At 69.9% G+C, this 454,424-nt stretch carries 386 protein-coding genes, 10 tRNA genes, 3 rRNA genes and 5 pseudogenes (1 of these 404 running past the window's edge); 232 read left to right on the top strand and 172 right to left on the bottom strand.

All coding sequences use genetic code 11. The annotated features are described in order from the left end of the window. The first annotated feature begins 231 nt into the window (after positions 1–231). The 5 genes from I3V78_RS30020 (at position 232) to I3V78_RS30005 (ending at position 3,131) form a co-directional block, all read left to right on the top strand. Positions 232–561, top strand: a complete 330-nt coding sequence (locus I3V78_RS30020) for a hypothetical protein (protein ID WP_204492708.1) — start codon at positions 232–234, stop codon at positions 559–561. Between the two features lie 372 nt (positions 562–933). After that, complete coding sequence (locus I3V78_RS39540; protein WP_239576749.1) at positions 934–1,053, top strand: DUF6310 domain-containing protein; 120 nt, start codon at positions 934–936, stop codon at positions 1,051–1,053. A 1-nt stretch (position 1,054) separates the two neighbouring features. Further along, positions 1,055–1,810, top strand: coding sequence for a DUF5953 family protein (locus tag I3V78_RS30015; protein ID WP_338023781.1), 756 nt, complete (start codon positions 1,055–1,057; stop codon positions 1,808–1,810). Between the two features lie 571 nt (positions 1,811–2,381). Continuing rightward, complete coding sequence (locus I3V78_RS30010) at positions 2,382–2,753, top strand: hypothetical protein (RefSeq protein ID WP_204492703.1); 372 nt, start codon at positions 2,382–2,384, stop codon at positions 2,751–2,753. A gap of 102 nt (positions 2,754–2,855) precedes the next feature. After that, a complete protein-coding gene (locus tag I3V78_RS30005; RefSeq protein ID WP_204492701.1) occupies positions 2,856–3,131 on the top strand; it encodes a hypothetical protein in 276 nt (91 codons plus the stop codon). Positions 3,132–3,179: 48 nt separating this feature from the next. On the opposite strand, the gene I3V78_RS30000 is transcribed toward I3V78_RS30005, so the two are convergent. Continuing rightward, complete coding sequence (locus I3V78_RS30000) at positions 3,180–4,415, bottom strand: DUF1990 family protein (RefSeq protein WP_204492699.1); 1,236 nt, start codon at positions 4,413–4,415, stop codon at positions 3,180–3,182. Then, the gene (locus I3V78_RS29995) at positions 4,412–5,062 is read right to left on the bottom strand and encodes a DUF1990 family protein (RefSeq protein ID WP_239576745.1); all 651 of its coding nucleotides are present in this window, start codon (positions 5,060–5,062) and stop codon (positions 4,412–4,414) included. Before I3V78_RS29995 ends, I3V78_RS30000 begins: the two co-directional genes overlap by 4 nt. A gap of 68 nt (positions 5,063–5,130) precedes the next feature. Here I3V78_RS29995 and I3V78_RS29990 point away from each other — a divergent pair, with 68 nt between their 5' ends. Both I3V78_RS29990 and I3V78_RS29985 read left to right on the top strand, forming a co-directional pair. Beyond that, positions 5,131–5,433 carry a hypothetical protein gene (locus tag I3V78_RS29990; protein WP_204492696.1) on the top strand — a complete coding sequence of 101 codons (303 nt, stop codon included), beginning with the start codon at positions 5,131–5,133 and terminating at the stop codon, positions 5,431–5,433. Positions 5,434–5,532: 99 nt separating this feature from the next. Next, a complete protein-coding gene (locus I3V78_RS29985) occupies positions 5,533–6,948 on the top strand; it encodes a protein-disulfide reductase DsbD family protein (protein WP_204492693.1) in 1,416 nt (471 codons plus the stop codon). Here the strand turns inward: I3V78_RS29985 and I3V78_RS29980 are convergent, their stop codons facing one another. From I3V78_RS29980 to I3V78_RS29960, 5 genes are all read right to left on the bottom strand, one after another. Continuing rightward, positions 6,949–9,180: a S41 family peptidase gene (locus tag I3V78_RS29980; protein ID WP_204492690.1), complete on the bottom strand. Its 2,232-nt coding sequence runs from the start codon at positions 9,178–9,180 to the stop codon at positions 6,949–6,951. It abuts the gene before it with no gap. 356 nt (positions 9,181–9,536) lie between these two features. Then, positions 9,537–10,091, bottom strand: a complete 555-nt coding sequence (locus I3V78_RS29975) for a DUF2378 family protein (protein WP_204492688.1) — start codon at positions 10,089–10,091, stop codon at positions 9,537–9,539. Further along, complete coding sequence (locus I3V78_RS29970; RefSeq protein WP_204492686.1) at positions 10,088–10,702, bottom strand: tRNA-uridine aminocarboxypropyltransferase; 615 nt, start codon at positions 10,700–10,702, stop codon at positions 10,088–10,090. Before I3V78_RS29970 ends, I3V78_RS29975 begins: the two co-directional genes overlap by 4 nt. Continuing rightward, the gene (locus I3V78_RS29965; protein ID WP_204492684.1) at positions 10,699–11,244 is read right to left on the bottom strand and encodes a hypothetical protein; all 546 of its coding nucleotides are present in this window, start codon (positions 11,242–11,244) and stop codon (positions 10,699–10,701) included. The genes I3V78_RS29970 and I3V78_RS29965 overlap by 4 nt, the downstream gene beginning before the upstream one ends. A 110-nt stretch (positions 11,245–11,354) precedes the next feature. Next, positions 11,355–12,224 (bottom strand): EamA family transporter, encoded by an 870-nt coding sequence (locus I3V78_RS29960; RefSeq protein WP_204492681.1) that lies wholly within the window; start codon positions 12,222–12,224, stop codon positions 11,355–11,357. A gap of 269 nt (positions 12,225–12,493) precedes the next feature. Between I3V78_RS29960 and I3V78_RS29955 the strand changes: the two genes are divergently transcribed. Further along, entirely contained in the window at positions 12,494–12,907 is a 414-nt protein-coding gene (locus tag I3V78_RS29955) for a hypothetical protein (protein ID WP_239576741.1), read from the top strand. Positions 12,908–12,970: 63 nt separating this feature from the next. Further along, positions 12,971–13,801 carry a hypothetical protein gene (locus I3V78_RS29950; RefSeq protein WP_204492679.1) on the top strand — a complete coding sequence of 277 codons (831 nt, stop codon included), beginning with the start codon at positions 12,971–12,973 and terminating at the stop codon, positions 13,799–13,801. Here I3V78_RS29950 and I3V78_RS29945 read toward each other — a convergent pair. Beyond that, complete coding sequence (locus tag I3V78_RS29945) at positions 13,798–14,145, bottom strand: hypothetical protein (protein WP_204492677.1); 348 nt, start codon at positions 14,143–14,145, stop codon at positions 13,798–13,800. The genes I3V78_RS29950 and I3V78_RS29945 overlap by 4 nt on opposite strands. 130 nt (positions 14,146–14,275) lie before the next feature. Between I3V78_RS29945 and I3V78_RS29940 the strand changes: the two genes are divergently transcribed. After that, a complete protein-coding gene (locus tag I3V78_RS29940) occupies positions 14,276–14,884 on the top strand; it encodes a DUF488 domain-containing protein (RefSeq protein ID WP_204492675.1) in 609 nt (202 codons plus the stop codon). Here I3V78_RS29940 and I3V78_RS29935 read toward each other — a convergent pair. From I3V78_RS29935 to I3V78_RS29910, 6 genes are all read right to left on the bottom strand, one after another. Continuing rightward, on the bottom strand, positions 14,871–15,389 hold the full coding sequence (locus I3V78_RS29935; protein WP_204492673.1) for a bactofilin family protein: 519 nt from the start codon (positions 15,387–15,389) through the stop codon (positions 14,871–14,873). The two genes, I3V78_RS29940 and I3V78_RS29935, sit on opposite strands and share 14 nt — an antisense overlap. Before the next feature lie 136 nt (positions 15,390–15,525). Further along, on the bottom strand, positions 15,526–16,401 hold the full coding sequence (locus I3V78_RS29930) for a DUF4424 family protein (RefSeq protein WP_239576739.1): 876 nt from the start codon (positions 16,399–16,401) through the stop codon (positions 15,526–15,528). 48 nt (positions 16,402–16,449) lie between these two features. Next, positions 16,450–17,799 carry a hypothetical protein gene (locus I3V78_RS29925; protein ID WP_204492671.1) on the bottom strand — a complete coding sequence of 450 codons (1,350 nt, stop codon included), beginning with the start codon at positions 17,797–17,799 and terminating at the stop codon, positions 16,450–16,452. A gap of 94 nt (positions 17,800–17,893) precedes the next feature. Then, complete coding sequence (locus I3V78_RS29920; protein WP_204492669.1) at positions 17,894–18,631, bottom strand: glutathione S-transferase family protein; 738 nt, start codon at positions 18,629–18,631, stop codon at positions 17,894–17,896. Between the two features lie 15 nt (positions 18,632–18,646). Further along, positions 18,647–24,601 (bottom strand): ELWxxDGT repeat protein, encoded by a 5,955-nt coding sequence (locus tag I3V78_RS29915; RefSeq protein WP_204492667.1) that lies wholly within the window; start codon positions 24,599–24,601, stop codon positions 18,647–18,649. A 145-nt stretch (positions 24,602–24,746) separates the two neighbouring features. Further along, a complete protein-coding gene (locus I3V78_RS29910; protein ID WP_204492665.1) occupies positions 24,747–30,710 on the bottom strand; it encodes an ELWxxDGT repeat protein in 5,964 nt (1,987 codons plus the stop codon). Positions 30,711–30,867: 157 nt separating this feature from the next. On the opposite strand from I3V78_RS29910, the gene I3V78_RS29905 reads away from it, so the two are divergent. Further along, complete coding sequence (locus I3V78_RS29905; protein ID WP_204492663.1) at positions 30,868–32,022, top strand: hypothetical protein; 1,155 nt, start codon at positions 30,868–30,870, stop codon at positions 32,020–32,022. Positions 32,023–32,032: 10 nt separating this feature from the next. Here the strand turns inward: I3V78_RS29905 and I3V78_RS29900 are convergent, their stop codons facing one another. The 3 genes from I3V78_RS29900 to I3V78_RS29890 are packed head-to-tail and all read right to left on the bottom strand — an operon-like array spanning position 32,033 to position 35,457. Then, positions 32,033–32,695 (bottom strand): hypothetical protein, encoded by a 663-nt coding sequence (locus I3V78_RS29900; protein WP_204492661.1) that lies wholly within the window; start codon positions 32,693–32,695, stop codon positions 32,033–32,035. Between the two features lie 24 nt (positions 32,696–32,719). Next, positions 32,720–34,339, bottom strand: a complete 1,620-nt coding sequence (gene rtcR / locus I3V78_RS29895; protein WP_204492659.1) for an RNA repair transcriptional activator RtcR — start codon at positions 34,337–34,339, stop codon at positions 32,720–32,722. A gap of 44 nt (positions 34,340–34,383) precedes the next feature. Next, on the bottom strand, positions 34,384–35,457 hold the full coding sequence (locus tag I3V78_RS29890) for a TolB-like translocation protein (RefSeq protein ID WP_204492657.1): 1,074 nt from the start codon (positions 35,455–35,457) through the stop codon (positions 34,384–34,386). 266 nt (positions 35,458–35,723) lie between these two features. Here I3V78_RS29890 and I3V78_RS29885 point away from each other — a divergent pair, with 266 nt between their 5' ends. The 3 genes from I3V78_RS29885 (at position 35,724) to I3V78_RS29875 (ending at position 38,393) form a co-directional block, all read left to right on the top strand. Next, complete coding sequence (locus I3V78_RS29885) at positions 35,724–36,974, top strand: RtcB family protein (protein ID WP_204492654.1); 1,251 nt, start codon at positions 35,724–35,726, stop codon at positions 36,972–36,974. Positions 36,975–37,140: 166 nt separating this feature from the next. Then, a complete protein-coding gene (gene rtcA, locus I3V78_RS29880; protein ID WP_204492652.1) occupies positions 37,141–38,160 on the top strand; it encodes an RNA 3'-terminal phosphate cyclase in 1,020 nt (339 codons plus the stop codon). Further along, positions 38,157–38,393, top strand: coding sequence for a hypothetical protein (locus tag I3V78_RS29875; protein WP_204492650.1), 237 nt, complete (start codon positions 38,157–38,159; stop codon positions 38,391–38,393). The genes rtcA and I3V78_RS29875 overlap by 4 nt, the downstream gene beginning before the upstream one ends. Positions 38,394–38,399: 6 nt before the next feature. Here I3V78_RS29875 and I3V78_RS29870 read toward each other — a convergent pair whose 3' ends face one another. Beyond that, on the bottom strand, positions 38,400–39,089 hold the full coding sequence (locus tag I3V78_RS29870) for a hypothetical protein (protein ID WP_204492647.1): 690 nt from the start codon (positions 39,087–39,089) through the stop codon (positions 38,400–38,402). A gap of 217 nt (positions 39,090–39,306) precedes the next feature. On the opposite strand from I3V78_RS29870, the gene I3V78_RS29865 reads away from it, so the two are divergent. The 4 genes from I3V78_RS29865 to ruvA all read left to right on the top strand — a co-directional run bounded on the left by I3V78_RS29865 (position 39,307) and on the right by ruvA (position 42,542). Continuing rightward, a complete protein-coding gene (locus I3V78_RS29865) occupies positions 39,307–40,443 on the top strand; it encodes a response regulator (RefSeq protein WP_204492645.1) in 1,137 nt (378 codons plus the stop codon). 78 nt (positions 40,444–40,521) lie between these two features. Next, complete coding sequence (locus I3V78_RS29860; RefSeq protein WP_204492643.1) at positions 40,522–41,271, top strand: YebC/PmpR family DNA-binding transcriptional regulator; 750 nt, start codon at positions 40,522–40,524, stop codon at positions 41,269–41,271. A gap of 90 nt (positions 41,272–41,361) precedes the next feature. After that, positions 41,362–41,934, top strand: coding sequence for a crossover junction endodeoxyribonuclease RuvC (ruvC, locus tag I3V78_RS29855; RefSeq protein ID WP_204492641.1), 573 nt, complete (start codon positions 41,362–41,364; stop codon positions 41,932–41,934). Further along, positions 41,931–42,542, top strand: coding sequence for a Holliday junction branch migration protein RuvA (ruvA, locus tag I3V78_RS29850; RefSeq protein WP_204492639.1), 612 nt, complete (start codon positions 41,931–41,933; stop codon positions 42,540–42,542). The genes ruvC and ruvA overlap by 4 nt, the downstream gene beginning before the upstream one ends. Positions 42,543–42,554: 12 nt before the next feature. On the opposite strand, the gene I3V78_RS29845 is transcribed toward ruvA, so the two are convergent. Next, positions 42,555–43,202, bottom strand: coding sequence for a TraR/DksA family transcriptional regulator (locus tag I3V78_RS29845; protein WP_204492636.1), 648 nt, complete (start codon positions 43,200–43,202; stop codon positions 42,555–42,557). A 235-nt stretch (positions 43,203–43,437) separates the two neighbouring features. On the opposite strand from I3V78_RS29845, the gene I3V78_RS29840 reads away from it, so the two are divergent. The 4 genes from I3V78_RS29840 to I3V78_RS29825 all read left to right on the top strand — a co-directional run bounded on the left by I3V78_RS29840 (position 43,438) and on the right by I3V78_RS29825 (position 47,175). Continuing rightward, a complete protein-coding gene (locus tag I3V78_RS29840; RefSeq protein WP_204492634.1) occupies positions 43,438–45,711 on the top strand; it encodes a hypothetical protein in 2,274 nt (757 codons plus the stop codon). A gap of 33 nt (positions 45,712–45,744) precedes the next feature. Further along, positions 45,745–45,996, top strand: a complete 252-nt coding sequence (locus I3V78_RS29835; RefSeq protein WP_204492632.1) for a DUF7660 family protein — start codon at positions 45,745–45,747, stop codon at positions 45,994–45,996. A 75-nt stretch (positions 45,997–46,071) separates the two neighbouring features. Then, positions 46,072–46,614 (top strand): hypothetical protein, encoded by a 543-nt coding sequence (locus I3V78_RS29830; protein ID WP_204492627.1) that lies wholly within the window; start codon positions 46,072–46,074, stop codon positions 46,612–46,614. Between the two features lie 9 nt (positions 46,615–46,623). Beyond that, positions 46,624–47,175 carry a hypothetical protein gene (locus tag I3V78_RS29825; RefSeq protein WP_204492626.1) on the top strand — a complete coding sequence of 184 codons (552 nt, stop codon included), beginning with the start codon at positions 46,624–46,626 and terminating at the stop codon, positions 47,173–47,175. A 17-nt stretch (positions 47,176–47,192) separates the two neighbouring features. Here I3V78_RS29825 and I3V78_RS29820 read toward each other — a convergent pair whose 3' ends face one another. Next, positions 47,193–48,266 (bottom strand): MBL fold metallo-hydrolase, encoded by a 1,074-nt coding sequence (locus tag I3V78_RS29820; RefSeq protein ID WP_204492624.1) that lies wholly within the window; start codon positions 48,264–48,266, stop codon positions 47,193–47,195. A gap of 183 nt (positions 48,267–48,449) precedes the next feature. Here I3V78_RS29820 and ruvB point away from each other — a divergent pair, with 183 nt between their 5' ends. From ruvB to I3V78_RS29785, 7 genes are all read left to right on the top strand, one after another. Next, positions 48,450–49,481, top strand: a complete 1,032-nt coding sequence (gene ruvB / locus I3V78_RS29815; RefSeq protein ID WP_204492621.1) for a Holliday junction branch migration DNA helicase RuvB — start codon at positions 48,450–48,452, stop codon at positions 49,479–49,481. Between the two features lie 170 nt (positions 49,482–49,651). Then, positions 49,652–50,968 carry a hypothetical protein gene (locus I3V78_RS29810; RefSeq protein WP_239578574.1) on the top strand — a complete coding sequence of 439 codons (1,317 nt, stop codon included), beginning with the start codon at positions 49,652–49,654 and terminating at the stop codon, positions 50,966–50,968. Between the two features lie 408 nt (positions 50,969–51,376). Further along, positions 51,377–52,306: a UDP-3-O-acyl-N-acetylglucosamine deacetylase gene (gene lpxC, locus I3V78_RS29805; protein WP_239576737.1), complete on the top strand. Its 930-nt coding sequence runs from the start codon at positions 51,377–51,379 to the stop codon at positions 52,304–52,306. Between the two features lie 60 nt (positions 52,307–52,366). Beyond that, positions 52,367–53,449 carry a thioredoxin domain-containing protein gene (locus I3V78_RS29800; RefSeq protein ID WP_420840437.1) on the top strand — a complete coding sequence of 361 codons (1,083 nt, stop codon included), beginning with the start codon at positions 52,367–52,369 and terminating at the stop codon, positions 53,447–53,449. 17 nt (positions 53,450–53,466) lie between these two features. Next, positions 53,467–54,747: a DUF4388 domain-containing protein gene (locus I3V78_RS29795; protein ID WP_204492613.1), complete on the top strand. Its 1,281-nt coding sequence runs from the start codon at positions 53,467–53,469 to the stop codon at positions 54,745–54,747. Then, positions 54,744–55,469 carry an orotidine-5'-phosphate decarboxylase gene (pyrF, locus tag I3V78_RS29790; RefSeq protein ID WP_204492611.1) on the top strand — a complete coding sequence of 242 codons (726 nt, stop codon included), beginning with the start codon at positions 54,744–54,746 and terminating at the stop codon, positions 55,467–55,469. The genes I3V78_RS29795 and pyrF overlap by 4 nt, the downstream gene beginning before the upstream one ends. Positions 55,470–55,563: 94 nt before the next feature. Beyond that, entirely contained in the window at positions 55,564–56,163 is a 600-nt protein-coding gene (locus tag I3V78_RS29785; protein ID WP_204492609.1) for a hypothetical protein, read from the top strand. Between the two features lie 25 nt (positions 56,164–56,188). Here the strand turns inward: I3V78_RS29785 and I3V78_RS29780 are convergent, their stop codons facing one another. Continuing rightward, on the bottom strand, positions 56,189–57,808 hold the full coding sequence (locus tag I3V78_RS29780) for a leucyl aminopeptidase (RefSeq protein WP_204492607.1): 1,620 nt from the start codon (positions 57,806–57,808) through the stop codon (positions 56,189–56,191). A gap of 126 nt (positions 57,809–57,934) precedes the next feature. Between I3V78_RS29780 and I3V78_RS29775 the strand changes: the two genes are divergently transcribed. The 3 genes from I3V78_RS29775 (at position 57,935) to I3V78_RS29765 (ending at position 60,136) form a co-directional block, all read left to right on the top strand. Continuing rightward, positions 57,935–58,828: a zinc dependent phospholipase C family protein gene (locus I3V78_RS29775; protein WP_204492605.1), complete on the top strand. Its 894-nt coding sequence runs from the start codon at positions 57,935–57,937 to the stop codon at positions 58,826–58,828. 145 nt (positions 58,829–58,973) lie between these two features. Then, complete coding sequence (locus I3V78_RS29770; protein WP_204492603.1) at positions 58,974–59,747, top strand: sulfite exporter TauE/SafE family protein; 774 nt, start codon at positions 58,974–58,976, stop codon at positions 59,745–59,747. Continuing rightward, positions 59,729–60,136, top strand: a complete 408-nt coding sequence (locus I3V78_RS29765; protein WP_420840436.1) for a hypothetical protein — start codon at positions 59,729–59,731, stop codon at positions 60,134–60,136. The genes I3V78_RS29770 and I3V78_RS29765 overlap by 19 nt, the downstream gene beginning before the upstream one ends. A 22-nt stretch (positions 60,137–60,158) precedes the next feature. Here I3V78_RS29765 and I3V78_RS29760 read toward each other — a convergent pair whose 3' ends face one another. Together I3V78_RS29760 and I3V78_RS29755 are read right to left on the bottom strand one after the other, a co-directional pair. Beyond that, positions 60,159–61,034, bottom strand: coding sequence for a tetratricopeptide repeat protein (locus I3V78_RS29760; RefSeq protein WP_204492601.1), 876 nt, complete (start codon positions 61,032–61,034; stop codon positions 60,159–60,161). Positions 61,035–61,045: 11 nt separating this feature from the next. Next, positions 61,046–62,587, bottom strand: coding sequence for a helix-turn-helix domain-containing protein (locus I3V78_RS29755; RefSeq protein ID WP_204492598.1), 1,542 nt, complete (start codon positions 62,585–62,587; stop codon positions 61,046–61,048). A gap of 426 nt (positions 62,588–63,013) precedes the next feature. Between I3V78_RS29755 and I3V78_RS29750 the strand changes: the two genes are divergently transcribed. From I3V78_RS29750 to I3V78_RS29740, 3 genes are all read left to right on the top strand, one after another. Further along, entirely contained in the window at positions 63,014–63,280 is a 267-nt protein-coding gene (locus I3V78_RS29750; RefSeq protein WP_204492596.1) for a hypothetical protein, read from the top strand. 68 nt (positions 63,281–63,348) lie between these two features. Beyond that, the gene (gene bufB, locus I3V78_RS29745; RefSeq protein WP_204492594.1) at positions 63,349–64,197 is read left to right on the top strand and encodes an MNIO family bufferin maturase; all 849 of its coding nucleotides are present in this window, start codon (positions 63,349–63,351) and stop codon (positions 64,195–64,197) included. Next, positions 64,194–64,910 (top strand): HvfC/BufC N-terminal domain-containing protein, encoded by a 717-nt coding sequence (locus I3V78_RS29740; protein ID WP_204492592.1) that lies wholly within the window; start codon positions 64,194–64,196, stop codon positions 64,908–64,910. Before bufB ends, I3V78_RS29740 begins: the two co-directional genes overlap by 4 nt. Before the next feature lie 13 nt (positions 64,911–64,923). On the opposite strand, the gene I3V78_RS29735 is transcribed toward I3V78_RS29740, so the two are convergent. Beyond that, complete coding sequence (locus I3V78_RS29735; protein WP_204492589.1) at positions 64,924–67,377, bottom strand: TolB-like translocation protein; 2,454 nt, start codon at positions 67,375–67,377, stop codon at positions 64,924–64,926. A 215-nt stretch (positions 67,378–67,592) separates the two neighbouring features. Here I3V78_RS29735 and serC point away from each other — a divergent pair, with 215 nt between their 5' ends. The 4 genes from serC to I3V78_RS29715 all read left to right on the top strand — a co-directional run bounded on the left by serC (position 67,593) and on the right by I3V78_RS29715 (position 71,907). After that, positions 67,593–68,681, top strand: coding sequence for a 3-phosphoserine/phosphohydroxythreonine transaminase (gene serC, locus I3V78_RS29730; protein WP_204492587.1), 1,089 nt, complete (start codon positions 67,593–67,595; stop codon positions 68,679–68,681). Between the two features lie 36 nt (positions 68,682–68,717). After that, entirely contained in the window at positions 68,718–69,278 is a 561-nt protein-coding gene (locus I3V78_RS29725) for a chalcone isomerase family protein (protein WP_204492585.1), read from the top strand. Between the two features lie 118 nt (positions 69,279–69,396). Beyond that, positions 69,397–71,490 (top strand): M13 family metallopeptidase, encoded by a 2,094-nt coding sequence (locus tag I3V78_RS29720; RefSeq protein WP_204492582.1) that lies wholly within the window; start codon positions 69,397–69,399, stop codon positions 71,488–71,490. A gap of 60 nt (positions 71,491–71,550) precedes the next feature. Beyond that, on the top strand, positions 71,551–71,907 hold the full coding sequence (locus tag I3V78_RS29715; RefSeq protein WP_204492580.1) for a DUF952 domain-containing protein: 357 nt from the start codon (positions 71,551–71,553) through the stop codon (positions 71,905–71,907). A gap of 3 nt (positions 71,908–71,910) precedes the next feature. Here the strand turns inward: I3V78_RS29715 and I3V78_RS29710 are convergent, their stop codons facing one another. Beyond that, complete coding sequence (locus tag I3V78_RS29710) at positions 71,911–72,948, bottom strand: PA0069 family radical SAM protein (RefSeq protein WP_204492578.1); 1,038 nt, start codon at positions 72,946–72,948, stop codon at positions 71,911–71,913. 98 nt (positions 72,949–73,046) lie between these two features. Between I3V78_RS29710 and I3V78_RS29705 the strand changes: the two genes are divergently transcribed. The 7 genes from I3V78_RS29705 to I3V78_RS29675 all read left to right on the top strand — a co-directional run bounded on the left by I3V78_RS29705 (position 73,047) and on the right by I3V78_RS29675 (position 89,281). Then, on the top strand, positions 73,047–76,424 hold the full coding sequence (locus I3V78_RS29705; RefSeq protein ID WP_204492575.1) for a serine/threonine-protein kinase: 3,378 nt from the start codon (positions 73,047–73,049) through the stop codon (positions 76,422–76,424). A gap of 23 nt (positions 76,425–76,447) precedes the next feature. After that, positions 76,448–77,254: a sigma-70 family RNA polymerase sigma factor gene (locus tag I3V78_RS29700; protein ID WP_204492573.1), complete on the top strand. Its 807-nt coding sequence runs from the start codon at positions 76,448–76,450 to the stop codon at positions 77,252–77,254. 11 nt (positions 77,255–77,265) lie between these two features. Then, the gene (locus I3V78_RS29695; protein WP_204492571.1) at positions 77,266–78,111 is read left to right on the top strand and encodes a serine/threonine-protein kinase; all 846 of its coding nucleotides are present in this window, start codon (positions 77,266–77,268) and stop codon (positions 78,109–78,111) included. A 79-nt stretch (positions 78,112–78,190) separates the two neighbouring features. Beyond that, positions 78,191–79,996: an SAVED domain-containing protein gene (locus tag I3V78_RS29690; RefSeq protein ID WP_204492569.1), complete on the top strand. Its 1,806-nt coding sequence runs from the start codon at positions 78,191–78,193 to the stop codon at positions 79,994–79,996. A 67-nt stretch (positions 79,997–80,063) separates the two neighbouring features. Further along, the gene (locus tag I3V78_RS29685) at positions 80,064–81,212 is read left to right on the top strand and encodes a 50S ribosomal protein L11 methyltransferase (protein WP_204492567.1); all 1,149 of its coding nucleotides are present in this window, start codon (positions 80,064–80,066) and stop codon (positions 81,210–81,212) included. Between the two features lie 143 nt (positions 81,213–81,355). Then, a complete protein-coding gene (locus I3V78_RS29680; RefSeq protein ID WP_204492565.1) occupies positions 81,356–82,582 on the top strand; it encodes a GON domain-containing protein in 1,227 nt (408 codons plus the stop codon). 87 nt (positions 82,583–82,669) lie between these two features. Next, entirely contained in the window at positions 82,670–89,281 is a 6,612-nt protein-coding gene (locus I3V78_RS29675; RefSeq protein WP_204492563.1) for an NHL domain-containing protein, read from the top strand. A 19-nt stretch (positions 89,282–89,300) separates the two neighbouring features. On the opposite strand, the gene I3V78_RS29670 is transcribed toward I3V78_RS29675, so the two are convergent. Next, positions 89,301–90,197: an ADP-ribosylglycohydrolase family protein gene (locus I3V78_RS29670; protein ID WP_204492561.1), complete on the bottom strand. Its 897-nt coding sequence runs from the start codon at positions 90,195–90,197 to the stop codon at positions 89,301–89,303. Between the two features lie 63 nt (positions 90,198–90,260). Here I3V78_RS29670 and I3V78_RS29665 point away from each other — a divergent pair, with 63 nt between their 5' ends. Continuing rightward, positions 90,261–91,613, top strand: coding sequence for a tail fiber domain-containing protein (locus I3V78_RS29665; protein WP_204492559.1), 1,353 nt, complete (start codon positions 90,261–90,263; stop codon positions 91,611–91,613). A 680-nt stretch (positions 91,614–92,293) separates the two neighbouring features. Continuing rightward, entirely contained in the window at positions 92,294–92,623 is a 330-nt protein-coding gene (locus I3V78_RS29660) for a hypothetical protein (RefSeq protein WP_204492557.1), read from the top strand. A gap of 112 nt (positions 92,624–92,735) precedes the next feature. On the opposite strand, the gene I3V78_RS29655 is transcribed toward I3V78_RS29660, so the two are convergent. From I3V78_RS29655 to prfA, 6 genes are all read right to left on the bottom strand, one after another. Beyond that, a tRNA-Gly gene (locus tag I3V78_RS29655) sits at positions 92,736–92,808 on the bottom strand. Positions 92,809–92,879: 71 nt separating this feature from the next. Beyond that, positions 92,880–94,778 (bottom strand): ABC transporter substrate-binding protein, encoded by a 1,899-nt coding sequence (locus I3V78_RS29650; RefSeq protein WP_204492555.1) that lies wholly within the window; start codon positions 94,776–94,778, stop codon positions 92,880–92,882. 169 nt (positions 94,779–94,947) lie between these two features. Further along, entirely contained in the window at positions 94,948–95,340 is a 393-nt protein-coding gene (locus I3V78_RS29645; protein WP_204496843.1) for a zf-TFIIB domain-containing protein, read from the bottom strand. Between the two features lie 167 nt (positions 95,341–95,507). Next, positions 95,508–96,773: a UDP-N-acetylglucosamine 1-carboxyvinyltransferase gene (gene murA, locus I3V78_RS29640; protein WP_204492553.1), complete on the bottom strand. Its 1,266-nt coding sequence runs from the start codon at positions 96,771–96,773 to the stop codon at positions 95,508–95,510. Between the two features lie 10 nt (positions 96,774–96,783). After that, complete coding sequence (prmC, locus tag I3V78_RS29635) at positions 96,784–97,665, bottom strand: peptide chain release factor N(5)-glutamine methyltransferase (protein ID WP_204492550.1); 882 nt, start codon at positions 97,663–97,665, stop codon at positions 96,784–96,786. Then, positions 97,662–98,753: a peptide chain release factor 1 gene (prfA, locus tag I3V78_RS29630; RefSeq protein WP_204492548.1), complete on the bottom strand. Its 1,092-nt coding sequence runs from the start codon at positions 98,751–98,753 to the stop codon at positions 97,662–97,664. Before prfA ends, prmC begins: the two co-directional genes overlap by 4 nt. Before the next feature lie 472 nt (positions 98,754–99,225). Here prfA and I3V78_RS29625 point away from each other — a divergent pair, with 472 nt between their 5' ends. From I3V78_RS29625 to smc, 3 genes are all read left to right on the top strand, one after another. After that, positions 99,226–100,041 (top strand): tetratricopeptide repeat protein, encoded by an 816-nt coding sequence (locus tag I3V78_RS29625; RefSeq protein WP_204496842.1) that lies wholly within the window; start codon positions 99,226–99,228, stop codon positions 100,039–100,041. A gap of 16 nt (positions 100,042–100,057) precedes the next feature. Next, positions 100,058–101,398, top strand: a complete 1,341-nt coding sequence (locus tag I3V78_RS29620; RefSeq protein ID WP_204492545.1) for a hemolysin family protein — start codon at positions 100,058–100,060, stop codon at positions 101,396–101,398. Positions 101,399–101,682: 284 nt separating this feature from the next. Next, positions 101,683–105,282 (top strand): chromosome segregation protein SMC, encoded by a 3,600-nt coding sequence (gene smc, locus I3V78_RS29615; protein ID WP_204492543.1) that lies wholly within the window; start codon positions 101,683–101,685, stop codon positions 105,280–105,282. 112 nt (positions 105,283–105,394) lie between these two features. Here smc and I3V78_RS29610 read toward each other — a convergent pair whose 3' ends face one another. From I3V78_RS29610 to groES, 6 genes are all read right to left on the bottom strand, one after another. Then, complete coding sequence (locus tag I3V78_RS29610; RefSeq protein ID WP_204492541.1) at positions 105,395–106,609, bottom strand: hypothetical protein; 1,215 nt, start codon at positions 106,607–106,609, stop codon at positions 105,395–105,397. A 37-nt stretch (positions 106,610–106,646) separates the two neighbouring features. Beyond that, a complete protein-coding gene (locus I3V78_RS29605) occupies positions 106,647–108,026 on the bottom strand; it encodes a sigma 54-interacting transcriptional regulator (RefSeq protein WP_204492538.1) in 1,380 nt (459 codons plus the stop codon). 106 nt (positions 108,027–108,132) lie between these two features. Further along, on the bottom strand, positions 108,133–108,339 hold the full coding sequence (locus tag I3V78_RS29600; RefSeq protein WP_204496973.1) for a hypothetical protein: 207 nt from the start codon (positions 108,337–108,339) through the stop codon (positions 108,133–108,135). A gap of 98 nt (positions 108,340–108,437) precedes the next feature. After that, positions 108,438–108,695 carry a glutaredoxin 3 gene (gene grxC / locus I3V78_RS29595; protein WP_204492535.1) on the bottom strand — a complete coding sequence of 86 codons (258 nt, stop codon included), beginning with the start codon at positions 108,693–108,695 and terminating at the stop codon, positions 108,438–108,440. 165 nt (positions 108,696–108,860) lie between these two features. Continuing rightward, entirely contained in the window at positions 108,861–110,516 is a 1,656-nt protein-coding gene (groL, locus tag I3V78_RS29590; RefSeq protein WP_204492533.1) for a chaperonin GroEL, read from the bottom strand. A 60-nt stretch (positions 110,517–110,576) separates the two neighbouring features. After that, positions 110,577–110,867 carry a co-chaperone GroES gene (groES, locus tag I3V78_RS29585; RefSeq protein ID WP_204492530.1) on the bottom strand — a complete coding sequence of 97 codons (291 nt, stop codon included), beginning with the start codon at positions 110,865–110,867 and terminating at the stop codon, positions 110,577–110,579. 407 nt (positions 110,868–111,274) lie between these two features. On the opposite strand from groES, the gene I3V78_RS29580 reads away from it, so the two are divergent. From I3V78_RS29580 to I3V78_RS29570, 3 genes are read left to right on the top strand one after another with little or no spacing between them, the layout of a single operon-like run. Next, positions 111,275–111,868, top strand: coding sequence for a hypothetical protein (locus tag I3V78_RS29580; RefSeq protein ID WP_204492528.1), 594 nt, complete (start codon positions 111,275–111,277; stop codon positions 111,866–111,868). A 16-nt stretch (positions 111,869–111,884) separates the two neighbouring features. Then, positions 111,885–112,526 (top strand): hypothetical protein, encoded by a 642-nt coding sequence (locus tag I3V78_RS29575; protein WP_204492525.1) that lies wholly within the window; start codon positions 111,885–111,887, stop codon positions 112,524–112,526. A gap of 33 nt (positions 112,527–112,559) precedes the next feature. After that, positions 112,560–113,042 carry an NUDIX hydrolase gene (locus tag I3V78_RS29570; RefSeq protein WP_204492522.1) on the top strand — a complete coding sequence of 161 codons (483 nt, stop codon included), beginning with the start codon at positions 112,560–112,562 and terminating at the stop codon, positions 113,040–113,042. Between the two features lie 49 nt (positions 113,043–113,091). Here I3V78_RS29570 and rpoZ read toward each other — a convergent pair whose 3' ends face one another. Continuing rightward, positions 113,092–113,334: a DNA-directed RNA polymerase subunit omega gene (gene rpoZ, locus I3V78_RS29565; RefSeq protein ID WP_204492520.1), complete on the bottom strand. Its 243-nt coding sequence runs from the start codon at positions 113,332–113,334 to the stop codon at positions 113,092–113,094. 220 nt (positions 113,335–113,554) lie between these two features. Here rpoZ and I3V78_RS29560 point away from each other — a divergent pair, with 220 nt between their 5' ends. After that, positions 113,555–114,874, top strand: coding sequence for a sensor histidine kinase (locus I3V78_RS29560; protein ID WP_338023780.1), 1,320 nt, complete (start codon positions 113,555–113,557; stop codon positions 114,872–114,874). Between the two features lie 105 nt (positions 114,875–114,979). After that, positions 114,980–116,386, top strand: coding sequence for a sugar porter family MFS transporter (locus I3V78_RS29555; protein WP_204492517.1), 1,407 nt, complete (start codon positions 114,980–114,982; stop codon positions 116,384–116,386). Positions 116,387–116,396: 10 nt separating this feature from the next. On the opposite strand, the gene I3V78_RS29550 is transcribed toward I3V78_RS29555, so the two are convergent. Genes I3V78_RS29550 through I3V78_RS29530 form a run of 5 tightly spaced genes read right to left on the bottom strand, consistent with a single transcriptional unit; the run spans position 116,397 to position 121,270 of the window. Then, the gene (locus I3V78_RS29550; protein WP_204492515.1) at positions 116,397–117,359 is read right to left on the bottom strand and encodes a hypothetical protein; all 963 of its coding nucleotides are present in this window, start codon (positions 117,357–117,359) and stop codon (positions 116,397–116,399) included. A gap of 12 nt (positions 117,360–117,371) precedes the next feature. Then, a complete protein-coding gene (locus I3V78_RS29545) occupies positions 117,372–118,970 on the bottom strand; it encodes a caspase family protein (RefSeq protein ID WP_204492513.1) in 1,599 nt (532 codons plus the stop codon). After that, positions 118,967–119,719 (bottom strand): ACP synthase, encoded by a 753-nt coding sequence (locus I3V78_RS29540; RefSeq protein ID WP_204492510.1) that lies wholly within the window; start codon positions 119,717–119,719, stop codon positions 118,967–118,969. Before I3V78_RS29540 ends, I3V78_RS29545 begins: the two co-directional genes overlap by 4 nt. Continuing rightward, positions 119,716–120,255, bottom strand: coding sequence for an RNA polymerase sigma factor (locus I3V78_RS29535; RefSeq protein ID WP_338023779.1), 540 nt, complete (start codon positions 120,253–120,255; stop codon positions 119,716–119,718). The genes I3V78_RS29540 and I3V78_RS29535 overlap by 4 nt, the downstream gene beginning before the upstream one ends. Before the next feature lie 34 nt (positions 120,256–120,289). Beyond that, positions 120,290–121,270 carry a hypothetical protein gene (locus tag I3V78_RS29530; protein WP_204492507.1) on the bottom strand — a complete coding sequence of 327 codons (981 nt, stop codon included), beginning with the start codon at positions 121,268–121,270 and terminating at the stop codon, positions 120,290–120,292. A 212-nt stretch (positions 121,271–121,482) separates the two neighbouring features. On the opposite strand from I3V78_RS29530, the gene I3V78_RS29525 reads away from it, so the two are divergent. Next, the gene (locus I3V78_RS29525; protein WP_239576733.1) at positions 121,483–122,346 is read left to right on the top strand and encodes a nucleotidyltransferase family protein; all 864 of its coding nucleotides are present in this window, start codon (positions 121,483–121,485) and stop codon (positions 122,344–122,346) included. Here the strand turns inward: I3V78_RS29525 and I3V78_RS29520 are convergent. The 4 genes from I3V78_RS29520 to I3V78_RS29505 are packed head-to-tail and all read right to left on the bottom strand — an operon-like array spanning position 122,343 to position 126,938. Further along, the gene (locus tag I3V78_RS29520; RefSeq protein ID WP_204492505.1) at positions 122,343–123,812 is read right to left on the bottom strand and encodes a DUF4340 domain-containing protein; all 1,470 of its coding nucleotides are present in this window, start codon (positions 123,810–123,812) and stop codon (positions 122,343–122,345) included. The genes I3V78_RS29525 and I3V78_RS29520 overlap by 4 nt on opposite strands. Then, complete coding sequence (locus tag I3V78_RS29515) at positions 123,809–125,392, bottom strand: GldG family protein (RefSeq protein WP_204492503.1); 1,584 nt, start codon at positions 125,390–125,392, stop codon at positions 123,809–123,811. Before I3V78_RS29515 ends, I3V78_RS29520 begins: the two co-directional genes overlap by 4 nt. Then, on the bottom strand, positions 125,389–126,180 hold the full coding sequence (locus I3V78_RS29510; RefSeq protein WP_204492501.1) for an ABC transporter permease: 792 nt from the start codon (positions 126,178–126,180) through the stop codon (positions 125,389–125,391). Before I3V78_RS29510 ends, I3V78_RS29515 begins: the two co-directional genes overlap by 4 nt. A gap of 32 nt (positions 126,181–126,212) precedes the next feature. Continuing rightward, positions 126,213–126,938, bottom strand: coding sequence for an ABC transporter ATP-binding protein (locus I3V78_RS29505; protein WP_204496838.1), 726 nt, complete (start codon positions 126,936–126,938; stop codon positions 126,213–126,215). Positions 126,939–127,084: 146 nt separating this feature from the next. On the opposite strand from I3V78_RS29505, the gene I3V78_RS29500 reads away from it, so the two are divergent. Further along, positions 127,085–128,281 carry an aspartate kinase gene (locus tag I3V78_RS29500; RefSeq protein ID WP_204492499.1) on the top strand — a complete coding sequence of 399 codons (1,197 nt, stop codon included), beginning with the start codon at positions 127,085–127,087 and terminating at the stop codon, positions 128,279–128,281. 102 nt (positions 128,282–128,383) lie between these two features. Beyond that, positions 128,384–130,906, top strand: a complete 2,523-nt coding sequence (locus tag I3V78_RS29495) for a N,N-dimethylformamidase beta subunit family domain-containing protein (protein ID WP_204492497.1) — start codon at positions 128,384–128,386, stop codon at positions 130,904–130,906. A 59-nt stretch (positions 130,907–130,965) separates the two neighbouring features. Here I3V78_RS29495 and I3V78_RS29490 read toward each other — a convergent pair whose 3' ends face one another. Continuing rightward, a complete protein-coding gene (locus I3V78_RS29490) occupies positions 130,966–131,910 on the bottom strand; it encodes an ATP-binding protein (RefSeq protein ID WP_204492495.1) in 945 nt (314 codons plus the stop codon). Positions 131,911–131,953: 43 nt separating this feature from the next. Next, positions 131,954–132,598: a hypothetical protein gene (locus tag I3V78_RS29485; protein ID WP_204492493.1), complete on the bottom strand. Its 645-nt coding sequence runs from the start codon at positions 132,596–132,598 to the stop codon at positions 131,954–131,956. 283 nt (positions 132,599–132,881) lie between these two features. Here I3V78_RS29485 and I3V78_RS29480 point away from each other — a divergent pair, with 283 nt between their 5' ends. The 11 genes from I3V78_RS29480 (at position 132,882) to I3V78_RS29430 (ending at position 160,443) form a co-directional block, all read left to right on the top strand. Beyond that, entirely contained in the window at positions 132,882–136,463 is a 3,582-nt protein-coding gene (locus I3V78_RS29480; RefSeq protein ID WP_204492491.1) for a tetratricopeptide repeat protein, read from the top strand. Then, positions 136,463–137,884 (top strand): adventurous gliding motility TPR repeat lipoprotein GltE, encoded by a 1,422-nt coding sequence (gltE, locus tag I3V78_RS29475; RefSeq protein WP_204492478.1) that lies wholly within the window; start codon positions 136,463–136,465, stop codon positions 137,882–137,884. Before I3V78_RS29480 ends, gltE begins: the two co-directional genes overlap by 1 nt. 99 nt (positions 137,885–137,983) lie before the next feature. Next, positions 137,984–138,259: an adventurous gliding motility protein CglF gene (gene cglF / locus I3V78_RS29470; protein WP_204496837.1), complete on the top strand. Its 276-nt coding sequence runs from the start codon at positions 137,984–137,986 to the stop codon at positions 138,257–138,259. Positions 138,260–138,332: 73 nt separating this feature from the next. Next, entirely contained in the window at positions 138,333–140,261 is a 1,929-nt protein-coding gene (gltG, locus tag I3V78_RS29465; protein WP_204492476.1) for an adventurous gliding motility protein GltG, read from the top strand. Positions 140,262–140,370: 109 nt separating this feature from the next. Further along, a complete protein-coding gene (cglE, locus tag I3V78_RS29460) occupies positions 140,371–140,985 on the top strand; it encodes an adventurous gliding motility protein CglE (RefSeq protein WP_204492473.1) in 615 nt (204 codons plus the stop codon). Between the two features lie 177 nt (positions 140,986–141,162). Continuing rightward, on the top strand, positions 141,163–142,857 hold the full coding sequence (locus I3V78_RS29455) for a tetratricopeptide repeat protein (protein WP_338023778.1): 1,695 nt from the start codon (positions 141,163–141,165) through the stop codon (positions 142,855–142,857). A gap of 100 nt (positions 142,858–142,957) precedes the next feature. Next, entirely contained in the window at positions 142,958–155,227 is a 12,270-nt protein-coding gene (locus I3V78_RS29450) for a tetratricopeptide repeat protein (protein ID WP_204492469.1), read from the top strand. A gap of 154 nt (positions 155,228–155,381) precedes the next feature. After that, complete coding sequence (gene gltJ / locus I3V78_RS29445; protein ID WP_204492467.1) at positions 155,382–157,406, top strand: adventurous gliding motility protein GltJ; 2,025 nt, start codon at positions 155,382–155,384, stop codon at positions 157,404–157,406. A gap of 223 nt (positions 157,407–157,629) precedes the next feature. Beyond that, on the top strand, positions 157,630–158,553 hold the full coding sequence (locus I3V78_RS29440; RefSeq protein WP_204492465.1) for a hypothetical protein: 924 nt from the start codon (positions 157,630–157,632) through the stop codon (positions 158,551–158,553). Positions 158,554–158,745: 192 nt separating this feature from the next. Then, a complete protein-coding gene (locus tag I3V78_RS29435; protein WP_204492463.1) occupies positions 158,746–159,234 on the top strand; it encodes a toxin-antitoxin system YwqK family antitoxin in 489 nt (162 codons plus the stop codon). A 108-nt stretch (positions 159,235–159,342) separates the two neighbouring features. Next, the gene (locus I3V78_RS29430) at positions 159,343–160,443 is read left to right on the top strand and encodes a TIGR04552 family protein (protein ID WP_420840435.1); all 1,101 of its coding nucleotides are present in this window, start codon (positions 159,343–159,345) and stop codon (positions 160,441–160,443) included. Between the two features lie 88 nt (positions 160,444–160,531). On the opposite strand, the gene I3V78_RS29425 is transcribed toward I3V78_RS29430, so the two are convergent. The 5 genes from I3V78_RS29425 to ffh all read right to left on the bottom strand — a co-directional run bounded on the left by I3V78_RS29425 (position 160,532) and on the right by ffh (position 166,414). Then, a protein-coding gene (locus tag I3V78_RS29425) for an IS3 family transposase (RefSeq protein WP_204492460.1) occupies positions 160,532–161,703 on the bottom strand; the annotation gives its coding sequence in 2 pieces (ribosomal slippage) (positions 160,532–161,448 and positions 161,448–161,703; 1,173 coding nt in all). Positions 161,704–161,792: 89 nt separating this feature from the next. Continuing rightward, on the bottom strand, positions 161,793–162,302 hold the full coding sequence (locus tag I3V78_RS29420) for a helix-turn-helix domain-containing protein (RefSeq protein ID WP_204492458.1): 510 nt from the start codon (positions 162,300–162,302) through the stop codon (positions 161,793–161,795). A 17-nt stretch (positions 162,303–162,319) separates the two neighbouring features. Beyond that, positions 162,320–162,505 (bottom strand): transposase, encoded by a 186-nt coding sequence (locus I3V78_RS29415; protein WP_204492456.1) that lies wholly within the window; start codon positions 162,503–162,505, stop codon positions 162,320–162,322. A gap of 78 nt (positions 162,506–162,583) precedes the next feature. Then, positions 162,584–164,539, bottom strand: coding sequence for an Ig-like domain-containing protein (locus I3V78_RS29410; RefSeq protein ID WP_204492454.1), 1,956 nt, complete (start codon positions 164,537–164,539; stop codon positions 162,584–162,586). A gap of 246 nt (positions 164,540–164,785) precedes the next feature. Continuing rightward, positions 164,786–166,414: a signal recognition particle protein gene (gene ffh, locus I3V78_RS29405; RefSeq protein WP_204492452.1), complete on the bottom strand. Its 1,629-nt coding sequence runs from the start codon at positions 166,412–166,414 to the stop codon at positions 164,786–164,788. 300 nt (positions 166,415–166,714) lie between these two features. Between ffh and I3V78_RS29400 the strand changes: the two genes are divergently transcribed. Then, positions 166,715–166,800 (top strand) — tRNA-Leu (locus tag I3V78_RS29400). A 429-nt stretch (positions 166,801–167,229) separates the two neighbouring features. On the opposite strand, the gene I3V78_RS29395 is transcribed toward I3V78_RS29400, so the two are convergent. Further along, positions 167,230–167,308, bottom strand: a tRNA-Arg gene (locus I3V78_RS29395). 89 nt (positions 167,309–167,397) lie between these two features. Between I3V78_RS29395 and I3V78_RS29390 the strand changes: the two genes are divergently transcribed. Beyond that, positions 167,398–167,613: a helix-turn-helix domain-containing protein gene (locus tag I3V78_RS29390; RefSeq protein WP_338023777.1), complete on the top strand. Its 216-nt coding sequence runs from the start codon at positions 167,398–167,400 to the stop codon at positions 167,611–167,613. A 357-nt stretch (positions 167,614–167,970) separates the two neighbouring features. Here I3V78_RS29390 and I3V78_RS29385 read toward each other — a convergent pair whose 3' ends face one another. Then, entirely contained in the window at positions 167,971–168,537 is a 567-nt protein-coding gene (locus I3V78_RS29385) for a hypothetical protein (protein ID WP_204492450.1), read from the bottom strand. 129 nt (positions 168,538–168,666) lie between these two features. Between I3V78_RS29385 and I3V78_RS40240 the strand changes: the two genes are divergently transcribed. Beyond that, a complete protein-coding gene (locus I3V78_RS40240; RefSeq protein ID WP_204492448.1) occupies positions 168,667–168,966 on the top strand; it encodes a helix-turn-helix domain-containing protein in 300 nt (99 codons plus the stop codon). Positions 168,967–169,073: 107 nt separating this feature from the next. Here the strand turns inward: I3V78_RS40240 and I3V78_RS29375 are convergent, their stop codons facing one another. Continuing rightward, complete coding sequence (locus I3V78_RS29375) at positions 169,074–170,240, bottom strand: hypothetical protein (protein WP_204492445.1); 1,167 nt, start codon at positions 170,238–170,240, stop codon at positions 169,074–169,076. A 1,066-nt stretch (positions 170,241–171,306) separates the two neighbouring features. Here I3V78_RS29375 and I3V78_RS29370 point away from each other — a divergent pair. From I3V78_RS29370 to I3V78_RS40390, 7 genes and pseudogenes are all read left to right on the top strand, one after another. Beyond that, a complete protein-coding gene (locus tag I3V78_RS29370) occupies positions 171,307–171,837 on the top strand; it encodes a hypothetical protein (RefSeq protein ID WP_204492443.1) in 531 nt (176 codons plus the stop codon). A gap of 52 nt (positions 171,838–171,889) precedes the next feature. Next, positions 171,890–172,123, top strand: a complete 234-nt coding sequence (locus I3V78_RS29365) for a helix-turn-helix domain-containing protein (protein WP_204492441.1) — start codon at positions 171,890–171,892, stop codon at positions 172,121–172,123. Positions 172,124–172,524: 401 nt separating this feature from the next. Beyond that, on the top strand, positions 172,525–173,205 hold the full coding sequence (locus I3V78_RS29360) for a hypothetical protein (protein ID WP_204492438.1): 681 nt from the start codon (positions 172,525–172,527) through the stop codon (positions 173,203–173,205). A 185-nt stretch (positions 173,206–173,390) separates the two neighbouring features. Continuing rightward, positions 173,391–174,590, top strand: coding sequence for a DUF3987 domain-containing protein (locus I3V78_RS29355; RefSeq protein WP_204492436.1), 1,200 nt, complete (start codon positions 173,391–173,393; stop codon positions 174,588–174,590). Further along, entirely contained in the window at positions 174,587–174,808 is a 222-nt protein-coding gene (locus I3V78_RS29350) for a helix-turn-helix domain-containing protein (protein WP_204492425.1), read from the top strand. Before I3V78_RS29355 ends, I3V78_RS29350 begins: the two co-directional genes overlap by 4 nt. Positions 174,809–174,857: 49 nt before the next feature. Beyond that, a complete protein-coding gene (locus I3V78_RS29345; protein WP_204492421.1) occupies positions 174,858–175,037 on the top strand; it encodes a hypothetical protein in 180 nt (59 codons plus the stop codon). 2 nt (positions 175,038–175,039) lie between these two features. Continuing rightward, positions 175,040–176,098, top strand: a pseudogene (locus tag I3V78_RS40390) (tyrosine-type recombinase/integrase); the annotation flags it as partial. A 302-nt stretch (positions 176,099–176,400) separates the two neighbouring features. Here the strand turns inward: I3V78_RS40390 and I3V78_RS29330 are convergent. The 4 genes and pseudogenes from I3V78_RS29330 to I3V78_RS29315 all read right to left on the bottom strand — a co-directional run bounded on the left by I3V78_RS29330 (position 176,401) and on the right by I3V78_RS29315 (position 179,325). Further along, positions 176,401–176,473: transfer RNA gene (locus I3V78_RS29330), tRNA-Ser, on the bottom strand. Between the two features lie 181 nt (positions 176,474–176,654). Beyond that, a pseudogene (locus tag I3V78_RS40385) lies at positions 176,655–177,431 on the bottom strand (tyrosine-type recombinase/integrase); the annotation flags it as partial. A gap of 389 nt (positions 177,432–177,820) precedes the next feature. Further along, on the bottom strand, positions 177,821–178,021 hold the full coding sequence (locus I3V78_RS29320; protein ID WP_204492413.1) for a helix-turn-helix domain-containing protein: 201 nt from the start codon (positions 178,019–178,021) through the stop codon (positions 177,821–177,823). Between the two features lie 521 nt (positions 178,022–178,542). Then, a complete protein-coding gene (locus I3V78_RS29315) occupies positions 178,543–179,325 on the bottom strand; it encodes a hypothetical protein (RefSeq protein ID WP_204492410.1) in 783 nt (260 codons plus the stop codon). Positions 179,326–179,535: 210 nt separating this feature from the next. Between I3V78_RS29315 and I3V78_RS29310 the strand changes: the two genes are divergently transcribed. Then, the gene (locus tag I3V78_RS29310) at positions 179,536–180,462 is read left to right on the top strand and encodes a hypothetical protein (RefSeq protein WP_239576722.1); all 927 of its coding nucleotides are present in this window, start codon (positions 179,536–179,538) and stop codon (positions 180,460–180,462) included. Then, a complete protein-coding gene (locus tag I3V78_RS29305; RefSeq protein WP_204492407.1) occupies positions 180,459–180,743 on the top strand; it encodes a hypothetical protein in 285 nt (94 codons plus the stop codon). The genes I3V78_RS29310 and I3V78_RS29305 overlap by 4 nt, the downstream gene beginning before the upstream one ends. Before the next feature lie 4 nt (positions 180,744–180,747). Here I3V78_RS29305 and I3V78_RS29300 read toward each other — a convergent pair whose 3' ends face one another. Continuing rightward, positions 180,748–183,192: a fibronectin type III domain-containing protein gene (locus tag I3V78_RS29300; protein WP_204492404.1), complete on the bottom strand. Its 2,445-nt coding sequence runs from the start codon at positions 183,190–183,192 to the stop codon at positions 180,748–180,750. A 48-nt stretch (positions 183,193–183,240) separates the two neighbouring features. Between I3V78_RS29300 and I3V78_RS29295 the strand changes: the two genes are divergently transcribed. Further along, a complete protein-coding gene (locus tag I3V78_RS29295) occupies positions 183,241–184,068 on the top strand; it encodes a toll/interleukin-1 receptor domain-containing protein (protein WP_204492402.1) in 828 nt (275 codons plus the stop codon). 47 nt (positions 184,069–184,115) lie between these two features. Here the strand turns inward: I3V78_RS29295 and I3V78_RS29290 are convergent, their stop codons facing one another. The 3 genes from I3V78_RS29290 to I3V78_RS29280 are packed head-to-tail and all read right to left on the bottom strand — an operon-like array spanning position 184,116 to position 187,925. Continuing rightward, the gene (locus I3V78_RS29290; RefSeq protein ID WP_204492399.1) at positions 184,116–184,931 is read right to left on the bottom strand and encodes a hypothetical protein; all 816 of its coding nucleotides are present in this window, start codon (positions 184,929–184,931) and stop codon (positions 184,116–184,118) included. Next, the gene (locus tag I3V78_RS29285) at positions 184,928–187,558 is read right to left on the bottom strand and encodes a hypothetical protein (protein WP_204492397.1); all 2,631 of its coding nucleotides are present in this window, start codon (positions 187,556–187,558) and stop codon (positions 184,928–184,930) included. Before I3V78_RS29285 ends, I3V78_RS29290 begins: the two co-directional genes overlap by 4 nt. Positions 187,559–187,583: 25 nt before the next feature. Further along, complete coding sequence (locus tag I3V78_RS29280) at positions 187,584–187,925, bottom strand: hypothetical protein (protein WP_204492394.1); 342 nt, start codon at positions 187,923–187,925, stop codon at positions 187,584–187,586. A 294-nt stretch (positions 187,926–188,219) separates the two neighbouring features. Here I3V78_RS29280 and I3V78_RS40380 point away from each other — a divergent pair, with 294 nt between their 5' ends. Further along, positions 188,220–188,708, top strand: coding sequence for a helix-turn-helix domain-containing protein (locus I3V78_RS40380; RefSeq protein ID WP_204484413.1), 489 nt, complete (start codon positions 188,220–188,222; stop codon positions 188,706–188,708). Then, positions 188,654–189,184, top strand: a complete 531-nt coding sequence (locus tag I3V78_RS29270; RefSeq protein ID WP_204484412.1) for an IS630 family transposase — start codon at positions 188,654–188,656, stop codon at positions 189,182–189,184. The genes I3V78_RS40380 and I3V78_RS29270 overlap by 55 nt, the downstream gene beginning before the upstream one ends. A 389-nt stretch (positions 189,185–189,573) precedes the next feature. Here I3V78_RS29270 and I3V78_RS29265 read toward each other — a convergent pair whose 3' ends face one another. The 9 genes from I3V78_RS29265 to I3V78_RS29225 form a co-directional block, all read right to left on the bottom strand. Next, positions 189,574–189,789, bottom strand: a complete 216-nt coding sequence (locus I3V78_RS29265) for a hypothetical protein (RefSeq protein ID WP_204492392.1) — start codon at positions 189,787–189,789, stop codon at positions 189,574–189,576. A gap of 26 nt (positions 189,790–189,815) precedes the next feature. Continuing rightward, entirely contained in the window at positions 189,816–190,190 is a 375-nt protein-coding gene (locus I3V78_RS29260; RefSeq protein ID WP_204492390.1) for a hypothetical protein, read from the bottom strand. 35 nt (positions 190,191–190,225) lie between these two features. Further along, a complete protein-coding gene (locus I3V78_RS29255; RefSeq protein ID WP_204492388.1) occupies positions 190,226–190,660 on the bottom strand; it encodes a hypothetical protein in 435 nt (144 codons plus the stop codon). Beyond that, positions 190,657–191,094 carry a hypothetical protein gene (locus I3V78_RS29250; RefSeq protein ID WP_239576720.1) on the bottom strand — a complete coding sequence of 146 codons (438 nt, stop codon included), beginning with the start codon at positions 191,092–191,094 and terminating at the stop codon, positions 190,657–190,659. The genes I3V78_RS29255 and I3V78_RS29250 overlap by 4 nt, the downstream gene beginning before the upstream one ends. Before the next feature lie 25 nt (positions 191,095–191,119). Next, positions 191,120–191,542 (bottom strand): hypothetical protein, encoded by a 423-nt coding sequence (locus I3V78_RS29245; protein WP_204492386.1) that lies wholly within the window; start codon positions 191,540–191,542, stop codon positions 191,120–191,122. Then, entirely contained in the window at positions 191,539–191,868 is a 330-nt protein-coding gene (locus I3V78_RS29240; protein ID WP_204492383.1) for a hypothetical protein, read from the bottom strand. Before I3V78_RS29240 ends, I3V78_RS29245 begins: the two co-directional genes overlap by 4 nt. After that, positions 191,865–192,536, bottom strand: coding sequence for a hypothetical protein (locus I3V78_RS29235; RefSeq protein WP_204492381.1), 672 nt, complete (start codon positions 192,534–192,536; stop codon positions 191,865–191,867). The genes I3V78_RS29240 and I3V78_RS29235 overlap by 4 nt, the downstream gene beginning before the upstream one ends. Before the next feature lie 90 nt (positions 192,537–192,626). After that, positions 192,627–193,064 (bottom strand): hypothetical protein, encoded by a 438-nt coding sequence (locus tag I3V78_RS29230; protein WP_204492379.1) that lies wholly within the window; start codon positions 193,062–193,064, stop codon positions 192,627–192,629. 37 nt (positions 193,065–193,101) lie between these two features. After that, positions 193,102–193,392: a hypothetical protein gene (locus I3V78_RS29225; protein ID WP_204492376.1), complete on the bottom strand. Its 291-nt coding sequence runs from the start codon at positions 193,390–193,392 to the stop codon at positions 193,102–193,104. A gap of 46 nt (positions 193,393–193,438) precedes the next feature. Between I3V78_RS29225 and I3V78_RS40375 the strand changes: the two are divergent. Together I3V78_RS40375 and I3V78_RS29215 are read left to right on the top strand one after the other, a co-directional pair. Next, a pseudogene (locus I3V78_RS40375) lies at positions 193,439–193,585 on the top strand (helix-turn-helix domain-containing protein); the annotation flags it as partial. A 217-nt stretch (positions 193,586–193,802) separates the two neighbouring features. Further along, positions 193,803–194,399 (top strand): annotated as a pseudogene (locus I3V78_RS29215) (IS630 family transposase); the annotation flags it as partial. Here the strand turns inward: I3V78_RS29215 and I3V78_RS29210 are convergent. The 7 genes from I3V78_RS29210 to I3V78_RS29180 form a co-directional block, all read right to left on the bottom strand. After that, entirely contained in the window at positions 194,365–195,234 is an 870-nt protein-coding gene (locus I3V78_RS29210) for a phage major capsid protein (RefSeq protein WP_204492374.1), read from the bottom strand. The pseudogene I3V78_RS29215 and the gene I3V78_RS29210 sit on opposite strands and share 35 nt — an antisense overlap. A gap of 65 nt (positions 195,235–195,299) precedes the next feature. Beyond that, positions 195,300–196,118 carry an HK97 family phage prohead protease gene (locus I3V78_RS29205; protein WP_204492372.1) on the bottom strand — a complete coding sequence of 273 codons (819 nt, stop codon included), beginning with the start codon at positions 196,116–196,118 and terminating at the stop codon, positions 195,300–195,302. Positions 196,119–196,138: 20 nt separating this feature from the next. Then, the gene (locus I3V78_RS29200; RefSeq protein WP_204492370.1) at positions 196,139–197,503 is read right to left on the bottom strand and encodes a phage portal protein; all 1,365 of its coding nucleotides are present in this window, start codon (positions 197,501–197,503) and stop codon (positions 196,139–196,141) included. Positions 197,504–197,524: 21 nt separating this feature from the next. Next, complete coding sequence (locus I3V78_RS29195) at positions 197,525–199,060, bottom strand: terminase large subunit domain-containing protein (RefSeq protein ID WP_204492367.1); 1,536 nt, start codon at positions 199,058–199,060, stop codon at positions 197,525–197,527. Positions 199,061–199,062: 2 nt separating this feature from the next. Beyond that, positions 199,063–199,698 carry a hypothetical protein gene (locus I3V78_RS29190; protein WP_204492365.1) on the bottom strand — a complete coding sequence of 212 codons (636 nt, stop codon included), beginning with the start codon at positions 199,696–199,698 and terminating at the stop codon, positions 199,063–199,065. 44 nt (positions 199,699–199,742) lie between these two features. Beyond that, complete coding sequence (locus I3V78_RS29185; RefSeq protein WP_204492363.1) at positions 199,743–200,723, bottom strand: hypothetical protein; 981 nt, start codon at positions 200,721–200,723, stop codon at positions 199,743–199,745. 303 nt (positions 200,724–201,026) lie between these two features. Further along, entirely contained in the window at positions 201,027–201,605 is a 579-nt protein-coding gene (locus I3V78_RS29180; protein ID WP_204492361.1) for a sce7726 family protein, read from the bottom strand. A gap of 35 nt (positions 201,606–201,640) precedes the next feature. Here I3V78_RS29180 and I3V78_RS29175 point away from each other — a divergent pair, with 35 nt between their 5' ends. The 3 genes from I3V78_RS29175 (at position 201,641) to I3V78_RS29165 (ending at position 202,839) form a co-directional block, all read left to right on the top strand. Continuing rightward, positions 201,641–201,952, top strand: a complete 312-nt coding sequence (locus tag I3V78_RS29175; RefSeq protein ID WP_239576718.1) for a hypothetical protein — start codon at positions 201,641–201,643, stop codon at positions 201,950–201,952. Positions 201,953–201,998: 46 nt separating this feature from the next. Then, positions 201,999–202,211, top strand: coding sequence for a hypothetical protein (locus I3V78_RS29170; protein ID WP_204492359.1), 213 nt, complete (start codon positions 201,999–202,001; stop codon positions 202,209–202,211). A 67-nt stretch (positions 202,212–202,278) separates the two neighbouring features. Further along, a complete protein-coding gene (locus I3V78_RS29165; protein ID WP_239576716.1) occupies positions 202,279–202,839 on the top strand; it encodes a hypothetical protein in 561 nt (186 codons plus the stop codon). A gap of 78 nt (positions 202,840–202,917) precedes the next feature. On the opposite strand, the gene I3V78_RS29160 is transcribed toward I3V78_RS29165, so the two are convergent. The 27 genes from I3V78_RS29160 to I3V78_RS29030 all read right to left on the bottom strand — a co-directional run bounded on the left by I3V78_RS29160 (position 202,918) and on the right by I3V78_RS29030 (position 226,831). Beyond that, entirely contained in the window at positions 202,918–203,598 is a 681-nt protein-coding gene (locus I3V78_RS29160; protein WP_204492354.1) for a hypothetical protein, read from the bottom strand. A 125-nt stretch (positions 203,599–203,723) separates the two neighbouring features. Continuing rightward, positions 203,724–205,502: an amidohydrolase gene (locus I3V78_RS29155; protein WP_204492351.1), complete on the bottom strand. Its 1,779-nt coding sequence runs from the start codon at positions 205,500–205,502 to the stop codon at positions 203,724–203,726. Positions 205,503–205,568: 66 nt separating this feature from the next. After that, complete coding sequence (locus I3V78_RS29150) at positions 205,569–206,030, bottom strand: DnaJ-like cysteine-rich domain-containing protein (protein ID WP_204492349.1); 462 nt, start codon at positions 206,028–206,030, stop codon at positions 205,569–205,571. A 7-nt stretch (positions 206,031–206,037) separates the two neighbouring features. After that, positions 206,038–206,241, bottom strand: a complete 204-nt coding sequence (locus tag I3V78_RS29145; protein WP_204492347.1) for a hypothetical protein — start codon at positions 206,239–206,241, stop codon at positions 206,038–206,040. Positions 206,242–207,265: 1,024 nt separating this feature from the next. Then, positions 207,266–207,709 carry a hypothetical protein gene (locus I3V78_RS29140; protein WP_204492345.1) on the bottom strand — a complete coding sequence of 148 codons (444 nt, stop codon included), beginning with the start codon at positions 207,707–207,709 and terminating at the stop codon, positions 207,266–207,268. Beyond that, complete coding sequence (locus I3V78_RS29135; protein ID WP_204492343.1) at positions 207,706–208,083, bottom strand: VRR-NUC domain-containing protein; 378 nt, start codon at positions 208,081–208,083, stop codon at positions 207,706–207,708. The genes I3V78_RS29140 and I3V78_RS29135 overlap by 4 nt, the downstream gene beginning before the upstream one ends. Positions 208,084–208,243: 160 nt before the next feature. Beyond that, entirely contained in the window at positions 208,244–209,485 is a 1,242-nt protein-coding gene (locus tag I3V78_RS29130; protein ID WP_204492341.1) for a DnaA N-terminal domain-containing protein, read from the bottom strand. Then, positions 209,482–210,453: a hypothetical protein gene (locus tag I3V78_RS29125; protein WP_204492338.1), complete on the bottom strand. Its 972-nt coding sequence runs from the start codon at positions 210,451–210,453 to the stop codon at positions 209,482–209,484. Before I3V78_RS29125 ends, I3V78_RS29130 begins: the two co-directional genes overlap by 4 nt. After that, the gene (locus I3V78_RS29120; protein ID WP_204492336.1) at positions 210,450–212,468 is read right to left on the bottom strand and encodes a DUF6884 domain-containing protein; all 2,019 of its coding nucleotides are present in this window, start codon (positions 212,466–212,468) and stop codon (positions 210,450–210,452) included. The genes I3V78_RS29125 and I3V78_RS29120 overlap by 4 nt, the downstream gene beginning before the upstream one ends. Next, positions 212,465–212,869, bottom strand: coding sequence for a hypothetical protein (locus I3V78_RS29115; protein ID WP_204492334.1), 405 nt, complete (start codon positions 212,867–212,869; stop codon positions 212,465–212,467). Before I3V78_RS29115 ends, I3V78_RS29120 begins: the two co-directional genes overlap by 4 nt. Further along, entirely contained in the window at positions 212,862–213,572 is a 711-nt protein-coding gene (locus tag I3V78_RS29110; RefSeq protein WP_204492331.1) for a hypothetical protein, read from the bottom strand. Before I3V78_RS29110 ends, I3V78_RS29115 begins: the two co-directional genes overlap by 8 nt. Further along, positions 213,569–213,763 carry a hypothetical protein gene (locus I3V78_RS29105; RefSeq protein ID WP_204492329.1) on the bottom strand — a complete coding sequence of 65 codons (195 nt, stop codon included), beginning with the start codon at positions 213,761–213,763 and terminating at the stop codon, positions 213,569–213,571. The genes I3V78_RS29110 and I3V78_RS29105 overlap by 4 nt, the downstream gene beginning before the upstream one ends. Before the next feature lie 324 nt (positions 213,764–214,087). Next, positions 214,088–214,161: transfer RNA gene (locus tag I3V78_RS29100), tRNA-Arg, on the bottom strand. A 210-nt stretch (positions 214,162–214,371) separates the two neighbouring features. Further along, positions 214,372–214,740 carry a response regulator gene (locus I3V78_RS29095; RefSeq protein WP_204492326.1) on the bottom strand — a complete coding sequence of 123 codons (369 nt, stop codon included), beginning with the start codon at positions 214,738–214,740 and terminating at the stop codon, positions 214,372–214,374. 108 nt (positions 214,741–214,848) lie between these two features. Continuing rightward, positions 214,849–215,682, bottom strand: coding sequence for a metallophosphoesterase family protein (locus tag I3V78_RS29090; RefSeq protein ID WP_204492324.1), 834 nt, complete (start codon positions 215,680–215,682; stop codon positions 214,849–214,851). Between the two features lie 86 nt (positions 215,683–215,768). Beyond that, positions 215,769–217,007, bottom strand: coding sequence for a glycosyltransferase (locus I3V78_RS29085; protein WP_204492322.1), 1,239 nt, complete (start codon positions 217,005–217,007; stop codon positions 215,769–215,771). 132 nt (positions 217,008–217,139) lie between these two features. Next, positions 217,140–217,832: a phosphate signaling complex protein PhoU gene (gene phoU, locus I3V78_RS29080; RefSeq protein ID WP_204492319.1), complete on the bottom strand. Its 693-nt coding sequence runs from the start codon at positions 217,830–217,832 to the stop codon at positions 217,140–217,142. A 20-nt stretch (positions 217,833–217,852) separates the two neighbouring features. After that, a complete protein-coding gene (gene pstB, locus I3V78_RS29075; protein ID WP_204496831.1) occupies positions 217,853–218,596 on the bottom strand; it encodes a phosphate ABC transporter ATP-binding protein PstB in 744 nt (247 codons plus the stop codon). A gap of 48 nt (positions 218,597–218,644) precedes the next feature. Then, positions 218,645–219,556, bottom strand: coding sequence for a phosphate ABC transporter permease PstA (gene pstA / locus I3V78_RS29070; RefSeq protein WP_204492317.1), 912 nt, complete (start codon positions 219,554–219,556; stop codon positions 218,645–218,647). Then, positions 219,553–220,551, bottom strand: a complete 999-nt coding sequence (pstC, locus tag I3V78_RS29065) for a phosphate ABC transporter permease subunit PstC (RefSeq protein ID WP_239576714.1) — start codon at positions 220,549–220,551, stop codon at positions 219,553–219,555. Before pstC ends, pstA begins: the two co-directional genes overlap by 4 nt. A gap of 63 nt (positions 220,552–220,614) precedes the next feature. Next, positions 220,615–221,436, bottom strand: coding sequence for a phosphate ABC transporter substrate-binding protein (locus I3V78_RS29060; protein WP_204492312.1), 822 nt, complete (start codon positions 221,434–221,436; stop codon positions 220,615–220,617). Positions 221,437–221,530: 94 nt separating this feature from the next. Next, the gene (locus I3V78_RS29055) at positions 221,531–222,220 is read right to left on the bottom strand and encodes a response regulator (protein ID WP_204492310.1); all 690 of its coding nucleotides are present in this window, start codon (positions 222,218–222,220) and stop codon (positions 221,531–221,533) included. Positions 222,221–222,295: 75 nt separating this feature from the next. After that, positions 222,296–223,240, bottom strand: a complete 945-nt coding sequence (locus tag I3V78_RS29050) for a metallophosphoesterase family protein (protein WP_204492307.1) — start codon at positions 223,238–223,240, stop codon at positions 222,296–222,298. A 12-nt stretch (positions 223,241–223,252) separates the two neighbouring features. Beyond that, positions 223,253–224,614, bottom strand: a complete 1,362-nt coding sequence (locus tag I3V78_RS29045) for a sensor histidine kinase (RefSeq protein WP_204492305.1) — start codon at positions 224,612–224,614, stop codon at positions 223,253–223,255. Positions 224,615–224,617: 3 nt separating this feature from the next. Further along, a complete protein-coding gene (locus I3V78_RS29040) occupies positions 224,618–225,298 on the bottom strand; it encodes a winged helix-turn-helix domain-containing protein (protein ID WP_204492302.1) in 681 nt (226 codons plus the stop codon). A gap of 130 nt (positions 225,299–225,428) precedes the next feature. Then, positions 225,429–225,932: a hypothetical protein gene (locus I3V78_RS29035; RefSeq protein ID WP_204492300.1), complete on the bottom strand. Its 504-nt coding sequence runs from the start codon at positions 225,930–225,932 to the stop codon at positions 225,429–225,431. Next, on the bottom strand, positions 225,929–226,831 hold the full coding sequence (locus I3V78_RS29030) for a tetratricopeptide repeat protein (RefSeq protein WP_204492298.1): 903 nt from the start codon (positions 226,829–226,831) through the stop codon (positions 225,929–225,931). The genes I3V78_RS29035 and I3V78_RS29030 overlap by 4 nt, the downstream gene beginning before the upstream one ends. Positions 226,832–226,996: 165 nt before the next feature. Between I3V78_RS29030 and I3V78_RS29025 the strand changes: the two genes are divergently transcribed. After that, positions 226,997–227,578, top strand: coding sequence for a YceD family protein (locus I3V78_RS29025; protein WP_204496830.1), 582 nt, complete (start codon positions 226,997–226,999; stop codon positions 227,576–227,578). Between the two features lie 130 nt (positions 227,579–227,708). Here I3V78_RS29025 and rpmF read toward each other — a convergent pair whose 3' ends face one another. Beyond that, positions 227,709–227,897, bottom strand: a complete 189-nt coding sequence (gene rpmF, locus I3V78_RS29020; protein WP_204492296.1) for a 50S ribosomal protein L32 — start codon at positions 227,895–227,897, stop codon at positions 227,709–227,711. A 212-nt stretch (positions 227,898–228,109) separates the two neighbouring features. On the opposite strand from rpmF, the gene plsX reads away from it, so the two are divergent. The 9 genes from plsX to ribD all read left to right on the top strand — a co-directional run bounded on the left by plsX (position 228,110) and on the right by ribD (position 236,142). Then, entirely contained in the window at positions 228,110–229,165 is a 1,056-nt protein-coding gene (gene plsX, locus I3V78_RS29015; RefSeq protein ID WP_204492294.1) for a phosphate acyltransferase PlsX, read from the top strand. A 112-nt stretch (positions 229,166–229,277) separates the two neighbouring features. Beyond that, positions 229,278–230,213: an ACP S-malonyltransferase gene (fabD, locus tag I3V78_RS29010; protein WP_204492292.1), complete on the top strand. Its 936-nt coding sequence runs from the start codon at positions 229,278–229,280 to the stop codon at positions 230,211–230,213. A gap of 1 nt (position 230,214) precedes the next feature. Further along, positions 230,215–230,961 carry a 3-oxoacyl-[acyl-carrier-protein] reductase gene (gene fabG / locus I3V78_RS29005; protein ID WP_204492290.1) on the top strand — a complete coding sequence of 249 codons (747 nt, stop codon included), beginning with the start codon at positions 230,215–230,217 and terminating at the stop codon, positions 230,959–230,961. A 104-nt stretch (positions 230,962–231,065) separates the two neighbouring features. After that, complete coding sequence (gene acpP, locus I3V78_RS29000; protein ID WP_204492287.1) at positions 231,066–231,308, top strand: acyl carrier protein; 243 nt, start codon at positions 231,066–231,068, stop codon at positions 231,306–231,308. 78 nt (positions 231,309–231,386) lie between these two features. Continuing rightward, complete coding sequence (fabF, locus tag I3V78_RS28995; protein ID WP_204492285.1) at positions 231,387–232,643, top strand: beta-ketoacyl-ACP synthase II; 1,257 nt, start codon at positions 231,387–231,389, stop codon at positions 232,641–232,643. 60 nt (positions 232,644–232,703) lie between these two features. Continuing rightward, the gene (gene rpiB / locus I3V78_RS28990) at positions 232,704–233,153 is read left to right on the top strand and encodes a ribose 5-phosphate isomerase B (protein WP_204492283.1); all 450 of its coding nucleotides are present in this window, start codon (positions 232,704–232,706) and stop codon (positions 233,151–233,153) included. Between the two features lie 33 nt (positions 233,154–233,186). Then, positions 233,187–234,443 (top strand): serine hydroxymethyltransferase, encoded by a 1,257-nt coding sequence (locus I3V78_RS28985; RefSeq protein WP_204492280.1) that lies wholly within the window; start codon positions 233,187–233,189, stop codon positions 234,441–234,443. Positions 234,444–234,462: 19 nt separating this feature from the next. After that, positions 234,463–234,960 (top strand): transcriptional regulator NrdR, encoded by a 498-nt coding sequence (gene nrdR, locus I3V78_RS28980; RefSeq protein ID WP_204492278.1) that lies wholly within the window; start codon positions 234,463–234,465, stop codon positions 234,958–234,960. Between the two features lie 6 nt (positions 234,961–234,966). Continuing rightward, the gene (ribD, locus tag I3V78_RS28975) at positions 234,967–236,142 is read left to right on the top strand and encodes a bifunctional diaminohydroxyphosphoribosylaminopyrimidine deaminase/5-amino-6-(5-phosphoribosylamino)uracil reductase RibD (RefSeq protein WP_204492276.1); all 1,176 of its coding nucleotides are present in this window, start codon (positions 234,967–234,969) and stop codon (positions 236,140–236,142) included. A 5-nt stretch (positions 236,143–236,147) separates the two neighbouring features. Here the strand turns inward: ribD and I3V78_RS28970 are convergent, their stop codons facing one another. After that, positions 236,148–236,642 carry a PilZ domain-containing protein gene (locus I3V78_RS28970; protein ID WP_204492274.1) on the bottom strand — a complete coding sequence of 165 codons (495 nt, stop codon included), beginning with the start codon at positions 236,640–236,642 and terminating at the stop codon, positions 236,148–236,150. 156 nt (positions 236,643–236,798) lie between these two features. On the opposite strand from I3V78_RS28970, the gene I3V78_RS28965 reads away from it, so the two are divergent. The 13 genes from I3V78_RS28965 to I3V78_RS28905 all read left to right on the top strand — a co-directional run bounded on the left by I3V78_RS28965 (position 236,799) and on the right by I3V78_RS28905 (position 248,687). Next, a complete protein-coding gene (locus I3V78_RS28965; RefSeq protein WP_204492271.1) occupies positions 236,799–237,443 on the top strand; it encodes a riboflavin synthase in 645 nt (214 codons plus the stop codon). A gap of 39 nt (positions 237,444–237,482) precedes the next feature. Then, complete coding sequence (gene ribB / locus I3V78_RS28960) at positions 237,483–238,682, top strand: 3,4-dihydroxy-2-butanone-4-phosphate synthase (RefSeq protein WP_204492268.1); 1,200 nt, start codon at positions 237,483–237,485, stop codon at positions 238,680–238,682. Between the two features lie 66 nt (positions 238,683–238,748). Next, complete coding sequence (ribH, locus tag I3V78_RS28955) at positions 238,749–239,237, top strand: 6,7-dimethyl-8-ribityllumazine synthase (RefSeq protein ID WP_204492266.1); 489 nt, start codon at positions 238,749–238,751, stop codon at positions 239,235–239,237. Positions 239,238–239,239: 2 nt separating this feature from the next. Beyond that, a complete protein-coding gene (gene nusB, locus I3V78_RS28950; RefSeq protein WP_204492264.1) occupies positions 239,240–239,662 on the top strand; it encodes a transcription antitermination factor NusB in 423 nt (140 codons plus the stop codon). Next, entirely contained in the window at positions 239,659–240,147 is a 489-nt protein-coding gene (locus I3V78_RS28945) for a M17 family peptidase N-terminal domain-containing protein (protein WP_204492261.1), read from the top strand. The genes nusB and I3V78_RS28945 overlap by 4 nt, the downstream gene beginning before the upstream one ends. A gap of 52 nt (positions 240,148–240,199) precedes the next feature. Further along, positions 240,200–240,574, top strand: a complete 375-nt coding sequence (locus I3V78_RS28940) for a response regulator (RefSeq protein ID WP_204492259.1) — start codon at positions 240,200–240,202, stop codon at positions 240,572–240,574. Then, a complete protein-coding gene (locus I3V78_RS28935) occupies positions 240,571–242,832 on the top strand; it encodes a chemotaxis protein CheW (protein ID WP_204492257.1) in 2,262 nt (753 codons plus the stop codon). Before I3V78_RS28940 ends, I3V78_RS28935 begins: the two co-directional genes overlap by 4 nt. Positions 242,833–242,865: 33 nt before the next feature. After that, positions 242,866–243,429 (top strand): chemotaxis protein CheW, encoded by a 564-nt coding sequence (locus I3V78_RS28930; protein WP_204492254.1) that lies wholly within the window; start codon positions 242,866–242,868, stop codon positions 243,427–243,429. Then, positions 243,426–243,989 carry a chemotaxis protein CheW gene (locus tag I3V78_RS28925; protein WP_204492252.1) on the top strand — a complete coding sequence of 188 codons (564 nt, stop codon included), beginning with the start codon at positions 243,426–243,428 and terminating at the stop codon, positions 243,987–243,989. The genes I3V78_RS28930 and I3V78_RS28925 overlap by 4 nt, the downstream gene beginning before the upstream one ends. Next, a complete protein-coding gene (locus tag I3V78_RS28920) occupies positions 243,986–245,962 on the top strand; it encodes a HEAT repeat domain-containing protein (protein WP_204492250.1) in 1,977 nt (658 codons plus the stop codon). The genes I3V78_RS28925 and I3V78_RS28920 overlap by 4 nt, the downstream gene beginning before the upstream one ends. A 22-nt stretch (positions 245,963–245,984) precedes the next feature. After that, positions 245,985–246,851 (top strand): CheR family methyltransferase, encoded by an 867-nt coding sequence (locus I3V78_RS28915; RefSeq protein ID WP_420840434.1) that lies wholly within the window; start codon positions 245,985–245,987, stop codon positions 246,849–246,851. Next, a complete protein-coding gene (gene cheB, locus I3V78_RS28910) occupies positions 246,839–247,879 on the top strand; it encodes a chemotaxis-specific protein-glutamate methyltransferase CheB (protein WP_204492247.1) in 1,041 nt (346 codons plus the stop codon). Before I3V78_RS28915 ends, cheB begins: the two co-directional genes overlap by 13 nt. A gap of 1 nt (position 247,880) precedes the next feature. Then, the gene (locus tag I3V78_RS28905; protein WP_204492245.1) at positions 247,881–248,687 is read left to right on the top strand and encodes a hypothetical protein; all 807 of its coding nucleotides are present in this window, start codon (positions 247,881–247,883) and stop codon (positions 248,685–248,687) included. 256 nt (positions 248,688–248,943) lie between these two features. Here I3V78_RS28905 and I3V78_RS28900 read toward each other — a convergent pair whose 3' ends face one another. Next, entirely contained in the window at positions 248,944–249,789 is an 846-nt protein-coding gene (locus I3V78_RS28900; RefSeq protein ID WP_204492243.1) for an Fpg/Nei family DNA glycosylase, read from the bottom strand. Between the two features lie 139 nt (positions 249,790–249,928). Between I3V78_RS28900 and I3V78_RS28895 the strand changes: the two genes are divergently transcribed. The 3 genes from I3V78_RS28895 (at position 249,929) to lptE (ending at position 253,496) form a co-directional block, all read left to right on the top strand. Then, entirely contained in the window at positions 249,929–250,312 is a 384-nt protein-coding gene (locus I3V78_RS28895; RefSeq protein WP_204492240.1) for a response regulator, read from the top strand. A 43-nt stretch (positions 250,313–250,355) separates the two neighbouring features. Next, on the top strand, positions 250,356–252,854 hold the full coding sequence (gene leuS, locus I3V78_RS28890; protein ID WP_204492238.1) for a leucine--tRNA ligase: 2,499 nt from the start codon (positions 250,356–250,358) through the stop codon (positions 252,852–252,854). Positions 252,855–252,938: 84 nt separating this feature from the next. Continuing rightward, a complete protein-coding gene (lptE, locus tag I3V78_RS28885; protein WP_204492236.1) occupies positions 252,939–253,496 on the top strand; it encodes an LPS assembly lipoprotein LptE in 558 nt (185 codons plus the stop codon). A gap of 12 nt (positions 253,497–253,508) precedes the next feature. Here the strand turns inward: lptE and rpsT are convergent, their stop codons facing one another. Continuing rightward, positions 253,509–253,787 (bottom strand): 30S ribosomal protein S20, encoded by a 279-nt coding sequence (rpsT, locus tag I3V78_RS28880; protein ID WP_204492234.1) that lies wholly within the window; start codon positions 253,785–253,787, stop codon positions 253,509–253,511. Between the two features lie 101 nt (positions 253,788–253,888). After that, entirely contained in the window at positions 253,889–255,067 is a 1,179-nt protein-coding gene (gene mazG, locus I3V78_RS28875) for a nucleoside triphosphate pyrophosphohydrolase (RefSeq protein ID WP_204492232.1), read from the bottom strand. A 105-nt stretch (positions 255,068–255,172) separates the two neighbouring features. On the opposite strand from mazG, the gene I3V78_RS28870 reads away from it, so the two are divergent. The 19 genes from I3V78_RS28870 to I3V78_RS28780 all read left to right on the top strand — a co-directional run bounded on the left by I3V78_RS28870 (position 255,173) and on the right by I3V78_RS28780 (position 278,464). Then, positions 255,173–257,344, top strand: a complete 2,172-nt coding sequence (locus tag I3V78_RS28870; protein WP_204492230.1) for a tetratricopeptide repeat protein — start codon at positions 255,173–255,175, stop codon at positions 257,342–257,344. 12 nt (positions 257,345–257,356) lie between these two features. Beyond that, positions 257,357–258,550 carry a DUF4388 domain-containing protein gene (locus I3V78_RS28865; protein WP_204492228.1) on the top strand — a complete coding sequence of 398 codons (1,194 nt, stop codon included), beginning with the start codon at positions 257,357–257,359 and terminating at the stop codon, positions 258,548–258,550. A gap of 96 nt (positions 258,551–258,646) precedes the next feature. Continuing rightward, complete coding sequence (locus tag I3V78_RS28860) at positions 258,647–259,720, top strand: PhoH family protein (RefSeq protein WP_204492226.1); 1,074 nt, start codon at positions 258,647–258,649, stop codon at positions 259,718–259,720. 99 nt (positions 259,721–259,819) lie between these two features. Then, positions 259,820–262,345, top strand: a complete 2,526-nt coding sequence (locus I3V78_RS28855; RefSeq protein ID WP_204492224.1) for an HD family phosphohydrolase — start codon at positions 259,820–259,822, stop codon at positions 262,343–262,345. Positions 262,346–262,362: 17 nt separating this feature from the next. After that, positions 262,363–263,220 carry an rRNA maturation RNase YbeY gene (gene ybeY, locus I3V78_RS28850; protein WP_204492222.1) on the top strand — a complete coding sequence of 286 codons (858 nt, stop codon included), beginning with the start codon at positions 262,363–262,365 and terminating at the stop codon, positions 263,218–263,220. 113 nt (positions 263,221–263,333) lie between these two features. Further along, positions 263,334–264,644 (top strand): Lnb N-terminal periplasmic domain-containing protein, encoded by a 1,311-nt coding sequence (locus I3V78_RS28845; RefSeq protein ID WP_204492220.1) that lies wholly within the window; start codon positions 263,334–263,336, stop codon positions 264,642–264,644. Positions 264,645–264,668: 24 nt separating this feature from the next. Next, a protein-coding gene (gene prfB, locus I3V78_RS28840; RefSeq protein ID WP_239576689.1) for a peptide chain release factor 2 occupies positions 264,669–265,788 on the top strand; the annotation gives its coding sequence in 2 pieces (ribosomal slippage) (positions 264,669–264,737 and positions 264,739–265,788; 1,119 coding nt in all). Between the two features lie 116 nt (positions 265,789–265,904). Continuing rightward, a complete protein-coding gene (locus tag I3V78_RS28835) occupies positions 265,905–266,471 on the top strand; it encodes a sigma-70 family RNA polymerase sigma factor (protein WP_204496828.1) in 567 nt (188 codons plus the stop codon). 26 nt (positions 266,472–266,497) lie between these two features. Further along, entirely contained in the window at positions 266,498–266,851 is a 354-nt protein-coding gene (locus tag I3V78_RS28830) for an anti-sigma factor family protein (RefSeq protein ID WP_204492218.1), read from the top strand. A gap of 78 nt (positions 266,852–266,929) precedes the next feature. Further along, a complete protein-coding gene (gene lysS, locus I3V78_RS28825; RefSeq protein ID WP_204492216.1) occupies positions 266,930–268,474 on the top strand; it encodes a lysine--tRNA ligase in 1,545 nt (514 codons plus the stop codon). Positions 268,475–268,487: 13 nt separating this feature from the next. Next, positions 268,488–270,854, top strand: a complete 2,367-nt coding sequence (locus tag I3V78_RS28820; protein WP_204492214.1) for an FtsX-like permease family protein — start codon at positions 268,488–268,490, stop codon at positions 270,852–270,854. Between the two features lie 5 nt (positions 270,855–270,859). Continuing rightward, positions 270,860–271,534 (top strand): ABC transporter ATP-binding protein, encoded by a 675-nt coding sequence (locus tag I3V78_RS28815; RefSeq protein WP_204492212.1) that lies wholly within the window; start codon positions 270,860–270,862, stop codon positions 271,532–271,534. Between the two features lie 154 nt (positions 271,535–271,688). Continuing rightward, a complete protein-coding gene (gene bamA, locus I3V78_RS28810) occupies positions 271,689–274,046 on the top strand; it encodes an outer membrane protein assembly factor BamA (RefSeq protein WP_204492210.1) in 2,358 nt (785 codons plus the stop codon). A 107-nt stretch (positions 274,047–274,153) separates the two neighbouring features. Next, positions 274,154–274,708, top strand: coding sequence for an OmpH/Skp family outer membrane protein (locus I3V78_RS28805; RefSeq protein WP_204492208.1), 555 nt, complete (start codon positions 274,154–274,156; stop codon positions 274,706–274,708). 10 nt (positions 274,709–274,718) lie between these two features. Then, the gene (gene lpxD, locus I3V78_RS28800) at positions 274,719–275,780 is read left to right on the top strand and encodes a UDP-3-O-(3-hydroxymyristoyl)glucosamine N-acyltransferase (RefSeq protein ID WP_204492205.1); all 1,062 of its coding nucleotides are present in this window, start codon (positions 274,719–274,721) and stop codon (positions 275,778–275,780) included. Beyond that, the gene (fabZ, locus tag I3V78_RS28795) at positions 275,780–276,253 is read left to right on the top strand and encodes a 3-hydroxyacyl-ACP dehydratase FabZ (protein WP_204496827.1); all 474 of its coding nucleotides are present in this window, start codon (positions 275,780–275,782) and stop codon (positions 276,251–276,253) included. Before lpxD ends, fabZ begins: the two co-directional genes overlap by 1 nt. 9 nt (positions 276,254–276,262) lie before the next feature. Continuing rightward, positions 276,263–277,039, top strand: coding sequence for an acyl-ACP--UDP-N-acetylglucosamine O-acyltransferase (gene lpxA, locus I3V78_RS28790; RefSeq protein ID WP_204492203.1), 777 nt, complete (start codon positions 276,263–276,265; stop codon positions 277,037–277,039). Positions 277,040–277,050: 11 nt separating this feature from the next. Further along, entirely contained in the window at positions 277,051–277,854 is an 804-nt protein-coding gene (locus I3V78_RS28785) for a UDP-2,3-diacylglucosamine diphosphatase LpxI domain-containing protein (protein ID WP_204492201.1), read from the top strand. A gap of 157 nt (positions 277,855–278,011) precedes the next feature. Continuing rightward, positions 278,012–278,464: a hypothetical protein gene (locus I3V78_RS28780; RefSeq protein WP_204492199.1), complete on the top strand. Its 453-nt coding sequence runs from the start codon at positions 278,012–278,014 to the stop codon at positions 278,462–278,464. A 26-nt stretch (positions 278,465–278,490) separates the two neighbouring features. Here I3V78_RS28780 and I3V78_RS28775 read toward each other — a convergent pair. Together I3V78_RS28775 and I3V78_RS28770 are read right to left on the bottom strand one after the other, a co-directional pair. Then, positions 278,491–279,117: pseudogene (locus tag I3V78_RS28775) on the bottom strand (MarC family protein); the annotation flags it as partial. 9 nt (positions 279,118–279,126) lie between these two features. Beyond that, a complete protein-coding gene (locus I3V78_RS28770; protein ID WP_204492194.1) occupies positions 279,127–279,831 on the bottom strand; it encodes a polyprenol monophosphomannose synthase in 705 nt (234 codons plus the stop codon). Positions 279,832–280,031: 200 nt separating this feature from the next. Between I3V78_RS28770 and I3V78_RS28765 the strand changes: the two genes are divergently transcribed. The 4 genes from I3V78_RS28765 (at position 280,032) to I3V78_RS28750 (ending at position 285,928) form a co-directional block, all read left to right on the top strand. Further along, positions 280,032–281,279, top strand: a complete 1,248-nt coding sequence (locus I3V78_RS28765) for a cytochrome P450 (RefSeq protein ID WP_204492192.1) — start codon at positions 280,032–280,034, stop codon at positions 281,277–281,279. Between the two features lie 213 nt (positions 281,280–281,492). Then, on the top strand, positions 281,493–283,379 hold the full coding sequence (locus tag I3V78_RS28760; protein WP_204492190.1) for a methyl-accepting chemotaxis protein: 1,887 nt from the start codon (positions 281,493–281,495) through the stop codon (positions 283,377–283,379). Between the two features lie 83 nt (positions 283,380–283,462). After that, a complete protein-coding gene (locus I3V78_RS28755) occupies positions 283,463–284,365 on the top strand; it encodes a UbiA family prenyltransferase (protein WP_338023855.1) in 903 nt (300 codons plus the stop codon). A gap of 171 nt (positions 284,366–284,536) precedes the next feature. Further along, on the top strand, positions 284,537–285,928 hold the full coding sequence (locus tag I3V78_RS28750; RefSeq protein ID WP_204492185.1) for a cytochrome P450: 1,392 nt from the start codon (positions 284,537–284,539) through the stop codon (positions 285,926–285,928). Between the two features lie 24 nt (positions 285,929–285,952). On the opposite strand, the gene lpxB is transcribed toward I3V78_RS28750, so the two are convergent. Beyond that, on the bottom strand, positions 285,953–287,122 hold the full coding sequence (lpxB, locus tag I3V78_RS28745) for a lipid-A-disaccharide synthase (protein WP_204492182.1): 1,170 nt from the start codon (positions 287,120–287,122) through the stop codon (positions 285,953–285,955). A gap of 159 nt (positions 287,123–287,281) precedes the next feature. Between lpxB and I3V78_RS28740 the strand changes: the two genes are divergently transcribed. Genes I3V78_RS28740 through I3V78_RS40370 form a run of 9 tightly spaced genes read left to right on the top strand, consistent with a single transcriptional unit; the run spans position 287,282 to position 297,241 of the window. Next, positions 287,282–289,165 (top strand): DUF4388 domain-containing protein, encoded by a 1,884-nt coding sequence (locus I3V78_RS28740; protein WP_204492180.1) that lies wholly within the window; start codon positions 287,282–287,284, stop codon positions 289,163–289,165. After that, positions 289,165–290,943, top strand: a complete 1,779-nt coding sequence (locus tag I3V78_RS28735; RefSeq protein WP_204492178.1) for an ABC transporter ATP-binding protein — start codon at positions 289,165–289,167, stop codon at positions 290,941–290,943. Before I3V78_RS28740 ends, I3V78_RS28735 begins: the two co-directional genes overlap by 1 nt. Continuing rightward, positions 290,940–292,115 carry a PHP domain-containing protein gene (locus tag I3V78_RS28730; RefSeq protein WP_204492175.1) on the top strand — a complete coding sequence of 392 codons (1,176 nt, stop codon included), beginning with the start codon at positions 290,940–290,942 and terminating at the stop codon, positions 292,113–292,115. Before I3V78_RS28735 ends, I3V78_RS28730 begins: the two co-directional genes overlap by 4 nt. A 31-nt stretch (positions 292,116–292,146) precedes the next feature. Further along, on the top strand, positions 292,147–293,415 hold the full coding sequence (locus tag I3V78_RS28725; protein WP_204492173.1) for a 3-deoxy-D-manno-octulosonic acid transferase: 1,269 nt from the start codon (positions 292,147–292,149) through the stop codon (positions 293,413–293,415). Beyond that, on the top strand, positions 293,412–294,434 hold the full coding sequence (locus tag I3V78_RS28720) for a glycosyltransferase (RefSeq protein ID WP_204492171.1): 1,023 nt from the start codon (positions 293,412–293,414) through the stop codon (positions 294,432–294,434). Before I3V78_RS28725 ends, I3V78_RS28720 begins: the two co-directional genes overlap by 4 nt. Further along, positions 294,431–295,483 (top strand): tetraacyldisaccharide 4'-kinase, encoded by a 1,053-nt coding sequence (gene lpxK, locus I3V78_RS28715; protein ID WP_338023775.1) that lies wholly within the window; start codon positions 294,431–294,433, stop codon positions 295,481–295,483. The genes I3V78_RS28720 and lpxK overlap by 4 nt, the downstream gene beginning before the upstream one ends. 49 nt (positions 295,484–295,532) lie before the next feature. Next, a complete protein-coding gene (locus tag I3V78_RS28710) occupies positions 295,533–296,546 on the top strand; it encodes a bifunctional heptose 7-phosphate kinase/heptose 1-phosphate adenyltransferase (RefSeq protein WP_204492169.1) in 1,014 nt (337 codons plus the stop codon). Further along, positions 296,543–297,037: an adenylyltransferase/cytidyltransferase family protein gene (locus tag I3V78_RS28705; RefSeq protein ID WP_204492166.1), complete on the top strand. Its 495-nt coding sequence runs from the start codon at positions 296,543–296,545 to the stop codon at positions 297,035–297,037. Before I3V78_RS28710 ends, I3V78_RS28705 begins: the two co-directional genes overlap by 4 nt. Positions 297,038–297,040: 3 nt before the next feature. After that, positions 297,041–297,241 carry a Trm112 family protein gene (locus I3V78_RS40370; RefSeq protein ID WP_420840432.1) on the top strand — a complete coding sequence of 67 codons (201 nt, stop codon included), beginning with the start codon at positions 297,041–297,043 and terminating at the stop codon, positions 297,239–297,241. On the opposite strand, the gene I3V78_RS28700 is transcribed toward I3V78_RS40370, so the two are convergent. Beyond that, positions 297,230–298,330: a glycosyltransferase family 9 protein gene (locus I3V78_RS28700; protein WP_204492164.1), complete on the bottom strand. Its 1,101-nt coding sequence runs from the start codon at positions 298,328–298,330 to the stop codon at positions 297,230–297,232. The genes I3V78_RS40370 and I3V78_RS28700 overlap by 12 nt on opposite strands. 76 nt (positions 298,331–298,406) lie before the next feature. Here I3V78_RS28700 and I3V78_RS28695 point away from each other — a divergent pair, with 76 nt between their 5' ends. The 13 genes from I3V78_RS28695 (at position 298,407) to I3V78_RS28635 (ending at position 310,043) form a co-directional block, all read left to right on the top strand. Continuing rightward, the gene (locus I3V78_RS28695) at positions 298,407–299,285 is read left to right on the top strand and encodes a YicC/YloC family endoribonuclease (RefSeq protein WP_204492161.1); all 879 of its coding nucleotides are present in this window, start codon (positions 298,407–298,409) and stop codon (positions 299,283–299,285) included. Further along, entirely contained in the window at positions 299,282–299,914 is a 633-nt protein-coding gene (gene gmk, locus I3V78_RS28690; protein WP_204492159.1) for a guanylate kinase, read from the top strand. The genes I3V78_RS28695 and gmk overlap by 4 nt, the downstream gene beginning before the upstream one ends. A gap of 886 nt (positions 299,915–300,800) precedes the next feature. After that, positions 300,801–302,336: ribosomal RNA gene (locus I3V78_RS28685) — 16S ribosomal RNA — on the top strand. A gap of 181 nt (positions 302,337–302,517) precedes the next feature. After that, positions 302,518–302,594: transfer RNA gene (locus I3V78_RS28680), tRNA-Ile, on the top strand. A gap of 69 nt (positions 302,595–302,663) precedes the next feature. Continuing rightward, positions 302,664–302,736 (top strand) — tRNA-Ala (locus I3V78_RS28675). A gap of 251 nt (positions 302,737–302,987) precedes the next feature. Beyond that, positions 302,988–305,954: ribosomal RNA gene (locus I3V78_RS28670) — 23S ribosomal RNA — on the top strand. 178 nt (positions 305,955–306,132) lie between these two features. Next, positions 306,133–306,249 (top strand): 5S ribosomal RNA (rrf, locus tag I3V78_RS28665). Together the 16S, 23S and 5S rRNA genes with 4 tRNA genes alongside form the textbook arrangement of a ribosomal RNA operon. A 201-nt stretch (positions 306,250–306,450) precedes the next feature. Beyond that, positions 306,451–306,523 (top strand) — tRNA-Lys (locus I3V78_RS28660). Positions 306,524–306,528: 5 nt separating this feature from the next. Further along, positions 306,529–306,601, top strand: a tRNA-Glu gene (locus tag I3V78_RS28655). Positions 306,602–306,694: 93 nt separating this feature from the next. Next, the gene (greB, locus tag I3V78_RS28650) at positions 306,695–307,255 is read left to right on the top strand and encodes a transcription elongation factor GreB (protein WP_204492157.1); all 561 of its coding nucleotides are present in this window, start codon (positions 306,695–306,697) and stop codon (positions 307,253–307,255) included. A 286-nt stretch (positions 307,256–307,541) separates the two neighbouring features. Continuing rightward, positions 307,542–308,861 (top strand): PhoH family protein, encoded by a 1,320-nt coding sequence (locus I3V78_RS28645; RefSeq protein ID WP_204492155.1) that lies wholly within the window; start codon positions 307,542–307,544, stop codon positions 308,859–308,861. A 27-nt stretch (positions 308,862–308,888) separates the two neighbouring features. Further along, positions 308,889–309,203, top strand: coding sequence for an HP0495 family protein (locus I3V78_RS28640; RefSeq protein WP_204492153.1), 315 nt, complete (start codon positions 308,889–308,891; stop codon positions 309,201–309,203). Between the two features lie 81 nt (positions 309,204–309,284). Next, entirely contained in the window at positions 309,285–310,043 is a 759-nt protein-coding gene (locus I3V78_RS28635; protein WP_204492151.1) for an SAM-dependent methyltransferase, read from the top strand. Positions 310,044–310,113: 70 nt separating this feature from the next. Here the strand turns inward: I3V78_RS28635 and I3V78_RS28630 are convergent, their stop codons facing one another. Then, positions 310,114–311,202: a diacylglycerol/lipid kinase family protein gene (locus tag I3V78_RS28630; RefSeq protein ID WP_204492148.1), complete on the bottom strand. Its 1,089-nt coding sequence runs from the start codon at positions 311,200–311,202 to the stop codon at positions 310,114–310,116. Between the two features lie 357 nt (positions 311,203–311,559). On the opposite strand from I3V78_RS28630, the gene dnaK reads away from it, so the two are divergent. The 4 genes from dnaK (at position 311,560) to I3V78_RS28610 (ending at position 319,050) form a co-directional block, all read left to right on the top strand. After that, entirely contained in the window at positions 311,560–313,473 is a 1,914-nt protein-coding gene (gene dnaK / locus I3V78_RS28625; protein WP_204492145.1) for a molecular chaperone DnaK, read from the top strand. 167 nt (positions 313,474–313,640) lie between these two features. Then, positions 313,641–316,166 (top strand): AAA family ATPase, encoded by a 2,526-nt coding sequence (locus I3V78_RS28620; RefSeq protein WP_420840461.1) that lies wholly within the window; start codon positions 313,641–313,643, stop codon positions 316,164–316,166. Positions 316,167–316,180: 14 nt separating this feature from the next. Continuing rightward, positions 316,181–318,475, top strand: a complete 2,295-nt coding sequence (locus I3V78_RS28615) for a vWA domain-containing protein (RefSeq protein WP_204492141.1) — start codon at positions 316,181–316,183, stop codon at positions 318,473–318,475. Between the two features lie 14 nt (positions 318,476–318,489). Then, positions 318,490–319,050: a hypothetical protein gene (locus I3V78_RS28610; protein WP_204492139.1), complete on the top strand. Its 561-nt coding sequence runs from the start codon at positions 318,490–318,492 to the stop codon at positions 319,048–319,050. A gap of 33 nt (positions 319,051–319,083) precedes the next feature. Here I3V78_RS28610 and dhaL read toward each other — a convergent pair whose 3' ends face one another. Together dhaL and I3V78_RS28600 are read right to left on the bottom strand one after the other, a co-directional pair. Beyond that, entirely contained in the window at positions 319,084–320,778 is a 1,695-nt protein-coding gene (dhaL, locus tag I3V78_RS28605; RefSeq protein WP_204492137.1) for a dihydroxyacetone kinase subunit DhaL, read from the bottom strand. Further along, complete coding sequence (locus tag I3V78_RS28600) at positions 320,759–322,021, bottom strand: FAD-dependent oxidoreductase (RefSeq protein WP_204492135.1); 1,263 nt, start codon at positions 322,019–322,021, stop codon at positions 320,759–320,761. The genes dhaL and I3V78_RS28600 overlap by 20 nt, the downstream gene beginning before the upstream one ends. Before the next feature lie 429 nt (positions 322,022–322,450). Here I3V78_RS28600 and I3V78_RS40235 point away from each other — a divergent pair, with 429 nt between their 5' ends. Continuing rightward, positions 322,451–323,794, top strand: a complete 1,344-nt coding sequence (locus I3V78_RS40235) for a Tox-REase-5 domain-containing protein (protein ID WP_204492132.1) — start codon at positions 322,451–322,453, stop codon at positions 323,792–323,794. A 12-nt stretch (positions 323,795–323,806) separates the two neighbouring features. Beyond that, the gene (locus I3V78_RS28590) at positions 323,807–324,541 is read left to right on the top strand and encodes an Imm52 family immunity protein (protein ID WP_204492130.1); all 735 of its coding nucleotides are present in this window, start codon (positions 323,807–323,809) and stop codon (positions 324,539–324,541) included. Positions 324,542–324,550: 9 nt separating this feature from the next. Here I3V78_RS28590 and I3V78_RS28585 read toward each other — a convergent pair whose 3' ends face one another. The 3 genes from I3V78_RS28585 to I3V78_RS28575 all read right to left on the bottom strand — a co-directional run bounded on the left by I3V78_RS28585 (position 324,551) and on the right by I3V78_RS28575 (position 328,212). Then, a complete protein-coding gene (locus I3V78_RS28585) occupies positions 324,551–325,438 on the bottom strand; it encodes a DUF2381 family protein (protein WP_204492127.1) in 888 nt (295 codons plus the stop codon). A 39-nt stretch (positions 325,439–325,477) separates the two neighbouring features. Next, positions 325,478–327,220: a serine/threonine protein kinase gene (locus tag I3V78_RS28580; RefSeq protein ID WP_204492125.1), complete on the bottom strand. Its 1,743-nt coding sequence runs from the start codon at positions 327,218–327,220 to the stop codon at positions 325,478–325,480. 110 nt (positions 327,221–327,330) lie between these two features. After that, positions 327,331–328,212 carry a DNA integrity scanning protein DisA nucleotide-binding domain protein gene (locus tag I3V78_RS28575; RefSeq protein WP_204492122.1) on the bottom strand — a complete coding sequence of 294 codons (882 nt, stop codon included), beginning with the start codon at positions 328,210–328,212 and terminating at the stop codon, positions 327,331–327,333. Positions 328,213–328,344: 132 nt separating this feature from the next. On the opposite strand from I3V78_RS28575, the gene I3V78_RS28570 reads away from it, so the two are divergent. After that, positions 328,345–328,707, top strand: a complete 363-nt coding sequence (locus I3V78_RS28570) for a TraR/DksA C4-type zinc finger protein (protein WP_204492120.1) — start codon at positions 328,345–328,347, stop codon at positions 328,705–328,707. A 70-nt stretch (positions 328,708–328,777) separates the two neighbouring features. Here I3V78_RS28570 and I3V78_RS28565 read toward each other — a convergent pair whose 3' ends face one another. Then, the gene (locus I3V78_RS28565; protein WP_204492118.1) at positions 328,778–329,533 is read right to left on the bottom strand and encodes an FHA domain-containing protein; all 756 of its coding nucleotides are present in this window, start codon (positions 329,531–329,533) and stop codon (positions 328,778–328,780) included. A gap of 142 nt (positions 329,534–329,675) precedes the next feature. Between I3V78_RS28565 and I3V78_RS28560 the strand changes: the two genes are divergently transcribed. Then, the gene (locus I3V78_RS28560; RefSeq protein ID WP_239576685.1) at positions 329,676–331,478 is read left to right on the top strand and encodes a serine/threonine-protein kinase; all 1,803 of its coding nucleotides are present in this window, start codon (positions 329,676–329,678) and stop codon (positions 331,476–331,478) included. Between the two features lie 28 nt (positions 331,479–331,506). Here I3V78_RS28560 and I3V78_RS40005 read toward each other — a convergent pair whose 3' ends face one another. Beyond that, the gene (locus I3V78_RS40005) at positions 331,507–332,529 is read right to left on the bottom strand and encodes an FHA domain-containing protein (protein ID WP_204492114.1); all 1,023 of its coding nucleotides are present in this window, start codon (positions 332,527–332,529) and stop codon (positions 331,507–331,509) included. Positions 332,530–332,648: 119 nt separating this feature from the next. Here I3V78_RS40005 and I3V78_RS28550 point away from each other — a divergent pair, with 119 nt between their 5' ends. Then, the gene (locus I3V78_RS28550; protein ID WP_204492112.1) at positions 332,649–334,865 is read left to right on the top strand and encodes a RelA/SpoT family protein; all 2,217 of its coding nucleotides are present in this window, start codon (positions 332,649–332,651) and stop codon (positions 334,863–334,865) included. A gap of 66 nt (positions 334,866–334,931) precedes the next feature. After that, positions 334,932–336,134, top strand: coding sequence for a cytochrome P450 (locus I3V78_RS28545; RefSeq protein WP_204492110.1), 1,203 nt, complete (start codon positions 334,932–334,934; stop codon positions 336,132–336,134). On the opposite strand, the gene I3V78_RS28540 is transcribed toward I3V78_RS28545, so the two are convergent. The 4 genes from I3V78_RS28540 to I3V78_RS28525 form a co-directional block, all read right to left on the bottom strand. Next, on the bottom strand, positions 336,131–338,347 hold the full coding sequence (locus I3V78_RS28540) for a hypothetical protein (RefSeq protein ID WP_204492108.1): 2,217 nt from the start codon (positions 338,345–338,347) through the stop codon (positions 336,131–336,133). The genes I3V78_RS28545 and I3V78_RS28540 overlap by 4 nt on opposite strands. Beyond that, positions 338,344–339,102 carry a DUF3142 domain-containing protein gene (locus I3V78_RS28535; protein ID WP_204492106.1) on the bottom strand — a complete coding sequence of 253 codons (759 nt, stop codon included), beginning with the start codon at positions 339,100–339,102 and terminating at the stop codon, positions 338,344–338,346. Before I3V78_RS28535 ends, I3V78_RS28540 begins: the two co-directional genes overlap by 4 nt. A 63-nt stretch (positions 339,103–339,165) precedes the next feature. After that, positions 339,166–339,876 carry a hypothetical protein gene (locus I3V78_RS28530; RefSeq protein WP_204492104.1) on the bottom strand — a complete coding sequence of 237 codons (711 nt, stop codon included), beginning with the start codon at positions 339,874–339,876 and terminating at the stop codon, positions 339,166–339,168. Beyond that, entirely contained in the window at positions 339,876–340,649 is a 774-nt protein-coding gene (locus I3V78_RS28525) for a hypothetical protein (protein WP_204492102.1), read from the bottom strand. Before I3V78_RS28525 ends, I3V78_RS28530 begins: the two co-directional genes overlap by 1 nt. Positions 340,650–340,867: 218 nt before the next feature. Between I3V78_RS28525 and I3V78_RS28520 the strand changes: the two genes are divergently transcribed. Further along, a complete protein-coding gene (locus I3V78_RS28520; RefSeq protein WP_204492100.1) occupies positions 340,868–341,254 on the top strand; it encodes a RidA family protein in 387 nt (128 codons plus the stop codon). 85 nt (positions 341,255–341,339) lie between these two features. On the opposite strand, the gene I3V78_RS28515 is transcribed toward I3V78_RS28520, so the two are convergent. After that, on the bottom strand, positions 341,340–343,313 hold the full coding sequence (locus tag I3V78_RS28515) for a DsbA family protein (protein ID WP_204492098.1): 1,974 nt from the start codon (positions 343,311–343,313) through the stop codon (positions 341,340–341,342). A gap of 223 nt (positions 343,314–343,536) precedes the next feature. On the opposite strand from I3V78_RS28515, the gene I3V78_RS28510 reads away from it, so the two are divergent. After that, positions 343,537–343,770 (top strand): sulfurtransferase TusA family protein, encoded by a 234-nt coding sequence (locus I3V78_RS28510; protein WP_204492096.1) that lies wholly within the window; start codon positions 343,537–343,539, stop codon positions 343,768–343,770. A gap of 92 nt (positions 343,771–343,862) precedes the next feature. Here the strand turns inward: I3V78_RS28510 and I3V78_RS28505 are convergent, their stop codons facing one another. Together I3V78_RS28505 and I3V78_RS28500 are read right to left on the bottom strand one after the other, a co-directional pair. Beyond that, complete coding sequence (locus I3V78_RS28505; protein ID WP_204492094.1) at positions 343,863–344,774, bottom strand: ATP-binding cassette domain-containing protein; 912 nt, start codon at positions 344,772–344,774, stop codon at positions 343,863–343,865. Next, entirely contained in the window at positions 344,771–345,559 is a 789-nt protein-coding gene (locus I3V78_RS28500) for an ABC transporter permease (protein WP_239576683.1), read from the bottom strand. Before I3V78_RS28500 ends, I3V78_RS28505 begins: the two co-directional genes overlap by 4 nt. A gap of 151 nt (positions 345,560–345,710) precedes the next feature. Here I3V78_RS28500 and I3V78_RS28495 point away from each other — a divergent pair, with 151 nt between their 5' ends. Next, the gene (locus I3V78_RS28495) at positions 345,711–347,198 is read left to right on the top strand and encodes a penicillin-binding transpeptidase domain-containing protein (RefSeq protein WP_204492091.1); all 1,488 of its coding nucleotides are present in this window, start codon (positions 345,711–345,713) and stop codon (positions 347,196–347,198) included. Here the strand turns inward: I3V78_RS28495 and I3V78_RS28490 are convergent. Beyond that, entirely contained in the window at positions 347,195–348,364 is a 1,170-nt protein-coding gene (locus I3V78_RS28490) for a DUF4388 domain-containing protein (RefSeq protein WP_204492089.1), read from the bottom strand. The two genes, I3V78_RS28495 and I3V78_RS28490, sit on opposite strands and share 4 nt — an antisense overlap. 23 nt (positions 348,365–348,387) lie before the next feature. On the opposite strand from I3V78_RS28490, the gene I3V78_RS28485 reads away from it, so the two are divergent. From I3V78_RS28485 to I3V78_RS28470, 4 genes are all read left to right on the top strand, one after another. Next, positions 348,388–348,651 carry a glutaredoxin family protein gene (locus I3V78_RS28485; protein WP_204492087.1) on the top strand — a complete coding sequence of 88 codons (264 nt, stop codon included), beginning with the start codon at positions 348,388–348,390 and terminating at the stop codon, positions 348,649–348,651. A gap of 152 nt (positions 348,652–348,803) precedes the next feature. After that, positions 348,804–349,748 (top strand): diguanylate cyclase domain-containing protein, encoded by a 945-nt coding sequence (locus tag I3V78_RS28480; RefSeq protein ID WP_204492086.1) that lies wholly within the window; start codon positions 348,804–348,806, stop codon positions 349,746–349,748. Positions 349,749–349,820: 72 nt separating this feature from the next. Beyond that, positions 349,821–351,455: a sigma-54-dependent transcriptional regulator gene (locus tag I3V78_RS28475; RefSeq protein ID WP_204492077.1), complete on the top strand. Its 1,635-nt coding sequence runs from the start codon at positions 349,821–349,823 to the stop codon at positions 351,453–351,455. A 234-nt stretch (positions 351,456–351,689) separates the two neighbouring features. Next, positions 351,690–354,965, top strand: coding sequence for a glycoside hydrolase family 3 protein (locus I3V78_RS28470; protein ID WP_204492074.1), 3,276 nt, complete (start codon positions 351,690–351,692; stop codon positions 354,963–354,965). Between the two features lie 64 nt (positions 354,966–355,029). Here I3V78_RS28470 and I3V78_RS28465 read toward each other — a convergent pair whose 3' ends face one another. Beyond that, the gene (locus tag I3V78_RS28465; protein WP_204492072.1) at positions 355,030–356,043 is read right to left on the bottom strand and encodes a zinc-dependent alcohol dehydrogenase family protein; all 1,014 of its coding nucleotides are present in this window, start codon (positions 356,041–356,043) and stop codon (positions 355,030–355,032) included. 203 nt (positions 356,044–356,246) lie between these two features. Here I3V78_RS28465 and xylB point away from each other — a divergent pair, with 203 nt between their 5' ends. Both xylB and I3V78_RS28455 read left to right on the top strand, forming a co-directional pair. After that, positions 356,247–357,701 carry a xylulokinase gene (gene xylB / locus I3V78_RS28460; protein WP_204492069.1) on the top strand — a complete coding sequence of 485 codons (1,455 nt, stop codon included), beginning with the start codon at positions 356,247–356,249 and terminating at the stop codon, positions 357,699–357,701. Positions 357,702–357,806: 105 nt separating this feature from the next. Further along, positions 357,807–357,995 carry a hypothetical protein gene (locus I3V78_RS28455; RefSeq protein WP_204492067.1) on the top strand — a complete coding sequence of 63 codons (189 nt, stop codon included), beginning with the start codon at positions 357,807–357,809 and terminating at the stop codon, positions 357,993–357,995. Between the two features lie 13 nt (positions 357,996–358,008). Here I3V78_RS28455 and I3V78_RS28450 read toward each other — a convergent pair whose 3' ends face one another. Next, complete coding sequence (locus I3V78_RS28450; RefSeq protein WP_204492065.1) at positions 358,009–359,661, bottom strand: mechanosensitive ion channel family protein; 1,653 nt, start codon at positions 359,659–359,661, stop codon at positions 358,009–358,011. A 1,078-nt stretch (positions 359,662–360,739) separates the two neighbouring features. Between I3V78_RS28450 and I3V78_RS28445 the strand changes: the two genes are divergently transcribed. Continuing rightward, the gene (locus I3V78_RS28445; RefSeq protein ID WP_204492062.1) at positions 360,740–361,258 is read left to right on the top strand and encodes a hypothetical protein; all 519 of its coding nucleotides are present in this window, start codon (positions 360,740–360,742) and stop codon (positions 361,256–361,258) included. 25 nt (positions 361,259–361,283) lie between these two features. Here I3V78_RS28445 and I3V78_RS28440 read toward each other — a convergent pair whose 3' ends face one another. Further along, positions 361,284–362,438 (bottom strand): epoxide hydrolase family protein, encoded by a 1,155-nt coding sequence (locus I3V78_RS28440; protein WP_204492060.1) that lies wholly within the window; start codon positions 362,436–362,438, stop codon positions 361,284–361,286. 104 nt (positions 362,439–362,542) lie between these two features. Between I3V78_RS28440 and I3V78_RS28435 the strand changes: the two genes are divergently transcribed. The 3 genes from I3V78_RS28435 to I3V78_RS28425 all read left to right on the top strand — a co-directional run bounded on the left by I3V78_RS28435 (position 362,543) and on the right by I3V78_RS28425 (position 364,887). Then, the gene (locus I3V78_RS28435) at positions 362,543–363,220 is read left to right on the top strand and encodes a TetR/AcrR family transcriptional regulator (protein ID WP_275583510.1); all 678 of its coding nucleotides are present in this window, start codon (positions 362,543–362,545) and stop codon (positions 363,218–363,220) included. 180 nt (positions 363,221–363,400) lie between these two features. Then, a complete protein-coding gene (locus I3V78_RS28430) occupies positions 363,401–364,243 on the top strand; it encodes an alpha/beta hydrolase (RefSeq protein WP_204492056.1) in 843 nt (280 codons plus the stop codon). Beyond that, positions 364,240–364,887, top strand: coding sequence for a hypothetical protein (locus I3V78_RS28425; RefSeq protein WP_204492053.1), 648 nt, complete (start codon positions 364,240–364,242; stop codon positions 364,885–364,887). Before I3V78_RS28430 ends, I3V78_RS28425 begins: the two co-directional genes overlap by 4 nt. A gap of 158 nt (positions 364,888–365,045) precedes the next feature. On the opposite strand, the gene I3V78_RS28420 is transcribed toward I3V78_RS28425, so the two are convergent. The 8 genes from I3V78_RS28420 to I3V78_RS40000 all read right to left on the bottom strand — a co-directional run bounded on the left by I3V78_RS28420 (position 365,046) and on the right by I3V78_RS40000 (position 375,031). Further along, positions 365,046–366,014 (bottom strand): carbohydrate kinase family protein, encoded by a 969-nt coding sequence (locus tag I3V78_RS28420; RefSeq protein ID WP_204492051.1) that lies wholly within the window; start codon positions 366,012–366,014, stop codon positions 365,046–365,048. Between the two features lie 3 nt (positions 366,015–366,017). Continuing rightward, positions 366,018–367,517, bottom strand: a complete 1,500-nt coding sequence (locus I3V78_RS28415) for a mannitol dehydrogenase family protein (RefSeq protein WP_204492049.1) — start codon at positions 367,515–367,517, stop codon at positions 366,018–366,020. Positions 367,518–367,535: 18 nt separating this feature from the next. Beyond that, a complete protein-coding gene (locus tag I3V78_RS28410; protein ID WP_204492047.1) occupies positions 367,536–368,618 on the bottom strand; it encodes an ABC transporter ATP-binding protein in 1,083 nt (360 codons plus the stop codon). 30 nt (positions 368,619–368,648) lie between these two features. Beyond that, positions 368,649–369,482, bottom strand: a complete 834-nt coding sequence (locus I3V78_RS28405) for a carbohydrate ABC transporter permease (RefSeq protein WP_204492045.1) — start codon at positions 369,480–369,482, stop codon at positions 368,649–368,651. A gap of 12 nt (positions 369,483–369,494) precedes the next feature. Continuing rightward, positions 369,495–370,376 (bottom strand): carbohydrate ABC transporter permease, encoded by an 882-nt coding sequence (locus I3V78_RS28400; protein ID WP_204492043.1) that lies wholly within the window; start codon positions 370,374–370,376, stop codon positions 369,495–369,497. 55 nt (positions 370,377–370,431) lie between these two features. Beyond that, a complete protein-coding gene (locus tag I3V78_RS28395; protein ID WP_204492041.1) occupies positions 370,432–371,754 on the bottom strand; it encodes an ABC transporter substrate-binding protein in 1,323 nt (440 codons plus the stop codon). A gap of 151 nt (positions 371,755–371,905) precedes the next feature. Then, complete coding sequence (locus tag I3V78_RS28390; RefSeq protein ID WP_204492038.1) at positions 371,906–373,708, bottom strand: DEAD/DEAH box helicase; 1,803 nt, start codon at positions 373,706–373,708, stop codon at positions 371,906–371,908. Positions 373,709–373,744: 36 nt separating this feature from the next. After that, entirely contained in the window at positions 373,745–375,031 is a 1,287-nt protein-coding gene (locus I3V78_RS40000; protein WP_338023772.1) for a sensor histidine kinase, read from the bottom strand. 135 nt (positions 375,032–375,166) lie between these two features. Here I3V78_RS40000 and I3V78_RS28380 point away from each other — a divergent pair, with 135 nt between their 5' ends. From I3V78_RS28380 to I3V78_RS28350, 7 genes are all read left to right on the top strand, one after another. Next, a complete protein-coding gene (locus I3V78_RS28380) occupies positions 375,167–375,988 on the top strand; it encodes an NAD-dependent epimerase/dehydratase family protein (protein WP_204492034.1) in 822 nt (273 codons plus the stop codon). A 192-nt stretch (positions 375,989–376,180) separates the two neighbouring features. Then, the gene (locus tag I3V78_RS28375) at positions 376,181–376,768 is read left to right on the top strand and encodes a tetratricopeptide repeat protein (RefSeq protein ID WP_204492032.1); all 588 of its coding nucleotides are present in this window, start codon (positions 376,181–376,183) and stop codon (positions 376,766–376,768) included. A gap of 92 nt (positions 376,769–376,860) precedes the next feature. Further along, complete coding sequence (locus tag I3V78_RS28370) at positions 376,861–377,412, top strand: sigma-70 family RNA polymerase sigma factor (protein ID WP_204492030.1); 552 nt, start codon at positions 376,861–376,863, stop codon at positions 377,410–377,412. Then, a complete protein-coding gene (locus tag I3V78_RS28365) occupies positions 377,409–377,969 on the top strand; it encodes a hypothetical protein (protein ID WP_204492027.1) in 561 nt (186 codons plus the stop codon). Before I3V78_RS28370 ends, I3V78_RS28365 begins: the two co-directional genes overlap by 4 nt. A 24-nt stretch (positions 377,970–377,993) precedes the next feature. Further along, positions 377,994–378,557, top strand: a complete 564-nt coding sequence (locus tag I3V78_RS28360; protein WP_204492025.1) for a periplasmic heavy metal sensor — start codon at positions 377,994–377,996, stop codon at positions 378,555–378,557. A 77-nt stretch (positions 378,558–378,634) separates the two neighbouring features. After that, positions 378,635–380,095: an amino acid permease gene (locus I3V78_RS28355; protein ID WP_204492023.1), complete on the top strand. Its 1,461-nt coding sequence runs from the start codon at positions 378,635–378,637 to the stop codon at positions 380,093–380,095. Between the two features lie 78 nt (positions 380,096–380,173). Continuing rightward, positions 380,174–380,782: a hypothetical protein gene (locus I3V78_RS28350; RefSeq protein WP_204492017.1), complete on the top strand. Its 609-nt coding sequence runs from the start codon at positions 380,174–380,176 to the stop codon at positions 380,780–380,782. 21 nt (positions 380,783–380,803) lie between these two features. Here I3V78_RS28350 and I3V78_RS28345 read toward each other — a convergent pair whose 3' ends face one another. Next, entirely contained in the window at positions 380,804–381,238 is a 435-nt protein-coding gene (locus tag I3V78_RS28345) for an EVE domain-containing protein (RefSeq protein WP_204492015.1), read from the bottom strand. 26 nt (positions 381,239–381,264) lie between these two features. Here I3V78_RS28345 and I3V78_RS28340 point away from each other — a divergent pair, with 26 nt between their 5' ends. Beyond that, positions 381,265–382,758, top strand: coding sequence for an amidase (locus I3V78_RS28340; RefSeq protein WP_204492013.1), 1,494 nt, complete (start codon positions 381,265–381,267; stop codon positions 382,756–382,758). Here I3V78_RS28340 and I3V78_RS28335 read toward each other — a convergent pair. Both I3V78_RS28335 and I3V78_RS28330 read right to left on the bottom strand, forming a co-directional pair. Then, the gene (locus I3V78_RS28335) at positions 382,747–383,427 is read right to left on the bottom strand and encodes a spermidine synthase family protein (protein WP_204492011.1); all 681 of its coding nucleotides are present in this window, start codon (positions 383,425–383,427) and stop codon (positions 382,747–382,749) included. The two genes, I3V78_RS28340 and I3V78_RS28335, sit on opposite strands and share 12 nt — an antisense overlap. 74 nt (positions 383,428–383,501) lie before the next feature. Continuing rightward, a complete protein-coding gene (locus I3V78_RS28330; protein ID WP_204492009.1) occupies positions 383,502–384,389 on the bottom strand; it encodes an RNA polymerase factor sigma-32 in 888 nt (295 codons plus the stop codon). 416 nt (positions 384,390–384,805) lie between these two features. On the opposite strand from I3V78_RS28330, the gene I3V78_RS28325 reads away from it, so the two are divergent. The 4 genes from I3V78_RS28325 (at position 384,806) to I3V78_RS28310 (ending at position 390,415) form a co-directional block, all read left to right on the top strand. After that, complete coding sequence (locus tag I3V78_RS28325; RefSeq protein WP_204492007.1) at positions 384,806–386,380, top strand: ATP-binding protein; 1,575 nt, start codon at positions 384,806–384,808, stop codon at positions 386,378–386,380. Between the two features lie 81 nt (positions 386,381–386,461). Beyond that, positions 386,462–386,902 carry a DUF6918 family protein gene (locus I3V78_RS28320; protein ID WP_204492005.1) on the top strand — a complete coding sequence of 147 codons (441 nt, stop codon included), beginning with the start codon at positions 386,462–386,464 and terminating at the stop codon, positions 386,900–386,902. 129 nt (positions 386,903–387,031) lie between these two features. Further along, positions 387,032–389,677, top strand: a complete 2,646-nt coding sequence (locus I3V78_RS28315; protein WP_204492003.1) for a hypothetical protein — start codon at positions 387,032–387,034, stop codon at positions 389,675–389,677. A gap of 156 nt (positions 389,678–389,833) precedes the next feature. After that, a complete protein-coding gene (locus I3V78_RS28310) occupies positions 389,834–390,415 on the top strand; it encodes a type 1 glutamine amidotransferase domain-containing protein (RefSeq protein ID WP_204492001.1) in 582 nt (193 codons plus the stop codon). 158 nt (positions 390,416–390,573) lie between these two features. Here the strand turns inward: I3V78_RS28310 and I3V78_RS28305 are convergent, their stop codons facing one another. Continuing rightward, a complete protein-coding gene (locus tag I3V78_RS28305) occupies positions 390,574–390,768 on the bottom strand; it encodes a hypothetical protein (RefSeq protein ID WP_204491999.1) in 195 nt (64 codons plus the stop codon). Positions 390,769–391,121: 353 nt separating this feature from the next. On the opposite strand from I3V78_RS28305, the gene I3V78_RS28300 reads away from it, so the two are divergent. From I3V78_RS28300 to I3V78_RS28260, 9 genes are all read left to right on the top strand, one after another. Next, positions 391,122–391,700, top strand: a complete 579-nt coding sequence (locus I3V78_RS28300; protein WP_204491997.1) for a polysaccharide biosynthesis/export family protein — start codon at positions 391,122–391,124, stop codon at positions 391,698–391,700. A 93-nt stretch (positions 391,701–391,793) separates the two neighbouring features. Then, entirely contained in the window at positions 391,794–392,969 is a 1,176-nt protein-coding gene (locus I3V78_RS28295) for a hypothetical protein (RefSeq protein WP_239576674.1), read from the top strand. 23 nt (positions 392,970–392,992) lie between these two features. After that, positions 392,993–394,414 (top strand): GumC family protein, encoded by a 1,422-nt coding sequence (locus tag I3V78_RS28290; RefSeq protein WP_204491992.1) that lies wholly within the window; start codon positions 392,993–392,995, stop codon positions 394,412–394,414. A 42-nt stretch (positions 394,415–394,456) separates the two neighbouring features. Then, positions 394,457–395,194 (top strand): CpsD/CapB family tyrosine-protein kinase, encoded by a 738-nt coding sequence (locus I3V78_RS28285; protein WP_204491990.1) that lies wholly within the window; start codon positions 394,457–394,459, stop codon positions 395,192–395,194. Positions 395,195–395,415: 221 nt separating this feature from the next. Further along, positions 395,416–396,693, top strand: a complete 1,278-nt coding sequence (locus I3V78_RS28280) for a sugar transferase (protein ID WP_420840460.1) — start codon at positions 395,416–395,418, stop codon at positions 396,691–396,693. Positions 396,694–396,825: 132 nt separating this feature from the next. Next, a complete protein-coding gene (locus I3V78_RS28275) occupies positions 396,826–397,851 on the top strand; it encodes a gluconeogenesis factor YvcK family protein (RefSeq protein WP_239578508.1) in 1,026 nt (341 codons plus the stop codon). Between the two features lie 144 nt (positions 397,852–397,995). Further along, a complete protein-coding gene (locus I3V78_RS28270) occupies positions 397,996–399,114 on the top strand; it encodes a GNAT family N-acetyltransferase (RefSeq protein WP_204491983.1) in 1,119 nt (372 codons plus the stop codon). After that, positions 399,102–400,274, top strand: a complete 1,173-nt coding sequence (locus tag I3V78_RS28265; RefSeq protein ID WP_204491981.1) for a DegT/DnrJ/EryC1/StrS family aminotransferase — start codon at positions 399,102–399,104, stop codon at positions 400,272–400,274. The genes I3V78_RS28270 and I3V78_RS28265 overlap by 13 nt, the downstream gene beginning before the upstream one ends. A gap of 68 nt (positions 400,275–400,342) precedes the next feature. Beyond that, the gene (locus tag I3V78_RS28260) at positions 400,343–401,554 is read left to right on the top strand and encodes a GNAT family N-acetyltransferase (RefSeq protein ID WP_204491978.1); all 1,212 of its coding nucleotides are present in this window, start codon (positions 400,343–400,345) and stop codon (positions 401,552–401,554) included. 57 nt (positions 401,555–401,611) lie between these two features. Here I3V78_RS28260 and I3V78_RS28255 read toward each other — a convergent pair whose 3' ends face one another. Together I3V78_RS28255 and I3V78_RS28250 are read right to left on the bottom strand one after the other, a co-directional pair. Continuing rightward, entirely contained in the window at positions 401,612–402,037 is a 426-nt protein-coding gene (locus I3V78_RS28255; RefSeq protein ID WP_204491975.1) for an ester cyclase, read from the bottom strand. A gap of 37 nt (positions 402,038–402,074) precedes the next feature. Next, positions 402,075–402,809, bottom strand: coding sequence for an SDR family NAD(P)-dependent oxidoreductase (locus I3V78_RS28250; protein WP_204491973.1), 735 nt, complete (start codon positions 402,807–402,809; stop codon positions 402,075–402,077). Positions 402,810–402,949: 140 nt separating this feature from the next. On the opposite strand from I3V78_RS28250, the gene I3V78_RS28245 reads away from it, so the two are divergent. The 4 genes from I3V78_RS28245 to I3V78_RS28230 are packed head-to-tail and all read left to right on the top strand — an operon-like array spanning position 402,950 to position 407,819. Continuing rightward, complete coding sequence (locus I3V78_RS28245; RefSeq protein ID WP_204491971.1) at positions 402,950–403,888, top strand: AraC family transcriptional regulator; 939 nt, start codon at positions 402,950–402,952, stop codon at positions 403,886–403,888. Positions 403,889–403,916: 28 nt separating this feature from the next. Continuing rightward, positions 403,917–405,326 carry an NADase-type glycan-binding domain-containing protein gene (locus I3V78_RS28240; RefSeq protein ID WP_204491969.1) on the top strand — a complete coding sequence of 470 codons (1,410 nt, stop codon included), beginning with the start codon at positions 403,917–403,919 and terminating at the stop codon, positions 405,324–405,326. 49 nt (positions 405,327–405,375) lie between these two features. Next, positions 405,376–406,800: an NADase-type glycan-binding domain-containing protein gene (locus I3V78_RS28235; protein WP_204491967.1), complete on the top strand. Its 1,425-nt coding sequence runs from the start codon at positions 405,376–405,378 to the stop codon at positions 406,798–406,800. A gap of 35 nt (positions 406,801–406,835) precedes the next feature. After that, entirely contained in the window at positions 406,836–407,819 is a 984-nt protein-coding gene (locus I3V78_RS28230; RefSeq protein ID WP_204491964.1) for a hypothetical protein, read from the top strand. Positions 407,820–407,829: 10 nt separating this feature from the next. Here the strand turns inward: I3V78_RS28230 and I3V78_RS28225 are convergent, their stop codons facing one another. The 5 genes from I3V78_RS28225 to I3V78_RS28205 form a co-directional block, all read right to left on the bottom strand. Next, positions 407,830–409,677 (bottom strand): fibronectin type III domain-containing protein, encoded by a 1,848-nt coding sequence (locus I3V78_RS28225; RefSeq protein ID WP_204491962.1) that lies wholly within the window; start codon positions 409,675–409,677, stop codon positions 407,830–407,832. A gap of 73 nt (positions 409,678–409,750) precedes the next feature. Further along, on the bottom strand, positions 409,751–410,860 hold the full coding sequence (locus tag I3V78_RS28220; RefSeq protein WP_204491960.1) for a serine hydrolase: 1,110 nt from the start codon (positions 410,858–410,860) through the stop codon (positions 409,751–409,753). 10 nt (positions 410,861–410,870) lie between these two features. Next, positions 410,871–411,800: a tetratricopeptide repeat protein gene (locus I3V78_RS28215; protein WP_204491958.1), complete on the bottom strand. Its 930-nt coding sequence runs from the start codon at positions 411,798–411,800 to the stop codon at positions 410,871–410,873. After that, the gene (locus I3V78_RS28210) at positions 411,797–412,285 is read right to left on the bottom strand and encodes a cytochrome c-type biogenesis protein (RefSeq protein WP_204491956.1); all 489 of its coding nucleotides are present in this window, start codon (positions 412,283–412,285) and stop codon (positions 411,797–411,799) included. The genes I3V78_RS28215 and I3V78_RS28210 overlap by 4 nt, the downstream gene beginning before the upstream one ends. 87 nt (positions 412,286–412,372) lie before the next feature. Continuing rightward, entirely contained in the window at positions 412,373–412,786 is a 414-nt protein-coding gene (locus I3V78_RS28205) for a helix-turn-helix transcriptional regulator (protein WP_204491953.1), read from the bottom strand. A gap of 297 nt (positions 412,787–413,083) precedes the next feature. Here I3V78_RS28205 and I3V78_RS28200 point away from each other — a divergent pair, with 297 nt between their 5' ends. From I3V78_RS28200 to I3V78_RS28170, 7 genes are all read left to right on the top strand, one after another. Next, the gene (locus I3V78_RS28200; RefSeq protein ID WP_204491950.1) at positions 413,084–414,238 is read left to right on the top strand and encodes a serine/threonine-protein kinase; all 1,155 of its coding nucleotides are present in this window, start codon (positions 413,084–413,086) and stop codon (positions 414,236–414,238) included. A gap of 78 nt (positions 414,239–414,316) precedes the next feature. After that, the gene (locus I3V78_RS28195) at positions 414,317–414,724 is read left to right on the top strand and encodes a (deoxy)nucleoside triphosphate pyrophosphohydrolase (RefSeq protein WP_204491946.1); all 408 of its coding nucleotides are present in this window, start codon (positions 414,317–414,319) and stop codon (positions 414,722–414,724) included. 1 nt (position 414,725) lies between these two features. Next, positions 414,726–415,673, top strand: coding sequence for a hypothetical protein (locus I3V78_RS28190; RefSeq protein ID WP_204491944.1), 948 nt, complete (start codon positions 414,726–414,728; stop codon positions 415,671–415,673). 208 nt (positions 415,674–415,881) lie between these two features. Beyond that, positions 415,882–418,014: an ATP-dependent zinc metalloprotease FtsH gene (gene ftsH, locus I3V78_RS28185; RefSeq protein WP_204491942.1), complete on the top strand. Its 2,133-nt coding sequence runs from the start codon at positions 415,882–415,884 to the stop codon at positions 418,012–418,014. Positions 418,015–418,144: 130 nt separating this feature from the next. Continuing rightward, a complete protein-coding gene (locus I3V78_RS28180) occupies positions 418,145–418,390 on the top strand; it encodes an RNA polymerase sigma factor region1.1 domain-containing protein (RefSeq protein ID WP_204491940.1) in 246 nt (81 codons plus the stop codon). A gap of 76 nt (positions 418,391–418,466) precedes the next feature. Beyond that, positions 418,467–419,054, top strand: coding sequence for a nucleotide exchange factor GrpE (locus tag I3V78_RS28175; RefSeq protein WP_204491938.1), 588 nt, complete (start codon positions 418,467–418,469; stop codon positions 419,052–419,054). A gap of 114 nt (positions 419,055–419,168) precedes the next feature. Continuing rightward, positions 419,169–420,617: a trypsin-like peptidase domain-containing protein gene (locus I3V78_RS28170; RefSeq protein ID WP_204491936.1), complete on the top strand. Its 1,449-nt coding sequence runs from the start codon at positions 419,169–419,171 to the stop codon at positions 420,615–420,617. A gap of 35 nt (positions 420,618–420,652) precedes the next feature. Here the strand turns inward: I3V78_RS28170 and I3V78_RS28165 are convergent, their stop codons facing one another. After that, positions 420,653–421,282, bottom strand: coding sequence for a DUF6066 family protein (locus I3V78_RS28165; RefSeq protein WP_204491934.1), 630 nt, complete (start codon positions 421,280–421,282; stop codon positions 420,653–420,655). A gap of 174 nt (positions 421,283–421,456) precedes the next feature. On the opposite strand from I3V78_RS28165, the gene I3V78_RS28160 reads away from it, so the two are divergent. Continuing rightward, positions 421,457–421,819, top strand: a complete 363-nt coding sequence (locus I3V78_RS28160) for a PilZ domain-containing protein (protein ID WP_204491931.1) — start codon at positions 421,457–421,459, stop codon at positions 421,817–421,819. Between the two features lie 142 nt (positions 421,820–421,961). Here the strand turns inward: I3V78_RS28160 and I3V78_RS28155 are convergent, their stop codons facing one another. Then, the gene (locus I3V78_RS28155) at positions 421,962–423,512 is read right to left on the bottom strand and encodes a Glu/Leu/Phe/Val family dehydrogenase (protein WP_204491928.1); all 1,551 of its coding nucleotides are present in this window, start codon (positions 423,510–423,512) and stop codon (positions 421,962–421,964) included. A gap of 327 nt (positions 423,513–423,839) precedes the next feature. Between I3V78_RS28155 and I3V78_RS28150 the strand changes: the two genes are divergently transcribed. The 3 genes from I3V78_RS28150 to I3V78_RS28140 all read left to right on the top strand — a co-directional run bounded on the left by I3V78_RS28150 (position 423,840) and on the right by I3V78_RS28140 (position 425,886). Next, positions 423,840–423,915, top strand: a tRNA-Thr gene (locus I3V78_RS28150). An 84-nt stretch (positions 423,916–423,999) separates the two neighbouring features. Continuing rightward, on the top strand, positions 424,000–425,310 hold the full coding sequence (locus tag I3V78_RS28145) for an AHH domain-containing protein (RefSeq protein WP_204491925.1): 1,311 nt from the start codon (positions 424,000–424,002) through the stop codon (positions 425,308–425,310). Positions 425,311–425,319: 9 nt separating this feature from the next. Beyond that, the gene (locus I3V78_RS28140; RefSeq protein WP_204491923.1) at positions 425,320–425,886 is read left to right on the top strand and encodes an imm11 family protein; all 567 of its coding nucleotides are present in this window, start codon (positions 425,320–425,322) and stop codon (positions 425,884–425,886) included. 58 nt (positions 425,887–425,944) lie between these two features. On the opposite strand, the gene I3V78_RS28135 is transcribed toward I3V78_RS28140, so the two are convergent. After that, a complete protein-coding gene (locus tag I3V78_RS28135) occupies positions 425,945–426,415 on the bottom strand; it encodes an NUDIX hydrolase (RefSeq protein WP_204491921.1) in 471 nt (156 codons plus the stop codon). 589 nt (positions 426,416–427,004) lie between these two features. Here I3V78_RS28135 and I3V78_RS28130 point away from each other — a divergent pair. After that, positions 427,005–428,324 carry a tetratricopeptide repeat protein gene (locus I3V78_RS28130; RefSeq protein ID WP_204491919.1) on the top strand — a complete coding sequence of 440 codons (1,320 nt, stop codon included), beginning with the start codon at positions 427,005–427,007 and terminating at the stop codon, positions 428,322–428,324. 30 nt (positions 428,325–428,354) lie between these two features. Here the strand turns inward: I3V78_RS28130 and I3V78_RS28125 are convergent, their stop codons facing one another. Further along, a complete protein-coding gene (locus tag I3V78_RS28125) occupies positions 428,355–428,825 on the bottom strand; it encodes an NUDIX hydrolase (protein WP_204491917.1) in 471 nt (156 codons plus the stop codon). A gap of 431 nt (positions 428,826–429,256) precedes the next feature. Here I3V78_RS28125 and I3V78_RS28120 point away from each other — a divergent pair, with 431 nt between their 5' ends. Further along, positions 429,257–429,943 (top strand): Coq4 family protein, encoded by a 687-nt coding sequence (locus I3V78_RS28120; RefSeq protein WP_204491915.1) that lies wholly within the window; start codon positions 429,257–429,259, stop codon positions 429,941–429,943. On the opposite strand, the gene I3V78_RS28115 is transcribed toward I3V78_RS28120, so the two are convergent. The 5 genes from I3V78_RS28115 to I3V78_RS28095 all read right to left on the bottom strand — a co-directional run bounded on the left by I3V78_RS28115 (position 429,940) and on the right by I3V78_RS28095 (position 436,321). Further along, entirely contained in the window at positions 429,940–430,932 is a 993-nt protein-coding gene (locus I3V78_RS28115; RefSeq protein WP_204491913.1) for an alpha/beta hydrolase, read from the bottom strand. The genes I3V78_RS28120 and I3V78_RS28115 overlap by 4 nt on opposite strands. Further along, positions 430,929–431,882 (bottom strand): alpha/beta hydrolase, encoded by a 954-nt coding sequence (locus I3V78_RS28110; protein ID WP_204491911.1) that lies wholly within the window; start codon positions 431,880–431,882, stop codon positions 430,929–430,931. The genes I3V78_RS28115 and I3V78_RS28110 overlap by 4 nt, the downstream gene beginning before the upstream one ends. A gap of 30 nt (positions 431,883–431,912) precedes the next feature. Further along, on the bottom strand, positions 431,913–432,575 hold the full coding sequence (locus tag I3V78_RS28105) for a TetR family transcriptional regulator (RefSeq protein ID WP_204491909.1): 663 nt from the start codon (positions 432,573–432,575) through the stop codon (positions 431,913–431,915). 65 nt (positions 432,576–432,640) lie between these two features. Continuing rightward, entirely contained in the window at positions 432,641–435,829 is a 3,189-nt protein-coding gene (locus I3V78_RS28100) for a bifunctional cytochrome P450/NADPH--P450 reductase (RefSeq protein WP_204491907.1), read from the bottom strand. Positions 435,830–435,967: 138 nt separating this feature from the next. Further along, the gene (locus tag I3V78_RS28095; protein ID WP_204491905.1) at positions 435,968–436,321 is read right to left on the bottom strand and encodes a hypothetical protein; all 354 of its coding nucleotides are present in this window, start codon (positions 436,319–436,321) and stop codon (positions 435,968–435,970) included. Positions 436,322–436,476: 155 nt separating this feature from the next. Between I3V78_RS28095 and I3V78_RS28090 the strand changes: the two genes are divergently transcribed. After that, positions 436,477–438,009 carry an anthrax toxin-like adenylyl cyclase domain-containing protein gene (locus I3V78_RS28090; protein WP_204491903.1) on the top strand — a complete coding sequence of 511 codons (1,533 nt, stop codon included), beginning with the start codon at positions 436,477–436,479 and terminating at the stop codon, positions 438,007–438,009. A 7-nt stretch (positions 438,010–438,016) separates the two neighbouring features. On the opposite strand, the gene I3V78_RS28085 is transcribed toward I3V78_RS28090, so the two are convergent. The 4 genes from I3V78_RS28085 to I3V78_RS28070 all read right to left on the bottom strand — a co-directional run bounded on the left by I3V78_RS28085 (position 438,017) and on the right by I3V78_RS28070 (position 442,501). Next, on the bottom strand, positions 438,017–440,065 hold the full coding sequence (locus I3V78_RS28085; protein WP_239576668.1) for an ATP-binding protein: 2,049 nt from the start codon (positions 440,063–440,065) through the stop codon (positions 438,017–438,019). A gap of 60 nt (positions 440,066–440,125) precedes the next feature. Then, complete coding sequence (locus I3V78_RS28080) at positions 440,126–440,605, bottom strand: hypothetical protein (protein WP_204491899.1); 480 nt, start codon at positions 440,603–440,605, stop codon at positions 440,126–440,128. A gap of 202 nt (positions 440,606–440,807) precedes the next feature. Then, a complete protein-coding gene (locus I3V78_RS28075; RefSeq protein WP_204491897.1) occupies positions 440,808–441,503 on the bottom strand; it encodes a pirin family protein in 696 nt (231 codons plus the stop codon). Between the two features lie 116 nt (positions 441,504–441,619). Beyond that, positions 441,620–442,501: a LysR family transcriptional regulator gene (locus I3V78_RS28070; RefSeq protein WP_204491894.1), complete on the bottom strand. Its 882-nt coding sequence runs from the start codon at positions 442,499–442,501 to the stop codon at positions 441,620–441,622. Between the two features lie 216 nt (positions 442,502–442,717). Between I3V78_RS28070 and I3V78_RS28065 the strand changes: the two genes are divergently transcribed. From I3V78_RS28065 to I3V78_RS28050, 4 genes are all read left to right on the top strand, one after another. Then, the gene (locus I3V78_RS28065) at positions 442,718–443,887 is read left to right on the top strand and encodes a protoglobin domain-containing protein (RefSeq protein WP_204491892.1); all 1,170 of its coding nucleotides are present in this window, start codon (positions 442,718–442,720) and stop codon (positions 443,885–443,887) included. Then, positions 443,884–444,591 (top strand): response regulator, encoded by a 708-nt coding sequence (locus I3V78_RS28060; RefSeq protein WP_204491890.1) that lies wholly within the window; start codon positions 443,884–443,886, stop codon positions 444,589–444,591. The genes I3V78_RS28065 and I3V78_RS28060 overlap by 4 nt, the downstream gene beginning before the upstream one ends. An 11-nt stretch (positions 444,592–444,602) precedes the next feature. Continuing rightward, positions 444,603–445,712: an ATP-binding protein gene (locus tag I3V78_RS28055; protein ID WP_204491888.1), complete on the top strand. Its 1,110-nt coding sequence runs from the start codon at positions 444,603–444,605 to the stop codon at positions 445,710–445,712. A gap of 217 nt (positions 445,713–445,929) precedes the next feature. Continuing rightward, positions 445,930–446,313: a DUF4870 domain-containing protein gene (locus I3V78_RS28050; protein ID WP_204491886.1), complete on the top strand. Its 384-nt coding sequence runs from the start codon at positions 445,930–445,932 to the stop codon at positions 446,311–446,313. 22 nt (positions 446,314–446,335) lie between these two features. Here the strand turns inward: I3V78_RS28050 and moaA are convergent, their stop codons facing one another. The 3 genes from moaA to thiO all read right to left on the bottom strand — a co-directional run bounded on the left by moaA (position 446,336) and on the right by thiO (position 449,959). Further along, the gene (gene moaA, locus I3V78_RS28045) at positions 446,336–447,331 is read right to left on the bottom strand and encodes a GTP 3',8-cyclase MoaA (protein ID WP_204491884.1); all 996 of its coding nucleotides are present in this window, start codon (positions 447,329–447,331) and stop codon (positions 446,336–446,338) included. An 83-nt stretch (positions 447,332–447,414) separates the two neighbouring features. After that, on the bottom strand, positions 447,415–448,710 hold the full coding sequence (locus I3V78_RS28040) for an HD domain-containing phosphohydrolase (RefSeq protein WP_204491882.1): 1,296 nt from the start codon (positions 448,708–448,710) through the stop codon (positions 447,415–447,417). Between the two features lie 139 nt (positions 448,711–448,849). Further along, positions 448,850–449,959: a glycine oxidase ThiO gene (gene thiO / locus I3V78_RS28035; protein ID WP_204491880.1), complete on the bottom strand. Its 1,110-nt coding sequence runs from the start codon at positions 449,957–449,959 to the stop codon at positions 448,850–448,852. Positions 449,960–450,242: 283 nt separating this feature from the next. Here thiO and hisG point away from each other — a divergent pair, with 283 nt between their 5' ends. The 5 genes in view from hisG to I3V78_RS28010 are tightly spaced (each overlapping or abutting the next) and all read left to right on the top strand, a layout consistent with a single transcriptional unit that may run on beyond the window. Then, positions 450,243–451,097, top strand: coding sequence for an ATP phosphoribosyltransferase (hisG, locus tag I3V78_RS28030; protein ID WP_204491878.1), 855 nt, complete (start codon positions 450,243–450,245; stop codon positions 451,095–451,097). Next, entirely contained in the window at positions 451,094–452,395 is a 1,302-nt protein-coding gene (gene hisD, locus I3V78_RS28025) for a histidinol dehydrogenase (RefSeq protein WP_204491877.1), read from the top strand. The genes hisG and hisD overlap by 4 nt, the downstream gene beginning before the upstream one ends. Further along, positions 452,392–453,429 (top strand): pyridoxal phosphate-dependent aminotransferase, encoded by a 1,038-nt coding sequence (locus tag I3V78_RS28020; RefSeq protein ID WP_204491876.1) that lies wholly within the window; start codon positions 452,392–452,394, stop codon positions 453,427–453,429. The genes hisD and I3V78_RS28020 overlap by 4 nt, the downstream gene beginning before the upstream one ends. After that, positions 453,426–454,019, top strand: a complete 594-nt coding sequence (gene hisH / locus I3V78_RS28015) for an imidazole glycerol phosphate synthase subunit HisH (RefSeq protein ID WP_204491874.1) — start codon at positions 453,426–453,428, stop codon at positions 454,017–454,019. Before I3V78_RS28020 ends, hisH begins: the two co-directional genes overlap by 4 nt. Next, on the top strand, positions 454,016–454,424 hold the 5' portion of the coding sequence (locus I3V78_RS28010; RefSeq protein WP_204491872.1) for a 1-(5-phosphoribosyl)-5-[(5-phosphoribosylamino)methylideneamino]imidazole-4-carboxamide isomerase. Its footprint extends 305 nt past the window's final position; only the first 409 of its 714 coding nucleotides appear in the window; it begins with the start codon at positions 454,016–454,018; the stop codon falls past the right edge of the window. Before hisH ends, I3V78_RS28010 begins: the two co-directional genes overlap by 4 nt.

The raw sequence follows: 454,424 nt of genomic DNA, 5'->3' as shown, positions 1-454,424 counted from the left end.
AAGAAACGGCGGCAATGGGCCCGGATCTTCATTGGTGCCAGGCATCACGGATTCCGCAGGCTGAAAATCCTCCTTTTTTCCATCGCGTGCGCACGGAGTACGGGCAGTACGATTCCCCTCCTCGTGGCTTTGCGTGTGGTGTCGCGACTCAATCCCCGTCGAGAGCGGAAGGCTTGGTCGACGTGGGACGTCCCCGCCACGTGGCCCCCACGTGCGCTGGGGGTTCTGGCCGTGGGCATCGCTCTGTGGGGCCTGCTCGCGCCGCATCCCAAGCCCATCCGCATGGATGCTGCACCGGAGCGGCCCGAGTTCGAGTCCATCGCCACCGACTGGCTGTCGCGTGACGGCGGCACCATCGCGGTGCCCATGCCGCCCAAGCGCCTAGAGAAACAGCAGGCATCTCCCTGTCTTCCGGCGTCGACAGGTGACGAGGAGATCAACGGAGGGTGCTGGAGCCGCATGGAGCGGCGTCCTCCGTGTGGCCAGTTCTACGAACACCAGGGGCGCTGCTACGTCCCCGTGCGAGAATCCCCCAGGCCGCCGACATCGGTCGATCCTTAGCCGGGACCTCGGTCCGCCCCGGGCCTTGGGGGCGGACCGTGCCACGTTCAGCACCGCGAGGCGAACAGCTTGCCGCCGATCGCGGCCGCGGAGGTGTCACCATAAAGTTCGCCCTCACGTTGGGCGGGCCGTGGCGGCGGCGCAGCCAAGGGCACGCTGGCGCGGATGTGGCTGCGGCAGAAGGTGGAGGTCGCGCGGGTGGCTCACGCGCGGTGGACGATGGTCCCGCGGGCGGAGACGCCGCTGCTCGAGCGGCAGACGCTGGCATCGCGGCGTCGCCCGAGTTCATCCGACTGGTGCTGGCGCGACAACTGCCGCCGGTGGCGGCGGCCTTCCAGCACAAGATGGGCGAGGTGCACGTGATAGAGGTGGATGGGCCATGGGCTTGGTGCCTGTGGTTACCAACTCGTGGTGGGGATCCGTCATGCCTCGCACCGAGAAGCATTGCTCAAAGAAGATGCCACCTTGAAGGTCGTTGTGACAGGGTGCTGAAATGCCAAGCGCGAGCGACCAGTTGGTCATGACTGTTTTCACGACCCCCCTTGAAAGAGGTGATGGTCGCCCTCTGGCCGTGGTCCAGGCCATGGAGCACTCCTTCCCTGGGCTTCACCTGGTCTGGGATGTTACCGAGGACGGACAACTCCTGAAATTGCCACGGCGCGAGCAATGGTTTTCCGAGGCGGTCGCGCGTGGCGATTTTCCGCTCGTCTGCAATGGTGACGAGTCTTACCCGGTGATGGTTTACGGAATCCCAAGAGACGCTGTTTCTCCGGCGGGTCAGTCCGCGCTGAGCATCCATGGGAAATTGCCATTGGAATCACAAGCCATTCGGGCGGCGGTGGGCACGTTGGAGGGGGTGGGTGAAGCCGCTCGCGGCTGGTGGGGAGACATGAGCCCCAGTGCCGTGGTGCTCATGGTCGCGGAGCAAGTCTGGCATCCGTTCTCCGCGCCCCATACGCCGCCGCTTGGACTTCCCCTGCTCAAGCCCCCGGACGAATTCGACTCCCCCTTGATTCCGTACCGCCTGGGATGGGTGAACTACTGGTCGGCCGCCACCGCCCAACTCCTGGGGTTTCCCGACCTCTCGCGAGACGGGCTACTGCTCGCGCGCTCGCGGCGCACGGCCTCGGGCGGCTGGGTGGTGCCCCTCACGGAAGAGCCCCTGGACCTGGACAACCCCCGGCATCTGGACGCGCTCCGTCTCGCCTATGTGCGCTTTCCAGCCATCAGGGGTCGTTCCTGTCCTTGAGCGGACCGCGCCGCGGTCCGACGGGTGCTGGCGCACTCCCATGTCGGCTGGAACAGCGCGTCTGGGGCTGACAGGATTCACTTGGAGTGTCAACTATTGGGAGGAGCAGGTCCGTCCGCACCACCTCCGAGGCCATTGGGCCTAGGGTGATGTGTTGGCTGCCAGTCGGATGGCGTGTCCACTGGAGCGTGTTCACCCCACGGGAGGCGTACCCCGCATGAAGCTCAAGATGGTGCTCGTGTTTTTGTCTGGCGTTCTGATGACGGGTTGTGCGGGCGGAGAGGCGCCCACGGCCGAACCGGCGGAGGTCGTCGGAGAAGCCACGCAGGGGCTCTGCTCGTCCAACTGCCAGTGCCAGCCCGGGAACATATGCAGCGCGGGGCGCTGTGTTGGGGTTCTCGTCCCAGGTCCTCCCGCCCCCAATGCCTGTACCGCGGATTGTCATTGCAAGGATGTTCCCGGCACGTACTGCTCGGCGCAAGAGGGGAGTGGTGCCGTTGGGAACTGCACGAAGCCGCAGATCATCCTCATCAATGACAGAGGCTTTCCGGCGTGTGGCTCCAATGGCAGCGTGGCCCACCCGAGCCCGGGTGCGTTCCTCCGCGTGATGATCTCCGGCAAGCCGGGGGCCAGCGTGGTGAAGTACAACCGTCACGCCTCGTGTGGTCCGGCGGCCATCTGGTGGAAGGACACGGGCATCAGCGGGTCCGTGATTCCGGCCAGTGGCACCCTGACCTTCTCCTACCCGACGAGCGCCCCCATGGCCTGCGACACGCCGAACCTGGGCGGCTGGGAGAACTACGTCGTCGTGGGCGGGCTGACGAGCGACGTGACGCGGTTCTCCTTCTACAACTCCTCCTGCGGCGGGGGCCTCGCGACCTGCACCGCCGCCTACAACTACTGCCCGCCCACGGGCGCGTGCAACGGACTGGGTTGTCCGTAGGGCCCGGGGCGGACCGCGCCGCGCTCAGCGCAGCGAGGCGAACAGCCCGCCGCCGAGCGCGGCATCCGCGGCGGCCTCCATGCGGAAAGTGGGTGCCCCAGGATGAATGATTCAAGGTTATACAAGCTGATCAATGTCTTCCGTCGCATCAGTGCCGAGAAAGCGATTGTCTATCGCTGCTTCGAACTGATTCCGGAAGGTGGTTTTGTCGTTCAAAGCGCCGACTGGATCCGGCTGCCCGTGGACTCGGACGCGATGCGCCAGCATGAGCGACAGCTCTGGGAGTTCTTTTGTGAGGAGGCTCCAGAGCAGCGCTCTGGACCGTCTGCTTCCATCGAGGAGGCAATCGCCGCGTTCGATGCTGAATTTGGCAACTGACGTCCTCCCGAGGCCCCGTCGCTGGATGGACGGCGGGGCCTCGCGGGTTCAGCGCAGCGAGGCGAAGAGCTTACCGCCCATCGCGGCGGCCGCGGCGTCCTCGATGAGGCCCGCCACCACGTTGGGCACGCCCAGGCGGCGCGTGGCGAAGCGGCGCAGGGTGTAGAAGCCCAGCGTCGCGACCACCGCCGCCGTGGCGCCCACCACCGCGCGGGTCGGCGACAGCTTGCGGCCCGGCGCCGCCACCGCCGCGCCCGTCAGCGCGCCCGACAGCACCCGGCCCAGCAGCGCCGGCGGCGCGATGCGCGCGGGAATCCACGGCGTCTTGTCCGCCACGAGCTCGCCCGCGGCCAGCACGCCCAGCACCGCCGCCGTCTTCTTCCACGGCACCCGCTCGCCCCAGCCTCCGGGCACCGCCTTGGGCTCCACCGAGTACTGGTAGGCGAGCACCGCCGGCGCGCTCATGCTCCGCATGCCCGCGAGCACCCCGAAGCCCACCGTCGTCAGCCAGTCCTGGCCCCGCTCGCTCTCCGCCTCGTGCTCCACCTTCGCCAGCGCCCGGCTCATGCCGCGCTGCGAGTGGAACTGCACCGGCAGCCGGCTCACCTCCAGCGGCGTGTCCTGCATCGTCTCGCCCGAGGGGTGCGCCGCCAGGTGGCCCTTGGCGAGCAGCTCGCGCAGGCGCAGGTGCGCCAGGTGGTGCCAGGCGCGCTGGTAGCGGCGGCCCATCACCTCGAAGCCCACCGCGCTCCACCAGTTGGGGAACTCGCCCTCGCGCCACGTGGCCCGGATGTGGAAGCGCAGCTCACCCGTGCGGTGGTCCTTGCTCAACAGGAACCACTCCCGGCCCGACTCCACGTGCCCGGCGAGCGTGTCGATGCTGAAGCCGTAGGCCGTGTGGGTCTCGTCCTGCTCGGAGCGCACGGCCCGCACGCGCACCGGACACAGGTAGCGCAGGAAGCGCAGCGGGCGCAGCTCCAACAGCATGGGGCGGCCGAGCAGGGGCATGGCGCTGTCGAAGTGGCCACGCACGATGCGCGGATCGGAGAAGCCCAGCTCCGTCACCGCGTGCTTGAGCAGCGCGAAGCCGTCCTCCCCCTTGGGCGGGCCCGGCTTGTCCACGCCGATGACGGCCTGGGACTCCACCACGCTCCAGCCGTTCTCGGCCGTCATGCCCTTCTCCTCGCCCTCGAAGTTGAGGGGGAGGGTGGTGGCCCGGCCCAGTCGGGACAGCAGCTCCGGGTCCGACCAGCCCGACTTCCAACGCCACTCGACGTTCGTCATGCCTCGTCTCCACGCGCGAGATAGGTGGGTCCCTGGATGTCGTCCGCGTCCTCGTGCGCCTTCTCCATCACGGTGGTCTCCGCGTGGATGAAGCCGATGACGCCCTCGCCACACGTGAGCGCCACGTTGTTGACGAAGTCGGTCCAGGTGTTCGTCTGCATGGCCTCGCCGCCGCTGTAGAACCCCAGGTAGATGATCCCCGAGCCGGAGCGCGCCCGGCTTCGGATGTGGAAGATGACGTCGCCCTCGTCATTCCGGTAGGCGCCAAAGGTGATGCGGCCCGCCTCGGGGTGTCCCGGCAGGGTGGCGATGGTGAAGCTCTGGGCGTCCCGGTGGATGATGCGCACCCGACACTCGCCCGCGCCCCGGATGTCCACCTTCAGCTCCTCGCCGACCTCCAGCGGCCCGTCTCCCCCGCCCAGCCGCTCGAAGACGACCAGCGCCTCGGGGGGGAACTCGGGGAAGCGCGCGGACACGAACTCCATCACCTCCTCGGGGGTGTACCGGCTGCGCTCGATGAGGGCCCAGTAGTCCCGCTGCAGCAGGGGGCCGGCCCCGTCCGTCGCGCACTGCAATCCGTCTTGGAGCCGCTCGTTCGCCTGCACGCCCTCCATCCCCACCTCCCCGTCCACGTTGACGGAGCACATATTGCTCACCGGCGCCCGGGGGCGCACGGAGCCCAGGCGGCTCCGCCAGACGGGTGGGGAGGGTGGGAATGACCGTGAACGTGAGGCAGGACGTCAATCCGGCGAGCCAGAAGTCGAAGCAGGACTACCGGGCCGCCACGGTGATGCGCGCGGAGCACACGGAGAGCTCGCTGACGCTGCTGCTCGAGCAGCAGGCGGCCAAGGTGCCCTCCGACGTGTTCCTCTTCGCGAGCTTCTGCTGCATGGCCTTCTCGCTGGGCGCGGAGCTCACCGGCCGCGAGCGCGCCGCCCGGTTCACCGGCATGTGGGTGGCGCCGCTGCTCATCATGGGCGTGTACACGAAGATGGTGAAGACGTTCGGCGCGCGCTGAGGCGCGGGAGGGCCACCAGCCGGGGGAGCGTGCCGCGTGGCGCGTTCCTCCCGGCCCGGGCCTGGGTATAAAGGGGCTCCTGGCGGTCGAAGGAGCCTCATGGACACGAAGAAGAAGGTGGGCCTCGCGGCGGTGATGGCCCTGGGCGTGGCGGTCATTCCCTGGCTGGTGCCCACCGGGCCGAGCGCGGGGCTGGACGCGGCGCGCTTCCTGGAGTCGGGCAGTCTGGCGCTGGGCGCGGCGGTGGTGTTCGCCGGCGGCCTGCTCACCGCGATGACGCCGTGCGTCTATCCGCTCATCCCCATCACCGTGTCCGTCTTCGGCGCGCGGCAGGCGGAGGGCCGGGGCAAGGCGCTGCTGCTGACGAGCGCCTACATCGTCGGCATGGGCGTGGTGTTCAGCGCCCTGGGCGTGCTGGCGGCCAAGACGGGCCAGGCCTTCGGCTCGCTCTTGGGCAGTCCCGTGGTGGTGACGGGGCTCGCGGTGTTCCTCCTGGCGCTGGCGTGCTCCATGTTCGGCGCCTTCGAGCTGGCGCTGCCGAGCGCCGTGCAGGAGCGGCTCACCACGGTGGGTGGCTCGGGCGTGACGGGCGCCTTCCTCATGGGCAGCGTGTCCGGCTTCCTCGCGGCGCCGTGCACCGGGCCCGTGCTCACGGGGCTGCTCGCCTTCGTGGCCAAGTCGCAGAGCACCGGGCTCGGCGCGGCGCTGCTCTTCGTCTACGCGCTGGGCATCGGCGTGCCCTTCTTCCTCATTGGCGTCTTCACCGTGCGCCTGCCGCGCAGCGGGGTGTGGATGGAGTGGGTGAAGAGCGTGCTGGGCATCGTCCTGGTGGCGCTCGCCTTCAATTACCTCAAGGACGCGTTCCCGGCGGTGGGCGGGGCGCTCAAGGGCGTGCTCGCGCAGGTGGGCCAGACGCCGGGCACCGTCCTGGCCGCGGGGCTCGCGGGCCTGGGCGTGGTGCTGGGCGCCATCCACCTGTCCTTCAAGGAGGGGCCCCGGGACTTCACCTTCAAGACCTTCGGGGTGTCGCTGGTGGTGCTGGCGCTCGTCCTGCGCGGTGGGGCCCTGGACGAGAAGGGCGCGGGCGAGCTCTGGGTGAAGCTCGGGTGGGCCGAGCCGGCCCGGGCGCCCACGTTCGCCTGGAGCGCGGTGCTGCCCGCGCACGGCCAGGAGTTCTCCCCCGAGGCCTTCGAGCAGTTGCTCGTGCGCGCCCGGAGCGAGGGCAAGCCGGTGATGATCGACTTCTTCGCGGACTGGTGCGCGGCCTGCAAGGAGCTGGACCGGGAGACGTACCCGGCCGGGGAGGTCATCTCCGAGTCCGAGCGCTTCCTCAACGTGAAGGTGGACGCCACGCGGGCGAGCGACGCCCTGGACGCGCTGATGGAGCGCTTCGAGGTGGAGGGCCTGCCCACGGTGGCGTTCGTCTCGTCCAAGGGCGAGAGCCTGCGCGCGCCGCGGGTGACGGGCTTTCTCAAGGCCCGTCCCTTCGTGGAGGAGATGAAGAAGGTCGACTAGCTAGCGGGGCGCGCCCACCGGGCCGCCCTTGCCCTTGAGCCAGCCGTAGGCCTGCTCCAGGACCTCGTCCTTGCCCGCGCGCAGGCCCGCCAGCGTGGGCCGCGCGTAGAGCTGGGGCTTGAGGCCCACGCGCTGCAACTGCCGGCCGTCCGCGTGCCGCACGTCCTCGCCGGAGAAGCGCAGGGAGATGCCGCCGGGCAGCACCAGGTCCGTCACGCCGCCGGTGGCGCCCGCGCTGGGCGCGCCGACGAACGTGGTGCCGTTGGCGACCTCCAGGAACAGGCCCGTGTCCTCCGCCGCGCCGAGGGTGCGCTCGTCGATGAGCAGCACGGTGCGGCCGCGGTAGGGCGCCGCGCCGGCAGGGGGCAGCTCCTCGGAGAACTTGTAGCGGCCCGTGTGGTCCGCGGACACGAGGTTGCGCTCGAGCACCGCGCCGTGGCGCGCCTTGCGCGTGGTGAGGAAGGGCGTCAGGGCCCAGCGCGTGCCCGGGGAGGCGCCGCGCAGGTCGAGCACCAGCGCCCGGGTGTTCTTCATCTTCTCGAACAGGGCGGCCACCTCGGTGGGCCGCAGCCGCGTCAAGTCCACGTAGCCCATGTTGTCCGGGCCCATCCGCCACGCCTCGCCCGAGGGGGACTCCCGGCGCGGGCCCCGGGTGAAGCGCACCTGCTTGAGCTGGCCGTCCGCGTCGCGCACGCCCACCGTGGCCTGGGAGCCGTCCGGGCCCGACAGCGCCTGGGTCCACAGCCGCTGGCGCAGCGCCGTGCCCTGCGAGGCCGTGACGTAGGGCTTGAGGGCCTCCAGGCGCTGGGCGAGGGGCTGGCCGTCGAGCGTCTCGACGATCTGGCCCCGCTTGAGGCCCGAGGCGGCCTCGGCGTCGCCCACGCGCACCACCACCGGCTTGCCCTCCAGCTCCAGCACCTCGAAGGGCGCGGGGCTGCCGGAGATGCCGCGCCGCTCCAGCTCCGGGTGTCCCGCGAGGGTGACCTGGCCGTCCTGCAGGCGCGTGCTCAGCTCGGCCACGGCGAGCGCGTACTGCGCGGCGTCCTGGGCGCCCGCGAAGCGCGGCACGGCGGCGCGCAGGGCATCGTCCCAGTCGCCGTCCATCAGGTGCTTGTAGGGGTAGAACAGCTCGATGGCGTTCCACAGCCGGAAGAGCGCGAGCAGGCGGTACTCGCGCGTGGGGTACGTCATGTCCGGGTAGGCGTTGTCCGTGCGCCAGCGGCCCGGGGGCAGCTCCACCTCGCGCACCTTCACCTTGCGCACGGGCTTGCGCGCCAGCTCCAGCGCCTTCTGCAGCGTGTCGTCCTTGCCCTCGCTCCGGGCGCGCCGGGGCAGCACGGCGTCGGCGCGCAGCGGCACGCCCAGCTCGCTCAGGCGCACGCTGGCCACCAGCCCCGCGCCCAGCTCCACCCGCGTCGTCTCGGCGCTCGCGCCGTCATCCAGCCGGCCCTCGGTGAGCACCTGCGCCAGGCCCTGCGCCTTCATCGTCAGCACGCGCGCGTCCACGGGCGAGCGGTCGTCCAGCACGAAGAGGATGGGCCGGGGCTTGCCCTGTCCCTGGGGCGGCACCACCTCGCCCGAGGTGGTGAGCAGCGCGCTCGTGTAGCGGCCGTCGGCGGGCAGGGTGTGCGCGCGGTGGCCCGAGTGGAACACCGAGCGCGAGCCGGGCACCTGCAGGGGCTGGGTCAGGAGCAGCGGCAGCACGCCGCCGAGCGCCTGGGCCATGCGCTCGGGGGCGCGGGCGTCCAGGCCCCGGGCCCGCAGGTCCACGAGCACGGCCTTGGCGCGCGCCAGCTCGCTCCGGGGCGTCTCGGTCCACGGCGCGCCCAGGTCCAGCAGGAGCACGTCCTTGGCGGCCCAGCGCGCGGCCTGCTCGCGGCCCGCGCCAGAGGCTCCCGTGTCCTCGGCCGGAGCGGCCTCCTCCGGACGGAGCACGCGCGTGGCGGGATCCTTGAGCGTCTCCAACAGCTCCTGCACCGCGCGGGCGTAGGCGTCGGCGTCCCCGGCGGCCTCCACCTGGGGCAGGGCGGCCACGAGCGCCGCGTCCCAGTCGATGTCCCGGGAGGCCAGGGCCGGGTGGCGGTACTTCACCTGACCCCAGAGCCGGGCCAGGTGGGCCAGGCGCTCCTCGGCGGAGGGCAGGGCCGGGGCGGGAGCGGCGGGCGCCGCCGAGGCCGTCCAGGCCACGAGGCCCAGGGTTAGGAAACCACGGAAGGACAGGGTGCGCGGCATGGCGGGCACGCTAGCGCAGCCGCCCCGGTCCCCGAAGGGCGGAGTGGAGGCGGGGCCGCACGGAGGGTGACAGCGGGGGTGACGCACCTCACAGGAATCGAGTGAAGGGCTTCACAGCGCGGCGGCGGGGGGCCGTGAGAGGGTGCGTTCCAGAACAAAGGAAGGCCGTTCCGGACGAGGGGGCTCGTGCGGTGGCGACCCGCTCCCGGGTGTGGTGGACCACGTGCGTGGCCCCTCCGCCTCCGGGTTCCCGTGTGCCGGGGGGCAGGCGGGATTCTACGAGGCCCGCTTCCCGTCGCCGCGAGGCACCGGGAGGCGGGCCTCGCTCTTTGCGGGCCCCGGTCCTCGCCGGGGCGCTACTCCGACCAGGACACCAGGAAGGTGGCGCCCGGCTCCTGCCCGCCGCTGTCCATCAGCGTCACGCTCAGCCCCCGCACGCCAATGCCCTCCAGGGCCTCGGTGAGCAGTCCCCGGAAGAAGCCCGTGTTCGTCGCGTGGTTGAACCACAGCGCGTAGCGGTTGGGGCCCAGCGGGGTCAGGCGGGTCTCGGTGTAGTTGTTCGCGCTGCGGAAGTTGCGACTCATGCGGTCGAGCGCCCGGTGGGGCCCGATGACCCGCGTGATGGAGAACACCGCCTTGCCCATCAGCGTCTGCCGGTAGGCGACCATGAAGGCCCGGCCCACCGCGAAGGCGGCCTCCTCCCGGGAGAGCCCGGGCCACAGCTGCTGGCCGATGAAGTCGAGCACCCGGATGTACACCGCCACCGGGAAGGCGGGCTCGAGCCGGCGCGGGTTGACCCCGAGCGCCATCAGCCCCGCCACGTGCTCGGGCAGCAGGGGCTGGCCCAGCACCCGCAGCAGCGACTCCATGGTGTAGTCGAAGACGATCCACTCGCGGGGCGCGTCGCTCACGGCGTGTCTCCGTCGTCCTCGACCTCGGGCACGGTGCCCACGCCCCGGCTGGCCAGCACCCGGTCGATCATCACCTCGTGCAGGGCGCGCAGCGGGCGCGCCACGGCCTCGCCCTCCAGCAGGCCGAGCGCCCCCGCGATGGCCTCCACGGTGGACATGCCGTAGGGGTGGGGCGGCTGGCGCAGGCGCCGCGAGTCGGGCGCGGGCGGGGGCAGCCGGATGCCTGGCAGGCGCAGGAGCCCGGGGATGCGCTGGTACATGCGCCGCGCCTGGGCCCAACTGCCATCGAGCAGCAGCAGCCGCTCGGGTGGGGGCGCGTCCGGCGCGGGGAGCGGGGCCTCGGGAAAGACGATCCACGTCCGGGGCGTGGCGAGTGACTCCGGCACGAAGTCCCCGCCCGGCGCGCCGTACGTCACGATGCGGCAGCGCTCGAGCATGAGCTCCGCCAGCCGCGCCGTGTTGGTGGACTTGTGGGTCTCCTTGTTGTGGCGGACGATCACCACCTCGGTGCGCGTGTGCACGCGAGACACCTCGGCGCACAGGCACAACGCGAGCGGCATGTAGCAGTCCCGGCAGCGGCCCGCGAAATCCGCGGGCGTCCGGGATCTCATCGCCGCTGGCGATAGCGCTGCATGAACTCGCGCGCCTCGCGCAGCTTCGTCTCCACGAAGCGATCCTCCGCGTCCATCTCCTCGTCCGTGTCCAGGGCGAGCTGGAAGAGCGCGGAGAGGTGCGCGGGGTTGATGTCCAGCCACTCGGCGGTGCGATCCAGCACGTTGCGGCGCTGGCCGGAGAACGTCTCGGGGTTCTCCTCGGGCATGCAGCGGCACACCCGCGCGGTGTCGCTCGCCACGTCCACGTAGAGCCCGAGCACCTCGGTGTCCAGCTCGGTGGAGATGGCGGCCGCGGCCTCGGTCACGTGCGCGGCGAGCGCGAGCGCGGCGGAGCGCTCGGTCATGGAGCGCACCAGGTAGACGCGCCAGCCCGCCTCGCCGAGCGTCCCGGCCGCCTCGAGCGGCGCGAGCTCCGCCGGGGGAGCCGAGATGCGCGTGAGCACGCGGCGCACGGGTGCCTCGATGTGCTCGAGCTGCGCGCTCGAGGTCGGGCAGAAGAAGACGACGCGGTACTCACGGCTGTCGACGGAGGGTTCCATACGGGTACAGCGTTTCCGTGGCGCGAACGCGTGGGGTGGAAGGGAAAAGAGGACCACTCCCCTGGCCCCGAGCGCAAGCGGGGATTTGAGGGAGGGCGTCCATTTGTGGGTCAGCCCGCTTCGGGCGCCAGGGGCGCGGGGCGTGGGGACCCGCGCGCCTCACTGGCCACCCAGACCCCGGCCACGAGCACCAGCACCCCTCCGAGCAGCCCCGGGGCCCCCAGGCGCTCCCCGAAGACGAGCCAGCCCACGAGCGCCGCCGTCAGGGGCTCCAGGTAGGTGAGCGCCGCGGCCGAGGCGGCGGGCACCTGGCGCAGTCCGGCGGTGAACACCGAATTGCCCACGAGTCCACACAGCAGGGCGCCCCCGCCTACCCACAGCACGCGCGCGTCGAGCGCCGGGGGCAGCACGTCGTGTCCGAACGCCAACAGCAGCACCCCGGCGGACAGGGGCGCGTGCAGGGCGCTGATGGCCAGGGGCGAGAACGCGCGGCCCGCCTCCTTGATGGCCAGCACGTTGGCCATGAAGAACAGGGCGCTGGCGCCCCCGAGCAGGGCCGTGCGCGGGTCGGAGAAGCCACCCGGGGCCGCCCCCAACAGCAGCGCGAGCCCGGCGAGCGTGAGCGGCGCGCCCACCACGGCCCGCATCGAGCGCCGCTCCCCGATGAGCACCGGCGCCGCGAGCGCGATGAACAGCGGCGCCAGGTAGTGCGTGAGCACGGCCACGGCCACGGGACCGCGCTGGATGGCGGCGAAGAAGAGCGCGGCGTTCGCGGCGTCACACACCGCGAGCACCCCGAGCGCCACCGTGGCGCGCCGATCCCGGAACGCCTCGCGGCGCAGCACGAAGGGCGCGGGCAGCGCCATGAAGAGCATGGAGAGCCAGGCACTCTGGGGACCCGACAGCCCGGCGGGCCGCAGGAACAGGGACCAGCACCCCCAGAGCGCGGCTCCCGCCGCGACCATCACGAACGACTTCACGAAGGACTCCTGACGCGGCCCGTCATGACGAGGAGCGGGCGCGACGCGGGCCACAGTAACGGAGTGGGCGGGGGAATGCGGGAGAAGACGACGGGCCAGCGCCGCTCGTTCCGGGACCGCTGGAGGGCGGACGAGCGGGAAGGCGTCCGCCCCGGGAAGGCCCGCGCTACAGTCCGGGCATGGTGGGTGGTCGGACGCGCGGACATCAAGGGCGAGCACGTGAGTGGTGGCGAGGGCTCGCCTGGGCGCCCTGCCTGGGCTTTCTCGGCATGTGGGCCACGAGCCACCACTTCTATACCTCCGTGGGCCTGGACACGGACCGGCGCGCGGAGCCCGCGAACCTCGAGGCCCATGTGCGGCTGCGCTGGCCCGGCAATGGCTCCTTCCTGCTCGGCGCGGACCAGTACCGGCTGCCGCCCGAGCGGCCGTTGGAGCTCCTCGACCCGGGAGCCGCGCTCTTCCAGGCCCCCCGGCGCCCGGTGCCGCGCTCGCGCTGGAACGACTGGGGCTTCTGGCTCATCCAGGAGGAGTACCCGCCCATGCGCCTGCCGGTGAGCAGCCCGGAGAAGGCGGCGGCCTCGTGGGTGGGCGTGCCGGGCTGGTTGCCGGTGCTGCTCACGGGGGCCTGGCCCGCGCTGGCCACGTGGCGCGCGCGGCGGCGGGCCTCGGGCCCGCGGTCCTGACACACGTCACATTCCAGGCGCGGTGCGTCCTGCTCGCTGAACGCCTTCACCTGGAGCGAGACGATGCCCGTACACCCCCACCTGGCCGCCGCGGTGGCCTTCACCTGGCTCGGACTGCTGTTCGCGGGGTCCGCTCACGCGGGCACCCGTGCCCCGCCCACCACCACGGACACCGGACAGGTGTGGGACCTGGTGACGGAGTTCATGTTCAACACGGGCCATGCCTTCCAGTCCGGAGGCTCCGACCAGGTCCTCCAGGAAGACTTCCTGGTGCCCGCGCCCGTCAACGCCTTCTACTACCTCAAGCAGCGGGACCGGACGGTGTGGGAGCGCTACCGCATCTCCGCGGACAAGATCGCGCTCGAACGGGACACGTCCGCCCCGCCGGGCTCTCCGGGCGACTCCTACGATGCCTCGCCCTACGGCGCCCTGTACTACCCGCGCGTGTGGAAGGTCGGTCAGGAGCTCCCCTTCAACGCCACGGCGAGGTACTTCGACAAGAGCACCTGTCGCTACAAGGACGCCATCCCCTGGGCGCACGGACGGCACTTCCTGCGCTACCAGGGCCCCATCAACGTGGGCGGGAGCCTGTCCGTCATCGACGTCGTGATCATCGACCGCTACCACTGGCTCTCCGATGACCGCAACCGGCCGGAGTTCTTCAACCCGGTGGAGGCGGAGCGCTTCTGGTACGCGCGGGGCCGGGGATGGATCCGCTGGGATCACTTCAAGGACCGCACGGTCGGGCAGTGGAACAGCTCGGATCCGGCCGTCATGCTCAAGCTCGGCAAGGAGCTGGAACCCCACAACGTGCAACGGGTCTGGTTCAAGGACAACAGCCCCGCCAACGATGGCAAGACCCCCCAGGCGGTCTGCCCCAACGGGGTCCGCTAGTAGGGGTAGGGGGCGCGGTCGCGCTCCAGGATCGCCGCGTCGATGCCCCACGTGGCGAGCACGGCCTCGACCTGCGCCTCCGAGTGCACGATCTCCTCGCGCTCGTTCGTCAGCGTGCCCGTGAGCTCGTGCCCCGCCTCCACCGACGCGCGCGGGGCCTCGCAGCCCCGGATGGCGAAGCGCGTCTTGCCGACCCCGGAGGCCCCGCACTTGCCCACGCGCCGCATGTCCACGAAGGGGTGCACGCCCACCCAGGCCACGTACTCCGCGGACGAGGCGGGAACCTCGGCGCACACCACCAGGCCCTTCCTCAAGAGCCGCAGCGCCTCCGCGCTCAACCCCATGTGCACGCCTCCTGGCAGGTCCGGAAAAGGGGATATACGCCGCCGCGCGCCCGCCGCCCAGCGGCCAGGCGGGCACCGCGCCCTGTCCTCGTCCCAGCGCCATGCCCAGCTTCCCCCGGGGAGCCCGACCATGCACAAGGGACGCACGGAACAGCCGAAACGGCGCGCGCCGGGGTGGGGCCAGGCGCGCATCTACACGGTGGGCCACTCCACGCGCTCGGCGGAGGAACTGGTGGGCCTGCTCCAGGCGCACGGCATCCAGACCCTGGTGGACATCCGCACGGTGCCCCGCTCGCGCACCCATCCCCAGTTCAACCGGGACACGCTGCCCCGGACCCTCGCGGCGGCGGACATCCGGTACGTGCACCTCGCGGCGCTCGGAGGGCTGCGACGCGCGCGTGCGGACTCTCCCAATGGCGCGTGGCGCAACGCCAGCTTCCGGGGCTACGCGGACCACATGCTCACGGACGCGTTCGCTCAGGGCCTCGAGGAACTGCGGGCGCTCACCCCGGACGGGCCCCTGGCGCTCATGTGCGCCGAGGCGGTGCGTTGGCGGTGCCACCGTTCGCTCGTGGCGGATGCGCTGTACGCCCGAGGCGTGCAGGTGCTGCACATCACCCGCCGCACCCGGGCCGAGCCGCACACGCTCACGCCCTTCGCCCAACTGCAGGGCCGACAGGTGCTCTACCCGCCGCAGGAGGCCGCCCCGGCGGAGGCGTCCGCGCTCAGTCCGCGGTGATGCGCAGCTTGCAGTGGGCGAAGCCCTTGCCCGAGAAGAGCTGGCCCATGAACAGCTGGACGGGATCCTTGCCGTTGATCTGCAGGGACAGCTCGTTCTTGTCCCCGAGGAGCTGCGCCCCCGGCGCGGCGTGGACCTGTCCACCCAGGGCGGACACTTCTCCCTCGAGGATGGCGCCCTCGGCGACCCGGACATCGCCGCCGAGCGCCACCACCTTGCCGGTGATCCGCGCGCCCTTCTCCACGGTGACGTTGCCGCGCATGGCCACCACGTCCTTCACCGTGGCCCCGGCGCGCACCACCACGTTGCCGTCCAGCGCCACCGCGTCATGGGTGTGCTGGTCTCCCTCGACGATCAACTTCACGCCCCGGGACACCAGGTCCCCCTTCTTGACGCTGATGGAACAGGTGGAGTCTTGCAGCGCGGCCTCTCCCTGCTCCTCCGCCAGGGCGGGCGTGGCGAGCAGGAGGACCGCGAGGAAGGAATGCACGAGAGACGACGACATGGAGGCGACCCCTGGAGCGAGAGCATCCGCATGACCGCGCGGTCTCTCCTCTACGGACCGCCTTCCGATCGATTGCGTCAGCGCGAGCGCCGTGGCGCGAGGCACGCGTGGGTTTCAGCGCCTCGTTTTCCCCGCATTACCGAAAGAGGATCATCTGGAGATCCCGATCGGGGCGGAAGTCCTTCCGGGTGAGCTCGAAGCGCACGGGGCTCGTCTTCTTCAGGCCGTCGATGCAGGTGGAGAGCACGTCGGTGGGCGAGGACTTCTCCAGCGTCAGGTGGAACTCCCCGATGGGCCCCGCCCAGTTGTTGGCCGTGACCAGCACGTAGGACAGCCACTGGAGCCGCCCGCCGGAGGCCTGCCCTTCCGGATCGGCCGCCGCGTTGCGCGCCAGCGTCTTGTCGAGCGCCTTCACGGTGGTGGCATCGATGCAGAACTTCTCGCGCAGCCGCTTGTTCTTGTAGGTGTCGCGGTCCCACCCGAGATCGCCTCCCACGGACGGCGTGTAGGAGATCTCCACCTCGAGCCCCTTGCCGGGAGGAAACTCCTGCTCCCAGAGCTCCACGTGCTGCTCGCGGGCGGTGAAGCCCGGCGTGGGCGAGTCCTCGTCGCTCTCGCGCCGGGCCTGCTCCGCGTGGACGAGGGCCTCGGCCTGGGCCTTGTCGCGCTTCTTTCCCTGGACCGTGTAGGTCGTCTCGCGCCGCGTCTCCTGGCGCTTGCCGCCGATGGTGAGCGTGAACGCCCCGACCTCGGACACGTCCGTGTCCACCATCAAGTCCGTGTCGGGGAAGGGAAAGGCGACCAGGGTCTTGATGGGCTGGGGCGTCAGGTTCTCGAAGGTGTAGCGCACCCGGATGCGCTCGGCCGAGACGAAAAGCTCCTCGCGCGCCATGCGGATCTTCTCGGACTTGAGCAGCTTGAGCCCCTCGTTGGAGAAGCTCGCGGTGGAGCTGTTGGCGGAGGCGGACAGCGGGGCGAGGCACAACACGGCCAGCGACAGCAGACGTTTCATGGACAAGGCTCCGGAGGCGGGGGCGACAGCATAGACCCGCCCGGAGCGCTACCCGATGCGGCCGATGGTGGCCCCGCGCTCGTAGACGGTGATGGGACCGTCCTCGGAGACGTTGAGGGCCACGCCCCGGAAGCTCGCCCGCCACGCCGCGAGCGCCCGGGCCCCGGGCATGCTGGGCTCGCGCAGCCCGAGCCGGGCGATCTCCTTGGGGCTGGAGATCATGCACGCGATGTCCAGCACGCTGCCGTCCTTGTCGAGCACCACGGCGCCATCCGTGGCCGCCGCGGCGGTGATGACCTGGCGCTGCGCCCAGACGGAGATGTTCTGTCCCCGCAGGCTGCGCCGCAGGTGCGAGTTGGCCGCCAGCGCGTGGCCATGGTCCGGGATGAAGTCCGTCAAGTCCTCGCGCGAGTCGAGCAGGCAGAAGAGCGCGCCCGTGCGCTCGAAGGACAGATCGATGGCGGCCCGGAGCACGCCGATGACCACGTCCTCGCGAAAGCGCACCGACAGCCGCTCGTGCAGCGCCTCGTAGTCCAGCACCCGCCAGTGGCCGTGGCTCTTCTGGAACACCGAGCCCTTGCCACTGAGGATGAAGAGATCGTTCTGCGGCGAGGCCACCAGCGCCACGTCATGCGCGGAGTGGCCCAGCACCGCCTGCACGGGCACCAGCGTCTCGTGGGGGGCATAGCGCAGCGCGGCGTCGTTGCGGTCCACCTCGGCGAGCGAGATGAAGCCGATGATGCTGCCGGAGTGCATGCTGCCGAGCAGCGCCACGCGGCGCCCGTCCACCACGGTGCGGATCCACTTCTCGCGCAAGAGCGCGTTCTCGATGGAGATGCCGCTGGGCAGGGGGATGAACTTGTTCTGCAGCTTCTGCACGAGCTTGGGCGCCTTGCGCGCGACGATGAGGCAGTGGCGCACGGCGCGGCCCTCGTAGGTGAGGGCCATGGAGTCCTCCACGGCGCGGATCCAGTTGGACATCTGGCGCGGCCGGTAGTTGAGGAAGCGCGCCACGGCGCGGCGCAGGCGCGTCTGCTCGAGCGAGGCCCAGTGCTCGTTGAGGTGCAGGGCGTCGGAGACGTGGTTCAGGTCGTCGTTGAAGACGCGGCAGAAGGCGCGCGCGAAGTGGCTGTCGCTCGTGCGCACCGGGCGCCACAGATCGATGAGCAGGCCGGCCTGGGGCGTGGGTTGATCGAAGTAGAGCAGCGCCGCGAGCCGGGTCTCGTCCAGCGGCACCACCTTGGGCTTGAGGGCCGCGCGCGGGCCCATCGCCTCGACCTGCATGGCGAGCTCCGCCGCCGACAGCGAGGTCGTGGTGCTGCCCGGAAAAATGGCCTTGAAGGCGTTGGCCAGCGAGGCGAGTGCGTCGACGATGACCAGGGGCCTGCGCGTCCTCATCCCGGGGACATCCTATATCCCGGGCATGCCCGTCCAGTTCCCGGTGCGCCGGGGTCGCTCCTCCGGCCGCTGGGGGCGTGGTGCGGTGCGTTGTTCACGCCCCTCGCGTGGCCGCGTCTACCCGGTCCACGTACCGGGAAAGCCGGGAGCGCGCGGAGACCTGATCGCGCTGCCAGGGGGTGAGCGGTTGGCGGAGGCTGTGGAGCTGGGCGAACAGGCCCAGGTCCGCGACCGAGAAGGCGCCAAGCCAGAAGCCCTCCTCGGGGGCGCGGGCCTCCAGGGCGTCGAGCTGCTGTTGGAAGCGCCGCCAGCAGGCGTCCGGGCCCGCGCGCCAGACATCCCGCGCCACGAGCGCGGCGAGCACGTTCTTGCGGATCCTTCCCCCGATGAGGCCGCGCAGCGGCGGGGGGATGCTGGCGAGGATGTTGTCGCGCAGCAGCGGCCAGTTGTGCGTGTCGGCCCAGCGCGCGGCGATGAGGAAGCCGGCGAGCGACGTGTCGGCGTACTCCTCCCACACCAGCGCCTCTCCCTTGAGCCGCGCGTCCGGGGGGTCGAGGAAGGGACGCCCCGCGAGCGATTCGAGCCGCGCGAGGATGTCCGTGGAGTCGCCCACCGCCTCGTGCTCGCCCACGAGGAGCACGGGCACCTGGCCGGTCGAGAAGTGCTTCTTGAAGCTGCCGGGCATGCCGTGGCGCCGCTCGTAAGGCAGGCCCAGGTACTTCAGCGCGCGGTGCGCCTTCAGGCAGAACGGCGAGACGCTCTCCAGGCCCGGGATGCCGGAGTCTGCAAGCTCGCACAGCACGAGCCGGGGAAGCGAAGGGGAGGTCGTCATGGCGGGCCTTTCAGTTCAATCCTCCCGCGACGTCAAGCCACGGCCTCGTGAACGGGGCGCACGGCGCCCGGACAGGAGACCCAGTCCGAGCAACGCGAGCAGCCCCGAGGCGTCCCCGCTAGTGCCACAGCCACAGCCCGCGGGCGGCTCTGTCTCCAGGCGTGACACTTCCACCACGAGCGTCACCTCGGCGCTGCCGCCCTCGTCGTCGGACACCTGGAGTTCGATGGAGGCCTCGCCCACTTCCTGCGCGGTGGGCACCCAGGTGAAGAGGCCCTCGGGGGTCACCGCGCCCGGACCGCTGAGCTTGGTCCAGGTGAGCGGATCCGCCTCGCCCGCGACGTCGCTGGCGGCCAGTTGCAGGCTCAGGCTTTCGCCCACCTGGATGAACTGGCGCTCGGGAGCCGTGGTGGTCGGAGGCACGTTGGTGACCGTCAGGGTGGCTTGCTTCCAGGTCTCGCCGCCGTCTTCGTCACGCACGGTGAGCACCACGGTGAAGGCGCCGTCGTCCCGGAAGGCATGGCGCACGGTGGAGCCAAGCGCCGGGGGGGAGCCATCGCCGAAGTCCCAGGTGTAGGTCAGGGTGTCGGCGTCGCCCGCGGGATCCTCCGCGAGGGCGGACAGCTTGACCTCCTGGGCCTCGAGGACGCGCTCATACAGGAAAAGAGACGTCACCACGGGAGGGGCGTTGCGCACGGTGAGGACCACGGACGCCTGGCGCGTGCCGTCGGCGTCCGTGGCACTCACGCGCACGGTGTACACGCCGTTGTCGGGGAAGGCATGTCGCGGGGCGGGCTCGGTGGACGTAGTGCCATCGCCGAAGTCCCAGGAGAAGACAGGCGTGGCGCTGGCATCGGCGAGCGTGGCCGAGAAGGCGACGGGACTGCCCTCCAGGGGAGACAGGTCACTCACGGAGACGGTGAGTGCGGTGGCCAGGACGCGCAGGGACACGGTGGCCGGAGGCGAGTCGAGCTGCCCGTCCTTCACCCGGAAGGTGAAGAAGTCCGTGCCCGCGAAGCCCGGGGCGGGGGTGTACGTCAGCGCGGGCGGCGTGCCTTGGAGGCCGCCATGCTCCGGAGCCGTCACGACCACGTAGGTGAGCGTGTCGCCATCGATATCGGAGCCGGACAGGGTGAGGGAGATGGACTGGCCTTCGCCCGTGGTGGCGCTGAGGGCGTGCGCCACGGGGGCATCGTTGACGGGAGTGACGGTGAGGCGCACGGTGGCGGTGGCCTCGGCCTGGCCGTCCGAGACGGCGAAGGTGAAGCGGTCGGCGCCGTGGAAGTCGGGGGCGGGGACGTAGGTGAGGGCGGGCGGCGTGCCCTCCAGCGAGCCGTGGGCGGGCGGCGTCCCGACGGAGAAGGTGAGGGCGTCGTCATCGGCATCCTGGGCGGTGAGCGTCACGGCCAGGCGCCCGTCTTCTTCGACGGACAATTCCTGGGCATCCGCCACGGGAGCGCGGTTGAAAACAGTGGTGAGGTGCACGGGCGCGGAGGGGTCGCTGTCCTCGCCCTGTACGCGCTGCACGGCGGTGAGGGTGTGAGGCCCGTAGGAGAGCGAGACGTCCAGGAGGAAGGTGCCGCTGGTGTCAGCGTCGAGCTGGGCGAGAACCTCGGCGCCATCGCGCAAGGTGACGCGCGCCCGGGGCAGGGCGGTGCCGCGCACCTCGACGGTGTTGCCCACGGTGGCGCCATCCAGGGGCTGGGAGAGGACGGGCGGGGCGGGGATGACGGTGAAGGCGGCGGTGCGCGCCAGGCTGGTAGCGCCCCCCCTCTCCTGCCGCAGGGCGATGCTGTGCGGCCCGTAGGCGAGGGTGACGCTCAGTCGGAACGTCCGGGCCGCATCCGCCGAGGTGCTGCCCAGGGCCACGCCCGCCTGCTCCGCGAAGACTCGCGCTCCGGCGAGGGCCGTGCCTTGCAGCAACACCTGGGGTCCCAGCACGCGGGCGTTGGCGGCGGGCGAGGAGAGCACGGGGGCGGCGGGTCGCACGGACACGTTGCGCGGGCCCGTGGCGTCACTGGTGGCGCCACCCGCCTTCTGCACGAAGGAGAGGCTGTGCGTACCAGGCTCCAGCTCCACCTCGCCCGAGAAATCCCCGGAAGCGCCCACCGCGAAGGAGGCGAGCACCATCCTGGCCTCCCGCACCTGCACCTGAGCCCCCGGCGCGCCCGTGCCGGTGACGGCCACCGTGGGGCCGTCGAAGGTGGCGCCTTCGGTGGGTGAGGACACCTGGGGGGCGGCGGGCCGCACCTCGAAGGAGACGGGTGCGGAGGCGGGACTCGTCTGGCCGCCCTCCACCTGCACCGCCGTCAACTGGTGCGGGCCATAGGCCAGGGCGAGGTCACCCACGAAGGTGCCGCCACTCGCCACGGGGAAGGTGCCCACGACGGCGCCGGCCTCGAGCACCTGGGCGGTGGCACCCGGAGCGCCCGTGCCCTCCACTCGCACGGTGGGGCCCACGAGCGAAGTGCCCGAGGTGGGGCGGGTCAAGACAGGGGCCGACGGCCGACGGGTGACGGTGCGCACGACGTCGTCACTGGTGCCACCGGACGTGGTCTGGGTGAAGCGCAACACGTGCACGCCATGGCCCAGGGCGAGCGACCCAGCGAAGTTTCCCACCTCGTCGATAGCAAGCGTCGCGAGGACCGCCGTGCCCTCGCGCACGGTGAGGGTGGCGTCGGGCAGACCGCGGACGAGCAGGGGGACGCTGGGGTTCGTCGTGACGAGTCCGTCCTCGGGATGGGAGAGGCTCGGCGGTGGCGGGCGGACGAACACGGTGCGCGGACCCGTGGGCGTGGAGGTGAAGCCGTTGAGGGTCTGGACGAAGCGCAGCGAGTAGACACGCGACTCCAGCGCCAGCCCACCACTGAAGGCACCGTCCGTGTTCGTGGCGAGGCTTCGCAGGACGGTGGTTCCCTCCAGGACGTGCACCTCGGCGCCCGCCAGGGCCGTGCCGGAGATGAGCACGGGCGCGAGCGAGGACGTCCCGTCGACAGGCGCGGTGACCGTGGGCGGGGGCGGTAGGACGCTCACGGTGAAGCCACACTGGGCCGTATTGCCCGCGTCATCCGTGGCCGTCACGGTGACGCGCGTGTCGCCCAGCGGGAAGAGGGCGCCGGAGGCCACCGAGTAGGTGAGCCGGGGCGAGGCGGTCTGGTCATCCGTGGCGGTGGCGGGCGGGTAGGTGACAGTCGCCCCGGCGGCGCTCGTGGCCAGCGCGTCTTGCTGAGCGGGACACGTCACCGTGGGCGGGACGCTGTCACCGCCCACCGCCCACAACTCCCGGCCGTGCGCCAACGAGGCCGCGGAGAAGAACACCGCGCCTCTCGCCTGGGTGAGGTACAGGGGCTCCGAGCCAGTCGGACCCGGGAAGATGTCCTGGACGAGCACGGTGCCCGCGGCCGTGCCATCGCTCATCCACAACTCCCGGCCCGTCGTGCCGTCGTCGGCCGAGAAGTAGAGCGTGCTTCCGCTATTCATCAGGGAGGTCGGTGCCGAGCCGCGCGTGCCCGGGAAGATGTCCTTGACGAGCAGGGCGCCCGCGGCCGTGCCATCGCTCTTCCACAGCTCCTGTCCATTCGCCTCGCTCCAGGCCGAGAAGTAGAGCGTGCCCTGGGCGTTCGTCAGGCGGCTCGGGTTCGAGCCCAAAGCGCCCGGGACGATGTCCTGGACGAGCACGGTACCCGCGGCGGTGCCATCGCTCTTCCACAGCTCCTGGCCATTCGTGCCGTCCGTGGCGCTGAGATAGAGCGTGCCATCGAGGTTCGTCAGGCCGTTCGGGAATGAGCCGCGCGTGCCCGGGAAGATGTCCTTGACGAGCACGGTGCCCGCGGCCGTGCCATCGCTCTTCCACAACTCCTGGCCATTCGTGTCGTCCGTGGCGACGAAGAAGAGCGTGCCGTTGATGTTTGTCAGCAGCTGCGGAGACCCGTCGTTCGCGCCCGGGAGGAGGTCCTTGACGAGGACCGTGCCGGCGGTGGTGCCATCGCTCTTCCACAGCTCGGTGCCACGCTGGCCATCGTTGGCCGAGAAGAAGAGGGTGCCGTTGGCGTTCGTCAGGTTGCTCGGGCTCGAGGGGCCCGAGCCTGGGAGGATGTCCTTGACGAGCACGGTGCCCGCGGCCGTGCCATCGCTCTTCCAGAGCTCCTGGCCATTCGTGCCGTTCGATGCGACGAAGAAGAGGGTGCCGTTGACGTTCGTCAGGTTGCTCGGGTTCGAGCTGTTCACGCCCGGGAAGATGTCCTTGACGAGCCGGGTGCCCGCGGCCGTGCCATCGCTCTTCCACAACTCCCGGCCATTCGTGCCTTCCGAGGCGGAGAAGAAGAGGGTGCCGTTGACGTTCGTCAGCTCGAGCGGGTTCGGGCTGGGCGCGCCCGGGTCGAGGTAATGCACGACGGTCCCCGCGGTCGTACCGTCGCTCTTCCACAGTTCCGCGCGACCACTGTCATCGCGGGCCGCGAAGTAAAGCATGCCATTGACGTTCGTCAGTCGGCTCGGGAGCGCGTCTTCCGTATTCGTGTTGATGTCCCGGATCATCACCAGACCCGAGGGCGTTCCGTCGCTCTTCCACAGCTCGGTGCCCTTCCCGTCGACATTGATGCTGAACCAGGCCGTGCCGTTGACGTCCGTCAGGTACAGCGGTCCGGAGCCGATGGGCGAGAGCGCCTTGAAGAGGATCGTGCCGGCGGCGGTGCCGTCGCTCTTCCACAACTCCCACCTGGAGGCGGTCCGGATCGTGAAATAGAGCGTGCCGTTGACGTTCTTCAACTCCTCGGGTGTGGACGAGCCCGAGCCCATGACGATGTCCTGGACGAGCACGGTGCCGGCGGTGGTGCCATCGCTCTTCCACAACTCCCGGCCATTCACGCCGTCCTCGGCCGAGAAGTAGAGCATGCCGTTGACGTGCGTCAGGAACTCCGGGCTCGCGCCGGCCCCTCCTGGGCGGATGTCCTTGACGCGGACGGTGCCCGCGGCGGTGCCGTCGCTCTTCCACAGCTCCCTGTTCGTCGAGTCGTCCGAGGCGCTGAAGTAGAGCGTGCCCTGGACGTTCGTCAGGCCCCTCGGGTTCCCGTTGAATGAGCCTGGAAAGATGTCCTGGACGAGGACGGTGCCGGCGGCGGTGCCGTCGCTCTTCCACAACTCCATGCCATGCACGCCGTCCTCGGCCGAGAAGTAGAGCATGCCGTTGACGTTCGTCAGGGAATGCGAGTTCGAATAGTTCGCGCTTGGGTTGATGTCCTTGACGAGGACGGTGCCCGCGGCCGTGCCATCGCTCTTCCACAACCCCTGGCCATTCACGTCGTCAAGGGCCGAGAAGAAGAGGGTGCCGTTGACATTCGTCAGGGAGCTCGGACTCGAGTGCACCTGGCCTGGGAAGATGTCCTTGAGGAGGACGGTGCCAGCGGCGGTGCCGTCACTCTTCCACACCTCATAGCCATGGGTGCCGTTGGTGGCCGAGAAGAAGAGGGTGCCGTTGACGTCCGTCAGTTGGTTGGGATCCGAGCCATCCGCGCCGGGGAAGATGTCCTGGACGAGGACGGTGCCGGCGGCGGTGCCATCGCTCTTCCACAGCTCATGGCCATGGATGCCGTTGGTGGCCGAGAAGTAGAGCGTGCCGTTGACGTTGATCAGGTTCCTGGGGGCCGAGTCGCCCGGGCCCGGATGGATGTCCTTGAGGAGGACGGTGCCGGCGGCGGTGCCATCGCTCTTCCACAGTTCGCTGCCCGTCATGCCGTCCGAGGCGCTGAAATAGACGGTGCCCTGGATGTTGGTCAGCTCCCGCGGATTCGCCGAGGCGGTGCGCGGGTTGATGTCCTTCACCAGCCGGGCGCTCGCGCTCACCAGTCCCGCGCGGGACGACCCGGCCACTTCCCGAGACACGGAAGGCATGGTCTCGACGGGGGGCACGGGCTCGGGCCGCGAGCACGCCACCACCGCCAACACCACCACCGCATAACGCAGCCACCGCATGGTCCCCCCTCGGGATACCGCTCGCGGAAGTCCACGATGTGTGGAACTTTCCGCTTCGGTTGTGTCGAGGGGGGGGTACCATGCGGCCCGTCGGGAGCGCAAACCGCCTGCTCCCGCCCGGGACGCGACGAGGGCGCGGGGCCTGTCAGCCGTGTCGAGGCGTCGCGCCCGGACGGGGCGCACGGCGCCTGGTGAGGGCACCGAGTCCGAGCAGGACGGCGAACAGCCCCGAGGCTTCACCACTGGCCCCACAGCCACAACCCGCGGGCGGCTCGGCGTTCGGGCCTGACACCTCCACCACCAGCGTCACCTCGGCGCTGCCCCCGTCGTCATCGGACACCTGGAGCTCAATGGAGGCCTCGCCCACTTCCTGCGTTGAGGGCACCCAGGTGAAGAGCCCTTCGGGCGTCACCGCGCCGGGCCCGCTGAGCTTCGTCCAGGTGAGCGGGTCTGCCTCGCCCGCGACATCGCTCGCGGCCAGCTGGAGGCTCAGGCTCTCTCCCACGCGGACGAACTGGCGCTCGGGAGGGGTGGCGGTCGGAGGCACGTTGGCGACGAAGAGCGTGGCCTGTTGCTGGGTTTCACCGCCGTCCTCGTCACGCACGGTGAGCACCACGGTGAAGGTCCCGTCGTCCCGGAAGGCATGGCGCACGGTGGTGCCCTGGACCACGGGCGAGCCATCGCCGAAGTCCCAGGCGTACGTCAGGGTGTCGGCGCTGCCAGCGGGGTCCTCGGCCATGGCCGACAACTCCACCTCCTGCGCTTCGACGACGCCCTCGGGCAGCGTGAGGGCTGTCACCACGGGCGGAGCGTTGCGCACGGTGAGGAGGACGGACGCCTGGCGCGTGCCGTCGGCGTCCGTGGCGCTCACGCGCACGGTGTACGGGCCGTCGTCGGGGAAGGCATGGCGCGGAGCGGGCTCGCGGGACGTGGTGCCGTCCCCGAAGTCCCAGGCGAAGGAGGGTGTGGCGCGGGCATCGGCCAGAGCCGCCGAGAAGGCGACGGGGCTGCCCTCCAGCGGAGACAGGTCGCTCACGGACACGGACAGGGTGGTGGCCAGGATGCGAATGGATACAGAGGCCGGAGGGGAGTCGAGCTGACCGTCGTTCACGCGGAAGGTGAAGGCGTCCATGCCCGCGAAGCCCGGGGCGGGGGTGTACGTCAGCGCGGGCGGGGTGCCCTGAAGGCTTCCGTGCGCCGGGCCCGTCACCACCGCATAGGAGAGCGCGTCGCCATCGATGTCGCTGCCGGACAGGGTGAGGGAGACGGGCTGGCCCTCGCCCGTGGTGGCCGAAAGGGCGTAGGCCACGGGGGCGTCATTGACGGGGGTGACGGTGAGGCGAACGGTGGCGGTGGCCTCCGCCTGGCCGTCGGAGACGGCGAAGGTGAAGCGGTCGGCGCCGTGGAAGTCGGGCGCGGGCACGTAGGTGAGGGCAGGCGGGGTGCCCTCCAGGGTGCCGTGGGCCGGAGGCGTCTGGACGCTGAAGGTGAGGGCGTCGTCGTCGGCGTCGCTGGCGGTGAGCGTCACGGCCAGGCGCCCGTCTTCCTCGACTGACAACTCCTGGGCGTCGGCCACGGGAGCGCGGTTGAAGACGGAGGTGAGGTGCGCGGGCGCGGAGGCCTCACTGTCCTCGCCCTGCACACGCTGCACGGCGGTGAGGGTGTGGGGGCCATAGGCGAGGGTGACGTCGAGCAGGAAGGCGCCGTCGGCGTCCGCGTCGAGCTGGGCGAGCACCTGGGTGCCATCGCGCAGGGTGACGTGCGCCAAGGGCAGGGCGGTGCCGCGCACCTCGACGCTGCTGCCCACGGTGGCGCCCTCCTGGGGCTGGGAGAGGACGGGTGGGGCGGGAATGACGGTGAAGGCGGCGGTGCGCGCCGGACCGGTGACACCGCCGGCTTCCTGCTGGAGCGAGAGGCTGTGCGGCCCGTAGGCCAGCGTGACGCTCAGCTGGAAGGCCCCGGAGGCCTCCGCCGAGGTGCCGCCCAGGGACACGCCGGCCTCCTCGGCGAGGACACGCGCTCCGGCCAGGGCGGTGCCCTGCAGCACCACCTGGGGCCCTGGCACGCGGGCGTTGGCCGCGGGAGCGGAGAGCACGGGGGCGGCGGGCCGCACGGAGATATTCCGGGGGCCCGTGACGTCACTGGTGGTGCCACCCGCCTTCTGCACGAAGGAGAGGCTGTGCGTGCCGGGCGCCAACTCCACCTCGCCCGTGAAGCCGCCGGAGGCGTCCACCGCGAAGGAGGCGAGCACCGTGCCCGCCTCCCGCACCTCCACCTGGGCGCCCAACACGCCCGAGCCCGAGACGGCCACCGTGGGACCGTCGAAGGTGGTGCCATCGGCGGGCGAGGACACACTGGGGGCAGCGGGTCGCACCTCGAAGGAGACGGGCGCGGAGGCGGGGCTCGTCTGGCCCCCAGCCACCTGCACCGCCGTCAACTGGTGCGGGCCATAGGCCAGGGGGATGTCACCCGCGAAGGTGCCGCCACTCGTCACGGAGAAGCTGCCCACGACAGCGCCGTCCTCGAGCACCCGGGCCGTGGCACCCGGAGCGCCCGTGCCCTCCACGCGCACGGTGGAGCCCACGAGCGAAGCGCCCGAGGTGGGGCGGGTCAGGACAGGGGCCGGCGGCTGGCGGGTGACGGTGCGCACGACCTCGTCACTGGTGCCACCGGACGTGGTCTGGGTGAAGCGCAGCACGTGCACGCCAGGGTCCAGGGCGAGCGAACCGGCGAAGTTTCCCGCCTCGTCGAGCGCAAGCGTCGCGAGGACCGTTGGGCCCTCGCGCACGGTGAGGCTGGCATCGGGCAGACCGCGGACGAGCAGGGGGACGTCGGGGTGGGTCGTGACGAGTCCGTCCGAGGGATGGGAGAGGCTCGGCGGCGGCGGGCGGACGAACACGGTGCGCGGGCCCGTGGGCGTGGAGGTGAAGCCGTTGAGGATCTGGACGAAGCGCAGGGAGTAGACACGTGACTCCGGCGCCATCCCGCCACTGAAAGTACCGTCCGTGCTCGTGGCGAGGATTTTCAGGACGGTGGTGCCCTCCAGGACGTGCACCTCGGCGCCCGCCAGGGCCGTGCCGGACACGAGGACAGGTGGAAGCGAAGACGTCCCGTCGACAGGCGCGGTGACCGTGGGCGGGGGCGGCAGGACGCTGACGGTGAAGGCGCACTGGGCCGTGTTGCCCGCGTCGTCCGTGGCCGTCACGGTGACGCGTGTGTCGCCCAACGGGAAGAGGGCGCCGGAGGCCAGCGAGTAGGCGAGCCGGGGCGAGTCCGTCTGATCATCCGTGGCGGTGGCGGGCGGGTAGGTGACATTCGCGCCGGCCGGGCTCGTGGCCAGCGCGTCCTGCGCGGCGGGGCACGTCACGGTGGGCGGCAGCAGGTCGCCGCTCAGCACCCACAGCTCTGTGTCATGGGCCGGCGTACGGGCGGTGAAGAACACCGAGGCCCCGGCCTGGGTGAGGTACTGGGGCCCCGAGCCGATCGAGCCCGGGGAGATGTCCTGGACGAGGACGGTGCCCCCGGTCGTACCATCGCTCCGCCACAACTCCCGGCCGGTCGTGCCGTCGTCGGCCGAGAAGTAGAGCGTGCCGTTGACGTTCGCCATGTCTCGAGGATTCGAGCCGCTCGAGCCGGGGAAGAGGTCCTTGACGAGGACGGTGCCTTCGGCCGTGCCATCGCTCTTCCACAACTCCACACCACTCGTGCCGTTGGTGGCCGAGAAGTAGAGCGTGCCGTTGACGTTCGTCAGGTTTTGGGGATTCGAGCCGCTCGAGCCGGGGAAGAGGTCCTGGACGAGGACGGTGCCTTCGGCCGTGCCATCGCTCTTCCACAACTCCACGCCACTCGTGCCGTTGGTGGCCGAGAAGTAGAGCGTGCCGTTGACGTTCGTCAGATTTCCAGGACCCGAGCCGCTCGAGCCGGGGAAGAGGTCCTGGACGAGGACGGTGCCGGCGGCGGTGCCATCGCTCTTCCACAACTCCATGCCACTCGTGCCGTTGGTGGCCGAGAAGTAGAGCGTGCCGTTGACGTTCGTCAGATTTCCAGGACCCGAGCCGCTCGAGCCAGGGAAGAGGTCCTTGACGAGGACGGTGCCAGCGGCGGTGCCATCGCTCTTCCACAATTCCTCGCCACTCGTGCCGTTGGTGGCCGAGAGGTAGAGCGTGCCGTTGACGTTCGTCAGGGAGCCCGTGATCGACAAGACCCCCGAGCCGGTGGCCGTGCCCTGGACAAGCACAGTGCCGGCGGTGGTGCCATCGCTCTTCCACAATCTGTCTTGGTAGCTGCTCTCGCTGTTGGAGGCCGTGAAATACAGCGTACCGTTGACGTTCGTTAGTTTGCCGGGAAACGCGTTGCTCGAGCCAGGGTTGATATCCTTGACGAGGCGGGTGCCAGCGGCGGTGCCGTCGCTCTTCCACAACTCGGAGCCATTCACACCATCCGTGGCCGCGAAGTAGAGTGTGCCGTTGACGTTCGTCAAGGCGTGGAGATTCGAATTGCCGCCCGAGCTGGGGTTGATGTCCTTGACGAGGCGGGTGCCAGCGGCGGTGCCGTCGCTCTTCCACAACTCGGAGCCATTCACACCATCCGTGGCCGAGAAGTAGAGCGTGCCGTTGACGTTCGTCAGGAGGTAGGGATTCGAACCCTGCGTCTTCGTGTTGATGTCCCGGGTCAGCACCGTGCCAGTGGCCGTGCCGTCGCTCTTCCACAACTCATGGCCATACAGACCGTCATTGGCGCTGAAGTAAGGCGTGCCGTTGACGTCCGTCAGGGCCACGAGTTCGGTGTCGCTCGGGCTCGACTGGCGCTGGAGCGCCTTGACGAGGACGGTGCCGGTGGGGGTTCCGTCGCTCTTCCACAACCCCCACTCGGAGGGGCTCTGGGCTGTGAAATAGAGCGTGTTGTTGATGCTCCTCAACTCCCGTGGGCGGGAGGAGGGCCAGCCTGGATGGATGTCCTTGAAGAGGACGGTGCCGGCGGCGGTGCCGTCGCTCTTCCACAGCTCATCGCCGTTCTCGCCGTCCGTGGTGAAGTAGAGTGTGCCGTTGACGTTCGTCAGATTCGCGAGGTCCACGCCAGGCCAGACCGTATCGATGGTCTTGACGAGAACGGTGCCGACGGTGGTGCCGTCGCTCTTCCACAAGTCCTGGCGAGCGTATCCTGCGGAGGCCGAGAAATAGAGCGTGCCGTTGACGTTCGTCAGGTTGCTGGGAAACAAGGAATTCGGTTCCTTGACGAGGACCGTGCCGGCGGTGGTGCCATCGCTCTTCCACAACTGATTGTTACGACCGCCGAGATTGGCCACGAAGAAGAGCGTGCCATTGACGTTCGTCAGTCGACTGGGAGCCGAGCTGGCCGAGCCCTCGCGGATGTCCTTGACGAGGACGGTGCCGGCGGCGGTGCCGTCGCTCTTCCACAGCTCCCGGTCATTGAAGAAGCTGCCCTCGGCCACGAAGAAGAGCGTGCCATTGACGTTCGTCAGGTACTCGGGCCTCGCGCTGGCCGAGCCCGGGGAGATGTCCTTGACGAGGACGGTGCCTTTGGCGGTGCCGTCACTCTTCCACAGCTCCGTGCCCGTCGCGCTGTTATAGAAAGTGAAATAGAGCGTGTCGCCGACAGCCGTCAGGAGGTAGGGGCTCGAGGTCTGCGGGCCCGCCACCATGTTCATGACGGGGACGGTGCCGGCGGCGGTGCCGTCGCTCTTCCACAGCACCGGGCGCGCCGTGCTGTTGTCCGTGGCGCGGAAGAAGAGGGTGCCGTTGACGTTCGTCAGTTCTTCCGGAGTCGAGTCGCCCGGACCTGGATGGATGTCCTTGACGAGGACGGTGCCGGCGGCGGTGCCGTCGCTCTTCCACAGTTCGACCCCGCTCAAGCCGTCCGTGGCCCTGAAGAAGACCGTGCCGTTGACGTTCGCCAGCCCCTGCGGGTTCGCCGCGTAGGTGGTCTCGTTGATGTCCTTCAAGAGCCGGGCGCTCACTCCCGCCAACCCGGCGCGGGAGGACCCGGTCGTCGGAGGCTCGGACGGAGGGGGGGACGCGGCGGGCGTTGACTCACGCCCCGTGCACGCCACCACCGCCAGCAGCACCACCCCGTAACGCAGCCACCGCATCGCTTCCCCCCTTTGGGCCACCCGTCGCGCGGATTCACGACGCGTGAATCTTTCCGCCCGGGCTGTGACGCGGAGGTACCACGGCGCTCGTCGGGAGGGCAATCCGCTCCTCCTCGGGCCCTGTTAGCCTCGGGGCCTCTTCTGGGTGGGAGTTCACGTGACGGAGATCGAGAGCCTGACGGCCCTGGCGCAGCACCTGTCGGCAGGCAAGAGCCTCGCCAACGTCATCCTCCAGGGCCTGGAGCTCCAGGAGCAGGGCGAGGCGCTGCTGCGCTCGGACCTCACGGGTAGCGTCTTCCTCGGCTGCCACCTGGACCCGCGCACGTTGCAGACCGTCATCGAGCGGGGCGCCATGGTGTTCCCGCCGTTCTCGGGCCTGCCGTACTCGCCCTACCGGGGGGCGCTCTACACGCCGGAGGAGCTGTACGCGGGGTTCGATCCCGCCCACCCGGAGAGCTACGCGGACACGCCGGACGCGCGCGTCTACGCGCACTGGAACTCGCGTGGGGGGGCCAACCCGCCCTCCATCCTGGAGACCCTGGCGCAGCGGCTCCATGACCACGCCATCACGGACGCGCTGGAGGAGGTGCTCGTCCACCAGGGCCAGCCGCGCCGGGTGGTGGCCATCATGGGCGGCCACTCCATGCTGCGCGGCCAGCCGGACTACCGCGCGGTGGCGGAGCTGGCGCGGGCCCTGGCGCGCCTGGGCTTCTTCCTGGTGAGCGGCGGCGGCCCCGGGGCCATGGAGGCCACGCACGTGGGCGTGTGGTTCGCCGGGCGGAGCGACGCGGAGCTGGACGCGGCGCTCGAGGTGCTGGCCCTCGCGCCGGGCTACAAGCACCCCGAGTGGCTGGCGCGGGCCTTCGAGGTGCGCGCCACCTGGCCGCTGCTCGACGAACACCGCGAGCTGAGCGACAGCCTGGGCATTCCCACCTGGCTCTATGGCCACGAGCCGCCCAACCCCTTCGCCACGCGCATCGCCAAGTACTTCGCCAACAGCGTGCGCGAGGAGGGCCTGCTCACCATCGCCAAGGGGGGCGTCGTCTACTCCCCGGGCAGCGCGGGCACCGTGCAGGAGGTCTTCCAGGACGCGTGCCAGAACCACTACAACACCGTGGGTGTCATCAGCCCGATGATCTTCCTGGGCCGCGACTTCTGGACGACGACGCGCCCCGTCTACCCGCTGCTCGCGCACCTGGCCCAGGGCCACGAGTACGCGCGGCACCTGCTGCTCACCGACTCCCAGGAGGAGATCATCCAGGCGCTGGTGCGCTTCAACCAGGAGCTGGACGCCCGGCGCGGGGTGGGTTGAGCCCCGGCGCTCAGCGGCGGCCGTCGAAGGGCACGCCCAGGTGCTCGCTGATGCGCAGGCCAAGCCACTCGGCGTCGAACTCGGTGGCCAGGTTGTCCGCGAGGCTCAGCAGCCGACCCTCCTGGGTCTTGAGGCAGACGGCGTGGCGGGTCTCGCGGAAGTGCCGCGCGACCTGCTGCTCGTAGGTCCGGCTGGACAGGCTGCGCACGGTGCGCGTGTCCACGGCCACCGAGCGCGGCAGGGGCAGGGGCTTGGTGACGAGCGACAGCTCCTGGCCCCGGATCTCCACCCACGTGGTGTTGAGGGCGTGGGCGAGCGCCACGTAGGTGATGAGCGCTAGCACTCCGCCCACGATGAACACGAGCGGGGGCTGGACCAGGAGCTTCGCGGTCTCGGGCGAGCGGATGGCGATCAGCGGCAGGAACGCCAGGAACCCGAGCGGCACCAGGAGCGGGGTGAGCGAGAAGTGGCTCCAGCCGATGCACAGGGCTCCCTTCTCCTCGCGCACGACGAAGGCCGAGGAGGTGTGGGGCGTCTTGGACGGGGCCGCGCCCCCGGCCTGGGCCCGGGCCTTGAACATCTGCGCGGTGCCACACGCGCGGCAGGTGACCAGGGAGAAGCCCGGGGTGGGGTCCGGCAGGGGCGCGGCGCACTTCTCACAGGGCAGCGACATGCGGGGAGTATCGGCGCGCGGCGCTCAGGACGCCAGGAGGTCCGCCCAGCTCAGGTCGAACCGGGCGAGGTACTTGCGCAGCCGGTCCGCGTCATTGACGCTCTTCTTCTGGGCGCGCGACTGGGCGAAGAGCAGCCGCCCCGCGTCCGAGAGCGAGCGCGCCTCACGGCACACGGCGAGCACCTCCGCGAGCTGGGCCCGATCGAAGCGATCCAGGGCCTCGGCCCGCTCGGCGCCCAGCACCTCGGCCACGACATCCGCGCCCGCCCGCGCGGGCCCCGCGTCCGAGCTCCAGTTGGCGCGCAGCCGCTCGCACTCCTCGTCCACGCCCTCGCGGGTGATGCGGCCGCCGGGGGCGAGCGTGGCCATGCGCAGCACCGCCGCGTTGAGATCCCGGAAGTTGCCGCTCCACTTCGCCGCGGCGGAGGTGGCGAAGCGCAGGAAGTGCTCCTGAGCCTCCTTGTTCATCGTCACCCGCGTGTCCAGGGCCTGCGAGGCCTGGTCCAGCTCGTAGAGCAGGTTGGGGAGGATGTCCTCGGGCCGCTCGCGCAGGGGCGGCAGCCGGAAGGTCCACAGGTTGATGCGCGCGAGCAGATCCTCCCGGAACCGGCCGCGCTCCACCTCGGCGAGCAGGTCGCGGTTGGTGCCCGCGAGCAGCTGGAAGTCGCTCTCCACCTCCTTGTCCGCGCCCACCGGCAGGAAGCGCTTGTCCTCGAGCGCCCGCAGCAACATGGCCTGCTCGTCCGCGCCCAGCTCGCCAATCTCATCGAGGAACAGCAGGCCCCCGTGGGCCTGCCGCAGCAGGCCCGGCCGGTCCGCCGCCGCTCCGGTGAAGGCGCCCTTCACGTGGCCGAACAGCGCGGACATGGCCCCGTCGCCCCGCAGGGTGGCGCAGTTGACGTCCACCAGGGGCCCGCTCACGTGCCGCCGGGTCTTCTTGAGCTGGTAGATGCGCTTGGCGAGCTGGGACTTGCCCGCGCCCGTGGGGCCCATGAGCAGCAGGGGCGCGCGCGAGCGGGTGGCCACCTCTTCAATCCGCTCGATGAGCCGGTTGAAGGCGGCGTTGCGGGTGTCGATGCCCGCCTTGAGGAAGGACAGGCCCTCGCGCTGCTCCTGCTGGAAGCGGCCCGCCAGGGTGTCGTAGCGCGACAGATCCAGATCGATGAGGGCGTGGGTGCCACCGCCCCCCATGTCCCGGCCTCCCGCCGAGGGCGACGTCTGCACGAGCCGGGCGGGGATGTGGCGGCTCTCCACCAGGAGGAAGAGGGAAATCTGGGTGATGTGCGTGCCCGTGGTGATGTGGACGAGGTAGTCCTCCTGCTCGGGCTGGAAGGGGTAGGCCTTGGCGTAGTCGAGCAGCGCGCCGTACACCTCCTCCAGGTTCCACGGGTCGCGGATGGCCACCGCGGTGGGCCGCACCAGCGTCTCCGGGGACACCAGGGCGATGTCCTCTTTCACCTGCCGGGCCAGCTCCGCCTGGGCCGGAGGGTGGAGCAGCTCCAGGCGGTGGACCACCAGGTCCTCCTGCTGGCACAGCCCCACCGTGGGCCGCCACCGGTCCCAGCGCCGGGGACCCTTGCCCGTGTCGAGCGTGGTCCCCAGCATCCCCAGTACCACCGTCTCGCGTGCCCGTTTCTTCGCCATGCGGAGCGGAGTTTATACGCCAGGCGCGCGGGGGACGCGGGGCGCTACTTCGCGATCCGCCAGACGGAGCCGGAGCCGCGCCAGTACACGCCGTTCGCGTCCACGGAGAGGATCTCGGGCGTGCGCGTCAGGGCGGACGAGGACACGGTGGTCAGCACCTGCGAGCCGCCCCCGTTCTTGCACGTCGCCGTCAGGGCCGAGCCGTTGAACCAGTAGTAGCGCTCCGCATCGACGGTGATGGACAGGTTGGTCGCGGTGCTCGCGAGCCTGGTGACGGCGCCGCTGCTCTTGGCCGCCTTGTAGAGGCCGCCCGTGCGATCGGCGAAGTAGAGGTCCGTGGCGTCCGAGGTGAGCGACACGATGCTGCCTGGCAGGCTGACGAAGCTCGTGGGCGTCGCCACGTTCTGCTTCGGGGCCTTCCAGATGATGGACAGGCCCTTCGCCACGTTGTCGGCCACGATGTAGAGGTGCGTGTCGTCCACGTGCACGCTCCGGCCCGCCACGTTCGCGATGGAGCGGGTGGCTTGGGTCCAGGCGCCTCCCGTGAGCGGCTGCGACCAGACGCTCTCGTCGCTGAGATCCAGCGCGTAGAGCTTCGTCGCGTCCACGGCGGGGATGGAGGTGGAGCGGGACGTGTTGAAGCCCGGCACCGAGACGATGCGTCCGTCGGGCATGATCTCGTTGAAGTGGCTGAACTGCGAGTTGCTCGGGTTCCGGAAGAGGGCGTAGGCGGAGGTCCCGTTCGTCAGGAACGTGGGCGGGTACCAGAGCCGCTGGGCGAGCAGGACGCCCGAGTTGGCCTGTGGGGTGGCCTGGCCGAAGTAGCTGTAGTTGGCCTCGTAGTTGATGGCTCCGGCGTAGTACACGGACTGGCCAAACGGGAGGACGGGCCGGTCGAGGCCCGCGCCCTGCGCGAGCTGGACCGGGGTGCAGGCGCCGTTGCACAGCGGGGTGCAGCTCGCCAGCGCCTGCGTGCTCGTGCCCGGCTCCAACGCAACGTCCGAGGGCTCCGCGCCCTCGCTCCCGGCGCCACAGCCGCCGAGGACGGCCGCCAGGAGCAGCGCCGGCACCGAACGCACCTGGGTGAACCGCTCGAATCCGTTCTCGTGCCTCGTCATGGGTCTCTCCCGAAACGTGAATTGATGGTTTTACGGGTCTACCCTGTTGTTGGGCCCCCAATAAGTCAAGGCGTGGATTCCAGGAAAATCGATGGGTTATGCATCCATCTTCTCCGTCTTCGCCCTCCGGATAGGGATTTATTCCCAGGGATAGGAAAGGGAACCCGGGCCTGGCGTGTCCCGAGGGAAGGGGGTCTGGCACGGCTCCTGCTCTACCTCCTCACGTGCCCGGCGAGACCGGGCGGACATCCTCGAAGGAGCAGGCCATGCAGACGACGACGACGACGACCCCGCGCGATTACGAAGTCCTGACGAACGAGACCGGCGGCGTGCCCATCAAGTCGTGGACGGTGGGGGTGCCGTTCGAGGACGAGGCCAAGAAGCAGCTCCGGGCGATGGCGGGCCTGCCCTTCGTGCACAAGTGGGTGGCGGCGATGCCGGACGTGCACCGGGGCTTCGGGGCCACGGTGGGCAGCGTGGTGGCGACCTCGGGCGCGGTGATTCCCGCCGCGGTGGGCGTGGACATCGGCTGCGGGATGATCGCGGTGCGCACCACGCTGCGCGCCGAGCAGCTGCCGGACTCGCTCGCCGGGGTGCGCTCGGCCATCGAGCGCGCGGTGCCGCACGGCCGCACGGACAACGGGGGCCGCAATGACCGGGGTGCCTGGCGCGAGGCGCCTCGGGCCCACCAGGAGGCCTGGGCCCAGCTCAAGCCCCGCTACGACGCCATCCTGGAGAAGCACCCCCGCCTGGGCCGCGGCCCGGACCTGGGTCACCTGGGAACGCTCGGCACCGGCAACCACTTCATCGAGCTGTGCCTGGATGAGGCCGGCCAGGTGTGGCTGATGCTGCACAGCGGCTCGCGCGGGGTGGGCAACCGCATCGGCAGCCACTTCATCGAGCTGGCCAAGGAGGAGATGAGCCGCTTCTTCATCCACCTGCCGGAGAAGGACCTCGCGTACCTGCCCGAGGGCTCCACGCACTTCCACGACTACCTGCGCGCGGTGAGCTGGGCGCAGGACTACGCGGCCACCAACCGCGAGCTGATGATGCGCTCGGCGGTGGAGGCGCTCCAGGCGAGCGGTGAGCTGCCGGCGTTCTCGCTCACCGACGCGGCGGTGAACTGCCACCACAACTACGTGGCGCGCGAGCACCACTACGGCAAGGACGTGCTGGTGACGCGCAAGGGCGCGGTGCGGGCGCGCCGGGACGACCTGGGCATCATCCCCGGCAGCATGGGGGCGCGCTCCTACATCGTCCGGGGAAAGGGAAACCCCGAGTCCTTCCACTCGTGCAGCCACGGCGCCGGCCGGGTGATGTCGCGCGAGGCCGCCAAGCGGCACTTCTCCCTGGAGGACCACGCCCGGGCGACGGAGGGGATCGAGTGCCGCAAGGACGCGGACGTCATCGACGAGACGCCCGGGGCCTACAAGTCCATCGACGCGGTGATGGCGGCGCAGGCGGGGCTGGTCGACATCGTCCACACCCTGCGCCAGGTGGTGTGCGTGAAGGGCTGAGCGCCGCGTCATGAGGCTTGCGTCATGAACCCACCTCGAGCCCGGGAGGCCGCCATGAGGGGATAGATCCACCGAGACGCCCGCTCCCTCCGCTGACTCCGGTCAGTAGGATGAGGGAGTGGGCGTCGCTACGTGCGGGCAAGGGTAGAGCAGGGAGGGAGAGGTCATGATTCGCATCGATGGATCGAAGGGCGAGGGCGGCGGGCAGGTGCTGCGCACGTCGTTGGCGCTGTCGCTGGTGACGGGCGCGCCGTTCCAGATGGAGAACATCCGCGCGGGGCGCGCCAAGCCGGGGCTGCTGCGCCAGCACCTCACGTCGGTGAAGGCGGCGGCCGAGGTGGGCGGCGCGGAGGTGGAGGGCGCCGAGCTGGGTTCGCGGGCGCTGACGTTCCGGCCCCGAGCCGTGAAACCGGGGGACTACCACTTCGCGGTGGGCACGGCGGGCAGCGCCACGCTGGTGCTGCAGACGGTGCTGCCGGCGCTCCTGAGCGCGGGCGCGCCGTCCTCGCTGGTGCTGGAGGGCGGGACGCACAACCCGGCGGCGCCGCCGTTCGACTTCCTCGCCCAGGCGTACCTGCCGCTCGTGCGCCGGATGGGGCCCTCGGTGGAGGCCACGCTGGAGCGGCCGGGCTTCTTCCCCGCGGGAGGCGGGAAGTTCCGGGTGGACGTGCGGCCCGCGCCCCTCCAGCCGCTGCACTTGCTGGAGCGGGGCAAGGTGGTGCGGCGCATGGCCACGGCGCTCATCGCCCAGGTGCCCTTCGAGGTGGCGCAGCGCGAGCTGACCACGGTGGGGCGGGTGCTCGGGTGGGCGGCGGAGGAGCGGCGGGTGGAGGAGGTGAAGCGGCCCATTGGCCCCGGCAACGCGCTGGCCCTGGCGGTGGAGAGCGAGCACGTCACCGAGGTGTTCACGGCGTTTGGCGAGCGGGGCGTGCGGGCGGAGGCGGTCGCCGAGGCAGTGGTGGAGGAGGCGCGGGCCTACCTGGAGGCCGAGGTTCCCGTGGGACAGCACCTGGCGGATCAGCTCCTGCTCTTGCTCGCGCTGGCGGGAGGCGGCGCGTTCCGGACGCTGCCGCTGGAGGGGCACGCGCTCACGCAGATCGAGACGTTCCGGCACTTCATCGACGTCCCGGTGACGGTCCGGGAGGTCTCGCCCCGGGTGCGGGAAGTGGTGGTGGGCCGGGGATGAGCGACGTCAGCGAGGCGGAGTTGAACGACGCGGTGCACCGCGCGAGCGAGGAGCTGAGGCTGGCCTCGTATTACGAGGCGTGTGTCCGGCCCCTCGTGCGCAATCCCGAGGGGCACTGGCCCCGCTGCTGCGGCGGCGGGTGCGAGCCCTGTGCCCAGCTGCTCAACCGCGTGGCGGCGCGCACCCTGGAGCTGCTCGGCACGCCCCGGGTGAGCCCGCTGCCGGAGGCGTGACGGGCCTCAGAAGAGGCGCAGGCCCAGGCCCAGCCGCACGCCGTAGCCCAGCTGGGTCTCCGTGATGCGGCTCGCGCCGTGGAACACGTCCACGCCGAGCTGGCCCAGCAGGGAGAGCGTCAGGTCCTCTCCGATGTAGACCTCGGCGCCCACGCCGCCCAGGGGCTTCACGCGCCAGTAGCTGCTCGTGCTCAGGCCCTGATCATAGGCGACCTCCACCTGACCCAGCGCCGTCACCGTCTCCGTCACGGAGTAGGTGGCCACGAGCGCGGGGTTGACCCGCAGGAACCACCCGCGCACGTTGCGCGTGTCGAAGTAGCGGCTGCCCGGGTTGCCCGTCACGCCCAGGCCCAGCTCCGGCGCCAGCGTCCAGTCCCCGCTCGTCCAGACCCGCACGCGGCTCGTCACCTCGGCCGTCGTCGACAGGCGCAGGTAGTCGAAGCGCGCCCGGGCGCCCATCTCCCAGCCCGGCAGGAGTCCCTGACGGTACGCCACGCCCAGTTCCGGCACGCCCACCCACGCGGACACCGCCGAGCCCCCCTCCGGCAGGGTCGCGGGGGCCAGCATCGCGCCCACTTCCCGGGGCCCGGCCTCCATCCGCGTCTCCTGGGCCGCCACGACCCCCGGAGTCATCGCCACGACCGGGGCCATCGCCAGCCACGGCCCCACCCACCACGTCCGCATCGTTCGCGTCATAGGGCCGCGCACTCTGGCGCGGGGCTTCGCCCCCGTCGAGCGCTTCTTCCGGAAAAGCCCTGCTGGATATCCAACAAATCCGGGCGGTTGCCCTGGTTGCGGTACATACTTCCCGGGCTTCACACGGCATGCTCCTGTTTCCTGCTAATCTCGTATTCTGAGAGCACGGGTGAGTGCCCGGCGCGGTCCCGGTATTTTCCTGATACAGGAGTATTCCATGGTCTCCAGCACGACCCTCGCCACCGTCCTCGAGCCGGCTCCGTCGTGTGCCTCCGCGGACGTGAGTCCCCGGCGGCGCTCGTGCCGGACGCGTCCGCGGGTGTTGCTCGTCGAGGCCCGGCCCGAGCAGCGGGACGTGCTCGCCCAGGCGCTGGTGGGCGCGGGCTTCGAGGTGCTGGCCGCCGCGGCGATCGAGCCCGTGCTGGAGGCGCTGGGTCCGGGCGGCGCGCTGCCGCACCTGCTCTTCGTCCCCGCCGAGTCCGCCGAGGGAGGCATGGACGGCCTGGCCCTGTGCGAGCGGCTGCGCGCCGAGCCCCGGACGGAGCACCTGCCGGTGTACCTGCTGGCGGCCCAGGACTCGCCGACCCTGCGCGAGCGCGCGGACGCGGTGCGCGCGGACGACGTGCTGGTGCAGCCCCTGCCGCCGCGCGTCGTGGTGTCGCTGGCGCGGCTCAAGGCGGGCCGGGGCGCGTTCGCCTCCGCCTACGAGGCCCACACGGTGCGCCTGCCGCTGGCCGAGGCCGTCCATGCGCTGCTGCATGGGGTGCGCGAGGGCCGGGTGGAGCTGCGCGACAACGCGGGCTGGCTCACCTTCCGCCAGGGCCACGTGGTGGACGCGTCCTTCGAGGGCGAGCGCGGCATGGTCGCCATCCGCCGCCTGCTCTTCTTCGGCTCGGGGGCCTACGCGGTGGCCTTCGGCGAGGAGCTCGCGCCGGGCAAGCTGCTGCTCAACGCGCGCATCTACGACTCGCTGCTCCTGGCCGCCGCCGAGCGCTTCCAGGCGCTGTGCGCGCTGGGCATCCCCCTGTCCGCCCGGCTGACGGTGGACTTCAAGCGGCTGGCGGACGTGGTGCGCTCGCTGCCGGAGGACGTGGGCCAGGTCATCCGCCTGTGTGACGGGCACCGCACCGTGTACACGGCGCTCCTGGAGTGCGGCCTGTCCGAGGTCACCACCCTGGAGGTGCTCACGTGCCTGTATGCCCAGGGGGTGCTGGTGCCGGCCACGTTCATCGCCGAGCGCGAGCGCGTGCCCCAGCAGGTGCCGCGCTTCTTCGAGCCGGTGCTCGATGCGGCGGACGAAGAGGCGGACGACGAGGCCCCCTTCGAGGACACCTTCGCGGCCACGGGCAGCTAGGCCCCCGTTCGGCGGGTTTGACTCCGCCGGGCCGCTGGGCGAGAAGGCGCGGGCACTGACTCCCAGGAGGGCCCCCGCATGTCCGGTCATAACCGTTGGTCCAAGCTCAAGCGGGCCAACGCCATCATGGGCAAGACCAAGGGCAAGCTGTACTCCAAGCTCATCAAGGAGATGACGGTCGCGGCCCGCCTGGGCGGCGGCAGTCCGGAGGGCAATGCCCGGCTGCGCGTGGCCATCGCCGCGGCGCGCGAGGCCAACATGCCCAACGACAACATCCAGCGCGCCATCAAGAAGGGCACCGGCGAGCTGGAGGGCGAGAGCTACGAGGAGATCGTCTACGAGGGCTACGGCCCCGGCGGCGTGGCGCTGCTCGTGGAGTGCCTCACCGACAACCGCAACCGCTCCGCCGCCGACGTGCGCTCCATGCTGGGCAAGGAGGGCGGCAACATGGGCGCGGAGGGCTCGGTGAACTGGATGTTCCACAAGAAGGGCGTCATCACCGTGAAGCCGGGCCCCTCCGAGGACCAGGTGATGGCGGCGGCCCTGGACGCGGGGGCCGAGGACGTCATCGACCAGGGGGCGGACGGCTTCGAGGTGCGCTCGGCGCCGGTGGATCTGCACACGGTGGCCTCGGCCCTGGAGGCCGCGGGGCTCACGCTCGGCGAGCAGAAGTGGACCTACCTCCCCCAGAACACGGTGCGCCTGGAGGGCGACAACGCCCGGAAGATGCTCAAGCTCATGGAGCTGCTCGAGGACAACGACGACGTGCAGAACGTCTACGCCAACTTCGAGATCGACGACGCCCTCCTGGAGTCGCTCTCCGGGTGAGGGGCGCGGGGGGGGCCCGTCGACACGGCAGGGCCCGCCGCGTTATAGGGCTGGGCTGAACCCCTGTTCCGTTGCACCTGGAGAGGCAGCTTGCGCGTCCTCGGTATCGATCCTGGCAGTCGCTTCATGGGCTATGGCGTGGTGGAGGATCAGCGCGGCAAGCTCGTGCACGTGGGCCACGGCCTCATCCGGGTGGACGCCGAGGCGGCGCTGGAGTGGCGGCTCAAGGAGCTGCATGAAGCGCTCCTCGACGCGCTCAAGCGCTACCGGCCGGACGCGGTGGCGGTGGAAGGCGTGTTCACCTTCCGCAATGCCCGCAGCGCCCTGGTGCTCGGCCATGCCCGGGGCGTGGCGCTGCTGGCGGCGGCCCAGGTGGGGCTCACCGTGTACGAGTACGCCCCCACCAAGGTGAAGCGCTCGGTGGGCGCGGGCGGCTCGGCGGACAAGGACGCGGTGGCGCGCATGGTGCGCACCTTCCTGGAGCTGGAGGAGCTGGAGCGCGCGGACGTGAGCGACGCGCTCGCGGTGGCGCTCTGCCACCTCAACCATGGCCGGGCCGCGGTGCCCGCTGGGGGCCGGAGCGTGAAGGCCCGGAGCAAGACGGCGCGCTCGCGGCTCGCGGACAAGCTCACGCCGTCATACCGGCGGCCGGAGGCGGGATGATTTCCTCACTGCGTGGCACCGTCCAGGAGAAGAGCCTCGAGGAGGCCACGCTCGACGTGGGCGGCGTGGGCTACCGCGTCTTCTTCTCCACCCTGACGCTCGGGCGCCTGCCCGCCGAGGGCGAGTCCGTGCAGGTGCGCATCCGCACCGTGGTGCGCGAGGACGCCTTCGAGCTGTTCGGCTTCCTCACCCGCACCGAGGAGGAGCTCTTCCTGATGCTCAACTCCGTGTCCCACGTGGGCCCGCGGCTGGCGCTGGCGGTGCTCTCCGGCATGGAGGTGCCCGAGCTGGTGGCGGCCCTGGGCCGGGGCGAGGTGGCGCGCCTCACCAAGATTCACGGCGTGGGCAAGAAGACCGCCGAGCGGCTGGTGCTGGAGCTCAAGGAGAAGGTGAAGACGCTGCACCTGGAGCAGGTGGCCACGCAGATGAAGCCGGAGGCGCCGGCCTCGAAGAACCTGGCCGACCTCATCTCCGCGCTCGTCAACCTGGGCTACAAGGCCCCCCAGGCGGAGAAGGCGGCGGCGTCCGCCAGCGAGCGCCTGGGCGAGGAGGCCGCCTTCCAGGCGCTCTTCCGCGAGGCGCTCAAGATGCTGCGCGCCACGCCCTGAGCGCCCGCGCGCTCAGAAGTGCGTGACGCGCACCTCGGGCTCGGGCTGATCGTCCGGCACGCCCTCGCGCTTGCGCTGGCACGCCGCGCAGCACTCCGCCCACGGCACGAGCTGCAGGCGCTCCAGGGGGATGGCGGCCTTGCAGTCCTCGCACCGCCCGTAGGCGGCGGGCGTCGTGTCGAGCTTGGTGAGGGCGGCGTGCACGCGCGGCAGCAGCGCGTCGTTGCGCTCCTCGCCGGACTCGGCCGCCTCCTGGAGCTGCTCGCGCTGCTCGTCGTCGATGGCCGACCACACCCAGTCCGGCGGCTTCTTCCCGGAGAGCATGTAGTGCAGCACGTGCAGCTGGTGCTCGGCCTCGCGGCGCTGGGCGTCGCGGCGCAGTGCCTGCAGCTTCGGGTTCTCCATCAGTCGCGACAGGCGCTTCTGCACGTCGCGCCGCATGCCCGCGTCCTGGGTGATGACCTCGATGTACGCCTCGGGGGTGACGCCGAGGGGCTCGCACACGTGCTGCAGGACGCGCTCGAAGATGGGCTCGATGCCCGCCGTGGCGGCGGTGGCGAGCCAGTTCGTGGCGGAATGCAGCGCGTCAAGCGACGCCAGGACGGACTGGTGGATGTCCTTCCACTGCGGCGAAGGGCCTTCTGGAGATCCGGTCGTCATGCCTGGGGCCATATAACCACAAGGGCTCCGGAAGCCACACGGCCGCGTGGGCCCGGGGCCTGTCTCCTCGCCTGCCCGAGGACCGCGCCATGTCGGTCCACCTCTGACCCGTTCTGGCGCGGGCGGGTGCCCCATTCCGGGCCCGTGCCCCTCCTGGGCCGGGGCGGGGCGGGCGGCATGGGCTTCGCAATGGAGGGGAGCACGTTCCTCCCCCCCCACCCCCCGGAGCCCGGCCGTGCCTCCCTCGAACGCCAGCAGCGACGCCATCCAGCGCATCTCCCTGAAGAACCGCGAGTACGCCTACATCGAGGACGCCAACCGAGGCGTGGTGCTGGTGGAGATCGGCCCCCGGGTGCTCACCCTGGAGGCGCACCTCACCCTGGTGATGAAGAGCCGCATGGTGGAGCTGGGCACGGGCAGCTGGTGTGTGGTGCGCAACCCCGTGGTGCGCGCCGAGGGCCGGGTGGCGCTGGATGACTTCGGCCAGGCGCGCATCGCCGTGGGCGACCGCGAGGTGCGGGTGGGCCCCCAGGTCTTCCCCCTCTACCCGGGCGAGGAGCTGGAGGGGGAGATCGTCCCCGAGTACGTGCTGGGCACCAACGAGGCGCTGCGCCTGCGGGCGCTCACGGCCTTCCAGGAGGAGGGGGCCTCGGCGGGGGCGCGCCGCCGCGAGGCGGGCGACGAGTGGCTGATGCGGGGCCCGGGCCGCTACGTGCCCAACGCGGCGGTGGTGGTCGTCTCGGACGAGAAGGCCCGGGTGCTCAAGGAGACCGAGTACTGCGTCGTGCTCAACCCGGTGGACCGCGCCACCGGCCGCATCCAGGAGGGCCGCCGCAAGGTGATTTCCGGGCCCGACGTGTTCTTCCTCGAGCCCGGCGAGGAGCTGGAGGGGGAGGTGCGCCGCAAGCACGTCCTCTCGGAGATGCAGGGGCTCAAGCTCCAGGCACTGGATGACCTGGCCGAGCCGGAGGAGGGCGGGGTGCCCCGCGAGCGCAAGGCGGGCGACACGTGGATCGTCCGGGGCCCGCGCACCTACGTGCCCAGCGAGAAGGTGCTCATCCTCAAGGAGATTGTCGCGCTGTCGCTCGGCCAGGGCGAGGGCCTGTACGTGCGCGACCTGCGCTCGGGCAAGGTGTCGCTCGTGCAGGGCCCCTGCCAGTTCATGCCCGAGGCCCACCAGGAGCTGCACGAGAAGCGCCTGTCCGCCGAGGCCGAGGCGCTCTTGGGCCTGGCGCCGCCCGCGCTCGTGGCGGTGCCAGGCGAGGGAAAGGCGCCCCGGGCCCCGTCCGCCGGGGAGCGGGTGGACCGCACGCGCGCCATCGTGCTGCGCATCGAGGACAACGCGGCGGTGCTCATCAACGACTTCGAGACGAACCACGCGCGGGTGGAGTTCGGCCCCGCCAAGGTGATGCTGCGCCCGTACGAGGACGTGACGGTGCTGGACCTGTCTGGCAGCACGCCCAAGAAGCCCCGGCAGCTCAAGGTGCTGATGCTGCGGCTGGGCCCGGACTTCGCCACGGACCTGTTCGAGGTGGCCACGCGCGACCATGCGCGGCTGCGCATCAAGCTGTCCTACAAGTGGCAGTTCGACGTGGCGGAGGACTCGGAGAAGGACAAGGCCATCTTCCGGGTGAACGACTTCATCGGCTACGTCTGCGAGAACCTCGCCTCGCGCATCCGTCAGGTGGCCGCGGAGAACGACTTCGAGACGTTCCACAAGACGGCGAGCGTGCTCATCCGCCGCGCCATCTTCGGCATGGACGAGGGGGGCCGGCCGCGCAAGGACCGGCTCTTCGCGGAGAACCAGCTGCGCATCATCGACATCGACATCAAGGACATCGCGCCGGTGGACGACAAGACGGCGCTCAAGCTGCGCGAGGCCATCGACACGAACATCCAGATTCAACTGGATGCCTCGCGTCAGGAGGCGCAGGCGGCCGCCGAGCTCAAGCGCATCCGCAGCGAGGAGGAGAAGCAGCTCGCGGACATCTCCAGCCATCGCAAGGCGGAGGCCGAGCGCCAGTCGCTCATCGAGCTGCAGAACCGCAACAACCAGCTGGCCACGCTGAGCCGGGCCAAGGTGGAGGCCGAGGCTCAGCTGGAGAAGGCGCGCGTGGAGAGCGAGGAGGCGCTGGCGCGCGCGGAGGCCGAGGCCCGGTCCTCGCGCATCCGCACCGAGGCGGAATTGGAGCGCGAGCGCAAGATGACGGAGATGACGATGGAGCGGCAGAAGCGGCTCAATGACCTGGAGGTCGAGCGGCAGGCGCGGCTCGCCGAGGTGGAGGCGTCGCAGTTCCGCCAGCGGGTGGAGGCGCTCGGGGGCGGGGAGAACTTCGTCAAGATGGTGGCCGCCCAGGCCCAGGCGGCCGTGGTGGGCGGGCTGGACAAGGTGGTGTTCCTGCCCAGCGGCTCCAACCTCAACCTCTTCGACTCCATGCAGGGCCTGCTCGGGCCGGGCGGTGCGACGGTGCGTCCGGGACCGGGAGGTGGCACGGGCGGCGGCCATTGACCGCACGGCGGTGTCGGGGGCATGAACGCACGCATGCGCCCTGTCGATCCCCGCGACGTTCAGAGCCGAGAAGACCTCGCCCGCTTCGTGCGCGGCCTCGCCCAGGCGCTCGAGCAGCACCCCGAGGCGTGGGAGAACGCGACGCTTCCCCGCTTCCTGGAGGCGATGAGCGCCTGGATCGAGGACATGGACGGCTATTACCAGAACCAGGGGGCAGCCGTTCCCACTCGGCCCGAGTGGCGGACGTTCGCGGAGATCCTCTCGGCGGCGCGGGTCTACGAGTAACTCACCCCGCGCGGGGCGCGTCAGACCTCCTGGCCGTCGAGTACGCTGGCGCCCCCCTTCACGCAGGAGCCCCGCATGAGCGATTCCACGACGGACGGGCCTGGAGCGCTCCCGGTCTTGCGACCGTTGAATGTTCCCTGGATGCTGTCGCCCTCGGGTCCGGGATTGAAGGCGACGTGTGTCGAGGAGCCGTGGGCCTGTCAGGTCACGGCCTACGCGCTCTTCGGTCCGTTGGCCGGGACGTATTTGAAGGACGAGAACACCGAGGACCCGGGCTACCATCTCATCCGGGTCGAGTTCGTTCGGAGCGGGTGGTCTCGGTTCTCCCCGATCTTCGCGGAGCGCGACCCCATCCAGCGGGCCCAATACGATTGGAGTCAGGTTCCGTTCCGCGGTCCCGTGGACATGACAACGGATTGGAGGGGCGAATACAACCGAGCCTGGCTGTCGAACGGCGCCTGCCCCGATTCCGGAGCGTATGAGGTTCTGGGGTCCCCTTGGGCCCAGGAGCCGCGGGTGGCCCGCTTCGGCTTGAGGCATTTCATCCTGGTCGGGCACGATGCGTATGTCGAAGTGCTGGCGATGGATTGGAAATGGTCGCTGGCCCCTCGGGAATGAGGTCTCGAAATGCAAGACAGCGTGAAGGTGTCCGTGGAAGAGCTCCGGGCCCTCTTGGCGGAGGCGCAACTCGAGGGCCTGGTCGTCACGGGGTTCGTGGACGATGGAAGCGGTTTTTCGGGGGACGTCAAACCACTGCGTCGATTCGCTCAATTCCATCCCATGTGGGATGAGGTCTACCTCGAGCTGGGTCGGGTGCTGCTGCGCCTCAAGGTCGTCGACGGCTACTCGGGTCTCCAGATGGAGCGGGTGGCTCGGATGGAGAGCGCTTTCGAGGTCGACCCCGATGATGTCTTTGGGGCGATGTCCCTATTGAGGACGTTGTTGCCGAGCGGGAGGGAGTCCGCCCGGGTCGAGCAGATAGACTATTACGTGGACCCGGCGGGCGCGGGGAGGGCGGGGAAGGTGGCGGCGCTGGGCCTGGCGCTGGACAAGGGGGAGTACCTGTTCTTCGACCCGCAGGACCCCGCCAATGGCATCCATGTCGGCAACGTCCAGTCGCGGGACCTCTGGCTCGCATGGACCGAGCAGCGTTACGTGCCCGGGTCCTGTGCCGTGTAGCCGAGGCGCACCGGGCCTCACGCCGCGTGGCGGGAGGCGGCGGCCGGGGTGAAGGCGCCAGACGTGGGCGGGGGCAGGGTGAGCGTGGGGGCCAGGCCCGGCGCCATCACCGCGCGGGTGAGCAGCGAGGAGGGGTGCACGTTCACGAAGCCTCCGTCCGCCCGCGCGCGGCCCGCGAACACCTTCTCCACGATCATCGACGAGTACTGCTCCAGGGAGTTCTCGCGCGTGTTGCCGTTGAGCACCACCTCCCAGCCCATCTGCTCGGCGAAGGTGCGCACCCCCGGGATGGTGGACTGCAGGGGGGTGTAGCTCTCGGTGGCGACCCCGTTCTCGCTCATGACGAACACCTCGTCGGCGGTGGCCACCGCGAGCGACATGTTGCCCGGGCTGTGGCCCGGCGTGGACAGCAGCGCCACGCCCTGGCCGAGCCAGGTGTCCCCCGACAGCAATTCCACCCGCTCCGGAGGCACGCCCCCGGTGCCCTCGGGCACGTACCAGACGCGCTCCAGGGGATGGGGGCAGCGCACGGCGTCCCACTCGGCGCGCTGCACCAGGAGCCGCGCCCGGGGGAAGTAGGCCGGCTGGCCGTCCCCTCCGAGCCAGCGCCGGACGTCCTGGGCCTTCAGGTGATCGAAGGCGAGGTAGTCCACGTCCTCGGGCGTGAGGCCCAGGGCCTCCAGGTGCGCCTGCACGGTGCCGTGCCGCCGCGTCATCACCTGGGTGGTGACGAAGGTGCCGTACTTCTCGCGCAGCGCCTTGAAAAAGGGTGCCTCGTGGCCGCGCTCGTAGTCGCTCGGGTTGAAGAGCAGCACGCGCTCGGTGCCCTCCTGCTGGAAGCGCACCACCTGCATCCGGTGCCGCACCATGACGTAGGGCGCGGGCGAGCGCGCCGCGCCGCTGAAGGCGAACACGGTGGGGTAGGGGAAGGAGACGAGGTCACACGTGGCCAGGGCGGTGGCGGCGCCCTCGGACGTGAAGGCCTCGCGTGCCCGCTGGGCCGCCTGGCGCAGGGCGCGCAGCCGGGGCCCGGCCGCCTGCTCGGCACGCGCCTCGGAGAGGAAGGGGAGGGGTCGGAAGGACGCGGTCATGGTTCCTTCCTTTCGCATGGCCTCGGGAGGCCCCGCGAGGGCCCTCGCGCCGCCGGGTTCACTGGTAGACGGGGTTTTCCCGGGGCCGCGTCGGGGCGGCGGCGAGGGCGCCTCCCGGCTATGTGAGAGAGACCGCGACGGCGGGGTTGTTCTGGTAGGGTGGGGAAAGAGGATTCACGGCACATGGCGAAGCGGAAGACGGACGACGCGCTCTCGGGAGAGGCGCTCAACGACGAGGGCCGGGTCGAGGCCTCGCTCCGCCCACGCTCCTTCGACGAGTACGTGGGGCAGAGCGCCGTGGTGGACAAGCTGCGGGTGTACGTCCAGGCGGCGCGCAGCCGCGGGGAGGCGCTCGACCACTGCCTCTTCTCCGGGCCCCCGGGTCTGGGCAAGACGTCGCTCGCCTACCTCATGGCGACGGAGCTCGGCGTGGGCATCCACGTGACGAGCGGTCCCGCGCTCGAGCGCAAGGGGGACCTGGCCGGGCTGCTCACCAACCTCAACGAGCGCGACATCCTCTTCATCGACGAGGTGCACCGGCTCAACGCCGCCATCGAGGAGTACCTTTATCCGGCGATGGAGGACTTCCGGCTGGACATCACCATCGACACGGGCCCCGCCGCCCGGGCGATGAAGATCGATCTGCCGCCCTTCACCCTCATCGGCGCCACCACGCGCACGGGCCTGCTCACCTCGCCCCTGCGCGACCGCTTCCAGATCCAGGAGCGGCTCGAGTACTACGAGCCCAAGCACCTGGAGATGATCCTCAACCGCTCGGCGCGCATCCTCGGCGTGAAGCTGGACAAGGAAGGCGCGCGGGAGATCTCCACCCGCTCGCGCGGCACGCCCCGTATCGCCAACCGGCTCCTGCGCCGCCTGCGTGACTTCGCCCAGGTGGAGGGGGATGGCACCATCACCCGGGAGCTGTCCGCCCAGGCGCTCACCCGGCTGGGCGTGGATGCCTCGGGCCTGGACGCCATGGACCGGAAGATCCTCCTGGCCATCCTGGAGAAGTTCGGGGGGGGCCCGGTGGGCGTGGAGACGATCGCCGCGAGCGTGGGCGAGCAGCGCGATACCATCGAGGACGTGTACGAGCCCTATCTGCTGCAAGAAGGCTTCCTCCAGCGCACGCCGCGCGGCCGCACGGCCACGCATCGCGCGTACACCTACTTCAACAAGAAGGCGCCCGAATCGGCGCAGGGGTCCCTCTGGTGAGTTCCGCGCCCGCTGCATCCTCCCCCCGTGCCTCGCGCGTCCCGCGTGACTTCTACGAGGCCCTGGTGCGTGCCTCGCAAGGCAGCCAGGCCGGCTTCCTCTCCGAGCGCGAGCGCTGGCTGCGGGCCCTGTCGGTGGACGCCCGCGAGGAGCTGCTCTTCGAGTTCGAGATGCTCCTGCGGGGCATGGAGCGCTACGTCCACCAGCAGGACAACGGCGTCACGGCCGAGTCGCACGAGCAGCCGCTCGTCACGCGCGACTTCCGCGAGGAGCTCAAGGACATCCGCGCCACGCTCAGCCAGAGCATCCGCCTGGCGCGCCACCTGTTGGACCCGGACTCGGACCAGAAGCTGCAGTTTCGCCGCTACGTGGAGACGCAGCTCGCGGACGACCGGGGCCTGCGCTCGCGCATCGAGGGCGAGCGGCAGCAGGAGACGCCCCAGGAGAGCCTCTTCGTCCTGCGCCAGTCCTTCGAGTCGCTGCGCAACCTCATCGACCACCTGTTGCAGCTGCCCGTCTGTGGCCTGAGCCTCTTCACCGACGTGGGCAACCTGGTCCTGCGCGAGATCGTCCTCAACCGCTACTTCCGGCCCTGCCGCCTCACGGAGTTCCGGCTGGAGTACGACCGGGTGCGCTCGGCGCGGCTCCTGGCGCTGCTGGCCACGGTGCCCGCGGAGACCCGGCCGCTGTTCACCACGGTGTACCTGGGCCTGTTCCGGCTGCTGCACTGCCTGGCCTACGTGAGCCAGGATACCCAGGGCCCCATTCCCCGGCGGGTGCGCGTGCTGCTGGCGCTCGTGCGCAGCGAGTCGCTCAGCCTCGCGGGCTACTTGAAGAACGAGCTGGCGCCGCGCGCCGGCCCCAAGCCCCTGCAGGCGGCGTGTCTGCGCGCCGCCCGGGACATCGCCCGCGAGACGGAGCGCGTCGCCCGGGAGATCCTCGTGGAGCTGGACCGGGACCGGGCCGCCGCCGCCCGGGCCTCCTATGCCTTCACCCAGCTCCTGCGCAACCAGGTGGTGGCGCTCACCGAGGCGCTCTCCCCGGGCTCCATGGTGGGCGAGGCCCCGTTCGAGCAACTCGTGTCCACCACCGAGTGCGCGAGCCGCCTGCGCAAGGACCTGTGGGTCTTCTCCCAGCTGTGCCGCGCGGCGGAAGGGCACCTGCGCAACGACGACGTGCCGGCCTCCGAGTCGGCCATCTCCAGCATCGTGGCCTTCCTGGGCTACTTCCAGGACGGCAGCTACCAGCTCTTGCGCTACGTGGACTACGAGGCCTTCGATCGCTTCTCGGCGCTGCTCACCGAGCTGCCCTGGCCGCCCGAGGGCCCCGCGGTGCGCACCCGCCTCATCGCGGACCTCAAGGGCTTCTCCCAGACGCTGGAGCACACCTTCGCCGCGGTGAGCCGGCGCGCCCAGCTCCAGGGCTTTCATTTCGACCGGATCGAGGCCGAGGCCCTGCGCGACCGGTTCCTCTCCACGGCGCAGTGAGTCACACCCCGTGAAGTCCTCGGGGTGTCCGATGGTGGGCACCGCAAGCGCCCCGGATGCCTCGGGTGCGTGCGCCCATCGTTTGATTCCGGGCAGCCGCTTGGGCTATGCGGGGGCCCCCATGACGCGCCGGGCCGGGCGGGCATGGGGAAAAAGTCCTGACACGCATGTCACGGTGTTGGAACTTCTGCACAGCGGATCGAGGGGGAGCAGGGCACCGGAAGTCGCGGTGCGCCTGGAGGGCAAGCGGACACGTCCAATGATTCCAACCCCTTGTCGCCGCGAGGCGCCGCCGGGGGTCTCCGGGGGAGGAGACGGGATCCATGGCGTACGACTTGCAACGATGCGCGGCGCGTCAGATGGGCAGTGAACAGAGCAGCACCCGCATCGAAGAGGCGACATCCAACCATGCCTTCCAGTTCCTTCAACCAGCGCACGCTCCTTCAGCCCGTCCACTGCCAGGGGGTGGGTCTCCACTCGGGTGCCCCGGTGAACCTGTCCCTCCTGCCGGCGCCGGCCAACCACGGCATCGCCTTCGTGCGCACGGACACGCCCCGGCCCGTGGTGCTGCCGGCGCTGTCGGAGTACGTGGTGGACACGTCGCTGGCCACCACGCTGGGCCGTGACGGGGTGAAGGTGAGCACGGTGGAGCACCTGATGTCGGCGCTGGCCGGCATGGGGCTGGACAACGTGCGCGTGGAGCTGGACGGGCCCGAGGTGCCCATCATGGACGGCAGCGCCGCGCCCTTCGCCACGCTCATCGCCGAGGCGGGCCTGCGCGAGCAGGAGGAGCCGCGCCGTGTCCTGGTGATGAAGAAGACGGTGACGGTGGCGGACGGGGACAAGGAGGCGAGCCTGTCGCCCGCCAAGGGCTTTCGCATCTCGTGCACGGTGGACTTCAAGCACCCGCTCATCACCGAGCAGTCCTTCGAACTGGAGTTCTCCGACCGGTGCTTCGCCCGGGAGATCTCCCGCGCGCGCACGTTCTGCTTCCGCCGGGACGTGGAGATGATGCAGAAGATGGGCCTGGCGCGGGGCGGCTCGCTGGACAACGCCATCGTGGTGGACGACTTCTCCATCCTCAACCCGGACGGCCTGCGCTTCGCCGACGAGTTCGTGCGCCACAAGATCCTGGACGCCATCGGGGACATCTCCCTGTTCGGCCGCCCCGTGGTGGGCCACCTCAAGGCCTTCAAGACGGGCCACGCGCTCAACCAGAAGCTCGTCAAGGCGGTACTGGCCGACCCGAGCGCCTACGAGATCGTCCCCCTGCGCAAGCACGTGGACGTGTTGGAGCTGCGCCTGCCGGAGCTCGGTCTCGAGCCGCTGGTGGCCTGAGTTCGCGTCCAAGAAATTTCTTTGCGAGTCCGGGGTTTTCTCGACTAAGGACCCCAACCCATGCCCATGCGCACCTCTTCCACGTTCCTGGCCGCGGTTCTCGCGGCTTCCCTCGTCTCCGGCTGCAACAAGGAGAAGACCCCGGCGGCCGCCGCCACCGCGTCTTCGCCCACCTCCTCGACGGAGCCCTCCGCCGACACGGTGGTGGCCACCTTCGGTGACGGCCAGAAGATCACCTTCGGCGAGCTCAACGATCGCCTGAAGGATCCGCTCGCCAACCTGGAGAAGCAGAAGTACCAGACGCGCAAGCAGGGTCTGGACGGCTTCGTGGTGGAGAAGCTCGTGAAGGCCGAGGCCGACAAGCGCCAGCTCACCGAGGAGGCCCTGGTCAAGGCCGAGGTGGACGACAAGATCCCCCAGCCGCCCGAGGAGGAGATCAAGAAGCTGTACGAGGAGGCCAAGGAGCGGCTGCCCCCGGGCACCACCTACGAGCAGGTCAAGCCGCAGATCGTCGACTTCCTGTCCGGCTCCAAGAAGCAGGAGCGGGCGCGGGAGTACTTCGGTGAGCTGAAGAAGAACGCGAACGTGCAGATCACCCTGCCCGAGCCGCCCCGCCCGCCGGTGGAGCGCAAGCAGGTGGCCGCCACCGGTCCCGCCAAGGGCCCGGACAGCGCGCCCGTCACCATCGTGGAGTTCAGCGACTTCCAGTGCCCCTTCTGCAGCCGCGCCATCAAGACGGTGGACGAGGTCATGAAGGCCTACCCGGACAAGATCAAGCTGGTCTTCCGCCAGTTCCCCCTGGAGTTCCACAAGGAGGCCCCCAAGGCGTCCGAGGCCGCGCTGTGCGCGGGGGACCAGGGCAAGTTCTGGGAGTACCACGACACGCTCTTCGCCAATCAGTCCGCGCTGCAGGTGCCCCAGCTCAAGGGCCACGCCAAGACGCTGGGCCTGGATCAGGCGAAGTTCGACAAGTGCCTGGATGACGGCGCCAAGGCCGAGCAGGTGAAGGCCGACATGGCGGATGGCCAGAAGGTGGGCGTCAACGGCACGCCGGCCTTCTTCATCAACGGCATCCTCCTGTCGGGCGCGCAGCCCTTCGACGAGTTCAAGAGCGTCATCGACGCCGAGCTGGCCAAGAAGTAGGGAAGGCGGTCGCTCACGTGGCGGTGCGCCCCAAGGCGACGCTTCGTCTGGGACGGGATGGGGAGCCGGGCGTGCTCGAGTTGGAGCGCCCGCTCACCGCCAGTCTCACCCCCGGCCAACCCCTCGTGGCGCATTTCCATTCGCCCGAGGGAGTGGTGCTGTTGCGCGAGCCCACCAGCGTGGGCGGCTTCTTCGCGGGAAGTCTGCGCTCCATTTCGGTCGAGGAAGTCCTCGGCCACGTGCACTCGGGCATCCGCAGTGGCCAGCTCGTGATGCAGCACGGCCCGGTGCAGCGCACCGTGACCTTCCGCGACGGCCAGCCCACCTTCGCCGTGTCCAGCGTGCACCACGAGCGGCTGGGCTCGGTGGTGGTGCAGCTCGGCCTGGTGACGCCCGAGCAGCTGCACCACGCGCTCGGCAAGGTGACGCCCTCGTTGCGCATCGGCGCGGTGCTCACGCGCGAGGGCTTCCTGTCCGAGGCCAACCTCTACAGCGCCATGACGTACCTGGTGCGCGAGGTGATGCTCAACCTCTTCGAGATGTCCGAGGGCAGCTTCCTCTTCGTCGAGTGCGCCCCCCCGGCGGGCGACGCGGTGAAGATCCAGGAGCGCACACGCGACCTCATCCTCCAGGGGCTCAAGCGCGGCGAGGCCGTGGCGCGTCTGCGCCGGCGCTTTCCGGACGACTTGACGGTGGTGGCCGGCGCCGAGCCGCCCCCGCCCGGCGAGGAGGCCCTGTTCGCCCAGGCCGCGGCGGGCAGCGCGCTGGGCGTGCTGCGCTCCTTCTGGGAGGGAAGCCTCTTCTCCTTCCTCACCTGGGTGGACGAGCGCCTGCGCGATGGCTCGCTCGTCGTCCAGCCCAAGTCCGCGGTGCCCGCCGTGGCGCCCGTGCCCCTCGTGCCGCGCCGGCCCTCGGGCTCCTTCGCCGTGGTGCCCCCGCCGGTGGTCGCGCCGCTGGGACCGGAGGATCGCTTCAACGCGCTCCTGGCGCAGATCCACACGGCCATCCGCCTGGCGGGCGCCAACCCGGTCCTGCTCCAGGGCTTCCTCGAGTCCCCCCAGCCGGGACTGGAGACGGCCTACGAGGGCGTGAAGCTCGGCGACGACGGCCGGCTGGACGTGGCGCGCATCCGCCAGAACGTCTCCAGCGGCGGCGAGGCGCTCGCGCGCGCCATGACGCTCGAGGCGCTGGACGCGTTCGTGTCCTACGCGCTGTTCTCCGCGCGCAACGTGCTGCCGGGCGAGATGGCCGAGCGGCTGTCCCGCGCCTACCGCGACCTTCAGGAGGGCCTGTCATGACGGAGGCTTCCCCCGCCCGGGAGCGCCTGGCGCTCGCCGCGGACCTGCCCCTGGAGGACGGGCTGCGGCTGTACGCGCGCGTGGCGCCCGACGTCGGCTACGCGAAGGTGGGCCTGTCGCTCTTCGTGGAGCATGGCCCTCCCGCCGTGGCCGCCTTCCAGCGGCTCGGCGCGCGCATCTTCCTGGACCTCAAGCTGCACGACATCCCCAACACCGTGGAGCTCGCCGCCGCGCGGGCCGGGGCGCTGGGGGTGTCCCTGCTCACCGTGCACGCCGCGGGTGGCGAGCCCATGCTGCGCGCCGCGGTGAAGGGCGCGCGCGCGGGGGCCCACGCCCAGGGGCACGCACCGCCGCGCATCCTCGCGGTGACGGTCCTCACCTCGATGTCCGCCGAGGACGTGGCCGACGTGGGGCTGACGGGCGCGCCCGAGGAGGCCGCCCTGCGCCTGGCGCGGCTGGCCCTGCGCGCGGGCGTGGACGGGCTGGTGTGCTCGCCCCGGGAGGCCGCAGCCTTCCGCCGCGAGTTCGGCCCCTCGCCCTTCCTGTGCACCCCGGGCATCCGTCCGGCGGGTGCCTCCCAGGGCGACCAGACGCGCGCCGAGACACCGGCCTACGCGGTGCGCGCCGGCGCGGATCTGCTCGTGGTGGGCCGCCCCATCCACACCGCCGCCCAGCCCGAGGACGCCGCGCGCGCCATCGCCGCGGAAGTGTCCTCCGCCTGATACTTGGGGCCCGCCCGCCCGCCGCCGCCCTGGCCGGGGCTTGCGTTCATTCCCAGTTTGTCTCCACGGGGCCATCCGGCCCGGGGAGATGCTCATGGACGCAAGGCGGTTGTTGGGGTGGGGCCTGGTGGCGCTCTGCACGGCGTGTAGCGGAGCGAAGCAGGCGGTGCGGGAGCCGTCCAACCCGGGCACGGGCGGCTCTGGCCTCGCGACCCAGGGGCCGGGCGCGTCCGCTTCCCAACGCTACGTGGATGAGACGCTGGGCTTCGAGCTGACGCAGCCGGGCGGTGACTGGCTGCTCGACGAGACGGATGAGCAGACGCCCGAGGGGCTCGCCATTCCCGTGGTGCTGCGCCACCGCACCAGCGGCGCGCAGATGGTGCTGCAGGTGGCGCCCGCGGTGGCCTCGCCCGTGCAGTTCGCCGAGCGGCTGACGATGGGCCTGCGCAGCCAGCCGGGCTTCACCACCAGCGATCCCGAGCCCGAGCCCCTGTCCGACAGCGCCGTGGGGTTCCACTTCACCGTGGGCGAGAACGTGCGCGGGCGCGTGGTGGTGCGCGATGGCAGCGCGGGCCACGTCTTCATGATGCTCGCCACCTGGCCCTCGGCCGCGCCGGCCGACGTGCCCGAGACGGTGGAGGCCCTCTTCCAGAGCGTCCACCCGCTGCCGGTGGCCACCCCCGGGCAGATCTGACGCCCGGAGGAGGACCCCTGGGCGCCTAGCCCTTGGCCCGCGTGCCGCGCGAGGCCTTGGGCGCCTTGGCGGCCTTGGGCGTCTCGGCGGGCGCAGGAGCGGGCACGGGGGCCTCGGGAGCCGTGTCCGTGCCGGCCTGGGCGCCGCGGCGCTGCACGAACTCCACCAGCGTGCGCACGCCCACGCCCGTGGGGCCCTTGCCGTTGTAGCCGCGCTCCTTGGGGCTGATGGACGGGCCGGCGATGTCCAGGTGCACCCAGGGCGTCTCGCCCACGAACTCCTTGAGGAAGAGCGCGGCGTTGGTGGCGCCCGCCCAGCGCTCGCCCGAGTTCTTCATGTCGGCGATCTCCGAGCGCAGCGCGTCCTTCTGCAGTTCGGTCACCGGCAGGCGCCACATCTCCTCGCCGGCGGCGCGCGCGGACTCCAGCACCTCGTTCACCGTGGCGTCATGGTCGCCGAAGGCGCCCACGATGTAGTTGCCCAGGGCGACGACACACGCACCGGTGAGCGTGGCCAGGTCGATGAGCACCGCGGGCTTCTGCTCGTTGGCCCAGGTGATGACGTCGCCGAGCACCAGGCGGCCCTCGGCGTCCGTGTTCGTCACCTCCACCGTCTTGCCCAGGCGCGACACGATGACGTCGCTCGGGCGGTAGGACGTGCCCGAGGGCATGTTCTCGCACGCGCCGATGAAGGCGTGCACCGGGAAGGGCGGCTTGAGGGCGGCGATGACCTTCATGGCGCCGAGCACCGCGGCCGAGCCCGCCATGTCCGTCTTCATGTCCACCATGGAGTCGGTCGGCTTGAGCGACAGGCCGCCCGAGTCGAAGGTGATGGCCTTGCCCACGAGCGCCACGGGGGGCAGCTTCGCCTGCTTGGCGTTCTTGGGCGTGTAGACCACGTGGATGAGCTGCGGCTCGTTGGCGCTGCCCTGGGCCACCGCGAGGAACATGCCCATGCGCAGCTTCTCGATCTCCTTGCGCCCGCTCACGCTCACCTTGAGCCCGCTCGCGCGGCCCATCTCCTGGGCGGCCTGGGCCAGGCGCACGGGGTTGACCACGTTGGGCGGCTCGTTGACCAGGTCACGCGCCCAGTTGGTGGCCTCGGCCACGCGCTGAGCGAGCGCGAGCGCCTGCTCGAGCGCCGCGGTCTTCTCGCCCGCCAGGTGCAGCTTCACCGCGGTGAGCTTCGGCGCGTTCTTCTCCTCGCGCGCCGAGGACTTGTAGCGATCGAAGCGGTAGACGCCCAGCTCCAGGCCCTCCACCACGGCGCGCACGGCCCCCGTGCCCTCCACGCCTCCGGGCACGGCGAACACGAGCGAGCGCGCCTTGAGGCGCTGGGCCGTCTTGGCGGCGCGGCCCGCGGTGAGCCGGAGCACCTCGGGCGTGTAGCGCGCGCGCGTGCCCAGGCCGAGCAGGAGCACCCGCTCCGCCTCGAGCTTGCCGAGCGTGTGCATGACGAAGGTCTGCTCGGCCTTGCCCTTGAAGCCCTCCTGCGTGGCGGCGGCGAGCAGCCGCGCGTCCAGGGCCGTGTGCACGCCGGCGATCGCGGCGGACGGGGTGTCCCCGCTCTCGCCTTCGAAGAGGGGAATCACGAGCAGCTCACCGCTGGCGCGGGCCAGCTCGCCGGAGACGAAGCTGAAGTTCATGGGGAAGGGGGACTCCTGGTAGAGGGGAGAAGGGCGTGGGACTGTAGCGCCGCGAATGTTTCAGGCAAGAACGGTCGAGCACTCCCCTCGTTGCATCGTCTCCTTCCGCTGACTAGGTCCCACCCCATGCCTTCGCTGCTGTTGCACCTCACGGCCATCGAACGGCTCGCCGCCAACCCGGGCCCCCTGCCCGAGGACTTCGTGCGCGCGCTGTCCGAGGACCTGGCCTACGCGCGCTTCGGCGCCGCCCTGCCGGACCTGCCCCTGTGCGAGGGGCTCTTCGGTGGGCTCGCCGCGAGCGTGTCCGGACGGGACTGGCCCCTCTACGCGCGGCTCTTCCACGAGCGCGCCCCGGTGGCCCTGGGCCTCAAGATGGCGGAGCTCGTCGCCTCCGGCGCCCTGGTGGGCACCGAGGCCGGGCTCGCGCTGCTCGCGGGCTACTTCACCCACCTGTCCCTGGACCGGGCGCTCCATCCGCAGGTGGACCGGCTGGTGCTGCGCCACCGGCGCCAGGGCGAGCACGCGCTCGTGGCCCACCGGCAGATCGAGTGGACCCAGACGCTCTTCTACCTGCGGGAGCTGCACGGCGTGGACCTGATGGGCAGCCCCCGGCTGCGCTCGCGCTTCCAGGTGACCAAGAGCGCGGGGCTGCCGCTCAAGGGCATCGGCCGCGGCATCTACGAGCTGGTGCGGCTGGCCTCGCAGGACACCTTCCAGCAGGCGCCCTCCAAGGCCGAGGTGGACGGGTGGGTGCGGGGCCTGTACCGCGCGGGGCTCTACCTCTCCAGCCCCATGGGCCGCATGCGCGCCTTGCCCGCCTGGTCGCAGCTGAGCTTCCAGGAGCTGTACCGCAACGACACGTTCGATTTCGCACACGACGTGGAGCGCGCCGTGGACCAGACGCGCGGCGTGCTGCGGCGGCTGCTCGCGTACATGGCGCGCGGCATCTTCACCCCGCGTGCCCGCGCGCGCTTCCTCGAGGAGTTCCCCGAGGGGAACATCGGTGTGAGCGCGGCGTGAGCGCGGCGTGAGCACGGACCCGCCGTGCATTCGTCCCTAGGGACGATGCCTCCCGGAGGGAAGGGCAGACGGCCGATCGAGCCACGGGGGGGTGGGGGAATGCGTCTATGCGATCGTCAAGGGGGCCCCTATCCTCCTCGTGGGTATGACGCTTCTCCTCTTGATAGCCGCCGGTGTCCTCGCGGGGACGATGGGTGCCCTCCTCGGGGTGGGGGGTGGTGTCATCCTGGTGCCCACCCTGGTGCTCGGCTTCGGCGTGCCGCTGGAGGACGCGGTGCCCGCGAGCCTCATGTGCGTGGTGGCCAGCTCCTGCGGAGCGTCGGCGAGCTACCTGGAGCGGCGCCTGAGTGACGTGCGGCTGGGGCTGACCCTGGAGCTCGCCACGGTGACGGGGGCCATCGTGGGCGGCCTGGTGGCCACGCTGGTGGCGCCGGCCTGGGTGGCCTTCGTGTTCGGCCTCTTCGCCCTCTATGTGTCGGCGCAGATGTTGCTCGCGCGCGGGACGCGGGAGCAGCGGCTCGAGGACTACGTGCCCACCAACTATCCCCTGGGCATCTCCGGCTCCTTCGTGGCCGGCAGCCTCTCGGCGCTCCTGGGCGTGGGTGGAGGCCCCCTCAAGGTGCCGCTGATGAGCTACGGCATGGGGGTGCCCTTCAAGGTGGCCAGCGCCACGAGCAATCTGATGATCGGCGTGACGGGAGCGGCGAGCGTGGCCGCCTACGCGTGGCGGGGCCACGTGAAGCTCGCGCTGGTGGCGCCCCTGGTGGTGGGGGTGCTCGCGGGGGCCTCGGTGGGCAGCCGGTTGATGCCCCGGATTCCCACCGCGGTGTTGCGGCGACTGTTCGCCGGGGTGCTGCTCATCGTGGCGGCGCAGATGTTGTGGAAGGGCGCGGAGGGGCTATGGCCGATGTCCAGATGAGCACGCGGGAGCCGAGGCCGGTGGCCATTCCCGTCTCCATGGAAGTCCCGCGGGAGGCGGTCCCGGCCCGGGCCCTGTCTCCCGCCACCGAGCGCGCCGAGGCCGGTGAGGTGTGGATCGCCCGGCTCTTGCGCGGGGGCGCGCTGTGCAGCGGCCTGCTGTTCCTCGTGTCCATCGGGCTGGAGTTCCTGCCGGAGACCGAGTCCGTGCACGTCCTCATCGACGTGCTGCGCAAGGGCGCGGCGTGCGCGCTGCTGGTGACGCCGGTGGTGCGGCTGGTGGTGGCGGGCACGACCCTGGGGATGCGCGGCGAGTGGCGCTACGCGCTCTACGCCGCGGGGGTGCTGGGCCTCCTGGCGATGGCGGTGGGCTCGGGCCTGCACGCCTGAGCCCGGCGACGGCGCGGGAGGGCTACACCCCGCGCGAGTCGAAGTGGGCGAGCACCTTGCGCGCCCGCGCCACGTCGTCCGCCCGGCCCTGGTGCTCGAACAGGGGGATGACCGTCTCGAGCTCCTCGCGCGCCATCTTCCAGTCCTGCACGAAGGTGCACGCGATGCTCAAGTCCCAGCGCGCCCGGGACTCGTAGGCATGGTCGTGCAGCTGCGCGTACAGGTCCGCCGCCGCGCGCAGGTGGGGCCGCGCCGCCTCGTGGTTGCCGAGCAGGCCCTCGGCCTCGCCGAGCAGCAGCCGGCAGAGCGCGAGCGGCTCCATCTCCACCTCCGCTTCCTTCTCCATCACGACGAGCGCCTCGGCGAAGCGCTTGCGCGCCGCCTCGTAGTCGCCCGTCTCCATGCGGATGTCGCCGATGTCCAGGAGCAGCCGGGCGATGCGCGGCCCGTTCTTGGCCTGCCGGTAGAGCAGCAGCGCCTCCTGGTACTTCTCCTCGGCGCCCTTGGGCTGGCCGAGCGAGCGCAGGGACTCGCCGATGGCCGCGCGGCACAGGGCCTCGTTCTCCTGATCCTTCAGCTCGTTGAAGAGGAAGGCCGCCCGGGCGATGTGCTCGATGGCGCCGCGGTGATCCTCGAAGTGGGCGCGCGCGACCCCGAGGCCGAAGAGCACCTGGGCCTGGCCGTCCTTGTCCGCGGCCGACTGGAAGCAGCCCAGGGCCTCCTCGTAGTGGCGACGGCTCTCGGCGTGCTCCTCCAGCATGCCGTGCAGCTCGGCGAGCTGCAGCAGCCCCTTGCCGATCTCCCCCGGATCACTGGTGATGCGCGTGACGGCGAGCGCGTTGCGCTGTTGCTGGATGGCTTCGAGGATGTGGGCGCGTTCGGTGTCGTTGGGACTCATGGCGGGGCGGCTCAGTTCTCCTCGCCCTTGTTACGGCGCCGCAGCGTCTTGTCCAGCGATTCCGCCCGCCCGGCCTCGTGCACGAGCAGGGGCGAGAAGAAGCAGTCCTTCTTGGTGTACTCGTCGATGGAGAAGGCGAAGCGGTAGCTGGCGGCCGCGCGCTGGTTGCAGTCGGTGCGCTCGCAGAAGCGGCAGGAGATGCCGCTGGGGACCGCGTCCTTGCGCAGGTCCGTGGTGGGCAGGCCATACGCCAGGTACTTGGCGTTCTCCGCGTGGGTGCCCAGGCCGATGGAGTAGGCCGAGCCGCGCACGATGGAGCCCTCGATGGGCTGCAGCTGCACCTTGGCGAAGCAGAAGTACGAGGTGCCGTCCGGCATCATCGAGTACTGCCGGGTGAGCTGCGAGGGGTTGAGGAAGGCCAGGTGCACGGCCCACTTGCCGCACGAGCCGCCGCCCGAGGCGAACTTGATGCCCGTGCCGCTGTAGCGCTTGGAGATGTTGCCCGCGATGTCCGAGCGCAGGAAGTGGAAGGGCAGGCCCCGGCGCTTGGGGTCCGACAGGTTGCACAGCCGGTGGGCCACCGTCTCGTACGTGGTGCCGAAGAGGTTGGACAGGAGCTCCACGTCGTAGCGCGTGCGCTCCACTTCCTTGAAGAAGTCCCCGTAGGGCAGCATCAGCGCGCCGGCGAAGTAGTTGGCCAGGTGCACCTTGATGAGCCGCAGCGTCTCGGCGTGCCGCGTGCGCGCCGCGCCGACGATGCGCTCCACCAGCTTCTCCTTGTCCAGCATGAGCAGGCCAATGGAGGCGGCGAGCTGGAACTTGAGCGGCTGCTCCGTCAGGTCCGGCGAGAGCGTGAGCTCCTGACTCCCCGCGTCCAGGCGGCGCACCACCGAGGAGCCACTGGGCGCGGACTCCAGGCGCATCCGGTAGCCGAAGCGTTCCTCCAACAGCGGCAACAGCTGGGGGCTGGACACCAGCCGCCCGAGCTTGAAGTCGCGCCGCATCGACTCGGCCTGCTCCTCCAGCTCCGGGAAGTAGTTGTGGTGGGCCTCCAGGAAGTCACTCACCTCGTCGAAGGGCGAGTAGTCGAAGCGGGGCCCGGCCGAGTTGCCCGGCGGCGCCGAGTTCATCCGCGCGCTCTCCTCCACGTTGAGCTGCGCGAGCACGTTCTCCAACTGCGTGCGCGTGTTCTTGTAGAGGTTGAAGAGCGCCGCCACGGTGCCCGCGAGCTTCGGCTCCGCCGACAGGCTCTGCAGCGACTCCGAGTCGATGTCCAGGCTCTTGAGCAGCGGCTCGTCCAGCAGCTTCGCGAGCGCCTCGTCCACCCGGCCCTCGCCCAGGGTGGACATGAACTGCTCGGGATCCTGGTCGAAGTAGCGCAGCGCCTTCCACAACAGCGGGAAGGGCATGACCCGTTTGCCCTTCTCGATGAGGTTCAGGTACGCCGGGGACACTCCCAGATCCTTGGCCGCGTCCGTCTGCTTGATGTTGCGCGCGAGCCGCAGGCCCCGGAGTTTCAGACCCACATTGGCGTTCAGTGCGTTCTCGTTCATCGCTGCGTCCTGGGCGGGACCCCGCGTCAACCGCCGGTTACCCTCCGCCTCCGTCCACTGTGCGGTCGCATTTACCGATTTGCAATAAACGTTTTCAGCCGCGATCACCCCTGTCCGGGATCCGACGTTACCGACCGGTCTTCCCGGCTTCCTCCCGGGATGGATGCCTAAGTGCTCGATTCTCCAAGAGGGAGAGGGCCTCCCACGCGCCTTGGACGGGAGGCCAGGGGGCTGTCAAATTTTACCTGAGGGGTTTACCGGGGGCCGGGTTTGACACCGCGCGGCATGACCCGGGCCGGGCGCCTCCCACGGGGGCCGGTCGAGCGGGGGCTGTAACCCCGGGGGTTCAGGTGGCGTATGAGTGCCGGAGCGGACCCTTCGCCTGTCGCGAAGGCCCTGCCGCCCCTGCCCGAAAGGCCCCGTCTCATGAACGTGAAGACCCTGACCGCGCTCGTTGGCTCCCTCTCCCTCGGCTCGCTGGCCACCGGCTGCGCGACCACCAAGCCCGCCGCGGCGCCCATGGAGCAGGGCACCCCCGCCGCGATGGAGCAGGCCGCCCCCATGGCCCCCATGGAGCACGGCGCCAGCGCGGCTCCCGCCCAGGGGGCCGCGGCCCCCGCCGCCGAGAAGGCGGCCGAGCACGGCTGTGGCGGCGGCGGTTGCGGCTCCAGCGGCTGCGGCGGCAAGAAGTAGTCCACTCTCGGGCGGCGGGCAGCTTCCCCCCGGTCCGCCGCCCGGAGTCCTTCCCCAGGAGAAAGGGCATGCCGGTGAGTGGTGGACAGCGCTGGAGGATGAAGCCGCTGGGGGTGGGCATCGGCCTGCGCCGCGAGTTCTACACGCTCCTGCCGGAGACGCGCCGGGCGCTCGACTGGGTGGAGATCATCCCCGAGAACTTCCTCACCCTGGGCGGCCGACCCCAGGCCACCCTGGACGCCTGCCGCGAGCGCTGGCCCGTGCTGCCCCACGGCGTGGCGCTCAACGTCGGCGGGCCGGATCCCCTGGACGAGGACTACCTCGTCGGCCTCCAGTCCCTGGTGGAGCGCGTGGACGCGCCGTTCTTCTCGGATCACCTCTGCTACGCGCGGTTGGGCGGCGCGTACCTCTACGATCTGCTGCCCTTGCCCTTCAGCGAGGAGGCGGTGGAGCACGTGGTGCCCCGGGTGCGGGAAGTCCAGGCGCGCGTGGGCCGCCCCTTCCTGCTGGAGAACCCGAGCTACTACGCGCACATGCCCGGCGGCACCCTGGCGGAGGCGGACTTCCTGCGGCACGTGGTGGAGCAGGCGGACTGTGGCCTGCTGCTGGACGTGAACAACGTGTACGTGAACGCGTGCAACCACGGGTATGACCCGCGCGCCTTCGTGGACGCGCTGCCGCTCGAGCGCGTGGGGCAGCTCCACCTGGCCGGCCACGAGCGCCTGCCGGAGGTGCTGCTCGACACGCACGGCGCGCCCGTCTGCGACGAGGTGTGGTCGCTGTACCAGTACGTGCTCGAGCGCACGGGCCCCGTGTCCACGCTCATCGAGTGGGATGCGCACATCCCCTCGCTGGACGCGGTGCTGGACGAGGCGGATCGGGCGCGCGCGCTGATGGCGCGGGTGGGGGCGCGATGAAGCCCGGCCTGCGCGGCTTCTTCGACACCATGGAGGCCTACTTCACGGACCCCGCGCCCGAGGCCCTGGAGCGCCTGTACGCGGCCCACCCGGGTTGGGACGCGCCGCGCGCGCGGGTGGCGCTCTATGGCCAGATGGTGCGCCACCATGGGGACGCCACGCTCGACAAGCTCTTCCCACGGGTGCGCGGGAGCGTGGACGCACAGACCTGGGCGGAGCTGGTGCGCGACTACGCGGCGTCGCGGCCCGCCCGGCCCTTCGAGATGAACCAGGTGGGCGCGGGCTTCCCGGACTTCGTCGCGGACGCGGCCCGGACGCGCACGCTCCCGGACTTCCTGCCCGCGCTGGCGCGCTTCGAGTGGACGGACTTCGCGGTGTACCTGTCCCGGGAGGCCGTCCCGGCGCGCGTGGAGCGGCTGACGGTGAACCCCACGCTGGCGGTGCTGGAGCATCCCTTCCAGCTGTGCGCCTGGCTGCGGCGGGGCGGCGACGCGCGGCCCGCGCCGGGCGCCGAGGTGGCGCTGCTCTGGCGGCACCCGGTGCGGCTGGTGACGATGTACCTGGCGGCGGACGACCGGGCGCTGCTGGTGCTCAAGATGGCCCTGGAGGGGCTCACGCCGGAGCAGGTGGCGGCGGCCACGGGCGTGGACGTGTCACACATCCACGCCGCCGTGGAGGAACGGGCGGCCGAGGGCCTCGTGCTCCGGCCCTGAGCCGCCCGGCGCTTCAGTTCAGCTGCACGCGGCACACCTTGCCCGTGGGCAGGTTGTTGCAGACGAAGCCCGCGCAGCAGGGGGTGCCGTTGCCGCACGGCTGATCCCGGTTGGAGCACTGAGGACGGCACGAGCAGTTGTCGCCCGAGCAGTCACCGCCCGTGGTGTCATCCAGGCAGAGCAGGCCATCGCAGCAGGGCGCCACGGTGGAGCACTTGTCGAACGCGGGGGCGCACTGGGGCACGGGCTGGCACGCGCACGCGCCCGCGATGTCGCACGGCAGGGGCGGATCCCGGTTGAGCTGCACGCACTGCAGACCGTTGCAGCACGTGGAGCCGCTCGAGTTGCAGCCCTCGTTCTCCGTGGAGCAGCCGTTGCTCACGAGGTACTGGGCCCACTGGGCGATGTGGTTGGACGTGGTGATGTCCTGGAAGGGCAGGGCGAAGGCCACGTACGAGCCGTCCTCGCCGGCGAGCACCTTGTCCGGGTCCACCGCGGCCATCCACAGGAGCGTGCTCTTGTCGGCCTCGGACGCGCCGCTGGCCTCGGGCGTCTTGCGCAGGCCGTAGTTGCGCGAGGACGAGAACGTCATCCACATGAGCCGGCTGCGGGCCCCGGTGTTGCCCTGGGTCACGAAGGGGCTCCACTTGGGGTAGCTGTTGGTGAGGTTCTTGAGGAAGGCGCCCGCGCCGTCCTTGTCATCCGTGGGCCCGGGCTTGTTGGCGTTCTTGAGCTCCACCAGCGCGGCGTTGGCCTCCAGCTTCGCGGCCCAGAGCGTGGCGGACGGATCCGTGTCGCCGTTGCAGTACTGGCTCGTGTCGCTGTTCTGGGGGCAGGTGGACTCGTTGAACACGAGGAACGAGTTGTCCGGGGCGATGGCCGGGTAGTAGCGGTGCTTGGCGTAGGCGTTGGAGGCGGTGAGCGGCACGGACGGCGCCACCGTGAGGGGCGCGCTCCAGCCCGCGCCCTCGGCCTTCACCAGGTGGATGGCGCCCGTGAACGTGCGCCGGTTCTGCGAGGGGAAGCCCGTGTAGCCCACCGCCGTGTAGGCGATCGACTTGCCGTCGGCGCTCCAGTCCGGGTGGGTGGCGGGGTGCTCGTAGGTGCCCGTGTTGTCGATCTGGCTCTCGTACGCGCCGGTGTCGCCGTTGAACAGCTGCAGGCCGAAGCGCGTGGCGTTGTCACCGCTGTAGACGCCCACGAACTTGCTGCCGTCCGGGTTCCACGACTCGAAGGCGCTCTGGTACTTCGAGGACAGGGCGATGCCCGCCGCGCTGCCCGTGCCCGCGTCGGGCGCGTAGCTGGCCAGGTCCTTGATGAGCGCCACCTGGCCCTCGTTGTAGCCATCCTCCAGGTTGCCCTGCTCCACGGCGGCCACCATCTTCTTGCCGTTGCGGCTCAGCGAGTGGCAGCCCACGCAGCCCACGCCGCTCGAGTTGATGTTGTTCTTGGTGAGCATGGACGTGGCGCTCTGAGGCCCGGTGCCCGCGAAGTCGTAGCGCATCACGCCCACCTGGTCCGGCCGGGTGGTCCAGTAGTAGAGCGCGCCCTTGATCTCCGCCCGGGCGAACTGCAGCGAGATGGGATCCGCCACGCCCACCGACGTGCCCGCGTCATCCGTGGCGCGCAGCGCGAGCGTCACCAGCTGGCCGCCGCGGTTGCTCTCCGCGAGGAACTTCCACACCGTGGCGTCCGGCGTGTAGATGCAGCCCCGGCTGATGCCGGCGGGCAGCGTGACACCCGAGGGCAGGTAGCAGCGCAGGTACACGCGCACGTCGGTGATGTCGTTGATGAAGCGCAGCTCGAACAGGGTGTTGGTGGTGGGGCCGGGGGTGAAGTGGACCTCCAGCTGCCCGAGGTTCGGCGGCACCATGACCTTGTCGCTCGGGTAGACGATCGCGGGCTTGCGCGCGGCATCCACCGTGCCGCCAAAGCGCGTGTCCGGGTTGACGGGCACGCTCGCGGAGCCCGGGTTGGAGTCCGTGGCCTTCTGGTTGAGCTGCACGCGCACGTCGGTGGACACGGACGCGGTGTCCACCCGGGCGTGCACGTTGCTCGTGCCGCCCACGGTGGTGCTGGAGGTGAAGGTGGCGCCGGAGAAGGTGCCCAGCCGGGGGTCCTCGACCCGGAAGAAGGCCTGGGACGTCAGGTCCTCGGTGTGCCCGTCGGTGTAGAGGCCGACCACGGAGAACTTCTGCACGGCCGCCGTGCTGCCCGAGATGGTGAGGATCGGGCTGGGCGGGGAGAGGGTGAGCGATTTGAGCGCCACGCCCGCGTCGGCGCCGCCATCGGAGCCGCCACCGCCATTGGAGCCGCCGCCGTCGCCGCCCGTGCCCGCGTCGTTGCCCGCGTTGCCGCCCGTGCCGCTGTCGATCTGTCCCGGGGTCGGGGTCTCACCGCCGCAGGTACAGCCCGACAGCGTGGCCACGGCCAACAGGAATCCAAATAACCAGGTCTTCGTCCTCATGGCGCGCAGCGTAGCGCCATTCAGTGTCCATGGCCCGGGGGTCGGAGGGCTCCGTTCAATGCCCTTCGTTGGGGCGCGAGGATTTTCCCGGATTGGCCCCGGGACGGACGCCCAGGGGCCGGGTGGGCCGCAGGCTCCCACACGCTTCGTGCTTCCCCCGCGCACACGTTCGGCGCAATCTCCGGCCCGTCCGTTCTTCCAGAGGAGACGTCCCCATGCGCGTCATCAACTTCAACGCGGGTCCCGCGGGATTGCCCCTGCCCGCGCTCGAGCGGGCCCGCGACGAGCTGCTCGATTTCCAGGGCTCCGGCATGTCCATCATGGAGCACAGCCACCGGGGCAAGCAGTACGACGCGGTCCACGAGGAGACGATCGCGCTGCTCACCCGGCTGCTGGGCATCCCCGACACCCACCAGGTGCTCTTCCTCACCGGTGGCGCCTCGCAACAATTCGCCCAGGTGCCCCTGAACTTCCTGCGCCCCGGCGAGAGCGCGGACTACCTCATGACGGGCGTGTGGAGCGAGAAGGCGCTCGACGAGGCGAAGCTCCTGGGCCAGGCGCGCATCGCCGCCACCACGGTGCAGCCGGACAAGAAGTACACGCGCGTGCCCCGCCAGGACGAGCTCCAGCTCGACCCGTGCGCCGCCTACGTCCACATCACGAGCAACAACACCATCTACGGCACCCAGTGGCACGCCTGGCCCGACGTGGGCGACGTGCCGCTCGTGGCGGACATGAGCTCGGACTTCCTGTGGAAGCCCCTGGACGTGAGCCGCTTCGCCTTCATCTACGCGGGCGCCCAGAAGAACCTGGGCCCCTCGGGCGTGCTCATCGCCGTGGTGCGCAAGGACTTCATCGCCCGCGGCCGCCAGGACATCTCGAAGATCTTCCGCTACAGCCTGCACGCGGAGAACAATTCGCTCTACAACACGCCCCCCACGCTCGCCATCTACCTGTGCCGCAACGTGCTCGCGTGGGCCGAGGAGCTGGGCGGCCTGCCCGCGCTGGAGCGGCGCAACCGGGAGAAGGGCGAGCTGCTCTACGGCGCGCTGGACCGGATGTCCGGCTTCTACCGGGCTCCCGTGGAACGCGCGTCCCGTTCCTACATGAACGTGGTCTTCCACCTGCCCACGCCCGAGCTGGACGACGCCTTCGTGGCGGCCACGACGCGCTCCGGCATGGTGGGGCTCAAGGGGCACCGCAGCGCGGGCGGCATCCGCGCGTCGCTCTATAACGCGGTGTCCCCAGACGACGTGCGCGCGCTCGTGTCCTTCATGGAGGAGTTCGCTCGGAAGAACGGCTAGGGTGGCCCCGTCGTTCTCGCCACCTCGGAGGGGTCCATGAAGAACACCGTGTCGTGCGCCGTCCTGCTGCTGTCCCTGCTCGCGCTGCCCGCCACCGCCAAGGAGATCGCCGGGGTGAACTACCCCGAGACGGCCTCCGTGAGCGGTCAGGAGCTCAAGCTCAATGGCGTGGGCCTGCGCAAGAAGGCCATCTTCAAGGTGTACACCGTGGGCCTCTACCTGCAGACGCCCTCGCAGGACGCCGCCACGGTCATCTCCTCGGATCAGATCAAGCGCGTGCGCATGTCCATGAAGCGCGACCTCAAGAAGGAGCAGATCTCCGAGGCCATCGTGGACGGCTTCAAGAAGAACGCGGGCGCCAGTCTGGCCAAGCTCCAGCAGCGGCTGGACACGTTCGCCGCCGCCATCCCCGACCTCAAGGAGGGCCAGGAGCTGGTGATCACCTATACGCCGGGCAAGGGCACCACCGTCACGAGCAGCTCCGGACAGGAGCTGGCCGTGGAGGGCAAGGACTTCGCGGACGCGCTCTTCTCCGTGTGGCTGGGCAAGGATCCCGTGGACTCCGGCCTCAAGAACGGAATGCTGGGCCGCGAGTAGTCGCTGTCGTGTCGTGACGCAGTCCCCGCGCGTGGGTCGTCCCGTCAGCCGGGCGCCCGCGCGCGTGTCTTTGACCCCTCGGCTTCACCCCTCGAATTCACCCCTTGGAGATGACTGGATGAGAAAGGCATTGCTCGCCGCTTGCTGCCTCGTGGTGTCCGCGTGCAAGACGGCCACGCCCGGGCCCTCGCAGACCGAGCCCCAGACGCCCCCCGCGCCTCCCGCGCCCGCCCAGGCCCTGCCCATGCCGGCGGGCCTGGACGCCTCGGCGATGAACGAGCAGGTCAACCCCTGCGACGACTTCTACGAGTACGCGTGCGGCACCTGGCTCAAGACGACGGAGATCCCCGCGGACCGGCCCCGCTGGTCGCGCGGCTTCGACGACATCATGGCGCGCAACGAGGACATCCTGCGCGACATCCTGGAGAAGACCGCCGCGGGCAAGGCCCCCGAGGGCACGCCCTACGCCCAGAAGCTCGGCGACTTCTACGGCGCCTGCATGGACGAGGCGAAGCTGGAGGCCTCGCTGCCCGTGCTCAAGGCGGAGCTGGCGAAGCTCACGGGCGCCAAGGACGCCAAGGCGCTGGCCCAGCAGGTGGGCCAGATGCACGCCCGCTCCGTCTTTCCCTTCTTCCGCTTCGGCTCCAACAACGATCTCAAGGACGCCAGCCAGGTGGTGGGCGAGGTGGACCAGGGCGGCCTGACGCTGCCGGACCGCGACTACTACCTCAACGGGGACGACAAATCGAAGGCCCTGCGCGCCGCGGCGCTCGAGCACACGAAGAACATGTTCGTGCTGCTCGGCGAGTCGCCCGAGGCCGCCGCCAAGAGCGCCGCCACGGTGATGGAGGTGGAGACGGCGCTGGCCAAGGCCTCGCAGTCGCGCGTGGAGCGCCGCGAGCCCAAGAACCTCTACCACCGCCTGGAGCGCAAGGGCCTCAAGGCCGAGACGCCCGCCTTCCCCTGGGACGTGTACTTCACCGCCGCGGGCGCCAAGGACGTGCAGGCCCTCAACGTCACCCACCCCGCCTTCTTCAAGGAGGTGGAGCGCCTGGTGAAGACCACGCCCCCGGCCACGTGGAAGACGTACCTGACGTGGCACTACGTCCTGGGCAACATCCCCGCCCTGCCCAAGGCCTTCCAGGACGAGCGCTTCCGCTTCTCGCAGACGCTCACCGGCGTGAAGCAGGACACGGTGCGCTGGAAGAAGTGCGTGCGCTACACCAACGCGGGCCTGGGCGAGGCGCTCGCGCAGCCCTTCATCACGCGCACCTTCGGCGCGGACGGCAAGGCCACCACCCAGCAGATGGTGGTGGAGCTGGAGAAGTCCTTCGAGCGCGACCTGGACACGCTCGCCTGGATGGACGCGGCCACCAAGGAGCAGGCCCTGGTGAAGCTGCACAAGATCGTCAACAAGATTGGCTACCCGGACCAGTGGCGCAACTACGACGGCGTCCAGGTGGACCGCGGCTCGTTCCTCACCTCGTGGGCGGGCCTCAACACCTTCGAGCAGGCGCGTCAGCTCGCCAAGATTGGCAAGCCCGTGGACAAGGCCGAGTGGCTGATGTCGCCCCCCACGGTGAACGCCTACTACAACCCGCCCTTCAACGAGATCGTCTTCCCGGCGGGCATCCTCCAGGCGCCCTTCTTCGACCGCTCGGCCACGGCGCCGGTGAACTTCGGCGCCATGGGCATGGTGGTGGGGCATGAAATCACCCACGGCTTCGACGACGAGGGCCGCCAGTACGACGCGGACGGCAACCTGCGCGACTGGTGGACCCCGGCCTCGGACCAGGCCTTCCGCGAGCGCGTGGCGTGCGTGAAGACCCAGTACGACAACTACACGGCGGTGGATGACCTCAAGCTCAACGGCGCGCTGACGCTTGGTGAGAACGTGGCGGACCTGGGCGGCTTGAAGCTCGCGCACTCGGCCATGGAGGAGTGGCTGCGCAAGAACCCCGAGGAGGCCCGGCGCGCGGGCGGTGCGCGCTTCACGCCCAGCCAGCAGCTCTTCCTGGGCTACGCGCAGTCCTGGTGCTCGAAGACCCGCGACGAGTTCGCCCGGCAGCTCGTGATGGTGGACCCGCACGCGCCGCCGCGCTGGCGGGTGAACGGCCCGCTCGGCAACCTGTCCGAGTTCCAGAAGGCCTTCCAGTGCAAGGCGGACGCGAAGATGGTGCGTCCCAAGGCCGAGCGCTGCGAGGTCTGGTAGTCGTCTTCCGCTTCCCGCTCCGGCTCCTCCTGGGGCGGGAAGTGCGCTAGGCAGGGGGGCATGAACGCCCCCATCTACACCCTCGTGCGTGGCGCCGACTGGCGGGCCGCCCAGACCGTCGGCATCTACTGCGGCTCCCACGACGACACGCGCGACGGCTTCCTGCACCTGTCCACGGCCGAGCAGGTGCGTGGCAGCGCCCGCAAGCACCGCGCGGGCGAGCGCGACCTGTGGCTCGTCGCCGTGGACCCGGCGGCCCTGGGCGAGGCGCTGCGCTGGGAGCCCTCCGCGGGGGGCCGCCGCCCGGGCCTCTTCCCGCACCTGTACGGCATGCTGCCCATGTCGGCCGTGCTGTCGGCGGTGGCCCTGCCGCTCGGCGAGGACGGCGCGCACGTCTTCCCGGCGGACGTGCCCTGAGCCTCAGAAGAAGCTGAGCTGGGTGCCGGCCTTCATGGGGCGGCGAAAGGGGCTCGGGCCCGCGTCCGTCTCCTCCAGGGGCATGGACGTCTTGAGCCCGAGCCGGCGCGCGGTGGTGGAGAAGAGCCGGTGGATCGTCTCGGCGTAGAGCCCCTCGCCGCGCATGCGCACCTGGAAGCGCGAGTCGTTGAGCTCGCCGCCCCGCGTCTCCCGGATGCGGTGCAGGACCCGCTCGGCGCGCAGGGGGAGCTTCTCGCGCAGGCGCTGCTCGAAGACGGCCTGCACGGGGCCGGGCAGGCGCAGCAGGGTGGAGAAGGCGCGGGTGGCGCCCGCCTCGCGCGCGGCGGTGAGCACACGCACCATGTCCTCGTCGTTGAGGCCGGGGATGATGGGCGAGACGGCCACGCCCACGTCGATGCCGGCCCGGGCCAGGCGCTCGAGGGTGAGCAGACGCCGGCGGGGCGAGGCCACGGAGGGCTCCATGGCGTGCGCCACGTGCGCGTCGTGGAAGGGCAGGGTGATGCAGACGGTGAGCCGGGTGTGCGCGGCGAGCGTCTGGAGCACGTCCAGGTCGCGCTCGATGAGGGGGCCCTTGGTGATGATGCCCACGGGGTTGCGGTACTCGGCGCAGACCTCCAGGCACGCGCGGGTGAGGCGCAGGCTGGCCTCCAGGGGCTGGTAGCAGTCGGTGATGCCGCTGAAGGCGACCGTCTCGCCCTTCCAGCTCTTGCGCTCGAAGGCCTCGCGCAGGAGTTCCGCGGCGCGCGGCTTGACGACGAGCTTCGTCTCGAAGTCCGTGCCCGCGCCGAAGCCGAGGTACTCGTGGTAGGGGCGCGCGTAGCAGTAGGCGCAGGCGTGCAGGCAGCCGCGGTACGGGTTGACGCTCCAGGAGAAGCCCACGTCCGGGCTGTCGTTGCGCCCGAGCACCTCGCGGCTGTGGTCCTCGTGGACCTCCAGCTTCGTGGGCGGAATCTCCTCCAGGTACTCCACGGCGGTGGTGTCCCAGGGGTTGGGCGGATTGGAGACGGGCCGGGGCTTCACCCTCCCAGACTGGGTCTGAAAGGACGTTCAGTCAAGGGGCCTCCGGGTGGGGTGGGCTTGGCGCCCGCCCGGAGAAGGGGGGAGCATGGTCGCCATCCATGGATCAGCCGACCCCCACCCGCCGCATCGGGCCCTATCGCGTCTCGCACCTGCTGGGCCGCGGCGGCATGGCCGAGGTCTTCGCGGCGGAGCACGAGCTGCTGAAGCGGCCCGTGGCCCTCAAGCTGCTGCGCCCCGAGGCGGCGCGCGAGGAGCAGGTCGTCGCCCGCTTCCTGCAGGAGGGCCGCACGCTGGCCCGGCTCGACCATCCCGGCGTGGTCCATGTCCACGACTGCGAGCAGCTGGAGGGAACGGTCTTCCTGGCCATGGAGCTGCTGGAGGGCCTCACGCTGCGCGAGTGGATGCGGCAACGGGCGGGCCCCGCGCCCCTGGCGGAGGCGCTCGCCCTGGCCCGGCAGATCGCCGCCACCATGGTGGACGTGCATGCCCGGAACATCGTCCACCGTGACCTGAAGCCGGAGAACGTCTTCCTGTGCGCGCAGCGGGACGCGCCCGCCCCGGGCCCGCGCGTCAAGATCCTGGACTTCGGCCTCGCCAAGCTTCCGCCCCTGCCGGACGACGCCCTGGGGGCCACGCAGATCCACACCCACGAGTCGGCCTTCCTGGGCACCTACCTCTACATGGCGCCCGAGCAACTGCGCAGCGCGGCCTCGGTGGAGGGCCCGGCGGATGTCTACGCCCTGGGGGTCGTGCTCTTCGAGCTGCTCACGGGCCGCCCGCCCTTCGTGTCGCCCAAGCCCATCGAGGTCATCACCGCGCACCTGGAGAAGGAGCCGCCCTCCGCGCTGAGGTTCGTGCCCACCCTTCCAGGCGAGCTGGGCGCCTTCGTCACGGCCATGCTGGCCAAGGAGCCCTCGGCGCGTCCGACGATGCGGCGCTGCGCCGACATGCTGGGCCGCGCGTGGCGGGACGGTCCGGGCACCTGTCCCGTCCCGGGCCTCGCGCCCTTCACCGAGACCCAGGCGGAGCTGTTCTTCGGTCGGGAGGCGGACCTCCAGACCCTGCTCGGGCTGCTCGACGAGGCCTGGGCGGGAGGGCGGCGGTGGGTCCAGCTCGAAGGGCCCAGCGGCGTGGGCAAGTCGTCCCTGCTTCAGGCGGGCGTGCTGCCCCGGCTCCAGCAGGACGCGCGCTGGTGGGTGGTCCGGGTGCGGCCCGGACAGGAGCCCCTGCGCGCCCTGGCCCAGGCGCTCGATGTCCTCCTGCCAGTGCCGGGTGGGGGCGCGCCCCCGGGCGCCCTCGAGAAGGCGCTGCGCGCGGATCCCCAGGCCCTGCGCGCGTTCGTCACCGAGCACCTCGCGCCGGAGCACCGTCTGCTGTTGGTGATCGATCCCCTGGAGGAACTCCTCACGCCCGGCGCGGACGAGGGCGCGGCACTGGGTGCGCTGCTCGCCGAGGCCCTGGCCGACCCCGACTGCCCCTTGCGGCTGCTCACCAGTGTGCGGGGCGACTTCGTGGACCGGATCAGCCAGGTGCCCGCGCTCGCGCGCCACCTCCAGCACGCGGCGCGCTACCTGCTGTTGCCCATGGAGGAGGCCGCCCTGACCCAGGTCGTCCGGGGCATGGCCCGGGGCGCGGGGTTGCGCCTGGGGGAGGGGCTGGCGGAGCGCATGGTGCACGATGCGCGCGACGAGACCGGACGCTTGCCCCTGCTGAGCCACGCCCTGCGCGGACTCTGGGAGGCGAGCCAGGGGGAGCCCTTGACGCTCGACCTCTATGACCGGCTCGGGGGAGTGGGCGGCGCGCTGACCCGACAGGCCGAGGAGCTGTTGAAGGGCCTGGGCCAGGACCAGGAGCGGGCCAAGTGGCTCCTCCTGTCGCTGGTGCGGATCGGCCGGGGCATGCCCGACACCCGCCGACCGCGCACGCGGGGGGAGGTGCTCGCGGCCGCGGGCGGCGATTCCTCGGCGGAGCAGGTGCTGCTGCGGCTGTCGGGGATGGCGTCGGGAGAAAACCCCGCGGGCCCGACGGGCATGCGACTGGTGCTCCTGTCGGAGGGCACCGAGCCCGCGCAGCCCCGCGTGGACCTGGTCCACGAGATGTTGCTGCACGAGGTGCCCGTCATCGCCCGATGGATTGGCGAGGAGCGCGCCCAGCTCCAGCGCCTGGAGGATCTCGAGGTCGAGGCCCAGCTCTGGCGGGACACGGGCTTCCCGGTGGATGCGCTGCGCACGGGGACCTTGCTCAAGCACTACCAGGACGCGCACCAGTCAGGTCCTTCGCAGGGGCCCACGCGGCATCGGCTGAGTGCCCTGGCGGCGCGCTACCTCCAGGAAGGCGCGCGCGAGGACCGGCGGCGCATGCGCCAGAAGCGGTGGCTCAATCTGGGCGCGGTGCTGGCGGTGCTGGCCATCCTCTTCTACGCGGTCCGCGCCGAGCAGGCGCGGCAACACACGACGGCGATTCTGAGGACGTACATCGGGACGTTGGACGACCTCGTTGGCAGCGTGGATTGGAGACTCAGTTGGATTGCCCACACGCTGCCCGTGCGCCAGGAGATGCTGAAGGAGAGTGAACGGGCGCTGTTCTCCCTGCCTCCCGAGGAGCGCGATGCGCCCGAGGCCCGCCTCGTTGGAATCAAGCTCCTTCAGCGTCAGGCGGACGTCGCCCTGCATGATGAGACGCTCGAGCGTTCCGGTCGGTACTTGGAGGACGCCCACGCACGGCTGGCGGCCTGGGGTGCTTCGCGGAATGGAGATGCGAAGTTCACCGAACTCCTGGCGCTCAATTATTCGAAGCGCGGCAAGGTCGAGCTGGCACGAGGAGACCCGGAGAAGGCCTGGGTGGATTTCAACGAGGCCGTGCGCTTGATGCCGATTCCCGGCGACTCGGAGTCGGATGAGGACGCCCGGAGGACCCGCGCCGTGAGCCTTCAGGAACGGGCGGACGCGGGCCTGCTCAAGCGCGACCTTCCGGCCGCCGCGCGGGACCTGGACGAGGCCATCATGCTCCACGCACGCAACGAGAGCGCCTATGACCATGCCCTCCTCGCGCTCGCGCACAGTGCACGGGGGGGCATCGCCCATCACTTGGCGAAGGCCGACGACGCGACAGCGCATTTCACCAAGGCGCTTGGTTTCGCGCGGAGCAGTCAAGAGGAGCGGCACGATCAGTACGGAGACTGGGTCCTGGCCCGGGTGCTCGTCGACTCCGCTGCCTTTCAGGAAGTCAATGGCGCTCCAGAAGAGGCCCGGAATCACTACACGGAGGCCCAGACCTTGGGACGTTCCTTGCGAGAGGGCGAGCCCCCCAGCAAGCGCTTCGCGCTCGTGTGGCTCGACGCCATGGCGGGTCTGGAGCGAATGGAGCACATGCCCTCGTCCAAGGCGCGACTGCACGATGAGCGGTGTGAGGTGGCGCGCGAATTCCGGAACCGGGATCGCGATGATGTAAGGTTCCGGGCGCCGGAGTGCGGGTGAACTCCACAGGGGGACGATTGAACATGGGTGAAGCCGCCGCCAAGAAGCCGTCCATCGAGGAGCTGTTGCGCCAGGTGCGCGATGGGCAACCAGGCGCTTGGGAGGAGCTGTTTCAACGGAGCGTGCCAGCGCTCGAGCAATGGGCGTCGCACCAGATGGGACGGTCCCCTCCGGCTGGTACCCGCAAATCGGATCTCGTTCAGGAAACAGCGCTGCGTGCCTTCCAGCGCTTCCCCTCCTTCGACGGAGAGACCGAGGAGTCGTGGTTCGCCTGGCTCAAGAAGATTCAGCGGAGACGCCTCATGGATATCTCGCGCGAGGCCCACAGCCAGAAGCGAAGCGAGGATGCCACGGAGTCCCTGGAGGAACTCGATTCCCATCAACTGGCCGCCGTCCAGCGAAGCCCGAGTCAGTTCGCATCCCAGCAGGAGGAGTGTCGACAACTGCTGGGGTATGTCTACGGCCTGCCCAAGGAGCAACGGAAGGTCGTCTTTCTCTATTATCTGGACGATCTGTCCGATGCGGAGATCGCGCAACACATGGGCAAGAGTCAGGATGCGGTGAGCTCCCTCCGCCAGCGAGCTGTGCGCGCCATCCGGGATCGCAGGTCTGGCAACCCCGAGAAGCAGTCGCCGGGAATCAGCCAGGACGCCATCATCCAGAACGCCGCGGATGCGGCCCTGCTCCTCTACATGCGCAAACAGCAGCAGGGTGAGCAGGTGGACGTGGAGGCTTTCGTGGCGGACCATCCCCAGTGCGCCGAGGAATTGCGGAGCCTGCTGTCTTGCATCCAGGCGCTGTACATGCTCAAGCCCACCGGCTCGAAGTAGAGGCACTTGGAATGCTGTCGAAGGGAACACAGGTCGGGGAGTACCGCCTGCTGCGCTTCGTCGCGGAGGGGCTGACCGGCACCGTCTACGAAGGACGCAGGGCGTCCGATGGCGCCTCCGTGGCCATCAAGGTCCTGCACCCGACGTGGTGCATCGACCCCGAGGTCATGGCGCGCTTCCTCAACGAGGCCCGGATGCTCCAGGGGCTCGCGCATCCGCATCTGGTGAAGGGTCTCTCCTCGGGGGAGCTCCCCGAGGGCCCACCCTACATGGTGTTGGAGTGGCATCCGGAGGACCTCGCCCGCGCGCTCGCCCGCGTGGGAGGCCGGCTGTCTTGCCTGGAGAGTGTCCAGGTCGTCGGGCAGCTGGCCGAGGTGCTCTCCCTGCTCCATGCGAAGGGGATCATCCATCGGGACTTGAAGCCCGAGAACGTGCTCGTGGCTCGCCGGGTGCCGGGTGATTGGAGCGTGCGGCTCGCGGACCTTGGACTCGCCAAGCGGCTCCCTTCGGCGGGACCCGAGGGGCTGCCCATCTCCACGGCGGGTGGCACGATGCTCGGCACCGCGGACTACCGGCCCCCGGAGCAGTGGTTCGATGCGAAGACGGTGGGACCGTCGGCGGACGTCTACTCCCTGGGCGTCCTGTGGTTTCAGCTGCTGACGGGCCAACTGCCTTTCCAGTCGAGCGGTCAGCAGGGATTGATGATCCTTCACGTCCGAGGCGAACCGCCCCTGGCGCTGCTCGAGGGTCGTGCGTCCGACGCCGTACGGACGATGATGGCGCGGATGCTGGCGAAGGATGCCGAGGACCGGCCCGCCCTGGCGGAAGTGCTCGGGCTGCTCACCCCCGGAACCTGAAAAAAGCGCACGGCCCGCGATGGATTCGCCCGGCGATTCCGTCTTCCCGTGTGGAGGCGGAAAACACCACCGGATGCCCATGGACATCGACATTCCCATCAACGTGAGGACCCGAGCCCTCATCCTGCGCTACGAGCACGACAGGCCCATCACGGAGGACGCCGCGCGCGACGCCCTGAAGCAGCGAGGCGTGGAAGGTGACCGGGATGTCGTGGCGGTCGTGCTGCATCCGTTCGAGCCCCACACGCGCATCCGGACGCGGCCCGAGCAGGACTGGTCCGCGGCCTTCGACGAGAACGAGCGCTTCGCCGAGGCCTTGTCGAGGAAGGAGCGGGAGCTGGGGGTGGATCTGGACATCCACCTCTTCGGGTGCGCCCCCCTGATGCTGATGCTGCACCTGGCGTCCTGCCTGCCGCGCCGGCCGCTGTACGTGTATCAACAGCGGATCACGGATGGCACCTGGCTGCTGGGCTATGACCGCTCGCTGTCCTCCGCGCAGACGCCGTTCTTCGCGCTGGAGGGGCTGCCCACGTCACGTCAGGGAGGCCGGGGCAAGGTGGCCCTCATCGTCGAGGTGACCCAGTCCATCCGGGATGTGGCGCTCGCCGAGTTCCAGGCCCGCCATCCCTCGGAGCTGCTCGCCACCGTGGTCCTGCGGCCCGCGCGGGGAGGCCCGAGCCCCCAGGCCGTCCAGAGCCTCCAGGATGCGTCCGAGGCCGCCGAGCAGTTCCGCTCCGTGATGGACACCCTGCACAAGCACCTGGAGGGCGTGGAGTCCGTGCTGCTCGCCATGGATGGACCCGCCAGCCTGGCCGCCGCGCTGGGCTCGGTCATCAACACGAACACGCAGCATCCCGTGGTGCTCCACCACTTCAACCCCGAGCAGCGCAAGTACCTCGCCGTCCGCCGCATCCATCCGCCGCGGCGGGTCGCGTCGACACCGGGCTCGCCCTCGTCCGAGCAGTTCGCCGAGGCCGGAGAGCTGCTCAAGCGGGTGCGTACCATCCACGCGCAGCTGTGTGATTGGCTCAAGCGTCCCAAACAGAAGTCCCTGCGCCAGAAGCTGGAGCAGACGTCCCTGCTCCAGAGCGACATCGACACGGTTCCCGCGCGCCAGAATGCCCCGCTCTTCCGGCACCTCAACGGCAGCTGGACGTTCCACGTCAACCTGTTGCTGGGATACCGGCAGTTGCAGGAGCGCTTGCGCTCGCCCGAGGACTGGGAGGAGTGCGTCCGGTTGTTGCTCGTCCACGAGGCGTTCCATGTCGCCCAGCAGGGCGCCACCTCCTATGACTACCAGGGCAGCGGCCGGACAGGGTTCGTGCTCGAGGCGCTGGACTTCGACGCGGATGCGCTCGCCGTCGAGGCGGCGCTCGCCTGGCGAACAGACCATCGGCCGGGAAGGGCGCGGGGCCGGACGCGGACCCAGGACATGGAAGACATCGCCTGGAACGTGCTGGAGAGTTTTCGGGTCTTCGAGCCCGAGCGTCCCATGCGGATGCTGTCCGAGCGCCGGCTGCGGCGCTACCTCATCTGGCTCTTCCATGCGTGTCGGCTCGGCACGCTCCCGCTGCGCGACGCCGAGCCGGGGGCGCTCAAGCGCGTGGTCATCGAGATCGCCGGACTGCCGACGGGACTGGACCCTCACGAGGACTATCCCCAACCGGGTGTCCGTCTGGACGGGCAGGAGAAGAACGAGTCCCTGGTCCTCGCGCTCTACTTCGAGGCCCGGTTCGCCCGCATGCAAAACCCCGGGTGGGTGCGCGAGCTGCTGAGCTGCCTCGCCCAATGGGAGCAGCATCCCCGAGAAGAAATCCGCAAGCGACTGACCGTGCTGTTCGAGCGGTTCTTCAACCAGCACCGGGAGCTCGTCGCTCGTCCCTGACGGGGTCTCGCGACGTGGCGGGGGCGGCTGGTAGGGTTCGTCGCAACCCCCACCAGGAGACCCCTCCGTGCCCTTCTACCAGCTCCGGGAAGACGTCATCCCCCTGCTCTTGGCGCTCGCCTCACCCATGGAGCCCGAGGAGTTGATCCGCTCGGTGGCCCAGAGCTCCGGACTGCCCGAGGCCGTGCTGCGCGAGCGCTTCGCGGCCATCCGCGAGTCGGGGATTCTGTCGGCCTCGCAGGAGGTGTCCGAACAGGCCTCGGTGCTGTTCCTGGACTTCGCGACCCTGGGCAGCCAGCGCAACATGCTGCGCGACCGGGCGCGCAACGACGCGTTCCTGCGCGCCATCCGCAAGGTGGTCCAGCCCGGGGACACGGTGGTGGACGTCGGCACGGGCACGGGGCTGCTCGCCATGGCGGCCGCGGCCAGTGGCGCCGAGCGCGTCTTCGCCATCGAGCGCTCCGCGATCGTCCACACGGCGCGCTCGCTCATCGAGGCCAATGGCCTGGCGGACCGGATCGAGCTGTTCCACGGGGACGCGGCGGACTTCTCCGCGGACATCCAGGCGGACGTCATCGTCTCGGAGTGGATTGGCCACTTCCTCATCGTGGAGAACATGTACCCGGCGTTCTCGGCGGTGCGCGACCGGGTGCTCAAGCCCGGCGGCCGGACCATTCCCTCGGCGGGCAGGCTCTTCCTGGCGCCCATCGAGGACTCGGCGCTCTACCAGTACGAGGGTCCGGGCTTCTGGGAGCAGCCCATCGGGGGCTTTGACTACAGCCAGGTGAAGGCGCAGGAGCTGGGCAACCTGAAGATGCGGATCGACCGGGTCCGGCGCGAGAGCTACCTGACGGAGCCCGTGCTCCTGCGGCACATCGACTGCACGAAGGAGTCGGTGGGGTCCTTCTACTTCGAGTCGAGCGTGGAGTTCCGCATGGACCGGGACGCGGTGGTGCACGGTCTGGCGGGCCACTTCGAGCTGGAACTGGCGCCCGGGGAGGTGCTCGACACGTCCCCGTTCTCCATCCACACGCACTGGCACCAGACGTGGTTTCCCATCGACGCGCTTCCCGTGAAGCGGGGGGACACGCTCCAGGTGACGTTCTCCTCGTCGCCCGGCTCGCACGTGCCCTCGATGAACCTGAGCGTGCGGCGTCTGTCCACCGAGGGCGAGGGGCCCACCCGGAGCTACGCGTACGGCACCGGCCTGCTGTGACCGCCGGCGCCGCGCACGCCATTGTCCGCTGCGCGCTTTCCTGACTATTCTGGAGGTGACGGAATTTTCTCCTCCGGGCACACGCCCGGGGTGGGAAGGTACCGCCGCGACGTCGTCTCCCCCGAACAGGAAAGGGTCGTCCCATGAAGCGCTTGGCATCGCTCGCATCCCTCGCGGCAGTCTCCCTGACGTGTCTGCTCAGTGCCTCCGCGCGAGCGGATGCCCGGATGGCGTGGTACTGGCCCAATGGGAAGCTGGCGGTCATCCTGACGTTCGACAACGCGGGGTTCCGCTCGAAGTCCGAGCTCTTCATGCAGGACGGCAAGCTCGCGGTCACCTCCATCTATACGACCACGAGCCAGGGAGGCCGCAATTGCCGCTACGGCTCGTTTCCGTCCAATGGCAAGTACAGCTGCCTTATCGGGGATGTCAGTCATTACGGTGTGAATCCCACGGTCTTCCCGACGCGGGTGGCGGCCTGGGGCGAGCATGGGGAGCAGCGGGATTATGACTATGACGGCCGCAGGTGGTCGTGGTTCGCGCGGGGGTACAACAACGACAACGAGTATCCCAACATCAGTGTCCAGGTCGTCCTCTCCCAGGACATGAGCGTCCCGGGGCCGGGACAGTTCTTCGTCCTGCAGGGCAACGGCGCGTTCAAGGACCTGTTCGATCCGGCGGGCAAGCCGTACTGGCTGACCAGCCCCAGTGGCAGCTTGAGGCTCATGCACTTCGTGGACGTGACCCAGGGGTCGTGGCTGGATGTGACTCCGGCGAGCTGCCTGGAGTACAAGCTCACGCATCCTCCCGCGCAGGACGGGACGTATACGCTGTACGTGAAGGGCAATGCCGCCCAGCCCTGGACGGCCTACTGCCACAACATGTCCGGTGGCCCCACGGACTACCTGCCGCTGCCCTCCACGGGCGCGTCGAGCAACTTCTCCCAGTACACCGCACGGTCCGACCGCCCGGGGGACACGAACGTGCGGACCGTCTACACCAAGGTCCGCATCGATCCCGCGACACTGCGGGTGAACACCGCGGACCAGACCTTCGCCACGTCCACGGGAGTGCTCTCGCACGGCGACCCCGTCACCTCCATGACCTACGGCTCGGCCATGAACTGCGACTTCGGCAACACGGGCCTGGGCAACGTCGACCTGAGGGGCACGGCCTTCGTCATGGCGCCCAACCAGTTCGCCGCGGCGGGTTACGCCGCCTCCGGTGAGGCGACCTACAGCGCGAACAACCAGGTGGTGGACCTGTGGAACCGGGGCGCGTGCGGGTGGATGTCCGCCGTGGGCGCCGACCACCCCTACAACACGCGGGGCTCACCGTTGCAGCTCCAGTACCGCGCGCCGGGCACCTGATTCCCTTGTTTCCGGCCCAACGTCTGTCGAACGAGGCCGTCGGTGGGGTCACCGTCGACGGTAGGCTCGTGCGCCTGGGGGGCGCACATGTCTTCGTTGACCATTCGTGTGGTGGCGCTGTGGATGCTGCTGGGGATGGGGGCATGTGACAGCGCCGCCCCGGTACCGGCCTCGCTCGTGGCCACACAGACACAACCCTTGGAGGTGCTGCCGGGGCAGGGGTTCGATGTCCTGGTACGACTGACCAACACGTCCTCCGTACCGGTGGACGACGTGCGAGTGGGGGAGGCTTTCCAGGGAACGCAGCCGCCTTCCGCCGAGGAGCGGGTGGGTGCCCTGGCGGTGGGGGAAGAGCGCACCGTGACCTTCCACCTGGCGGCGCCGGTCGCGGCGCCGCGGGGGGAATCCGAGTCGCTCGCCTCCTACCACCAACGTCTGGAGGACCTGGAGCGGCAGCCGCTCGTATCGCGAGGGGAGGTTCATTTCGCCGAGACCCCGGGAGTTCAGGCCAAGCCCCTCTCGTTGTCCTCGGACGGTCGCGTGGTACTGCCGCGTCTCTCCCTGCGCCTGGAAGGCCCCGTGGTGGCACTGCCGGGAGAGGCGATCACCTATACCGTGACGGTCACCAACGGGGGGTTGGCGGGGACCGCCTCGGGAAGTCTCCAGGTGGTGTTGTCCGACGCCACGCGGGTGGAGGTGGCCTTGGACGCGATGGCGCCGGGCGCCACCTGGAACAAGGCGGTGACCTGGACGCCGCCTCCACTTCCCGTGAGGCAGCGGGGTGAAACCGTCTCGGCGTACGCCGCGCGCCTGCGGGCGCTCGAGGGGCAGGCCCAGCGGACCCAGGTGGCGCTGTCCTGGCGGGATGGCCAGGGAAATGCCTACGGCTCGCTGGTCCAGGAGTCCGTCGCCGCCCTGCATGTGGACGTGCCGCCCTTCGACCTTCCGCCCGCCCCCGAGGAGCGCGCGCCCGCGCTGTCCCCGTTCGCGGTGACGCCCTTCGTGGACGCCGTGTCCTTCCTCTACTCGGGAGAGGACCCCATCCAGGTGGGCGTGGCCCCCGGCACCCTGGTGCCCCATCGCTTGGCGGTGCTGCGCGGCAAGGTGCGCTCACGTCAGGGCTACCCGCTGGAGGAGGTGCGCGTCTCCGTGCTCGACCATCCGGAGTATGGCCACACCCTCACACGGGAGGATGGCCTCTTCGACCTGGCCGTGAATGGCGGAGGCCTCCTCACCGTGAGGTACGAGGCCGAGGGACTGCTGCCGTCTCAGCGCCAGCTCCACGTCCCTTGGGGAGATTTCGCCTGGCTGCCGGACGTGGTGCTCGTCCCGTTGGACCCCCAGGGCACGCCCGTGGACTTCAGCGGCACGAGCACCACCCACCAGGTGGCGCGAGGCAGCCCGGTCACGGACGCGGATGGCACCCGGCAGGCCACGCTCCTCTTCGCCCCGGGCACCCAGGCCCTGGCCGTCCTGGCCAATGGGGACGAGGTGCCCCTCTATTCGGCCACGGTGCGCGCCACCGAGTACACGGTGGGCGAGGAGGGGCCCGCCTCCATGCCGGCGCATCTGCCTCCCACCAGCGGGTACACCTACGCGGTGGAGCTGTCCCTGGACGAGGCCCTGGCGCTGGACAGCCAGGAGGTGCGCTTCACCCAGCCCGTGGCCTCCTACGTGGACAACTTCCTGGGCTTCCCCGTGGGCGGCACCGTGCCCTCGGGCTATTACGATCGGCGGCGAGGGGTCTGGCTGCCCTCGACCAACGGCCGCATCCTCCAGGTGCACGGCGTCCTCGAGGGTGTGGCGCAACTGGATGTCACGGGAGACGGCGTGCCGGACAGCGCCGCGGTGCTGGCCACGCTGGGCATCTCCGAGGCCGAGCAGCGGCAGTTGGCCAGCCTCTACCCGGTGGGCAAGAGCCTGTGGCGCGTCCCCGTGAGCCACTTCACTCCGTGGGATTACAACTGGCCCTATGGGCCTCCCCCGGGGGCGCGGCCTCCGACGAACGCGCCGCCCCAGGCGGGTCCCGAGAACAAGCCGGATTGCCAGAAGGGCAGCGTCATTGATTGTCAGAACCAGGCATTGGGCGAGTCACTGCCGCTCACGGGGACGTCCTCGCGCCTGCACTACCGGAGTGACCGGGTGCGGGGGCAAGACAAGAACACCCTGCGCATTCCTGTCAGTGGTGCCTCGGTGCCGCCCTCGCTCGAGGGAATCGTCGTCGAGGTGAATGTCGCGGGCAGAGCCTTCACTTACGAGCTGCCCGCCGCGCCTCACCAGACGCTCTCGTTCACATGGGATGGGAAGGATGCCTACGGCCGAAAGGTGCAAGGTGAGGCGGTCGTTACGGGCAGGACGGGTTATCGCTACCCGCTCGTCTATTTGAAGCCCGCCGAGTTCCCCGATTCCTTCGCGCAACTGGGTTCGGAGCCCGTCACTTCCAACCGAGAGCGGAGGGAGATGACCTCCTGGCAGTCGTGGCGCTCTCGGGTGGGTGGATGGAGCGAGTCGCCTGAAGACCTGGGGGGCTGGCGACTGTCCGTGCACCACCAGTGGGATCCCCACGGCGGCCGGATCCTTTTCGGCCATGGGGAGACAAGCTCAGGGTCGCTCACCGCGGGCAACATCTTCACCGTGGCGGGTACGGGCGTCCTCGCCTATTCACTCGACTCATTGTCAGCAACGCAGACCCATGTGGGCCAACCCGTGGGGGTCGCCGTCGGGCCAGATGGGGCCTTCTATCTCGTGGAACTCTATTCCCACCGCGTCCGGCGGGTGAGTCCAGACGGCAGCATCAAAACCGTGGCGGGTATTGTCGGCTTGCCGGGACTGAACGGCAACGAGGGGGAGCTTGGCAACTCGATGTACCTCGACAGCCCATCCGCTGTCGCCGTGGGCCCGGACGGCAGCCTGTATATCGCGGATAGGAAAAATCAACGCATCCGGCGCGTGCGCCCGAATGGCACCATGATCACCGTGGCGGGCTCGGGGATACCGGGTCATGGCACCTTTGGCGGCGATGGGGGGCCGGCCACCCAGGCCTACTTCAGCTCTCCGGAGAGTGTCGCCGTGGCACCCGACGGCAGTCTGTACATCGCGGATGTCTTCAACCAGCGCATCCGGCGCGTGGACCCGAAGGGCCGTATTTCCACCGTGGCGGGCACGGGGACGTCGGGCTTTGGCGGCGATGGCGGACCGGCCGCCCTGGCGCGTTTCAATTACCCAAGGGGGGTCGCCGTGGGCCCGGACGGGAGCGTGTACATCGCGGATACGGGCAACCAACGCATTCGGCGTGTGGGCCCGGAGGGCACCGTGACCACCGTGGCGGGCTCGGGGACACCGGGTACGGGCGGTTTTGACGGCGATGGGGGGCCGGCCACCCTGGCTCGTTTCCTGTACCCGCAGGATGTCGCCGTGGGCCCGGACGGCAGTCTGTATATCGCGGATGACTTCAACCAACGCATTCGGCGCGTGGACCCGGAAGGCCTCATCACCACCGTGGCGGGCTCGGGGACACCGGGCACGGGCGGTTTTGGCGGTGATGGAGGGCCAGCCACCCTGGCTCGTTTCAATGGCACATCCCGCATCGCCGTCGGGCCAGACGGCACTCTGTACATCGCGGATAGGAACAACCACCGTGTTCGCGCCGTGCGCCCCGCGCCATTGAGCGCCTCTTCTGTCGGCGGCATCTCCATCCTCTCCGAGGCCGGCGGTGAGGTGTACGTCTTCGGGTCTGGGGGCCGGCACCTTCGCACCGTGAATGCACTGACGGGGGCGCTCCACTACCAGTTCGACTACAGCACGGACGGTCGGCTCACCTCGGTGACGGATGGAGACGGACTGGTCACCCGGATCGAGCGGGACACCTCGGGCAAGCCCCTGGCGATCATCGCCCCTCATGGCCAGCGCACCCGCCTGACATGGGATGTCCAGGGCTACCTCTCCTCCCTGACGAACCCGGCGGGAGAGCGCGTGGAACTCGAGCACTCCACCCATGGGCTGCTCACCTCGATGCGGGATGCCCGAGGCGGCTTGCACCAGTACACCTATGACGCTCGGGGAAGGCTGGCGCGGGACACCCAGCCCACGGGGGGCTACAAGCACCTGTCGCGAACGGATGCCGAGGATGGCTACTCGGTCGCCGTCTCCACCGCCTTGGGGACCACCACCCGCTACCAGGTGCGGGAACTGGCGGGAGGAGGGCAGCAGCGCACCACCACGGCGCCGGATGGCACGGTCACATCGAGCCTGCGGACGGCGGACGGAAGCACCACGACCACCCTGGCGCCGGATGGCACCCGCACCACGGAAGTGCTGGGCCCGGACGCACGCTTCGGGATGCAGGTGCCCCTGCGCTCCTCCGTTCAGGTGACGCTGCCGGGGGGCCTCACCTCCAGCTCCACCCACGGCAATGTGGCCACCTACGTCCAGGGGGATGTCACGAAGGGGCTCGAGACCGTGGTGGACACGCGCAGCCAGAATGGACGCACGCAGACGGCCACGTACGCGGTCGCGAGCCGCACCCTCAGGACCCGGAGCCCCAGTGGGCGCCTAGCCACCTCCGTCTTGGATGCGCGGGGAAGACTGGTCCGGCAGGAGGTCGTGGGCGTGCTGCCCCTGGAGTACAGCTATGACGCCGAGGGACGTCCCTGGAAGGTGACGCAAGGCGAGCGCACGGAAACCTATACTTACGACGCCGCGGGCTACCTGGCGACGGTGGAGGACGTCCTCGGGCGCACCACGGACTTCAGCTACAACGGGGCGGGTCGCCTCACCGCCGAGCGGCTCCCAGGAGGCCGCACCGTGGGGCTCGCGTCCGATGCCCACGGCAATCTCACCCGGATGGTTCCCCCCGGGCGCTCCGCCCATGACTTCCGCTACACCCCGGCCGACACCGTGGACAGCGACACCCCGCCTCCGCTCTCCTCCGCGCCCCTGTCTCCCACGCGGTATGCCTACAACGGGGACGGGGCCCTCACGTCCATCTCCCTGCCAGACGGTGCTTCCGTGCAACTGGCCAGGGACGGCGCGGGCCGGGTGGACGCGCTCACCACGCCCCGGACCACGGTGGATTTTGTGTATGACGCCCAGGGCCATCTCGCGGCCCTCACGGACAGCGCGGGTCCTAGCCTGGCGTATGCCTATGACGGGCCCTTGGTGAAGAGCGTGGCGTGGAGTGGCGAGGTCCAGGGCGGCGTGAGCTACACCTATACCCCCGACTTCTCCCTCCAGGCGCTCGAGGTGCAGGGGCAGTCCTTCGCCTATGCGTATGATTTGGATGGCCTGCTCATCTCCGCGGGCGCGCTCTCCCTGGGGCGCGGGCAAGACACCGGGTTGCTGTCCACGACCACCCTGGACCAGGTGAGGACCGAGCAGCAGTACAATGCCCATGGCGAGGTGCGAGCGCTGTCCGCTGTCTGGGGAAGCACCCCCCTCTACAGCCTCATCCTGGACCGGGACGTCGCCGGGCGGATCACCTCCAAGACGGAAGCCACGTCAGGCGTGACCCGCGTGTGGGGGTACGCCTATGACCTGGCCGGGCGTCTCCACGCCGTGACGTTGGACGGAGCGCCCTATTCCGCCTACGGCTACGACCTCAATGGCAACCGCACCTCGCTCACCCAGGGGGGCGCTACCCTCACCGCCACCTATGACGCCCAGGAGCGACTCCAGACGCAGGGGGCCGCCACCTACGCCTTTGGCCTCAACGGCGACTTGCAACAGCGCTCGCGCTCGTCCGAGGCCGCCCCCACCCAGTACGTCTACGATGCCCTGGGGGCGCTCACCCACGTGCAGCTGCCCGACGGCACCCAAGTGGACTATGTGCTGGACGCCTCCAGTCGCAGGGTGGGCAAGCGTCTCGGCGGCACCTTGGTCCAGGGCTTTCTCTATGACGGGCCCGTGCGTGTGGTGGCCGAGCTGGATGGCGCGGGCGCCGTCGTCTCCCGCTTCGTCTACGCCAGCCAGCGCCATGTCCCCGACTACATGCTCAAGGATGGTGTCACCTACCGCCTCCTCACCGACCAGCTGGGCAGCATCCGTCTGGTCGTCAATGCCTCCACGGGTGTTGTCGAGCAGTCCCTGGAGTATGGCCCTTTTGGCGAGGTGCTGTCCGATTCCAATCCAGGCTTCCAGCCCTTCGGCTTCGCGGGCGGCCTCTATGACAGCCACAGTGGGCTCACCCGTTTCGGGGTCCGCGATTACGACGCGGAGGCGGGCCGCTGGACGGCGCGAGATCCCCTGCGCTTCGCGGGGGGGCAGCTCAACCTGTATCAATACGCGATGGGCGACCCGGTCAACCGCGTCGATCCGACGGGTTTCATCTCCATCGGGTTCTCCGGGTACGACGGAGTGGGTGGGGGGTTCGAGCTGGCCTGGGTTCCCGGCCAGGGGTTCTCCGCCTGCGGCCAGGTGGGCTTCGGGGCGGGCTTGGGTTTCGAGTTCAAGCCGTTCGGGGGCTTGGCCGATCCTGGGGTCTCGGTCAAGGCGGAGATCACCAACGCGGCGCTGGGGTCGAAGATGAAGGTGAGCGCCGAGGTCTCGCTGGGGCCGTGTGGTCCCTCCTTCAAGGGAGAGGGGGGCGTGGGGTTTGGGCCCGCCTTCGTGTCCTTCTTCGATGGCCAGGTCTCGATCGAACCCATCGATCTCGGCGCGAAGTCCGAGGCCTCCATCAACGCCAAGGCGTGCGTGCGTTTCTGAGCCCGCGCTCGCGCCGTGCCTATCGGCGGGGGAGGGGCTCGCGAGCGGTGAGCCATGCGGGGGGAATGGACTCGCGGCCCGCGCTCAGCGCGACGAGCCCGCCCACGATGGCGCAGGTGGTGTCCCGGTCGCCCTTGCCCGCCACGGTGCTCCAGAGGGCCTCGGGGTATTCCCCGAGGTGGCGGGCCGCGCTCCAGACACAGAAGGGCACCGTGTCCTGGGCGAGCACGCGCTGGCCGCTGCCCAGGGCGCGCGCCGCGGAGGTGGGGGTGGCCTCCAGGGGCCACTGGCGGGCCTTCTCCAGGCCCGCGCGTGTCTCCCCGGGCGGGGTGTACGCGAGCACCACGTCGAAGAGTTCCGGGGCGGGCATGCGCGCCTCCCGCCAGCGGTGGGCCCAGGCGGCCGCCACGGCGACGGCGATGGCGCCCGCCTGTCCCTCGGGGTGGAAGTGCGTCACCTCGGCGGACAGCCGGGCCTCGCTCACGCAGCGCTCGAAGTCATCGGCGAACCAGGCGCCGAGCGGGGCGGCGCGCATGGCGGCGCCGTTGCCCATGGAGCCGGTGCCGCCGAACACCTCGGAGGAGACGTCCCGCCAGGGCATGCCCAGGTGGATTTTCTGGAGGATGTCGTGCGCGGTGGCGCCATAGCCCCGGCGCGGGTGGGCGCGGTAGCGGGCGCCGAAGAGCCGCGCCAGCCGCTCGGGCTCGATGTGTCCGTGCTCCTCCAGCACCTGGACGAGCGCGAGGGCCATCTCCGTGTCGTCGGTGTAGGCCCACGGCGCGGCGGGCAACTGGCGCCGGGCCACGTCCTCCTCGGCGAGGGCCGGGGCCTGGAGGAAGCGCTCGCCGAAGGCGTCGCCCACGGACAGCCCCTCCAGGGACAGCAGGGCCCGCGTCAGAGGGGGGTTCTGGCTCATCGGATTTACTCCTCGCGAGTCCTTTGCCAGGGTGGCCCTCTCTTTTGACAGGGAGTGAAGGGCATGTCGATTCGAGGAGCCGTGGTGGCCTGGAGTGGTGTCGCGATCGTGGGTCTGTGCGGGTGTGACCCCGCCACCCCGCCCCCGAGCGGCGTGCAGGTGGGCACCGGGCTCTCGCTCGATGGCGAGGCGGTGCGGGTCGTCTACGGGGACGGTCCGGGCACGTCCGTGGAGGGCAACGATGCCCGGTTGGCCCAGGCGCTCCAGAAGGGGACGACGCCTCAGGACGCATCGTTCGCGGTGCGGGGGACGGGGCAGGTGCAGGGCCGGTTGACGGCGAACACGGACGTGGTGCTCGACGCGACGGCGAGTGCCCAGGAGCCGGTGCCGCTGCTGAGCGTGCGCAACACCACGGACAAGCCCGCCTGGGCGGGCTTTCCGCTGTTCTCGGTGGACTCGGCGGGCGGACTGGTGGCGGCCGGCGAGCTGGGCAACGGCACGCTGCCCGTGACGGGCAAGGGCTACCGGCTCATGTGGTACCCCTCCAAGGCGAGCTTCCGCGCGGGCTACACCGAGACGCAGTGGGACGAGGCCAACATCGGCTTTTTGTCCTGGGCGGGTGGCAACCTGACGAAGGCCAGCGCTTTGGGCTCGTTCGCCTACGGGGACCAGTGCGAGGCGGAGGGGACGGTGGCGGTCTGCCTGGGCTCGGTCAGCAAGGCCTCCGGCACGGCGTCGTTGAGCGTGGGCGCCTCGAACGTGGCGAGCGGCTTCACGTCGGTGGCGCTGGGGTACACCAATGTGGCCAGTGGACAGGGCTCGGTGGCCTTGGGGTATCGCGTCTCGGCGAACGCGAACTACTCGTTCGCGCTGGGACATCGGGCGGACTCGGGCGGCCACTCGGGCGCGTTCATCTGGGGAGATCAGTCGACCACCAGCACGGTGACGAACACCGCGGCCAACCAGTTCATGGTGCGCGCGGCGGGTGGAGTGCGGTTGCGCACCAGCGCCACGCTGAGCACCGGGTGTGATCTGCCCGCGGGCTCGGGCGTCTTCTCCTGCACGTCCGACCGGGACAGCAAGGAGGACTTCCGGAGCGTGGACGGGGAGCAGGTGCTGGCCCGGGTGCTCGCGCTGCCCGTGCGCAGCTGGCAGTACAAGTCGGAGCAGCGGGGGGTGCGGCACGTGGGGCCGGTGGCCCAGGACTTCCGCGCGGCGTTCGGCCTGGGGCCCGACGAGCGCAGCATCGGCCTGCTCGACATCGACGGGGTGAACATGGTGGCCATCCAGGCCCTGGCGCGCCGCACGGAGGAGCTGAAGGCCAAGAGCGCGGAGGTGGACGCGCTCAAGACGGAGATGTCCGAGCTCAAGCGCTCGCTGGCCCGGCTGGAAGCGGCGGTGCTCGCGAAGCCCTGACGGGGGCGGCTCCAGCCGGAAAAGATGAAGGGCCTGGAGTCACCGGGGGAGTTCCCCAGAGATTCCAGGCCCTTCGTTCAGAGCGGCGGAAGGGATTCGAACCCTCGACCCCGAGCTTGGGAAGCGCGCGTACTCGCAAGTCGAACCCCGAGTAGGTTGAGGCCCGTGCTCCCTTTCCTCCTGGTCCTCTTGCTGGCACATGCGCCCTGCTCACCAACGGATGGCACTGCGATATGCGGGTGTAAGCAGGGCTCACCAACGGCCTGCGAGGCCCTGCGCGTGGCCGACCCAGGGAAGGCAGCGGAGATTGAGCAGGCCGCTGCGAAGGCCAAGCCCTCGCCCACACCGCCTCATGCGCAGCAAGGCCAGGCGGCACAGCCAACTGCTCCGGTTTCGGTCCGGGGCATTGAGGACTTGCTGCGACCCGGAGGACGGCTCATCGGTTCCGAAGGCTCCAGTCCCAAGATCAGAGTCATCAAGGGAGGTCTCCGCGAGGCGGAGAAGTTGTTCGAGCAACTCTCAGGCGGTGGGACGCGCGTCACCGGTACATCCTACCCGGGCCAGCTGGTACGCCTTCCGAATGGAGGCACGGTGGGCTTGCGTCCCTCGTCGACATCAGGCCCACCGACCCTTGACGTCACCGTTCAAGGGCTCGGCATTCGAGAGATCAAGTTCCTTCCATGAGCGACCAGCGGACGGTGGAGGACATGCAGCGAGGGTGGGCCAGAGACGCGATGACCAGCGACCTGGGCCTGTGGTGGCTGGCCGCGGACATCCGCGAATGGCGGCTTGGCGCAACGGAGGATGAGGTGCGCCAGGAAACGCTGAGCGCCTTGCGTCCCTTGCTGGCCAGTGGGACGCTCCGGGCTGTCCATCTTCTGCCAGGGGGCGCATTTGCTCCCTGGGCGGGAACAGCGGAGGAACAGCTCGCGCGGATGGATGCGGAGTGGAGGGGACTTGGGCGCCGCCCCGACCTGGGCGACATCGTGTGGCTTATCGGAGCACGGTAGCCTGCCCCAACGGCATCCCGTCCGCGTCCTTGGAGACGCCACTCGCCCGGGTTGGCAAAGAAGAAGGGCCTGGAGTCACCGGGGATTTCCCCAGCGATTCCAGGCCCTTCAGAGCGGCGGAAGGGATTCGAACCCTCGACCCCGAGCTTGGGAAGCTCGTGCTCTACCAACTGAGCTACCACCGCGTGGCAAGCAGGGCGGAAAGTAGGGGGCCCGCCCGTGCTTGTCAACGAGCAAATCGCTCGACCCCCCGTGGCTAGTCTCCCTCCTCGACGGTGAGCTGGTAGGAGTCCTGGAAGTTGGCCTCGCGGTTCTTCGCGTCCCGGACCTCCAGGATGTAGACGGCGGGCTCGGCGCTGTAGCGGATGACCTCGGGCTGGTCGCCCTTGGCGCGGTCCGCCGTCTGCACGAGCGACAGCTTGCCGTCCTCACCCAGGCGGTGCAGGTACAGGCCCACGTCCACCTTGAGGATGCCCAGCAGCGTGGCCTTGAGCGGCGTGCGCACGGGCTGCTCGGACAGGTCCAGCCGGTAGTAGTCCACGTCCTTGAGCGGGTAGACGGTGCCGCGCACCGCCCGGCCCAGGGTCAGCTCCGTGGCGCGCTCCGGGGTGTTGTTGGGCTCGCGCTCCTGGCTGCCGTCATCCGGCACGGTGGTGATGGTGAGGCGGTAGGGCTGCTCGGCGTTCTCGTAGTCGCGCACCCACTTGCCGTCCACCTTGCGCGCCGCGCCCTGCACGCGGAAGTAGCACGCGCCCCCACAGGCCACGTTGTTGAGGCGCTCGGGCTCCTTGATGGCGCCGTCGTTGGCCCGCTGGAGCACGACCTCCTTCTGGTTCTCGCCCTCGGGCGGCTGGATGACGGACAGCTCCAGGTCCATGCGCTCCACGCCGGACAGCTCCACCCGGGCGAGCACCGGCTCGGTCGTCTTGAGGACGAAGTTGTCCACGTCCCCCTTGGGCGACAGGAAGCCTTCCTTGTAGCCCGCGAGCGGCAGGGGCGTGGCCTTGTAGAGCTCATCGTTGGGCTCGAGTTCCGCGTTGGCGCCGGCCTCCTCCTGCGTCACCGTGAGCGTGTAGGCCTTCTCCGGGTTGAAGCCGCGCCGGGCGTCCTTGCCGGTGCCGGACCAGCCGCTCTTGACGACGAGGTACACCACCCGATCGCTCGCCCGGACCCCGACGTTGCGCAGCGACAGGGGCTCGCCCTCGTTGCCCTTGGTGGTGAACAGGGGCGCCTCGGCGGCGGTGAGCACGGACAGCTCGGGGCGCACGCCTTCAATGCCCGTCAGGTCGATCTTCAGCGCCACCATGGCGGGCTCCGCGGGCACGGCGGCGGGCGCGGGGACGGGCGTGCGCGCGGGCACGGGGATGGGCACGTCCAGAGGCGCGGTGTTGTCCACGACGGGCGACTCGGGGGAGGGCTCGGTCGTGCCGGGCTCGGAGGGCGGAGGGCTCTCGGCGGCCGCGCCGGAGTCGGGCCCGGCGGGTGTCGGCTCGGGGGCGGGCGGGGGCGGCGCAGTGTCCGGCGGGGCGGGGGAGGGCGCGGCGGCGACCTCGGGCAGCTCCAGCCGGTACCAGTCCTCGTCGCCCGCGTGGCCGATGAAGCCCGCCACGGTCTGCCCGAGCTGCAGGGGGGTGGCGTCCACGGCCCGGTCATTGGGCTCGCGCTCCACGCCGTCCTCGGGTGAGTGGTAGCGCACCTCGAGCGTGTAGGCGCCGCCGGTGCCCTTGCGCGCCGAGGCCACGCGCACCCAGCGCTCGCGCTCGACGTAGAGGTTGGGGAAGCGCTCGGGCTTGCCCACGCCGGCGCTGTTGAGGCTGGCGCTGCGCACGCCGGGGGCGTCGTACACCTCGAGCAGCACGTCCCCGCCGGGAATGCCGGAGACGCTCACGTCCGCCACGCGGGGGCTGGCCGGGGCCAGGCGGTACCAGTCCTCGTCCGGCTTGGAGGGATCCGCGCCGAGGCTGGCGCTCACCGTCGCGTCGTTGGCGAGGGTGAGGGCCTGTTCGGGCCGCTCGTTGGGCTCCTTCTCGCTGAGCTGCTCGGGTCCGGTGACCACGGGCCCCGCATCGGGGGTCACCGGCTCCTGCTCGTCCGAGCAACCCTTCGGGCAGCCCGACAACAGCAGGCACAGCCATACCCCACCCAGACGTCGCATCGCGTTCCCTCGTGGCATTGGGGTGCCTACTCAATCCCCTGGCCCCCGGGTGTCAAGGTTCGCCAACAAGCGACCGGACGCTTTCATCCCGGAAGGGTGGGCGAGCGGGGACGGAGCGCGGTGCCGGTCCCCGCCTGGGCAGGAGGACCGGGGCGTCTGTCGGGGCGGCTCAGCCGGCGGCGGATTTCTTCTTGCCGCTGAAGTGACGGAAGAAGTGGATGATCTGCTGCTCGGCCTTCTTGGCGTCCGTCGCGTCGGCGAATTCGTGTTCCAGGAAGATGCCTCCGCACGACTCGCAGGTGTCGTAGCTCAGCTTGTGCTGACGATCGCCACCATCGACGCGGATGAGATCCACCTGGCAGTCGGGGCAGTGGCCGGTGAGCGCGTCCGCGTCGACCTTGCCTCCCTGTCCCTCGATTCCGGTGAGGTTGTTGTGGAGGAGAATCCGGTTGAGGTCCGCGACGTCAATCCAGAGTCCGCCGCAATCACCACATTCTCGGAAATTTTCGCCGTGGTCCCCTTCGAGATCGGTCATCTCGACGCTGCAGCCGGGGCAATTCATGGGGGTTTTCATTCTCCTGTTGGGGGGAGGCGAGCTCCCGTGGGGTGACGGCCGGAGGGCGGCGTGCCCGCCGGACGTCCAGGGAATGATAGGTCGCAAGATTTTTCAGATGCAACCCAGCCGCTGCATTGTGTTCAAGCGAGCAACCCCCCACCCCCCGGGGAGGCTCAGGCCTTGACGCGCTGGATGTCGGCCCCCAGGCCCCGCAGCTTCTGCTCCAGGCGCTCGTAGCCGCGATCCAGGTGGTAGATGCGCTGGACCTCGCTCTTGCCCTCGGCGCGCAGGCCCGCGAGCACGAGCGAGGCGCTGGCGCGCAGGTCGGTGGCCATGACGGGCGCGCCGGACAGGGTGCGCACGCCCTTGACCACCGCGGTGTGCCCCTCGATGGTGATGTCCGCCCCCATGCGGTGCAGCTCCGGCACGTGCATGAAGCGGTTCTCGAAGATGCGCTCGGAGATGACCGCGGTGCCCTCGGCCACGGTCATCAGGGCCATGAGCTGCGCCTGCATGTCCGTGGGGAAGCCCGGGTGCTCGGTCGTCTTGACGTCCACCGAGTGGAGGACCCGGGGGGCCTTCACCCGGATGCTCCGGGCCTCGGGGGAGACCGTGCAGCCGGTCTCGCGCAGCTTGAGGATGACGGCCTCCAGGTGCTCGGGGACCACGTGCGTGACGAGCACGTCACCGCCGGTGATGGCGGCGGCGACCATGAGCGTACCCGCCTCGATGCGGTCCGGCAGGATGGCGTGCTCCACGGGCTTGAGCGCCTCCACGCCCTCGATGGTGATGACGGAGGTGCCCGCGCCCTCGATGCGCGCGCCCATCTTGTTGAGCACCCGGGCGAGCTCCTCCACCTCGGGCTCGCGCGCGCAGTTCTCCAGCACGCTGCGGCCGCGCGCCAGGGCCGCGGCCATCATCACGTTCTCCGTGCCCGTCACGGTGATGACGTCGAAGTTGACGGTGCCGCCGGTGAGCCGCTTGGCCGTGGCCTCCACGTAGCCCTCGGTCAGGTGGATGTCGGCCCCCAGGGCCTTGAGCCCCTTGAGGTGCTGGTCGATGGGCCGCGCGCCGATGGCGCAGCCGCCCGGCATGGACACGCGCGCCCGGCCGAAGCGGGCCACCAGGGGCCCGAGCACCAGCACCGAGGCGCGCATCGTCTTGACCAGGTCGTAGGGCGCCTCGGGGTGGATGGGCCCGTGGACCTCCACCTCGCACACGTCCGCCTGCTCGCCGGTCAGCCGCGCCGTGCCGCAGCCCATGGTGCCGAGCACCTTGAGCATGGTCTTCACGTCGGCCAGGTCCGGCACGTTGCGGTAGACGCTCTTGCCATCCGCCAGCAGCGCCGAGGCGAGGATGGGGAGCGCGGCGTTCTTCGCGCCCGACACGGCCACCTCGCCCTCCAGCCGGGGGCCACCCTTCACGATGATCTTGTCCATCTGTCCTGTCTCACCCCTGTGGCCGCGCGGCCACGGGCTGTGTCCCGAAAGCGAGGCGCTCGCGCCGCTCCAAGTCCTTCTCCACCCGCGCGTTCTCGTAGCCCGCGGCCTGGAGCAGGGCCTGGACGGCCGCGCCCTGTGTCTCACCAATCTCCAATGCAAGCAGCCCGCCAGGGGCGAGCACCCGCCGGGCCCCGGTGATGACCTGGCGCAGCAGCCCGAGGCCATCCGGGCCGCCGTCCAGGGCCATGCGCGGCTCGCGCCGCACCTCGGCGGACAGGCCGGGAATCTCCCCCGTGGCGATGTACGGGGGGTTGGACACCACGACCTGGAAGAGGGCGTCCGGGGGCAGGGGGGTATAGAGGCTGCCCTCGAGGATGCGCACCCGCTCGGCCACGCCCAGCGCCTGGGCGTTCTCGCGCGCCATCGCGCAGGCGTCCGGGGACAGGTCCGTGGCCGTCACCGTGGCCTGGGGCCGCTCGGCCGCGAGGCTGATGGCGATGCAGCCCGAGCCCGTGCACACGTCCAGGGCGGCGCCGGGCGCGTCCTTGGGCAGGGCGTGCAGGGCGGCCTCCACGAGCAGCTCCGTCTCCGGGCGGGGGATGAGCACCCGCGCGTCCACCTTGAAGGGGCGGTTGTAGAACTCGCGCATGCCGGTGATGTACTGGGTGGGCTCGCCCGCGGTGCGCCGGGCGATGAGGGCGCGAAAGGCGGCGAGCTCCTCCTTCTCCAGCGGCCGGTCCAGGTCCACGTACAGCCGCACCCGGCTCACCTTGAGCACGTGGGCGAGCAGCATCTCGGTGGTGAGCCGCGGCGCGTCCACGCCCTTTTTCTCGAAGTGCTGGGTCGTCCAGGTGAGGACCCGGCGGATGGTCCAGATCTCCTCGCTCATGCGCCGAGCGAGCCCTTGCCTTCACCCGTCTGCTGCTTGAGGGCCTCGGCCTGGTAGTACGTCCGGCAGGCCGTCATGACGTCCTCGACGCCGCCGGACATGATGCCCGGCAGGTTGTGCACCGTGAGGCCGATGCGGTGATCCGTGAGCCGATCCTGGGGGAAGTTGTAGGTGCGGATCTTCTCCGAGCGGTCGCCCGTGCCCACCTGGCCGCGGCGCATGGAGTCGCGCTCGTTGCGGATGCGCTCCTGCTCGATCTCGTAGAGCTTGGCGCGCAGCATGCGCTCGGCCATGGCGCGGTTCTTCCCCTGGCTCTTCTCCTGCTGGCACTTGACCACGATGCCCGAGGGCTTGTGGATGAGGCGCACCGCGGAGTCCGTGGTGTTCACGCTCTGGCCGCCCGAGCCCGTCGAGCGCATCACCTGCATCTCGATGTCCGCCGGGTTGAGCTTGATGTCCACGTCCTCGGCCTCGGGCATCACCGACACGGTGATGGTGGAGGTGTGGATGCGGCCCTGGGCCTCGGTGGCCGGCACGCGCTGCACCCGGTGCACGCCGGACTCGTACTTCATGGCGCTGTAGATGCCGTCGCCCGAGAGGGTGATGCTCACGTCCTTGATGCCCCCGGCGCCCCCGGGGCTCATGTCCAGGATGTCCGCCTTCCAGCCCTTGCGGTCCGCGTAGCGCAGGTACATCTGCATGACTTCCTCGGCGAACAGGCCGGCCTCGTCGCCGCCCGCGCCCGCGCGGATCTCCAGGATGACGTTCTTCTCGTCGTTGGGATCCTTGGGCAGGAGCAGCAGCTTGAGGGCCTGCTCCTGCTCGTCGCGCTGCGTCTTGAGCCCCGGCAGGGCCTCGCGCGCGTAGGCCTTCTCGTCCGGGTCCGGGCTGGACAGCCAGGCCTCGACCTCCTTGAGGTCGTCGAGCACCTTGCGGTAGGCGCGGAAGGTCTCCACCAGCTTCTCCAGGCCCGCGCGCTCCTTGGACACCTTGAGCAGCTTCGCCGAGTCGGCGATGACGTCCGGGTTGGCCAGATCGGCGGTCAGGCGCTCGAACCGGCGCTCCACGTCTTCAAGTTTATCGATCATCGGTGAGGGCTCGGGGGTAGGGCTGGGCGTTCTGCCCCGTTGTCCGGCCCCTGGCAAGGCCGGACGGGGTCGAGAAATTCCGTGGACTTCCGGGGGGGGAGCGTGAAAAAAGGGCGGTTCGCTGCCGCCAGTGCGGCCCACTTCCGCCTCAATGGAGTACCAGAAGATGCCTGCTCAGAAGGGAAACCGCAGCAAGAAGAAGCTGTCCAACCGCGCTGGTTCGAAGAAGGCCGCCCTCAAGCGGCGTCGGGCGCGCGAGCGTCGCAAGTAGGAAGTCCCACGCCTCCTCCTCCGCTTGGAGGGGGAGGAGGCGAGCAGCCCCCGTTGTTCCCAGCAGCCGCGCTGTTCCCGCTGGCCCTCCGGGTGCGGACCCGTTAGCAACCCCTGGATGGAACCCACCGGGCGCTCGCCGGGTGGGATGGCCCTTTCTTGCGCCCTGAAACAGGCGGCGCATACAGTGACATCGCGTTCAATGGCCCGGGAAAAGGACAACATCGCTCTCTCCGACGAGCACAACTCGCGTGGCATCGAGTTGGCCGATCGCGGGTGGCTCGACGAGGCCATCAAGGAGTTCAAGAAGGCGATCGAGCTCGATCCCGACTCCGCGCACGCCCACGACAACCTCGCCACCGTCTACGCGGAGAAGAAGCTCTTCCGTGAGGCACTGGGCGAGTACCTCACCGCGCTCCGCCTGGAGCCGGACAGCCCCACGGCGCACTACAACCTCGCCTGTTTCCTCTCCACGCACGCGCCCGAGATGGCGGTGACCGAGTACCGCGAGGCCATCGAGCTGGATCCGGAGTACCCGGACGCCCACCTGAACCTGGGCCTCACGTACGCGGACCAGGGTCGGCTCGAGGAGGCCATGCGCGAGCTGCAGACGGCCATTGAGCTGCAGCCCCAGGACGCCTTCCCCCGGCACGAGCTCGCCGCGCTGCTGATGGACGAGGGCGACTACCGCTCGGCCATCACCCAGCTCAAGGAAGTGGTGCGGCTGGAGGCGGACAACTTCGAGGCCCATCTGGACCTGGGCATCTGCTACGCCCAGAAGGGCTTCTACGCCGAGGCCGAGCGCTCGTACGAGAAGGCCCGGGCGATCAACGCCGAGGATCTGCTGCTCAACTACAACCTGGCCGCCCTCTATGCCTTGTGGGGCCGCCGGGCCGATGCGTTGACCTTCCTGCAGAAGGCCGTGACGGCGGACCGACAGAAGGTCCAGGGCTGGCTCGCCACGGATACGATGTTCGACTCGTTGAAGAGCGACCCCGGGTTCGAGGCGCTCTTCTGAGCCCCTGAGCCCCCCTATGGAATGGGTTTTTCTCGGACTGGCGCTCCTGCTGGTCCTGGCCAATGGCTTCTTCGTGGCGACCGAGTTCGCCATCGTGAAGATCCGTCCCACGCGCCTGCAAGCGATGGTGGACGACGGTCGGCCTGGCGCCGGCAACGCCCAGAAGATGGTGGACAAGCTGGACGCGTACCTGTCCGCCACCCAGTTCGGCATCACCTTGGCGTCGCTGGGGCTCGGCTGGCTGGGCGAGCCGGCGTTCGCGCACCTGCTGGAGCCCGTGCTCGCGCGCGTGGTGCCCGAGGCCGCGGGGCCCGCGGTGGCGCACACGGTGTCGGTGGCCATCGCCTTCGCCATCATCACCTTCCTGCACATCGTGCTGGGGGAGCTCGCCCCCAAGAGCCTCGCCATCCAGCGCGCCGAGGCCACCACGCTCGCCGTGGCGCTGCCCATGCGCCTGTTCTACATCCTGTTCTACCCGGCCATCTGGGTGCTCAACGCGCTGGCCGGCTGGGTGCTCAAGGCCTTCGGCATGCACACGGCGCACGAGTCCCAGGACGCGCACAACGAGGACGAGCTGCGCGTCATCCTGCACTCCTCGGCCCAGGCGGGCGCCATCACCACCGCGCGCGCCGAGCTGCTCGAGCGCTCGCTGGAGATGGCCCAGAAGTCGGCGCGCCAGGTCATGGTGCCGCGCAATCAGGTGAAGTTCCTCGACATGGAGGAGCCCCTGGACAAGTGCGTGGCGGACGCGCGCGCCGCCGGCCACACGTGGCTGCCGGTGTGCCGCGGCAACATGGACGAGGTGGAGGGGGTGGTGAACGTCAAGGACCTCTTCTTCCTGCTCTCGCGCGGCGAATTGCGCAGCCTCTCCCAGGTGCAGCGGCCCGTGCTCTACGTCCCCGAGCACGTGACGCTCGAGCAGCTGCTCAACGAGTTCCGCCGTCGGCGGCGCCAGACGGCGCTCGTGGTGGACGAGCACGGCGGCACCTCGGGCCTGGTCACCATCGCGGACGTGGTGGCGGAGATCGTCGGCGACGTGGCGGAGCTGGGTCGGCGCGTGGACGAGGTGCGCTCGCTGCCCGGTGGCCGCTTCGAGCTGCCCGGCACCGCCCAGCTCGATGACCTGGAGGACCGCCTGGACGTCTCGTTCGAGATCGACGACGAGGACGTCGAGGTGACCACCATCGCCGGCTACATCATGGCCAGGCTCGGTCGCATCCCCGAGAAGGGCGACCTGCTCAAGCTGGACATGTGGCGCATCCAGGTGGAGGAGGTCGAGGGGCCGCGCGTCGTGCGCGTGACCGTGGAGCCCCAGGCCGGCCCCAAGCCGCCCGTGGCCGCCGCCTCGGACGCCTGAGTCCCTGGCCGCCCTCCGGGCGCGCGTGTCCCCCCTCGCAGGCCCGACGCCTCGGGGGGACCCGGCCCGCATGTCAGACCCCTCTGCTACAGCTCGCATCACGCCGGTAGGGCCCACTGCTGGCGGACGATTTCTTGCCTGCCCGCCAGGGTTGTCGGGGGGTCGTGCTTGATCGCTCGAAATCGAGCGTGCTACTCGTGACCAATCGCTCCGGAGCCGATTTTTCGGCCTCGGAGCCACTTTCGTACTCCGCCGCTCGACCTTCTCGGGAGCCCGTCGAACCCATGCGAATCAAGCGCCTGGACATCACCGGATTCAAGTCGTTCATGGATCGCAGCGTCTTCACCTTCGATGAGGGCGTCACGGGCATCGTCGGCCCCAACGGCTGTGGCAAGTCGAACGTGGTGGACTCCATCCGCTGGGTGATGGGCGAGCAGAGCGCCAAGAACCTGCGCGGCCGCGGCATGGAGGACGTCATCTTCAACGGCTCGGAGTCCAAGCCGCCCTTGTCCATGGCCGAGGTGTCGCTCACCTTCCACGTGGACGACACGGACACGATGCCCGCGCACCTGGGCGGCATCCCCGAGGTGACGGTCACCCGCCGGCTCTTCCGCAACGGCGAGTCCGAGTACCTCATCAACAAGACGACGTGCCGTCTGCTCGACATCACCGAGCTGTTCCTCGGCACGGGCGTGGGCACCAAGGCCTACTCCATCATCGAGCAGGGCCGCGTGGGCCTCATCGTGTCCAGCAAGCCCGAGGACCGGCGCCACCTCATCGAGGAGGCCGCGGGCGTCACCAAGTACAAGTCGCGCCGCAAGGCCGCCGAGCGCAAGCTGGAGGCCACCCAGGCCAACCTCCTGCGCGTCACGGACGTGACGGGCGAGCTGGAGCGCCGCCTGGAGAGCCTGTCGCGCCAGGCCAAGAAGGCCGAGAAGTACAAGAAGCTCAAGGGGCGCATGCGCGAGATCGAGCTGCACTCGGCCTCGCACCGCTACCTGGGCCTGCACGCCGAGTCCAAGCAGCTGCAGGAGCGCCTGGGCAGCGTGAGCGGCGAGGAGCGCGAGGGCCTGGACCGGATGCGCGCCCTGGAGGAGGCCATCGCCCAGCGCCGCGCGGACCTGGAGACCGGGGCCCAGACGCTGCAGAAGCTCTCCGCCGACGTGCACACCCTGGAGAGCGCCGTGCAGCGCTCCGAGCAGGACCTGGCCTACTGGCGCAAGGACCTGGAGGAGACGAGCGCGCGGGTGGGGCAGTCCGAGGTGGAGCTCGCCGCGCTCAAGGCCCGCCAGGCCGAGGTGGCCGAGACCATGGCCTCGCGCGAGGTGGAGCTGAGCACCATCGCCGGCTCGTGGAAGGAGGACGAGGTCGCCATGAAGGTGGCCCAGGAGGAGCTGCGCCGCGCGGGCCAGCTCCAGGGCGAGGTGTCCCTGCGACTCGAGCAGGAGCGCGCCGCGCTCGTCACCGTGGCCAGCCGCCTGGCCAACCACGAGAGCAACCTCGTCAACCTCGCGCGCCAGAAGACGGACCTGGAGGCCCGGCGCGCCCGCGCCCGCGCCGAGGTGGAGACCCTGCGCGCCCAGGAGGGCCAGCTCGAGGAGGCGCGCCAGAGCGTCGCCCGCCGCCTGGAGGGCAGCCGCCACCTGTCCCTGGAGATCGCCGAGCGCCGGGGTCAGGAGGAAGAGGCCCTGCGCACCACGCGCCAGGCCTTCACCGAGAACGAGGTCCAGGTCATCGGCCTGCGCGAGGAGCTGAGCGACAAGCGCAGCCGGCTCGCGTCGCTGGAGTCCCTGCAGAAGGATTACGAGGGCTTTGACCGGGGCGTGCGCGCGGTGATGGTGCGCGCGGGCGAGGAGGCGCGCACCCAGGGCATCTTCGGCCTCGTGGCGGACGTGCTGTCCACCACGCCGCGCTACGAGCGCGCGGTGGAGGCGGTGCTCGGCGAGCGCCTGCAGCACGTGGTGGTGGAGAGCCGCGCCAAGGGCGTGGAGCTCGTGGAGTACCTCAAGGACGCGGCCGAGGGCCGGGGCAGCTTCCTGCCCGTGCCCACCCCCGAGCGCGTCCCAGGCGAGGTCCAGCCGGACCTGTCACGCCCGGGCATGCTCGCGCGCGCCCTGGACGAGGTGACGTGCGAGGAGGCCCTGCGCCCCGTGATGCGGCTGCTGCTCGGCGACGTGGTCGTCGTGGAGGACCTGGCCACGGCGCGCGCCTGCGCCGAGTCCGAGGGCGCCGCGTGGACGCTCGTCACGCTGGAGGGCGAGGTGTTCCGCCCGGACGGCACCATCACCGGCGGCGAGCGCGAGGGCGTGGCCGTGGGCGCCCTGCAGAAGAAGCGGGAGATCGCCGAGCTGGCCATCGAGGTGGCCCGGGTGGAGGAGCGCTACAACGAGATCCTCACCCGGCACTACACCCTGCAGAAGCAGATGGGGGACACCGAGGACGTGCTCCGGGGCCTGGCCAAGAACCAGCACGCCGAGGAGCTGAGCCTCGCCCACCAGGAGAAGGACCTGCACAAGGCGAGCGAGGACCTGGCGCGGGTGCGCGACCGGCTCCGGTCGCTGGACGCGGACGAGTCCCAGCTCGTGCACATGTACGAGGGGCTCGCCCACGAGGAGGAGAACAGCCGGGGCGAGGTGGCCCACGGCCAGGCGGACCGCGAGGCGCGCGAGGAGCGCGTCAAGCAGCTGCTCGGGGAGCTGGAGTCCCTCAAGCAGCGCGCGGAGACGGCCTCGTCCAACCTCATGGGCCTCAAGGTGAAGGTGGCCGCGGGCGGCGAGCGCGGGGACTCGGCGCGCAAGGAGCTCGAGAGCCTGCTCGCCCAGAAGGAGGAGATGGCCAGCCGGGTGCGCAAGCTCGAGTCCACGGTGCGTGACGGGGCCGCGCGCGTGGCGGAGTTCAACCGCCGCATCGACGAGACCGAGGCCACGCGCGCGCAGAAGGCCGAGGAGCTGTTCGGCGCCGCCCAGGGCCTGGAGGGCCGGCGCTCGGGCCACGCCACCGCCTCGGGCGAGGTGCGCGAGCAGGAGAACGCCCTGCGCGAGCTGCGCACCACGCTGGATGCGCTCACCCAGGGCCTGTCGCAGATGACGCTGCGCGAGCGGGAGATCGTCCTGGAGCTGGAGCACCTGGTGTCCGGCGTGCGCGAGCGCCACGGCCTGGAGCTGGCCGACGAGGTGCACCACTACCACCTGCTGCCCTCGCTCAGCGAGGAGGCGGAGCAGGAGCTCAAGGAGCTGCGCGCCCAGGTGGAGAAGATGGGGGAGATCAACCTCACCGCCATCGACGAGCACGCGGACCTCACCGAGCGCTCGGCCTTCCTGCTCGCGCAGAAGAAGGACCTGACCGACTCCATCGAGAAGCTGCACGAGGCCATCCGGCGCATCGACGCGTCGAGCCGGGACCGCTTCAAGCAGACGTTCGACGTCGTCAACGAGAAGTTCCAGGCCATCTTCCCGCGGCTGTTCGGCGGAGGCCGGGCGAGCCTCGTGCTCACCCAGGAGGGGCCGGGCGGGGAGCCGGGCGTGGAGATCGTCGCCCAGCCGCCGGGCAAGAAGCTGCAGAGCATGAACCTGCTGTCCGGCGGCGAGAAGGCGCTCACCGCCGTGGCGCTCATCTTCGCCATCTTCCTCATCAAACCCACGCCCTTCTGCCTCCTGGACGAGGTCGATGCCCCGCTGGATGAGGGCAACGTGGGCCGCTACAACGACATGGTGAAGGAGATGAGCAAGCAGTCGCAGTTCATCCTCATCACCCACAACAAGCGCACCATGGAAGTGGCGGACACCCTCTACGGCGTGACCATGGAGGAGCCCGGCATCTCCAAGCTGGTGAGCGTGCGGCTGCGCGAGGCCACCGCGGCCAACGACAACTCCAGCGTCGCTTGAGCCAGGCCGGGGGAGGGGGCTTTCCCCTCCCTCGCGCAGGCCCGGACATGAAGAAGGCGCGGGGCCCGGAGACTCGGGCGCCGCGCCTTCGGTGCTTCAGGGGGCCGGGCGACTACTTCTTCTTCTTGGGCGCGGCTTCCTGGGTCTCACGCGGGCAGGCGCCCTGGTCCGCGGCGAGGCGCTGCTTGGCGGTGTCCAGGTCCTGCTGGGTGGCGGCGATGATCTCCCGCGTCTTGGCCTCCAGCTCGCCCCAGGCCGCGTCCTTGGCCTTGAGCTCGGTGGCGAGGTCCACGGTGGTCTGATCCACCTGGCGCTGGGACTCGATGGAGTCCACCCACTGCTGGGAGGTGTTCACGAGCGTCTTGCACTTGGCCTTGAGCTCGTCGATGAGCTTCCAGTCCTTGGTGCTCTGGTACTTGGCGACGATGGCGTCATAGGCCTCGGCGGCGTTGGCGCGGTTGCCGAAGGCGATGGCGGCGTCGGCCGAGCGCTGGTTGCGCACCAGGTCCAACTGCAGCAGCCGCAGCTCGGGGGACAGGTCCGCGGCGGGCTCGGTGGCGTGCGAGTTGAAGTGCACGAAGCGGTAGGGGAACTTCAGCTCGTCCACCTCGAGCGTCGAGGGCACCGCGGCCATCTTGCCCTTGAGGCACGTGGCGAGCGCGTCGCCCTCGGGGGTGCCGGCGGGATCGAAGGCGATGTCGGCGGCGGTGGCCTGGCCCTTCTTGAGGTCCAGGTTGGCGCGCAGGGTGGGCGGGGCCTTGTTCTCGTAGCCCGCGTAGCACTCGCACCACTCGTCCTGGGCGAGCCGCACGTTGCCCGAGTAGTCCGAGCCCGGGTTGAGGCCGAAGCGCACGCTGGGGCTGTTGCCCACCTCGTGCACGAAGGTGCTCTCGGACTCCACCGGCGCGGCGCCCTTGGCCAGCGCGGTGAGCGGCACGCGCGCGTCCACGATCTTCTGCACGCAGGCGATGCCCTCGGGGGTGAGGTTGTCCCCGGAGATGGCGTGCGAGCCGCCCTGATCGTTCACGGTCGTCTTCACGACCAGGCGCGTGTTCTCCGCCGGGCCCCGGTTCTTCGGGTCCACCAGGCACTCCATCACCTGGGGGCGCGAGGCGAGCAGGCCGCCCACGAGGATGCCCTGGTTGGCGGGCTGGGACAGGGCGGGCGCCTGCGTCTTGCACACCGCCACGTCGAAGGGCGACTGGTTGGTGATGCGCAGCCGCTCCTCCTTGGAGACGGCGGGGGTACCATTCTTCGCTTGCTGCTGGCCGGCGCAGCCCGCGACCGCGGCGGCGACGAGGGAGGTGAGGGCGATACGGCTCATCATGGGAGAGGCTCTCCGTTGGGGAAGGACAGCGGGGCCCTCATTTATCAAGTCCCTCGGCGTTCTTGAGATCCTTCAAGCGCAGGCCGTTCTTCTTCAACAGACGGTAGAGACTTTGCATGGACAGGCCGGTGTGCTGCTCGGCCGTCTTCATGTCGAAGTTGGACACGCGCATGACCTCGGCGAAGTAGAGGCGCTCGAAGTCGGCCACCACGCGGTCCTTGGCCTCGTGGTAGGGCATGTTCGTCACCAGGGCGGCCACGCTGGTGGTGGGCTGCTGGCCCTCGGCGCGGCCCTTGTTCTGGGCCATGAAGTCCAGCCAGCTCGCGTTGCCCGTCTCCTGCATGAGGGCGCCGCGCTCGAGAACGTTGCGCAGCTCGCGCACGTTGCCCGGCCAGTCATAGCCCTCGAAGAGGGCGAGCGTCTGGGGGGTCAGCTCGAAGGAGGACTTGATGCCGCGCAGGAGCGACTGGGCCAGCACGGGGATGTCCTCGCGCCGGGTGCGCAGGGGCGGCAGGCGCACGCGCGCCACGGCCAGCCGGAAGTAGAGGTCCGCCCGGAAGCGGCCCTGGCGCACGTCCTCCTCGAGGTTCCGGTGCGTGGAGGCGATGACCCGCACGTCCACGGAGATGGGAGCGCCGGTGAGCGAGGGCACCTCGCGCGACTCGAGCACCCGAAGCAGTTTGGGCTGCAGGGACAGGGGCAGCTCGCCCACCTCGTCGAGGAAGAGGGTGCCGCCCTGGGCCGCCTCGAAGACGCCCTTGGCCCCGCCGTCCTGCTCCGCGCGCAGGCCGCCGAACAGCTCGCGCTCGGCCTTCTCCTCGGTGATGAGGTTGCAGTCCACGACCTTGAAGGGGCCGTGGCGGCGCATGGAGTGCTGGTGCACGGCGCGCGCGGCCAGCTCCTTGCCGGTGCCCGTCTCGCCCTCCAGGAGCAGGTTCATGTCCTCGCGGGCGATGCCCCGCAGCTGCGCGAACACGACCCGCGTCTTCTCCGCGGAGCCCACCAGCGCGCCGAAGGCATCGGCGCCGCCGGACACCTCCACCTCGGTGGCGCGCGCGGCCTGCTTGATGACGAGCTTGGTCTTGCCCAGCAGCACCTTGTCGCCGGACTGCAGGAGCACCTGCATCACCTGGTGGCCGTCCAGGAAGGTGCCGTTGCGGCTGCCCATGTCCCGGAGGAGCACGCCCTGGGAGGTGCGCTCCAGCTCCACGTGGCGGCGGCTCACGGTGGGATCCGTGAGCACCAGGTCACTCGCGGAGTCGGAGCCCACGCGCAAGAGCGCGTCCTGGGTGGTGACCTTCTTGCCCTTGTCGGGCCCGCTCACCACTTCCACCGTCCACTCACGCACCTGGATGCGAGTCGGAAGGCCTTCCCCGACCTGCACGGTCAACGTGGCCTCGGACTTGTCGTTGATCATCGGCTTGGAGCCTCCCGCCCGGAGGGGGGCGGTCCACTCCGCCCCCCCGTCCCCGGAGTTCCCTGTTTACGGGGGCGCTCCCAAGGGAGCAAGCCTTTGTCTCGCGCTAGTAGTTGCCGGGTGCATCGCTGGACGGGAAGGACTCCTTGGACTGCTCGTCCACGAGATCGTCGTCCTCGTTACCGCCGGACTTCACCTGCGCGTTCGTCATGGGCCCGGGCGAGGGGCGCCGGCCCTCCTCGGGGCCCGCGTTCTTCTGGAGGATGTCCTGCTCGTCCTGCGCACCGGATGCCCGTGGGTTCTGCTTCGCCATCATCCACCTCCCTGGTGTGAACTTCTCGTGGGGAGAAGTTGGGCACGCGGCGGACGACGGGCCCGGCGGGCGGAGATGCCCGCCTGCTCTCCGGGCACTCAGCCCTGGAGCATGGGCTCCAGGCGCTTCTCCTGATCCAGGCGGGCCAGGTCCGTGTAGCCGCCCACGTGGGTGTCGCCGATGAAGATCTGCGGCACGGTGCGCTGGCCGCCACTGAGCTCCACCAGCTTCTCGCGGGCCGTGTCGTCGCCCGTCACGTCGATCTCCTGGTACGACACGCCCTTGCGCTTGAGCAGATCCTTGGCCCGGACGCAGTAGCCACAGTAGGTGGTGGTGTAAATCTTCACGGGTTTCACGCGGTCCTCCTCCGCCTTGGGTAGGGTCTTCTGTCCCAAGGGTAATGGTGGGGGAGGGGGTTCGCCACGCGGCCTGGGGGCGGTCCCCCCAAAGCGAACGGCCCCTGGCTCCCGTGAGGGAACCAGGGGCCGAGGGGCCGGGCCGGACCGCGCCCGGGGCGCGGGCTACATGCCCATGCCGCCCATGCCGCCCATGCCGCCCATACCGCCCATGCCGCCGCCACCACCGCCGGCGGCCTCCTTCTCCTCCTTGGGACGCTCGGCCACCATCGCCTCGGTGGTGAGCATCAGGGAGGCGACCGACGCCGCGTTCTGCAGCGCGGTGCGGCTCACCTTGGCCGGGTCGATCACGCCCGCGGCCAGCAGGTCCTCGTAGACGCTCGTGGCGGCGTTGAAGCCGTAGGAGCCCGAGCCTTCCTTGACCTTGTTCACGATGACGCTGCCCTCGAGGCCGCCGTTGGCGACGATCTGGCGCAGCGGCTCCTCGACGGCGCGGCGGATGATGTCCACGCCGAACTTCTCACCGGCCTCGACCTTGAGGCCGTCGAGCACCTTGGAGCAGCGCAGCAGGGCCACGCCACCGCCAGGGACCACGCCCTCCTCGACGGCCGCGCGGGTCGCGTTGAGCGCGTCCTCCACGCGGGCCTTCTTCTCCTTCATCTCCGTCTCGGTCGCGGCGCCCACGTTGATGACGGCCACGCCGCCCACGAGCTTGGCCAGACGCTCCTGGAGCTTCTCGCGATCGTAGTCGCTCGAGGTCTCCTCGACCTGGGCGCGGATCTGCTTCACGCGCGCCTCGATCTCGTTCTGCTGACCGGCACCGTCGACGATGGTGGTGTTGTCCTTGTCGATGGTGATGCGCTTGGCGCGGCCCAGATCCTGGAGGGTCAGGGTGTCCAGCTTGATGCCCAGGTCCTCGGCGATCATCTTGCCGCCCGTCAGGGTGGCGATGTCCTCGAGCATGGCCTTGCGGCGGTCACCGAAGCCCGGCGCCTTCACGGCCGCCACGTTGAGCACGCCGCGGATCTTGTTCACCACGAGCGTGGCCAGCGCCTCGCCCTCGATGTCCTCGGCGATGATGAGCAGGGGCTTGCCCGCGCGAGCGACCTGCTCGAGGATGGGCAGCAGGTCCTTCATCGAGGAGATCTTCTTCTCGTTGATGAGGATGAGGACGTCGTTGAGGACGACCTCCATGCGCTCCGGGTCCGTCACGAAGTAGGGCGAGAGGTAGCCGCGGTCGAACTGCATGCCCTCGACCACGTCCAGGTTGGTGTCGAGGCCCTTGGCCTCCTCCACCGTGATGACGCCCTCCTTGCCGACCTTCTCCATCGCATCGGCGATGATCTGACCGATGGTGGTGTCGCCGTTGGCGGAGATGGTGCCGACCTGGGCGATCTCCTTCTTGTCCTTGGTGGGCTTGGACAGGTTCTTCAGCTCGGCGGTGATGGCCGCCACGGCCTTGTCGATGCCGCGCTTGATGTCCATGGGGTTGTGGCCCGCGGCCACCAGCTTCGCGCCCTCGCGGAAGATGGCCTGCGCGAGCACGGTGGCCGTCGTGGTGCCGTCACCGGCCACGTCGGAGGTCTTGGAGGCGACCTCCTTGACCATCTGCGCGCCCATGTTCTCGAACTTGTTCTCCAGCTCGATCTCCTTGGCCACCGTCACACCGTCCTTGGTGATGGTGGGGGAGCCGAACGACTTCTCGATCACCACGTTGCGGCCCTTGGGCCCGAGGGTGACCTTGACCGCGTCGGCCAGGATGTTCACGCCGCGCAGGATGGCTTCGCGCGCGCGGACGTCGAAAAGAATGTCCTTCGCCATGTTGGTTATGTCCTTCGAAAGGGGTGGGGGAAAAGCAGCGGGGAGACGTGCGGCGCGGAACTACTTCTCGATCACGCCGAGCACATCCTCCTCACGCAGGATGAGGTGATCCTCGCCGTCCAGCTTGATCTCCGTGCCGGCGTACTTGCTGAACAGGATGGTGTCGCCCGCCTTGATGTCCATGGCGCGCACCGTGCCGTTCTCCAGGATCTTGCCGTTGCCCACGGCGATGACCGTGCCCTCGAGCGGCTTCTCCTTGGCGGTGTCGGGGATGAACAGACCGCCCTTGGTCTTGTTCTCCTCGGCCACGCGCTTGATGATCAGACGATCCTGCAGGGGACGAATCTTCATGGTCGGTCTCCTCGATGACAGGGCGGCCCGTGCTCGGCACGGCCACCCGGGGTGGGGTGGGGCTGGGGGCCCCGGGGGCGCTTAGCACTCGCACCGCATGAGTGCCAACCGCCAGGCGCGCGGGATAATAACCAGGGACTTCGACCCGTCAAGCGAGCCTGAAGCGGGGGCGCGAAATGACGCAACCCCTCGCCACCATTCAGGATTTCGGTTCTGTCCAGGAATGCACACCCCAGGACGGCCGCCTCCGTGCCCGGGGGCTTTCTGGCAATCGAAGGGGCCGAGTGCCAGCGTAAGCCCTTGGAATGACTGGATGCCGCTTTGCGGCATGGCCCCGGAAAGGCTTACCCTTGCCCTTGGGTCCCCCGCGCCGGATTCCTCGACGGGGACTGGGAGGAACTTCGTCCATGAGTCAACTGGTGACGTCCCCTTCGTTGAAGGAGTTCTTCAAGAGCCTCCTGGAGGAGACGATCCGGCGGCGGCAGGTCTCGGTGGGGCAGACGACCGAGTTCTACCTGGTGAACCTGCTGGCGGAGTTCGCCTCGTCCGACAAGCTCTTCTCCAAGGGGGATGACGGGCGGGCCGAGCAGGAGCCGCTGGCGGTGCTCTACCACCGGGCGCTCCAGCAGCAGCGCGACGAGCGCATCCGCACCCTGCGGCGCCTGGGGGACGTGTCGCTCTACCAGGCGGGCTTCTTCTCGGACGCGCTGCGCGAGCGCCCCGTGGGGCCGGACTACTACATCCAGATGGGGGGGGCGGCGTACGGGCAGATCGCGGAGCTGGCGCCCGGCGCGGGCGTGGCCTCCGTGTACCGGGAGCTGAGCGCGCGCTTCCGGGCCCTGGTGGAGGTGCTGGCGGAGATCGCCGCGCGGGGCCTGGTGCGCAACGGCCCCGCGGGCGCGCTCAAGGTGTACGAGCGCTGGACCCGCACGGGCGATGACACGCTGCAGCGCATCCTGGTGGACGCGGGGCTGGTGCCGGTCAAGGGGTGGGCGAACTGAGCCGGGGGCGCGACCCATGATCGCCCGCGTTCAGGCCCACCTGGAGGCCATCTACGGTTTCACCTGCGAGGCGCGCGCCGAGGGGTTCCTGGTGGACCCCGACGCGGCACGGCTCTTGGGCGCCTCGGGCACGGTCGACGAGGAGCTGCTCGTGCGCGAGGGCGACGGCGAGGTGGAGCTCGCCCTGTACCTGGCGCCCGCGCTGCTCTCGCGCCTGCGGCCCTACGAAGACGCCCCCCTCCACAGCCTCCTGGAGGGCGAACTGAATGGCTTCTGTCAGCTCGCCGAGGGGGTCTCGCACTTCGTCTACATGGTGCAGACGGCCCTGCATGAGCGCACCGTCTCCCTGCTGGAGCTGGAGGCGCAGGCGGAGGTGGACAAGTTCGCCCTCTGTCTGCTGCAGCGCTGGGGGACGGGGGTGGAGGGCTGGGCGCGGGAGTTGTTCGGCCGGCTCTTCGAGCGCGTGTCCTACCGGGCCCGGCTGACGGAGGCCGAGCGGTGGCGCTACCAGGAGGCCAACCGGCTGTCGCGCAATTTCTGCTCGCGGCTGATGGGGCACATCGCGGGACGGCGGCTGGAGCGGCTCTTGTCGGAGCTGCGTTACGCCTACCGATTGGGCGCGGAAGCCAAGCTGCGCCACTTCGCTCAAGTCTCCTGACCGCGCGGCGTGCGCATCGGTTACGGTGGGCGCATGCCCCGAGAGGCCTCCGCTGGAGGAATCGTCGTCCGAGAACAAGGAGGTGAGCTGGAGGTGGCCGTCATCCGCCCCCACGGCCGCTCCTTGTGGGCCTTGCCCAAGGGGCACGTGGATCCCGGCGAGTCACCGGATCAGACCGCCACGCGCGAGGTGTGGGAGGAGACGGGGCTGCGCGCCACGCTCGTGGCACCGCTGGGGGAGATCCGCTACGTCTACCAGTTCCGGGGCCAGCGCATCTTCAAGCGCGTGCACTTCTTCCTCTTCCGCTACCTCTCCGGCGTGCTGGGGGACATCCAGCACGAGGGCCAGCGCGTCGAGGTGGACGAGGCCCGGTGGGTGCCGCTCGTGCGGGCCTCGGGGCTGCTGGGCTACAAGGGCGAGAAGGCCATCGCCGCGCGCGCGGCCCGGATGCTGTTGCGCACGGGCGGCGGGGACGTGCTGGGCTCCGACGTGAAGGCGGAAGAGCCGGGCGAGTGACGGCACGGGCCGCCCGGGGGGCCGGCCCGCGACCCGCCCGGCGCGCGACTCAGAACTCCTTGGGATCCTTGGCGGCGTACTTGCCGGTGAGCGCCTCGCGCACGTCCCGGTCGAACTTCACGCGGCCCGTGGCCACCTCGCGCAGCGAGAGCACCGGCGGCTTGTTCTTGGAGATGTCGATGATGGGGCGGGCGCCGGCCATGAGCTGACGGGCGCGCTTGGCCGCCAGCAGCACGAGCGCGAAGCGGTTGTCGACCAGGGGGAGGCAGTCTTCGACTGTGACGCGAGCCATGGTTCAGAAATCCTATCGCGGAAGAACGCGGGGAAAGGAACCCAACGTAAAGAGACCCCTGTGTTGAGTCAAGGAAGGACGTCCTCCCAGGTCAAGCGGGAGACCCGGCGCTTGCCCTCCGTGTGCTACTCTTCCCCTTATTCCAAGGACTTCCCAGAAACGGCTGATCCCCGACCGCATGATCAACTCCCCGCTCCGTCCTTCTGGAAAACACCCCCCCGTGCCCGGAGCCCATCGGTCCCATTTCTTCTGGAACAACCAGTCCATGCTGGCGCTCACCGCGCTGCTGCTCGGCTCGGTGGTGGTGGATCTGCTCTACCTGGGCCGGATCAACGGCCGGGCGCTGCTCTACCGGGCGACGGTGCTGGGCTGCCTGCTGGTCATGCGCGAGGTGCACGCGCGGCCCTCCACGCCGCTGGGGCGCGGGACGCAGTACGTGTCGCTCGTGCTCAGCAGCATGTGCATCGTGGGCCTGGTGCACGAGATGGGCGGGCTGGACAGCCCCTTCGTCATCCTGCTGCCCATCATGCCGATGAGCATCGCCCTGTTGTTCGGGCAGAACCGCCGCGCCACCTTCATCAGCAGCGCCATGGGGCTGCTGGGCACCGGCGTGCTCGTGCTGCTGTGGCACCGGCCCCTGCCCGAGGCGAGCACTTGGTTGATGCTCATGCTGGGGGTGGGGGTGCTGGCGGACGTGCTCTGCCGTCAGGCGCTCTACGTGCACCAGGCCGAGCAGCAGATGCGGCTCGAGCGCGCGCGGCGCGAGACGCTGGAGGCCCTGGCCCAGAGCGAGCACCGGCGCGCGCAGTCGGAGAAGCTGGCCATCGTGGGCCGACTGGCGTCGGGGGTGGCACACGAGGTGAGCAACCCCCTGGCCTACGTGGGCTCCAACGTGGACTTCGTGCGCGAGGAGCTCCTGGCCGCCGCCTCCCTGGACCGCGAGGCCCTGGCCGAGGTTCTCTCCGAGACGCGCGTGGGCGTGCAGCACATCCAGCAGATCGTCGCGGACCTCAAGGGCTTCTCCCGGATGGACACGAACGAGACGGCCGAGTGTGCCCTGGCGGACGTGGTGGCCGACGCCATGAAGCTCGCGTCGCTCAAGCTGCGGCACGTGGCGCTCTTGCGCACGGACGTGCCCGTGGATCTGCCGCACGTGGTGGCGGTGCGGCAGCGGCTGGTGCAGGTGGTGCTCAACCTGCTCGTCAACGCGGCGGACGTGCTGGAGTCGCGGGGCGGGCAGGCGGGGGAGATCTGGGTGACGGGCCGGATCGAGGGCGCCAACGTGGTGCTGCTCGTGGAGGACAACGGCCCGGGCTTCGCCCCCCACGTCCTGCCCCGGCTCTTCGAGGCCTTCTTCACCACCAAGGGGCCGGAGCGGGGCACCGGGCTGGGGCTCAACCTGTCGCGCGAGCTGGTGGAGCAGTTCGGCGGGGCCCTCACGGCGAGCAACCGGCCCGAGGGCGGGGCCCGCCTGCGCATCACCCTGCCCATCCCCGAGGAGCTCCTGTCCTCGCGGGTGGCGGTGATGGGCTCGGCCTGAGCGCGAGGTTTCAGCGGCGAACATCCCGGCGCGAAGGGGGGATGACGCGGCGCCCGGCGTGCGGATGTTGGATCCGCGAGTGGGCCCGTTGACCGGGAGGCGTGGATGGAGCGGGTGCGCGCAGGCGCGGCGGTGGCCGAGGAAGGCTCGGTCCCCAAGGTCGTTCTCATCTCCTCGGTGGCGGCCCTGGGCGGCTTCCTGTTCGGTTTCGACACCTCCGTCATCAACGGCACGGTGGGGGCCCTGGCCGCGGTGTTCCAGGCGGGCGACACCGCCATCGGCCTGGCGGTGTCCTCGGCGCTGCTCGGCTCGGCGGTGGGCGCGTTCGTCGGAGGACAGCTCGCCGACCGGCTGGGCCGCATCCGGGTGATGGTGGTGGCCTCGGTGCTCTTCGCCGTGAGCACCGTGGGCTCGGGCCTGGCCTTCGGGCTCGTGGACCTGAGCCTGTGGCGACTGGTGGGCGGCATCGCGGTGGGCATCGCCAGCGTCATCGCGCCGGCGTACATCGCGGAGATCGCGCCAGCGCACCTCCGGGGGCGGCTCGGCTCCCTGCAGCAACTGGCGATCGTGACGGGCATCTTCTCCGCGCTGCTCGTGGACTACTTCATCGCCACCTCGGCCGGCTCCGCGGAGAACCCCTACTGGCTCGGCCTGTCCGCCTGGCGCTGGATGCTCCTGTCCGAGCTGCCCATCGCCGTGCTCTACGGCGTGGGGGCGCTCATGATTCCCGAGTCGCCGCGCTACCTCGTGGCCAAGCGGCGCGACGACAAGGCGCTGTCCGTGCTGCGCACCATCATCGGCCGGGGCGCGGAGGCGAAGATGGGGGAGATCCGCCGCACGATCTCCACCGAGGAGCGCAGCCGGTTCGCGGACCTGCGCGGGCGCCTGGGCCTGCTGCCCATCGTGTGGGCGGGCATCGCGCTGTCGGTGTTCCAGCAGTTCGTGGGCATCAACGTCATCTTCTACTACTCGAGCATCCTCTGGCAGGCGGTGGGCTTCTCGGAGAAGGACTCGCTGGCCATCACCGTCATCACCAGCGTCACCAACATCGTCACCACCTTCATCGCCATCGCCACCGTGGACCGCTTCGGGCGCAAGCCCCTGCTCATCGTGGGCTCGGTGGGCATGGCGCTCACGCTCGGCACGCTGGCGTTCGTGTTCGGCACGGCCCCGGTGGATGCCTCGGGCACGCCCCTGCTGCAAGGCCACTCGAACGTGATCGCCCTGGTGGCCGCCAACGTCTACGTCTTCTGCTTCGGCCTGTCGTGGGGGCCGGTGGTGTGGGTGCTGCTCGGGGAGATGTTCAACAACCGCATCCGCGCCCGGGCCCTGTCGCTCGCCGGCTGCGCGCAGTGGGTGGCCAACTTCGTCGTCTCGGCGACCTTCCCGAGCCTGCGCACGGTGAGCCTGGGGCTCGCCTACGGGCTGTACACCGCGGCCGCGGTGGCCTCGCTCTTCTTCGTGATCTTCTTCGTGCGCGAGACGAAGAACAAGGAGCTCGAGGACATGTGAGCGCACGGGCTCAGCGCGCGAGCAGGGACACGTCCGGACAGGCGCTGGGGTGGCCCACCTCGCTGTCCGCCTCCCAGCCGCGCTGGAAGTAGGTGATGCCGAAGCGGGTGTCCCAGCACTCCACCTGGGTGACGTCGAGCGCCGGGGGGATGTCACCGCCCGTGGCCACGGCGCGCGCCACCCCGTCACCGGCCTGCGTCCACCGGCTGAGGACGGACAGGTCCGCGCGCTGGTTGCCCGGCAGCACGGCGGTGTCCTCGAGCAGGAAGGTCATCTCCCCGAAGCCCTCGCGCGCCTCGCGGTAGGTGTAGCGCAGGGCCGCGCGCCCCAGGCCCGTCGGCACGAAGTCCATCTGCACCCGCAGGGGCGGCTCGCGCGTCTGGTAGGCCACGTCCAGCCGCCGGTAGCTCGCGAGGCCGCCCAGGTCGAAGCCATGGGCGCGCGCCAGGGCGACCTGGAGGCTCACCGTGCCCGTGCCCTCGCGCAGCCCGCCCTGCGCCTCGAAGGTGCCCTCCACGAAGGACCACCAGCCCTCCTCGCCCTGGCCCCGGGGCTTGTACTGGAGCTGGTACGTGAAGAAGCCCTCCCGCCGTGTCATGACGAAGCGCACCTGGTGGCCGGTGTGCTCCCGGTCCTCCACCGGCCCCCAGATGCGCAGGTCCGGCTCGCGCGTCGTGGGCGTCTGGGCGCGGATGCGCTCGAGCCTCGTGAGCAACCCCTCGAGCGCCGCGTTGAACCGCTCCGAGGCCTCATGGGTCTGCGCGTAGAGGCCCGAGGGGTCTCCCACGGCGATGGGCTTGTCCGCGAGGGGGCGCGCGGTCAGGGCCTGCCCCGTGGCCTGGCGCCGGGGCAGCTTGGACATGAGCTGCGTGCGCGCGGGCAGGGCGTTGAGGAACTCGAGGTCGTCGTTGGAGAAGTTGCCGCCACACGCGGTGGCGAGCAGGCCCAGCAGTCCCAGTGCGCAGGTTCGCATCACGCGCTCCCGTCAGAGTCGGTAGGTCACGAGCGCGCCCAGCTCCCAGTAGCCCAGGGAGCGACGCGCGTCGACGGTGTAGAGGAGGTAATGGCCGCGGGCGCGAGCGGTCAGCTCGACGTGGTCCGTGAGCCGCCAGCGCGCGCCCGCCACCACGCCCGGGGTGAACACCGCGTAGTACTGCGTGGGCAGGTCCGGGTCGTCGAAGGTCCGGTTCACGACGAGGTAGGCCAGGCGCGCGCCCAGAAACGGGCTCCACCGCCCCCGAGGCCACTCGGCCACGAGCGAGGTGCCCGCGGTCAGCAGGGTGTAGCGATAGGCCGGTCCCGAGAGGGTGGGCAGGTTCAGCGTGGCCCGGCGCGTGCCCATGGACACGTCCAGGTCCCAGCGCCAGTCCTCGCGGAAGTAGTGGAACAGGCCGCCTTCCAGTCCGACGAGGGGCGTGGCCAGGAAGAGGTTCTCGCGCGCGGGGGCGTCGAAGACGGAGTGGTAGCCGGCGTTGACGCCGAGCGTCCAGTAGGTGCGCCGGGGCCGGGGCAGGGGCGGCACGCCCTTGACGGGATCGTCCGAGAAGGGCGCGTCGCGCAGCCGGGACTCGTCGAGCACGGTGGTGTCCCCGCGCCGCACCTCGATCTGGCCCACCCGCAGCCGATCCGACAGCCGCCGCTTCACCGCGTAGGCGCCCGGGGCCAGCGCGAGGCGGCGCTCGGTACCCGCGGCCTTGTCCACCTCGGCCACCACCAGCCCCGCGCCATTCACGAAGTAGTAGGGGCCCGGAGGCGCGGACGCCGGGACGAGCAGCCCCTCGTCGCGGCCCCGCAGGTCCGTGAGCACCACGTCGCCGTTGCCGGACAGGTCGTAGCTGAACGTGGGGTGCTGGGGCCCGGCGCCGCTGTCCGCCGTGTCCGCCACCGTGCGCGCGTAGGCATGGGAGTAGGCCTCGAAGAGCGTCACCTGCCCGTCGCCCGAGCGATCCGCGTCCCCCATGAGCCCGCTGAGCAGGTGGTGGGTGAAGTAGCTGCCCCCGAGCAGATCCGACTCCTGCGAGTCCTCGTCCGCCGCGCTGGAGGTGAGCAGCACCAGCCCCCGCGCCTCGCGTCCCGCGCCCGCGTCGATGCTGAAGGCCGGGGCCCGGCGGGCGCCCTTGGCGCGCGTGATGCGGCCGGAGCGGCACGCATCCAGGATGGCGATGCGCACGTCCGCGGGCGCGGCCGCCAGCCGGTGCTTGAGCGTGTCGAGCCCCAGCGTCTGGGTGCCCATGCGCAGCGTGTCGTCCTTCGCGTGCCCCGAGTAGTAGACGAGCAGCTCGGTGCGCTCGCCCCGGGCCCGCGCCGCGGCCGACTCCCGCTCCAACTGGGCGAGCGCGCGCAGGAAGTCCTCCGGCCCGGCGTCCAGCAGCAGCCGCGCGTCCCCGAGCGCCACGCCGCCGAGCCGCACGAGCAGCGCGTGCAGCTTGCGCGCGTCCTCGGTCGCGAAGCGCAAGGGGCGGGTGTCCGCGCCCCCCTCGTCATTGCCCGCCACCAGGGCGAAGCGGCGCAGGGGCGCGGCCTGGGCGCTCCCGCACGCCAGCCACAGCGCCAGGCACCACCCGGCCCAACCCCCGCGGCTCATGGCTTGCGCAGCAGCCAGTGGATCTCCTCGCCTTCCAGGCCGAGCGGCGTCATGTCGGACACCTTGCCGCCCGCGCGCTCCCAGGCGGTGCGCGCCGCTTCTCGCACGGCCTCCACCCTCAGGGGGCGGTCGCTCAGCAGCACCATCACCCGCTCCTGTCCCTTGCCGGTGAACTCCAGGCTCTCGGGCAACCAGTGCCGCTCCGTGCCGGGCTTCACCGGCAGGCTCCGCTCCTCCTCGGCGTACAAGGTGGAGACCTCGCCCGTGTCATCCACCGACACCGCCAGCACGTACTGGTGGGGCCCGGCCACGTACCCCAGGCGCGCGCGCTCGCCGGGCAGCAGCGGCTCCAGCTCCCCGGGCGGCACCGAGCGCTGGGGCCCGCCGCCCCCGATGCGCAAGTCCGCCGAGGCCCCGCCGCCCTTGAGCCGGTTGCCGCCCTCGGGCTCGAGCAGGGGCCGCACGACCACCGCGAGCAGCACCGTGGCCGCCACCGCCACGAGGAAGCCGTTGACGCGCGGCTGCGCGGGCGTGTGGCGCGGGTCGCGCTGGGCGCCGAGCACCCCCGCCTCGAAGCGCTCGAAGGGCACCTGCGCCTCGAAGCGCGTCTGTTCCTCTTCCAGTCGCTGGAGCACCTGCGCGCACGGGGAGCAGGTCGTCAGGTGGGCCTGGATCTGCCGCGCCTCCGTGCCGGAGAACTCCCCGGCGCGCAGTCGCCTCAACGTCCATTCCGTCTGATGCGCGCTCATGAGACCCTCAGCTCCTCGTTCGTCAGGGCGGCGAAGCCCTCCAGGCGCTTGCGCACCGTGGGGACCGAGCGGCCCACCAGCGCGGCCACCTCTTCCAGCGTCATGTCATCCACCCAGTAGTGCACCACCGCCGCCTGGGTCTCCAGGTCCACGCGCGAGAGCAGCGAGCGCACCAGTTCCCGGGTCTCCATCTCCTGCTCACCCCCGGCGCCCTCGGGCCGGGCCCGCGCGTCGCGCTCGAACCAGCGCCGCCAGGGGGCCCGCTCGGCGCGCAAGAGGTTGAGGCAGTGGTGGGTGGTGATCTTCATCAACCACGCCAGGGTGGTGCCCTCCTGGCGCGGCAGGTCCGACTGCTGCAGGACGCGCGCGAACACCTCCTGCATCGCGTCCTCGGCCTTCGTGGCGTCCTTGAGCAGGTAGCGGCAGCGGCCGTACACGCCGCCGCCGTACGCCGTGTACAGCTCGCGCAGGAAGACGCGCCGGTCCTTCTGGCCGCCAGCGATGACCTTCAGGGCGGATGGGGTCGAGCCTGCCACGCACTCCTCTTCTCTCCCGGAGGGAGCGGAGAGCTTACAACGCCGAATAGACGGCGGGCGTGAAGACGCAGTCGGTGGCCTCGACGCCGTAGCGCGGCTGGGCCTCGAGGCTGAAGAACAGGTAGGCGCTGTTGAAGCCCGTGTTCCAGCACTCGTTGAGGGTGGCCTCGGCCGCCAGGTCCCCGCCCGACAGCTTGACGTCCGAGCGGCCAGCGCCCGTCTCCTGCCAGCGGCTCTTGATGGTGATGTCCTCCAGCAGCTGGGACGAGCCCGCCGGCTTGTACAGGTCGCGCTGCATCTTGAAGTCGAACTCGCCCCCCTGGCCGGGCACGGCGCGGTAGCGGTAGTCGGCCTCGCGGCTCTTGTTGCCCTGGCCCAGGCGGAACTGCGCGTTCACGGTGACGGCGCTGGTGCTGTCCGGGCGCGCGTACTGCACGCTCAGGGCGCCCTCTCCGGACTCGCTCTCGCCCAGGTTCTTCAGGCGGTCCGAGTCGACCACCAGCTCGCCCTGGCCAAAGCCCTTGGTCACCTCACCGGCCTCGTCCAGCACGGGGGTGTGCGTGCCGGTGAGCACGTCGGCGAAGGCCGAGTCCGCCGCCTGCTTGTTCTTGCCCGCGAGCACGTAGGCGTAGGTGTTCTCGCCCGTCTTCTTCACCGTGAGCCGCCAGGCGTTGCGCGCCAGCGCCTCGGTGTAGGGGCCCCACACCGCGGTGTCGTCGGTGAGGCTCGTGGGGGTGTGCTCCGTCACCCGGCCGATGAGCGCCAGGATGGCCACGGTGTTGCCGTTGACGAACGCCGTGGTGGTGCGCGTGAGCTGGTACAGCTCACTCGTCTTGTCGCGCTCGAGCCCCTGGACGGCCTCGTCCGCCCGGAGCGCCTGACCCTTCTGCTGGGGCTCACCCACCTCCACCTGCTCCCGAGTGGGCAGGGCGGAGCGGAACTCGGTCGCCGCGTCCATGCGGCCACAGCCCGTGAGCACCAGCGCGGCCATCAACAGCTTCGTGTGCGTCGTCATGTGTCATCCCCTCGCGAGGGGCCCCGCGGCCTCATGGCCGCCGTGAGCCCTTCCATCTGGAGGGACACCGCTGGGCGCGAAAACAGAAAGCGCCCCCTCACGAAAAGCAAAACCCCAGGAGTTCCAGGGTCTTGGCCAGGACGGTTGGCTGCCCTCCAGGCGGATTGGACCGCTTTTGAGGCACCTATAAGTCCCGTTCCTACCTTCCCTCCATGGAAACGGAAAAGCGAGACTCCAATCATCCGGGGGAGATGGGCATCGACGCCTCGCTGGCCGAGCGACAGCGTCACCCCGAGGAACTCAACACGCGGGGCCGTGCCATCGAGGTGCTGCTCGACGCCGGCGTCCCCTTCCTGGTCGGAGGCGCCTACGCGTACTCCACCTATACGGGCATCTACCGGGACACGAAGGACCTGGACCTGTTCCCCCGCAAGCACGACGCCCAGCACGCGCTCCGGGTGCTGGAGAAGGACGGCTGGCGCACCGAGCGCACCGACGAGGCGTGGCTCTACAAGGCCTGGCGGGGCGACTACTTCGTGGACTTCATCTTCTCCTCGGGCAACGGCGTGGCCACGGTGGATGACGAGTGGTTCGAGCACGCGCGGCGCGCCCCGGTGTTCGGCCACGAGTGCCTGGTGTCCCCGGCCGAGGAGACCATCTGGTCCAAGGCCTTCGTCACCGAGCGCGAGCGCTATGACGGCGCGGACATCAACCACCTCATCCTCAAGATGGGGCACGGCATGGACTGGGCGCGGCTCCTGCGCCGCTTCGACCGGTACTGGGAAGTGCTGCTCAGCCACCTGATGATGTTCCGCTTCGCCTACCCGTGCGAGCGTGACCTCGTGCCCACCTGGCTCATGACGGAGCTCATGTCGCGCACGCTCGACACGCTCAAGGAAGGCAACTGGGACGAGCGCCTGTGCCGCGGCACGCTCATCTCCAAGGTCAACTACATCGTGGACATCAACCACTGGGGCTACCGCGACGGCCGCTCCTGGGACGAGAAGCAGCGCGGCATGGGCGAGGCGCCGGGCCGGGGCTGCGGGCTCGGCGATCCGTTCGGCAACGAGCCCTAGCCGCCCCCAGGCGCGGCGCCCTGGGACGTCTGGGCCATCAGGGCCTCGAGGGACAGGGGCAGGGCGTCGATGCTCGCCTTGTCCACCTCCAGAATGTCGCCCGAGGTGCCCTGGGCCCAGAGCCGCTGGGGCATGCCGGTGACGGGGGCGCCAACCCACAGGCGGGCGAGCTGCTGGCCCCCGGGGTCCAGCAGCGTCACGCTGACGGACTTCGGGGTGAGGCCGTAGCGCGCCAGGTTCTTGGGGTGGGCCTCCGCCACGCGCTGCGCCTCGAGCTTGCGCAGCGCGCCCAACAGGGACACCACGGCGAACTGCTTGGCGCGACCGGGCAGGGGTGACACCACCTCCCACTGCCCCGCGTCCGCGGCCAGCTGCAGGAGCACGGGCGGCACATCGCCCTCGGGCTGGATGACGATGCGGTCGATGCTACCGGAGGGCAGGGAGAGCACCTGCCGGGTCTTGAGGTCCGCGGGCTTCAGGTCGATGACGTTGAACAGGGACGAGTCCACCTGGGCGAGCATGGGCTCCCCGTGGCCTTCCCACAGCGCGTACACCCGGGGACCCCCGTCCACGACGAGGCTGGCGACGCGCGCGCGCATGGGCGCGCCCAGGGTGGGCACGAAGGCCAGCTCCGCCAGGGGCTTCTTCAAGGCCTCGCGCACGCGCGTCTCCAGCGCCGCGTCCGGGAAGCCGAGCGCCTGGCGCGCGCGGAGGTCCGACACCAGCTCGCGCACCCGCTCCGTGTCCGCGGGCATCGTCACCGGCCGCGTCAGCTCCCAGGGCTGGTCGGAGGCGTGCCGCTCCAGGGTGTAGCGGTTGTCGCGAACCTTGATCTCGACGCGCAGCAGGGCGCGCTCCTCCACCGGGAAGATCAGGCGGTCGCGCCACTCGTCCAGGCCCTTGAAGAGCGCCAGGCGCAGCGCGCCGTGAGCCTGGTACACGCGCGGGTCGCCCTCGCGCCGCACGTAGATGGAGCCATCGAAGGTGTTGTCCTTGCCCAACTGAAGCGTGAGCGTGGTCGGGCCCGAGGCCTCGCCCTCCCGGAGCCGGATGCGGGCGGTGGCCACGGGCGGCTGGAGGCCGTAGCGCACCAGGTCCTCCTCGGTGGGGGCCGTCTCCAGGATGCTCTTGAACTTCGTCACGCTCAGCTCGCGCGCCAGGGTCTCCACCAGCGGCTGGTCCGCCGCGGACGAAATGGGCTCGGTGATGCGCCAGCCCTCCTCCTGCCGCTCCAGCGCCAGCTTGCCCCGAGGGGTGTCCAGGGCGATGGCCATGACGAGGGGTGGAGGGGCCTCGGCGGCGACGGTGCCCGCGTCCTGGCGGCCGAGCAGCGCGGGGGGCTCCTCGGGCGGGGGCGGCGGCGGCGCGGTGGGGGTCTTGTCCCCGACGAAGGCGTAGAAGCCCAGGGCGACGGCCACCGCCACGGTGGCCAGCAGGGTGACGACATTCTTCTGGGTGGCGTTCACTGGTTGCGCCTCGTGAGCCAGATGGCCAGCCCCACGCACAGCAGCGAGAGGGGTAGCACGTCGGCCGAGATGAAGCGGAGGCGGGCGATCAACTCCGCGTCCAGGGGAATGGTGGAATAGGCCCGATCCGGGGGCCGGATGCTGATCTTGTTGTCCTGGTGGGTGAGCCATCCAAAGACGTTCATCACCAGGTTGCGGTTGCCCTCGTGGCCCCAGTTGGAGTCGAACAGCACCTCGGAGTCACCCACCACGACCACCCGGGCCTGGTCGTCGCTCCGGCGCGGATTCATGGAGACGTCGCGGGTGCTGGCGATGACCAGGGGGATGTTGCCCCGGCGCTCGCTCGCGTCGGGGTAGGGCTTGTCGTCGGGGTTCGTCTCCACCCAGCCAAAGGGCGAGGTGAGCACCACGGGCACGGGCTTCACGTCCGCCGCCTCGCCCTCGGTGTTCGTGGCGAGCCCTCGCGCCGTGGGCAGTTGGATGTTGAGCTGACGCTGGCGCAGGGGCCGGGCGATCTCGTGGTCTCCGAAGAAGAGCGACACCACGACGTAGGGGTTGCCGCCGTTGAACTGGCCGTCGGCGATGACGCCCGGCTCCACCCGCACGCCGTAGCGCGCCAGCAGCGCCGCCAGCTCCGGACCCGGGTCGCCATAGGCCTCGGCGAAGTAGAGCAGCCGACCCCCTTCGTTCAGGTAGGCGGCCAGCGAGTCCACCTCGGGCGCGCCGAAGGGGGCCTTGGGCCCGGCGATGACCACCAGCGCGCTGTTGGCGGGCACGCGCGTGCCGCCCCCGAGGTTCAGCGCCCGCGTGGAGTAGCCCTCCAGCGTGAGCTGCTGCTTCATCCGCGCCAGGCTCACCGTCCGCCCGGCCTGGCCGGGGCGCGGAACCGTCTGATCCAGCGACCACTCGCCATGGCCCACGGTGAAGTACACGTGCTGCTCGCGGCTGGCGCCCAGCCGCAGGATGGCGCTGGTGAGCTCCTGCTCGCTCACGACGTTGAGCCGGGTGTGGGACTGCTGCTCGCCCTCTCCCCGCGTGAGCACCACCTGCATCTGGCCGTCGCTCAGCTCGTACTTCGCCGCCAGGTCCGGATAGCGCCGGGGATCCCGGAACGCGTAGTCGAATTTGTCGGGCGCCTCGGCGTGGTAGCGCTCGAAGGTGGTGCGCAGGGCCTCGTAGGCGGTGTGCTCCGGCGGGATGAAGGCGAGCACCTGGACGGGCTCGGTGAGCTGGGCGAGCGTGCCGCGCGTCAGGGCCGACAGGGTGAAGACCTGGCGCTCGGTGAGATCCCAGCGCCGGTTCTTCTGGTGGGCCAGGTAGTTGAGCGCCACCAGGATGCCCAGCACCGCGAGCACCAGGAGCGTGGACTGGATGAAGAAGAAGCTCGAGCGGCGCGAGGCGAACTGGCCCAGGCGCCGGTAGTTCGTGGCGAAGGACACCGCCACGAGCACCGCGCCCACGCCCGCCTTGATGCCGGCCACGGTGGGCGAGCCCGAGGTGAAGAAGAAGGTGAAGGGACTGGAGAGCAGCAGCACCAGCCCGAAGACGCCGAGGATCCGCCCCAGGTTGGCCGCGTTCATGCCCACCGCCGGGACTCCACCGCGCGGTGGCAGAGCAGCAAGGAGAAGACGATGACGGACAGGAAGAACACGGGCGTCTGCAGGTCCAGCACGCCGCCGAGCATCCCGGACAACTGCGTGGAGAAGGACAGGTAGCCGAGCACGGAGCGCAGGGGCTCCTCGGTGCTCTGGGCGAGCCCGCGCAGCATCATCCACGGCAGGAGCACGGCGAAGGTGACCAGGGCGGCCACCATCTGGCTCTGGGTGAGCGCGGAGATGAACAGCCCGACGGCCATGCAGGTGGCGCCCCACAAGAGCAGGCCGGCATAGCCGAGCAGCACCGTGCCCCACTCCAGCGCCCCGGACTCCCCCGTGCCCAGCCACGCGAGCGTCAGGGGGAAGAGCAGCGTGAGCCCGAGCGTGGCGGTGGTGATGCCCAGGCCGCCCAGGTACTTGCCGAGGACGATCTCCACGGGCCGGATGGGCGAGGCCATGAGCAGCTCGAACGTCTTGTTGCGCCGCTCCTCGGCGAACAGCCGCATGGACAGGAAGGGCACCACGAAGAGGGTGATCATCAGCGCGCTGTTCCAGAACGGCACCATCACCCCGTCGGTGAGGTTGCGGAACATGGGGGGCACCTGCTGCCAGCTCGTCTGGCGCGCCTGGACCTGGGCGCGCTGGAAGTCGGCCAGGCCGCTCATGAAGAAGAACGCCGCCAGGGCCTGCATCGCCGTGAAGACGGCATAGGCCCAGGGCGTGGTGAAGTAGATGGACAGCTCCTTGCGGGCGATCGCCAGGGCGGTGCGCATGGGGGGCCTCCGGAAGGGAAGGGACGCGGCGCTCAGGCCGCCGTCAGCTTGATGAAGATCTGCTCCAGGGACACGTTCTCCGCCTTGCCACCATGCGCGCGCACGAGCCGCGCCGGCGTGTCATGGGCCACCACGCGCCCCTGGTGGAGGATGAGCACCTTCTCGCACGTCATCGTCACCTCGGGCAGCAGGTGGGTGGAGAGGATGACGGTGTGCTTGCCCGCGAGCCCCTTGATGAGGGCGCGCATGTCGGCGCGCTGCGTGGGATCCAACCCCTCGGTGGGCTCGTCGAGGATGAGCACCGGCGGCGCGCCGAGCAGGGCCTGGGCGATGCCCACGCGCTGCTGGTAGCCCTTGGACAGGTTCTGGATGACCCGGCCCAGGACGTCGGACACGCCCGTGAGGCCCGCCACCCGCTCCACCTCGGCGCCCAGCCCCTTGCCGGGCAATTGCTTGAGCCGCGCCACGAAGCGCAGGTAGCCCACCACCGTCATCTCCGGGTACAGGGGCGGCGTCTCCGGCAGGTAGCCGATGCGGCGCTTGACCTCCAGGGGCTGCTCGAAGACATCGAAGCCCGCCACCCGCGCCGTGCCCTCGGACGGCGGCATCACCCCGGTGAGGATGCGCATGGTGGTGGACTTGCCCGCGCCGTTGGGTCCGAGGAATCCGAGGATTTCTCCCTCGGCCACGGAGAAGTCCAGGTGCTCCACGGCGATGCGCTCCCGGTAGCGCTTGGTGAGCTGGCGCACCTCGATCATCGGTCGCATGGGGCGCTCCGGAGGGGCGGGGGAGGGTGGAGATGGCGGGCCTTGTGCATGGGGGGCTTCCGGTGTGTCTTGCCAGACACACCAGCAGGTTACCCGCGACCATCGCGGGGTCCTAGGAACAAAGCAGAGGGTGGTTCATGCCAATCGTGGTGCAGAAATACGGCGGCTCCTCGGTCGCGGACGTGGAGAAGATCCGCCGGGTGGCCGGCCGGGTGAAGGCGACGCGGGACCAGGGCTACCAGGTGGTGGTGGTGGTCTCGGCCATGGGGGACACCACGGACGAGCTCCTGGCGCTGGCCAAGAAGGTGTCGGCGGACCCGCCGCGGCGCGAGCTGGACATGCTGCTCACCTGTGGCGAGCGCATCTCCATGGCGCTCTTGTCCATGGCGCTGCAGGAGATGGGCGTGGGGGCCATCAGCTTCACGGGCAGTCAGAGTGGCATCATCACCACGGACACCCACGCCCAGGCGCGCATCGTGGAGGTGCGGCCCCACCGCATCGAGGAGGAGCTCGGGCGCGGCCAGGTGGTGATCGTCGCCGGCTACCAGGGCGTGTCCTCCAAGCGCGAGGTGACGACGCTCGGCCGGGGAGGCTCGGACACCACGGCGGTGGCGCTGGCGGCGGCGCTGGGGGCCGAGTCGTGTGAGATCTACTCGGACGTGGATGGCATCTTCAGCGCGGACCCGCGGGTGGTGCCCGAGGCGCGCAAGCTGGAGTCGCTCTCGTACGACGAGATGCAGGAGCTCGCGGGCGCGGGCGCCAAGGTGCTCAACGCCCAGGCGGTGGAGTTCGCCAAGGCCAAGGGCATCGTCATCCAGGCGCGCACGGCGCACGCCCCGGGCAGCGGCACGGCGGTGCACGGGCGGGGCTCGCCCACGGACCCGCGCGTGCGGGGCGTGACGGCCGAGGCGGAGATGGTGGTGCTCGCGGTGGCCCTGGAGTCCGGACGCATGGCCGCGCTGCTCGAGTTCCTCGACGCGCGCGGCGCGCGGGGCCGCGCCCTGGCGTTCGACGGGCTGCTCGGCCGCGAGGGGCGGGCCTTCATCGCGCTGCCCTCGCAGGACGTGCACGGCCCGGAGGCGCTCCAGCGTGAATTGGGCGAGCGCTTCGGCCAGGCGGTGACGTGGTGTGGGGACGTGGGGGCGGTGACGGCGGTGGGGGCCGGCCTCAACGCGGACTGGAGCCACCTGCGCCGGGCGCTGGGCGTGGCCGAGTCCCTGGGCGCCCGGGTGCACGCGGTGCACACCTCGCCCTTGCAGCTCACGCTGCTGGTGGACAAGCAACACTTGAAGTCCCTCACGTCCGGGTTGCACCGGGACTTCCTCGGAACGTGATCGCCCCGATGTGTCCACGTGCCTACTCAATCCGGGGCACGACACTTCCCTGGTGGGGGGTCGTGCTTACCGTGGGAGCCCCAAGGGGAACGGGAGACAGGCATGGGACACGGTCGGAACAACTTCGGGATGTCGGTGGCCCTGGGCGTGCTCATGGGTCTGGCGGGAGGCTGCAAGGAGAACGCCGCCTCTCGCAATGAGCCGGTTCAGGACGCACCGCTGCAGACCCCGGATGCGGGGGTTCCGGGGCGTCCGGACGGACCGCCTCCGCTGCCCGGGCCGGGCGAGACCGATCCCGACAAGCCGCCGCACGACGCCGAGCTCATCCGCAAGGAGAACGCGAAGCCGGGCTCGCGGGCGTGGAAGGTGACCAAGGGCGCCAACAACAACGAGATCGAGGGCTACGCGCTCGTGGCCACGGTGTCGCCCGGGGAGCGGGTGCCCGTCGCGGTGTCGGTGAAGGACGGGCCGCGCAAGTTCTCCTACGAGGTCTACCGCCTGGGCTACTACGGCGGCATGGGAGGCCGCGAGGTGATGCGGGCCGGCCCGGTGCAGGCCGTGCCCCAGACGCCGTGTCTGCCCCAGCGCCCCACGGGCCTGGTGAGCTGCACGTGGAAGCCCACGCTGGAGATCGCCACGGACGACAAGTGGGTGCCCGGCGTGTACGTGGTGAAGCTCGTGCGCGAGGACAACTTCCAGCGCTACGTGCCCTTCTTCGTGAGGGATCCGTTCCCCGCCTCGGACGTGACGGTGCTCATCCCCACGCTCAACTGGCAGGCGTACAACGCCTGGGGCGGCACGAGCCTCTATGACGACAAGCCGGGCATCACCGGCACGGGCCGCGCCTTCCAGGCCTCGTTCGATCGGCCCTACTACCGCAACTTCGGCGCGGGCCACCTGATGGACGACGAGCATGGGCTCATCATGTGGATGGAGGCCCAGGGCCTGGACGTGACGTACGTGACCAACGAGGAGCTGGACCGCAGCGGCGCGGCGCTCGAGCACGCCAAGGTGCTGGTGATGTCGGGCCACGACGAGTACTGGACGGGCACCCTGCGCGACCGCGCGGACAAGGCCCAGGCCGAGGGCCGCTCCATCATCAACCTCGGGGCCAACCAGGCCTACTGGCAGGTGCGTCTGGAGCCCGCCGCGGATGGCCGCAAGGACCGCGTCGTCACCTGCTACAAGGGCGACAAGCGCGATCCGGTGGGGCTCAAGAGCCAGGAGCTGACGACGAAGTTCCGCTCCCTGCCCACGGGCCGGCCGGAGAACGAGCTGTTGGGCGTGATGTTCTCCTCGCGCTGGCACCAGTTCGCCCACCCGGTGGTCGTCACCAAGGCGGAGCACTGGGCCTACGAGGGCACGGGCCTGAAGAACGGCGACCTCATCTGGCGCGCCAACGGCTACGAGCAGGACCAGGTGGTGCAGAACGGCAAGTCGCCCGCGGGCCTGGAGGTGCTGGCCGAGTCGCCCGCGCTGTCGCTGCAGGGGGCCTTCGGCTTCGGGCAGATGGTGGTGTTCCGCAAGGGCAACGCGTGGGTGTTCTCCGCGGGCGGCATCGACTTCGTGCACGTGCTGGGCGTCACCGAGGCGGGGGATGATCGGGCCGCGCGCATCGTGGCCAACGTGCTCTACCGGGCACTGGGCCGTGCGGTGCCCGAGGACCTGGTGCGCATGAACCCGCCGCGGCTGCCCGAGGCGCGGGGCCCCTTCGCGCAGAACGTGCGCACGGTGGCCGGACAGGCCGGCAAGCGCGGCGACCAGGACGGGGCGCCGGGCCAGGGCCTGCTGGCGGCGCCCGTGGCGGTGGCGGTGCTGCCCGGCGGTGGCTGGGCGGTGGCGGACGCGCTGGCCAACAAGATCAAGCGCGTGGATCCCGACGGGACCATCTCCACGCTGTCGCAGACGCGGCTCAACGGCCCGCTGGGGATCGCCGCGGACGCGCAGGGCAACGTCTACGTCGCCGACTCGGACAACTACTGCATCCGCCGCGTCACCCCGGACGGCACCACGACCATCTTCGCCGGGGCGGAGATGCAGGCGGGCATGATGGATGGGGACGCCGCCCAGGCGCGCTTCAACCAGCCCTCGGGCCTCTTCGTCACGCCGCGCAACGAGCTGCTGGTGGCGGATCTGGGCAACGGCGTCATCCGCCGCATCGACCTCGCCGCGCCGGGCAACCCCGTGACCACGCTGCAGTCCAACCTGTGGATGTACCGCCCCTCGGCCGTGGCGGAGGGGCCGGACGGCACGGTGTACGTGGTGGAGACGGGCATGATGCGGGTGCTGGCGCTCAAGGACGGCACGGTGCGCGTGCTGGCCGGCTCGCCGCCGGGAGGCTTCGCGGATGCCCAGGGCGAGGGGGCGCGCATGCTGCCGTACGTGGGACTCGCGGTGATGCCGGACGGTCAGGTGGCCTTCTCGGATCCGGGCAACTACCGCGTGCGCCGCATCGCCCCCAACGGCGACGTGACGACGCTCGCGGGCTCGGGCTTGTTCGGCGCGCGGGACGGCCGCGGAGACGTGGCGGACCTGGTGGTGCCTGGCGGCCTCGCGGTGGGTCCGGACGGCACGCTCTACGTGGCGGACTCGGGCAACGCGACCCTGCGCGCCATCACCCCGTGAGGCGGTGACGGGCATCGGGCCCTCGCTTCCCTCGACGGGAGGCGGGGGCCCGCGCCGTTTCAGCGCCCCATGCCACGCGGGCCGCCGCCGGGCCCCGGGCGCATGTCCGCCTCCTGGATGAGCCGGCGCCGGTCGGGCGTGTCCTTGGGCATCTCCACGAAGGCGCACATCTCGCACAGGCGGCTGTAGATGCGCTCGCCCACGCGCTCGCGCAAAAGCTCCGTCTCGCGCGCCGCGCTCTTGGAGTCCTCGGTGGAGCGGTAGCCCGTGGGGGCCGCGGAGCGGGCGGCGCGGCGCTCGGGCTCCAGCGAGTAGTTGGTCGCGAAGAGCGTGGTGCGCCCCGCGTTGTAGCGCCGGGCGATGAGCTCATCGAGCGTCTCCATCTCGAACTGGCTGCCGCGCCCCTTGCCCATCTCGTCGATGGCGAGCACGGTCACGTCCGACAGGGGGCCGATGATCTCCCCGCCGCTCTTGCCCTCCTGGAATCCGCGCCGGATGGTGGCGTAGAGCAGGGAGATCTCCACGTAGCGCGCCTCGAGCCCCACCTCGAGCACCAGGTGCTTGAGCGTGGCGGCCAGCAGGTGTGTCTTGCCGGTGCCCACCGGGCCGCTGAGCATGAAGCCCTTGTTGAGCCCCGCCTTGTCGTAGTGGTGGGCGAAGTGCATGGCGAGGTTGCGCGCGCGGTCCTGGGCCTCGTTGGCGGCGCGGTAGTTCTCGAAGCTCGCGTGCGAGGTGACGCCGGGCAGGCCGATCTCGTTGAAGCGCGCCACGCGCCGGGCGCGGTGCTGGCACACGCACGGCACCAGCACCTCGTAGCGCTTGGGCCCCACCCGGGCGCTGAAGGCCTGCTCGCGCACCTCGTAGGCATAGCCGCGCCCGTCACACAGCGGGCAGAGCGCCGAGCACGTGCACACCCGCGCATGGGCCCGGTCCCCCTGCCGCTCGATGACGTAGGTCCGCCCTTCGCATACGCCACAGACCGTGCCGCTCACCTTGGTGACCATGCCCTGCGCCATAGCAGAGCCGCCCGACGCGCGTCAGCCCCCCTCAGGTGTCCCCGAGGCCCAACCGCCGCCGCACCGCCATGAGCAACCGGAAGCGGCGCGAGAGCCGCCGCGCGTGCGCGGACATGAACCCCGCGTCCGAGTCGGCTCCGCTCGCCGTCCGCCACAGGGCGCGCCGCTCCGGGAAGGGCAGGGCACGCAGCAGCACCAGGCTCACCAGCGTCTCCTGCGCCCGCATGTGCTCGAAGTCCTGGGGCACCTCGCGCGCCAGCAGGGCACGCAGTCCCTGGAGGCGGGGCGCCAGCGCGGGCTCGGCCTCGGCGAGCTGGGCCAGGGCGGCCGTCCACTGCGCGTGCCGCAGCTCCTCGAAGGTGCGCCGGGCGGGGCGCCGGGCGCCTTCTCCCGCGCCGGCCGCGCGCTCGCGGTAGCGTTTGATCTCCGCCTCCACCTGTCGGCGGCAGGCGCGCAGGCTGCGCAGCACGGGCTCGCCCGGCCGCGCGTCCCACAGCGCCTTCTCCGCCGAGCGGCTGATCCCCCGCGCCACCACTTCGAAGGGCACCCCCGCCGCGGCCCAGGCCGTCACCAGTTCCGTGTCCAGCGCGGACAGCATCAGGCCGCTTCCGCGCAGGGCCAGGAAGTAGTCATGCACCAGCTCTTCGAAGCTGGCGCTCTCGGGCAACAGACTCATGGGGTCGTGCTTCTTCCTGGGGAGGCGGACGGCCGGCCGGATGGCCTGCTTCCCCCTTACCAGGGCGGTCCGACATGGCAAGGCCACGTCCTGTTCCGCACAGTGCTTCTGGAATCTTTCTCCAAGGGAACCAGGCGAGCCGTCGTGCCCTTCGGGGGCTGTTGACCCGCTCTGGCGCACCGCGCATAGTGCCGGGCTTCGTAGACGGAAATTCCCGAAGAGTCCCGGACACTTGCCAAGCAGGCAAGGCAGACCTCCGGGAACCCCCCCGCAGAGGAAATCCATGCGCCGTAAGCTTCTGCTCAGTCTCCTGCTCCTGGCGTCCTCGGTCGAGGCCCAGGAAAAGAAAACCCCGCGCGACGCCAAGCTCGTCAAGAAGAGCTCCACGGCCATCGTGGACAAGTCGCTGGCGGGTGACATCAGCCGCAAGAAGGAGAAGCAGGACAACGCGCCCGCGCTTCAATACGACCAGTTCCGACTGGGCGTGGAAGGGCAGGTGGCCTCCAAGCGCCGCGAGCAGATCGAGTCGCTCAAGAAGATCATCTCCCTGTCGGCGGACCCCAGGGAGCAGCCCGCGCTGCTCTTCCGCCTGGGCGAGCTCTACATGGAGGAGTCGAAGTACTACTTCTTCGACGCCAACCGGAAGGATGACGATCTCATCGTCGCGATGAACGCCGGGGACGCCGCGGGCCAGACGCGCGCCAAGGCGGCCAAGGCGGAGCTGCTCCAGCGCTCCAAGCAGTACGGCAAGCTCGCGCAGGATCAGTACACGAAGATCGTCAAGGACTACCCGGACTTCGAGCGCTCGGACGAGGTCCTCTTCTTCCTGGGCACCAGCCTCATGGAGGACGGCCAGGACCGCAAGGCGCTGGTGGTCCTCAAGCGCCTCATCGACAAGCACCCCAAGTCCAAGTACGTCCCGGACACCCACTTCGCCTTCGGCGAGTACTACTTCAACAACTCCAAGGGCCGGCCCGCGGAGCTGGAGAAGGCGCTCGCGTCCTACAAGAAGGCCGCCGAGTTCACCGACAGCCAGGTGTACGCGTTCGCGCTCTACAAGCAGGCCTGGTGCCACTTCAACCTCACCGACTACACGTCCGCCAAGGACAAGTGGAAGGCGGTGGTGCTCTTCGGCGAGCTCGCGGGCTCGCAGGCCGTGGCCAAGGATCCCAACGCCCCGGTGAACAAGAAGGGCAACTCGCTGGTGCGCGAGGCGCGCCAGGACTACGTGCGCGCCTATGCCCGCGAGGGTGACGTGATGCTCGCGCGCGAGGACTTCTCCAAGGTCGCCACCAACCCGGACGACCGCTTCGCGATGATGAAGAGCCTGGCCAACCTCTACTACGCGGACGGCAAGGACCGCGAGGCGGCCATCACCTACAACGCCCTCATCAAGGAGAAGCCCCTGTCGCCCGAGGCGCCGGGCTTCCAGGGCCGCATCGTCGACATCGTGCTCCGCATGGGCAACAAGGACCGCACCGTCACCCAGGTGCGCCGGCTCGTGAAGATCATGAAGGAGGTCGAAGGCTCCGGGATGATCAAGGAGGAGAAGGATCAGAAGGCGCTCGCGGAGGCCAAGGATCTGGCCGAGCGCACCCTGTCCAACCTCGCGGTCACCTGGCACAACGAGGCGAAGAAGACGCGCGAGGAGGCCACGTTCGGCTACGCCGACATGATCTACTCGGACTACCTCACGCTCTTCCCGGACAGCCCCAAGGCGTACGACCTGCGCTTCTTCTGGGCGGAACTGCTCAACGACAACCTGCAGAAGTACGACAAGGCCGCGGCCAACTACACCCTCGTCACCCTGCAGGACGTGAAGCTGCTGGAGGCCAAGGACGAGCAGGGCAACCCCACGCCCGGCAAGCCCGGCAAGTGGCTCAACAACGCCGCCTACAACGCCATCCTCGCCTATGACGAGATGGTCAAGGACGGCGAGAGCAAGGGCCTCTACAAGGACGACGTCAGCAAGGACATCCGCAAGAAGGGCACCATCCCCCCGGGCAAGAAGGACCTCCTGGAGGCGTGCGAGCGCTACCTCAAGTACGTGCCCAAGGGTGACAAGCGGGTGGAGATCGCCTTCAAGGCGGCCAACATCTACTACCGCCACAACCACTTCGACGAGGCGGTGGGCCGCTTCAGCGAGATCGCGCTCACCTCGCCCGACTACAAGTTCGAGACCGGCGAGCGCGCGGGCGAGGTGGCCGCCAACCTGGTGCTCGACTCGTACAACCTGCTCGAGGACTGGTCGAAGGTGAACGAGTGGGCCCGGCGCTTCTACAACACGGAGAAGCTCGCCACGCCCAAGTTCCGCGAGGAGCTCTCCAAGGTCATCGAGCAGTCGGCGTTCAAGCTCGTGAGCCAGCTGGAGGCCAAGAACCAGTTCGCCAAGGCGGCCGATGCCTACCTGTCCTTCGTGGCGGACTTCCCGCAGACGGAGATCGCCGACGTGGCGCTCTTCAACGCGTCGGTGGACTACTACAAGGCCAAGATGCTGGATAAGGCCATCCAGGTGCGCCAGGGCATCATCGAGCGCTACCCCACCTCGCGCTTCGTGCCCGAGTGCATCTACAACAACGCCGAGGCGCTCGAGGCCATCGGTGACTTCCGCGAGTCCGGGGACGTGTACGAGCAGTACGTGCGCGGCTACGAGGCGAGCAAGAGCGGCGCCCCCGTGGCGCGCGCCGCGGCCAAGAAGGGCAAGGGCGCGGTGGTGTCGGACAAGCCGGGCGCTCCCCAGAAGTGGGAGGAGTCCAAGGCGCAGGTGGCGCTGTTCAACGCGGCCACCTACCGCGAGGGCCTGGGCGACTACAAGGCGGCGCTGGCGCTGCGCGAGCGCTACCTGACGCTCTGGCCCAAGGCCAAGGACGCCGAGGACATCTCCCTGTCCATCGTGGACCTGCACGTGGCCACGGGCAACTACACCAAGGCGCTCAACCTCTTGGAGGAGTACGAGCGGCAGAACATGCGCAGCCCGAGCAAGATGCTCATGGCCGAGGGCCGCATCGTCGACATCTACGAGAACAAGATGAAGCGTCAGGGCGACACCAACCGCCTCTACGCCCGCATCCTCGACTACTACGAGAAGCTGCCCAAGCGCCTGCAGCAGGGCCTGGACAAGTCGGCGCTGGCCCCGGTGGCGCGCGCGCAGTACCGCAGCGTGGAGCCGGACTTCCAGCACTACTCCCGGCTCAAGCTGTCCTGGGGTCGGCCGGCCAGCCCCGACAAGCTCAAGGCCTCCATCGCGGAGAAGAACGCCTCGCGCGAGGTCGTGGAGAAGAAGTACGTGCAGACGGTGTCGCTCGGCGCCGCCGACTCGGGCATCTGCGCCCTGCACCGCATCGGCCTCATCTACGACAACTTCGCCGACCGGATGATCAACGTCCCCATGCCCCCGGGCATCGACGAGGAGACGGAGGGCGCGCTGCGCGAGGAGTTCGGCAACCAGGCCCTGCCCATCAAGGAGACGGCCGCCAACACGCTGGCCACCGCAGTGGCCAAGAGCCACGAGCTCGGCGTGTACAACGACTGCTTCAAGGAGAGCCTCAAGCTCCTGCGCACCACCTACCGGCCCGAGCAGTTCCCGACCATGGTGGAGGAGAAGGCGCCGCTCACCAAGGGCCTCGACCTGGCCATCGGTGGGGACATGCTCGCCGCCATCCAGGACGTGCCGCCGCCGGTGGTCGAGGCGAACGCCACGGAACAGAACCAGAAGCAGGAGGCGGTCGAGGACGTGTCTGACCTCGCCAAGCGCCTGCAGCAGCAGACGGCGACCCAGATCAACGGCCCGGCCGCGCCCACCAAGGAGGGCACGCCCAAGACCAAGGCCGGCACGGACGAGCAGGAACCCGAGGACTTCCTCTAATGAATCGCTCCCCCATGATGCGCCCCCTCCTCCTGGCCGCCTGCGCGGCGCTGCTCACCACGGGTTGTGCCGGCACCCAGGCCGCCACCAAGCCCGAGGACACCACCAAGTCGCTCAAGTCCAACGAGCCGCAGTCCATCTCCAACCGCGCCAAGCTCCTCTTCGAGGACGCGCTGGGCGCGTACGAGGCCCAGAAGAAGGCGGGCGCCGTCGACTACCCGTCGCTCGAGCGCAAGTTCAAGGCCGCCCTGAGCGCGGACGCGGGTCTGGCCGAGGCCGAGTACAACCTGGGCGTGCTCGCCGAGCGGCAGGGCAAGGCCTCGGAGGCCATCGCCCACTACCAGGCGGCGCTCAAGACCAAGCCGTCCCTGCGTCAGGCGTCGGAAAACCTGGCGGTCATGGCGCAGAACGCCGGCGACGTGGCCGGCGCCGTGTCGCTCTACCAGGGCATCCTGAAGCTCTACCCGGATGACGCCAACAGCCGCGCGCGGCTCGCGGAGATCTACCGGCAGACGGGCGACCACGACAAGGCGATGGAGTTCGCCCGCGCGGCGCTCATGCGCGAGCCCCAGTCCGTCACCGCCTACAAGGTGATGATGCGCAGCTACGTGGAGCGCCGTCAGCTGGCCATGGCCAAGCTCGTGGCCCTGCGCGCGCTGAAGATCGACCAGAACGATCCCGAGCTGCACCACACCATCGGCCTCATCCTCTTGCAGGAGGACAAGAAGGACGACGCGCGCCTGGAGTTCAAGCGCGCGGTGGAGGTGCGCGCCGACTACGTGCCCTCGCACGTGGCGCTCGCCCAGCTCGCCCTGGAGGTGGAGAACTACGCCGGCGCCGAGGAGCACCTGCGCCGCATCCTCCAGGCCAACAGCAAGAACGCCGCGGCCCACCTCGACCTGGGCGTGGCCCTCAAGGGCCAGGGCCAGTACGACAAGGCCATGCAGGAGTACGACGAGGCGGAGAAGCTCGACCCGAACCTGGCCGCCGTCTACTTCAACCGCGCCGTGCTGCTGCACCGCAACAAGGGCGTGCCCGAGCGCGCCGTGGAGCTCTACCGCAAGTACGTGGCGCTCTCCGGTGGCGAGGTGGCGCTGTCCGCCGAGCACCCGATCTTCGCCCTGCAGCGCGAGGCGGAGTCCGTGCTCCAGGCCCAGCGCGACGCCGTGCTCCAGGAGGAGCAGGCCAAGAAGCTCGAGGAGCTGCAGAAGCAGCAGCAGGAGCTCATGAAGGCCGAGGAGGCCAAGCAGGGGGTGGTCACCAACGCCGCGGGCACCGATGCCCCGGCCCCCACCCAGCCGGCGGCGGGCGTGAAGCCCGCGGCCACGCCCGCTCCCGCTCCCACGCCGGCCCCGGCGAATGCCCCGCAGAAGACAAATCCGCCCGCGGCGGATCCGAACGAGCCCGACGATATCTTCTAGTCGTCGCTCGCGCGGTGCCTGTGGCGGCGAGGGGGGAATTGATGCGAACCTTGATGCTGTATGCGGCCCGCCCCTGAGGCGGGCCGCCCGGAGATCCAGATGCGCAAGCTCCTGATGTTGTGTGGAATGTTGACCGTGATGCCGGCCCTGGCCCAGGAGGGTGGGGGCACGTCGGGCGGCTCGTCCGGCGGGGGTGGCAAGGCCGCCAAGGGTGGTCCCCAGACCATCGACTTCGAGGACGACACCATCGAGGGCGACCTCACCAAGCCGGACGGCGAGTACGTCGAGGCGCGCAAGAAGGTCGACCACTCCAACCTCATCCGCATCCGCGAGGACTTCGAGGACAAGGTGATGCAGTCCGTGGGCGAGCTCTGAATTCCACTCGCCGGGAACCCATCGCCGTCCACGTTGTCCAAGCCTCCGTCATCTTCCAATTTGGGGAACTGAAATGCCCGTGCCTTTGACACTCAAGGTCTTCAAGGGTGACACGCTCGTCACCTCCAAGGACTTCGAGCGCGACATCATCAAGATCGGCCGTCTCGCCTCGGCGCACCTGTGCCTGGAGGACGACAAGGTCAGCCGCATCCACTCCGTCATCGAGGTGGCCTCCGACGGCAGCCTGTCCATCATCGACATGGGCAGCGTCGAGGGCACCTACGTCAACGGCAAGCGCGTCAACAAGGGACAGCTGTCGTTCGGCGACGAGATCAAGGTGGGTGGCACCGTCATCCGCCTGGAGGACACCACGGCCATCGCCGCGGCGAACCTGTCCGTGGCCGCGGCGAGCACCTCGCCCACGCCGTCGCCCGCCGCGACGCCCGCGCCCGCGGTGGCCGCGAGCCTCGCCCAGGCGGCCATCTCTCCGGCCAAGGCCGCCACGCCCGCGCCGGTGGTGATCCAGCCGGCGCCCGTGGCCGCCGCGCCCGTGGCCGCCGTCGTGGCCCCCAAGGCCGCCGTCAAGCCGGCCGCCGTGGTGGAGGCGCCCGTCGAGGCGGCCGGGCCCCGGGTGCGCCGCGTGCCGCGCAAGGGCAGCGGCCCGACGGGCCTGGGCGTGCACTTCCTGTGGGGTGACCAGCGCGTGGGCGACTTCTTCCTCGCCCCGGGCCAGAAGCGCACCTTCTCCGTGGGCAGCGCCAAGGGCGTCGACTTCATCATGGGCGACTCCAAGCTGGGCGGAGAGCGCTTCGAGGTGGTGCGCACGGACGGCCAGTCCTTCACGGTGCTCTTCAGCGCGAAGATGAAGGGCGAGCTCGTGCGCAAGGGCGAGACGCACGACCTCAAGGAGATCATCGAGTCGGGCAAGGCCAGCCACGAGGGCGAGGCCTACGCGCTCACGCTCAAGGACGAGGACCTGCTGTCGGTGGACCTGGGCGGCGTGACGCTCGAGGCCTGCCTCGAGTCCGTGCCGAAGAAGGCCCTGGCCCCCATGGGCGAGTCGGTGGACTTCTCCGTCATCAACATCTTCCTGGTGCTCTTCTTCCTCGCGTCCATGTTCGTCATCAGCGCGAGCAACCTGGCCGCGGCGGGCGAGCAGTTCACCGACGAGCTGGCGGGCAACAACGCGCGCCTGGCCAAGCTCATCGTCAAGCCGCCCGACACGCAGAAGAACAAGTTCCTCGAGAAGCTCAACCAGCAGAAGGCCGAGAAGCAGGCGGAGAAGGCCAAGGCCAAGAAGGAAGACACCCAGCAGGCCAAGAAGGAAGTCGTCAAGCCCACGCCCGCCAACGCCACCAAGGCGGACAAGAAGGCCGAGGCGAAGAACATGGCGGCCAAGATCTTCGGCGGCAAGGGGGGCGCCGCGAGCCTGTTCGCCGGCGGTGGCATCGGCGGTGACCTCAAGGGCGCCATGGGCAACATGTTCGGCGCCAAGACGGGCGGCGTGAGCAACGGCCTGGTGGGCATGGGCCTGCGGGGCGGTGGCGGTGGTGGCGGCGGTGGTGACGTCGTCGGCATCGGCAGCGTGGGCACCAAGGGCCGCGCGGGTGGCGTGAGCGGCTACGGCAGCGGCATGGGCAGCCTGGGCGGCACCAAGCAGAGCGTGGAAGTGGGCATCGCGTCCGAGGAGGCCACGGTGAGCGGCTCGCTCGACAAGGAGCTCATCCGCCAGGTCATCCAGCGCAACCGCGGGCAGATCCGCTTCTGCTACGAGAGCCTGCTCAACCGCTTCCCGAAGCTGGGCGGCAAGGTGGCCATCCGCTTCACCATCGCCAGTGAGGGCAACGTGGTGACCTCGTCGGTGGCCCAGTCCACGGCGGGCAACTCGGAGCTGGAGCAGTGCGTGGCCGGCCGCGTGCGCACCTGGTCGTTCCCCAAGCCCAAGGGCGGCGGCTCGGTGGCCGTGACCTACCCGTTCATCTTCAAGGCCGCGGGCGAGTAGTCCTCCCTCGCGCTGGAAACATCCAGGTGGGCGGTTCCGTTCATCCGGAGCCGCCCACTTGCTTTTGGCGCTGGCGTCTGGAGGCCCATGGGCTAACTTCGGCCCCCGAATGAAAGCCCTCCGCCCCGCCGTCATTTGCGCCGCCCTGGCCGTTCCCGCGCTGGCTCATGCGCAGGCCGCCGGTGACAGGCCCGCCGACAACTACCAGGAAATCGAGCGTGGTCTCTATTTCTCGGTGTTCGGTGGCCCGTCCTTCATCGTCAATCCGCCCGCGACTTCCGGTCCGCGGCCCTTCACCGCCGGGCAGATGGCCGCGGTGGAAGTCGGCGTGGACCTGGGAGAGCGGCTGTCGCTCGGCCTGTTCGTCCAGGGCTCCTCCAACCGCGTGGGCTCGGAGTACACGGGCAACTCGGGAGGTTCCGCCTCGGGTGATTTCTCCACGCTCGTACCGGGAGTCGTGGCGCGGGCGCACCTGGTGGGCTTCGCCGATGCCCAGGACGTCAAGCGCACCTGGTTCTACGTGCGCGGCGGCGCGGGATACGCCCTGTTCTCGCCGAAGCAACTCCTGCCCGACCCCGACATTCTGGTGTTCCTGGGTCCGGGAGTGGAGTACTACACGCGCCTCCGTCACTTCTCGATTGGTGTCGAGGTGACGGGCAGCTTTCTGGTCAAGTCTCAGTCTTTCGGGTTCGCGCTGACGCCGAACCTTCGCTACGCGTTCTAGCAGGAGAATCACGTGCCTCAGGAGAATGGAAGCGGTGGACCTCGCGGTGGACGGGGCCCGGGTGCTGGACCCGGTCAGGGTCCTCGCCGGGATGGTCCGGGTGGAGGTTTCGGAGGGCGTGACGGAGGCCGGGGTGAGGGCCGCGGGGGTCGTGGTCGGGACCGGGCCGAGGGCCCCGTGGGTCCCGGGCAGCGCGTCATCGCGGAGCTGAGCACCCTGGAGAAGGCCCTGGGCAAGGCGGACCTCTCCGGCCAGAAGCAGCCGCTCGAGGCCATCGTGCGCTCGCTGCGCGCGCTGCGGGTGAAGTCGCTCGACGAGCTGGAGCTCAACGTCAAGGGTCGGCTCATGACCACGCTGCTGCGCGTGCAGCGGCAGACCCGTCCGGCTCAGCCGGAGGCGCCCTCCGAGGCGGCTCCGGCCGAGGCGCCCGCCGAGGCTCCGGCGGTCGAGGCCGCTCCGGCGGCCGAGGGCGCGGAGGCCCCCGCCGCGAGCGAGACGCCGGCACCGGCGGCCCCCGCGGTGGACCCCGCGAAGGAGAAGTTCCAGGCCTACGGCGACGTGCTCCACCTGGTCGGTCGCGCCTGGCGCGCCGCGGGAGATGCGGAGCGTTCCTCGGCGGCGTTCGGACTGAGTGGCCGCGCCGCCGAGCCCGAGCGCGAGGAGGCCGCCGCGCGTCCCGCGGCCGAGCGTCCCGAGGGTGAGCGCCGGGAGCGTCGCGATCGTCCCGAGGGCGAGCGTCGGGAGCGTCGCGATCGTCCCGAGGGTGAGCGCCGGGAGCGTCGCGATCGTCCCGAGGGTGAGCGTCGCGACCGTCCCGAGGGCGAGCGCCGGGAGCGGCGGGAGCGCCCCGAGGGCGAGCGGCGTCCGATGCCCGAGCTGACGGGCGACTGGCAGGAGCAGGCCAAGCAGCTCGAGGGCATGGGCCGCACCCGCGACGCGGCGCGCATGCACGAGCGCAACAACTCCTTCGTCGAGGCCACGCGCTTGTTCGAGGCGGGTGGCAAGACCCAGGACGCGCTGCGCACGGCGCTGGCCGGCAAGGACAACGAGGCCGCTCGTCGCCTCACGTCCGCGGTGCCCGCCGAGCAGTTGACCCAGGTGCTGGAGAAGGCGGGTGCCTACGAACTGCTGATGGAGATCTACATCGGCAAGGGCGACTTCGAGAACGTCGCGCGTCTGTACGAGCGGGCCCGTCAGTTCGATCAGGCGGCGCTCGCCTATGAGCGCGCGGGCAAGCTGGCGCTGGCCCGCAAGGCGTACGAGCGCTCGCGCGACTTCGCCGCCGCCAACCGCATCCGGGACCTCGAGGTAAAGGCCCTGGTGGAGCGCGGGGATCGGCTCGGCGCCGCCACGCTGCTCGTGTCCGCCGGCCGCCGTCAGGACGCCGCGGAAGTGCTCGGCGCGCTGCCGGCGCCCAAGGCCTTCCACTTCCTGCAGCGGCTCAAGCTGGACGAGGAGGCCAAGGCGCTCGCGCAGAAGGAACTGGCGCGCGCCGAGTCGGAGAACAAGCCGGCGGGCCGTGCCCGGTGGCTGGAGCTGCTCGGCGAGTCCGCCACCGCGGCGGCGCTCTACGAGGAGATCGGTCGCAAGGAGAAGGCCCTGGGTCTGTACGAGCAGATCGGCCACCTGCCCAAGGCCGCGGCCCTCGCCGAGGAGCTGCAGCTGCGCGACCGCGCCATCGAGCTGTACACCAAGCTCGGCGACACCGCGGGCGTGGAGCGCTCCCAGTCCCTGCCCGCCACGCCTCCCGCCAAGCGGCCGGCGGATGCGGCCGCCGCGGCCGAGGAAGCCGAGGAGTCGGCGACGGGCGAAACGGCCACCGCTGGACAGAGCTCGTCCGCTTCTGGCCCTGACGGGCAAGAAAGCCAATAAATCTCGACAGTTGGCGGGATTTACGCGATTGCGAGGGGCGGGGAGCGGGCGATAAAGTGCCGCTCTCCCGCCCCTTTCTTTTTCGCGAGGCTTTCTCTTCATGGATCTGTCGAACCTCCGCCGACCCGCCGAGCGTGGTGTCTCCGACCGGCCTTTCGCCGAGGTAGAGGCCTCGCTCGAGAAGGCGGGCCGCGTCGAGGATCTCATCCGGCTCTACGAGGGACATGCCCGCGAGACGTCGGGTGCCGAGGCGGCGCGTGTGCTCGTGCGCGCGGGCCAGCTCGCGCAGGAGCGTCTGCGCAATCCCACGCGCTCCGAGGAGCTGCTGCGCCACGCGCTGTTGCTCGCCGAGGATCCGCGTCCCGCGCTGTTGGGCCTCAAGGCCGTGCACGAGTCGCGTCAGGACACGCACGCGCTCGTCGACGTGTTGGAGCGGCTGGGCGCGCTGAGCCAGGGCGAGGAGGCGTCGGCCTTCTTCCAGCAGGCGGCGACGCTGCACGAGCAGAAGCTCTTCCGGCGGGATCGTGCCGTGCTGTGCCTGCAGCGCGCGGTGCGCGCGAGCCCGGATCGGGCCACCTTCAAGCGGGCCCGTCAGCTGCTCCTCGTGGAGGAGCGCTTCCAGCCCATCTTCGAGCTGCTCGAGCGCGAGCGCACCACGCTCGGGGGCGACGGGATGGCGGAGGAGTACGCCGCGTTCTGCGAGCGCCTGGTGGAGGATCCCACCGAGCACGCGCTCGCCGAGCGCGCGCTCGCCGTGCTGCGGCAGCTCGAGCCGACCAACGCGCGGGCGGAGAAGGTCACCCAGACGCTGCAGCGCTTCGAGCAATCGTGGCGTGACCGGGCCCGCACGCTGCGTGGCATGTCGCTCGAGGAGCGGGATCGCAAGAGCGCGGCGCGCCTGTCCTTGCTGGTGGCCAAGCTGCACGCGTGGTTCGAGCCGGACTCGATGGAGAAGGTGGAGGAGGCGCTCGAGCGCTGCTTCCTGCTGTGGCCGGGAATGCCCGATGCCCTCAACCTCATCGAGCGGCTCGCCGAGCGCAAGGGCGACTTCGGTCCCGCCCAGGAGTGGCTGGAGGGATTGGCGGGCGAGGCGCGTGAGCGGACCGCCCAGGCGGAGTTGTGGCTGCGGCTGGGCACCCTGCGCCTGACGCGGCTCAACGATCCCGCCGGTGCGCTCGCCGCCTTCGAGAAGGCCACGAGCGTGGATCCGTCGCGCGCGGACGTGGCGAGCCTCGGCGCGGAGTTGCTCCTGGAGCAGGATCGCGCCGAGGACGCGCTCGTCATGCTGGAGCGCTCCCTGGGCTCGGTGAAGGACCGGACCACGCAGGTGTCCTTGCGTCTGCGGCTGGCGGACCTCTGCCTGCAACTGCGCAACGGGCCCGCCATGCGCGCCCACCTGGAGACGGTGCTCAAGCTGGAGCCCTTCAACGCCCAGGCGGCCTTCCTGCTGGCCCGGCTGCTGGCGGAACAGGAAGAGCTCTCCACGCTCGAGCCGCTGCTGGATCTGGCGATGCTCGCGCCGCGCTCGCGCGCCGAGCGCGTGGCGCTGTGCGAGACGCTGGCCTCGTTGTACGAGGAGGCGGACAACGCGCAGGGGGCCTTCGAGGTGCTCGCGCGCGCCCTGGCGCTGGAGCCCACCCGTCCGCTGCTGCTCGAGTCGGTGATGGAGAACGCCAGCAAGGCGAAGGCGGAGCCCGCGCTGGCGACGGCGCTGCGGCGGGCGGCCCTGGTGGCGCTGCCTCCCGAGGCGGCCATCCCGCTCTGGCGGCACCTCGCCCAGCTGCTGCAAGGACCCCTGGCGGATCCCGCGGGCGCCGAGGCCGCTTGGAAGGAAGTGCTCGCGCGCGCCCCGGGTGACAGCGCGGCCCAGGAGGCGGTGCGCACGCTGCGCGCCGCCGCGGCCCTCTCGGCGGATCCCAAGGCGCGCCTGGAGGCCGAGATCGTGCGGCGCGAGGCCGAGGGCGCGACGCCCGCGGAGCTGGAATCCATGGTGCGCGACCTGGTGAAGTTCGCGCCGGATGATCCCTCCAGCCTGCGGCGACTGCAGGCGGTGTGCGCGGCGGTGTCGAAGGTGGAGGAGGCCGCGGAGCTCGCGGGCCGGCTCTCCAAGCTGGCGGAGACGCAGGTGGAGCGCAGCGACTGGGCGGCGCGTCAGGCGCGGCTCTTCGCCGAGCGCCTGAACCGTTCCGATGAGGCCGCGACCCTCTTCCTCCAGCTGCTCGCCGACAACGTGTCCACGGGCGTGGTGCTCGGAGGACTCGAGCGGCTCATGGCGGCCAAGGTGCGCACGGCGGAGATCGCCGAGGCGCTCGCCCGGTATTACGGCCGGCAGGGAGACCCCCAGCGTCAAGCCGCCGCGCTGCTGCAGCAGCTCGAGGTCACCTCCGAGCCGGTGGCGCGCCAGCGCCTGTTCGCGCAGATCGCCAACCTCCAGGAGAAGCAGCTCGTCGATGGCCGCTCGGCGTTCGACCTGCGCGTCCGGGCCCTGCGGGAGCTGCCCACGGACGAGGTGAACCGCGTGGAGCTGGCGCGGCTGGCCCATGAGCTGTCCGTGCACGCCGAGCTGGTGCGCGTGCTGCGCACCCTGGCTGGCGAGACGGAAGCCCCGGCGCTCGCCGTGCAACTGCTGTCCGAGACGGCGAAGCTGGCCGAGGAGTCCAAGGCCCTCCCGGAGGCGATTGGCGCGCTGGAGGCGGCGCTGCAGCGCGTGCCCGAGTCGTCCGAGGTGCTCGGTCGGCTCATCGCCCTGTATGGCAAGGCGGGTCGCGCGGCGGAGGCGGACGCCCTGCTGCGCAAGCGCATCCTCACGGCCACGCGCGCGGAGAAGATCGACCTGCTGATGCAGTTGGTGGATCTCAACGCGGGCCTCGGCCGCCCGCTGCAGGCCGCCGAGGCGTTGCAGACGGCCATCCAGTCCGGCGCGGACGAGGTGCGCCACCTGCCCCTGCTCGCCGAGCTGTACGAGAAGGCGGACCGCAGGCCCGAGTGGGGCGAGGTGCTCGCGCGGCAGATCGCGCTCGCGGAGGACGCGGGCGATCTCGACCGCGTGGCGCGCCTGACGCTCAAGCGCTCGCAGGTGCTCCAGGACTCCACGGGAGACCGTACGGACGTGGTGCGCCGCTTCTCGGACATCCTCCGGCAGCGCCCCTCGGACGTGGAGGCGCGTGCCGAGCTGGAGGGCATGCTGGGTACCGGGGCCGCGCGGGAGGAAGCCGCCCGTGCGCTCATCCCCGCGTACGAGGCCACCAAGGATCACCGCAAGCTCGTCACCGCGCTGGACGTGCTCGCCGAGGTGGCGCGTGACGACTCCGCGCGTGTGCTGGCGCTGCGCCAGACCGCGCAGGTGTACCTGACCCAGCTGCGCCAGCCCGAGCTGGCCTTCGCCTCGTTGGCGCGCGCCCTGCGCCTGGCTCCGGGAGACGCCGCGCTGCGCGCCGCCGCGCGTCAGGCGGCCGAGGACGCCGACTCGCTGGACTCCTACGCGGAGATCCTCATCGAGCTGTCCGAGGAAGGGGACTCGGACACCATCCGCGTGGGTCTGCTGCGCGAGCTGGCCGAGGTCCAGGAGAAGAAGCTCGATGATCGCGCCGCGGCCCTGAAGTCGCTCCGGGCCCTGCTGCTGCTCGAGCCGGGCAGCCTCGACTGCCTGCGCGCCTTGCAGCGCCTGCACCGCGCGGGCGAGGAGTGGGCCGCGCTCGCCGAGGTGCTCGAGAAGCTCGCCGCCGCCGCGTCCGAGCCGTCCGAGCAACTCGCGCACCTGCGCGAGGCCGCCCTGCTGCACGAGTCCAAGCTGTCCGACTCGGAGAGCGCCGCCAATGCCTGGCGCGCCATCGCCGAGCGGGATCCGCTCCAGCGCGAGGCCGCCGTCGCCCTGGACCGGCTCTACACCGAGCTGGGCCGTCCCAAGGATCTGGCCTGGGCGCTCGGCCTGCGCCGCACGCAGGAAGGGCAGAGCCCCCAGGGCCGCGAGGTCTCCTTCCGCTTGGCGGAGCTCTTGCGCTCGTCGCTGGGTGACCCGAACGCCTCGCTCCAGCTCTACCAGGGCATCCTCGCGGAGGATCCCGGCCACCCGGGTGCCCGCGCGGCGCTCGAGGAGTGGGTGAGGGCGGCGGTGCCCATGAGCGTGGGCGCGCTGGAGGTGCTGGATCCCGTGCTCGCGCGGCTGGGCGACCATGCCCGGCGCGTGGCGCTGCGGGAGACGCGTCTGGAGTCCGCGCTCATCGCCGAGAAGGCACAGCTCACCGCGGACATCCGCCGCATCTACGAGCAGGACATGCACCAGCCGTCGCTCGCCTTCATGGCGGCGGTGAAGGCCTTCTCGCAGGGCGTGGAGCGCGAGAAGCTCCAGCCGGAGCTGGAGCGGCTGGCGCGCGAGACGGGCTCGCACGAGATGTTGGCCGAGCTGTACGAGGAGGCCGGGTTGGACCTGCCTCGGGGCGACTCGACGGCGCTCAACCTGCTGCGGCGCGCCGCCGAGCTGCGCGAGCAGATGGGCCAGACGGAGGAGGCCACGAGTGTCTGGAAGCGCGTCCTCGAGGATGCGCCCCAGGATCGTCAGGCGCTCGAGATGCTCTCGCGGCTGTACGAGCGCGGCCAGAACGCCAAGAGCCTGTCGGAGGTCTACGCCGCCCAGTCGGCGCTGGCCACGGCGCCCGAGGAGCGGCGCGCCCTGCTGGTGAAGGCGGGCGAGGCCCATGCCGCCGCGGGCGATGACGCCAAGGCCATCGAGACGTGGCGCTCGGCGCTGGCCATCCGCAAGGCCGAGGACGGCCTGCTCGCGCTGGACAAGCTGTTCTCCCGGACGAAGCGGCCGCTGGAGCAGGCGGACGTGTTGGATCAGCTCGCGGAGCTGGCCACGGACAACGAGGCGCGCCGGGGCTTCATCCTGCGCCGGGCCCAGTTGCTGGAGAAGGAGGGCAGTCACGCCGAGGCCCTGAGCGCCTACCGCGCCCTGATGGGCCTGGCCCCGGGCGACCCGCAGGCCGTCGCCGGACTGGAGCGCATGCTCCAGCTCGATGCCCAGCGCGTGGAGGCGGCCCGTCTGCTGGAGCCCGTCCACCGGGGCCTCAACGACACGCGCAAGCTGGTGGAGGTGCTGGAGATCCTCCTGCCAGGCACGCAGCCGGCGCTGCGCCTGGAGCGGGTGCAGGAGATCGCCACCCTGCGCGAGGCCCTGGGCCAGACGTCGCTCGCCTTCGCCGCGCGGCTGCGCGCCTTCAACGAGGCGCCGCAGGGCGAGGGCGTGTGCGATGACCTGGAGCGGCTCGCGGCCGACTCGGGCTCGTTCGAGGAAGTCGCGGCGGCCTACGAGGATCAGCTCGACCGGGGCAGCACCGAGCCCCTGGCGGGAGACCTGTGGCGGCGGCTCGCGGCCATCTACGACGGGCGGCTCAAGCGCTACGACCTGGCGGTGCGCGCGCTGGAGGAGGTCAGTCGTCGCGACCCGAAGAACAAGCAGGTGTTGGAGTCCATCTCGCGTGTGCATCGCCGCACGGGCGCGCACCGGGAGCTGGCGCTGGTGATGCGCCGGCAGGTGGCGGCGGAGCCGTCGCTGCCCGCGCAGGTGAACCTGCTCTTCGAGCTGGCGCACCTGGCCGAGGAGACGCTCTCCGACAAGGCGCTCGCGGCGCAGACGTACCGCGACGTGCTGGAGCGCCGCCCCGAGGACGCCAATGCCCTCAAGCTGCTCGGCCGCGTGCTGACGCAGATGGAGCGCTGGCCGGAGCTCGCCCAGCACATCGAGCGGGAGATCCAGCTGACCGACGCGCGCAACGCCCTCGAGGAGGGGAGTGATCTGCGCGTGCGCCTGGGTCGGCTCAAGTTCAGCCGCCTGGACGATCCGCGCGGCGCGCTGGAGCTGTACCAGGACGTGCTGCGCCGCCGGGCGGGCCACGCCGGAGCGGTGGGGGCCCTGGAGGAGATGGCGCGCTCGGACAGCCCGCTGCGCGGTCAGGCCGCCGTGGCGCTCGAGCCGGTGTTCGCGGCGGTGGGTGACCACCTCAAGCAGGTGCAGATGTTGGAGTCGCGCGTCTCCGCCGAGCCCGTGCCGCAGGAGCGCTCGGTGCTGCTGCGCCGCATCGCGGAGATGTACGCGGGACCGCTGGAGAACGCGGAGATGGCCTTCCTGTCGGCCACCCGCTCCCTGCGCGAGATGCCGGACGACGCGCGCACGCTGGAGTTGTGCCTCCAGCTCATGGACAAGGCGGGGGCCGCGGAGGAGTTCGCGGCGGTGCTCTCCGAGATCGCGCCTCGCGCGGGAGACGCGGCGCGCGCCGAGCTGTACCGCGCGCTGGCCCGGCTGCAGGCGCGCCTGGGTGAGGACGACGAGTCCCTGGCCTCGTGGCGCAAGGTGCTGACGCTCAGCCCCACGGACACCGAGGCGCTCGACAGCGTGGTGCGCCTGGTGTCCGAGCAGGGCACGCCCCAGGAACTGCTGGAGGTGCTGCGCCGTCAGCTCGCGAGCGCCGAGGAGCCGGCGCGCCGGGCCTCGGTGCTGCTGCAGATCGCCGTGCTGCAGGAGGCGGAGCTCCAGGATGGCCTGGGCGCGTTGGCCACCCTGCGGCGCCTGCTGGACGTGAAGCCGGATGACGCCGCGGCGCTCACCCGGATGGACGGCCTGTGCCAGAAGCTGGAGCGCTGGCCGGAGCTGGCGGACGTGCTTGCCCGCCGCATCGCGCTGGTGACGCCGGAGGAGGGCCTGGAGCTGAAGTTCCGCCTCGCGGTGGTGCGCGAGACGAAGCTGCTCGACAAGGCGGGCGCGCTGGCGCTCTACGGCGCGGTGCTCTCCGTGCAGCCCAACCACGCCGACACGGTGGGCCGCCTGGAGGCGCTGGTGCAGCGCGAGCCGCAGAACCTGCTCGCGGTGGAGACGCTGCTGCGCGCCTTCCGGGCGAGCGGGGACGTGGCGCGGCTCGCCTCGCTCATCGAGACGCGCGTCGGCGTGTCCCCGGACGCGCACGAGCGCAAGACGCTGCTCGGCGAGCTGGCCACGCTGCGCGAGAGCCAGGGGGAGCCGGAGCTCACCTTCCTCGCGCTCTTCCGCTCCTTCAAGGAGGACCCGAACGACCGCGAGCTGCGCGCGCGCCTGGAGAACGCCACGGACGCGGCGGGCTCCTACGACGAGCTGGTCGTGGCCTACGAGGAGGCCTTGCCGCGCGTGGCCGAGGTGCGCGACGCGGCGGAGATGTGCCTCAAGCTGGGCTATCTCTTCGAGTCGCGCCTGCGCGAGCCCGAGCGCGCCATCATCTACTACGAGCGCGCGCGCACGCTGGACCCCTCGTCGCAGACCCGGTCGCTGGTGGCGCTGGACCGGCTGTACATCACGCTGGAGGCCTGGGAGGAGCTGGCGCCAGTGCTGGAGGCGCTCGCCGCCACGGCGGAGCAGACCGCCGACAAGGTGGGCTTCCTCTTCCGCCTGGGGCAGCTCGCCCAGGAGAAGCTCCAGAGCATGGACCGCGCGGCGTCCGCCTTCGAGCAGGTGCTGGCGCTGGACGCCTCGCACCTCGCGTCGGCGCGGCTGCTCGAGGGCCTCTATGACGCGGCCGGAGCCCAGGACAAGCTGTACAACATCCTGAAGCTGCAGTCCGAGCGCGTCACGGGCCCGGAGCGCGAGCGCGTCCTCATGCGCATGGCGCAGGTGTCCTCCGAGGGGCTGGGCCAACTGGACGGCGCCATCGACCTGTACCGCGAGCTGCTGGCGAAGAACGCGCGCAACGAGCAGGCGTTCACCTCGCTGGAGGCCTTGTACGAGCGGGCGGGGCGGCACGAGGAGCTGCGGACGCTCCTGGCGGAGCGGCTGGCGCAGACGTTGGACCCGCGCGAGGTCGTGCGGCTCAACGAGCGCCTGGGCCAGGTGCTCTACCGCCTGCTCAAGCAGCCCGAGACGGCGGTGGGCCACCTCAAGGCGGCGCTCGAGCGCGATCCCCGCCACCGGGGCGTGCTGGACACGCTGCGCGAGCTGTACGAGGAGACGGGGCCCGCCGAGGAGCTGGTGGGCATCCTGCGGCGGCTCGTGCCGTTGCAGGAGTCGGCCGAGGGCGTGAAGGCGCTGCGCCTGCGTCTGGCCGAGGTGCTCTCCGGCGTGGGTCGCCGCGAGGAGGCGCTGGACGCGGCCCGCCGCGCGCTGGAAGTGGAGCCCCACGCGGTGGCGGACCTGGAGCGGGTCCACGCGCTCTTCGTGTCCCTGCGGGCCTACAACGACGCCGTCCGCGCGCTCGAGCTCAAGGTGCAGGTGCACCTGCAGGCCGAGGAGCGCGACCTGGCGGTGGCCACGTGGTTCGCCGTGGCGGACCTGTGGTCGGGCGCGGGCAACAAGCCGGAGCTCGCCGCGGGCGCGCTGGAGAAGGTGCTGGAGCTGGACCCCGCCCACCGGGACGCGTACGGGCGCGTGTGCGAGCTCTACCGGACGAACAACGACTGGCGGGCCTACGCGCAGGTGGTGGACCGCTACCTGCCGCACCTCGTCACGGAAGAGGAGAAGCTGGCCACCCTCAAGGAACTGGCGCGCGTGCAGGAAGAGCGCCTGGGCCAGAAGGACGTGGCCTTCCTGGCGCTCTGCCGGGCGCTGCAGCTCGACGCCTCGGACGACACGCTGCGCGAGGAGGTGGAGCGACTCGCCGACGAGACGGGCTCCCACGAGGAGCTGGCCGCCGTCTACGAGGAGGTGGCGGATGCCCTGCCGCGAGGTCCCCTGGCCGAGCGCATGTACGCCACGCTGGCGCGCGTCCACGACCTGAAGCTGGACGATGCCCAGGCGGCGGAGTCCTCGCTGCGGAAGATCCTGGAGTTCGATCCGACGAACGTCACCGCGCTCGATGGCCTGGCGGGGATGTTCCAGCGCCGGGGCCGTTCGCGCGAGTACGTGGTGGCCCTCGAGCAGAAGATCGAGGCCGCGGACTCCATCGAGACGCGCAAGTCCATCCTCCGGGAGATCGCCCGCGTCCATGACGAGCAGGGTGACCCCGACGAGTCCGCGAGCGCGCTGCTGCGGGCCCTGGATTTGGAGCCGGACGCGGAGACGTTGGGCGTGCTCACCGCGCTCTACCGTCGCCAGAAGGCCTGGAAGGACGTGGCCTCCACGCTGATGCGCGCGCGCGACCTGGCGGCCACCGTCGAGGAGCGGGCCCGCATCCAGCTCGACGTCGCGAGCGTCTACGAGCGCGACATCGGAGACGACGAGCCCGCGGTGGCCGCCTACCGGCAGGCGCTCGAGTTCGAGCCCTACAACCTCCAGGCCCTGGAGTCGTTGGAGCGGCTGCACACGCGGTTGGATCAACCGGCGGAGTTGCTGGCCATCTACGAGCGCATGCTCGAGGTCATCACCGACTACCGCGAGCGCGTGCGGGTGCTGTTCCGCTCGGCGAGCATCTGGGAGGACACCTACCAGAACCCGGCCAACGCGGACGCCTTCATCGAGGGCGTGCTCGCCATCGACCCGCAGAACCTCCAGGCCATCAAGACCCTCATCCGCCTGCGTCGGGACCAGGGCCGGTGGGAGGACCTGGTGGTCGCCTACGAGCGGCAGCTCCAGCTGGCCACGTCCACGCAGGAGCAGGCCGAGCTGTACGTGGAGATCGGCAACGTCTACCACCAGCAGCTCAAGCAGGTGGACCGGGCGGTCAACACGTACCACTACGCGCTGAGCATGGATCCGGGCTGCCGTCCCGCGCTGCACGCGCTGGGCAACCTCTACGAGCGCAGCGGCAACTGGCCCTACGCGCTGGACGTCCTACAGCAGGAGGCGCAGCTCGCGGGGCACACCCCCGAGGCGGTGGAGCTGTACTACCGCATGGGCCGCATGCACGAGGACATGCTGATGGACTCGGGCAGCGCGCGTACGGCCTACCAGAGCGCCATCGCGATCGACCCGGGCCACCTGGCCAGCATCCGGGCCCTCAAGGGCATCCAGGAGCAGGAGAAGGACTGGGGCGGCTACGAGCAGACCCTCTTGCAGGAGGCGCAGCAGACCGAGGACGCCGAGGCCAAGGCCAAGGCCCTGCTCGAGGTGGCGCGCTACAACGCCGAGACCAAGGGCGACCCCGAGACGGCCACGCACTACTACGAGGAGACGCTGCGCTACGCCCCGGACAGCCTGGAGGCCGCCCAGCCCTTGTCGGAGGTCTACAGCGCGCGCGAGGACTGGCTCGCGTGCGAGCGCATGCTCGACATCGTGGTGCGCCGCATGGCCGAGCGCGCCATCGCGGAGAAGGACACGGCGCTGGCCGCGGAGCTGTGCCGTCAGCTCTACCGCCTGGGCTACGTGGCGGACAAGCTGGGCAACCGCGGCAAGGCGCTCGATTCGTACAAGAAGGCCTACGATCTCGACGCGACCTACCTGCCGGTGCTCGAGGGCTACGGCCACCTGCTCGTGCAGCACGCCAAGCGCTACGAGGACGCGCTGCGCATCTTCCAGACGATCCTCATCCACCACCGCGAGGAGCTCACCGACATGGAGGTGGTGGAGGTCTACTGGCAGCTGGGTGACATCCACGCCAAGCTGAACCAGACGGACCGCGCGCAGAACCACTTCGAGAAGGCGCTCTCGGTGGACTCCAACCACGAGGCCTCCCTGCGCGCACTGGTGACGCTCATGGATGCCTCGGGCCGGTGGGAGCGCGCGGGTGACCTGCGCCAGCAGCTCGCCCAGGTGTTGGAGGGCGAGGCCAAGGCGAAGGTGCTCCTGGATCTCGGTCAGCTCGCGCGCGAGAAGCTCAAGGACCCGTACCAGGCGATCGACGCGTACTCCGGCGCGCTCAAGCTGGTTCCGGAGTCGCTCGAGGTGCTGGACGCGCTCTATGTGCTGCTGCGCGAGACGCGCCAGAGCCAGAAGGCCGCGGACATGCTGCAGCGCATGCTGCGGCTGCCCGCGCTGGCGTCCGAGCCGAACAAGGCCCGGCGGGTGTGGTTCGCGCTCGGCGAGCTGCGTCGGGACGAGCTGCGGGACGTGGACGGCGCGGCGGAGGCCTTCAACACGGCGCTGGACCTGGATCACCGATTCATCGAGGCCTTCAGCGCGCTCGAGGCGATGCTGGGTGGTGCGGGCCAGTGGCGCGCGCTGGAGGAGAACTACGCGAAGATGATCGGGCGCATGCCGAAGACGCCCGACACGCACGGGGCGCGCATGGGGCTGTGGCGCGCGCTGGGTGACCTCTACCGCCAGGTGCTCAAGAACCAGGAGAACGCGGTGGCGGCCTACGGGCTCGTCGCCAAGGGCCTGCCCGATGATGCCTCCGTGCAGGAGACCTACGCCGAGCTGGCGGCGGCCTCCCCGGGCAAGGAGGACGAGGCCATCGCGGCGCTGCGCCGGGCCCTGCCGCACACCACGGACACGCACAAGGTCTGCTCCCAGTTGGTGCGGCTGTTCGCGCGGCGCAAGGACTACGACGGCGCGTGGATGGCCGCCCAAGCCGTGTCGGGCCTGCTCGGCGAGGCGGGGGAGGACGAGAAGGAGATCCTCTCGCGGCTCGGTCCCTACGCGAAGCTCAAGGAGGTGGCCCAGCGGGCACTGCCGGATCGCATGTGGCAGTCGCACCTGCTGCATCCCCGGCTGCGCGGGCCCTTCACCGAGCTGATGGGCCTGCTCTTCGAGCAGATCGGCCACCTGTACGCGGTGCCCTTCACGAACTACCAGATCATCCCCAAGAAGCACCGGATCGATCTGCCGAGCTCGCAGGAGTACCACGTGCAGCACTACCGCTACGTGGCGCGGCTCTTCGGAATGGACGCGGTGGAGCTGTACTCGCCGCACCTGGTGGCCCGACGCGAGAACATGGCCAAGCGCTCCAACGAGCCGACGCCAGACCCCCGGCTCCACGTGGAGGTGCTGCAGACGCATCCGGCGTGCATTCGCGCCGGCGGCCGCTTCTTCGCCGAACAGGGCCAGAAGGAGGCGTACTACATGCTGGGCCGCGCGTTCGCGCTCGCACGCCCGGAACTGGCGTGGAGCCAGCGCCTGGCCCCGGAGCGGCTCGAGGCGGTGGTCCAGGCGGCGCTCAGCCTGGTGGTGCCCAACCTGCGCCTCACGGTGGACCCCCGCGGGGTGGACGCCGAGCGGCGCGTGCTGGAGAAGGGCTTCAGCGAGCAGGGTCGCGCGGCGCTGGCCAAGGTGGCACGCGTCTACGTGCCGGTGGCCACACCCGCGGATGTCCGCCAGTACTTCGACCACGTGGAGCTGACGGCGGCGCGCGCGGGCCTCCTGGCCGCGGGCGAGTGCGAACCGGTCAAGCGCATGGTGCTGGAGGAGACCGGCTCGGCCTTCCGGGTGACGCCCAAGGCGAAGCTCAAGGAACTGCTCGTCTTCGCGACCTCCGAGGAATTGCGCGAGCTGCGTGTCGCGATAGGTACGGATGTGGAGGTGCAGGTGCGGAAGTAGCCAGGAGATGTGCAGTGAGCGTGAGATCCCCTTCGGAGTTCACGCGTTGAAAGAGCGACCGGGCGGGCAAGAGCGGTGTCCTTGACCCCCCCGGACGCCACCTCTACGATTCCAACGGATTTTCTCTCGTTATTCCTGAGACTTGCGGGGAACGATGCGTTTCGTCTGCGACAGCTGCCGCGCGCAGTACTCCATTAGCGACGACAAGGTGGGCGCCAAGGGCGTCAAGGTTCGTTGCAAGAAGTGCGGCCATAACATTGTGGTTCGCTCCGCTGGCTCGGCGGCGGCGAAGGATGAGGGGTCGGCCCACGAGGCCTCGGCCTCGAACGGCTCGTCCTCGGGCGCCCAGGATCAGAAGGACGGCTTCGGTCTTCCGGCGAGCCTGGGGACGCCTCCCGAAGGAGGCATCTTCGGGGGCGTCGAGGACGACGAGATTGGCGCCGTGTTCGACCAGGTGCTCAACTCGGGCTCCCACAAGCTCCCCGCGGGCGAGGTGGGCGATGCGGATGTCGCCGCGGTGTCGGACGCGAGCGATGCGGTGCGCAAGCTCGCCGAGGCCGAGGCGAGCAGCACCAAGCCCGCCGTCTCTCACGAGTGGTTCGTCGCCATCGACGAGAAGCAGGTGGGCCCGCTCACCATGGAGAAGGTGAAGGACCACTGGGAGAAGGGCGAGGTGGGTCCGGACAGCCTGTGCTGGCGCGCGGGCTTCAGCGACTGGATTCCGCTCTCCGAGGCCACGGAGCTCGCCTCGGTGCTCGCGCCGCGACCGACGCGTCCGGTCATCGTGGAGCCCACGCCGGTGGCGGCGTCGTCGTCCGCGTCCTCGGGCCCGGTGGAATCCGCGTTCAGCGCGGGCGCCTCCTCGCGCGCCGCTCGGGCCGAGACCCCGGCCCCCGTGGCGCCCTCGGCACAGGACTCGGGCTGGAAGCCCTCGGCGGCGAGTGTGCTCGCCTCGCTGGTGAAGGAGGAGAACGAGGCCCTGTCCAAGCCCGCCGCCAAGGCCGCGGCCGAGGAGAAGGCCGTGCCCGCCTCGTCGGGCCTGCTGGACGTGCCGCCCCCCGACGCGGCCGTGACCAAGAGCCCGTTGCTGCCGGACGCGCCCGCGCCGGCGCCGTACATGCCCGCCCCCGCGCCGGGCTATGCGCCCGCGCCCCAGGGCTACCCTCAGCCCATGCCGCAGCAGTACGCGCCGCCTCCGGCCTACGCACCGCCTCCGGCCTACCCGGGCTACCCGCCCCCGGCGGCGCCCAAGCAAGGCGGCAAGACGGGCATGGTGATTGGCATCGCCGCCGGGGCCCTGTTGATGTTGGGGGGTGTGGGCTTCTTCCTGGCGTCCCGTCCGTCGGAGCCGCCCGCGGCGCCCCAGCCCGTGGCCCAGGCCCAGGCTCCCGCCGCCGTGAAGCCCGCCGAGCCGGCTCCGACGCCCCCGGCCACGGCGGTGGCCGCCGCGCCGACGCCCCCGGCGGAGACGACGCCTCCTCCCACCGCCGCCACGCCCACGACGACGCCTCCCGCCGTGGCGGCCGCGGGCACGCCCGCGGCGACGCCTCCCGCGGCGACGCCTCCGCCCGCCGCCGAGCCGACGAAGCCCGCGGAGGAGCCCAAGACGGCGCCCGCGCAGGTGGCGCGTGCCGAGATTCCGGACCGCACGGGGACCAAGCGAGGCACGTCCACGAGCCGTGGCGCGTCCGCGCCCTCGCGCGGCTCGAGCAACGACGATGCCGAGGAGATCACGGCGCGTGCCAAGCCCGCGGCGAAGAGCAGCGGGGGTGGGAACGCGGATGACGAGTTCGACGAGCTCTTTGGCACGAAGAAGGCCAGTGCCACGAGCAGCGCCTCGGCGAAGGGCCGCACGGCCTACATCCCGCCCGAGCCGGGTGAAGGCGGCGCGACGATCGACAAGCTGGGTCAGTCGGACATCATGCAGGTGGTGCTCAACAACAAGCCCGCCATCGTGAAGTGCGTGGGAGAGCAGAAGAAGAAGGACCCGGGCTTGAGCGGCAAGCTGGTGATGCGTTGGACGATCCAGCCCAATGGCAAGACGAAGAACGTGTCCTGTCAGACGGGGGAGTTCCGGTCGACCTACATGGCGACCTGCATCTCGGGGCTCATCAAGGGGTGGAACTTCCCGAAGCACAAGGTTCAGGGAGAGCCCATCGATTTCCCGTTCACGTTCTGACAGCATCTTCGAGAGGAACAGTCACATACGGTACACATCTCTCGTATGGCTGTTCCTCTTGAAGCGAATGAATCTCCCTCTGAAAAGAGCGTCGAGGAGAGGTGTCGACAGTCGTTGACACGCCTGGAGTCGCGGGACTAAGCCCCGCGCTGCAGGACGAGGAGGGCCTTGAGGGCCGGCAGCCCGCCTCGATGCGACGTATTCCTTCAGGAGGAAGCCGAGAATGCAGCTTCGGAAGATGATGTTGATGTTCGCCGCGCTGAGCGCCGCGAGCCTGATGATGGCGTGTGATGGTGGCCGCACGAGCCTGGCGTGCTCGTCGGATGGGGATTGCATCGAGGGTGAGATCTGTCACCCCCAGGCTCAGGTCTGTGTGCAGACGTGTACGACCAACCTGGACTGCCCGACCTCCGCGAAGCGGTGCGAGGCGCTGAGCGGCACGGGAACGCCCCTGATCTGCAAGTGCGACACGACGCCGCTGTGCCAGGGCGACACGCGGGTGTCGGACGCCTCGACCCTGTCGTGCTCCACCTCGTACAGCGTCTGCACGGATGGCACCACGCCGGCCCCCGCGGGTTGCACGTCGGATGCGCAGTGCGCCGCGAACCAGACCTGCAACACGGCGACGAAGACCTGCGAGAACCGCCCCGCCGAGACCACCTGCTCGGGCAGCGGTCAGACCACTTGCAGCTACGGCCAGTACTGCAGCAGCAGCAAGTGCGCTCCGGCCCCCGTTGCCGAGGCGAGCTGCGAGAACTTCTCGACGGGTCGTCCTGCGTGGAGCAGCGCGTCCAGCTCGGGCCCCGTGATCTACTCCGTGGAGAGCACGGGCTACGAGGTGAACTCCAACAAGTGCGCTGGCGCAACCAATCCGGACGCCTTCCTTGTTCGCGTTCGTGCGTACCGGACTGATGCGGATTGGCCTTCGACGCGCGCTGGGCTGGCTCAGTTCTTCTACGTGAACACGGCCGCTCGGCAGTTCGATATTCTGAACGAGGGATTGCTGCTGAATTTCACTCGCACTTCGGGGAACTTGAAGGACGCTTACTTCGACACGTATCTGTGCCGTCCTTCTGGTTCGACCACTATCCAGGCGGGCTACTTCTTCACGGGTGGCAATCCCGTGTGCCAGCAGCTGCGGCGATAGCTTCGTGCGGTTGATTTATACTGCTTGGGGTTGAACGTTTTGCGGAGCCTCACCCTTTAGAGGGTGGGGCTTTTCATTTTGTGAGCAACGGGTTTCGTGTTGCGCTCCGCTGAGGTAAATGAATAGAGCGTTTTCGATCGCGTCTATTAATTAGCGGAGAGAGCATTGCCGCTCAGTCGAAAGGAACGCGTCATGTCGCTTAAGAAGTGGACCGGAGTTGTTGGTGTGTTCGCGGCGATGGTTGTTGCGCCGACTTCGTTCGCCAAGGATTCCACCGATTTGAACTGCCCCAGTGGAACGCGGCAAGAGCGGAAGGCCAACAAGAAGCTGGGCGATATGGCCGCGTGCATCAAAGCGGATGTGAAAGAGTTCACTCCGCATGGGACGACGGTCTATTTCCATCCCAATGGGATGAAGCAGGCGGAAGGCCTGTCGGAGAATGGTCTCCGCATGGGCCTGTGGACCTTCTTCGATGAAAAGGGCCAGAAGACGGGGACCGCCAACTTCAAGCGCAGTAACTTCCATGGAGAGGTTACTGAGTTGTTCGCTAGCGGAACGGTCAAGAAGGTGGAGCAGTACGCGGACGGACTTCGCCAGGGCATGGTCAAGGAGTTCTCCGCCGACGGTCGTCTGGTGAAGCAGACCGAGTACCGCGACAATCGGGAAGTGGCTGCGAAGTAGACTGTACCCCGAGCTGTCTTCGTGAACGGCCGTCACCCAAGGGGGTGGCGGCCTTTCTTTTGGGGGTTCCCCTTCCCACGGGGTTACCGCTCGGCTAGAAACGCGGGCGTGAAGTCCGACCCAGCTATTCGACAACTGCCCGACATCCCCGTGTGTTCCGTTGCGGACATGGGTCTCCGTGAGCTTGAGCGCATTCGACTCATCCTCCGTGGAGGCTCTGTCATCGACTGGCGTCGGATGCACTTCCAGGGGCGAGACGAAGTCGATCGTTTTCTACAGCTGTGTCAAATCGACACGAATCGCGTCGAAGATGAACAATGGGCGCGAAAAGTTCTTGCTGATGCCGTTGAGTATTTAAGAAAGACGTTTGATTATCGTGTTGCGGATGTTGTCGCGGAGCCAAACGAGATTCATGACTTGTTTTTGTTTGCCTCTGGCGTGAAAGGTTTGCCTCGGTACCGCCGCATCGCGTGTATCGTCTTAAAGGTGATGCACGTTATTCAGCATATAGAGGGAAGGGATTTGCTTCACCGTTTGTCTTTTTCAGAAGTAGAGTTGTCCAGATTGGTGTTGGCCAAGGTTCTTCGGGTTGCGAATTTGATTCAGGAAAAGGGTTTGCCTGTGGTTGAGTTCGCGCACTCAATCAAGACGCAGGATTCCCTAATTACGAAATTGTTGGCGAAAAAGGAAACGGTTGCGGCGCAGATTTATGACCGAACGCGCTTTCGCATTATTACAAAGACGAGAGAAGATGTTCTTCCCGTCCTGTACTTCCTGACGCAACATCTTTTCCCGTTCAATTTTGTTGTTCCTGGTCAAACCGAAAACACATTGCTGCCCTTCAGGTTGATTTTGGAAGGCAATCCTCATTTGAGGCAATTTGCGTCGCAGTTGCAGTTGGACCCTGACTATGAGGACCGAGAAGATCGCGGTCGTAATTTATATTCAGGGAATACTTACCGTGCATTGAATTTCATTGTTGATGTGCCTCTCCGGATGGATGCGTATCTCCCTCGCCCAGAGGAGGATTCACGCGAGCGAAAGAACCGAATCGTTTTTACGCTTGTTGAATTCCAGATAATGGATGAAGAGACTGCTTTGCAGAATGAGCAAGGAGACAATGCTCATAAACTATACAAGCATCGCCAAAGGCGGCGTGTTCTTCGTCGTCTCTCAAGAGGACTTGTTGTTCCCAGGCGACAAGGTTGAGACTCGTTTGGGCTTGTGCATTTGTCGTGTGGGTTTGCTCGGCTGGCGTGGCTCTCCTGAGCTTGGCCCGCTGACGTGGACAGTGAGGTTATGCTGCCAACTTCTGCGGTAAGGCCGCAAGCTCAAAAGCCACAGGACTGACATAGCCCAGGGTCGAGTGGCGACGCTGCCGGTTGTAGAAGGCCTCGATGTACTCGAAGAGGGCCAGCCGGGCCTGCGCGCGCGTGGTGAAGTCCGTGGTGTAGACGAGCTCTTGCTTCAGGGTGCTGAAGAAACTCTCCACCACGGCGTTGTCCCAGCAATTGCCCTTGCGCGACATGCTGCACTCAATGCCCCGTGTCGCCAGGGCACGTCTGTAGTCCTCGCTGGCGTACTGACTGCCCCGGTCCGAGTGGTGCACCAGCCCGCGTGGGGGCTGACGGCCCTCGAGCGCCATATCCAGGGCGGCCAGCACCAGGTGCCGCTCGATGGCATCGCTCATGGACCAGCCCACCACCCTGCGCGAAAACAGGTCGAGCACCACCGCCAGGTACAGCCATCCCTCGCGCGTGCCGACGTACGTGATGTCTGTTGCCCAGGTGGTGTTGGGTTGCGCCGGAGAGAAGTCCCGCGCGAGCACATTGGGCGCCACGGGCTGGTGGTGGCGCGAGTCCGTGGTGACCACGTAGCGCCGCCGCCTGCGTGCGGCCAGGCCCTGCTCGCGCATGAGCCGCACCACGCGCTTGCGGCTCACCCGCTGGCCGCGGGCTCGCAGCTCCGCATGCACTCGCGGGCTGCCGTACGTGCGGCGACTGGCGTGGTGCACCCGGGTGACTTCCTCGGACAGTGCACGGTCCGACGCCCGCCGCGCGGACTCCGGGCGCCCTCGCCACGCATAGTAGCCCGAGCGCGACACCCCCAACTGCTGGCTCATGAACTTCACGGGGAAGTGGGCCTTCTGCGCGTCCATCAGCTCGAACTGCACGTCGAGCCCTCCTTCGCGAAGAAGGCCGCCGCTTTTTTTAGGAAGTCACGCTCCATCGTCAGCTGGCGCACCTCCTTGCGCAGCCGTGCGAATTCCTCCCGCTCGGCCGTGGTGAGCGCGCCCGCCGGGCCCTTGCCCTCGTCCACCTCCGCCTGCCTCACCCAGTTGCGCAGGGCCGAATCCGTCAGGTCCAAGTCCCTGGCCACTTGAGGCACGCTCTTGCCGCCCTCGCGCACCAGTCGGACCGCCTCGGCCTTGAACTCCTCGTTGAAGCTGCGCCTCTTCCTTCGTTCCATGGACACTACCTCCCGTGTAGCCGACTTACGAGGTATGTCCACAAAAGCGGGCCAGTCCCAGAAGCCGCACTCGTCCAGGAAGTAGAGGTCTAACCTTCCCTCGCGGGCTTTTTTTCCATGCGCTTGAGGCGCGCTCGCGCCCGAGTGACGGCAGCGGGCTGTTGTTTGTGGGCCAGGCTCAGCTGGGTACGCCGCCAGCTGGCGCCCATGGCCGCGAGGTAGCGGCGCACCTGACGCACGCCGAGACGGAGGCTATGCTCCTGCAGGGCGTGAGACAACTGGCTGGCGCTCCAGGTGCGTGGCTGCTGCAGCAGCAGGTGCAGTGCCTGGTGCACGCGCTGCTGGTGCTCGAAGTCAGGCGCTGGCCCAGGCAAAGTCTTGAAGAGGGCCTGCTCGCCGCGCTCACGCCAGCCCTTGAGCAGTCGGCGCACTGTCTTGTCACTGACGCCCAGGTGGCGTGCGATGTGCGGTGCACTCCAGCCCTCGGCGGCAAGCAGGACCATCTGGACCCGGTCGCGCTCGTCGGCATCCACATCCGAGGAGCGGCTGATGTCCCGCAGCCGCTCACGCACCGAATCGTCCACCCTCAGCGGTTCCATGCTGGGGTGGACATTATCTATGTCCGGGTGCTTAGGCGGGCCAGCGAGTCCCACGTGATGTTGACCTTGAGGACGAAGATGATGCCGCGCAGCGCGAGCCGGTCCTCCTTCCAGGGCCGTCCGCCCTTGGGTTGCGGAGGATGGACGGGCAGCAAGTCCTTCACGCGGACCGACAAGGTGTCTGGCAGCAGTTCTCGGGCCATACCCTCAAGGTGGTTACGCCCGGGTTACTCCGCAATTTAAGTTAGACTCTCTACCATGCGGGAGATCATAAAAGCGGATCAGTCCTGTATGGCGGTTTTGTTTTGTCTGCTGAGTCGAAGTTCGCTTCCTGTAAATGTGGAGCCATTGTGTGTACTCTCAAACCATGAAATCATTGGCCGATTGTGCGAATCTACTAATAGGTCTGCGCGATTGCTGTGTTTGAGGGTGAGGCGATTTTGAGGAGAAGATGTAGTGCGCCACTTTTCATTCCACGCACTGATTAGTAGATTTTTCTTGAGTTCGCCGTTCTCTTGCCATTCCTGCTCTTGCCAAGTTACGAATGGCATGGCGTGTGACGACGAACGGATCTTGGAGTGGCTGGCGAAAGTGCGGCCAGGATATTGGCTCAGTGGAGTGCCGACTCTGCTCCACGTCTGCGCACCAGCCATCTGGAATACATGAATGTCTGTCGGACCGTCTTTTTGGGACGGTTCGGTCCAGGAGAGATACGTTGTACTGTTGAGGTCATTGGTCGACAGAGAGCAGTCAGTGGACTCTGAGTACGCCGGGTTCGCGGTCAATCCCCCTGGATTCGGAGGCGTCGAATCCAGCCGGGGAGGGGGAGTCGCGAAGGCCCATGAGCCAGACACCAGCGACATCACGTGAATTCGTGATTCCTCGCCTTGGGGTGCTGTCTGTTCCTGGAAGCAGATGATGGGCTGACCCTCGGCGGTCAGGGTCAGCGCTGGACTCGCTCCATTCGTCGCACCCGGGTACGCCTTCACCGTGCCTGTTGCGTTGCCCACACCCATAAAGGGTCCACCCTGAGATGACTTCCACACGTGGATCGTCGAGTACCCCTCGACGGTCTTCTCCTCCCATGCGACGTAGAGTTCTTCTTGACGCGCGGCGATGGTCGGTTTGATCGCGGGCGTTGGCACCGGCTTGGAGCGGGTGTCGGTTTCCGCGGACAACGCCCCGTTCCCAACCGTTTGCCACGTCGTTCCCGTCCAACGCTTCACGTAGATGTTTTCGTTGAAGCCGTCGGACTCGTGCCAGGCGACGACAGGGTGTCCATCTCCCATGAGCGCGAGTTCCGGGTGGTACGCCGAGCCCGTGAAGGTTCCATTGAGCGCTCCCCCCAAGGATTCGAAGCCCTGCCCATTCCATCTGGAGGCGAAGATCGCCGTTCGGCCTCCCGGTGTCAGTTCCTCGCTCCACGCCACGATGGGGTTGTCATTCAAGTCGAGGACCATCGCGGGATCCTTCAACCCCGTGCCCTCCGTGGGCACCGCCTGAAGGGCATCGCTGAGGACGTACCACTCGGGAACCTCGAAGCTCCATGGCGTGCCGGGCAACATCAGGGCGTTGCCCGCCAGGTCGGTGATGCCTCGGCTCAGCCCGATCGAAAACCTCGCGGGCAAGTCGGGCGTCTCCTTGGGCGTGATCGTCAGCTCCTTGCCGTCCGCGGACAGCGTAAGGGTCTTGTCTGCCAGCACGCCCGCGACCGCGAGGCTCACCGTGGTGTCACCGAGCGTCTCCGCTCGTACGGGCTTGGTGAAGGTCACCCGGATGGGCTGACTGGAATCCACGTTGGCGGCGTTGTGGGCGGGCGTGCGCGTGGCCACCTGGAGGTGGGTTCGATCCACGACCACGACCACGGGCGAACTGGTGAAGGCCTTGGTCCCGCGCAGGGCGCGTGCCGTGAGGCTGTAGTCCCGCTCCGCCTCATGGGTCGTGTCCCAGGTGTACTTCCAGGGCGGCGTGAGCGTCGTCAGGCGCTCCCCGTCCTTGAGCAGTTGGACCGTGTCCGCGACCCCTCCTCGAACCTCCACCGTCAGCGTGACCGCGGTGCTCGTGTAGGCCCTGTCCACCGGCTCCGTGATGGAGACGCGCAAGTCAGCCAGGGGCGTTCCCGCGTCCGGTGGGCTGTTCTCCTCCGGGATTTCAGGCACGGGCTCGGGTTCGATGTCGGGGACGTTGATGCAGGCGAACGTCCACCCGACGAGGAACAGCGGAAGAATGCGTTTCATGGTTGGCATGCGGCGGGGTGAGTGCAGGGTCCATTCCAGCACGCACCGCTGAGCTTACCCGCACGCAACTGCCCAGGATGACTCGCGGCGTTCAACCCCCACGCCCGCGGTCCTCGTCCAGGCGCCCGTCACCCGTCTCGTGGTCTGGATTCCCCCCCCCAAACAACCGCGCCGCTCCAGGAAGCGCCTCACGAGGCTTCCGAGCGGCGCGGTGGAACATCCACTCCCTGGGTGTTCGCGTCCCGGCTACTTCTTCTTCCGGTTCTTCTTCTTGTTTTCCTTCTCGCGCTTGCGGCGCTCCTTGATGGCGTCCTTGTTCTCCGGCTTCGCGGCGGAGGGCGGGGCGTAGCCCATCATGCGGGCCTTCGCCATCGCCGCCTGGCCCATGGGCGCGGTGTAGCCCGGCGCGATCTGCGGCAGTTGCATGCCCCCCATCCCCGCCATGGCCCGCTCCATCGCCTTCGGGTCCTTTCCGAAGACGCTCGACAGGTCCATGTTCTTGAGCTGCGCGAGCTGGCCCATCTGCTTGAAGCCCGGAATCCGTCCCAGCAGGCCCGGGTTCTGGCCAATCGTCCCCATCACCTGCTGCATCATCCCGAACTTCTGCAGCAGGTCCCGCACCTCCTCGGGCTTGCGACCGCTGCCCTTGGCGATGCGCTTCACCCGGCTGTCATTGATGAGCTGCGGGCGCAGCCGCTCCTGCGCGGTCATCGAGTCGTACATGGACTCGATCTTCGTCAGCTCCGTCTCATCCGGGTTGAGCTGCTCGGTCATCTCCCCGAAGAGGGGGAACTTCTCCAGGAGATCCTTCAGCGGGCCCATGCGCCGCACCATCCGGATCTGCTCCACGAAGTCCTTCATCGTGAAGTTGCCCGACAGGAGCTTCTGCGCGTCCTCGGCCGCCTTCTTCTCGTCGACGACCTGCTCGAAGTCCTTCATCAGGCCAACGATGTCGCCAAAACCGAGGATCCGGCTCGCCAGGCCATCCGGGCGGAACTCCTCGAGCTTGTCCATCGACTCGCCCATGCCGAGGAACTTGATGGGCTTGCCCGTCACCTCCTTGATCGACAGCGCCGCGCCACCGCGCGCATCACCGTCGAGCTTCGTGAGGATGAAGCCGTCCAGGCTCAGGCGCCGATCGAACTCGGCCGCCGTGCGCACCGCGTCCTGGCCGATCATCGCGTCGCAGACCAGCAGGATGTTGTCCGGCCGCACGTTGCCCTTGATGGCCTCGAGCTCCGTCATCAGGGCCTCGTCGATGGCCAGGCGGCCCGCGGTGTCGATGAGCACCACGTCGCACTTCTGCTCGCGCGCGGCGGCATACCCACGCTTCGCCAGCTCCGGGGGCGACACGTTGGGCTCGTGATACACCGGGACATTCAGCCGCTCGCCCAACACCTTGAGCTGGTCCACCGCCGCCGGCCGGTAGATGTCCGCCGCCACCAGGAGGGGCTTGCGGCCCTCCTTGAGCAGCTTGCTGGCCAGCTTGCCCGTGGTCGTCGTCTTGCCCGAGCCCTGCAGGCCCACCATCATGATGCCGCTGAGTTGGTCTCTCGGCTTGAGCTGCAGCGACGTGTCCACCGGGCCCATCAGGGCCTCGAGTTCGTCGTGACAGATCTTCACGAAGTGGTCGCCCGCGGAGACGCGACGCTTGTTGCCCGTCTTGTCCGTGATGGTCGTCTGCACCACCTCGCCCACGGCCTTCTCGCGCACCCGGGAGACGAACTTCTTCACGACATCGAAGGCCACGTCGGCCTCGAGCAGGGAGACGCGGATGTCGCGCAGCGACTCGTCCACCATCTCGGCGGTGATCTCACTCTTGCCCGCGAGGCGGTTCTTGGCGGCGCGGAAGCCCTTGGTGACGGTTTCGAGCATGGCGGTCGCTATATAACAGCGGCGTCCCGGACGGGATGCCCATGTGCGCCTTCCTCCGTCCACTGGATGAATTCTCGGATTTCCGCGCTCCGTTTGGGTGCGTTCTCCCCCGGTGGGCAGGTCGGCCCGAGGCGTTCCCTCGCGGCTGTCCGGGCCGCTCGCGAGTCGCTTGGGGGGAAGGGTCCTGGGTCACGCCCCCTCCGCCTCCAGGCCTGGCGTATCGTTTCGCGCATCCCCCTTTTTCGCTGCCTGGGGATCGTGTTGAAGTGAGCCCGCCAGCCGGGGCTGTGTGGCGCCTGTGCACGAGTGGCGAAACTGGCAGACGCAGCGGACTTAAAATCCGCTGGCCCGAAGGGGCCGTCCGGGTTCGATCCCCGGCTCGTGCAATTTCCAAGCGCTTGAACCCACGGAGGCACCTCGCGCCTGGCATTGGCCACGCCGCGTGCGTGGCGCATTCCATGGCGCGACGCGTGTGGTCCTGTCTTGCGAAGGGGACCTTCATTGGCGATGGGCGCGGACAATCAGCACGAGGCCGTTGTCGATGCCGTGCATGCGCCGAATTCCGTTTGAGAAGGGCTCTCCGCGCGTCGTGATGCGGCGTTCTTTCGCCGGAGGTGCTCGCTTGCCATGGAGGTTCCCCGCTTGCCGTGAGGACCTGGCGGACGGGTGATGGGAGTGGGGCGCTCACTTCGCACGGAGGGCGCACGTGCACAGGCGGTTCCGATGGTGCCCGCCACACGACGAGGACAATGAAAAACAAAAGCCCGGAACCAGCGGGGAGTTCTCCCCAACGGTTCCGGGCTCTTGCCTGTGTGCGCGATGCTGGAGTCGAACCAGCGGCCTTTGGCTTCGGAGGCGAAGGGGGAAGCCGTCCAGCCGTTACCAGTCCTTCGCAACCCCTTGGAATCATTGGGGGTGAGGGCTCGTCCTCCGTCCAATCGTCCCATCCGGTCGCAGGGGGTCGCAAGCCGTTTGCTGCACCCGTGCTGCAAGCCCCGGCCCTCACCCGGCTCCGCGCCCTGCCGGGAGCGCCGGGGCGCCTGCTCACCGTGCGCGAGGTGGCGGAGTGGTTGGGCCTCAGCACCGCGACCGTCTACCGGCTCTGCGAGCGGGGCGAGCTGGCGCACGTGCGGGTCAGCAACGCGATCCGCGTCCCCTTGGAGTCCCTGGACACGTTCCTTGCCCGGGGGCAGCGCTGAGGGGCAGGGCCGTGGTTCCTGGTTCCCTCCTTAATATAGGGGAACCGGGACCACCTCCCTGGCCCACGCCACGACCGGCGCGGGTGGCTTCGGCGTGGCTGCTGCGGAGCATGAGGGCAGGTGGTGATAGGTGGTCTAAAGTGGTCGCTTGTCGGCGCTGCATGAAGCGACCTCACCACTTCCGGTGGAGCTTTATTGCTGACCCTCATTAAATTTATTCTTGGGGTGGATGCCGGTTGCTGGCCGAGGCGAGGGGGCGAGGGGTGGGTGCTGACGCCGTGCGGAGCCGCTGCCAGGGTGCTGCGGGTGGTTCCCGGTTCCCGTCCCTATAGGGGGAACCGGAACCGGTCCTCTGGACTACGGTGAGACTGGAGCGGTCGCCCGCTGCTCGTCCCCTTGGGCGTTCGGGGTCTCGCCAACCGGCCCGGCCGCTTTCTTCGCCCCAGAGTGCTTCGGCGTCTTCGCCTTTCGTCCCTTCGGGCTCTTCTGGCCCTTCTGCCGCGTGGCCTCGTGGCCCACCGCTGCTCGCCCCTTCTTCTCCTCCGGCTCAACCCTCCAGGTGGATGGCCGGGCGAAGACCAGCGGTCTCCCTCGGGCCTTCCACGGGAACAGGATGATGTCCCCGACACCCTCGGCCAGCGTCTCGGGGAGGTCGGTCTCGTTGTGCGGCCCCCAGAGGTGCACCGGGTCCTCTTCACCACGGACCACCCGGCGCAGTTGCTTGAGGCGTCCTCCCACGAGCGAGAGGATGGAGAAGACGCACACGGGTGCATCCTTCTCCGATGCCTCGTCCATGAACCCTTGGCGGGCCTGGTAGTCCGCGAGCATCTCCGCGCCTCGGATCGCGTCCGCGAGGGTCAACAGTTCGAGGTCCAGGCTGACCGCCATCGGGTCGGGGCTCCTGGCTTCGGTCTCTTCGGGCATGTAGGCCGTCCTTTCGTAGGTTGGGGCCTACTTCCATGGTAGCCCATAAGCTACGTAGCTCAAGAACTACCTGCGTCATGTAGTTCATAAGCTGTGTAGCTCAAGAGCGACCCTGGATAAGCCGACCTCGTGCCCACCACAGGGAAGACGTCCACGAAGCGAGGTCGTTCAGAGGTCTGGACCCGAGGCCCGACGGCCCGAGCCATCAAGCGGGAGCTGCGCCGCGTCGGGGTTCGACTGCGCGAACTTCGGCAAGAGCGCGGGCTGACTCAGGAGCAGGCCGCCGAGGCCATCGGGGTGCACCCAAAGCACGTGATCAAGATGGAGCAGGGGAACGCGAACTTCACCATGGCCACCCTGGTGGCCGCTGCCGTGGCCTACAAGGTTCCTTTAAGGGACTTGTTTCCCGAGGAAGAAAAAGCTGATTGAGAAGGCCACGTCAGCAGGAAAGCAGGAAGAATACCCGCATAGGCGCCGAGGATAGCATTAAGCAGCCTCAAAAAGACTCCGAACAAGGCAGACTCGGAGGTACCTTCTCAGCCATCTTTATCCGAGCGAACAGACAAACCAAGCTCCTCACTTTTCACTTCGAGCTTGTTTAGTAGTGCGATGGCATCTGCGCGAGGCTCCAGTCGGAAGATTGAGTCATTTCCGCCAAGCGCTCTACGTGCGGCTTCAAGTGATGCCTCAGTCGGAAACCAAGACAGGACCAGGCGTGAGGTCGACGTAAGCCCATCTTCGGCATTTGCACTCTTCATGAAGTAAAGAGCCATGCCAGGGCTTTCTTCGACAGACTTTGCTTGATCTTTCAGAAGCGCAAATATCTCAGCATAGAAGAGCGCACGAGCACGCAGTCTTGAGTGGGGACTGTATATTCCGCTCAAATTTGCCTTCATGAGTTCAATGCCTTCTGAGAGGTCCCTCATGACGGCTGAATTTCCTAGCTTCTTAGGCTTTATCTGCGGCAGCTCGCAGTGCCAGAGAAGATCTCTTAGTGTTTCGGCAGCCTGCAATCGAAATTCAAGCGGGTATGACCGAACATCGAAGTAAACCTCCCCACTCCGGCTGCGCTCCGGCTCAGGAAACTTCCCGAGAATGTCCTGTGCCATTGCGAGCATGTCTTGATGTGCTTCCCGACGCATGCTTTTGCTGTGTATGCCAATGAATGCTAAGAGCATCTTGATGCGCTCAGGATGCTGAACACTCCAGCCTGCCATTTGGGACAACAGCAAGGTAGCAAGGCCAGTCATGCACATGAGGCCAAACTCCTCCAATCGCGTGGCGCGTGGCCCCCGCAGCGCCGAAGGATAAAGAATCGCAGGCGCAAGACCCGCGCTCATCCAGCAGAGACAACTCCAGGCGATTGTTACCAAACGCCTGAGGGATAGAGATTTTTCATAGGAGTGTCCCCGATCACCAGTTTTCCAGCTGGCAACGCGAAGGGCGAACCCACCCAGGTAAAATACCGTCCCCGTAACGATGCCGATGGCACCTACTTGAGGCCGAAATACACCCCCCCATGCAAGTCCGCATACAACGCACATGCCCGAGCCAATCAGCCAGTATGCAAGCCATGCATTGCTGTCTTTAGCGCGAACAGAGGCAGAAGGCTCTTCATCATTAGAGTCAGAAAGGGCTTTTTCGTCAGGACTGAGCGTCTCTTCGGCGTTGGGGTCAAAGGGCTCTTTGCCGCTTGGTTGCATAGCTTGAGCTTACAGCGGATCACATCGAAAGGAAGGGGCTGCCAAAGTGCTGACCTTCCACTCCGCAAAGGCTCCTTGAGTTACATCGCCTACTAATTGTTCTTGCTGCGGCTATGCAGCCATCTAGTGGGTATAATCGAGCCTCCAGCGCCAAGGCTGAGAGAGGTAAGTGCCCGTGAACACAAGAGAAAATCAGCAAGCACCGCCCCTCCCTCCCCCCCGTGGGCGGCGTCGGCGACTGGCGAGCCTCGGGAACGTGAAGACTGGGCTTGCTGACTGCATTCGCGCCTTGGAGGACGGCACTATGGACGCGGGAAAGGCCCGGGCGCTCATCTACGCCTATTCGGTGCTCGCGGGCATCATCCAGGGGACCGAACTGGAGGAGCGCCTCGCCAAGCTCGAAGCCTCAGCTCGGCGAGAAGGTCCTTCACATCCAGGGGCACTGTCTTGCGCGCGGTAAATCTGCGCTCCCGAATCGAGGCCCTGGAGCGGCGAGCTAGCCAGGACAAGTCCTCCCTGTCCGTTCTGGACCTGTACGAGGATGACGACGATGCTGCGGCACAGCGTTGGCTCAACGAGCGCGAGGCAAGGGGCTCCCATGCTGTCGTGGTCGTGCTCCGGCTGTGCAGACCGCGACCTCCCCAACGGCCGCCACCTTGGAATTCTGCCCTCGTCATTCAATCGCGGTGACGGGGCGCCACATGCGCGCAGTCGTCCATGGGCATCGACCGCATGGATGGAGGGGGGGGGGGGGACTTGGCTAGGCTCTCGCCCTCACGCTAGGTCAGTAAGAGTAGGGCGGCACCGCTGCGAACGACCCGCCCTTGTGCCCAGAGCGCGGATGGAGCCCGCACAAGTGCCCAAGAAAACACCGAAGAGCGGTTCTCCCTCCACGTCCAAAACTCGTTCAAAGGCCCGGGGTACCCGAGCGAAGCCGGTCCAGCGTGGTCGCGGCCTTACCAGTGCTGCTCCGAGCCAGAGTTCAAGTGCGATCCAACGACTGCGCGCACCCTCATCAACGCCACCTCCATTCTCCTTTGGGGGCGCTCCGGATTTGAGTGAAGCGATGCGTATGCAACTGGCGATGGCTGAGTTACTGAAGGCGCCTCAGGATCCTGAGCAGGTAGCACGCCAGCAGAAGAAGTGGGCAGACCTGAGGGCGGAAGAAGCACGGCAACAAGAGGAACAGCTCTCACATGCTCTCGGCCAGCTTAATCCAGAGTCGAGGCGCATATTCGAGGGGATATCACCCAAGCTTCGCGATACGCATGACCATCGGATGCTTTTCGCCAGCATCCTTCTTCAGACCGAAGGTTTCGCGCTAGAGCCACGCAGCAAGGTGCTGGTCGCTGCGGTGTCGAGCGATAGCTCTGAGGTCGCGAACGCATTGTTATCGCTCGGTCGCCGTTTCAACACGGGACAGCAGAAAGATGAACCCCGTTGGGCGCGCGCAAAACAGGCGTGGCTCAACGCGCATAGGCGCGGCAGGGCACACCGGGCCGTAAAGGACGCCATGGAGGCCAGTGGCTTCGGGCAGAGCGCGGTGTACGCGCGAGCGAAGCGTGGGAACTGGAAGGCGGAATTGGAGAAGCGCTGATTCTTTCCACGACCGCTCGTGGAACAAGCCGCCGGAGTGCACCGTCACTCCCATGCTCATGCACATGCGGAAGCGCAGTGTCCCTGGCCTCGGAGAGCGCATCATTGCGCTCCGAAAAAGCCGTGGCCTTTCTCAACAGGTGCTCGCGACCAGGGCGGGCATTTCCATCCCCCGGCTCCGGGATGCCGAGCGCTTCGGCGCCGCCACGACCGAAACGCTCACCCTCCTGGCCCAAGCGCTGGCCACGGACGTGGATTCGCTCCTTGGTCGCAAGGGGGGCGCATGAGTGGCGCGATCTCGGAGTGGATGGCATGCGTGAGGGCTCGGGGGGTGAGGCATGTCGCGCGTTCCCTCGGGCTCCTGCTACGGGGACGCAATGGTCTGTCTCCGTGCCCGGCGTGTTCGGCGGCAACACGGCACCCGGGCCGACGCGATAAGCGCGGGGCCATTGGGGTCCGACCCGACGATTCCGGCTGGGAGTGCTTCGAGTGCGGAGAGAAGGGCGATGCCCTCCATCTCGTGTCCTGGTGCATCTCGGGCAAGCGACGGGCGACAGGTCCGGAGTGGGGTGAACTCCACCGCGCATGCGCCGAGCGTGGCCTCTGCTCGCCCGATCCCACGAACACGCCCCTCGGTCCGCAGGTGCGGGCTTGGGCACCTCCGCGCCTCCGAGAAGAAGTGCGGCCCATGCGCGCCAACGCGGCCGAGGTTGCGGAGGTCTGGAACTCCGCGCGGCGGGTGGTGGAGGACGCGGAGGTGAGCGCCTGGCTCGCCTCTCGTGGGCTCAACGCGGGCGATGTGGATGATCGGGGCCTTGCCCGAGTTCTCCCCGAAGGCGCCCTCCTGCCGCGCTGGGCCCGCTTCATGGGTCAGGCGTGGAGTCAGAGCGGCCATCGGCTCGTCGTGCCTCTGTGGAGCGACATGGGCGCCCTGGCCAGTCTGCACGCGCGGAGCGTGAGGCCGGATGTTCAGCCCGCCCACAAGGCCGCGAGCCCTGCGGGAGCGGAGGTGCGCGGTCTCGTAATGGCCGATGCCCTCGGCCTGCGCATGCTTGAAAGGGGGGCCTTGGCGGACGGAATACCCGCTTCGGAACTGGTCGCTCGAAACGGCCTGTGGGTGATGGAAGGGCTTCCAGACTTCCTCACGCGAGCCACGGACTACAGCGACGCGGACGAAGCCGCGCCCGCCGTGCTCAGCGTCCTGTCGGGAAGTTGGTCGCCCGCCATCGCGGCACGAGTCCCCGACGGCACCACCGTGGCCATCGAGACCCACCAGGACGCGGCGGGGGACAGGTATGCACGGACCATTGCCGCCAGCCTCACCGGACGGTGCAGGTTGAAGCGCGACAACACGGGGAGGGCTGAGTGATGGGCGGCATGGACGCGAACGCCCGTAGACGTGCCGGTCAACGGCCCCCGGCCCTCGCGACGATTCCCGACCTCGCGGCAGGTGCCGCGGCACCACCCTCAGCCACGGGCCCGGGGCGGGAGGAGCCTCCACCCGCGCCTCTGTCGCTGGAATCACCCGCGCTTCACGGTCTGGCTGGCGACCTCGTGCGGACCATCGAGCCGCACACGGAAGCCGATCCCGCCGCCATCCTGATTCAGTTCCTGGTGGCCGCAGGCAACGCCATGTGCCGCTCACCGTTCTTCAAGGTCGAGGCGACCCGGCATCACGCCAACCTGTTCGCGGCCATCGTCGGCCAGAGTGCCAAGGCGAGGAAGGGCACTTCCTGGTCATGGGTGGAACGAGTCCTGAACACCTCGGAGCCGGGGTGGGGTCCCCGTCTTCAAAAGGGCCTCAGCACCGGAGAGGGGCTCATCCATGCCGTTCGCGATGGGGACTCCGACGATCAGGGGGTTTCCGACAAGCGCTTGATGATGGTGGAGACGGAGTTCGCTTCGGCGCTTCGCAGGATGAACCGAGAGGGGAACAGCCTCTCCGCAGTCCTCCGCGAGGCGTGGGATTCTGGCTCGCTCCAGGTCCTCACCAAGGGTGCGCCTCAGCGCGCCACCGAGGCCCATGTGTCCGTCGTGGCGCACATCACGATTCCGGAACTGCGCGCGTTGCTCTCGGCCACGGACATGGCCAACGGCCTCGCGAACCGGTTCCTCTGGGTGTTCGCGCGTCGCTCCAAGCTCCTGCCCGAGGGCGGGAACCTCGACGATGGTTCGCTTTCTTCGCTTTCTTCGCGCCTCGCTCAGGTCCAGATGTGGGCCCGCGACGTGGAGGAGGTCAGGAGGTCGGAAGCGGCCCGGACGCTCTGGCATGAGGTCTACGAGTCGCTGTCCAGCGACAAGCCCGGACTATTCGGTCAGGCCACTTCGCGAGCGGAGGCGCAAGTCGTCCGGCTGTCCCTGCTCTACGCGCTGCTCGACAGATCGAAGGTCATCGAGGAGGCGCACCTCTCCGCCGCGTTGGCGCTCATGGAATACGCGAGCAGCAGCGCGCGCCACATCTTCGGCGGGGCGCGGCAGGACCCACGCGCGAACCGCATTCTTGCGGCCCTGCGAGAGTGCCCCGAGGGCGTTTCCCGGTCGGAGCTGATGAAGCTCTTCACCGGGCATGTGACGAGCGCGGAACTCGGCAGAGCGTTGGACGACCTCTCCAGCGCGGGCGTTGCTTACAAGCAAGTGAAACCCACTGGCGGGCGTCCCTCGGAGCGGTGGTTCTTCGGCACCGCCGAGGCGAAGAAAGAGAAGGAAGCGAAGAATCCACCGGCTTCGGCCAGCACCATGGAGCATGAGTCATGAGCAGCAACCCAGCACCCCTCTGGACGGTGCAGGACGTCGCGCGCTTCCTCCAGGTGAGCCGCTCTTGGGTCTACCAGAAGACGGCGGCGGGCGAGTTGCCGTGCCTGCATGTCGGGGGGCTCTTGCGCTTCGAGCCGGAGGCCGTGCGCGCGTGGGTGAAGGGCGAGCGTCCCCCCGCATCCCGGCTCCTGACGTTCCCCCAGAAGTCCACCCGCTAGGGTGTGTTGCCACTTGTGTTACACTGACCCCATGAAGAGAGATTCCACCTTGAATCTGAGGTTGCCGGTCACGGTGAAGGAGGCGCTCGCGCGGGCAGCGACGAAGGACCTCCGCTCATCCTCCGGCATGGCGGTTCACATCCTGGCCGAGTGGCTGACGGCCCGGGGCTACCTCACGACCACCGAGCCCGCGTCCGCGAAGCCGACGCGCCAGAAGGGGAAGCGATAGCCATGGCGAGCGTCTATGAGAAGGCGGGCAAGTGGTATCTGCGGTTCAAGGACGCGGGGGGGCGGTGGCGCGACAAGGTGACCCAGGCGCGCACGAAGACGGAGGCCCGGCGGATCGCGGCGGAGCTTGAGCAGAAGGCCGAGCGGCAACGGCTCGGCTTGGAGGCGCCACTGCCCGAGGACGGCGGCGGGACACTCGCGGAGTTGCTGCGCTGGTGGCTCGACACCTGCTCGGTCAACTCTCCCTCCCATGCGAGCAACTTGAGCCAGGTCTCGCGCCACCTGCTCCCCTCCAGCCTCGCCGCGCTTCCCCTCACGGCGGTGACGGCGCCCCGGCTGCGGGCGTTCTTGAAGGAGAAGGAGCAGGAGCTTTCTCCGCAGACGATCAACCACCTGCGGGGGTTCGTCAGCCGTGCGTTCAATGAGGCGCGCGCGGTCGGACGCTACAGCGGACCCAACCCCGTCGCGGACGTGAAGAAGCGCACCGTCCCGCGCCGCATCGGTGACTTCCTGCGCATGGAGGAAGTGCCGCGCCTGTTCGACGCGCTGCCCGAGCGTTGGCGCCCTCTCTTCGCCACCGCCCTCTATACGGGGCTGCGCAAGGGAGAGCTGCTGGCCATGCGGAAGACGGACGTGGACGTGCCGAGCCGGTTGCTCACCGTGGGCCGGTCATGGCAGCGCGACACGACCAAGGGGGGCCACGCGGACGTCATCCCCATCGCCACCGAACTGGTGCCCTTCCTGGAGGAGGCGATCCGCCGCTCGCCCTCGGCGCTGGTGTTCCCTTCCGAGGACGGTTCCATGATGCGCCGGGACGTGGCCTTGGAGGACGTGCTGCGCCGGGCCTTGGGGCGCGCGGGCGTCGTGACGGGCTACCGCCACGTCTGCCGCCGGAAGGGTTGCGGGGACGCGGAGATGGCGCCAGACGCCGAGCCCCGGCAGTGCCCACGGTGCGGCATGCGGCTCTGGCCCTCGCCCCAGGTGCGGCCCATCCGGTTCCATGATCTGCGGCACACGACCGCGACGCTGCTCCTACGGGCGGGCGTTCCGCTGGTCGGGGTGCAGAAGCTCCTCCGACATCGCGACCCGCGCATCACCAGCGAGGTCTACGGTCACCTGACGCCGGACTATCTCCGCACGGAGGTGGACAGCCTCCAGTTCGGGCTACGAGCCCAACCGCTCATCCCGCCGAGCGTCGAGGCGGAGGCCGCCACCGGGAAGGTCTTGAGGGGGAGCGCCGTGCGGCAAGGAGTGGCCGCGAACGGCTTTGCTGCATCCTTGCTGCAAGGCGAGTCCGGGGAAAGCGAAGGGCCCGGAACTGATGGGGGTTTTCCCCAACGATTCCGGGCCCTTGCCTGTGTGCGCGATGCTGGAGTCGAACCAGCGGCCTTTGGCTTCGGAGGCCGACTCCTACGTCTACCCGGCTTTCCCCTCGTTTCCCCTCGTTTCCCCTCATGTGTCCTGCTCCCTCTGTACTCCTGGTTAAGACGTTCTCGCCCGTGCCCGGTCTTCCCCGGGCTTGCCCGTCCGTCACTTGCAACTGGCTGATAAGACTGGGGGGCGCCCCGAAGCGGACCTGGTCCGCGAGCTGGAGAAGGTTCGTCTCCAGCACGTGGCTGTAGCGCTGCTCGGTCACCCGGACGTCCTGGTGCCCGAGCACCTCCTGGACGAAGCGGATGTTCCCGGTCTGGGCGTAGGCCCATGTGCCGAAGGTGGAGCGCAGGTCCTTGAAGCTCAAAGAAAGTGGCACCGCAGTGGGCCACAGCAGCGCGGAGCACGTCGGGCAGGACGCCCGGGCGCTTCCGGCGCGCCGTTCCACGTGGCCACACCCCCGGCGGGTCCCCCGGGTGACGCAGCGGTGGTCGAACCCCTCCACCAAGCCCGCCTGCTTGAGGGCCGTCTTCATGATGCGGTGGAAGGCGACCCACTTCTTCTGCTGGGCCCCGCGGGGGTCCGGGAAGACGAAGGCGCTCCGGGCCTCGCGCGCCAGCTCCTGCACGAGGGGCACCAGCCAGGCGGGCAGCGGAATCACCCGGGTGCGCCCGCCCTTGGTGGTGTCGTTGTCGTTGCTGCGCGCCACATGTAGGCAACGGCGCACAAGGTCCACGTCCTCCCAGCGCAGCGCCAGGAGCTCCCCCTTGCGCAGCCCCGTCCCCACCGCCACGGTGAAAACGGCCCGGTGCTGCTCCGGCACCGCCGCGAGCAGGCGCGGCACGTCCTCCTGCTGGAGGAACTTCGGCCGACGCCGGGGGATGGACACCCGGCCCAGCTTCGCCGCGGGGTTCTCCCCCGTGACGAGCTTCAGCTCCTCTATAAGGAAGGTGTAGCTGCCCTGGACCGCGATGCGCAGGTGCTCGCGCGTCTGCGGCGCGGCGGTGCTGTTGGCGGCGAGCATCCGCTTCACGTCCGCCGGCGTCATGGCCCGGCACGGCAGTTCGCCCAGGTGGGGGAGGATCCTCAACCGGAAGCGCGACTCCAGGTGGGGCTTGCTGCGGTACTCGGGCGGCAGGGACTCCAGGTACAGCGCCACCGCCTCCCGGTAGGGCATGTCCTCCTTCACCTTCGCGTCCAGCCCCAGGCGTACGCGCTCCGCGGCCCGCTCGAGCTCCGCCGCGAGCTTCTCCGCCTCGGCCTGAGTGCAGGCGGCGGACTTCTTCTGCCGCTGTCGGCCGTGATCGTCCTTGTAGCCCACGTACCAGACGCCGTACTGGCCCCGGTAGCGAACGAGGCTCGCCCCCGCTTTCTGGGTGCGCGTGCTGGGGCGGAAGAAGGCGAAGGCCATGGCTACCCCCGACCCCCGCGCGCCTGCGCCTCGCGCCACTCGGCCAGTCGCGCCGGACTGAACCGAAGCGCTCCGCCCACCTTAAAGGAGGGGACCGTGCCCTCGGCGGCCTTCCGGTAGAGCGTCTTCGGCTTGATGCCGAGGAAGCGCGAGGCCTCGTCGACCGTCCATGCCGCATCCGTCGTGACGTCCACGTCCATCATGGTGTCTTCACCCAAGGTGTAGTGCCGGACGCCCTGCGTCCGTGCTCTCGTGTCCAGCGTCCTATTCACTCCGCCGCCGCCCGCACTTCGACCGCCGCGCTACCAACCTTCGTGCCACCGTCTCCACGGTGGACGGTGCGTCAGGCGCATCCGAATGAGCGGACTGGCGTCCACGTCCGGGTCGACGGCTCCACGCGGAGCGGTAGAGGGGGAGGGTGCTCCAGCGCGCGAGGCGCGAGCAGCCGGTGACACGGTGACGAGAACTTCGCGATCAAGCCCCAGGCGCATCTGTTCCACCCCAAAAAAACAGACGCCTCAGCATGAGGGGCTTGTAAAACTCATGCGAGGCGTCCGCGGCCGACCACCAGGGCAGTCCGTAGTGGCGGGCACACGTCGGCCGACGCGATGACACGTCAGCGAATTTTGGGGTGCGCTTCGTGCCTGACAAGCCCGGCAAGCACGGCGCGGTACGTCAGCGGTGACTCTACGCACTGGGTGTGCGCACGGTCAAGCCCGCGCGACTACGGCATGATTGATGCGGGCGGCGGTGCTGCCGGGATGGCGGGCAGGTAGCAGCGCCCGTCGCGCTCGTACGCCTCGTCGGGGCAAGGGGCGTTGACGTGGAGGCGCACCCAGCAGCCGTTCGCGTGCTCCTCCTCGATCGTCGTCTTGCACGGCGGCTTCTTCTGCACCTTGAAGGGCTTCGTGGGCATCGGCCGCGTGAGCGCGAACGGCTCGAAGTCCACGAGTCCGGTGAGCGCGCCGCCCGTCAGGTCCCCTGAGCCATCCCAGCCCGCGTCGTGCCGCGCCAGGGCGAGCTCGCGCTCCGCCACGGGCGTCAGCGGCGGGCCGGAGTTTCCCGCGAAGAGAATTAGCCCCGTGAAGGCGGCGGCGAGGGCCGCGCCGAACACCCGGTGCAGGTGGCTCACCGGCCGTCGCGGGACACGCCGGGGCGAGCGCAGGTGGCGCAGGGTCTCCGGGCGCTTCCTCGTGTGGATGACCGCCTCCAGCAAGTCGTCCAACATGTACTCGAGCTCCTCTCCTGCCGCCTCCGCGTTGGCCGCCTCGGGGGCGGACTTCACCTCGAGCGCGAGGTAGGCGGGCGACACGGACGAGAAGAGATGGAGCTCCCAGTCGGCGAGGGGATCGTCCTCCGCCGAGCGCTCCGTGGGCTTCACCACCAGCGCAGGTGCTCCCGTGAGGGTGTTGCGCGCGCGGTAGACGCGGCCCAGATCGCCCGTGTTCCGATACCTCTGCTCGAGCTTGTACGGCCCGAGTTGGTTTCCCCGTTGGCTGCTGGACATGGCGCGGCCCTCCCGCGCCGGGTTGTACCACGGCGTGTCCTGACGCCAGCCGACGGCCGTTATTCACGCGCCCCTCGCTCGGACCGCCATGCCGCAGGCCCATGCGTCGGAGAATGGACACAGCGGCGAAGTCGCGGCGTGGTGGAGCCCATGCCGTGCGCCGCCCGCCCTTCGTCGACGTCCCGCGCTCCCTCCTCACGCACCTCCCACTTGCAGCGGACGCCCACCGCGCCTGGCGGGCAGCCCGCGCAGCAGGCCTTCACCTTCCTCGCCGACCTGCCCGCGCGCGCCCGCCGCCGCGAGAGGCGTGCACACCAGCCGCACCTGCGCGAGCGCACCGCCCCCACCACCGGCCGCGCGCAGCTGGTGCTGCCCTTCACCCGGGCCCCGCGCGGCACCTGGCTCACCCCCGAGGTGGCCGAGTCCTTCGAGCGCGCACTGCGTGAGGCGCGGGGCACCACACGGGGCAGCCCGCGCCAGCGCGCGGCGGAGGGGGAGCTCCTCCGCCTGCTGCACCCGCTACTCGAGCAGGAGGCGCGCCGCGCGTGGGGCACCCACGAGCGCACCTTCCTCTCGCGCGCGGACTTGCTGCAGGAGGCGCTGCTGCGCGCCCAGCGTCTCTGGGAGGGCTTCACCCCGGGCCAGGGAGGCCCGGGCCGCACGCTGTACCCGGCCTACGTGCAGCGCGCGGTGCGCCAGCACCTGGGCAACGTGCTCGCCGAGGGGCGGCTCGTGGGGCCCACCCAGTGGGGCCGCAAGCTCGCCGCCCGCGCGCGCCGGCGCGTGGAGTCCGAGGGCCTCGCCTACGAGGAAGCGCTACGGGTGGAGGGGGCGGACGGGGCCACCGCGCTGGCCCTCTCCCTGGGGGCCACGCGCGTGGAGGAGTCCGAGGCCGAGCGCCTCGCCGACGAGAGCGACGAGTCCCTGGGGCGGGTGCACCTGGGCGCGGCCGCCACCGCGCTCCTCGCGCGCCTGCCCGAGCGCCAGCGCCTGGCGGTGGCCGTGCCCCTGGGTCTGGGCGGGCTGGCCCTGGGAGACGTCCGGCTCGCCCAACGCCTCCAGTGCTCGCTGCCCGAGCTGCAGGCCGCGCGCGCCGCGGGGCTCGCCGCCCTGCGCGCCGAGCTGGAGGCGGCGTGATTCTGACGGCGAAGAGGGCGGGCACCTGCCGGGCCTGCGGCGGACTCGTGCGCAAGGGGGAGGAAGCGGACTTCTCCGCCGAGCAGGGCCTCTCCCACCCCGAGCCCCAGTGCGCCCGCGCGCCGCCGCGCTTCCGCCCCAACTCCCGGGCGACCCGGTGCGCGTGCGGCACGTGGGTGCGCGCCCAGGAGGGCCGCCTGCGCCTCGTGGAGGACGGGGGCGCGAGTGGGGGCGGCAAGGACTGGGCGGTGGACTGCCCCGCCTGTGCCGCCCGGGCGTGAAGCCTCACGCGAGCGGGTAGCGCACGCCGTCGAGCACCACGTAGGCGTTGTCCACGGTGATGACGAAGGCCGCGTCCGTGCCCACTGAGTGCACCGAGACGGTGGCCCGGCCCGTGGGGCCCGCCGCCGCGACGAAGCGGGCAGGGTCCGCCGGCGAGGTGTAGCCCGCGGGCGCCACGCCCGGCAGGCGGAAGGCCTCGGTGCCGGGCTGGCCGTCATAGAGGCTGCCCTGGAGCTCCAGCTCGCCCAGGGCATTCACCCGCCAGCGCACCGGGCGCACGGGATTGGGCTTCCAGTTGCCGAGGTAGTCGCTCACGTTGCCGCCGCCGCCAAGGGAGGGGTGGCGCAGGCGCTGCCAGGGGACGGCGAGGGACACGCCCGGCACCGCGGACACCGAGTCGAACCAGACGAAGGCGTCGGGGTAGTTGCCGGCGGCGCGCACCGACAGGCGGGCCACGCGCGCTCCCGCGGGCACGGTGAGGTAGTTGCCCAGCGTCGTCCAGGTGTTGGCCTGGAGGTAGTCTCCCCAGACGGTGACGGGCTCGCCCACGGGGGTGAGCTGCCTGTCGAGCCACACCACCTGCAGCTCGGCGTAGGCCTGCACCTGGCTGTAGGCATGGGCCTTGAGCGCGAGGCGCTCGCCGGGCCGGGCCACGAAGGCCTGCAGGCCCAGACGCGTGCCGCTCGCGCGCAGGCGCACGCACCGGGTGCCCGCGAAGGCCGTGGAGGTGTCCACTACCGCGTCCACGCCCCAGGTGCCCTGGAGCATGTAGCTGCCGTCCGGCGGGCCCGCCGGGTCCGCCTGGGCCTCGAAGTCCCCATTGAGGGGCAGAGCGCCGTAGGACACGAGCGTCGCCAGCGCGCCCGGGGAGAGGTAGCTCGGGGAGAGGGCCACCTCCGGAGAGGCCGCGCCCCGGTTGCCCGCGGCGTCCCGGGCCACCATGCGCACGTAGTAGGTGCGGCCCGGGGTGAGGCCCTGCAGCTCGAAGCGCGTGCGCGCCCCCACCTCCTTGAGCGTGGAGGAGGGGTAGCTCGTGTCCGGGGCGAAGCCCGAGGTGGTGCTCACGTGCACCTCGTACTCGGCCGTGTCCGCGCCGCCGGTGGCCGGGGCGACGGAGACGGCGAGTCCCTGGGGCAGGGCGCTCGCGGACACCACCGTGGGCGGGCGCGGCCCGGTGTACGGCGCGGCCGGCGCCTGGCCCGGACGGCCCGTCTCCAGCTGCAGCCACTGCCGCGGCGCGAGGGAGGGCTTGCCGCGCACCACCACCTTCGTCGTCGCCTTGTCCCGGGTGAAGGTGTGCGTGAGCGCCACCACCGCGCCCGTCTGGGTGCTGCTCCACTGCACGCCGTTGGGCGCGAGGGCCACCACGTCGCCGAGCTCCAGGCCCGGGTGGCACGCCACCTCGAAGGAGAGCCCCAGCGGCGGCTGGCCCAAGTCGCTCATGGCCGACTCGAGCAGGCGCACCATCTCCGGTTCGGTGTCGATGTTGTCCGTCGCCGCCAGGACAATCTCCATCCACCGGCGCCCGTAGGCCTGGAGCGAGGCGGTGCCCGCGTCCCGATCCACCCGCTTGAGCTTCGGCTGCCCGGCGGCGTCCCTGTCGAGCGAGTCGTAGAAGTAGCCCGTCACCGCGTTGCGCACCTCGTCCATGGGCATTTCCACGTCCGGCAGGGCGCGGTAGTCCTCGGCGAGGAAGTGCCACACGGGCTCGGTGGCCTCGCGCTGGGGCGCGGCGAAGGTGAGGGCGAAGGCCTGGGCCACCGGGCTCCAGCGGTAGCGCACGTCCGCGCCGAGCTGGCCCGCGAGCGCGCGCAGGGCCTCGAGCACTGGCTCCTTCTTCTGCAGGTAGCGGCCCACCGCCCACTCGGGGTCCACCGGCGTGTAGAGGCCGAAGGCGCCCTGGCCGTTGTCGGAGAGAATTTGCTGCATGACGGCCTGCACGGGCGTGCCGGCGTCGGAGGAGTAGGGCCGCTCCACCTCGATGAAACAGTCCTGGAGCAGGCCCGAGTAGTCCCGCGCGCCGAACTCCAGCGTCTCCCCCGCGTCCGTGGGCGTGTCCACCCGCCCGCGGAAGAGCTCCTGCCAGTCCACCGCATGGGGTTGCTGGCCCAGCGGAGCGAGGGCCACCTCCAGCACCACCAGGCGCCCGGTGCGCACGAGCGGCTCGTACGCGCCGCCGAGGTTGTTGAGGGGGCTCTCGGCCATGAGCGGCGCGAGGGAGGCGAGCAGCACCTGGCGCTTGAGGCGCACGCGCAACTGGGCCACCGGCGCGTCCTGGGAGTCGTCGAGCGTGGCCTCCTCGAGGAAGTCCGTGGCGCGCTCGCCCACGGGCAGCGCGCCCAAGTCCCACCACCGGTTGCCCGGGCCGAACAGCAGCACCCGGTGCCACGTGGAATACCCGGCCCGACAAGAGAGGGCCGCCCGCTCCGCTTCCGTAAGGGTTCGCATGCCCTCGGAGAAGTGACGGGGCCATATTTGGCGATACAATGAGCGACCATGACCACCAAAAAACGACTTTGGGTGACTTACGCTTGGGCGGATAACCGCGATCAGGATGTGGACTACATCATAAGCGAGCTTGAGAAGTCTGGAGAGCTTGAGGTTCACTTCGACCGAAGGCAGCTTCCTGCGGGACAGCGAATATGGGACAACATTGCGTCTGAAATCGTTAACCCAGAACGAAGTGACGCATATGCGGTCGTTGTGACAGCAGACAGCCTTACAAGCAACCCATGTCAGGAGGAGCTCAACTACGCCTTGGATCGCGCGCTCAGTACTCGCGGGGTGGCGTTTCCGTTAATAGCGCTCATTCACAAGATAGAGCCGCGGCAGATGCCCGCCAAGCTAACTACTCGCCTCGGCGTGATGTTGAGGGATCCTAATTGGGTTAAGCAGGTTGTTGCAGCTGTCAATGGGCAGGCCTACCAAGTGGATCTCGGAAATCTCGGTCCACTGAAGATGCGGGTACACCGATCTCCGCCTGGTGAGAAATACGTTTTTGCTCTCGAAATCCAACCTCGTCTTGAGACGATCAATATCTGGCGTGCTTGCGTGAATGAGGCCGAAAAAGATCGACTCAAATTATTTAGTGTTAGGCCCCCAAACTCAGCGTTCGGTGCATCCGCGATGTTCGCTGTAGTCGATGACATAATCGGCACCACTCTAGGTCCGATGAGGACAGTGGGATGTGACGGCAGTCCGCTCGACCATGCTCATAGCCTGTACTTGTATTTCGACTCGCTACCGAGTGCTTTGTACTTTAGCCGAGATGGGCAGCGCCTGGATCCGATCGACCTGTCATCCGTCAAGGGTTTGGTGCCATAATAGGTACAGGGGATTGACGCTGAAGCAGCGCACACGCCACTGCTGCTTCATGGTGAGGATGGTGAGCGATTGAGGGTGAAGTCGAAGGACTCCCACCACGCGCCGGGCCCGGCCACCACCCGTTGCAGTCCGCCCGCCTGTCCCTGCACCTCGGCCGCTCCCCCGGGCACCGCCGCGCCCGAGGCGAGCACGTAGGGCAGGGGAGGCCAGCGGGTGGCTTGGTGGAAGCCGTACGCCTGGGCCACCCACGCGTCCGATAGGAAGTAGGGGAGGAGCACCACCTCGTCCCAGTCCTGGTGGGTGTCCGTGCCCGCGGTAAGCACCAGCGCCCCGCCCTCCACATAGGCCTGCTGGCCGTAGCCGAACTGCGGCCCCACGCCGTTGAACCAGACGGCGCCGTCCGAGCGCCACGTGCGGTGCTCCCAGTACCCCGTGTCGGTGTCGCTCGGGTGCGCCCATGCGAGCACCGTCCACTCGCTGCCCGAGCACACCCCCGGCCACAACACCTGGTAGTCCTCGCGCACCCGGAGCGCGCCGCCACCCCAGCGGCCCGGCACGCGCCCGCCCACCGCCGGCGTTACCTGGGTGCTGGGCACCGCGCCCCGCGAGCTCCACAGGTACGAGGTGGCCGTGAGGGTGGAGTCGAAGGCGAGCACGTGCCCCTCTCCCTCCACGAGGCCGCGCACCTGACGCGCGTCCGCCTGGGAGAGCCACCCGGTGGCGCACGTCAGGTCCCACGCGGCAGCGCGCACGCCCGAGCGTACTCCGAGGCCCGGGCCCCGCTCCAGCGCGCCCGCGCGCACCGGCTCCGCGTTGGCCTGGGTGAGGGGGAACTCGAAGCCGTTGAGCAGGAGCAGGCTCATGAGCCGAACCCCAGGCCGCCGAAGCCCCGGCCGAGGCGGAGCGCCGCCTCTCGCTTCTGGCGCTTGGCCTGCTCCAGCCACGCCTCCATGTCCCCGGACAGGACGAACTGGATGAAGTTCTGGCTCTGGGTGGGCGCGGGCGCCGCCGGCGCCTGCTGCACGGGGCTCGGCGCCGGAGCCGCAGGGCCCTGCTGCACGGGTATGGGGGGCCCGCTCGCGCCCGCTTGAGGATCCTGCGCGAGGTAGCGTCGCTGGGCAATCCGCCAGGCCGGCGGCACGTTGGTGAGGGCCTCGGTGGCGTTCTGCAGGGCCTGGGTGTTCTTGAGCTGCTCCGCCGTGGCGTTGGCCTTGGCCTGAGCCTCCTCCATGGACATGTCCCGGAGCTTCGCCATGCTGTCGGCGAGTTCGTCCACCGGCGCTTTCGCGGACTCCATGCTGTCCGCCCAGTCATTGAGGAAGTCGAGCGGCTTGCCACCGAGGATCTCGATGTTCCCCAGCTTTCGGAACACCCACTGCACCGCGGAGACGATGCCGTTCCACGCCTTTCCCAGGCCCCACACCACGCCCATGATGGCGAGGGATACCCCCTTGAGTGCATACCAAATGCCCTTCATCAGAGGCCACAGGACTACCTCGGCGATCGCCGTGACGACACGCGCCAGCGCCTCGAACACCGGCGCCAACGCGCTCAACGCATCACCGAGAAGAATTAACGCTGGAGCAAGGGGTTGCACGAGCGCCACAACGACACCCAGGACTGGCGTCAACACGCTCATTAGTCCGCCCAAGATCGACGCCACGGCTCCAACAATGCCTTGAAGCGGATCCAGAACAGCCCCAACGACATTGGCGGCTTGTTGGAGCGCAGTGGTCACCATGCCCATCAGCGTGGCAAATCCCTCCGATTTAATGAGCATGTCACCAAGAGCTGCCGCAATACCTCCAAGAGTGCTCCCTGTGGCTGCGACACCGTTCGCAAAGACATCGATGCTGTCCTTGATCGCCCCCATTGCGGCAGTCGCCCGATGAACCAATTCCGCTCGCGCTGCTTGCGTCGCTTCTTCAAGAGCCTTGGCGTACGCCTCAGACATGTCTCGGAGTGCGCGTTGGATCGGCGTTACCTCTTGGCGTCCCAACTCCCGGACTTTCTGAAAGTCACTGTAGTCATGTCCACCGGCGAGCTCGGGGTCTTTCTCAAGCCTGGGGACTTCCCCGACCTCGTCCGGATCACCCAATATCTTGCCGAGCCAATTCTTGAGAGCGGTAGCCCACTCGGCAGCGCCCAGCGTCTTGGTGAGATCGGCGGCCATCATCTTCGTTCCATCCCAGGCCTTGCCAATGCCGAACTCAAGCCCCTCCTTCAGCGCACCCACTCCGCTTTTTCCAGACTCGACAACAGCGTTGCTCATTTCGGCGAGCTTCTCGACGGATTCATCCATCCCCCGTCGTGCCGCATCGGTCGTGGCGGCGAGCGTCTTGGAGACGAACTTGGCAATGCCTGTGGCGGTTAGATTCTGGACCGCTGCGAGGTGGTCAGCGAGTGTGTCCTTGCCCGCGACACGGGCGGCAGCTTCGGCGACCGCCGCGATGCGCCGCATCTTTTCCGCGATAACCTCGAACAACACTGTAGCCATTCCAAGGGCGAAGTCTCTGAATGAATCGAACATCGCCACAAAGACGTCCCGAATGGTTTTGGCCACCTTGATGGTGTGGTCGACGAACCATCCAAGCGCCGAGGCGAGCTTGAGTCTGAGCATTTCGGCCCATTCGACAATGGCGACACCAAGCTGCTCAACGGCCGATTTGAGGCCCGTGGAAGCGTCGTTCCATGCGCCGTAGATCGAGCCCGCCAAAAGGACAAGAGCACCGACGGCGGCTGCAACCGCGAGGACGGGGACAAGGAGCGCCGTCAGGGTTGGCACCATTCCCCGAAACGCCTTGAGCAGGTCAGAAGCCATCCCTGGGAGCTGGCGGATTTGGCTCTTGAGCGCAGCCAGTCCTGACGAAATTCCATGGACATGGGTTCCGACAGGCACGCGCATGAAGGCGCCGAACCGGGCGAGCGCCGCGCCCATACTCTTGGTGACGTCTGCGAGCCTATCCACCACACCGGGCCCCATCGCACGCGTGAGTTTCGTGAGGACGACTACCCCCTCCGCCAGCGCCTTCCCGACGAGCAGGGCACGACTCATCGCCATCCCGACCGCGCCAACAATCGCGGCGTGTCGCACGAAGGCGACGACACTGGCGCGGGTTTCAGTCGAGAGCCCGCGCCACGTGGCCGTAAGCGTTCGGACGCCTCGCGTGAGTTCCCTGACGAGAGGCAGGAAAGCCGTCCCCACGTCCCGAGAAAGTTGAAGGATGCTCCGCTTTAACTCGTCATTGGCCTTCTGGGCCACCTCACTCGTCTCCGCCGCGCCAGCCACGGCGGCGGCGGCGACACCAGCGACGGCGAGGAGGTTCTCCGAGAAACCGGAGACCGCATCGGCGGCCGCCTGCATCGACTTGGCGATCCCGTCCGCTGCTTTTTCGACATCCTTCAAGAGCCTGTCCATGCTCTTGGAGAACTCGCCCAGTGAGGCGCTCACTGCGACGAAGACATCACCGACCTTCAGGGCCCCTGACATGCATCAGACAAGGGGCGCCATTCAGCTAGCGCCACATCGTCTGCGCCCCAAGTCGACCCCGAGCGGTGTCGAACTCATAGAGGATGTAGAAGGTCTTTCCAGGTTGGATCGTGAGAGGGATCTTCCCCAGGAAGTGCCACATCCCCATGTGCATTGCGCCGAACTCCAGGAGCGCCTCCTGGCCGGGGCGTGCGACCAGGGCTCCTTTGAAGTTGCGCGTCGAGAGTCCTTGCACGCGCTCCTCGTCAATGGCTGCAACGGTTTCGTCCGATTCGGGCATGATCACCTCGACGCGAAAGATGGCGTCGGCGTGGTTGTTGACGATGACCAGGTCCGCCGTCTGGACGGGTACTGCCCGCGCTTGCATGATCCTCTGGGCCGCCGCAGCCTCCTCCTCGGCCTTCGCAGCTTCCGCAGCGGCAGCGGCCGACGTTCGTGCCTCCTCCTCTCTGCGAGCCGCCTCGACCTTCGCCTCGGCGGCCTTGCGAGCCGCCTCGGCCTTCTCCTCGGCCTCACGTTGGCGCGCGTCGGATCCAGCGGCCCAGGCCGTCTGTGCGACCGAGCACTGGTGGGAGCGGACATATCCGTATGTGGCTGACCCGGCGGCAGCTAACCCAAGGCTCGATTGACATGACCTCAGAAGTCATGTCCAACTGAGGGGATGAGCGTCGGTCAGGCCACCCCGGAGAAGCTGAGGCAGGCGATTGTTCGGGCCTTCCACGAGGAGGACATGAGCTACGCGCGCATCGCCCACCTGCTGGGCGTAGCGCAAGCCACGGTCAGCCGAGTCCTTCGGCTGCATCGGGAGACGGGCGACGTCACGCCCCGGCCGCGAGGGGGTGGCAATTTCTCGCCTCTGCGAGGGGCGGTGGCCGAGCAACTCAAGCGCTTGGTGCGCGAGCGCCCGGGGGCCACCGTGCGGGAGTTGCTCCGCGAGCTGAAGGCGCGCACGGGCGTCGTCACCAGCCGCCCCTCGCTTCAGCGCGCCCTGCACCGGCTGGGTTTCTCACACAAAAAAAGTCCCTCGTCGCCACCGAGCGTGACGCGCCCCCCAACCTCTGGCGTCGTAGGATTATCGCCGCCCTGCTGTGCCTCGTGGATGCCCGTCGACTCGTCTTCCTGGACGAGTCCTTCTGCAACACCTGCATGACGCGCGAGTACGGCTGGGCCCCCGTGGGTGAGCGCGCCGTGGGTCTGCGTCCGGGCGGCTGGTGGACGAGCCTGACCCTGATAGGTGCCATCCGCCTGGACAGCCGCCCCAAGCTGATGACGCACCGCGGAGCCGTCAACGGTGCTGTCTTCCTGAGCTTCGTGCGTGAGCGGCTCTGCCCGTGGCTCAGGCCCGGAGACATCGTGCTGATGGACAACCTGGGCGCCCACAAGGTGCGGGGCGTACGCCAGGCCATCGCGGCCGTGGGCGCCTGCGTGGTGTACCTGCCCACCTACAGCCCTGACTTCAACCCCATCGAGCTGTGGTGGGCGGACCTCAAGCGGCATCTGCGCCGCCTTGAGCCTCGCGCTTTGGCTGACCTGCGCCAGACCGTGCGGCGGCTTCGCGCCTCAACTTCCCTCGCGAAGCTCTCCGCCTGGTTCCGCCACTGCCTTTCCTTCCCTCAGCTCAACTGATCTCGGCGTTAACGAGCCCAGGGAGAGCCCCAGAACCGCCTGTGCGGCGGTGTCTCGTTCTTTGGCTGTTGATGCCGTGTTCGCGTCAACGACCGCGAACGTGGCGGCAGCAGCCAGCACGCCCGTCAGCACGGTGTCGACGACGGCGGGCGTGCGGTTGGGCTCACACCGTGGATCCCGTCCCTGGCGCCATCCCTGGGCGGGGCCGGTTGTCTTGTAGAATGAGCACCCCGGCGTGAGCGCCAGGACGAGGAGTGCGGAGAGGACGGGACGGGGCGTCATGGCCGGGAGGCTGCCATGCCCCGCGCCGGCCCCGCCAGCGCGCCGCGCTGCACCAGGTGCGACACCGGGCCCTCGGAGGGATTGACTCCCAGGGCCCCGTGTGGCCGTCACCGCCGCGGTTTGAGCGAGTAGGAGACGACACGCTCCCGGGTGGCGCTGCTGCCCCCACCCAGGCGCGGCGCCGAGCCCGGTGGTGTCCGGGGCGCGGCGGCCTCCACGGCCTCATTCTCCAGCTGCGCGTCGGCGGCGAGGAGGTAGAGGTACTCCAGGGGCTGGGCGAAGGCCTCGGCTTCCGTCCACCCGAGCTGGCGGGCGATCCGCACCCTCAAGGCGAGGAGCGGATCGCCCGTCAGTTTCCCTTGGCCTGCTCCAGGCCCTTGCTGGGGGCGAGCGCGGCCATGCAGTGCTCGGAGACGTCGGCGCAGCCGGGCCAGTCGAGCACCTCCTCCGGGGTGAAGAGGGAGGTGACGGCGTTGGGGAGGAACACCGTCGCGGCCACCAGCTCGGCGCGGAAGCGCACGGCGGCCACGGGGTTGTCCGCCTCGCCCTTGGCCAGGTTGAGGCCCGCCTCGCGCGCCTGCGTGAGGAGCCGCTCGAGCACGCGGTCCGGCGGCCGGCGGATGACGAGCTCCACGGGGCCGCCCTCTGCCTCCACGGAGACGCGCTTGTACTCGGGCCAGGTGCGCTGCTGGAGGCGCTGCTTGATTTCGTCGACGTTGGACATGGTTGCCTTTCAGGTGCGGCGTGGGGGGGGAAGCGTCAGATGAGCCAGAAGCCGTTGACACCCAGCTCAACGCTGATGGATCGGAGCGCCCCGGCCTCGCGGGTGGCGGGGAAGGAGCCGAGCACGGCCTCGTAACCGATGCCCTGGGCGCCGGTGGCGGCCTCGGCGTCCTCGATGCAGTGGATGAACACCGGCTTCCGCTCGAGGTAGCGCTGCCTGAGCAGGGCGATGATCGGGCTGTCGCGCTCGAGGTCCATCTCCAAGGTGCCCTTCATCGTCCGGAAGCCCGGCGAGTACTGGGTGAGTCCCTGGGGGTTGTTCAGGTACTTGAGCTCGCGCAGCTCCGTTGTGTCCGGGACGTCGAACTTCTTGAGCGTGGCGGGCTTGTTGGCGTCCGACAGGGCCTCGGCCTTGGTGCCGGTGATGTGGATGGCGTCGAGGTGGGCCTCGACGAAGTCAGGGGTGCTCATGGGCGGTGTCCTTTCGGGGTGAGAGAAGCGATGGCCCCCATGAGCGCCTTGCCCACGGGCTTCTTGAGCTCGGCGCGCACGCCCTTGGTGGCGCGGCGCAGGAAGTCCGGGGGCGCGAGCAGCGCCGCGCCCCAGTGGAAGCCCTGGTGGATGGCGCCGGCGGCGGGGTGCGCGTAGCCGCACGTCCAGGTGGTGCTCTTCTTCTCGGGGTTGTGCAGGGGCCCGGAGAGGAAGGCGGTGTCCGCCAGGTCCACCGGGTCGTCCGGCGCACCGCCGCGGGGCACGAGGAAGAGGGAGATGTCGAGAATGCGCCGGGTGGCCGCGTGCAGCGGCGTGTCCATGGCCTTGAGCGCCACCTCGGGGTTGTCGCGCAGCAAGAGCAGGAGGCGCTTGTCCACCTCCACCTTCACCTTGAAGCGCGCGCCGCGTCCCATGCCCGGGAGAAGGGGCGCGGGGCGGCTACGCGCGGGAGAGGTACTGGACGTCCACGGTGAGGCTCCACCGGGGGCGCCCGTCTTCGTCCTCGCCGAGGAAGGTGGGCGCGCCGTCCCGGGCGTCCACGTGCACGTAGCCCTCGGGGTGCCTGTCGAAGAGCGCCTCCCAGGCGGCCTGGGCCCGCGTGCGGCCCTCCACGTAGGCGTTGGGCCCGCGCGCCTGGCGCACCAGCACCGTGACGAGGCCGCGGTGGAGCGCGGTGCCCGCGCGGGCAAGGTACTTCTCCGGCTGCTCGGCCGTGGACTCGCGGCAGGCGATGAAGCTGTCCGGGGCGCTGGCCGGGAAGGGCCCGGCGTAGAGCGTGGGCGAGCCGTCCGCGAGGCTGCCCAGCCCGGCGGCCTCCAGGAGGCGCGCCACGTCCACCTCCACGTCCTTGAGGCGGCTCACACCACCACCTCGGAGTGGTCGAACTCCCCCGTCTCCAGGCCCTTGCGCTCGTAGGCGTTGAGCGCGCGGCGACTGGCCCCGTAGTCCTCGGGCGAGTTGCCCGGCAGCCAGAACAAGTCCTTGGGCGTGAGGCGCGCGGTAGTCCAGAGCGTGCCCTCGCACACCTGCTGCTTGCCCTCGGCCGTGCGCACCAGGCGCGCGCCGGGCTCCCACCGGCAGGGGTGCGCCTCCGGCTCGCCGTACGCCTCGCGGCGGCCGTTGTCCGCCATGCCCTGGAAGCGCCGCACGTGGAACGTCTCGCGCATGTCCTCGCCGAAGAGACTCACGGGCCCCTCCGGAGGAGCTTGTAGTAGGGCCGGGCGAGCAGCTGGGCCAGCTCGGGCACCGCGGGGCGCTGGGCCGCCCAGCTCACCGAGCCGCCGCCCAGGGAGCGGGAGACGACGTTGGGGTCTCTCCCCGCCGCCGAGCGCAGGGCGGTGAGCACCACCAGCGTCGCCTCCTCCAGGACGGGGGGCACGTCGCTCACCCAGGTCCTGGTGGCGTCCACCTCCAGGGCCAGGGCCAGGGCCACCTGGCCGGGGGTGAGCCAGCCCGCGTCGAAGGTGACTTCCACCTCCCCGGTGTCCCGCGCGGAGAGGGGCACGGGGGCCACGCTACCTCCCCAGTCCCCGGTGAAGGGCCAGCGACCCCGACGCCGGGTGATGCGCCCCGCGCGAGGGGACTCGAGGAAGTACTCCTCCGGGGGCACCTCGACACCCTGGACGGTGACGCGGGAGACGCGCCGCACGGCCCCGGCGCGCAGCTGCAGGCAGCGCCCGCCCTCGCTGGGCACCGTCTCCACCACACCCTCGCGCAGGTGGGCCGGGTAGCCGAGCCAGTCGGCCAGTGCCTGGCTTGCGGCGGCGAGCTGCGCGGGCAACTCCGCGTCCGTGGGGGACACCCGGAGGCGGGTGGCCGCCCGGGCGAGGGTGGTGAAGTCGAGCGCCGTGGGCATGGGGTACCTCAAACAAGGAGGCAAAACGAGAACCGGGGAGGGGCCCGGGGCGCGGGCCACCTCCCCGGGGTGTAGTGCGGGCGGGGCGTGTCAGGCGGGCAGGGTGGAGAAGCCCGCGAGCACCACCGCGGCGGCCACGTCCTGGGTGGGCGTGGTGCCGCCGGTGAGCTCGGCCACCACCTTCACGCGCAGCAGGGCGTGGCCGCTGGGCAGGCGCGTCAGGTCCACATTCCTGCGCGCGCTCTTCTTGTCTCCGTCCACGAACACCGCACTGCCGTCCACCGCCACCCAGGAGGGCGAGGTTCCGGTGGGCGCGGACTCGAGGGAGGCCGTGCACTTCTGCGCGGTGGGCGCGCCAGTGGCGGTGCCGGTGCTCGCGGTGAGGACACAGCTCTTCGCGCCCACCGCGTTGAAGCTGTCACCGTAGGTGGTGCCGGCGGACAGGCGCGCGGGCGGGTAGCCCAGCGCCTTGCCGTCCAGGGTGGTGGTGCGCAGGTGGGCGCCAGCGTCGACGAAACTCGGGTGCATGTGGTGCTCCTGTCTGGGGTTGAGGCGCGACCGCGTGTCAGTTGAGGGTGACGTTGTTGGAGTAGGCCAGCGCGGTGTCGTGCCGGAGCTTCCAGTCGATGTAGGTGATCGCCTTGATGGTGGTGACGTCCTCCGCGAAGCGCGGCTGGCTCAACTCCAGAAGGATGTTCTTTCCGCCCTTGAGGTCCATGCCGAAGTAGATCTGGTTGGCGAGCCCGAAGACGAGGTGGTTGTCACCGAAGGCCTCGGTGATGAACACGGGCTTGCCGTTGAGTTTGCCCTGCTCCAACTGGTCGCGGTAGACGAAGCCGCCCGAGTCGAACGTCACAGCGGGAATCGAATGAGCTGAGGCGCCCAGGGGTTGATCGGGAGCGATGGGAACGACAGCACTCTCGATGGACTTGAGGCAACGGGTGGTTGAGGCCTTCCAGCAAGGAGAGGGGACGTCCAAGCAATTGGCACGTCGCTTCGGAGTGGGTAGGGCCACGGTCCAACGCTGGATGCGTCTCACTCGTGAGACGGGAAGCCCTGCTCCGCGGCCGCACGGGGGTGGGCAAACCCACCTAATAGGCGATGGGGAGCTGAGCGCTTTTCGTCGCCTGGTCGATGAACAACCCGACCGGACCCGAGCCGAGATGGCGCGAGCGTGGACGGAGCGCACAGGCGTGCGAGTGAGCGTGGCAACCATCGGCCGGACGCTGACGCGATTGGGCTACACGCTCAAAAAAAGTCCGCTACCCGACCGAACGCGAACGACCCGACGTCCAAGCCCAACGAGAGGCCTTTCACCAACGACAACCCGAGCTTCCGACTCCCAAGGTGTTGAGCATCGACGAGGCGGGCTGCACCATCGACATGATGCGCGAACGAGCCTGGGCCCCGACGGGACAACGCGTGGCGCAAGCTGTCCCTCGCAATCGAGGCACCGTGCTGAGCATGATTGGCGCGCTCAGTCTCGATGGGCTGGAAACCGTCATGATGAATGAGGGAGCCACGACTGGGGATGTCTTCCTCCATTTCGTCAGCCATTATCTCCTGACGATGCTGCGGCCTGGAGACATCGTCTTGTTGGACAGAGCGGGGGCGCACTTTCGAAAGGAAGCCATCGCCCTCATTGAGCAGCATGGAGGCCAGGTGCTCTACCTGCCTCCGTATTCACCCGACCTCAACCCCATTGAATTCGCATGGTCCAAGCTCAAGGGATTGCTCCGGACGGCAGAAGCGCGCACCGTCACAGCACTTCGTCAGGCGGTCGAGGACGCCATGCTGCTCATTTCTGCCTCGGATGCGGCCCAATGGTTCAAAGCCTGTGGCTTTCAGCCTCAAGCCACGTGATCTCCGCTGTCAGTCCCTTGAGCGCCATCTCCACGCCGCTGGAGAACGTCCAGAAGGGCTTGTTGCCCTCCAACGACAGGTTGCTGGACTTCACGCGGTGCTCGAAGCTGTCGAGGAAGCGGATGACGTTGTTGCGGTTGGCGTTGGTGATGGCCACGCCATCCACCTTGTTGGCCGTCTTCACCTGGTGCAGGAGCCCCAGGGGGTTGGGGCCCGTGCCGTCGCCAAGCAGGCCCGCCTGGTCCGAGGCAACCCCCATGGCGGCGAACAGATCGTCCGAGAGGATGCCTGCGCTGTCGATGTCCGGATTGCGGAGCAAGTCATTGCTCGGCTCGTAGAGCCCCATGAGCTTATGAGAGCCGAGCACGACGGCGCTCGTCTTCACCTCGCTCACCGTGGGCGCCTGCGCCTCCGACACGAATTGGGCCACGGCGCCACCGTTGAGGCGGCCGATCGTGAGTCGTCCGACGTACGTCTGGGTCCGGGCGCCCGCACGCAGGAGCGCAGTGGCGGGCCGGAGGAACTCGATGATCTCCGAGCTGTACTCCTCACGCAGGAGGGAGCCGCCCTGGCCGTACACGCCCTCGTAGGCGCTGGCGGACTTCTTCACCCAGGCCTTCTCGCTGTCGCTCGCCTGGATGCCCAAGAGGGGGTGGTTCATGTACAGGCTCTTCAGCCGCAAGCCGATGGCCGTGCGCATGTCGATCTTGCCCGCCGCCCCCTTGCCGGAGACGTCGGCGGGGGCGGTTTGGGTGCGGAGGGCGCGGTCGGCCGCGACGGCTTTCTGCACACTCGCGTCGACGAGCTTCTGCAGGGCCTTGGGGACTTTCGACATGGTGTACTCCAGGGGAGGGGCGCAGGGGAGGCGCCAGGGGTGTCTGTCGTTGAAAAGGGGTGTGGCTACTTCCGCGGCTTCGCCTTCGGGGTCGGGGGGGCGAGGAAGTTCTTCAGCTCCTCCATGTCCTCGTCGCTGAGCTGCACGTCGTCCTCGTCGTCCCCCTCGCTCTTCTCTTCCTCGTCCACCGGCTCCTCGGGCTCACCGTCCTCGGACTGGGCGGTGTCGCCCGCGAGCGCGGACTGGAGCGCGGCGAGTTGCTCCAGGACGGGCACCATCGCCTCGGTGACGGTGGCGCGAATCGCCTCCAAGTCCTCGGGCGCGAGGCCCTTGGAGCTCGTCTCCTCGACGGGCGTCTCCTCGGGAGCGGCTTCGTTCTTCTGCTTGGGCTTCGGCTGCTGGTTGGCTTTCACGCGGTAGGCCTCGGGGTTGGCGGGGATGTTGACGATCGACACCTCCAGCAGTTCCACCTCCGCGTAGTCGAGCCCGCCCTCGGCGTTGAACTCGAACTCCTTGAAGCGGAAGCGGATGCTGCAGGTGCGCAGGGTGCCGGCCTTCACCTTGGCCGCCACCGTCTTCGACAGCTCGTCGAGCTCGTCGAAGGTGGGCTCCATGAACCACTCGTCCCCCTCGCGGTAGACCTTGCACGTGCCGATCGCCGGGACGCGGTCGTCGTGGTTCCAGAGGAGGACGGGGTTCTTCTCGAAGTTCTCCGTCTTGACGGCTTCTGGCGGCACGCGGTCGTTGTGTCGGTCGAGCACCGCGGTGCTGATGCGGAAGACAGGCGTCCCGCTGCTGCCCTCGCTCTTCTTCACGAGGTGGCCGAGGGACTTGAAGCACGCGTCCTCGGGGGGCGCGGGGCGAGCGGCGGCGGAGCGAGTCATGCCGGAGGAGAAGTGGCGGCTCACGCCGCCTTGGCGGGCCCGCGCGGGGGCGGGGGATTCTTCGGCGCCTGGGGCTTGTCCTGCACCGGCATCGCGCCCGGCAGGGGACGGGGGCGGCGGCCGTTGAGCGACGGGTCCGGCGCGAAGCCCGCCAGGGCGCGCACCTCGTTCCAGGTGAAGCCCTCGTTGGGCGAGCACGTCACCACCGCCAGCGTGCGCTCCCAGCTCTGCGGCCTCGGGTCCTCGTACTCGAGCAGCGCGTCGGGGTCGATGCGCGGCACCACGTGCAGCTGGTAATGGTTGCGCTGAAACTCCAGGCGCGGAAGCACGGCGTACTCCGCGAGCGTGTACTTGGCCTCCTCGCTCGTGGAGCGGTTGGCGCTCGTCAGGTCGCCGAGCAGCTCGGGGGACACGTTGAAGCACTGCCGCACGAAGTCGCGCAGGCCCTTCTCCGTCTCGTCCATCTGCAGCGCGCGGAAGTCCTGCTGAATCTGGCTGAGCGACACCTTGCCGTTGACGAACCAGACGCGCCCGGCGGCCTCGGGCCGGTTGAACTTCTCCTGGTACTCGGACTCGATCTCCTCCGCCCTGTCGTCCCCGGCGCCCCCCTCGTCAATGCCCACCACCGCGGCGGGCAGGCCTCCGCGGAGGAAGGTGGCCTTGCGCGCCACCTGCAGGGCCTCGGCCGTGTCGAGCTCGTCCCCCATGGCGAGGCCTCGGCCGACGCCCCGGCCATAGGGGTTCTCCGGATCCAACCGCTTGAGCCACACAATCTCCGAGGGCAGGACGCTGGTGGCGGCGCGGTTGTAGGTGACGACGTAGTGGGTGCCCGTGTCGGTGGGCGTCTGGTGCACGCAGTGCGGGGGCAACACCTCGTAGCCCGCGACGCGCCGCTCGTCGTCCAGGGTGCGGCGCAGGTACAGGAACGTCTCGCCCACCAGGTCCAGGTGCACCTGCTGCAGCTTGCGCAGGTCGCGGCCGGTGAAAAGGGGGTGGGGGCTGTCCAGGAAGTTGAGCAGCTCGTGCTGGTGGAGTTCCACCAGGTCCCCCCGCTCCACGCCCCGGGCGAGCGCCTTGTGCCGGGAGAGGCGTCCGTCCCGCGTCCGCTCGAGCGCGCCCACGGCCTTGAGGGAGCGGGCGAGGCCCTTGCCCTTGCTGGTGACGGGGAGGAGCACCCGCCAGCGGGGCGTGGCCGTGGCCTCGGCCACCGTGTCCACCACCGCCTGCAGCCACGCGTTCTCCCGGTAGGCGGCGAGCACCTGGCGCGAGCCGCTCCGCGGGGAGAAGGGCAGGAGAGGCAGGGTGTGCACGAGGGGGCGCCCCGCGGAGGGGCCGAGGAGCAGGCCCGTGAGGGCGGCCTTGAAGCGCGAGCGGAGGGAGGCCATGCCCGGGGAGAAGGGGTGCGGCTACTCGTCGTCCTCGGCGTCCGTGTCCTCCTCCGCCTGGGCCGGGCGCCCGGCGACGCCGGCGTTCTGCCGCTTCGGGCACACGTAGAGGAACACCGGCCACGCGAAGGCGTCCGCCCGGTCATCCCGCCCGTGGCCGCCGTCCTGGCCGGTGAACTTGCCCAGCTGCTCCTCGAGCTTGTGGTGCTTGCCCACCATGTGGATGAGCCCCACCTCGGCCATTGCCGTGACGGGCGCCGCGCGCTCGGCCTTGGACTGCATGGCGCGCTGGCCCTTCACCCGCACCTTGGCGTCCACCGTGCGGATGGTCTGCTTGACCATGGAGCCGCCGGTGTTCGTCTCCGCGAAGATGAAAGTCTTCCGCGGCGGCGCCAGGTGCTTCCAGCGGTGCACGGCCTCCACGGCCACCTTCGCCCAGGCCGAGGCCTCCGGGGCCTGGAGGGACAAGTCCTGCAGGACGTAGGAGTGCAGCAGGCCGTCCGCCTCCTCGCGGATGCCCTCCACCACCACGCCGTGCAAGTCGCTGCCCTTCTTCTCGCCGGTGGCGGGGTCGACGCTCACCACCACCTTGTCGAAGAGCGCCTTGCCCTCCCGCGGAGCAATGGCCTCCACCGAGGGCACGCGCGAGGCATTCCAGTCCACCTTGCGGTAGAGGCAGGCGTCGAGCGCGAAGAAGAGCTCGCCGAGGAACTCCCGGCGGCCCTCGGTGGTGTGCTGCACCCGGCGCGCGTAGGCGAGGTACTTGCCGTCCAGGTTGGCCGCGTTGTCGAAGGTGCTGCTGCGCGCGAGCACCAGGCCGTCCCGGTCCGCCAGAATCTCCCGGAAGAGCTGGGTGGGCTGGGGCGTGGTGGTGATGATGAGGCGCGCGGGCAGGCCGAGCGCGCGCATGCGCGGCGTCTGGATTCGCGCCACGCGCCGGCATTCCGCGTACACCTCCAGCGGGGACTTCTTCCAGGCCACCACCTCGTCCGCCCAGACGAGCGAGACGTTGTACCCGCGCAACTTGTCCGGGTTCTGCGCGGGGACGTAGAAGGCCTTGGCTCCGTTGGGGAAGTCGAGCGTGCGCTTGCTGCGCCGGTGCACCGGGCGGAACCAGGGCGGCGCGAGCGAGAGGATGCCGCTGGGCCCCTCCAACTGCGTCTTGCGAATCTCCGAGTCGGTGGGGCCGACGATGAGGATGCGGGCCTCGGGGTCCGCCATCGCCTCCTCGAGGACGGCCACGCTGCCGGCGTACGTCTTGCCGGCGCCGCGCCCGCCCAGGAGGAACCAAGTGCGCCAGACGCCCGCGGGCGGCGTCTGCACCGGGCGGCGCCAGAGCGTGGGGTCGTAGTGCCAGGCGAGCACCTCGGCCTGCGTGGCCCGCAGGTGCTCGGTGATGGAGGGGCTCGCCGCGAGCCGCCCCGCGCGGCCGAGCTGCGCGCGGAACTTGCGCACGGCGAGCTCGGAGAGCGAATAGCGGCCGTGCGTCTCCGGGCGGATGATGGTGAGCCCGGCCAGGAGGTTGTCGCCCGCCTCCTGGACGGCGGCCGAGGCCACCACTACCCGGCCCCCGGCGCGGCCCCGTCAGGGCTCGGCGCGGGCTCCTCGGTGGGTGGGGGCACCTGGCTCTTGTCGTCCTCCTCGAGGAAGCGCAGGAGCTTCTCGTGGATTGCCTTGGCGGCGGCCTCGGGAGACACGAGCTCGAAGGCGGGGCCGAGCGCGTGGCCCTGGGCCTGGGCGGCGGGCTCGCGCGGCACGGTGAATTGCTTGGGCGCGGTGACGCCCATGAGCCAGGTGATGAATCTCGGGTTGGCGTGCCGGTCCACCACCGTGCGCTCGCCCAGTTCGATGAGGTGGCTGTAGCGGTGCGCCCACGCCTCCTCGCACGCGAAGAGCAGCTCGGTGTAGAGGCTCGTCTTGCGGCGCTCCACGGCGTCCCGGCCCCGGCTCAGCCACTTGCCCAGGCAGGCCTCGGTGGTGCCCGCCTTCGCCGCGGCGATGCGCTGCACCCCGGTGCGCGCGAGCACCCGGGCGATGATGGGGATCATCGCCCGGGTGAGGGAGGTGCGCGGGCCGCGCGCGCCAGGCCGGGGATGGTAGCCCGCCAGTGGATCCGGCAGCTCGGGCGCGTCCTCCCCAGGCCCGTCCGAGGGCTCGCCTCCAAACGCTGGCGGAAGTCCCTTGGGCCGGGCCATGCCCGGAGAGAAGGGGTGCTACCGCCTCCTCCCCGGTGCGCGCATCAGCGCTCGGAGGCGGGCAGGGCGAGCGCCTTCACGCGCTCGTGCAGCGCCTTGGCCGTGGTCGTGACGAGCGCGGCCACCTCGCCCTGGCCGTCCTGCTGGGCCTTGGCCAAGTCCTTCGCCGCCGCGGAGATCTGGCTGATGCCCATGAGGAAGGGATCGATGTGGCACTCCTCGCTGTCGTCCACCGAGGAGGCGAGTTCCGACGTGGCGAGGATGCGCGCCGTCTTCACCGTCACCGAGGGATCCACGGCGTGGATGATGTTCGCCACCATGGCGCCCCCGGTGTTCTCCTCCGCGAGGACGTACGCCTTCTGGGGTGGAGCACAGTGCGCCCAGCGGTGCACGGCATCCACGGCCACCTTCGCCCAGGCGGACGGGTCCGGGGCCTGGAGCGACAGGTCCTGCAGGAGGTACGTGTGGGGCAGGCCGTCCGCCTCCTCGCGGTGCCCCACGACCACGATGCCGTGCTGGTCGGCCATCGCCTCGGAGCCCGTGGCGATCGCGAGACTCACCACCACCTCGTCGAAGAGGGGCTTGCCCTCACGGACGTTGATGCCCCTCACCACCACGCCCCGCATGTCGTCCCTCTGCTGGGAGAGCGTGGCGATCTCCTGATTGAGGTCGTCGAGCTTCTGCTGGGCCTCGGCGATCTCCTGGTTCATCGAATTCGCCACCGCCACCAACCCCGCCCGCGCCCGCTCCACCTCGGCGTCCGGGCGCAGTTCGCGCACCACTTCGAGCCAGCCAGCCCGGACGAGGGTGGGGCAGAGGGTGAAGCCGGGCAGCTCGTTGCCGGTGACGGCCGAGCGGTGCGCGGTGGCGCGGCCGTAGGCCATGTACGCCCGGGCGGAGTCGGAACGCTCGTGCTCCGAGGCGCCTCCGAGGGACGCCTCGGCGGCGGCCACGAGCTCGGGCGGGGGCACGTAGGCCGGGGTGGTGGGAGAGGTGAGGGCGGCGGGCTTCGACTGCTTCGACATGGGGCGCTCCATCGTGGGTGACGAGGTGACACCCCTCAGAAGGGGCGTGGCGCGCGCCGTTTTGCTCCTTTCCGCACCCCCTCCGGCGGGCACCCCGGATGTGATTCCGGGCGTTTAGAGGCCGGGGTAGGGCCCTTCACCCCGATTTTTCGGGGGGTCGTCGGACAGTTTCGGCCGGAGAGTCCGGTGGGGTGCCGTGGGGTAGCCGCGAGCGCGAGATTGCACCGCGCCGAGCAATCCAAATCCGAGCCGGGCGGCCGGTTTTTTGAGGGTGGGGGTGTGCTTTTTACAGCCTCGCGCGTCTCACGGCGCCCGCTCGGGCCCCCACGAGGTCCTCGCCCTCAACGAGCGGCAGACAGCCGCGGTGAGCGCGGGCGGCGACAGAACTTCGAGGAGACGGGCGAAGAGCACCTCGCGCGACCTGCCGCGCACCCCTCTCGCCGCCCCCAGCGCCTCCAGGATCGCCTGGGCCTCTTCGCGCCAGAGCAACCGGGCCACGGAGCGCGGCTGCTGCTGGGGGTTGGCCCCGGGCTCGCGCACGGTCTCCAGGCGCACGTCGCCACCCTGCTGCGTGGTGGCCACTTCGACGCCCCACCAGGAGGGAAGGAGGGGAAGGGCGGCAGCCAGGTGGGTGGCGCTCACCACGAGCGTGGCCTTGTCGAGCACGGCCCCGTACACCTCCACCTGTCGGGGCAGCCGGCGCAACGTGTCGCGCTCGCTCTTGAGCTCATAGCCGTGGAGCGCGTGAGCGAGCACCGCCACGTCCACGAAGCACTGCCCCTGCTCCAGGCCCAACTCCTCACGCACGACGACGTCCGGCACGCCTGCGTGGAGAGCGGCAAGGCGCCCGAGAAGCGCCCGGCGGATGTCGGCGTCGTGCATGGCCCGGAGAAGCGGCGCGCCCCTTCTCGGCGGGCATGAGCACGTCCCCTGAGTCGAAGCCTTCCCCGTGGCTGCCGCTGGCCGTGACCCTCGCCGTCACGCTGGCCGGCATCGCCGGGCAGTGGGGCACGCTGGGCTCGGACGTGCGCCACCTCGAGCGCCGCGTCACCACCGCTGAGTCGGAGCTGGCGCGCGTGTCCTCCGCCCAGTCCAAGGCCGACACCCAGGCCGCGCGCATTGAGGCGCGGCTGGACGGCGTGAAGGAGGAGTTGACCCGGCTCGCGAAGGCCGTCGAGCGCCTGTCCGACGGGCCCGCGCCGTCCCGCTCGGCCCACGCCGTCCCCTGATGCCTTTCACCCGGGCGTCGTCCGCCCCTCACCGAGGAGCAACACCATGAATCAGCAGAAGCCCAGCCCCGGCCGCATCGTCCTCACTAACGTCGACGGCAAGGCCCGTCCCGCCGTCATCACCACGGCGTACGAGGACGGTCGGGTGGATCTGCACGTCCTCAAGCCCACGGACCATCTCGTCGCGGACGGCAACCTCCAGCAGGACCTCAAGGCGCCCCAGCCCGAGCGGACCTGGTGGTGGCCGCCGCGCACCTGAGCCCGAGCCCTTTCACCCGGGCGGGCCAGCTCGGCCGCCTACTTTCCCTGGAGCACCCATGCGTTGCATGTCCCTGCCGTCCCTCGCCGTCCTCTCGCTGCTCTCCCTCTCCTCGCCCGCGCTCGCCGACGCGCCGCCCGCCGATGACCTGGCGCTGGGCACGCACTTCTCCCAGGTGCTGGACGCGCACCCCGCGCGCCCGGCCGCCGTGAAGTCCACCCCCCGCGCCACCCCGGCCGTGCAGGACCAGGCCGAGGCGCCCGTGCCCATGGACGAGGTGGGGGTGGGGGAGGTGGTGAAGCTGCTGGTGCAGTCGCTCACCTCGCGCAACTGGGGCCTGCTCGCGTGCGCCCTGGTGTTGGGCGCGGTGTGGGTGGTGCGCCGCTTCCTCGCCTCGCGCGTGCCGTGGCTCTCCTCGGACGTGGCGGGCGTGGCGCTCTCCATGGCCACCGCTGTCTCCATGTCCCTGGTGGGCGCGCTCAAGACGGGCACGCCGCTCACCTTCTCCCTGGTGCTCGGCGCCCTGCTCACCGCCGCCGGCGCCTCGGGCCTCTTCTCCTGGGGGAAGAAGCTCTCCTCCGCGGCGAAGGTGACGGCCCAGCGCGCGGTGGCCGCCTCCATCCGCTGAGCCGCACCAGTTGCTGAAACACGAAGGGCCCGGCCTCCATCTCGGAGACCGGGCCCTTTCGCGTCTGGCGCTGGCGGGCTACAGGCCCTGGCGCGGATCCGCCTGCTTCGTCGGGTCGTACAGGTAGGTGGGGTTGACGAGGATGAACGCGCCGGACGGCACGCCCTCCACCACGAGCTTGGAGCCCGCGACGGACACCGCCTGCTCGATGAGCACCCCCGCGGCCATGAAGGCCTGGTACATGCGCGCGGCCGGCGACGTGGTGTCCCGAGCAACGCCCGGGGCCTCCAAGGCTGGGAGGGTCAGCTTGAGGCCGGCAGCGCGCTGGTTGGCGAGCAACGCGTGCGCTCCGGGTCCACCGCCCTTGTCGTCACACCAGTGCTCGGACATGCGATTCAGATCCTCGATGTCCGAGGCCACTCCCGCGACGGACAGCGTCGACAGGGGCGTGTTCGCGGCGTCCTTGTACACCTTGTAGGCCGCCAGCCAGAGGTGGATGAGGTAGCACTGCACAGACGCCTCGCTGGCCTTGGCCTTCGCCTTCTGCATGGCCGGGTGGGACATGAGCTTGGAGATCGTCAGGACGGTGTCGCGCTTCAACTTCGTGGGCGTCCGCAGCCGGGGGATGGCTTCCTCGAGCGGGGCCGTCCGCAGAGGGCCCGAGAAGTCCATCGCGCGGGCCACCTGGGGCGGCAGAAGGGTGGAGAGGGAGAGGACGGCGATGAGGGGAAACCGCTTGAGCCAGGTGGACAGCTTCATGGGGTGTGTCTCCTGGGCGGCGCGAGGGGCTCGGCCGGACCCAGGAGGCAGAAGGGGTGCTTGGAAACACGACGGGCCCGGACTCCGAGGTGGAGGCCGGGCCCGTTGCTCTCACTGCCGGGGCGCTACTGCCGCCAACCACCTTCGGGCGTCAGGCTGCCGTCGTCCCACACGGGCTTGCCCGCGATGAAGGTGGCGTGGGCCATGGCACTCGCCACCGCCGTGAAGGGCAGGCCCTCCTGGAGCACGTCCACCGTGGGCACCTGGAAGTCCGCGTCCAGGCCCACCTGGATGGAGCCGCGCTTGTCCTCGTCGAAGGCGGACTCGGCCGAGCCCCGGGTGTAGGCCACCAGGGCCTCACGCATGGGCAGGGCCTCGCCCGGGCGCATGGGGTGGGTGGTGGTGAGCGCCAGGTCCAGGTAGCTGGAGATGGGGAAGCCCACGCCGTCCGTGCCGAAGTTCAGGTGGAGGCCCGCCGTGGCCAGCGAGCGGATCGGATCCATCTGCACGAAGATGTCGCCCTCGAAGCGCTTGGCGTAGGAGGGCACGCCATCCACCGGGTCGACGAAGGCCAGGTGGTTGCCCTGCTGGCTCACGTACACGCCCAGGGCGCTGGCCCGGGCGACGTCGTTGGCACTGTAGAGCATGGTGCCGTGCTCCACCCGCAGCCGGCGGCCCTTCCAGGCGGCCGCTCCACCCGTGGCCTCCATGGCGTCGAGCACCTGGGTGAGTGCCTTGTCCCCCATGGCGTGCACCAACACCTGGGACTCGGGGCCCGCGGGCTGGGCGAGCTGCTGGCGGAAGAAGGACTCGAGCTCCGCGTCCGTCCAGTTGCAGTGGCCGCTCGTCCAGGGCGCGTCCTGGTAGGGGCGGCTGGTGCACCCGGCGCGCTCGAAGGGCGTGCCGTCCGCGAAGCGTTTGGTGCCCGAGGCCTGCACCGTGGGGCTGTCGAAGGGGGTGCACGCCTCGCCCTCGCTGCCCGGCAGGCACATGACACGCGCGCGGAGCGGCAGCTGCGCCAGCTGGGTGACGCGCACGGCCCGGGCGTGCTCCATGCCCAGGCTCATGTCCTGCACCCGGCCCACGCCGTACTTCACCGCCGTGGTGGCGTAGGCCTTCATGAGGCCCGCGAGTTGCTCGTCCGAGGCCTCGCCAATCCAGCAGCGCAGGAAGCGGATTTCGGCCGCCTCATGCAGCTTGCCGGTGATGCGGCCCGAGGCGTCCCGCTCGTAGTAGCCGCCGGGGATGTCCGGCTGGGTGTCGGAGAGGCCGCAGTGCGTGAGCGTCGGGCTGGCCGCCACGGTGCCATGGCCGGACCAGCCGCGGGCGAGGCACAGGTAGTCCTCGCCGCACACGGAGTCGAGCGCGTCCCGGGTGGCCGCCGCGTCCGTGAGGAAGGAGGTGCCCACGTAGGCCACGAGGCGACTGCCCTTCGGGAGGAGCGGGCCGGAGCCGTCCGGCTTCTGGGCGGCGAGCGCCTGGCGGAAGAGGGCCTGCACCTGCTCCAGCGTGGGCCCGTCACCCGGGAGGAAGGCGGCGGGATCGTTGAGGATGCCGTCGCTGGGGTTGAAGCCCACCATGTGCGTGTGCGCGTCGTCCCAGGTGGGGAGCAGCACCTTGCAGGCCACGCCCGGGGTGGGGCAGGTGGCGCTCATGTCCACCACCTGGGTGTCCGGGCCCGCGAGCGCCAGCACCTCGGCGTTGGTGCCAACGGCCGCGTACTTCCCGTCCGCGCCCACGGCCACCGCCTCGGCGTCCGCGCCGCCCGTGGCGGTGAACACCCGGGCGTGGTGGAGGATGAGCTTGGGCGCCACCGCGGGCGCCGGGGGCTGGGGCTCGGGGGTGCAGGCCTGGGACAGCAGGAGGAAGGGCAGGACGGCGGAGAAGGCGAAGCGCTTCGTCATGGTGAGGCTCCTGGGCGGCGGCTCGCGGGAGTGCTTGCCGGGCCCAGGAGGCAGAAGGGGTGCCCCTCACCGGCCGTGCAGGCGCACGCGGCCCCGGCCCTCGCACGCGGGGCAGGCGGCTCCCTCCAGGGCGCTGCCCGGCGCGGGGCGGGAGTCTTCCCCCGTGCCCCGGCAGGCCGCGCAGTGGACGACACCCTGGGCCTGGCGCTGGCGGGCCCAGAAGAGCGCGTCCTCCAGGCTCTCGCGCAGCACCGCCTCGTCCACGGCGAGCTGGCGTGAGGCGCGGCGCGCGGCGGAGACGGCGGAGGCGTACAGGCACCACGCCTCGCTGGCGGAGCGCGTCCCGTCCGGCACCACGCGGGCGAGGCTGGCCTCCTCGTGGGCGAGGCGGGCCCGGGTATTGGCCTGGCGCTCCTCCAGGGATTCGAGCGTCTCCATGTGGTGCTCGGCCTCGGGCGGGGCGAGGTGGCCGAGAGCCTGTAGCAGCTCGCGCAGCGGGGGCAGGGGAGGTGGGCATGGGCAGGGCATGGGCGCGCTAGTCGTGGGTGAAGCGCGGGTTGCAGTCCGGGCCGGTGGCCCCGTGGGCGGGGCACTTCCACCGGACGACTTCGCAGCCGCAGCGATCGGACGTGGCCTGGTCACAGCACCGCGGGGGCAGGCTGGGCACGGAGGTGGAGGGCTCGTCCTCGGCCGGCAGTCCCGCGAGCGCGCGCTGGCGCTTCGTGAAGAAGGTGGTCATGCCCAGGGAGAAGCGGCGCGGGCGCTCGTGGCCTGGAACGTGCTCTTGTCTCCTCAGACGCGGGTGTCTCCGAGAGGAGTGCCGTCGCGACTCAGGAGGGTTGTCTACCTATGGACTGAGGCAAGCAGACGCTGGCGGCGCAAGTGCCCTAAGCAATTCTGCGGGGGTACTCAGACAGAACAGCGAGATTGCGCTAATTTGTCGTTCAGGTCGCGCACGCCAGGGCGGAACGCAAGGCGATCAAACCTCGGTTACCCATGAAACACAGCGAGCCACATCCGCCCACACGCGTAATATTGGCGGAGCACGTTGACGAATTCTGGTTCTCAGGCGAGGTTGTGAGTTCGCGTGAATGGTGCCACGCGCAAACACGGAGACTTCGGCGTTAGCGCGCCGAAGTCTCCTGGTTCCGTCGCTCGAATCGACGAAAGGACTGCACATGACTGCCACATCCAAGATGCGACCAGGAAGGGTCGACATCACGAATCTGTACCGCGCATGGTGCACCAGTTTCTTGTGCTGCGCAAGGGAGACTGATCTGTACCGTGTACGGTACGAGAAGCGAAGGGGGGCGAACGAATGAGCCGCCCGTTTACTCTCTGCGTTCGCTGCGGATTCTGCACGACTACACCCTCACACCTTAGTGGTCGTCGGTGCGATGCCCTAGTGTTTGTCGCGTCCATGGAACGCGACGGATTCGTCCGAGTCGAACGACCCTGGAAGCAGTGCTACGTAAAGCTAGGCATTCCCTTGATCCACGGCCCTATCTCTGCTGACCGAACGGGAAACTGGGTCGCTGGGTCGTTCGAAAATGCTCTCGCTCAATACCGGCGGAATCCCAATTTTCGGAAGATGCCACTCATTCTCCAAGCAGAAATCACTTGGCGACTGACCTATGGCACGCCGCCGCCTGCTCTGCTGCATCTACCTCGAGCGGCCTGATTTAACGAGGAACGGCACACTGCTGCGTGCCGTTCCCCTGATGGAACAGCCGCGCCACGATGTCGGTGGCGCGGCGCGTTGATCAGGCCGGCAACCCAAACGGGAGGAACTGCTGCACTCGGGAGTGCCGCTCAATATCGGCCTCCGTCACGAGACGCTGCACCTCGCTGTCACTGAGACCCACTCGCTCGGCAATCAACTCCATGTTCAGGTCAGGCTCGCGCACGTACAACTCCACCGCGCGTCGCGCCTTCCATGCGGAGAACTCTTTCGACGTCATCCCAAGCTCCGGCCGCTCCGGGCCCAGGGCGAAGGGGCCCGTGTGCTTTTGTCGCATGGGCACGTCTCCGTGCTGCTTCTTCCATTCGCGCTTCTGCTTGTTGGCCTCGCGCCGGTAGGCCTTCCAGTACGTCCTCTCGCACTTGGGGCAGCGCTTGGGCACCTTGCCGACCTTCTTCACCGACACCAGGGTGGGACAGTCGGCGCACTTCGCCTGCGTAGGACGTGGGGGCCTGTTGCAGCTCATGGCTTCTCTCCCTTCGGGTAGGTGTTGGGGACGGCACGGGACAACAGCGAGCGAGCCGCGCCGCGGGGCTTCTCGGCGCGCTCGGTGAGGGCGGAGCGGCGGACTTCCCCGCGCACCGCAGCGAGGGCCTCCTCGGGCGTCGTCACCACCGCCACGACGAGGCCGGCCGCGCGCACGCGGGCGTGCAACTCCACCTGGGCGCGCTGCATGCGGCCGCGCTCGGACTTCACCTCGAGCAGCACCACTTGCCCGCGGCGCACGCACAGCAAGTCGGGGAAGCCCGGGGCGGACACCTTCTCCACCGTCCACCCGGCGAGTTGCAGGGCCTGCACCACGGCGGGCTCGGCCTTGTCGCGTTGGGCGGCCCACCTCATGGCGCCCTCCGGCGGGCAGTACCCACGGCCCGCGCGAGGCCCACGAGGCTGGCGAGCACGCCCCCGGCAGCGGCCGTGGCACCCAGCTTCCGCGGCGCGCCGAGCGTGGCGAAGCCGAAGAGCACGTGGGCGAGGAGAAAGAGGCACTGCTGGCCCGGCGTCATGGCCCCACCTCCCCCGGCAGCACGTACCGCACGCCCGCGAGGCCCAGCACCCCCACGCAGCGAGCGAGCAGCTCGCCGTAGTGCTCGGCCATCCACCCACGCGCGAAGCTGTCCCGGGCCTCCAGCACCAGGTGGCCCTCGTCCACGCTCCGGGCGCGCAGCTGCTCCAGCCACTGCAGCGCGTAGTGCTTCCCCTCCGCACGTAGGGCGGCGAGCACCTCGCTCCAGGCCTGGCCCGCCGGGGTGTCGGAGCCCGCGGCCGGTGGGGGCGCCTCGACGGCGGGTGGTGCTCCCGCGTCCTCGGGGTCCACCGACCAGTCCCCCGCGAGGAGCTTCTCGGCGGGCTCGTAGTTGTCCCGCGTCTTGCCAGCGAGCAGCCACAGCAGGCTCGCGCGGCGGCCGCTGGACAGCTCTCCGCGGCACACCGGCGAGCGGGGCACGAGGGCGAAGACGCGGCGCCACTCCTCGAGCGGCCGCCGCGCCAGGGCGGCCTGGGCGTCCTCCAGCAGGCGCGCCGAGGTGCGCGCGGGCCAGGGGATGAAGCTCTTCGTGCCGCACAGGCTGTCCCAGGCCTCGCGCAGGGCCTGCACCTCGGGCGGCAGCTTGGGGGGTGGCTTCGCCTCGCGGGACTCGCGCGCCGCGGTGGCGACGAGCGCGAGCGTGCCCCGGACGGGCTTCTCGTCCGTCACGCTCGCCGTCACGCGTGACGAGGAAGGAGGAGGAGTAGTTATTACTTCTTCCTCCTCCTCCTGCGTCACGCTGGCCGTCACGCTGGCCTGGCGAAGCCGGTAAGCCCTTGCTCTCTCTCGGTTTTGTGCCTTCCGGTGTTGCTCCGGGGTGGGGCCCGTCACGCTGGCCGTCACGCTGGCCTGGCGAAGCCGGTAAGCCCTTGCTCTCTCTCGGTTTTGTGCCTTCCGGCGCTGCTCCGGGGTGGGGCCCGTCACGCTGCCCGTCACGCCCAGCGTGACGCCGTCACGCTGGGCGTCACGCGCCCCGTCACGCTCGCTCGGGGCCTGGGCGAGGCGCAGCACGGGGGCGGAGGTGGGCGCCGGACTAGGTGCAGTCTCCGGGAGGGGCTCGGCGGCGGGCGCGGCGAAGCGGCCCGCCAGCAGGGCGAAGGCCTCCCGGAAGCCCTCCACCTTCCCCTCGGCCCGCTCCGCGCGCAGGCGCTCGGCCTCCAGGCTCGCGCGGAGCCGGGAGAGGGCGTCGCCCATGGTGGAGTCGGCGACGCAGCTCATGTGGGCCTCGCGCATTCGTGAGGGACGACGCCCGGGCACCAGGTGAAGTAGTCCTGGCAGTCCGGGCAGAGGTAGCCCTTGAGGCCCGTCACCGGGCACATGGCCTCGGGGCTGCGCGGGTAGCGCTTGTACTTCTCCGCGAGCTTGAAGAGACGCTGCTGGCTCTCCTGGTAGCGGCGCTGCAGCTCGGCCAGCGGATCGGGCTCGGTCGGCGGAGCGGGTGCCACCCAGAATGTCCCGGAGGCGGGCTCGACGCGCGTCACCACGACAGGGCCCAGCACCTTTCGAGGGGCTGGAGGGTGCTCGCGCGCCTCCGCAGCCAGACGCGCGCCAAGCAGCTCGTCCAATTCCGCCGCCATGTGCCCCGCGCGCTCCTCGTGCAGCGCCTCTTGCCGGGCTTCGGCCTCGAGGTGCGCGCGCGCCGTCCGGGCCACCTTGAAGGCACGCCCCACCTCGTGGCGCAGCTCCGCTCCGGGCTCCCAGCAGGGGGCGCTCGCCTGGGCCCAGGGAATGGGGTGGAGGACGAGGGCGTCCTCCACCCGCAGCAGGGCGGCGCCGTGGAACCACGGCGTCATGGCCCCGCCCTGTCCCGCGGAGGGGAAGCACGGCCGCGCCACGCGCACCACGGAGACGACGGCCTGGCGCACCGCGCGCAGGGGGTGCTCGGGCACATCCACACCCGCCTGCCGCGCGAGCGCGAAGGCCCGGGCGTCCTCCGGGGCGTCGGTGACGTGGAGCGCCACGTACTCCGCCCAGAGGTAGCGCTCGCTCTGGGGCAGGCAGAGCGCCGGACACAGCCCCAGCGCGAGCAGCACGTGCCAGGGGGCGGGGACACTCACCACCACCAACCGGCGCACGTCCACGCGGGGAGGCGCGGGCCGGAGCGGCTTCGGCGGGCGCTTCTTGCGTGGCCGCTGGCACACCACGGCCACCGCGCCGTCTTCTTGAGGGAGCCGCGCGCAGCTCATGGCTTCGCCTCGTCGACGAAGCCGCAGTGGATGAGCGCCTCGGCCTGGGCAATCCGGTACGTGAGCTCGGGGTACAGGTGGGCGTCCGGGTCCACCTTGGCCGGCGTTGCCACCACGAATTTCCCGTCCTGCAGGTGGAAGTAGCCCGTTGTCTCGCGCATCTCCGTGCGCTCGGTGGGCAGGGTGAAGCGGAACCACGGCCGCTCCTTGCTGTCGTCCACCTTGGCCTCCAGTTGCCATCCCTCGGACAGGGCGTAGCGGCTGGGGCCTTCTTCCGGGTACTCCGAGAGGTACAGGCACAGCCCGGGGACCTGGCCGGCCCGGCAGGACTGGACGAGCGGCTCCACCACGGACGGCTGGTGCTCTGCCCACCATGCCCTCAACCGGAGCTCCTCGCTCAACTCCGCGCCCTCCGCACGGCCGGAGATTCGGTGTCCGGGCTCGAGGTCGCCCGTGGTGCTCCACCACATCGCCGACACGCGCTCGCCCGTGGTGTCATTCACCAGCCAGAGGCGGATGACACGCACGTTCCCAGTGCGCTCGGGCAGCTCCACCCGCCACGCTCCCAGGTCCGTGCGCTCGGGGGCAGTCGCGGTCGCCACCTCGGCCTGCGCGGGCAACGGGGCGCCGGAGCTCGGCGCGGACGTGGCTGTGGACGCCGCGCTCGGCGCCTGATGGGGATGATCGGCGAGCACGCGCGCCACCGTCTCCAGCACGCGCTGCGGCACGCCGTGCTCATCGTCCGCGGGCCAGACACCCGTCTTGCGCGCCTCCACCACCACATCCATCTGCAGGTGGTGGCGCAGGAGGGTGCCGCTCTGCGCGCGGAGAGGACCGTGGCGAACGTTGTAGGGGTCCTTTGCGTGGAAGAGCCAGAAGACGCGGACACCGCAGTGCTCTCCCCAGCACAATTCCCAGTCCCACACGCGGTGGAGCTGGAAGGCCTTGCACCGGCAGGGCTTGCCCTCGCGCCTGGCCGTGCAGCGCTTCTTCGGGTGGTCCGCCAGCGAGTCGCCGCAGGTGCAGCACGGCACCGCCGGGGCGGGCACCGCGTCCTCCTCCATGACAGCCACGGGCGCCGGGGGCTCCACGGGAGGCGCCTCCACCTTCACCGTGCGCGCGGATTCCGCCGGGGGCAGGCGCTTCTCTCCCGTCTCCGCCGGGGTGACGGGCGCCTTGCGCGGGCGGCCCCGCTTCTTCGGCGCGGCGGCCGGCTGCTGCTCCTGGACCACCGGGGCGGCGGGGGCCTTCCGCGGGCGACCGCGCTTCTTGGGCGCGCTCGCCTCCAGCGCCAGGCTCTGCTGCTGGGGCGCGTCGGGATTCTCCCCCGTGGTGGCCGCGGCCATGGAGCGGGTGAGCAACAGGCGCAGGCGCTCTTCCTGCTGCGCGAGGGCCTGGAGGAAGCGCTCGCGCAGCAGAGGGACATCCGCGAGCTCGCGCTCGGCCTCCAGGGCCTTCGTGAAGTGCTGCTGGCGCTGCTCGGCGGTGAGACGCGGGGTGGCCGTGGACATGGAGGGCTCGGTGGCGGCGCCCTGGGGGCCCGCCGGAAAGGAGGAGGTGGAGTGGGTGGTGGGGGCGGTGAGCCGCGCGAGGCGCTGCTTGAGCCAGCCGAGGCGCTCGCCCTGGCCGAGGCCCGCCAGGGGCTCGTCGAGCACCCACCCCTCGGGGAGGTGGTGCCGGAGCGCCTGCGCGTACGCCTGACCCGCGTACACGGTGAGGTGGGCCGGGGTGTTGTGCTCGTCGTCCCGGAGGTTGCGGATGACGTCGAGCCCCCAGTTGGAGCTGCACTTCGGCGAGGCACCGTCCAGGGTGGCCTCGTAGGGCTCGAGCACCTCGTCCAGGTCCACGAGGCCGTGCTTGGCACTGAGGATCCAGACGTCACCGCCGAACTCGGCTTCGGCGGCGGCCAGGGAGGCGCGGAAGAGCGGGCCCGTGTAGAGCTGGCGCGCCTTGGTGGCCTGGGATGCCTTGGCCTTGCCGCACCCCACGAGCGCGATGCGCCGGAGGGTGCTCATGACGCACCTTCCGACGTGTCATCCCCGGGCTTCGTCTTCCTCTTCGAGCCGGCCTTCTTGGCGGAGAGCGCTTCCAGCCGCTTCTTCGCGTCGTGCTCGTTCTCCCGGTGCTTTGACTCTCGCCAGGAGCGCTGCTCGCTCGTCTCGAACGGACGAGGCACATCCGCGCGGACGCGGAACTTGACGATCGCCGACACCTGTCGCCGGTCGATGCGGAATTGCTGGGCAATCCCAACGGCGGTGGAGCCCGATGCCTTGAAGGCGCGAATGGACTGCACCTCCTCGACGCTCAAGTCCTTGGGCGTGCGCTCGGCGATGTTGGCGCGTGCCTCCTGCTGGAATTCATGAAGGGAAGGGACCCGCTCGGGCCCTGGCTGCTTCTTCGGGGCGGCCTTAGCCACGGGCCACCTCCTGCTCGCGCGGAGCCAGCGCGCCACGAAGGCCCTCGACGGCGCCGTGCAGCTCGCTCAACTGTCCGTCCTGCAACTCGGGCGTGGTGGGCCGGTCCACCACCTCCATCACCTGGCGCACGGCGGCGAGCAGCTCGGCACCGCTGGACGTGGACACCTCCGGCGCCGAGGCCAGGAAGCGCGCCACCGTCTCCAGGGCGTCCTTCAAGCGCGTGCCCGAGTGGCCCGCGCGGCCGCAGTGGAAGAGCAGCTCCAGCATGCCCCGCTCGCGCTGGACGCGCGCGAGCAGCAGCGCGCTGTCCGCCCGGGCGGTGTCCCGCTCCACGCCCACCTGCTGGAGGTTGAGCAACTGGCGGCGGTACGCCGAGAGCAACTCCCTCAAGGAGGACAGGGCGTCGGGCCCGTCCTCCGCGGGCATGTCGCGCAGGAGGAACTCCTTGCGGATGGCGTCCAGCTGCGCCCGGGCGGTGTCCCGCTCCTGCTCCACCCGCACCAGCTTCTGCTCGGCCTCCCGCAGGGCCTCGCGCGCGTCCGCGAGCTCGCGGGCCGTGGCGTCCACTTGGTCCCCCAGGCGCTCGGCGTCCGCGCGGAGCTGCTTGAGCTCCAGCCCGTGGGCTCCATGGAGGTGCGCGTCCGGGTAGACGGTGTACGTGCGCACGTCCACCACCGGCTTCTTCGGCAGGGGGCAGCTCATGACGCCTCCCCCGCGAGCCCCTTGAGGATGCGCAGTTCGGTGGCGTCATCGAGCGGGTGCACGGACACAACCCGCGCCCGCGTGCAGAGCCAGAAGACGCCCGGGTTGTCGGCGTCCTCCAGGGGCGCTTCGGGCAGGACGCGGTAGACGCAGCCCTTGTCCGGGTGCAGGGCGGCGACCACCTCCGCCATCTCGTACCGGTCGGTGACGTAGACCCTGTCCTGCCGCGGGCCGCCGGGGAGCAGCCCGACCTGGCCGGAGTCGGGGTCGAGCAGGGGCGGTGCGCCAGTGACAGACGGCGGGAGGACGTCACCGCCGACGTTCAGACCCGCCGGACCGCCGTACCAGTACGCCCGGGCGGGCGCAGGCGGGGTGGTGGAGCAACCCGCAGCCCTCGTCAGGCCTGGAGCGGTCGCACGACGCGGACTTGCAACTGACTGATGGGGGAGTGCCGGAATGTCATCCCCGGCGGAATCCCTCGTGATTTCCCGAGAGATTCCGCCGGGTTGACTGTGTGCGCGATGCTGGAGTCGAACCAGCGGCCTTTGGCTTCGGAGGCCAACGCTCTATCCAGCTGAGCTAATCGCGCGAACCACTCCTCCGACGTGGGCGGGTAAGTAGCCGACTTCCTCGACCGACGCAAGCACGCATTCGGGCACGGGCGCGCGGAGCGGCGACGACTCGGCGCGCGGCGGGCCAACTGTCCACCCGGAGATACATGTCCGGGCTCGGGCCCTCGGAACGGTCCGTGGGTCATGCGACCCGCTCGGGGGCGACTCGCGACCCGCTCGGGGGCGACTCAGGTGTCCAGGGACTGGAGCAGCAGCGACAACTGGTCCCGGCTCGCGCCCTTGGGCAGGTAGTAGTGCGGTCCCGAGCGGAGGGCCCCGCCCACGTCCTGCACCGCCGCGCCCGTCAGCAGGACCACGCGGGGAGGATCCCCGCGCGGCATCCGCTCCAAGACCTCGAGGCCATTCATTCCCGGCATGTTCAGGTCCAGGAGCATCACGCCGTAGCGCTGTCGCGCCAGCGAATCGAGGGCCTCCTGGCCATTGGCCGCCTCGATGGCCTCGTAGCCCAGCTCCTCCAGGCACAGCCGGAGGAACTCGCGCCAATCCGCGTCGTCATCGACGACCAGTACCTTGCGTGCGTCCCCGGCGGAAACCATCGGTTCCAAATGTCCTCCCAGTGCCAGTGGGAAAACCCCGCGGACACCGCGGGGCATTCTCCCGTGCCCGCTCGTGGGGCCGGACAGCAGGGGAGCAAGCAGTCGCTTCTAGAGCAGGGCGCCCGACAGCTGCGCGGCGAGGTACTGCAACGCGGGCAGGACATTGGCCCCGGCGCTGTGGGGCCGGGGCTGCACGCGGGCCTGGCGCCAGAGGGGCTCGCCCATGAGCCGACCCCCGGCATGGGAGAAGACGCGGAAGCGGCCCAGCTCGACGGAGCTGCCCGAATTGTAGATGCGCAGGGCGCGGCCCCGGGGCCGCCCCAGGTCGATCTCGCGCGGCACGTGCCGGTGGCCGTGGAGGATGAGATCGCACCGGCCCTGGATGCGCTGGACGAGCTCCGCGCCCAGGGCGAGCTCCGCGGCGTGGGGCCAGCCCAGGCGCGTCGCCAGACGCTCCGGGAAGCTCTCCTCGGGCAGGGGCAGGACGTGGTGGTGCAGCAGCACGGCCGTCAGCGCGCCCAGGGGCGCGGCGCTCAGGGCGCTGTCCACGGCGTCCAGCACGCCGGGGGTCAGCACCCCATGGCAGGCGAAGTAGTCGCGGTTGTGCGGTCCCGTGGAGTCCACGCACACCAGGTACAGCCCTTCATGCGCCTCCACCCGGACCTTCTGGCCGTTCATCCATGCGCGGCCCGCGTCCTCGCCCGTGCGGTCGTGGTTGCCGGGGACGAAGGTGAGCCGTCCCGCGTCGAGCAGGGGCGCGAAGAGCTCGCGGAAGCGCTGGTATTCGCGTCGGCCGCCCTGGTGGGTCAGGTCTCCCGTCACCACCACATGGTCCACGCGGCCGGTGAGCAGGCTCTCCACCAGCGCCTGGGCGGTGGCGTCGCTGCTGGGGGACAGGTCCAGGTGCAGATCCGACAGGTGCGCCAGGGTTCGCAGGTGCATGGGAGGGAAGTACCCCGGGCCTGAAACACCCTCATGTCCCGTGGGTGAAGCTTCCGGGATCGCCCCGTGACTTCGCGGTGAAGCGCTCAGCCCGCCAGCAGCTGCTCGGCGCGCGAGGTCTCGACGTGGACCGCGGGCCGGGGCAGGACGTGCACCGGGGCCGCGGGCGCCACGAGCCTCGAGCCGGCGCGCACCCGCAGCGAGCGGCCCCGCCAGTTGACCGAGCGGGCCCCGAGTCCATGGGCCCACGCCACGAAGAGCAGCGCGTCCTTGAGCAGCACCGCGGGCAGCGTCATCCAGGGCGTCTTCAGGCCCGGCCGCATGGCGCGAAAGACGAGCACGTCATGCAGGACCTTCACCCCCGCCACGGTGCCCGCCAGCCCGAGCGTCCAGGCCGAGGGGGAGAGCACCGCGCCCAGCAGCGCCCAGGGCAGGGGGTTGAGCGTGGACTGGGCCAGGTAGAGCGGCGTGGGGATGCAGGTGTGATGGATGATGCTCCAGCGCACGTAGCGCTGGAAGAACGTCTGGACGCTCTTCTTCTGGGACACGTTGTAGACGGGGGCGCGCGCCACCACGGCCCTCAGGCCCATGCGCCGCGTCACCCACTGGCCGATGACGAAGTCCTCCGCGAGCACGTTGCGCACGGCGTAGAAGCCGTCCAGGCCCTCCACCACCTCGCGGCGCAGCGCCATGGACTTGCCCACCACGAGATCCTGGCCCGCGATGCGCTTGGCGGCGATCTGCCCCGCGGCCGCCGTGGTGCACAGGTACAGGTTGTCCATCAACGAGCCGAGCGACGCCTCGCCCACGCCGCTCACCGGGTGCGACACGCAGCCCACCGAGGGATCCTCGAAAGCGCGGGAGAGCTCCTCCAGGTAGCCCGGTCCCACGCGCGTGTTGGAGTCGCTGATGAGCAGCACGTCGTAGCGCGCCGCGGCCGCCAGGGTGATGAGCTGGTTCACCTTGGGGTTGAGGCCCGGCTCGCCGTGCTGCATCTCCAGTCGCATCACGTCCGGCCAGCGTGCCACCGCGGCCAGCGCCACGGGATAGGCGGGATCCCGCGTGTCCTTCACGCCGAGGATGACCTCGTAGACGGGGTAGCCGAGCGTGGCGAAGCACTCGAGGTTGGCCTCCAGGTCATCGTCCACGCCGCACAGGGGCTTGAGGATGGAGATGCCCGAGCGGCGCGGCTCGGGAGGGGAGGGCAGGGGAGGGGCGTCGTCCCAGGCGTGGCGCAGCACGCAGACGAGCTGCACGCAGAGGGCGAGGGTGCCGAAGGTGGCCGCGGCGAGGAGGGCGAGGCTGAGCGTGTGGAGCGTGAGCACGGACGTTCTCCTGGACGGAGGAGATCGCGGGAGAGGCGCGACCTGTCCAGGGACGCTACGGGGCCCAGATGAAGGCTTCGTGAAGCCTCCGTGACGACGGGGAAATACATGCGGGGGCCACCCGCCCCGCGCTCACGTGCCCGAGGGCAGGTTGCGGCTGCGCGGGTGGCGGATGTCCGTGCCGCGCACCATGTAGATGACCATCTCCGCCACGTTGGTGGCGTGATCCCCGATGCGCTCGAGGTGCTTGGCGATGAACATCAACGCCGTGGCGCGGCGGATGTTCTTCGAGTCCTCCATCATGTAGCTGAGCAGCTCGTTGAAGATCTTCAGGTAGAGGGCATCCAGGTGATCGTCCGCCTTGAGCACCTCCTCGGCCTTGGTCGTGTTCGCCGAGACGAAGGCGTCCAGGGCCTTCTTCACCTGCTGCAGGGCGAGCTCGGCGAGCCGGGGCGTGTCCACGTAGGGCTTGAGCGGCGGGGCGGCGTTGAGATCCTTGGCCCGCTCGGCGATGTTCACCGCCAGGTCCCCGATGCGCTCCAGGTCGGTGACGATCTTCAGGGCCGTGGTGATGAGGCGCAGGTCGCTCGCGGCCGGCTGGCGCAGCGCGAGGATGCGGCGACATGCCTCGTCGATGTCCACCTCCAGGCGGTTGACCTCCTTGTCCCCCTGGGCGACCTCCTCGGCCAGCGACGTGTCCCGCTCGGTGAGCGCGCGCATGCTGTCGGCGATGAGCGCCTCCACCTTGGCGCCCATGGCCAGGAGCTTCTCGCGCAAGTCGCGCAGATCCGCCTCGAACGCCTTGTCCGTATGCACTGACGGCATGTGCCCGCCTCTTTTCCCGCTCAGCCGAACTTCCCGGTGACGTAGTCCTCGGTGCGCTTCTCACGCGGGTTGGTGAAGATGCTCTCCGTGGGCCCGCATTCCACCAGCTCTCCCATGTAGAAGAAAGCGGTGCGCTCGCTCACCCGCGCCGCCTGCTGCATGTTGTGGGTGACGATGGCGATGGTGTAGCGCGCCTTGAGCTCGTAGATGAGCTCCTCGATCTTCGCGGTGGCGATGGGATCCAGCGCGCTCGCGGGCTCGTCCATGAGCAGCACCTCGGGCTCGATGGCCAGGGCGCGCGCGATGCACAGGCGCTGCTGCTGGCCGCCGGACAGGCCCAGGGCGCTGTCCCCGAGGCGATCCTTCACCTCGTCCCAGAGCGCCGCGCCCCGGAGGGACTTCTCCACCCGCGCGGCCAGCTCCGCCTTGTCCTTCATCCCGCCCACGCGCAGGCCATAGGCCACGTTCTCGAAGATGCTCTTGGGGAACGGGTTGGACTTCTGGAAGACCATGCCCACGCGGCGGCGCAGGTCCACCACGTCCACGTTGCGGTCATGGATGCTCGTGCCCTCCAGGAGCACGGTGCCCTCGTGGCTGGTGCCGGGGATGAGATCGTTCATCCGGTTGAGCGAGCGCAGGAAGGTGGACTTGCCGCAGCCCGAGGGGCCGATGAGCGCCGTCACCTGGTGCTCGGGCAGGGTGAGGTTCACCGACTTGACGGCCACCTTGTTGCCATAGCGCAGGGTGAGCGCGCGGGACTCCATCTTGATGCGCGCGGGAGACGACGGGGACGAGGGCATGGCGGACGGGACTCAGTGGGCCGCGGCGGCGCGCCGGCGGGTGCGGGCGCGGATGAGCACCGCGACGAGGTTGAGGGCGAAGGTCAGCACGAGCAGCACCAGCACGGTGCCGTAGAGCAGGGGCCGGGTGGCCTCCACGTCGGGCGACTGGGTGGCCAGCACGTAGGAGTGGTAGCCCAGGTGCATGAACTGCGAGTTGAGCGCCTGGGGCAGTTCCGGCAGGAAGTAGGCCGCGCCGGTGAAGAGGATGGGGGCCACCTCGCCCGCGCCGCGCGACACCGCCAGCACCGCCCCCGTGAGGATGCCCGGCAGCGCGCCCGGCAGCACGACCCGCGCGAGCGTCTGGCTCTGCGTGGCCCCGAGGGCGAGGCTCGCCGTGCGCTGCTCCAGGGGCACCGCGCGCAGCGCCTCCTCCGTGGACACGATGACCACGGGCAGGGTGAGCACCGCCAGCGTGAGCGCCGCCCAGAGGATGCCGGGCTGGGCCCAGTGCAGCTCCTGGTAGCCGAGCAGCCGATCGAGGTTGCCGCCCACGAAGTGGATGAAGAAGCCCACGCCGAACAGGCCGAAGACGATGGAGGGCACGCCCGCCAGGTTGATGATGGCCACGCGCACCGCGCGCGCCAGCAGCGAGCCCGGCGGTGCGTACTCGTGCAGGTACACCGCCGTGAGCACGCCCACCGGCATCACCGCGAGCGTCATGAGCAGCGTGAGCGCCGCCGTGCCGTAGAGGGCGGGGAAGATGCCGCCGGCCATCATGCCGTCCGAGGGCGGCTCGGTGAGGAAGCGCCAGGAGATCATCCCGAGGCCGCCGCGCACGATGTCCAGGATGATGACGGCCAGCAGCGCCACGATGAGCAGCGCGGCGAGGCCGGTGAGGGACGTGAGCGCTCCACCCACGCCCCGGCGCCAGGCGGGGCTCATGCGCCCGCTCCCGACAGCCGCTTGAGGACCCGCCGGGTCCACGTACTGGCCACCATGTTGATGAGGAAGGTGAAGAAGAAGAGCTCCACGCCGATGAAGAAGAGCAGGGCGTAGTGGGGGCTGCCCGACACCACCTCGCCCATCTCCGCGGCGATGGTGGCCGACAGCGTGCGCACCGAGTCCGTGAGGGACGCGGACACGATGGCCGCGTTGCCCGAGGCCATCAGGACGATCATCGTCTCGCCGATGGCCCGGCCGAAGCCCAGCACGCACGCGGCGAGGATGCCCGGGGCGGCCGCGGGCAGCACCACCTTCCAGGCCGTCTCCCAGGGCGTGGCGCCGAGCGCCAGCGACGCCTCGCGGTAGCTGCGCGGCACCGCCGTGAGCGCGTCCTCGGACACGGTGAAGATGACGGGCACGATGGCGAGCGACAGGCCCAGCCCCGCCACCAGGGCGTTGAGCCGCGAGCCCAGCCCGAGCGTGTCCTGCAGGAAGCTGGCGAACACCATGAGCGCCACGAAGCCGAGCACCACCGAGGGGATGCCGGCGAGCATCTCGATGGTGGGCTTGAGCACCTCGCGCAGGCGCCGGGGCGCGAACTCGGCCGCGAACAGCGCCCCCGCCACGCCCAGCGGCACCGCCACCAGCATGGACACCATCGTCGTCTTGAGCGTGCCGATGAAGAGCGGAATCATGCTCACCTTGGGCACGGAGGACACCGGCTGCCACACGAAGGCGGTGGGCTTGCCCGCGCGCACCACCTGCGGCAGGAACATCTTCGACGGGCTCGCCTCGTGGCGGGCCTCGGCGTCCAGGAAGAGCGTGAGCGCCTCCCGGGCCACGAAGACGAGGATGAGCACCAGCGCCGCGATGCCCGTGAAGGCCATGGCCGTGATCACCCCGGCGATGGCCTTCTCGCGCAGCTGCCTGCGCCGGGCCGCCGAGGAGAGTCTCGGCGCCACCGCCGCCGGTCCCACGAATCCCTGACCCTGCATGCTGACCTGTCTATCCATCTTCGCCTCGGGACCCGTGTGACAATCGCGTGACGCCTGGACGCCTTACTTCACCGGGAAGTAGCCCACCTGGGTGGCGAGCGCCTGGCCCTCGGGCGACAGGACGTAGTCGAGGAAGGCCTTGGCATCACCCGTGGGCGCGGCGCGCAGGTAGAAGTACAGCTCGCGCGAGAGCGGGTACTTGCCGCTCTTGATGTTCTCCGCGCTCGGGGCGATGGCCTCCTTGCCCTGGAGCACCTTGAGCTCCTTGACGCCCTTGGCGTAGGCGGCGCCGCCATAGCCGATGCCGTTCTTCTCCTTGGCCACCGCGTTGACCACCGCGGCGGTGCCCGGCAGCGTCTGGGCGCTCGCGGTGTAGTCCTCGCCCTTGAGCACGTGGTCCTTCACGAACACGTAGGTGCCCGAGGAGTTCTCGCGCGAGTAGACGACGATGGGCGCGTCCGGGCCGCCCACCTGCTTCCAGTTCGTCACGTCGCCCAGGTAGATGTCGCGCAGCTGCTGCTCGGTGAGCGCGCCGAGCGGGTTGGACTCGCTCACGTAGAAGGTGACGCCGTCCTTGGCCACGGCGAGCTGCGTGGCGTTGGCCTTGTGGCGCGCGCGCAGCTGGGCGTTCTCCGCGTCCTTGATGGGCCGGCTGGACATGGCGATCTCCGTGGTGCCGTTGACGAGCGCCGCCAGGCCCACGCCCGAGCCGCCCCCCGTCACCTGCAGCTTGACGGTGGCGTTCTTCTTCATGAACTCCTCGGCCCAGCGCTGCCCGAGGATGACCAGCGTGTCCGAGCCCTTCACGGTGACCGTACCCGCGCGCGCGGCGCCCGGCAGGAGGAGCAGCAGCACCGTGGCGAGCGAGGCGATGAGCGTCTTCATGGGAGGTGTTTCCTTGGAGTGGGAATCCACGGGGGGCTTTACGTGACTCGCGTGGCCGTTGCGGGGACTCGCCGTGACAAATGCGTCACGCGCCTCACGCCGCTCCGGGCTCGACGATGCGGTAGCCCACGCCCCGGACCGTCTCCAGGTAGGCGCGCGCCGGGCCGAGCTTCTCGCGCAGGCGCATGATGTGCGTGTCGATGGTGCGCGTCTCCAGGTGGCTGGACAGGCCCCACACCTGTTCGAGGAGCAGCTCCCGGGACTGCACCCGGCCCACCCGCGACAGCAGGTGCTCGAGCAGCCGGAACTCCAGCGCGGTGAGCACCACCTCGCGGCCCTCCACCAGGAAGCGGTGGGCCGTGGTGTCGAGTGACAGGGGGCCGAGCGTGAGGGTGCTCCCGGCCTCCTGGGGGGTGCTGCCGCGCCGCAGGATGGCCTTGAGCCGCAGCACGAGCTCCCGGACGCTGAAGGGCTTGGTGACGTAGTCGTCGGCCCCCACCTCGAAGCCCCGCACCCGGTCGCCTTCCTCGCTCTTGGCCGTGAGCATGACGATGGGCACGTCCCGCGTGGAGGGCGTGGCGCGCAGCTGGCGGCAGACCTCCACGCCGGACATGTCCGGCAGCATCACGTCCAGCAGGATGATGTCGGCGCGCTGCTCGCGGGCGGCCACCAGCGCGGCATCCCCGGTGGCGGCGATGCGCGTGGAGAAGCCGACGGCGCGCAGGTTGAAGTCGATGAGCTCGGCGAGATCCCGCTCATCGTCGACAATGAGAATGTGGGGCATGGCGCGCGCACTGTGTGCCGCGACGTTCGCGGACCCGTGGCACCCAGGCGACAACTGCGTGACATCGACCGGACCTCAGCCGTCCAGGTCGTGTGCCCCGGCGAGCGGCAGCGGCTCCTCGTCGATGGGCAGGGGCGCGCCCTCCTCGGCATCGGCCGAGCGCAGGGCCGCGGGGTCCAGCGCGGGCAGTTCCAGCGGCGTGGGCCGGTGGGGGATGTTGGAGCCGGGCGGCGGGCGCAGCACGGGCCCGGGCGGCGGCAGCCCCGAGTGCCGACGCGCGGCCTCCATTAGCGCCTTGTGGTGGCGATAGCGCGCCTCGACGAGCTTGTGGATGAGCAGCGGTCCACCGGGGACGCGGCGCGCGGTGAGGGCCTGGGTGGCCTTGCGCACCGGGTAGCGCACCCGGCGGATCTGCACGCGCCAGCCCCGGGGCGTGAAGGTGAAGACGCCGTAGGCCGGACGCAGATCGCCATCCCGCGGAATGCCGGCGCTCGCCACGTCGGCGATGAGCAGGCGGCCCACGCGGCGGCGGTAGGGGAAGTGCAGGTGGCCGAACGCCACCGCCGCCGCATCCAGGTTCTGGAAGTAGCGGCGCACGGTGTTCTCATCCAGCGTGGGATCGAGCGAGTCCTCGAGGTTGCGCGGGTTGGCGTGGCAGACGAACAGGTCCTGCCCCCGGCGCGGGCTGTAGCGCACCGAGAAGGGCATGGAGCCCAGGCGCTTGAGCCAGGCCTCCCCGAGCTGATCCCTCGACCACTGGAGCAGCTCCGTCTTCCAGTGGTCGCGCTCCCGGTAGGCGCCCCCCAGGTAGTTGCCGGCGAGGTAGCAGTCGGTGTTGCCCATGATGAGGGCGTGACAGCGATCGAAGAGCAGCTCCACCGTCTCGCGAGGATGCGCGCCCCGCAGCGCGAGGTCGCCCGCGGCGACGATGTAATCGGGCGCTACCCGGGCGATGTCCTCCAGGACGGCCTCGCAGGCCGGGAGGTTGCCGTGAATGTCGGCGAGGATTGCGACCCGCATGGATGGCGCATCCTAACCCGCGGATGCAGCAGAGGGCACCGCCACCCGCAGTAAAATCGTGAAGGTGGAGCCCTCGTTCGGTTGGCTCTCCACCCGGACCTCGCCGCCCATGGCGCCCAGCAGGTGCTTGACGATGGACAGTCCCAGCCCCGTGCCCCCCATGTCCCGGCTGCGGCCTTTGTCCACCCGGTAGAAGCGCTCGAAGATGCGCGTGAGGTGCCGCGGCTCGATGCCCACGCCGCTGTCCCGCACGTGCACCACGCACCGACCCTCTTCCAGGCCCCCCGTCACCCGCACCCGTCCGCCCTCGGGCGTGTACTTCACCGCGTTGTCCAACAGGTTGAGCAGCACCTGTTCCAGGCCTCGCTCGTCTCCCTGGGCCACGAGCTCCGGGGGAACGTCCAATTCCAGGGAAATGCGTTTGCCCTGGGCCTTGTGCCGGACGGTCTCGGCCGCGCGGGCGGCCGCTTGCGCGAGCGGCACGTCCCGCACCTGGAGCTTCACTTCGCGTGACTCCAGGCGTGACAGTTCGAGCAGATCCTCGACGAGCTCCGAGAGCCGCTCGGACTGGCGGTGGATGATGTCGACCATCTTGGCGGCGACCTGGGGGTCGGCGAGGGCGCCGGACTGGAGCGTCTCCGCGTAGCCGCGGATGGCGGTGATGGGGGTGCGCAGCTCGTGCGAGACGTTGGCGACGAAGTCCTTGCGCACCTTCTCCAGGTGGCGCAGCTCGGTGACGTCGTGGAAGACGGCGGCGCTGCCGGGCAGGTCCCCGCCCAGGGGCGTCACCCGGATGGCGAGCGTGCGCGACAGCACGTCGTCCAGTGTCAGCTCCAGTCGGGTGGACACGCCTTCCTGGCAGGCCCGGCTCACGGCCTCGTTGAGCGAGTCGTGGCGCAGCAGCGTGAGCGGGCGCTGGCCGACGATGTCCCCCGCGGGCATCAGCATGCCGCGCAGCGCGTCGTTGTGGCGCAGCACGTTGCCCTCCACGTCCGTCACCCAGATGCCCTCGGCCATGCCGTCGAGGACGGCGGTGAGCGTGCGCGCCTCCTGCAGCAGGCCCACGTCGCGGGTGAAGTGCCGCTGGTGCAGCGCGTCGAGGGTGCGCCGCACCAGTGTCAGCTCCTCGAGCTCCTCGTCATCGGCGGCCGGGGGAGACGGGGAGGTGCTCTCGGGGCGGGTGAGCGCCGTGCGCGTGAGCCCGGTCAGGCGGCGCTGGATGAGACCCCGCGCCGCCATCAACGTCAGCCCGGAGCCGAGCAGGGTGGAGAGCGAGACATAGACGGCGTCCATGTTCCAGCCCAGCAGCAGGAAGACCACGAGCGCCACGCCAGCGGGAGCCAGCAGCGCGAGCAGCAGGGGGCGAGGGGGCATGGATCAGGGCGGGGTGAGCTTGTAGCCCACGCCGCGCACCGTCTCGATGATGTCGCCCGCGGGGCCGAGCTTCTCGCGCAGGCGCTTGATGTGCGTGTCCACCGTGCGGGTGTGGATCTCCGCCTGGATGCCCCACACGTCCGAGAGCAGGACCTCGCGGGTCTGCACCCGCTCGGTGCGCTCCATCAACGTGCGCAGCAGCCGGAACTCGAGCGCCGTGAGGGCCACCTCCTGGCCCCGGGCCCGGACCTGGTGGCGCGTGGTGTCCAGTTGGATGTCCCCGGCGGACAGCTGGGCGCTCTCACCCTCCTCGGCGTCCGCGCGCCGCAGCACGGCCTTGACCCGGAGCAGCAGCTCGCGCACCGAGAAGGGCTTCACCACGTAGTCGTCCGCGCCCAGCTCCAGGCCCTGGATGCGATCGGACTCCTGGCCCTTGGCGCTCACGATGATGACCGGCACCTTGCGCAAGTCCGCGTCGCCCTTGAACAGGCGCAGCACCTCGCTGCCCGCCAGGTCCGGCAACATCAGGTCCAGCAGCAACAGGTCCGGCGGATTCGCGCGGGCGCGGGCCAGACCGCTCGCGCCCGAGCCCACCGCCTCCGCCTCGAAGCCCGCGGCGCGCAGGTTGTACTCCACCAGTCCGGCCAGATCCTGCTCGTCCTCGATGATCAGGATGCGTGCCATGTCTCCTCCCGGCTTGCCGTGCTCACGCCGATTGCACTAACAGAGCCCCCGTGTCGGCTGAATGAAGAGGATGTGACGCCTTCGTGACAACGCGGCGGGGCGGGTGCGCCGCCTCGCGCGTCCCCCGGGCTCAAGGCGAGGGGAAGGTGGGGTTGCAGCCGACGGCGGCGAGCTGGATGGACGCGGCGATGAAGGGCTCGTTGCGGGAGCTCACGGCGTTCAGGTAGTTGCAGGAGCTGCCGAGGAAGCGCGGCGGGCTGCTGCGCGAGACCGCCTCGATGACGATGGCGTAGTCGCGACCGACGGGGATGTTCACGTCGAGCTTCTGGGTGCCGCCCTCGCCGAGCTGGACCGGGAAGACGAGCGCCCGGCCCGTCTTGCCCGCGGAGTCCGCGATGACGAGCGGCTCGGTGGCCTTCACCTGCTGGTTGAGGCACGAGCGCTGGAGATCCGCGCAGCTGCGCGCGGCGCCATTGGGCAGCACCACCACCTGGAAGGCCCCCAGCTCGTCGGCGACGGCTTGCGAGAGCACCAGCCGCATGCCCAGCGGCTGGCTGTCCGGCTCGTCCATGCCGCCGCAGCCCAGCAGGAGGGTGGCGCCCAGCAGGGCGAGAGACGAGGCGCGCGCGCTCATGGACGGACCTGGACGGTGATGGGCACGAGGGCCCGGTTGTCGGAGGTGGCGTACACGACGGCGCCCGCGGTGCCCGCCACGGCGACCGCGCCCACGGCGACCCACAGCCAGGGGCTCTTGTACCAGGGGCGCTCGCTCACCACGGCGACCGCGCCCGCCTCGGGCGTCACCTGGAAGATGAGCGGGTTGAACGCATCGCCCCGGCCCGCCAGGCGCCGCTGGGCCGCGTCCGCCACCTCGAAGTAGTACTCCACTTCATAGGCCGAGGACGTGGGGGGCAGCTCGTAGGCGGGCAGGGTGGCGACGAAGTGCTCCTTGTTGGTCCGGTCGCGCGCGAAGTCCACCGAGCTGTAGGCCTGCGCGCCCGCGCGCCGGTAGAAGAGCCGCGCCCGGGCCCCGAGCGCCATGTCGGTGATGCGCGCCTCGGCCACCACGGGCTCCTTGCCGTTGGTGTCCGGAATCGGGTCCACCTGCAGCGTGACGGGCCGCACGCGCCGGTTCTTGATGTCCTCCTTGATGCGCGCGTACAGGGCGCGGATCTTCGGCGGCGCCGTGCGCGGCAGCTCGTAGTCCGGCCGGGCCTGCAGGAGCATCTCGTAGGCCTCGCGCGCCCGGGCCTCGTCCCCGAGGTACAGGGACGTGATGCCGAGCAGGCGGTAGAGCTCCACGAGTTGGTCGTCCGTGACGTCCGGGGCATCCAGCCCGGCCTCCACGGTCCGTACCGCCTCCTCGAACTCGCCGTCCTCGATCTGTTCCTGGGCGCGTGCGATCTCCGGACGCGCCGGGGCCGTCTGATACAAGAGCGGCCGAGGGAAAAGGGGTCTGGCCAGCGAGGCGCCCGGCATCAGCAGGCTCGCCGTCAGGATGCACGCCACCACGCGATACCGCTGCACGTCCATTGGCCGGCACCCTAGCAGACGGACAGGCCTCGCTCCACTTCGAGGCGCACTCCTCGTGCAACATCCGCGTGTCTTGGACATCCTTGGGTGTTCTGGCGCGTTGACTCCGGGGGGAGGCCTCCCCATGATGCGCGCCCCTTTTGGACAGGATGAGATGTCGTGGCGATGCGCGTAAAGATTGAAGAGATTAAGGACCAGGGGCTTCAGCTCAAGGAGTCGCTGAGCCTGGAGCAGCTCCGCGCCGCGCTCGAGGGCTCGGGCTTCCAGGCCACCGAGCCCCTGGCGGTCTCCGCCGACCTGCGCAAGGTGAGCGGGGGCGTGCTGCTCAAGGCCCAGTTCACCGAGCGCGTGGACACGCAGTGCAAGCGCTGTCTCACCGACGCGACGCTGACGCTGCCCGTGTCCTTCACGCTCAACCTGGTGCCCCAGTCGCTCGCCCGAGGCGAGGACGTGCTGGACGAGGACGAGGTGGAGGAGAAGGACCGGGGCCATGGAGAGTCGGGTGGCTCCTTCTCCATCAATGACACGGACGAGGAGGTCTTCGACGGCAAGGTCATCGACCTGGAGCCCATCGTGCGCGAGCAGGCGATCCTGGCGCTGCCCATGAACGCCCTGTGTCGCGAGGACTGCAAGGGCCTGTGCGCCCAGTGCGGCCAGAACCTCAACGAGAAGGCGTGTGCCTGCGAGGCGAAGAGCGAGGATTCACCCCTGGCCCGGCAGCTCAAGAAGCTCAAGATCCAGAGCTGAGGCCCCCCATCGCCGCCTCCTCCTTTTATAGGGGGAGGCGCCGCGGGGCCCACGCCACGAACGAAAAGGCCGCCCCTCTTCATCGAGGGAGCGGCCTTTTGACCTTCCAGCGAGCGCTGGAGCCCGGGGACTAGCCCTGGGCGGCGGGGACCGTCTCGCGGCCCTTGTAGAAGCCGCAGGCGCTGCAGGCGCGGTGCGGAAGCGCCGGCTCGTTGCAGTTGCTGCACTTGATCACCTGCACGGCGCTCCGCAGGTTGTTGTTGGCCGCCCGGCGGCGGTCACGACGCATCTTGGACGTACGCTTCTTGGGAACACCCACGGCTCACCTCTATATCGTCACGGTCCGGGCTTCCGGAGATGTTCTCACCAGATCCGACCGGTAAAAGCTTGGAAGGCGGCGGACCCTAGCCGCTCGGGACGTGTGAGTCAACGCGCCAATGGGGATCAAATCCCCCGGGGGCGGCAACGCCCCAGGTCCGCCCCCTATTCTACCCCCGGGCCGGGCCGGGTCCATGGAAGGATGCCGCCGCGATGAGGCTCGTTCTGGATGCGATGGGGGGGGATCACGCCCCGGAGACCCCCGTGCGAGGCGCGCTCCTGTTCGCCCGGGAGCGCGCGGAGCACGAGGTGGTGCTGGTGGGGCCCGCGGACCGGGTGCGCGACTGCCTCGCGCGGGCGGGGGGCGCTCCCCTCAATGTGCGCGTGCATCCCGCCTCCCAGGTCGTGGAGATGGGCGATCAGGCCTTCTCCGCCATCCGCCGCAAGCGCGACTCCTCCCTCCGGGTGGGCTTCGAGCTCGTGCGCCGGGGCGAGGCCGAGGCGTTCGTGTCGGCCGGGCACTCGGGGGCGGTGATGGCCGGGGGGCTGCTCGTGCTCGGCCGCCTGCCCGGGGTGGACCGCCCCGCCATCGCCACGCTCCTGCCCGCCCTCAAGGGCAGCGGGCGCTGCCTGCTCCTGGACTCGGGGGCCAACGTGGAGTGCAGGCCCGAGCACCTCGCCCAGTGGGCCGTGCTGGGCAGCGCCTACGTGCGGGCCCGGCTGGGGCTGGCGCGTCCCCGGGTGGCCGTGCTCTCCAATGGCGAGGAGTCCTCCAAGGGCACGGCGCTCACGCGCGCGGCGGCGGCGCTGCTGCGGGGCTCGGACCTGAACTTCGTGGGCTACGCCGAGGGGCGCGCGCTGTTCTCCGGCGACGTGGAGGTGGTCGTCACCGACGGTTTCACGGGCAATGTGGTGCTCAAGACCTCCGAGGGCGTGGCGGCGGGAGTGACGGGGGTGCTGCGCTCGGCCATCGAGGCGCGGGGCGGCCTGGCGGAGAAGCTGGGGGCGCTGCTCCTGCGGCCCACCTTCGCGGGGCTGCGCAAGATGGTGGACTACGCGGAGCACGGCGGCGCGCCGCTGCTCGGCATCCAGGGCGTGGCCATCGTGGCCCATGGTCGCAGCTCGCCGCGCGCCCTGCAGCAGGCCCTGGAGGCGGCCGCGCGCTCGGCCGAGGCGGGGGGCCACGCCGAGTTGACGCGTTGCATCGCCCAGGCCGCCGCCTGGCTTCCCGTCCGCCACCGGGGAAAGAGCGCACCCTCGGGGGGGTGACTCGGGGTGGTGAGAAGTGCTGGCTCAACCTGGGCGAATACGGCAATACGTCCTCCGCCTCCCTGCCCATGGCGCTCGGGTAGTGGAGTCCTTGAGGGAGGGAGTTCGCGGCATGTCGAAGATCGCTTTCATTTTCCCCGGCCAGGGCAGTCAGGCCGTTGGCATGGGGAAGGACCTGTTCGAGAAGTTTCCCGAGGCCCGGGTCGTGTTCGAGGCGGCCGACGAGGCACTGGGCGAGAAGTTCACCCAGACGATGTTCGAGGGGCCCGAGGCCGCGCTCAAGCTGACGGCCAACACCCAGCCGGCCATCCTCACCGTGTCGGTGGCCGCGCACGCCGTGTTCTCCCGGCGGGGGCCGGCGCCGGTGTTCGTGGCGGGCCATTCGCTCGGGGAGTACTCGGCCCTGGTGGCCGCGGGGGCGCTGTCCCTGGAGGACGCCGTGCGGGCCGTGCGCGCGCGGGGCACCTTCATGCAGGAAGCCGTGCCCGAGGGCGTGGGCGCCATGGCCGCCATCCTCGGCCTCACCCCGGACAAGGTGAAGCAGGCGTGTGACGAGGCGGCCCAGGATCAGGTGGTGTCCCCCGCCAACTACAACTCGCCCGAGCAGACGGTCATCGCCGGCCATGCCCAGGCGGTGGAGCGCGCCGGGGCGCGGAGCAAGGAGCTGGGCGCCAAGCGCGTCATGCCCCTGCCGGTGTCCGCCCCCTTCCACTGCGCGCTGATGGACCCCGTCAAGCCGCGCCTGGCCGAGGTGCTCGCGCGGGTGAAGGTGGGTGCACCGGCGGTACCGGTGGTGACCAACGTGGAGGCGCGCCCCAACACCGACGCGGCGCGCGTGGTGCCCCTGCTGCTCGAGCAGGTCAGCTCCGTGGTGCGCTGGCTCGAGTGCGTGGAGACGCTCAAGGCCGAGGGCGTCACGCGCCTCGTCGAGCTGGGCCCGGGCAAGGTGCTCAGCGGGCTCACCAAGCGCATCAGCAAGGACATCGAGTCGTTCAACGTGGAAGATTCCGCGAGCCTGGAGAAGGTCCTCGCGGCGCTGGGAGCCTGAGATGAGCGCATTCAAGGACAAGGTGGTGTTGGTGACGGGTGGCTCGCGCGGGATTGGCCGGGCCATCTGCGTGGCGTTCGCGAAGCAGGGCGCCACGGTCGTCATCAGCTACGCGGGCAACGAGGCGGCCGCCCAGGAGACGCTGGGGCTCGTGCAGGCCGCGGGCGCCCGGGGCGAGATCGTCCGCTTCGACGTGGCGGACACCGCCGCGTGCGCCAGCGCCGTGGAGGCGTGCGTCAAGACGCACGGCCGGCTGGACGTGCTCGTGAACAACGCGGGCATCGCCGTGGACGGCCTCGTCATGCGCGTGAAGGACGAGGACTGGGACAAACAGTTGGACACCAACCTCCGGGGCGCCTTCGCGCTCATCCGCGCCGCCAGCCGCCCCATGATGAAGCAGCGGGGCGGGGCCATCATCAACCTGACCTCCGTGGTGGGGGAGATGGGCAACGGCGGGCAGGCGGCCTACTCGGCCTCCAAAGCGGGTCTCATCGGCCTCACCAAGTCCGTGGCCCGGGAGCTCGCCAGCCGCAACATCCGTGTCAACGCCGTGTCGCCGGGCTTCATCGACACCGACATGACGGCCTCCCTGGAGGGCGCCACGCGCGAGAAGATGGTGGCCGCCATCCCCCTGTCCCGCCTGGGCTCGGGCGAGGACGTGGCCAACGCCGTGTTGTTCCTGGCCGGAGACGCCGCCGCCTACATCACCGGAGAGGTCCTCAAGGTGAACGGCGGCATGTACATGTAGCCAAGGGTTGGATCGGCGCGGGGCCTGGAGTATACCGCGCCCGCCTTTACAGGGTCCGGGGAGTATGCTGGGCCGTCACGCGGTTTCCGGAGGATTCAATACCCATGACGACGTCTACCATCGAGAGCAAGATCAAGGGCATCATCGCCGACCAGCTGGGGGTGGGCGAGGAGGAGATCAAGCCCGAGTCCTCCTTCATCGAGGACCTCGGCGCCGACAGCCTCGACATCGTCGAGCTGGTGATGGCGATGGAGGAGGAGTTCGAGGTCGAGATCCCCGACGAGGAGGCCGAGAACATCAAGACCGTCGGTGACGCCATCAACTACGTCAACACCCACAAGAAGTAGGCCTCACCGGTAGGACCGGGGCGCGTGGGTAGCGCCCGGTGTTCCATGGCAGCAGCGCGGTAGGGAGTGGAGAGTCACGTGTCAAACCGTCGAGTCGTCATCACCGGTACCGGCATCCTCACGGCACTGGGCACCGGTACCGAGAAGAACTGGAAGGCGATGCTCGCCGGCCAGTCCGGTATCGCGAACATCACCCGCTTCGATGTGGGGAAGATCGACACCCGCTTCGCCGGGGAGGTGAAGGACTTCCAGCCCGAGCAGTTCATCGAGAAGCGCGAAGTGCGCCGGATGGACCTGTTCGCCCAGTTCGCGCTCGCGGCGGCCGACATGGCCGTCAAGGAGAGTGGCCTGCCCATCGGGCCGGACGCTCCCCATGGCTACACGCCCGAGAAGGTCGGCGTCATCGTGGGCTCGGGCATTGGTGGCATCTCCTCGCTCGAGGAGCAGCACCACAAGGGGATGGAGAAGGGCTTTGACCGGCTCTCTCCGTTCTTCATCATCCAGATGATCATCAACATGGCGCCTGGACTCATCTCCATGCGCTATGGCTGCAAGGGCCCCAACTGGTCGCCCGTGTCGGCCTGCGCCACCAGCGCGCACGCCATCGGCGAGGCCTGGAAGTCCATCCGCCTGGGCGAGTGTGACGCGGTCATCGCCGGCGGTGCCGAGGCGGCCATCACCCCGCTGGGCATGGGCGGCTTCTCGGTGATGAAGGCCCTGTCCAACCGCAACGACAGCCCGGCGAGCGCCAGCCGTCCCTTCGACAAGGAGCGCGATGGCTTCGTGATGGGCGAGGGCGCGGGCATCGTCGTGCTCGAGGAGCTGGAGCACGCCAAGAAGCGCGGCGCGCGCATCCTCGCGGAGGTCGTGGGTTATGGCGCCAACTCGGACGCGCACCACGTGACGCAGCCCGCCCCGGAAGGCGAGGGCGCGGCGCGGTGCATGCGCCTGGCGCTCGCGTCCGCGGGCATGAACCCCGAGGACGTGAGCTACATCAACGCGCACGGCACCTCCACGCCCTTCAACGACGCCAACGAGACCAAGGCCATCAAGGCCGTGTTCGGCGCGCACGCGCGCAAGGTCGCCGTGTCGTCCACCAAGTCCATGACGGGCCACATGCTGGGCGCCGCCGGTGGCGCCGAGGCCGTGGTGAGCGTGATGACGCTCCTCCACGACATCGTCCCGCCGACCATCAACCTGACCAACCCGGATCCGGACTGCGATCTGGACTACGTGCCCAACCAGGCGCGTGAGCAGCGGGTGGACGCGGTGATGAGCAACTCGTTCGGTTTCGGCGGCACCAACGCGGTGCTGGTGTTCAAGAAGTTCCAGTAGCACGTCCCCCCCGGGCCGCCGCTCGCGCGGGGGCCCGGCGCAGGGAAGAAGAGGGCGCCCATGAAGGTCATCATCGCGTCGGACCATGCGGGCCTGGAGTTGCGCCGCGAACTCGTGAAGGCGCTCCAGGAGGCGCGCACCGAGGTGGATGACCGGGGGCCGGCCACGGCGGACTCCGTGGACTACCCCGACTTCGCCCGCCAGGTGGCGCTCGGGGTAGCGGAGGGCCGGGCGACCTTTGGCGTCCTCGTGTGCGGCACGGGCATGGGCATGGCCATCACCGCCAACAAGTTCCCGGGCATCCGCGCCGCGCTCTGCACGGACGAGTTCGTGGCCCGCATGGCCCGGGCCCACAACGACGCCAACGTGCTCTGCCTGGGTCAGCGCGTGGTGGGGGCGGGGCTCGCCCGGAGCATCCTCGAGGCGTTCCTGACCACCCCGTTCGAGGGCGGCCGCCACCAGCGGCGCCTGGACAAGATTCGCGAGGCCGAGTCCGGCAACGGGCGCTGACGGCCGCCATTCCCCGCTGAGGAGAGACACGCCATGGAGAACACCCGCACGCTGTCCCAGGTCGATCCGGAGATCGCCAAGGTCCTCCTCGAGGAGACGCGCCGCCAGGAAGACGGCCTGGAGCTCATCGCCTCGGAGAACTTCGTCAGTCCCGCGGTGATGGAGGCCGCTGGCTCGGTCCTCACCAACAAGTACGCGGAGGGCTACCCCGGCAAGCGCTACTACGGCGGGTGCGAGGTGGTGGACGTGGCCGAGTCGCTCGCCATCTCCCGCGCCAAGGAGCTCTTCGGCGCCGAGTACGCCAACGTGCAGGCCCACTCGGGCAGCCAGGCCAACATGGGCGCCTACATGGCGCTGATGAAGCCGGGAGAGACGCTGCTCGCGCTGGACCTGAACTCCGGCGGCCACCTCACCCACGGCTCCGCGTTCAACTTCTCCGGCAAGCTCTACAAGGCCGTGCACTACGGGCTCACCCGGGACACGGAGACCATCGACTACGCGCAGGCCGCCGCGCTCGCCCAGGAGCACAAGCCGCGCGTGGTGGTGGTGGGCGCCTCGGCCTACCCCCGCATCATCGACTTCGCGAAGTTCCGCGAGATCGCCGACAGCGTGGGCGCCGCGCTCATGGTGGACATGGCGCACATCGCCGGCCTCGTGGCCGCGGGGATCCACCCCTCGCCCGTGCCCCTGGCCGACATCGTCACCAGCACCACGCACAAGACGCTGCGCGGCCCGCGCGGTGGCCTCGTGCTGGCCAAGGAGTCCTACGGCAAGACGCTCAACAGCCAGATCTTCCCGGGCATCCAGGGCGGCCCCCTCATGCACGTCATCGCCGCCAAGGCCGTGGCCTTCCGCGAGGCGCTGTCCCCCGAGTTCAAGGCCTACCAGAAGCAGATCGTCGCCAACGCCCAGGCGCTCGCCGAGGCGCTGCAGAAGGGCGGCCTGCGCCTGTGCTCTGGCGGCACCGACAACCACCTGATGCTCGTGGACCTGCGCCCCAAGAAGCTCGTGGGCAAGGTGGCCGAGGAGGTGCTGGGCAAGGCCGGCATCACGGTGAACAAGAACATGATCCCCTTCGATCCGGAGAAGCCCACGGTGACGTCCGGTGTGCGCATCGGCACCCCGGCGCTCACCTCGCGCGGCATGAAGGAGGCGGAGATGGCCACCGTGGGCGCCCTGGTGGTCGAGGCGCTGGACCACGCCTCGGACGAGGCGCGCCTCGCCAGCATCCGTGGCCGCATCCAGGAGTTCACCCAGAGCTTCCCGCTCTACGCCTCGCGCCTGAAGTAGCGGGCCCCACCGCCGCCCCATGCGCTGCCCCTTCTGCCAGGACGCCGAGAACAAGGTCATCGACTCGCGCGAGTCTCAGGAGGGGTCCGTCATCCGCCGGCGCCGCGAGTGCCTCCAGTGCAAGCGGCGCTTCACCACCTACGAGCGCGTGGAGGAACTCGCCCCGCTCATCGTGAAGAAGGACGGGCGGCGCGAGACGTTCGATCGGGACAAGCTGCTCGCGGGGCTGCAGAAGGCCTGCGAGAAGCGCCCGGTGTCCTCGGATCGGCTGGAGGAGACGGTGACGGCCGTGGAGCGCCTGCTCCAGGGCCTGGGCGAGAAGGAAGTGCCCTCGTCGGTCATCGGCGAGGAGGTGATGCGGCGGCTGCAGGTGCTGGACGAGGTGGCCTACGTGCGCTTCGCCTCGGTGTACCGCAGCTTCCACGACATCACCGAGTTCATGGAGGAGCTCAAGGACCTGCTGTCGGAACGGGCGCGTGAGCGCAAGCCGCCCCGTTCTCCGGACAAGGAAGGTTGACGGGGGATGCGGCTCTTGACGCGAGCGCGATTGCAGGCGGGGCGCGCGCCCCGGGCCAAGCGCACGGCGGATTTCGACCGCGCCGTGGCCGAGTTCTTCATGCGCATGGCGCTGGAGGAGGCCGCCAAGGGCCTGGGCCGCACCAGCCCCAATCCGGTGGTGGGCGTCGTGCTGGTGAAGGGCGGCCGGGTCATCTCCCGCGGCTACCACCGCCGCGCGGGCACCGCGCACGCCGAGGTGGTGGCGCTCGAGGCCGCGGGCACCAAGGCGCGGGGCGCCGACCTCTACACCACGCTCGAGCCGTGCGATCACTACGGGCGCACGCCGCCGTGCAGTCAGGCCATCCTGGACGCGGGCGTGCGCCGGGTCATCACCGCCTCGTCGGATCCCAACCCCAAGGTGAACGGCAAGGGCGTGGCCCGGCTGCGGCGCGCCGGGGTGCAGGTGCTCACCGGCGTGCTCGCCGAGGAGGCCGATCGGCTCAACCGCCCCTTCTTCAAGGCGATGACCACCGGCCTGCCCTTCGTCTCGCTCAAGGCGGCGGTCACCCTGGACGGCAAGCTCGCCACCGCCACCGGGGACTCGCGCTGGGTGACGGGCGAGCAGGCCCGCGCGTGGGTGCACCGGCTGCGCGACCAGGTGGACGTCATCCTCGTGGGCGCGAACACCGCCCGCCGTGACAACCCCCAGCTCACCACCCGGCTGCCCGAGGGCAGTGGGAAGGATCCCGTGCGGGTCGTGGTGGATTCGCGCCTGCGGCTGCCGGCGACGCTCACCGTCTTCACCCAGCGCTCGCCCGCGCGCACCGTGGTGGCCACGCTCGAGGAGCCCACCGGCCGCAAGGCCAAACGCTTCCTCTCGACCGGCGCCGACGTCTGGCAGCTGCCCGAGAAGGACGGGCAGGTGGATCTGGAAGCCCTCATGCGCCGACTCGCCCAGGAGGGCCTCAACCATGTCCTCGTGGAGGGTGGGGCGGAGATGTACGGCTCGTTCCTGCGCGAGGAGCTGGCCGACGAGCTCCTGCTCTTCATCGCGCCCAAGCTCATCGGCGGCGAGGGCCTGTCCTGGTCGGGCTCGCTGGGCGTCAAGCAGATGGCGCGCGCGCTCACGGTGAGCCCGCTCGCCTTCGAGCAGGTGGGCGAGGATCTCCTGCTGCGCACCCAGCTCCAGCCGCGCCGCTGAGCCGCTCAGGCCCGGACGTAGCCCAGCGCCAGATCGAAGATCATCAGCTCCAGGCGCTCGCGGGCCTCTTCGTCCATCTCCTCGAAGGTGAGCGAGACGCGCCGCGGCTCCTGCTCCCCCGTGTCCCGCGCCACGAGCCGCACGAGCCCCGTCACCGGCCGCTCGTGGGCCTCGGGCAGCCACAGCACGAAGCCGCCCACCTCGCCCGCCACCGGGGGATGGGTCAGCCGGCAGGAGAAGCCCCCCGAGGAGACATCCAGGGTGCGGCCCCGCCAGGCGCCTTCCCGGAAGCACACGTCCACCACGAGGCCCTTGGGCACCCGGAAGGTGCGGCGCGCGCTCGTGCCCGTCACCGGGTTCTGCCCCTGGGACTCGAGCAGCGAGCGCGCGAAGTGCTCCCGGGCCTCCAGATAGCGCGCCCGCTCCTCGCTCGTGTGCAGCCCGCGGCGCGCCCGCTCGTGCAATTCCCGGAAGTTCGTCAACCACGCGGTCAAATCCATACGCCCAGTCTACCCGGCCCCGGCCGGGCGACCGAGCGTGCCGTGAGGGGGACGACCTGGGAGGTCGCTCGCCGTCCGGGCCCGCCCGGGGAGGAGGCGGGGGCGCGGGAGAAGCAGCGGTCGCGGACGCGCGAATCCGTTATAAGCCAGCGCGACATGTTCACCGGACTCATCCAGGACATTGGCGTGGTGGAGCGGGTCATCCCCGGCGGGATGACGGACCTGTGGATCCGCACCTCGCTCGGGGCGCGGGACTTCACACTCGGCGAGTCGATCGCGGTGGATGGCGCCTGCCTCACCGTGGTGGAGCGCGCGGGCGACTCCTTCCGCGTCCAGGCGGCGCCGGAGACCCTGCGGCGCACGACGCTCGGGGCCCGGACGCCCGGCTCGCGGGTCAACCTCGAGCGGGCGCTCGCGCTGGGCGACCGGCTCGGCGGCCACATGGTCAGCGGCCACGTGGACGCGGTGAGCGAGGTGCTGGAGACGCGCACCGAGGGCGGCTCGTGGGTGATGCTCTTCCGGCTCACCCCGGACATCGCCCCCTTCTTCATCGAGAAGGGCTCGGTGGCCATCGACGGCATCAGCCTCACCGTCAACTCGGTGGGCGTGGACCACTTCGGCGTGCAGCTCATCCCCGAGACCCAGGAGCGCACCACGCTGCGCTCGCGCGCGGTGGGGGAGCGGGTGAACCTGGAGGCGGACATGATTGGCAAGTACGTGGCGCGGCTCATCTCGCTGCGCCAGGGCCCGGGGGCCGGGCTCACCGAGGCCGCGCTCAAGGCCGCGGGCTTCGGGGGCTGAGCATCGGGGTTGATTCGTCCGCAAGGACCGGGAGTTCGCATGGCGCGCGGCAAGCAGCAGCAGGACACGGACAGCATCGCCCTGGTGGAGCGGGCGCTCGCGGACATCCGCAAGGGGCGGATGGTCATCCTCACGGATGACGAGGACCGCGAGAACGAGGGCGACCTCGTCATGGCGGCGGAGAAGGTGACCCCCCAGGACATCAACTTCATGGCCACCCATGGCCGCGGGCTCATCTGCCTGTCGCTCGACGAGGAGCGCATCCGCCGGCTCAACCTGCCCCTGATGGTGCAGGACAACACCTCCTCCTTCCAGACGGCCTTCACCGTCTCCATCGAGGCCGCCCAGGGCGTGTCCACCGGCATCTCCGCCAAGGACCGCGCCCACACCATCCAGGTGGCGGTGGCGCCCAACGCCAAGCCCTCGGACCTGTCGCGCCCCGGCCACATCTTCCCCCTGCGCGCGCGCGAGGGTGGGGTGCTCGTGCGCACCGGCCAGACGGAGGGCAGCGTGGACCTGTCGCGCATGGCGGGCCTGCGCCCCTCGGGCGTCATCTGCGAGATCATGAACCCCGACGGCACCATGGCGCGTCGGCCGGACCTCGTGCGCTTCGCCCGCAAGCACCAGATGGTGCTCCTGTCCGTGGCGGACATCATCCGCTACCGGCTGGAGCGCGAGCGGCTCGTGAAGCGGCTGGGCGAGGCGACGCTGGAGCGCCGGGGCCAGGGCTCCTTCCGGGCCTACACCTATGGCAGCGCGGTGGACACGGCCGTGCACGTGGCCCTGGTCAAGGGCGACATCTCCGGCCGGGAGCCCGTGCTCACCCGCGTGCATCGCTCCTGCCTCATGGGGGACGTGCTGGGCAGCGCCGGGTGCGAGTGCGGCCCTCAGCTGGAGCGGGCCTTCCAGAAAATCCACGAGGCGGGGCGGGGGGTGGTCATCCTCCTGCAGCGCGATGCGTCCGCGAAGGATCAGCTGCGCTGCACCCACGTGCCCAACGAGGAGCTGGTCCCCGGGCACAAGGATCAGACCCGGCTGCGCGAGTTCGGCGTGGGGGCGCAGATCCTCAAGGATCTCAAGCTGACCCGGCTGCGCCTGCTCACCAACAACCCCAAGAAGATCGTGGGGTTGGAGAGCTACGCCCTGGAGGTGGTGGAGCAGCTGCCCCTGGCGGAGCCGGCGGAGCCCGCCCGGCGGGTCGCCGCTCGTCGCCTCGCTCCCCCCCGCCGGGCCTCCTGAGCGGCTCGCCCGGGGGGAAAACTGGGGGGGACGCCACCCGGGTGCCTGGTGTAGAGAGGGCCGCACATGCCCCGTTACATCGAAGGTGACTTCCTCCCCCCCAAGGGCCGCTTCGCCATCTGCGTGGCCCGTTTCAACGCGTTCATCACCGAGGAACTGGTGAAGGGCGCGGTGGACACCCTGGTGCGCCACGGTGTGGCCGATGGGGACATCGACGTGTTCCGCTGCCCCGGCACCTACGAGCTGCCGGCGCTCACGCGGCGCGTGTCGGAGACCCGGTCCTACGTGGGCATCGTCACCCTGGGCGCCGTCATCCGCGGGGGCACGCCCCACTTCGACTACGTGTCGGGCGAGTGCACCAAGGGCATCGGCCAGGTGGCCTTCACCTCCCAGGCGGCCGTCACCTTCGGCGTGCTCACGTGTGACACCGTGGAGCAGGCCATCGACCGCGCCGGCGTGAAGGCCGGCAACAAGGGCTCCGAGGCGGCGATGGCCTGCATCGAGATGGTCAACCTGCACACGCGGCTCGCCTCCCTGCCGCAAGGAAAGAGCTGACCATGGGCGCGCGCAGAACGGCTCGTGAGCGGGCGCTCCAGGCGCTCTACCAGGTGGACATGGCGCCGGGCTCCCGCATCGGCGAGGCCCTGGAGGCCGCGTGGGCCGCCGCCGAGGTGGCCAACACCGAGGCCGAGGCGGTGAAGTTCGCCCGCGAGCTCGCCGAGGGCGTGCAGTCCCACCGCGAGGAGATCGACCAGCTCATCGAGAAGCACAGCCACAACTGGCGCCTGGACCGCATGTCGCGCATCGACCGCAACGTGCTGCGCCTGGGCGTCTTCGAGCTCAAGTACCGCCCGGACATCCCCAAGAAGGTGTCCATCAACGAGGCGGTGGAGCTGGGCAAGAACTTCGGCACCGAGGAGTCCAGCGCCTTCGTCAACGGCCTGCTGGATCGCGTGGCCGTGGCCCTGGGGAAGCAGTGAACGTCTCCACCCACGAGCTCGGTCTGGCGGGTCTGGACTCGCTGCAGGAGGTGGACGCCCTCTGCCTCTTCGTGGCCGAGGACGACCGGCCCCTGCCGGGCATCGCGGGGTATGTGGACTGGCGCCTGTGCGGCACCCTGTCGCGCGTGCTCCTGTCCGGCTTCTTCGCGGGCGCCCGGGACGACTCCCTGCTGCTGCCCACGGACGGGGGGTTCACGGTCCCCCGGGTCTTCGTCCTGGGCCTGGGCCGACGCCAGGGCATGGACGCCGCCGCCCTGGGCGCCGCGCTCGCCTCCGCCGGCCAGGTGCTCGCCCGGGCCCGGGTGGACTCCGTGGCCCTGGAGATCCCAGGTCACGGCGCGCTGGATGACTCCGCACGTCTGTCCGCCTTCCAGGAACGCTTCCTTCCCGCCTTCAAGGGAAAGAAGGTCTCGGTGCTGGCGGACAAGGAATTCGCCCGCCGACTGCCTTCCCGCAAGGCCTGAAGCTCGCCGCTTCTCATCCTTCTGGTAGGATGTCCGGACCGGTTCCTGACTCATGACGTCCAAGATTCTGATCGTGGAGGATTCGAGGGCCTCGCGGGAGCTCATCGCCGCGACGGTGGAGTCCATCCCGGGTCTCGAGGCCATCCCCTCCAGCAGTGGCCTCGAGGCGCTCAAGCTGCTGCCCCAGCACGACTTCGCGCTCATCATCACCGACATCAACATGCCCGACATCAACGGGCTGGAGCTCATCCGCTTCGTCAAGAGCAACCCCGCCCTGCGTGACACCCCCCTGTTCATCATCACCACCGAGGGTCGGGAGACGGATCGCGATCGCGGACTGGCGCTGGGCGCGGTGGAGTACCTGGTGAAGCCCTTCTCCCCGCGGAGCCTGGAAGAGCTCGTGCGGCGCTACCTCCAGCTCGCGTGAGCACCGCGGGCAAGGCCCTGGCGGAGTTCATCGCCGAGGGCACGGAGATCCTCGAGTCGCTGAGCCGGGACCTGCTCCTGTTGGATCAGCAGCGCGGCACGGAGCCGGATCCCGAGGTCATCAACGGCATCTTCCGGGCGGCGCACTCGCTCAAGGGCCTGGCGGCGCTCTTCGGCCAGGAGCGCATCGCGAAGCTGGCCCACCAGACGGAGGACCTGCTGGATCGGCTGCGGCTGGGCAAGCTATCGCTGGACGATCAGGTGCTCGACGGGCTCATCGAGTCCCTGGACGTGCTCCAGTCCCTGCTGTCCGAGGCGTCGCGGGAAGAGGCCACGGACTCGTTGGGCGAGCGGGTGACGACGCTCGGGCAGCGGCTGGCGGACCTGGGCACGGTGGCGTCCGCGTCCGACGAGGATCCGCTGGACCGCCTGGACCTGCCCGCGCAGGTGCGCGCCGTCTTCACCGAGTACGAGGAGCACCGCCTGCGCGAGAACGTGCGCCGGGGCGTGGCGCTCTACCGCGTGCGGGCCGCGTTCGACCTGTCCGACTTCGACACGGGCCTCACCGAGCTCAACGCGCGGCTCAAGCCCCTGGGCGAGGTCGTCAGCACCCTGCCGTCGTCGGAGCCCGGGGGGCTGTCGGGCATCGCGTTCGACCTCATCTTCGGCGCCAAGGTGTCCAGCGAGGAGCTGACGCAGAAGCTCGAGGGCACGCCCGCCCAGCTCTTCTCGATCGGGATCCGCCCGGCCACCCCCTCCCCGCGCCCGTCCGAGTCCGAGTCCGAGCCGGAGGCCGTGGCCCCGACCCTGGCGGCGGCGAGCGTCCCGGCGCGCAAGACGGCCAAACGCAAGCCCCGGGCGCCCAAGGCGCCCACCCCCGAGGTCGTCGCGGAAGAGGTCGTCGCGACGCCCACGGCGAAGACGACCGTCCTGCGCGCGCTGGAGAGCGAGCCCGCGGCGGAGACGACCGAGGCCCACGTCCCGGTGCGCACGCTGGTGCAGGATCCGCCCACGTCCCGGAGCGGCCGGGGCGAGGGGGAGTCCGCGCGCAGCCTCACCCAGACGGTGCGCGTGGACATCAGCCGGCTGGACGCGCTGATGAACACCGTGGGCGAGTTGCTGCTCATCAAGGCCAACCTCCAGCGCATGGTGGAGAGCGTGCGGCAGGACCCGGGCACCTCGCTGTCCAAGGCGTGGGGCCAGGAGCTGTCGCGCGAGACGCGGCAGTTGGAGCGCAAACTGGACGCGCTGCAGGAGGGCCTCCTGGAGGCGCGCATGGTGCCCGTGGGCCAGGTGTTCGACCGGCTCGCGCGCCTGGTGCGCCGCATCGCGCGCGAGGTGGGCAAGGAGATCGACTTCATCATCGGCGGCGGCGACGTGGAGCTGGACAAGCTCATCGTCGAGGAGCTGAGCGATCCGCTCATGCACATCATCCGCAACGCCATCGACCATGGGGCCGAGTCCCCCGAGGCGCGGCTGGCGGTGGGCAAGCCCCGACGGGCACGCATCTCGCTGCACGCCGAGCAGAAGGGCAACCACGTCGTCATCGAGGTGAGTGACGACGGGGCGGGCATCGACGAGCTGGGCGTGCGCGAGCTGGCGCTGCGCAAGGGCCTCATCACCGAGGCCCAGGCGCGCGAGATGAGCCGGCGCGAGCTGCTCAACCTCATCTTCCTGCCGGGCTTCTCCACCGCGCGCAGCGTGAGCGAGCTGTCCGGCCGGGGCGTGGGCCTGGACGTGGTGAAGAACAACATCGGCAACCTGTCCGGCATCATCGACGTGTGGAGCGAGCGGGGGCAGGGCACCGCCTTCCACCTCACGCTGCCCGTCACCCTGGCCATCATCCGGGCCCTGGTGGTGGGCGTGAGTGGTCGCACCTACGCGGTGCCGCTCAACAGCGTGCTGGAAATCCTCTCCGTCAAGCCGGCGGAGATCCGCACCGTGGAGCGGCGCGAGGTGCTGGACGTGCGCGGCAGCACGCTGCCCCTCATGCGGCTGGCGCGCGTGTTCGGCCACCCGGAGCACCACCCGGACCGCTACTTCGTGGTGGTGGCGGGGCTGGCCCAGGAGCGCCTGGGCATCGCCGTGGACGAGCTCCAGGGCCAGCAGGACATCGTCGTCAAATCCCTGGGCGGCCGATTGCAGGGCGTGCGAGGGATCTCGGGGGCGGCGGACCTGGCCAACCGGCGCACCGTGCTGGTGCTCGACGTGGGCGCCCTGTTGGAAGAAGGGATGAGCACCGAGCGGCGCCGGGCGTGATCCGCCGAGCGCGGGCCTGCTATCTTCCGGGACGTGCCTTCCCTGTCATCGCTGCTCGACAACTTCTTCTACCGCCCGGACGAGGACGTCGGTCCCATCGAGGAAGTGGTGGCCGGCACCGATGAGTTCATCGAGACCGCCGCGGAGGAGGTCCCCGAGGAATACCTGGCCTTCCGGCTGGAGGGGGAGATCTACGCGGTGCCCATCCACGGCGTGCGGGAGATCGTGAAGGTGCCCCCGCTCACCGAGGTGCCCCGGGCGGCCGCCAACCTGCTGGGGGTCATGTACCTGCGCGGCGAGGTGCTGCCCGTCTACGACATCAAGGTGAAGCTGCGCCTGGCCGACACGTCCGCCCTGGTGGCCGGCCCCGAGGCCCCCCCGCCTCCCCGGGGGGCGCGCATCATCGTCGTGCAGACGGCGGACGGGCTCGCGGGCATCTGGGTGGACGCCGTGTCCGAGGTGGTGCGGCTGCGGCCCTCCATGCTGGAGCTGGCGCCGCCGGGCGTGGGGGGCGGAGAACGCGATTGCGTCGTGGGGCTCGGTCGGCGCAAACAGGAGCTCTTCATCCTGCTCGACATCTGGCAGGCCCTCTCATGAGACAACGCGCGCTCACCCTCAGCCGATTGACGCCTTCTCGCGCGGACGAGCAGGCCGAAGCCCAGCGCGATCCCCCGGTGCAGCTGTGTGCCTTCTTCGTGGGCGCCGAGGAGTACGCCGTGGACATCATGCGCGTGGAGGAGATCCTCCAGCCCCAGCGGCTGACCCCCGTGCGGGGCGCGCCGGCCTTCCTGGAGGGCGTCATCCGGCTGCGCGGCGCCATCCTTCCCGTGGTGGACCTGCGCAAGCGGCTGCTCGGCGTGGCGGCGCCCGTGGACACGCCCAAGACGCGGCTCCTGGTGTGCTGGGTGGGCCGTCGGCGCGTGGCCTTCACCGTGGACCGGGTCTCCGAGGTGGTGCGGCTGCGGCGCGGGGAGATCAAGCCCGCGCCGGCGCTCGGGGCCGTGGGCGCGGGGCCCTTCGTGGTGGGCGTGTATGGTGAGCCGGAGTCGCGTGAGGCGCCGGTGCCGGGCGGCGAGCGGCTCAAGCTGTTGTTGGACGTGAAGGCGCTGCTGCTGGCGGAGCTGCTGCGCGACTCCAGTCGGAGGGGGAACGGATGAGCGAGGAAGGGCGGAACGCCGAGGAGCTGCGCTATCGGGCGCTGCTGGCGTTGGACGTCTTCCGGCCCGATGCGCGCGAGCGCCTCGTGGAGGGACTGCACGACGAGAGCTGGCGGGTCCGGCGCGCCGCGGCGGGGGGCTTCGCCCGGCTGCCGGGACGCACGGTCTCGGTGGAGCGGCTCATCGCCGTGCTCGGCGAGCGCGACGAGACGGGCGCCCGCAACGCCTCGGCCGAGGCCCTGGTGAGCCTGGGCGCCGCGTCCGTCAATCCCCTGGTGAAGCTGCTCGGGCACGCGGATCCGGACCAGCGCAAGTTCGCCGCGGACATCCTCGGTCAGCTCGCCCGGCCCGAGGCCGAGGACGCCCTCGTCTTCGCCCTGTTGGAGGACGCGGACCTCAACGTGCGGGTGGCCGCGGCCGAGGCGCTCGGTCGGCTGGGCGGGCGCGGCGGGGTGCGGGCCCTGGAGCGCACGCTCAACGACAGCGAGCCCCTCTTGCGGCTGAGCGCCCTGGAGTCGCTCGCGGCGCTGCGGCAGCCCCCGCCCCTGGCCGACGTGCTGCCCCTGCTCAACAACCCCCTGCTCAAGCGCAGCGCCTACCGCGTGCTGGGGCTCATTCCCCGCCTGGAGGCCACGGAGCTCGTGTGCCGCGGCCTGTGCTCGGAGGTGCGCTCCACCCGTGAGGCGGCGCTCGTGGCCCTGGGTCAGCAGGCCGCCCTCACGGCGCCCGCGCTGCGACCGGGCATGGATCAGGCCGTGGCCCAGGTGCTCCAGCAACTGCCCGAGGCGTCCGGCTGGGTGGCCAACGCCCTGGAGTCGGAGGACCTGGAGCTGCGCGCCGGCGGGCTCGTGGTGGCCGCGGCCCTGCGTGCCCCGAGGCTCGCGCCCCTGGTGGCCGAGGTGGCCCAGGAAGAGCGCCTGATGCCCGAGGTGATGCGCACGCTCGCGTGCTTCGGTCCGGAGACGGGGCGCGAGCTCCTGGCGAGCATGGGCCGGTTGTCCTTCGCGGCGCGCGAGGCCGCGGGGCAGGTGCTCGTGGAGATGGTGGACGCCTCCTTCGTCCCCGAGCTCGTGCAGATGCTCGATTGGAGCGAGCTGGACGTGAAGGGCGTGGCGGTGCGGGCGCTCGGACGCACGGGCGCGCGCGAGGCCGTGGAGCCGCTCGCCGGACTGCTGGCGGATCCCGACATGGCGCCCCTGGCGGCCCGCGCCCTGGTGTCCCTGGCGTCGAGCCACCGCGCGCCGGTGCTCCAGGTGCTGGAGTCCGCCCTGGAGCAGGACGCGGATCCCGCGGTGCTCAGCGCCCTGGTGCGGGTGGGCGGCACCGCCAAGCTGCCCCTGGTGCGCCGCATCGCGCGGCAGGCGGCGGTGCCCCTGCGCGCCACCGCCGTGGAGGTGGTGGCCGCGGTGGACCCCTCCGGCGGACTGGAGCTGGCGCGGGCCGCGCTGGTGGACGAGGCCTCGCCGGTGCGCGCCGCGGCGGTGCGGGTGCTCGGCCAGGTGGGGGACGCCTCCATGTCGGAGCTGCTCGCCCGGGCCCTCGCCGACAGATCCCTGGACGTGCAGCTCTCCGCCCTGGAGGCCGTGGGCGAGTGCGGGGCCGTGGATCGGGCGGGCGACCTGGAGGCCCTGGTGCGCCACCCGGACGGGGCCATCGCCTTTCGCGCGGTGCGCTCGCTGGCCCGGCTGGGCGTGCTGCGCGACGAGGTGCTCGCCCGCGCGGTGGAGCATGAGGATCACGAGGTGGTGAAGGCGGCGCTCCAGGCGGACGCGGACCATGGCGGTGGTGAGGCCCTGGCGCTCAAGCTGCTCGGCCACGGGCGCTGGGACGTGCGCGCCGCGGCGGCCCGGGTCCTGGCGGATGCCGGCGGCACGGACTGCCTGCCGGCGATGCTCTCGGCGCTGTCCGTGGAAACGGACACGCTGGCGCGCCGGGCCCTGGTGGACGCGGTGGAACGGCTGACGGGACGCTGAGGCGGGGAGGGACGCGGGGTTGATGCCTTTCGATTCAGGCCGGCCGGAGATGAACGCGGAGGAGTTCCGCCTGCTGCGGGACTTCGTGTACGCCTACTGCGGCATCCTGGTCCGCGACGACATGAAGTACGTCATGCAGCGGCGGCTCTGGCCGCGTCTGGAGGCCCTGGGCCTCAATGACTTCGCCTCCTACTACCGCTACCTGCGCTTCGATGCGCAGCGCCGCGCCGAGCTGGACACGGCCATCGAGGCCCTCACCACGCACGAGACGTACTTCTTTCGCGAGCCGCGCCAGCTCAAGGCCTTCTCCCAGGAAGTCCTCCCCGTGCTCGAGCGGCGCAACGCGCGCCTGCGTCGGCTGCGGCTGTGGTCCGCGGGCTGCTCCTCCGGCGAGGAGGCCTACACGCTCGCCATGCTCCTCAAGGAGAGCGGCCGCTTCGAGGGGTGGGACGTCGAGGTGCACGGCTCGGACATCTCCCGCCGCGTGCTGGCGGCGGCGCGCCAGGGCGAGTACGGGCCGAGCGCGCTGCGCGCCACGTCCGCCGAGCAGCTCGCCCGGTACTTCACCCAGATTGGCCCCAACCGGGTGCGGGTGCGCGAGGACATCCGCGCCTGGGTGACGTTCGGCCACCACAACCTGCAGGACACCGAGCACGGCACGTCCTCGCCGCGCGTGGACGCCGTCTTCTGCCGCAACGTGCTCATCTACTTCGACACGCCCGCCCGCCAGCGCGTGCTCAAGCTCCTCTATGACCGGCTGGTGCCGGGGGGCTACCTCATGCTCGGGCACTCGGAGAACCTCATCAACCTGAGCGCCGACTTCGAGCTGGTGCACCTGCGCGGCGACCTCGTCTACCGCCGTCCGGAGCTGGGGGGATGGAACCCGTGAGCGTCCTGCCTCCCGTGAAGGTCCTGGTGGTGGACGACTCGGAGTCCAACCGCAAGCTGCTGACGGAGCTCATCGAGTCCGCGCCGGATCTCAAGGTCGTGAGCACCGCGGCGGACGGCAACGAGGGCCTGCGCCAGGTGATGGCCCTGCACCCGGACGTGGTGACCCTGGACCTGGAGATGCCGCGGCTGGGGGGCTACTCCTTCCTGCGCCTGCTCAAGAACTCCGCGCCCACGCCCGTCATCGTCATCTCCAGCTACGCGCACCAGGCGGACGTCTTCAAGGCGCTGGAGCTGGGCGCCGCGGACTTCATCGCCAAGCCCGCCCGGCCCACGCCCGAGGCCCTGGAGAAGCTGCGCCGGGAGCTGCAGGACAAGGTGCGCGCCGCGCGTCAGCTGCGTCCCGAGCGCCACGTGCTCCCGCGCCGTCCCCGGGGGCTCGTCATGGATCCCTCGTTCGTGGTGGGCGTGGGCGCCTCCACCGGCGGGCCGCCCGCCGTGCAGCGGCTGCTGGAGGCGATCGCCGTCGAGCCCACGGTGAGCCTGTTGGTGTGCCAGCACATGCCCAAGCAGTTCACCCGGGCGTTCGCCGAGCGCTTGGATCGCCTCGGCCCCTTCACCGTGCGCGAGGCCCAGGATGGCGACTTGCTGCAGCCCGGCCATGTCTTCATCGCGCCGGGAGGCCGGCAGCTCGTGGTGTACCGGCAGGGCGGGCGCTACACGCTGGGCACCCCGCCGCCCACGCTCCAGGACAAGCACGCGCCCTCGGTGGACCGGCTCTTCCAGAGCCTCGCCGAGGTGTTCGGTGCGCGGGCCCTCGGTGTGGTACTGACGGGCATGGGCTCGGACGGAGCCCAGGGCACCCGGAGCATCCACAAAGCGGGCGGCGAGGTGTGGGCGGAGTCGGAGCGCACGGCGGTCGTCTACGGAATGCCCCAGGAAGCGGTGGCCACGGGCGCGGTGAGCCGCGTGCTGCCCCTGGGCGAGATTGGCCCCGCGCTGGTGGAACTGGCGCGCAAGAGGCGGTGACATGAAGAGCTTTCCTTCCGATTTCGCGGACCTGCTCACCCCCAAGGGGCGGCGCATCCTCGAGGGCCGCGACCGCGAGGCGTGCGGCATCCTGCTCAAGCCGGGCCACCGCTTCGTGGCGCTCGGCGGCGTGGTGGACGCGCGCAAGGCCGCCGCGTGCCTCGCCGCGCTGGAGTCCTCCCTGGAGGGCACCCTCACGGCCATGGAGGAGCCCATCCCCCCGGAGAGCATCTTCGGGATGACGGAGAACTACGAGGAGCTGCTGCCCAAGACGGTGCGCGTGCGCACGGCGATGCTGGAGAGCCGGCGCTCGCGCTCGTGGGCCGCGGCCGAGCGGGTGGGGCTCGTGGAGATGATGCGCTCGGAGAGCTTCGCGGCCTTCGCGGCGGCGGTGAGCGGCCGGCCCCTGCGGCGCAAGTGGGGGATTCAGGCGCTGTGTTACGGCCCGGGGGACTACGCCGGGCCCCACAACGATCACCACCCCGAGGACGAAGAGGCCGCCAACGGCTACGTGGACATGCACCTCACGTTCGCCACGCGCGCCGTGGCGCACCAGTGGCTCATCTACTCCAAGCAGGGCCACTTCTCGCAGATGAGCAGCGTCAACACGCTGGGCGGCATCACCGTGTACCGGCTGCCCTTCTGGCACTACACCACGCCGCTCATGGCCCGGCCCGGCGCGGAGGCCGACGCGCGGCGCTGGGTGCTGCTCGGCACCTTCCTGGATGCCCCCGAGCAGCGCCGACGCAACACCGCCATCGAGCCGCCGCCGGTGTCCGCCGCCTCGGTCCTGCTCGCCAGGCGCTAGAAAAAGAATCGGGGAGGAGCCGATCCCCCGAGCGGCTCCTCCCCGACGAACTCTTCCCCGTCACTTCCCCCGAACTGCCCCCTCGAAAGACTTCCCCCGACCCGCCCGTCCTGCCCCGACCCGCCCGTCCCGCCCCGTGCTACCCGAGGAGGGACATAGCAGTCCGCGTGCCAGGGTCGGCGGAGGGCGAAACTCCCATGATTCCAGGGGGTTGGCGGAGCGTTGGGCGCGGGAGGGATTTCCCATCCGGTAAGACTTACGGGCGGGCCCTCCCCGGGGCTGGACGGGCGCGGGCGGCGCGTCGGCGAGGCGCCTGGCAGCGGGGGCAGAAGAACAGGCTCCGCCCGGCGAGCGGCACCCGGGCGACGGGGGTGGCGCAGTGAGGGCAGGGGAGGTCCTCGCGGTCGTAGACGCAGAAGCGGTCCTCCCGGCGCCGGCCGGGGAGGGTGAGGGCGGTGGGGGGCGCATGGGGTGGGACGATGCGGCCATCCCGGGCGGCGTCCTCGAGCAACTGGCGCAGGGCCGTCCACAAGCGCTCGAAGTCGGGGGCGCGCAAGTCGCTCGCGGGCAGGTGGGGCGACAGGCGCGCGAGGAAGAGGGCCTCGGCGCGCAGGATGTTGCCCACCCCCGAGATGCGGGACTGGTCGAGCAGGGCGGTGGCGATCGGCGCGCGGACCTGACGCAGGGCCGCGAAGGCCCGCTCGCGGGACGCGTCGGCGTGGAGGGGGTCCTCGCCCAGGCGGGCCCGGAGCGCGGCCTCGGCGTCCGGGGTGAGCAGCTCACAGGTCTGGGGGCCGGACAGCTGGAGCGTCGCGTGGGGGGAGGCGAGCCTCAGCCGACAGGCCGGGGACGGGGGGGTGGCCTGGGCGCGGAAGTGGCGGATGGTGCCGAACAGGCCCAGGTGCACGTGGAGCCGGACCCCGCCCTCGAAGTGGTGGAAGAGGTGCTTGCCATGGGCCCGCACGTCCTCGAGCACCCGCCCCGAGAGGTGGGGGGCCTCGGCGGCGAAGCGCCCCTGGGGGGAGTCCGCGGTGAAGCGACGGCCGACGAGCCAGCGGCGGTGGACGCGGGCGAGGCGGTGGATGATGTTTCCCTCGGGCATCCCTGGCAGGTAACGTCCGGCGGGCGACCTGTCGCGTCGACGCGGGAGCCCCGCGCCCTCCGGCGTGGACCCTCGGGAGGAGCGAAGGCGCTCAGTCCCCTGCCTGCTTCGGCGCCCGGCGGTGGTATCCTCCCGCGTCATGACGCAGGAGATCCGGGCCCTGGTGGTGGATGACTCGCAGGCCATGCGGCGCAGCCTCATGTACGCGCTGCAGCGCTTGGGCACGTGGCTCCACACGGACGAGGCCCACGACGGGGCCGAGGGCCTCAAGAAGCTGACCCTGGGCCGCTACGATCTCATCCTGACCGACATCAACATGCCGCTCATGGACGGGCTCAAGCTCATCCACCACATCCGCCAGCAGGACGCGTACCGCACGGTGCCCATCGTGGTCATCACCACCGAGTCGGCCACCGAGGATCGGGCGCGGGCCATGGCCCTGGGGGCGAGCGCCTACCTGGTCAAGCCGGTACAGTCCAAGGTGGTACAGGACACGGTGAAGGGCCTGCTGCGGCTGGATTAGGGGGTTGCCGGGGGCCCGTCCCCCACGTAAGACGCGGGCCGTCATGGCCATGAACGAGCGTTACGAGCCGCAGGCAATCGAGTCGAAGTGGCAGCAGCGGTGGAGCGAGGCGGGCGTGTTCCGCGCCGGCACGCGCCCCGGAGCCCCCAAGAAGTACATCCTCGAGATGCTGCCGTACCCCAGCGGGAAGATGCACATGGGGCACGTGCGCAACTACCTCATCGGGGACGTCTACGCGCGCTTCTTCAAGATGCGCGGCTTTGACGTGCTGCACCCCATGGGCTGGGACGCCTTCGGCCTGCCGGCGGAGAACGCGGCCATCAAGGACGGCGTGCACCCAGCGGTGCGCACCCGCGAGAACATCGACTCCTTCAAGAAGGAGATCCACTCGCTGGGCTACAGCTACGACTGGTCGCGCGAGGTGAACACCAGCGAGCCCGAGTACTACCGCTGGAACCAGTGGTTCTTCATCCAGATGCTCCAGCGGGGGCTCGTCTATCGCCGCTTCAGCAAGGTGAACTGGTGCACGGGCTGTCTCACGGTCATCGCCAACGAGCAGGTGAAGGACGGCGTGTGCGAGCGCTGTGATTCGCCGGTGCTCGACAAGGAAATGCCCGAGTGGGCATTCCGGATCACCCGCTACTCGCAGGACCTGCTCGACGGCCTGGACCAGCTCAAGGAGTGGCCCGAGCGCATCACCTCCATGCAGCGCAACTGGATCGGCCGCTCCGAGGGCGTGGAGGCCGACTTCACCGTGCAGGGCTCGGACGAGCGCCTGCGCGTGTTCACCACGCGCGTGGACACCATCTTCGGCTGCACCTACGTGGTGCTCGCGCCGGACCACAAGCTCGTCTCGCGCATCACCACGCCCGCGCAGCGCGCCGAGGTGGACGCCTTCGTGAAGAAGATGGCGGCCACCTCCAAGACGGAGCGCACGGACGAGGGCGCCACCAAGGAAGGCGTGTTCACGGGCGCCCACGCGCTCAACCCCTTCACGGGCCAGCCGGTGCCCATCTGGATCGCCAACTTCGTGCTGTCCGACTACGGCACGGGCGCGGTGATGAGCGTGCCGGCGCACGACGCGCGCGACTTCGAGTTCGCGCGCAAGTACGCGCTGCCCGTGCGCGGGGTGGTGCAGCCCGCCCAGGGTGACAAACTTCCCGCGGGCGACGCGCTGGAGTCCGCGGCCACCGAGGACGGCGTGCTGGCGGACTCGGGCGAGTACTCGGGCCTCACCTCCGCCGAGGCGCGCAAGAAGATGGGCGCCTTCCTCCAGGCCCAGGGCAAGGGCGAGCCCAAGGTGACGTACCGCCAGAAGGACTGGGGCTTCAGCCGCCAGCGCTACTGGGGCACCCCCATCCCCATCGTCTACTGCGAGGCGTGCGACCCCGAGCGCAAGGGCCAGGCCGTGCCGATCGAGCAGCTGCCGGTGCGCCTGCCGGAGATCGACACCCAGGCGGTGCTCACGGGCAAGGGCGAGCCCCCGCTGGCCAAGGTGCCCGGGTTCGTCAACGCCACGTGTCCCACGTGCAACGGCCCCGCGCGCCGCGAGACGGAGACGATGGACACCTTCGTCGACTCCTGCTGGTACTTCGCGCGCTACCTCTCGCCGCACTACGCCGAGGCGCCCTTCGATCCGAAGGAGGCCCAGCGCTGGCTGCCGGTGGACGTGTACGTGGGCGGCCCCGAGCACGCGGTGATGCACCTGCTCTACTTCCGCTTCTGGACGCGGGTGATGAAGCTCCTGGGCCTGTCCCCGGTGGACGAGCCCGTCACGCGCCTGGTCACCCAGGGCATCGTCAACGGGCCCGACGGGCGCAAGATGTCCAAGCGCTGGGGCAACGTGGTGGCCCCCTCGTCCATCGTGCAGAAGTACGGCGCGGACACGGCGCGCGCCTACGTGATGTTCGCCGGCCCGCCCGAGCGCGACTTCGACTGGTCGGATGACCAGGTGGAGGGCGCCTTCCGCTTCCTCAAGCGGGTGTGGGTGCTCGCCCAGCAGCACCAGGGCACGGCGGGCACGACGCACGAGGGCGCCTTCGAGGGCAAGGCGCTGGAGATCCGCCGCGCGGCGCACAAGTGCCTCAAGCGGGTGGGGGAGGCCATCGACCGGCTGTCCTTCAACACCGCCATCGCCGGGTGCATGGAGTACGTGAACGCGCTCTACGCGCTGGGCACGCCGGAGTCGGTCGCGGAGAAGGCCGCCATGGCCGAGGCCGTGAAGGTGCTCACCGTGGTGCTCACGCCCTTCACCCCCCACCTGGCGGACGAGATCGCCGAGGCCTACGGCGCCAAGGACTTCGTCGTCAACCAGGGCTGGCTGGAGTTCGATCCGGCGCTGGTGGTGGATGACGTCATCCCCTACGCGGTGCAGGTCAACGGCAAGCTGCGCGCCGAGGTGCGCGTGGCGGCGGACGCGGGCGAGGCGGACGTGCGCGCCGCGGCCGAGGCGGACGAGCGGGTGAAGGCCGCGCTGGCGGGCAAGACGCTGCGCAAGTTCGTCTTCGTGCCCAAGCGCCTGGTGAACTTCGTCGTCGGCTGAGCCGCGTGAGCGGAGGGCGTGCCCGCGCCGGGCGCCCTCCTGCTCGGGCTTGACCCGGAGGACCCCGCCGCTAGTGTGCTCGGCATGTTCCGCGCGCGCGTGGTGAGGTGGTTGTGGGTGGGGTGCCTGGGGGTGCTCTCGGGCATGGGCTGCGGCTACCGCTTCACCCCTCGGAGCGCGGGGCTGCCCGAGGGCGTGCGCTCGGTGTGTGCGCCGATCTTCCGCAACGACACGCCCGAGCCGGGCCTGGAGGCGCTCTTCACCCGCGTGCTCCGCCTGGAGCTGGTGCGCGCGGGCGTGCTGGGCGCCGAGGGCGCGTGCGACGCGACGATCGAGGGGGTGGTGGCGGGGGTGGGCAGCGCGCCGACCATCGTCACGGATCCCGTGTACGACGGAAACACGCGGGTGGCGGAGCCTCGGCTCGCCAGCTACCGCGCTTCGGCGACGGTGGTGCTGCGCCTGCGCAAGGACGGCGGGGTGCTGTCGGAGACGGTGGTCACCGGCAACGAGGACTTCCTGCCGGGCACGGCGAGCGTGTCCGGCGACATCCTGGAAGCCGAGGCCAACCGTCAGGCCGCGCTCCACCGTCTCGCCGAGACGTTGATGCGCGAGGGATATGACCGGTTGGCCAGCGACTGGTGAAGCCCGCGAGGACTACTTCGCGGTGGCGGCGGCCTTGGCGCGGTTGACGGCCTTGGCCAGGCGCGAGATGCGGCGGGAAGCGGCGCGCTTGTGGACCACGCCCTTGCTGGCGGCCTTGTTCAGGCGGCTGGCGGCGGCCTTGAAGGCCTCCGGCGCCTTGGCCGTGTCGGTGGTGAGGGTGTCGCGCAGGGTCTTCACGGCGTCCTTCACCGTGGTGCGCACGTTGATGTTGCGGGCGCGGCGCTTCTGCGCCTGGCGGTTACGCTTCTCTGCAGACTTGGTGTTGGCCAAGGTGATCTCCAGCGTACTTCTGTGGAAAGAGGGGGCGTACCTACTTCGTCCCCTACCGGAGCGTCAAGACTTGCGTGATCCGGAAGCGGGGAAGCCCTTCCTCAGGGTTCGGGAACGGCATACTCCCACTCCAGCCCGGCGGGATCACGAAACATGATCGTCTCCGCGCCAAGGTCGCCTTCTCGCACACATCCCGGGGAGGCGGCCTCTAGCAGGGTCCGTAGGCGGCGCACGGCCGCTCCCGAGGGGGCCTCGAAGGTCAGCCGGGTGGGGGAGGGGGCGGCGGACCCGGGCACGAAGGTGATCCGGTACAGCCCGTCCCCATAGACGGCCTCCCGTGCCGACGCCCGCCCGGCGCTCCAACCGAGCAGGGGCGCCACCTGATCCCAGAAGGCCCGCTGGGGGGCGAGCGCTTCCACGGGCAGTCGCAGGGCGACGAGGGGGGCGCGGGGCACCCGGGTGGGCGGGGGGAGGGCCTTCTCCACCGCCTTGGCCTCCCCCCAGTGCCGCATCATCTGCTCCAGGCTGCCCTCGCCGAGCGCGACGCCCTCGGCGCGCAGGGCCGACTCGAGGTGCTGGAAGCGGGTGGTGAAGCGGCGCAGGGCCATGCGCAGCGCGTCCTCGGCCGGGGTCTTCAGGAAGCGCGCGACGTTGGCCAGGGCCAGGAGGACATCGCCCAGCTCGTGCTCCAGGGCGTCGCGGTCCCCCGAGGCGATGGCCTCGTCGAGCTCTCCCAACTCCTCGGTGAGCTTGGCGCGCACGTGCGCCAGATCCGGCCAGTCGAAGCCGAGCCGGCTCGCCTTCTCCACCAGCCGCTCGGCGCGCAAGAGCGCCGGCGCGCCCGCGGGCACCCCGTCGAGCACCGAGCCCTCCCGGCCCGTCTTCTTCTTGCGCTCGGCGGCCTTGAGCTTCGCCCAGTTGGCCAGCGGCTGGGGGGTGCCGTCCTCGCGCTTCTCCCCGAACACGTGGGGGTGGCGGTGGGTGAGTTTGTCGCTGATGGACGCACATACGTCCGCCAGGGTGAACTCCCCCAGTTCCTCGGCGAGCCGGGCGTGGAAGACGATCTGGAAGAGCAGATCCCCCAGCTCCTCGCACAGGGGCGCCCAGGGGCCGCCCTCGGCCACCCGGTCCATCTCCTCCAGGACCTCGAAGGCCTCCTCGGTGAGATAAGGGCGGATGGAGCGCAGGTCCTGCTCCCGGTCCCACGGACAGCCATCCTGGGCGCGCAGGCGGGCCATGATTTCCGCGAGCCTGTCCAATTGCGGTCCTGCTGAACCCATATGTCCCCTCTCCGGGCGAGCAGGTTGCTGTTAACACGGGAACCTCCGGAGTGGGGGACGACAACTTCCGTGAGACGGACCCGTCGCCTATGCTCGGGACCTCGAATGTCGCGCCCCCCCTTCTTGCGCTGCCTTCCGCTGTTGCTCTGCCTGCTGTCGGGACTGCCCGCGCGCCAGGCCCATGCGCAGCACTTCCACGATCCCTCCATGCTGGACCCGGAGGAGATGGCCATGCCCGACGATCCGGAGTCCGACGACTCCGGGGACGAGGAGCAGGACGACTCCGCCACGGCCAAGGGCAAGAACGCCAAGGGTGCCAAGGGCGCCAAGGGTGACGTGTCCCCGGCCGAGGCCAAGGGCGGCAAGAACGCCAAGGGCGAGCCCGTGCCCGAGCCGGCGGTGGTGCCCGCCGCGCCGCCGCCCGTGGTCCGGCCGCCGCCCGCGCCCATCCTCTCGCCGCGCGTCACCGACGCGGACCTGGCCGCGGCCTGGACGCGCTGGCGTACCGCCGTGGAGTCGATGGACAAGGACGGGGCGACCAAGGCCCAGGCGGAGCTGGTGGCGCTCAAGCAGGAAGTGGGCGCCATGGACATCGACGCCTTCAGCATGGCGCTCATCCGCGCGGCCGAGGGTCGGCGCAAGGGGCATGACGAAGCGGGCGCGCTGCGGCTCGTGGAGGAGGCGGCGATCATCTCGCCCAACCTGCCCTATGTGCGTCTGGCGCTCGCCCAGGCCTACGCCGAGCACGACCCCACGGGCGTGGGAGCCTACACGCGGGAGCTCAAGGCCGCGGCGACGGCGCTGCTGCGCGACCCGCGCTACCGGCGTCCGGCCCTGGCGGACCTGGGCACGGCGGTCCTGGTGGCGCTGATGGCCACCACGGTGGTCGTGGTGGGCGTGCTCTTCCTGCGCCGGGTGCGCTACCTGCTGCACGACTTCCACCACCTCTTTCCCCGGGTGACGGCGCGCTGGCAGTCCACGGCGCTCGCGGCCCTGCTGCTGTTGGGCACGCCCCTGGCGATGCGCTGGGGTCTGGTGCCCGTGCTGCTCATCGCCCTGGCCTCGGTGGCCTTCTATCTGACGCGCACGGAGCGGGCGGTGGCCGCGGTGCTCATCGCGCTGACGGCGCTGGTGCCCCTGGCCGCGGGTCGGCTCGCGCAGTCCGCCGCCTTCGCGGGCACGGTGGCCGAGGACATCTACGTGCTGGAGCGCGGGGGCTTCGACGCGGAGCCCGTGGCCGAGCGCGTGCGCGAGCGCCACGAGAAGAAGCAGGCCGGGTTCGCCGAGCTCTTCGCGCTCGGGCGCTTCGAGGCGCGGCGCGGACAGCTGCCGGAGGCGCTGGTGCACTACAAGGCGGCGGCCAACAGCCGTCCCAGCCATGCCGCGCTGATGACCAACCTGGGCAACGCCCTGCTGGCCAGCGGGGACGAGGACTCCGCGGCGCGGCTCTACATCGAGGCCATGTCGGCCGATCCGTCCCTGGTCGCGCCGCCCTTCAACCTGGCCGAGGTCTACCGCCGCCGGGCCGCGGTGGCGCCGGACTCGGAGATCAGCGCGCAGAACCAGCGGGCGAGCGAGGCGCTGGCGACCGCGGCCCGGTTGGACCCGGTGCTGCTGCGCGACTGGAACCGTCCGCCCGACGATCGCCTGCTGATGAACCGCCTGCTGCTCTCGCCGCCGCTGCCGCGGGCGGATCTGCCCTCCATCGAGGAGCCGGTCGTGGCCCAGCGCGTGGAGGAGCAACTGTCGCGTCGGCTCCTGGGCCGCACGGGCTTCGTCGCCTGGGGCCTGGCGCTCTTGGGCACCCTGGGGGCCTTCGGGCTGGGCTTCGCGGCCCAGACCATGAAGACCTCGCGCGAGTGCGAGAAGTGCGGGCGTCCGGTGTGCCGGCGCTGCGACAAGGAGCTGGGCGTGGCCAGCAAGACGTGCGCCCAGTGCGTCAACGTCTTCTCGCGCCGGGTGGTGGTGGAGGCGCGGGTCCGGGCGCGCAAGCACATCGAGATCGAGCGCAACCGCCGCTGGGGCAGCCGGCTGTCGTATGTGCTCGGCGCGCTGGTGTCCGGCGCGGGCCATGTCTTCCACGGGTTCGCGCTGCGTGGCGCGCTCTACGCCTTCTTGTTCCTGCTCGCGGTGGCGGGGGTGCTGTTGCGCTCCGGTGTCTTCCGCGCGCCCTACGGCGAGGTACCGCTCCTGTTCAAGCTGGCCCCCGTGCTGCTCTTCCTCATCCCCCTTCACCTCCTGACCCTGCGCGGCCTCTATCGCCGCCAGAACGAGTAGGCAGGCACGACGATGGCCCTGACGGGAACCCTCAAGGACTTCGGCATCGCGGACATCCTGCAGCTCATCGGGCAGCAGCAGAAGACGGGCGTGCTCTACCTCAAGAGCAAGGACCACGACGTCCAGGTCTTCATCCGGGACGGCAACATCGTCCGGGCCGAGAGCATCACGCGGCAGAAGAAACAGCTGCTCGGCAACATGCTGGTGAGCGCCGAGCTCATCACCCAGCAGCAGCTCGACAGCGCGCTGGAGATCCAGAAGCGCACCCTCAAGCGGCTGGGGGACGTGCTCATCTCCATGAACATCATCACGCAGGAGAAGCTGCGGCAGATGATGCGCCTGCAGGTGACGGAGAGCCTCTATGGGCTCTTCGCCTGGAAGGCGGGCAACTACGAGTTCAAGCAGGAGGAGAGCGTCCAGGTGGACGCGGACGACCTCACGCCCCTGCGCGCCGAGAGCGTCCTCATGGAAGGCTTCCGGATGGTGGACGAGTGGCCCCACCTGCGAAAGAAGCTCACCAACGAGGCCACCACCTTCGAGAAGATCAAGGAGCTGCCGCCGCCCAAGGCCCAGCCGAAGGAGGACGACTTCGACGCCGCCTTCGATGACGCCTTCTCCGAGGAGAAGAAGGACGAGAACAAGGGCGAGTTCCAGTCCATCGGCAGCTCCGAGCGCCGGGTGTTCAGCCTGCTCGGGCCGGGGCGGGACGTGACCAAGCTGGTCGACCTGAGCTGCCTGGGGGAGTTCGAGACCTGGAAGGCGCTCGTGAACCTGCTCAACCTGGAATACATCCGGGCCATCCCTCCCTCGGGCCTGTCCCTGTCGGCCTCGTCGGGCGGTGGCGCGGGCCTGGTCCTGCGGGTGGGCGGCATGGTGGCGCGGGCCGCCGTGACCTTCGCGGTGATCGCGGCCCTGGGCTTCTTCGCCTCGCGCATGCGCCCGGGCACCTGGGACCTCCAGGGCACCTCGGCCTCCTCGTACGCGGATCCGGCCGCCCAGCGCCTGGTGTCTCGCGCCCAACAGGCGCGCATCCAGGCCGCGCTCGAGGTGTTCCGCCTTGAAAAGGGCAACCTGCCTGAACGACTGGATTCCCTGGTGGAAGTGGGTCTCTTGCACCACGAGGACCTGCGCTACCCATGGCGGGATGATTATTATTACCGTCGGACATCGGACCGGCAGTTCATCCTCCTGCCCCCCTTGCGCTAGGCGGGCTGCTCGCCGCCGCGCGACATCTGGAGCGGGAGGACGTTACGTAGAGGTGAGGTCGAATTCAGCGACACCCGCACCGAGGGATGGGACGCATTGCGAAACCCCGCCACAGTAGAGGCACAAGCCGCCGTCAGCCCCACCTCCGCCAAGGTGGACGTCCGTGACAACGCGACGACCCTGGCGCTGTGTGGCAACCAGAACGAAAACCTCAAGCTCATGGAGCGCCGCCTCGGTGTCCGTGTGGGACAGCGGGGGACGGAACTGCACCTGTCTGGACCGGCGGATGCCGTGGCCTTCACCGTGAAACTGGTGGAGAACCTCGAGGGTATCATCCGGGCCGGCCGACCGGTCTACCGCGAGGACGTGGAGCAGGCCATCAAGGTCCTGGGCCGGGGCGGAGTCGAGTCCCTGCAGGACGTGATGCTCGGCCCCGTGCTCAAGAGCTCCACCAACAAGCAGATCGCGCCCAAGAGCATCGCGCAGAAGCGCTACGTGGACGCCATCCGCGCCAACGACATCGTCTTCGGCATCGGGCCGGCGGGCACGGGCAAGACGTACCTGGCCATGGCCATGGCGGTGTCCTTCCTGCAGGACCGCAAGGTCAAGCGCATCGTGCTGGCGCGTCCGGCGGTGGAGGCGGGCGAGAAGCTCGGCTTCCTGCCCGGAGACCTGGCCGAGAAGGTCAACCCGTACCTGCGCCCGCTCTACGACGCGCTCCACGACATGATGCCCGTCGAGCGCGCCAACCAATTCATCGAGCAGGGCGTGGTGGAGGTGGCCCCGCTCGCGTTCATGCGCGGCCGCACCCTCAATGACTCCTTCGTCATCCTCGACGAGGCGCAGAACACCACCGTCGAGCAGATGAAGATGTTCCTCACGCGCCTGGGCTACAACAGCAAGGCGGTGATCACCGGCGACGTGACCCAGGTGGACCTGCCCAGCGGCAAGACGAGCGGCCTGCACCACGCGCGCTCCATCCTGCGCAACATCGAGGGCATCACCATCTCCGAGTTCTCGGACGTGGACGTGGTCCGCCACCCGCTCGTGCAGGAAGTCATCCGGGCCTACGATCGCTTCGACGCCGCCCAGCAGGCGGCCAAGGCGCTCAAGGCGGCCGAGGCCTCCGCGCCCCCCGAGGCGTCCGAGGAGAGCCCGATCGCGGATTGAGGCCGCCTGGTCGATGGCGGAGCGGGGGCGGTGGGAATGATCCACCGCCTCCCGCTGTGCTTGAAGTCCTTGCCCCGCCTCCCGTAGGTTCCAGATCCCATGGCCGAACCGGAATCGTCGCCCCCCGGACCCAGTCCGTTGGACGCGCTGTCACGGCGCTTCCGGCTCGGCCCCCACTGGGGTCGGCGGCTGGCGGGCGTGTTGCTGCTGCTGGGCGTGTCGGTGGCGGCCGGTTTCGTCATCTCCCCGGGGCTCTACAGCCAGCAGATCCCCGCGCTCACCGAGGAGAACCTCGGCAAGCCCTTTCGCACCAGCTCCCCCACGGGCTTCAAGGCCGGGCGCGACTACGACATCCTCCATGAGGCGATGACGGAGAAGCGGCGCCTGGACGCGCGCGCCGCGGTCCGCCCGGTGTTCGACCTGAGCCCGGGGGTGGTGGCCGAGCTGCGCACGGCGGTCAACGGGGCCTTCTCCGCCATGCGCCTGCGCCTGGAGGAGAAGGCGCGCGCCGAGGAGGCCGCGGCCGTCGAGCCGCCCCCCGAGTCGCGCAAGGCCCCGCCGGTGCGCAAGCCCACGCCGACGCCGGAGGATCGCGAGCGGCAGCGCCAGGAGTCCGAGGCCATGCGCGGCGCCTTCCAGGCGTTGCTCTTCGGTCGCCGGGACGCGCCGATCGACCTCGAGGACTTCCAGGCGCTGGAGAACGGCCGGTTCTCCGAGACCCTGGAGGCGGCCACGCTCGCGCTGGTGGAGCGCGCCTATGGCTTCTCCGAGCCCCTGCCCGTGTACATCGCCAACTCGCGCGAGGAGCTGGCGCGCGAGGGGGCCCAGGGCATCACCGTGCGCGACCTGCGGCACAACGGCGAGCAGACCCTGCCGGGCACGGCGCCCACGGTGGTGGACATGCGCGAGGCGTACACCGAGCTCGAGCGCTTCGCCTCGGTGCCCGGCAACCTCCTGCCGGACGCCCCCGTGGTCCAGCGGCGCGCGGTGCTCCGGCTGGCCAAGCGGCTGGTGCGGCCCAACCTGACCATCAACAAGGCGGAGACCAACACGCGCCGGGAGCGGGCCGCCGCCGCGGTCAAGGACGCGGTCATCTCCATCAAGAAGGGCCAGCGCGTCATCGGCGACGGCGAGCTCGTCAACGAGACGCACCTGGTGGCCGTGCGGGGCATGCGCGCGCAGACGGACCGGCTGGATCTGGTGCAGCTGCAGGTGGGCGGCACGGGGCTGGTCGCGCTGCTCATCTCCGCCACCTACGTCTTCTGCCGGGCGGCCTTCCGGCGCTTCCGCCCCACGCGCAAGGACGCGCTGCTGCTGGGGGTGCTGCTGGTGGGCATGCTCGGCATGGCCCAGGTGTGGGTGTCCATCGCGGACGCCGTGCAGGACCGCTACACGGCACTGCCGCTGGAGGCCTTCTACTACGCGTTCCCGGTGGCGGCCGGCGCCATGCTCGTGCGCTTCGTGCTCTCCGAGGCGCTGGCGCTCTTCTTCGCCATCGTGCTGGCGTGCCTGTCCGGCGTGATGCTGGGCAACTCCCTGTCCTTCGGCATCTACGCGCTGGTGGGCGCGCTGGTGGCCGCCGACCGCATCACCCGCGCCAAGGATCGCGTGGGCATCTTCCGGGCGGGGCTCGTCACGGGCCTGGCCAACCTGGTGGCCGTGCTCTGCCTCTTCCTGGCCGAGGGCAAGGGGCTCACCGTGGACACGCTCGTCACGGCGTTCTGCGCCTTCGCGGGCACGACGCTGGCGGTGCCGGTGCTGGTGCTGGCCCTCACGCCGCTCATCGAGTCCGTGTTCGGCTACGCCTCGGACCTCAAGCTGCTGGAGCTGGCCAACCTCAACCACCCCGCGCTCAAGGAACTCATCGTCCAGGCGCCGGGCACCTACCACCACTCCATCATCATCGGCACGCTCGTGGAGAACGCGGCCGAGGCCATCGGCGCCAATCCGCTGCTGGCGCGCTCGTGCGCGTACTACCACGACATCGGCAAGGGCCGGAATCCGCTCTACTTCAGCGAGAACCAGAAGGGCGAGAACCGCCACGACACGCTCGTGCCGGCCATGAGCGCCATCATCATCAAGCGCCATGTCACCGAGGGCCTGGAGATGGCGCGGCAGTACCGCCTGCCCAAGCTGGTGGCGGACGCCATTCCGCAGCACCACGGCACGCGGTTGGTGGGCTATTTCTACCACAAGGCCGTCAAGGAGCAGGAAGGCAAGGAAGGCGCGCCGCCCGTCGACGAGAGCATCTTCCGCTACCCGGGCCCCAAGCCGCAGTTCCGCGAGGCGGCGCTGGTGATGATCGCCGATGCCGTCGAGGCCTCCACGCGCTCGCTGCCCGAGCCCACCACGCCCCGCCTGCAGGCCCAGGTGCAGAAGATGATCAACCTCATCTTCTCCGAGGGCCAGCTGGACGAGTGTGACCTGACGCTGCGGGACCTGAACCTCATCGCGCAGTCCTTCCTGCACACGCTCGAGGGCATCTATCATGCGCGCCCCGCCTACCCGGCGGGGGCGCTGCAGGCGGGGCCCAAGGGCGCGTTGATGGTGGCGCCGGCCCCGGCCCCGAGCACGACGAACACGAAATCAGACGGCAAGCAGCGTCCCGTGGGCACGGGCACCTGAGGGCGCGAGGTGGGTGGATGGCGAACGTGAAGCTGCGCAAGGGGAAGGTGATTCCCCGCGACGACGGGAAGCGCATCGAGGAGTTCGTGGGCGCGGCGACGACGGGCACCGAGGGCGTGTCGGTGGCGCGCATGTTGGCGCCTCCCGGCTGGAAGGAGCCCGCGCAGACGCCCGAGTTCGACGAGGTGGTCATCGTCCTCAAGGGCCAGCTGACGCTGGTGGTGGACGGGCGGCGGCAGCTCATCGAGGAGGGCGAGATGGGGCTCGTGTCCCGGGGCCGGCGGGTGGTGTACCGCAACGACGGCCAGGGCGCGTGTGACTACTACTCGGTCTGCGCGCCCGCCTTCCGGGTGGAACTCGCCCACATGGAGGAGCCCGAGGAGGCCTCGCCCGAGGAGAACCGGGTGACGGTGCAGGTGGCCCATCCCCAGGGCAAGCGCTTCGCCAAGCAGGTGACGGACCTGGCCGAGGCCTTCCTGGAGAAGCTCTCGCTCACCGGGTGCGAGCTGTCCATCTCGCTCGTCGGGGACCATGCCATCCGCCGGCTCAACCGCACCTGGCGCAAGAAGGACAAGGCCACGGACGTGCTGAGCTTCCCCGCGGGGGAGGCGCCCAAGGGCACCCCGGGGCCGCGCCAGCTCGGCGACATCGTCATCTCGCTGGACACGGCGAAGGTGCAGGCCAAGGAGTACGAGCGCACGCTGGAGTCCGAGGTGGCGCGCTACCTGGCGCATGGGCTGCTGCACCTCCTGGGTCACGATCACGAGCGGCCCAAGGACGCCCAGCGCATGGCGCGCGCCGAGGAGCAACTGCTCGGGGCGAGCGGCATGGTGGGCGACTCGGTGGCGCCCCGGGCCCGCAAGCTCATGACCTGAGGGCTCCCTTCCGGGGTGGGGCGGACGATTCCGCTCCCCTGGAGGCCATCCGTGGGGTTGAGTCGGGCCTCGCGCATGATAGGTAGGCCCGTCCCCGCGTGTTGGAACGGACCATGCCTCGCTTGACCTCGTCGATGCTCTTCGTGCTGGGCCTGCTGCTCGTCGCCGCTCCGGCGCATGCCCAGGACATGCCTCCCTGGGGAACGGGCGAGAGCCGGGGCGAGGACCTGTCCATCTACCTGGCCACCTTCGGACCGGGCGATGACGTGCCCTCGTACTTCGGCCACGGCTCGCTCGTGGTGGAGGACGCCCGGCTGCGCACCTCGCGCCTCTACAACTACGGGATGTTCTCCTTCGACGAGCGCATGCTGGCGCGCTACGCGATGGGTCGGCTCGAATTCTGGGTGGACGACTCGGCCCCGGGCCCCACCTTCCGCTTCTACCGCTCGCTCAACCGGGACGTGCGGCTGCAGCAGCTCGACCTGTCACCCGAGCAGAAGAAGGAACTGGGCCGGCTGCTCGCGGTGAACGTGCTGCCCGAGAACCGTCAGTACCTCTACCACCACTACAACGACAACTGCGTCACCCGGCTGCGCGACATGATCGACGCGGTGGTGGGCGGTCAGCTCCGCCGGGCGGACGAGGTCCCCGGGCGCATGACGCTGCGCGAGCACACGCGGCGCTACACCGCCGTGAATCCGCCCATGAGCGTCCTGCTCGACTTCCTGATGAACGACGAGATCGACAAGCCCATCACCCGGTGGCAGGAGGCGTTCCTCCCGGACGAGCTGGAGCGGCAGGTGGCCCAACTCCAGGTGACGGCCACGGACGGTCCGTCGCACGCGCTCGTGGACCGGACCGTGAAGTTCTACGAGTCCAAGGGCCGTCCGGTCACGCCCGAGCAGCCGCCCCGGTACGCGCCGGTGATGTTGATGCTGGGCCTCGTGCTGGGCGGGGCCTCGATGGGCCTGGCCGCGTGGCAGCGCAAGAAGGGCGCGCGGCTGCCGCGGGTGCTGCTGGGGCTGCAGAACGTGCTGATGGGCCTGGTGTTCGGCATCCCCGGCCTGGCGCTGTTCATCATGTGGCTCGGCACGGATCACACGGTGACGTACCGCAACGAGAACCTGTTCCTGGCCAATCCGCTCACCGTGCTCGCGCTGCCCCTGGGGCTGCAACTGATGGCCGGGAGCGCGAAGGCCCGCGCGCGCCTGGAGTGGCTGTGGCGGGCGCTGGCGGCCCTGGGGCTCTTCGGGCTCGTGCTCAAGGTGTTGCCCCTGTTCGATCAGGACAATTGGCGCCTCATCGCGCTGCTGCTCCCCATGTCCGTGGGGATGGCGGGGGCGTTGTGGCTGCTGCGCGCGCCGGTGGCGGGCCGCGAGGTGACGCCGCCGGTGGCGCCGGACTTGAAGGTTTCTGGAAACTGAAGAAGGCAAGAGGGAGGACACAACATGGCGAACGACTCGATGGAGAAGATCGGCGGGCTTCGCGAGCGTCTGACGGCGCTCAGGGGGCATCTTTGACGTCGATCGCAAGAAGTCGCGCATCGCGCTGATCGAGCGGGAATCCACGCTGCCCACGTTCTGGGACGACAACACCAAGGCCCAGGCGATGCTCAAGGAGAAGGCCACGCTCGAGTCGAGCGTGGGCGCCTACGAGAAGACCCTGCGCGGCCTGGACGACGCCCAGACGCTCTTGGAACTCGCCGCCGAGATGCAGGACCCGGCGAGCGCCAAGGAGGCCGAGGATTCGCTCGGGGGGCTCGAGGGCGAGGTGGCCAAGCTGGAACTGGCGCGGATGCTCTCCGGCGAGCAGGACCGCTCGTACTGCTTCATGGACATCAACGCGGGCGCGGGTGGCACGGACTCCATGGACTGGGCCGCCATGCTCATGCGCATGTACACGCGCTACTGCGAGCAGCGCGGCTGGAAGGTGGAGATCAACGACGCGCAGGAGGGTGAGGAGGCGGGCTTCAAGAACGTCTCGCTGCGCATCGAGGGCGAGTTCGCCTACGGCTACCTCAAGGCGGAGGTGGGCGTGCATCGGCTCGTGCGCATCAGCCCCTTCGACGCCAACGCGCGCCGGCAGACGGCCTTCGCCTCGGTGGACGTGTATCCGGAAGTGGATGACTCCATCCAGATCGACATCCCGGAGAAGGACATCGAGCTGAAGTTCATCCGGGGTGGCGGCGCGGGCGGTCAGAAGGTCAACAAGACCTCGTCCACGGCGCAGCTGCGCCACCTGCCCACGGGCATCATCATCACCTGCCAGACGGAGCGCTCGCAGTCGGCCAACAAGGACATGGCGTTCAAGATCCTCCGCGGCCGGCTCTACGAGCTGGAGATGAAGCGGCGCGAGGCGGAGCGTGACGCCGCCGAGGCGCAGAAGAAGGACATCTCCTTCGGCTCGCAGATCCGCTCCTACGTGCTCGCGCCCTACCGCATGGTGAAGGACCTGCGCACGGGCGTGGAGACGGGCAACGTGGACGCGGTGCTGGACGGTGAGCTGGAGGACTTCGTCACCGCGCAGCTCATGGGCGTGAAGAACCCCAACCGCGCCGCCCCGGAATAATCCGGGAGCGAATCACGGGAACCTTTCCCTGGCCGGGCTGTCCAAGGCCGGGGAAGGGGGCCCGCCCCTGGGGAAGGTGACCGGTGTCGTCGAGCGAGGCGCTCGTGAACGAGGAGATGACGCCGGAGCAGGTGCTCCTGGTCCGGCTGCGCCGTGGCGAGCCGGACGCCTTCGAGACCCTGGTGCGGACCTACCAGGACCGGCTCTACGACTTCTGCGTGCGGATGTTGAGCGACCGCGAGGAGGCGTATGACCTGGTTCAGGACGTCTTCGTGAGCGCCCACCAGCACCTCGCGCGCTTTCGCGAGGACGCGAAGCTGTCCACGTGGCTCTACCGCATCGCCAAGAACCACTGCATCAACCGGCTCAAGTACCTCAACCGCCGGGGCCGGGGCCGTTCGGAGGAGTACGGCGAGCGCAACGAGGAGGCCCTGGCCGAGGCCCTGGGCTCGCCGCCGGGGCCGGACGCGGCGCTCGAGTCCGCGCGGGAGCAGGCGCGGGTGCAGTGGGCCATTTCCCGACTGGAGCCGGACGCGCGCATGCTCGTGGCGCTCCGGGACATCGAGGGCCTGGCCTACGAAGAAATCGTCGACATCACCGAGCTTCCGTTGGGAACCGTGAAAAGCCGGCTCCACCGGGCCCGGGAGAAGCTGGCGGAGTGGTTGGAGCGGGTTGAGGAATGAAGGGCTTTCAGCGGAGACTTGGGGACATGCCAGCGCAGCTCAGCCATCGCGAGACCCGGGCCTTGTTCATCGCCTTCGCCGACGAGGACTTGCCCGCGGACAAGGCGGGCGAGGTGCGCTCGCACCTGGACGGATGCGGCGAGTGCCAGCGGGGCTGGCAGTCCTATTCGGCCACCGTCCAGCGGCTCAAGGCGGCGCCCCGGCACGCGGCGCCCCCCGCGCTCGCCACCCAGGTGATGACCCGGGTCAAGCGCCAGCGGCGCTCGGGGCTCAGGGGGCTCACCCTGATGCACGCGCACTACCGGCTGCCCGTGGAGATCCTCGTCCCGGTGCTGCTCGCGGCGGCGGTGGCGGCCTACCTGATCATGGCCGGGGTCTGAAAGAAGTCCGGTCCGGCGTCCATTCATTGCGTCCCGAGGTGGGCTTGGCTAGCGTGCCGCGCCCTCACGGGAAGCCCCATGGCCGACACTCCAGAGAACAAGACCGCCGAAGCGGACCTCGGGTCCAAAGAGCAGGAAATCTACGCGCAGCGTCTCGACAAGGCGCAGAAGTGGCGCGACTCCGGCGTCAATCCGTACGGCAACGGCCACCGGCCCGCGCACCTGGCGCAGGAAATCATCGACCGTCACGCCCAGCAGTCCACCGAGGACCTGGAGAAGGCCGGTCCCCTGGCCTACAGCGTGGCGGGCCGCATCGTGGCCGTGCGCAGCTTCGGCAAGGCCGCCTTCGTGAAGCTGCGCGACCGCTCCGGGGAAATCCAGGCGCACGTGAAGAAGGACGCGCTCGGGGACGCCTTCGAGCTCTTCAAGCTGTGCGACCTGGGTGACTTCGTCGCCGTGGAGGGCACGCTCTTCCGCTCGAAGACGGGCGAGCTGACGCTGTCGGCCACGCGCTTCCTGCCGCTCACCAAGTCCCTGCGCCCGCTGCCGGAGAAGTGGCACGGCCTCACGGACGTGGAGAGCCGCTACCGCCAGCGCTACCTGGACCTCGTGTCCAACCCGGACGTCAAGCAGACCTTCCTCAAGCGCAACAAGCTCGTGCGCTACATCCGCGACTTCCTCGACACGCGGGACTTCATCGAGGTGGAGACGCCGATGATGCACCCGCTGGTGTCGGGCGCGGCGGCGCGGCCGTTCACCACGCACCACAACGCGCTGGACATCGATCTGTACATGCGGATCGCCCCCGAGCTCTACCTCAAGCGGCTGGTGGTGGGCGGCATCGAGCGCGTGTACGAGATCAACCGCAACTTCCGCAACGAGGGCATCAGCACCCGGCACAACCCCGAGTTCACGATGCTGGAGTTCTACCAGGCCTACGCCACGTTCGAGGACCTGATGGACCTCACCGAGGAGATGCTCTCGGGGGCGGCGCGGGCGGTGACGGGGGACTCGAAGGTGGCCTACCAGGGCCAGGTGCTGGACTTCGGCAAGGGCTGGAAGCGCATCCCCATGACCGAGGCCATCCGCGAGGCCGTGCCCTCCTTGAGCGACAAGGACATGGCGGACGCGGACCGGCTGCGGCACGAGCTGCTGTCCAAGGCCCACGGCCAGGCCGAGCGCCGGGCCATCGAGACCATGCACCACGGCGAACTGGTGGGCGCGCTCTTCGAGCAGCACGTGGAGAGCACCCTGGTTCACCCCACGTTCATCACCCAGTACCCCACGGCGGTGAGCCCGCTGGCGCGCCGCAACGACCAGAACCCGGAGTTCACCGACCGCTTCGAGCTGTTCGTGGCGGGCCGGGAGATCGGCAATGCCTTCTCCGAGCTGAATGATCCGCTCGACCAGAAGGATCGGTTCCTCGGCCAGCTGGACGCGAAGAAGCGCGGCCAGCAGGAGACGATGGACTACGACGAGGACTACATCCGCGCACTCGAGCACGGCATGCCGCCCACGGCGGGTGAGGGCATCGGGATTGATCGCGTGACCATGTTGTTCACGGATTCGCCGTCGATTCGCGACGTCATCCTCTTCCCGCTTCTCAAGCCGCTGGCCAGGTAGTCAGGAACCCCGCGTGAACGCCGAACGGCAGACCGTCTACCGCTGGAGTCTCATCTGGAGTGGCGCCCTGGTGGCGCTGGTGGGAGCCATCTTCCTCGGCGTGGCCATCACCCAGGCGGATGCCTGGGCGCGCGTGGCGTCGGTGCTCGGCCTGTCCACACTCGCGTGGGGCGGGCTGGTGCAGACGCTCAACGCGGCGGGCCTGGTTCCGGTGCAGTCCACGCTGCCCGCGTCGGTCCAGTTGCCGGGGACCGAGTACCTCTGGGTGGGGGTGGCGGGCTGGCTGGTGGGGTGGGTGCTCATCGCCAGCGGCGTGCGCCGGGCCCCGGCCTCCACCGAGGGGCCGAGCGCGGCGGCGGGCGCGGTGCTCTACCCAAGGCTGGCGCAGTACCGGGACTTCTACTGGAGCACCCTGGGCGCCTACGGCGGCGGCATGCTGCTGTCGGAGCTGGTGCTGCTCCTGCTGCAGACGTTCCTGTCCAGTGGGGGAGGGGCGTCCGCGACGGGCCGGGGAGGCCTCGCGCCGACCATCGCCTTCGCGGTGGCGCTCATCGTCGCCTCGCTGGTGGCGTTCGGGTGCGGCTTCGTGGGCGCGGCGCGGGCGCGGCGGCTCTCCATGCCCGAGGCCACCATCGGCGTCATCTACCTGGGCCTGCCGGTGCCGGTGGGGCTCACGCTGATGGAGCAGCTGCCGGACCTCCAGGTGACCTGGGGCTACCGGCTGCGGGAAGTGACGTACGTGGCGGACATGCTTGGCCGCCCGGTCATCGGCTACTGGCTCGTCTTCTCGCTGTTGGTGCTCATGCTGGTGCTGGGCATCAACACGGGCTTCATCGCCGCGGGCAGTGGCCGCGTGGACATGAAGCTGGGCTTCGAGCTGTTCGTCGCCCGGCGGCACGTGGGTGTGTTCCGGCCCTCGCTGCTCCTGGGCACGCTGGCGGTGCTCCTGTTCGGCATCATCCCGCCGCTCATCGTCTACGGCATCATCCGCGCGGTGGAGGCGGCCGTGGAGCGCACACGCATCCGCGCGCTGGGCCTGAAGGATCCCCTCGCCGCGGCCGCGGCGCTCAACCAGCTCAAGCTGCGCGAGCAGTCGCCCACCATGATGATGACGGCGCTGTCGGTGGGCGGCGTGGGCGTGGGCGTGATGGCGCTCATCATCGTGCTCTCGGTGATGAGCGGCTTCGAGGAGGACCTGCAGAACAAGATCCTCGGCGCCCACTCGCACGTGGTGGTGTCCAAGTACGCGGGCCGGCTGACGGACTACAAGCAGCTCATGCCGCGCATCGCCAAGGTGCCGGGCGTGGTGGGGCAGACGCCCTCCATCGACAACCCGGTGATGGTGCTCGCCGATGACGAGGTGCAGGGCATCGTGCTCAAGGGCATCGACCCGGAGACGGTGGGCTCGGTGCTGGACCTGCGCACGAACATGTTGCCCGGCGGCAACCTGGACAACCTGGAGACCCCCGAGAAGATCGTGCCCCGGCGCGCGCTGGGACTGGGCTCGAAGCCCTCGTCCCAGGACGAAGAGGACGAGGAGTTCGATCCCATCATCGGCAAGCCCACCCAGAGCGCCGAGCAGAAGGTGCTGCCGGGCATCGTGCTGGGCCGCGAGCTGGCCACCATCCTGAGGGTGGTGGTGGGCGACCGGGTGAACGTCATCTCCCCGCAGGGCGCGGAGCTGGGCCCCGCGGGGCTCATCCCCAAGAGCCGCGCCTACCGCGTGGCGGGCATCTTCTACTCGGGCATGTACGAGTACGACGCCAAGTTCGCCTACATCCTGCTGGCCGAGGCCCAGAAGCTCTTCAGCTCGGACGGGCCCACGGGCATCGAGCTCAAGGTGGACGACGTGGACGACGCGCGGACCATCTCCAAGAAGGTGGCGAGCGAGCTGGGCGGCTACCCGTACCGCGCGCGGGACTGGGGTGAAATTCACCGCAACATCTTCTCCGCGCTGCGCCTGGAGAAGCTGGTGATGGGCATCATCCTGTCCATCATCATCATCGTGGCCGCGGGCCTCATCGTCGCCACGGTCATCATGCTGGTGCTCGAGAAGCGCAAGGAGATCGCCGTGCTCAAGGCGCTGGGCGTCTCGGACGGCGGCATCGTGAAGATCTTCCTGGCCGAGGGCCTGCAGATCGGCGTGGCCGGCGGCCTCTTGGGGCTCTTCTCGGGGCTCGCGTGGTGCTACTTCATCCTGAAGGTGGGCATCAAACTGGACCCGTCCGTCTATTACATCCCCAACCTGCCGGTGAAGATCGAGCCGGTGCAGACGGCGCTCGCGGTGGTCATCGCGGTGCTCGTCACCTATCTGGCGTCCATCTATCCCGCGCTCAAGGCGAGCAGCGTGGAGCCGGTGGAAGGCCTGAAGGCGGAGTGAGGACGATGGCACTGCTCTCCATCCGCAACGTCTTCAAGAGCTACTACCTGCACGGCAAGCGCATCGACGTGCTGCGCGGCGTCTCCCTGGACATCGAGAAGGGGCAGATGGTGAGCATGATCGGCGCGTCCGGCGCGGGCAAGAGCACCTTCCTGCACGTGCTCGGCACGCTGGACATGCCCGCCGCGGGCGAGCTGCTCTTCGAGGGCCGCAGCGTCTTTTCCATGAGCGACGCGGAGATCGCTGATTTCCGCAATCGCACCATCGGCTTCGTCTTCCAGAGCCACTACCTGCTGCCCGAGTTCACCGCGCTGGAGAACGTGGCCATGCCGGCGCTCATCCAGCGCCGGGACAAGGCGCCGACCTATGCCTACGCGCGCGAGCTCCTGGAGCGGGTGGGCCTGGGCAGCCGGGTGGACCACCGTCCGGGCGAGCTGTCCGGCGGCGAGGCCCAGCGGGTGGCCCTGGCGCGGGCCTTGGTGCTCAAACCCCCGGTTCTTCTGGCGGACGAGCCCACGGGCAACCTGGACCCGGCCACCGGCGAGGGCATCCACCAATTGTTACGCGAGGTGAACCGCGACCTGGGGCTCACCTGCGTGGTGGTGACCCACAATGCCGCCCTGGCCGAGTCGATGCCCCGGCGCCTGCGGCTGCATGCCGGGCAGGTCACCGAGGCCTGAAGGGGGGAGGGGGCCCCCTTCCCGCGATTTCTCATTGAGCCCCGCCAAAGTCCTCCCGTAGATTGCCCCGCCCTTTACCGGCCGATTGCTCTTGAGGCTCCCCGTTCTCTCGCTCAGGTTCCTTCTCCCGTTCCTCGCCGCCGCATGGACGGTGATGCCTGGCCACGTGCTCGCGCAGCAGGGCGGGGTGTCGCCGCCCGCCGCTCCGGCGCCCGTGGCCCCTCCTTCCGACGCTCCGGTCGACCCCGACCGGGAGGTGCGCGACGGAGAGGTCGCCGACGTCCGCATCGAGGGCAACCGGCGCGTCGAGGCGGAGGCCATCCGCCGGGCGCTGCGCACGCGGGTGGGGACCGCGTTCGATCCGGCCCGCACGTCCGAGGATCTCCGGGCGGTGTGGGCCCTGGGCTACTTCAGCGACGTGCAACTGCTGGTGCAGCGCATGCCGTCGGGCGGCGTGGTGTACGTGGTGCGCGTGCAGGAGCGCCCGTCCATCCGCGCGGTGAAGCTCTCGGGCAACGATGAGCTCAACCAGGACGACCTCAAGGAGTCCATCGAGGTCAAGCCGCTCACCATCCTGGACCTGGACGTGGTGCGCCGCACCCAGAAGAAGATCCAGGAGAAGTACATCGACAAGGGGTACTTCCTCGCCGAGGTGTCGCACAAGATCGTGCCCGTGGAGGGCGGTCAGGTCGACGTCGTCTTCGAGATCGACGAGAACTCCAAGGTGATGGTGAAGGACATCCTCTTCCTGGGCGCCGAGAAGGTACCGGTCTCGCGGCTCAAGGAAGTGATGCTCACCAAGGAGGGCGGCTACCTGTCCTTCATCACCGGGGAGGGCACCTACCGCGAGGAGGTGTTCCAGCGCGACCTGGAGGTCATCCGGGCCACCTACTACGACGAGGGCTTCATCAACGTCCGGGTGGAGAAGCCCAGCGTGTCGCTCTCGGCGGACAAGCGCTACATCTACATCACGCTCAAGGTGACGGAAGGCGAGCGCTACGACATCGGGAAGATCGACTTCTCGGGGGACCTGGTGGTGCCCGAGGCGGAGCTGGCCCGGCTGATGACGTCCACCACGGGGCAGCACTTCAGCCGCACGCAGCTCGGCCAGGACATCCAGTCCGTCACGGACGTCTATTACGACCGGGGCTACGCCTACGCGAACATCAACCCCGTCACCAACATCAACGCGGACACGCGCACGGTCGACCTGACCTTCGACGTGCAGAAGGGCCCCCAGGTCACCATCGAGCGCATCGAGGTGGTGGGCAACTCCAAGACGCGCGACAAGGTGATCCGCCGCGAGCTGCGCGTGTACGAGGGCGAGCTCTTCAGCGGCACGGGCGTGCGCCGCAGCAAGGAGCGCGTGACGGCGCTGGGCTTCTTCGAGACGGTGGAAGTCACCCAGAAGCCCGGCTCGCGCGACGACACCATCGCCATCCAGGTGGAGGTGAAGGAGAAGGCCACGGGCACCTTCCAGGTGGGCCTCGGCTTCTCCAACGTGGAGAACTTCATCTTCACGGCCCAGGTGTCGCAGAACAACTTCCTCGGCTGGGGCCAGAGCGTGTCGGCGTCGGCGCAGATCTCCAGCCTGCGCTCGCTCGTGCAGCTGTCGTTCTTCGATCCCTACTTCCTGGACACGCGCTTCCTGCTGTCCGCGGACTTCTTCCGCACGGAAGCCGACTACGGCAACAACAGCTTCATCCGTCAGTCCACGGGCGGCAACCTCTCGCTGGGCTACCAGATCCTCGAGGACGTGCTCGTCAACGTGGGCTACTCCCAGGAGCACGTGAACGTGGCGGCCTCGCCCACCCTGGGCGGAGTGCTGCTGGCCAACCGGTTCCTCAGTGGCGTGACGAGCTCCACGCGCCTGTCGCTCACCTACGACAAGCGCAACAACCGCCTCTTCCCCTCCAAGGGCTTCATCCACTACGGCTCGGTGGAGTACGCGCCGAGCTTCCTGGGCGGCTCGTTCCTGTTCGCCCGCTACACGGCCTACTCGCGCCTGTACTTCCCGCTGCCGCTGGGCGCCGTGTTCAAGACGAACGCCACCATCGGGTACATCCAGCCGCTGGACAGCAACCGGCCGCTGCCCGTCTCCGAGCTCTACTACCTGGGTGGCATCAACTCCCTGCGTGGCTACTTCCTGCGCAGCATCAGCCCGAACCTGTCCGCGCCCAGCTCCGGCTCGCCCGATGCCGGCATCTCCCGCATCGACGTGGGCGGCAACAAGCAGCTCATCGTCAACCTGGAGCTGGAATTCCCCGTCTTCGAGAAGGCGGGCATCCGGGGCGTGGTCTTCTATGACCTGGGCAACGCCTACGCGACCAACGAGCGCTTCTTCGAGGACAAACAGGACAAGGTGCCGCTCGGACTGTTCCAGTCGGTGGGCTTCGGCTTCCGGTGGTTCTCGCCGGTCGGTCCCTTGCGCTTCGAGTGGGGAATCCCGCTCACCCGCCGGGCGGATGATCAGCCCATCCTGTTCGAGTTTACGATCGGCAATTTCTTCTGATAGGTCGCCCGCCGGTCTGTCGGGCGGTTCCCCTGGGGGGCCGCCATTGAACAGAGTCACCGGGCGGGCCGTCGAACCCCCGAATTCTTCCCGAGGAGCTGTCGCACATGTCGCTTCGAAGCAAACTGTCGGTCCTGGCCATCACCCTGTCGCTCGCGGTGCCCACGCTGTCGGCCGCCGCGGACCTGAAGGTGGGATACGTGGACTACCAGCGCGTCATGCTCGAGGTGGATGACGGCAAGGCGGCCAAGACCCGCCTGCAGAAGTGGCTCGAGTCGCGTCAGAAGGAGATCGACGCCGAGCAGGAGGTCCTGCGCAAGGAGAAGGACACCCTGGACAAGCAGGCGAGCGCGATGAGCGAGGAGACGCGCATCCAGAAGGCCACGGACCTGCAGAAGCGCATCTACGACCTGGCCCAGAAGTGGGAGAAGAGCCGGGGCGAGGCCGCCGAGCGCGAGCGCAAGGAGATGGAGCCGATCATCTCGAGGATCGACGAGGTCATCAAGACGATCGCCGACCGCGATGGCCTGGGCCTGGTGTTCGAGAAGCGCGACTCGGGCCTGGTGTTCGCCCTGAGCCAGTACGACCTGACGAACGAGGTCATCCGCTCCTACAACGGCAAGGGCAAGGCGAAGGACGCTCCGGTCGCCCCCAAGAAGTAAGGCGGCTCGCGTGCACGTCCCGGCTCCTCGTCGGCTCGGGGAACTCGCCACCCATGTGGGGGGAGAGCTCCTCGGCGATGCCGACCTCTTGATCAGCGGACTCAACGGACTCGCCGAGGCGGGTCCGGGTGAGCTGTCGTTCTACGGCAACACGCGCTACCGCAAGCAGTACGACGCCTCCCGGGCGTCGGCCGTGCTGGTGGGCCGGGACGTCGCGCCCCGCGAGGGCGTGGCCCTGGTGCGCGTGGCCAATCCCCATCTGGCTTTCGCGCAGGTCTCGCGCCTGTTCCACCCCGTGGCGACGTTCGCCGCGGGGGTGAGCCCCGGGGCGCACGTGCACGCGGAGGCGAGCGTGCATCCGGATGCCACGGTGATGGCGGGGGCCACGGTGGACAAGGGGGCGCGGGTCGGGGCACGCACGGTGCTCTTCCCCGGGGTCTACGTGGGCGAGTCGGCCGAGGTGGGCACCGACTGCCTGCTCTACCCGAACGTCACGGTGCGCGAGCACTGCGTGGTGGGCGCGCGGGTCATCCTGCATGCCTCCTGCGTGGTGGGGGCGGACGGCTTCGGCTTCGCCTTCAATCCCGAGGGGCCGCGCGGCCCGGAGCACTACAAGGTGCCGCAGGCGGGCCTCGTGCGCATCGAGGACGACGTGGAAGTGGGCGCCTGCACCACGATCGATCGCGCGACGCTCGGCGAGACGGTGATTGGCCGGGGCACGAAGATCGACAACCTGGTGCAGATCGCCCACAACGTGAAGGTGGGCCCGCTGTCGCTCATCTGCGCGCAGGCGGGCGTGTCCGGCTCCTCGGAGCTGGGCACGGGCGTGGTGCTGGCGGGGCAGGTGGGCGTGGTGGGGCACATCCGCGTGGGGGACATGGCCAAGGTCGGCGCCCAGTCCGGCGTCGCGCATGACGTGGAGGATGGCCAGACGGTGAGCGGCACGCCGGCCATGCCCCACAAGGAATGGCTGCGTGCCTCGGCGGCGCTCGGGCAGCTGGGCGATCTGCTCAAGGAAGTGCGCACCCTGCGGCGCAGGGTGGAGATGCTCGAGAAAGAGAAGGGCGGATGATGGACATCCAAGAGATCCAGCAGTTGCTGCCCCACCGCTATCCGTTCCTGCTGGTGGACCGCGTGGTGGAGATCGTTCCGGGCCAGAAGATCACGGCCTACAAGAACGTCACCATGAACGAGCCCTTCTTCAACGGGCACTTCCCGGGCCATCCGGTGATGCCGGGCGTGCTCATCCTGGAAGCCCTGGCCCAGGCGTCGGCGATCCTCGCCTACAAGACGTCGCAGCTGGATCCTTCCCGGAGCCTGTCCTACCTGATGGGCGTGGACGGCGCGCGCTTTCGCAAGCCCGTGGTGCCCGGCGACCGGCTCCAGCTCAACATCGAGGTCATCCGGCACAAGGGTGGCATCTGGAAGACCAAGGGCACGGCCACGGTGGACGGGGTGCGGGTGGCCGAGGGCGAGTTCCTCGCCACGGTCGTGGACAAGGACAAGGGCAAGGACAACGGTGGCTCCTCCACCGAGGCCTCCTGAGGAGACACCATGGCGCAGGTTCATCCCACGGCGGTGGTCCATCCCAGTGCGCGTCTCCATGAGACCGTGGTGGTCGGTCCCTATTCCATCATCGGCGCCAAGGTGACGATTGGCGCGGGCTCCGAGGTGGGGCCGCATGCCGTCATCGATGGCCGCACCACGCTGGGCGAGCGCAACCGGGTGTTCTCCTTCGCCGCGGTGGGCGGCGTGCCGCAGGATCTCAAGTACGCGGGCGAGGACACCGAGCTCATCATCGGCCATGGCAACACCATCCGCGAGTCCGCCACGCTGCACATCGGCACGGTGGGCGGCGGCGGGGTGACGCGGGTCGGTGACAACAACATGTTCATGGCCTACAGCCACGTGGCGCACGACTGCGTGGTGGGCAATGGCTGCATCGTGGCCAACAGCGTGGCGCTGGCCGGGCACGTCACCGTGGAGGACTTCGTCATCCTCGGCGGCCTGTCCGCGGTGCATCAGTTCACCCGCCTGGGCAAGCACGCCTTCGTCGCCGGCGGCTCCATGGTGACCATGGACGTGCTGCCCTACTGCACGGCGCAGGGCGACCGGGCGGAGCTGTCCGGGCTCAACGTGGTGGGCCTGCAGCGGCACGGCTTCAGCGAGGAGCAGGTGGGCCGCATCAAGGAGGCCTACAAGATCCTCTTCCGCTCCAAGCTCGGGCTGACGGAGGCCGTGGCGCGGCTCACCGCGGAGCTCGCTGGCCAGTCGGAGATCGACTACCTGTTGAACTTCATCGCCCAGAGCAAGCGCGGCCTGACGCGCTGACGACCGCCCCCGTGGAACGCATTGGCCTCATCGCCGGCAACGGACGTCTGCCCTTCCTCTTCGCGCGCGCGGCCCGGGAGCAGGGGCTGGAGGTCGTCGTGGTGGCGCATCGGGGCGAGGTGGACCCGGCGCTGGCGGCCGAGGTGGCCTCCCTGACGTGGGTCCGCCTGGGGCAGGTGGACCGCATCCTGAAGACGTTCCGCGCGGCGGGCGTGACGCGGGCGGCGATGGCGGGCGGCATCGGACGGGTGCGGGCCTTCACGGAGGCCCGACCGGATCTCGGTGCGCTGCGCATCCTCGCGCGGCTGCGCAGCGTGCGGGACGATGCGCTGCTGCGCGCCGTGGCCGGCTATTTCGAGTCCCACGGCATCACCATCGTGGCACCCACGGACTGGCTCGCCCAGGCCCTGTGCCCCGAGGGGCACCTGGCGGGTCCCCGCCTGAGCCCGGCGCAGGAGAAGGACGTGGCCCTGGGCCGCGAGGTGGCCACGCTGCTCGGTCAGGCGGACGTGGGACAGACGGTGGTGGTCCGCGACGGCCATGTGCTCGCGCTGGAGGCCGTGGAGGGCACCGACGAGGCCATCCGCCGCGGGGGCAAGTACGGCGGTTCGGGCGCGGTGGTGGTGAAGCGCTGCAAGCCGGGACAGGACCTGCGCTTCGACCTGCCGGCGGTGGGCCCGCGCACCCTCGCGGTCATGCGGGAGGTCGGCGCCACCGTGCTCGCGCTGGAGGTCGGCAAGACGGTGCTGCTCGACGCTCCGGAGCTGTTCCAGGAGGCCGACACCGCGGGCATCAGCGTGGTGGGCATTTCCTGATCGCCTGCCCGCCGTGCCGCCCTCCAGGACGGCGCCCGGGTCGGATGGTTCCTCGCTCGCGGCTGTGGAATGCTGCCGGGCGACGACGCTGTTCCCCAGCACCCGCAGCCCCGGGGTCTACCCCTCACGCCGTGTGCATTCCCAGGAGAACCGACGGATGAAGCGACTCGTGCTCCCCGCCCTGATCGCCCTTGCCGCCACGGGCTGCATGCATGCCCCGGCGCCCGCCGCCACCGCCCAGCCCTCGCCGGATGAGGTGAGCAAGTGTGAGCTCATCCAGACGCTGATGCGCGAGCGGGCACCGCAACAGCTGCTGCAGAAGCTCGCCGAGGACGGCCACTCCACCCCGTCCCAGGTGGTCGTCTTCATGCGCCAGCCGGACGAGGCGGTCCTGGAGCGCTTCTTCGCGGGAGACCCCGAGTGCCAGGGGGCGGCCTTCAAGGTGGTGCACGACCTCACCGGCGAGGGCGTGGTGCTCTTCCTGCGCGGCCAGGCGGATGGCTACGTCTACGACGCGCAGCGCGCGAGCGCGGAGCGGATGTCGCTGGGCGGCGACGCCAAGGGCGCGGTGCGCAAGCGCGAGGGCGTCTGGGCCGCGTCCAGCATCTGAGCCCGCGCGGTGGCCGCGGGGTGCTCGCGCAGCAAGTCCTTGCACCCATCCGCGATGAACTGCACCGCGATGGCCGCGAGGATGAGCCCCATCACGCGCTCGAGGATGGCCACGCCGGACTGCTTGAGCACCCGCTGGACGAAGCCCGCGGCGCGCAGCACGAAGTAGCTCGTCACGAAGGTGATGATGATGGCGAGCAGCACGGGCACCGCGGACACGAGCGAGTCGCCGCCCCGGGCCATCAACACCATGGCGGTGGCGATGGCGCCCGGACCCGCGAGCAGGGGCATGGCCAGGGGTACCAGCGCCACGTCCTCCTTGCTCACCCCCTCCTCGGTCTCGCTGGGCGTGGTGCGCGTCTCCGACGGACGCGCGCGCAGCATGTCCAGCGCGGTGATGAGCAGCAGCAGGCCACCGGCCACCCGGAAGGCGCCCAGCGACACGCCGAACACCTTGAAGATGATGCCGCCGAAGAGCGCGAAGAAGAGCAGCAGGGCGCATGACACCATGCACGCGCGCCGGGCCGTGCTGCGGATGCGCTCCTCGGAGTAGCCCGAGGTGATGGCGAGGAAGATGGGCACCACGCCCACGGGATCCACCACGAAGAGCACCGCGGGCAGCGACACGAGGAACAGCGAGAACTGCTCGGACATGCGCCCTCTCTACACCGTGAAGCGCAGCTTCCACACCATCGTCAGGGCCTCCACGAAGATGCGCCGACTCATCTTGGACTGACCCACGCGGCGATCCTCGAACACGATGGGCACCTCACGCACCGTGAAGCCATGCTTGAGGGCCCGGTAGGTGAGTTCGATCTGGAAGGCGTAGCCGGTGCTCCGCACGGCGGTGAGATCGAGGGCCTCAAGCACCCGTCGGTTGAAGCACTTGTAGCCGCCGGTCAGATCCCGCGTGTCCACCCCCAGGATCGTCCGCGCATACAAGGAACCGCCCTGGCTGATGAGCTGTCGGCCCACGCCCCAGTTCACGGTGCCGCCGCCGGGCACGTAGCGCGAGCCCAGCACGAGATCCGCTCCCGCCTGGGCCGTGTCCAGCAGCAGGGGCAGGTGGCGCGGATCGTGGCTGAAGTCCGCGTCCATCTCGAGGATGTACGTGTAGCCCCAAGCGAGTGCCTGCTGGAAGGCATGGAGGTAGGCGCGCCCCAGGCCCTGCTTCTTCTCGCGGTGCAGCACCCGGATGCGCGGCTCTTTCGCGGCCAACGCGTCCGCCAACACCCCGGTGCCATCCGGAGAGTTGTCGTCGACGACGAGGATGTCCACGCGCGGATCTGCGGCGAGGACCGCCCGGGTGATGGGCTCGAGGTTGTCCCGTTCGTTGTACGTGGGGATGCAGACCAGCGCTGGATTCATGGAGCAGCGGGACATAGCAGAGCGGCCCGTCGTCCTCTCCTAGACTTTTCACCTCCCGGTACGTATGGCACCCACAGGACGTAGGACGGCAGTTGTCCAGAATCGGGCGTCGATTTCCGTCGACTCTCGGCACGCCTGCGAGCAAGGTATCTCGGAGATTAAGAAGGCTTGGTAGAGACCGTCTTGCGACGAGGATTTTGATGAGTTCGGCCCCGCTGCCCAGTCGTAATCCGGTGAGCCCAGAGAACCTGTTGAACCCGCTGCCGCTCTACGCGGAACTCCGGGAATCGGATCCCGTGCACTGGTCGGAGGCCCTTCATGGATGGGTCCTCACCCGACACGATGACGTGGCCGCGTGTTTCCGTGACTCGCGCTTCAGCGCCAACCGCGTGAAGATGTTCGAGGCCCAGGCCGGTGCGTTGGGGCCGGACGTGCTGGTGGACTACCTCGGCATCGCGCGGCACCAGATGCTGATGAAGGACGGGGCGGATCACATCCGCATGCGCCGCCAGACCATGGCCGCCTTCACCCCCGAGGCCCTGTCGTCCTGGCGCCCGAGCATCTACCGCATCATCAACCTGCTGCTGGATCAGGTGCATGCGCGCGGGGAGATGGACCTGGTCAAGGACATCTCCTACCACTTCCCGCCGCTGGTCATCGCCGAGGTGCTCGGCATTCCGGCCGCGGATCGCGAGATGTTCCAGGCGTGGTCCGCGCCCCTGGCCGAGTTCTCCGGTCCGGGTCTGGACGTCGACATGGTGGCCCTGGCGCGCCGAGCCAACACGGCCGCGCGCGAGCTGTACGAGTACCTGGTGCGCCACATCGAGCACCTGCAGAAGAACCCGGGACACGACGCGCTCAGCCAGATGCTGCACAGCGAGACGAGCGTCGGGCACATGGATCCCACGGACCTGGCGGCCACGTCCCAGTTGCTGCTCACCGCGGGCCACCTCACGACCACGGATCAGCTGAGCAACGGCGTGTACGATCTGCTCACGCACCCCGAGCAGTTCAAGAAGCTGCTCGAGGACCCGAGCCTGATCCGCTCGACGGTGGAGGAGATGCTGCGCTACAGCCCGGCGGTGCCGTTCTTCCACCGCATCGTGGCCGAGGATCTGGTGCTCCGGGGCAAGACCCTGCGCAAGGGCGACGTGGTCTTCCTGGGCATGGCGGCGGCCAACCGCGACCCGCTGGTGTTCCCGGAGCCGGATCGCTTCGACATCACCCGCAGCCACATGCACTCGCGGCTCATGACCTTCGGCCATGGCCCGCACCACTGCCTGGGCGCGGGTCTGGCGCGACGCGAACTGGAGATCGCCGTCGAGGTCTTGATCCGCCGACTCCCCGGATTGCAGCTGGACGAGCGGAATGCGCCGCAGCTGAAATTCCACAGCTTGGTTTTTCGGGGTTTCACACAGTTGCCGGTGCGATGGTCGACTGGTGGGTAGGGAGGCAAGCGGAGCCCGGGGCGCCCCTGGTGATGGTTCCGCGCCTCTGTGTAGAATGCCCCTGGGTTCGCGCGGGGTGATCAGCCCGAGGGTGTAGTGCCGCGTGATCCCTGACCGTCAGGTGGACTGGAGGCTGTCCACCGCAGTCGCGCATTCCGACGAACCTCCAGTCTTCCGACGCTCCACTTCACCCTTCAGCCCAAGAAACCTTCCATGTCTGATCCAGGCGTGTCCGCCTCATCGATCCAAGCGGAGATCAAGCGTCTCTCTTGGCGAATCTTCTGGACCTACCAGCTCTACTCCCTGACCGCCGCCATCCCCCTGATGTACGTGGTGGGGCTGACGATGGGGCTCTCTCCGGAGCAGCAGAAGTACGCCTCGGGTACGCTGCAGCCGCCCTTCATGGTGCTCGCCGGCATCCTCGGGCCCTTCGCGATTGCCTACTTCATCACCCGGGGCGCGCTGACGCCGGTGCGCGGCGAGCCGGAATCGGTGCGGCTGGTGCGCCTGCTCAAGGCGCCGCGCCGCATGGAGCTGGCGCTGCTCGGGCTCGTGACGCTCGGCAACGCGCTGTACATGACGACGTGCTGCATCGTGCTCAAGTCCTCCCCGTGGACCATTGTCTGGGGCGGCATCGTCAACTCGTCCATCACGGCGCTGGTGCTCATCCAGTTCCGCCTGACGGTGGAGCAGCTGCTGCGGCCGCACGCCCTGGCGCTCTTCCAGGCCAACCCGACGCAGAACATCCAGGGCTCGGGTATTGCGTGGCTGCGGCAGAGCTGGTTCCTGCCCTACGCCTTCGGCCTGTTCGTGTTCACCACGCTCGCCCTGACGGCGACCATCCTGAGCACCCAGGTCATCGCGGTCTTCTCCGAGCTGTCCCACGATTACGTCAAGAACCAGGCGGACTTCGGCCAGATGCTGATGAAGGGCGCCGGGCTCGTGCTGGAGCGCACGCTCTTCCCGATGGTGGGACTGGGCGCCTACCTGTTGCTCAACGCCGCCATCGCCGCGTTGCGCCTGGCGCGCCACCAGACGGAGGGCGCGAGCGCGGTGGGTGCCTCCATCCAGGCGCTCGCCAACGGCAAGGCCCAGCTGCCCGCGTGGGTGACCACGGACGAGATGGGTGATCTGTCGCGCGCGACCGCGCAGGTCTTCACCCGCCTGGGCAACCTCTCGCTGTCCCTGGCGGACTCCGCCCGTCAGCTCGGCCACTCCGCCGAGGAGATGGGGGCCTCGAACCTCAAGCAGAACGAGATCCTCACCCGTCAGGCCGCGGCCATCCAGGAGACGCAGGTCACCAGCCAGGAGATCAAGCAGACCTCGCTCGTGGCGTCCCAGAAGGCCGAGGCGGTGCTCAAGCAGACCGAGAAGGCCGACGAGATCAGCCGCTCGGGCGAGGCGGCCGTCGAGCAGAGCCTCTCGGGCCTGCAGGCCATCCGCGACTCGGTGAAGCAGATGGAGAACCACATCCGCGCCCTGGACGATCGCGCCAAGCAGATCGGCAAGATCACCACCACGGTGAAGGACCTGGCCGACCAGTCCAACATGCTCGCGCTCAACGCCGCCATCGAGGCCGTGCGCTCGGGCGAGCACGGCAAGGGCTTCGCGGTCGTGGCCCGGGAAATCCGCATCCTCGCGGACCAGTCCATCAAGGCCACCAACAGCGTGCGTGACATCCTCCTGGACATCAGCTCGGCCATCCGGACCACGGTGAGCATCACCGAGCAGGGCACCACGCGCGTCGAGGACAGCCTCAAGCAGGTGCGCGCCTCGGGTGAGAACATCCGGCAGCTCTCGGTCATCGTGCGCGAGAACGCCCAGTCCGTGCGGCACATCTCCATGGCCGTCACGCAGCAGAACGCGGGCATCGGGCAGATCTTCCAGGCCATCAACGACCTGTCCGAGCTGATGGCGGAGACGATGACGCGCCTTCGCGCTTCCGACGAGGCGATGGAGCTCGTGCGCACCGTGGCCCACAATGTGTCGGGCTACGTGAGCAACTACGGCTGGAACCAGATCCAGGGGGACGCGAAGAACACGTCGTCTCCCCGGACGGGTTCGCCGGAGTCCAGCGCGCGGTTGAACGACCGGAACTGAAACAAAGCGGTAGCCGTGGCGGGAGCGCGAACTCCCGCCACGTTTAATCTCGCGATGGGGTGTGCGTGGAATCCAACTCCTTGGTGGGATCTGAGCTGCAGCAGTCGGCGGTCAAGCGCTCCTGGATGGCGCTGCTGCTGCTCGAGCCGCGCCTGATCTGGAACTTCATCCGCTACGATCTGACCACCACGGTGGTGCCCAACCTGCTGTTCCTGTTGGCGGCCTGGTCGAGCATCGACGGCTCCGTGGTGCAACTGGCCTCCGCGCTGTCGCGCGGCTCGGCGTACTTCGTGCTGTACGTGCTGACGTTCTGCATCTCCAACCAGCTCAACGGCATCGAGGAAGACCGCATCAACAAGCCGGACCGGCCGATCGTGCGCGGGGACGTGTCCGTGCAGGGTGCCCAGACGCGGCTGGTGGTCTACTCGGTGCTGTTCTGCGTCGTGGGCTGGTTGTCGGGGGCGCTCGTGTGGGCGCTCGTGTGGCAGATGGTGACCCATCTGCACAACGCCGGTGGCGTGGCGCGCAACTGGTTCGGCAAGGACATGAGCATGTGCCTGGGCATCATCGCGGCCCTGGTGCCCGCCTGGGAGCTCATCACCCCCATGACGCCCGCGGCGTGGCTCTGGGTCCTCACGCTGGCCTTCTCGGTCTTCGTGCTGGCCCCGACCCAGGACCTGCGGGACATGGAGGGCGATCGCCTCAACCAGCGCAAGACGCTCCCGGTGGTGATGGGAGAGCAGCCCACGCGCATCTTCCTGAGCGCGGGGTTCGTCCTGCTGGCCTTCACCACGCACTTCCTGCTGATGGCGCCTGTCTGGGACCGCTGGATGGTGCGCGTGTTCGATGGCGTGCTGGTCCTGCTGTGCGTGGTCATCGCCGTGCGGCTGATGCGGCTGCGCACGCCCCGTGAAGATCACCAGACCTACATGTACTTCACGGCCTGGTACTGCGTGGCGCTGGCCGGCGCGAGCGTCGCGCTCTGACGCTTCTCGCCGGACCGAGGAGGCGGCCAGGGGTCGCCTCCTTGTCTTCGGGGTGCATCGTCTCGCGCGGGATTGTTTGGTAACGTACCGCACAATCCCCACGCAGCGCGGTGATGGAGTTCCTCCCGGGCGCACAGCCTGGAGGCCCGCACCGCCTCGGAGAGCCGAGCCATGTCGAACGCCGTTTCCGCGTCCAAGACGATTCCGCGCATCCGTGAGCTTCCACTGATTGGCAGCCTCAAGGACTTCAGCCAGAACCGTTTGGGCCTCTTCATGCGAGTCGCTCGGGAGTGCCCCGAGATTGGTATCTTCCATGTCGGGCCCATGCGCGTCGCGCTGGTCACCTCGTCGAAGCTCGCGCAGACCGTCCTGAGGACGCAGGCGGCGGACTTCCACGGAGGCAGCCTCCTCAACGCCATCGTGCCGCTGATGGGTCCCAACAACCTCTTCGTCCTCAAGACGGAAGAGCACTTCAAGCAGCGCAAGCTCATGGCGCCCGCCTTCCAGCACCGGCGCCTGGCCGAGTTCGGCCCCATCATGGTGGACTACGCCTCGCAGCTCGTGGACACCTGGGTGGATGGCGAGGTCATCGACATCACCAAGCAGATGCCCCTGCTGACCATGCGCGTCGTGGTCAAGACGTTGTTCGACGTGGACTTCGCGCACGAGGCCCACGAGTTCGACGAGGCGATGCAGGAGAGCGTGGACTACCTCGAGTACCTCACCAGCAGCCTGATTCCCGTGCCGCTCTCCTGGCCCACGGCGCGCAACCGGCGCGTGCGGCGGGCGCTGACCACCATCCGCGAGCGCCAGACGGCGCTCATCGAGGAGCGCCGTCGCGGCAAGCTGGGCAATGACCTGCTCTCCTCGCTCATCAGCTACCGGGACGAGGAAGGCAACGGCCTGAGCGACGAGCAGCTGCGCGACCACGCCTCCACCATCTTCACCGCGGGCCACGAGACGGTGGCCATCGCGCTGGGCTGGACCTGGTACCTGCTGCAGCAGCACCCGGAGGTCTACCGGCGCCTGCAGGAGGAGGTGGACACGGTGCTCCAGGGTCGCATGCCGACCGTGCAGGACTTGTCCCAGCTCACCTACGCCATGCAGGTGGTCAAGGAGGCCATGCGTCTGTACCCGCCGGGCTACTTCCTGGGCCGCGCGGCGCTGCACGACACCAGCATCGATGGCTACCCGCTGCGCAAGGACGACATCGTCGCCATCTCGCCCTACACCATCCACCGGGACGAGACGGTCTTCCCCGACCCCGAGAAGTTCGACCCGGACCGCTTCACGCCCGAGCAGGAGAAGGGTCGCTCGCGCTACGCCTACCTCCCGTTCAGCGACGGGCCGCACATCTGCATCGGCAACTTCTTCGCCCTGATGGAGGCGCAGATCGCCACGGTCATCATGGCCCAGCGCGTGCGCTTCGAGCCCATGCCCAACCAGAAGGTGGTGGCCGAGCCGGGCGTGAGCCTGCGCATGAGCTCGTTCTTCGTGCGGGTGCACCGCCGGATGCCCGCGCGCGAGGCGGAGCCCGCGACCCCCATCGGCGCCACGGGGTAGCGGCCCCGGGGGACGTCCCCCGGCTCAACCGCCCGTGGCGCGCAGCGGCGTCGCGGGCGGCAGCAGCTCCAGGACCGTCTCGGCGGCGCGCTCGGCGGCGCCGGTCTCGCCCAGCCGGCTGCGGACCTCCTCCAGCCCCTGGAGCATCTCCTCGCGCGGCGCGCCCGGCACCCAGAGCCGGCGGATCTCCGCCGCGATGCGCTCGGGGGTCATCTGCCCCTGGAGCAGCTCGGGCACGACGCGGCGTTCGGCCAGCAGGTTGACGAGCGCCACGTGGGCCACCTTCAACATCAGGCGGCCCACCAGGTAGGTGAGGAACGAGACGCGGTAGACCACCACCAGCGGCCGTTGCATCAGCCCCGCCTCCAGGGCCGCCGTGCCGGACGCCACGATGGCCGCGTCGCTGGCGCCCACCACCTCTGGCGCGCGTCCCTCCACCAGCACGGGCGTCACGCCACTGCCCGCGAAGCGCGAGAGGATCTCCTCACGGGCGATGGTGGGCGCCACGGGCACCACCACCTGGAGGCCAGGGCGCTCGTCCACCAGCCGCTTCGCCGCGCCCACCAGCGTGGGCAGGATGCGGCGGATCTCACTCATGCGGCTGCCGGGCAGCAGCGCCAGGGTGGGGGAGTCCGTGGGCAGGCCCAGCTTCTGGCGGAAGGTGGCGGCGCTGGCGGGCGCGGGGACCTGCTCCACCACGGGGCTGCCCACGTAGCGCGCGGCGACGCCCGCCTCCCGGTAGAAGGCCTCCTCGAAGGGGAGGATGCAGAGCATGCGGTCCACGAGCCGGGCGATCGTCTTCACCCGGCCCCGGCGCCACGCCCAGATCATCGGCGAGACGTAGTAGGCGATGGGCACGCCCAGCTTCTTGAGCCGCGCGGCGAGCCGCAGGTTGAAGTCGGGGATGTCCACGAGGATGGCGCACGCGGGACGCCGCGCCGCCGCGGCCCGGGACAAGCCGCCCATCACCTGGAGGATGCGCGGAATCTTGGGCAGCACCTCGGTGATGCCCATGACGTTGACCTCGTGGGCGCCATAGAGCAGCTCCACGCCCTGGGCGGCGAGCCGGGCGCCGCCCATGCCGAAGAACGTGAGATCCGGACGGCGGGCCTTGAGGGCCGCGACGAGCTCGGCGGCGTGCGCGTCACCGGAGGCTTCTCCGGCCACGACGAGAATCTGGGGAGCGGAAGACATGGCGCGCGCCATCCTATCCGCGCGGCTCGGGTGAGCCATGAAAGTCCGGAGGAAGTGGCCGAGCGGGCGGGCGCCCTTTCCGTTGATGGCGGAACGAGGAGGGAGAGGGCCGGAGGAAGGCCTGATGCGTGGGGACCGAGGGTGTAGAGTCGGGCTCCCGTGAAGACGCTTCTGCTGGTCGAGAGTCATCCCCCCACGCGCGAACACCTCACCGGCGTGCTGTCCCAGGCTGGCTACACGGTCCGAGCCGTGGGCGAGCCCGGCTCGGCCATGGAGCACTTCGTGGCGGACAGCCCGGGCCTGGTGGTGATGTCGGTGGACGTGCCGCGGTTGGATGGCGCGCACGTGGGCCACCTCATCCGCAACGACAGCCTCGGCGCGCGGGTGCCCATCGTGGCCATCGACAAGGGCCACCTGGGGCGGGCCCGCGGGGTCGCGGCCCTGATGGACCTCAAGGTCAACGCCTACGTGGCGGATCCGCTCAAGCCCGGCGAGCTCGTGGGCAAGCTGCAGTCGCTGGCGGAGGCCAGCGCGCGCGACACGGCACCGCTCAAGGGGCTGCTGGCCATGCTCGTGCGCCCCGCGGTGCTCAGCGGAGAGCTCAAGGGCTTTCCCCTGCCCACGCTGCTCGTGTCGCTCTACCGGTTGCGCCGCGATGGCGTGCTGGTGGTGGCGCACCGGGATCTCACCCGCCGGGTCTTCTTCGCGCAGGGCAGCGCGGTGAACTACGACTCCAACGCGCGGCAGGACGCGCTGCCGCACTACCTCTTGCAGCGCCAGGTGCTCTCCGAGGCCCAGGTCGAGCGGGTGGTCCAGGCGCTCGGCACGGGGCTGCGCATCGGCGCGGCGCTCAACGAGGCGGGCGTGGAGCTGGCCGGCGAGGAACTGCTCCACCTGCTGCGCGACTACACGATGGACCGCCTCGCCCAGGTCATCGGGATGCGCGAGGGCCGCTACGCCTTCTACCCGGGCGACGAGTTCCAGAGCGAGGTGGCCACGGTGGAGACGCCCGCGCTCGCGCCCATCCTGGATGGGGCCCGTCGGGCCATGCCGCTCAAGACGCTCGCCGCGCCCCTGCGCGCGCACCAGGGCGCGTTCCCCGTGCGCACGTCCGACTTCGGCAAGGATCTGGGCGCCCTGGGGCTCAACACGGAGGACCTGAAGATCGCCATGCAGATCAACGGGCGCATCGCGCTGCGGGATCTGCTCGCGCACGGACGCGGGGACTTGAGGCGGGGCTACTCGCTCATGTGGTTCCTGCGGTTGGTGGGCGACCTGGGCTTCTCGGCCACGCCGGTGGCGCAGGGGCCGGGCGAGGTGTCGGTGGTGCCGGACGTCATCGCCCCGCGCAAGCGCAAGGCCCTACCGCCGGAGACGGCCGCGAGCCTGCGCGAGGAGTCGGTGCGCATCATCACGGGCAGCTACTTCCGCTGCCTGGGCCTGGACATCACGGCCGAGGCGGAGGCGGTGGAGCGCGCCTACCAGGAGCTCGCCATGCGCTACCACCCGGACAGCTACGCCGAGTTCGACACCTCGGAGATGCAGGACCTGCTCGACTCGGTGCAGGAGAAGCTGTCGGCGGCCTACCGGGTGCTGGCGGTGGAGGAGAAGCGCAAGGCGTACCTGCAGTACCTCGTGTCGCGCGTGGACGTGGGGCGGGCCACCACGGTGAACGTGGACGCGGAGCTGATGCTCCGGCGCGGAGAGGCGGCGCTCAAGCGCAAGCAGTACCGCTCGGCCATCATCCACTTCGAGGAGGCGGTGGCGCTCAACCCCCAGGAGCCCGAGTACTACTCGTACCTGGCGTGGGTCACCTTCCTGGCGGGCGTGGGCCCCAAGGAGGACCGGGCGCGGGCGGCGCAGAAGGTGCTGCGCAAGGCGCTCGCGCTCAACCCCTACCTGGAGCGGGCGCTCATCATCTCCGCCATCATCGACAGCGAGATGGCGGACGCCTCGAGCGCGCGCAAGAAGCTGCTCAAGGTGCTCGAGCTCAACCCGAACTCCCAGCTCGCCAAGGCCGCGCTGCGCAAAGTGGGCCGGTGATGTTCCAGATCCTCAAACGCCTGCTGGGCTATGCCCGGCCGCACCTGGGGGTGCTGGGCGCGGCCTTCGGGTGCATGGCGCTGCTCGGCCTGGGCACGGGCGCCTACGCCTACCTGCTGGGACCCGCGCTGCGCTTCCTGCTGTCCGGCGGCGAGAGCGGTTTCGCCGGTGCGCAGCCCATCCCCTGGCTGTCGGGCGTCTCGCGCGAGACGGCGCTCTGGGGCTTCCCCGTGGTGGTGCTGCTCGTGGGCGGCGTCAAGGGCGTGGGCTACCTGGGCCAGTTCTACTTCATGGGGCTCTTCGCCCAGAAGACGGTGGCGGACCTGCGCCGCGACCTCTTCGTGCGCCTCACGGCGCTGTCGCCCGCGCAGCTCGGGCGCGAGCGCACGGGTGACCTGCTCAGCCGCTTCACCGCGGACGTGCAGGCGGTGGAGATGGCGGCCATGTACACGGTGGGCTCCTACCTGCGCGACTCGCTGCAGATCGTGGTGCTCGCCGGGGTGGCGCTGTCGCTCAGTCCGCTGCTGGGCGGCCTCATGCTGGCGGTGCTCCCCCTGGCGGCCTTGCCGGCCTCGCGGCTCACGCGCAAGGCGCTCAAGGGCACGCGGGAGGGACAGGTGCAGTTGGGCCACCTCGCGGGGCAGTTGCAGGAGGGCCTGGGCGGCCTGCGCACCATCCAGGCCTTCAACGGGCAGGAGGCGGAGCTGGCCCGCTTCGCCTCGCACGCGCGCGAGCACGAGGAGGCCCTGGTGCGGGCCGCGTGGGCGCGCGGGGGCGTGCCCGGGTTGATGGAGGTGCTGGCGGCGGCGGCGCTCGCGGGCTCGCTGGCGTACGCGGCGGCCACGAAGGCGATGGAGCCCGAGGCGCTCCTGTCCTTCCTGACCGCGCTGGTGCTCGTGTACCAGCCCGTCAAGGACCTGGGCCGGGTGACGCAGTTCGCGATGCAGGCGGGCGCGGCGGGGGAGCGGCTCTTCGCGCTGCTGGACCTGAAGCACCCGGTGGAGGACACGCCCGGGGCCGTGCCCGCGCCGGCGCTCGCACGGGAGCTGCGGTTGGAGGACGTGGTCTTCTCCTATGGAGAGCGGCGGGCCCTGGATGGACTGACCCTGTCCTTGCCCGCGGGCCAGGTGGTGGCGCTGGTGGGGCCCAGTGGGGGCGGCAAGAGCACGCTCACCCAGCTCCTGCTGCGCTTCGAGCGTCCGGACGCGGGCCGGCTGCTGCTCGATGGCGTGGACGCGGACCGCTACACGGCGGCCAGCGTGCGCGCGCGCTTCGCGCTGGTGACCCAGGAGCCGCTGCTGTTCTCGGGCAGCGTGCTGGAGAACCTGCGGCTCGCCCGGCCCGAGGCCTCGCTCGAGGAGGTGGAGGCGGCGGCGCGGGTGGCCCACGCGGACGGCTTCATCCGGGCGATGCCCGAGGGCTACGACACGCGCGTGGGCGAGCGGGGCGTGAAGCTGAGCGGGGGGCAGCGCCAGCGCCTGTGCATCGCGCGGGCGGTCCTGTCGCGCGCGCCCGTGCTGGTGCTGGACGAGGCCACGAGCAGCCTGGATCCGGAGAGCGAGCGGGAGGTGCAGGCGGCGCTCGCGCAGGTGCTGCCGGGGCGCACGGCGGTGGTGATCGCCCACCGGCTGTCGACGGTGGTGGACGCGGACCTCATCTGCGTGCTGGAGGCGGGCCGGGTCGTGGAGCAGGGGCGTCACGCGGACCTGCTCGCGCGCGGCGGACGGTACGCGGCGCTGTGGTCGCTCCAGGCGGGGGTCGAGCGGGGCGCGGCATGACGCTCTGGGGCGGGGTGGGCAAGGGGCTGCGGGCCCTGGTGGGGCTGGTGCTGATCCTGATCGGCTGGGCGGGCCTCTACACCCTGGCCGCGGTGTTCGTGGAGTACCCGGTGATCTCCGGGACGCCGCCGCCCGTGAGGACGCTGGGGCCTCGCGGCGCCTTCCACGTGCACACCACGCGCTCGGACGGGCGGGGCTCGGTGGAGGAGGTCGCCGCGGCGGCCAAGGCGGCGGGCCTGCGATTCGTGGTGCTCACGGATCACAACGACTTCGAGCCGCGCGAGCCCGTCTTCATCGACGGCGTGCTGATGGTGCCGGGGGTGGAGATCTCCACCGCGCATGGGCACCTCGTGGCCTTTGGCCTGCGGCGGCCGTTGGAGGGCGTGTCCAAGTGGATGGACGGAGACGACGCCGAGCGGGCGGTCCGGGCCGCGGGCGGCGTGAGCGTCCTGGCGCACCCCGTCCAGAAGCGCAACCCCTGGAGCCACCTGGAGGCCTCGTGGCGGGCCGATGGCTATGAGCTGTACTCCGCGGACACCTTCTTCCGGGACGCGCAGAGCCGTCCCTTCAGCCGGCTGTTGCCCGCGCTGGGGGCGCTCCTGGGCAACGCGGTGCACGGGGTGATGATGCTCGTGGAGCCCGGTCCCGAGCCCCTGGCGCGCCTGCTGGAGCTGGAGTTGACCAGGCCCCGGGTGGCGCTGTGCGCGCACGATGCGCACGGCCTGCCCCGCTACGAGGACGTGTTCCGGGCCATGGCCCTGTACCTGCCCGTCGCGGAGGGCGAGTCCGCCGAGGCCCTGCCCACGGACGCGCGGGAGGCCGCCGAGCGGGTGGTGCGGGGGCTCGCGGGCGGCGGCGCGGTGTGCGCGTTCCGGGCGCTGGGCGAGCCCGAGGGGTTCCGTCTGGAAGGCTTGCCGCCGGGGGAACGCGAGGCGCCGGTGGGCCAGGTGCTCACGGTGCGGCTGCCGCCGGGGAGCGACGAGCGGGTCCGGATCGAGGTGCGGGGCGCGGGTCGGCTGCTGCCGGATGGGCGCTCGGTGGAGCTGTTCGAGCCGGGAGGGGCGCAGGTGGAGGCGTGGGTGCGGGCGCCGGGAGGCTTCTTCGGCACGCGGTGGCGCCCCTGGATCGTCCCCAGTCCCATCCGGGTCGTGCTCCGGAGCGGGGATCGCTGAGATCTGCTAGAGGGACGCGGCCCGGGTCCCCATGCGCCTGCTCTACATCGTCGCCAGCTATCTGCTCTTCGCCGTGCTCTTCCCCGTGCTGTCGGTGCACCGCAAGACGCGCCACGGCCTGCGGCAGCGCCTGGGCTTCTTCGCGCCCGGGGAGCTGCCCGCCCGAGGGGACGGCCCGACCTTCTGGATGCACGGCGCGAGCGCGGGAGACCTGCTGGCGCTCTCCCCGATGTTCGCGCCGCTGCGCGCCCGCTTTCCGGGCTGCCGCATCGTGCTCTCCACGATGACGAACTCGGGGTACATGATGGGCCGCGACCGTCTGGCCCGGCAGGTGGACGCGGTGGTCTACGCGCCCTACGACCTGTGGGGCGCGACGCGGCGGGCGGTGCGGGCCATCCAGCCGGACGTGCTGGTGCTCGAGTACACGGAGATCTGGCCCAACCTCATCCGCGCGGCGAGCCGGGCGGGGGGCCGGGTGACGCTGACCAACGGCCGGTTCTCCCCGGGCAATCAGGGCCGCTACCGGCGCTTGTTCTCGCTCATCGGCAACCCCTTGAAGGATCTGTCGCTCTTCCTGATGCGGGGCGAGGACGAGGCGGAGCGGGTCCTGGCGCTGGGCGCTCCGGACGAGCGGGTGTTCGTGACGGGCAACACCAAGTTCGACGCGCTGGCGGTGGGGGAGCGCACCCCGGAGGACGAGTCGTTGCGCGCGGCCCTGGGCCTGAAGGACGGCGAGCGGGTGTGGATCGCCGGCAGCACGCACGAGGGCGAGGAGGAGCACCTGCTGGCGGTCTACCGGCGCCTGTTGGAGGCCCATCCGGAGCTGCGGTTGGTGATCGCCCCCCGGTACATCGATCGCGCGGGCCGCATCGTGGCGTTGGCCCGGGACGCGGGCCTGAGCGTGGGCCTGCGCTCCAAGGGCAACGAGGAGCGGGGACGCGTGGTGGTGTTGGACTCGATGGGTGAGCTGTCGAGGGCCTATGGCCTGGCGACCCTGGTGTTCGTGGGTGGCTCGTTCACCACGCGGGGCGGGCAGAACATCCTGGAGCCGGCGGGGCAGGGCAAGCCGGTGCTGTTCGGCCCGCACATGGAGAACTTCCAGGACAGCGTGCAGGTGCTGGTGGGCCGGGGCGGCATCCAGGTGAACGACGCGGAGCACCTGTACCGGGTGATGTCGGAGCTCCTGGCCAAGCCGGAGACGGTGGTGTCGCTGGGGGAGCTGGCGCGGATGACGGTGCGGCAGGTGTCCGGCGCGAGCCAGCGCAACGTGGAGCACATGGCGCGGGTGCTTGGCGCGTGAGGATCCTCCACCTGCTGGCGAGTCCCTTCTGGAGCGGCCCGGCGGAGAACGTGGCGCTGCTGGCCCTGGCGCAGCGCGAGGCGGGCCACGAGGTGACGGTCGCGGTGGACCGGCGGCGCACGCGCGTCTCGGCCGAGGAGCCCGTGGTGCCGCGGCTCGAGGCACTGGGACTCTTGGACGACGGAGGCCTGGAGCTGTCGGTGAAGTCGCCGCCGTGGCGGATGGCGCGGGACGTGTGGCGCCTGCGGGCGCGGCGCGTGGACGTGGTGCATGCGCACTTCACCCATGATCACCTGGTGGCGCGCTGGGGACGGCCGCGCGGCGCGGTGGTGGTTCGCTCGGTGCATGCGCCCCGCTCCCTGCGACCGTCGCTGCCACGGGCGGACGCGTACACGGTGCCCGCCTCGTCGGTCATCACCCGGTTGGTGGGGCGGCGGGTGCGGGTGCTGCCGCCATTGGTGGACGCGCGGTTCCGGCCCGCGGAGGACCGCGCGGCGCTGCGGCGGGAGCTGGGCCTCGAGGGCGAGCCGCTCATCGGCATGGTGTCCACGTTCCAGCCCTCCCGGCGCCATGAGCTGGGCGTGGAGGCCTTCGCGCGACTGCGGCGGGAGAAGCCGGAGGCGCGGCTGGTCCTGGTGGGAGATGGCGAATTGGTGGAGCCCGTGCGGGAGCGGGTGCGGGCCCTGGGGTTGGGCGAGCGGGTGACGTTCGCTGGCTACCAGCGCGAGGACGCGTTCGCCCGCTGGTTGAGGGTGCTGGACGAGGTGTGGATTCTGGGATTGGGCAACGACTGGAGCGCGCGGGCGGCGGCACAGGCCCGGGCGAGCGGGGTGCGGGTGGTGGCGGTGGAGGAGGGCAACCTGCCGGCGCTGGCGGATGCCTGGGTCGCGGAGCTGACGCCCGAGGCGGTGGTGGCGGCGTCGGACTCGGGCGCGCGGGTGCTGATCCGGCCTGCGGACAACGCGCGCATCGCGGCGGAGATCCTGGACCTGTACGCCCAGGCGAAGGCGGGCCCGTGACGGGGCCCACGGCGATCGAGCGGGTGTTCTACCCGGGAGCGCCGGAGACCTGGAGCCGCAGGGCCCTGCTCGCGCCGCTCGAGCTCGCGTCCTGGGCGTACGGCGCGGGGGTCCGGATGCGGGGCGCGCTCTACGACGCGGGGCTCATGCGCGCCGAGCGGGTGGAGGGGTTGCGGGTCATCTCGGTGGGCAACCTCAACGTGGGCGGGACGGGGAAGACACCCGCGGTGTTGTGCCTGGCGGAGTGGCTGCTGCGCGAGGGGCGGCGGGTGGGCATCCTGACGCGCGGCTATGGCCGGGCCACGACGCGGCCGGTGACGTTCGTGGGGGGCGGGCCCTTGCCCTCGGTGGGGGAGGCCGGGGACGAGCCCCTGTTGCTGGCGCGCCGGTGTCCGGGGGTGCGGCTGTTGGTGGGGGCGGACCGGCGGGCGCTGGCGCGTCGGGCGCGGGACGAGTTCGGGCTGGAGGTGGTGCTGTTGGACGACGGCTTCCAGCACCGGCGCCTGGCGCGTGACGAGGACGTGGTGGTGGTGGACGAGGCGGTGGGCTTCGGCAATGGCCGGATGCTGCCGCGGGGGCCGTTGCGCGAGCCCCTGTCGGGATTGAGCCGGGCCACGCTGCTCTGGGTGCGCACGGCGGCGGGAGGTGGGGAGGGGCGGCCGATTCCCTCGATGGCGCCGCGGGTCCGCACGCGGTATCGGCCCACGGCCTGGGTGGATCCCGGGGATGGTGTGCACCCTCCGGAGTCCTTGAGGGGACAGCCGGTGCTGGCGCTGGCGGGGTTGGCGCGGCCGGGGGGCTTCTTGCGGACCTTGGAGGAACTGGGCGTGGACGTGCGAGGCACGGCGTTCTTCCCGGACCATCACACCTTTGGCGCGAGGGAACTCCAGGAGGTGCGGAGCCGAGCGGTGGCCCTGGGGGCGCGGGTGGTGACGACGGAGAAGGACGCGGTGCGTCTGCCCGAGGGCTTCGAGGCCTGGAGGGTGCGCTTGGGGGTGGACGTGCTGGAGGGCGCGGAGCATCTGCGTCGGGCGCTGGGGCTCGGGTAGGCGACGGTTGGCTTGTCGCCGAGGGGCCGCCGTGGGACAACGCGCCGCCATGGCTGCCGTGTCGTCTTCTCGAGCGAATCCGTCCCTGGCCCAGCTTCCCCTGGCCTTCGCGCGCCGCAGGGTGCTGCTGGTGGGGGACCTGGTGGCGGACCATTACATCTATGGCCAGACGGACCGGGTGAGCCGCGAGGCGCCGGTGCTGATCGTCCGCCACGAGTCCTCCGAGGTGAAGCTGGGGGGAGGGGCGAACGTGGCGGCGAACGTGCGGGCGCTCTCGGGACAGGTGACGGTGGTGGGGCTGCTGGGCGCGGACGAGATGGGCCGGGCGCTGCGCGGCTTGTTCGACGAGGCGGGCGCGCGCTTGAGCGTGGTGAGTGCCCGGGGCGTGGAGACGGAGACGAAGACGCGCATCCTGGCGGGCGGGATGAGCACGACCCGGCAGCAGATGTTGAGACTGGACCGGGGTCAGCGAGGCGACTTGCCGCCGAAGCTGCGGCGCGCGCTGGTGAAGCGGGTGGAGGAAGCGGCGAGGGACGTGGACGCGGTGGTGGTGTCGGACTACGGCGCGGGGGTGGTGGGGGACGAGATGCGCGAGGCCTTGCGGCGACTGGCGGCGGAGGGCCTCCCGGTGTGCGTGGACAGCCGCTACAGCCTGGCGTCCTTCACGGGGCTGACGGTGTGCAAGCCGAACGAGCCGGAGCTGCAATCGCTGGTGGGTCGGCCGCTGCGCACGGAGGCCGAGCTGGTGGAGGCGGGGCACGAGGCGCGGCGGCGGCTGGAGTGCCGGGCCCTGCTGGTGACGCGGGGACGGCACGGCATGATGCTCTTCGACGAGAAGGGCGCGCTGGAGCGGTTGCCGGTCCACGGGGCGAAGGAGGCGGTGGACGTCACGGGCGCGGGGGACACGGTGATCGCGGCGTTCGCGCTGGGACTGGCGGCGGGAGGGGGCTACGGCGACGCGGCGCGGCTGGCGAACGTGGCGGGAGCGCTGGCGGTGCAGAAGTTGGGGACGGCGACGGTGGCGCGGGACGAGCTGCTGAACGAGCTGAAGGGGGCGCGGTGAGCACGGGGCACAAGGTGCAGCGGTTGGAGGAGATCGTCGCGCGGCGCGAGCAGTGGCGGGCCGAGGGGCGGACGGTGGCGCTGGCCAATGGAATCTTCGATCTGCTGCACGTGGGGCACGTGCGCTACCTGGAGGGGGCGCGGGAGCTGGCGGACCATCTGGTGGTGGCGGTGAACTCGGACGCCTCGACGCGGGCGTATAAAGGACCGGACCGTCCGCACATCCCCGAGGTCGAGCGGGCGGAGATGGTGGCGGCGCTGGCCTGCACGGACCTGGTGTTGGTGTTCGACGAGCCGAACGTGCGGGGCATCATCCGGGCGCTCAAGCCGGACGTGCACGTGAAGGGGACGGACTACACCCCCGAGAGCATCCCCGAGGCGGACGAGGTCCGCGCCTACGGCGGACGGGTGGCGGTGGCGGGAGATCCGAAGAACCACAGCACGACGGAGCTCGCGCGGCGGCTGCGGCGCGAGCGCGGCGAGACCGGCTAGGCGATGCCCGAGGCCGAAGCGTGGTGGACCACACTCGCATGTCCCGTGTGCGAGGGGCGCCTGAGCGCTCAGGCGCCGCATCCGGGACAGGAGCGCGGGCCGGGAACCTGGCTGGGCTGTGAGCGGTGTGGTCGCCGGTACCCCGTACGGGACGGGGTGCCACGGCTGCGTCCCGAGGATGCGAGCCCGCCGTCAGGCGTTTGAGGCGCGGAGCTGGAGTCCGTCGGCGAAAGCGCGGACTTCCTCGAAAACCCGCGCCTCGACATCGCCGCCGGCGTCGATCACGGGCGTGAGGTCGAGCATGCGATGGGGGGGGTAGTCATGTCCCCAGCGAGCCATGTCCATGCGCAGGAAGAGGGCCAGGGTGGGGGCGCCGACGGCCACGGACAGGTGCATGGGCCCGGTGTTGTTGCAGAGGGTGAGTCCGGCGTCGCGCATGAGGGCGGCGAGCTCGTCGATATTGGTGGGAGGCGCGAGCTGGGCGCCGGGCGCCGCGGCGACCACGCTCTTGGCGAGCTCCTCTTCGCCGGGACCCCAGGTGACGATGGGGGTGCGCCCCGAGGAGAGGAGGGCCCGGGCGGCGGCGGCGAACACCTCGGGAGGGATGCGGCGCCAACCGAGCCGGCCGCCCGGGTTGATCACCGCGCGAGGCGTCTGGGCGCCGGCCTCGAGCCAGGCGTGGAACTTCTCGCTGATGAGGGGACGGCGGAAGGACATCCGCGCGGGGCGGGAGGTGTCCACGAAAGGCGAGAGCAGGTGGACGCGCTGGAGGACTTCCTGGGGGGTATCGGTGCGTGCGGGCACGGACAGGGAGTGCAGCTTGTGAACGGGCCAGGTCCGGGGGCCCACGACGAGCGCTTGGGGTCCGATGAGCCGGGAGATGATGGCGGAGGTCACGGAGGGCGTGGCCCAGTTGGCGCAGTCGACGACAACATCATAGCGCTCACGCCGCAGGGCCCGGATACCGGGCGCGAGGGGACCGAGCCAGAGCAGACGCCGGTTGAAGGAGATGATGCGATCGGCCTCGGGGTGGCTGGCCAGGACCCGGGCGACCTTGGCGTGGGCGAGGACGTGCACCTCGGGAGGGCGGGAGGCGGCTCTCAGGACGGAGAGCAGGGGGGTCGTGAGAAGGGCTTCTCCCACCCGGTTGTCGATCCGGACGAGGAGGATGCGCCGGGGAAAGGGGAGGGGCGTTTCCGCCGTCCGTCGCCGCCCGGGTCTCCAGAGGAGGGCGGATGCCAGGAGGGCGAGCGCCAGCTTCGCCCCGTATTCGAGCCGCTTGAGCCAGACCATCGGGGGGCGGACCATACCAGAAAGGCCGCGCACGGGTGGCTTGACCTGATGACCGGAAGGGCCTAGCTAGCCGCCAATGTTGAAGAGCATGACCGGATTCGGGGCGGGACGTGCACGCGTCGGGGACGAAGAGTTCTCCGTCGAGGTGCGCTCGCTCAACCACAAGTTCTGTGAAGTGAAGGCGCGACTGCCGAGGGAACTGGCGGGGCTGGAAGCGGCGCTGCTGAAGCAGGTGAAGGATCGACTCGCCCGCGGGGCGGTGGAGGTCTTCATCAAGCGGCAGACGGCGACGGCGGCGGGAACGGTGCCCGTGGTGGATGTGGGCCTGGCGCGGGAGTACGCCCGGGCCATGCGGGAGGTGGGGGAGGCCCTGGGCATGATGGCCGAGGTCTCGTGGGCGCAGGTGGCCAATCAGCCAGGGGTGATGCGGCTCGAGGAGCGCGGCATGGACGTGGAGTCCGCGTCGAGTGCCGTGCCCACCGCGTTGGCTCAGGCGCTCGGAGCCCTGGAGCAGATGCGCCGGGTCGAGGGTGAGGCCATCCACGCGGACCTGGATGCGCGGTTGGGCCTCATCGAGAAGTGGAGTCGGGAGGTGGCGCAGCTGGCGCCCCGCTCGGTGGAGGACTACCGCCAGCGTCTGGCCGACCGGATCGCGGAGCTGTCCCGGGGCCTTCAGGTGGACGAGCAACGCCTGGCGCAGGAGGTGGCGGTGTTCGCGGAGCGCACCGACATCGCTGAGGAGATGACCCGGTTGGCGAGTCACCTGGAGCAGTTCCGCCAGCTCATGACCGCGGGAGAGCCCGCGGGTCGGCGCATGGACTTCCTGGTGCAGGAGATGCACCGGGAGGTGAACACCACGGGCTCGAAGAGCCAGCACGCGGAGATCTCCGCGCGAGTGGTGTCGATGAAGGTTGAAGTCGAGCGAATCCGCGAACAGGTGCAGAACGTCGAATGAACGAGTCCTCTCTCCTCCAACCCGGTCTCTTGCTTGTCCTCTCGGCTCCTTCGGGGACGGGAAAGACGACCTTGGCTCGGCGGCTGTTGGCTGAACTGCCCGACGCCATCTTCTCCATCAGTGTGACGACGCGGCAGCCCCGAGGCCGCGAGCAGAATGGGGTCGACTATCACTACGTGGACGTCGCTGCCTTCCAGGAGCGCATCGAGCGGGGTGAGTTCGTGGAGTGGGCCGAGGTTCACGGCCATTTCTACGGCAGTTCACAAGCGGTGGTGGACGAGGCGCGGACGAAGAAGGGGATCGCGATCTTCGACATCGATGTACAGGGTGGGCTAGCGATCAAGCGCAAGCATCCCGACACGGTGCGCGTGTTCGTGCTGCCTCCGTCATTGGAGGAACTGGAGCGGCGTCTCCGGGAGCGGGGGACCGACGCGGAGGACACGATTCGTCGACGGATGTTGGCGGCCCGCTCGGAGATCGAGCGAGGTGCGGCGTCGTACGACTACATCATCGTGAATGACGACTTCGACCGTGCTTACCGCGATTTGCGCTCCGTGGTTGTCGCGGAACTCTGCCGACGAGGTCGAGTGGACCTGTCCCGGCTCGGACTGGAGAAGGTCGGAGGCTGAGGGCGCTGTCTCTGGCGTGAACTCGCTGGAGACATCAGGTGCAGCACCAAAGGCGTCGGAGCGTGACGCTTGGGGATGAAACGGAAGCGGTCGCGAAAGCAAGCGGGAGGAAAAGAGCTTGCGCCGCCCGAACGCTTGGGAGATAAGGGTTGCCCTCCCGGCCGGGTGTTCGGCAGTCGACACTTCGGGAAGGGGGCGCTGCTAGTGGCAGGGCGAGTAGAAAACCGGGTGGATGTCGCCGAAACTGGCGGTTGACACTCGGGAGGGCGGCGGGCTAGAAGCCGCGCCCCACGGACGGGAAGGACGAAGTCGCACTGGCGACGGGGACCTCCGGACGAGCAGGACCCAGACGAAATAAGCAGTCAGCGAACGAAGTTGACTCGAAACGCGGTGGTGGTAGAAGCCGCCTCCCGCTGAACCGGAAGAAGTCGCGAAAGCGACAGTGCGCCGGGCAGCGAGAAGAAACGAGTCGACGAAGCGAGTTGACAGGGAAGGCGGAACGGCAGTAGGTTCCGCGCCCCTTCGGAAAGAAAGCCGCGAGAGCGGAGTTCGGAACGAAGCGAAGCGGTGAAGACGAAGTCGCAACGGCGACTTGACAGTCGAGCCGGTTCGGAAGTAAAGAAGGCAGCCCGCGCAGCACGGTGGGCGGCACCGACACGGTGAAGCCGACGGTAGCACAGCGCAGGGTCCGCGACAAGCGGTTCGGTCTTTGAAAACCAGATAGCAAGCCCAAAGAAGACAGATTGCGGAAACCGCAGTCAATTCTTGTAGTCCCGGGCACCTGAAGCGAGTCGGCGGGAGTCGATTGGCCGGGTGCCCGTAGAACAGCGAAGGTCAGGAAACCCCTTAGCCGGGACCTGGCTCAGCCGGTTCGACACTTCAAATTCAATTGGAGAGTTTGATCCTGGCTCAGAACGAACGCTGGCGGCGTGCCTAACACATGCAAGTCGAGCGCGAATGGAGCAATCCTAGTAGAGCGGCGCACGGGTGCGTAACACGTGGGTAATCTGCCCGGATGTCTGGGATAACCAGTCGAAAGATTGGCTAATACCGGATAAGCCCCCAGGAGCTTCGGCTCTCGAGGGAAAAGGTGGCCTCTGTATACAAGCTATCACATCTGGATGAGCCCGCGGCCCATCAGCTAGTTGGCGGGGTAATGGCCCACCAAGGCAACGACGGGTAGCTGGTCTGAGAGGACGATCAGCCACACTGGAACTGAGACACGGTCCAGACTCCTACGGGAGGCAGCAGTGGGGAATTTTGCGCAATGGGCGAAAGCCTGACGCAGCAACGCCGCGTGTGTGATGAAGGTCTTTGGATTGTAAAGCACTTTCGACCGGGACGAAAACCCCTTGGCTAACACTCAAGGGCTTGACGGTACCGGGAGAAGAAGCACCGGCTAACTCTGTGCCAGCAGCCGCGGTAATACAGAGGGTGCAAGCGTTGTTCGGAATTATTGGGCGTAAAGCGCGTGTAGGCGGCTTTGCAAGTCGGATGTGAAAGCCCTCGGCTCAACCGAGGAAGTGCGTTCGAAACTGCAGAGCTTGAGTGCCGGAGAGGGTGGCGGAATTCCCCAAGTAGAGGTGAAATTCGTAGATATGGGGAGGAACACCGGTGGCGAAGGCGGCCACCTGGACGGTGACTGACGCTGAGACGCGAAAGCGTGGGTAGCAAACAGGATTAGATACCCTGGTAGTCCACGCCGTAAACGATGAGAACTAGGTGTCGTGGGTGTTGACCCCCGCGGTGCCGTAGCTAACGCATTAAGTTCTCCGCCTGGGAAGTACGGTCGCAAGACTAAAACTCAAAGGAATTGACGGGGGCCCGCACAAGCGGTGGAGCATGTGGTTTAATTCGACGCAACGCGCAGAACCTTACCTGGTCTTGACATCCTCGGAATGCCTCAGAGATGAGGCGGTGCCCGCAAGGGAGCCGAGAGACAGGTGCTGCATGGCTGTCGTCAGCTCGTGTCGTGAGATGTTGGGTTAAGTCCCGCAACGAGCGCAACCCTCGCCTTTAGTTGCCACGCAAGTGGATCTCTAGAGGGACTGCCGGTGTTAAACCGGAGGAAGGTGGGGATGACGTCAAGTCCTCATGGCCTTTATGACCAGGGCTACACACGTGCTACAATGGCCGGTACAAAGCGTTGCCAACTCGCGAGAGGGAGCTAATCGCATAAAACCGGTCTCAGTTCAGATTGGAGTCTGCAACTCGACTCCATGAAGGCGGAATCGCTAGTAATCGCAGATCAGCACGCTGCGGTGAATACGTTCCCGGGCCTTGTACACACCGCCCGTCACACCATGGGAGTCGATTGCTCCAGAAGTCATCTCACCAAGAGGTGCCCAAGGAGTGGTCGGTAACTGGGGTGAAGTCGTAACAAGGTAGCCGTAGGGGAACCTGCGGCTGGATCACCTCCTTTCTAAGGAGACCGGGTACACGGTGAGCGCTTCGGCGCCACAGGGTGTACCAGCCACTTCGGTGGCCGAGGTCGACCAGGTCAACGTTTCTGCAATACTGTCGAGGGCTTGCTGTCTGGTTTTGAGAGGCCGAGCTGAGGCTCGGTTCTTTGAAAGAATTGGACGCTGTGAGGGAAATCCACTGGGCCTATAGCTCAGCTGGCTAGAGCGCGCGCCTGATAAGCGCGAGGTCGGTGGTTCAAGTCCACCTAGGCCCACCAGTCCCCCGAGAGGGGTTGCACTGGGAGACGCGAGGAAGGCCGGCAAGTGGATACCTACGACGAAGGTTTGGGGCTGTAGCTCAGTTGGGAGAGCGCTAGCTTTGCAAGCTAGAAGTCGTCGGTTCGATCCCGTCCAGCTCCACACGGTTGTCCGATGAAGAAACACGTCGGAAGCGTTCTTTGACAAGTGCATACGAAGGGTAGAAATCAATTTCTGCTGAGAAGTTCAGCATGAAGTGGAAGGCCGTCGACTGCGAGAGCAGTGGGTGGGCCGGAAGCTCATGCACTCAAGCAAGTGTAAGTTTTCCGGGTCCGCGACGAAGAGTCGGGGCCTGGGACCTGGACTCGAGTTGTTGGGTGCCGCCGGGAGGCGGGCTTTTGAGGGATTCAGGTAAGTAAGCTACTAAGGGCGTGCGGTGGATGCCTAGGTGCCAAGAGGCGATGAAGGACGTGGGTGGCTGCGAAAAGCTCCGGGGAGTTGCCAACCGAACGTTGAGCCGGAGATGTCCGAATGGGGAAACCCAGCGAGGTGAAAGCCTCGTTACCTCGGCCTGAATACATAGGGCCGAAGGAGCGAACCAGGGGAAGTGAAACATCTCAGTACCCTGAGGAGAAGAAAACAACGAGTGATTCCCAGAGTAGCGGCGAGCGAAATGGGAGGAGCCTAAACCGGTGTCACGCAAGTGGCATCGGGGTTGCGGGTCCGCGGTAGGACCTTTGTCTGTTAGCGGAATCACCTGGAAAGGTGAACCAGAGAGCGTGAGAGTCGCGTACGCGAAAACGGACGGAGGCTGAGCGGGTTACCCAAGTAGGGCGGGACACGTGCAATCCTGCCTGAATCTGCCGGGACCATCCGGTAAGGCTAAATACTCCTTGGCGACCGATAGTGAACTAGTACCGCGAGGGAAAGGTGAAAAGAACCCCGGTGAGGGGAATGAAAAGAACCTGAAACCGCATGTCTACAAGCAGTCCGAGCACTACGGGGCAACCCAGTGCGAGGGCGTACCTTTTGCATCATGATTCGGCGACTTAATGTACGTAGCGAGGCTAAGCCGATAGGTGGAGCCGGAGCGAAAGCGAGTCCGAAACGGGCGACAGAGTTGCGTGCATTATAACCCGAAGCGGGGTGATCTACACATGGCCAGGTTGAAGTGAGGGTAACACCTCATGGAGGACCGAACTCATGAAAGTTGAAAATTTCTGGGATGAGCTGTGTGTAGGGGTGAAAGGCCAATCAAACTCCGTGATAGCTGGTTCTCCCCGAAAGATATTTAGGTATCGTCTCGAGGAATTCAATACTGGAGGTAGAGCACTGGAACGGCTAGGGGTCTCACCAGATTACCAAACCGTACCAAACTCCGAATGCCAGTACTTGTTATCTCGGGAAGCAGTCAGTGGGTGATAACGTCCATTGGCAAGAGGGGAATAACCCAGACCGACAGCTAAGGCCCCCAAGTCTAGTCTAAGTGAACACTAGAAAGGATGTGGCAGGTCATTGACAACCAGGAGGTTGGCTTAGAAGCAGCCATCCTTTAAAGAAAGCGTAATAGCTCACTGGTCGAGACAGGCCGCGCCGAAAATGTAACGGGGCTCAAGACTAGCGCCGAAGCTTCGGATTGCATGCGTCAGGCGCATGCAGTGGTAGGGGAGCGTTGCAACAGCGGAGAAGCTAGACCGTAAGGGCTGGTGGAGCGGTTGCGAGTGCTGATGCCGAAATGAGTAGCGATAAAGGGGGTGGGAAACCCCCTCGCCGTAAACCCAAGGTTTCCTGGGTCAAGTTAATCTTCCCAGGGTTAGCCGGGACCTAAGCCGAGGCCGAAAGGCGTAGGTGATGGCAAGCAGGTTAATATTCCTGCGCCATCTTGTAGACGTTGAACCGAGGAAGGACGGAGAAAGCTAGGCGAGCTGACCGGTGGTTGTGTCAGTCCAAAGGCGTAGGGGTGTCGCGTACGAATAAAGGCGCGGCAGCTATCCCCGAGACCCCATGGCCCCCCTCACGGGGCAAGTCGCTGATGCTCGGCTTCCAAGAAAAGTTCCGCGGGGAGTCTACAGGGTGTCCGTACCGCAAACCGACACAGGTGGGTGAGGAGAAAATCCTAAGGCGCTTGAGAGAACTCTCCTCCAAGGAACTAGGCAAATTTCCACCGTAACTTCGGAAGAAGGTGGGCCCCTGGTAGGTGTAGGCGTACAGCCGAAGCCCAGAGGGGTTGCAGAGAAATGGCGGTAGCGACTGTTTACCAAAAACACAGGACTCTGCGAAGGCAAGAAGCCGACGTATAGGGTCTGACTCCTGCCCGGTGCTGGAAGGTTAAGGGGATTCGTCAGCCGCAAGGTGAAGCGATGATCCGAAGCCCCAGTAAACGGCGGCCGTAACTATAACGGTCCTAAGGTAGCGAAATTCCTTGTCGGGTAAGTTCCGACCTGCACGAATGGAGTAACGACTTCCGCGCTGTCTCGGAGAGGGACTCAGCGAAATTGAAATAGCTGTGCCGATGCAGTTTACCCGCAGCAAGACGGAAAGACCCCGTGAACCTTTACTACAACTTGACAGTGACACTAGGGTTCGACTGTGTAGGATAGGTGGGAGCCTTTGAAGCCGGGCCGCTAGGTTCGGTGGAGGCAACGGTGAAATACCACCCTGTCGGATTCTGGTGTCTAACCATGCTCCCTCATCGGGAGTTGGAACACTGTCTGGTGGGTAGTTTGACTGGGGCGGTCGCCTCCCAAAACGTAACGGAGGCGCGCGATGGTTCCCTCAGCCCGATTGGAAACCGGGCGGCGAGTGCAATGGCATAAGGGAGCTTGACTGCGAGACGGACACGTCGAGCAGGTGCGAAAGCAGGTCATAGTGATCCGGTGGTCCTGAATGGAAGGGCCATCGCTCAACGGATAAAAGGTACTCCGGGGATAACAGGCTTATCTCCCCCAAGAGTTCACATCGACGGGGAGGTTTGGCACCTCGATGTCGGCTCATCGCATCCTGGGGCTGGAGCAGGTCCCAAGGGTTTGGCTGTTCGCCAATTAAAGCGGTACGCGAGCTGGGTTCAAAACGTCGTGAGACAGTTTGGTCCCTATCTGCTGTGGGCGTAGGATACTTGAGAGGCTCTGACCTTAGTACGAGAGGACCGGGTTGGAGACACCGCTGGTGTACCAGTTGTCTCGCCAGAGGCATCGCTGGGTAGCCATGTGTCGATTGGATAACCGCTGAAAGCATCTAAGCGGGAAACCGACCTCAAGAACAGGTATCCCGGGCGCAAGCCCCAGAAGACCCGTCGAAGACGACGACGTTGATAGGCCGGGTGTGTAAGCGTGGTAACACGTTGAGCTAACCGGTACTAATTGGTCGAGAGGCTTACTTTACCTCAATCTCTCAGGAGCCCCCGGTAACCGGGAGGTGTCCGACGAGTCGAGGCCAGGTTCGAGGCCCCGAGCAGCTCCCGAGAGGGAAGCGCCGGGCCCGGAAAGCGGCACTTGCGAACTTCGCAGCCGGAAGTTGATTTCCCTACCCTTCGTATGGACTTGAGACGTACACCAGTTTTCCGGTGGCAATGTCGGAGGGGTCCCACCCGTTCCCATCCCGAACACGGAAGTTAAGCCCTCCAGAGCCGATGGTACTCCGCGGGAAACCGCGCGGGAGAGTAGGTCGCTGCCGGATTTTTTTCTCTTGAAGGCCCCGAGCCTCCACTTCACCGTGGACGCTCGGGGCCTTCTCCTTTTGACCGTTGGCACGACGCATGTGTTGGTCAGTCGGCCATCGCAGGATCGGCAGTAGAACTCAAAGGCAAGTGCTGGTAGAGAGCGCCCTCGGTTCTCGAGAAGCGTGGGTTTCGAACATGCTCCTCAAGAAAAGTAGTGCGAGTCGCTAGCTCAGTTGGTAGAGCACCGGCCTTTTAAGCCGAGGGTCGGGGGTTCGAGCCCCCCGCGACTCACAGTTGTCCCCGTCGTCTAGAGGCCCAGGACGCTGGCCTTTCAAGCCGGTAACACGGGTTCGAATCCCGTCGGGGACATGAAGGTCGAAGCCGGAGACGCCTGGTCACCCAGGTGTCTCCGGCTTCGATTTTTTCCGACCCAAGGAGCTCGGCAAGGGGATTCTCGGACACATGCGTCACGACAAGCCCTCCAACCCCATGGATGCGGACACGGACGCGACCGTGGCTGCGGATGACGAGGAACTGGAGCCGGCCTCCAGTCCGCGCCGCTATCTCACGCGAGTTGGGGCCGAACGCATGCATAGGGAGTTGTTGCTTCTTCTGAACGAAGAAAGACCCAAGGTGACTGCGGAAGTGTCCGCCGCAGCGGCCCAGGGAGATCGTTCGGAGAATGCCGAGTACATCTACGGAAAGAAACGTCTGCGGGAGATCGACCGACGCTTGCGCTTTCTGCAGAAGCGCCTGGACACCGCGACCATCGTCGCGCCTTCAGAGCAGACGGACTCCTCTCGGATCTTCTTCGGCGCGACCGTGACGCTCGAGGATGAGGACGGGGGCATCGTGCGCTATCAGATCGTGGGTTCGGATGAGATCGACGCCTCCGGGGGGCGGATCAGCATTGAGTCGCCCCTGGCGCGCGCGTTGTTGCGCAAGCAGGTGGGTGATTCGGTCGAGGTGATTCGCCCGCGGGGTGAAGCCGAGTACACGGTCGTGCTCATCCAGTACCTCTGAGCCACGACCGGCCCCTCCCGTCGTCCTTCATCGAACAGCGAGAAGCACCCATTGGGGAGTTCGTCTCCTTGTCCAGTGCGCCCCGGATCCATGCGGCTGGCGACTCCCGTCGCTATCGACCTCTAACCCCTGCCGTAGATGCGCGAAATGCGATCCGCGGACTTCCTGCCGAGAAGGTGCGCCCTATATTCGAACTCGTGGCCCACCCGGGTTCACTTCGCAGCCGAAGTCCCGTCGCACGGTCGATTCATGCGGTCGCACCCACTTCGAGGTCGCGCTCCACACGATGCGAAAGAACTTCATCCTCGACACCAACGTTCTCCTCCATGACCCGCGCTCCATCTACGGGTTTCGAGAACACAACGTCATCATTCCCATCTACGTCATCGAGGAGATCGATCAGTTCAAACGCGATCTCTCCGAACTCGGGCGCAACGCGAGATTGGTGGCGCGCTACCTCGACGCTTTCCGGGAAGAGGGTTCATTGAAGGAGGGAGTTCGCCTGCCACATGGCGGCATCCTTCGGGTGTGCTTCACCGAACGGTCTGCGCTGCCGTCCATGGCGGACAGCAACTTGATGGACAACCGCATCCTGTCGGTGGCCATCGACTTGATGGAGCGTGAGCCCCAATCGCCCGCCGTTTTCATCACCAAGGATACCAACCTGCGTATCCGCGCGGACGCGCTGGGCCTCATCGCCGAGGACTATGACGCCGAGCGTGTCGAGATCACCGAGTTGTACACCGGCTTCACCGAGCGTCTCGTTTCCCGGGAACTCGTGGACCAGATGTACAAGCCCGGCGCCGAGGTGGAGCTCTCCGATCAAGAGTCCCTGGCTCCCCATCAGTTCATCCTGCTCAAGGACGAGACGAATCCCTCCCATGCCGCCATGGGGCGATTCAACGCCGCCCGTGGGCGTGTGGTCCCGCTTCATCGGGGTATCAAGGAAGGCACCTGGGGCGTCCGTCCTCGGAACATGGAGCAGAGCTTCGCGCTGGACCTGCTCGTGAATGACGAGATCAAACTCGTCACCATCGTGGGCAAGGCCGGAACGGGCAAAACCCTCCTGGCCATCGCCGCAGGGCTCCACAAGGTGACCGAAGAAGCCATCTACCAGAAGCTGCTCGTCAGCCGACCCGTGTTTCCCCTCGGCCGGGACATCGGCTATCTGCCCGGCACGCTCGAAGAGAAGATGAACCCCTGGATGCAGCCGATCTTCGACAACGTGGAGTTCCTCATGAACCTCAGTCGCGCCGACAAGAAGGCCGGCCGCGGCTACCACGAACTCGTCGACCTGGGTCTGATGGAGATCGAGGCCCTTACCTACATCCGGGGACGCAGTATCCCCAATCAGTACATCATCATCGACGAGGCCCAGAACCTCACGCCCCACGAGGTCAAAACCATCATCACGCGCGTGGGCGACAACACGAAAATCATTCTCACCGGCGACCCCTTCCAGATAGACAACCCCTATGTGGACGCCACCAGCAACGGGCTCGTCCACACGGTGAACCGCTTCAAGAACGAGAAGATCGCGGGGCACATCACCATGGCCAAGGGAGAGCGCAGTGCCCTGGCCGAGCTCGCCGCCAATCTGCTCTAGCGCACCGCGCCATCCAAGGGGACCGTCATGACGGGAAACGGCCAGGGAGAGGGTCCTGCTCAAAAAGCCGCCGAGCAGGACAAGAAGCCACTCATCGAGTACCCCACGGTCTACACCTTCAAGGTGATGGGACGGCAGGCTCCCGACTTCATGGATTACGTCCGGAACCTGTTCCGAGGACTCATGGGCACGGAGATCTCCCCGGACTCCATCCAGGAGCAACCCAGCAGCAAGGGGACCTACGTGTCCTTGACCGTCGCCGTCTACCTCTTGTCCGAAGAACATCGCCGCTCCATCTACGAGCGGCTCCGGCAAGAGCCTCGGATCGTCTACTACCTTTGAGGATGGGCTCCGCCTCCGGGCATTTGCTTGGAGGGCAGGGGAATTGGCGATTGCGGCCCACCGGTGTACAAGGGGCGTGTCATGAGCCCGGCCGAGCCCTTTCCGCTCTACTTCCCTGGTGACGCTCGGCGTCCTTTCGGCTCCGAAGCCGCGACCCGGCGCTTCGCTCGCGTCGCTCAGTTGGAGGAAGGCGGACGCGTCCTCGACCTTGGATGCGGACCCTCCGAGATGGGCGGCGTGGTGCTCGCCCAGGAGTTTGGCTGCTCGGTCGTGGTCGCGGACTCCGATGAGTCGGTGTTGTCCCTGCTGCGTGCCCGTGTTCGTTCTCTCGGCCTGGACGGCCGGGTCGAGGTCCGCCGCGTGGACCTGAGCCGCCCCGCGTTCCGTGAAGGCGAGTTCGACGCCATCCTGTGCCAGGGCCGGGTCCTGATGTCCTTGCCCGACGCGCTGAGCACCCTGCGACCCCTGCTGTCCCGTCACGGACGGCTGGGCGTGACCTATCCGGTTCGCGTGGGCCGGGTGACGCCTCGCGCGGTCCTCGAGTTCTGGGAACGGCGTCTGGGCGCGCCCTTGCTCCTGCCCCGGGAACTGCTCCTGCACCTGTCCCAGGCGGGCTTCGAGCCCGAAGCGGTCGAGTCGCTCCAGGACGCCGAGTTGGATGCGCTCTACCGGGAGCTCGAGCCGCACCTGCTCCAGGTTCCCGCCGAGCTCGCGACCTGGCTGCGTGAGGAAATGGCGCTCCACCGGGAGAGTGGCAAGGCGACCGCCAGCTACGCCTTCGCCGTGGGCCGCCGCCGGGAACCGGGAGAGAAGCCTCCTCCCGCCCGCAACCGCGGCTAGCCCAGGCCCGTTCGCGTCCGCCTCGCGCGCCGGGGCGTCGCCGCGAGGCCACGGCCCCGGCCGGCCCGACTCACTGCCGGGTGGTGCGGAAGTCCAGCATCTCCACCGGCTCGGGCGCCACGCTCAACGTCACCTCTTCGCGGTATCCCGCCGCGTCTCCACCCACCTGGAAGGGCATGGGGGTGGCGAAGCGGATGTGGACTTCCCGCGCGTGGAAGTCGAGCAACCCCTCCGGGAACCAGCGCCCCTCCCAGAGCCGGGGCAGGTTCGCCAGGATGCTGGGGGCGCGCAGCTGGCCCAGCCGCAGTTGCATCATCCCGCGACGCTCCCCCGCGAAGGGGAACATCCGGAAGCCGTACCCGTAGAAGGGCATCGTCGCCGCCGCCGCCATCATCAAAGGGCCCTTGAACAGGGTCTGCCCCGGTGCGATCGGCGCGCCGACGGGCTCGCCGTCCGGGCCCACCCGCCAGGCCTCGCCCGCCCGCCCGTTGGTGATCTCGCACTCCACCCAGGTCGAGTGGGAGAGGTAGTGCGGCACCGTCTTGAAGGCCACCGCCGAGAAATACCCGCCCGGCCCCGACATCACCCGCTTGAGAACGCCCCGGCCCAGGTTGCTCTTCACCCAGACGTAGTCGTTGAGCAGCTTGCCATCCACGCCCAGCCCCGCGAAGGGCGTGCGCTTGCCGTCCACCAGGAGCAGGTCCATGCGCCGCTGGCCCGACACCTTGCCCTCGCGCGCGCTCATCACGTCCCGCACGTGGCCCGCCACACCCTGTCCGGCGTTCACGAACGTGGCCAGGCCGTTGCCCGTGCCCAGCTTCAGCACCCCGAAGCGCGGGGGCCGCTTGCCCGCGAACCGGCGCGTCTCCAACTGCCGGTACACCTCGTTCACGAACCCCAGGAAGGTCCCGTCTCCACCCCCCGTGAACACCACCGGGTAGTCGCGCTCGAGCACCGTGCTCACGATGCGCCGGCAGTCCAGCTCCGAGCGCGACAGGAACAAATCCTTCTCCGGCACCACGTGCGACAAGGACTTCACCACCTGTGCATCCACCCGACGGGCGTTCGCGTTCAACAACACCGCGACCTCGTGCTCGGGAGCACCCAGGGGGGCCACGTTCGGGCGCGCATCCAGGGCTCGCAGGGGCTGGATCATCATGGGGAGACGGCCTCCAGAAAAATGAAGAGTCGGAAGCCCCCCGAACCACCGGGGGGACGCATCTGTCACACCGTGCACTTTTCCAGCCAACGGCTGACGCACGGCGTTACCCCCCTATCCTCCTAGGGATATCAGCGGGTTGGTAGGGGGGGCTCCGGACCCTCCGCCCGGCCGGTTGCTACCGACGGGTGGCGGCGGTGGCGAAGGGTTTACGCACCTGCTCCGTGCCCGTGACCCGTTCGTCACCCGTCATCTCCTGGTTTGACACCCCCTGGGAGGTGGTTACGTTGGTCGTACATGGGAGCCACGCGATGTCCTCGCGTGATTTTCCGCAACTATTTCGGGAGGTTACACACCGTGGGCAAGATCATTGGAATCGACCTGGGCACCACCAACAGCGTGGTGGCGATCATGGAGGGTCGCGAGCCCAAGGTCCTCACCAACGAGGAAGGGGCGCGCACCACCCCGTCCGTCGTCGCCTTCGCCAAGGACGGCGAGCGGCTCGTGGGGCAGGTGGCCAAGCGGCAGGCCATCACCAACCCCGAGCGCACCATCTACTCCATCAAGCGCTTCATGGGCCGGCGGTTCGAGGAGACCGCCGAGGAGGCCAAGCTCGTCCCCTACAAGGTCGTGCGCGGCCCCCACGGCGACGCGCGCGTGGAGCTGGACGGCAAGACCTACAGCGCGCCGGAGATCTCCGCGCAGGTGCTGCTCAAGCTCAAGCGCGCCGCCGAGAACTACCTGGGCGAGAAGGTGACCGAGGCGGTCATCACCGTGCCGGCCTACTTCAACGACGCCCAGCGCCAGGCCACCAAGGACGCCGGTGAGATCGCCGGCCTCACCGTGCGCCGCATCGTGAACGAGCCCACCGCCGCGGCGCTCGCCTACGGCATGGACAAGAAGAAGGACGAGAAGATCGCCGTCTACGACTTCGGCGGCGGCACCTTCGACGTGTCCATCCTCGAGGTGGGCGAGAACGTGGTCGAGGTGCTCGCCACCAACGGCGACACGCACCTGGGCGGCGACAACATCGACCTGACCCTCATGAACTGGCTCATCGCCGAGTTCAAGAAGGACAACGGCATCGACGTCTCCAAGGACAAGATGGTGCTGCAGCGCCTCAAGGAGGCCGCCGAGAAGGCGAAGATCGAGCTGTCCAGCACCATGGACACCGAGATCAACCTGCCGTTCCTCACGGCCGATGCCTCCGGTCCCAAGCACCTCAACGTGCGCCTGTCGCGCGCCAAGTTCGAGGCGATGATCAACGACCTGGTCGAGCGCTCGCTCGAGCCGTGCCGCAAGTGCCTCAAGGACTCGGGCCTGGACGTGAAGGAGCTGCACGAGGTGGTGCTCGTGGGCGGCTCCACGCGCATCCCCATGGTCCAGGAGGCCGTCAAGCGGCTGTTCGGCAAGGAGCCCAACCGCTCCGTGAACCCGGACGAGGTCGTGGCCGTGGGCGCGGCGGTGCAGGCCGGCGTGCTCTCCGGTGAGGTCAAGGACATCCTCCTGCTGGACGTGACCCCGCTGTCGCTGGGCGTGGAGACCCTCGGTGGCGTGATGACCAAGCTCATCGAGCGCAACACCACCATCCCCACCCGCAAGTCGGAGACCTTCTCCACCGCGGCCGACGGGCAGACCCAGGTGGAGATCCACGTGCTGCAGGGTGAGCGCGAGATGGCGGGCGACAACCGCAGCCTCGGCCGCTTCCACCTGACGGGCATGCCCCCGGCGCCCCGCGGCGTGCCGCAGATCGAGGTGACGTTCGACATCGACGCCAACGGCATCCTCAACGTCAACGCCAAGGACAAGGCGACGGGCAAGGAGCAGAAGGTCACCATCAGCCACTCCTCGGGCCTGGCCAAGGACGAGGTGGAGAAGATGGTGCGCGCCGCCAAGGAGAACGAGACGGCCGACAAGGCCCGCCGCGAGCTCATCGAGATCAAGAACCAGGCCGAGTCCCAGGTGTACGCGGCCGAGAAGATGGTGAAGGAGAACCGCGAGAAGCTCCCCGCCGAGGCCGTGACCACGCTCGAGGCCGCCATCAAGGGCGTCAACGACGTGCGCGAGGGCGACAACAAGGACGCCATCAAGAGCGCCCTGGATGCGCTGCAGCAGGCCAGCTACAAGATCGCCGAGGAGATGTACAAGGCCACCGGCGGCGCGCCGGGCGCCGAGGGCGCCACGCCGCCTCCGGGCGCCGAGGGCGCGGCTCCGGGCAGCTCCGCCAAGCCCAAGGACGACGTGGTGGACGCCGAGTTCCGCCAGTCGTGATGAACCGCCGCCTCGCTCCCCTCGGGGGGGAGGCGGCGCGTGCTCCCCGGGAGGGGAGCCGAGGGCCGGTGACTCCCCCTGGGGCGTCTCCGGCCCTCGCGCGTTTGCGGGACCCGGGTCCAGGGCGCTTCAACTGAATGTCCGGGGGCGGATACGATGGGGGGGTGATCCACCCTCCCGCCAACGCCCAGCCCCAGGCCGCCCAGGCCTTCCGTCATTTCTTCCAGGAGCTGCGCGAGGTCTACCTGGAGCGGGAGACGCTGTTCACGCAGATCGAGCTGGCGCTGCTGTGCCGTGAGCACGTGCTGGTGGTGGGCCCGCCCGGTACCGCCAAGAGCGCCATCGCCTCGGCGGTGCTCGGCCGCATCCTGGACGAGAAGACCGGTCAACCCTCGCTCTTCGCCAAGCAGATCGCCGAGTCCACGGTGCAGACCGATCTCATCGGGCCGGTGGACTTCAAGGTCCTCACCGAGACGGGCCGCACCGAGTTCCTCACCGAGGACGGCATGCTGGGGGCCACCCATGCCTTCCTCGACGAGGTGTTCGACGGGCGCGACATGCTCCTGCGCTCCGTGCTCAACGTGCTGCACGAGCGCGAGCTCAAGCACGGGCGCCGGGTGACGAGCGGCCGCATCGAGTGCGCCATCATGACGAGCAACCGCTACCTCTCCGAGGTCCTCGCGCGCTCGCCCGAGCTCCTGCTCGCCTTCGCCGACCGCCTGAGCTTCATCTCCTTCGTGCCCAAGTCCTTCGCGCGCTCGGCCAGCCGCGCCGCCATGTTGCAGCGCTCCGCCCACGGGCTGCGTCCGGACCTGCGCGCGCAGCTGTCCCTGCAACAGCTCGACGTGCTCCAGGCCGCCGTGGAGCGGGTGGTCGTGTCCAGCGTCCTGCTCGAGGCCATCGAGCTACTCACCGACGAGCTCGAGCGCGCGCTCACGGCCCAGGTGTCCAAGCTGCCCGACTACGTCCCCACCAAGTACTTCTCCCAGCGCTCGGTGGTGAAGGCGCTCTGGGCCCTCAAGGCCGCGGTGGTGCGCGACCAGCTCTACCGCCACCCGGAGCGGCCCCTGGAGGCCACCGTGGAGGACCTGGACGCGCTGCGCTGGTTCTTCCTGCTCGGAGGGCCGCCCGCCGAGGAGTCCGAGGCCCTGCTCAAGGTGGCGGTGGATCCCCGGGAGCGGGCCCAGTTGGAGATCGTCCGCATCGAGCAGGAGGCCTTCGACGCGGCGCTGGCCAAGGTGCGCGCCGAGCTGGGCTCGGGTCCGGAGCGCGAGGCGGCGACCCTGGGCGCGGCCGAGGAGCTCAAGAAGGTGGAGGCGCTCACGCGTGGCTTCCAGCCCGGACTGGTGACCACGAGCGCCCAGCAGTTGCGCGTCAAGCTCGTGCCGGGCCCCCGCCATGCGGACAACCGGGAGCTGCTCCTGGGCGCCGCGCGGGGCCTGCTCGCGAGCGTGGGGCAGCGGCTCACGCGGGGGCCCATCGAGGGGACCGAGTCACGCCTCGGCCTGCCCATGTTCACCGCGCTCGTGGAGGTCACGCGCCTGAGCGGCCTGGTGCCGGAGCTGGGCTCCCTGCGGCCCACCCTGATCGAGGCCACGAGCCGCTTCCTCGTGCAGTCACTCGAGCTGATGGCGCTCAACGCCGAGAGCCTGTCGTTCGACGAGGCGGTCTCCGCCGATGGGCTGCTCGGTGCCGCCAACGGCCTCGCCGAGGAGCTCGCCCAGGTGGAGGAGCTGCTGGCCCTGATGGCGGAGAGCCATGTCGTCCTGGCCTCGCAGCTGCGCCGCGATGAGGCCGAGGCGCGCCAGCGCGCCGTGACCGTCCTGCGCCAGCGCGTGGCCAGTGTCTTCCCGGGCACCCGTTCCCGGCGGGATCCGCTCGACGCGCTCTCGGCGGACTCGCGTCGGCTCGCGCAGATCGAACAGGCCCTGTGCCGCCTGGATCCCTCGCAGCGGGGGCTCAAGCAGCAGCTGCTGCAGCCGCTCGGCTTCGACTACGCCCGGAGCGTGCTGGGCACCGTGCCCTTCGAGCGCATCGATCAGCTCTCGCGCACGGTGCTGTCGGTGGCGGAGAACCTGCGGCGCGAGGGCCTGACGCCCGAGCCCGTGTTCGTCGAGTGCCGGGAGGTCCTGGAAACCCGCGTGCGCGACTACGTGCGCAACGTGGGCCGGGAGCTGGCGAGCGTTCCCCCGGCGCCCCAGGCGGCCATCAGCGGCGAGGCCTATCACTTCTACCGCGGTGACTTCTCCCAGCAGGCGCGGGATGGCGAGTTCTCCGCGCTGCTGGGCCTGGAGGGACAGCTCGCCTTCGCCCGCGCGCCCTCCGCGACGTTCTTCCTGTCCGAGGCCGTGCGCGAGGCCGTGGCCCGGGTGGACCTGGCCTTCGTGCAGACGCGGCTCAAGTTCCTGCGCAGCTGGCTCACCCAGCTGCTCACCGCCTTGCCCGCGCCCCAGACCGCGCAGAACCGGGCCTCGGCGGATCACATCTTCGATCGTCTGGTGCGCAGTCGCTTCCCCATGCTCACCCTCAAGGAGGGGGAGTTGGTGCGCCTCAAGGGCGTGCTCGGCGTGCTGATGGCGGTGCCGGGCGAGCCGGGCGAGAGCGCGCGCAAGCTGGAGGGGGTGCTGCGCGGCATCAACGAGGACTTCACGAACTTCAGCAAGCAGTTGCTGGAGCGGCGGGCCTCGTTGTGAGGGGGCGCTGACCCGTGCTCGGCACTCGGCTCTCCCGCCTGCGGGGGCGGTTGGACGCGCTCCAGGCCCCGGTGTCCCCGGCCGAGGGGCTGCGGGGCTGGTGGAAGGGCGTCACGGCTCCCTCCGAGGCGGACCTCTCGCTGCCCACCCTCACGGCGCTCGACCGGGCCCTGGAGCGCGTGGGCGTGCACACCCTGGCGGACGCCCGGCTGTTGTTCGACCTGGGCGTGAAGAAGGGCCGGGTAGGGGAGCTGGCCACGGGGCTGGGCGCGCGCGCGGACGAGGCCCTGGTGGAGTTCGAGCGCGCGCTCGAGGCCGTGGAGAAGATGCACCGCGTGGGCCGCACGCCCCCGGGGGCGCGGACGGCCCTGGAGCGGGGCTTCCTGCAACTGTCCCGGGTGCTGCGGGTGGCGGATCTGTTCGTGTCCCCCTCGCCCGAGACGCCCGCGGAGGCCCAGGTGCTCTTTCCCCGCTCCACGACGGCGGGAGACGCGCAGGGCGTGCCGGGCCGGGCCCGCATGGCCGTGGCCGAGTTCTTCGCCCAGCGCGCGCGCACCACCGTGGACGACGTGGTGCAAAAGCGCAGGGACCTGGATGTGGCCCACGAGCTGCTGCTGCGCATCGGCATGGAGCATGACCGCGAGCGGGGCGTGGCGCTGCGCCACGAGGTGGCCCAGGCCCGCGAGCGCGTGCGGGAAGTCCCCGCGACCCGCTCCCTGGAGGCGCTCGTCGCCCAGGTCCGTCAGTCCGCCGTGCGCGAGCCCCACCTCGCCTGGCGCTCGCTCAAGGGGCTCTATGACCGCGCCCTGGAGGCCCGGCAGCCCGAGCTCGCCGCGGCGGCCCGCGCGGCCCTGACCCCCTTGCTCCCGTCCCGGGACGCCCTGCGCGCCCTGGTGGAGTCCTCCGAGCGCGAGGAGCTGCGGCACTGGTTCGGAGAGGACACGCCGCCCGCCCCGAGCGATGCCGCCCCTCAGCGGGAGGCGACCTCGCCCGATGAGCTGCTCGCGGACCTGGCCTTCACCTTGCGGCCCGAGCAGCGCGCCGCCTTCGAGCTGGCGGCCGGGTGTGCCCGCTACTTCGACGTGGAGGACGTGCTCTCGGACGAGATCATCGAGGTGAACACGCGCAAGGTGCGCCCCGTGCCCCGGCAGGTGCCATACCCCACGCAGAACATGACGTTCGAGCGCACGGGCGGCCTGCACGACGTGCACAACTTCGTCATCGCCGACCCGCGCATGCTCGTCTACGACCTGGCCGCCCACCGGCAGCTGGTCCGGGCCTACCTGGAGGACGAGCCCCCTCCCGAGCGCCAGAAGAAGAAGCGCACCGCCGTGCGCGTCTACGTCTGTGATGCCTCGGGCTCCATGCATGGCCCCCGCGCGCGCTTCCGCGATGCCCTCATCATCGCCGAGCTCAACAACCTGCGCGTCAAGGTCCGCCAGGGCAAACCCTTCGATCCGCTCTACTTCTCCTTCTTCAACGACACGCCCACGGAGCTGTCCCGCGTGGACACCGTCCTGCAGGCCACCCGGCAGATCGAGAAGCTCTTCCACCACTCGCCCGCCGAGGGCCAGACGGACATCTCCCTCGCGCTCATGTCCGCCTTCGACTCCATCCGCGCCGCGCGCGGTCGCGATCCCTACCTGGCGCGCGCCACCGTGGTGCTCATCACCGACGGCGAGGACCGCGTGGACATGGAGCTCATCCGGCGCACCCGCGCGCCCATGGACTCGCTCGACATCGCGCTGAGCTTCGTGTCGCTCGGCGAGGAGAACCCGGACCTCAAGGCGCTCGTCGAGGAGCAGCGCGCCCGCGGTGGCCGCGCCTTCTACCACCACCTGTCCGATCGGGAGATCCAGTGGGCGCGCACCGCGTTCGACAGCCCCTGGCGCACCCTCCTGCCGCGCGACGTGCCCGTCACGCCCCAGGCCATCGACGCCCTCGCGCCCCACCTGGCCGCGCTGGAGGCCCTCGCCACCGGACGCGCGGCGCCCTCCACGGCCCTGGTCGCCGAGGCCTCGTTCGACGCGCTCTTCCCCGAGCCCTCGCGCCTGTCGGGCCCGGACACCCCGGACGCCCCCGGCCCCGAGGTGGCCCGTCGCGTGGCGGACATCCTCGATGCCCTCGTGGAGGCCGCCGCGCTGGCGCCCGCGGACCGCCGCGCCACCGAGAGCCTCGGGCTCTTGCACCACCTGCTCGAGGTGTACCAGATCTCCCCGGCGCGCTACCTCGCCGCGCTCGCCACCCGGGGGCCGGAGTTGCATCCGCTCGTCACGCGGGTGCGCCTGCTGTGCCGCCCGTTCGGCTAGGCTCGCTTCCCGCCATGTTCGACTGGTTGCGCAAGAGACTGCGGCGCTCGCCCCCTCCGGTGACGGATCCGCTCGCCGCGTTCGATCAGCTCATCGAGGATCTCGAACGGCAGGGGGCTGGCATCCGCAAGTCCGCCGCCACGCTGCTCGCGCTCAAGGGCGACCTGGCCCGCTCCGAGTCGCGCTACGCCCAGCGGCTGGAGGAGATCGACCGGCGCCTCGTGCAGGCCCGGGGGGACGCGAAGATCACCCCGGCCCTGGAGCGGGATCGCTCGCAGACGGAGGCCCTGCTGCACTCCACCCGCGAATCGTTCGTCCGGGCGGAACAGGACGGCCTCTTGCTCCTGGAGGCGGCCTCGGACCTGGGCCAGCGCGTGGCGGAGTTGCGCGCCGAGCGGGAGAGCGCCTCCGCGCGCCTGGCGGTCGGCGGGCTCATGAGTTCGGCGCTGCGCGAGCAGGTGCAGCGCTTCGAGAAGGTGCTCGCCGTGGACGCGGCCCGGGATGAGATCGAACGCGCGCACGCGCTCGCGAACATCTACCGGGAGGAGCGCGGGACGACCGGCAAACCCGAGTGAGCCCCGGCGCGCCCTTCCTGGAAACCGAGCGGCCTACCGGATGAAGGGGGTGAGCGCCGCCAGCCAGACGCAGACGCCCTCGGCGCCGGCGTCCGGCACCCCGAGCGCCCGCGTGCCGAGGTAGCTGGCCCGGCCCAGGCGCGGCGTCATGTGCCGGGTGGCCTCGGTGCCCTCCCGGGCCGCCTGGAGGGCCCGGGCCCAGGCCAGGGCGGGGGGCTCGCCCTGCGCGAGGGCGTGCGCGAAGGCCTCCGCGGCCGGGTGCAGGGCATCGAGCATGGTGCGATCCCCGGGACGGGCGCCTCCGAGCTCCGCCACCGCGGCCACGCCCGCGCGGAAGGCCTCGGCCCAGGCCCGTGCCGACGCGGGGGCGTCCTCCAACTGGCGCGCGGCCCGCAGCAGGGCGGTGGCGTAGAAAGGCCCCGAGCTGCCGCCAATGCTCCGGCGCAAGGCCTCGCCCACGGCCGTCAGGGCCCGCGCGGGGCTCGTCCAGGCCGTCTCGGGCAGGGCGCGGATCGCCGCCGCGCCTCGCGCCAGGCTCAAGCCCAGGTCGCCGTCTCCCGCCGCCGCGTCGAGCTCCGTCAACCGGGCCTCGGCGGCATCGAGCGCCTGGGCGACCGCGAGCAGGGCCTCGGAGACGCGCTCCATGCCGGGTGTGCGCGCGACGGAGGCGTCGGCCTGGGGCGGGGACGCGGAGGACGCACGGCGCACCGGCGGGGCGATGCGGCCGTTGCCCGGCCAGGCCGGCGCGGAGGCCGGGGCATCGAGCCGCGCCAGCCGGGCATCATCCACCTTCATCAAGGAGAGCGAGCAGCCCGGCATCTCCAGGGCCGTCAGGAACGCGCCACTCCAGGCCCGCTCCACGCGCAGTCCCCGCGCGTGCAGGAAGGCCAGGGCCCGGCGGGCGATGATCGCCAGCTCCTGGGCGGGCGTTCCCCCCAGGCCGTTGACGAGCAGGGCCACGCGCTCGCCCGGGCCCCACTGGCGGTCCGCGAGGATCGTGGAGAGCAGGGTGTCCACGAGGGCATCCGCGGGCTGGAGCGGCACGCGGCGCACGCCCTGCTCCCCGTGGATGCCGAGGCCCAGCTCCATCTCGTCCTCGCCGAGGGTGAAGCCCGGCCGACCGGCGGCGGGCACCGTGCAGGCGCCGAGCCCCACGCCCATGGTGCCCAGTTGGGCGGCGGCCTCGGCGGCCTCGCGCGCCACCTCGGCGAGCGACGCGCCGGCGGCGGACGCGGCGCCCGCCACCTTATGGACCCAGATTGTCCCGGCGAGCCCCCGGCGCCGCGCGGGCTCCACGGTGTCGCGCAGGGCCACGTCATCGGCCACGACGACGACCTCCACGGGAATGCCCTCGGCCCGGGCCAGCTCGGCGGCGAGGCCGAAGTTGAGCCGATCCCCGGTGTAGTTCTTCACCACGAGCAGGGCGCCCGCGGGGCCGGAGACGGCGCGCAGGGCGGCGAGCACGGCGTCCGTGCTGGGCGAGGTGAACACGTCCCCGGCCACGGCGGCGTGGAGCATGCCGGGGCCCACGTAGCCCGCGTGGGCGGGCTCGTGTCCGCTGCCGCCTCCGGAGAGGATGGCGACGGGGCGCGCGGCGGGCTCGGGGGGAATGTCCGAGCGGAGGATGACGTGCTCGCCCTCGAGCAGGGCGAGCCCGGGGTGCAGCGAGACCAGACCTTCGAGCATCTCGCCCACGACGGCGCGGGGATCATTGACGAGCTTCTTCATGGGCGTCTCCAGGCACGGGGATGCGCGACGCTGGACGCGGGGCGCGCACGGCGTCAAGCACGGCCAGCGAGGCGCTCACGAGGGGCAGGGCCAGGGTGGTGGCGACGACGCGCAGGACGGGATGGGCGAGGCGGCGCTGCCACGCCAGGGGCGGCCGGGCCTCGTCCACCACGGCGGGCGCGTAGCCGAGCATCCGGGCCTGGTAGCGGGCCAGGGCCTCGGCGCGAGGCCCGCGCGCCAGGTCCTCCGCCAGGTGCACCGCGTCGACGATGGCGGTGCTCGCCCCCGCTCCCGCCGTGGGTGGCATGGGGTGGATGGCATCGCCCAGCAGGGTCACGCGTTCGGAGCTCCAGGGCCCGAGGGTCGCGGGAAACACGAAGGCAAACGCCGCCGGGCTCTCCGGCTCCGAGGCCTCCAGCAGGTGGTGGAAGCGCGGGGACCAGCGCTCGATCAGGCGGTGGGCCTCGGCGACGAGCGCGCGCGGTGACAGGCCCTCCGGGGGTCCGGAGAACTGATCGAGCCGCGCGGCCACGGACCACACGACATACGCGGGCTCGAGCTCGGCGCGGACCTGGGCCTCGGCGGGACGCGGCTGGTGCGTGGAGAGGAACATGCCCACCCCGAGGGGCCCGATGGCGAACCCGGGCCCCTGGAACAGCGCCTCCGGCACCGAGGGAGACGTGACGTCCGTCAGGGGCGTCTTCCCCGCGATGCCCACGATGCCCGCGGGCCGTGAGGCCTCCTGGCCCTTGAGTTGCCGGGTGATCCGCGAGCGCGTGCCATCCGCCCCCACGAGCACGTCGACCTCTTCGTCCCGGGCGCCGTCCAGGTGCACCACCACCCGATCCGCGTGCTCCGAATAGCCGGTGAATCGCACGCCCCAGCGCACCTGCTCGCCGAGGTCCCGGGCGAGGATGGCGCGCAGCGGGCGTCGGCCGATCATCAGCATGTCCTCCTCGGGGGACACGGGGAGTCGGAGACAGGTGCGGCCATGGTGGTCGAGCACGGAGAAGCGCGTGAAGGACTCGGGCCCGGTTCCACTGGCGCGCAGGGCCTGGAGCAGGGGAGACGGAACGCCTCGCTCCAGGGCGGCGAGGGCGCTGGCGTTCAGGTGCAGCCGGTAGCCGGCCGTTCGCTCCACCGACGCATCCCGCTCGAAGACCTGGGGGGAGAAGCCCCGAGCGCGGAGCGCATGGGCCAGGGTCAAGCCGCCAATTCCCCCGCCGATGATGCCAATCCTCATGTGCTCGTCTTCTCCGTGAAGACCGGTCTACGGTGTGCTCGCCCCTTGGCCTTGGCCGGCGACCTTCACCGGGCGCTGCCTCCTGGGGAGGCTTGTCTGGAGACCGCGATGGCCCTGCCTCAGGGGTGGCGAGTGATGTCGGGACGCCGCGCCCTCCGCGTGCTGATGCTCCTGCTCGCGGTGAATGCCGCGTGTGTCACGGGTCCTTCTCTCGGGGGCGCACGGCCCGCGGCCCCCTCGCGGTCATCATCCCCGGGGGTGAGCCCGGTGGCTCGGGAACACGCGAGGACGAGAGGCGTCCCTGTCGTCCCGGTGACACCGCGCGTCCGCGAGGAGCGACGCGCTGACCAGGCCGAGGCCGCGCTTCCGGAGGAACACGGCGCGGAGCTCGGCTGGCCCGATGGCGTGGGGGAGGGGAGGCCGTACGCGGTGCCCATCACCCTGGACTACTTCCAGGGCTTCCTGTCGCGGGTGGGCGTACCCTTCGACGCGCTGCCCGAGGATGGCCGCACGCTGTCCCCCCAGCGGGCGCTGGAACTGCTCCCGCACCTGCTGTCCACGCCGGTGACGCTGAGCAATTTCGGTCCCAGGCGCATGGCGGCGCACCTGCTGATGGAGGTGGCCACGGGCGGCGCGCCGGTGTCGCGCGAGGTGCTGCACACGCGCATGCGGCGCTTCACGCAACTGCTGGTGGCGCGGCCGGATGGCTACCTCGTGAAGCCCACGACGGGGGAGGCGCTCCAGCGGGCGGGGCAGGCCACGGTGGATGCAGACGGCACCCTGCGCGCCGGGCGCTTCGAGGTGGGCCCCTTCTACGCCATCGAGGGAGGTCGGCTCTTCGCGGTGGACGGAGCGCTGGAAGTGGCGAAGGACGCCCGTCCGGCGGGCCTGTACGCACCGGATGACGGCGTGGTGCTGCCCGTGGGGGAGGGGGCGGCCCTGGCGGTGGTGGACATGGTGGAGGGCGTCTACCGCCTCGTCTTCCACCCGGGGGAGACGCTGAATGCCCTGGGACAGCTTCCCGGGGCGGTGCGCGGGCTGTACGCGAACGCGCCGAGGCTCTGGGAGGAGTTTCGCCACAAGCCCCACGCGGAGCGGGTGCGCACGGTGTCGCGGCTCGCCACGGGGGCGCTGCTGCTGGTGGGGACGTCCGGGGCGGGGGCGGCGAAAGTGGCGTCCTGGGGTGGGGCGCTGGGAGAAGTGTCACTCCCCTTGCTGTCGCTCTCCGGAGAGGGGCTGCTGGCGGTGCGTGTCGTGGCGCTGCCGGCGGGGCGCGCCGTCGCGGGGGTGGGGGGCGCGCTGAGTGCTACCCACGTCCTCCACATGGCGAACACGGGGGCCCAGGGCGCTGGCGGTGGTGGCTGGCCACCCGCGGGCGGCCCCGGACACTGGGTGGAGGACACGTCCAGCATGTCCGAGCAGGCCCGCGCCTATCAGGCCCAGGTTACCGGTGCTCCCAGGCGGTGGTCCTACAAGGTTTGTCGGGAGGGAGAGTGTGCCCATTACGACGGCTACGATCCGAAGACGGGCACACTGCTCGAAGCCAAGGCACGCGAGTACGAAAAATGGTTCGACGACAACCTCAGACCTCGCTGGAACTACGAAGGGCTTGGCGGAATGCTGGAACAGGCCGAACGGCAACTTCGGGTCGCGGGGGGACTTCGGCTGCGTTGGCACGTCGCGGAAGAGCGCATGGTCATGGTGCTCAGGAAACATTTCAACGCCGTGGGTCTCCAGTCCGTGGAAATCGTCTACACACCGCCATTGCCATGAGGATCGCCACGCATGAGTGAGTCATACGTCGTTGGAGCTTACTGGGCGTGCCGTCCGGAAACCCCGGAGGACTGTGCACGACGGGCGGAGACCTTTTTCACGCTCATGGCGGAATGCCACCCGAGCTTCGCCCGCTGGTTTTTCCAGAGCGGTGCCACGCGTGACGTGTCATCACTTCAATTCGAGCCGACGCGCGAGCGCTTCCTCGAACTCTTCGGAAAGAAGAAGTACCAGAGCGGCAATGATGGCTTCCACATGGGGGCTTGGACAGGCCACGTGGATCAGACGCAGGGAGGAATGGTGATGATGCGCTGTGGCTCGAAAGCCCAGGTGGCCCCGAATCATGTGCGCCTCTTTCTGCCCGAGGAAGCGCTGGGCCATGAGCGAATGCTCACGGCGTCTGTTCTGTCGAAGGTGATGAATGCGCTGGCCGTGTCCTGGGAGCCGGAGTGGGCCATCGCCACGGCGGATGGCCTTTGGGAGCGGCTCTCTCAGGACAGCCACCTTGGATGCTTCGTGGGCTGGCTCACCTACCTCGCGCGGCAGCGCGGCGAGGTGCCGGAACTCCCGGCGCCCGTGAGCACTCACCCGTTAGAGGACAAGGGCACGTTGATCCTCTTGGGTCCCGACCGCCTCACGCCGAGCAATCCCGCGCAGGTGGCGCTGGCCCTGCGGGTCCAATCCCAACTGGAGTCGAAAGGACTGCTCAAGCGCGTGGTCGATCCACGCGCCCTTCAATCCGAATGAGGGCGAACATCAGTCGCACTCGATTCCCGTGATCATCCAGTCCTGGATATCCTCGGCGCGCAGTCGCAATGTCATGGCCCCGAGGCGCCTGCCCCACTCCGCCGCGAATTCGATCAGGAGCCTGCCGGAAGCGCGCTCGATGGACACGATCTCCAGCTTCTGGCCCTCCGCATCCCAGGCGTCGGCGTTCTCCGCGCGCCAGGGCCGGAGCGGTGCGGGGACTTTGCCCATGTCGACGACGACTCGGTACGCCGAGCGATAGCACAGGCCTTGCCGTGTCGACGGGGCGACGGGAGGCGCCTGACTCGTGATGGCGAAGGCACGCATCTTGATTCCACTCCAATTCGAGATGGAGCTACTGGCAACGAGTCCTGTCAGTCGTCGCGGGTCCATGAGGGTCTCGCGAAGTTGATGGAGTTCTCGCTCCAGACGGGCCAATTCGGCTTGGAGGCGCTGGCTTTCGATGCGCTCCGCCGCCAGCGCGTCCGTGTTGACGTCAGGGACTCGGGGCGACCGAGAGATTTCCACGTGACGCGTGGAGGGCCCCTCCATGCCCATCAGGTCCAGGAGGAATGTCTCTTGTCCCTGTCGATCCGGGTAGGTCACGGACAGCCGAATCCGTTCCCCAGGAGCCAGATCCCTGGGGGGCAGGACCTGGAGACTCGTCGGACTCCGGGTGACCTGCTCGAAGCGGTTTTCGTCCTGCACGTGCACCACGACGGGGGCATCGAAGGTGAACTCCGTCAGGGATTGAGGCCTGACGCAGACCTCGAGGACTCCGGTGGGTTGGCGTGGCAGTTCGATGCGTTGAACCTCCTCACACGCCCGGGTCCCAAGAGGGGTCGTGCTGGCGAGGACGGAGTACACGAGCAGGAACGAGAGCGTGGACGGACTCATGGAAGGAGATGCGGCACAGGGGCTGCACGACAGGACATGTCAGAGGAGTTTGAAGTCGACGAACGGCCGAACGACACGCAACTGGGCGCCGGCCCAGAGCATGAATCCCTCGGGCAACTTGTCGCCGCGCTGCGTATTGAACTCGACGCTCCGGACGTAGGCCAGACAGACGGGGATGACCTTGCCATCGGGCAATTGAGCTCGGGTGAACTTGGCGTAGCTGAAATCGGCCCTGAGCATCATTTCCCCATGGAACACCGTGCCCTCGGGCATGGAGCCCACGTCGCTCTCGAGCCTGGCCTCGATGGGCCCGTTCTTGGCGGGAATGCGCAGGTGATTGAACCGCTCGGGGTCCTTGCCAGGCCATCCCAGGGAGGCATGGACGACTCCCCCGTCGGGCAGGTCATAGACATTGTGCATGGATCCACTGCCTTTGGGGCAGTCGGACCTGGGCGGCACGCCCGGCGGACCGATGGGCTTGGGCCCGCTCGCGCAGGCGGAGGTGATGCAGGCGGCGGCGATGGGCGCGAGCGCGCGGCGCTTCGTGGCGGTGAGGTTCATGGGGGGGTCCGTTGGGTGCGTCGCGGGAGCGACGGGCGCGGGGGTGGGTGACTTCCGAGGTCCCGCGTTGAACCCAACTTCTCCCGTCATGTGCTCGGGCGCCAATTCATGGCGAGACGCGGCCTGTTGCATGGGGCGGGGCGCGGCCGACTCGGGAGGTGGGGTGGGGGGCCCGTCCTCCGAGGTCAACTCCCGCGCGGCGAGCCCGCCGCCCAGCGCGAGCAGGCCCCCGAGCGCCACCGCCACCGGCCACCGCCTGGCGCGCGGGGGGGAGGGGGGCACGGACGGCTCCGGCGCACGCACCGTCAGCTGGCGCTCGCCGGGAAACAGCCGCGTGCGCCAGGTGTCGTCCGCCTGGGCGAGCACGTCCATCAGCGCGGCCGCGAGCGCGGGCGCATCGGCGAAGCGCGCCTCGGGCCGCTTCTCCAGCATGCGCAGGCACAGCTCGCTCACCCCCCGGGGCACCCGCGGGTTGCGCAGGTGGGGCGGCTCGGGGTCGTGCTCGAGGATGCGGCGCACCAGGGGCCCCTGCCGGTCTCCGAAGGGGAGCGTCCGGGTGAGCAGCGCGTAGAAGGTGACGCCCAGCGCCCACAGGTCATCCCCGGGTCGCTCGGGGGGCGGCTCGCCCACCCACTCGCGCGCGAAGCGCAGGAGCTCCGGGCTGCGGTACTCGGGCGTGCCGGGGGGCATGCGCTGCGTGAGCCGGGGCGCGCCCTCGAAGCCCGCGGCGCCGAAGTCCACCAGCACCGGCCGCCCGTCGCCCTGGCGGATGATGATGTTGGACTCCTTCACGTCCCGGTGCACCACCCCGGCGGCATGCACCCGGCCGAGGATGTCCACGAGCGGCCGCATCACCTGGACGAGCAGCTCGTGGGCGTCCGGGTTGAAGTCGCGCGCCCACACGTCCAGCTCCGGCCCGTCCACGAGCTCCAGCGCGAGCACGAGGAAGCGCGGGGCCTCGTCCGGCCACAGGCCGTAGCCGAGAAAGCCCACCACCGGCAGGGCCTGGACCCGCCGCAGCGCATCCACCTCGCGCTCGCCGCGCTCGTCGCGGGGCACCAGCTTGATGGCGAAGCGCCGCGCGCCCCGCCGGGCCGCGTACAGCGCGCCGAAGCTGCCCCGGGCCAGCCGCCCCTCGACGAAGAAGCCCGCCACCTGGGTGCCCGGGGCCAGCTCCAGCCCGAGCCACTCGTCCCCTGCCTCTCCTCGTCCATCTCGCATGCCGCCTGCCTCCCGGAGGCGCGCACGCTACCAGGGAGGTGAGGGCGGCACCCGAACGCCCCGGGTAGGGGTGGGCAGGGGGGATGCGCGCGGCGCGGGGCCCGGGACGCCTAGGTGCGGCGCGCCGTCTGGTGCAGCTCGAGCACGATGTGGCCGCCCTTGAACAGGCGCACCGCGCCCGAGGTCTGGCTCACCACCAGCGCGATGCTCTTGGTCGTCGAGGTGATGCTCGCCGCGGCGGCGTGCCGCGCGCCCAGCCCGAGGGGAATCTTCACCGTCTCGTCCGAGGCCGACAGGTAGCGGCCCGCGGCCAGCACCACGCCGTCCTCGCGGATGACGAACGAGCCGTCGAGCACGGAGAAGTTCTTGATGGCCTCGCGAATCTTCGGATCCAACACGTTGCGCTCGGACTCGGACAGGCCCTGGAACGGGTTGATGGTCATCTGCCGGCTCTTCTCCATCACGCTCGTGTGGTCGCCGATGGTGAGGATGGTGCCGATGGGGTGACCCTCGAAGCCCTCCTGGCCGATCTGCAGCGCGAGCTGGATGAGGGCGTCCACCACCTGGGAGTTGAACTCGTCGCCAAGCTTCACCCCCTCGATGGCGAGCCGGTCGTCGAGCGAGCCGCCGATGCGCATCTGCATCAGGGTGTCCGGGGGGCGGCCGAGCTTGCCCGTCATGCACAGCACGAGGTTGCCCTCGGCGAAGGCCCCCTGGGACAGGGCGGACACGAGGGCCACCTTCACCCGCTCGGTGCGCGAGTAGTCGTAGGCGGGAATCACCAGGGCGCGTTGTTTGGTGGCGAGCAGTTCCTGCGCGAGCCGGGGCGTTGTCACGGCGTAGACGAGCTTGCGCCGGGCATGCTGGCGGCGCAGATCCTCGACGGGAATGAGCACGTCGCTGATGTAGAGGAAGTGGTCCACCTCCCCCTTGCCAGCAAGCGAGAGGGCGGCGCGCAGGAACTCCCGGTCGAATTTCGAGGTATCGCTCATGGAATGCATGTCGGCCGCGTGTTGGACGCGAACCGGGCCTCCTTGACACCAGACCGCGTCTGAATAAAGCTTTCCGGCCTTTTTTTTCGGGGATGTTGGGCCCACGTCCCCGCTGCACGGGAGCCTAAGGCTGTGAACCAGAAAGATCTCAAGCGTTACAAGAAGATGCTCGAGGACAGCAAGGCGAGCTTGCTGCAGAGCGCGCAGAAGACCCTGATGGAGGAGTCCAGCTTCGACACCGACGACCTCCCGGATGAGATCGACCAGGCTTCGTCCGAGTACACCCAGTCGATGGTGTTCCGCCTGCGCGATCGGGAGAAGTTCCTGCTGCAGAAGATCGACAAGGCGCTGGAGCGCATCGACAACGGCACGTTCGGCGTGTGCGAGCGGTGCGAGGAGGACATCTCGCCCAAGCGGCTGGACGCGCGTCCGGTGACGACGCTGTGCATCCGGTGCAAGGAAGAGCAGGAGAAGAAGGAAAAGTCCTACGGCTGAGCCGTGGGGCGCGGCAGGGGGAGGCCCGTCCTCATACACGGGCCCACGTGGGGGCCTCCCTCGCCGTGCATCACACCGTCAGTTGGATTTCCACCCGGAGCAACTGGCGGCCGATGAGGAAGTGGTCCCCGTTCTCCACGAACACGGGTCCGGTCAGCCGCAGGAAGGTGCCGTTGGACGAGCCCACGTCCTTGACGCGCAGCCGGTCCTGCTTCACGTGCAAGAGCGCGTGGCGGCCGGAGACGAAGCCGTCGGTGGGGAAGGTGATGTCGCCCTGCTCGCGTCCCAGGTGGTTGTCGCCCTCCCGGAGCGGGAAGGCCGCCCCGCGCACGCCCCCCTCCAGGATCTGCACCAGGCGCAGCCGGTAGCCCGGGTCGGACGAGCCCCAGATGTGGGCGCCGCCCGGACCCACCGCCGAGGCGGGAATGGGCTCGAGCACCAGGCGCTGCCGGCCCAGCCGCAGCTCGCCCCCCACGGGCAGCTCCTTTTCCTGCCGCAGGCGCGCGAAGACGCCGTTGGCGCCGCCCACGTCCTCCATGGCCAGCCGGCCCCCGGAGAAGAAGAAGCGCGCCTGGACGGGCATGATGAAGGGGTCGTCCGTCAGGGGCAGGTCGCCCTGGGGGCCACAGGTGAGGGTGTCCCGGGTCATGCGCACCACGGATTCCGGCCCGCCGTCGGCCCGGACCACCCGGAGGGCGACCTGGGGGCGGGGCGCCTGTTTGGGCGCGGCCATCACCATGGTGCCCGAGCGGAGGGGCGAGCCACAGACGTGGCAGGTGGAGGCGGAGTCGGGGTTCTCGGCGTCGCAGCGGGGACAGTAGGCCATGGCGGGGCGGCAGGTCATATCAAGCCCGGCGGGGGGTTGCTCGGACCTCGAACGGCGGTGCGTCCATCTTGCGGGCAACCCGATGCTCGTGGGAAGTTCGGGGACCCTACCGTTGACCCTCGTGCATCCGGGATCGTCCTCCTTGTCTTGCCCCAGCTGCGGCGCCGATGCCGCCGATGACTCCTCCAAGTTCTGCCTCTCGTGCGGCTCCCTGCTCGCGCGCGCGGATTCGGACGACTATGTCGGGCGTGTGCTCGCCCAGAAGTACAAGGTCGAGGCGCTGATCGGCGAGGGCGGCATGGGCAAGGTGTACCGCGCCCGCCAGGAGGCCCTGGACAAGCTGGTCGTGCTCAAGGTGCTGCGCCAGTCGCTGCTCAACGACGACCGCACCGTGGCGCGCTTCAAGCGCGAGGCCAAGGCCGCCAGCCGCCTCAACCACCCCAACTCCATCAGCATCCTCGACTTCGGCCAGGCCGAGGACGGCGCGCTCTTCATCGCGATGGAGTTCGTGCCGGGGCAGGACCTGCACACCGTGCTCAGCAAGGAGGGCCCGCTGCCCGAGCCGCGCGTGGCGCGCATCGTGGGCCAGGTGCTCTCCGCCCTCTACGACGCGCACAACGCCGGCGTCATCCACCGGGACTTGAAGCCCGAGAACATCATGGTGGAGCAGCGGCGCAACGAGGCGGACGTCGTCAAGGTGCTCGACTTCGGCATCGCGAAGATCCAGGACGGCGGCAACGACGACGGGCCCGCGCTCACGCGCAACGGCTTCGTCTGCGGTACCCCCGAGTACATGTCCCCGGAGCAGGCGCGCGGCTCGCCCCTGGACCACCGCTCGGACCTGTACGCCGTGGGCGTCATCCTCTACCAGCTCGTCACCGGACGGCTGCCCTTCGAGTCCGACTCCGCGGTGGGCTTCGCCACCAAGCACCTCACCGAGGAGCCCGTGCCGCCCTCGCGCCGGCGCCCCGAGGTGCGCGTGTCGTCCGCCATGGACCGGCTCATCATGCGCGCGCTCTCCAAGAGCCCGGATGACCGGCCGCAGGACGCCGAGGCCTTCAAGGCGGAGCTGTTCGCGGTGGTGGACAAGGAGCGCGAGCGGCGCGCGGCGCCGCCGCCCAACCGCCGCCAGGGCCTCGCCCCGCTGCCGCGCAAGAGCACCCTGCCGCCCGAGGACAAGACCGCGGCCTGGACGGACGCTCCCGAGCCCACCGTGCGCGCCGCGCCCGAGTACACCCAGAGCGGCGGTGGGGCCACGCGGGTCGCGGACCGCACGCAGCTCGGGCCCGCGCCCCAGCGCGAGCGGCCCTCGGTGTCCGTGACGGCCATGCGCGCCGCGCCCGAGCGGCCCTCGCAGGAGCGCCTGCCCACGCTGCTCACCGCGCCCCAGCTGTCGGACAAGACCGAGGCCATCATCCTCCCGGTGTCCGAGCCCGACGAGGCGGATGCCGGCGGCGGCTTCGGCTTCTTCAAGGCCTTCGTGCTCTCGCTCGCCCTGGCCACGCTCGCCCTGGTGGGCTACTGGCTGTACTCGAGCTGGCACGAGCAGTCGCGCGAGAAGCCCTTCGTGCCGCCGAAGAACGCGCCCATCCCGGGGCAGGAGTCCGGCATCTTCGTGCCCGCGCCGGGCGTGCCCCTGTACGAGCAGAACATCCCCAAGGAGAAGCGCGACGCGCGCGCGGCCCAGCGCTACGTGCAGGCGGGCTATGACGCCTACCGGCGCGGGGACTTGCGCATGGCCACCACCCAGTTCCTCAACGCCTTCACGTTGGACCCGACGCCGGAGCTGTCGCTCATGCTCGGCGAGGTGTACTGGGCCCGGGGCGATCAGCCCGCCGAGGCGCGCGGCTGGTGGCGTCGGCACCTGCGCGACATGCCGAACTCCAAGGCCGGGGCCACGCTGGTGCGCAAGGACCCCGACCTGTACTCCAAGGACGTGAAGTAGCCGTCCCCGGCGCGCGCACGCCGCGCGCTCAGGCCATCAGCTCCACCTGGACGACGTGCTGGCCCATGCGCACCCGGTCTCCCGGCCGCAGGGCCTTCTCCACGCCCGAGGGGATGCGCACGTAGGTGCCGAGCCCGCCCGACAAGTCCCGCAACTGGGCGCCCGTGGGGGTGAAGCTCAGCTCGCAGTGCCGTCCGGCCAGTCCCTCCTCCTGCGCGTAGCAGAAGTCGCAGTTGGCCTGGCCGATGGTGAGCAGGGGGGCGGAGGTGACCACCGCGCGTCCGCTGCGCCCGCCCACGAGCACCTCCTCCACGCCATAGACGCCCTGGCCGGGAGGCACCGGCGCGCCGTAGACGATGGGCCGGCCCGCCAGGGGCGGCGGCGCGTCGAGCTTGCCGAGGAAGCGGAACAGGCGCTGGCCCACGCTGAAGAAGGCGTAGGGCGTCAGGGCCTCGGCACCGGAGATGGTGACGTACAGGCCCGAGGCGCTGGCCTCGTCGCGCACGAGCAGCACGTTGTCGCGGATGAGGAAGGAGGCATGCAGCGCGGACACGTAGACGTCATCCGCGAAGAGGATGGCGCCGCGCGAGCGGCCCACCGTGCAGCCGGTCACCGGCAGCTTGAAGCGCTGCCCGCGGGCCGAGCCCGACACCACCATCAACCCGAAGCGCGAGGCGGCCGCGGGCGGACGCGCGGCGGGACGGGCCACCCCAGGAGGGGGCGGCGGCGCGGCGGGCGGGCGGGCGGCGGGCGTGGACACGGGCGGCCCAGGGACGGGCGGCGCGGACACGGGGGGCCGGGCGCCGGGCGGCGGGCGCGCCACGGGCACCCCTCCGGCGGCGGCCATGGGGGGCGGGGTCCGGCTCGAGGGCTTCATCCCCGGCGGACCCGGGGCGGGCCCTGCCCCGGGCCTGGCCGAGGGGCGGGCGGCCGTCCGGGCGGAGGCCTGGAGGGCGGTGCCACAGGTGGTACACGCCTCGGCACGGGCGGGATTGTGGCCGTCACAGGTCGGGCAGACCACGGCGAGAACGGACAGCAGGAGCTGTGACATGGGCGGAGCGACTCTAGAAGTGGGCGCGCGGCCGGGTCAACGAAAGCGCGCTTGGAGCGAATCCCGAGCCAGCGACGTTGCCCGCTCTGGGTATGGCAGTTAGCATTGATGACCCCTCGATGATCCGCCTGAACGACATCCTCCAACGGGTGGCCTCCTATCACCCGGACCCCGACCTGGACATCATCAAGAAGGCTTACGTCTATTCGGCCAAGGTGCACCAGGGCCAATTGCGCAAGTCCGGTGAGCCCTACCTCATACATCCCCTGGAGGTCGCCGGCCTGCTCGCGGAGCTCAAGCTCGACGAGGCCTCCATCGTCACCGGTCTGCTCCACGACACGATCGAGGACACGCTCGCCACGTCCGAGGAGCTGACCGAGCTGTTCGGTCCCGAAGTCGCCCAACTCGTGGACGGCGTGACCAAGCTGTCCAAGTTCTCCGCCTCGGCCACGCTCTCCCAGGAGGAGAAGCAGGCGGAGAACTTCCGCAAGATGATCATCGCGATGGCGCAGGACATCCGCGTCATCCTGGTCAAGCTCGCCGACCGCACCCACAACATGCGGACCCTGGACCACATGTCCGAGGAGAAGCAGCGGCGGATCGCCCAGGAGACCCTGGACATCTACGCCCCGCTCGCCAACCGCCTGGGCATCAGCTGGGTGAAGACCGAGCTGGAGGACCTGTCCTTCCGCTACGTCAAGCCCCAGGACTTCCTCACGCTCCAGGACAAGCTGGGCAAGCGCAAGAAGGAGCGCGAGAAGTACATCGAGGACGTGAGCACCCTCATCAACACCAAGCTCGCCGAGCGCGGGCTCAAGGGGGACGTGAGCGGCCGCTTCAAGCACGTCTACAGCATCTACAAGAAGATGAAGTCGCAGGGGATCGAGTTCGAGCAGATCCACGACATCATCGCCTTTCGCATCATCACCAACTCCATGCCCGCCTGCTACGAGGCGCTGGGGCTGGTGCATCAGCTGTGGAAGCCCGTGCCGGGGCGCTTCAAGGACTTCATCGCCATCCCCAAGCCCAACATGTACCAGTCCCTGCACACCACGGTGGTGGGGCCGCTGGGCGAGCGGATCGAAGTGCAGATCCGCACCCCGGACATGCACAAGGTGGCCGAGGAAGGCATCGCCGCGCACTGGGCCTACAAGGAAGGCAAGGCGCTGTCCGTCAGCAAGGACGACGAGAAGTTCGCCTGGCTGCGCCAGCTCATGGAGTGGCAGCAGGACCTCAAGGATCCCAAGGAGTTCCTCGAGACGGTGAAGGTGGACCTCTTCACCGACGAGGTCTTCGTCTTCACGCCCCGCGGTGACGTGAAGAGCCTGCCCCGGGGCGCCACGCCCGTGGACTTCGCCTACGCCATCCACTCGGACGTGGGCGGGCGGTGCGTGGGCTCCAAGGTGAACGGGAAGATCGTTCCCCTGCGCTACAAGCTCAAGAACGGGGACACGGTGGAGGTGCTCACCAGCCCCCAGGCGCACCCGTCCAAGGACTGGCTCACCTTCGTCAAGACGAGCCGTGCCCAGCAGCGCATCCGCGCCTTCATCAAGCAGCAGCAGCGCGAGAAGAGCCTGCAGCTCGGCCGCGAGCTGCTCGAGCGCGAGCTCAAGCGCTACCAGCTCACCTTCAACCGCCTGCTCAAGAACGGCGAGATGAAGAAGGTCTGCGAAGAGCTCGGCTTCCGGGTGGAGGACGACCTGCTGGTGGCCATCGGCTACGGCAAGGTGGTGCCCAACCAGGTGCTCGCGCGGGTGGTGCCTCCGGAGCGGCTCGCGGCCTCCTCGGCCGACAGCCGCACCGCCCCCAGCTCCGACTCCAACGGACACTCGGGCTCCGGCATGCTGCCCGGCCTGTCCAAGGTCACCGACTTCGCCAAGAAGCTGGTGGGCAAGCAGAACAGCAGCGGCGTGCAGATCGGCGGCGTGGACGACATCCTCGTGCGCTTCGGGCGCTGTTGTAACCCCGTGCCGGGGGACCCCATCGCTGGCTTCATCACCCGTGGGCGAGGGGTCACGGTTCACACGGTGGGTTGTGACAAGGCGCTCGCCACGGATCCCGAGCGCCGCGTGGACGTGTCCTGGGACGTGCGCGGCGACTTCAAGCGCCCCGTCACGCTGCGGGTGCTCACCACCGAGCGCACCGGCATGCTGGCGGACATCTCCAACACCTTCTCGAAGAAGGGCGTCAACATCTCCCAGGCCAACTGCCGGGCCACGGGCGACGAGCGCGCGGTGAACACCTTCGAGGTCACCATCACCGACCTCAAGCAGCTCACCGACCTCATGCGCACCATCGAGCGCCTGCCTGGCGTCTACTCCGTCGAGCGCATCTGACGCGGGGCGTGTTGTTCGAGGGACTCGGTCGGACCTAGGCTCCCAGGTCCTCCACCGAGCCCTCCCATGACCGCCCAGCGACCCAACATCTACGCCCCCGAGATCTGGAACGACCCGCACGCCTTCTACGCCTCGCTGCGGCGCGAGGCGCCCGTGCGGCAGGTGGACCCGGGCGGCATGTGGGCGGTGACGCGCTACGAGGACGTGCTCCATGTCCTCAAGAATCCGCAGCTCTTCTCGTCCGAGGGCTTCCGCGCGGGCGTGCAGCCCGACTGGCTCCAGATGCGCAACCCCGTGGTCGACTCCATCCTGGTGATGGATCCGCCCTCGCATACCCGCCTGCGCTCGCTCATCACCCGGACCTTCTCGGCCTCGGGCGTGGCCCGTCTGGAGCCGTCCATCCGGGACTCGGCGCGCTCCATCGTCGATGACATGCTGGCGCGCCGCCGGGTGGACTTCGTCGAGGCGATGGCGCTGGCGCTGCCCTCACGCGCCCTGAGCTCGCTGCTGGGCGTGGATGCCGCCCTGGCCCCGCGCTTCAAGGCCTGGGCGGATGCGGTGACGGGCGTCGGCATCACCCCCGCGGACGCCCCCGAGGCGCGCAAGGCCGAGCTGGTGGCCACCCTGGAGGATCTCACGCACCACCTGAAGGCGGTCCTCGCGCTGCGCCGGCACCAGCCCGGGCCCGACGTGGTGACGGACCTGCTGCAGGCCCGGGCTCAAGGGGGCGTGGCGTCGGACGAGGAGCTGCTGGGCTTCCTCGTCCTGCTGCTCGTCGCCGGCCTGGAGACGACGTACGACCTGCTGGGCCTCTGCGGCCTGACGCTGGCGGACCACCCGGAACTCTGGGCGCGCTTGAAGCAGGACCGCGCGCTCGTGCCCCGCTTCGTCGAGGAGGTCCTGCGCTTCGAGTCCCCCTCCCAGTCCACCCTGCGCACCACCACCCAGGAGACGGAGGTGGGCGGGGTGCGGCTGCCCAAGGGCGCCGTCGTCCTGGTGCAGTTCGTCTCGGCCAACCGGGACGAGTCGGTCTACCGCGACGCCCACCGCTTCGACCTGGATCGCACGGGCGTGCCCAGCCTGGCCTTCGGCCAGGGCATCCACTTCTGCGTGGGCGCGCCCCTGGCCCGCCTGGAGGCGCGGCTGGCCGTGGAGACGCTGCTGGAGCGGTGTGACCGGCTGGTGCGCGAGCCCGGTCCCGTGACGTGGAACGTGGCGGTGACCACCCGAGGCCCCGCCGTGCTCCCGATGGAGCTCTTCCCCGCCTAGTGCACGACGGGCACGCGCCGGGCCCACTCGCTCTTGCCGTAGCGCTGGTGCAGCAGCCGGAAGGCCGCCAGCGCCTCCTTCGTGTTCTGCCCCCCACACCCCCGCTTGCTCGCGCGCACCACCCGGTAGAGCGCCTCGGGGGAGCGGGGGTCCTCCGGGTGGGCCTGGGCCCAGTCCACGGCCACCCGGCCGAACCAACGCACCGCGGGGCCCGCCTCCACCAGCGAGCGCCACTCCGCGCGCGCCGCCTGGGTCTCGTCCGGCGTCAGGAAGGAGAAGGGCACCGCGAGGTCCTTCCACTCGGGGCTCACGCACCACCAGTTGCGCACGTGGGACACGTCCTCGGTGAGGCTGGACTTCGCGGCCCAGTCCCGGTCTCCCGTCGGGTGGAGGAAGGGCGAGACCACCGGCAGGCCCATGAGGAGCAGCCGCGCGTCGAAGAGTCGCTCCTCGGTGGTGGGCCGCTCCGCGAGGCGCAGCAGCTCGGCGCTCGCCGCGGGCTCCGTCGCGGCCAGCTCCCGGGCCACGGTCCGCAGCGTGTCGTCCTCGCCCACCACGGCGGCCCGCGCGAACGCGGCCCAGCGCGCCTGCCGCTGCATCGGCGGGGACAGGTGCTCCGCGCGCGCCAGCTCCCGCAGCCGGCGGGCCTGGAGCCCGGGGCCCAGCACGCTCAGGGCCTCGTCGTCGAAGAGGAGCGTCCGGGGCCCCGTGTACCGATCCTCGAGGCCCAGCTCGCTCAGGCCCGTCTGCTGGCGGGGCGCCTCGCGGAACACCTCCTCCCAGGAGCGCGCGAGCTCGAGCCGCTCGCGGCGGACGAGGTTCTCCGCGGACGGCAGGCCCTCGGTCATCGCGGGCGTCAGCCGCGCCAGGTGCTCCCGCGCGGCCTCCACCCGGCCCGAGTGCCGCATGAGGTGCGTGGTGTACCAGGCCACCGTCAGGCCCGCGGGCGAGTCGAGGGGCACCTGGACCGCCGCGGCCAGGAGGGCGGGCAGCTCGGGGGAGTCCGGCCGGGCCTTCATCAGCGCCGCGACGAGCCATGCCGGACGCGCGCCCTTCTTCCACTTCGCCAGCGCCGTCGCGTAGGCCTTCCGGGCCTCCTGTTCCGCGTCCGGCATGGGCTCGACGTCCTCGCTCACCGTGCGCATCCACAGTTGCAGGTCCGCCGCCGCGCCCGTGAGCCCGGGGCAGTCCTCCACGCCCTTGAAGTAGAGCAGGTGCAGGTCGACCAGCTCCGACTCGAGCGCCGTGCCCGTGCCCTTCTCCAGCACCCGGGCGTACAGCTCGCAGCGCCGGGCCTCGCGATCCATCCGGATGCGGATGAGCCCGAGCAGACGTCGCGCGGGGGCATGCGCCTCACGCTGGGCCGTGTCCGCCAGCACCTGGACGAGCAGGGTGTCCGCCCTCGCGAACCGGGTCCGCTGCTCCGGCGTGAGCGACGCGAAGTCCTCGCGCTCCTGGAGCACCTGCCGGACGATCGCGCGCGCGGCGAGGTAGTTCCCCCAAGCCCGATAGGGCGACGTCGGCTCCGCGGCGATCGCCTGGAAGGCGGTGACGGCTTCCTCGACCCCACCGCAATAGAAGAGGCGGGCGGCGTCCTGATACGCGCGCTCCTGGAGGCGACGGGCCCGCTCCGGTGCGGACAGCCCGTCGTTCAGCGCCTCCTCCAGCGCGGGCAGGCCTCGCGGTTCCTCGCAGGGACCGAAGACCCGATCCTGGGCGCGCACCCATTCCTGGGTCACAGCCGGGTGCGCCTTCCACAGCCGGGCCAGGGTCCGGGCCGTGGTGGCGGCGCGTGACAGCGCATGCGCCTGGAGGTGGTTCACCTCCGCGTAGTCCGACGTCTCCGTGAGGCGCGGCGCCGCGCTGGGGGCCTCGGGCAGCAGGGTGTTCCGGACGGAGCGCCACTCCGCGAGCGCGTCCTCCACCGAAAGCCGCTCGTCGTCCTGCTCGCGCGCCAGGCCCTGGGCGAGCGTGCGCTGCTCCTCGCGCGTCGTGGGCACGCCCGAGAGGGTGCGGTACGCGTAGAGCAGGTACAGGGGCCGGTAGGTGGGCAGGAGGATGCCGAAGCGCGTCGCCGCGAAGGCCGTGAAGGGCCGGTCCGGGTGCTTGGGGAAGACGAACAGGGGCATGCTGTGCGTGGGGCCGCAGGCCCGCGCGGACGTGGCGTCGAGCAGCAGGGCCGCCGAGACGAGTCCCGCGATCAAGGTCCTCATGGAGTCACCACCTGAGTCACCACCTTCGAGCGTGCCGTCTGGAACGCCAGGGCGGTCCAGGGACGCGGGTTGAACACGTAGACCGTGGAAGCGAAGGAGGGTGGGGCGCGCCACTCGTCCATCGCCACGCCGAGGCTGTGCAGGCACGGCGCCACCGGGGCGCGTCGCAGCCGGGCCTCATGCGCGGCGCCGTCCGCGCCCATGCGGAACCATTGCGGCACGACCTCCTCCACGGGCGCCCGGGTGAGCCACCCGTCCCGCGTGCACCAGGACACCAGGGCGGTGATGGACAGGGGCGTGCCCTGGGGGAGCCGGGCGCGCACCTCCTCCAGCAACCGCAGGTAGGCCGGGTGCTCGGACTCCCGCGCGTCGAAGTCGAGCTGCAGGCCCGCGGCGTCCATCCGCCGGGCGACGTCCACGAGCCCCTCCGCCACGCGCTGGCGCAGGGCCTCGGGCACGTGCGCGAGCGAGGCCCCCCCGCGCATCTCCAGGCGCACGGTGGCCCGGGGCCGCAGACCCGGGGGCAGGCGGAGCGGCTGGCGGCGGGGCACCACGCGGAAGGACTCCTCGGTGAGGTGGACCGTGGCCGCGAGGAAGGCGACCTCGGCGTCCGCCGGCGACAGGAAGCGCAGGTCCTCGGGCCGCTCCCAGGCCCACAGCACGAGCCGGGGAGGGGGCCGCGCGGGAGGCTCGGCGGGGGGCGTGCAGACGCAGAGGCCGGTGAGCAGCAGCCCTGGGACGAGCCGTCGGAGCATGGGTCCCCGCACTTCATCCGATGCCATGCGCTCCGGCAAGGGAGGCGCGGGCGTTGTCATGCCTCAGGGCGTTGCCGCGTCATTCATGGGCAGGAGCTGACAACACCAGATGTCTTCCGCGCATGAGACAATACGTTTCTCGTGTTCCCCACAGGAAACGTCTGGAGGGCAGTATCGTCCGTCGAGCGAAGGAAGTTCTTCTCCGTCGATGACATCCTCGGGGCGGGGCCGTGACTCGGCCCGGCGCGGATCCAGCGGACACGCGGCGATGAGCCGACAAGTCCCTTCATCAAAGGATGGCGGCCAGGGACCATCAATGAAATCCTCCGCCACGTAATGCTCCACGGATAGCGCTTCGGTGTAGGTCAACATCGAATCATCGAGAGCACCGGGAGAGGCGCAGCGCTGGACCTTGCCCCATGGGCGAAATGCATGAACCTCGAACTCGGCGAACGATCCACATTCCGAGATCTCGCGACGCGCCCCAGTGAAACGCCCTCGAATTCGGTACCTTCCCCAGTGCCAGACATTTCGACGGAGTCGTTCATTCGGTTGTTCTGGCCCAATGGGAACCACTTTTTCGAAGGGACCAGACTCCACGCTCGCGAGGTGGAGGAGATCCAGACCGCATTCCGATGTATGCTCCGCGAAATACTCTGGTTCTTCATGGGAGCGAGGCGCGACAGGCTCAGATACATGTGAGGCGTTTTTGAGAATGAACGCGCCCGTCAAGATCAGTAGCGCGAGCACGAAGAAAGCGATGCGTTGCTTCATCAGTCGACCTTGTCTCCTGATTTCCATAGCAAGAGTCGCGCGATGCCCGCATTGTTATGTTGGTGCCAGAGAGCGCCTGGGCTGAGCGTTACCCGCCCGCCTGTGTCATGAATCTTCTTGTAATCGACCTTCCCATCCGAACCCTCGGCATGGACTTTGAGATGTCTTGCCCACTTTTCAGCGAAATTTTTCGTGTTGCATCCGAAGAACTTGTGTGGAGCGCTCGCATCCTTTTGTGTGATGAAGGATGAGGCGTTGAGTTTGCCGATATCGCCGATACTCAAAACAGCAGTTCGGTCTGGCGAGACTGCTTCGTGATCCCTGATGTCATGGCTCAAGGAAAGCCATAGGTCTTCGCTTGCATGGCCAAAAAACCATAGCCGACTGATCTTGGTGGTTTTGATGGCGTTGATGTACTTGATGGCTTCTGCTGCCGAGGAAATGCCTTTGTATGTCCAGCCGCGAGATGTTGCGCGAGTTTTGAGCAGGTCGATATAATTGGAGAGTTTGTGCTTCGTTTTGATGGAGACGGTGTGCTCGTATTGCGTCGGAGCCGTCTTTTTGTTCGATAGGTCAGACGTCCATCGTTCAGTGTAGGCAGGCTCATAGACCAGCCAGTGGACGTCCTCTGTTTTTACGTCGTGCAGTGCTGTCCTGGCGGAACGCAACAGCGGCGGCGTGACGAAATTGTCCCAGGTCTGGTCATGCTGATCAGGATCCTTGGGATCGTAAATTCCCGTTCCTCCTGAAATGATGATGAAGACGTTTTTCACGACGGTTCCCCCTTGAGGTCCTGTTGAACATAACCCGACCCAGGCAGAGGGTGGACGCGGTCATGACGTTGGAGCGAATCCGGTCGTGGCGCTTGTGGCGCCACGCGTTGGCCTGGAACCTCTTGTGCAAGGCGAGGGTTGGCCGTGCGGAGCCGGGGTGCTAGAGCCGCCCGGGAGGCGCGGCCACTCCCGGCCGCCTCGCTCCCCGAGGTGAACGCATGGCTCGCAAGACGGTGCACTCCGACGACGCCCCCAAGGCGATTGGGCCCTACTCGCAGGCGGTGCAGGTGGACGCCGGGAAGATGACCTTCCTGTCCGGTCAGATTCCCCTGGATCCCAAGACGATGGAGATGGTGACCGGAGACGTCGTCGCCCAGACCGAGCAGGTGATGAAGAACCTGGGCGCGGTGCTCCAGGCCGCGGGCCTCGACTTCTCGCACGTGGTGCGCTGCACCATCTTCCTCACCGACCTGGGTGACTTCGCCCGGGTGAACGAGGTCTACGGCCGCTCCTTCCCCGGCGCGCCCCCGGCCCGCGCCACGGTGCAGGTGTCCGCGCTGCCCCGCGGCTCCAAGGTGGAGATCGACGCCATCGCCGTGTCCTGAGCGCCCGGGCACCCCGCAACGACGAAGGCCGCCGGACCCGAGGGTCCTGGCGGCCTTCTTCACGTCGGGAGTCGAGCGGCGCGGACTACTTCTGATCCGCGGCGACCGTGCCCTTCTTCTTGAGCTCCTCGTCGATGACGCGCTTGAAGGCGTCCACGGGCTGGGCGCCCACGAGCGAGCGGCCGTTGATGAAGAAGCTCGGGGTGCCGTTGACGCCCACGCGGGTGGCCTCGGCCATGTCCGCGTTGAGCTGCGCCTCGAACTTGTTGGAGTCCATGGCGGCCTTGAACTGGCCCATGTTCAGGCCCAGCTCCTGGGCGTACTTCTCCAGCGAGGCGCGATCCAGGGCGCGCTGATTGGCGAAGAGCTTGTCGTGGTACTCCCAGAACTTGCCCTGCTCGTTGGCGGCCAGGGCCGCGAGCGCCGCGGGCTTGGCGTTGGCGTGGAAGGGCAGGGGCTGGTTCTTGAAGGCCACGCGGATCTTGCCCTTGTAGTCCTTCTCCAGCTGCGCGAGCGTGGGCACCACGCGGCTGCAGAAGGGGCACTCGAAGTCCGAGTAGGTCACGATGGTGACGGGGGCGTTCTTCGGGCCCTTGGCCGGAGCGTTGCCGACCTCGATGTTCTGCACGGCGGGCTCGGCGGCGGCGGCCTGGGCGGCCGGCGCGGGGGCGGCGCCATTGGACTTCACGCCCTCCTCGATGAGCCTGGCGTACAGGTCGGCCGGCTTGGTGCCAGCGGCCAGCAGCTTGTCCGCGCGGGCCTTCTCCTCCTCGATGATGCGCTTGAAGTTGTCGAAGGGCTGGGCGCCCACGATCTCGCGGCCGTTGATGAAGAAGGTCGGGGTGCCATTGGCGCCCACGGCGTTACCGGCGGCGGAGTCGGCCTCCACCTTGTCGCCGAGCTTGCCCGAGTCCATGGCGGCCTTGAACTGGCCCATGTTCAGGCCCAGCTCCTGGGCGTACTTCTCCAGCGAGGCGCGATCCAGGGCCTTCTGATTGGCGAAGAGCTTGTCGTGGTACTCCCAGAACTTGCCCTGCTCGTGCGCGGCCATGGACGCCACGGCGGCGGGCTTGGCGTTGGGGTGGAAGGGCAGGGGCTGGTGGCGGAACATCACGCGCACGTCCTTGGGGTACGTCTCCTTGATCTGCTTGAGCGTGGGGCCCACGCGGCCGCAGAAGGGGCACTCGAAGTCGGACCACTCGACGATCGTCACCTTGGCGTCCTTGGGACCGAAGGACGGGGAGTCGTTGGGCACGTCCACCTTGCGGTAGGCCTGGGCGGGAGCCTCGGCGGCCTGGGGGGCGGCGCGCGGCACGGAGTCCACGCCCTTGGCCATCACGGCGGCGTACACCTCGGAGGGCTTGGTGCCCGAGCGCACCAGCGCCTCGGCGTTGGCGAGCTCCGCGTCGATGACGGTCTTGAACTTGTCCAGGGGCTGGGCGCCCGACAGGAAGCGGCCGTTGATGAAGAAGGCCGGGGTGCCGTTGGCGCCGAGCTTGCCGGCCATGGCCTGGTCCCGATCGATGACGGCCGACAGCTTCTGGCTGCTCATGTCCGTCTTCCACTTGTTCATGTCGAGGCCGAGCTCCTGGGCGTGCTTCTCCAGGTCCTTGTCCTCGAGGTCGCGGCTGTTGGCGAACAGCTTGGCGTGGAACTCCCAGTACTTGCCCTGCTCACCGGCGGCCAGGGCGCCGAGCGCGGCCGGCTTGGCGCGCGGGTGGAAGGACAGCGGGTTCTGCTTCATGACCACGCGCAGCTTGTCGCCGTAGTCCTTCTGCAACTGCACCACCGTGGCGTCGGCGCGCGCGCAGAACGGGCACTGATAGTCGGAGAACTCCACCAGCGTGACGAGCGCGTCGGCGCTGCCCTTGGTGGGCGAGCCGTCGATGGGCACGCGGAACAGGGTGCTGTCGGAGGGCTTGCCATCACGGGGCGCGTTGGGGGCGGCGGCCACGGGGCGGCTGCCCTCGGTGGCGCCCTTGCCACCCTTCACGGAGTAGCCGGTGGCGAATCCCAGCAACAGGCCCACCAGGAGGGCCACGAGTACATTGGGTTTCATGAGTGTGTTCTGCTCCTAGGTACGTCGTCGGTCCAACTGCGGTCCCGGTTCGTGCGGACAGTCAACAGGGCGCGGGGTGATAACAGAGCCCATTCCGGGGGCGCAAGGCGCGGTCGGGTTCACCGCTCCCGGGCATCGACTCCACCCAGGCACCCGAAAACACAAGGATTTCCGAGGGAAATTCCCTCGGGCGCGCACGCCCGCGCGGGCCTACACTGAGGCCATGCGACCGGACGTGCGCGTGGACGCCTCGGGCACCTTCTGCCCGGTTCCCATCCTGGAGATCGCCAAGGCCATGCGCCGCGCGGCACCGGGCTCCCTCGTGGAGCTGGTGGCCACCGACGCCGGCGTGGCCGCGGATCTGCCCGCGTGGTGCGAGGCCACGGGCCACGAGCTGCTCGGCCTGGAGCGACGCGACACCCTCTGGGTGGGCTGGGTCCGCAAGGCGGGAGGATGAGGGGCGGGGCGCCATCCCCGGGGAGTGACCCGAGGCGCCCCGGAGTTTCAGCCGGAATTTCCCCCGGCGTTCTTTTTCCTCGCCGCCCCGGCTCACGTCAGCTGCAGGACGCGCTCCTCCAGCCGTTGGCCCCGCGACACGCCGAGGATGAGCACCCCCGTCTGGAGCAGGTGTCCCACCACCCGGCTGATGACCTCCTCGGGCGGGTGGGCCTCTCCGTCGAAGCGCACGTGCAGCAGGCTCTCACCCTCCAGGCGCGCGGACACGACGCCCGCGAGCGCCTGCACCTCGGGCAGCAGCACCGTGCCCCGCGCCACCTGGACGCGGAACTCGGCCGTCTGCCGCGTGAGGTCGGCGAGGCTGCCCGCCTGCACGAGCCGCCCGCGATCCAGGATGGCCGCCGCGTCGCACAGCTGCTCCAGCTCCTGGAGGTTGTGGCTGGAGACCACCACCGTCTGCTGGCCGCGCATCTCCTGGATGACCTGGCGCACCTGGTGGGCGATCTTCGGATCCATGCCCGCGGTGGGCTCGTCGAGCAGCACCAAGGGAGGGCGGCCCATGAGCGCCTGGGCGAGGGCCACGCGCTTGGCCATGCCGTGCGACAGGGCATGGGTCTCCACGTTCCACGCCTCGGCGAGGCCGACCTTCTCCAGCGCGCCGCGCGCCTCGCCCTCCGGCCCGGCCAGCCCGCTGAGGCTCGCCCAGTAGACGAGCAAGGCGCCCACCTTCCAGTTGCCGGGAAGGACCGCGTCCTGCGGCAGCACGCCCAGCTTGCCCTTGAGCGCGCCCTCCTGCGTGGGCTCCACCCCCATCACCCGGACGCTGCCCTGGCTCGGCTTGAGGTAGCCGCACATCATGGCGAAGGTGGTCGTCTTGCCGGCGCCGTTGGGGCCGATGAGGCCGTACACCTCGCCCCGCTGGATGCGCAGGCTCACGCCGTCCACCGCCAGCTTGGGGCCGAAGCGGCGGCTGACCTCGACGAGTTCGATGGCCGTGTCGCTCACAGATCCCTCGTGCGCAGGGCGGCCAGGGCACCGCCGAGGAAGAGCACCGAGAAGACGGCGTAGGCCGCGGCGCTGAGGGCCACCTGCGTGGTCTCCGGAGACAAGAGCCCGAGCGAGTAGCGCAGGGGCGAGAGGTAGCGCGCGGTGCGCACGGGGTTGCCCTCGTCGGCCAGCGCCGTCATCCACAGGATGAGGGAGGAGAGCAGCACGGCCAGGTTGAGGATGAGGCTCACCGCGGGGCTGGTCGTGAGGCACGAGCACAGCGCGGTGAGGCTCAGGAAGGCGAAGGAGTAGAGCGCCGAGGCCACCCAGAAGTGCACGAGGTAGCGCGCGAAGGCGCCGGCGCCGAAGCCCGGCGTGGTGAAGGCCGTGTAGACACACAGCCCGAAGTCCAGCGCGAACACGAGCGCCCAGAGCACCGTGGTCTGGGCCAGCAGCTTGCCCAGGACGATGGACGAGCGGCGCGAGCGCACCGTGAGGTAGCGGATGGAGCGCGGGCCCACCTCGCCGCTCACCTGATCGAAGCCCATCAGCGCGATGTACAGCGGCAGGAAGAAGAGGCTCAGGTAGTAGACGCCCCGCACCGACAGCGGCAACTCCTCGCTGGGCGGCATCATCCCGGCATCCACCATCTGCTGCACGATGGAGCGCAGGAAGATCGCCGCGAGGAAGACGACCAGCGAGAAGAGGCTGTAGAGCCCGAGCAGCGCCACCACGCGCGAGCTGCGCAGGGTGCGCCGACACTCGGCGCTCCAGATCACCACGGTTTCGTTCAGTCCGTTCAAGGCGCCCGGGACCCTATCGGCCCCCCGGGGGGCTCGCCAGCATTCTCGCCGGGCAGGCGAGGGGACGACACTCGGGCTCGGAGGGAATGGACGGGCGGGAACGGCCGGGTACGATGCCCGCTCCCCCCTCGCCCCCGCGAGTCCCCCGCGCATGACGGTCTCCCGAGTCATCCCCGCCACGCTGCTGTTGCCCCTGCTGCTGCTGCTCGTCGGCGCGGACGAAGGCGGTATCCCCGACCCGGGCCAGCCGCCCGGGGCCGAGGCCGCGTCGCCGGACGCGGGACCGTTGGAGGTCCGGGCAGCGGAGGCGCTCGCGCCGGACGCGGGCGTGCCGGAGGGAGGCCTGGCGGAGGTGGGCCCGGTGGAGGTGCTGCCCGGGCTGCTGCCGCCCGCGCCCGTGCCCTCCCGGGAGGCGGATCCGCCCTTTGGTCACCTGCGCTCGCTCAGCGCGAAGCAGGACCTGCTCTCGCGGGCGAAGAAGAACGCCGCCGGGCGGCTGGTGCTGGCGGACAAGACGGGCGAGGTGCCGCTGACCATCGATCCGGTGCTCCAGGGTCAACTCAACGCCATCCTCACGCAGTACCAGGTGCCCTTCGGCGCGGTGGTGGTGCTCGAGCCCGCCACGGGCCGGGTGCTGGCCATGGCCGAGCACTCCCAGTCCCGGCCAGATGTGCGGGGCCTGTCCACGCGCGCGGTGTTCCCCGCGGCGAGCATCTTCAAGATCGTCACCGGCGCCGCGCTCCTGGAGGCGGGCCTCACGCCCGAGGCGGAGACGTGCTTCCACGGCGGCAAGCGGCGCATCTCCTCGAAGCTCCTGGAGGACAGCACGAGCGACGGGCAGTGCCACTCGCTCGCGGAGGCCATGGGCAAGAGCGCCAACGTCATCTTCGCCAAGCTCACCCAGCGCCACCTGTCGCCCGAGGCCCTGCGGCGCGCGGCGGCGCGCTTCCACTTCAACCGGGAGATCGACTTCCCGGTGCCCACGGACGTGTCACTGGCCTCGGTGCCGGAGGGGGACGAGTTCCGCTTCGCCCAGACGGGCGCGGGCTTCGGGGACGTGTACCTCTCGCCCCTGCACGGCGCCCTGCTCGCGTCCGTGGCGGCCAATGGCGGCGTGTGGCGCGAGCCCGTGCTCTTCGAGCCCGGCGAGGACACGCGCGCCTCCGCGGGTGAGCGGGTGCTCTCGCCCGAGGTGGCCCGGGGCCTGACGACGATGCTGGAGGCCACCGTCACCCGCGGCACCGCCCGCCGCGTCTTCCGCGAGCGGGGCATGGGCGTGCCCGGCGCGGTGGGCAAGACGGGCACCCTGGCGGACAACAAGCCCTTCCGGGACTACTCGTGGTTCGTGGGCTTCGCGCCCAAGGACAACCCCAAGGTCGCGGTGGCCGCGGTGCTCGTCAACGAGCCGCTCTGGCGCATCCGCGCCGCGTGGCTCGGCCGCGAGGCCATGCGCCTGGGCCTGGCGCGGCTGCCGCCCGGCGCGCTCGTGCCGCCCGTCCCGTCCACCCCGGACGTGGCGCCCCCCGCGGCCGTGCCCGGGGAGGACGAGGTCGAGGGGGAGGAGGAGCACCTCCCGGTGGCCCAGACGCCCGCGGCGCCCGCGCCGGAGCCGGTGCGCTCCGCCGAGTCCCAGCCCTAGCGCGGGGTGAGCCGCACGAGGCCCGTGTCCACGAAGGACTGGAAGTAGCGCAGCGCATCCAGCTCGTGCAGGGGCGACATGCCCAGGATGTCCCGCACGTCGCGCTTGCCGTCGATGCGCGAGAGCAGGTAGCGCTCGGGCGAGGTGAGGGGCGTGGTCTTGAGCTGCGCCGCCGTCACGCGCAAGGAGGGCACCTGGGGCGTGTCCAGCATGCGCCGGCGCAGCACCCCGAGCAGCACCGCCTCCGCCGAGTGCAGCAGGGCCTCCGTCTCGGACGTGACGGCGCGCTCGTGGGCCCGCCGCGCGAGCGCCTCGCCCTGCTGGAAGTCCCCGTTCTCCAGCGCCGAGCGCGCCGACTGGATGAGCTCCTCCGTCGTGAGCTCGTCGCTCAGCTCCACCTCCATGGAGGGCACCGCCACGAGCGGCTCCTGGGCGGCGGGGGGCGAGCGGCCCGGCGGCGGCGTGTTCACCACGCGCAGGGCCTCCTGCCGGTGCAGCGCGTACAGCCGCTGGTACACCAGGAAGTCCGAGGCGTGCAGGACCCGCACGAGCTCGTCGATGCTCAACCCCTCGCGCACGCGCGCCACCAGCGCCGCGTCCAGGGTGCCGGGCCGCGGCGGCTCGGCCAGCCGGCCCTCGTCCACCTCCAGGTAGGCCGCGCCCGAGGGGAACACCGCCCGGATGGCCTGCCACGCCGTCTCGCGGAACTCCCCCTCGCGGTGGATGTCCAAGAGGTCCACCCGCGCCTCGATGCCCTCCACCTCGGCCACCGCGCCCGCGTCGAAGGAGAACTCGCCCTCCTCCCAGCGGAACATCTCCAGCAGGCCCTCGCGGAACTTGAGCTGCAGCGTGCCGCGCACCGTCTGCTCGCTCACGGTCCCCGCGGCCACGAGCAGCTGGCCGAGCGGCACCTGCGTCTCGCGCTGCCGCGCATGGGCCCGCTGGAAGTCCTCCTCGCTCAAGTGCCCCATGTGCATGAGGAACTGGCCCAGGTACTCGCGCGGCTGGTTGGAGCTGGCGCTGAGCACCTGCCCCTCGCGCACGAGCAAGAGCTTGCGCACCCCGGCGCGCAGCACCCGCAGCGTCCCCGTCACCCTCCGGTTGCCCAGGTACGCGACGAGATCCTTGAGGGGCATCGTCGAGAAGTCACCTGACAGACCGCGCATCGCGTCCCATCCTCACGTCCCAAATGATTGTCCGACTCTACTCGAAACCCCGCTGCGGTCTGTGCGACGAGGCGAAGGCCGTGCTCGAGCGCGTGCGCGCCCGTCTCCCCTTCGACTTGGTGGAAGAAGACATTCGCGCCGACCCCACGCTCCTGGCCACCTACCGCTACGACATCCCCGTGGTCATCGTGGGCGGCCGCGTCGCCTTCAAGCACCATCTGGTGGAAGACGAGGTGGAGCGTTTCCTCCGGAGGGAACTTGCTGGCACGCCTGTTGCTGATTCCTAGGGTCACGGGAAGCAAGTTTCTTCCCTCCCCTAGGAAAAACAGGGGGATGGCTGGGGTGGCGGGGCGGGTCGGGCGGGTCGGACTGTAAATCCTGGGGACGGCGCGCGGAAAACAGGTCGGAAAAAATTCCGGTCGGCGCACGGGGGCAGCAAGTGGCACTGAGACACGACGCGAAGACGGAGCAACTCACGGTCCTGGTGGTGGAGCCACGGGCCGAGGATCTCGAGCGCACCCGGGTGGCCCTGGCCACGGCGGGCTTCCGGGTGGTGCCGGTGACGCGCTTCGACGCGGCGGCGCCCCTCTTCGAGGCCATCCACCCGGACGCGGTGGTGCTCGCCGCCCAGGGGCCGGACTTCGTGGCCGTGGCCGTGGCGCGTCGGCTGCGGCAGATGAGCCGGGGCACGGTGCCCCTGATGTACCTGGTGGACTCCGCGGACGGCGAGGCCCACCACTTCTGCATGACCAAGGGCATGGGCGTGGACGTGGCCTCGCGCGCGGACTCGGGCGAGGAGCTGGTCTTGCGGCTGCGCGCCCAGCTGCGCCTGAAGGCCTCGGTGCGCCGGGCCATGCTGCCCGAGGGCGTGGGCGCCGCCGCGGCGCACCACGATCCCCTCACGGGTCTCTATACGCGCGCCTTCCTGCTGGAGCTGCTCGCCCTGGAGATGACGCGCTGTGAGCGCTTTGGCGGGACGTTCTCGCTGGTGGTGGGCTCGCTCGAGGACTTCCGCGCCCTGCGCAAGGAGTCCGGTCCGGCCACGGCCGAGCGGCTGCTCGTCTACAGCTCGGTGGTGGTGAACCAGACGGTGCGCGAGGCGGACGTGGTGGCGCGCGTGGGCGAGGAGGAGTTCGCCGTGCTCCTGCCCAACACCTCCGCCGAGGGCGTGCCGGACGTGATGACGCGGGTGCGCGAGCGCTTCGCCCTGGCGCGGCTGCAGGTGGCGGGGCGGATGCTGCGCCCCTCGCTGGACATGGGCGCGGTGAGCTATCCGGACCGGGTGGGCACGCCCGAGCAACTCCTGAATGGTGCACTGCAGGACTTGCGCAGGAATCGTGAGCAGCGCCGCGGCCCGGCGGTGGATATTGAACTGACGGTTTGAGTTTCGGGGCGCGGCCGACATGGACGTCTCACGGATGGAATCGCGATGGATTGGGTGAGGGGAGGCGAGGGGATGGATCGGATCGCTGTGTTGGTGGTGGACGACGAAGAGCAGGTGCGCACCTTCCTCGCGGAGCTGCTGGGCAGCTCGGGCTACCAGGTGCGGAGCGCGTCGAGCGGCTCCCAGGCCCTGGAGATGTTGTCGGGTGGTTCGTTCGACGTGGTGCTGCTGGACGTCATGATGCCGGAGATGAGCGGGCTGGACGTGCTCAAGCGCTACCGGGCCTCGGGTGGCGGCGCGCCCGTCATCGTCCTCTCGGCCCTCTCGGGCGCGGATGACGCCATGCGCGCCATGAAGCTCGGCGCGAGTGACTACCTGTCCAAGCCCTTTGGCGCGGACGAGCTGGAGGACGCGCTCTCGCGCGCCCTGGGCAACCGCCTGCCCGCGCGCCCGGCGCCGGTGAGCGCGCCCGTGGTGCCCTCGCACGCCAAGGAGGAGGCGAGCAACGAGCGCATCGTCATCTCGCACTCACCGGCCATGCGCCGGGCGCGCGCGCTGGTGGAGCGCATCGCGGACACGGACGTGCCGGTGCTGTTGCTCGGCGAGTCCGGTACGGGCAAGGAGGTCATCGCCCGGGAGATCCACGCGCGCAGCAACCGGCGCAACAAGCCCTTCATCAAGGTCAACTGCGCGGCGCTGCCCGGCGAGCTCCTGGAGAGCGAGCTGTTCGGCCACGAGCGCGGCGCCTTCACCGGCGCCACGGCGGAGAAGCCCGGCAAGTTCGAGCTCGCCGACCAGGGCACCATCTTCCTGGACGAGATTGGCGAGATGGCCATCCGCCTGCAGGCCAAGCTGCTGCAGGTGCTCCAGGACGAGGAGTTCTTCCGCGTGGGCGGCAAGAAGAGCGTGCGCGTGGACAGCCGCGTGGTGGTGGCCACCAACCGGGACCTGGAGCGGGAGATCGCCCTGGGCAACTTCCGCGAGGATCTCTTTTACCGCCTCAACGTCGTGGCCATCCGCCTGCCCTCCCTGCGCGAGCGCCCCGAGGACGTGGTGCCCCTCACGGACCACTTCCTCAAGAAGTACGGCCGCGGCTTCATGAGTGGCGTGGCGGAGCTGCCGCCCGAGGTGCTGCGCGCCTTCACCGAGTACGAGTGGCCGGGCAACGTGCGCGAGCTGGAGAACATGGTGCGCCGGCTGTGCGTGCTCAAGGACACCTCGCTCGTCATGGAGGAGCTGCGCAGCGGGGGCCGCGTGCCCGCGAGCGCGCCGTCCCTGCCCACGTCCTACGCCGGTGACGGCGACGTGGAGCCCCCGGCGCCCACGCCCCGCGCCATGACGCCCGCGCCCGTGCCCCTGGTCGCCACGTCGTCCGTGCAGGTGCTGGAGATGCCCGCCCGGGGCAACACGCCCGCGGTGGAGCTCACGCCCGCGGCCACGCCCGCGCCCGTGCGCTACGCCAACCCCTTCGACGCGCCCCAGCCGCCGCCGCCCCCGCCCTCCATGCCGGAGGCGGAGATGTCCCTCAAGGACATCGGCAAGCGCGCGGCCATGCTCGCCGAGCGCGAGGCCATCCTCGCCATGCTCCAGCGCACCGCGTGGAACAAGCGCCGCGCGGCCGGCAAGCTGCGCATCAGCTACAAGGCGCTGCTCTACAAGATCAAGGAGTGCGGCATCATCGATCCCCGCGCCGCCGCGGAGTTCTGATCCCCCGGGATTTTTTCCCGGGAAAAGCAAGCAAGACATCCCAGGCTCCTCGTGCCCACGGCATGAGGGGCCTGTGTCGTTTCGGGAGAACGCGCGCCGCACCGCGTCGACGCACGGGGGCGCCTTGCATGCGGGGGCTCTTACTTCTACGGTGCCCACGCTTTGACCGGCCGGGGTGACTGCTTCCCGTGGGCCCGTCAACGCGCCCCTCGAAGATCCCCCCCTGGAGATGGCATGGAACGGTTGTTCTCTCGGAGAAAGAGCGCCCCGCGCGCCGCACTCCTGCTCCTGTCGCTGGCGGCCTGCAAGGACCCCAACCCCCCCGAGCCCGCCCCCGTGGAGCCCCCCATCGAGCAGCCGCAGCCCGAGCCCGAGAAGCCGCCCGAGCCGCCGCAGCCGCCCGGGCCGCTCACCTGGCCGGCCGTGCAGAGCGCCATCCCGAAGGATCCCGCCATCGAGGCCAAGGTCGACGAACTGCTCGCCGACATGACGCTCGAGGAGAAGGTCGGGCAGATCACCCAGGTGGAGATCGCCAACGTCACGCCCGAGGACGTGAAGAAGTACCACCTCGGCTCGGTGCTCAACGGCGGCGGCTCCTGGCCCGGCGGCAAGAAGAACGCCACGGTGGCGGAGTGGTACACGCTGGCCGATCAGCTCTGGGAGGCCTCGATGGACCCGGCCAACCCGCACCGCATCCCCATCATCTGGGGCGTGGACGCGGTGCACGGCCACAACAACGTGAAGGGCGCCACGTTCTTCCCGCACAACATCGGCCTGGGCGCGGCGAACGACCCGGACCTCATGCGGCGCATCGGCGAGGTGACGGCGCGCGAGGTGGCCCACACCGGTCTGGACTGGGCCTTCGGTCCCACCGTGGCCGTGGTGCGCGATGATCGCTGGGGCCGCACCTACGAGGGCTACTCGGAGGATCCCGCCATCGTCGAGGCCTACGCGGGCAAGATCGTCGAGGGGCTCCAGGGCCAGCTGGCCAAGGACGCCAAGGTCAACGAGCGCGTGATCGCCTCGGCCAAGCACTTCCTGGGCGATGGCGCCACCACGGACGGCACCGACCAGGGCATCTCCGAGCTGACGGAGAAGGACCTGCGCGACATCCACGGTCGCGGCTACGTCACGGCGCTCCAGGCGGGCGCCCAGACGGTCATGGCCTCGTTCAACAGCTGGAAGAACAAGGACCAGGGCAACAACGCCAAGGCCTACAAGATGCACGGCAACAAGTACCTGCTGACGGACGTGCTCAAGACCCAGATGGGTTTTGACGGCTTCGTCATCTCGGACTGGAACGGCCACGGACAGGTCAAGCCGGACAACAGCGACTCGTCGCGCGCCTGCACCAACAGCGACTGTCCCCAGGCCATCATCGCCGGCGTGGACATGATCATGGTGCCCTACCGCGCCGACTGGACGGCGTTCATCACCAACACCCTCGCCTCGGTGAAGAGCGGGGAGATCCCCGAGGATCGGCTCAACGACGCGGTCCGCCGCATCCTGCGCGTGAAGTTCCGCATGGGCCTGTTCGATCGGCCCAAGCCCTCCGCGCGCAATGCCTCGCACGAGGTGGGCACCGCCGAGCACCGGGCCGTGGCCCGCGAGGCCGTGCGCAAGTCGCTCGTGCTGCTCAAGAACAACGACAACGTGCTGCCCGTGTCCCGCACGGCCAAGGTGCTCGTGACGGGCAAGAGCGCCAACAGCCTCACCAACCAGGCGGGTGGCTGGAGCATCACCTGGCAGGGGACGGACACCTCCGAGGCCGACTTCGGCGGCGGCACCACCTTCTGGAAGGCCGTGCAGAAGGTCGCCCCCACGGCGAAGCTGGACACCAGCGCCGCGGGCTCCATGGCGGACGCCTCCTATGACGTCGTCTTCGCGGTCATCGGCGAGACGCCCTACGCCGAGGGCAACGGCGACATCCGCAAGACCCAGACCCTGGACATGGCCCGCCTGCGTCCCGAGGACCAGACGCTGCTGGACGGCCTGCGCGCCAAGGGCGTGAAGAAGATCGTGACGGTGCTCTACTCGGGCCGCCCGCTCTACATGAACAAGATGATCAACCAGTCGGACGCCTTCGTCGCCGCCTGGCTGCCCGGCACCGAGGGCGAGGGCCTCACCGACGTGCTCTTCCGCAAGGAGGACGGCGCGGTGGACCACGACTTCCACGGCAAGCTGTCCTTCTCGTGGCCCAAGGCCCCGTGCCAGACGACGCTCAACAAGGGGGACACGGGCTACGATCCGCTCTTCCCCTACGGCCACGGCCTGACCTACGCCCAGTCCTCGACGCTGGGCGTGCTGGACGAGCCCACGCAGGCCACCGGTTGCGGCGCGCCGCCCTCGGACGGCACCACCACCACCGAGCCCCTGGTCATCTTCGAGCGCGGCAACGTGGACAACTGGGTGATGCGCGTGGGCGCGCCGTCCAACTGGGGCGGCAAGGAAGTGCGGCAGAGCACCAGCGTCACCACCTACTCGGACGCGAACGAGCTGGCCATCACGCCCACCGACGACGAGGACGGCCTGCAGTGGGCCGCCGTGCGCTCGGTGTGGAGTGGCACGGGTCAGGTCTACATGCAGAACCGCTCGGGTGACGACACCGTCAACCTCCAGCGCTACCTCAACTCCAAGGGTGCCCTGGTCTTCTCGGTGAAGGTGAACAGCGCGCCGACGGGCCAGGTGAACCTGTCCATGCACTGCAAGCACCCCTGCCTCGGGGAGATCCAGCTCACCAAGACGCTGCAGGATCTGGCGGGCAAGACGGAGTGGACCGAGCTGGCCGTGCCGCTGCAGTGCTTCGCGGACTCGGGCCTGGACTTCAGCCTCGTGAACACGCCGTTCCTGCTCTACACCTCGGCCCCCATGGACGTGTCGCTCGCGCGCATCCGCTGGGAGCCCAACCGCACGGGCAACGTGAGCTGCACCGATGGCACCGCGGCCACCCCGCCCACGCCCATCACCGCGGACAAGGACGCCTTCGTCAACGGCCTGTCGGACACCGCGCTGTTCGATGCGCCCAACGGCTGGACCGTGGGCACCTCGGGCACGGTGACGGTGAACAGCGCCTTCGTCGACGCCGACACGAACGAGCAGCTCATCGACGTGCAGATGAAGAACCTCAAGGAGGGGGGCGGCAACGGCGGCATGGGCTTCGGCGTCAAGTCGCCCCACCTGCTGGACGTGTCGGGCATCGCCTCCACGGGCGGCGTGGAGTTCGAGATCCGCGTGCTCGACTACGGCACCACCACCGAGGACTTCTGGGTGAAGAGCGTGTGCAAGCGCAAGCCGGACGGCTGCGCCACGGGCGACCTGAAGACGCTCATCGGCCACCCCGCGGTGGGCACCTGGAAGACGGTGAAGATGCCCTTCACGAACGCCAGCTACCTGTCCACCTGGGACACCACCCAGGTGAGCTCCGTCCTGGAGATCCTGCCGGCCTGGGGTGACCAGGGGGGCACCATCCACTTCCAGCTGCGCAACGTCCGCTTCAAGAAGCAGCTGTAGTCGCGAGCGTCTCCGCTGAACCGGCGGCCCTCGACCCACGCCCGGGTCGAGGGCCGTTGTCTTTTCAGTCCACCCGGATGACGACCTTGCCGAAGTGCGCGCCGCTCTGGAGGTGCTCGAAGGCGGCCACGGCCTCGGCGAAGGGGAAGACGCGGTCCACCACCGGGTGCAGCTCGTGCTGGGCGAACGCCCGCGTCATCGCCTCGAAGGACGCGCGGTGCCCCACGAAGATGCCCTGCACCCGCAGGTTGTTCATGAGCATGGGCAGCACGTTGACGGAGTGGGCCGCGCCCGAGAGCACGCCGATGACGGACACCGTGCCGCCCGTGCGCACGGCGCGCAGCGAGCGCTCCAGCGTGCCCGCGCCGCCCACCTCCACCACGTGGTCCACGCCCACGCCGCCCGTGAGCGCGCGCGCCGCCTTGTCCCAGTCCGGGGTGCTCACGTAATTGATGCCCTCGGCGGCGCCCAGGGTTCGCGCCCGCGCGAGCTTGTCGTCCCTGCTGGAGGTGACGAGCACCCGCGCGCCCATGAGCCGGGCGATCTGCAACGCGAAGAGGGAGACGCCGCCCGTGCCCTGGACGAGCACGGTGTCTCCGGCCTGGAGCCCGCCCTGGGTGACGAGCGCGCTCCACGCGGTGAGGGCCGCGCAGGGCAGGGTGGCGGCCTCCTCGTCGGAGAGGTACGCGGGCGTGGGCACCGCGCCGTCCTCGTGCACGATCATCGTGTCCGCGAGCGCGCCCTCCAGCGGGCCCCCGAGGGTCTGCAGCTGCGTGCTCCGGGTGAGCCCTCCGGCCAGCCAGTTCTGGGAGAACAGACCCATCACCCGGTCGCCCGGCTTCACGCGGGTGACGCCCGGGCCCACCGCGTCCACCACGCCCGCGCCGTCCGAGTTGGGCACGAGCGGCAGCTTCTGCCGGGGGTTGTACTGCCCGCGCACCATCATCAGGTCGCGGTAGTTGAGGCTCGTGGCCTTCACCCGGATGCGCACCTGGAAGGGCCCGGGCTCCGGATCCAGCCGCTCGCACGCCACCAGCTTGTCCAGTCCGAATCCACCGCGGATCTCGTAGGCTTTCATGCCCCCGGTTTCTAGCGCGCTCCCGCGAGGCCGCGCGCCCGGGACGAGCAGATGCCCGCCTCCGTGCCGTATTGTTGATAGTCCTCGCGCGGCCCGCCGAGCCCCTTGCCCGAGGGCGCGGGTTCCTTCCTCCCTTTGACTTCCCCGGAGCGACGAGGGACCGTGTTCTCGGGAAGACGGCACGCGTGGGAGCGACAGAACACATGTACCTCGGCATCGACGTGGGAACCTCGTCCGTCAAGGCCGTGCTCGTGGACGCACGGGAGCGCATTCTCGCGAGCGCCAGCGCGGCGCTGGACGTGGACCGGCCGCACCCGGGCTGGTCCGAGCAGGACCCGGACGCGTGGATCCGCGGCTGCGAGCAGGTGCTGGACACGCTCGCCGCCTCGCACCGCGAGGCCCTGGCGGCCGTCGAGGGCATCGGGCTGTCCGGCCACATGCACGGCGCCACGCTGTTGGGCGCGGACGACCGGCCCCTGCGCCCGGCCATCCTCTGGAACGACGGGCGCTCGGAGGCCGAGTGTCACGAACTGGAGACGCGCTGCCCCCGCTCGCGCGAGCTCAGCGGCAATCTGGCCATGCCGGGCTTCACCGCGCCCAAGCTGCTGTGGGTGGCGCGGCACGAGCCCGAGCGCTTCGCCAAGACGCGCAAGGTGCTGCTACCCAAGGACTACGTGCGCCTGTTCCTCGTGGGGGACCATGTCTCCGAGATGTCGGATGCCGCCGGCACGTTGTGGCTCGACGTGGCGAAGCGGGACTGGTCCGACGCGCTGCTCGAGGCCACGGGCCTCACGCGCGCGCACATGCCCCGGCTCGTGGAGGGCTCCGAGGCCTCCGGGCGGCTGCGGCCGGAGCTGGCCCGGCGCTGGGGCATGACCCGCGCGCCGGTGGTCGCCGGTGGCGGGGGAGACAACGCCGCGAGCGCCGTGGGCATTGGCGCGGTGAAGCCGGGCTCGGCCTTCGTGTCGCTGGGCACCTCGGGCGTGTTGTTCGTCTCCAACGCGCGCTTCTCCCCGAACACCGCGGGCGCGGTCCACGCCTTCTGCCACGCGGTCCCCGGCACCTGGCACCAGATGGGCGTCATCCTGTCGGCGGCGGCGAGCCTGGAGTGGTTGTCCGCGCTCCTGGGCGAGCCCGCGCCCGCGCTCATCGCCGCGCTGGGCGAGCGTGTCGAGGCGCCCTCCGCGGTGCAGTTCCTGCCGTACCTGTCCGGCGAGCGCACCCCGCACAACGACGCCTCGGCGCGTGGGGCCTTCGTGGGGCTCGCGCATGGCCACGGCCGCGCGGCGCTCACCCAGGCGGTGCTGGAGGGCGTGGCGTTCGCCGTGGCGGACTGTCTGCGGGTCCTCGCCGACGCGGGCACGCAGGTGGCCCGGGCCTCGGCGGTGGGCGGCGGGTCGCGCTCCCCCCTGTGGTTGAAGATCCTCGCCAGCGTGCTCGACCGGCCCCTGGACGTGCACGCCGAGGGTGACTTCGGCGGAGCCTTTGGCGCGGCGCGGCTGGGCCGGCTCGCGGCGACGGGGGAGGACCCGTTCGCGCTCGCGGTGCCGCCGCCCGTGGCCCGGGTGGTGGAGCCGGAACCGGCGCTCGTGGCCCGCTACGCCGAGGCGTACGGCCGCTGGCGCCAGCTCTACCCGGCGCTGCGCGCGGTGCGCTGAACCCCTCGGGCCCTTGGGAGGAGGCGCCAGCCAGCCAGGCGGGCCCTCGCTGCGCACTGGGGCCCCCGCGCCCACCTTTGCCTCCTGGACACGGGAGGCAAGGTCATGACGCGGATGCTGCTGGCGGGATGGATCGTGGCGGTGGGGGTGCTGGGGGCCGGGTGCAAGACGATGGCGACCCGGGACACCGGCACCGATGAGCGCTCGGCCACGCCGCCGCCGGGAATGGGCGGCGCGGGCCTGGACCCCAACCCGGACCACAACGTGGTGAATGGTCCGGGCGTGGGTCCCTGAGCGGCCGCGTGCGTCAGGCCGCTTCCTTCTCCGCGGGGGGCGCCTCGGAGAAATCGGCCGGGGAGTACTGGACGGACTTGGGATAGGGGAGCTCCAGCTTGTGGGCCTTGAAGTTCTCCACCAGGAGCATGTGCAGCATCCGCTTCACCTCGTAGTGGCAGCCGGGCGAGACCTTCACCTCGATGCGCACCCGGAGGCTGCTCTCGTCGATGGACTCGATGCCCATGACCTTGGGCACCTCGATGGCCTTGCCGGGCAGCAACTCGGGCAACTGGGCGCCCGTCTCATTGATGACCTGGAGCGTCTTGCGGATGTCCGCTTCGAACGCGATGTTCACCTCCACCACCGCCAGGGTCCAGCCCCGGCTGTAATTGATGACGTTCTTGATCTCCCCGTTGCGCATGATGTGCAGACGCCCGTACCGGTCGCGGATGCGCGTGACGCGCGGGGTGATCTCATCCACCGTGCCCTCGGTGTCGTCGATGCGCACGTAGTCGCCGTTGAGGATCTGATCCTCGAACAGCAGGAAGATGCCATTCATCAGGTCCGCCACGATGGTCTGGGCGCCCAGGCCCACGGTGAGGCCCACGATGCCGGCGCCCGCCAGGATGGGCGTCGGGTCCATGCCCAGATCGCTGAGCACCATCATGCAGACACAGAAGTAGACCGTGTATTTGATGATGCTCTGCATCAGGCCGATGAACGTCTGGCGGCGGCGCTGCACGTCGTCGGCGACGGAGGTGGTGGCCGACAACAGGCGCGTGACCATGACGCGACCGGATTCGATGATCACGCTGGCGGCGAAGAACATCGAGACGATGCGGATGAGCACCGGCCCGTAGGGCGCCACGGGCTCGAGCGTCTCGAACTTGCGGACGATGAGCGTGGCCACGGAGATGTAGGTGATGGCCTCGAGGCTCTTCTGCCCCACGGGCAGCAGCCGGCGCAGGACGGCGTAGTACTCCTCGAACGGCGTGCCCTGGCTCTTGGCTTCCCAGCCAGACACCAGACGCTCGGACAGGAAGTAGAGGAAGAACACCAGGGCGCGGCCGCCGGTGATGAGCAGCAGGATGTAGAGCGTGGTGCTGATGAGCCAATCGAGCGCGTGCGGCAGCTCCATGGCGGGCAGCGCCGTGCGCACCACGGCATTGGCCAGCGCCAGGTTGATGACGGACGGGAGGATGGCCAGCAGCTTCTCGGCGTGGACGCGCTGGGCCGCGGGCAGCTGGCGCTCCTGCAGCTTCTGCTCGGTGCGGACCACCAGCCCCTTGGCGCTGCGCTGGAGCGCGTAGAAGCCCAGGAGCATCAGCAGCACCAGGCCCACGCCCCGGGCCAGGGCCTTGAGGACGTCGGGGGTGACCTGCGCCAGGGCCTCGTCGAACGGGGGCTGGAGGTCCGTGCCGTTCCACAGGGCGTAGCCGAGCAGCGCGGTGCCGGCGAGGACGATGGGGATGGACAGCAGCGAGGCGAGGATGCGGCCCCGCCGGTACAGGCCCTCCCCGAGGGGGGCCAGGGACTGGATACCGCTGGCCCGGATGGCCTGGTGAAGCAGGAAGCTCGTGGTGACGAGCGCGGCCCAACAGACGACGAGCGAGAGCGCGACGGCGGAGCCGACGAGCAGCGCGTTGTTGAGCTCGGGGGTGGCCGCGAGGCGGGGGATCTGCATGAGCTGAGACCTGGACCGGAGGCGGGACGGAAGGGTGAAGAAGTGAAGGATCGCGGCGTCGCGCTCCGGGACGAGCACCGCGGGGCCGCACTCTAGCCGCCTCCGCGCGTGCTTTCACTCGCCCCCGAGGGCTGCCCCGCTGACGACCGAGATGGCCGCGTGTCGGCCCGCTATTGACGTGTCAGCGAACGCCCGGCTCACTGGGGAGGTGATAGAGTCGAGCTCCTGGTGTCTCCCGCGTCTGGAGCGAGGCAGTCGAATGTTCGTGAAGAGGAGGGCGCTGCTTCTCACGCTGCTCGCGGGGTGTGCGTCCTCGCCGCCAACGAACACGCCCGAACGCGATACTCCTTTCGCCAAAGGGCCTTGGTCTCGGGTTCCCGCGTTTGAAATGTCGGCGGAGGATGCCTCCATCCCTATTACGTTCCTTCGAGACGTTGCGGATGCACTCCTCGAACGGCCGGGCGCCAAGGTGTGCGATCCCGTGACGAATCGTCCCATCGTGGGTTTGTCCAGGGAGTACTGCTCGACGGTCTATGTCGCCGGTGACCGTGATTCCCTTTCATGGCGGGTGACCGAGCCCAGCTCGGGGACGCATAACTCGTGTAATCCATTCTTCAGAGTGACGGACGATGATTATCCAGACTCGCGGGTGTGGGTCGTTGGATACGTCCACAATCATCCCTGTGCGGCAGCACCTTCTTCACTCGACCTCGCGGCCTGGCCAACGGACACTATCGATCCTTACGTGTCCATGGCGGAGGTCCGATTGATTCCAGGCAATCCTGCTCCTGCCCTCTTCAAGACCACGAACATCGAGATGGCCTCGGCGTTGATCGCCGAGCGACAGGACGGCTCGCGCATCTTCTTGCGCTATTTCCCAACAGGGGAGATCCAGCAGTGGAGTGACGCACGAATCGCTTGGATCGCATTGGGAAGGTGTATTCCGCGAGCGCCGGACGATCGTCGTGGACGCGCACCCGACTGTACGCGGGGCCCCATCCGACTTCTTCGCGAGTAGGCCGAGTTCATGTCTTTACGGCGCGAGAGTGCATCACGGTCCTCGGTCTTGGAAAACCATATGAACAGGTTGTGGGTTCTCGCGTTCTTCGCGGTGGTGTCGTCGGGGTGTTCCTTCTTCGCTCCGGCACGGAAGGGGCCCGTCAAGGGGCCAGATGTCGCCGCGACCCAGCTTCTCGTCCCATCGGTCGAGGCGGGCGCCGCGATTGCCGCGGCGGCCGCGCTCCGCGAAATGGTCCGGACCAACCCCTATCCGGACTTGTTCTGGGGATGCTCAAGCCCGGAGCAAGGTCTGGATGTTGCCGTCTACAAAGACTCGACATCGGGCTTGTACTACGTGCTGCTCAGCCAGCACTTCAACCGGTGTGGTGGGCCGCGTGTGCGCGTGCTGGATGGCTGGTTCGAATACGCGGTGACGGCTCAAGGCGAGATCGTGGGCGAGGTGCTGCCCCTGGACGAAGCGGAACCGCCTCCTGCTCCTCCCACAACTCCGCCTACATCCCCGCCAGAGACATCGCCCTCAAGTGACGCCCCACCTGAATCGCCCGTGGAGTCGCGCGAGCCCTCGGGCGAGCAGTAAGGTCATGTCCTCCGCCAGGACGGCGCTATCGAAGTCCGGCGAAGGTAGCGCGCAGTTCCTCCACGAAGGCCGCCGGTTGCTCCAGCGCCGCGAAATGTCCCCCTCGCTCCAATTCGTTGAAGTGGACGAGGTGGGCGAAGTGGGGTTCCGCCCAGCGCCGGGACACGCGCACCTGCTCGCCAGGAAACATGCTGATGCCAGCCGGGGTCGGCATGGGTCGGGCCGGCATGCCACCTTGCTTCATCGCCTGGGCGCTCTCCCAATACAGACGCACGGAGCTCGGCCCCGCGTTGGGCAGCCAATAGAGCATGATGTCATCCAGCATGTCGTCGAGCGAGAACACGCGCTCCGGCTCGCCGCCGCTGTCCGAGACGTCCTGGAACAGCGCGTAGATCCACGCGGCCAGTCCGACAGGTGAATCCGCGAGGCTGAACGCGACGGACTGCGGCCGGGTGTTCTGGAGTTTGTAATAGCCGGAGAACTGCTCGTCGTAGCGCTGCGCGTCCGCCAGCATCTTCCGCTCGGGAGCATCCGCGTTCGCGCGCTGCTCGGGGGTGGGCTGGACCATCACCATGTTGAGGTGGATGCCCATCAGTCCCTCGGGCGCCATGTGGCCGAGCATCGTCGTGACTCCCGCGCCCCAATCGCCGCCCTGCGCGGCCCACCGCGCATAACCCAGCCTCCGTATCAGCGTGACCCACGCGTTGGCGACACGCCCGATGTGCCACCCCGGTTCGGTGGGCTTGTCGGAAAAGCCAAACCCTGGCAGCGACGGGATGATGAGATGGAAGGCGTCGGACGCCTTGCCCCCATGCGCGACCGGCTGGGTGAGGGGGCCGATCACATGCCGGAACTCCAGCACCGAACCGGGCCAGCCATGCGTCAGGAGCAGTGGCAGTGCCTCGGGCTCGGGCGAGCGGATGTGCAGGAAATGAATGCCCAGTCCGTCGATCTCGGTGCGAGACGAGCCGAGACCATTGAGCAGCGCCTCGCACCGACGCCAGTCGTAGCCGTCACGCCACCGCTCCACGAGTGCACGAATCCTGGCCAGCGGCGGACCCTGACGGGAGTCCTCCACCGTGCCGGGGTCGGGCCAGCGGGTGCGCAGCAGCCGCGCGCGCAAATCATCCAGCTCGGCTTGGGGCACGGACAGGTGGAACGGCTCGATGTGTCCAGTCATCAGGCGCACTCCAGGTCAGGAGGGGTTGTCATCCCGCGTGACGGATGAACTGAACGGTATCGTTCAGTTGCAATGCGCGATGAAGTAACTTATGGGCTGAGGCCATGCAAGGGAAAAGGGCCTCTCCCCAGAAGGCCACGGTGGTGCGAAGGGGCCGGGGGGGTCGTCCCTCCGCGGAGCAGGTCGGCGAGGTCGACCGTCGCATCCTGGAGGCCGCGACACGTCTGTTCTTGCAGCATGGTTTCGATGCGACGAGTTGCGAGCACGTCGCGGCCCGGGCCAACGCGGGCAAGGCCAGCATCTACGCGCGGTATGCCAACAAAGAGGAACTCTTCGCCGCGGTCGTCCGCCACACCGTCGAGTCCACGCTCGCACCGCCCACGGAATTTCCGGACAACCTGCCACTGCGGGGGCGATTGCGTGCCGTGGGCAACAGCCTTCTGGCCCATGCCCTTCAACCTGACGTGATCGCCTTGATGCGGGTGATCATCACCACCGCGCACCGCTTGCCAGAGCTCGCTCGGCTGACAGACAGGATGGGACGGGAGCGCGCTGTCGGGCTCGTCGCGGAGGCAATCGCGGTCCGGTCCTCGGACACGGCCGGCGCCATCGAGCGAGCCCTCCCCGTGGCCGCCAGGTTCATCGAGCTGGTGCTCGTGCCGCATCAAATGCGCGCGCTTCTGGGTGATGCGCCGAGCGAGTTGCTCTCGCGGGCCGACCACGACATCGACGAGGCCATCGCGCTGCTTTCTCGCGGAGGATGGCTCGACACGTGGACATGACAGACGCTCAAGGGAATCCATGTCCCCGACGGGAACGCCGCGACGCCGCTGGCCCCCGAGCAACTCACCGAGCCATACTCGCGGCTGCATCGCGCCCCTCCAACGAGAGGTTCGGACCTCCCCGTGTGCCTCCCCTCGTGCCTGCTCCCTCGCCCCTCGTGGCTCCTCGCTCTGTGGAGTTTGGGGGTCGCCCTGTCGGCCTGCGCGCTCCCCGCGCCCACCGCGGGAACCCTCCTGCGCTCCAGCCCCACCCCCGTCGCCGAGGCGCTCTTCCAGGTGCGGGGGCGGCACACGGACCTCGTCTCCGTGCACGTCGTGTTCCCCTCGGATGAGCAGGGGGTGCCCCTGCGGCCCCCGGACGGCTCACGGTGGCCCGCGCTCGTGCTCGTGCAGGGCGCGTTCGTCGCCACCCAAGACTACCTCTGGCTCGCCGGCTCGCTCGCCGCGCGCGGCTACGTCGTCGCCTTGCCCGAGCATCCGCTCGACTTCTCCCTGTCCGCCATCGACAACGGCCGGTTCGCCCAGCGACTGCTCACCTCGCCGCCGGAGGGCTCGCTCCTCGAGGGGCTCGTGGACCCCTCGCGCATCGCCGTGGCGGGCCACTCGCTCGGGGGGGTGGTGGCCAGCAAGCTCGCGCTCGACGGAGGCTTCGCCGCCCTCGTCTTCCTCGCCAGCTATCCCGACTCGGCCGACGCGGCCCGCGTTCCCTCGCTGGGGCTGCCCTCGCTCTCGCTCGCGGGCGAGCTGGACTGCTCGGCGCTCCTGCCCCGTGTCCGAGACGAGGCCTCCCGGCTGCCCCCGCCCTCGGTGCTCGTCGTCCTCCAGGGCGTCACCCACTACCAGTTCACCGCCAGCGACCGGAAGGATCAGGACAGCGGGTGCACGCCCCAGCTTGCCCTGGACACCGCGCACGAGCGCATCGCCGAGCTGGTCTCACGCTTCCTCGATGCCGCGCTCACCGGGCACGGGACGGGCGCCGACGCGCTCCGGCAGGTTCCAGGCACCGAGGTGACCGCGCGATGAAGGCGCTCCTCCGCTTTTTCGCCGTCACTACCCTCGTGCTGCTCGCCCCGAGGGCCGCCGCCGAGGCCCCGGTCCTCACCGCGCACAGCCGCGGGGATGACTCCCAGGTGTCCGCGCTCGTCGGCCTCTCGGGCGCCGGGGTGGGCTTCCTCCTGGCCCGGCCGCTCGCGTCCGGCACCTGGCCCAGGGCCCTCGGGGGTGAGCTGTTCCTCCAACCCTCCGCGGGGGTGGTGGAGCTGCGCGGCGCGGGCCAGTGGCACCTGGGCGCGTGCGAGCGGCTCTTCTGTGCCTCGGCGCAGCTCGGGTTCACGGCCTACGGGGTGCTCCGAGGCCCCGCCGACGGGGGCCTCGGGCCGCACGCGGGCCTCTTCGTGGGCCTCGGGGGACACGCCCTGGAGGGCTTCGTGGGGGCCCAGGGGGGACTCGAGGTCTTCCTGCGCACCGGAGGTCCCCGGGTGCCTGTGCGCCTGCTGCTCGGGGGACGCGGACGTCTGGGGCCCGTGGGGCTCGCCCTCACCGGGCGCGCCGGGGTGGATGCCGAGGGCGGCCTGTCCCCCACGTGGCGCGGCGAGGTGGTGCTCGCGTTGAGCTGGTACGGCGGGAACACGGCGTGGACCCAGACACCCCAGCCGCCCCGGCGCTGACGCACTCGGTGGGTGCAGGGTCGTCTGTCCGCGGCCTCGGGTGTCAGCGCACACGTGGCGGGTGAGACCACCGTGCTCTGGACGGAGCTCCTGGAGAGCCGAGGTTCTTCGAGCGCTTCACGGCCCCGATGAACTCATGAGGCCGGGCATGGCGTCTTTCAGGCCAGCAGCGAGGCCAGATCCTCGCGCTTGGGCAGCGCCGCGTAGGAGCCGGGCCGGGTCACCGTGAAGGCGCCGCAGCGCGTGGCGAACTCCAATGACTCGCGCATGCGCGCCTCGTCCGTGGTCCAGTCGGCCAGCGTGCTCCGCGAGAGCCGCGCGTCCACCAGGCGCGCCAGCAGGCCGCCGATGAAGGCATCTCCCGCCGCCGTGGTGTCCACCACCCGGACCTTGGGCGGGGCCACCTTCACGCGTGCGTGCGCCGTCACCGCCGTCACCGGCTCGCCGCCGTCGGTGATGACGATCAGCGCCGCCCCGGCCGCGAGCCGCGCCTGGAGGTAGGCCTCTTCCGAGGTGTCGCCGCGCAGCAACTCCAGCTCCTCCTTCGCCAGCTTGATGAGCTGGGCCCGGTCGAGCAGCGCGGTGACCCGGGCCGCGTCCACCCGGTGCTCCGGCCACAGGTTGGGCCGGAGGTTGGCGTCCACGCTGACGAGCGCGCCGGCCGCCGCCGCCCGGTCGGCCACCGCGAAGGTGGTGGCGGTGATGGCCTCCTCCGTCAGGGTGTTGGAGCACAGGTGGAGGATGGAGCGGGCGTCGAACAGGCCCTCGGGCAGGTGCTCGGGCCGGTAGAGCAGGTCCGCGGACGGAGGCCGGTAGAAGTCGAAGCGGCGCTCGCCGGACGTGTCCCGCGAGACGAAGGCCAGGGCGGTCTTCGCCTCGCTCGTGCGCGCGACGTGGCTCACGTCCACGCCGTGCGCGGACAGCTCGTCGAGGATGAAGTCCCCGAAGCGGTCACGGCCCAGCATGCCCACGAAGAGGCTCGGCACGCCCAGGCGCGCGCAGGCCACCGCCACGTTCGCCGGAGCCCCCCCCGCGTACGGGGTGAAGGTCTCCTGCGCGCTGGAGGTGCCCAGACGGCTGGACAGCATGTCGACGAGGGCTTCGCCAAAGGCGATGAGGCGCGTCATGGGTCAGGCCTGGGCGGAGGGCGGCGACTCGCGCGAGGCGTCGAGCGACTTGAGCGTGGCCACCACTCCCTGCTCGTCGATCTGCTTGCGCAGCTTGAGGTACAGCTCCACGAAGCCCTTGTGCGCCGGAATCTGCGCGCCCACGACCTCCTTGAGGTTCACGAGCGTCAGCGGCGAGTCGCTCTGGACCACCTGCTGGAGCAGGTGCATCGCGTTGGGCTCGGCGAGCGTGTGCGGCTCGCCCTTCTCGTCCGTGCCCTCGAGGTAGCGGTCGTAGGCGGCGAGGAAGAAGGCGATGCGGTGGTAGGGGCGGTGGCCCGCGAAGATGGCGTGCAGCGTGGGCAGCACGAAGCCGGAAATCTTCGAGCCGCCGTCCATGCACAGGCGCGCGAGCTGGTCGCCCACGGCGCGGTTGCCGAAGCGCTCGAGCAGCTTGTCCTTGTAGCTGGGGATGTCCAGGCCGGGCAGGGACTTGAGCCACACGCCGGCGTCATGGTCCAGGAAGCCGCGCAGGTAGCCGAAGAAGAGCGGGTCGTGCAGCGCGTCGTCCACCTTGCGCAGGCCCGACAGGTACGCCGGGTAGGACAGCATGGTGTGGGTCGCGTTGAGCAGGCGGATCTTCGCCTCCTCGTAAGGCGACACGTCCTGGGTGAACATCACGCCCACGGCGTCCCACTCGGGGCGGCCATTGGGGAAGTTGTCCTCCAGCACCCACTGGATGAAGTCCTCGCAGATGACGGGGGCCGCGTCGTCCACCTGCGTCAGCTCGCGCAGCTTCTGCCGGGCGGCGTTGTCCGTGGCCGGGGTGATGCGGTCCACCATGCCGTTGGGGAAGGCCACCTCGCGCTCGATCCACGCGGCGAGCTCGGGGTCGCGCGCGCGGGCGAACGCCACCACGGCCCGCTTCGCCTGGGCGCCGTTGTGGCGCAGGTTGTCGCAGGACATGATCGTGAAGGGCTTGAGGCCCGCCTTGCGCCGCCGGTCCAGCGACTCGGCCAAGTAGCCGAACACGCCCTGGGGCGCGCTCGGGTGCGCCAGGTCATGCGCCACCGCCGGGTGCTTGAGGTTGAACTGGCCGTGCTCGTCGATGAGGTAGCCGCCCTCGGTGATGGTCAACGAGACGATGCGGATGTCCGGGTGGCTGAGCTTGGCGAGCACCGCCTCGGGGCTGTCCGGGGCGTAGAGGTAGTCCACCATGCACTCGACGACGCGCGAGACGTGCGAGCCGTCCGGCGCCATCTCGCTCACCGTGTACAGGCCGTCCTGCTTCTTCATGGCCGCGGCCATGGCGGCGTCATGGGGCAGCAGGTTGACGCCGCAGATGCCCCAGCCTTCCTGGCCGGGCCGGGCGAGGGCGCGGTCGGTGTAGATGGCCTCGTGCGCGCGGTGGAAGCCGCCCACGCCGATGTGGACGATGCCGGCGCGCACCTGGCTCCGGTCATAGCCGGGGCGGACGACGGAGGAGGGCAGGCGGGAGAGGTGGGCCTGATCGAGAGTGTGCATGGTGGCGGGCGAAGCGGTTCAGCTGAACGAGGGATGGTGGAGGGCGACGCCGTTGGCGTCGAAGACGTGGATGCGCTCGGGCCGGATGACGACGGAGGCGGAGGTGCCCTCGATGGAGCCCACGTCGCCGTCGCAGCGCACGGTGAGGCGCCCGATCTGGGGCACCGACAGGTAGGCGTAGGCGTCACTGCCCAGCCGCTCGATCATGTCCACGCGGCCCTCCAGGGTGCCCTGGCCCGCCGGTCCCAGCGCGAGCTGCTCGGGGCGCACGCCCACCGTCACGCGCGTGCCCGGGGCGAGTTCGGGCAGGCCCGGGGGCAGGGCGACGGTGCCGCCGTTGGCCAGGGTGAGGCCCGGGCCCGAGCGGGTGGCGTCGATGAAGGCCATCTGCGGCATGCCGAGGAAGGCCGCGACGAAGCGGTTGGCGGGGCGGCGGTAGAGCTCCTGGGGGTGGCCCTGCTGCTCGATGTTGCCCGCGTTGAAGATGACGACCTTGTTGGCGAGCGTCATCGCCTCCACCTGGTCGTGGGTGACGTAGATCATCGTCGCCTTGAGCTCCTGGTGCAGCCGCGCGAGCTCCAGGCGCATCTGCACGCGCAGCGCCGCGTCCAGGTTGGACAGGGGCTCGTCGAACAGGAAGATGCGCGGCTCGCGCACGATGGCGCGCCCGATGGCCACGCGCTGGCGCTGGCCGCCGGACAGGGCGCTGGGCTTGCGGTCCAGGAGCGGCTCGAGCGCGAGGGCCTGCGCGGCGCGCGTGACCTTCTCGTTGATGAGCTTGGGGTCCGCCTTGGCCAGCTTGAGCGAGAAGGACATGTTCTCGCGGATGGTCATGTGCGGGTAGAGCGCGTAGGACTGGAACACCATGGCCAGGTTGCGCTGGGCGGGCGGGCGATCCGTGATGGGCTGACCGTCCAGGAGGATGTCCCCGGACGTGGCCTCCTCCAGGCCGGCGATGAGGCGCAGGAGCGTGGACTTGCCGCAGCCGGACGGGCCCAGGAAGACGCAGAAGTCGCGGTCGTCCACGCGCAGGTCCACGCCCTTGATGACGCGGGTGTCACCGAAGGACTTGGTCAGGGACTTGATTTCGAGTTGTGCCATGGAGGGGGTTTCCGTGGAGGAGGGGGGCCGCTACTTGACGGCGCCGAAGGTCAGACCGCGCACGAGCTGCTTCTGCGACGCCCAGCCCAGGAGGACGATGGGGGCGCACGCGAGGGTGGAGATGGCGGACAACTTGGCCCAGAACAGGCCCTGCGGACTGGAGAACGAGGCGACCAGGGCGCTGAGCGGCGCGGCCTTGGTGGTGGTCAGGTTGAGCGACCAGAAGGCCTCGTTCCAGTTGAGGATGAGGGACAGGAGCGCCGTGGACGCCAGGCCGCCGCGGCTCACCGGCAGGAGCACGCGGGTCATCTCCTGCAGGAGCGTGGCGCCGTCCATGCGCGCCGCCTCCAGGATGTCGCGCGGCACGTCCCGGAAGTAGGTGTAGATCATCCACACCATGATGGGCAGGTTGGACAGCGCGAAGATGACGATGAGGGCGATGCGCGAGTCGAGCAGATCCAACTGGCGCGCGATGAGGTAGATGGGCACGAGCACGCCCACCGCGGGCAGCATCTTCGTGGACAGCATCCAGGTGAGGATGCCCTGGGTGCGCCGGCTCGGGTGGAAGGAGAAGGCGTAGGCGGCGGGCACCGCCACCAGCATGCCCACGATCGTGGCCCCGCCGCTGGTGACGAGCGAGTTCCAGGCGAAGTGCAGGTAGTCGTTGCGCTCCATGATCTCCCGGTAGTTCTCCAGCGTGGGCGTGAAGAGGAACTCGGGGGGCATGGTGAAGGCGCCCAGCTCCGTCTTGAAGCTGGTGACCACCATCCAGAAGATGGGGAAGAAGACGACGAGGGCGACGAGCCAGGCGAGGATCGCGCGCAGCGTCTCGGCGGCGCGCCGGCGTTGCTTGAGGTTGGGCATGGCGGGGGAGTCCTAGGCCTGGGTGAGGGATTTGCCGAACACCTTGAGCAGCACGGCGGCGACCACGTTGGCGAGCACCACGGCGACCAGGCCACCGGCCGAGGCCGTGCCCACGTCGAACTCGAGCAGGGCCTGGGTGTAGACGAGGTAGGGCACGTTGGTGGTGGCGTCGCCGGGGCCACCGCTGGTGGTGGTGAAGATCTCGGCGAAGATGTTGAGCAGGAAGATGGCTTCCACCATCACCACCACCGCGATGGGCCGCGCCAGGTGCGGCAGCGTGAGGTAGCGGAAGACGGACACTGGCGTGGCGCCGTCCATCTGCGCCGCTTCCTTCTGCTCCTGATCCATGGACTGCAGCGACGTCACGAAGATGAGGATGGCGAAGGGCAGCCACTCCCAGGAGACGATGGTGACGACGGACAGGAGGGGCCAGTCGCTGAACCAGTTGATGGGGGTGAGGCCCACCAACTGGAACAGCCACGCGAACAGGCCGGACACCGGGTTCATCAGCAGGTTCTTCCAGACGAGCGCGCTCACCGTGGGCATGATGAAGAAGGGCGAGATGAGCATCATGCGCACCACGCCCTGCCCCGGGAATTGCGCGTCCACCAGCACGCTGATGAGCACCCCCAGCACCACGGTGATGGCGAGCACGCTGCCCACCAGCTTGAGCGTCACCCACAGGCTGTTGAGGAAGCTGTCGGACGAGAGGAAGTAGGAGAAGTTCTCCAGGCCCGCGAAGCTCCTGTTGTCCGGATCGAGCAGGACGTAGTTCTGCGTCGAGAAGTACAGCGTCATGGCCAGCGGGACGATCATCCACACGAGCAGCAGGAGGATGGCGGGTGACGCCGTGAGGCGTCCGGCACGGCGGGATTCGCGAGCGACTTCGCTCATCGAGCAACTCCTGGAAGACGAAGGGGTGCGGGGGGAGGGGAGCGCGGACGCGCGGCTACTTGATGTAGCCCGCGCGCTTCATGGTGCGCTCGACCTGCGAGTTGAGGCTCTTGAGCTCCGCGTCGGCCTTGGCGCCGCTCGCCAGGGCGCCCGAGATGCCCTTGCCCACGAGCGTGCCGATGGCCTGGAACTCGGGGATGGTGGCGAACTGCACGCCGGTGTAGGGCACGGCCTTGAGCGTGGGCGAGTCCGGGTTGGCCGTCTGGATGGCCTCCTGGGTGACGCGCGCGAAGGGCGTGGCCTTCATGTACTCGGCGTTGGCGTACGTGGACAGGCGCGTGCCCGGGGGCATGGCGGAGATGCCGTACTTCTTGGCCACCAGGGCGCCGTACTCCTTGGAGGTGGCCCACTGGATGAAGTCGAAGGCGGCCTGCTGCTGCTTGGAGCTGCTGGGCACGGCGAGCGCCCACGTCCACAGCCAGGAGCTGCCCTTGGGGGTGACGGCGCGCGGCGCCTTGGCGAAGCCCACCTTGTCCGGCACCTGGCTCTGGCTCTTGTCGGTGACGAAGGCGCCCGCCACGCTCGCGTCCACCCACATGGCGCACTTGCCGGCGTTGAACAGGGTGAGGTTCTCGTTGAAGCCGTTGCTGCTCGGGCCCGGGGGACCGAACTTGCCGAGCAGGTCCACGTAGAAGTTCACCGCCTGGGTCCACTCGGGCGTGGTGAGCTGGGGCTTCCACTGCTCGTCGAACCAGCGGCCGCCGTAGGTGTTCACGACGGTGGAGACGAGCGCCATGTTCTCGCCCCAGCCCGCCTTGCCGCGCAGGCAGATGCCGTACACGCTCTTGGAGGGGTCATGCAGCTTCTCCGCGAAGCCCCGCACCTGCTCCCACGTGGGCTCGTCCGGCATCTTCAGGCCCTTGGCCGCGAAGAGATCCGTGCGGTAGTAGGTGATGGAGCCCTCCGAGTAGAAGGGCAGGGCGAAGAGCTTGCCCTCCACGCTCAACTGCTTGCGCACGTTGGGCATGAGGTCGTCCACGGCATAGGTGGGCGTGAACTTCTCCAGCGGCATGAGCCAGTTCTTGCGGCCCCACATGGGCGCCTCGTAGGCGCCGATGGTCATCACGTCGAACTGGCCGCCCCCGGTGCTGATGTCCGTGGTGAGCCGCTGGCGCAGGGTGTTCTCCTCCAGGACCACCCACTTGAGCTCCACATCGGGGTGCTGTTCCGTATACGTCTTGGCCAGCGCCTGCATGCGGATCATGTCGCCGTTGTTCACGGTGCCGATGGTCAGCGTGGTGGCGGCCAGCGCGCTGCCCGAGCCGAGCAGCAGCCCGACGCCCACGAGGGCGGTGGGGGCGGGGTGGAATGTCTTCATGGAGCGACTCCTGGGGTAAGGCGACCCCGTGCGTGATGACACGTGTCAGGACGACGCGGGAACGCTCCATCAGTCCATCAAATCCCCTCAATCAGAGCCAGGACGATGAGGCGCGCGGGGAGCTTTTCCCCGCGCGCCCGAGAGGAGGTGTTCAGCTCCGGTCGCGCCGGACCTGGGCCTTGCGGCCACGCAGCGTGGCTTGACGCAGCGCGGTGATGATCTGATCCGCGAGCGGCTCGGGCACCTCGACGAGCGAGTACGTGTCGCCAATCTGGATGGCGCCGATGCGCTTGCCCTCCACGCCCGCCTCGCCGGCGATGGCGCCCACGAGGTCCGAGGGGCGCACGCCGGCCTGCCGGCCCACGCCGATGAACAGGCGCGCCATGTCGAAGTTCTCGTCCGGCTCGGCGCGGCGCTTGGGGCTGCGCTTCACCTCGGGCCGGGTGTCCGCGCCCCGCTCGCCCTTCTCGGACTTCTCACCCCGCTCGCCGCGCTCGCTTCGCTCACCGCGCTCGCTTCGCTCACCGCGCTCGCCGCCGCGCGACGGGGCGGCCCCCCGGGGGCCCCGGGCGCCGCGCTCCGAGGGCGGCGAGAGCAGGGGGATGTCCTCCTCCTGCTCGTCCTGGCCCTCGACCTGGGCGTCGTGCAGGAGCTTCACCGCGGCGGTGGCCACGTCGAGCATGTCGAACTCGGAGGCGAGGCTCTCCACCACGGAGCGGTAGGAGTCCAGCTCGCCGGCCACCAGGGCCTCGCGCAGGGAGGCCCGCACGAGCTCCAACCGACGCGCGCGCAGGTCCGCCACGGTGGGCACCGTGGCCAGCTCGATCTTCTGGCCGGTGAGCTTCTCGATGTTGCGCAGCAGGCGGTGCTCGCGCGGCTCGGCCAGGGTGATGGCCACGCCCTCGCGTCCGGCGCGGCCCGTGCGGCCGATGCGGTGCACGTAGGCCTCGGGGGCGTTGGGCACGTCGTAGTTGACGACGTGGGACAGCTTCTCGATGTCCAGGCCGCGCGCGGCCACGTCCGTGGCGATGAGCAGCTCCACCGCGTGCGACTTGAACTGCTTGAGCACGCGGTCGCGCTGGGTCTGATCCATGCCGCCGTGCAGGGCCTGGGCGCGCCAGCCGCGGCCGTTGAGGGACACGGTGAGCTCGTCCACCTCCGTGCGCGTGCGGCAGAAGACGATGGCGGCGGTGGGGCCCTCCACGTCCAGCACGCGGCCGAGCGTGGCGGCCTTGAAGGGGCGGGGGACGATGTAGGCCGTCTGGCGCACGCGGGGGCCGGTGCCCGCGGCCACCTTCTCCTTGGCGATCTTCACGTGCACCGGCGAGCGCAGGTGGCGCTCGGCGATGGAGGCGATGCGCGGGGGCAGGGTGGCGGAGAAGAGCGCCGTCTGCCGCTTCTCGGGCGTGGCGTCGAGGATGGCTTCCAGATCCTCGGCGAAGCCCATGTCCAGCATCTCGTCCGCCTCGTCGAGCACCACGGTGCGCAGGTTGTCGAGCAAGAGCGACTGGCGCTTGAGGTGATCCAGGGCGCGGCCGGGCGTGGCCACGATGACGTCCACGCCGCGCTTGAGCACGCGCAGCTGCTGGCCGATGGGCTGGCCGCCGTAGAGCGGCAGCACGCTCACGCCCATGCGCTGGCCGTAGCGGTGGATGGCCTCGGCCACCTGCATGGCCAGCTCGCGCGTGGGCACGAGCACGAGCGCCGAGGTGGAGAAGGGCTCGCGCTTGCCGGGCGTCCCCAGGCGCTGCAGCAGCGGCAGGGAGAAGGCGGCCGTCTTGCCCGTGCCCGTGGCGGCGATGCCCAGCAGGTCCCGTCCCTCGATGAGGGGGGGCAGGGCCGCGCGCTGGATGGGGGTGGGCTCCTCGTAGCCGAGCTCGCCGAGCGCCGCCACGAGGTCGGGGCCGAGGCCCAGTTGTTCGAAGGTGGGGATGGTGTCTGAAGCGGTGTTCACGCGGGCGCTTGTAGCATTCCCGACGGTCCAGGTCTCTCAGCTCCTGGGCGAGGCCGCCGCGGCCGGCGTCAGGGTGAGCACGAACCGGGCACCCCCCTCGGGCCGGTTTTCCGCCGTGAGCGAACCGCCCACCCGCGCGACGTACTCCCGGCACAGGGTGAGGCCCAGGCCGCTGCCCTTGCCGGGCGCCTTCGTGGTGAAGAAGGGCTCGAAGAGCCGGGGCAGCACCTCCGCGGGGATGCCCGGCCCGTTGTCCTCCACCTCGACGCGGATCTCACTGGGAGTATGGGAGGCGCGCAGCTGGATGCGGGCCGGGCGCGCGGGCCGCGAGGACTCCACCGCCTCGGCCGCGTTGATGAGCAGGTTGAGCAGCACCTGGATGAGGTGGGACTGGCCCAGCCGCACCCGGGGCAGCCCATCGGGGACCTCCAGGGCGACGTCCCCCAGGCGGGCCATGTGGCCGAGCGCCTGGCGCCGCGCCTCCTGCATCGCCTCGCCGGGCGCCCCCCACTCCTCCTGGGACAGGCCGTCCCGCGAGAAGTAGCGCAGATCCGTGACGATGCGCTGGATGCGCAGCACCCCCTGGCGCGTCTCGTCCAGCAGCTCGCGCAGCTCCTCGATGTCCGAGGGCTGCTGCCCCCCCGTGAGCTGCTGCTCGAGGTAGTTGAGGTTGGACTTCACGAAGGCCAGGGGGTTGTTCACCTCGTGGGCCACCCCCGTGGCCAGCTGGCCCATCAACAGGCGCCGCTCCATCTCGGCGCGCTCCGTCTCGGCGCGCAGGCGCCGCCGCTCGCTCTCGGCGAGCTGTTCGAGCGCCAGCAGCCGATCCTCCTGGGCGTGCCGCTCCGACTCGCGCAGCCGCCGGTACGTCTTGCCCCCGTACAGCCCCAGGCCGCCGATGCCCCCGAAGATGAAGAGCGAGGGCAGGCCCTCGCGCACGGGCCGCTCCGCCAGGTGGTAGAGCAGCGCCACCGCGAGCAGCATCACCCCGAGCGAGCCCAGCGTGGGAGCCCGCGCGTCCGGGGTGAACATGGCCACCAGCAGGGGGGTGCACACGAGCGTGACGAAGTAGGGGCTCGTGGGGCCCCCCGTGGCGTGGACGATGGCCGTCACCGCGCCCAGGGACACCAGCCCCGCCAGACCTCCGGAGGCCCAGGCCGGCAGCCGCCCCGTGCCCACGAGCAGGCCGAGCACCAGGAAGCTCAGGCTCCAGGTGAGCAGCACCCCGCCCTCGAAAGGCCGCGAGCGCCCGAAGAAGAGGCCATGCCCCACCCATCCCAGGAAGAGCATCCCCGCGCAGACGGAGAAGAGCTTCCGCTTCACCCGCCATGGGGATGAGGGTAGGGCGTGCTCGGGGGTCATGCGGGGGCTCACGTTGCCACGAGAGCTGGGAAATCCCGGTATACCTCCCGGCATGGACATCGTTTATAGGACAGAGCGGACGCCGAGGACGGGTGCATGGCCCTGACGGCTCCCGGCCCCGACCTGGCTCCCCTCGTGTTGCTCGGGTGCGGTGACACGCTGACGCGCCTGGCGCTCGCCGAGGCCCCGCGGGGGCGCCGGGTGCTGGCGGTGACCCGACGGGCGGAGCGCCGCGAGGCCCTGTCCCAGGCGGGGGTGGCTCTGGTGTCCCTGGAGGAGGCCGTGGCCGCCAGCGCCGGGGCGCACGCCGTGGTGTCCATTCCTCCGGACGCGGGGCTCGACGCCGGGCTCGCCGAGGGCCTCGCGCGCGTCCGGCCCGCCCGGCTCGTCTACCTGTCCTCCACCGGCGTGTATGGGGGCGCCCGGGGGCCCGTGGACGAGGACACGCCCGTGGAGCCCGAGGCCCCCAATGCCCGGGGTCGGCTCGACGCGGAGGCCCTGTACCGGCCGCTCGGTGGCATGCCGCTGCGCATCGCCGGCATCTATGGTCCCGGCCGGGGCCTGCACGAGCGGCTGCGCGCGGGCACCCTCCGGCTGCCCGAGTCCGGCGGCGGCCGCATCAGCCGCATCCACGTGGAGGATCTCGCCCAGGCCCTGCGCGTGGTGCTCGCGCACGGCACGCCGGGGCAGGTGTACTGCGTGGCCGATGATCGGCCCGCCACCCAGGCGGAGACGGCGGACTGGCTGTGCGCGCGGCTGGGGCTGCCCAGGCCTCCCACGGTGCCCCTGGCCTCCCTGCACCCCTCGCTCCAAGGCGACCGCGCCATCTCCAACGCCCGGCTCAAGGCCCTGGGGTGGCGCCCGCGCTACCCGGACTTCGTCGCCGGTTTCTCGGCCCTCCTGGAGGAGGCGCCCTAGCCCCTCGCCCTAGAAGGCCACCTGTTGGCTTCCTGAAGGCGGGCGGATGGCCGAAAATTGGTGGGGACCCAACAGTCGGGGGGGGTGGACGGGTTCCGGGTTCTCGTCCCGGACGGCTCCTGTCAGGCTGCGTGTCCCGCTCGTGACGGAGCTGTCACGGGCGCGCTGGTGATTGTCGCCGGGGGTTCCCGCATGTCCACATTGCTTGCGTCATTCAACGAAGGCGTCAGCCTCTCGATCGCCGGTCAGCACGAGGCCGCCATCCGGGTCTTCGATCGGGTGCTGTCGCAGGATCCCCTGCACGTGCTGGCGTTGAGTGCCAAGGGCTCGTCGTTGGCGAGCCTGGGCCGCCCGGCCGACGCGCTCAAGTGCTTCGAGCGCGCCATCGATCTGGACCCCGAGACGGCCGAGCACTACCGCAACGCGGCCCTCTGTCAGTTGGAGCTGGATGAGCCCGAGCTGGCGCGGCCCCTGCTGGATCAGGCGCTGCTGCTCAACCCGGAGAACGGCTGGCGCGAGGGGACCGCGGCGGAGATCGCCCAACTGGGCGAGGTGCTGGCGACCGAATCGGGTCGGCACCGCACCCGGGGCATCGGCTTGTCGGGCAAGGCGCGCTACCGGCATGCCCGCCATGTGCTGGAGCTGGCGCTGGAGCTGCATCCGGGCTCCCCGGACGCCGCCCGGGCGCTGGCGGACGTCTGGGCCCACCTGGGCGACACCGACAAGCGTGACCAGTACACGCGCCTGGCTGGCCGCCTGATGCGCGCGCAGCCAGCCTGAGCGGCGGAAAATCCGGCGGAAAATCATCGGGTATGCCGCGCGGGCGGCTGATGCGTCCCAAGGGGTGAAACCAGAACCCGAGGACCTCCCCCGTGAAGGGCACCGCCACCATCGACGAGACATCCACCGGAGCCGGGGCCCAGGCCCTGGACTTCGACGCGCTCGTCCTGGAGGCGCAGCCCGGACTGCTGCGCCTGGCGCGCCGGCTGGTGTGGGACGCCGAGGAGGCGAGGGACCTGGTCCAGTCCTCCCTGGCCGACGCCTATGAGAAGCGGCGGGCCCTGAAGGATCCGCGCGCGGCGGTGGGCTGGCTGCGGCGCATCCTCGTCTCGCGGGCCATGAGCCACCTGCGGCGCCGCCGGGTCTGGGGCGTGCTGCGCGAGGCGTTGGACCTCGCCCCGACGCCCGTCCCCTCGCCCGAGGCCCATGTCGAGGGCACCGAGCGCTGGCGGGCCCTGGGCCGCGCCCTGCGCGCGCTCCCCGCCCAACAGGCCACGGCCTTCTCCCTTCGCTACCTGGAAGGGCTCGACCTGGACGCCATCGCCGAGGCGATGGGCCTGTCCCGCGGCACCGTCCGCATCCACCTCTACCGGGCGCTGCAGAAGCTCAAGGCCGCGGACGCCCTCGAAGGAGACGCGCCATGAACTGCCACGCCGTCGCCGCGGCCCTCGTGGACGATCCCCGCCACCTCCCCCCCGGAGGGCGCGAGCACCTGGAGGGGTGCGCCGCGTGCCGGGACATCGCCCGCCTGCATGCCGCCGCCCAGTCGCTCCGGGTGCCCGAGCCGCCGCTGCCCGCCGTCTTCTCCCCCGAGGCCATCGTCGGGGTGGTGCGCCGCCGCCAGCGCCGCCGCCGGTGGGCCGCGGGCACCGGCGCCGCGGCGGCCGTGGCCCTGCTGACGCTGCTCGTCTCGACGCCCCGGTCCGTGGACTCGACGGATGACGCGGACGCCCTCCCGGTGGGGGGCCCGCTCGAGAACACGCTCCAGGTCGCCGAGCAGGCCCCGGAGCCGTCCCGTCCCGCCTTCTCCCTGACGGAGCTGCGCGAGGCGGTGGCGGACTACAGCCGCACCCGTCCGAGCGTCGAGGACGAGGCCTACCGCGCCTTCGGGCCCCTGGCGCACTGGGTCCGTCCGCCGGACTCCCGCGCGCTCGAGGCCGAACCCTTCCACACGGCCCTCGTGGCCCTCCGCCTGCCGTAGTCCCACCCGAAGAGGAGTCTCCCCATGACGAAGAAACTGTTGTGCGCCCTCATGCTGCTGTCCGCCGTGCCCGCCCTGGCCGAGGACACGTCGTCCGCGTCGGGCGCCGCCGTCGCGCAGCCCACGCCCCCGCGTCCGCCCGCGCCGCCCGGGCCCGCGGCCTACGGCCTTCCCCCCGAGCTCGCGCAGCGCATCGGCCTGTCCCAGACCCAGCAGCAGAAGGTGCAGGACCTCGCCTTCGCGTCCAATGACGCGGTGATCGGCCTGGAGGCGGATCACAAGCGCGCGCAGCTGGCGCTGGAGCGCGAGCTGAGCCAGCCGTCCCCCAACGAGGCCACCGTGAAGGAGCTGGTGGAGAAGGTGGGCCGGGCGGAGACGGCCGTGCGGCAGAACCGGGTGGGCTTGATGCTGGCCATCAAGAAGACCCTCGGCCCGGACCTCTGGAGCAAGCTGGAGGCGGAGACGGGCCCCGGGGGCGGCTTCGGTCGGCCCCGTCCGCCCGCGCCCCCGGCCCCGCCCGCGCCGCCCGTCCGGCCCGCTCCCCCGGCTCCCCCGGCTCCTCCGGCGCCTCCCGCCCTGGGGAAGTGACGCGACCGCTGACGAGTCCACACTCCGTGAAACCGGCGCTTTCCGGCGCCGGGGCGGGCCGCTCAGACTCCGGGACCATGGACAATGACCCGAAGCATGCCCTGGACGCGGACGCGGCGCAGTTGCAGCGGCTGGGCTACGCGCAGCAACTCCTGCGGGAGATGGGCGGCTTCTCCAACTTCGCCATCTCCTTCTCCATCATCTCCATCCTCACGGGCGCGGTGACGCTCTACGGCCATGGGCTGCGCTTTGGCGGGCCCTTCGTCATGGCGGTGGGCTGGCCCCTGGTGGCGGTGATGACGTTGATGGTGGCGGCGAGCCTCGCCCAGCTCGCCTCGTCGTTTCCCACCGCGGGCGCGCTCTACCACTGGGCCGCCATGCTGGGGGGCGCGCGGGTGGGCTTCTTCACGGCGTGGCTCAATACCATCGGCCAGTTCGCCGTCACCGCGGGCATCGACTTCGGCCTGGCGGAGTTCGTGGCGGACATGCTCGGCTTTCCGCGCGAGCGCGGCTACGTGCTGCCGCTCTACGCCGTCATCCTCCTGTCCCACGCGGTGCTCAACCACGTGGGCGTGCGCGCGGTGGCGCTGCTCAACAACCTGTCGGCCTGGTACCACGTGGCGGGCGTGGCGGTGCTCATCGGCGCCCTGGTGGCCTTCGCGCCCCGGCAGGAATTCGGCTTCCTGTTCACGCGCTTCACCGCCGAGCCCCACGTCTACCACTACGGCTTCCTCATCGGCCTGTTGCAGGCGCAATGGACGTTCACCGGCTACGACGCCAGCGCCCACGTGTCCGAGGAGACCAAGGATCCCACCCGCAACGCCCCCTGGGGCATCTTCCTGTCCGTGGCGGTGAGCGCGGTGGTGGGCTACATCCTGCTGGTGGGCGTGACGCTGGCCATCGGGGACCTGTCGGCCACGGCCGCCGCGCCCAACCCCTTCCTCTACGTGCTGCGCGAGTCCCTGGGCCCGGCGCTCGGCGGGGCACTGGTGTGGATCGCCATCGGGGCCATGTGGTTCTGCGGGCTGTCCTCGGTGACGAGCAACTCGCGCATGCTCTTCGCCTTCGCGCGCGACGGCGGCCTGCCCTTCTCCTCGCACCTGGCGAGCGTGTCCGAGCGCTTCCGCAGCCCGCACGTGGCCGTCTGGGTGTCGGTGGTGGCGGCGTTCCTCGTGGCCATCTGGAGCGGGGCCTACGCGGCCATGGTGGCGCTCAGCACGCTGGCGCTCTACGCCTCGTACGCGGTGCCCGTGTGGGTGGGCTGGCGTGCCCGCCGCGACGGCACGTGGTCCCACCGGGGCCCGTGGGACCTGGGGCGCTACTCCCCGCTCGTCAACGCGGTGGCGCTGGTGTGGTGCGCCGCCATCATGGTGCTCTTCGTCCTGCCGCCCAACGAGCTGGCGGGCTACACCTTCGCGGGCCTGTTGCTGCTCCTGGTGGGCTACTGGGTGTTCTTCCAGCGCCACACCTTCGTGGGGCCCAAGGTGACCCTGGCTCCCCCGGCGTCCGCCGCGGCCCAGCCGGGCCCCGGGACATGAACCCGGGATCCTGAAGTGAGGGGGCCGGAAGAGTGCTAGGAAGGGGGCGCCTTCCCCGTTCCCATTGGAGCAGCGCCCATGAGCAAGCGGCCACAGTCCGAGTCCTCCGAGCTGGTCAAGGCCGCGGCGGCCATCGAGGAGGAACTGCGCACCTTCGAGTCCCTCGCCCAGGAGGTGCGCACCGGGCCCATGAGCGCGCAGAAGCACCTGGAGAAGATGGGCAAGCTGCTCACCTCCGTGGCCGACTGCGACGAGCGGCTGGTGGCCCACATGCGCGCGCTGCTCGGCGTGCTCAACGGCTGGCGCGACCGGCAGCAGGCCCTGGCCCAGGAGGTGAACGTCCGGGCGCAGGCGCTGCAGGAGCGCACGCGCGTCTACCAGACGCTCATGGAGCGCTTCGCCGCGCTGGGCCAGGAGGCGGGCGGCCTGAGCGCCAACATGCAGGAGCTGGCGAGCCGCACGCAGGGCGGGGCGCCGGTGAAGTCCGAGGAGCTCATCCTCTCCCTGCAGGCGGTGAACGAGAAGATGGCCCAGGTGGCCGAGGGCGCGCGGGTGCTGGCGGCGGATGCCCAGGCCCAGGACTTCGCGGACATCGCGCGGGACGCCGAGTCGCTGCGCCAGCAGCTGCTCTCGGCGCTCAACCGGGCCCACCTGCTGCAACAGAAGCTGCACCCGGCGAGCGCCTGAGGCACACCCCCGCGCGCCGCCTCACGGGGCCGCGGGCAGCTTCGTCTTGCCGAGCGCGAGCACCCGGCGGAAGTGCTCGCCGCTCACCGGGGTGACGCTCAGGCGGCTGCGCGTGAGCAGCGGGAAGTCCGCGAGCTGGGGGGTGGCCTTCACGGTGGCCAGCGCCACGGGCTGGGCGAGCGCCACCACGGGGCCCACGTCCACCGAGGCCCAGTTCTCGCCCGGAGCGGTGGGATCCTCCCCCGGCAGGGAGAGCACGCGCGCCACGGCCACCACGGCCTTGTCCTCGTTGGAGTGGTAGTACAGGCACAGGTCGCCCGGCTTCATCGCCCGGAGGTTGTTGCGCGCCTCGAAGTTGCGCACGCCCGTCCACGCGGTGCGGCCCTCGCGCTCGAGCTGGGCGTAGGCGTAGACGGACGGCTCGCTCTTGATCAACCAGTACTGGGGTTTCGCCATGTCGGTGCATGGTAGATATCCCGGCCATGGCCATCCAGGGATACGAAACACTCGACGCCACGGACCTCGCCGGACTGGTGCGCGACAAGCAGGTCCACCCCTCGGAGCTGGTGGAGGAGGTCATCACCCGCCTCGAGTCCATCCATCCCCGGCTCAACCCCGTGGCGCACCGCCTGTACGAGCAGGCCCGCGCCACGGCGAAGGGTCCGCTCGCCCAGGGTCCCTTCACCGGCGTGCCCTTCCTGGTGAAGGACCTGGATGGCTACCTGGCGGACGCGCCCTACTCGGCGGGCAGCCGCTCGCTGGAGGGCTTCGTGCCCGACCACGACTCGGAGCTGATGGCGCGCTTTCGCCGCGCGGGCGTCGTCATCGTCGCCAAGACGACCACGCCCGAGTTCGGCATCCTCGGCGTCACCGAGACCGCGCTGCGCGGCGCCACGCGCAATCCCTGGAATCCGGAGCACACGCCCGGGGGCTCCAGCGGCGGCTCGGCGGTGTGCGTGGCCACGCGCGTGGTGCCCATGGCCCACGCCGGAGACGGGGGCGGCTCCATCCGCATCCCTGCGTCCGCCTGTGGCCTCTTCGGCTTCAAGCCCACGCGGGGCCGCAACCCCGTGGGGCCGGACACCCTGGAGTCCTGGGGCGGCTTCGTGCAGCGGCACGTGCTGACGCGGAGCGTGCGGGACAGCGCCGCCATGCTGGACGCCACGCACGGTCCGGAGGCGGGCGCCCCCTACACGGCGCCGCCCGTGGCCCGGCCCTTCCTCCAGGAGGTGGGCGCGGAGCCCGGCCGCCTGCGCATCGCCTTCTCCACCGCCTCGCTCTTCGGCCAGAAGGTGGCGCCCGAGTGCGTGGCCGCCGTCGAGGACGCGGCGCGGCTGTGCCGGGAGCTGGGCCACGAGCTCACCGAGGACGCCCCGCGCTTTCCCAAGGACGAGCTGGTGCGGGCCTACTTCGTCACCGTCGCGGCCAACGTGTCGCTCGAGCTCAAGGCCGTGGGCCAGAGGCGGGGCAGGGCGGTGACGCCGGACGAGGTGGAGCCCACCACGTGGGTGCTCGGACAGCTGGGGGACGTGCTCTCCGCCGCCGAGCTGCAGTACTCGCGCGAGGTCATCCACCAGGCGGCCCGGAGCACGGCGCGCTTCCACGAGCGCTACGATCTCTTCCTGGACGCCACGCTGGCCCACCCGCCCGCGCGCGTGGGGGAGCTGGCCCCCAAGCCGACGGACCTCCTGGCCATGGCGGCGCTGCGCCGCATGCCGCTCAAGCCCCTGTTCCTCAAGCTCATCGACGAGCTCGGCCGGCACGCCCTGGAGCGCACCCCCAACACCCAGCTCTTCAACATGACGGGCCAGCCCGCCATGTCCGTGCCCCTTTCCTGGAGCCCGGCGGGGCTGCCCATCGGGGTGCAGTTCGCCGGGCGCATGGGCGACGAGGCCACGCTGTTCCGGCTCGCCGCCCAGCTCGAGCAGGCGCGGCCGTGGAAGAACCGCCTGCCGGGCGTGATGTCACGCGCCTGAGGGCCGGGCCCGTCCGATGAAGAGCGTGTGCAGGGGGCCGCCCCCCTTGCCGCGCGCGGGGGTCTCGAACACCTGGGTGTCGTAGCCCGCGCGCTTGAGGCGCGAGGCGAAGGCGGCATCCGGCGCGGCGGACCACACCACCACCACGCCCCGGGGCTTGAGCGCGCGCCGCACCGTGCCGAGGCCCCGCTCACCGTACAGCCAGCGGTTGCCTTCCTGGGTGAGCGCCTCGGGCCCGTTGTCCACGTCCAGGAGCACCGCGTCGTAGTGCCCCTCGGCCGTGCGCAGGATGTCGCCCACGTCCCGGGCCGCCACGCGCACGCGCGGGTCCTCGAGCGGCCGGCCCGCCAGCGGGGCGAGCACGCCCTGGTTCCACGCGACCACCGCGGGCACCAGCTCCGCGACCACCACCTCGGACGAGGGACCCAGCCGGTCCAGCGTGGCCCGCACCGTGTAGCCCAGTCCCAGGCCCCCCACGAGCACGTGCGCGCGCTTGTCGCCGAGGCCCGCGCAGGCCACCTCGGCCATCTTCTCCTCGGAGCCGTGCTGTCGGCTGGACATGAGCTCGCGGCCATTGACGCGGATGGCGAACTCCTCTCCGCGCTGATGCAGCACCAGCTCTCCGCCTCCGGGCGCGGGCGCCCGGTCAATCACCTTCCACGGCTTCATCGTCCCCAGGCCCTCCCACCCCTCCAGGCCCGCGTGGGCCCGGCCAAGGGGTGTGCTCTTCCGGGGACGAGGTGTTAGCGGCTGGCCGCCGCCTCGTCCAGACCCACCTCGGCCATGAGCGAGGCGAGCTCCGCCTTGAGCTTGTCCTTGGCGCGGATCTCCAGCTGGCGCGCGCGCTCACGCGAGAAGCCGAAGTGCTCGCCCAGCTCGCTGAGCGTCATCTCCGAGTCGCCCATCACCCGGTGCTCGATGATGAAGCGCTCGCGCGGGTCCAGCCGCGTGAGCGCCTGCTGGATGCGGGTGCGCGTGAGGTTGGCCTGCTGCCGGTCGGCCACCTCGTCCACCTGCGAGGCCGACTCGCTCTCCACGAAGTCCATGTGCGTCGCGTCGCCCTCCTCGCCCACCGGCGCGTCCAGCGACAGGTCCCGCCCACCCATGCGCTGCTCCATCTCGCGCACCTCGGTGGCCTTCACGTTGAGCTTGCGGGCGATCTCCTCGGCGTCCACCACGTTGCCCTCGCCCGAGCCCAGCTTCTCCAGCTCGCGGCGCGTGCGGGCCAGCGAGAAGAACAGCCGGCGCTGGGCCTGGGTGGTGCCCAGCTTCACCAGGCTCCAGTTCTTGAGGATGTAGTTCTGGATGTACGCGCGGATCCACCACACCGCGTAGGAGATGAGGCGGATGCCCTTGTCCGCGTCGAACTTCTGCACCGCCTTCATCAGGCCGATGTTCGCCTCCTGGATGAGGTCGGACATCTTGATGCCGTAGGAGCGGTACTCGTAGGACACCTTCACCACGAAGCGCAGGTTGCTCGTCACCAGGCGGTGGCCCGCGGCCGCGTCGCCGTCGCGGAAGCGACGCGCCAGGGCCTGCTCCTCCTGCACCGTCAGCAGCGGGTACTGGTTGATGTCCGCCAGGTACGTCGACAGCGTGTCCGCAGAAGAGAAGGAGGTGGAGGTCTGCATGGTGTCTCTCCGGGGGTAAAGACCAGAAGGCGTCGCGTTGAACTTCGTGCCAGGAAGCCTTAGCAACGCGAGTGCCACGCTTGCTCCCACGGCTTTGTGCAATGAGTCCGGGCACTTGCCGCGACCCCCCACCATGATTAGGCCGCCAGCCCGTCGTTTTTACAGACGGGGGTTTGCAAGTTTTAGGGTCAGCGGGAAGAAACCGTGACAGCGGGAAGATGAGGGCCCCCCCGGGAGCTCCAACCGCCGGGCGATCAACCCCTCGCTCGCCTGCCGGGTGTCCCGGACGGGATGTCCTCCCGGTGACAGTCGGGGACCCCGGGGTCGCGGTATCCGTGGAGTGCCCGACGTTCAGCCCGGGGCTGCGACCTCGGAGCAACTGCTCGGGGGGAGCGCTTGTGTGTATCTGTTCGACCATGAGCACACGTGGCGAGCGAGAGGTGATGGGTCGGGGAGGGGCGCAGGGCGTGGCCACGGCTCCAGCCGCCCAGGTCCCGGCGGAGCTGCCCTACCGGGAGCTCTTCCTCGCCCTGGCGCGCGAGGTGCCCGACGCGGTCTTCGCCAAGGACATCGAGGGCCGCTACATCTTCATCAATGAGGTGGGGGCGCGCTACCTCGGCCGGCCCGTGGAGGACATCCTCGGTCGGCGCGACTGCGACATCCTCTCGCCCGATGAGGTGCAGAGCACCCTGGAGTTCGACCGGCAGACGCTCCTGGCCGGGCGCACCCTGTACGCGGAGATGCGCGAGGTGATGGCGGGGGTGCCGCGCGAGTGGCTGTCCACCAAGGGCGTCATCCGCAAGCCGGATGGCCAGGTGGCGGGCCTGTTCGGCATCGTCCGGGACATGTCCAACCACCGGCGCGGCGAGGAGGCCCAGCGCCACAGCGAGGCCCTGTTCCGCGCGGCGGCCAGCGGCAGCTTCGACGCCTTCTTCCTCTTGCGCGGCGAGCCCGCGGGCCTGCGGCTGCTGCGGCTCAACGCCCATGCCGAGCGCCTGATCGGCCAGGAGTGCGGCGCGGCCGAGGGCCGCATGCTGGTCGACCTCCCTGATGCCCTCTTCATCGCGCCGCTGGAGCTGTGCGAGCAGGTGTGGCGGACGGGCCGGCCCCATGACGACGAGGTGGATCAGGTGCTGCCCGGGCTGGGTCGGCGCTGGTTCCGCCGGCAGCTGGTCGCGGTGGGCGACTGCATGACCGTCACCGTGCGCGACATCACCGTCCAGCGCGAGAACGAGATCCGCCTGCGGCTCAACGAGCGCATGGCCTCGGTGGGCATGCTCGCCGCGGGCGTGGCGCACGAGATCAACAACCCCCTGGCCTTCGTCTCCAGCAACCTGAGCTTCATCGGCACGGAGCTGGGCCGCATGGCGCTGCCCGAGGACGACGCCCACGAGCTGCGCGAGGCCATCGACGAGGCGCGCGAGGGCGCCGAGCGCATGCGGCTCATCGTGCAGAGCCTCCGGGCCCTGTCGCGGGGCGAGCAGGTGAACACCCATGCCCTGGATGTCCACGAGGTGCTGGAGAGTTCGGTGCACCTGGCGTGGTGCAAGCTGCGCAGCCGCGGCCGGCTCCTGCGGGACTACGGCGCGCTGCCCCCGGTGCGTGGCAACTCCGTGCAGCTGGCGCAGGTCTTCACCAACCTGCTCATCAACGCCGCGCAGGCCCTGCCCCGGCAGGGCGGGGAGATCCGCCTGGTGACGCGCACCAACGACGCGGGCCAGGTGGTGGTGGAGGTGCACGACAACGGGTGCGGCATCGCCCGCGAACACCTGGCGCGGGTCTTCGAGCCCTTCTTCACCACCAAGCCCCTGGGCGAGGGCACGGGCCTGGGGCTGTCCATCAGCCACGACATCCTCAAGGGCCTGGGCGGAGAGATGTCCGTGGACAGCACCATGGGGCAGGGGAGCATCTTCCGGGTCCTGTTGCCCACGGCCCCGGAAGACGCGGTGCGCCAGTCGGGCACGCCCCCGTTGCAACACTCCCTGGTCTGAGCGGGATGTGCTATTCGCCCGCTCGCATCGCCCTCCCGGTCCACCGACGGACCGAGCCGAGGGACTGAAAGGCACGCGTTCATGGCGTCACTCAGCGAGACTCTGACCAATCCTCCCAAGAAGACGGCGGTCATCGACGACTGCTGCACGCTCATCGATGCCGAGGTCGGCGACAAGGGCGGCCTGTCGGGAATGGCCATCAAGGCGGGCTACGCCGCGGTCAAGGGCGTCAAGCCCGGCTTCATCCGCCACGTCGTGGAGGACCTCTTGCCCGAGTTCTCCTCGGCGCTGGAGCCCATCTACCAGGAGGCCGTGAAGGCGGGAAAGCCGGTGGCTCCCTACTTCTCCGCCAACGCGTCGCGCGTGGCGGACGCCCTGCTGGCCATCACCGACACCAAGGCCAACCACTCCAAGAGCGGCCTGGTGAAGGGCACCTACGAGAAGCTGCGCGGCACGGCCAAGAAGAACGTCGAGGCGGCGGTGCCTCGGCTGGGCGGCCTCATCGCCCGCCACACGGCCTGAGTGCCACGTCGTTGACGGCGGGAGGGCCCTCCCGGGAGGCGAGGGCCACCTTCCTGGGACGTCCAGGGGAGTGGGGGGTATGCTTCGGGCGTTACGTTCCGACACCCCTCCCTGGTAGTCGAGGATCCCATGTCCCGAGTCCTCCCGGTTCTCCTCTTGTCGCTCGCGGCGTGTAGCAAGCCCGGCGCCGTTCAAGCCCTCATCACCGTCGACCCCCAGGTCCAGGCGAGCTGCATCGCCCTGGAGGTGCGCTCGACGACGGACGACACGCTCCTCAAGGAGGAGCGCGTGCCCGTGGCCACACTGCAAGGCAAGGACAAGGACCAGGACAAGGCGAACATCGCCGTCTTCCAGGGCGCGCTGCCCAAGGATGTCCGCCTGCAGGCCCGGGCCCTGTGGGGCGCGGACGGGTGCACGGGGACGCTGCTGTACAACGGCAAGAGCGCGCCCGTGGCCGCCAACTTCTCTTCGGCGGACATCGTGACCGTGCCGGTGACGCTGTCGCCTCCGGGCCCGGACGAGGACTCCGACCGGGATGGCTTCGTGGCGGCCGCGCAGGGCGGGCCCGACTGCGACGACGACAGCGACAAGGCCAATCCGAAGGCCCAGCAGGAGACGTGTGACGCGAGCGCGGACCTCAACTGCGATGGCAAGCGGGGCTGCGACGACAACACCTGCTCGGCCGTCAGCACCTGCTCGCGCGTCGCCACCTCCATCGCCTTCGCCACGGCGCCGATGAACCCGGGCGTGGGCCAATGCGTGGAAGTGAGCGTGGTGCGCCGTGACGCCAAGGGCGCTCCCACCGCCCCCAACTACGCCACCGGGGTCACCCCCACGACGAGTGCTCCGGACGGGGTGTCCTTCCACCAGAACTCCGATTGCCAGACGCCCGCGCTCACCACCTTCACCATCGAGCCGAAGCAGTCGTCCGTCCGCTTCTATGTCAAGGGCGTCAAGATTGGCGCCAATCAGCTGCGCGCCGATGCCGAGGACTTCCAGCGGACCGTGGTGCCCTACAACCTGCGAGCCGGTGACGCGAGCCAGGTGGCGTTCGCCTCGGAGGCGCAGTCCATCCAGGCGGGCTCGTGCGTGGCCCTGATCCTGGAGCGGCGGGATGTGTATGGCAATCCGACGGAAAACGGCCCCCTGAAGACCATCCGGTTGACGCCGACACCCGCCAACGCCAAGACGGCCTTCTACTCCTCTGCGGGATGCGCGGACAACACGCGCCTGCCCGCGCCCACCGCCGGGACGCAGTCGGCTGACTTCAACACGCAGACCTCGCTTGTCCTGTACTTCCGCAGTGAGCTGGCCACGACCTTCACCCTCGAGGTCAAGGACATCGGGACGGCCGTGACGCGCGCCCAGGAGGTCACCGCGGCCCCGGCCTCCAACATCGAGTTGACCCTGACGCCGCCGGACACGGGCAAGAGCCTGCTGGCCGGCGAGTGCTCCAAGGTGGCGGTGGTGAGGACCACGGATGCCTTTGGCAATGCCATCTCTCCCGTGTCGGGCCTCGTCACCGTGAGCGCGCCGCTGGAGACGGGCATCGGCTTCTACACCGACGCCGCCTGCGGCACGGCGGTGCTGGCGGGCGGGAACGTGACCAGCGCGGGGGGCACGGCGAGCTTCTATTTCAAGAGCAAGACGGGCGGACAGCCCGCCGACATCACCGCCTCGGTGGATGGCCGCACCTCGGTCAAGAGCGTGACCATCACGCCCACGGTGCGCCGGGGCCCGTGTGACATCAGCGGGGGTCAGAACAGCTCGGACTGCGCGATCACGCCCAAGCTCAATAGCCGGGGCAAGAGCTTCCTGGTGTTCCAGGCCACGTCCACGGAGACCGATCCCAGGCATACCTCCGTCCGGTGTCGGCTCAATGGAGACGACAGGGTCCAGTGCTTCCGCAAGGACAACAACCCCAAGCCCATCCAGGTGCAGTGGCAGGTGGTGGAGATGCCGAGCGGGCTCCGGGCCCAGCAGTTCGAGACGTCTTGTACGTCGAACGTCATCGCGCCCATCACGCTGACCACGCCCGTGACGGATGCCACCCGGGCCTTCGTGCTCTACAGCTCCACCACGGGCGGCAACGTCTTGAGTGCGAATGACTTCGTGACGGTCCAGCTCACGGGCACCAACCGGGTGGACCTGGCCGTGGACCCCGCGCAGGGCTGCAACAACGACGCCCTCTACACCGTGCAGGTGGTGGAGTTCGACGGCTCGAAGGTGACACGCGGCCTGATTCCGGGTCCCACCGAGGACTCGACCTTCAGCGTCGGCGATGTCTTCACGCCGGAGGAGGCGGGCCGCTCCGCGCTGCTGGCGACCTTCCGCACGTCCGTGGGCGACGACACCGCCAACCTCTGCAACCGCACGTTGCGCGGCTCGATCGACGCCGCGGCCTCGCAGCTGCGCTTCAGCCGGAGCTACGACACGTTCTGTCCGACGCCGGCGCTCACCGGGGTGTCGTGGGAGCGCATCCAGTTCCCGACGGGCACGGTCGTGCAGGCCGTGGCCCCGGTGGCGCTCGATGGGGCGCTGACCACCAAGGCCACGCTGGCGACGGCCGTGGACACCTCGCGCACGCTGCTGCTGGCGGGCACCCAGGCGCACAATGGCCAGTCCTCGGGCGAGACGTCCCACAAGGCCACCGCCAAGTCCGGCGTGGTCACCGGACGGCTCGTGTTCACCTCGCCCACCGAGGTCGAGGTGCGGCGCGACCTGTCCACGGGCCCCGCACAGTGGTCCGTCTACGCCATCCAGCTCAATCCGTGAGGCCTTGAGCTGCTCCTCGCCAGGTCGCTCGCTGTCCAAGCCTCCTGGCGAGGCACGCACTCGCGCCCGCGTCTGTCTTGTCCTCGTTTCTTCCGCGCCCCGGCGTGTGCACCTTCTCCTGACAGGGACACACGTCCCCTCTCTTCAGGAGGCCGCATGGCGCGCATCGCATTCATCGTGGACAAGGACTTCGAGGACTCGGAGTTCCGCGTCCCCTACGAGGAAGTGAAGAAGGCCGGCCACGAGGCGGTCATCGTGGGTCTCGAGGCGGGCAAGCCCCTGAAGGGCAAGAAGGGCCAGGAGACCGTCTCCGCGGACACGCGCGTGCAGGACGTCCGCGCGGCCGACTTCGACGCCCTGGTGATTCCGGGCGGCTATTCGCCGGACCACCTGCGCATGGACATCCACATGGTCGGCTTCGTGCGGGACTTCTTCAAGGCGGACAAGCCCATCGCCGCCATCTGCCACGCCCCCTGGATGTTCGTGGAGGCGGACATCGCCGATGGACGCACCGTGACGTCCTTCCCCTCCATCAAGACGGACCTCATCAACGCGGGCGCGCGCTGGGTGGACCGCCAGGTGGTGGAGGACGGCAACCTCATCACCTCGCGCAAGCCGGATGACCTCGAGGCCTTCTGCGCGGCGCTCCTGCGCCAGGTCGCCCAGGGCATCGCTCCGCGGCTCGGCTCCCCGCGCGCCCCCGAGGCGGCGTCCGACCAGCTGCCCTCCATTCACTGAGCGGGCACCCAGGACGGGGAAAAGAAAAAGGGGAGGGCTCCGGGTTGGGAGCCTTCCCCTTCGTCGTTCGGGAGCGCGGAGGTTCCCGCCGTGGGAACTCTTTTTCCGTCCTCTCCGCGTTCACCGGTCCTGGAAATTCTTCCAGGCCTCCAGGTTTTTCAGGCCTCCTTGGCCACGCCCGCGGGCGCCGTGTCCTTGGCGCCGCTGAACAGCGAGCTGCTCGCGAAGAGGCCCACGCCCATGAACGCCAGGGCCACCGGCTCCGCGTACGTGCCCACCATCGAGCCCAGCATCGTCATCATCCCCGCGCCCACCGAGAACATCCCGACCACCGCCACCGCCGCCTTGTTCATCGTCGCCCCCGTTGATGTTCGACCCCGAAGGGTCTGTCGCTGACGGGAAAGGGTCTCTTCAAGCGGCGTGCCAGGGGTTTGGGCCCGAAAAAGGGCAAAGTCATTCCCACCGGTGGGCAAAACGGTTCCCTGTAGGTGGGACAAGCACTCCGTAGATCTGGAATGTCCTGCAGGGCGATGCCGGAATTTTTTCCCGGACAGGCGGATCCTTTCCCCCTGGGGGTAGCGCGTAACCCACGATGATCCCGAGGATTTGCCTCGCCGCGAGCCTTGGCACGGCGACTGCTTAAGGCCTTCCGCAAACACATGGCCCCGGATGAGTCGGGGTCCTGGGATGGGGAGAGGCGAGAGCGATGGCCAAGACGAGCGCGAAAACGTGGGCGGTGATGGGGATGGTCCTCGTGTCGGGTTGTGCGCACCGGGGCATGAGCCAGGTGGACAACACGGATCATCCGTACCGCATTGGCCGGGAGGATGTGCTGGACGTGGCGGTGTGGCGGGATGGGGACCTGTCGCGCACGCTGCCGGTCCGCCCGGACGGGTTCATCTCGCTGCCGATGGTGGGTGAGGTCCAGGCCGAGGGGCGCACGCCCACGGAGTTGTCCGAGCAGATCCGCGACTCGCTGCGCGCCTACGTGCAGGAGCCGCGCGTGACGGTGATCGTGCGGGAGGTGAACAGCAGCCGGGTCTTCATCACCGGCGAGGTCGCCCATCCGGGCGCCTATCCGCTGCGCGGCCGGGTGTCCATCCTGCAGGCCATCGCGCTGGCGGGAGGTTTCACGGACTTCGCGGACCGGGACGGCATCGTGGTGCTGCGCCGCTCGGAGAAGGACGGGAGCACCATCCCGGTGAGCTACAGCGAGCTCGTCAACTCGCCCGAGAAGAACGAGCCGCTCAACCTGCGCCCTGGAGACACCATCGTCGTGCCGTAGCGCGGCGGGAGCGGGAATGGACGTGGGATGGGTCGAGTGTGGGCAGTCGGGTGGGGACGGAGGGATGCCGTGAGTGGACATTGGAAGCGGTGGATGACGACGGCGGCGGTCCTCGGGTGCTCGCCGGCGGCCCTCGCCGCCACGCAGGTGGAGCCTCGGGCGCGTCTGTCTTTCGAGGAGCGCTTCGATGACGACGTCCGCCTGGCGGGCGCCCCGGGCACGGTGCCCGTGGTGGGAGGGGCCACGGCGGCCCAGCCCACCGGACAGCTGATGAGCAAGGTGTCGCCGCGCATCGGTCTGGACGTGAAGGATCCCTCGCTCAAGCTCGAGAGCTTCTATGCGACGGACCTGTTGGTGCGCCACGGCAGTGGCCGGGTGTCATTGGACCACCGCGGCGGGCTCGCGGTGAACAAGCTGCTGTCGCGCCGGCTCAAGGTGGACGTGTCCGGCAGCATCTACCGGGTGACGGATCCCACGTCGCTGCCGCGCGAGAGCGTGGCGCGCTCCAACCAGCCGGTCCTCTACGGCATGTCGCGGCTCAACGTGACGCAGCGGATGAGCCGCTTGGTGGACGTGGGCGCGGGGTACACCTTCGAGGGCGTGAAGGTGCTCGCCCTGGGGGAGCTCAACGCGCTGCCCTCGGGCTTCGTGCACACGCCCTACGTGGAGGCCTGGCTGCGCACCACGCGCCGTCTGTCCTTGGGCGTGGAGTATCGCTATCAGGCGTTCCTGTTCGGCGACAACATGGATCAGGCGCACGGTGCGTTTGGTGCCTTGCGCTATCGCCTCGGAAGGCATACCACCACGACGCTGCGCGGCGGACCGGTGGCCTTCCTCGGACAGGACGGCACGCGGGGGGTGTTGCCCCGGGTGAAGCTGGAGCTGTTGCACGAGCGCGGCACGTTCGACGCGGGCCTGGTGCTGGGTCACGACCTGGTGGGCGCGAGTGGCTTTTCCAACACGTTGTGGGCGGATTACGCGGGTCTGACCTTCAACAAACATTTCAGCAATCGCGTTCGCATCTACGGGGCGGCGAGCTTCTTTCGCAATGGCAAGGCTCCCAATGAGGACGCTTTCAGTTTGAGGGTGGGCGAGCGCGTGTCCCAGGGCTACGCCCTGAGCACGGGACTCGTCTTCGAGGTCAATCGGTACGTGTCGATGCAGGCCGCCGTGGATCGCATCGCACAGGTGGGCATGACTGAGGTCGCGGCGGGAGTGAACCTGAACCGGAATGTGGCGGCGGTCCGCCTGCACATGACGGCATGGTGACACACATGGATGGAGGAAGGCACATGGAGCGTGGGATGACGGCGGATCAGGTGCTCAAGGCCCTGTGGCGTCGCAAGGTGTTGGTCGGGGCCATTGTGTTGGCGGTGTTCGCGATCGGTTCGGCGATCGTCCTGCTGCAGCCCAATATGTATGAAGCCTCGGCGGTGGTGCGGGTGCAGCCGCAGCGGCCGGGCGAGGAGATGGTGCAGCGCACCGTGAGCGAGCTGATCGAACAGCGCCTGCTCACCGTGCGCCAGGAGCTGATGTCGCGGCCGGTGCTGCAGAAGGCCATCGAGGAGATGAACCTCTATCCGGACATCGTCTCGGAGAAGGGCATCGAGGCGGCCGTGGTCGCCATGCGCAAGGACCTGACGGTGCGCGTGGAGGGTGAGACGTCCTTCGAGCTCACCTACACCAACAGGGACCCGGAGCTGGCCGCCAAGGTGGCCAACCGCCTGCCCCAGCTCTTCGCCGAGGAGACGCTCAAGTCGCGCCAGGCCCAGGCCCAGCGCGCCACCAAGCTCTTCTCCGATGAGATCGGCTCGCTCTCCGAGAGCGTCACCGGCTGGGAGAAGAAGATCGCCGCCTTCAAGGTGGCGCACATCGGCGAGCTGCCCGAGCAGCTGGAGATGAACATGCGGGGCCTGGAGCGCGTGGGTGCGCTCCTGCAGACCAAGTCCGAGGAGCTCCGGGTCGCCGAGGCCCGCCGCTCCGACCTGGCCCGGGCGCGCAACGCCGCGGACAGCGAGGCCGGTCGCCTCGAGGCCGCCGAGACCACGCTCACCCAGGACCTGGTGGCCGCCCGCTCCTCGTGGACGGGAGACCACCCCGAGGTCAAGCGCCTGGACCAGGAGCTCAACGCCATGAGCGGCAAGCGCAAGGACGCCGAGGGTCGCCAGTTCGCCGAGCGCCAGGAGCGCACCCGCGTCACCGGCCTCATCGGCGCCATCCAGAAGGACATCGAGGCCCTGCACCAGCAGGCCAAGAGCTACCAGGAGCGCCTGGACCGCACCCCGAAGTGGGCCCACGAGCTGGGGGTGCTGCAGCGCGACTACGAGATCGCCCGGACCAAGTACCAGAGCGTGGTGTCGCGCCGCATCGAGGCCGAGCTGGCCCAGGAGCTGGAGCTGCGCGGGGCCGAGGATCTCTTCCACGTCGTCTCGCCGGCCTCCGTCCCGGCGCTGGCGGCCAAGCCGGACCGGGTGGGTGGCCTGCTCATCTGCCTGCTCATCGCCCTGGGCCTGGGCGTGCTCACCGGAGTGGTGCTCGAGATGCGCGACGACAGCATCCGCGACACCCAGGAGTTGCGTGACCGGCTGCCCCTGCCTGTCCTGGCGGTGGTCCCGAACATGCAGAGTGCCAAGGTCGAGAAGCGGGTGCTGATGCCCGCCACGGGGGGCCGCAACGTGGTGCCTCCCTCTTCGTCGGATTCGACGCTGAACTAAAGGGGTCTGACGATGAACAACACGGAATCCGGGAGGAACACGATGGAAAAGACCATGGAGCGGGCGGGAAACTTTCTTCCCAGGGTGGATGAGACGGCGGGCTCCCCGAATGCAGTGGACAACCGGGTGGTGTCGCTCACGGCCCCGGCCTCGATCGCGGCGGAGCAGTACCGCAGCCTCTACTACCGGCTGGAGCGCATGCGCGAGCTGCGCCCCCTGAAGGTGGTGGGCGTGACGTCGGCGATGCCCGGCGAGGGCAAGACGGTGACGACGGTGAACCTCGCCCTGGCCGCGGCCCGGGCCAACCCCGAGCGGCGCATCCTGCTCATCGACGCGGACCTGCGCCGGGGGCAGGTGGCCCAGGTGCTCGGCATCCGCGGCCGTCCGGGCCTGGCGGAGCTGCTCAGCGGGGAGTGCGAGGTGCGTGACCTGGTGCGCCGCTTCCACGCCACGCGCATGGCGGTCATCACCGCGGGCGCCACGCCCGAGGAGCCCACCCAGGCGCTGGCCAGCGCCCGCATGAAGCAGTTCCTCAAGCTGGTGCGCGAGCACTTCGACGAGGTCTACCTGGATCTGCCTCCCACGCTGCCCTTCGCGGACGCGTCCATCCTGGGGCACCAGGCGGACGGCCTGCTGATGGTGGTGCGGGCCAACCAGAGCCAGGCCAAGACGGTCAATCAGGCCGTGGAGCAGCTGGGCGGCGCGCCGGTGCTGGGCTGCGTGCTCAACGGGGCGGAGCAGAGCGCCACCCCGTACCTGAAGGACTACTACCAGAAGTAGGTCCAGACGTAGGGCGGGACCGGCCGGGCGGGGTGCCTCTCACGGGGGCGCCCCGCCCGGGCCGGACGAGACGTTTCTGACAGCGTTGGCGTGGGCGACGGAGGAGCGACGTGCTTCGGGTATTCCATCACTATTTTTCTTCCAGGAAGCTGACCCTCTTTCTCATCGAGGGCACCGCGATTGCCCTGGCGTGCATCCTCGGAGCCATGGCGTTCGCGCGGATGCTGGCGCCGGTGGACGACGGGGGCCTGAGTCTGGCGGGGAGCGCCTCGGGGATGTTGCTCCTGGGCGCCACGTTCGTGCCCACCTTCCAGTTCTCGCTGTACCTCATGGACTTGTATGACCTGCGCGTGGCGGCGGAGGACCGCGGCCGCGGGGCCCGCCTGCTCAAGGCCGCGGGCGTGACGACGGCGATGGTGGGCGTGCTGATGCTGGTGGCGCCCGCCCTGCTCCCCATCCACCTGCCCCCGGGCGCGCTGCTCGGCGGCGCGGTGGGCGCGCTGGTGGGCACCCTGGGCGTGCGCTCCGCGCTGCGCGCCGTGGTGGGCTCGCCCAGCCGCGTGCTCATCGTGGGTGATGGGCTCAAGGCCCGCGCCACCGCCACCGCCATCGAGCAGGGCGGCGAGGACAGCTTCCACGTGGTGGCCCTGGTGGATCCCCGCCGGCCCCGCTCGGCCACGGGCGAGCCCGAGCCCATCCACGAGGCGGCCGCGCGCTTCAAGGCCGACTACGTGGTGCAGGCCGTGGACGACATGCGCGGCGCGCACTGGATGGACGACCTGTTGCGCTGCCGGCTCGAGGGCCGGGGCGTGTACGAGGCCGCCGGCTTCTGCGAGCGCGTGCTGCGCCGCATCCCCGTGACGCACCTGCGCACGAGCGACTTCGCCTTCGCCGAGGAGCTCACCGTGTCCGGCGCGCGGCGGGCCGCCAAGCGGGCCTTCGACATCCTGGTGGCCTCCACGCTGCTCCTGTGCGCGGCGCCCTTCCTGCTCATCGTGATGGCCGCCATCAAGCTGGACTCCAAGGGCCCCATCTTCTACCGGCAGGAGCGCACGGGCCTCAACGGCAAGTCCTACTTCCTGTGGAAGTTCCGCAGCATGCGCACGGACGCGGAGAAGAACGGCGCGGTGTGGGCGCGCTCCAACGACGACCGCGTCACCCGGGTGGGCCGCTTCATCCGCAAGACGCGCATCGACGAGATTCCCCAGGTGCTCAACATCCTCACCGGCGACATGAGCTTCGTGGGCCCGCGGCCCGAGCGCCCGGTGTTCATCGAGCAACTCAAGCAGCAGATTCCGTTCTACGCGCTGCGCGAGGCCGTCAAGCCGGGCCTCACCGGGTGGGCGCAGATCCGCTACCCCTACGGGGCCTCCGTGGAGGATGCGCGCAACAAGTTGGAATTCGACCTGTATTACGTGAAGAACGGCTCGCTTTTCCTCGACATGAGCATCATCTTCCACACCGTCCGGCACGTGCTGCTGGCGCGCGGCGCGCGCTAGCGAGGGGCCGGAAGGGCAGGGTTTCGAGCGCCGCCGGGGGGGCCTGGCGGCGTGTTTCTTGGGACGGGCGTCGAAGGGGGTAGCAACATGATCGAGTCGGAATCGGTTCTCGACGAGACGTGGGACGTGTTGATGGAGTCGGGGCGCGCGTCGAACGGCCTGCGGCAGGAGCTGGAGGTCCGCCCCACGCGCATCGTGGCGATGGGCGGCGGGACCGGCCTTCCCATGGTGCTCAAGGGCCTGGCGCGCAAGGCCACGCCCAAGCTGGACGCGGGCGAGCCGGGGCTGGACATCACCGCCGTGGTGGCCATGAGCGATGACGGCGGCTCCTCGGGCCGCCTGCGCCGCACCCGCGGCGTGCTGCCTCCGGGCGACGTGCGCAACTGCCTGGTGGCGCTCGCCGAGGGCAAGGGGCCGCTCAGCGAGGTGTTCCAGTACCGCTTCGCGGGCAAGAAGGGCCTGGCCGGCCACGCGGTGGGCAACCTGCTCATCGCCGCCCTGGCGGAGCTCAAGGGCGACTTCATGGAGGCGGTGCGCGTGTCCGGCACGCTCCTGGGCGCCAAGGGCAAGGTGCTGCCGAGCACCCTGGCACCCGTGCACCTCGTGGCCCACATGGAGGACTCCTCCGAGGTGGTGGGCGAGAGCAAGATCTGCCGCGCCCGGGGCCGCATCCGCCGGGTGACGCTCAGCCCGCGCGCGCCGCCGCCGGTGGACGGGCTCATCGAGTCCATCCGCGCCGCGGACATGATCGTCATCGGCCCGGGCTCGCTCTACTCGAGCGTGCTGCCCAACCTGCTGGTGGACGGCGTGGCCCAGGCCCTGCGCGAGACGCGCGCCCTCAAGGTCATGGTGGGCAACCTCATGACGCAGCCGGGCGAGACGGACGGCATGGACGGGGTGGACCACGTGCGCGCCGTCATCGAGCACGTGGGCCCGGTGCTCGACGCGGTGCTGCTCAACGGCACCGCCCCGACCGAGGAGGCCGCCCGCCGCTACGCCCGCAAGGGCTCGGTGCCGGTGAAGACGGACCGGCGCGCGCTGCTGGACCTGGGCGTCATCCCCGTGGAGGCGGACCTGCTCAAGGAGGGGCCGCGCATCCGGCATGACAGCCGCAAGGTGACGCGCTGCCTGCTGAAGATGGCGCGCTCTGGCCTGTAGTCGTGGGGGGGCGCCTCGCGGGCGCCCCCGTTTTTTCCTCAACCCGAAAACGCCCGGATCGGCTTGTGAGCCTCCCGGGCCGTTACCAACTTGCGCCGCACACGGGGCCCTCGGGCACCGTGGCGTCAGGAGTCGGACACACCCATGGAAGCCAGACAGCTCAGCCCCGCGCCTCGTGTCGTCGAGGTGACGGATCGCAGCACCTTCATGGCCCTGGAGCCGGAGTGGAACGCCCTGGTCGAGGCCACGGCCGACGAGCCCTTCTACCGGCACGAGTTCTTCCGCATCTGGGTGGATGACTTCGCCCCCGAGGCGCGCCTGCGCGTGCTGACGCTGCGCGACGCGGAGGGCCGCCTGAGCGCGGCGCTCCCGCTCATGGCCGAGCGCGCCTCGCTCTACGGGGTGCCCGCGCGCCAGCTCGGCGCCACGGCCAACCCGCACTCCTGCCGCTTCGATCTCATCGCCCGCGAGCCCGAGGAGGCCGCGGCCGCGTTCCTCGCCCACCTGCGCGCGGACCGCGGCTGGGACGTGCTCAAGCTCACGGACGTGCCCGAGGGCGGCGCGGGCTGGCGCCTGTACGACCAGGCCACGGCCGCGGGCTTCCCCACGGGCACGTGGGAGTCGCTCCAGTCGCCCTACATCCCGCTCGCCGCTTCCTGGGAGGCGTTCCAGGCGGGACTGCCGTCCAAGTTCAAGGCCAACTGCCGTCGTCGCCGCCGCAAGCTGGAGGAGAAGGGCCAGGTGACGGTGGAGCGCGTGGAGGGCGGGCTCGACCTGGAGGCCAAGCTGGACGAGGGCTTCGCCCTGGAGGCCAGCGGCTGGAAGGGTCAGCGGGGCACCGCCATGGCGCAGGACACGCGCACGCGGGCCTTCTACGCGGAGCTGGCGCGCGACGCGGCGTACAAGGGCCGGCTCGCGCTCTACTACCTGCGGCTGGACGGGCGCGCGGTGGCCTTCCAGTACGCGCTGGAGTACGGCGGGCGCTACTTCCTGCTCAAGCCCGGCTACGACGAGACGCTGGGAGACTGCAGCCCGGGCCAGCTCCTCATGGAGGACGTGCTGCGCGACTGCATGACGCGCGGCCTGCGCGAGTTCGACTTCCTGGGGCCGGACATGGTGTGGAAGCGCGACTGGACGGACCACGTGCGCCGCCACACCTGGCTCTACGTCTTCAATGACACCACGTTCGGCCGCGCGCTGTGCGCGGCCAAGTTCCGCTGGGCCCCGGCGGCCCGAGAGGTGATGGCGCGATGGAAACGCTGAAGGACAAGTTGTTCGTTCCCGCCCTGCCCACGCTGTGGCCGGGCATGCTCGTCAACCAGATGCCGCCCCGCGGCTTCATGCCGTTCAGCGCCGCCAACGTGCGCTACTTCTACTTCGCCCGCAACGCCATCTGGACCACGGTGAAGATGCTGGGTCTGGACGCGGGCGAGGTGCTCATGCCCGCCTACCACCACGGCGTGGAGGTGGAGGCCGTGGTGGACGCCGGCGCCACTCCGCGCTTCTACCGCGTGGGCAGCCGCTGGGACGTGGACCTGGAGGACGTGGAGCGCAAGATCGGCCCCAAGACCAAGGCCCTCTACCTCATCCACTACGCGGGCTTTCCCGGCCCCGTGGACGAGATGCGCCGCATCGCCGACAAGCACGGCCTGCCGCTCATCGAGGACTGCGCCCTGTCGCTCTTGAGCGCGGACGGCTCGGTGCCGCTGGGCAGCACGGGTGACATCGGCATCTTCTGCCTCTACAAGACGCTGCCCATGCCGCACGGCGGCGCGCTCACCGTCAACGGCGCGCGCCAGTACAGCCTGCCCGAGCCGCCCCAGCCGCCGAGCTCCTCCACCTTCAGCCACACCGTGTCCTCGCTCCTGCAGAACCTGGAGCTGCGCGGGGGCGCGTTCGGCCGGAGCGCGCGCGGCTTCGTGCGCGGTCTGGGCAAGGGCGCGGTGAAGGCCGCGGACATCCAGCGCGTGGCCACCGGCACCCAGCACTTCGACCGGCGGCACGTGGACCTGGGCATGAGCCCCTTCGCCCACCGCATCGCCCGGGCGCAGGACCTGGAGGCCGTGGTCGAGCGCCGTCGGCGCAACTACTTCTTCCTGCTCGGCCGGCTGCGCGACGTGTCCGCGCCGCTCTTCAACCAGCTGCCCGCGGGCGTCTGCCCGCTCTTCTACCCGGTGGTGACGGACCACAAGGAAGAGGTGCTCGAGCGGCTGCGCGCCCGGGGCATCGAGGCCATCGACTTCTGGAAGCACTTCCACCCGGCGTGTGACGCCTCGGCCTTCCCGGAGGTGGCCAAGCTGCGGCGCACCATCGTGGAGGTGCCCTGCCACCAGGACTTGACGCCCGAGGTCATGGCGGACGTGGCCAACGTGGTGCGCGGCGCGCTCACGCGGGAGCCGGCCGAGAAGAAGCACGCGGGTTAGGCAATACCCCCGCCCCCCGTGCCCAGGCGCGGGGGGGCGGTGCCATTCCAAGACACGAGGTACACACCGTGATTCGCGAAGCGGAACTGACGCCCACGCCCACGCCCTCTCGCTGGCTCGAGGTGAGCACCGTGCGGGACTTGTCCCAGCTCGCGCGCCTGCGCGACGAGTGGAACGGGCTCATCGACGACAGCCGGTCGGGGCCCTTCAACGCCTGGGAATGGCTCTACCCGTGGTGCCGGCGCATCGGCGCGGATCGCCAGCCCTTCGTGATGCTGGCGCGCGACCGGGTGGGCCGCCTCATGGGGCTCCTGCCGCTGGGCTTCGAGCAGCGGCGGGTGTGGGGCCGCGCGGTGCGGCGGCTCGCCTTCCTGGGCGAGACGCACGTGGGCAGCGACTACCTGGACGTGGTGGCGCGGCGCGGTCACGAGGAGGAGATGGCGCGCCTGTTCGCCGAGTCCCTGTGGGAGCTGCGCGACCAGTGGGACGTGCTGGATCTCACCGACCTGCGCGAGGACTCGGTGACGGTGCGGGTGCTGCGCGAGGTGTTCGACACGTACGGCGTCGCCTCGCGGCTCACCGAGCGCTACGTGTGCCCGTACGAGACCCTGGGCAAGGGCGAGTCCTTCGACGACTTCCTCAAGCGCACGAGCCGGCGTGACAACTACCTGCGGCGCAAGAAGTGGCTGGAGAAGCAGGAGGGCTATTGCATCGAGAAAGCGGAGCTGCCGGGCGCGCTCGCCGGGCCGCTCACGGACTTCTTCCGGCTGCACGCCTCGCGGTGGGCCTCGGATGGCGGCTCGCAGGGCATTCGCGGCCGGGGCGTCGAGTCCTTCCACCGGGACGCCACACAATTGCTCGCCGAGCGCGGCCAGTTGCGCATCTACACCATGAAGGTGGGCGGCCAGGCGGTGGCCTCGGTGTATGGCATCGTCCACGGCAGCTCCTTCATCTACTTCCAGTCCGGGTATGACCCGGAGTGGCGCAACCGCAGCGTGGGCCTGGTGCTCGTGGGCGAGACGTTCCGGGATGCGCTGGAGTCGGGGCTCACCGAGTACGACTTCCTGCGCGGCACGGAGAGCTACAAGGCCGACTGGACGACGAAGCAGCGCCACACCGTGTCCCTGCGGGTGCTCGCGCCGGGCGGGGCGGGGAAGTGGTTCGTGCGCCACGAGGAGGGCATGCGCCAGGCGCGCGAGGTGACCAAGAAGCTGCTGCCCCAGAACGCGGTGGAGCGCGTGCGCCGCTTCCGGCGCCGGCTGTCCGCGATCCGCGGGTAGGCACGAGCCGCGCCCTCTGCTGCCAGGGGGCGCGGTTCACAGGGTGATATCGGTGGCTCAGTCGGAACCGATGCCCAGTTGCCGCTGCATGACGGACGCCTCGTTGTAGCAGTGGAAGGCGGTGACCTTTCCGTTTTCGAGGCGGAAGACATCGCACGTCGGGACGTCGATCGCCTTCCCGGTGGGGGCCAGGGTGCCAGACGGAAGGGCCAGCTCGCCCGTGTGCGTTCCTCGGATGGCGAGCTCGACCACCACGACGTCCTCCGCGACGTCAATGGCAAACAATTCACGGTGAAGATCGGGGAACGTCTGGGTGATGCCGACGATGGCATCACCCAACGCCTTGCCGCGGAACTTCAGGCCCGTCGCCATGTCCTGCATGTAGCCCTGCTCGGAAAACAGGGAGACGAACTTCTCAGCGTCCAATCCCGGCCCTTCCGCGGCGGCGTAAAGCCCCCGGATGATCTCTTCATTTCGGGTCATCTTGAATCCCTCCTGTCGTCGTTCACTGTCTGTTGCGTCAGATTTGCGCGAGACCGCCGTCAACGGCGACCTCGCTGGCGGTCATGAAGCTGCTGTCCGGCGACGCGAGGAAGGCCGCCGCCGCCCCGATCTCCGCCGGATCGGCCATGCGCTGGAGCGGATTCATCGAGGCGAAGGCCTTCAGGCCCTCCTCGCCCAGCGCTTCCTTCGCGAGTTCGGTCGCCGTCGAGCCGGGCGACAGCACGTTGACCCGGATGCCGGTGCCCTTGAGGTCCTCCGCCCAGGTCCGGGCGAGGTTGCGCACCGCCGCCTTGCTCGCGCTGTAGGCGCTGAAGGCCGGGGCGCCCGTGGTGCCGGCGCTCGAGCCGGTCAGGATGATCGAACCGCCCGCGCCCATCAGCGGCAGCGCCTTCTGGACCGTGAAGATCGTCCCCTTCACGTTGGTGTCGAAGGTTTCGTCCACGTGCTCGACGGTGAGCTTGCCGAGCGCGAGGGGGCTGCCCGCCCCGGCATTGGCGAAGACGATGTCGAGCGTTCCGCGCTCGGCCTTCACCGCCGCGTAGAGTCGATCGAGGTCGGCCAGGTTGGAGACCGAGCCCTTCACCGCGCGGGCCTTGGGCCCGAGCTCGGCCACGGCGGCGTCGAGTGCGTCCTGCCGACGGCCGAAGATGAAGACGAAGGCGCCCTCCTGGATGAAGCGCTTCGCCGCGGCGAGGCCGATGCCCGTCGCGCCACCGGTGATCACGGCGGTCTTTCCATTCAGTCTGTTCATGTCATGCACCCTTTGTTGGGAACGACACGTCCTAGATGGGGCCCGCGACCCGTACGAACAATGCGAAGGCGTCCGGGAGAATTACGAAATCGTCCGAGCCGCTTGGAGACGGGGGCTCGGGTTGGCTACGTTGCTCCTCGATGGATGCCCTGAGCGCGGTTCTCGCCCCGGTTCGTCTGCAGCAAACCTGTTGGGCGTTCACGGTCGGACGCGCACCGTGGGGATTGGCGTTCGGGGAGAGCCAGGGCTGCGTCCGCTTCCACTACGTCATCCGCGGCAGCGCGTGGCTCAGTGTCGACGATACGGACGCGTCATGCGTCGCGCTCTCCGGCGGGGATCTCGCGGTCCTGCCGCTCGGCCACGCGCAGGTGCTGCGCGATCATCCCCGCAGCGTCCCCGCGCGCGTCGAGGACGTCGCGCGATGCGGCTCGCGCAGTGCCGTCATGCACCTCGAAGTCGGAGCGAAGGGTCCGGAGACGAGCTTCATCACGGGCGCGTTCGTGCTCGATGATCCGCTCGCGCGGCAGATCCTCGCCGTGCTGCCGCCGGTCATCCGGATGACGCCCGAAGCGGAGCAGGGGGGGCCGTCGTTCTTCGAGAACATCCAGTTCATCACCCGCGAGGTCGAGACGGACCGACCCGGCTCCGAGATCGTCCTGCTGCGGATGGCGGACGTCATCTTCATCCAGATCCTCCGCGCGTATCTCGCGCGCGTCCCCGACGACGGCGGTGGCTTTCTCGGCGCCCTGCGCGATCCGAGCACGGCGGCGGCGCTCGGCGCGATGCACCATCGCGCCGAGGAGCCCTGGACCGTGGCCTCGCTCGCCAAGGAGGTCGGACTCTCGCGCTCGGTCTTCGCGGCGCGCTTCACGCAGCTCGTCGGCGAGCCCCCGCTCGGCTACCTGACGCGTCTGCGCATGCAGAAGGCCGCGATGCTGCTGCGCGAGGGCTCAACGCTCGCGAAGGCTTCGCAGCTGACGGGCTACGCGTCGGAGGCCTCGTTCAGCCATGCGTTTCGCCAGTGGTCCGGTGTCTCGCCCGGCGTATGGCGCCGGAAGTTCCAGCCCCCGCCGGCTTGAGCGGCCGGTAGGGCGTAGAGTGGGAGGCATGAGACCGCTCCTGCTGTTGATCCTGGTGCCGTGGTTGGCCCAGGCCGCCGAGCCCTGGCCCCGGCTGTATTCCGCCGAGGCCAGCGCCACCAGCTTCCTGCGCAACAACTGGAACACGTACCAGGAGAACTACCACCCCAGTTATGTGTTGGACGACGACCCCAAGACGGCCTGGGTGGAGGGCGCCGAGGGCGATGGCGTGGGCGAGTCGCTGACGATTCCGCTCTCGTCGCTGGCCTCGGCCCGCGCGGTGCGGCTGGTCATCTTCAATGGCTACCAGAAGTCCCCGGCCCTCCTGGCGGCCAATGCCGCGCCCAAGCAGCTCACCGTCACCGTGAAGGGCCCGGCGGGCACCCCCTCCGCCCGTCAGCAGCTGACGCTGGAGAAGCAGATGGGGCCGCAGTCCTTCGACATCCCGGTGAAGGGCGGAGTGTCCGAGGTGGTGCTCACCCTCGACAGCGTGCACCCGGGTTCCAAATACCGCGACACGTGCATCTCCGACGTGCGGGTCTTCGTGGACAGTGACGTGAAGTACAACGCCTCGGCGGAGCAGGGCAAACGCAAGGCCTTGCTGGGCTGGAAGAAGGCGCGCGTGGCGGATGCGAAGTACTACGCCTCCTTGCCCAAGGACTACCCCTACGCCTCCACCCACTTCGAGAAGACCTCCGCGCGGAAGATTCTCTCCCCGCGCTACGTGTTGCCTCCCGGCAAGACGGCCGAGGAGGTCGAGGTCGACGATGCGTCCTTGAAGCCGAACAAGGACTTCGTTCCGCTCCGGACGCTGCTGAGCGCGGATGCCCCCGCGGGCGGCCTGTCCCCGACGGACTGGGCCCTGATCCAGGAACTGGAGACACTCGCGAGCACACCCTCGGAGCAGAAGGGGTCGTGGTACGCGCTGTCCTTCAAGAAGCGCATCGTGCCACCCGAGAACTTCTCCGTGGCGGGCTCCGTGCGGGACGCGCTTCAACTCGCCGAGGGCTCGCTCTTCGAGGCCCAGGGGCCCGGCCCCCTGACGCTCAAGACGCGGGCCGTGGACTATTACGAGCTCGGGGAGGGCCGCACGAACCTCTTGCTGCTCGAGGGCACGGCCTCGGACGTGAAGAAGGTCTTCTTCACCGCCACGACCACCATCACCGAGCGCTCGACGACCACGACGACCACGCAGGTGCTCGCGCTCTACGAGGCGGGACGTTTGTCGCGGCTCGTGTCGATGGAGATGACGGAGGACGATGGAGAAAGCGGTCCGCTCTTCCAGGTGAGCGTGTCCGTGCCCACCTGGCGCGAGGGCAAGCTGACCCGACTGTCCACGCAGACCGTGGAGGAAGTGGAGGACCACAAGGCCTTCGTCCTGCCGCAAGCGGGCCTCTACCAGCATCAGGTCACACTCCAGGCCGTGTCGGAGTCCTGAGTCCCCCCACCTGCGATTCCCCGGTGGAATGGCCTAGAGTCGCATCCCCATGCGACTCGCCCTCCTGTCCGTGTTCCTGCCGTGCCTGGCCCAGGCCGCCGAGCCCTGGCCCCGGCTGTATTCCGCCGAGGCCAGCGCCACCAGCTTCCTGCGCAACAACTGGAACAAGTACCAGGAGAACTACCACCCCAGTTACGTGCTGGACGATGACCCCAAGACGGCCTGGGTGGAAGGCGCCGACGGCGATGGCGTGGGCGAGTCGCTGACGATTCCGCTCTCGTCGCTGGCCTCGGCGCGCGCGGTGCGGTTGGTCATCTTCAATGGCTATCAGAAGTCCCCGGCCCTCCTGGCGGCCAATGCCGCGCCCAAGCAGCTCTTCGTCACCGTGCGAGGCCCGGGGGGCACGCCCTCCGCCAGCCAGCAATTGATGCTGGAGAAGAAGATGGGGCCGCAGTCCGTCGACATCCCGGTGAAGGGCGGCGTCAGCGAGGTGGTGCTCTCCGTCCACAGTGTGCACCCGGGCTCGAAGTACCGCGACACGTGCATCTCCGACGTGCGCGTCTTCGTGGACAGCGACGTGAAGTACAACGCTCCGGCGGAACAGGCCAAACGCAAGGCCCTGCTGGACTGGAAGAAAGCGCGTGTGGCGGATGCGAAGTATTACGCCTCCCTGCCCAAGGACTACCCCTACGCCTCCACCCACTTCGAGGAGGCGTACGATCCTCAGGAGGAGATCTCCTTGCGCTACGTGCTGCCTCCGAAGGCCCAGCGGACCGAGGCCGATGCCCTGATCCTCGGGGACAAGGCGCTCAAGAAGAACAAGGACTACGTGCCCCTCCTGGACGCGGTGCGCGCGGGGAAACTGCCCGCCAGCGTGTCCACGGAGGACCAGGCGCTCCTGCGGGAGCTCGAGGCGATGGTGCGGGCCGGGTCCGCCAGACAACTGGGCACGTGGTACGCGGTCTCGCGCAAGGAGCGCGTCGTCCTGCCGGAGAACTTCTCCGTGGAGCCGCCCGTGCGCGAGGCCCTGCACCTGACCGCGGGCTCGTTCTTCGAGGCCCCGGGCCCCGGAGGCCTGGTGCTCAAGAACACCGTGGACGAGTACGAGAAGGAGGCGCGCTCGAACGTGCTCCTGCTGGAGGGCACGACCGCCGAGCCGAAGAAGGTCTACTTCACCTTCAAGTCGGTCATCTCCGATCGCTCGACGATCACCACCACCACACACGTGCTGGCGCTCTACGAGCAGGGGCGGCTCTCGCGCCTGGTGTCCCAGAGCGCCCTGAAGGCCGACTCCGAATTCATCGGCGGTGAGTCCGCCGTGAACGTGGTGCGGCCCACCTACACGGACGGAAAGCTGTCCCGGCTGGAGCTCCAGTCCATGAAGGAGCAGGAGGGCGCGGAGGAGGAGACCCCGGCGGAGTTCGTGGGCACCTTCTCGCAGCGCAAGACGCTCACGGCCGGGACGCGCTCCTGAGCCGTCGAGGCCCCCCGCGAACGCCTCGTGCCCTGGTGCTGGGCCTCCTCGTGCTCGCCGCCCCGGGGGCGGCGGCGGATGGGCCGTGGGGCTTCGGGGACTTCCTGGAGCCCGTTCGCATCCCCCAGGTCTCCGCCGAGACGTGCGAGGCCTGTCACACCAAACAGCACACGGCCTGGAACCAGTCCCACCACCGGGCGAGCTTCGACAACCCGCTCTTCCTGGAGGGCTTCGCCACCGAGCCCCATGCGCGGTGTGTGTACTGCCACGCCCCCAGCGAGGAGCAGTCCCAGGCGCTCCTGCGAGGGCGGCGGCGGGTGGTGCGTGAGCGGTCGCTCGCGTCCGTGCCCCGGGAGTCGCTCGCGCACGAGGGCATCACCTGTGCGACGTGCCACCTGCGAGAGGGCGCGGTGCTGTCACCCCACGCGGGTGTGGTCTCGGATGCACACCCGGTGCGGCACGAGCCCCGGCTGCGCGAGGCGTCGTTCTGCGCGGGGTGCCACGAGTTCCTGGGCCACGATGTGGTGGACGGCCGCACGGTGCTCAACGACGAGCGGCTGCAGACGACCTTCAGTGAATGGAGCGCCTGGCGCGCGGGCGGAGGGACGCGCACGTGCCAGCAGTGCCACATGCCGGACAAGGCCCACACCTTCCGAGGCGCGTATGACTTGGAGTACCTGCGCGGCGCGCTGAGCGTGCACGTGGAGCGCGAGCGGGGCCGGTGGGTGGCGGTGGTGGAGTCGCGGGGCGTGGGCCATGCGTTTCCCACCGGGGACGTGTTCCGCCACCTGGTGCTCTGGGCGGATGACACGTCCGTGGCGCGCTTCGGTCAGACATTCGCGCTCACGCCCACGGAGGCGGGCGAGGTGACGTTGAAGCGCACGGCCAACACGTCCCTTCAGCCCGGGGTGCCCGTCCGGGTGCCCCTGCCGAAGGGCACCCGGCGCGTGCGCGTCACCTACCACTACGCCCGGGGCGACACCCCCTCGGTGGAGCTGGCCACCGAGCGGGTGCCGTGAGTCCGGCGCCTTACTTCAGCGAGTCCAGGTAGGGCCGGTGGTTGTTGGTGAACTCGAAGTTGGCGAAGGCATCCCAGTTCACCGACCAGGACATGAGGCCACGGAAGCTCTTGTTGTTGGTCACGTTGCTGCGCACGGTGTAGCTGCCGATGGACGTGCCCTTGACGAGCGCGTTGACGGCCTTCTGCACCTCGGCGGGGGTGGTGTAGCCGCCGCCCGCGTTGCCGTTGGCGGGCAGGCCGATGACGACCTGGTCCGGGCGCAGCGCGGGGAAGAAGTTGGAGGCGTTGCGCGCCACGGGGAAGCCCGTGAGCAGCATGTCCGTCATGGCCACGTGGAAGTCCGCGGTGCCCATGTTGTGGTACTGGTCGTCCAGGCCCATGATCGGGCCCGAGTTGTAGTCCTGCACCTGCAGCCAGTTGAGGATGTCGCGCGTGGCGTAGAGCACGGGCAGGTAGGCGCCGGCGCGGTTGTCACAGCCCGAGCAGCTGCCGCCGTAGAACTGGTAGCCCAGCTGCACGAAGAACGTCTCGGGCGCCATGGTGAGCATGAACTTCGTGCCGAAGTTGTTGCGCAGCGAGCGGATGGCGGCGATGAGGTTCACCACCACGGGCGTCTTCGGGTTCTTGATGTCCGCGTCCCCGGCGTTGAGCGACAGCGAGTGGCCCTCGAAGTCGATGTCCATGCCGTCGAAGCCGTACGTCTGGATGATGGACGTCATGGAGCTCACGAAGGCATCGCGCGCCGCCGTGGTCTCCAGGCGCACCTGGCCGTTGGCGCCGCCGATGGAGATGATGACCTTCTTGCCCAGGCCCTTGAGGTAGGCCACGTCCGACTTGAAGTCCGCCACCGAGGTGCCGTAGGGCGTGAAGGCGACGGTGCCGCCCGTGGGGCTCGTGGGCTCGGCGAAGGACACGTTGATGACGTCCCACTTGGTGGACACGTTGCGCAGGCGGATGAAGCCCGAGCCGTTGTCGAAGTTGTGCCAGTAGCCCACGAGGATCTTGCTCGGCACGTCCCCGCCGCTGGTGCTGCCCTTGTCCGTGCGCGCGCTCACGGCGCCGCTCATCGCGGAGCGGTTGCCCGCCGCGTCGACCGCCTGGACCGCGAAGGTGTACGCCGTGTCGGCCTGCAGCCCGGCCACCGTGGCGCTCGTCGTGGTGCTGGTGGCCACGAAGGTGGTGGTGCCCGCGAAGACCTCGTAGCGCACCACGCCCACGTTGTCCGTGGAGGCCGTCCAGCTGAGCGACACGCTGCTGCTCGTCACGCCCGTGCTCTTGAGGCCCGAGGGGGCGGTGGGCGCCTGGGTGTCGGTGCTCTGCGGCGACGTGGTGGTGCTGAACGCGCTGCTCGCCGTGGAGCGGTTGCCCGCCGCGTCGCGCGCCTTCACCGTGAAGGTGTAGGTCGTGTTGGCGCTGAGCCCGCTCACCGTCACGCTGGTGGCGCCGGTGGTGCTCGCCACGGCCGCGGAGCCGCCCGAGAACACCTCGTAGCCCGTCACGCCCACGTTGTCCGTGGAGGCCGTCCAGGTGAGCGTCACGCTGCTGCTCGTCTTGGCCGAGGCGCCCACGCCCGAGGGCGCGCTGGGGGCCTGGGTGTCCTGGGGCTGCGAGGCACCGGCCTCCCACAGGGCGGGGACGTTGGGCGGCTCCCAGCCCGTGAGCGACGTGTGCGCCTGACGGCAGGTGTAGCCCTTGCTCGAGTACGTCACCGTGTCGCTCTGGGCGTAGGCGACGTTGGGCGCCCAGGCGCCCCGGTTGGCGGCCTCGGCCAGGGCGGGCACGAGCCCCATGACCAGGACGGCGATGGCCAGCAAGAGCCCGGAACGGGCGGGGTGGTTTCGGGGGGAGACGTGCATTCCCATGCTCCTCGGTGTGAGTCCGAGTAGGAGGCAGGGGGCCTTTTTTTCGGGTTAATCCCCGGGAACCGCTCTAGCGGGCATTGGGCAGGGACTCGAAGGGCCAGGGGCGCTGCTCGGCGGGCGCCTTCGGGGGGAGCCACCGGTCCGCGAGCCGTTGCGCGACGCGCCAGGGCTCGCCCCCGGCGCGGTTGGTCAGGACGATGACCGTGAGGCGCTCGGCCGGGTACTTCACCACGGCGTTGGTGAAGCCACAGGTCTCGCCGTGGTGCGTCAAGCGCGGGCGGCCCTCGTCCTCGTCCACGAACCAGCCGAAGCCGTAGGGGGAGCGGGAGCCATCGGGCAGGGGCGTGGCGCTCCAGGCGAGGCGCTGGGTGTCGGCGCTCACGAGGGTGTGGGCCTCCAGGGCGCGGTGCCACAGGGCCAGCGCGGTGACGGAGGCGTAGATGCCGCCGTCCCCCAGCACGGCGCTGGTGGGGCTCTGATCCCGGGGGACGAAGCCGCCGGCCGCGTCGGTCGCGTAGCCGTGGGCGCGCCGGGCCACCGTGTCCTGGCCCTCCTCGTGGGCCACCGCGTCGCGCATGCCGAGCGGCGCGAAGACGCGCGTGTGCAGGAAGCGGGCGAAGGGCATGCCGCTCACGTGCTCCACCACGAGCGCGAGCAGCGCGTAGCCCGAGTTGCTGTAGCGCACCGCCGTGCCGGGCGGGAAGTACGTGCCCGGGGCGCGCGCGAGCAGCCCGGGCACGTCGCGGTCCTTCACCTGTTCGGCCTGGGTGGCCGGGACGAAGGCCTCGTAGTCCCAGAGGCCCGAGGTGTGCTGGAGCAGGTGCCGCAGCCGGACCTCGTGCAGGCCGGGCGGCAGACCCGGGAGCACGTCCTCCACACGGTCCTCGTAGGCGAGCTTTCCCTCCTCGACGAGCAGCAGCACGGCCAGGGCGGTGAACTGCTTGCTGAGCGAGGCGAGCCGATACTGGGTGTCGGGTGTGGCGGGGGTGCGCGAGGGCAGGTCCGCCAGGCCCGAGGCGTGCGTGAAGACCACGCGGCCCTCGTGGAGCACGAGGGCACTGGCGCCGGGCTCGTCCGGGTGGGCGTAGTCGGCGAGCAGGGCGCGCGCCGAGGGGGCGCACCCGGTGCCCAGCAGCAGGACGGTGCAGAGCGCGAGCGGAAGGGGTGGGGCGGACACGGGGCGGGGACTACCGGCCCAGCTCGCCGCGCAGCTGCTGGATGGCGGCGAGCAGCGGGGGCGGGTGCAGGTTGCTGGGCACCTCCACCGCGAAGCGCTCGAAGGCGTCCAGGGCCTTGGCCTTGTCGCCCTGCTTCATGGCCAGCGCGCCCATGAAGAGCAGGCCCTCCTGGGCGTCCGGGTACGTGTCCGCCAGCCGCGTCAGCTCCGCCTCCGCGCCGGCCTCGTCGCCGCGCACGGCCCGCAGCACGCTCTGGTGCACGCGCAGCTCCACGTGGAAGGGGTCCACCGCGAGCCCCCGCAGGGTGACGCGCTCGGCCTCCTCGTACATCTGCCGCCGGATGAGCTCGTGGCTCAAGAGCGACGCGGCGTCCAGGTCCCCCGGGTTGTCGCGCAGCCGCTGCATGGTCTGCTCCAGCTCCGAGTCCCCGGACGGCGCCGCCGGAGCACCGGCCGGGCCATTGGCGGCCATGCCCGGGGGCGTGCGGCCCGTGGCGGCCTCGTTCTCGCCGCGCGCGTGCTGCTCGGACACCAGGGTGTAGCCCAGCACGCCGAAGAACAGCACCGTGCCACCGCCCCACAGCGCGCCCTTGAGCTGCGGCGGCAGGAAGCCCGGGGCCTGGGGCCTGGCCACCGGCGCGGGCACGTCCGCGCCCTTCTTGAGCTGCTCGTCCCGCGCGCGCAGGGCCAGGGCGGCCTCCCGCTCCAGCCGCGAGCGCTCGGCCTCGTAGCGCTCGGCGGGCAGGGTGTGCTTCTCCGCGGCCAGCTCCTTGAGCTGCTCGATGAGCGACTGGTAGCGCCGCTCCAGGTCGTCGAGCGCGCCCGAGCGGGGCGCGGCCTCGGCGCCCTTGCGCCGCTGGGAGAGCAGGAAGAGGGCCGCGGCGACGAAGCCCACGGCGAGCACGATGAGGCCAGGCGTCCAGTTGGTGGCGGGGTTCATTGATCCAGCTCCCGGCGCACGGCCGCGAGATAGGGGTCCACCGGCTCGGTGGAGGCGTCGGCCGGGGCCGACGCGGAAGGGGCGGCGGGGGGCGTGGCCGCGGGGGGCCGGTGCACCTGCCGGTAGATGACGAAGGCGCCGCCGAGCAGCAGGGCCACGGGGCCCAGCCACACGAACAGGTTGAAGCCGTCGGCCTTGGGCTGCAGCAGCACCCACTCGCCGTAGCGGGCCACGAAATAGTCGCGCACCTCCTGGTCCGTCTTGCCCTCGGTCACCAGCTCCCGGATCTTGTCGAGCTGGGCGCGCGCCATGGACGAGGGGCTGTCCGCGACGGACAGCCCCTGGCACACCGCGCAGCGCAGCTCCTTGCCGAGCACTTGCACGCGCGCCTCGAGGGGCGGCGCGAGGGGTTCACTTCCGGCCTGTTGGGGCGCGTACTGGCCCGTGGCGAGAAAGAGAGTGAGCGTGAGCAGGGCGGCGGTCATGGGGGACCCGTCTACCTATCGTCCTGGACCGGGTGTTGCCCAGTGGAAAGCCAGGGAGCGGGCGGGCAGGGCCGCCTGTCCGGCGGCTCAAGAGGGAGGCGGGGCCGAGGCCCGGCCCATCCGGGCCTGTCTCAGCCGCAGGAGGCCGGTGGCCATGAGGCTCAAGAGCCGGAACTCGGCGGGCTCCAGCCGTTTCACCGTGCGCACCAGGCGGCGGATCTCCGCGGGCTCCTCCACCGGCCGGGCCGGGGGCTCCTTCGCCCAGAAGTTCTCCTGGGCCGGCGTGAGCCCCAGCAGCACGTCCGAGGGAATCTGGAGGATTTCCGAGAGCTTGCGCAGGGTGGGCACGCTCGGCAGCATGCCGCCGCGCTCCAGGCGCCCGTACACCTCGGTCGCCAGTCCCACCCGTTCGGCGACGTCTTCCTGGGTGAGATTGGCTCGGACCCGGGCCGCCCGGGCCGCGGTCCCAATGGTCGTTGCCAGTCCTCGTGGGAGGGTCATGCCTTGCGATCCTGCAGGAGGGTCGGTCGAGAAAAACGCGGGGCCCGCACCTCCGCGTCCGGACCCACATGACTTCTAAGATAGCCGGAAAAGGGGTGACTTCAAGAGTCATCTGTGAGCATGACCCGACTTTCGAGGTCAGGGCATGCGCGCCATGGCCCCGTGCGATGCGTCAATCGGGCTTGGTCGTTCATGGGGCGCATGTTTACCTTTGGAGTCTGTTTTCGCCTACCCCCCTTCGGTGAGCCCCCCGGAATCCCCTCACCTCCATCTCACCTCCATTAAGGAGCAGCGCCCATGTCGACTCGGCCCCATCCCGATCCAGCCCCCAAGGGGGCCCCCGCCGTGGTGCTGGAGGCCGGACTGGCGAGCTACGAGCTCGTGCGCTCGCTGGGGCAGGGCCACCATGGAGAGCTGCTGCTCACGCGGCAGCGCTACCCGGGCGGCTGTGGCGGGCTCACGGTGCTCAAGCGCCTCAACCGCGTGGTGCGCCAGGAGGACTACCAGCGCCTGGTGGAGGAGGCGCGCCTGGGGGGGCTCCTGCGCCACCCCAACATCGTCTCCGTGCAGCTGCTCGCGGGCGATGCCGCCGAGCCCCTGCTCGTGCTGGACTATATCGAGGGGCAGTACCTCGGCGACGTGCTGCGCCGCGCCGAGCGCTCGGGCCGGGTCCTCTCCGAGGCCCTGGCCTGCCACGTGACGGCCGAGGTGGCTGACGCGCTGCATTACGCCCATGGGCTCCAGGACGAGAAGGGGCGGCCCCTGGGGGTGGTGCACCGGGACGTGACGCCCCAGGCCATCCTCGTGGGCCGCTGGGGCGAGGTGAAGCTGTCGGACTTCGGGGCCGCCTGGTCGCGCCTGGAGGGGCGCATCTCCACCGAGGGCGACAGCGACCTGGGCAACGTGGCCTACAGCTCGCCGGAGCGCGCCCAGCTCGAGCAGCTCGATGGCCGCTCGGACCTGTTCTCCCTGGGGCTCGTCTTCCTGCAGCTGCTCACCGGCCGGCACCTCCTGGACGCCGCCCCCCGTCACGAGGCGGAGCTGCTCGGCCGCCAGCTCCGGGGGCGCGGGGAGTCGGGGCGGGCGGAGCTGGAGGAGCTGAGCGCCACGCGCACCGCGGAGCTGCTCAAGCGCCTGCGCGAGCTCACCCCGGCGCGGGTGGAGGCGGCGCTGGGCGGGGTGGCCGAGCCCCTGCGGCCCGTGGTGCGCCGGCTGCTCGCGCCCCAGCGCGAGGCGCGCTTCGCCACGGGCGCCGAGGTGGCCGAGGCCCTGCGCGAGCACCTGTGGCGCTCGGGCCCGCGCTACGGCCACACCGCCCTGGCCGCCGAGGTGGCGGCCCTGACGGACTCCGTCCTGGAGGAGCTGGAGGAGCCGGTGGACCCCGCTCGCCGGGGGAGGGGTGGAGCGAAGGGGCGCCGGGGGGGGGCGGGCAAGGGGACCTCGGGGGCCTGAGGCCCTTGGCCCGGGGGCTCGGGCCGTGTTAGGTCGCCGCCTTCCCCTGTGCGCGGTTTCACCCAAGGAGTCGGGAAGATGGCTCGCCGTCAGATCCGTGTCGTCGGCGCGATGTTGCAGAACGCCGAGGGCCGCTACCTCATCACCCAGCGCCCGCCCAAGGCGACGCTGCCCTTGTTGTGGGAGTTTCCGGGCGGCCGCGTGGAGGAAGGCGAGGGCGATGAGCAGGCGCTCGCCCGGGAGATCCGCGAGGAGATGGGCGTGGAGGTGGAGGTGCTGGAGCAGGCCCTGCACACCCACCACGAGTACCCCGCATATGACATCGACTTCCGGGTGTACCGCTGTCGCCTCGCCCACCCGGACGCGGCCATCCAGCACGTGCGGGTGCACGACCACCGCTGGGTGCTCCTGGAGGAGATGCAGCAGTACCGCTTCCCGGACGCCGACTCCAAGACGCTGGCCCGGCTGTTGGACCTGGAAGGCTGACGTGCGGCGCGGGTACGCCGGACTCCTGGCGACCCTGCTGCTGTGCGCCTGTCCGGCGAAGAAGCCGGAGGCGGCGCGCGCGGAGGCGGTGGTGCGCTACCCCCCGGCCGAGGGCGTGCCGGGCTGTCGGCTCTATGGCGAGCCCCGCTCCGTGGGCGCGGTGCCCCTGGTGCTGGCGGAGATGTCCGGCCTGGCCGCGAGCGTCCAGCACCCGGGCGTGTTCTGGTCCCACAACGACTCGGGCAACGCGCTCCAGGTCTTCGCCATCGAGGCCTCCGGCAAGGTGCTCGCCACGGTGACGCTCACCGGCGGGCCGGCCGGGGGCACGGACGTGGAGGACATCGCCGTGGGGCCGTGCACGCCCGGCGAGGCCCGCGCCTGCCTCTTCCTCGCCGACACGGGTGACAACTTCGAGCGCCAGCCCCGCGCGCACCTCCTGCGGCTGCCCGAGCCCGAGCGCCTCGCCGACGACACCCTGCCGGTGGACACGCTGACGTTCGCCTGGCCGGACCGCCCCCATGACTGCGAGTCCCTCGTCGTCGAGCCGGGCTCGGGGCGGCTGGCCGTCATCACCAAGGAGCGCGACTCGCTGGGCGAGGTCTTCGCGCTGCCGGGGCTCGCGCCGGATCGGGTGGCCCAGGCCGTCCACCTGGGCTCGCTCCGGGCGCCGGGCAACGCGGACTTCCTCACCACGGCCGCGGCGCTCCACCCCTCGGGGCAGCGGATGCTCTTGCGCACCTACACGCGCGTCTGGGAGCTGCGCCGCCCGGGGGCCACGCGCCTCGAGGAGCTGCTGCTCGGGCAGCTCGCCGAGGTGCCCGGTCCCAGCCAGGCCCAGTCCGAGGCCATCACCTACCTGCCCGACGAGGGCTCCCCGGACGACAGCCACGCCTATTTGATCGGCTCCGAGTTCGCCGGACAACGCCTCTACCAGGTCGACTGCCGCTGATCCTCACTGTCCGCTGGCCGACGCTGTCCAACACTGGGCATCGCTTTGGGCCGGAGGGACAAGAGGTGAGGTCCCGATCTCCTCATTAACGGGATCTGCTTCGCTCTCCGGGTTGACCGCCGAGCGGGTGTGGCCATCTTTGACCCACACCAAGTCGTACCGCGTACCACAGGGGTGCGCGTTCAGGGGGACGGGGAGAGTGCCGCCGATGAAGCCTCAGGACACGCCGCCGCCGGGAGCCAACCCGCGCGCGAAGAAGCAGGACAAGACGCCTCCACCGCAGCCCAAGGGTTTCCGCTTCGGTTCACCCCTGGCTTACATCTTCCTCCTCGTGCTGGGCTTCATGCTCTTCCGCAACGTCTTCCAGGACGCGGGCGTGCAGCGCGTGAGCTACAGCCGCTTCCGGGACGCCATCTCCGAGGGGCGCTTCAGCCGCGTCCAGCTCTCGCCCGAGTGGGTGAAGGGCTACCTCAAGGAGGGCGCCGCTCCCGCGCAGCAGGGCGGCGAGAGCGCCACCGCGAACAACGCCAACAACGCCAACAACAACGGCTCCAACGCGCCCGCCACGCCCACCGCGGGCTCGGGCGGCGCGGGCCCGCTCCGGGGTGAGCCCGGCGCCCTGCCGTGGATGGCCTACCGCGTCCAGGGCGACAACGATCTCGTGCCCATGCTCGAGGAGAAGGGCGTGCAGTACGAGGCCGTGCCCCAGTCCAACTTCTCCGACGTGCTGTGGATCTGGCTCGTCCCGCTCGCCCTGGCCTTCGTCTTCTGGAGCTTCATGATGCGGCGCATGGCCGGCGGCATGGGCCAGGGGCCGCAGGGTGTCATGAGCTTTGGCAAGACGCGCGCCAAGGTGCAGGCCGAGGCCGACACGGGCGTGGGCTTCAAGGACGTGGCCGGTGTGGACGAGGCCGTGGACGAGCTGCGCGAGATCGTCGAGTTCCTCAAGACGCCGGAGAAGTTCCGCCGCCTGGGTGGCCGCATCCCCAAGGGCGTGCTGCTCGTGGGCCCTCCGGGCACGGGCAAGACGCTGCTGGCGCGCGCCGTGGCGGGCGAGGCCGGGGTGCCCTTCTTCAGCCTGTCCGGCTCGGAGTTCGTGGAGATGTTCGTCGGCGTGGGCGCCGCCCGGGTGCGCGACCTGTTCGCCCAGGCCACCGCCAAGGCCCCGTGCATCATCTTCATCGACGAGCTGGACGCCATCGGCAAGAGCCGCAACGCGGGCGTGGCCGGCGGCCACGACGAGCGCGAGCAGACGCTCAACCAGCTGCTCGCGGAGATGGACGGCTTTGACAGCCGCGCGGGCCTCATCATCATCGCCGCCACCAACCGGCCGGAGATCCTCGACAGCGCGCTCATGCGCCCGGGTCGCTTCGATCGCCAGGTGCTGGTGGACCGTCCGGACAAGCGCGGCCGCGAGCGCGTGCTGGAGATCCACTCCAAGGGCGTGAAGCTCGGGCCGGACGTGGACATCAAGAACATCGCCTCGCGCACCCCGGGCTTCGCTGGCGCGGACCTGGCCAACGTGGTGAACGAGGCGGCCCTGCTCGCCGCGCGCAAGAACCGCGACGCGGTGCTCAAGGCGGACTTCGAGGAGGCCATCGAGCGCGTGGTGGCGGGTCTGCAGAAGAAGAACCGCCGCATGAACGAGCGCGAGAAGGAGATCGTCGCGCACCACGAGGCGGGCCACACGGTGGTGGGCTGGATGCTGCCCAACGCCGAGCGGGTGACCAAGGTGTCCATCATCCCGCGCGGCCTGGCGGCGCTGGGCTACACCATGTCGATGCCGCTCGAGGACCGCTACCTCATGTCCTTCGACGAGCTGCGCGACAAGATGGCCGCGATGATGGGCGGTCGCGCCGCGGAGGAGATCTTCGTGGGCGAGGTGTCCACGGGTGCCTCCAACGATCTCAAGCAGGCCACCGACGTGGCGAAGATGATGGTGCGCGACTACGGCATGAGCTCGCTGGGCCCGGTGGCCCTGGGCGCCGACCAGGGTCCGGGCTTCCTGCGCTCGGCCGGCCTGCCCGAGACGCGCACCTACTCCGAGCAGACGGCGCGCATGGTGGACGAGGAGATCCGCAAGATGGTGACCGAGGCGCTCGACCGGGCGCGCGCGGTGCTCACCCAGCACCGTGACAAGGTGGAGGTGCTCGCCGCGCGGCTGCTGGCCGTCGAGGTGGTGGACGAGGACGACCTCCGCACGCTGCTCGGGCCCAAGGCCACCTCCGGCCGGGGCCTCCTGCACCCCGAGGCCCATCAGGTCATCTCCGCCCACCCCGTGGGCGAGGAGCCCCTGCCTCCCGACGCCCACCACGCCACGGGGACCCTCCCGGACGTGTAGTGGCGGCGGACAGGGGAGCGGGTGGGTGACTGCCCGCCTGCTCCCGAGCCGGACACTCGCCCCTTCTTCGCCGCGCGGCCTGCGGTGTCGAAGGGGCGAAATTATGTTGCTCGGGAAGGAGGGAGCGCCCGTGGAGAACCGAATCGGTAAGAGCTATACGGCGCGCAAGTCGCTCTTCGCCAAGGGCTTGCGAGATGGACGTCTCACGGTGCAGGAGATCGAGGAGGCGCTGCCACCCGGCACCCTCACGGCGGCCGAGCGCTGGCTGCTGTACTACTCGCTCCGGGCCGCCCAGGTGGAGATCATCGACGAGGTCACCGGTCAGATCGACCATGGCTTCATGACGGAGCCCCCGTCGATGCCCGCGGAACACTGACGCCCCCGGGCCTCCCAGGTGGGAGAAGCGCTCCCCCCGACTTTGACTCGGGGGGAGGGCTGGTTAGGTTCGGCGCATGAATGGCAATCCCCGGACAGACAATCCGTTCCAGGACACCGAGCCCCAGGACGACGTGATTTCGCCCGAGGCGCCCCCCGAGGCGCGGGGCTCCGCCGCCGAGGTGGCGCGCCTGACGGCCGAGCTGGAGGCCTCCCGACGCCGCGTGGACCAGCTCGCGCGCGCCTACCAGGAGCTGGAAAAGGACCGCGAGGAGTTCAAGCAGCGGCTCACGCGCGAGCGCGAGCGCATGCTGGACGTGGAGCGCGGCAAGGTGGCCACCCAGCTGCTCGAGGCCGTGGACGAGCTCGACATGTGCTTGTCCATGAGCGGCCCCGAGGAGGCGAGTGGCCTGGCCAAGGGCGTGCGGCTCATCCGCGACGGGCTCCTGTCCAAGTTGCAACAGGCGGGCGTGGAGCGGCTCCAGCTGGTGGGCCAGCCGTACGATCCCAACACCGCCGAGGCCACCGACATGGAGATCACCCCGAATCCCGAGGAGGATCAGCGGGTGGTGTCCGAGGCGCGGGCGGGCTACCGGCTCAAGGACCGCATCATCCGGCCGGCCCGGGTGAAGGTGGCGCGCTACATCCCCCCCGCCAACGCCTGAGTCGCCTGCTAGGGTAGGCGGAGACCTTCCCCGCCGCCCCCGTCTTGGAGGGACCTGGGACGCCCCGGGTGGCCCGGGAAGCCGCTGGGGGGGGTGGATGTTGCGCCCCTCGCCATGCCCCCCGTCCTTTCTTCATCCGTTCTTCGTCCGCTGGCCCGTGGGGCCGGACTGCTCGCATGGCTGCTCACCTCGGCCGGGTGGGCGGCGCCGGACACGCTCGACACGTGGCTGTCGGCCCGGGCCCGGGAGCACACCGACTGGCTCGAGAACTCGCTGCGCGCCTCCCCGGGCACGGGCGGCCTGTGGCGCGAGTGGACCGCGTCCGAGCCCATGCTGCCGGGCTTCGTGCCGCCCGGCTCGCTCGCGCCCCTCATCCGCGCGGTGGAGTCGGGCGTGGTGAACATCAGCGTGACGGCGGCGGTGGGGCGCGAGGGCACCCGCTCGGCGAGCGGCTCCGGCTTCCTGCTCACCCCCGAGGGCCTGGTGGTGACGAACAACCACGTGGTGGCGCGCGGCAACGACGTGGCGAGCCAGATCGTCGTGCGCCTGGCGGACGGGCGCGAGTTCCAGGCCGAGGTGGTGGGGCGTGACGCGTCCACGGACGTGGCGCTCGTGCGGCTCCTGGGCGAGGACGCCCGGGGGCTGCCCGCGGTGTACCTGGGGGACTCGGACCGGCTGGAGGTGGGGGACTGGGTGCTGGCCATCGGCAACCCGTTCGGCCTGGACCACTCGGTGTCCCACGGGATGATCTCCGCCAAGGAGCGGGTGATTGGCGTGGGCCCCTTCGACGACTTCATCCAGACGGACGCCCTCATCAACCCGGGCAACTCCGGCGGGCCGCTCTTCAACATGCGCGGCGAGGTGGTGGGCGTGAACACGGCCATCATCAGCGAGGGCCAGGGCATTGGCTTCGCGGTGCCCAGCAACATGGTGAAGGACCTGCTGCCCAACCTGAGCCGCAACGGGCAGCTGCAGCGCGGCTGGCTCGGGGTGATGATCAACGAGCAGAACGAGGCGGGCGCGCGCATCGCGGTCGTCACGCGCGTGTACGCGGGCAGCCCCGCGGCGCGCGCCGGCATCCGCGAGGGCGACTCGCTGGTGGGGGTGAACGGCCGGCGCGTGGACTCCTTCCCGCAGCTCCTGCGCAAGGTGTCCCTGCTGGCGCCGGACTCGCGGGTGACGCTGTCGCTCATGCGCGAGGGCACGCCCCTGGAGGTGCAGGTCACCCTGGTGTCGCGTGGGGCCCAGGAAGGCGTCGGCGCCGGCGTCGCGGGCTCCGGCAACCTGACGGCGTTCGGCCTGTCCCTGCGCGACATCACCCCCGACGTGGCCACCACCCTGGGCGTGGTGCCCTACACGGGGCTCCTGGTGTCACGGGTGGAGCCCGGCTCCCCGGCCGCCCGCAAGGGCGTGGTGGCGGGGGACCTGATCGTCGAGGTCAACCGCCGCAAGGTGAAGGACCTGGCGGCGCTCAAGGGCGCGCTGGACAAGGGCTCGGGCGCCATGGTGCTCCTGCGCCTGCAGCGCGGCGACGTGCAGCAGTACCTGGCGCTGGAGCATTGAGGGCTCGGAAGACGGCCCGGGAGACGGCCCGGGAGCTACTTCCGGTTCGCGTCGCCCACCACCCACATGCCCAGGGGCTTGCCCGTGGTGGCGTTGGACAGGAGCACGCCCTCCACCCGGCACGACACGCCGTAGAGCTTGCCCCGGCCCTGGTTGCGCTCCATGCCCCAGATGCCCTCGGGCGAGAAGACGAGCTGCATGCGCACCTTGCGGCTGGAGAACAGGCGCATGAAGTCGGTGGCGTTCCACCCCTCGGGTGTGGTGCCCGTCACCCGGATGGGGGCCACGAGCGGCTGATCCTCGGCGCTCAAAGCACTGGGCGCCCCCTGGGTGAGGAAGTACGAGCCGCCGGGGAAGGAGGGGGTGACGAGGATGGTGTAGTTGCCGCTGCCCGGCTGGTAGGGCCCGGGCTGCACCATGCTCGCCGCGCTCTCGCCGACGATCATGTAGAGCTTCTTGCCCTCGTACTGCTTGCGGAACTCCTCCGAGGCGCCCCGGCAGCCCAGCCCCGAGAAGAAGCCCGAGCACTCCCCCACGTACTTGTCCAGGAACGTCCCGAGGCTGCCCAGCGCCTCGGCTTGATCCCTCAATTGGGCGAAGCGGGAGTCCACGTCCGCCAGGGCGAGGGTGGGCAGGAGCAGCACGGCCAGGAGCAGTCGTCGCACGGGGGGTATCTCCTCGGGAAGGGGGGCCGCGATGGTGCCACTCCTGGCGCCGCCCCGCATCTCTCCTGGTGGCGTACGTGTCGGTACGTGTCGGTGTGTTGCGGTGGAGATTTTGACTACATGGTCCCACCATGTAGTTTCTCTCCCACCTTCCACCCACCCCGGAGACACCCGTTGGCCCAGGTTCAGGTTCGTGAGCGCCGCGCCCATCTGCGTTTCGACAAGGTCTTCACCATCTACCTCTCCACGCAGGGGGGGTTGAGCCGGGGGATTGGCCGCAACATCAGCCAGCAGGGCCTGTTCGTGGAGACGCGCGAGTCCATGTCCCTGGGGGAGCGGGTGAAGGTGACGTTCGCGGGCGAGGACGGCACGGAGATGTCGTGCCTGTGCGAGGTGCGCTACCAGGTGGCGCTCTCGTTCGGCCGCAAGGACGGGCGCGAGGGCAACAGCCGGGGCGTGGGCCTGCGCATCGTGGCCTACGAGGTCCACGAGGACGCGCCGCTCTTGCTCGTGGCGCGCGAGCGGGTGATGCACTGAGGGAGGGGACACCCCGGGAAGTCCTCCCGGAAGTCCTCCCGGAGGTCCTCCGGAAGCACGAAGGGCACGGCCGCGTCGGGTGCGGACCGTGCCCTTCGTGTGTCCAGGGGGTGGCCTGTCGGGGACCCCCCCCGGGGCGGGATTACTGGGAGAAGCCCTCGAGGAGGTAGTGGGCCTCGATCCGCTTGAGCGCGAGGATCATCGCGGCGCAGCGCGGGTCCACTTCCTTGCCGATGCAGAACGGCCGGCTGTCGTGCGTGTCCGAGCGGCGCGACTGGTTGCGCGAGATGTCGCGGATGATGCGGTAGTTGCGCTTCATCGCGTGCTCGAGGCGCTGGTTGACCTCGGCCTCGCTCCAGCGCTCCATGCGCTTGTTCTGGATCCACTCGTAGTAGCTGACCGTCACACCGCCCGCGTTGGCGATGATGTCGGGGATCATGTCGATGCCGCGCTTCTGCAGGACGCGGTCGGCCTCGGGGGTGGTGGGGCCGTTGGCGCCCTCGGCCACGAGCTTCACCTTGAGGCGCTCGGCCACGTCGGCGGTGATCTCGCCGCCCAGGGCCGCGGGCAGGCAGATGTCGGCCTGCACCTCCCAGAAGTCCTTCTTGTCGATCTTCTGCCCGCCGGTGAACCCGAGCACGCTCTTGCGCAGGTTCTTGGGATCATTCACGTGGGCGAGCAGGGCGGGCACGTCGATGCCATCGCCGTTGTAGATGGTGCCGTCCGCGTCGTTGACGGCCAGCAGGCGCGCGCCCATGCGCTGCAGGATGGCGGCGCCGTGGCTGCCCACGTTGCCGAAGCCCTGGAGGATGAAGCTCTTGCCCCGGAGGTTCTCGCCCCGCTCGGCGTAGTAGTCCTCGATGCAGAAGGCGACGCCCTGGCCGGTGGCGGCCGCGCGGCCCTCGGAGCCTCCGATGCGCACGTCCTTGCCGGTGACGATGCCGCGCATGCCGTGGCGGTCGCGCTCACCGTCCGAGTACTGGCGGTACATGAGCGCCATGATGTCCCCATTCGTCCCCACGTCCGGCGCGGGGATGTCGATGTTGGGGCCGATCATGCTCTTGAGCTTGTACATGAAGCGCAGGGTGATGTTCTCCAGCTCCTCGCGGCCGTAGGCGCGCGGATCGATCTGGATGCCACCCTTGCCACCGCCAAAGGGGACCTCGGAGATGGCCGTCTTCCAGGTCATCTCGGCGGCGAGCGCCTTGAAGAGATCCAGCGACACCTCGCGGTGGTAGCGGATGCCGCCCTTGTAGGGGCCGCGCGCCTGGTTGTGCTGCACGCGGTAGGCCTTGAAGCGCTGGGACTCCCCGGGCACCAGCTGGTACACGTGGCCGTCGGGCAGGCGCAGGTGACCGCGGCGGATGGACACGTCCGAGCCGAGCAGGGCACGGCCATTGAGGATGATCTTCCCGTCGGCCAGGCGCTCCAGGCCCTCGGGGTTGCGCACCTGGGTGTGCGGCAGATCCGCGAAGTCGCGCGCCTGCTCGGGCGTCAGCGGGACCAGCCGGTCCTTGAGCTTGGCGGTGACGTAGAAGATGTGCTCGTAGTCGGGCTCCTCGAGCTCGAGGCGGACGCGCTTGTCCAAGCCGATGAGGTCGGCGGCGCGATGGAAGATCTCCATCGCCTCCGTGTAGACGGTGCGCTTGGGCGTCGGGGCCGGGGCGCGCATGAAGTTCTCTTCGCTGGCCATGGGGAGGAATCGCTCCTTGGGGTTGAGGCGATCGTCGGGGGTGTAACACCGCCCTTATGTGCATAGGCCCTGGCGGGGGTCAATCGCCTCTCGTTCTTCGTTAAAATGTAAAGCTTGAATCGTTTCAGGAGGTTAGCCAACGCGACGTGTCATGGACGTGACGCGTCAAGGCACGTGGGGACGAGCGACCGCGGCGCGTCGGAAAACGGACAAGGGTGGGGGCGGGGCCTGGACGGCGGAGGGCGCGTGAAGAAGTGCTTGCGGTGCCCGGAGGCCCATGGTACTTCGCGCTCACTTCCGGCGGCGGTGCGGAAGAGGCGGTGTTGGGCCGACATAGCTCAGTTGGTAGAGCAACTGATTCGTAATCAGTAGGTCTCCGGTTCAAATCCGGATGTCGGCTCCAGAAAACAAGAAGGGCCGGTCACGCGAGTGACCGGCCCTTTTTCTTTGCGCCTCGGCACGTCTGGCGCACGGGCGGAGGAGCGGCATGCGCACCCGGTGGAAGGCCTGGGCCCTGCTCGTGCTCGTGCTCCACGCCGCCTGCGTCACGGGGGCTCCCCGGGGCGCTCATCCACCTCGGCCCGTGGAGGACCGGGTTCACCTCTCCGAGCCCCTGGGGTTCGGGTCCGTGCGGGTGAGCGACTCCGAACTGGATGAGGCCCTCGCCGGTCTGATCCTGAACCTGCCGCTGCGGGTGGCCGGGGCGCATGTTCCGCGTTCCCGCAGCTGGCGGTTGGCACAGGCCTCCGCCTCACTCGCGGGCGAGGCGTGGCGCACGCCCCTCGCGCGGTCCTACGGTCACTTCTGCTCGCGGCGGGAGACGCCAGGCGACTGCCTGGGGCTGTTCAAGGATGGGCCGGGCCTGGATGGCGAGGACAAGCGCGACCTGGCCCTGGCGCTCTCCGTGAGCGCGGCGCTGGAGGCCCGCGACGCGGAGTTGCGAGGCATGGTCTCCACGACGCGGTTGTGGACGACGCTGAGCGTCTCGCTCATCGGCTACATGGCCCTGGTCGCGGCCCCCGAGCCCCTGTCCAAGGGGCTCGCCGCGGCGCTGACCCTGCTCCTGTGGGGCTACTTGGGCTGGGAGTTTCTCGACCTGGTTCGGGCCTACTTCCTCCTGTGGGAGGAGGCGGCGGAGGCCAGCACGTTCGCGGAGCTGCGCGAGGCGGGAGAGCGTTTTGGCCAGGTCATCGGGCCCAACAGCATGAGGATCCTCCTCTTGCTGGGCACGGCGGCGGTGGGCGGGACGGCGGCGCTCGTGTCCAGGGCTCCGACACTGCCGGGCTTCGCGAAAGCGGCCGGTGCACTCGAGTCCCATGCCGGCATCCGCGACGTGCTCACGGCCGCGCAGGAGGCGGACGCGGTGAAGGTCGCCGTGGCCGAGGGCACCATCCGCGTCGTCCTGCCCGCCCATGTCGTGAGCATGGCCACGAGGGACTCTTCCACTCGCGCGGACCCGCCGAGGAAGCCGGAGGTGCACCACATCGCCACCATCGAGAACAGCAAGTCCACGGTGCGAGGCGGGCCGTGGACACCCCGGTTCAAGACGCTCTTCGACAAGGCCGGGATGCGGATGAAGGACGTGGAGAACACAGTGCCTCTTGAGGGCCACAAGGGGCCTCATCCCGAGCGATATCATCGCCTTGTGTTCCGAGACTTGGATCAGGCGATGCGGGGCTGCCGGGGGGTCGCGGAATGCCGGGCTGTGCTGACGAAAGTACTCAGCGTGCTGGCCAAGGAAATCGCCACGCCGGGCTCGGAACTCAACCAACTCGTTACCCAGGGCGCATCGCGCTAGGTACCCAGTATGTCTCGACACTTCTTCGAGTTGTACGACGATGTCTACGTTTCAGGTCGATGGCACCTGGGCAATCCGGCCGACATACAAGGGCGAGAGGTGGACGACCCCTGGGTATTCAGGAGTGGCAAACCCGTGCGCATCGAGGGACAATTGAGGGTTCCTATTGAGCACGCGGGGAGAGCGCTCGATTTTAGTCTCGCGGGCCTGAGCGTCCCCGTCGTCCATGTCAGGGCAGCCAACATCTTCACGGAGCTCGCTCCTGACGACGTGCAACTCCTTCCCGTGGACCTGGAAAGCGCGCCGGATTCGTACCTCATCCTCGTGGCCACGCGGCTCCTCACCTGTATCGATGAGCAAGCTTCCCGGATCCGGCTTTGGACGCATGAGGATGGGCTCCCTCACAAAGTCGGACAGTATGCCTCCGTGCGTGACATGCGCATCGATCCGTCGGGAGTCGGCGAGGCCAGGGTGTTCCGCGCGCAGGGATGGTCAGGCCCCCTGCTCGTTTCCAGTGAAATCAAGGAGGCGCTGGAGCGCGCGGGCATTACCGGGGTGAAGTTCGAGGCGGTCTGATGGCTGCGCTGTCGCGGCGCTTCGCGGAGTGTGAATGATCCGCTGACGTGGACTGAGGTTAAGTTTCCTCATCCGGCAGGAGAGCGCGCAGCAGTTCGTCGTCGGGACCGAGCGGGCGCCAGCCGGAGGGTGGGGGCTTGGTGAGGATCGCTGTGCTGACCCGTCTTGCTCTGTCCTGATGCGTTTCTGGAGTGTAGGCAATCCACGAGCTGAGCGCCTTGGCGACCTGGAAGCGGTTGGCATCATCCAACACGGTGGGCCAGCCACTGGGGATACCTTCGGACAGCTCGCGTACAAACACGTCGCGAACGAAGCGTGTGACCTGCTTGCGCTGCTCCGCCTCGTCAAGCAATCCGCTCAAGAATTGCACTGCTGCGACGTCTTCCTGTCCAAGCTCTTCCGCCAGCAAGTACAACGGGACGGCGGGGCGCGCGTCGGCGAAAGCGGTGAGCGAATCATACCCACGCTGATGAACTCGCTCATACAGGCGCGCCTTGACGTTGCCTCGCCACGCACGCCCATCACTCATCGTGCACTCCAGCGAATGAAGTTCATCGGGATTTTATAATCCCTCATGTTCTTCGCGACGAACTCCAGGATCTCGTTTCGCGTCAACATCCGATGTCAGCGCCGCGCACCCGGAGAGCAGCAGGGCCAGGGCGAGCAGCAGTCCGGTCCACGGCCCCATCCGCGCGGCAGAACGCCAACTCCCAGTCGGGAAGGCCGGCAGCGGTGGTCCCCTCACTCCATCAGGCGGGTGATCCGGCCCTTTCGCCTGCGCGAGCAGCGGTAGCACCCGCCGCGTGGATGTCATCAGTGCCTCCGATGATTCTATCGGACGGTCCTAACAAATCCGGACAGACGGACAGCACCGGTGAAACAGGCCTCGTCTCGTAGGGTCCGCCATCTGGCCGCACGGGTCGCCCCATCACCATGCGCGGCGCGTGGCCAGGTTACCGGCGGCTCTGGCGTGTCAGCCGTCGTGTCCTCGCGCTGGTTCTGAGCACTCCCTCCGTGAGGCGGTTGCGAGCGGGGCGGTTCCTTCTGTATGGCTCGAAGCGGCGTTCCGCGTTTCGGTCCGTCGCACCTGACAGGCGCTCCCAGGAGAAGAATCCGCCATGCTCCACTTCGACCGCCACGGCCTGCCCCTCTCGACGACGTCCGAAATCGCGGCCGAGTGCTACCGGGAGGGCATGGACCTCCTGCTCTCCGCCTGGCCCGGCGCCGCCGAGGCCCTGGACGCGTCGATCGCGGCCGACCCGGACTTCGCCCTCGCCCATGCGGCGCGCGCCCGCCTGCATACGACCCGCGCCGAACCCGACAAGGCCCGCGAGCGGATCGCCACGGCGACCGGGCTCGTCGCCCGGCGGGGGACAGCGCGGGAGCGGAGCCATGTCGAGGTCCTCTCCCTCGCGATCCACGGCGCCTCGGCGAAGGCGCTGGAGCGGGCCCTCGCGCATGCCGACACCTGGCCGAGGGATGTCCTCATCCTCTCGCTCCCCCTGGGGGCCTTCGGGCTCTTCGCCTTCTCGGGCATGGCGGACCATGACCAGGCGCGCGTGGACCTCTGCGAGCGCCACGCCCGGCACTACGGCGCCGACGACTGGTGGTTCCTCACCTACCGGGGCTGGTCTCACGCCGAGAACGGCGCGGTGGGCCGTGGCCGTGACCTGCTCCAGCGAGCCTGCGAGCTGCGGAGAAACAACGCGAACGCGGTCCACGCGCACGCGCACGCGATGTTCGAGAGCGGCGCGGGGGAGGACGCGGAGGCACTGATCGCGGATTGGCTGCCAGGCTACGATCGCACCGGCATCCTGCATGGGCACATCGCCTGGCACGCGGCGCTCGTCGCCCTGGAGCGCGGTGACGCGGAACAGGCCCTCGCCCTCTACGCGGAGCATGTCCAGCCGTCGGTTTCCGCCGGGATGCCGATCAACGTGGTCAGCGACGCCGCCTCGCTGCTGTGGCGCCTGCGGGCCTACGGGCACGCGGTCCCGGCGGGGCTGTGGGAGCCGGTCGCGGCCTATGCCGAGCGGTCCTTCTCCCAGGCGGGCTTCGCCTTCATCGATGCGCACATGGCCCTCCTCGAGGCGGCGACCGGCGACAAGGCCGCGGTCGAGCGCCGCGCCGAGGCGCTGACCCGCCTGGTCGAGGCGGGCACCCTGGCCGCGGGGCCGGTGGTGCCGGCGATCTGCCGCGCGACCCTCGCCTTCGCGGAGGAGGAATACGCGGGCTGTGTGCGCCTCCTGGAGCCTGTCGCGGCCGAGGTGGTGCGCATCGGGGGCAGTGGCGCCCAGCGCGAGGTGCTGGAGGACACGCTCCTCGTGGCCCTGATGCGAAGCGGTGAGGTGGCCAAGGCCCGCGCGCTCCTCGACCGCCGCCTGCACCGCCGCCCGTCCCCGCGCGATACGCGCTGGCGCGGCCTGCTCACCGCCTGAAGCGCTCCCTGAAGTCGAGCAGGCTTGAGACTAGACCCCCTCATCTGGCAGGAGCATGCGCAGCACCTTGTCTTCGGGACCGAGAGGACGCCAGCCGGGCGGAGGGGGTGTTTCGAACAGGGCATCGCTGGCCCGATCGACGCGTTCCTTGTGGGTCTCTGGGGTGTAGGCGAACCAGCGGCCGAGGGCCTCGGCGATCTTGAAGCGGGTGGCGTCGTCCAGCACCGTCGGCCAACCGTCGGGCACGCTCTGGGACCACAGGCGCGCGAAGAGGTCGCGCACGAAGCGCGTGACCTGCTTGCGCCGCTCGGCCTCGGCGAGCAGCCCACGCAGGACCTGCACTCCTGCGACATCGTCCTGACCCAGTTCCTTGGCCAGCGTCACCAGTGAGGCGGCGGGGCGCGCTTCCGCGAAGGCGGTGAGTGAGTCGTAACCCCGATCGCGGACACGCTCGTACAAGCGTGCCACCCAGTTGCCCTGAAAAGGATGTCCGTCGCTCATGGCCGTCTCCACGAGATGAAACGCGGAGCACTCAATCCCCGCGCTGACCCTTGGCGGAGGGATTGCGTCAGTGGGGCACAACCCAGGGACAGTGGCGCCAGGACGAGCAGCAGGGCCGCACTCATGGGCCCCAGGACGTCAATGCGCATTGTCCACCTCCAAGGCCAAAGGCGAGGGCCCTCGGCCACCCCGTGCGAGAGGGCACCTCGGTCAGCGACGGCCTTTTGGGACCAACCGCCTGGGAACATGCCAGTTCCTCGGCTGTGCGAGGAAGCGCAAGAGCGCGTTGGGTGGGGCAGGGCGTCGCCACGGCTCGCTTCCGTCCGATACCTGACGCGCTGGGGTTGCGTCTCCTCATGGTTTACTTCGGAAACGACCCGCCTTATTGTTTGCCTGGGAAAAAAATCCATCTTCCTCGCGAGGCCCCCGTCATGCCCGAGACCCAGACCCTGTCGCTGCCGGAGAATGCGTCCCTGTTCACCCGCCTGAGCGTGGCGCGCCAGTGCCTCAAGGCGCTCCGGAAGGATCCGACGAATCCCACCTACGGGCAGGTGTTCAACCAGAGCCTGAACGGCAACCTCTACGCGACGCTCGCCCAGGCCCTGTGGCGCAGCGAAGAGGGCCGCCGTCTGCTGACCGAGCGGCCCTCCCTGCAAGGCAAGGAGCTGGACCTGGCCGCGCTGGAGCGCCTGCCCGAGGGCACGCTCGGCCATGATCTGGCGCGCTACTTCCAGGACAACGAGATCTCCCCCTTCGAGACGACGCTCGAGCTCAAGACGGACGTCGACTACATCTCCAAGCGCTACCGCGAGACGCACGACCTGTTGCACGTACTCACGGGCTACGGCACGGACGTGGTGGGCGAGATGGAGCTCCAGGCGTACGTGCTGGGCAACCTGCGGCTGCGCACCTCGGCGCTCGTCCTGACGAACGGCACGGTCCATCACTTCAAGGAGCCGCAGGCCGGCGTCGGGCGGTCCGAGTACCTCCAGCGGGTGTGGGCCGCCTTCCAGCGGGGCCGGGTGTCCCCCCGGTTCCTCGGCTTCCGGTTCGAGGAGCACTGGAGCACCCCGGTGGCCACGCTGCGGGCGCGGCTGTGCGCCCCCGCCCAGGCCTAGGGCGCCTGGCCCAGCCGCTCCGCGATCCGCCGGAACACGGTGTGCGCCTCCGGCGTGAAGGTGGCGCCCATGAACACGTGGAAGCCGCCCGGGGTCTCGTCCAGCTGGACCTGTCCGCCGGCGGCGGCGACACGGTCTCGCAGGAGGCGCGCGTCCGGCAGGAAGATGTCGTGGGTTCCCTGGTAGATCTGCAGCGGTGGCAGGCCCTTGAGGTCCGCGAACAGCGGGCTGAGCCGCGCGCCGCGTGGATCCTCGGCGCCCGCCCACCAGCGGCCTTCCTCCACCAGTTCGGAGGCGCGGAGCATGATGTCGCGCGGCTGCACCGCCGCCACCTCCGGGTTGGACAGCGTGAGGTCCAACCACGGAGAGAACAGGACGAGGTGGCCCGGCAACGGCAGGCCCTGTTCGCGATAGGCGAGCGCCTGGGCCAGCGCCAGGTTGCCGCCCGCCGAGTCGCCGCAGAGCACCACGCGCGCTGGCGCCGTGCGCCCGAGGACGTCCCGGTACACCTGCTCCAGGAAGGGAAACGCCTCGGCGGCGGTGTGCTCGGGCGCCAGCGGGTAGAGGGGGACCGTCACCGTCGCGCCGGTCTCCTCGATGAGCTGCTCGAGGATGTCCCAGTGCGCGCCCTGGAGCGGATTCACGAACGCGCCCCCGTGCGTGTAGATGATGTGCCAGCCGCTCGCCCCATGCTTCGGGGTCAGCGTGTAGACGGGCTGGCCGAGCACGGTGTCCTCCCGCACGTCACAGCGATTGCGCAAGGCGCGGGGGAGGGTCGCGGGGGTGGGGGGCTTCCGGTTCTCGTACTTCCGCCGGAGCTCGGCGGGATCCCGCTCTGGACCCCGCCCGAGCCGCACCGCGGTGGAGGCCAGCCGCAGCCGCACGCTCGGAGTGCACCCGGTGCCGGACGTCATGAGGGAGAGCAGGCCCAGGGCGAGCCCGAGGCGGGTCCGGGAGCCCACGCGCGGGAGGCGTTCGAGCGGGTTCATCCGGGGAACAGCGCCCCGCGCAGCGCGGCCGTGTAGACGCCCCGGAACTCGCGCGACACGCCGGCGCTCCGGGCGATGACCTCGAAGCCATGGAAGGCGCCGGGCACCACGGTGACGGCGCAGGGCACGCCCGCGGCCTCCAGGCGACGGGCGTACGCGAGGTCCTCGTCGTGGAACAGGTCATGGGTGCCCACGCCGAGCCAGGCCGGCGGCAGCCCCGAGAGATCCTCGCGCCGCGCGGGGACGGCATGGGTCGGCGCCTCCGCGCCCCCCGGCTCGTGGCCCAGGTAGGCACGCCACCCGAACACGTTGCTGCCCTGGTTCCAGGTGCGGTGGTGCGTGCCGTCGATGTCCGTGCGCCTCGTCGTGCGGTCATCCAGCATCGGGTAGACGAGCAGTTGGAAGCAGGGGCGGACCTCGGCGCGATCATGGGCCCGTTGCGCCAGCGCCGCCGCGAGCCCGCCGCCCGCGCTCGCCCCGCCGATGGCGATGCGCTCGGGAAGGACGTCGAGCGCGCCCGCCTGGGCGAAGAGCCACGTCAACGCCGCGTAGCAGTCCTCCAGCGGGCCCGGAAAGGGGTGCTCGGGCGCCAGCCGGTAGTCCACGGAGACGACGAGGATGCCCAGCTCCCGGGCGAAGTCGATGCACAGGAAGTCATCCATCTCCGGCAGGCCGAGGATGTAGCCGCCCCCGTGAATCCACAGCAGCGCCGGAGTCGGGCCGGGGGCGGGCTGTCGGGGCCGGTAGGTCCGCACGCGGACGGGCGGCGCCCCGGAGGGCCCGGGCACCCGCGTGTCCTGGACGACCACGTCCTCGGGGATGCGCGTCTTGGGCATGAAGCGCATGATCAAGCGCATCACGGCGAGCACCGGCCGGGTCATCGTGATGTTCGGGTGGAGGCGCGCGATCCGTTGCAGATCGGGATGGAGGGGAGGGGAGGCGGATGGCATGGGTCTGCTCCTCGCGGGCGTATCGGGGATTTAGCGGCGCCGGGTTCGCGGCGCACGGGGCGGCTCGGGGGGACCGCCGAGGCCTCGCAAGAGCACGTCCACGACGAAGTCCGCGTAGAGCTCCACATTGGCGGGATGGTGCATGTCCAGGCCGAAGGCGCGCTGGACCGTCCCCGGCTCGGCGAAGGGTTGGATGCAGGCGCCGATGAGGAGCGGGTAGGTCAGCCGCGGGTCCACGGGCCGCAGCGTGCCATCCTCCACGGCGGCCGCCAGCTCGCGCTGGAACAGCTCCACCTGTCCGGAGATCCACCGGGTGTGCAGCTCCTCGAAGGGGGCGCCGCTCGCGTTGCTCTCGGTGCGCAGCAGCCGGCTGAGCTCGGGGTGGCGGCCCAGGAAGGCCACGAGCGTGCGCAGCAGTCGCGACAGCCGCGTGCGCCGGTCCACGCCCTCCTCCTCCGCCTCCTGGATGGTGTGCGACAAGGCCTCGTTGAGATCCTGGTGGAACTGGGACAGCACCGCGAGCCACAGCCCCTGCTTGGAGCCGAAGTGGTGGTGGACCAGGGGCTGGGTGACGCCCGCGCGCCGGGCGATCCCCGCCGTGGTGGCGCCCGTGAAGCCGTGGTCGGCGAATTCGCGCAGCGCCGCCGCGAGGATGTCGGCGCGCCCCGCGCTCTGGGTGGGTTCCTTGCTCACGTCGCCATCCTGCTCGGTCCCGGCGCGTTCGTCCTTCTCCAAGTGCGACTGGGGCCCGCCCGGGCCTAGGCGAAGACATCCGCCACGAAGCGGCCGTGCTCGCGCTCCACCTGCAGGGCCCAGCGCTCGGCCTCCTCCCGCGTCGCCCCGGTGGCCTCCGCGTAGATGCGGACCAGGGTCTCGCGCACCGCGGGTGCCATGCGCCGCCCGTCCCCGCAGACGTACACCGTGGCGCCTCGCCGGAACAGCTCGGCCACGTCCGCGCGGTCCTTCCAGACGCGGTGCTGGACGAACGTCACCTCGCCCTCCGGCGCGAGGGTGAAGGCCGGCCGCACGTCCACGACCCCGGCGAGCTGCCAGGCCTCCAGCTCCTCGCGGTAGAGGAAGTCCGCCTCCGGATGGTCGCAGCCGAAGAAGAGCAGGGCCGGGCCGACGCGCCGCCCCTCCCGGGCCTGGAGGGCCCGCTCCTGGAGGAATCCCCGGAAGGGGGCGATGCCAGTGCCCGCGCAGATCAGCACCAGGGGGACCTGGGGATCCTCCGGGGGATGGAAGCGGGGCTGGCTGGGCCGCACCGCCACGGACACGCGGGCCGGGGGCGCCAGGGCGGCGAGGTAGTTGGACGTCACGCCGAGGTAGCGGCCCTGGCCCGAGTAGGCGGGCGCATCGACGACGGCGACCGTGAGCGCGCAGCGGGTCGGGTTCCACAGCGGCGAGGAGGCGATGGAGTACTGCCGGGCCTTGAGCGGCGGCAGCATCTCCAGGAAGCCGGCGAAGGACAGCGCACACGCGGGGAAGCGCTCGAGCAGCTCCAACACGCTCACGCGCTTGTCGAGCACCTCGCGCCGGTAGGACTCCTCCCGGGCCAGCGCCTCCAGGGGCAGCTTCTCCGGGGGGCACCGGGTGGCCTTGGCGAGCGTCTCCACCTGGGCCCGGGTGGCCGGCTGTCCGAGCTCCACGTAGCTGGCGAGCAGCTCGCTCACGGCGATGGGGTAGCCGGTGGGCAGCGCCGTCAGGTGGGCGCCTTCCTTGTGCACGATGACCTGGGCGTCCGGGGCGAAGCCGAAGCGGCGCATCGCCCGCTCGACGTTCACGCCCGGGTTCCTCGGCAGGACCGCGAGGTAGTCGCCCGCCCGGTAGGTCATCCCCTCGGGCAGCTCGAGCTCCAAGTGCCGCTTGGAGCGGGCCTGGGGGGCGGCCATGTCCACCAGCTCCCGGTTCTCCACGAGCTGGCCCGCGCCCAGGTCCTCCTGCCGCAGGATCGCCGAGCGGCCCTCGCGCACCACCTCGACCTGGAGCGGGGTGGCCGCGGACGCTCCGGCGCTGTCCGTGCCGAGGACGGCGCCGAGCTCGTGCCACAGCGTCGCGTACCACGCGTCGAAGGCGCCGAAGAAGTCCTCGGAGGCATCCGCCTCGCCGCGCGGCTTGAGCCGGTGCGCCCCCGCCGCCTCCAGCAGGCCGTCCACCTTGAGGGGAATGGCCTGGTAGGTGCGCGCCCATTGCCGGTTGCCGCAGCCGAAGACGGCGTACTTCACGCCCGCGAACGCCCCGGCGGGGGCCGCCTCCAGCGCGGCGACGAACTGGCGGGCGTTGTCGGGGGGCTGGCCTTCGTACGAGGCGGTGAGCACGAGGACGGCGCCCTCGGTCGGCAGCCGGCCCGCGTGGTCGTCCATGGGCGCGACCTCCACGGCATAGCCCCGCGCGGGCGCGTCGTTGCCGATGCGCTGCGCGAACGCCTGCGCCGAGCCCGTGTTCGAGCCGTAGAGCACGAGCAAGCGCGTGCGGGGGCCCTCGGTGCGCGCCGGGAGGGGCGAGGACTCGGGCCGGGGCGGCGCGCGCGGCGTGGCGGGCGGGGCGCTCCGGGACTTGAGCGCGGTCGGCTCCCGCCGCCGCACGCGGATGCGGAAGCCGTCCGGCTTGATGGTGAGCGCCTGCTTGATCTTGAGCGTGTAGGAGGGGTCGTCCTCGAACAGGTCGAAGCGCTGGAGGATCATCGACAGGACGAGCTGGGCCTCCTGCATGGCGAAGGGACGGCCGATGCAGGCGCGCTGGCCGTTGCCGAAGGGCTTCCAGGCGTTGGGCGGCAGCCGGGCCTCCGCGTCGCGGTCGAAGCGCTCGGGCCGGAACGCCTCCGCGTCCGCTCCCCACACCGTGGGATCCCGGTGCAGGGTGGGCGGGAAGATCATCACCGTGTCCTGGGCCGTGACGGCGTAGCGGCCCCCGAGGACGGTGTCCTCATGCGGGTGCACCGCGAAGCCCGGCGCGGTGGGCCACAGGCGCAGGGTCTCCATGAGGATCTGCTCCACGTAGCGCAGCGAGGCCAGGTGATCCAGCCGGGGCGTGTCCGTGCCGAGCACCTCGTCGACGCGCGCGCGCGCGGCGTGCAGCACCCGGGGGTTCTTGAGCAACAGGTGGAGCGCGAAGGAGAGCAGGCCGCTCGTCGTCTCGTGACCCGCGATGAGGAAGGTCACCATCTGGTAGCGGATGTTCTCGTCGGACAGCGTCTCGCCGGTGACGGGATCCCGCGCGGAGAGCATGCGGCCAAGCAGATCGTTCTTCGGGCCCGCGGCCGGATCCCTCCGCCGCTCCGCGATGAGCTGGTCGGCCACCCCGTGCATCAGCCGGATGTCCTCCTCGTAGCGCCGGGCGCTCAACAGCAGCATCCGGTTGGCCACGCCCGGACGGCGCGTGCGCGCTCCCGCCTCCTTGAGGCCGTCCACCATGGCGTCGACGAACGGGTGCATCTCGTTCTGGTAGAAGCTGTTGAAGCGGTAGTCGAAGGCGCACAGCGCGATGGTGTCCAGCGTGAGCCGCGTCATCTGGTCCGGCACGTCGAGCACCGTGCCCGCGCCGAAGCGCTCCCAGCGCAGCAGCATCTGCTCGGCCACGTCCAGCATCGGCGCGAACATCTCACGCACCCCGAGCGGCCCGAACGCGGGCATGAGGATGCGGTGGGCCTTGCCCCAGTTGGGCTCCTCGGTGTGGGCCGTGAACAAGCCGTCCCCCCCGATGGCGCGCAGCTCCCGCAGCGAGGAGTGGATGACCTTGCCGAAGCGCTTCTCGTCGCAGACCTCGTTCACCAGCGCCTGCGAGCCCACGACGATGAGCGAGCGGCCCGCCATCTCCAACCGGAAGATGGGCCCGTGGATCCGCGCCAGATCCATGAAGCTCAGGATCGACAGGTCGGGGTCCACGTCGGGCAGGTTGCCCAACAGCGGGCGGGGACGCGGCTGCGGAATGGGGACGAGGGTCGCCATGGGTGCTCTCCCGGTTCGGATACAGCGCTTATGGGGCAATAAGTGCTGATAGCGCTATAAGCGCCGAGGGCAAGAGCGTCAAGGCCTCGCGCCCGGACAAGGGAAGGCGCGGGGGTTTATCGGTCTATCAATGGCGGGTCAGCGCCGGGGGGCGCCGATCAATACCTGCTCCGGGATGAATACATACGACGACATCACGAACTCGAAGATGCCGTAGACCACACGCACCGCGCGGCCGCAGCCCTCGCAGTCGAAGTCCCGGAAGCCACACCCCCGGGCGCGCAGCGTGCGGCTCGCCTTGTCGAAGGCGGCGAGCTCGGGGAAGTCCCGGGGGGGCTCGTCGAACTCACTCACATCGAAGACCGTGACGGCCTGGCAGTGCGGACACTTGAAGACGGGCGAGTCGCCGAAGACCGGGTAGTTGACCCGCTGGCTGGTCGTGAGGTTGGGCAGGAGCTCCGGACTGGGTTCGTGGACGGTGGGGGCGTGCATGGATGGCCGGTGGGAAGAGGAGCGGAGGGGAGAGCGTACGCTGGTCTACTCCAGCCGGGGGCGTCGGCGAGCGGGGGGGGATTTTCGAAGTCCCCTCCCGGAGGGAAACATGGGAGGACCTGTCACGCGCTCGGGTCCAGGGTCACAATTCCTGGATGCGCAACCGAACCCTGTTCGACATCCAGCGACGTGCCCAGCAGTTCGAGGGCCCCTCGGGGATCTGCGTCAAGCACATCGAGGCCGTCGCCAAGGTGTGCATGGAGCGCAATCTCTTTCTCTTCGTGCGCCCCACCGAGGCGGCCTCCACGCGTTTGATCAAGGCGGGCTTCGCGACCAAGAGCATGGACGTCCACCACAAGTCCTCGAACTGGGGCCCCATGGCGGGCGCCGTTCCCGTGGACCCGGCGTGGAACAAGAACCTGGGCAAGGACGGCGAGACCTGGCCGCCGCAGCCGAATCCCACCGAGGTCAAGGGCAACGAGGCCCATGGCGCGGCGCTGCATGTCCGGCTGTCCCTGTCCACCGACCTGCTCAACACGCTGATCCAGGACGCGGACACGGATTTGTGGTTGGACAAGGGCGCCACGCGGATGCCCTTGTCGTCCCAGGTGCCCGTGACCCTGGTCGCCAAGCGGCGCCCCAAGAAGCAGGGCTCCTCCGTCTGGAATGGCACCTTCTGGGCCGTGCCGGGCCAGGCGAACACGTGGGACATCAAGTGGGTGGACACGAGCAACGTCGCGCATGACCTCTGGGTCTGGGGCTACAAGGTGGCGGACAAGCCCACCCCGGTGACGGGCGACTACGATCTGTGGATGGTGGCGCCGCACGCGAGCTGGTGGAAGCTGCACACGCAGGTGCTGCGGGTCGAGGACGAGCACGATGCCTCGGCGGCCACGCTCTTCACCACCTGGCTGCTCGGGGAGCTCAACCGGGCGTGTGACCGGGCCGACAGCCCCGTGTTCCAGCACGGCGCGGAGCAGCAGAACTACGGCTTCACCCAGCCCATCGACGAGAAGCTGGCCATGTTCACCCCCTCGGGCCACTTCGAGATGATCGTCACGGACCCCAGCAAGGCGGGCGCCCCGCAGAAGCGTGGGGCGCCCGAGATCCTGGCGCAGCTGGCCCGGAGCCTGTACCTGGTCCCGCTCAACGCCGCCTACTTCGACAACCTCCTGGATCGGAATGTCTCGGGGAAGCACGAGAGCAAGGTCCGAGGAGATCCCACCGCCGAGGCCCAGCACTTCAATGCACGCGCCGCGATGAGCAAGCTGCGGCGGGACTTCAAGGCGGCGCTCAAGGACAGGGCCGCGCCGCTCGATCCCGAGGAGTACTTCGGCGCCTGGTACGCCTACACGCCCGAGGGTCAGCTCGACGCCCTCATGGAGCTGCAGAACAAGGTGGTGCAGGCCGTGTTCCGGGGCGGCGAGTCCAATCTGGAGACCGTGGAGGGCTGGATGGAGCAGAACCCCGCCCTGGTCCAGGCCCTCGGCGCGAGCCTGCCCCCGGCACCGGGCGACGAGCCCCAGATCTTCGACCGGAACACGAAGGTTCCCTTCGGCGCGGACTGGGACAAGACGAAGAAGAACCGCGCGGTGCTGATGCTCAAGGGCGTGAACAAGGAGCACCGCCCCCATGAGCCCGGCGAGGATCCGCCGCTGACGAGTCGCCCCTTCAAGCCCTTCCCCTAGCCCCTTCTCACCCGTAGATGCGCGGACGCGAGGACGTGGGGTCCTGGGCGATCTGGACCGGGCCTTCCTCGTCCTCGTCTTCCTGGTAGACGGACAGGGACAGCAGGAAGGTGGTGCCCTTGCCCGGGGTGCTGTGCACGTCGATCTGCCCGCCCATGGACTGGATGATGGTGTGGCAGATGGCCAGACCCAGGCCCGTGCCCACGCCCACGGGCTTGGTGGTGAAGAAGGGATCGAAGATGCGCTGCATCACCTCCGGACTCATCCCCGAGCCGTTGTCCTCGATCTCCAGCACCACCTGCCGGGCGCCCACGCGCCGGGCGGCGATGCGGATGCGGTTGGCCGTGGCGCGCCGCTCGGGGAAGGCCTGCAGCGCGTTGACGAGCAGGTTCACCAGCACCTGGCCCAGGCGCGACTCGTTGCCCAGCACCGCGGGCACCGGGTCGAGCGTCCGTTCCACCTGGGTGTTCTGGCGCAGCAGCTCGTTGCGCACCAGGCGCAAGGCCCCGTCGATGACCTGGTGGACGTTGACGGGCCCCCGGAGCTCCTCGTCCGGGCGGGCGAAGGTCTTGAGATCCTGGACGATGGAGCGCACGCGGCCGGCGCCCTCCTGGGTCTCCGCCACCACCTCGCTCAGCTCCGTCAGGGCCTCGGGCGACAGCTCCGCGCGCGACAACTGCTCGCCCAGGAAGGACAGGTTGGAGCTGATGTAGGCCAGGGGGTTGTTGATCTCGTGCGCGACCCCGGCGGCCAGCGTGCCCATGGACGCCATGCGATCCGCCAGCCGCAGCTGCGTCTCCAGGCGCTTGCGCTCGGTGAGGTCGCGGATGACGGAGACGAGGGCGGGCTTGCCGTCGGCGCCCGGGAAGACGGCGCGCCGGGTGAGCAGGGTGCGCGGCAGGCCGGCGTGATCCGTGAAGCTCAGCTCGCTCTCGTCCGGCAGGCCCGAGGCCAGGGCGTGCTCGTCCTGGAGCCAGTAGGTCTGGGCCTCGCGCGAGGGCAGGAAGTCGGTGGTGCTGCGGCCCAGGAGCTCCTCGGAGGGCTGGCCCATGAGCTCGCGGAAGGCGGCGTTCACCATCACCCACCGGTGGGCGCGATCGCGAACGAAGAGCGGATCCGGCAAGGCGTCCAGGGTGTTGCGCAGGAAGTCGCGCGTGCGCTCCAGCTCGGCGTGGGCCCGGATGCGCTCGAGCTCCGCGCCTGCGCGGGCCGCGAAGGCCCCGAGCAGCGAGAAGTCCAGCTCGCCGGCCTCCAACTGCTGCTCGTGCAGGATGGCCAGCACCCCGATGACCTCGCCCTTGGCGCTGCGCAGCGCGGCGCCCAGGTAGCCGCGCAGCCCCATGTCCGTGAGCATGAGGTCCTCGGGGAAGTGCTGGCTCACGTCATCGGCGTAGTGGCAGATGGAGCAGGCGACGGCGTTGTAACAAGGCGTGCCGCGCAGCGGATAGGTGACGTTCTCCTGGAAGGAGCCCTGGCTCCAGAACGCGAGGGTGTGGATGGAGTCCTGGCCGGCGTTCATCTCGCCCACCATGGTGCAGGTGACGCGGAACGCCTCGGCCAGCTGCTTCACCAGGGTGCGGAAGAAGTCGTGGCCGAGGTCGGCCGTGGTGGCCGCCAGCAGCGTCTGCAGCGCCCGCTCGGGGGGGACGCGCGAGGAGCCCACCGGGCCCGAGGACACGCCCGAGCGCACGGGCACGCCCATGCGCCGGGTGATCTCCAGCAGCTGGGGCGACCAGCGCTCCCCCTCGGGGCCGATGCACTCGCTGGCGCCCGAGAGCAGCAGCGCCTCGCGCCCGGTCTCGTCCCGGTCCGTGAGGACCACCAGGCACGTGCGGGACAGCGAGCCGAGCGAGGCCAGGCGCTGACAGGTGCAGCGCATCGCCTCCAGCGCATCGCCCGGATCCCACAGCACCACCAGTCCAGGCGGCACCACCTGCGGGAGCGCGTGGCGCTGCAGGGGCACCCGGCGGCACTCGACGGCGAGCGCCTCCGCTTGGAGCGCCCGCTCCAGCTCTTCACTCACCACATCCGGGACGCCCAGGAGCGTGACGTGCATGTTGTTCATCTTCCGCGAAGCTTCATCCCGGCCGGGAGGTCGAGCGAGGAGGGGGTGGGCTCAACCGGCACGGCGTGTGAGGGCCAGGGCGGGGGCCGCCGTGCGCTGGGCGAGCCACTGGTCCCGCTCGCGGCTGAACCACCGCGCGTCGTTCTCGGCCGTCTCGGCGTCCAGGAAGTAGGCCACGTCCGGCCGGGGGCCCGGCTTGCCGCTCTGGCCGTTCCACTCCAGCACGCCCCAGCGCAAGAGCGGGCTGAAGATCTGGTGATCCCAGGCGTAGGGCATGTGCCAGCGCAGGTCGGCGGTGGACGTGGACTGGGGCTCGAGCGCGGGGGTCTCGGCCTGGGCGTTCTTGTAGGCGGCGAAGGCGTGGGCATCCCGCTCGGCCGTCTTGGAGTCCACGAAGTAGGCGATGTCCCGCCGGGGCGATAGCGCGATCGGGCCGCCACACTTCTCCGAGACTCCCGCGCACTCCACCACCAGCCAGCTGATCATCGGCTGCCCGATCTTGTGATCCCACTCCAGAGCGACGTATGGCAAGGGCGACCCCCAGTCAGTGTGGTTGCCCCTGGAATCCTAGGCTCCGTCCGGGCCGAAGGGATAGATCCCAGCGAAAACGTCTTTTTGTGAAAAGTCCGGGCCGCCCACCGAGGAGCCGACGGGCCGGGGGCCGCCTGGGCTCGATCGGTGGGTCGTGTAGGACAAGACGGGGCGTCACTGGACACGCCCCGTGTTCAGGCGCTCAGGCCAGATCGAAGAGCAGGACCTCCAGGGGCTCGTGGGCCACGAGCTCCAGCGCCGACTCCTCGGACACGGCCACGCCGTCCCCGGCCTTCACGGCCAGACCGTTGAGCGTGCCCGCGCCGCGCGCCACCTGCAGCCAGGCGTGACGGCCGGGGGCCAGCGTGTGCGTGGCCTTCTGGCCCTGGCCCAGGAGCGTGCTGTACAGCCGCAGGTCCTGGTTCACCTTCAAGGAGCCCTGTTGCCCCTGGGGCGACACCACGAGCCGGAAGCCGCCCTGGCGCTCCTCGGGCGGGAAGAACTTCTGCTCGTAGTCCGGCGCGAGTCCCTGGCGCTCGGGGAGCACCCAGATCTGGAGGAAGTGCGCCTCCTCGTCCGAGCCATTCATCTCGCTGTGCAGCACGCCCGTGCCGGCCGTCATCCGCTGCATCTCGCCGGCGCGCAGCACGCCCCGCGAGCCCATGCTGTCGCGGTGCTCGAGCTGTCCGGAGAGCACGTAGGTGATGATCTCCATGTCCCGGTGGGGGTGGGTGCCGAAGCCGGCGCGTCCGGCGACCCGGTCCTCGTTGATGACGCGCAGCGAGCGAAAGCCCATGAACGCCGGATCGTAGTAGTCCGAGAACGAGAAGGTGTGGTGGGAGTCCAACCATCCATGGTTCGCATGGCCGCGGGCGTTCGAGTTCCTGAGAGTCAGCATGACGTGTGTCTCCTTCGCCTCTCATAGTGGGGGGCGCGAGGGCCTCGCGCCAGCCACGGACGACGGGACACATTGTTCCATCCATGGGACGTGCCCCCCATGCGACGCGCGCCCGCTCACCCGGACGTGGGCCAGTGCTCGCGCAGGAAGTCCACGAAGGCCATGACCTTGGGGGAGTGGTGTCGGGTGCTCGGGTAGACGGCGTGCACGGGCGACTCGGCGGAGCACCAGTCCGGCAGCAGGTGCACGAGCCGCCGGGCCGCCAGGTCCGCGCGGTTGTGCACGTGCGGCAGCAGGGCGATGCCCGCGCCCGCCAGCGCCAGGCCTCGGAGCATGTCGGGCTCGTTCACGGCCATCCGGGCCCGGATGGGCACCTCGACCGTGCGTCCTCCGGAGCGCAGGGTCCAGATCTGGCTCTCGCAGGTCGTGCCGAACACGAGCCCGTCGTGCTTCTCCAGCTCCTTGGGGGTGCGGGGCTGACCGTGGGCCTGGAGGTACTCGGGCGCGGCGACCACGATGTGCTCGATGGTGCCCAGCTTGCGCGCGAGCAGCGAGGAGTCCGCCAGCCGCCCGGCGCGCACCGCCACGTCGAAGCCCTCCTCCACCAGGTTCACCGTGCGGTCCGTGCACACCATCTCCAGTTGCACCTCCGGGTGTTTCTGCAGGAAGGCCCCCACGAGCGGCCCGAGCACCCCGAAGGTCAAGGGCGCCGTCACGCGCAGGAGCCCGTGGGGCGCGGCCTGCATCCGGGTGACGGCCTGCTCCGCGGCCTCGGCCTCGGCCACGATGCGCGCGCAGTGCTCGTAGTAGGCCTGGCCCACGTCCGTGAGGCGCAACTGGCGCGTCGTGCGCCGCAGCAACTGGGCGCCCACCCGCTCCTCGAGCTCGGACACCTTGCGGCTGACCGTGGACTTGGGCATGCGCAGGGCCTTGGCCGCCGAGGTGAAGCTCCCGGCCTGGACCACCTTGGCGAAGACAAGCAGCTCGTTGAGATCCATGTCCGTGTCCCTTCCTTCCGGCCGCATCCTCACCCAGGCGGGCGCGCGGGGGCGAGAAGATCGGATCTCCCGGGAGACCCCGAGGACACGGGCGCGGGTCCCGCCCGCGAGCCCCGCGCACGTGGAGTGGATGACAGACGTGCGGACGGGAGCGCGGGCCGCCGTCGCGATGCGGTTGGTTCCCGTTCTCGGGCCGCGATAAGAAGACCGCTGACCATGGCGGAAACCTTGTTCGAGGAGCTGAAGCGATACGTGGGCTTCGAGCCGACGGATGGACGGCGACTCCAGGGTCTGCACCACATCGCCTCCCCCCGGTTCGCCGCCATCGCCGAGGTGTTCTACGCGCGCATCCTGGCGCATCCCCAGGCCAGCCAGTCCCTGGCGGGGGAGCGGCAGGTGGGCCACCTCAAGGTGGCGCTCCAGGCCTGGATGGAGCAGCTGCTCCAGGGCCCCTGGGACGAGGAGTACTTCCTGCTGCGCTGCCGCATCGGCCGCATGCACGTGCGCATCGCGCTGCCCCAGCACTACATGTTCGGCGCGATGAGCGTGCTGCGCCAGGAGTTCAACCGCGTCATCGACGAGTACCCGTCCTGGACGGCGGAAGCGGCGCGGCTGGCCCGGGTGGCGTTGCAGAAGGTGCTCGACCTGGAGCTGGCTATCATGCTGCACACCTACCGGGAGGATCTGCTCGCCCAGCAGGCGCGTCACGAGCGGCTGAGCACCTTCGGGCAGCTCGTGGGGACGATCGGCCACGAGCTGCGCAACCCCCTGGGCGTCATCGAGACCTCGCTCTTCATCCTCAAGGGCCGGCCGATGGCCACCGAGGAGCGCGCCGCCAAGCACCTCACGCGCATCGGCGAGCAGGTGACGCTGGCCAACCGCATCATCTCGGACCTGCTGGACATGATTCGCGACAAGCCGCTCAAGCGCGAGTCCCTGCGGCTCGACGCGGTGTGGGCGGACGCGCTCACGTCGGTGCACGTGCCGGCGGGGGTGACCCTGTCCGCCACGGGGCTGGAGGGGCTGCCCACGCTGCGGGGCGACCCGGGACAGATGCGCCAGGCGTTCGTCAACCTGTTGGAGAACGCCATCCAGGCGGTGGGAGAGGTGGGCACGGTGGTGCTCACCGCCTCGGCCGAGCAGGGGGCGGTGGAGCTGGTGTTGGAGGACTCGGGCCCGGGCGTGAGCGAGCCCATCCGCCGCCGCATGTTCGAGCCCTTGATGACCACCAAGGTCCGGGGCATCGGCCTGGGCCTGCCGCTCGTCAAGCGCATCTTGGAACGGCACGAGGGCACCATCCAGTACGTGCCCCGGCAAGAGGGGGGGGCGCGCTTCGTGCTGCGGCTGGCGCTCCCCTCGGGTCTCCGGGACGGCGGTGGGGCATGAGGCGCTACCTGCTGCTCGACGACAACGCGGCCTTCGCGGAGAACCTGGCGGAGATCCTCCGGGACGCGGGGGATGACGCCACGGTGGTGACGGACGGGGCGCGGGCCGTGTCGCTCGCGGGCACGCTGCGCTACGACGCGCTGCTCACGGACATGAAGATGCCCGGCATGACGGGCGCCCAGGTGGTGCACCACCTGCGCCGGGTGGATCCCGGTCTCGCCATGGTGGTCATCACCGCCTACCCCGGCGAGCGGGAGCTGGAGACGGCGCGCAAGGAGGGTCTGCTCGCGGTGCTGCCCAAGCCCGTGCCCATCGCCCCGCTCATGGGCCTGCTGTCGCGCGCCCGCCGGGATGGCGTGGTGCTGCTGCTCGAGGACGACCCGTCCCAGGGGGACTCGCTGAGCGAGGAGCTGCGCGCGCGGGGCTTCTCGTCCGTCACCGCGCGCTCGGCCCGCGAGGTGGAGCACCTGTCCGAGGTGCGGCCCTTCGCGGCGGTGGTGGAGCCCCGGCCCCCGGGCGGGCCCGAGGGCGATGCCCTGCGCCTGCTGCGCACGCGCCTGCCGCGCCTGCCCGTGTTCGTGTGGACCCCGCCCCCGGACGAGGACCGGGTCCGGGCGCTCGTGTGCGACCCGATTGTCATCTCCGCTCCGGCCGGAACCCCGGCCTTGCTGGACGCGCTGGAGCGCGCCCATGACTCGCGTTAAGGGCAGGACCCATGAGCACCTCTTCCCCCCATTCCGTGCCCCGCGTGCTCGTCGTCGAGGACAACGCGGCTTTTCTCGACAACCTCCGCGAGCTGCTCGATGACGCCGGCTACCGGGTCACCGGCGCGGTGAGCTGCCGCGAGGCCCTGGACCGCGCCGAGGCGGGCTTCGACGTGGCCCTGGTGGACCTGCGGCTGCCGGACGGAGAGGGCACGGAGCTGGCGCGGGAGCTCAAGGACCGGGTGCCCGAGGCCGAGGTGGTGCTGCTCACGGGCTTCGCCACGGTGGAGACGGCCGTGGCGGCGGTGCGCGCGGGCGCCTGTGCCTACCTGATGAAGCCCTGCGCCCCGAGCGAGCTGCTGCTTACCCTGGAGCAGGCCATGCGTCAGGTGCGGCTGCACGGGGAGAAGCGCGAGCTGGCGCGCCGGGCGCAGGTGGCCGAGAAGCTCGCCGCGGTGGGCTCCATGACGGCGAGCCTGTCGCACGTCATCCGCAATCCCCTCAACGCCGCGGCGCTGCAACTGTCGGTGCTGGAGCGGCGGGTGCGGCGGCTGGCCGAGGAGCAACAGCCCTCGTTGCTCGATCCCCTGCTGCTGGTGCGCGATGAGATCCGCCGGTTGGACCACACGCTCGAGGACTTCCTCCAGTTCGCGCGGCCCCGGGGCTTCCGTCCCGAGCCCGTGGAGGTGAAGGCCCTCTTGCGGCGCGTGGTGGACTTCCTCGGGGGCAAGGCCGACGAGCGCCGCGTGCGCCTGGAGTTGGAGGGCGACGGGGGCGCCGCGCTGCCGCCCCTGCGGGGCGAGGAGGAGCGGCTGCGGCAGGTGCTCATCCACCTGACCCTCAACGCCCTGGAGGCCTCGCCGGAAGGCGGCTGGGTGCGGCTGTCGGTGGCGCGGGAGGGGGGCCTGGCCTGCATCGGCGTGGAGGACTCGGGCAAGGGGGTTCCCCAGGACATCCAGGAGCGGGTCTTCGAGCCGTTCTTCACCACCAAGGACGAGGGCTCCGGACTGGGTCTGTCCATCGTCCAATCCATCGTGATGCAGCACGGCGGCTCGCTGCAGGTGGTGAACGCGCCGTCGGGAGGCGCGCGCTTCCTCTTGCGCCTGCCGCTGCTGCCCTGAGCCGTCCCCCGGGCGCGGCGATGCCCGGCGACGACAAGCGCGAGGAGTTCAAAGGAACGGCGGGGGACGTCCACCGCCGAGATGGACCCGACATTCGAGGTCTCCCGCGCGCGGGGGATGTGCTCACCACGTGACATTCGTCCCAGGGCTGGCGGAAGATGGGCGCACGAGGGCGCGCTCCTTGCGCCCGTTGAGAAGGACTCAGGGGAATCGACGAATGGAAACGCAGCAGCACGAGGGGTTCATCACGGGGTCTCCGGAGCCCACGGCGGACGAGAAGACCTGGGGAATGCTCGCGCACTTGAGCGCCATCATCGCGGGCTTCTTCGGGCTGCCGTTCCTCGGCCCGCTCATCGTGCTGCTCGTCAAGGGCAAGGAGTCCGCCTGGGTGGAGAAGCAGGCCAAGGAGGCGCTCAACTTCCAGATCACCGCCACCGTGGCGATCATCGCGGCCGCCATCACCATCCTCTGCTTCGTGGGCGTCATCCTCGCGCCCCTGGTGGCGCTGGCCACGCTGGTGCTGTCCATCATCGGGGGCATCAAGGCCAACAACGGCGAGATGTACCGCTACCCCGTGCCGATGATCCGGATCGTGAAGTAGGCGGACCCCTTCGGCGGTGCGCTCAGCCGCCGATGCCCATCATGGACAGCAGGGCCGAGCCCGCGCCGGGCTCGGTGAAGCGGTGGCCCTCCGGCTTGTCGCCGAGGGCCGCGCGGATGGCCTGGTCGAGCTGCTCGTCCGTGGCTCCGCCGCGGATGAGGCTGTGCAGGGGCGCCTGGGCCCGGCCGCCGAGGCAACTGCGCAAGTCCCCGTTGGACGCCACGCGCACGCGGTTGCAGCCCCCGCAGAAGTTCTGGGTGAGCGGCGAGATGAAGCCCACGAGCCCGCCGGGCGCCCGCCAGTAGCGCGCCGGACCCGCCGCCAGGCCCTGGGGCCCCGGGTCCTCGTGCAACGCCAGGCCGCCCGCGCGCAGCCGCTCCACCAGCTCCGCCGTGGGCACGGGTGTGCCCTGCCCGAAGGGCATCAGCTCGATGAACCGGGGGGTGATGCCGCGCGCGTGCGCGTGGGCGATGAGCTGGGGCACTTCCTCGTCGTTCATCCCGCGCATGACGACGACGTTGAGCTTGAGCGAGGCGAAGCCCGCGGCGGCCGCCGCGTCGATGCCCGCGAGCACCGCGGACAGCTCGCCCTGCTTGGAGATGCGCCGGAAGGTGTCCTCGCGCAGCGTGTCCAGGCTGATGTTGAGCTGGCTCACCCCCGCCTCGCGCAGGGGCACGGCCAGCCGCGCCAGGTGGCTCGCGTTGGTGGTGATGGCCACGTGGCCGATGCCCGGCACCGCCGCGATCCGCCGCGACACCTCGAGGATGTCCGGACGGATGAGGGGCTCGCCCCCGGTGAGCCGCACGCGGCGGATGCCCATGCGCGCGAACACGGAGACGATGCGCTCGAACTCGTCGGGCGCGAGCAGATCCCGCTTGCCACCCCAGCTCGCCGGCGAGCAGTACGTGCAGCGGAAGTTGCACCGGTCCGTCACGGACAGGCGCAGGTACGTCATGGTCCTGCCCTGGGCGTCCTTCAGGGGCGGCATCACGGGAGCCTGCGCGGAAGAGGGCATCATGGGCATCTGCTCTTTAACTCGCGGACTTCCCGGTTGGCACGTATTCGCACCGGGAGGCACCATCTCCCGGGGGGTGGACACCATCAGTCCCGGGGGTTGCCCTGGCGTCCGCCCGCCAGCACGGACAGCACCACGCCTGGTCCGGTCGCGCCCGGCGCGCCACCCGGCACCCCCGGCGGGGCCGACACGGGCCCCCGCCCCGGCGCCGTCGGGCCGGGAATGGTCTGGTCCAGGTCGTCCATCTCCTCGGAGAGCCGGGCGAGCGTGGCCTCGGCGTCATGCGCCTGCATCTCCGACTGCACGAGCGTCAGCTTGCGGCTGTGCATGTCCTCCTTGAGCTTCACGAGCGCCTGCTCGCCGATGTCCAGGAAGGCCCGGACGACCTCGCGGTCGAACTGGGTGCCCGCGCACCGGGAGATCTCCGCGATGGCGTTGGCGAAGGTCGTCCCCTTGCGGTAGGGCCGGTCACACGTCATGGCGTCCAGGGTGTCGGCCACGGCGAAGATGCGCGCGCCGATGTGGATCTCCTGGCCCCGGAGGTTGCGCGGGTAGCCCTGGCCGTCCCAGCGCTCCTGGTGCGACAGGACGATCTGCGCGGGCGTGGCGAGGAAGGGGATGTTCTGGATCATCTGGAAGCCGATGTCCGGATGCTTGCGCATCTCCAGCCACTCCTCGGGCGTGAGCTTGCCCGGCTTGAGCAGCACGGCGTCCGGCACGCCAATCTTCCCGATGTCGTGCAAGAGCGCACCCCGGCCGATCTCGTCCAGCTCCGGGCCCTTGATGCCCATGCGCTCGGCGATGGCGGAGGTGTAGCGCACCACGCGCAGCGAGTGGTCCGACGTCTCGTGCTCGCGCGCGTCCAGGGCGGACACGAGCGCCAGCAGCGTGGACTGGTAGGTGTGCGCGATGTCCCGGAGCGCGTGGCGCAGTTCCGTGGTGCGGTCGCGCACCTTGCGCTCGAGCTTCTTCTGGTAGCGCTTGCGCGCCAGCTCGATGCGCCGCTTGGCCAGGGCCCGCTCGATGGCGCGGATGAGGTCCGTCAGCTTGGGTGGCTTGAGCAGGTAGTCCACCGCGCCCCGGCGCAGACAGTCCACGGCGGACTCGGTGTCGCCGTAGCCGGTGAGCATGATGACCGAGGTGTCCGGGTAGCGCTCGCGCAACTGCTCGAGCAGCCACAGGCCGTCCTTGCCCGGCATCTTCATGTCACTGATGACCAGGGGCGTCTCTTCCTGCCCCGCGAGGTCCAGCGCCATTTCGGCGCCGCTGGCCACCACGCAGTTGTATCCCTCTTCCCTGAGAAGGACGGAGATGACGTCGCGAACGGAGTCGTCATCATCGACGATGAGGATCCGGGGGGGAACGGGCGGGATGGCTTCCACGGAGGGGATTCTAGGAGGAACGGGCGACAAATGGCCAACCCGAGGCGGAATTTCGGCGCTCCTGGCCGCCTGGACGGGTTGCCCCCGGGGAGGCGTCCCCCTCCTTTCCACTACCGCCGCGCCATCTCTTTTCGAGACTTCATGCGCGGGACAACCGGTCGTAGCGGAAGGGGGCCAGGTCCACGGACGGCCGCTCGCCCAGGATGGCCTCCGCCAGGAGTTTCGCGGTGACGGGCGTCAGCAGGATGCCGTTGCGGAAGTGGCCCGTGGCGAGGAACAGGCCTGGCAGGGGCCCCGCGCCGAGGACGGGCAGATGGTCCTCGGTGTAGGGCCGCAGGCCCGCCCACGTCTCCTGCACGGGCGCCGCGGCCAGGGCCGGACACAGCCGCATGGCCAGGGCGAGGATGCGGTGCAGGCCCTCGGCGGTGACGTTCTTCTCGAAGCCCGAGAATTCCAGCGTGCTGCCCGCGATGACGCGGCCATCCGTCCGGGGGATGACGTAGCCCTCGTCGGAGAAGAGGACGTGCGAGAAGAGGGGCAGACGTGTCTGCAACTGAACCATCTGCCCGCGCGCCGGCCGCACCCCGCGGGGGTCCAGGGCGCTGCCCCGCACCAGGCCGGACCAGGAGCCCGCGGCGATGACCACGGCGTCCGCGCGGAGCACCTCGCCGTCCAGGTCCACGCCCACCGCGCGGCCCTGTGCCTCCACCACGCCGCGCACGTAGCCGGTGCGGAACGTGGCGCCCACCTTCGCGGCGGCCATCGTCAGGGCGCGCATGAGCAGGCGGTTGTCCACCTGGTGGTCGTCCACGAAGCGCGCCGCGCCCCGGACCTCGGGGGACAGGGTGGGCTCCAGCGCGAGCACCTCGGTGGGCGACAGCAGGTCCACGCGCAGGCCCCGCTCGCGCTGCCAGCGCGCGGTGGCCGCCAGCCGGGACAGGCCCGCCTCGTCGAAGGCCAGCCGCAGCACGCCACTGGGCAGGTAGTGCACGTCGATGCCCGTGAGGGCGAGCAGCTCCGCGGCGAACTCCGGGTACAGGCGTCGGCTGAGCAGGCACAGGTCCAGGAAGGGCCCGGGTCCCTCGGACTCCTCCTGGGGCGCCAGGATGCCTCCGGCGGCGCTGGAGGCCTCGGCTCCGGGAATGGCGCGCTCGAGCACCGTCACCCGGGCGCCCGCCTGCCGCAGCCGCAGGGCGATGCCGCAGCCCATGACTCCACCGCCGACCACCACCACGTCGAGGTCACGCATCGCGCTGCTTGTGCTCGCTCCCCACCGGCTTTGCAAGGTTCGTGAGCCAGACCGGTTGACGGGATGGGGTGGTTTCCATTAGCTAGTTCATCGTGCTCTCCGTGTCTCTCCACCCTCATGCGCACCATCATCGGACCGGCCCCGACGGGACCGCTCACCGTGCGCATGCCTGGGTGGATGTCTAGAGACCGCCCGAAGCACCCGCCGCAGTGAACGAAAGCCCGTCCCACACCGGACGGGCTTTTTTCGTTTCGCCCGTCCGTCCTCCTTCAAGGACTCCCCGATGCTCCGGATCGCTCTTCCCAACAAAGGCCGCCTCTCCGAGGAGGTGCGCGAGCTGTTCAACGACGCAGGACTGGAGGTCCGGGTGCGCGGCGAGCGCGCCCTCACGGCCTCGCTCGGTGGCGAGTTCGAGGCCATCTTCGTGCGCGCCCAGGACATTCCCGAGTTCGTCGCGGATGGCGCGGCCGACGCGGGCGTCACCGGGTGGGACTTGGTGTGTGAGTCCGGGCGCGACCTGGAGCAGCTCATGGACCTGGAGTTCGGCCGGTGCCGCCTGGTGGTGGCCGCCCGCGAGGACAGCGGCATCCAGCAGCTGGAGGACATCCAGAGCGGGGTGCGCGTGGCGTCCTCCTTCACGCGGCTGACCGAGGAGTTCTTCACCCGGCGCGGCCAGAAGATCACGGTGGTGCCGGTCTCGGGCGCCACGGAGATCGCGCCCCACCTGGGCATCGCGGACATCATCGTGGACCTGACGTCCACGGGCTCCACGCTCAAGATGAACGGCCTGCGCGAGGTGGGCACCATCGTCCAGTCGAGCGCGCGGCTCATCGCGCGCAAGAACCACGCGCCCGAGGCCGCGGCGAAGCTGGAGGAGCTGCGCCAGGCGCTCGGCTCGGTGCTGGCGGCGCGCGACAAGCGCTACCTCATGGCCAACGTGCCGCGCACCGCGCTGTCCGGGGTGCGCGAGGTGCTGCCGGGCCTCAACGGCCCCACCGTGGTGGAGGTGCAGGGCGGGGACTTCGTGGCCGTGCACGCCGTGGTGCCCGCGCGCACCATCTACCGCACCATCAACGCCCTGCGCGCCCTGGGCTGCCAGGGCATCCTCGTCACCCGCATCGAGAGGCTGATGCCATGAGCCCCCGCGTGCTCAAGTACCAGGGTCGGCTCCAGGACCTCGCGCCCGAGGCCCGGCGCCAGTTGCTGGAGCGCTCCGGGAGCACCGACGCCCGGGTGGCCCAGCGCACCGCGGACCTCATCGCCCGCGTGCGCCGGGACGGAGACCGCGCCCTGCGCGAGCTGGCGCGCGAGTTCGACGGCGCCACGCTGGCGTCCCTGGAGATTCCCCGGAGCGAGTGCGAGGCGGCCCTGGCGTCGCTCGCGCCCGAGGTGCGCGAGGCCCTGACCCGGGCGGCGCGCAACATCGCCCGGGCCCACGCCGCCCAGAAGCCCCAGGCCGTCGAGGTGGAGACCGAGCCCGGCGTCCTCGTGGGTCGGCGGCCGGATCCGCTCGGCCGGGTGGGCGTGTACGCGCCAGGAGGCCGCGCGGTGTATCCGAGCAGCGTGCTCATGGGCGTGGTGCCGGCCAAGGTCGCCGGGGTGGGCGAGGTCATCGTCTGCTCGCCGCCGGGTCCGGACGGGCGGCCCGCGGCGGGGGTGCTGGCGGCGGCGGCGCTCGCGGGGGCGGACCGGGTCTTCGCGCTCGGGGGCGCGGGCGCGGTGGCGGCCCTGGCCTACGGCACCGAGAGCGTGCCCCGGGTGGACCGCATCGTCGGTCCGGGCAACGCCTACGTGGCCGCGGCCAAGCTGCAGGTGGTGGACGCGGTGGGCATCGACGCCCCGGCCGGGCCGAGCGAGATCCTCGTGGTGGCCGATGCCTCGGTGGACCCCGAGGCCGTGGCGCGCGAGATGCTGGCCCAGGCCGAGCACGATCCGGACGCGTGCTGCGTGACGGTGGCGGTGGGCACCGCCCAGGCCGAGGCGGTGGCGGCGGCGGTCGCGCGCGCGGCGGCCCGGGCCCGGCGCCAGGAGATCGTCTCGCGCGCCCTGAGCGAGCGCGGCGCGGTGCTGAGCGTGGACTCGCTGGAGGAGGCCTGGCCCTTCGTGGCGGACTTCGCGCCCGAGCACCTCTTGCTGGCGATCGCGTCGCCCGCCGAGGCGCTCTCCCGGGTGCGCAACGCGGGCACGGTGTTCGTGGGGCCGCATGCCTCGGTGGCCTACGGGGACTACATGACGGGCGCCAACCACGTGCTGCCCACCGCGGGCCTCGCCCGGGCGTACTCGGGCCTGAGCGTGCTGGACTTCTACCGCTGGACGACGTGGCAGCGCGTCACCCCCGAGGCGGCCGCCCGGCTCGCCGACGACGTGGGCACCCTGGCCGACAGCGAGGGGCTCTTCGCCCACGCCGAGGCCGCCCGGGCCTGGAGGACGTCATGAGCCCGCCCACCCGCGCCTCGTATCGCGACATCCCGCTGTACGCGCCCTCCAAGGCGCGCTGCCGCGTGGACCTGAGCGACAACACCAACCTCTTCGGCCTGCCGCCCGCCGCCGAGCGCGTCCTGCGCGAGACGACCGCCACCCAGGTGGGCCGCTACCCGGTGGGCTACTCGCCCGACCTCCGGCAGGCCGTGGCCCGCTACACCGGCATGGATCCGGCCCAGGTCACCACCGGCTGCGGCTCGGACGACGTCATCGACTGCACCCTCCGGGCCTTCCTGGAGCCGGGCGAGCTCATCGCCTACCCGTCGCCCACCTTCGTGATGATGTCCTACTTCGCCAAGGTCAACGGCCTGCGCTACGCGCCGGTGCGGCTGCGGCCGGACTTCGACATCGACGTGGACGGGCTCTTGGCCACCGGAGCGAAGCTCATCTACGTGTGCTCGCCCAACAACCCCACGGGCACGGTGGCCTCGCGCGCCGCGCTGGAGCGGCTGGTGGACACGGCCCCCGGCCTCGTCCTGATCGACGAGGCCTATGCCGAGTTCGCCCGGGACAGCCACCTGGACCTGGCGCGCCGGCCCAACGTGCTCGTGACGCGCACGCTGTCCAAGGCCTTCGGGCTCGCGGCCATGCGCGTGGGCTACGCGGTGGGGGCCCCCGGGCTCGTGGCGGAGGTGGAGAAGGCCCGGGGCCCCTACAAGGTCACGGGCCTGTCCGAGCGCATGGCCGTGGCGGCGCTCACCGAGGACGTGCCGTGGATGCGAGCCAGGGCGGACGAGGCGCTCGCCGTCCGGGCGCGGCTGGTGGAGGAACTGGCGCGGCTGGGCCTGTCCTGCCTGCCCACCGAGGCCAACTTCGTGATGGTGCCGCTGCGGGGCGCGCCCGCGGTGGCGGAGACGATGCGCGCGCGGGACGTGAACGTGCGGGCCTTCGCGGGCCTGCCGGGCATCGGCGACGCGCTGCGCATCGGGTGTGGACCCTGGAACGTGATGCAGGCGGCGCTCGACGCGCTGCGGGAGGCCCTGCCGTGAGAGTGACGCTGTTCGACTATGGCGCTGGCAACATCCACTCCCTGGCCAAGGCGCTCGCCCTGGCGCCGGGCGTCGAGGTGCGCGTGGAGACGGACCCCGTGCGCGCCCTGGACACCGGCCTGCTGGTGCTGCCGGGCGTGGGGGCCTTTGGCGCGGCGGCGGCCCGGCTCGCTCCCGGCCGGGAGCGGATGCGGCGCGCGCTGGACGACGGGCTCGCGTGTCTGGGCATCTGCCTGGGCATGCAGCTGCTCTTCGACGGGAGCGAAGAGGGGGAGGGCGAGGGCCTGGGCTTCTTCCCGGGGCGGGTGACGCGGCTTGTCTCCCAGCGGGTGCCCCACATCGGGTGGAACTCGGTGGAGGAGGACACGGCCGTCCAGGCGGCGCGGCTCGGCTCCGTCTACTACGCGCACAGCTTCGCCTGCCGCGCCGAGCGGCCCGAGGCGGTGGTGGGGTGGACGGCGCACGAGGGGGACCGTTTCCCCGCGGCGGTGCGGCGCGGCCGGGTGCTGGGCGTACAGTTCCACCCGGAGAAGAGCTCGGCGGCCGGCGTGCGCTTCGTGCACGCCTTCCTCGACGAGGTGCGCGCATGAAGGCCATTCCGGCGATCGACCTGCGCGAGGGCGCCTGTGTGCAACTCGTGGGCGGCTCCTACGCCGACGAGCGGGTGCGGGTGAACAACCCCCTGGACGCGCTCGAGCGCTGGCGCGCGCACGGCTTCACCACCTTCCACGTGGTGGACCTGGACGCGGCGCTGGGCAAGGGCTCCAACGAGGACGCCATCCGCGCGCTGCTCTCGCACGAGCCCGGGCTGACGTTCTCCGTGGGCGGCGGCGTCCGCGACACCGCCAAGGTGGAGGCCGTGCTCGCCCTGGGCGCCGCGTCCGTGGTGGTGGGCACGCGCGCCATCGAGGACGCCACCTGGCTGCGTGAGGTGGCCGAGCGTTTTCCCGGCCGGGTGGTGGTGGCCGCGGACGTGAAGGGCCGCGAGGTGGTGA

The sequence above is a fragment of the Archangium primigenium genome, assembly GCF_016904885.1.
Classification (GTDB): Bacteria; Myxococcota; Myxococcia; order Myxococcales; family Myxococcaceae; genus Cystobacter; species Cystobacter primigenius.
This window is presented reverse-complemented; position numbering and strand designations above follow the sequence as displayed.

Bases quoted from the DNA above. Each gene is read 5' to 3' on its own strand.
- I3V78_RS28485 (WP_204492087.1), top strand. From the start codon at position 348,388: ATGATTGTCCGACTCTACTCGAAACCCCGCTGCGGTCTGTGCGACGAG.
- I3V78_RS29175 (WP_239576718.1), top strand. From the start codon at position 201,641: ATGAGCACGTCCCCTGAGTCGAAGCCTTCCCCGTGGCTGCCGCTGGCC.
- ruvA (WP_204492639.1), top strand. From the start codon at position 41,931: ATGATTTCCTCACTGCGTGGCACCGTCCAGGAGAAGAGCCTCGAGGAG.
- I3V78_RS29110 (WP_204492331.1), bottom strand. From the start codon at position 213,572: ATGAGCTGCCCCCTGCCGAAGAAGCCGGTGGTGGACGTGCGCACGTAC.
- I3V78_RS28195 (WP_204491946.1), top strand. From the start codon at position 414,317: ATGGCTCGCCGTCAGATCCGTGTCGTCGGCGCGATGTTGCAGAACGCC.
- I3V78_RS28330 (WP_204492009.1), bottom strand. From the start codon at position 384,389: ATGCAGACCTCCACCTCCTTCTCTTCTGCGGACACGCTGTCGACGTAC.
- I3V78_RS28710 (WP_204492169.1), top strand. From the start codon at position 295,533: ATGGCTGCCGTGTCGTCTTCTCGAGCGAATCCGTCCCTGGCCCAGCTT.
- I3V78_RS29260 (WP_204492390.1), bottom strand. From the start codon at position 190,190: ATGTCCAACGTCGACGAAATCAAGCAGCGCCTCCAGCAGCGCACCTGG.
- I3V78_RS29715 (WP_204492580.1), top strand. From the start codon at position 71,551: ATGAACGCCCCCATCTACACCCTCGTGCGTGGCGCCGACTGGCGGGCC.
- pstA (WP_204492317.1), bottom strand. From the start codon at position 219,556: ATGAGCCCCGCCTGGCGCCGGGGCGTGGGTGGAGCGCTCACGTCCCTC.
- I3V78_RS28915 (WP_420840434.1), top strand. From the start codon at position 245,985: ATGCCTTTCGATTCAGGCCGGCCGGAGATGAACGCGGAGGAGTTCCGC.
- I3V78_RS28760 (WP_204492190.1), top strand. From the start codon at position 281,493: ATGTCTGATCCAGGCGTGTCCGCCTCATCGATCCAAGCGGAGATCAAG.
- I3V78_RS29760 (WP_204492601.1), bottom strand. From the start codon at position 61,034: ATGAGTCCCAACGACACCGAACGCGCCCACATCCTCGAAGCCATCCAG.
- I3V78_RS29995 (WP_239576745.1), bottom strand. From the start codon at position 5,062: ATGTGCTCCGTCAACGTGGACGGGGAGGTGGGGATGGAGGGCGTGCAG.
- I3V78_RS29670 (WP_204492561.1), bottom strand. From the start codon at position 90,197: ATGAGCCAGAACCCCCCTCTGACGCGGGCCCTGCTGTCCCTGGAGGGG.
- I3V78_RS29770 (WP_204492603.1), top strand. From the start codon at position 58,974: ATGACGCTTCTCCTCTTGATAGCCGCCGGTGTCCTCGCGGGGACGATG.
- I3V78_RS28830 (WP_204492218.1), top strand. From the start codon at position 266,498: ATGCCAGCGCAGCTCAGCCATCGCGAGACCCGGGCCTTGTTCATCGCC.
- I3V78_RS28090 (WP_204491903.1), top strand. From the start codon at position 436,477: ATGCGCAACCGAACCCTGTTCGACATCCAGCGACGTGCCCAGCAGTTC.
- I3V78_RS29750 (WP_204492596.1), top strand. From the start codon at position 63,014: ATGAACGTGAAGACCCTGACCGCGCTCGTTGGCTCCCTCTCCCTCGGC.
- I3V78_RS29510 (WP_204492501.1), bottom strand. From the start codon at position 126,180: ATGCGCACCGCCCTGGCGATCGCCCGCAAGGAGCTGTCCATCTACTTC.
- I3V78_RS28905 (WP_204492245.1), top strand. From the start codon at position 247,881: ATGAAGAGCTTTCCTTCCGATTTCGCGGACCTGCTCACCCCCAAGGGG.
- I3V78_RS29870 (WP_204492647.1), bottom strand. From the start codon at position 39,089: ATGACGCGAACGATGCGGACGTGGTGGGTGGGGCCGTGGCTGGCGATG.
- ftsH (WP_204491942.1), top strand. From the start codon at position 415,882: ATGAAGCCTCAGGACACGCCGCCGCCGGGAGCCAACCCGCGCGCGAAG.
- bamA (WP_204492210.1), top strand. From the start codon at position 271,689: ATGCCTGGCCACGTGCTCGCGCAGCAGGGCGGGGTGTCGCCGCCCGCC.
- I3V78_RS29930 (WP_239576739.1), bottom strand. From the start codon at position 16,401: ATGAAACGTCTGCTGTCGCTGGCCGTGTTGTGCCTCGCCCCGCTGTCC.
- I3V78_RS29925 (WP_204492671.1), bottom strand. From the start codon at position 17,799: ATGAGGACGCGCAGGCCCCTGGTCATCGTCGACGCACTCGCCTCGCTG.
- I3V78_RS28335 (WP_204492011.1), bottom strand. From the start codon at position 383,427: ATGAAGCCGTGGAAGGTGATTGACCGGGCGCCCGCGCCCGGAGGCGGA.
- I3V78_RS29410 (WP_204492454.1), bottom strand. From the start codon at position 164,539: ATGAAACGCATTCTTCCGCTGTTCCTCGTCGGGTGGACGTTCGCCTGC.
- I3V78_RS28435 (WP_275583510.1), top strand. From the start codon at position 362,543: ATGCAAGGGAAAAGGGCCTCTCCCCAGAAGGCCACGGTGGTGCGAAGG.
- I3V78_RS28510 (WP_204492096.1), top strand. From the start codon at position 343,537: ATGCGACCGGACGTGCGCGTGGACGCCTCGGGCACCTTCTGCCCGGTT.
- I3V78_RS28100 (WP_204491907.1), bottom strand. From the start codon at position 435,829: ATGGCGACCCTCGTCCCCATTCCGCAGCCGCGTCCCCGCCCGCTGTTG.
- rtcA (WP_204492652.1), top strand. From the start codon at position 37,141: ATGATTCGCATCGATGGATCGAAGGGCGAGGGCGGCGGGCAGGTGCTG.
- I3V78_RS28375 (WP_204492032.1), top strand. From the start codon at position 376,181: ATGTCCACATTGCTTGCGTCATTCAACGAAGGCGTCAGCCTCTCGATC.
- I3V78_RS28265 (WP_204491981.1), top strand. From the start codon at position 399,102: ATGGAAACGCTGAAGGACAAGTTGTTCGTTCCCGCCCTGCCCACGCTG.
- I3V78_RS40005 (WP_204492114.1), bottom strand. From the start codon at position 332,529: ATGTCACAGCTCCTGCTGTCCGTTCTCGCCGTGGTCTGCCCGACCTGT.
- I3V78_RS29830 (WP_204492627.1), top strand. From the start codon at position 46,072: ATGAGCGATTCCACGACGGACGGGCCTGGAGCGCTCCCGGTCTTGCGA.
- I3V78_RS28285 (WP_204491990.1), top strand. From the start codon at position 394,457: ATGGAAAAGACCATGGAGCGGGCGGGAAACTTTCTTCCCAGGGTGGAT.
- I3V78_RS29810 (WP_239578574.1), top strand. From the start codon at position 49,652: ATGCTCCTGCGGGGCATGGAGCGCTACGTCCACCAGCAGGACAACGGC.
- I3V78_RS28275 (WP_239578508.1), top strand. From the start codon at position 396,826: ATGGAGTCGGGGCGCGCGTCGAACGGCCTGCGGCAGGAGCTGGAGGTC.
- I3V78_RS28540 (WP_204492108.1), bottom strand. From the start codon at position 338,347: ATGAGGACCTTGATCGCGGGACTCGTCTCGGCGGCCCTGCTGCTCGAC.
- leuS (WP_204492238.1), top strand. From the start codon at position 250,356: ATGGCCATGAACGAGCGTTACGAGCCGCAGGCAATCGAGTCGAAGTGG.
- I3V78_RS28815 (WP_204492212.1), top strand. From the start codon at position 270,860: ATGGCACTGCTCTCCATCCGCAACGTCTTCAAGAGCTACTACCTGCAC.
- cglF (WP_204496837.1), top strand. From the start codon at position 137,984: ATGCGCAAGCTCCTGATGTTGTGTGGAATGTTGACCGTGATGCCGGCC.
- I3V78_RS29370 (WP_204492443.1), top strand. From the start codon at position 171,307: ATGCGTATGCAACTGGCGATGGCTGAGTTACTGAAGGCGCCTCAGGAT.
- I3V78_RS29935 (WP_204492673.1), bottom strand. From the start codon at position 15,389: ATGTCGTCGTCTCTCGTGCATTCCTTCCTCGCGGTCCTCCTGCTCGCC.
- phoU (WP_204492319.1), bottom strand. From the start codon at position 217,832: ATGCCGTCAGTGCATACGGACAAGGCGTTCGAGGCGGATCTGCGCGAC.
- I3V78_RS29050 (WP_204492307.1), bottom strand. From the start codon at position 223,240: ATGCGGGTCGCAATCCTCGCCGACATTCACGGCAACCTCCCGGCCTGC.
- I3V78_RS28315 (WP_204492003.1), top strand. From the start codon at position 387,032: ATGTCCCGAGTCCTCCCGGTTCTCCTCTTGTCGCTCGCGGCGTGTAGC.
- I3V78_RS29865 (WP_204492645.1), top strand. From the start codon at position 39,307: ATGGTCTCCAGCACGACCCTCGCCACCGTCCTCGAGCCGGCTCCGTCG.
- I3V78_RS29700 (WP_204492573.1), top strand. From the start codon at position 76,448: ATGGGTGAAGCCGCCGCCAAGAAGCCGTCCATCGAGGAGCTGTTGCGC.
- I3V78_RS28340 (WP_204492013.1), top strand. From the start codon at position 381,265: ATGGCCATCCAGGGATACGAAACACTCGACGCCACGGACCTCGCCGGA.
- I3V78_RS29180 (WP_204492361.1), bottom strand. From the start codon at position 201,605: ATGCACGACGCCGACATCCGCCGGGCGCTTCTCGGGCGCCTTGCCGCT.
- I3V78_RS29360 (WP_204492438.1), top strand. From the start codon at position 172,525: ATGCGCGCCAACGCGGCCGAGGTTGCGGAGGTCTGGAACTCCGCGCGG.
- mazG (WP_204492232.1), bottom strand. From the start codon at position 255,067: ATGGGTTCAGCAGGACCGCAATTGGACAGGCTCGCGGAAATCATGGCC.
- xylB (WP_204492069.1), top strand. From the start codon at position 356,247: ATGTACCTCGGCATCGACGTGGGAACCTCGTCCGTCAAGGCCGTGCTC.
- I3V78_RS28455 (WP_204492067.1), top strand. From the start codon at position 357,807: ATGACGCGGATGCTGCTGGCGGGATGGATCGTGGCGGTGGGGGTGCTG.
- I3V78_RS28580 (WP_204492125.1), bottom strand. From the start codon at position 327,220: ATGCGAGATGGACGAGGAGAGGCAGGGGACGAGTGGCTCGGGCTGGAG.
- I3V78_RS29290 (WP_204492399.1), bottom strand. From the start codon at position 184,931: ATGAGCCTGCTCCTGCTCAACGGCTTCGAGTTCCCCCTCACCCAGGCC.
- I3V78_RS28085 (WP_239576668.1), bottom strand. From the start codon at position 440,065: ATGCACGTCACGCTCCTGGGCGTCCCGGATGTGGTGAGTGAAGAGCTG.
- I3V78_RS29230 (WP_204492379.1), bottom strand. From the start codon at position 193,064: ATGCACCCGAGTTTCGTCGACGCTGGCGCCCACCTGCGCACCACCACC.
- I3V78_RS28120 (WP_204491915.1), top strand. From the start codon at position 429,257: ATGCCCGAGACCCAGACCCTGTCGCTGCCGGAGAATGCGTCCCTGTTC.
- I3V78_RS29605 (WP_204492538.1), bottom strand. From the start codon at position 108,026: ATGATCAACGACAAGTCCGAGGCCACGTTGACCGTGCAGGTCGGGGAA.
- I3V78_RS29140 (WP_204492345.1), bottom strand. From the start codon at position 207,709: ATGAGCTGCAACAGGCCCCCACGTCCTACGCAGGCGAAGTGCGCCGAC.
- I3V78_RS29500 (WP_204492499.1), top strand. From the start codon at position 127,085: ATGCCAATCGTGGTGCAGAAATACGGCGGCTCCTCGGTCGCGGACGTG.
- I3V78_RS28645 (WP_204492155.1), top strand. From the start codon at position 307,542: ATGCGAAAGAACTTCATCCTCGACACCAACGTTCTCCTCCATGACCCG.
- I3V78_RS28065 (WP_204491892.1), top strand. From the start codon at position 442,718: ATGGCGGAAACCTTGTTCGAGGAGCTGAAGCGATACGTGGGCTTCGAG.
- I3V78_RS28250 (WP_204491973.1), bottom strand. From the start codon at position 402,809: ATGAACAGACTGAATGGAAAGACCGCCGTGATCACCGGTGGCGCGACG.
- I3V78_RS29785 (WP_204492609.1), top strand. From the start codon at position 55,564: ATGGACGCAAGGCGGTTGTTGGGGTGGGGCCTGGTGGCGCTCTGCACG.
- I3V78_RS28585 (WP_204492127.1), bottom strand. From the start codon at position 325,438: ATGAGTCCGTCCACGCTCTCGTTCCTGCTCGTGTACTCCGTCCTCGCC.
- hisG (WP_204491878.1), top strand. From the start codon at position 450,243: ATGCTCCGGATCGCTCTTCCCAACAAAGGCCGCCTCTCCGAGGAGGTG.
- I3V78_RS28565 (WP_204492118.1), bottom strand. From the start codon at position 329,533: ATGGCCTACTGTCCCCGCTGCGACGCCGAGAACCCCGACTCCGCCTCC.
- dhaL (WP_204492137.1), bottom strand. From the start codon at position 320,778: ATGAAGAAGCTCGTCAATGATCCCCGCGCCGTCGTGGGCGAGATGCTC.
- I3V78_RS28600 (WP_204492135.1), bottom strand. From the start codon at position 322,021: ATGAGGATTGGCATCATCGGCGGGGGAATTGGCGGCTTGACCCTGGCC.
- pstB (WP_204496831.1), bottom strand. From the start codon at position 218,596: ATGGAGTCCCGCGCGCTCACCCTGCGCTATGGCAACAAGGTGGCCGTC.
- I3V78_RS28130 (WP_204491919.1), top strand. From the start codon at position 427,005: ATGCTCCACTTCGACCGCCACGGCCTGCCCCTCTCGACGACGTCCGAA.
- rtcR (WP_204492659.1), bottom strand. From the start codon at position 34,339: ATGGCGAAGAAACGGGCACGCGAGACGGTGGTACTGGGGATGCTGGGG.
- I3V78_RS28610 (WP_204492139.1), top strand. From the start codon at position 318,490: ATGTTCGACTGGTTGCGCAAGAGACTGCGGCGCTCGCCCCCTCCGGTG.
- I3V78_RS29135 (WP_204492343.1), bottom strand. From the start codon at position 208,083: ATGAGGTGGGCCGCCCAACGCGACAAGGCCGAGCCCGCCGTGGTGCAG.
- I3V78_RS29580 (WP_204492528.1), top strand. From the start codon at position 111,275: ATGAGTCAACTGGTGACGTCCCCTTCGTTGAAGGAGTTCTTCAAGAGC.
- I3V78_RS29295 (WP_204492402.1), top strand. From the start codon at position 183,241: ATGACCACCAAAAAACGACTTTGGGTGACTTACGCTTGGGCGGATAAC.
- I3V78_RS28225 (WP_204491962.1), bottom strand. From the start codon at position 409,677: ATGCACGTCTCCCCCCGAAACCACCCCGCCCGTTCCGGGCTCTTGCTG.
- I3V78_RS28920 (WP_204492250.1), top strand. From the start codon at position 243,986: ATGAGCGAGGAAGGGCGGAACGCCGAGGAGCTGCGCTATCGGGCGCTG.
- I3V78_RS29365 (WP_204492441.1), top strand. From the start codon at position 171,890: ATGCTCATGCACATGCGGAAGCGCAGTGTCCCTGGCCTCGGAGAGCGC.
- I3V78_RS29055 (WP_204492310.1), bottom strand. From the start codon at position 222,220: ATGCCCCACATTCTCATTGTCGACGATGAGCGGGATCTCGCCGAGCTC.
- I3V78_RS29800 (WP_420840437.1), top strand. From the start codon at position 52,367: ATGCCCATGCGCACCTCTTCCACGTTCCTGGCCGCGGTTCTCGCGGCT.
- I3V78_RS29665 (WP_204492559.1), top strand. From the start codon at position 90,261: ATGTCGATTCGAGGAGCCGTGGTGGCCTGGAGTGGTGTCGCGATCGTG.
- I3V78_RS29165 (WP_239576716.1), top strand. From the start codon at position 202,279: ATGTCCCTGCCGTCCCTCGCCGTCCTCTCGCTGCTCTCCCTCTCCTCG.
- I3V78_RS29105 (WP_204492329.1), bottom strand. From the start codon at position 213,763: ATGGCGGAGGTGGTCGCCGCCCTGCACCCGGACAAGGGCTGCGTCTAC.
- I3V78_RS29300 (WP_204492404.1), bottom strand. From the start codon at position 183,192: ATGCGAACCCTTACGGAAGCGGAGCGGGCGGCCCTCTCTTGTCGGGCC.
- fabD (WP_204492292.1), top strand. From the start codon at position 229,278: ATGTCGAAGATCGCTTTCATTTTCCCCGGCCAGGGCAGTCAGGCCGTT.
- lysS (WP_204492216.1), top strand. From the start codon at position 266,930: ATGGCCGACACTCCAGAGAACAAGACCGCCGAAGCGGACCTCGGGTCC.
- I3V78_RS29185 (WP_204492363.1), bottom strand. From the start codon at position 200,723: ATGTCGAAGCAGTCGAAGCCCGCCGCCCTCACCTCTCCCACCACCCCG.
- I3V78_RS28215 (WP_204491958.1), bottom strand. From the start codon at position 411,800: ATGAACCCCGCCACCAACTGGACGCCTGGCCTCATCGTGCTCGCCGTG.
- I3V78_RS30000 (WP_204492699.1), bottom strand. From the start codon at position 4,415: ATGACGAACGTCGAGTGGCGTTGGAAGTCGGGCTGGTCGGACCCGGAG.
- cglE (WP_204492473.1), top strand. From the start codon at position 140,371: ATGAAAGCCCTCCGCCCCGCCGTCATTTGCGCCGCCCTGGCCGTTCCC.
- I3V78_RS28445 (WP_204492062.1), top strand. From the start codon at position 360,740: ATGAACAGGTTGTGGGTTCTCGCGTTCTTCGCGGTGGTGTCGTCGGGG.
- ribD (WP_204492276.1), top strand. From the start codon at position 234,967: ATGCGGCTCTTGACGCGAGCGCGATTGCAGGCGGGGCGCGCGCCCCGG.
- I3V78_RS28545 (WP_204492110.1), top strand. From the start codon at position 334,932: ATGACCGCCCAGCGACCCAACATCTACGCCCCCGAGATCTGGAACGAC.
- I3V78_RS29705 (WP_204492575.1), top strand. From the start codon at position 73,047: ATGGATCAGCCGACCCCCACCCGCCGCATCGGGCCCTATCGCGTCTCG.
- I3V78_RS28415 (WP_204492049.1), bottom strand. From the start codon at position 367,517: ATGCACACTCTCGATCAGGCCCACCTCTCCCGCCTGCCCTCCTCCGTC.
- I3V78_RS29695 (WP_204492571.1), top strand. From the start codon at position 77,266: ATGCTGTCGAAGGGAACACAGGTCGGGGAGTACCGCCTGCTGCGCTTC.
- I3V78_RS28395 (WP_204492041.1), bottom strand. From the start codon at position 371,754: ATGAAGACATTCCACCCCGCCCCCACCGCCCTCGTGGGCGTCGGGCTG.
- thiO (WP_204491880.1), bottom strand. From the start codon at position 449,959: ATGCGTGACCTCGACGTGGTGGTGGTCGGCGGTGGAGTCATGGGCTGC.
- I3V78_RS28725 (WP_204492173.1), top strand. From the start codon at position 292,147: ATGCGCCTGCTCTACATCGTCGCCAGCTATCTGCTCTTCGCCGTGCTC.
- ribB (WP_204492268.1), top strand. From the start codon at position 237,483: ATGGCGCGCGGCAAGCAGCAGCAGGACACGGACAGCATCGCCCTGGTG.
- I3V78_RS28855 (WP_204492224.1), top strand. From the start codon at position 259,820: ATGGCCGAACCGGAATCGTCGCCCCCCGGACCCAGTCCGTTGGACGCG.
- hisD (WP_204491877.1), top strand. From the start codon at position 451,094: ATGAGCCCCCGCGTGCTCAAGTACCAGGGTCGGCTCCAGGACCTCGCG.
- I3V78_RS29610 (WP_204492541.1), bottom strand. From the start codon at position 106,609: ATGATGAGCCGTATCGCCCTCACCTCCCTCGTCGCCGCCGCGGTCGCG.
- I3V78_RS28965 (WP_204492271.1), top strand. From the start codon at position 236,799: ATGTTCACCGGACTCATCCAGGACATTGGCGTGGTGGAGCGGGTCATC.
- I3V78_RS28735 (WP_204492178.1), top strand. From the start codon at position 289,165: ATGTTCCAGATCCTCAAACGCCTGCTGGGCTATGCCCGGCCGCACCTG.
- I3V78_RS29130 (WP_204492341.1), bottom strand. From the start codon at position 209,485: ATGAGCTGCGTCGCCGACTCCACCATGGGCGACGCCCTCTCCCGGCTC.
- I3V78_RS28925 (WP_204492252.1), top strand. From the start codon at position 243,426: ATGAGACAACGCGCGCTCACCCTCAGCCGATTGACGCCTTCTCGCGCG.
- I3V78_RS29060 (WP_204492312.1), bottom strand. From the start codon at position 221,436: ATGAAGACGCTCATCGCCTCGCTCGCCACGGTGCTGCTGCTCCTCCTG.
- I3V78_RS28110 (WP_204491911.1), bottom strand. From the start codon at position 431,882: ATGCCATCCGCCTCCCCTCCCCTCCATCCCGATCTGCAACGGATCGCG.
- I3V78_RS29530 (WP_204492507.1), bottom strand. From the start codon at position 121,270: ATGACGACGCACACGAAGCTGTTGATGGCCGCGCTGGTGCTCACGGGC.
- I3V78_RS28320 (WP_204492005.1), top strand. From the start codon at position 386,462: ATGGCGTCACTCAGCGAGACTCTGACCAATCCTCCCAAGAAGACGGCG.
- nrdR (WP_204492278.1), top strand. From the start codon at position 234,463: ATGCGCTGCCCCTTCTGCCAGGACGCCGAGAACAAGGTCATCGACTCG.
- I3V78_RS28780 (WP_204492199.1), top strand. From the start codon at position 278,012: ATGAAGCGACTCGTGCTCCCCGCCCTGATCGCCCTTGCCGCCACGGGC.
- smc (WP_204492543.1), top strand. From the start codon at position 101,683: ATGCGAATCAAGCGCCTGGACATCACCGGATTCAAGTCGTTCATGGAT.
- I3V78_RS28245 (WP_204491971.1), top strand. From the start codon at position 402,950: ATGGATGCCCTGAGCGCGGTTCTCGCCCCGGTTCGTCTGCAGCAAACC.
- I3V78_RS29970 (WP_204492686.1), bottom strand. From the start codon at position 10,702: ATGAGATCCCGGACGCCCGCGGATTTCGCGGGCCGCTGCCGGGACTGC.
- I3V78_RS29415 (WP_204492456.1), bottom strand. From the start codon at position 162,505: ATGGCCCGAGAACTGCTGCCAGACACCTTGTCGGTCCGCGTGAAGGAC.
- I3V78_RS28115 (WP_204491913.1), bottom strand. From the start codon at position 430,932: ATGAACCCGCTCGAACGCCTCCCGCGCGTGGGCTCCCGGACCCGCCTC.
- I3V78_RS28845 (WP_204492220.1), top strand. From the start codon at position 263,334: ATGCCTCGCTTGACCTCGTCGATGCTCTTCGTGCTGGGCCTGCTGCTC.
- I3V78_RS29910 (WP_204492665.1), bottom strand. From the start codon at position 30,710: ATGCGGTGGCTGCGTTACGGGGTGGTGCTGCTGGCGGTGGTGGCGTGC.
- I3V78_RS28380 (WP_204492034.1), top strand. From the start codon at position 375,167: ATGGCCCTGACGGCTCCCGGCCCCGACCTGGCTCCCCTCGTGTTGCTC.
- I3V78_RS29375 (WP_204492445.1), bottom strand. From the start codon at position 170,240: ATGCAACCAAGCGGCAAAGAGCCCTTTGACCCCAACGCCGAAGAGACG.
- I3V78_RS29495 (WP_204492497.1), top strand. From the start codon at position 128,384: ATGGGACACGGTCGGAACAACTTCGGGATGTCGGTGGCCCTGGGCGTG.
- I3V78_RS28475 (WP_204492077.1), top strand. From the start codon at position 349,821: ATGGATCGGATCGCTGTGTTGGTGGTGGACGACGAAGAGCAGGTGCGC.
- I3V78_RS29120 (WP_204492336.1), bottom strand. From the start codon at position 212,468: ATGAGCACCCTCCGGCGCATCGCGCTCGTGGGGTGCGGCAAGGCCAAG.
- I3V78_RS29045 (WP_204492305.1), bottom strand. From the start codon at position 224,614: ATGCCCCCTCGCCCCCTGCTGCTCGCGCTGCTGGCTCCCGCTGGCGTG.
- I3V78_RS28145 (WP_204491925.1), top strand. From the start codon at position 424,000: ATGCGCACCCGGTGGAAGGCCTGGGCCCTGCTCGTGCTCGTGCTCCAC.
- I3V78_RS28465 (WP_204492072.1), bottom strand. From the start codon at position 356,043: ATGAAAGCCTACGAGATCCGCGGTGGATTCGGACTGGACAAGCTGGTG.
- I3V78_RS28405 (WP_204492045.1), bottom strand. From the start codon at position 369,482: ATGCCCAACCTCAAGCAACGCCGGCGCGCCGCCGAGACGCTGCGCGCG.
- I3V78_RS28170 (WP_204491936.1), top strand. From the start codon at position 419,169: ATGCCCCCCGTCCTTTCTTCATCCGTTCTTCGTCCGCTGGCCCGTGGG.
- I3V78_RS28060 (WP_204491890.1), top strand. From the start codon at position 443,884: ATGAGGCGCTACCTGCTGCTCGACGACAACGCGGCCTTCGCGGAGAAC.
- I3V78_RS29505 (WP_204496838.1), bottom strand. From the start codon at position 126,938: ATGATCGAGGTGCGCCAGCTCACCAAGCGCTACCGGGAGCGCATCGCC.
- I3V78_RS28970 (WP_204492274.1), bottom strand. From the start codon at position 236,642: ATGGATTTGACCGCGTGGTTGACGAACTTCCGGGAATTGCACGAGCGG.
- I3V78_RS29600 (WP_204496973.1), bottom strand. From the start codon at position 108,339: ATGGCGAAGCAGAACCCACGGGCATCCGGTGCGCAGGACGAGCAGGAC.
- I3V78_RS28075 (WP_204491897.1), bottom strand. From the start codon at position 441,503: ATGCTGACTCTCAGGAACTCGAACGCCCGCGGCCATGCGAACCATGGA.
- rpoZ (WP_204492520.1), bottom strand. From the start codon at position 113,334: ATGGCTCGCGTCACAGTCGAAGACTGCCTCCCCCTGGTCGACAACCGC.
- I3V78_RS28420 (WP_204492051.1), bottom strand. From the start codon at position 366,014: ATGACGCGCCTCATCGCCTTTGGCGAAGCCCTCGTCGACATGCTGTCC.
- I3V78_RS29985 (WP_204492693.1), top strand. From the start codon at position 5,533: ATGGACACGAAGAAGAAGGTGGGCCTCGCGGCGGTGATGGCCCTGGGC.
- lpxA (WP_204492203.1), top strand. From the start codon at position 276,263: ATGGCGCAGGTTCATCCCACGGCGGTGGTCCATCCCAGTGCGCGTCTC.
- I3V78_RS29090 (WP_204492324.1), bottom strand. From the start codon at position 215,682: ATGCACCTGCGAACCCTGGCGCACCTGTCGGATCTGCACCTGGACCTG.
- I3V78_RS28290 (WP_204491992.1), top strand. From the start codon at position 392,993: ATGGAGCGTGGGATGACGGCGGATCAGGTGCTCAAGGCCCTGTGGCGT.
- I3V78_RS29450 (WP_204492469.1), top strand. From the start codon at position 142,958: ATGGATCTGTCGAACCTCCGCCGACCCGCCGAGCGTGGTGTCTCCGAC.
- I3V78_RS39540 (WP_239576749.1), top strand. From the start codon at position 934: ATGGGCCATGGGCTTGGTGCCTGTGGTTACCAACTCGTGGTGGGGATC.
- I3V78_RS28255 (WP_204491975.1), bottom strand. From the start codon at position 402,037: ATGACCCGAAATGAAGAGATCATCCGGGGGCTTTACGCCGCCGCGGAA.
- I3V78_RS29490 (WP_204492495.1), bottom strand. From the start codon at position 131,910: ATGGTCACCAAGGTGAGCGGCACGGTCTGTGGCGTATGCGAAGGGCGG.
- I3V78_RS29545 (WP_204492513.1), bottom strand. From the start codon at position 118,970: ATGAGCCGCGGGGGTTGGGCCGGGTGGTGCCTGGCGCTGTGGCTGGCG.
- I3V78_RS29540 (WP_204492510.1), bottom strand. From the start codon at position 119,719: ATGAGCGCGCATCAGACGGAATGGACGTTGAGGCGACTGCGCGCCGGG.
- I3V78_RS29095 (WP_204492326.1), bottom strand. From the start codon at position 214,740: ATGGTTTCCGCCGGGGACGCACGCAAGGTACTGGTCGTCGATGACGAC.
- I3V78_RS28470 (WP_204492074.1), top strand. From the start codon at position 351,690: ATGGAACGGTTGTTCTCTCGGAGAAAGAGCGCCCCGCGCGCCGCACTC.
- gltG (WP_204492476.1), top strand. From the start codon at position 138,333: ATGCCCGTGCCTTTGACACTCAAGGTCTTCAAGGGTGACACGCTCGTC.
- I3V78_RS28630 (WP_204492148.1), bottom strand. From the start codon at position 311,202: ATGATGATCCAGCCCCTGCGAGCCCTGGATGCGCGCCCGAACGTGGCC.
- I3V78_RS28440 (WP_204492060.1), bottom strand. From the start codon at position 362,438: ATGACTGGACACATCGAGCCGTTCCACCTGTCCGTGCCCCAAGCCGAG.
- gmk (WP_204492159.1), top strand. From the start codon at position 299,282: ATGAACGAGTCCTCTCTCCTCCAACCCGGTCTCTTGCTTGTCCTCTCG.
- I3V78_RS29255 (WP_204492388.1), bottom strand. From the start codon at position 190,660: ATGAGCACCCCTGACTTCGTCGAGGCCCACCTCGACGCCATCCACATC.
- I3V78_RS29845 (WP_204492636.1), bottom strand. From the start codon at position 43,202: ATGACGACCGGATCTCCAGAAGGCCCTTCGCCGCAGTGGAAGGACATC.
- I3V78_RS28940 (WP_204492259.1), top strand. From the start codon at position 240,200: ATGACGTCCAAGATTCTGATCGTGGAGGATTCGAGGGCCTCGCGGGAG.
- prfA (WP_204492548.1), bottom strand. From the start codon at position 98,753: ATGATCGATAAACTTGAAGACGTGGAGCGCCGGTTCGAGCGCCTGACC.
- ribH (WP_204492266.1), top strand. From the start codon at position 238,749: ATGCCCCGTTACATCGAAGGTGACTTCCTCCCCCCCAAGGGCCGCTTC.
- I3V78_RS29645 (WP_204496843.1), bottom strand. From the start codon at position 95,340: ATGAATTGCCCCGGCTGCAGCGTCGAGATGACCGATCTCGAAGGGGAC.
- I3V78_RS29825 (WP_204492626.1), top strand. From the start codon at position 46,624: ATGCAAGACAGCGTGAAGGTGTCCGTGGAAGAGCTCCGGGCCCTCTTG.
- I3V78_RS29620 (WP_204492545.1), top strand. From the start codon at position 100,058: ATGGAATGGGTTTTTCTCGGACTGGCGCTCCTGCTGGTCCTGGCCAAT.
- I3V78_RS28270 (WP_204491983.1), top strand. From the start codon at position 397,996: ATGGAAGCCAGACAGCTCAGCCCCGCGCCTCGTGTCGTCGAGGTGACG.
- I3V78_RS29350 (WP_204492425.1), top strand. From the start codon at position 174,587: ATGAGCAGCAACCCAGCACCCCTCTGGACGGTGCAGGACGTCGCGCGC.
- ruvB (WP_204492621.1), top strand. From the start codon at position 48,450: ATGGCGAAGCGGAAGACGGACGACGCGCTCTCGGGAGAGGCGCTCAAC.
- I3V78_RS28355 (WP_204492023.1), top strand. From the start codon at position 378,635: ATGGACAATGACCCGAAGCATGCCCTGGACGCGGACGCGGCGCAGTTG.
- I3V78_RS28020 (WP_204491876.1), top strand. From the start codon at position 452,392: ATGAGCCCGCCCACCCGCGCCTCGTATCGCGACATCCCGCTGTACGCG.
- I3V78_RS28635 (WP_204492151.1), top strand. From the start codon at position 309,285: ATGAGCCCGGCCGAGCCCTTTCCGCTCTACTTCCCTGGTGACGCTCGG.
- I3V78_RS29210 (WP_204492374.1), bottom strand. From the start codon at position 195,234: ATGTCGAAAGTCCCCAAGGCCCTGCAGAAGCTCGTCGACGCGAGTGTG.
- I3V78_RS28070 (WP_204491894.1), bottom strand. From the start codon at position 442,501: ATGGATCTCAACGAGCTGCTTGTCTTCGCCAAGGTGGTCCAGGCCGGG.
- I3V78_RS29780 (WP_204492607.1), bottom strand. From the start codon at position 57,808: ATGAACTTCAGCTTCGTCTCCGGCGAGCTGGCCCGCGCCAGCGGTGAG.
- I3V78_RS28895 (WP_204492240.1), top strand. From the start codon at position 249,929: ATGACGCAGGAGATCCGGGCCCTGGTGGTGGATGACTCGCAGGCCATG.
- I3V78_RS28235 (WP_204491967.1), top strand. From the start codon at position 405,376: ATGCGACTCGCCCTCCTGTCCGTGTTCCTGCCGTGCCTGGCCCAGGCC.
- I3V78_RS28055 (WP_204491888.1), top strand. From the start codon at position 444,603: ATGAGCACCTCTTCCCCCCATTCCGTGCCCCGCGTGCTCGTCGTCGAG.
- I3V78_RS28300 (WP_204491997.1), top strand. From the start codon at position 391,122: ATGGCCAAGACGAGCGCGAAAACGTGGGCGGTGATGGGGATGGTCCTC.
- I3V78_RS40380 (WP_204484413.1), top strand. From the start codon at position 188,220: ATGAGCGTCGGTCAGGCCACCCCGGAGAAGCTGAGGCAGGCGATTGTT.
- I3V78_RS28590 (WP_204492130.1), top strand. From the start codon at position 323,807: ATGAGTGAGTCATACGTCGTTGGAGCTTACTGGGCGTGCCGTCCGGAA.
- I3V78_RS29890 (WP_204492657.1), bottom strand. From the start codon at position 35,457: ATGACGAGGCACGAGAACGGATTCGAGCGGTTCACCCAGGTGCGTTCG.
- I3V78_RS28805 (WP_204492208.1), top strand. From the start codon at position 274,154: ATGTCGCTTCGAAGCAAACTGTCGGTCCTGGCCATCACCCTGTCGCTC.
- I3V78_RS28140 (WP_204491923.1), top strand. From the start codon at position 425,320: ATGTCTCGACACTTCTTCGAGTTGTACGACGATGTCTACGTTTCAGGT.
- I3V78_RS29550 (WP_204492515.1), bottom strand. From the start codon at position 117,359: ATGCGAACCTGCGCACTGGGACTGCTGGGCCTGCTCGCCACCGCGTGT.
- I3V78_RS28295 (WP_239576674.1), top strand. From the start codon at position 391,794: ATGACGACGGCGGCGGTCCTCGGGTGCTCGCCGGCGGCCCTCGCCGCC.
- I3V78_RS28175 (WP_204491938.1), top strand. From the start codon at position 418,467: ATGAATGGCAATCCCCGGACAGACAATCCGTTCCAGGACACCGAGCCC.
- lpxB (WP_204492182.1), bottom strand. From the start codon at position 287,122: ATGTCTTCCGCTCCCCAGATTCTCGTCGTGGCCGGAGAAGCCTCCGGT.
- I3V78_RS28985 (WP_204492280.1), top strand. From the start codon at position 233,187: ATGGAGAACACCCGCACGCTGTCCCAGGTCGATCCGGAGATCGCCAAG.
- I3V78_RS28530 (WP_204492104.1), bottom strand. From the start codon at position 339,876: ATGAAGCAACGCATCGCTTTCTTCGTGCTCGCGCTACTGATCTTGACG.
- gltJ (WP_204492467.1), top strand. From the start codon at position 155,382: ATGCGTTTCGTCTGCGACAGCTGCCGCGCGCAGTACTCCATTAGCGAC.
- I3V78_RS28155 (WP_204491928.1), bottom strand. From the start codon at position 423,512: ATGGCCAGCGAAGAGAACTTCATGCGCGCCCCGGCCCCGACGCCCAAG.
- I3V78_RS28575 (WP_204492122.1), bottom strand. From the start codon at position 328,212: ATGAGCGATACCTCGAAATTCGACCGGGAGTTCCTGCGCGCCGCCCTC.
- I3V78_RS29885 (WP_204492654.1), top strand. From the start codon at position 35,724: ATGCAGACGACGACGACGACGACCCCGCGCGATTACGAAGTCCTGACG.
- I3V78_RS29280 (WP_204492394.1), bottom strand. From the start codon at position 187,925: ATGCAAGCGCGGGCAGTACCCGTCCAGACGGCGGACCTGGTCATCGTC.
- I3V78_RS28200 (WP_204491950.1), top strand. From the start codon at position 413,084: ATGTCGACTCGGCCCCATCCCGATCCAGCCCCCAAGGGGGCCCCCGCC.
- I3V78_RS28700 (WP_204492164.1), bottom strand. From the start codon at position 298,330: ATGGTCTGGCTCAAGCGGCTCGAATACGGGGCGAAGCTGGCGCTCGCC.
- I3V78_RS29680 (WP_204492565.1), top strand. From the start codon at position 81,356: ATGAAGCGCTTGGCATCGCTCGCATCCCTCGCGGCAGTCTCCCTGACG.
- I3V78_RS29755 (WP_204492598.1), bottom strand. From the start codon at position 62,587: ATGAACGAGAACGCACTGAACGCCAATGTGGGTCTGAAACTCCGGGGC.
- I3V78_RS29940 (WP_204492675.1), top strand. From the start codon at position 14,276: ATGCACAAGGGACGCACGGAACAGCCGAAACGGCGCGCGCCGGGGTGG.
- I3V78_RS29775 (WP_204492605.1), top strand. From the start codon at position 57,935: ATGCCTTCGCTGCTGTTGCACCTCACGGCCATCGAACGGCTCGCCGCC.
- I3V78_RS28520 (WP_204492100.1), top strand. From the start codon at position 340,868: ATGGCTCGCAAGACGGTGCACTCCGACGACGCCCCCAAGGCGATTGGG.
- serC (WP_204492587.1), top strand. From the start codon at position 67,593: ATGCGCGTCATCAACTTCAACGCGGGTCCCGCGGGATTGCCCCTGCCC.
- I3V78_RS29440 (WP_204492465.1), top strand. From the start codon at position 157,630: ATGCAGCTTCGGAAGATGATGTTGATGTTCGCCGCGCTGAGCGCCGCG.
- I3V78_RS29765 (WP_420840436.1), top strand. From the start codon at position 59,729: ATGGCCGATGTCCAGATGAGCACGCGGGAGCCGAGGCCGGTGGCCATT.
- I3V78_RS28240 (WP_204491969.1), top strand. From the start codon at position 403,917: ATGAGACCGCTCCTGCTGTTGATCCTGGTGCCGTGGTTGGCCCAGGCC.
- I3V78_RS28310 (WP_204492001.1), top strand. From the start codon at position 389,834: ATGGCGCGCATCGCATTCATCGTGGACAAGGACTTCGAGGACTCGGAG.
- I3V78_RS29920 (WP_204492669.1), bottom strand. From the start codon at position 18,631: ATGACGACCTCCCCTTCGCTTCCCCGGCTCGTGCTGTGCGAGCTTGCA.
- I3V78_RS30005 (WP_204492701.1), top strand. From the start codon at position 2,856: ATGAATGATTCAAGGTTATACAAGCTGATCAATGTCTTCCGTCGCATC.
- I3V78_RS28490 (WP_204492089.1), bottom strand. From the start codon at position 348,364: ATGCGCGGTCTGTCAGGTGACTTCTCGACGATGCCCCTCAAGGATCTC.
- I3V78_RS29285 (WP_204492397.1), bottom strand. From the start codon at position 187,558: ATGTCAGGGGCCCTGAAGGTCGGTGATGTCTTCGTCGCAGTGAGCGCC.
- groL (WP_204492533.1), bottom strand. From the start codon at position 110,516: ATGGCGAAGGACATTCTTTTCGACGTCCGCGCGCGCGAAGCCATCCTG.
- I3V78_RS29980 (WP_204492690.1), bottom strand. From the start codon at position 9,180: ATGCCGCGCACCCTGTCCTTCCGTGGTTTCCTAACCCTGGGCCTCGTG.
- I3V78_RS28400 (WP_204492043.1), bottom strand. From the start codon at position 370,376: ATGAGCGAAGTCGCTCGCGAATCCCGCCGTGCCGGACGCCTCACGGCG.
- I3V78_RS29650 (WP_204492555.1), bottom strand. From the start codon at position 94,778: ATGCGACGTCTGGGTGGGGTATGGCTGTGCCTGCTGTTGTCGGGCTGC.
- I3V78_RS29875 (WP_204492650.1), top strand. From the start codon at position 38,157: ATGAGCGACGTCAGCGAGGCGGAGTTGAACGACGCGGTGCACCGCGCG.
- pstC (WP_239576714.1), bottom strand. From the start codon at position 220,551: ATGCAGGGTCAGGGATTCGTGGGACCGGCGGCGGTGGCGCCGAGACTC.
- I3V78_RS29030 (WP_204492298.1), bottom strand. From the start codon at position 226,831: ATGGACGTGCAGCGGTATCGCGTGGTGGCGTGCATCCTGACGGCGAGC.
- I3V78_RS29660 (WP_204492557.1), top strand. From the start codon at position 92,294: ATGAGCGACCAGCGGACGGTGGAGGACATGCAGCGAGGGTGGGCCAGA.
- I3V78_RS28695 (WP_204492161.1), top strand. From the start codon at position 298,407: ATGTTGAAGAGCATGACCGGATTCGGGGCGGGACGTGCACGCGTCGGG.
- I3V78_RS29200 (WP_204492370.1), bottom strand. From the start codon at position 197,503: ATGGCCTCCCTCCGCTCGCGCTTCAAGGCCGCCCTCACGGGCCTGCTC.
- I3V78_RS28515 (WP_204492098.1), bottom strand. From the start codon at position 343,313: ATGAAACCCAATGTACTCGTGGCCCTCCTGGTGGGCCTGTTGCTGGGA.
- I3V78_RS29990 (WP_204492696.1), top strand. From the start codon at position 5,131: ATGACCGTGAACGTGAGGCAGGACGTCAATCCGGCGAGCCAGAAGTCG.
- I3V78_RS28750 (WP_204492185.1), top strand. From the start codon at position 284,537: ATGTCGAACGCCGTTTCCGCGTCCAAGACGATTCCGCGCATCCGTGAG.
- I3V78_RS28360 (WP_204492025.1), top strand. From the start codon at position 377,994: ATGACGAAGAAACTGTTGTGCGCCCTCATGCTGCTGTCCGCCGTGCCC.
- murA (WP_204492553.1), bottom strand. From the start codon at position 96,773: ATGGACAAGATCATCGTGAAGGGTGGCCCCCGGCTGGAGGGCGAGGTG.
- I3V78_RS29915 (WP_204492667.1), bottom strand. From the start codon at position 24,601: ATGCGGTGGCTGCGTTATGCGGTGGTGGTGTTGGCGGTGGTGGCGTGC.
- I3V78_RS28865 (WP_204492228.1), top strand. From the start codon at position 257,357: ATGGCCCTGACGGGAACCCTCAAGGACTTCGGCATCGCGGACATCCTG.
- I3V78_RS29205 (WP_204492372.1), bottom strand. From the start codon at position 196,118: ATGACTCGCTCCGCCGCCGCTCGCCCCGCGCCCCCCGAGGACGCGTGC.
- fabG (WP_204492290.1), top strand. From the start codon at position 230,215: ATGAGCGCATTCAAGGACAAGGTGGTGTTGGTGACGGGTGGCTCGCGC.
- I3V78_RS29690 (WP_204492569.1), top strand. From the start codon at position 78,191: ATGGACATCGACATTCCCATCAACGTGAGGACCCGAGCCCTCATCCTG.
- I3V78_RS28125 (WP_204491917.1), bottom strand. From the start codon at position 428,825: ATGAGCGACGGACATCCTTTTCAGGGCAACTGGGTGGCACGCTTGTAC.
- I3V78_RS29485 (WP_204492493.1), bottom strand. From the start codon at position 132,598: ATGAGTCTGTTGCCCGAGAGCGCCAGCTTCGAAGAGCTGGTGCATGAC.
- I3V78_RS28535 (WP_204492106.1), bottom strand. From the start codon at position 339,102: ATGCTCCGACGGCTCGTCCCAGGGCTGCTGCTCACCGGCCTCTGCGTC.
- I3V78_RS29735 (WP_204492589.1), bottom strand. From the start codon at position 67,377: ATGAGGACGAAGACCTGGTTATTTGGATTCCTGTTGGCCGTGGCCACG.
- I3V78_RS29820 (WP_204492624.1), bottom strand. From the start codon at position 48,266: ATGACCGCGTCCTTCCGACCCCTCCCCTTCCTCTCCGAGGCGCGTGCC.
- I3V78_RS28410 (WP_204492047.1), bottom strand. From the start codon at position 368,618: ATGGCACAACTCGAAATCAAGTCCCTGACCAAGTCCTTCGGTGACACC.
- I3V78_RS29160 (WP_204492354.1), bottom strand. From the start codon at position 203,598: ATGAAGCTGTCCACCTGGCTCAAGCGGTTTCCCCTCATCGCCGTCCTC.
- greB (WP_204492157.1), top strand. From the start codon at position 306,695: ATGCGTCACGACAAGCCCTCCAACCCCATGGATGCGGACACGGACGCG.
- I3V78_RS28095 (WP_204491905.1), bottom strand. From the start codon at position 436,321: ATGCACGCCCCCACCGTCCACGAACCCAGTCCGGAGCTCCTGCCCAAC.
- I3V78_RS28210 (WP_204491956.1), bottom strand. From the start codon at position 412,285: ATGACCGCCGCCCTGCTCACGCTCACTCTCTTTCTCGCCACGGGCCAG.
- moaA (WP_204491884.1), bottom strand. From the start codon at position 447,331: ATGATGCCCTCTTCCGCGCAGGCTCCCGTGATGCCGCCCCTGAAGGAC.
- I3V78_RS29420 (WP_204492458.1), bottom strand. From the start codon at position 162,302: ATGGAACCGCTGAGGGTGGACGATTCGGTGCGTGAGCGGCTGCGGGAC.
- pyrF (WP_204492611.1), top strand. From the start codon at position 54,744: ATGACGGAGGCTTCCCCCGCCCGGGAGCGCCTGGCGCTCGCCGCGGAC.
- I3V78_RS28050 (WP_204491886.1), top strand. From the start codon at position 445,930: ATGGAAACGCAGCAGCACGAGGGGTTCATCACGGGGTCTCCGGAGCCC.
- I3V78_RS29525 (WP_239576733.1), top strand. From the start codon at position 121,483: ATGGAAACGGAAAAGCGAGACTCCAATCATCCGGGGGAGATGGGCATC.
- I3V78_RS29385 (WP_204492450.1), bottom strand. From the start codon at position 168,537: ATGCCCGAAGAGACCGAAGCCAGGAGCCCCGACCCGATGGCGGTCAGC.
- I3V78_RS29570 (WP_204492522.1), top strand. From the start codon at position 112,560: ATGCCCCGAGAGGCCTCCGCTGGAGGAATCGTCGTCCGAGAACAAGGA.
- I3V78_RS40370 (WP_420840432.1), top strand. From the start codon at position 297,041: ATGCCCGAGGCCGAAGCGTGGTGGACCACACTCGCATGTCCCGTGTGC.
- I3V78_RS28640 (WP_204492153.1), top strand. From the start codon at position 308,889: ATGACGGGAAACGGCCAGGGAGAGGGTCCTGCTCAAAAAGCCGCCGAG.
- I3V78_RS29320 (WP_204492413.1), bottom strand. From the start codon at position 178,021: ATGATGGACGTGGACGTCACGACGGATGCGGCATGGACGGTCGACGAG.
- nusB (WP_204492264.1), top strand. From the start codon at position 239,240: ATGGGCGCGCGCAGAACGGCTCGTGAGCGGGCGCTCCAGGCGCTCTAC.
- I3V78_RS28770 (WP_204492194.1), bottom strand. From the start codon at position 279,831: ATGAATCCAGCGCTGGTCTGCATCCCCACGTACAACGAACGGGACAAC.
- I3V78_RS29860 (WP_204492643.1), top strand. From the start codon at position 40,522: ATGTCCGGTCATAACCGTTGGTCCAAGCTCAAGCGGGCCAACGCCATC.
- I3V78_RS29515 (WP_204492503.1), bottom strand. From the start codon at position 125,392: ATGAACGCGGCCAACCTGGGGCGGATCCTCGGCGTCTTCGGGCTGGTG.
- I3V78_RS29555 (WP_204492517.1), top strand. From the start codon at position 114,980: ATGGAGCGGGTGCGCGCAGGCGCGGCGGTGGCCGAGGAAGGCTCGGTC.
- I3V78_RS28835 (WP_204496828.1), top strand. From the start codon at position 265,905: ATGACGCCGGAGCAGGTGCTCCTGGTCCGGCTGCGCCGTGGCGAGCCG.
- I3V78_RS29725 (WP_204492585.1), top strand. From the start codon at position 68,718: ATGAAGAACACCGTGTCGTGCGCCGTCCTGCTGCTGTCCCTGCTCGCG.
- I3V78_RS29125 (WP_204492338.1), bottom strand. From the start codon at position 210,453: ATGAGCTGCGCGCGGCTCCCTCAAGAAGACGGCGCGGTGGCCGTGGTG.
- I3V78_RS29955 (WP_239576741.1), top strand. From the start codon at position 12,494: ATGTGGGCCACGAGCCACCACTTCTATACCTCCGTGGGCCTGGACACG.
- I3V78_RS28305 (WP_204491999.1), bottom strand. From the start codon at position 390,768: ATGAACAAGGCGGCGGTGGCGGTGGTCGGGATGTTCTCGGTGGGCGCG.
- fabZ (WP_204496827.1), top strand. From the start codon at position 275,780: ATGGACATCCAAGAGATCCAGCAGTTGCTGCCCCACCGCTATCCGTTC.
- I3V78_RS28900 (WP_204492243.1), bottom strand. From the start codon at position 249,789: ATGCCCGAGGGAAACATCATCCACCGCCTCGCCCGCGTCCACCGCCGC.
- I3V78_RS28495 (WP_204492091.1), top strand. From the start codon at position 345,711: ATGACGGTCTCCCGAGTCATCCCCGCCACGCTGCTGTTGCCCCTGCTG.
- I3V78_RS29150 (WP_204492349.1), bottom strand. From the start codon at position 206,030: ATGCCCTGCCCATGCCCACCTCCCCTGCCCCCGCTGCGCGAGCTGCTA.
- I3V78_RS29625 (WP_204496842.1), top strand. From the start codon at position 99,226: ATGGCCCGGGAAAAGGACAACATCGCTCTCTCCGACGAGCACAACTCG.
- I3V78_RS29035 (WP_204492300.1), bottom strand. From the start codon at position 225,932: ATGAGCGCGCGCGCCTCGTCTCTCGCCCTGCTGGGCGCCACCCTCCTG.
- cheB (WP_204492247.1), top strand. From the start codon at position 246,839: ATGGAACCCGTGAGCGTCCTGCCTCCCGTGAAGGTCCTGGTGGTGGAC.
- I3V78_RS28345 (WP_204492015.1), bottom strand. From the start codon at position 381,238: ATGGCGAAACCCCAGTACTGGTTGATCAAGAGCGAGCCGTCCGTCTAC.
- lpxC (WP_239576737.1), top strand. From the start codon at position 51,377: ATGCCTTCCAGTTCCTTCAACCAGCGCACGCTCCTTCAGCCCGTCCAC.
- I3V78_RS28425 (WP_204492053.1), top strand. From the start codon at position 364,240: ATGAAGGCGCTCCTCCGCTTTTTCGCCGTCACTACCCTCGTGCTGCTC.
- I3V78_RS28350 (WP_204492017.1), top strand. From the start codon at position 380,174: ATGAGCAAGCGGCCACAGTCCGAGTCCTCCGAGCTGGTCAAGGCCGCG.
- I3V78_RS29155 (WP_204492351.1), bottom strand. From the start codon at position 205,502: ATGACGAAGCGCTTCGCCTTCTCCGCCGTCCTGCCCTTCCTCCTGCTG.
- I3V78_RS28870 (WP_204492230.1), top strand. From the start codon at position 255,173: ATGTCGCGCCCCCCCTTCTTGCGCTGCCTTCCGCTGTTGCTCTGCCTG.
- I3V78_RS29190 (WP_204492365.1), bottom strand. From the start codon at position 199,698: ATGGCCCGGCCCAAGGGACTTCCGCCAGCGTTTGGAGGCGAGCCCTCG.
- lptE (WP_204492236.1), top strand. From the start codon at position 252,939: ATGTTCCGCGCGCGCGTGGTGAGGTGGTTGTGGGTGGGGTGCCTGGGG.
- I3V78_RS30015 (WP_338023781.1), top strand. From the start codon at position 1,055: ATGCCAAGCGCGAGCGACCAGTTGGTCATGACTGTTTTCACGACCCCC.
- I3V78_RS29740 (WP_204492592.1), top strand. From the start codon at position 64,194: ATGAAGCCCGGCCTGCGCGGCTTCTTCGACACCATGGAGGCCTACTTC.
- I3V78_RS28205 (WP_204491953.1), bottom strand. From the start codon at position 412,786: ATGACCCTCCCACGAGGACTGGCAACGACCATTGGGACCGCGGCCCGG.
- I3V78_RS29575 (WP_204492525.1), top strand. From the start codon at position 111,885: ATGATCGCCCGCGTTCAGGCCCACCTGGAGGCCATCTACGGTTTCACC.
- I3V78_RS28450 (WP_204492065.1), bottom strand. From the start codon at position 359,661: ATGCAGATCCCCCGCCTCGCGGCCACCCCCGAGCTCAACAACGCGCTG.
- acpP (WP_204492287.1), top strand. From the start codon at position 231,066: ATGACGACGTCTACCATCGAGAGCAAGATCAAGGGCATCATCGCCGAC.
- I3V78_RS29435 (WP_204492463.1), top strand. From the start codon at position 158,746: ATGTCGCTTAAGAAGTGGACCGGAGTTGTTGGTGTGTTCGCGGCGATG.
- I3V78_RS29835 (WP_204492632.1), top strand. From the start codon at position 45,745: ATGCGCCCTGTCGATCCCCGCGACGTTCAGAGCCGAGAAGACCTCGCC.
- I3V78_RS29235 (WP_204492381.1), bottom strand. From the start codon at position 192,536: ATGCCCACGGCGCTCGACTTCACCACCCTCGCCCGGGCGGCCACCCGC.
- I3V78_RS29250 (WP_239576720.1), bottom strand. From the start codon at position 191,094: ATGGGACGCGGCGCGCGCTTCAAGGTGAAGGTGGAGGTGGACAAGCGC.
- I3V78_RS28365 (WP_204492027.1), top strand. From the start codon at position 377,409: ATGAACTGCCACGCCGTCGCCGCGGCCCTCGTGGACGATCCCCGCCAC.
- I3V78_RS29965 (WP_204492684.1), bottom strand. From the start codon at position 11,244: ATGGAACCCTCCGTCGACAGCCGTGAGTACCGCGTCGTCTTCTTCTGC.
- bufB (WP_204492594.1), top strand. From the start codon at position 63,349: ATGCCGGTGAGTGGTGGACAGCGCTGGAGGATGAAGCCGCTGGGGGTG.
- I3V78_RS28730 (WP_204492175.1), top strand. From the start codon at position 290,940: ATGACGCTCTGGGGCGGGGTGGGCAAGGGGCTGCGGGCCCTGGTGGGG.
- I3V78_RS28280 (WP_420840460.1), top strand. From the start codon at position 395,416: ATGCTGGCGCCGGTGGACGACGGGGGCCTGAGTCTGGCGGGGAGCGCC.
- I3V78_RS29025 (WP_204496830.1), top strand. From the start codon at position 226,997: ATGCGCGTAAAGATTGAAGAGATTAAGGACCAGGGGCTTCAGCTCAAG.
- I3V78_RS29900 (WP_204492661.1), bottom strand. From the start codon at position 32,695: ATGTCGCTGCCCTGTGAGAAGTGCGCCGCGCCCCTGCCGGACCCCACC.
- I3V78_RS29480 (WP_204492491.1), top strand. From the start codon at position 132,882: ATGCGCCGTAAGCTTCTGCTCAGTCTCCTGCTCCTGGCGTCCTCGGTC.
- I3V78_RS29145 (WP_204492347.1), bottom strand. From the start codon at position 206,241: ATGACCACCTTCTTCACGAAGCGCCAGCGCGCGCTCGCGGGACTGCCG.
- I3V78_RS29945 (WP_204492677.1), bottom strand. From the start codon at position 14,145: ATGGGGTTGAGCGCGGAGGCGCTGCGGCTCTTGAGGAAGGGCCTGGTG.
- I3V78_RS29170 (WP_204492359.1), top strand. From the start codon at position 201,999: ATGAATCAGCAGAAGCCCAGCCCCGGCCGCATCGTCCTCACTAACGTC.
- I3V78_RS28550 (WP_204492112.1), top strand. From the start codon at position 332,649: ATGATCCGCCTGAACGACATCCTCCAACGGGTGGCCTCCTATCACCCG.
- groES (WP_204492530.1), bottom strand. From the start codon at position 110,867: ATGAAGATTCGTCCCCTGCAGGATCGTCTGATCATCAAGCGCGTGGCC.
- I3V78_RS29950 (WP_204492679.1), top strand. From the start codon at position 12,971: ATGCCCGTACACCCCCACCTGGCCGCCGCGGTGGCCTTCACCTGGCTC.
- I3V78_RS29675 (WP_204492563.1), top strand. From the start codon at position 82,670: ATGTCTTCGTTGACCATTCGTGTGGTGGCGCTGTGGATGCTGCTGGGG.
- I3V78_RS29040 (WP_204492302.1), bottom strand. From the start codon at position 225,298: ATGGCACGCATCCTGATCATCGAGGACGAGCAGGATCTGGCCGGACTG.
- I3V78_RS28325 (WP_204492007.1), top strand. From the start codon at position 384,806: ATGAGCACACGTGGCGAGCGAGAGGTGATGGGTCGGGGAGGGGCGCAG.
- rpiB (WP_204492283.1), top strand. From the start codon at position 232,704: ATGAAGGTCATCATCGCGTCGGACCATGCGGGCCTGGAGTTGCGCCGC.
- gltE (WP_204492478.1), top strand. From the start codon at position 136,463: ATGAATCGCTCCCCCATGATGCGCCCCCTCCTCCTGGCCGCCTGCGCG.
- ybeY (WP_204492222.1), top strand. From the start codon at position 262,363: ATGGCGAACGTGAAGCTGCGCAAGGGGAAGGTGATTCCCCGCGACGAC.
- I3V78_RS29720 (WP_204492582.1), top strand. From the start codon at position 69,397: ATGAGAAAGGCATTGCTCGCCGCTTGCTGCCTCGTGGTGTCCGCGTGC.
- ffh (WP_204492452.1), bottom strand. From the start codon at position 166,414: ATGCTCGAAACCGTCACCAAGGGCTTCCGCGCCGCCAAGAACCGCCTC.
- I3V78_RS28765 (WP_204492192.1), top strand. From the start codon at position 280,032: ATGAGTTCGGCCCCGCTGCCCAGTCGTAATCCGGTGAGCCCAGAGAAC.
- plsX (WP_204492294.1), top strand. From the start codon at position 228,110: ATGAGGCTCGTTCTGGATGCGATGGGGGGGGATCACGCCCCGGAGACC.
- I3V78_RS28135 (WP_204491921.1), bottom strand. From the start codon at position 426,415: ATGAGTGATGGGCGTGCGTGGCGAGGCAACGTCAAGGCGCGCCTGTAT.
- I3V78_RS29315 (WP_204492410.1), bottom strand. From the start codon at position 179,325: ATGTCCAGCAGCCAACGGGGAAACCAACTCGGGCCGTACAAGCTCGAG.
- prmC (WP_204492550.1), bottom strand. From the start codon at position 97,665: ATGAGCGAGGAGATCTGGACCATCCGCCGGGTCCTCACCTGGACGACC.